The organism is Kordiimonas sp. SCSIO 12603 (assembly GCF_024398035.1).
In the GTDB taxonomy this organism is placed as follows: Bacteria; Pseudomonadota; Alphaproteobacteria; order Sphingomonadales; family Kordiimonadaceae; genus Kordiimonas.
The window spans coordinates 350,515-811,887 of sequence record NZ_CP073748.1; the positions used below are offsets into that span (position 1 = coordinate 350,515).

A 461,373-nucleotide genomic window follows, 5' to 3' on the forward strand; every position below is an offset into this window, starting at 1 on the left:
CAAGCCGAACAACCGCGTGGAAACAACATTGGCAAAACAGCTTTCCCTGTATGTTGTGATCTACAGCCCTATTCAAATGGCAGCTGATCTGCCAGAGAACTACGGCAAACACGCAGATGCTTTCCAGTTCATCAAAGATATACCAACAGACTGGGCAGAGAGCATCCCGCTCGCTGGTGAGATCGGCGATTATGCTGTGATCGCGCGTAAGGAGCGCGGCGGCAGGGATTGGTATCTTGGCGGCCTCACTGGCGATAACGCCCGTGATTACGCGCAGGAACTCACCTTCCTTGAAGAGGGTGTATCCTATGAAGCGCAGGTTTACCGCGACGCTGATGATGCCGACTGGAAAAGCAATCCATATGCAATGGCGATTTACAAAGAAACAGTGAAAAAAGGCGATACGCTCAAACTGCCAATGGCAGCAGGCGGCGGTTTCGCTGTGCGCTTCAAGGCGCTCGACTAACCGAACATTTGGGGCCGGGAGAGCCGTTTGTCTCTCCTACCAACCTTACCGCACCTCTCTCCGGGGTGCGGTTTTTTTAGGCCGGAAGTTCTATCTCTATTTATTTGCCCCCAGCTCCTTCAGAGCCGCTGTGGCAGATGGGCTTTCAGGGGCCAGGGCTAAAGCTTTTTGATAACTTTCAATGGCTTTTTCTTTTTGCCCTGCAGTTCGGTATGCTTCACCAAGGCTATCGAAGGTATTAGATGAATTTGGGTATAATTCAGTATTCCAGCGGAAAACGGCGATAGCGCTTTCAAGATGCTTTCCTCTAAGGAACCTGTACCCAAGCCTGTTCATCTGGCTTTCGCTTACATCATATCTGCTACGGTCATCGCCCAGGTTTTCAAACGCTGCAACCATAGCAGCTGTACCCTGCGTTTCATTGATCGGCATAAGAAAGGCCGCAAGGCTGTGCTTACCGTTTAAGACCCGCATCAAATCCTGCCCCATCTGAATAACCAAACCACCCTGATTTTTATTGTTCAGAACAATCACACAGTCTTGCGCTGCTTCTGAACGCAGATAATAGCTTTGGTATCCCGGGATACTGCCCGTGTGGCTAACAACATCCAGCACTACACCACCACTTAAATCCCAATGCTCAACACCCCAGCCAAAGCCATATGGGAAGGCCGTTTTTGCCGTTAACATATTCGTACGATTTTCTGCGCTAAGGAGCGCATCACCATAAAGGGCACGATCAAACCTGTAGATATCGCGGGCGGAGGAATAAACACCAGCCGCCGCATAAGAAACACTCGCATCAATATGAAGAGGCTTAATATAATCACCCTTTGCATCACGGCTATAGCCCTGAGCAAGCCCCTTTAGTATTGCTTCGTTGGAGTAAACCCCGCTATTTTGCATCCCTGCCGGGCCAAAAATATGGGTTTGAAGGTTTTCCGCATATGATTTACCCGTAACACGTTCAACAATCACTCCCAGCAGATAAAAACCTGAGTTATTATAACGCCATCTCTCGCCAGGCGTTCCATTTAACGTTGGTTTGATCCACTCACGAGCAAAAATCTCTGGTGCAAAGCTTTGGCGAGCAACCGTTTGCCACCAGGGATCATTATAATTCCCTGGCACATCCTGAATGGCAGAGAGGTGGCTGAGGAGCTGTGCCACCGTTACACCTGCCACCGGCGTACCGCCATATATGTCAGGAAGATAATCAGCCAGCGTGCCATCGAGAGATAATATCCCATCTTCTACCAGCGCCATAACAAGGGTTGCGGTAAGCGGCTTTGAAAGAGACCCTATTCTGTAGAGCGCAGAAGGTGTGTTAGGCACCCCCCATTCGATATCCGCTTCACCGTACGAAGCCTCTACAAGTATTTCACCACCACGGGCAATAAGCACCGTACCACTGAAACCCTGTTTTGATGCATAGCCATCAACCAGTTCTTTCAGTTCAGCTTTATTAACATCACCATAAACGCTCAGCGGTGTAAAAAGCATTAGAACCAATGAATATATCAGCGCTAAACCCAGTTTGGCTTTCATAGTATCCCCCTCAATTTTTAACCTACATAAACACAACCTACGGCAAATCGGCGCGGAATAAAGCTTTATTCTTCCCCTATCAGGAAACATCACCGCCACAGAAAAAGCAGCACCAGCGGGGCTGGAACTGCTTTGTTTGTCGTGATCTCGGTTTATAGGCCCGGTTTAAAGGCGGGCGACCCACTGGGTTTGCAGGCCGCCCGGTACCACTTGAGCAGGGTGGTTATCTAGATAAGGATGGTGAGGTTATCGAAATCATCCATATGCACGCCAGCGATACGAATTTCATTACCCGCGCCAAGATCAATCGTCAGGCCGAAAATACTTTCCGTTGTATCGGCTTTCAGCGCTTCAAGACTTTCGATATTGTAAGCTGTTAGATCAAGGCTATCTTCCTCAATACCGTATGAGCCGACGATATCTACCCCTGAACCTTCTTCAAACATAAACACATCAGCACCATCATCCCCAAAGAGGCTATCATTGCCCGCACCGCCATAAATAGTATCATCACCAGCGCCGCCTTCAATACGGTCGCCGCCTTCATCACCATAAATGATATCATTGCCGTCACCGGCCCGAATAATATCGACACCCTCGTTACCACCTATAGAATCGTTGCCTTCGCCGCCATAGATGGTGTCATTATCAGCGCCCGCAAAGATGGTGTCATTTCCGCTGCCACCATAGATAAGATCTTCGCCTTCACTACCACGAACGATATCATTTCCGATTGAAGCGTAGACTGTATCGTTCCCGGTGCCAGCTTGAATCCAATCATCGCCCACAACACCACGACCGCCAAAGATAACATCATCACCTGCACCAGCATCAATGCTATCGTGTCCGTCTCCGCCACCGAGCGAATCCGCACCATCTGCACCAACAAGTGTATCGCTCCCAGTACCCGCCCACATCGTGTCGCCTTCAGTGCCTGATGTATCATCTGTCAGGTGCGCGTATATTGCATCGTTGCCAGCGCCGCCGAACATCAGGTCAGTACCCGCACCACCAACAAGCGTATCATTACCATTACCGCCACCGAGCGTATCGTTGCCGCCTTCACCTTCAAAAAGGTCATGTCCTTCATCGCCTGCACCAGCCCAGATTTCATCATCACCGGCGCCAGCTTTGATAGTGTCATTGCCTGCTGAACCCCTGAGCACATCATCACCATCTGTGCCGGTTTGTTCAGCGGCTGCAAACTCCGAAGAAGCCGCTTTGGCAGATACCGCTGCGTGTACTGGCAACGTAAGATTTTTTAGTAAATTAACATTAGAAAAAGAAAGAAGAGTATCTTCCCAAATAGAACTCTTAACCACTTTAGATTCCCTTAAAAGTTTAATTACATCAACCTATAGAGAAGTTTATATAGTGATGAGAAATATCTAAGTCAAATCTATAGGAGGAATTTTCTTCATCTTTATGGGTATATTTTGAGTAAAATCACCTAAACTTTAGATCAAAATTAGCTGATTAATTTTATTCATATATGAATAAGAGAAATAAAAAAGCAGGGCGAAAACCCTGCTTTATGCCGTGGTTATTCTCCAAGAAGGGCCCTGAGCCCATCAGGCAAGGTATGCCGCCAGCTAACATGGGAGTGGCCGGTTTTATATTCCTTGTAGGTGACGCTGTAACCTTTGAGCTCAAGGATATCTCTAAGCTCTCGGTTCGTCCCTACCATACCCGCACCAAGCTCATAAAGCCCGACACCCAGATAGAAGTTGATCGGCACTTTATCAGAAGCTTTAAACGCCTTAATAAGCTTGCCATCATATGCGGGGTAAACGGGCCAGTTTTTATCCCCCTTCTCCGTAAGCCAATATGAGCCAGACTGTGACAGCACCCCGCCAATAACATCTGAATGCTTAAAGGCGATATTTGCAGCCGCAAATCCGCCTCGGCTGGGGCCTGAGACAATGACATCAGCCGTATCATCACTGATAGTATATTTACTCTTCACCCAGGGCACGAGCTCCCCGGCCACAAAATCAGCGAAAGCATCACTGATAAGATCACGGGAACGATTGCCCTGATTGGGAATTAAAACTGCAATGGTTGGTGCGATCTCACCACCCGCAATCATATTATCCAAAATCGTGGTCATAGGGGTCCAGCCACGATAAAGAGGGCCTGCATTCGCCTCCGCCGCATATTGCCTGCCATCTAACTGGATGATGAGATTATGTGATTTATTTTCATCATACTCGGCAGGCACATAAACATGAAGGCGCCGCCCTTCGTTCATGTAGGTGCTCTTAAATGTAATGGTTTCCAGCTGGCCTTTCGGCACACCTGGCTGTGCTTCAACATGCGGTGAGACAGGAGCATCAGGCGCATAAAGTGCCCCATCATGGATATGATCCATTTCCTCTTTCTGGATCACCCCTCCTTTACCGAAGGAGCGGTTTTTAAATTCATTATAGCCATAGATAAACATGGCATCCTTCGGCACGCGCTGGGTGCAGTAGAATAAATCTGTATTCCCAAGGCGTTTGAAGCGCAACCCATAGAAATCCGGCCCGCCGGACTGAAGGATATAATCCGTATCCTTACTACCCATAGCAAAGTAGGTAACGAGCATATTCTCTGCATCACCTTCGATAGGCGTGAAGGTATGCTTGTCTTTCAGGCTATTATAAAATCGCTTAACTGCTTCCCTATCTGTAAGCGACTGAGCCCAAAGCTCATAAAGAGCTTCTGTAGGCAACACCTCTCTTGCAATTTTATGAATATCATCTCCTGCAGCACTAGCCTGATAGGAAGGTGTTAGCAGTAAAGCTGTCGCAAAGCAGGCGATAAGCCCCTGCTTCAAATATGTTTTTGCTGACATAGAGCCCCCTCTGTCATTCTTTATCTATTTTAGATAAGCACAAACTGGGAAATTATAAGATCAGGGAACTATATAGCCTTAAACGCAAAAAACCCTTCCAAAACTGGAAGGGTTTTTTAAGTGGAGCGGGCGATGAGATTCGAACTCACGACCCTAACCTTGGCAAGGTTATGCTCTACCCCTGAGCTACGCCCGCTCGGCTTAAATGGGGTACGCAAGTGACTGTGTCGCTTGCTGTGCGGCGGATAATAGGCATCCGCGTTTCCTTTGCAACACCTTTTTTCATTTTTTTATCATTTTTCTGATAAACCATTGAAAAATAACATTTTTACGCCAATATAATTACAGAATTCAACCTATTTAGAGGCTAGATTATGGATGAATCAAGGGAATCCGAAACCAAGCTTTTTGACTTTTTGGACAGGATTGAAATCTCCACAAAAACTTACCGCCACGAACCCGTATTCACCGTGGAAGAAGCACAGGCAGCAAGGGACGGTGCTGGAGGCATGCCAGGCGGGCACTGTAAGAGCCTTTTTGTACGGGATAAAAAGAAACGCCGCGCCCTTGTAATGGTAGATGAAAATCGTCGTGTTGACCTTAAATCTCTCTCTGCCCTCATAGGCATGGGACGGCTTTCCTTTGGTAGCGCCGACAGCCTGAAGGAAATGCTGGGTGTTATCCCCGGTTCTGTTACACCGTTTGCACTTGTTAATCTGCAAGTGCTTCAGGACGCGGAAGCCCCTCTTATTGTGGCGCTTGATAAAAGCATGATGGAAGAGGAACTTCTTAATTATCACCCACTTCACAATGCAGCCACCACAGCCATCTCCCCGCAAGACCTGCTTGTGTTCATTCGTGCGTGCGGGTATGAACCCCTTATTGTAGATTTAGATAGCCCCGCCGAATAAACGGCCACAAAAGAGATATATGATGGACCAGATGACAGGTGGCCCAGCAGCCGCACAAGACACACTGATTAAAGATGGTGATATCCAGAGCTTTGCAGTTGATGTAATTGAAGCCTCTAAAACCCGGCCTGTTATCGTAGATTTCTGGGCTGATTGGTGCACACCGTGCAAGCAGCTTATGCCTGCGCTAGAGCAAGCTGTAAATGCTGCGGGCGGGACGGTTGCCCTTGTGAAGGTAAACGCAGACCAGAACCAAACACTGTGCGCACAATTGCAGGTTCAAAGCCTGCCTACCGTACTTGCTTTTTGGCAAGGGCAACCCGTTGATGGTTTCCAGGGTGCAGTGCCACCATCACAAATTACCGCCTTCATTGAACGGCTCACCCAAATCTCTGGTGGAGCGGGTGCAGCAGGCAATCCACTTGATGAAGCGATGGATCAGGCGGAAGCAATGCTGGAAGCAGGGCAGGCAGAGCAAGCCGCCGCTATATACCAGCAAGTGCTAAGCCATGATAACACCAACATTCGTGGGCTCATTGGCTTCGCGGAAGTAAGCTTCTCTATGGGTGAACTTGAGCAGGCCAAACAAATTCTCGATGCGGTAGACAGTAAAGCCGCAGCCGAAGCCAAGCTTACAGAGCGGGTTCAAAAGCTGGAAACATCTATTGAGCTGGCCAGCCAGGCCGAGGATGCCGGAGATGCTGAAGCCCTCGAAAAACAGTTAGAAAGTGATCCAAGTAACCATTCTGTACGTTATGAGTTAGCACTGGCACGTCAGGCGACAGGTGATATGGCGGCCGCTGCAGAAGCACTTCTCGGCATTATTATGCGCGACAGAGAGTGGGAAGACGGCAAAGCCCGCGAACAACTCTTGAAGTTATTCGAGGCAGCAGGACCTACAGACCCTTTCACTCTGAAATACAGAAGAAGGCTTTCCTCAATCCTTTTCAGCTAACAGGAAAAAAATATGACAGAAGACATTCAGAACATTTCAAACTTGCCTTCTGTCATACCCGTATTTCCGCTGAGCGGGGTTATATTGCTGCCCGGCAGTGATTTGCCGCTACATATCTTCGAACCGAGATACCGGCAAATGATTGAAGACGCTTATGAAAGTGATCAAATCATCGGCATGATCCAACCTACGGAAAATGAAGCCGGAACCGTCCCTGAATTATACAATATTGGCGGCGCAGGAAGCATCACTTCCCTGACACCACTTGAAGACGGACGCTATCTTATCAACCTCAAAGGTATCAGCCGATTTAATATCCTACAGGAATTGCCAGCAACAACACCATATCGACAGGTCGCCGCCGAATGGCTTGTTGATCAATATATCATGCCAGACAACTTTGATAGAGACGACTTGATAAAACTGCTGCAAGGATTCCTATCGGGAAAAGAGCTGGCCGCAGATTTCAGCCGGCTGAAGGATATGCCAAACAATGTTTTTATAGATACATTATCAATGGCCATTCCATTCGAGCCTGCAGAAAAACAAGCGTTGCTTGAAGCTGAAAGCCCTTGGGCAAGAACAGAAATATTTACAAGCTTGCTCCAAATGGCCGTTGGTGGCAATTTGACTGAAATACCCAACTAGCGAGATTGCTATGAACCATCAAACCAACCCCAAACTTCTTGAGCTATTGGTATGCCCAGTAACGAGGGACACCCTTGAATATGATAAGGAAAATCAAGAGCTTATTTGTGAAAAGGCAGGGCTGGCCTTCCCTATCAGAGATGGTATTCCAATTTTACTTGTTGATGAAGCACGCGAGTTAAATGATTAGCAAGCTAAATAAAATAGCTACACCAAGATGATGTAGCTATTGATTTTCCTGACATTTTTATGGTTAAAAAATAGTTAATAAACTAACTATCCAAAACTTTTATCCAACATTGGCCCAAGTGGTTTGCCGCCCATAATATGGATATGCAAATGCGGCACTTCCTGATGGCTATTAGGTCCAGCGTTAGCAATTGTGCGGTATCCAGGCTCAATAAGCCCTAATTCATCCGCCACTTTCCCAACAGCACGCATATAACCAACCACCAGTTCCGCAGGTGCATCTGCTGTAAAATCTGCCATTGATACATATTCCCCCTTTGGGATCACCAGTACATGCACAGGTGCCTGAGGGTTGATATCATGAAACGCGAGCGCAAATTCATCCTCATAAACCTTGTTACAAGGAATCTCACCTCTCAGAATTTTCGCGAAAATATTCTCGGGATCGTACGCCATAATATGCTCCAAACTTATAGTTGTCTAAACCAACTTTTAATCTAAATAGCCCGGCAACTTCGGTAAAGCACCTGTATCTTTCTTTTCGTGCTGGATAACAACACGCGCACCAAGTTCCTTCGCTTTCGCTTCAAAAGCATCCATAGACTTGAGCGTATCTTCCGCATTTGTATTAAAGGTTGGCACCGTGCGCAGCTTGCGGGAATCAGTAAGGTGATACAAATCACCCGTTAGAAGAACTGGACCTTCTTTTTCAAGATTAACAAGCAGTGTGGTATGCCCTGGCGTGTGGCCCGGCATAGAGAGAATAGTTACAGAACCATCACCAAACACATCATGATCACCAGTGAAGGTAATTTTCTCAGCATTTTCCATTTTATCATAGGCGCTAAATGTTTGTGCCTGAGCTCGCATGGCATCACTGAACATATGTGCATATTCATTTTCGTGCACAATCCACTTTGCCCCAGCAAAATCATTCAAGTTACCGGCATGATCAAAATGCGAGTGAGAGATAGAAACATAATCAATATCCTTCTCACTCATACCAATTTCTGCCAGCTGATCCTGAATGGTTTTCTTTAAACTGATATGGAAACCCGGCACAGACATACCTTCAGGTAAATCCTTGATCGCCTTTGGAAGACCCGTATCCCAAAGAAGCGTACCTTTAGGGTGCTTGACCACAAAACAAGCGTCACCCGCTTGGTTATCTCGGCCATTAAACTCACCGTCTTTGGCAAAAATTGCCAAGTCTTTCATGTGAATATCACCGCAATCGAGTGTGTAAAGCTTCACATCAGCAGCAGTAGCATCCGCTGAACCCAGAAAAATTGAAGAAATGAGAGCGCTTGCAGCTAGGAAGGATTTTTTCATCCTGTTTCCCCATATCAGAAGTGATTAATCGGTACCGTTAAAGTGGGCCTATGCCTTCAGGCTGTCAACCAAAAGCCCAAAAGAAAAGGGCGCCCACTGAGCGCCCTCCGATAAAACTGGTAAAAGGAATATCCCCTAGAGGATAAACTTGGAAAGATCGCTTTCTTCCGCAACTTCACCCATGTTGGTTTTAACGAAATCAGCGTCCACCTTAATAGTGGTGCCAGATGTATCGCTCGCAGTGAAGGAAATCTCCTCAAGTACTTTTTCAAGCACCGTATGCAGGCGGCGGGCACCAATGTTTTCAACTGTCTCGTTAAAGTGAGCTGAAATGCGAGCGATTTCATCGATACCGCTATCATCAAACTCAAGCGTGACACCTTCAGTACCCATAAGCGCCGTATATTGGCGGATCAGGCTGTAATCAGGCTCCGTGAGAATACGTTTAAAATCAGCCTCTGTAAGATCTTCAAGCTCCACGCGGATCGGCAGACGGCCTTGAAGTTCTGGCAGCAGATCGCTCGGCTTCGCGAGATGGAAAGCGCCTGACGCAATAAAGAGGATATGATCCGTTTTAATAGCACCGTGCTTGGTGGAAACCGTTGTACCTTCGATAAGCGGCAACAAGTCCCGCTGCACGCCTTCTCGGCTCACATCACCACCGCGCGCATCCTGACGCGCACAGATTTTGTCTACCTCATCAAGGAAAACGATACCGTGGTTTTCAACCAGTGAAATAGCTTCACGGGTGCTGCCTTCATCATCAATCAGTTTCTCGGATTCTTCACCCATCAGCACTTCGTAAGCTTCAGAAACTGTCAGGCGTTTCTTCACTTTACGGCCACCCATGGCTTTACCGAACATATCACCAAGATTGAGCATTCCCACGCTTGCGCCCGGCATACCCGGAATTTCCATCTGCGGGAATGGGTTGGCGTTATCGTCTACTTCCAGTTCAATTTCTTTTTCGGAAAGCTCACCTTCCCGCAGCATTTTGCGGAATTTCTGGCGAGTTGCATCTGTTGCTGTGTCACCTACAAGCGCATCAAGAACCCGCTCTTCGGCGTGCAGTTCAGCTTTTGCAGCAACTTCTTTCTTCTTCTTTTCCTTCACCATCAGGATAGCGGATTCGATAAGATCACGGATGATCTGTTCCACGTCACGGCCCACATAACCCACTTCTGTGAATTTGGTCGCTTCAACCTTGATGAAAGGCGCTTCCGCAAGCTTTGCTAGGCGGCGAGAAATTTCCGTTTTACCAACACCTGTCGGGCCTACCATCAGAATATTCTTTGGCAGAACTTCCTCACGCATACCTTCTTCAAGCTGCTGGCGGCGCCAACGGTTACGAAGTGCTACAGCCACAGCTTTCTTGGCATCTTTTTGCCCGATAATGAAACGGTCCAGTTCAGATACGATTTCACGCGGTGAAAAACTTGTCATGACAAAACTCCTAACTATTCAGCGGCTTCGATATCCATTGTTTCCACAACGATGTTTTCGTTTGTGTAAACACAGATATCCGCTGCAATTTTCATGGCTTTACGCGCGATTTCTTCAGATGTCATATCCTGATCATAGAGCGCAAGCGCTGCCGCTTGGGCAAAATTACCACCAGAACCAATGGCTACAACACCGTGTTCTGGCTCAAGCACATCACCATTACCTGTAACAACCAGGCTTGTGCTTTGGTCTACAACAATCATCATTGCCTGAAGCTGGCGCAGGTATTTATCTGTACGCCAATCTTTCGCAAGCTCCACACACGCACGAGCAAGTTGGCCTGGGTGGCGCTCAAGCTTGGCCTCCAGCCTTTCAAAAAGTGTGAAAGCATCAGCGGTTGCGCCTGCGAAACCCGCAATCACCTTACCGCCAGCCAAGTGGCGTACTTTGCGCGCATTGGCTTTCATTACTGTATCGCCAACAGAAACCTGGCCATCACCTGCGATAACAACCTTATCGCCTTTTCTTACGCTACAAATTGTGGTGGCATGCCATGTAGGAAGCTTATCGTTGAACTGTGTCATTAAAAGACGTGTCCTTATTCTTATTTCTTTTCACAGCCTCATATATGCACGCATACGCAGCTGGACAAGCGGGAATTCATAAAAACCAAGTGAGATTGCGAAGGGAATGCCCTTAAAAACACTAACGTCCCCGTATTTTATTCATCAAGGTAATCGCTTCCTGCGGCATCAGGAAGTTATAGAGTTTTTTCACCATATTCAGAGCCGTTTTACCTTGGGGCTTTTCATGCTGCCAAGGGGTTCCTCGCAGATAAAACCAATAATCCTTCTTATAAGGATGTGCGCTTAAATAATGCCACGGTTTAAGAGGGGTATTATAGTGAACAACCACCGCTTCTCTTACAATGCGCTTCCGTTCAGAAGCCTGTATCTGCAATTCATTCTTTCGCCAAATGAACGGAACAATGAGATTCCAGCGGTAATCAAGAACGTGCCGGTCCGCATAATAACAGGCGTTCAGCGCATCCTGATCTGGGAAAGATAATTTATCCGGGTTCGCTGCTATATAGGGCAGCAAGGTATCCAGCGGTTTACTGGACCGCCATTTATCCATATCAAACAAGAGCACACCGGAATTAAAATATTCATATTCTGGTGGAAGGTCTAATGCCGCACACTGAGCAGAGTGAGGAATAGATACAGCCCCGAACATCTTACCTTCAAGATCAGTATTAAAGAGCGGTGCAATATCACCGCGAACGATAATATCAGAATCCAGATACAGAACCCGCTTTACATCGCTTTCAAAAAATTCAACTACCCAGAAGCGGTTAAACATATCAATGGACCAATAGCTTTTAGTCGCTGCTTTAAGGCTATCGTCCGGCTGGAAATCTATGACCCTGATATCTGCATTTTCATATGTGTCTGCAATAGACCTTAGCTTAGCTGGAATACTCGTATCTTCAAAATGCCCTACAACACAAATATCGTGATGCTTCAGGCTACTGTTTTCGAGCAATGATTTAATACATGCCGCTGAATGCTGAGCATACAAACCATTGGTGCAAAAAAGAAAATGACCTCGATCAGGATTAGGTTGCATATATATGCCTTCCTAATTTGGGAAGTTACGATTTAAGCTTCTTCAGTGTCAGATAGAACCACTTGGCCTGCTTTCTAATGCCCACCGCTTCAGTAACATCTGCCATATAACGCACAAACCTGGTCCACCAATATATGTTGAACATATATTTTGCCACGCCAATTGGATTACGCCAGAAATAGTGGCGATACATCTTCTGAAGATCCCGCTTGCTGAACACTTTCGCATTACCGCCATACTTGGCAACGCGTGGTGAAAAATCAGGATATAGTGTCATATTGATAAGCTGGGTTTTCATAAAGTTACCAATCAGCAAATCATCAAAATATCCCCACTCCACTGTCTCAAGAAGCGAATTACGCGGCACAAAGAAACACACGCCTCTTGGTTTCTTACGCTGTTTTTTACGTTCCAACACACGGCGTTTTTCACCGCCCACTTCCACGTCAATGAAATCTACAATGTCGTAGATGGTTTCAAACTGCTGAAAGAAGCCGAAAACCCGCTTCCATTCTTCTTCAGACAGTTTTTCATCCCAGTCATCCTGCCCGGTATTTCCAAGGAACTGGCTTTCATCAGGCTTTTGGGATGGCCAATCTTCATGGATATCACCAGTACCCAGATCACAGGTAACAAAAGGGGGAACCACCTGAACCGAAGGTTGGTTCCAGTGCCTGCACATATCCTTATAGGTAAATTCATAATCATTCACCCACATGCTATCCGAACGCACAAGGAAGTGCTGGGAAGAAGAGATACAGAAATACTTACCGCCTAAGCCGTGAATTTCATTCGCGGCATCCTGAATACAGCCCATCTTATAATTTTCAGGCGCTTCAATGGTTCTATTGCCGTGCTCATCCACGTAATTGAGCATGTCAGCCCCAATCCCAACCAGCTTAAAAACATAAACCTTATCGTTGGGGTGTTCCTTTACCAGATTTCTGATGAAGGAGAATTCGCCACACAGTGGGGAGTCATTCAGGTTGATTAACAGCGCATCCCCAAACCGCATAATCAGAATACCGTCCTGATTAATGTTATCGAGGCAGAGAATTTCGAGTTTTTCGTGAAGACGATACCATTTTTTATATTGCATCACTTCAACTTCGAAGCCGTCATTCTTCAGGCCTTCGGAAATTTCATCATGATAGTGGTTCGGGATAAGAACCTTCTTACCCTTTGGCAACAGCTCCAGAGATTCATGGTGTAAATGATCAGGATGGCCGTGCGATATCCAGAGATATTCGCTATCCTTTACCGACTGGATTTCTTCTTCAGAGAAGGGATGATGCAGCGCCCAGCTATCAAAATAAGCGCGCCCAGTAAGCCAAGGGTCTGTTGTTAGCAATACTTCATCATTCAGGCGCAACTGAATAGTTGCATTCCCCATAGTTTTAAAACGTAAAGTATCTGAACCATTCATTTCCGTAGGCATACAAAATCTCTAGTTAGCGCGGCATTATTAAAATTAGACATATCGTCAAAGATTATCAAAGCAAAGCATTCTTATCACAGATTACATGCGCGATTTAATAGCCGCTTTTCCCCAAGCGGTAATATAAGCGCCCAATCCGGGTTTGTATTTACCAAAAGCTGATATGCGGTCAAACAGCTGCAATTGCTTTGGCCCCTTCACACTGGCCGAAAGACGAACCATTTGCCACCAAATCTCACTTGCTGATCGGTAGATATTTTCAGCGTCTGGCAATGAAACTGTATTTCTTTCAATGTAACGAGCTGTGATAGTCGCAAGCATTTCCCCGGCTTCAATCAATTTGCTCATATCTTCTTGCGGAACGCCAATAACAACCGCATCAAAATATAGCCGTGCTGTCGCCACAGAAATTTCCTGCCCGAGTAGCTTTTCTATCGCGTTTTTTAAAACACTGGCACCACTGGCATGCATTTCTTCGCGAGCCTTAATGCTCCAGTTATCCCCGTGGAGGGTATATTTTACCAAACTTTCCGGAACAACACCCACTTCACCAGCATTCGCAAAATCAAGACACAGTTTCCAATCATCACCGAAAGTGACATCCGAGGAATATTCAATGTCACACGCTTCAACAACCGAACGACGGAACAACAAGCCTGAATGTAACAAGCAATTCCGGTAATATAGATACCAGCCAATATAAGCTGAACTGTGGTAGGAGATTGAAGCTGTACTGTCATATTGCTCATTTTTGTACCGGTCCCAAAAACAACCAACCAGACCACATTCTTCGTGAGCTTGCATATACGCTATCTGAAGCGCCAGTTTCTCCGGCTTCCAGTGATCATCATGATCACATGTGGCGATAAAATCAGCCTCCGCGAGCGCTAACCCTTTATTGCGGGATGCAACTACCCCCATGTTAACTTCATTTTCCACCAGCTGAACGCGTTGGTCTTCATACTCTCTGATGATATCCACTGTGTCATCACCAGACGCATCATCAATGATCAAAAGCCTGAAGTTTTCATACGTTTGCGCTAAAATAGCATCAATAGTAGCACGAATTCTTTCGCCTGTTTGATACGCGCAAATAATAATATCAATATCGGGAGAAGACATAGCTTAACACATCATTCCAAAATAACGTCACTCAGCCCCTATAAACTATAGGGAACACTAATCCACCTACATTGGTTTTACTAATGTTTTATAGGCTTTATGGAACAAACGTCTTTGAGCAAGGTCAAACCAGCAGTTTTTTCAGCTATCACTCTAATCATACCCCTTGATGGTATAATCCCACTGCCATCGCTGCTGAAATAGTAATCGTTGGTATAAAAGATTTATCACTACACAGGAAAGAAGCCAGCACATTCCCTATACTGGCCCCTCGGGCTATATTTTATTTACTGAAATAGATGCTTGAGATTTCCTCTGGATCAATATTATCCAGATCAAGGAGTTGTTTGAGCACAGCCTCTTTATCTTCTGCCTGATTAAAATAATCAGTCCATATCTGGCGCCCAACCCAATAACCAAGCTCTCCAGGCCAACCTTCATCAGGCACTTGGGTGCTATTACGAACCCATCGGTAAAGAGGCGAACCCGCTTTCTGAATTTCTTCGGTCGTCATTCCCCTGGCTTTTTCCAAGTCTTTCAGGAATTCAGCTTTGATATAACCCTCTCGCTCAACGGCCCAAGCATCTCTGGCTCTCTCAGGCGGCTGTCCTGTTACAAGGGAAGCGACAAAATCAGCGCCGCCTTCCGCGAGAGCTGAGAGTATCAGATACTCTTCACCCCGTTCGGGAAGTTTGCTTGGGAAGTTTTGCAGGGTATGCACAGTTTCATGAGCAAAGAAGCGACGGAAAATTCCCCTGATATCTTCTTCATCTTTCCCGATACGGCAAATCACCTCAAGCCCTAGCACTTGCGCACCCGGCCCCGCTGTACCGCCTGAATTACCTGCACCAAAAAGAACAAAAAGTTCAGGGAGTTCTGGACTGTTCAGCAAACCATTCAACCCGAGGTACACGCTCCTAAGCTCTGCTGTCATGTCTTTAGCAATTGGCAGGCACACATCAATAGCTCTGCGGTAACTATCCGGGTTAGCGGCAATCTTCTGAGCCAGATTTTCAGCATTTACAATACGCCCCGGCGTGAATACCTGCACCCCCTTTGACCCCGGCTCCAGATACCCTTTAAGGAGATCTTCAGCTGTTGGCTTACCGTCTGTGCGTTCAAATACAGCTACAAAACGGTCCGCATCTTCTGAATTTACCTTTGCTGAGAGAGCGTCAACACCTTGCGCAAAAACCGCTCCGCTCAAGCAGGTTGCTGCTACACTGGCTGCTACTATTAGTTTCTTCATATTATCCTCGCTGGCCATATTAAGTTATTGTTATTTAGTGTATTTAAGCAATGTGTACAGTCAAACAACCATTTGAATTGATTAATTTCCTCACGGCTTCAATCGCCCTATCTTCAAGATTTGTTTACGATGGCAGCAAAAGAAATTGCTCGTTTACGAAGGCAATTAACAGTATTAGCATTGCATCCGGCTTCTATGGCCGCCCGTATATAGGCAGAATTCTGCACTGAAGGAGTGAAAAAATGCGCACAGCATCTGTGGCAAGAAAAACCAATGAGACAGACATCACCATTGAGCTGAACCTTGACGGCACTGGTGTGTATGATGTCCATACAGGCATTGGTTTCCTTGATCATATGCTCGAGCAGCTCTCAAGGCATTCACTGATGGACCTTAAGGTCCGCACAGAAGGTGATCTGCATATCGACGGCCACCATACAACAGAAGATACCGGTATTGCGATCGGTACGGCGGTGAAGAAAGCCCTTGGCGATATGAAAGGCATTACCCGTTATGCCACTGCTTATATCCCGATGGATGAAACGCTTTCCCGTGCTGCAATGGATATTTCTGGCAGGCCTTTCCTTGTTTGGAATGTGGATTTCCGCCGCGATAAAATTGGTGAGATGGACACAGAGCTTTTTGAAGAATTCTTCCGTGCTTTCGCATTCGCCGCCGGCATGACCCTGCACGTGGAAAATCTATACGGCACGAATAACCACCATATTATTGAAAGCTGCTTCAAAGCTGTTGCCCGCGCTCTGCGTGAAGCAGCAACTATTGATCCGCGTAAAGCCGATGCTGTGCCTTCTACCAAAGGTACGCTAGGCGGTAGCCTCTAACCCCGCAGCCGGAGATTTTTAAAATGAGTGAAACCGCCGCTATCATTGATTACGGCTCTGGTAACCTGCGCTCTGCTGAAAAAGCACTGGCGCGGGCCGCAAAGGAAGCAGGGCTCAACACCAACGTAATCGTAACAGACAGCCCGGAAGCTGTTCTGCAAGCTGACCGTATTATCCTGCCTGGCGTTGGCGCCTTTGCTGATTGCCGCAGAGGCCTTCTGGCGATTGATGGTCTGAAAGATGCTATCCGCGAACAGGTTCGTGAAAATGGGAAACCATTCCTTGGTATCTGCGTAGGCATGCAGTTAATGGCTGAAGAAGGCCATGAGCACGGCATCCATAAAGGGATGGGCTGGGTGAACGGTACAGTAAAACCAATGCAGCCCACTGACAAAAGCCTGAAAATTCCGCACATGGGCTGGAACAAAGTTTCAGTAACAGAAGCTGGTAAAACGCATCCGGTGGCAAGCGTGCTAAACGCGGATGATCATGCCTATTTCGTGCACAGTTTCCATATGGAACTGGCTGACGAAAGTGCTTTGCTTGCTACCACTGAGTATGGTGGGCAGGTAACCGCCATTGTCGGCAAAGATAATATGATCGGAACTCAGTTCCACCCTGAGAAAAGCCAGACAGTTGGCCTCAAATTCCTCAAAGCCTTTTTGGAGTGGCAACCATGATTACCCTTTATCCTGCAATTGATCTTAAGGACGGTAACTGCGTGCGCCTTTATAAAGGGGCCATGGAAGAAGCCACTGTTTTTAATGATGATCCAGCAGCACAGGCAAAACAGTTTGTGGATGCTGGCTGTAAGTGGCTGCACCTTGTAGACCTGAACGGTGCCTTCGCAGGCGAACCTGTGAACGCGGCCGCTGTTGAAGCCATCCTGAAAGCTACCAATGTTCCAACACAGCTTGGCGGCGGTATCCGCGATATCGCAACAATGGAACGCTGGCTGGATGCGGGCCTTTCCCGCCTCATCCTCGGCACACTGGCTGTGAAAGACCCTGCTCTTGTAAAAGAAGCCTGTAAACTATTCCCCGGTAAAATCGCCGTTGGAATTGATGCCAAAGCAGGCATGGTTGCCGTTGAAGGTTGGGCAGAAGTAAGTACGCTCGAAGTAACCACACTTGCAAAAAAATTCGAAGACGCGGGCGTTGCCGCCATCATCCACACGGATATTGACCGAGACGGCACACTAACAGGTGTGAACGCGGAAGCTTCTTCTGAACTTGCAGATGCTGTTTCCATTCCAGTTATCGCATCAGGTGGCGTGAAAGACCTGAATGATATCCGCCGTGTCGCGGATGTTGGCAACCTTGAAGGGGTGATCACTGGCCGCGCGATCTATGATGGCGGTATGGACCTCAAGGAAGCGCTTAAAATTTCTGCGGGAGAGGTGTAATGCTGAAATCCCGTATTATTCCGTGCCTTGATGTGAAGGACGGACGCGTTGTGAAAGGCGTGAATTTCGTTGATCTGATCGACGCTGGCGACCCTGTAGAGCAAGCCCGTGTTTATGACGGAATGGGCGCAGATGAGCTGACCTTCCTTGATATTACTGCTTCAAGTGACCGCAGGGATATCCTACTGGATGTAGTTCAGCGCACAGCGGAAGAATGCTTTATGCCCCTTACAGTAGGTGGCGGTGTCCGCACAGAGGAAGATGTTCGCAAGCTCCTGCTCGCTGGCGCTGATAAGGTTTCCCTGATGACAGCTGCGGTAAACAACCCGGCAGTTATTGGTGAGCTTTCCACAAAATTTGGCGCCCAGTGTATTGTGGTGGCTGTAGACGCAAAAAAGGTTGGGCACGACAAATGGGAAGTGTTCACCCACGGTGGACGCACACCAACAGGCCTTGATGCGGTTGAATATGCTAAGGAGGCCGCACGTCTCGGTGCTGGTGAAATTCTCCTGACCAGTATGGACAGGGACGGTACCCGTGAAGGCTTTGATCTTGATCTTACACGGAAGATATCGGACAGCGTAAACGTGCCCGTTATTGCATCAGGGGGCGTAGGCAATCTTGACCATTTGGTTGACGGTGTTAAAGAAGGACATGCATCGGCAGTTCTTGCAGCTTCCATTTTCCACTTCGGCGAATATACAATCGCGGAAGCCAAAGCACATATGAAAGCTGGCGGCATTGCAGTGCGGGAGACAATCTAATGATGAAGGCAGATTGGCAAACCTTGGAACAGTTGGAACTCTTACTTGAAGAGCGCAAAAACGCTGACCCTGATCACAGCTATGTAGCCAAGCTTTACAAAAAGGGCGACAAGAAAATCGCTCAGAAGGTGGGTGAAGAGGCTGTTGAAACCGCTATGGCTGTAGCGGCAGGGGACGATGCTGAGCTTATCAAAGAATCCGCTGACCTACTCTTTCATCTGATGATCCTTCTCAAAGCACGCGGCAAAGGCCTTGCCCACGTAATGGCAGAACTAGAGCGCCGCGAAGGTCTCTCCGGCCTTGTTGAGAAGGCCTCTAGAGACCAGTGATACCCACATAGAGAAGGCGTAGCGCGAGAAGAGTAAGCACCAGATTGAGGAGTTTTGTGAAAAGCTCCTCACTTGTTTTCAGAAGTAAATGCCTTCCTGCTAACGTGCCCAGCAGCCCCGAGCCAATAATCATGGCAAGAAGCGGGATATAAGGCCCAAAAGCAAAACCAAGCAATCCAAAAATTACCAGCTTCAGGCTATGCTGCACCACCATACCAGCAGACATGGTTGCCACCTGTGTTTCCCGCTTGAACCCTTGAGGCTTGAAAAGTGCCGCTACAAACGGTCCAGTAGCCCCAACAAACATGGTAAGCAGGGTAGAGAGTGTGCCGCCGATACCAACAGCATATTTGGATGATGCTTTCGCTGACGGCTTCGGCCCCCATGTAGCATAGAGAATAAACGCCGCCAGAATAATCTGCAGAATACCTGCTTCGATAGAGACAACCAGTTGCCCGCCAATTGCTGCACCAATCAGGCTGCCAATAAGGAAATATCCTATCACCCGGAAATCAATATGCTTCCGCATTAGTGTAGAACGGCTGATGTTTGAGCCAAGCTGCGCCACACCATGCACAGGCACAATATGAGACGCTGGCAGAATTTGCGCCATCACCGCTAGAAGCGTAACCCCGCCACCAAGGCCTATAGCTGCTGAGAGAAAGGATGTGAAAAAACTGCTTACAATTAAAATACCTGCATCAAATAAACTTAAAAACTCAGGTATCAACTGCATAAAATCGCCTCATTATTCAGGTGCTATTCGCGTGCGAAAACGTATAACGCTTGCTATCACGGTATAGATTGCTAGTTGTATATAGCGCCACTTAATAATGGAATCCATAGATGCGACTAATATTTGCCTTAGCCACTTTTCTTAGTTCGACACCTGTATTTGCACAGGAACAAGCCTCTTTTCCTGAGCTATCATTTCCCCTGAAATGTGAACTGGGAGAAAACTGCTGGATCGCACGCTATGTAGACCGGGCACCGGGTAAAGAACGCGCTGATTACACCTGTGGTGACCGCAGCCAACATAATCATAAAGGCACTGACTTTACATTGGCAAACCTTGGTGAAATGGCCAAAGGTGTAGCCGTGCTTGCAGCAGCAGACGGTGTGGTTGATGTAACACGAGACGGCATCAAAGATGAATTTGCTAACAAAAGTAACTACGCAGAAAAAACCAAGGTAGGGCTTGGCAATGTAGTCGGCATTAAACACGCTGGTGGCATGATCAGCTATTATGGCCATATGAAAGAAGGCAGCATTCTAGTGAAAAAGGGCCAGCAGGTAAAAGCTGGTGAGAAAATTGGCGAGGTTGGGCTTTCTGGCCTGACGGCATACCCGCATATGCATTTTGCCCTGAGGCAAGGTAATATCTGGTATGATCCATTCGATAAAAAACCCATGCAGGCGGCCTGTTCCAATGGTGGCTCTGAAAGTGCATGGTCTACTAATCTGGCATATAGAGGGTTAACACTTCTGCCAGCATCGTTTTCTACAGAACCACTTTCATCTGAAAGCCAGTGGCAAACACCTTTGGCACAAATTTCTAAGGATTCTAAACTACTATTCCTGAATGGACGAACATTCGGCACTCTCAAAGGGGACCGCTGGCTAATGAAAATAACACGGCCTGATGGTTCTATCGCTAAAGAATATTCCACAGCTATCGAAAAAACGCAGCAGCATCATCGCCGCTATACCGGACTCCGTCGTCCTGCTGGTGGTTTTATGCCTGGCATATGGACCGGGGAAATCCTTATCATCCGCCAAGCAAAAGACGGTACAATTGAAAAATTTGAAGATACGGTACAAGTGGAACTGGTTGGATAGAAAAACAATCTACTAATACTTGTTTTTCACACTTATTTTATTAGCCAACACTGGCTAAAAAATCATAGCCTTCTTGATGGTAAACGAGGGGGAAATAAAATGATTAGAATACTTATTATTTGCATATTGGTTTGGTGCTCATTTCCAGCACAAGCCAACGATACAGCCCTTAAACTTATAGAACAGGTTAAATCAAAATCCACCAATCCGGATACTGTAGATTTATCACCTTTGAAATTTGATGTTCAAAACAAAAGCCTGAGAATTGAGCTTTACGATTGGGCTGCGGACGCCACCAATAATCAAACCAGTCTTCTCAAAGGCCTTCAACATGAAAGCCACCCTACATATTGCCAGAAAGCTAGTTACACCAAAAGGCTGATAAACCACCTTCGTTTACTAGGGAACTCTGAAACAGCAGAAGCCTATCAGGCTAATAAAAAAATGGCACAAGAAGCCATTGCTCTAACGCTTGAAGAAATGAAAAAGCACTCAGAAGACGTTGCAGCATCAGCTAATAATAAGATAACAAAAGAAGTAGCTTACCGTTGGTCTATGGGGCAATTAAGCAAAGGCAAGTCGCAGTTTCTGTTTCAACTGGGCCTTGATGAAAAGCTGAATGAAGCCACTTGGTATTACGTGCAGGATCAGATGAAAATGGTAATGTGTGAGCACGATCTGGAAACAGCAAATTGGTTAACCAATTTATTAAACAAAGAAGATTGGTTAAACCGTACTGAGTATAGTGAAGAAACTGATGACCGTTTAGCAGAGCTGGTATCCAGGCACTATGATCATGATTTTGTTGAAGCAATAAGCTGGCGCATGGAAAGGCTTTCTCTTTCCGGTAAAACATCCACGGAAAACCTTGCGCTTGTGAAACAACACCTATCCTTCACTAATGCGCAAACAACTGCAATCCTTGAACAATTCGGGCAGAACGTCGGTGCATTCTTTATGTGTCATTAAACAGCTGCCTTATGCGCAATATGCGGATCCATACGGCGGTAAGAAAGTGCTTCAGCAATATGAGCATTTTGAATAGCTTCACTACCAGCAAGATCAGCGATAGTGCGGGATACCCGAAGCACACGGTGATACCCTCGGGCTGATAACCTTAACTGCCCTACTGCTCTTTCAAGCAGCGCTTTGCCTTCAGCATCAGGTGTCGCAATTTTTTCCAGAAGCTTACCATCCGCATGAGCATTACATGTAGGTGGCCGTTCCCCCTCTATATGGGCAAATCGCTCCAACTGCACCTGACGTGCCGTGGCAACCCGTTCAGCGACATCCACTGAACTCTCAGAAGAAGGTGGTAAAGTAAGATCGCTTGCGGAAACCGCAGGCACATCAATAAACAGGTCCATACGATCATAAAGAGGGCCAGATATTTTTGATTGGTAATCAAGAGCACACCTGGGCGCGCGGGAACACGCCAGCCCGGCATCATCCAGATAACCGCAGCGGCAGGGGTTCATAGCAGCAATCAGCTGGAAACGGGCAGGGTAGGTTACATGAGCCTGTGCACGAGCAATTACGGCTTCACCGCTTTCTATAGGCTGTCTTAGCGCTTCAAGTGTAGAGCGGTTAAATTCAGGCAGTTCATCAAGGAAAAGGACTCCACCATTAGCCAGCGACACTTCCCCCGGCATTGCTTTAGCACCGCTGACAATATCAAAAGAAAATAAGAATATACCTTGAGAAAATTGAGGGAAACCTGATGAAGCACACATCAAAAGCAAACAAGAATAATCAATACAAAACAAGAATATTGAACGATGCGCAAAACTATGGTGGACTTCAATACTTTCCTTGCTCAACAACTCGTGAAAATGCCTATACGATTTCAAGCATGTTTAATGACTTAATTAAAAGTACCCACTCATCAGATGATACACGAACCATCAAGCGAACTACTCGTAGTGTTTCCGGTGTACTAAATTGGAGCCAACAAAAAGGACAACCATTACCCTTTGAATCTTCATTGGAAAGGGACTTTTCAATACTTTGTCTAGCCGCAGGAAATGTCCATAGGATCATATCGCAACCTATCAAAATTCTATATGAAACTTTAGAGGGACATACAGGCGAATATACGCCTGATTTCCAGCTAGAATATTCTAAAAAAGGCAAAAATTATAAGTCATTAGTTGAGATAAAGTATCATGACGATCTAATGCGGAATAAGGAAAAAGGCGACATAAAATACAATGCTGCAAGACAATGGTGTTTTCAGAACAACTTCAACTTTCGTATTGTAACAGAAAAAGACATTCGCTCAGTCAGATTGGAAAACATTAAAACACTAATGCGTTTCAGCAATGCACCATCATCCAATTTTATTGACCTGTTTTTAGAACAAGACATCCGTAAACATCTCCCTTGTTCAATACATGACATTTTAGATAAATTTTCAACGAACCGTGAAGAACGAGCAGAACTTCAATATAGTCTCTGGCAATATATCTTTGAAGGTAACTTTGGAATAGATTTCAACAACCCTATTAAGCCAACCTCAACAATGTACCCTAAATATAGAGCGCCAAAATCTAGCCTTTTCTTTGATGAAGAAACCGTATGATTAAACAACAGGATACTGAAATTGATATTTCACAAATTCAGCAACCCGTTTGGGAGTATTGGAGGAAGGTTGCATCCGAATTAGACGAATTACTCTCTCACAAGAATAGATCAAAAAACGACGTCATACGCTCCGGTAAAAAGGTAGGGTTATCATGCAGTCGCATGTACGCTCTGCTTAAAATATACGCTGAAAGCCCTAAAGTTTCTTCAATTATGCCTCAACCTAAAAATGGAGGAAAAGGTAAGAGCCGTATTGACCGCAGGGTGGAAGAGATAATTCAACACACAATAGAAGAAAGTTACCTTACCCACCAAAAACTAATTCCAGCAGCCATAGTAAGGCGTGTCAAAAGGCAGTGTTTTCGTGAAAACCTGAAGGTAAGTGAAAACACTGTGAGATCGCGTCTATCTAGTACCCCAAAACGTAAATCACTATTATTTCGAGAAGGTCGCAGAGTAGCAGACGATCAGACGAGACCTGCTCCGGACACATATCTTGAGGCGAAATACCCTTTAGATATCGTACAAATTGATCACACGTCAGCTGATATTTTACTAGTCGACGAAGACGATAGGGAAACAATTGGACGCCCAAACCTAACCATAGCTATAGATCTTTACAGCCGTGCAATTACAGGCTTTCACGTTGATCTAGAAAAGCCGTCAGCAACCGTTGTGGGGCTTTGCCTAATAAATTCAATTTTTCCAAAAGCAGAATGGTTAAGAAGGCGCCAAATAGATGTAGACTGGCCTATTTGGGGGTTACCTACTCGGATAGCCGTAGATAATGGGAAAGACTTTAGAAGCAATGCTCTACAGAGAGGTTGTGAAGAACACAACATAAGCATCGAATACCGGCCACTAACAAAGACTGAATATGGTGGTATTGTAGAACGAGTAATAGGTACTTTAATGCGTAGAGTGCACGAGTTACCAGGGACCACATATTCAAACATCCAAATACGAGGTAAAACTAAACCTGAACAATACGCTTGCCTCACATTATTGGAATTAGAAAAATGTTTAACTCTCACCATTTGCGAAGACTACAATAAAAGTATCCATCCGCACACAAACCTTCCCCCACTGCATGCTTTTGAAAAAGGGGTATATGGCGACAAAAACGCGCTTGGAACAGGCTTACCTCCGGTCGCAAGCTTGGGTGACGCACAAAGAATGCTGATTGATTTTTTACCCACAGAACAAAGGCGTATTACAAAAAAAGGATTTAGATGGAACTACGTAACCTATTGGCATGATATATTAAAACCTTACTTAGAATCTGGCGACAAACGGCTCTTTACCATTAGGCGCGATCCCAGAGACATCTCAAAAATTTTCTTCTTTTGCCCAGAAAGATTAGAATACCACGAGATACCTGCCAGAAATCTATCAACCCCCTCATTGTCAGAATGGCAATTTAAGTGGGCTAAGAAAAAGCTTACAGACCTTGGCAACTCCTTAGTTGATGAGGAAGCAATCTTTCGAGCTTGGGATGAGATTCAAATTACTGTCGAACAAGCACAACAGAAAACAAAAGCTGTTCGACGACAAAAAGCTAGGGCTAAAGCAAATATACGGTCGCGCTCGCTCTTATCTCCAAAACTTGAAAACTCAAAATTCTCAGCAGATGAGCAAATCAAAGCTCAAGAGGATAATAAGTCAGAGGAAGAAGTTAGCTTTAATCCAGAGGATATCGAGTTTTGGTAGAATCGGAAAAACATACACATTTACACCCAAAAATCAGACACCTGGCAACTGCTGGATATCTAGATAGAGAAACAGCTATTGAAAATGATCACTGGCTAGGATACCCGATAGCTAAAAAAGCCATCGAAAAAATGCAGGCATTATTACGTCACCCAGACACTCATAGAATGCCTAATTTAATCATTTATGGTCCTAGTAATAACGGCAAGACTAAAATCCTCGAAAAATTTCTTCGAGACCACCCTCCCTCAGATAATGTTGAAGGAGATAGTGCTAGTTATCCGGTAATGTACATACAAATGCCAATAGTCGCTGACCCAAAACGTTTTTACATAGCCATATTAGAAAAGTTATTCGCCCCCTATAGACCAACCGACAATACAATTCGTCTAGAAACTCAAGCAATACGGCTATTGAAAGCGTGTGGCCTTAAGATGCTAATTATCGACGAGTTCCATAACATGTTAGGTAGTCGTCTAGACATTCAGAGACAGTTTTTGAACCTAATTAGATATCTCGGCAATGAACTGAAAGTACCCATTGTGGCAGCAGGGACTAAATCGGCTGTTAGGGCCCTTCAAATCGATGAACAACTCGCAAATAGGTTTGAGCCGCTCTCCCTACCTTATTGGAGTTTTGATAAAAACTACCGAACACTTTTAGCCGGTATCGAAGCTATAATACCTCTAAAATTAAGCTCAAAAATTAGCAGCGAAAGCTTATCAAAAGTTATCTTATCGATGTCAGAAGGAACAATTGGAGAAACCTTCGACTTAGTTCGACTCGCAGCAATCCATGCAATCAATACTAATCGTGAAAAAATCGATGAAACGATATTAAAATCCTGCGGATATATTCCACCTTCAGAACGCCGTAAAGCTGCCGAAAAAATCTAGTAATGATGAGAGGGTTATCTGGAAACCTATGGCCTCATCACCCTTCTCCGTTACCTGATGAAGTCTTCTCTTCCTGGTTAATAAGAACTGCGGAAGTAAACGCCCCTCGCTTACATACTTTTTGTAAATTACATTGGGGTAACACACAGATATGGACACGGGACATTGATGTACATGGAGGCAAAAACCTCTTGCAGATAATGTCTGAGAAAACAGGAACCAATTTAGAACTGGCCCGAAACACACTTATTCAATCTTACGAAGGTACAGTGTTTGAAAAGTTAAATCCTTACGGTACTACAAGATGGGTCTTACCAATTGGAATTCGACATAGAATTCGATATAAATTTGGGCAACAAATGTGCCCTCTTTGTTTAAAAGAAGACCATATTCCATATTACCGAAAACACTGGCGGTTAGCATTCAATAGCTCGTGCTTACGTCATGGAATTATCTTGAACGATCGATGTTGGAAATGTAATTCACCTATTATTCCAAGTCGTAATGGTCTCATCAGCTGCCATGAATGTAAAAGCGCTCATGCAGACGCGCCAGTAATAATGGGAAACCCACTTGCTCTACAGTTTGAATATCAAATACATCGGTATTTGCATGGAGCCCCCACTAAGCTTGGCATGAAATACATACACCCAATCATATACTTCGATATTGTTCGGCAACTTTGTAAAGTAATGTCAACTGGCCCTAGATCCCCCGATCTACGAAATAGTATTAATTCAATATTCCATTGCACCAGTAACTTCAATAGCAGTGAGAAAGTGTTTGAAAAAATGGACGTCCAAAACCGTCATATCATACTTAGCCTAGTTTATACGGTTATAGAGGGTTGGCCATTCAAGCTAATTGCAGCATCAATTGCATCTCGAAATTGGTCTTCATGGCTGTTGAAAGATCACAAACCTGGAAGGTTTGATTTGGTTGACCCATCAAATAGATATCTTTCTCCTCCACCAACACATAACACTAGATAACTCTGACGGTACCCAGCATCAAACTAATATGCTCAGCCATATTTCTTGGTTTAGGTTTGTTTTGGGTAAGGTTTTTTTCAACAGTATAAAAGTCACCATTGAATAGAGTACGATTTGGCCATTTTCCTTTTTTAATTTTCTGATACAGAATCCACGAAACATGTCCCAGCGACAGCCGCTCTAAATCTTTTAAGGAAATTGCAAAATACCTGGGATGAGAGCCACTTTTTTCTTCCAATGCAAAAAAGAAAGCCTTCTGAGCATGACTTAGCTTAAATTCAAAAAAGACGGCACTTCTTGATCGTTTCTTTACTGTAGCATTAACTCCCCATTCTTCCGGCAAATCAAAAACAACACACTCTTCATTCCAGTTTGGACCTATGCTTGGCTGATAGATCCCATATTCTCCTCCCAATCTATTTCTAAAATAAGAGACGCCAGACACCATTGTTCTAAGCCGTTGAGGAAGAGTAATAACATGGGCCGTTCTAATATGTATCAAATGATTGGGTATATCCTCGAAGATCCTAGGAAGCCCATCTCTACTTGAATTCTTATCCTCTTCATTTTCATCAATATCATTCTTTTTTGAGTTTTTACCCCCTCCCTTAATATGTCCATGGCCAGTATCTCCGCGCCCAGAGGTAGATGTAAAATCATTACATTCCTCAATATTATCAACATCGTATCCATGGTGCCCCCCAGAAGAAACTCTAGTAATGGCTTGTTTTTTCTTAATTTTCGCTAATCCAGGACGTCGTAGCGACATATCCCCACGGTTTAAATTGATCTTAGGCGCATTATTGTCAGCCGGAATATCATCTGTTACGGCAGGAAAGTTCGAGGGCTTGACGATATCTGTAGGTATACTTCCCACTGAGACAGTAGGGTTATCAATTTTTCTCACTTTCTTACGGGATCTATTTATATAAAGAGTTTTCGCAGCCGCTTCAGATGAGCAACTTAACAGTTGCGAAACGATATAAGCATCGGTTTCAGTTATCTCATTAGAATTAGCCGCTTGGCCCGACGGGTTCTTTATTCTAATTGCTGCCTTCTTACCTCTGATAAGCCAATTAGATCGACCAGAAAAAGGCAACCTAACTATTGGGCAAATATCGTAAGGTGAACGAACTAAAGCTCGAACGCTCTGTGTTAACTTAATCAATGATTGTAAGCTAGTTTTGGTAGAAAGGATCGCTCCTAATTCAAACGCACTTGCATCATCTAAAATGGTCTTTGGTGAAATCACGAAGCCTGGTTTCGGTGATAAATCTTCAGGGTCATCCGCCTTCCAACCAGTCAATTCAGGAATAAATAAATCTTCATTTATCCCATTATCATCAAACCCAAATAGATTTTGAGCTATCGAAGAAAAACAGCAAAAATAGAATCTAAGTAATTCGCTACATTTGATGATGACTGCCTTATTTTTGCTTCCAAAACCAATACAAAGGTAAGGGTGTGAATAGCTTTCCACTTCATAACCAACAAAAGAAAGCTGTCCATTTCCCTTGTCTTCCAAGCTTAAAATTCTTTGATCCCAAGAATCGATAGAAACTGTTAACTTTTGAATGTATTTACCAACATCTATTCGCTTCCCATTTTTCCATAATGACCCAATAGGTACGTCAAATATCAGCCCGGAACCAATATAAATTATCTTATAATAGTTGTTATCACGGACAACGCGCTTACGACTTCGTTTTGCAACTTTATGGATATGAACTTCCCAAGCGACTTCTTCAGGACGATACACTAATCGCCCTAGCTGAGTTACTTGCCAAATATTATCGTCAACCGGTAACTGCTTTAATCTAAAGTTCTCGGACATAAATCTCTCAATAAATCCATCATAGAGAGAATAAATTAAAACCTATAATCGATTACTAACTATTGTTTAAAATTGAAACCATTGAAAGATGTACCCTGAAGGCGAAAAAGTCGTATAAATCTATTAGATCTATATATGATTAGTTTGGAGAACTAGGTTACTTCGAGTTTTAAAAGAGCTATAGCTTCAATGGTTACAAACCTCATAAACACACCATCGACGCCCTAATCTAAACCGATGGTATTTTTCTCAAAACCTACCCCTCAAAGCCAACTAGAGACTTATGAAGTTCTAGAAAATAACCAAAGGTTAAGAGATCATAACCATTTGAAAAGGAGTACATATAAAATACACAAGACTCACCATTTAAGTCCGTAAGGATAAGCTCAGTTTCACCAATAGGACCCTTTTTATTTCTGCTTGCATACGTAGAAATTACATTAAAGAGGTCTTCACTTGAAACATGAGAAAATCGCTCTCGGAACGCCTTCGAACGTGGGAAATAAGCTACATTTGAATTGCTCTTCCTACTGCCAATATCAGAGTGGTAAGGATGTTTGCCAATCAAACCAAATGCGGGATGATCAGGATCCCGTTCACAAACCATATGCCAGAGCGTTGTGGTATATGTGTTTCCATACCTATGTTTCAAAGCCTTAATGCTATTCCAACTAAATTTGCAATCCAAAGCTTCTCTTTGAAACAAGTCACCATGAAATATTAGTTTTCGAGCAGTATAATTTGCTTCCGCTTCCATCATCTGATGACAACCAGGATTAAGTGTATGCTCGTTATCTCCCATCAGTAGAGATCTATGCCATGGCAACAAGTCATGGGATATTTCATGTGCAATCAAAAACCGGCGTTTAAGTTGGACAACTTCATCATCGATAAATATTTTTTTATCGTTTTCTTTGAGTAAAAGAAGACCCCTGAGGCCCGCCTTTTCCACCACTTCAGTCATTTTGCGAGCAGTACCTAATATGGTAGCCCCAGCTAGTTTTGTTTTATGAGCTATCTCATCAAGTAAATTTAAATCAGTTTTACTATAATATGTTAAATCTAATTTCTGGATTGCTCGAGCTTCCTCCAACTTAATTGGAGGCTCTGGCCAACCTAAATCTCTAAGCAGTCTATTTACATGTTCTCGAATGTCTTTAGATTCAAACTCGCCAATTTCTGGCTCTAGCATAGTCATACATTATCAATCTTCAGTATAATTTGATAACACCTTTACAAAATCATTCAAACTTCGTCTGTCTTCTGTGGAGAGGCTGGATAAATCATCAGAGCTAGCTGCAAACTGTATGGCAGCTTCAGAAATATCATCATGCAAGGTCTTATCATTTAGTGTTAATCTTTGAATTGCTTTCGTAGAAACTTTTAAATAGCTAGCCAACTGATGCATTGTTCTAGGTTTAGGTATAAAATTACTATCTTCTTCTATACTTTGTAATTCTACAACATCAACTCGTATTTTTTCAGCAAACTCTTCTCTTGAACTAAAATCTCTTCTGCGAATTTGAGTTACCAAGACCTTTAAAGCCTTAATTACAGAAGGCTTTTTAACGGATCCTTTTTGATCTTTTTTACAATTACCAATAGAATATAAGAAATCGGCAGAGAAAACAGGTAGGCCAGCGTCGTTTTCAACGTCTGCATCCTCTCTAATTTTCTTCCTTAACCAGTCTTCTGTAAAATGTAACTTCACTTTAGACCTCCTCATTCTGGGTATTGTTAGAATTTAGAAACTCGCTAGCTAACGCCTCAGTAAATTCGAAGTATCTCATTCCGTAATAATTTTTGTCTTCGCCCAAGTCCTCCATTTTTAGAACATCTCTATAAAATGTCTCTGCTCCGGACAAAGAATGTAGCCCAATACGGCCTTGGAGTTCTTCCTCTAAACTTAAACTAACAGCAACACCAATCAACGCCTGACCAGCCCCCTTAAGAATAGGATTATTAGAAATCATTGGTCTATTCCATGGTGCTGTAGCAAGTAGGTCCACATAGACTTGCGGCATACCTTTATGAGCAATGCTACGGCAGAAACAATTTATTCCGCCTTTTTGGACCAGCATTAAAGCTTCGGTCTGTTTCTGGTGCTCTAAAACAAATATATCGTACACTAAGGGATTTTGCTCGGCACGTTCGGCTTTACTAACCCACTCCCAATGAGCATCCTGTGCATTAATTTGTTCTCGCGATAACCCATGCTTTTCAGCAAGGTCCGTCTTTTTCTGAAACTCTGGTTTCCATTTGCTTTCGATATCAGAACGGTTTCCCTCGTCAAACCCGCGGAAAATATCTACATTTACAAACTTATTAGTTATTCGATTTAATAATGGAACGACCCCCAAAGGTTCCTTCATAAAACCATTAACTCCGCTTTTTCTTTTTTATCTGCACTTTCAATGAACACCTTATCTCCTCGGGTAAGGCGGTCATCAACCGATTTATACAGGCGTAGTGATTGGCGAACCAGTGCGGTTTTCGAGAGTCCTTTTGCATCACACAGCGACTCTAAAACCTTCATCTCAACATCTGTGAGATTCAACGTCATCGTACGTTTCATCGGGAATATCTCCTAGCTCACAGCTTACATAATTATCATTTTTTTCAATGTCAATCAAAAAAAAATGTAAAAATAGCTTGTTTATGGCTAATTAATAGCTAATTATTAATTAGAAATTAAAGAAAGGAGAGAGATATGCCATCTCAAAACCAATACCAATACCGACTAAATAACCAACTCGTAAACTGTAGCGACCCGATCTTATCCGGGCGCGAAATTCGTTCTTCAGCGGGACTGAACCCCGCGAGCGACTATGTTTTAATCGAATTGCTTGACCGTCATTCCAGATCAATTGGCCTTGAAGAGAAATTGGATCTATCCGAGACAGACACGCCAGAGTTACTCTGGTTCAAAAGCGACCGTGTTTACTCTTACACAGTGAATGAACGAGGCTTTGAATGGGGAGCAAGTAAGATTTCGGTACAGGACATTCGAAAGTATGCTTCCATACCAGATACGGAAGATCTAATTTTCGATAGTAAAAAAGATAAGGTTCTGGAACTTGATCAGGAGATCAACCTAAATCGTAAAGGTGTGGAACGTTTTTCATCTCGAGAACCTGAACAGATTTGTATCTACATAAATACACGCCCTACACTTATTGAACGCGGAAAAGTCGCATTCAAAGCATTGGTAGGCCTAGCCTTTCCTGACATGCAAGATGGCCCGAACACTTCATATACTGTTAGCTATAGAAAAGGCCACGGAGAGACACCAGAAGGAACAATTATCGAAGGTGAGTTTGTTCGAGTTAAAAAAGGGATGATTTTCAATGTCACTGCAACTGATAAATCATAGCCCTGATTTAAAAAAACTGAAAGAAGAAGGGTACGAGGTAACTATTGAGTATGGGCATCTAGTTATAAGGAACATCCCTTATGTGAATACTCAAAAACAAGTTTGCTTCGGGGCACTTGTCTCCACCCTTAATGTCTCAGGTGATCAAACTAATCAACCTGAGACGCATGTTGCCATGTTCTGCGGCGATTATCCATGTGACCCAAAGGGGGCTCCCCTGGATCGTATACGACATACAAGCGCGAAACAAACTATCGGCGGTGATATAATCGTCGATCATAGTTTCTCTAGTAAACCAAGAGCAGGGTATAGAGATTATTATGAAAAAATGTCGACGTATGCTTCAATTATAAGTAATCCTGCCACGGCATTATCACCCAATGTTACGCCCAAAACGCATCGAGTTATTGAAGCTTGTTCGAGAACACCTTTTCAATATTTCGATAACGCATCAGGACGAGCGGGCATTAGTAATCTATCCCAAAAGCTTGAACTACAATCTGTTGCGATCGTTGGTCTGGGTGGTACGGGGAGTTACGTCTTGGATCTTATCTCTAAAACACCTGTACAAAACATATACCTTTATGACGGGGATATATTTGAACAGCATAACGCCTTTCGAGCACCAGGCGCTGCTCCTAAAGAGCAGTTGCTTGAGCGTCCTTACAAAACAGACTACTTCGCTCAAATATACGGGAACATGCATAAAAACATAAAAACAAAAAATGCCTTCATTACTGATCAAAATGTTGATGAGCTAATCCAACATGATTTCGTCTTTATTTGTATGGATAGCCGCACAGAAAAGCCCAAGATTATTAAGGTCCTTGAAAACAACAACATCCCCTTCATCGATGTTGGCATGGGCCTGGAATTAGTTGAAAACGCGTTAGTTGGCACGTTAAGGACCACGATGAGTACACCTCATAAACGGGAACATGTTCATGCTCGAAACCGCATCCCCTTAAACAAGGCCGATCATAAGGATGTTTACAGTCAAAATATTCAAGTAGCTGACCTAAATGCACTTAACGCTTGTCTAGCGGTAATTCGTTGGAAGAAGCTTTATGGCTTTTATCAAGATACTGAAGGTGAGCACTTCAGTCTCTATCATGTAGACGGAAACCATATACTTAATGAGGATTCAAAATGAAAAAATCTTCATCTATTACACACTGCTTTGTCGAGAACTTCCCGTCCAAACTAGAAAAAAATACTCTCTATATTTCTTTAGAGTTCGCATCTATGTCTCATTTGTGTTGCTGCGGTTGCGGCAACGAAATTGTGACCCCCCTAGATCCCAACGACTGGAGATTAACCTTCGACGGAAAAGCAATTTCAGTGCACCCATCTATTGGTAATTGGTCATTAGCATGCCGATCTCATTATATAATTCGTAACAACCAAATTATATGGGCAGAAAATTGGAGTGACGCACAAGTTAAAGCAGGTAGACAACACGACTTGAAGGTAAAGCGCCAAAAACAGTACGACAACAGTCCCTCATTGAGCAAAGATTCTAACTCGGCAGCTAAAGAATCTGTAAATTCTGAAAATTGGTTAGTTAAAATCAAGAGGTTCTTAGGCATCTAAAAATCGTCTAGCTCGCCCCACAAGAACAAAAAAAGAACATTGACTCACTTATAGCTCCCAAGTAGCCTAACTAAAGGTGGTTTTTTTAGGCATTATAGTAGCATTTATAGAAAGGCTTTATTATGAAACATATAGCATTAACAGGCTTCCTCATAATTTCTGCTACATATCTCTCTGAAACATTACAAGCGGAAGATTGTCCTGCTCTCACGGCCAGCCAAAAAGCTAAGTTAATTGATGAACACCTAAACGGGCTGAAGCCGAGTGATGATGAAATCATTGTACATCGTGGCCATGTTTTTGCATTCGATTATCAGAACAATGTTCCAAGATGGACTGCTTGGCATGTTAAACCTTCTTATACAGACACTCCTAAGCGAGAAAAACACTGGTACAAGATGGCTCAAGACAAATCTTTGCCTAAAGCAAATAGAGTAACGAGCAGCGATTATACCGGCAGCGGATATCACCGAGGGCATCTTGCACCTTACTTCACGTCAGGCGGCGACAGAGACAACGATGGCATGGATGCTGAGTTTGAAAATCTTGATACATTTCCAATCGAAGATATAGATGATGCATGCACTGTCTTCGAAATAAATTATATGTCAAACATGGCTCCTCAACTGCCAGAATTAAACAGTCAAAATGGCTCTTGGTACCAACTAGAAACTCTAAATCGAATTGCTGCACGCGAGCACGGTAAAGAATTTCATATTATCTCCGGCCCTATTTTCACTTCCTCAAAGCCCAAAACTATCTGCAGGAAAAAAAATACAGACGGATCCTGCAAAAGTCGCGAAATCGCTGTTCCAAATGCATTTTTTAAAGTTGTAGACGATGGAGTTACATCCAAAGGGTATGTCTTTTATCAGCATCAAAAAACAAGTGATTATGGATGTTTACCAAAACAGAATCCTGAGGAATGTATCGTACCCATTTCAGTTATTGAAGACTTAACCACTCTTACATTGAAACAGTCCAATAGATAGAGAGTAGTATAATGCCCCAGACCTATTTTGATGCAAAAAACTTGATGACCGCTCCAATCGAAAGAGCTGCCTTTAGCGATCGCATGGCATATTTGTGTGCCGAACTATCCAAACTAGCGTATTTTAAATTTGAGGGCGGTCACCCATTAGCGCAAGCAACCGAGTTAATCGATACCTTTATTACAGACCAAGATAGTGCCGCAAAACTTAAGGAGGGTCTTGCTCTTATCATTACACAAATGCCTGGCACTCAAGAACAGAGCAAAGCAGTGTTAAAAGAGATCTTGCAAGCAGAGGATTTTACACTGGAAGAAACGTTTTCAATAGGTGGTACACAAGCTTTTATATGTACTCGCTTAGTAAATTACCCCAGTGGTAGTACAAAAAAAGTCGCATACCTTGCCTTTAGAGGAACTGAACCGAAAGAGTTTCAAGATATAAAAACCGACATTAACGCCCGACTAAAACCTGTTGAATTAGGGAAAGAGACTGTTGAGTTTCATAAAGGGTTTTATGAAGCATATAAATTGGTTGAAAAAGAAATTATCAACACACTCGACAATCTAAAATATGACCAACTTTTCATCACAGGTCACTCGCTAGGCGGCGCTTTAGCAATGATGGCAACACGTATATTACCATATGAAATAAGGGGAGCTTGTTACACATTTGGTGCTCCTCCTATAGGAACTATTCAAGTCCAAAATGGCCTCAAAACACCTGTGTATGAAATTGTCAATGAAACCGATATTGTACCTTGTCTGCCAAATCCTTGGGCAGCTTGGGGTACGATCATAATTTTACACTTAGTTAAATTGCTATTGCGCCCAATTACAGGATTTAATCAATTTGTGTTCGGAGGTAACTGGGACGAGCGTTTAGTTGAATACATGAAGCAAATGACTAAATACGAACACCCTGGATACTTAAGTTATCTTCAAGGATCTGGAAAAGAAGCTCGGCTGCGGTATCAAATGAGTTTCTTTAGAAGAGCAAAAATTCGCCTAGGTATATTGTGGAAACAAAAGTTCGGTGGTTTCAAAAAGATGGCGCAAGATCATTCAATTGATTTATATGTAGAGAAATTAAGAAATCACGGCGATAGACGTAACTAATCTCGAAATATTCCATCAAATGGAAACCACATAGATGGTTTTCATTTATTAAAAAAACGACCAGAGACTAGAAGCATAACAAGTCAGGAATATCGACTTTTTCTAGTCTCGTCTGTGCATTCCTTCATATCTCTCGAGCAGGTAATAGGCTGATAACTCAACCAGTTTAATCTGAAGTTTGGTTATTTTTTTGTGTTTCGGCCTGTGTTTCTGGTTGCGATGCTTCGATTTTTACCCCAAATAGTTGTGATGTGAATTCAATTTTTGCCACACCACCGAAAAGCAAAAGCAATATGCCGCCACCTAAAAAGAAAATGATGGCTGAAACTTTAGGGTGCCGTATAAGCACCTTAAAAAACTCCTTCGCTAGTTCTTTTTTCATTACCACTCTCCTTCACTCTTGACTCCTGTATTTGTCCTCCGATATACAGCAGTGCCCTTAGTATACAGGTGGTTTGAGGCTCTTAAGCGCCTCATTACTAATTAAATCTCCGCGTCACCTTTTCTCATCACACCTACCTGCTCAGGCAAATTTTTTTTTCTGCCATATGCTAGCCTTTTCTCTCTTTTTCTAAAAAGGTTGCCCAGTATTTTGTTTTTTGGAAAGGTGTATTAAATACAATTTATAGGTCAAATATAGATTCTGCGGGAGAATCAATTTATGTATCTGGTTCAAAACGACATTTTAAACGATGAAAAGATTAAATCGGCTCAAAGGATCGAAGCGCTTACAATAGCGGAAGCTATCTTACAGCAATCATTTGCCATAGTTAGAGCCCTTTGTGAAAAGTGCCCACCAACACTTGACCACACCAATTCCGATTGGAGTGATGACTTTGTATTTTGGAACAATCTTTTCCCTACAGAAGAAGAAACCTTTGACAAGATCTATGGAAAGAAAGTCGAGGCCGGCAGAGCTATAAGCCAGCGTAAAACATCTAAATTTAGCGGTAACTTCCCAAAAAACTTACATACTAAACTTGTCAAGAAATATGGAAGTGATTGGTCTGAATCAATTGAGTCTGCGTTCGCAGATACAATCGATTCTATTGAACAACTCCATAAAATATACCGGAGTCTATCACAGAACAAATTTCTAAAAGATGAGAAAATTCCTGCGCTAGTCGCTAGCTTGCAGGAAATACATAGTGATCTTTGCGAAACCGAGCATAAATATATTTTTCCTAATATAAAAACTACCCTGATGGGTTTTGGGGATCTTATCCACGGCGCATTAAGCGAAATGCAAAATACTAATGGAGGGTTTTCCCGTAATTTTGATGAAAACGATAAAGGGAGCAGCTTCAATACTGGAGAAATAGGTATAGCCCTTTACACGTGGGAACAATTGACTAACCCCACATTATCAAGTCACTGGAATATAGATAAAGCCCAACACTATATCTGGGAAAACCAAGATAAACGATCGTTAATATGGCGTAGCAATCGTTTCAAAAAAGCAACCGCTCATCCATATAGAACCGCGACAGTATTAAGATTTCTACTACTTGTAAATTCCAACTCTACCACCGAGCTTCAAAAGGCTTTGTCATGGAAAGCTTCAGATATAGATGCTTACAGCCATACTGAGGAAATAGTGAACATCTTAAATCTACGTTGTTTAGCTTTGCTATGCGCGGAAGCAAAGAGAGCCGGAATTCATAAGAAAAGTTATACCGATATATTGCATATCGCTTCTGAGATCGTGGAGAGAGTCGAGGAATTTTGTAAAGAGCGACCAGTTGTTGCCCATGAATATGAAAAAAAGCAAAGGGAAAAGCGTCTCGCTGCCGCATATCTATTAGAAGTGGAAGCCGTCGGTATACTCCCAAATTCTATCAGCATCGATAAAGAATATCTACTTAGATTAATTCACGAACCCGCCGGGAAAAAAAATTATGGCATTTTAACTCTATGGGATGACAAGTCTGAATTTAGACTATGGACTTCTGTTTTCACAGTTAAAGCTAGAGGCTATGGCAGTAGAGCACTTAAACTCAAAGCTCTTGAAAGCCTTCTCGAACTTGCCCGAAATTGCGTATCACATAATGGGTTAGTTAAGCCTAACAGAGATCATGGTGCTTGGAACTGGGCAGCAGCCTATCTACTAGAAGCACTCGCAGAGGGCGTATCTTCAATATAATGACCCAAACTTAAGGACATATACATGCCTGATCCCGGAAAGACCTGGAAGCTATTTGAAGGTTCAGAAATTCCCTCAAGCGTCAAAAGCTACCCATTGCTTATCCAAACCTGTATCAACCGTTCTATTATTGATTTTGGATGCGGGTTTGGCAAAACATGCTTTGAGGTTGCCACGGCAGGAGCAAAGTCTGTTTTAGGTGTCGATATCAATCAGAATGGCATTAACTTCGCCAAAAGCCATCAACAACAATACAAAGAAAATCTCCCTATTGAATTTTTATGTAAAGATGCAACTAACACCGAGCTGGCGAACGATCAATTTGACCTAGGAATAATGCAAGCTTTCCTGACAACGTTACCCTCTCACAACATCAGAATCCAAGCCCTTACAGAGGCGAGAAGGCTAATAAAATCAGATGGCGGTCTATATTTGGCAGTTTTCATGCAAACCTGGCACAGTAAAACATATAGAGAAAGATACGAAAAAGGTTTGATAGAAACCGGCGAGGAAGGCTCTTTCTGGGCAACCGATACCAACACAAACAAAAAAGTCTATCAAGCCCATCACTTTAGCGAAAAAGAACTTATCTACTTACTAAATACGACAGGATTTGAAGTAAAAAGTTTTACTTACGAAAAATTCCAAACTCGAACTGGAAACTATGTAAATGGCGCTGTAATTTGGGCAGAATGAACCATGCATTAAAGCTTGCGTGTATCTAGCTGCTTTACCGCACTTTTCCATCTTTCATTTTCGACCAGTGTTGATCTATTTAGCCTGATGTCAGTATCACTAGGTATCAGACTAGCCAATACATCCTTTATACAATCTGACAAGCTTTCTGGCATCCAAGGACTAATATGAATCCTTTTTATAGTCGATAATTCGAAGGGCACGTCATAAACGGGTTTATCACCATTTGAACAACCATAGATTAATCTAAATTCACCTTCGTCTCGATACGGGAAGCGCTTTAAAAAAGGTAAGTCATCTCTATGTCTGGCAGCCTCAGTGATATCTTCTATTTTCTTATAAAGAACAGGCCTCGCTATAACGCCTTGCTTTTCAACAGATTTTATAAGTTTTTGTTTATCAAATTCGATACAAATACCGTCTGTCCCTCGCGCAAAAATACTCCAATGATGATATGTTTCTGCTTCTGTAGTCATACACAAAGCAAACACTTTGTTTAAACGATTTAACTCAGCATATCGTTCCAAGAAATATGTATCATTCCGATCATCCCATGAGCCAGGATCTAATAAAGTGATCTTGCGATGCTTCAGAATATGTATAATTGATGCAAGGTTCGTATAACGCTTTAAAAAACCGCCTGTCATATTATTCCTTTTGCAAACTTATTGCTGCTCTGTTTCGCTTTTACCAGCTTCAGAGCGTAGTAAAATATAGCTCCAACGAGGCCCCCATGGTGGACGAAAATAAATCGATTATAAAAATTGCATCCGACTACAATGAAAAAGATCTTATCAATAACATTGATAGATATACGGATGATTGTGACAAATGGTACATTCTAGGAGCGATTTGCCAAGTACTATGCTTCTGTGCGTTCGATGAAGAAAACCCTCCCTACAAATTACACGCCGAGACAGCCAAGGCCTTCAATTTAGGTCTTAAATCGCATCATGGAATAAAAATTATTTCAGCTTTGATAAAAACCAAAAGAACTAGTCAATTATCTCAATTTATAGAATTGCTGCCAATAGCGTTGCAAAATAACGCTTCTCAAGAACTTACAAAGATTATTGACCAAAAATCCTGTGCCGCTAGCGCAGATAAATTTCTGTATGGAGAGGATGGTTTACCGAAATAGCTGACCTCTCCATACTCAGGTAGTGCAAGTTGTTTCACTGTCCAGGCAAATCAAATGCGTTATTCACATATAACAACAGGTATACTGTTTTCAAGATCAGTTAACTGAATCCCAGAAAATAAAATTTCCTTTGGGAATTTCAAAAGTTTTATCTGGGTATTCTTGAAATCTAACAGCTATTGTATCACCAATTCCCATCCTAATAATCGTAACATTTTGATATATTTTTTGTTCACTAGTAAACGTTTCAGCAGCCTCTATTTTTTTTCCTTTCAGAAGACTTGTGTATGGATCTGTGACAATTATAGAAACCCCCTCATGTCTAATTTTCATACCTAACATCGTTAGGTTCAAAACACCTTTGGTTGGAGCGTTCGAAATGATCAAAGAAAATATTACACCCAAAAGCACTACAGCAATTTGGTTCTTTTCCAGCTCCTTCAAATCCAATAAATCTTTGTCACTTTTTTCTTTTTTATTCTGAATATGAGTGATTGCTTTAACAAACCTCATCGACGAGGAAATAATTACAAATCCAATAAAACACACAAGCAACAGCGGCATCATTTCTAGAATAGCATCTAAAAGACCAAGCTCCGATCCGAGAAATATTTTAAAGGCAAATACAACCATCAAAAACAATCCAACTGCCGCGCCCACTAGTAACCAGTATGAATTTTCTTTCAGAAGCTTTTTTGAGGTACTAACCAGGATTGCAAACCTCAAATACTTGCTAGAAGCGTAAATGGAATAAGTTTTTGCCTGTAAGAATATATAAAATGGCCTCCAGAATAGAGAAACAAAATAGCCTAATGAAAAAAGAGATCCAAAAATTAATAGATAAACAAAACTAAATAATATCCCAATTAAAAGGAATAAAAAACCATCACCTAGACTTAAACCTATAGGGAAAGCTGAGTTATACATTAAATAAACAACAAACACTAAAAAACCTGTGAAAGAAGTAAACTTAAAAAAGAATACAAACAACTTCTCCATATTCTCTAATGCTTGAAGTCTATAAGTAGTTTCTTTGGTCATATTGCCTCCATTTATGGCATCATTAAATTCTCAAATAAAATTCGTGAAAAAGAAAAGCTCAGACATTAGAATGATTCCTGTCTACTTTTGATCATTCTTTTTTACTTTTGGAATTCACAACCGCCGCCAATAAGCGCTGGTTGGCTGGCACTATGATGAGGGGCACGAAATGGGCGAGCGCGGTTAATCCGGCCTTCTGTGAGCATCCCAGAGACAGACATCACCATACTGGTCTCCAATGCTTCCTCTGGTGTCATTGGCGGAAGAATAGAAGGCAAGCGTGAGGCCAACATGGATTTACCAGAACCCGGTGGCCCAACCATAAGAAGAGTATGCCCACCAGCTGCAGCAATTTCCAGTGCTCGTTTAGCCGCCTCCTGACCCTTGATATCTGAAAGATCAGGTTGCTCGAGTGTTTCCTCAACCATCTGCGGTTCAGGAGTCTGCAGTATCTGTGTACCCCGCAAGTGGTTAATAAGGGCTAGCAAGTGTGGTGCTGCGATAATATCATTACCGCCTGCCCATGCGGCTTCAGCACCACTCGCCTTTGAGCAAATAAATGGTGCCTCAAGACTGTTGGCAAAAATAGCCGCAGGCAACACACCCGCCACGGCCCTTATGCTGGCATCAAGCCCAAGCTCCCCCATCACTACAGCATCTGCAACACTATCAGTATCAACCACCTTCATAGCCATAAGAAGCGCCAAAATGATAGGTAAATCAAAGTGGCTGCCAACTTTGGGCATATCAGCAGGGGACAGGTTCACAGTGATCCGTTCCGCAGGTAACGCCATACCAATAGCAGCAAGTGCTGCCCGCACCCGCTCCCTAGCCTCGTTCACGGCTTTATCAGGCAAACCAACAATCGTGAAAGTGGGTAAGCCGCTTGAAATCTGAACCTGCACTTCTACAGGCTTTGCTGCTATGCCTTCAAAGGCAACTGTCTGAACAATGGCAACCATAAACCCCTCACCGAATCACTCTTAATAAGAGTATTTAACAGCCATAGCATAAACCACACCTTATGTGAACAAATCATGAACGAAAGAATAAGTTAAAACCATAAAAAGGAATGCTGTTTTGCAGGAAACTGGTCACTCAGGCATTGTTTCCCTAAAGGAGACACATATGAACGCCCATATCAGAGATATTGAGCCACAAGACTTTCAGTTGGTTATTGATTATTTCCTGAAAGCGACGGATGCTCATTTGCTGAAAATGGGTGTTGATAAATCAAAGCTGCCTAAGCAAGAAGAGTGGCTTGATTTACTTATGGCTGACTATCACCGGCCTTCCTCAGAAAAGCAGGCTCATTACCTTATGTGGGAGCTGGATGGCACCCCTATCGGCCATTCAAGCATTAACAAGCTTACATATGGAGAAGAGGGGTATATCCACCTTCATGTGTGGAACCCTTTAAGCCGAAAATCTGGGCTAGGCAGCTATTTTATCAGCGAAAGTATCAGCCGCTATTTCGCGCAGTTCAACCTGAAACAGATACGCTGCGAACCTAACGCACAAAATGAAAGCCCCAACAAAACACTGGCCAAAACTGGTTTTGAATTTAAAGGCAGCCGAGAGACCATTCCCGGATGGATTAATTTCCACCAGAAAGTAAATAGCTGGCTGCTTAGCAAGGAAAAATGGAAGCCCGAAACCAGTTAACTTTGGCGGCCTGCACTTGGGAAGCAAGCCGCCACCAGTTACCTAGTAAATCCCCATTTCAAGACGGCTTTCACCAAGCAAACGGTAACTGTTTTTTTCCATATCACTCACCGCTTTCACAGTGACATAATAGTTGTGACCGTTACCCCCGGAACATGGCGGCATATAAGCTCCCTCTTTATCCCAACCTTTACCTCGATGTTTTTCAACAAGGAAAAAACCTTCCGGTAAATCAAACGTATGTCCCTCAATAGAGGGTACAGTGATGCTGTATGTATTTGCTTCGGTAAGTGTATAACCAATCTTGCCGTGCCCTCCATGATCATTAGGGCGGTAATTATGATCACTATACTCAAAAATCAGTACATCTGTTCCTTTCGGAATATCCCGCACCTCGATCCGAGGCGTTCGTCCACTACCGCCAAACTTCAAACACTGCTGGCCTTCGGGCACTTTCTTTCCGTCCCAACCCGGATCAGAAAGAGTTAGGGTAAGAGCAGCAATTTTAGGGACTTCACTCCCAGTATAGGCCAGAGCACTACCAGAGATACAAAGCGTCAAAATTGCCGTCGTTGTCGCAGTAAACTTGTTCATGGATTTTCTTCCGTGTTTATTCAAATGACATACGGAAACATCTGTATTTTCCAAGCAGTGACAACCAGCCTATCGCTGAAGTGGGGCATGATGCGGTGAAATGGATATTCCTACGACAAGGCGGACAGTTTCGTTACTGGCCGCGGCTTGGACGTTCACCAAGAAGAGCAAGTAATTGATCAAGCGCACGACTATCAAGACGGCCAATGCGCTGGGAAAGTAGATTAACGGCACGTGTTGCTCTGGGATCAAGGCCCGCCGTATCGATTGTTACTTTTGGTTTTGAGAGATGTGCCAAATCAGTTAGTTCCTCAGCATCATCCCAGATAAGCTCGAAATACTGGATGATCTTCTGAATAAAAGCCCAGGAAGGCGCGCCACGTTTACCGTGTTCAAGCGCTGAAAGATAAGCAGGTGTTACCCCAAGATCAGCAGCCATCTCTGCCTGCTTCACGCCTTTTTGCGCTCTCAACTCTCGCATTTTCACACCAAACGGAGTCATGTCTTCTTCCGCACAAACCGTTTGCGAAGCAACACATAAAGTGCACCATCGCCACCATGATGCTTTGCAGCAGGCCCAAAACTTTCAACAAATGGCCGCATTTCATGACCTCGAAGCCATTCCGGCACCGCTTGCTTTAAGATACCACCATGCTGGTCGAAATCGTCTCGGGTTCGGTATGCTGTGGGTGTATCTGGCGCAAGCTGCGCAAACCGTTTGCCGCCCTTACCCGTTACGACAAGAAGCACCTTATCACCACGCCTGATGCCGCCCTCAATCGCAGAACGGAGCACACCATAAGCCTGTTCTTTATTCATGCCGTGCAGATCAATAGAACGGTCAACATCTTTGTTGCCTGTCGCAATCTTTCGCTGCGTACGTTTTTCAACAAAGTTGTTTGGTACCGGGGCATTATGGCGCCGCCATTCATCAGGAATAGGGGCTGCATCTTCCTTGCGCCGCACCATGGTTCTTGGTTTCATTTCAGGCGCATTTGGACGTTCCTTAAGGGGCGTTATGGTTTTAGCAACCTGGTCCCACAAGGCTTTGTCCTGCTCAGAAAGCAGATTCTTCTTTTTCTTGTCGCCCATTGGCGGCATCAATCCTGCTCCAGCAGTTTATCTGCAAGCCTGTTGGGAAGCAGTAACCAGTAGCGCCCACGATTTGCCATACGACCTGCGATTTCTTCTGCATCATCACCAAATCCCCAGAAAACATCACCGCGGATTTCACCACTGATAGCACCGCCTGTATCCTGCGCCACCATAAGTCGGTTGAGCGGCACCTCTGCAACAGTGGGATCAGTTGGATCAGGGTGTGACGCAGATAGCCACACAGGTGCGTGAAGCGGCAGATGTTTGCGGTCTACAGCCAGCGACCGGCCCGGCGTTAACACAACATTAGCTGAACCATAAGGTCCATCACCATTCTTTAGTGGACGGAAAAACACAAAAGATGGATCGGTTTTCAAAACATCCATCATCTGATCCGGATTATCCGCGAGCCACTGTCTGATTGCCTGACCAGACATGTCCTTACGCGCAATTGCACCCATTTCTATAAGACGGCGACCAATAAGCCGGTTTGCGTGGCCATTTTGCGCAGCATATCCGATACCGTAAAAGCTACCGTCCGGCATTAACACACGGCCAGAACCCTGCACATGAAGGAAATAAGCATCCACCGCACTATCCACCCACAGGATTTCAAGCCCACGGTTACCAAGCGCGCCCTCTTCAATATTTTTCCGGCTGGAATAAGGTTCAAGCCTGCCATTCTTAACAGACCCAGCAATACGCTGGCCTTTAAGGCTGGGGCGGAATTTGCCAAGGTCCACCATCACCAACTCTGGCGGACGGCTATATAATGGCACATTGAAGCGCTCTGTTTCCTGAAGGCTGCCTTTCAAAAGGGCTTCATAGTAGCCCGTGAACACCCCATCAGGGTTGCTGCCTGCAGAAACTGAAAGCGGCGTAAAATGTGTGGTTAGTACCTGTTCAAGCGAAGCTCTGTCGGTAACTTTTTCAACTGCACCACACGCCTCTCGCCAATCACCATAAGTGCCAGCGATAGACGCGCCCGGCATACGGCGACCTGCTGGAATAATCTTGATTTTCTCACAGCTTTTCAGTAGCGCGGGTAATGCCTCCATAAGCGCATCATCCTGCCATCCGGGGAGATCAACAAAGGCCGCGCGGTTGAAATTGAGGCCTTCTGGCTTTCTTTCAAGCATAAAAAGCGCCGCCAACAGGGGCAGCGCTAGAATGACAAGGATCAAAATAAATAGGTTTAGCGTCCGCATGATCTACCCTGCGCGTGTAGCGACCAGCGTCCAGCGAGGATCTCGCGATTTCACATTGCGAGAAAAGGTCCAGCTATCGTTCATTTCAACAACGTCGCTTACATCGCCTTCAATAACATTGCCGTCTTTATCACGGGTAACAGCGACAATTTCAGATTTAAACTGAACGGTGAGCTCTGCCACTTTATTGGCAAGCTCGGCAGCCACGACCTTGGCACTATCAATATCAACAATGCGGTTCTCAAGGGTTAGTTCACCCTCTTCACGAGAGGTGATAGCTGCTTCAAACTGCCCATAAACGGAATCATCAAGGAAATTCCTTAGTGTTTCACGGTCTCCAGCCCAGAAAGCTTCAAGGATCATGCCGTAAGCTTGTTGCGCACCATCAAGGAATTGGTTCACATCAAAACTACTATCCTGACGGCGAATATCCGTGAACGTATGACGCAGTGCCGGATCACCTTCAAGATCAATCACGGTGTTTTCATTTTGCACGGGCTCAGCATCATAGGTGCTATTTCGCTGCCCCATCGAACCGCCGTTCGCAGCCGGAGGCGGAAAACGATCCTGTTCAGAATGTTCACCCAGCTTGGAACGCAATCTCAACAATATGAAGGCCGCAACCATTGCAAGCAGAATTATATCCATCATAGCTTTACACGCACTCTTTCATTCGCTTTTTGTATATTTACATACGCTGCCTATTGAACCTGGACCAGATTCATCCTTTATAAATAAGAGGAATCGAACGAAAGAACAAGAAATGGCGTTAATCATATTACTTTTTGTTATCAGTATCCCGGTAATAGAGCTGAGTGTACTCATTGATGTGGGCGGCGAAATCGGCGCTTTCTCTACCGTTCTTCTCTGTCTTTTAACTGCGGCAGTGGGCCTTTCCATTGTTCGGTTCCAGGGGATGCAGGTGTTTGCCAACATGCAATCAGCCTCAAGGGAAGGTAAACCCGTTGGTGAAAACCTGATCCACGGTTTCTTCCTGCTCATTGCAGGCTTGTTTCTGCTCATCCCGGGTTTTGTAACAGATACACTAGGTGCCTTACTTCTTATCCCGCCACTGCGCCTACTACTTGGGAAAGCGGGGCTCGCGCACGTGGTAGTTCGCTCAAGCACACATACATCACACACCCGCAGAGACAACACAGTTGTTGATGGTGAATACTGGGAAGAACAGAGCGAGAAAGAAGATAGCCACGTTCAGATCATCACTCAGCATGATTTTGATAAAAATCCAGATAAAAAATAGAGAATCCTAGGCCTTTGGCGCATTTCCATGTTGTTCGAGGCCTAAAACCATGCTAGCCGTTTTCCCCAGATACGCCTGTCCGTTTTGTCTCGGGGGGCGGGAGACAAAAAACATTAAGAGTTATTACAATGGCTGAAGAACATAAAAATGAACAAACACCAGTAGGTGGCGCGGCTGATACAGCACCACAAGCAGGTGTTCTGGCACAATATATTCGCGATCTTTCTTTTGAAAATCCAAATGCTCCAGCAAGCCTTCAAGCTGCTGCGACTACAAAGCCAGCAATTGATGTAAATGTTAACGTTGGTGTTCGCCAAGTTAACGAAGAAGTTTTTGAAGTAGATCTAAAGATCACTGCTAAAGCTACACACAAAACAGAAACAGGCGAAGAGCATGTAGCATTCGTTGTAGAGCTTTCTTACGGTTCTATGTTCGGTATGCGCAACATCCCTGAAGAGCACGCTAAGCCATTCCTGCTTATCCAGGCTCCTACACTGATGTTCCCATTTGCTCGTCGCATTATTGCAGATGCTACTCGTGACGGTGGTTTCCCACCACTGCTTCTCGAGCCAATCAACTTCGAAGCTCTTTACCGTGCACAACTTGCACAGGAAGCGCAAAACGCTGACGCGGCCCCAGCTGCGGAAGGCGGCGAAGAACCTGCGCCAATCAATCTTAACTAAGATTGTAGCGCACAAACTTTCCGAAATGTACCAGCCTCAGAGACGCAAGTCTTTGAGGCTGGTTCTTTTTTAATTAAGCACTGGCTTTGTTATTTACGAGCCTGCAGATAAGATTACTGTTCAGGTCAATAGCGATATGCAAGATAATCGCAGGTAAAAGTGAGCCCGACAGAATTGTTATAAGGGTTAAGGCTGCCCCTGTTAGCACAACACCCATCAATGCCTTGGATATCCCCTGATAAGCATGCGCTGCCACAAAAGACACCAGCGATAGTACCGCAGCAGCCCAAATAGGCATCACAAGGCTTAACGCCCAGAGAATATACCCCCTGAAGATAATCTCTTCCGTAATCCCTGCCGTGATAGAAACCAGATTAAAACGGCTATATTCAGTTTCATTCCTCGGCATAAACCTGCGAATACCCTCGCTGCCAGTGAAAGTGGCCTCGACATCAGCCATTGCCTCCGGTGATTTCAGGAGATGTAGATGCTGCATAACCATCACCACAAGCAGTATAACCGTGACGCCAAGTCCTATCAGTACAGATTGACTAAAGGAAAAGTGCAAACCTATAGCAGCGAACGGGATATTAGAAACAAACAGGCCAGCAAGAACGACCGCGGTCATACTCCAAAGAAAAATCATTACATCCTTATAGGACATTAAGCGCGCATCAGCGTTACCCGCCTCCAGATTTCGTTCAAACCGCCTATCAAGCCACAAACTGATAAGAGGGATACCCACTGCGGTAACCAATAATACGAGAAGAATGAGTGCTGTCATAACCCGGGCCTTTCTTTTTGATGCCTGTTACCCATAATAAAGTGTTGTTTTTATTAATATTTCACTTTATAATGTAAATGTAATTTACTTTTACATATATGGATTTCTATCGATGAGTCAAGGTGTTCGCAAAACCCATCAAACCCGTTCTCGGCTAACCCGCGATAAGCTTTTGAATGCGCTTGAAAAATTACTTAAGGAAAAAGATTTTGCTGACATCACAACAGCTGAGATCGCAAAAGAAGCTGGGGTTTCCGCTGCCTCAATCTATCGCCGATTCGATAAAAAACAGGGTTTTATTCAGGTACTGTTTGATCTTTATATCGCGCGCATTGAAGAATGGTCAGCGTCCCCTGAAGCACGCCCGAACCTTGATGGTGTAACGCTAAAAGGCGCACTGGAACAAATTGCTCTCGTTGCATGGGACCAACTAACAGACCAGCGCCATATTATGCGCGCTGTAGCCCTTCACGGCAGACAACACCTATCGCTTGTAAGCGAAAGCGCAGCACGTTTTGAAGCAATGACCCTCGCCAGTATGGAAACTGTGCTGAACCTTTACAGGGAAGAAGTAAAGCGACCTGATTTGAAACGAACAGCAAAAATGCTCGCCTATTTCCTCAATAACATCTTTATTGAACGCTGCATGTTCGAAGGCCAGCTTGCGGCTTTCAGTAATGATTTATCAAAAGAGGAGTTTTGTCGGGAAGTCGCTCTGTTTGGCTATGGCTACCTGATCCTTGAAGACTAAACCTTCAGGAAATCCTGCCACACCGAATGCTCAGTGATGCGCTTTGCCGCTTCTGCATACCCACCCGCACCCGGATGAGCACCATCACCAGCTAGTGCTTCACTATGCCAAGCCTTAGCACCTTTCACCGCATCAAAGATGTTTACATAAGGCACTTTATTCATCTTCGCTACCACGCTTAGCTGCCGTGCGGTATCTGCAATACATTTGGTTGCAATCTCATTTTCCACAATAGGAAACGGGCTGATAAAAAGCGTAGGCGCCATACGGGAAGCTGCCATCATAATAGCTTTAGCGTTCTTTAGCCGCTCAACTTTGCCCACCCGCACACGGCGGTGTTCATTAAGAAGGCAGTCGTTGGCACCAAAACAAAACACCAGCTTATCAGCACCTGCTGCAGCACCTTTCCAGCGCTCAGAGATATCATCGCTGGTATCACCCTGCACACCCGCGTTCTTATAAGAAACACCAGCTTCCTCACACACGCGGCCAACCCAGCCTTTATCTTCGTTGTCGCCAACACCCAGAGTGAAGCTATCGCCAATGAATGTGATGGTCATGAAATATCCTTACTTAACGTGCGGCTTTAGCAATACTAAGAAGCGCTCGGGCACAAATCACATCTGCTGGGTTACCTGTTGTCTTGCAGTCAAGCTCTGCTTCCATCAGGATTTCAAGCGCGCGCTCAAGCTTCTTCGTAGGCCAGCGGGAAAGCTCCTGCTGAAACCTTGGTTTTTCAGAGAAAAACACAGGAGGGCGCAACTTACCAACAGCCTCACCAACTGACATGCCCTGGTCCATAAAACCTCGGGCTAAATGCAGGCGCATCACCCGGTTTTGCAGTGTACGTAGAATGGCAATGGCATTTTCACCTGATGTACGGGCACGTTCCATAAGCTTCTCAAGCCGCACCAGATCACCACCAGTTACGGCCTCAGCAATCTGGTTAATACCAAGGGCAGCCGTATCCCCTACACAGGCTTCCGCGTCTGCAAGTGTTACCTGCCCTGTGCCTGTGCCTTTGTAGATAATCAGTTTTTCAATTTCTCCACGGGAAACCATACGGTCACTACCCAGATTTTCCACGAGATAAGAAACTGCATCCTGCGTAGCACCAAGCCCCACTTCTGACAGCATGGTATGGATAAGCCCCATCAAATCCTGAGTGCTATCTTCATAGCAAGGGATCGCAAGGCCGTTTTTTGCCCCTTCCAGCAATTTCCTGAGGCTTGATGTACCTTTCAGGTCACCGCCAGTCATAACGAGAAGACCATCACCCATCTCGCTTTCAAGCACCAGTTTCGCAGCAGGCGTAGTTTCATTGCCTGCACCATCCACACGCACAAGCCTACGGCCGCCCATCATGGAAATGGCCGATACTTCATCCAGGAGAAGTGAGGGGGTGTCCTTGATTTCAGCCGTGCTTGGTTTCGCAACCTGAAATGGGTCAGAAAGATCAGGGGCAACCTGCTTACTAATGATATCAGCCCGTTCCCGCGCCAAACCTTCATCACGTCCAAAGACAAGCACCGCCCGTATGTTTGGTGACAGCGACTTCAGGATAGAAGGTATTTCAGCTGGTTTAACCTTCACCGGCGTTCGCCCCTAGTTTACCTGAGAAAAATAAAGAGCCAGACGGCGCTGGATACGCTCTGCCATCTCAAGCGCCAAGCGTTCAGCGCTATCTTCCCGCTGCGCCACCGCCGCAAAATCAGACTGAACAACATCAAAAGAAGTGCGAGCACGCATACGCTCTTCAATCACTACCTTAGGCTCAGCCCCCTCGAAGGAAATGAGCTTCACGTTCGCAAACATAGTAAGCTGTTCCTGCGTTTTCGCGGTATCCGGCCGTGTTCCATACTGTTCAGAAGACTGTTCAAGCACCACTTCCAAACGGTATTTGTTACCCGATGAATTAAGCCTATCCAACAAACGGTTACGCATAACTTGACCAAGACGATCAGGGATAGGCGCAACCTCTACCTGAGAAAACTGCGCCTGAAGCGCTGCACTCGAACCGCCTACCTCATAAAGCGGCTTGAACCCACAAGCCGTGAGCAGGAAGAGCGAAAATACAGCAATCAAACGCGTCATGTTTTTTCCTTAGTTAGCAACGATGTTAACGATACGGCCCGGTACCACAATCACTTTACGGATTGTTTTATCATCGATGAAGTTTTTCACCTTCTCGCTTGTAAGCGCAACAGCTTCAACTTCATCCTTTGGCATATCTTTCACTACTTCGATAGTATCGCGCACCTTACCGTTCACCTGAACCGCCATTTTCACTGTGTTATCCACGGTGAATTCTTCAATGGCTTTTGGCCAATCTGCTTCAGATACCAGGCTATCGTGGCCTAATTCTTTCCACATTTCTTCCGCTAAATGCGGCATCATAGGGCTGATAAGGAGGATAAGCGTTTCAAGTGCTTCACGTTTCACCTCAGCGCTACCAGCACCACCTGATTTCGCGCTAACAGCATTTGCATATTCATAAATACGCGCCACTGCTTTGTTGAAATGCAGGTTCTCGATATCAGAGGTAATACCTTTGATCGTTTTATGCACTGCCTTACGCATTTGAAGCGCACTATCAGATAGATCAGCAGGTACAGCTGTGCCTGCAGCAGGCAAATCTTTCGCTGTTTCAAGCACCATACGGTGAACGCGCTGGGTAAAGCGCCACGCGCCTTCAATACCAGATTCTGTCCAAAGAAGATCACGCTCTGGAGGACTATCCGAAAGCACAAACCAACGGGCTGTGTCTGCGCCGTACTGATCGATGATATCGTCCGGATCCACCACGTTTTTCTTGGACTTGGACATTTTCTCAATGCGGCCTTCAGTTACCTCAAGACCATTGTCAGAGCGGAAGAGAGTGCCGTCTTCACGGTTACGAACAAGTTCAGGGAAAACCCAATCACCGTTTGTATCTTTATATGTAGCGTGGTTCACCATGCCCTGTGTGAATAAGCCTTCAAACGGTTCTTTAATATCTGTGCGGCCTACATGGTTAAGCGCACGAGTAAAGAAACGAGCATAAAGAAGGTGGAGAATAGCGTGCTCAACACCACCAATATACTGGTTTACAGGCAACCATTCGTTCACTGCACCTGACTCAAATGGTGCTTCAGCGTCTGGTGTTACGAAGCGAAGGAAATACCACGAACTGTCCATAAAGGTATCCATAGTATCGGTTTCGCGCACTGCATCCTTGCCGCATGACGGACATTTAGTGTGCTTCCATGTTGGATGGTGTTCAAGCGGGTTACCAGGCTTTTCAAAAGAAACATCTTCTGGCAGTTTAACTGGCAGGTCTTCCGAATTTACTGGCACCACACCACAATCATCACAGTGTACGAACGGGATTGGTGTCCCCCAATAGCGCTGACGGGAAACACCCCAGTCACGCAAGCGGAAGTTCACTGTACGCTCACCCCAGCCTTCGCTTTCGGCGCGATCAATCATCGCTGCTTTTGCGTCAGTATGCGCCATACCGTCCATAAAGCGGCTGTTAATCATCTTGCCTGGACCGGTATAGGCCTCATCACCGATAGTGAAGCCTGCTTCTTCTTCTCCTTCAGGAAGTACAACAGGAATTACTGGCAAATCATACTTGCGTGCAAAATCAAGGTCACGTTGATCGCCAGCAGGGCAAGCGAAAATCGCGCCTGTGCCGTAATCCATCAGAACAAAGTTTGCGATATAGATCGGCAGCTTCCATTCAGGGTCAAACGGATGCTGCACATGAAGGCCTGTGTTAAAGCCTTTCTTCTCCGCTTTCTCGATCGCTTCCTCTGTAGTTCCGCCCGCGCGGCACTCTTCCATGAAAGCAGCCATTTCTACATTATCTTCCGCAAGCTTAAGCGCAAGCGGGTGATCGGCAGAAATCGCACAGAAACTAGCGCCAAAGATCGTATCGGGACGTGTTGTATAAACTGGAAGCTTCTCGCCTGTTTCATCAACAGTGAAATCAAACTTCAACCCCTCAGAGCGGCCAATCCAGTTTTCCTGCATCAAGCGTACTTTATCAGGCCAGCGGTCCAGCGTCTTAAGGCCACCCAACAGATCATCAGCAAAGTCTGTAATTTTCAGGAACCACTGGGAAAGCTTGCGGCGTTCAACATCCGCACCAGAACGCCAGCCTTTGCCGTCAATCACCTGCTCGTTCGCAAGTACTGTGTTATCAACCGGGTCCCAGTTCACCCAGCTTTCCTTGCGGTAAACAAGATCGTTCTTAAAGAAATCAATAAATAGCTGCTGTTCTTTACCATAATATTCAGCATCACAGGTTGCGAACTCACGGTCCCAATCAATCGCAAAGCCTACCTGCTTCAACTGATCACGCATGTTGGCGATATTATCATATGTCCAGTCCGCTGGGTGTACCTTGCGCTCCATCGCAGCATTTTCAGCTGGCATACCAAACGCATCCCAACCCATTGGGTGTAACACTTCAAAACCATTAGCACGGCGGTAACGCGCCACAACATCACCAAGTGTATAGTTCCGCACGTGGCCCATATGGATACGACCAGACGGGTATGGGAACATCTCAAGCACATAATATTTTTGCTTGTCAGAATTTGTATCTGTTTTGAAAGTTTTGGCGTCTGCCCAAACCTTTTGCCACTTGGCTTCAGTTGCCTTTGCGTTATAGCGCGACATGGTATTTTCTCTTAACCTTGTAACGGCTCCGGAAAACGGGGGCCTTAATCGGAAACGGCCGCGCTAACAGCCCGGCCAAACACATATTCATTTTTTAAAGCACTGAACCTAGTTTTCAGTGTTTTCAATTCTCATTTGGCGAGCAGCAGTAAGGATTGCTTCTTCAACTCTCAACGCAGTTCCCGCCTGTACTGGTACATTGATCCATTCGCCGTTCTGCTTTTCCTGACGAATTACAGAAACCTTAAGACCATCAGAACGCAAATCCAGGCTAAGGAAACGAATTGTCAATTTAACACGCTCATTTGGCGCTTCCGGTGTTGAATGCCATCCAGTTAGAATAACGCCAGCAGAAGGCTGGAGCTGATCAAACGGCATAAAGGAAAGCGTATCGAGTGTTGCCTGCCATAGATAACCGTTCACACCAATCGCCGTGACCTTTGGCCCCGCATCTGATCCGCTTTTATTGCCGCCGAATATGCTGCAGGCACCAAGCGCTACAGTCATTGAAACTATCATCAGCGAACGGGCAAATTTATACATACTTAAACCCCGTAGATTCGTTTTTTATGTGCTTTTCCGGCTGTTTATACCGCAAACTTACTGATTCCAGAAAGAGCCTTATGCGGTTTATAACGACCCATTGCCTCAGTTACTAGCCAGAAATGCGTTCAAATAGTGGCAAGGGAGCAACAACTCACCGCATTTTTGCCTCAACCTATTGCAAAATAGGGGTATAAGCCCATACCATGTAAGGAATTTGTAATCTTTTTTTGGAATCTTCCAAAGTATGAAACGCGTAGTAAAATATAGCTTCGTTGCTCTTGCAGCAATGACATCAACGGCAACAGCTTTTGCCGCCGATGCTGATATTTCTGCGCAATCTGGGGATTTCGAGCCTAATCTTGCGTCCTATGTTGTGCAGCAAGCACTTAACACTCACAGTGTAAAATCACCATCTGCACCCAGAACTCTTAAAGAACTTCAGTTAAGTTTAAGGGGTAAAAGCGGGCAAGAAAGCTCACCATTTAAACTGAGTGATTCGCGCTCTAGCCATAAATGGAAGAAGCAGGATTATGAATTACGTCCATCTTTTTCTTCACTTTTATCTCCAACAGGCTCGCTAAATAACGAATTTGGCGAAGAACTGGTAGATAGTAGTAGCCGTATCGGCTTAACGCTCGGCGCGAAAGATGGTGAAGCAAAAAGCGGCCTAAATATTGAAGTTCAAAGCAGTTTTAAACTTTCCTTGGATGGTGTTCAGTCCCTTACCGCCTTTGCTGACAGTAGCATTGCCAATCGTGAAGAAAACTTCGGTGTTGCTCTCGGATATTCCGGTTTTGGTGTTGATGCTTCTATCACACGCCATACAAACCTGTTTACAAGTGATGCAATCGGTTTTGACGTAGGACTTTCCTATCAGGATGATGCTTTCGGCGCGCGCCTTTCTCTCAGCGAATATACAGAAGGTGCTGACCTAAACGGCCTTGAGAACGAGGCTCGTAACGTGATCTCAGTTGAACTTGGCGCAAGTTACCGTCTTACAAATACGCTGGGCCTTACAGGTGGTGTACGTTACTATGATTATGGTGAACACTGGTTGGTAAATCCTGGGCAAGCTGATAATGCCCAAGCGATCTTCCTTGGCGGCCGTCTGAAATTCTAATATCTATTCTCTTGAAAAAGCATCAATAGCCGCAATACCGATAAGTGGTAACCCCTTAAGTGCGCCTACAGTATTTCTATTCACACCGCCAAGGGCAACAACGGGCACCTTTACACCTTCAATTATACGTTTGAGTCTGTGAACACCGATATGCTGGATGCCCGGATGGCTGGCTGTTGGAAACACCGGCGACATCAAGGCAAAATCCACCGCAAGCCTTTCGGCTTTTTTCAAACTCTGCCTTGTATGACATGCTGCGCTTACTAGACCAAGATCAGCCAGGTTTGGTGGTTTTTTCAACTGGTACTCAGGCATATGATAACCATCTGCCCCCACATAATGCGCCAGTTCTATATCACCCGCCACCATTAGAAACTGATTGTTTTCACGGGTAATAGCTCTGAGTTCCGCCGCAAAACCACGACGATCAACATGGTGATAATCCCTGCATATAATAATGCTGCCAGCTGGAAGTCTTGAACAGGCACTAACAATATCCGGCACGCGTTCGCTATCGGTCATAAAGATAAGATTGGGCACACCAGCCTTCCTGCCTAAAGCAAGTGCGCTGCTGATTGATCTTTTATGAAGGAGTGACTTGACCATACTCTTTCCCTAGCACATACCATGAGCCACGAAAAAGCGCTTTCACGGGTAAGGACAATAAAATGAGCACTAAACTCAAAGAGCAAATTGCCGCAAACATTGAAACCATCAAGGATGAAGTTGAAGCAATGTGCAGACATGCTGATATGCCAAACCCGAACCCGCGCCTTATTGCGGTTTCAAAAGTTCAGCCACAAGAACGTATTATAGCGGCTCTTGAAGCTGGCCAACGTATCTTCGGAGAGAACCGTGTACAGGAAGCTGAAGAACGCTGGGGCGAGTTAAAGCCAAAGTACGACGGTGTTGAGCTTCATCTGATCGGTAGCCTACAGACAAACAAAGCTGCAAATGCTGTAGCACTGTTTGATGAAATCCAAACCGTTGACCGCATCAAACTTGCCCGTGCTTTAGCGAGCGAAATGGAAAAACAAAACCGCCAGCTACCAATTTATGTTCAAGTAAACACAGGCAAAGAAGAGCAAAAAGGCGGCTGTATGGTGGAAGATCTAGAAGCCTTACTTGCTGAATGCAAAACCCTTGGTCTTGAGATTAAAGGCCTGATGTGTATTCCGCCCGTTGGCGATGACCCATCCCTTCATTTCGCCCTTCTTAGAAAGCTTGGCCGCCAGCACGGCATTACAAAGCTATCAATGGGCATGAGCAAGGATTACGCACTAGCCGCCAGCATGGGTGCGACAGATATTCGTGTAGGTACCAGTATTTTCGGAGAACGGGATTATTCTTCCCGGGCTTAATCAGCCAATTTTGATCAGGTCCTCAGGCTTTACCAGCCTGAGAAACGCAAGCATATCTTCAAGTTTCAGCGCTACACAGCCTTCTGTCGGTGTATAACCCTCACGAGCAATATGCATAAAAATAGCACTGCCCTTCCCAGCTACAGGCGGTGCATCATTGTGGCCCAATTCAACAATCACATCGTAAACATCATCGTCCCGCCACAGCTTTTCATGGCTGGGGCCATAAGGCAGACGTACCAGTTTGTTATAAGCTTTATCTTCCGGGTCATCACACCAACCAAGATCAGCAGAAAGCGGCTGCACATTAAGAAGTGTGATAGGTTCTTCGATTTTATCAGGGCGGAAAAAAACACGGCGGAACGGATATGTGCCAGCAGGCGACATACCATCCCCTTCTTCTTTGCTATCTTCAGGGATAATCCCTGATCTCCCTAACGCACATTTGGCAGAAACCAGAGGGCCTTCCAACATGCCCTGCCTGCTATCCTGCGCTAATGCTGTAACCTGCCAAATCATTAAAGAAGATGCCCTGTGCGGTCCTTCTTAACGGCAAGATATCTTACGTTATGTGGGTTTGGTGGGAACTTATGCTCCACACGCTCAGCTACCTTTACGCCGTAACTTTCCAGCCCTTCAACCTTATTGGGGTTGTTAGTCATCAGCCTTACGCTTTCAAAGCCAAGCGCCTTCAGCATTTCAGCGGCAGGTGCGAAAATCCGCTCATCCACATCAAAGCCTAGGCGGGTGTTGGCATCCACCGTATCATATCCCTGATCCTGAAGGGCATATGCCTTCAACTTGGAGATCAAGCCAATACCCCGGCCTTCCTGCGCCAGATACAGCACAATGCCACCACCTGCTTCTGCAATAGCCTTAATAGCGCCTTTAAGCTGCTCACCACAGTCGCATTTAAGGGACGCAAGCAAATCACCAGTGAAACATTCACTGTGGATACGCATCAATACGGGTTCTGATGGGGATGGGTCACCCACCAAAATAGCAATATGCTCAATGCCTCCTGCAATAGGACGGAAGGAAACAAGCCTTGTGTTCTCTGACCCTTCAAGCGGCACACGCGCGGAGGCAACTTGGGTAAGGGCGCTTGCCTGTGTGTAATCCACCTTCAATACATCATCCGCTTCCACAACATAAAAACCATGCTGTTCAGCAAATGTAGCCGCACCCTCAATTTCAGCAGCAATAACGGCTGGTAGCAAGTGAGCCCACTTCACCATTTTAATAGCGGCTTTATCAATCGCTTCGTCAGGATGCTCGAGGCGTTTGTACGGGCCTTTCAGCGGCGTGGATAGATCAAGTGTAGGGTCCGCAAGGGCTGTCATATCTTCGGCTGTCATCCAAGCAGGACGCGCAACCCGTACCACAGCCCAACCTTTACCCGCCACTTTCAAGGAAAGCGCCCGATTGTTTGTTAGCATAACAAAACTACCGGATACCAAATCATCGAAATTCTTAAGAGCTGGCATGTTCGCCATTTCCGCAGGAAAAACCAACAGCGCGCGAGCACCATCTTTTACGACAACAGGGATACCGCGCCGCAAATCATCAGCTGCACGTTCTAATCTCAACAAGGTATGGTCTAAGGTCTTCATGTGCCCACATATAGGCTATTTTTTTCAATTGTCAGTAGGGCATTTACATTTTTATGTTACGTCGTAACTATATAGTAATAACTTGCCGTTCAAACAAATGTGAGCGGAGTTGATATCACTTTCTAGATTCAACGCCTATATAGGCCAGAGTATTTAAAACTAATAGAGCTTCATGCTATTATAATGAAGAATAATAGAATTTAACTGAAGGATAGACGAATGGCGGTAAGAAAACTTCTCCTTGTTGATGATGACGTAGATTTACGTGAGGGTTTGGCTGATCAGCTTGCTCTTTATGAGGAGTTTGCTGTTGAGCAACATGGTTGTGCCGCTGATGCACTTGAGTTCCTTAAAGACAATCAAGTGGACATGATGCTTCTTGATGTTGGCCTGCCTGATATGGATGGCCGTGAACTTTGTAAGCGTATTCGCAAAAATGGTGTTTCTGTACCGATCCTGATGCTTACAGGTAACGTATCTGATGCAGATACAGTGCTTGGTCTTGATGCTGGTGCAAACGACTATATCACCAAGCCGTTCAACATCACTGTATTGATGGCGCGTATCCGTGCTCACTTCCGCCAGTATGAGCAAAGCGAAGACGCAACCTTCGATATTGGCCCTTACCAGTTCCGTCCTTCTGGTAAAATGCTTGAAGAAAAAGCATCTGGCAAAAAAGTACGCCTGACCGAAAAAGAAACATCTATCCTGAAGTATCTATACCGCGCTGGCGGCAATGCTGTTGCCCGCGAAGAGCTTCTTGCTGAGGTATGGGGTTATAATTCCGGTGTGACAACACACACACTTGAAACGCACGTTTACCGCCTACGCCAGAAGATTGAAAGCGAGCCAGGCATGGCACGCCTTCTGGTAACAGAACCAGGTGGCTATAGCCTGCAAGGCCTCGCACACTAAGCAGATTTGAGAGTTTTAAAGAAGAGGGCGCTTTCAGCGCCCTTTTTTGTATTCTCAAATTGTTAAATCAGGCCTGAGATATCCAGTACATTGAAATAGATATAACCACCCATAAAGAACGAAACTACAAGCAGGATCGCGCCAAAGGAAAACGTGCCTGTAAAGGCCTTTACCCAACCTTTCCTTAAAAACCGGTGCATAAGTATATCTATCAGCATATAAGGCAGAGAACTCACCAAACTAACAGGTAATCCAATCCTGTGGGTAACATTCCAGACTTGTTCAAAAGTTGGGTCATCCAGCACCAGCAGCGAAATATAAGAAACAATAATAGCCAAATAAGCGGCAAAAACCGCCAGTGTTTTAGCTAATATTTTCCTTATCTTCATACGCCTCTAAAATTCAAAATCCACAAGCACTGGTGCATGATCTGATGGTTTTTCCCAGCCACGTGCATTCCTGAGTACTTCCATCTTCACGGCTTTGCCCTTAAGGCTTGGGCTGGTCCAGACATGATCAAGCCTGCGGCCTTTATCTGCTTTTGACCAATCCCTCGCGCGGTATGACCACCAGCTATAGAGTTTCTCGTTTTCTGGTACGAACTCACGCATTACATCATGCCAACTATGGGCTTCCATCAGCTTCAGCATAGCTTCCACCTCAACAGGTGTGTGCGACACCACCTTAAGAAGCTTTTTATGGTCCCATACATCTTCTTCAAGAGGCGCAATATTAAGATCACCCACCAGAATGCTTGGCTCGTCGAGCTGTGCTGACCACTCTGTCATTTCCTCAAGGAACTCAAGCTTGTGGGCGAATTTATCATTCACTTCCGGGTTTGGCTCATCACCACCAGCGGGCACATAGAAGTTATGTACGGTCGGGCCTTCATTCAGTTTGATTGCCACATGGCGGGCATCACCTTTTTCGCACCAATCAATCTTGAAACTATCGGCGAACTCGCCTTTGGCTGCAATCGCAACACCGTGGTGGCTTTTCTGGCCGTGGATTGCCAGATGCGGCATACCATTTTCAGCGAAGAATTTTTCAGGGAACATATGGTCCTGCACCTTGGTTTCCTGCAGGCAGAGAACATCTGGCTGATATTCTTCAATAAGCTGCTTCACGATATCAAGGCGTGCGCGAACCGAGTTAATGTTCCATGTAATGAGCCGCATAAAAAATCTCTTCGCTTAAAAATTAGAAAATCAGGAAACTGCTTCCAATGATAGTAATAGGCCAGTGCCCCTGCTCAAACAACTGGAAGCGCTTCACAAACGGATGATCATCCTCCGGGTTTGCCATACTTACAAGCGCTGCCTGATAACAGGCCTGTGCCGCAGCGCCAGAGATTGCCTGCACAAACTCTTCATCATCAATGCGCAGATATTCTGCCGCTTCCCGTGCGCTTTCCTCAATCACTGTTGAGATAGATTTCGCAACATGAGCCATCACCATCTCAAGTACGTTTTCATCAATCACATCAAGCACATCAGTAGTTAGAGAAGCACGGAGCTGTTCTTCTGCTTCCCATGCCATACTGTTAAGTTCTGGGTTTTCAGCGGCAGCAGCTGCATCTTCCCATTCAGGCAGAAACACAGGATCAGCTTCCGGAAAACCGAGTAAATCTGCATAATCACGGGAAATCTGGCGGGAATAATCGCTTGGCGGATCACCAACGCTTCTGAACCAGCGCACATTCTGGGCTACTTCAATGAAAGGGGCGACAGATTTCAGACTTGGGAAATCTTCAAATAACTCGTCAATGTCGCTATCAATATCTTGCAATGAACAATCCTATATATCGGTCAGACTATATCTGTTGTTTGTAACCTAATTTGTATTTTATTGTAGAATAATTTCTATAAATCATTCTTGTTGCTCATATGATTTTCCCAACAGGAAATTCAATTCCATTTCTATAACGACTGGATAAATTATGTTTCTTAAAAAGGTTACAGCATTCCTTAGTATTCTAGTGGTTGCCGCTACTGCTCATGCCTATGCTTCCGGCGAAGTAATGCCGGACATAATATCCAAGCGCTTGAATTTAATGAAAGCCGTCGCGCAGTATAAATATGTTAATAAACTGCCTGTTGAAGATAAGAAACGGGAAGCCATTATTTTCAAACGCATTATGGAAAAAGCAAAGACTGTGGGTATCCCTCAGGAGCGAGCAAGCCGAGCTTTGAAAGCTCAAATTACAGCCGCTAAACAACTGCAAACATCCTATATAAAAGGATGGGCTGAGAACAACATCAAGTTTGAAACCGCCCCTGATCTCGGCAAAGATATCCGTCCACAAATTGATGTTATCACTCAGGAATTTCTAATTGCTCTAAAAGACGGCGACATTAGCTGTAAACAACTTCAAAATGCCGCGGAAAAACTGCGCGTAAGCACCGAGATAAAATTGGCTTGGGTTATTGCAGCCCAAGGCGTTTTACCCAAAAGCTCTGAACACTGTTCTCTCTAGAACACACCCTATCTACGATTTCTACGGCGTTTGTTTACGCCCCGTGGATCATCAAAACTCCAGCGCTTATCAGCGATCGGTAGATTGGCTTCCTGTTTTGATAGCTCAACAGTGGTAAGTTGGCCTTGAGCATCCACCACACCCCAACTAAGAAGCTTCAAACCTCCCGGCACATCCGCTTCTTCAAAATATACGGTGATACGCCCTATCTCCGGCTTATCAGGATCTTGGGCAGTAAGTGCCACAAGGCCTTCAATACCAGATGGTTCATATTCAATATGGGCGTTGATAGAGGCAAGATCAGTGGAGTCCCCAAGAAGGGCTCTAAGCGGTGTATCTTTCACGGGCCATTTGGTTACCTGCCCAATCTCATAATCAATGAAATTTACGGTTTTACCATCAGCCACTACAAGAAACGGGATATCACCATCATAATCGAAACGTACTTTACCGGGCCGCGCCATATAAAGTGTACCTTCTGAACGGTTACCACCCGGTGCCATTTGTACAAAATGCGCTTTCAGGCTCTTCACCTCATCCATAAAGGTTTGCACAAGCTTAAGCGCCTTAAGGGTCGGGGCTTCCACCACCGTTTCTTCCTTAAGTGGCGGCAAGCTGTTGTGCTGCGCCGCGGCGGGCACAGCAGACAGTGCAATAACTCCAAACATCAATGCTTTCAGCATTAGCTTATCCTTCGTGTCGTTCTTCTTTTTAGCCGCCAAATTCTTCTTCACGCTCAGGCACAAGAATTTCCCGCTGCCCCTTATGGTTTGGTGCACTGATAACACCTTGTTCTTCCATTTCTTCAATAAGCGTTGCGGCTTTATTATAGCCAATTTTCAGGCGGCGCTGAATATAACTTGTGGAAGCCCTGCGGTCCCTAAGTACAATATTCACGGCCTGATCATAAAGGCTGTTGGCTTTATCTTCGTCTGACTGAGCTGGACCTGGGATGAACGGGCTGTCAAAACCTTCTTCAGGTTCTTCTGTCACGCTATCCAGATATTCAGGCGCGCCCTGCTTCTTCAGGTGATTTACAATATCTTCTACTTCACTGTCAGAAACAAAGGCACCATGCACACGCTGGATACGGCCACCGCCCGCCATAAAGAGCATATCACCCATACCGAGAAGCTGTTCAGCCCCCTGTTCACCAAGGATAGTTCGGCTATCGATCTTCGAAGTAACCTGGAAACTGATCCGGGTTGGGAAATTGGCCTTAATGGTACCGGTGATTACGTCCACGCTAGGGCGCTGGGTTGCCATCACAACATGAATACCAGCAGCACGAGCCATCTGGGCAAGGCGCTGCACGGTAGCTTCCACATCCTTACCCGCCACAAGCATCAGATCAGCCATCTCATCAATCACGATTACGATAAATGGTAGTGGCTCGAAATCAAACTCCTGGCTTTCCATAATTGGTTGGCCGGTTTCTTTATCAAAACCTGTTTGTACTTCACGCGCCAGTACTTCACCGTTTTCTTTGGCTTCCTGAATACGTTTGTTAAACGCTGCCAAGTTCCGCACACCAAGCTTGGACATATTGCGGTAGCGTTCTTCCATTTCCCGCACCGCCCATTTAAGCGCAACAACCGCTTTCTTCGGTTCTGTTACAACAGGTGTCAATAGATGCGGGATACCGTCATAGACGGAAAGTTCCAGCATTTTCGGGTCAACCATGATGAAACGGAGCGTTTCAGGGCTGTGACGGTAAAGAAGCGACAGGATCATGGTGTTGATACCAACCGATTTACCGGAACCTGTTGTACCCGCAACAAGCAAGTGAGGCATGGAAACAAGATCTGCCACCACAGGCGCACCGCCAATATCTTTACCTAGCACCACAGGAAGACGGGCTTTAGTGGCTTCATAATCTTTGGAGGCTAGAAGCTCTCTGAGGAATACTGTTTGCCTGTCCACATTCGGGAGTTCGATACCAATGGCATTACGGCCCGGCACCACCGCCACACGAGCGGAAATAGCGCTCATAGAGCGGGCAATATCGTCCGCAAGACCAATCACGCGGGCAGATTTCACACCGCGTGCTGGTTCAAGCTCATAAAGCGTTACCACAGGGCCTGGGCGCACATCCTGAATTTCACCCTGAACACCAAAGTCTTCCAACACACCTTCAAGCATACGGGCATTTTGCTCAAGCGCATCCGCGCTCATACGGTTCAATTTCTCAGGCGGCGGTGAAGGCGCAAGAAGATCAAGAGCAGGGAGCATAAAGTCACCTGTATCGCCGAAATCAAGGGTTACCTGTGCTTCACGGGCTTCTCGCCTGCCTCGCTTCGGCTCAGCTGGTGCTTTTACCCGCTTCTCGGCTTTTGGTGTTGCCACCTCTTTTTCACGTTTCTTACGTTCTGTGCGCGTGGCTGCAGGCTCTATCCGTTCATATTCTTCGTATGTATCTTCGGCAGTATCACTCTTACGGAACATCACACGTGCCGTAAGTGCCAGTCCGCGGCCAATAGCACGTAAACCTGCCCAGATATTGGAACCAATCCAAACGCTGGTGTTTTTAATAGTCCGCCCAACGGCAACCCATTCGCCTTTGTTAAGGCCTAGCGAGAAGGCATAAACTGGCAGGCCAATAATAGTGAAAACAACACCATATACCCACACCGGGATCACTATGACGCCATCAAACATTTCATTCAGAAGCTGATAGAACTGCTGCCCAAGTGAACCGCCATACCCTGTTTGAATAGTAAATGAGGGATCAGGCGCCACAGGGCTCGCTGCAATTGCGAATAGAACAAGCGCAATCGGCACCATCGCAATGTTCAGGGCGAACATAGGCAGCCAACGAAGGCGCATCACTTTGATGCCCCATACAAGGAAAGGAAGGACAAGCATATAGCTGATAAGTGCCAGCGTTTGCATTAACACATCAGCGATATTGGCCCCAACACTTCCAAGGAGGTTGGTAATTTCTGCTGATGTCTGATTATTAATGCTTGGATCACTTGGATTATAGGTCGCTAGCGACAAAACAATTGCCACTCCAATGAGGAACAGCGCCGCACCAAACAGCCGCCAACTGCTACTTTTTAGAAACAGCATAAAGGCTGGGGGCAATAAAGGCGCTTTGTCCTTTTTGGCCACTACCGCTTTTTTCGGTGCCTTTTTCGCTTTTGCCGCAGCGCCTGCCGCTGGCTTTTTCCGTGCTGCCACCAGTGATGCTCCCTTCCCCGAGTGAAGAATGTTTTGTTTATCCAATCAGTACTTTAGTGCGTAAACATGCTAGGGGACAAGAGCGGCGATAAAGTGGCGGGCTTTTTCTGCTATAATCGCTCTCTGCGGCAACCTGCCTCTGGACAGCTAGAGGGAATAGGCTTAGACCAAACAGACAGTATTTTTCAGGTGGCAATAGAATGGCTGAAACAACAGAACTTACAAGTGATATCACCATCATTGGCGGCGGTTTAGCTGGCCTTACGGCAGCGATCGGCTTGGCTGATCACGGCTTTGATGTAACCGTTGTTGATAGAGCAGCCCAAGAAGCCCTTACGGATGTTTCTTATGATGGCCGTTCAAGCGCGCTTGCTTTTGCTTCCTGCCAGCTTTTTGAAGCTATTGGCGTTTGGCAGTATATGGAGCCGTATGCACAGCCGATCCTTGAGATCAGAGTATCTGACGGACCGTCCCTTCTACATCTGCATTTTGATAATGAAACACTGGGCGACGGCCCTCTTGGTCATCTGGTTGAAAACCGCCATACCCAAATCGCCCTTTTCGAGCGTATGAAAGAGCTTGATAACCTTACCTTTCTGGCGCCAACAAAAGTAGCTGATATAAAACGAGATAAAGCATCTGCCACAGTCAATCTGGAAGATGGCCGTGTAATCACTTCAAAACTGCTGCTCGGGATTGATGGTCGCGGCAGTATGGTACGCGCGCATGCTGGCATTCCAACATCCAAGATCGATTACAAACAGCACGGTATTGTATGTTCTATAGAACATGAATTCGGCCACTGCGGTATTGCCCACGAACGCTTCTTACCTTCTGGTCCATTTGCGATCCTGCCGCTTACCGGCAACCGTTCTTCTCTTGTATGGACTGAAAAGAGCCACCTGACAGAAACAATCATGAGCCTTTCAGACCGCGCCTTCCAATCGGAAGTACAGCGCCGGGTTGGTGATTTCCTTGGTGACGTAAAAATTATTGGTGGCCGCTGGGCTTACCCTATTTCTCTTCAGTATGCACATGATTATGTGGCTGAACGGCTCGCGCTTCTTGGTGATGCTGCCCACGGTATCCACCCAATATCTGGCCAAGGGCTTAACCTGGGCCTTAAGGATGTGGCAGCTCTTATTGAAGTGCTCGTTGACGCCAGAAAAGTTGGCCTTGATATTGGCTCGACACAAGTGCTCAACCGCTACGCACAGTGGCGCACCACAGATAACGCCTCTATCTATGCCATCACGGATATTTTCAACCGCCTGTTCTCTAACGATATCGAACCACTAATGCTCGCGAGAGATCTCGGTATGGCAGCCGTTGATAAAATAGTGCCGCTGAAGAATTTCTTCATGTCCCATGCCCGTGGTACAGTGGGTGATCTACCAAAACTGCTACGAGGCGAAAAAGCGCTTTAATCCAAACGCTACCCCGTGCTCGTATAACGCGCTATCAAGGGAAGCAGTTGTGAGCGCATTAGGTACAGATACCCAGCTTGATCTGGTGCTTTATCCGCACCGTTCTTTAAAGCCTGAGCATTTTTCCATATTGCTCAGGATATTGATGGTTTTGTGTATTCTCGGCAGTATCCGGTTCTATATCGTTGGCGCCTGGCCTGTTGTGATTTTTCTGGTGCTTGACCTTCTGGCCTTGTGGTTTGCTTTCTACCTGAATTACCGCCGTGCCCGCGTAAGAGAAGTAATCAAACTGACAGAAGCTTCGCTGATTGTTGAGCGCTATGCCGCAAACGGGAAGATGGAAAGCTGGCAGTTTGAACCCTACTGGACCAAAGTGAATATCAGGAAAATTGACCGCTACAGGAATGAGCTTAGCCTCAGCTTACATCAGCAAACTGTGGTGATCGGCAGTTTCCTGTTACCGGGTGAAAAGCGAAAGCTGAAGGAAAAGCTGGAGACAGAGCTATACATCTGGAAAAATCGCAGCCCTAACCAGCCCGGCAGTACACCTGAGAAATAAGCCTTCCTGCCCGAAGCCTCCGGCCAATAAGATCATAGTTTGAATATGATATACCTTCTTCAAACTTGGCAATTCTGCCTCTGTGGCTTTCATCAAGCAGGTCTGTTTCTTCAAAAACATGAGGGTTGGTCGTATAAACACGGCCCCTACGCGGAGAGCCTGCCACAACAGTACCGATCACTACACCATCTTCATTGAAAACCGGGCCGCCAGAAATACCACCGAGCGATCCACTAAAGCCCGGGCGCCTGTCGCGTTCAACCCATGCTACAACAGGCTCTCGCATACGGTAACGCCCTGATGAGCGCATTACAGTAGTGCCGATAACCGCTGCGCGTACATCTGCGGGTTTCCCTTGCGGATAGCCCATCATAAAGCCTTCCTGCCCGCGTTTTGGTACACTGTCTGTGAGATCAAAATGAACTGCTGGGCCCTTCACAGCTTTAATAATCGCGAAATCTCTGGTTTTCAGGCTAAATGCTGATTTTACGGGATAAAGCCTGTTTTTTTCATCAATGAAAAACACCCCTGCACAGCCGTCCACCACATGTCGGGCTGTTACATAGGTACCGTTTCCGTCTACTGCAAACGCGGTACCAACGCCGTTTGTTGTTTTTTCCTCAAGCTCAACCTGAACTGCGCTCGCCACATCTGTTGGAAGCGGAAGGTTTACCGCTGGCTTGGAACCATAATCAGGCCGGGGCTCTATAACTGGCTTAGGGTCAAACTCAGGGCGACGTTCAATACCCCCCTCACTTCCCGCATAACGGAAAATAAAGAAGACAATAACAACGAAATAGATCGCTAATTCAAACTTACGCCGCATGAGAGCCTGTCTCTACCCGCTGATTGCTGCCGAATTAATAAAGGCCGTAGAAAGCTTCACGCTGATAAGGCAGATCGACGCACCCAGTTCACCAGCTTCAATTCGTTTTGAAAGGTCTTTCACAAACATATCTACGATACGAAACGCAACAAGTTGGAGGATAAGCGCAATAATCCCCCAGAAGACAATATCCCAAAGGGAAACAGAAGCTGCGAGTGAGAAAGCCAGCGGCAGTGCAAGGCCGATTGTAGCCCCAGAAAAAGAAAGGGCTGCTGCAATATTCCCTTCTTTGATCAAGGAAATCTCATCATGATTGGTAATGCGAGTATAGATAAACATACCCATGATCAGCATCAAAAGCGTTGTACCGGAATGGATCAAAAAAAACGGCAGGCCGTCCAGTAATGAATTAAGTGCGAGTTCCATTTTCTTCCCCCTAAAGCCCCAGAACATCCATCATGGAATATCTGCCATAGTTTTGGCCTTTTGTCCAAAGGGCTGCACGCACAGCACCGTCAGCAAAGAGAGTTCTGTTTTCTGCTTTGTGAGAGAGCGTGATACGTTCGCTACCACTTGCGAAAATAACATCATGCTCACCAATTACAGAACCACCACGAAGAGTCGCGAACCCGATTGAGCCTTCTTCACGCTCTCCTGTCATGCCGTCACGTACATCAGCGCGCAGATCAGAAAGTGGCTTACCGCGCCCCTCTGCTGCCGCTTCCCCAAGCATAAGCGCTGTGCCTGAAGGTGCATCTACTTTGTGCTTATGGTGCATTTCCACCACTTCGATATCCCAATCAGTGCCCAGTTTTGCTGCAGCCTGACGGGTTAGCCCCATAAGCAGGTTCACCCCTAAAGAATAGTTTCCAGCCTGAATAATCACCGCTTTTTCGCCTGCCGCATCAAGAGCGGCATGGTCTTCTTCTGTAAGGCCTGTTGTTCCAACCACAAAAGCAACACCGGTGTCTGCCGCCATTTTAGCGTGCTTTGCTGTGTTACCGGGCGGCGTGAAATCAATCACAACATCAGAGGATGCAAATACACTGGCCGTATTATCTGATAGGGTAACACCGTATACTTCAGTGCCAATTTTGCTATGGCTCGCCATTTCAGAAACTGCGGTTATTTCTGCCTCTTTGTTTCCAATAAGCACAGCGGCAATTGCCTGTCCCATTCGGCCCAAACCGCCAATGATTCCAACTTTCAGCATGATGCATCCCTTTAATCTGTCTGCCTTCTGCCTACCATGACATTTGCCCAAAAGAAAAGGCTGGCGAAGAACCAGCCTCATCAATTTTTCTAATGGAGTGCTTTAGCCTAGAAATTGAAAATCAGATCAAAGCCCCATGTGGTTGGTTCTGTAAGCCTTGATACAGGCGTACCAAAGGTATCACGGGTTAGGCCTCCAGCACCGCCCGCATAGCGATTATTAAAGATATTACGCGCAAAGAAAGAGAAGCTGATATCTTCATCCGCATTGGTCCATCCCACACGAACATTGGTGAAATGCTGGGCAAGCCCTGTTTCCCAGATCACATTTCCAACGGAAACGATACCACATGTGTTTACGGCCCGGCATTCGCCATTTTCGCGGCGAGCGCTTGTGTAGCTATGATCAGCATGGAAATTAAGTGAACCACTGTCCCCAAGTGGATAAATATAATCACCACCAAAACTTATCCGGTATTTAGGTTCTCCCGTTGGATCTCCCACCGCGGAACGGCCACAGTTTTCCGAACAGGTAATATCCTGATAGCCGCCGTTAGCAAAGAAACGCAGGTTCCCGGTTGGTGCCCATAGAAGCTCTAGATCAATGCCTTTACCGGAAATGTCTTCTGTTTGGGTGAGATACTGCGGAACGCTGCTGCTATCTACCTCAAGAAGCCTGATCGACTGACGATCGTTATATTTATATTTCCAGAAGGACATATTGAACCGGAGGCTGTCTTCAAACCACTGGGATTTAAAGCCGGTTTCAATGTTCCACACAGTTTCATTATCGAAGAAGCTGTTGATCTGCACAGTATTGAAACCACCAGCCTTATACCCCCGCGCCCAGGATGCATAAATAAGCGCATCATCAGTGATTTTATAATCTACCGCGATCCTTGGACTAAAATTATTCCAACTGTCTTTGCGCTCAAACGCTATGCCTTCAAGGCCCCCAACATCAAAGACAAAATCACCACTGCCGCCTGTAACATTCGCAAGGATACCCTGCATAATATCTGCAAGGTTACCAATACCCGGGATTTCAAGCCTTTCTCTGCCCTCAATCGTGCGCGTATCATTGAACCATTCCCATGATTTCTTATCGTGGGTGTAGCGAAGGCCTGCATTAATATTCAAGTGGTCTGTCACCGCATAGGTTACATCTGCAAACGCGGCAAAGGCATTGAATGTACCTTCACCAAACATGGTTTCTTCCCAAAGCCGCCCGCTGAGTGATGTAAGCGCTAAATTGGAAATCGCCTCAAGTGATAAGGCTGGCAGACTGGGGTCCACACAGTTAAGCGGCAGGTTGTTAAAGCTGATAAAACCACTGAAACTATCAAGGAAGATACTTTCGCAGGCGTTGATACCGTCTGCTGGATTAAAGGACTGCGCCAGAATACCCGGTGTAGCCCCCACATTATAGAGAAGCGTATCGATTGAATCGAGCGTAGCATGGGTTTCAGAGCGCTGTTTGGCATTCTCCCAATAATAGCTGGCACCCGCGGTCCATGTAAGCCTGTCTGTTACTCCGTTCAGACGCAGTTCTTGATAGAAATGCTTGTTGCTTTCAACATTATCTGTATCAAAATAAAAATTTACATCCGCAGTACCATCTTCATCCTGCAAATTATTGGTATTAAAGGCTTTATAAGCAGAAATTGACGTGAATGTCGCCCAATCAAGCTCATGCGTAACTGTAAGGGTAATACCGTCCAAGTTCCGGCGTTCTTCCCCATTTGCAATATCGGATGATAACGGCCCAAACGGATCAGCACCGCCCACACTGTTGCCAGACCGGAAAAAAGTCCAATCCGGGTTTCCTGATGGCGGCACGTAACCGGCCGCAGCAAAATTTGCATAAAAAGCTGCAAGCGGAATATCTGTAACCGTATTGATCGGCAGTGCCCCAAACTGCTCACGCGTTAGGCCCTGGGGCGCACCAAGCACGGCATGGAGGAAATCTACATGCCCCGGAAGATCATTCAACTCAGAAGCATCTGGCGCTGTTCTATACTGGCCGTTTGCCACACCAACAATTGGTCGTTCTTCATCCTGATCAGTATGATCAAATTCATAAGCAAGATTGAAGGCCGTTCTCTCGCTTGGCTCCCAGCGAAGCTGTACGCGGCCTGTCACATTATCCTGCCTGCCGTAATCTTCCCCTGTAAGGGCATCATCCTCATACCCATTCTGCTTGTTCACAAGCAGGTTTGCCCTGAGAGCAACAGTTTCTGAGAACGGGATATTAATCATTCCGTCTATCAGCTTTTTATCATATTTGCCGTATCTGGCTCTTACACGGGCACTAAATTCTTCAAGGTCTGGCTTCTGGGTGATGATGGAAACTGCCCCTGCTGCTGTGTTCCGGCCAAAAAGCGTACCTTGCGGCCCTTTAAGAACCTCGATCCGTTCAATATCACTAAAGAAAATAACCCCAGCACCGGAACGCGACGCATAAACACCATCAATGAAAATACCTACCGCAGGGTCAGTCCCCACACCAAAATCACTGGTTTCAACACCGCGAATTCTGAAATTTGGCTGGGTAACCCCTGAGATTTCAAGACCCGGTGTGTAAGTACTGATATCTGTCAGGTTTTCCGCGGCAATTGTCTGCAGAAAGTTTGCAGAAAACGCATTAATAGAAATAGGGACATCCTGCTGGTTCTGCGCCCTTTTTTGCGCAGTTACCGTAATTTCTTCAAGTTGCAGGGCCCCACCATCACTTGTATCCTGTGCCTGAGCCCCTACAGCTCCAGCTAAAGCGGATACGCTCACTCCGGCTAATAATACAGCACGGTTTAAACTCATAACCCCCTCCTATGATATTTCTTCCCGGTAGTAATGGTTGCTACGAATTTGCTTTCTTCCCCAAAAACAATCATAGCCCGCCCCATTTTTGAGGCGAGCTTGCAGCAACCTTTTAAACTTTTACAGCATCCTTTTATTCAAGCTTCTTGATCCATTCTTTAAGTAAGTCCACCCCCTCAGTGTGGATTGTCGTTCTGCCAACCTCTGGCATCATTACGCCAGGATCCACAGAATTTACCCGGTACAGTAAAATCGATTTTTCTGGCTGCCCAGGTTCGATATCAACAGAAAATCCGCCTGATCCTCTGCCTGCAGCAACGGGCGTTTTTTTATACCCCCATGTAACTTTATTTGTTTCTCCGTACGTTAAAAACAAACCTGATGTAGAAGCTGGCCCTTCACTTCGGTGACAATGGGCACAGTTGATATCCAGATAAGCTCTGGCACGGCGATCCAGGCTTGCCGTTAAATCATCAAACTCTGGAACCGTAGGCGCTTTATCAGGTGTTGGTGCACCGCTAAGTTTACCAGTTTCAACCCATTTTGTGATCTGGTTTTTCTTTTCGTCGTCATATTCATAACTAAAGTTCAGATATCTGGCTTTGGGGCCAATAGGGGTGAATTCTCGCCCAAGGGTATGACAGCCTTTACACTGGTTTTTGTTTGGCACAACATAATCAATAGAGCGGCTTTCACCTGTTTCATCAATCCAGCTTACCGGCAGTGTTTTACCCGCTACTTTGAGAACGGCGTCGCTTTGATCCTCATTCCAGACATAAGCCCACGCATTCCACCCTGCTTCCTGACGGATCAAAAGCCGGGTTTCAATACGCCGAATATTTTCACCTGGTTTTCTGAAATCAGCTGGATACGCAAAGGTTTTAATAAGCGTGGTTCCAACAGGGAATTCCATCACTTCATGTTCTGAATATGTGGCTGACATACCTTCAGGTATATAAACGAAACGGTATTTATGGGCGTAATCTGTAAACAGCGGCATTTTCATACTGTAAGGCAACACACCATCAGCAGGCGTATGAGCCGAGACATCAGAAAACAACCCATAATCAGAAAGCAATTTTGCCGGGCGCTTTTTCATCAGCGCTGCATCATTAACCTCTGCCCCTGCTTGCTCTGCAAAGAAGGCAGCAATCATACTCAGGAAAACAAAAAAGCGCACAGCAACCACCATGTTTACTTCCCAGCCTTATCTTGCGGCAACACAATAGGATCTCGCGGTGGGATTGAACCATTATAATCTTCAATATCCCGGTCAATACCAGCATTCCACGGCACAATCATATCGTAGACAAAATCAAGGTTAGCGAAGGTGGTCCCATCTTTTTCCTTGATATGGATAGCATCTTCATCATCCGGTCCAAAGAAGGCTGCCCAAACACCACCAACAGCACCGTCCCAAACAATGTCTGGGATTGGAAGGCCCGTTTTCGGCTCAATCATTTCCTTCGCTACACCATCTGGTGCCCAACCACCACGACCGTATGTGTTGTCATGCACGTAAATATTACGCGGCAACGGATTAAATTCAGGATCATTATATTCACGCGGGTAAGCGGCAATCAGCATATTCACCGATGCATTTTCAGCCATTTCATTACCAAACACTTCAACATCCCGGTTCGACATCACCATAATGCCTGTACCCATTGGAACTGTACCAACAATGTTACCGGGAGGTGCGAAATTTGCTGTATCATTATTCACTGCTTTATTATTGTAAACGCGAATAGAATGGCCGCCTTTTTGAGGCAGGTTAGGCATATCGAAAATCAGGATGCCGCCAGTATTATGGGTGGCTACATTATCGTACACATCAGCGAAATAGCAGTTTTCGATTTCAATACCCGCCACATTATATTCCGCACGGCTGTTGCGCACGATGATATTCTGGCTTTGCCCTACATAGATGCCTGCGTCAGACGCGCCGATCACTACATTGCCATCGATAAGCACATTTTTTGATTCAACTGGATAAAGGCCATAAGACCCGTTTTCAGCTTTTGGGCCCCCTGTCCACTCAACCCGCACATTGATAAAGGAAATTGTGTCCACGCCTTTGGCTTTAATGCCGTCACCCGGGGTATCTTCAATCGCCAGCCCTTCAATCCAGACATTATCTGAGGTGATCAACAAACCCTCAGAACCTGTTTTTTGCTCCGCAAAGGAAAGGATAGTTTTATCCATACCCGCACCGCGCAGCGTAATGTTAGGTACATCAAGTGATAAAGCACCAGTGAAGCTGAATTTACCCGCGGGCAGTTCTATTGTTGAACCAGGCTCCGCGAGAATAAGCGCTTCCTGCAAGCTTTCCTGAATATTTTCACCCGCTTCAATTTGAATTATCTCTTGAGCATAGGCATAAGGGCTTGTTGCCATAAGAAGCATACTGGCAGCCGCTACCTTAAATAGTTTGTTCATTATTCTTCCCCTTGTCTGGAAGCCCCAACTTCCAGCACGTTCCATTCCGCCTATATTAGGGTGCATAAAAACACCTGTAGTGTCAACAAAATATGAAACAATTTCACTTTTCTTTATTTGCAATCAGACGGCCCTTATGGCACTTCATGGTTTGCAGTAAGGGGGGAGACAGCGTACAGCTGGTGTAAATATGAAAAAATTACCAAAGCAGGCGCGTGCAAAAGCACGGGTACAAACTATTTTGCAGGTAACACAGGACCTGCTTCTTCTTCACGGTGTTGAAGGCGTTACCACTACGGCTATTTCAAAAAAAGCAGGTATTCCTGTTGGTTCCGTTTACCAATATTTCGAAGACAAGGAAGAAATTCTCAGCACCCTCTACACACAAGCCTTCAATGATGTTCGTCTTGTTATTGAAGATACAGTAAAAGACTTATCTTCTGATGCTGATCTTGCAGAAATCGTAAATTCACTGCTGCAAACTTTCTGGAAACAAGCCTGGAATCACCCATCCTACCGAGCGCTTACCCGGTGGGCGAACGCTAAACTTGGTTTTTATGATGTAACGCCAAGCGAAGAAAGCGATGTAACGGAATTAATGCAACTCGCCTTTAGCGCGACAGGTATTAATTTCCCTGCAGACAGGTATAATACCATCCTCAAACTTTGTACCACGGTGATATCCATGATTATTGATATTGCTATTGAACAGGAAACTGAAGAAGACGCTCAGAAACTGGTTGATGAGCTTGAGATCATGGTACTTCGCTATATCAGCAGTTAAAGGAAGGCGCCCTGAGGCGCCTTTTCTTTTATTTTCAAAAGAATAGAAAAGCTGCATAGCCTGCTATTATCGCCATTGAAAAGATCACTGTTACAAAAGCTATCAGCAGCTTGGAGGTGAAAAGCGACCTGAGAAGAATGAGTTCAGTCAAACTTGCACCAGCACTCCCGATAATAAGTGACAGAATGGTGCCAGCACCTACCCCTTTTGAAAGTAGCGCACCAGCAAGAGGAATTACCGCTTCAGCCCGAATATAAAGCGGTACACCGATAACAGCGGCAACCGGAATAGCGAGCGGGTTATCAGCGCTGGCATACTTGCTTACAAGCTCTGTTGGCATATACCCGTAAATCACACTACCTATCGCAATACCTGTTAGAAGATACGGCAAAACCCCAACAAAATCCTTCCAGGCATCTTTCCAAACACCCGCATACTTGCCTTTGGTCTTTACGGCATCACCACAATTTGTTGCTCCACATGCCATTTTCTCCTCTGCTTCTACCGGGCGAATAAACCGGCTGAAATTCAAGGCTTCCAGAAGCCAACCAGCAAATAGAGACACAAGAAGCGCCGCAAGCACATAGGTGAGCGTGAGAGATGCGCCAAAAGTTGCTGCAAGCAGTACAACAATAACCGGATTAAGAAGCGGAGAAGCAAAAAGGAATACCATCATAGGCCCAAAACCAGCCTTGGCACGGATCAAACCTTTGAGCATGGGGATAGTCGAGCAACTACAGAAGGGTGTGATAGCACCGAGACCTGCCGCAATGAAATAACCATACCTGCTATGGCCGCTTAAAAGGCTTTCAATGCGTTCAGATGGAATATGTCGCTGCAAAACACCCACGAGCATACTGATACCAAGAAACAAAACTGATAGTTCCACGGCCAGAAACAAAAACATGTCCAATACGTCATACATTTGCTGGGACATTTTAAACTCCTATATTTCTAGAAATATCGAAATAATGATTAGCTATATTGATTTCAAGAGCTATGTCAATTATATTTCCATAAACTTCGAAATATTATCGAGTAGATCACAATGATGGATGACAGTAATGTAGCGGCGAGCCTCGCTGAACTTGGCAATATACACCGACTTTCAATCTTCCGCTTTCTCGTGAAAGCTGGCCATGAGGGTGCACCTGTAGGCGATATTCAAAAGGCGCTGGAAATCCCAAACTCTACCCTTTCCCATCATCTGAGCCGTATGGCAAAGGTAGGATTAATCACTCAAAACAAGAAAAGCCGCACAATCTTCTGCCTACCAAACTTTGAGCATTTAGAAGGGCTTATCAGTTTTTTGCAGGAAGAATGCTGTATGGGACATGAAAAAAGCGCCAGCTGATAAGCTGACGCTTTTATTATCTCTGTAAATGTACCGAAATCTATTCGGTCAGGTCTTCCCAGAAATCCTTAACTTTTGAGAAGAAACCTTCAGAACGTGGTGAAACATTATCTCCACCTTCTGCGGCAAACTCTTCCAACAACTCACGCTGACGTTTGGTAAGGTTCACTGGTGTTTCCACACTGGTTTCGATGATCATATCACCAACATAGCCGCCATTTAGCTCAGGCATACCCTTGCCGCGCAAGCGGAACTGACGGCCCGATTGTGTGCCTTCAGGAATTTTGATCCGAGCACGTTTACCTTCAATCGTTGGTACTTCAATCTGCCCACCAAGTGTAGCGGTAGACATCGGAATTGGTACCTGACAGAAGAGCAAATCACCATCACGCTTGAAAATTGGATGCGGTTTGATGGAAAGGAAGATATAGAGATCACCCGCCGGCGCACCGCGCTGGCCTGCTTCACCCTCGCCTGCAAGGCGAATACGTGTGCCCTCTTCAACGCCTTTAGGGATTTTCACCTGAAGGGTTTTTTCCTTATTTACCCGGCCCGCACCGCGACATGATTTACATGGGTTCTTGATAACACGGCCAGTACCCTGACAGGTATGACAAGCACGTTCCACCATAAAGAAACCCTGGTTCGCACGCACTTTACCGTGCCCACCACAAGTACCACATACCTCTGGGCTTGACCCCGGTTCGGCACCAGAACCACCACACGGATCACAGGCAACAGATGTTGGTACGGTGATTTTATCTGTTTTACCGCCAAATGCATCCTCAAGGCTGATTTCCATGTTGAAGCGCATATCATTGCCGCGCGCCGGGCCACCACGACCACCACGCTGCCTGCGGCCACCACCGCCCATGAAATCACCAAAAAACTCTTCAAATACATCAGAGAAATCAAAACCAGCACCGCCGTGGCCACCCTGGCCACCACCGCCCATACCATTTTCAAAAGCAGCATGCCCGTAACGATCGTACGCAGCCCGTTTTTCAGGGTCTTTGAGTACGTCGTAGGCTTCGCCCATCTCTTTGAATTTTTTCTCTGCTTCCGCATCACCCGGGTTTTTATCCGGATGGTATTTCATCGCTGCTTTACGGAACGCTTTTTTAAGCGTGTTCTCGTCAGCGTCTTTTGAAACACCTAAAAGCTCGTAATAATCTTGTTTTGACATCAAGCTACCCTTTAGCTTTCACATCCAGTCAAAATAAAGAGCTGCCCCCTGTGTTGGAGGCAGCTCCCTATATGTTTGACGTTAGGCAGCTGCCTTATTTCTTGTCGTTTTCGTCAACTTCTTCGAAGTCAACGTCTACAACATCATCACCTTCGTCTGCTTCCGCAGCTTTGGCAGCAGCATCTGCTTGTTGTGCGTCTGTCGCACCTTCAGCATCTGCCTGGCTAGCTTTATAGATTTCTTCACCAAGCTTCATTGAAGCCTGTGTAAGTGCTTCAGTTTTAGCTTTGATGTCTTCAAGGTCATCACCTTCAAGTGCTGTTCTTAGTTCAGCAATTGCAGCTTCGATGCCTTTTTTATCTTCTTCGCCAATTTTATCGCCATGTTCAGCAAGGTTTTTCTCAACCGAGTGAATCATTGCTTCACCCTGGTTTTTCGCTTCTACAGCTTCCTTGCGGGCTTTATCCGCATCAGCATTTGCTTCAGCATCTTTCACCATCGCATCGATATCAGCATCAGATAGACCACCAGATGCCTGAATACGGATCTGCTGTTCTTTACCTGTACCTTTATCTTTCGCGGATACATTCACGATACCGTTGGCATCAATATCAAAACCAACTTCAATCTGTGGCACACCGCGCGGTGCTGGTGGAATACCAACAAGATCGAACTGACCAAGCATTTTGTTATCTGCAGCCATCTCGCGCTCACCCTGGAATACGCGGATAGTTACAGCACCCTGGTTATCTTCAGCTGTTGAGAATACCTGAGATTTCTTGGTTGGAATTGTTGTGTTACGGTCGATCAAACGAGTGAACACACCACCAAGTGTTTCAATACCAAGTGAAAGCGGTGTTACATCAAGAAGAAGAACGTCTTTCACATCGCCCTGAAGTACACCAGCCTGAATAGCAGCACCCATTGCCACAACTTCATCAGGGTTCACACCTTTGTGTGGCTCACGGCCAAAGAACTCTTTAACCACTTCCTGAATTTTAGGCATACGTGTCTGACCACCAACGAGAACAACATCGTTAATCTCGCCTGCTGAAATACCAGCATCCTTAAGCGCTTTCTTACAAGGCTCAAGTGTACGCTGAACAAGATCAGCAACAAGGCTTTCAAGCTTCGCACGTGTCAGCTTAAGCTGAAGGTGCTTCGGACCAGAAGCATCAGCTGTGATAAACGGCAGGTTCACTTCTGTCTGAGAAGAAGAAGAAAGCTCAATCTTCGCTTTCTCTGCAGCTTCTTTCAGGCGCTGAAGTGCCATTTTGTCGTTGCGAAGATCAACAGTGTTTTCCTTCTGGAATTCATCTGCCAGATATTCAACAAGACGCATGTCGAAATCTTCACCACCAAGGAACGTATCACCATTTGTGGATTTTACTTCGAATACACCATCACCAATTTCAAGGATGGATACATCGAATGTACCACCACCAAGGTCAAATACAGCGATTGTGTGACCGTCTTCTTTCTCAAGGCCATAAGCAAGCGCAGCTGCTGTTGGCTCGTTGATAATGCGGAGAACTTCAAGACCAGCGATTTTACCGGCATCTTTTGTTGCCTGACGCTGAGCATCGTTGAAGTAAGCAGGAACTGTAATAACAGCCTGATCTACATCTTCACCAAGGTAGCTCTCTGCTGTTTCCTTCATCTTCTGAAGGATCATTGCAGAAACCTGACTTGGAGAGAATTTATCGCCTTTTGCTTCTACCCACGCGTCACCGTTATCAGCTTTAACGATCTCATAAGGAACCATGTCCTTATCTTTTTGCGTTGTTGGATCATCAAAAGTGCGACCAATAAGACGCTTAATAGCGAAGAGTGTATCACCCGGATTTGTCACTGCCTGGCGTTTAGCTGCCTGACCAACGAGGCGCTCGCCTTCATCTGTAAAACCAACGATAGAAGGTGTAGTACGTGCACCTTCAGAGTTTTCAACTACTTTTGGCTTAGACCCGTCCATAATGGATACACAGGAGTTTGTTGTACCCAGATCGATACCAATTACTTTACCCATTTTATACCTCATCCCGTTATAGCCGACTGCTGAATGGCCTCATGGAGCACCAGAATGCAGCCTCTAGGGCTTAGTTAGATTATTGTTAACAATAGAGGTGCGCACAAAGGAACAACCTCTTTCGAAGCCTATATAGGGTTGGCCTGAGCGCCCCGCAAGCCTCAAGGCCAATAAAAAATGTAAGTTTTTTGAATTATTCGAGACTAAAAAACCACGGAAAGCTTGAATTTCATGAAATTGAAACTTAGTGATCCTCATAAAGAACGATATATAGCTGGCTTTACCAGCTTCAGCAGTTGAGGAAAAAATGACAGAAACCGTATCTCAAGCGGCAGAAAAAAATGCCCCTGAAAAGAAGAATGAAGCCGGATCTCTTTTTAAAGATATCGTTTCAATCGTTGCTTTCTATTTCATTTTTACCACTTTCGCATGGGGCGCTTTCCATATCCCGTCAGGCAGTATGGAACCAACTCTTGAAGTTGGTGACCGTATCTTTGTTTCAAAGTTTGCTTACGGATATAACCGTTACAGTTTCCCAATGGACCCGGATTTCATTTCTGAGAACCGCCTGTTTGCCAGCAACCCTGATCGTGGTGATATTGTCGTATTCGTTCAACCGCACCGTAGTGATGATCATATCATCAAACGGGTAATTGGCATGCCAGGTGACCGCATCCAAATGCGAGAAGGCCGCCTTTACATCAACGGTGAGATGGTAGACCGCACATTTATCCGCGATGTAAACTACACCAATTATCAAGGGAATGACCGGCGGGTAAAAGAATATGAAGAAACACTGCCAGGCGGCGTAAAACACCGAATTTACGAAGCTACTGATCGCGGCCACTATGACAACACACCTGTGTTTGTCGTACCTCAGGACCATTATTTTATGATGGGTGATAACCGGGATGGCAGCTCGGACAGCCGCAATATTTCAGGCATGGGGCCTGTGCATTCGAAATTTATCGTAGGCGAGGCAGATATCACCACTTTCAGCCTTTATGATTGTGATCAAGGTAAAGATGTGGGTTGTCTTGGCTTTATTCCTTATGGACGTTTTTTCAATATTATCCGCTGATAGTCTGAGCCCAACTCTTACAGTTCATCATCATTAGCTGCAGCACACTCACAGGGAGTTTTCTGTTTTTAATGAATGCGTGATTGCAAATACTACCGCCCACAGTACACTCGCCAACAAAGATGCACTAAGTAATAAGGTGCGGGATGAAAATAAAGGACGGCAGATGACCGATAAACCGGTTGAAATAAAAGAAGAAAAAGAAGCAGTAGAAGATAAACCCAAAAAGAATGAGCTAGTCGCTCTTCTTAAAGATATCGTTTCCATTATTGCTTTTTACCTTATTTTCACCACCTTCGCATGGGGTGCCTTCCATATCCCGTCCGGTAGTATGGAACCAACCCTTGAGGTAGGTGATCGGATTTTCGTCTCTAAATTTACTTACGGTTATAACCGCTACAGCTATTATTTTGACCCTGATTTTATCTCAGAAGATAAGGTATTTTCAGGAAATCCAGAACGTGGTGATGTTGTTGTTTTCACACTTCCTCACCGTGGCGGGGATGATTTCATCAAACGTGTCATCGGCCTCCCGGGTGACCGTATCCAAATGCGGGAAGGCCGCCTTTATATTAATGGAAAGATGGTACAACGTACCTTTATCCGTGATGTGAACTATACCAACTATCAGGGTAGCGACAAAAGGGTAAAAGAGTATGAAGAAATTCTGCCTGGCGGTGTAAAGCACCGTATTTATGAAGCAACTGACAGGGGCCCTTATGATAACACCCCAGTTTTTGTTGTGCCTCAAGACCATTATTTCATGATGGGTGATAACCGGGATGGCAGCTCGGACAGCCGCAATATTTCAAATATGGGGCCGATCCACCAGAAATTCATTGTTGGCGAAGCTGATATAACCACTTTCAGCCTTTATGACTGTGATCAGGGTAAAGATGTGGGTTGCCTAGGTTTCATCCCATACGGTCGCTTCTTCAATATTATCCATTAGATATCTTTGGTAGCGGTGATAAACCGCTACCTATCCATAAAAATCACCCACTTTTTATGATCATAGAGAAGGTATCGTTTCCCTAAGCTCAAACTTTTTCACTTTACCCGTTGTGGTACGAGGTAGCTCTTCCATAAAAGTAAGGTGATTGGGGAACTTAAATTTACCCAACTTACCTTCACAGTAAGCATGAACTTCATCAATATCTAAGCTCATACCGTCTTTGAGTACAACAACCGCACAACCAGTTTCACCCCAGCGGTCCGACGGCACACCGATAACCGCTACATCTGCGATAGCCTCGAGGCCAAAGAGCACACTTTCTACTTCTGCGGGATATACATTTTCCCCGCCAGAGATATACATATCTTTAGAACGATCTTCGATGATATACCGTCCACCTTCATCTTGGCGTGCAATATCACCTGATTTGAACCAACCATCCACAAACGAGCTTTTATTGGCTTCTTCATTGTTCCAGTAACCAGGGGTGATAGTAGGGCCACGCATCCAGATTTCGCCTACTTCACCTTGCTTCACATCCTTACCATCCGGGTCCTTCAGGCACATTTCCGTAAGAAACAATCCCTTGCCTGACGTTCCAATAAATTCAGGGACATCTGATGGTTCAGCAACACAGTTTGAAGCGGCAGATTCTGTCATGCCGTAGCCATCACAGATAACAAAGCCCTTACTATACCACCATTTTACAAGCTCTCCTGGCACGCTGGCACCGCCTGCGATTGATACCACCATACGCGAAAAATCAGTGGTTTCTGCCTTTGGGTTAAACCGCATGTCATTAAGCATGGCTGGCACGAGAATAGTGTGGGTTATACCAAGGTCCGCACTATCAATGGCATCAAGCACGGCATCAGATGTAAACATTCGCATTACCAGTGTTGTTCCACCAATCCAAAGGGCAGGGAGCGAGGAAATATTTAGCCCTCCAATATGGAAGAGCGGCATAACAGTAAGCCAGACAGATTCCGCCGTATTCTGTGCCCGCTGCAGCAGGTTAATAGCAGAATAGAAGATCATACCGTGGGTGATAATCACGCCTTTGGGTTTGCCGGTAGTGCCGGAAGAATACATAAGCATGCATTCTTCACCCAAGGTTTGATATTCTCGTGTAAGAAGAGGTTCAGAAGATGCAATCGCTTTTTCTAAATCAGTCTCAACACCACCAAGGCCGTCCATCCCCACATAGTGGTTAATATTCACAAGCGGCTTCAGTTCTTCCACCACATCAGCAAACATATGATCATAGAAAAGAAGATCAGGCCCCGCATCGTTCACGATATATTCAAGCTCACTGGCTGTAAGCCGGAAATTCAGGGCCAAAGCGCTGGCACCAATACGCCACGCGGCAAATAGGATATCTAGAATATCGGTAGAGTTCAGGGCCAAAAAGGCAACACGGTCACCTTTAGAAATCCCTCTGGATTTCAGATAGGTCGCGAGCTGACCAACCCTGACATTCATTTCAGAATAGGTGAACTGGCGCCCGCTCGCCATATCCATGGTTGCCAATTTGTTTGGTTTGGTATCAGCGTGATAGGCGATATAATCCTGCGCTATTACATCATGCTTAATCATGATTTTCTCCCCATTACTGGCGCCATTAAGAACGCCCAAATTCCCCACCACATGAACTGCAGTGATTATAGGCAGCAAGGAAAAGGGGGAGATACCTGCTGCGTTTCTAACTATTCCAGATTGGATCTTTTAAAGATTTAATAAACTCAGCATGCGCTGTCAAATCCTCTTCACTCACAGGGAAAGTACGCTTTTCACGCTTTTTTTTCTGGATTACAGCGCGGGATGATTTAGCAACAGATAAGTCCATCCCGCTTTGGCGGCCACCTTCCAGCTCAATATAAACTTCTGCAAGGATTTCAGCATCAAGAAGCGCACCGTGAAGGGTACGGTGAGTATTGTTGATAGCAAAACGCTTACAAAGCGCATCAAGGCTGTTTGGTGAACCCGGAAATTTGGTCCGGGCAATGGCGAGTGTATCAATAAAGCGCTTTTTGTGAATGATAGGGCGGCTAGCGTTCTCAAGTTCCCAGTTGATAAATTTCATATCAAACTCGGCGTTGTGCGCCACGAGCACACTATCATCACCGACATATTCAAGAAATTCATCCATCACTTCAGTAAATACGGGTTTATCACTGAGAAATTCGGTTGTCAGACCGTGAATTTTCACGGCACTTTCTGGTACTTCACGCTCAGGATTTACATATTGGTGCAGATTATTACCGGTGAGCTTTTTATCAACCATCTCAACAAGACCAATTTCAATAAGCCTGTCCCCTGAAAGTGGGTCAAAGCCTGTGGTCTCTGTATCAAAAATAAGCTCACGCATAGTTTTATCTGTTCCTTATAGTAGTGAGTATTTCTCTCACACGGGCTTTTGCATGCTCAAGCCCTTTATCTGTATCAACGATATAGTCTGCCTTCGCGCGTTTGTCAGCATCTGGCATCTGGCGTTTAAGAATATCTTCGAATTTTTCCGCAGTCATACCAGAACGGGCAAGCACCCGTTCCCGCTGAACCTCAGCAGGCGCAGATACTACCACACTATAGTGACAACCTTTGTCACCACCCGTTTCAAAGAGAAGGGGTACATCAAGGACCACAATATCAGCGTTTGCTTTTTCTGCGGCTTCAAAAAAGGCAATGCGTTCATCGCCCACCATTGGGTGCATGATATTCTCAAGGACCTTTTTCTTCGCTGGATCAGCAAACACCTGTGCTCCAAGGCTGGCGCGGTCAAGCTCACCACCCACAACAGAACCAGGGAAAGCTTTTTCGATATAGGGTAAAGCCTTGCCGCCTTTCTTTTGAAGCTTATGAACTGCCGCATCAGCATCAAATACGGGCACCCCTTCAGCTACAAACATTTTGGCAGTTTCTGATTTTCCCATACCAATGGAGCCAGTTAAACCCACAATAATCATGTGATTTTTGCCTCCAAGATTTTGCGGAGATCAGCATCAAATCCTACCTCTACGCCGAACCAGATTTTAAAGGCTGCAGCTCCTTGGTGCACAAGCATTCCTAGCCCATCAACGGTTTTCAAGCCACGTTGCCCTGCATCTTTCAGTAATTCAGTTTCAAGTGGCTTATAAACAATATCATACACCGCCGTATCACTGGCTGCATGATCAAGGCTTAACTCAAGAGCAGGCTGGCCTGCCATACCGAGTACAGTTGTATTCACAATAAGACCCGCTGCAGCCACCGCCTGCGCGCGCGTTTCCCAATCCACCACCGTCATACGGCCACGACCAACATCACCCGCGATTGCTTCGGCTTTTGCTCGTGTCCGGTTAGTGATCATCACCATAGGCAGATTTTCATTCACGAGCCCAAGTGCCGCTGCGCGAGCTGCACCACCTGCACCAATAATCAGGGCAGGTTTATCTTTTGGATATTCAGGCACAATATCTTTCAGATGTTTTACAAGACCAATACCATCCGTATTAAACCCGCTTAATGTACCATCTTCCGATATTTTCACCGTATTCACAGCACCCATCTGACGAGCAAGTGGAGCTACTTTATCCAGATATTTAATGATATCTGTTTTATGAGGCACCGTTACATTAAAGCCCGAATATCCTTCTGTTTTAAGGCGTTCTACAGCCATACCCAATTCTTCTGGAGCCACTTCAATCGCTTCATAATTACCTTCAATTCCGTTTTGTTCAAACCAGTGGTTATGAATAACGGGTGATAGAGACTGAGCAATTGGATATCCGATAACAGCGGCTTTTTTCATGGGAAATACTCTTTAGAACGGCAACAAATTATAGCGGCGCAGAAAATCAAGAACAGGTAGGAGAGGCATACCAAGCACGGTGAAATAATCACCATCCACCCGGTTAAAGAGCTGTGCGCCTATACCTTCAATCTGATAACAACCGACAGACCAATAAGCATCGTCACCTAATATATTGAGATACTGTTTTATGAAGGTATCAGATAATGGCCTCACATCCATTTTCACTTGATCAACCGAACGCCAGATCGCTTGCCCGTTCTGGCAAATAACCGCTGCTGAGATAAGCCTGTGTTCACCGCCTGATAGTTCTTTTAATGTGGCTTCTGCTTCTTGCTGGTTTGAGGCTTTAGAAAATATTTTACCGTCTTTGACCAAAATCTGATCAGCCCCTAAAACCAGCGCTTCCGGATACATGAAAGAAACTGCCCGTGCTTTCATTTCTGCAAGAGCATCTGCAATATGACGAGGAGCGGCGCCGTCGGCAACCAGCGCTTCTTTCAGAGAAGCTTCATCAACAGGCGCCGTTTGAACGGTAAAATCCACACCAGCGCTTTTAAGCATTTTTGCTCTGGTTTTACTGCCTGAGGCTAAAATAAATTCAATCATCACTCTTACCTAAGATCAGACGGTAATTCGTGTGCGTGTGTTTTTCCGTTTTTCTCTAACCACTGATAATAACGGTTCAGGATTGCAGCTGCTGTTTCCTCAATAGACCGCCGGGTTACATCAATGGTTTGCCAGCCACGTTTTGTGCAGTAACGGCGGCATTCTTTGATTTCATCCTGAATTTGATCCCGGTCTGTATAATCCGCTTCCTCATCTTCATTGATAGAGCGCAAACGATTAGTCCTAATTTGAACAAGGCGTTCTGGGCTTGTCGTTAATCCAAGCACGAATTTATCTTTGAGGTTATCGAGTTCCATCGGCATCGGGCAATTGGGCACAAACGGAACATTCAATGTTTTATAACCCTTATTAGCAAGATAAATACTGGTTGGTGTTTTCGATGAACGGGATACACCTACCAATATAATATCTGCTTCATTTACATCTTCAACAAGCTGACCATCGTCATGAGCCATTGTAAAATGAAGAGCATCAATTCGCTGAAAATAGTGAGCATCCATCGTATGTTGACGCCCCGGTTTATGAGAAGCTTGTTGCCCGAAATATGAACCGAGTAGATTAATCACCGGATCAAGGATTGAGAGTACTGGTATGTTTTTTTCCATGCAGGACTGTTCCAGAACCTGCCTGATTTCAGTGTTCACCAACGTATACATAACAAGGCCTGGCTGCTCACATATATCTTCCATCAAACGAGACATTTGCATTGCTGAACGAACAAGCGGCCAATAATGTTTGTGAACATTCACTCCTTCGAACTGAACAAGAGCTGCTGATACGATTGCCTCAAGAGTTTCACCTGTAGAGTCAGAGACCAGATGCAAATGAAATTGAACTTCATTGCTTGACTCAGATTCCTGAAAACCGGGCAGTGGAGGACTCATGGGAATAACCTGTGGATAACTTGTTGGTGTAAATGTTGAAAAGCACATTAGGCCACTTACCCCCAATTTGTATAGAGAGAGTTCACACAGGAGTGAATCTTATCCCAAGCCTGTGCAAAGTTTAATAACCTGAGTCGCCAAAACTGAGTCTTTTTCGGTTATCCCCAGTTTCCACAGACAGAGTCAAAGTCTCGAATCGCGAGGTTTTCTGCACAGTCCAGAGTCTTACTCACAGAATCACTGTTAAAATGCCGCAGAACCCTTGTTTGTGCACAAGCTTGTGGATAAATAGTTTTCCCCATGATTCACAGGGATTCACTACTACTACAAGATTCTATTATATTTATATTTAAGTATTAGTATGGTCGCCCTATAGATCGTCCCGTGTATAAAACTGTCAGGTAAAAGCATTATGGCTAAAATTCTTCTAGAGACTCTCAAGGGTAACCCCGGTGAAAAAGTTCCATTCTGGTTCATGCGTCAGGCAGGAAGATATTTGCCTGAATACAGAGAGGTGCGTTCTACTTGTCCGTCTTTCATGGATTTTTGCTATAGCCCCGATAAAGCGACAGAAGTAACCTTGCAGCCTATCAGGCGTTACGGCATGGACGGTGCAATTCTTTTTGCAGATATACTTGTGGTACCAGACGGATTAGGTCAGCAGGTTTGGTTTGAGACTGGGTTTGGGCCAAAGCTTGATCCGGTAGCAACAGAAGAAACTTTCTCAAAACTATCGATGGCGAACTTCCACGATAAAGTAGGGAACGTTTATAAAACAGTTTCAAACCTTTCTTCAGCGCTTCCTGAAAATGTAACGCTTCTTGGTTTTGCGGGGGCACCCTGGACAGTGGCAACATACATGATTGCGGGACAAGGCAGTAAAGACCATGCAGCTGCTCGTCAGCTTGGATACGGCAATCCAGATCTATTTGGCCGTATCTTAAATATGCTGGTGGACGCAACAGCTGAATATCTTTGCCGTCAGATTGAAGCCGGCGCGGATGCTGTACAGATTTTTGATAGTTGGGCAGCCGCGATCCCTGAAACAATGTTTGATGAATGGATTATAAAGCCCACCAAGGCCATTGTTGAGAAGGTTAGGGCGAAGCATAGCGAAACACCTATCATCGGCTTCCCACGGCTTGCAGGCGCTGCTCTAGCACGTTTTGTAGAGGAGACAGGGGTAGATGCTGTATCCCTTGATACAGGTGTGCCGCTTGAGTGGGCTGCAAGTGAGGTTCAAAGTAAGGTTTGTGTACAAGGGAATATGGATCCGCACCTAGTGGTTTCAGGCGGTGATTTAATGGTGAGCGAAGCGAACCGGATTATGGAAAGCCTGAAGGGCGGCGCGCACATCTTTAACCTTGGTCACGGTTTTGTACCTGAAACACCGCCAGAGAATGTAGCCTTGCTTTCTGAAACTATTAAGAACTTCAGGCGATGAGTAAACAGCTAAAAAATATGTTGTTCTGGGGAAGTCTTGCCATTGGGTTGATTTTTTCCCTTCTTCAAGTTTATTCGCCATATGGTGGCGTCGGATATAGAAGGTCTTTGGCTATATTAACAACCTGTTTGCTCCTAGTAGTAGCGTATAAAAAAATTAGAAAAGTACAGAAAGATAAATGATGGTTGAGCCAGGTTTTTTGGGTGACGCTTACTTTTACGTAAAAGCGGGCCACATAATTTTCGTGATCTTTTGGATGGCCGGTATGTTCATGTTACCTCGGTATTTTGCTTATCATATGCAGTGTGAAGTTGGCAGTGAAGAAGATGGTAAATGGATTGAGCGTGAAAAAAGCCTGATGCGGATTATCATTAATCCTGCCATGACTATTGCCTGGATTCTAGGGCTAACACTTGCCTTCAATATTGGTTTTGATGCAGGTGGTTGGCTTCATGCAAAACTGCTTCTTGTGTTTATCCTTTCAGGTTTTCACGGTGTTCTTTCCAAATGGCGCAAGAAAATTGCAGCTGGCGAACGAGATAAAAGCGAAAGCTTCTACCGCAAGATAAATGAAGTACCAGCTATCTTCATTATTGTGGTTGTTATCCTCGCTGTCGCAAAACCATTCTAAATCTAAATAGCTTGACACTCAGTGAGTGCATGGTAATTTTATTGCGTCTCCAGTGATCTGCTGGGGGCGTTTTTTGAATCCCACCTAGGCCAACACCTGTATTTAGTAAGTTGGCATTAGCTTCCAATAAAATGGCGCAAGCCAATAATAATCCGGACAATAGAAATAATAATATGGACGATCCCATGCACTTACAGGATCTCAAGAATAAGACCCCAGCTGATCTTCTAGCGCTTGCAGAAGAAGTAGGCGTTGAAAATGCGAGCAGCATGCGCAAGCAGGATATGATGTTTGCTATCCTCAAGCACCTTGCTGAAGATGATGTAGAAATCATGGGTGGTGGTGTTATTGAAACACTGTCTGATGGTTTTGGTTTCCTTAGAAGCCCTGAGGCAAACTATCTTCCAGGCCCGGATGATATTTATGTTAGCCCAAGCCAGATTCGCCGTTTTGGCCTCCGGACAGGGGATACCGTTGAAGGCCAGATCCGTGCACCGAAAGATGGTGAGCGTTACTTTGCGCTTCTTAAAGTTTCACAGATTAACTTTGAAGAGCCAGAGAAGACCCGCCACAAGGTTCACTTCGATAACCTGACACCGCTTTACCCAGATGAAAAACTGAAGTTGGATCCAGATAACCCAACTGTGAAAGATAAATCACCACGCGTGATTGATCTGGTTGCTCCTATTGGTAAGGGCCAGCGTGCTTTGATTGTTGCGCCGCCGCGCACTGGTAAAACTGTTCTTCTGCAAAATATTGCGAAGAGCATTACAACAAATCACCCTGAATGTTATGTGATTGTACTTCTGATTGACGAACGTCCTGAAGAAGTAACAGACATGCAGCGTTCTGTGGCTGGTGAAGTAGTTTCTTCCACGTTTGATGAGCCTGCATCTCGCCACGTTCAGGTTGCTGAAATGGTGATTGAAAAAGCAAAACGCCTTGTTGAACACGGTAAGGATGTTGTGATCCTCTTGGATAGTATCACCCGTCTGGCCCGTGCTTATAACACTGTGGTGCCGTCATCTGGTAAGGTACTAACAGGTGGTGTGGATGCAAACGCGCTCCAGCGCCCGAAACGTTTCTTTGGTGCTGCCCGTAATATTGAGGAAGGTGGTTCCCTTTCCATTATCGCAACAGCCCTTATTGAAACTGGTAGCCGTATGGATGAGGTTATCTTTGAGGAATTCAAAGGCACGGGTAACTCTGAAATCGTGCTTGACCGTAAGGTTGCTGATAAGCGCGTGTTCCCTGCAATTGATATTCTCAAATCCGGTACACGGAAAGAAGAGCTGCTTGTTGATCCAGCAACACTTTCAAAAATGTGGGTACTACGCCGTATTCTTACCCCAATGGGTACAGTGGATGCGATGGAATTCCTACTTGGAAAGTTGAAAGATTCAAAGAACAACGAGGACTTCTTCTCGCAGATGAACAACTAAGTTTTTGTTCGCTAGAAATTTCAGAAAGGCCCTCCATATATGGTGGGCCTTTTTTATTGTAGGGAACTTAAATGATAATTTTTGAGCCAGCTCGTATTGCAGATTATGAACAAATACAATTACTTATATTAGAAATTCAAACCAGCGAATTTAATATTGATATTACACTGGATGATCAGCCTGACCTGAAAGATATTGAAAGTTTTTACCGGAAAGGAATTGGCGAATTCTGGGTGGCGAGGCACGGTGAAGTTATTGTTGGAACCATTGCTTTAATTGATATTGGAGCAGGTCAGGTAGCTATCCGAAAAATGTTTGTTAAGGATACTTATCGAGGAAAGGAACATGGTATTGCTAAAAAACTTTTGGACGTTTTAGAAGAGTATTCGGCAGAAAGAGTAGTTCAAACTATTCTTCTTGGAACTACGGATAAATTTCTTGCGGCTCATAGGTTCTATGAGAAAAATGGATATAACCTTATACCAGAAGAAATGCTTCCTTTGACCTTTCCTAAAATGGAAGTTGATACAGTTTTCTTCGCAAAAGAAATGGTGTGATTTCCTATGGAAATAGCTCTTCTCATTATTGATGTTCAGAAAGCTATGGATCACCCTAAATGGGGGGAAAGAAATAATCCTGGTGCTGAAGAGGTAATGAAAAGAATGCTGGATCGGGCGCGATCGGAAAATTGGCCTGTTTTTCATATTCAGGACTGTTCATCTGATCCATCTTCTCCATACCGGGCAGGGCAACCGCTGCATGATTTCAAGGATGAAGTGAAACCTACCGGTGGGGAAACCATAATTCAGAAAACAACAGGTAATGCTTTCTATGAAACTGAACTGGATACGGTTTTAAAGGCTAAGCAGATATCAAAGCTGGTAGTGATGGGTGTTCATACCCAGCACTGTGTTCGTGCAACTGTAGAGGCCGCTATAGAGAATGGGTATGAAACATCTGTTTTGGCTGATGCGGTGGTTGCAACAGCAATGAATGGTATGTCCGCTGATAATGTTCAGGAACAAATACTCACTAAATTTGAAGAAATGAATGTAAAAATAAACTATCTATCTGATTTTATTATATAATTTATAATTTCAGCTAGTTTTTCTGGCATTTCCAGTGGAATCATATGCCCTGAGCCTTCCATTTGGTGGAGATGGATGTGTTCATAAGCTTCCGCAAGCTTTTCAATAGCACTAATTGGTACTAGTTCATCTTCTTCCGCCATAATGAAATGAACTGGTTTTCCAATAGTTATCAAACCCTCCTTCAGGTTTCTGCGATCAATTGGGGCGATCAGCTGGTTGATCAACTCATTCTGACCAAGGTCTTTTTCCATTTGCAGAATAGTATCTGTAACTGAACTATCAGCCATATTATTTTGAGAAACAAACTGGCTCAGACGTTTTCTGGACATACCTCTGTAGGTCATCCGTGAAAGCATTTCTGCGTTTACTCTGCGTAGCTGTTTTTCATCATCAGATAAGCCGTAAGGTGAGCTCGCAATAATGATAATGCTCTCAAAATTATCAGGATTTTTAAGGGCTGCTTCCATAGCTAGATAGCCACCAAGAGAGAAGCCTATAAGATGGCTTTTCTCAGGTTTGTTTTCTACCACAGCAGCCAACATATCATCCATGCTGGTTTGGCCTGCATAGACTGCATGATGAATTTCATATGTGTTCAGATAAGGTGTGAGCTTATGCCATAGCCTTTCATCACACATTGTGCCGGGGATGAGGTAAAGAGGGTACTTCATAACCTAACCATCAAGCGCGCCAGAGGCTTCAAGTGCTTTGCCTTCTTCAACAGTTAAGGCGCCTTCAAGTACCAGGAGAGCTCTTTTGGTATATAGACCACCGTCACCCGAGTATCCGCCCATACGGCCTGCGGATGCCATAATACGGTGGCAAGGGATCAATATCGGAATAGGGTTACGACCACAGGCGCTGCCAACTGCTTGGGCTGCTGATCCAATCTCTTTTGCTACATCACCGTACGTGCGGGTATCACCGTATGGGATATCACACATAGCCTTCCAAACTTTTTCCTGATGCTTGGTACCCATTGGGTTGAGTGGCAGGTTAAACTCCGTGAGGTCACCGTCAAAATACAGGTCTAGTTGTCGTTTAGCTTCCAGAAGAAGCGAGGAGGGATTTTCTTCCTGAAATGGGCTCCATCCCCAATCAAGCGCAACAATGCTGCCTTCAAGCTCAGTGATAGTAATATCAATGATAGGGGTGTGCATGGAAATTTGTGACATAAGATGGTCCTGAAAAATTTGCATTAAGAATGCGCTTAACTTCACTATAGCGGCTATAGCTTTCTTTTGCTAATGAACGCAAAGATTTGCTGCAATAAAAAACTGAGTGAAGAGCATTTAGCCTTATGATGATGGATACGATTTTCGCCTTGTCTTCTGGTGCTGGTACAGCTGGTGTTGCTGTTATCAGATTATCTGGTCCAAAGGCGTTAGAAGCCCTTATGATACTTTCAGGCAAAGATCTTCCAAAGCCCCGTATGGCTGCTCTCCGTGAGCTTAAAGATCACCGGACTGGTGTAAGGCTTGATAAATCTCTTGTGCTCACTTTCCCTGCGCCCGCCAGTTTTACAGGCGAGGATGTAGTGGAGCTTCACCTTCATGGTGGGCGTTCAGTGATCACAGGTGTTCTTGAAGCTCTCACTGAAATTGATAGTCTCCGCATGGCGGAACCTGGTGAGTTCTCTAAACGTGCTTTCGAAAATGAGAAACTTGATCTTACGGAAGCTGAAGGCCTCAATGATCTAATTCATGCGCAAACAGCAGCGCAGCGAGAACAAGCACTAAGACAGTTGGATGGTGCTTTAAAGGATCTTTATGAAGATTGGCGGGGTAGGTTGATTGGCCATTTGGCACATCTGGAAGCAGATATTGATTTCCCTGATGAAGATTTGCCTGAAGGTGTGGCCGGTGCTGTGCTCCCCAATATTACATCGCTTAGAGATGATATTGAAGGATACCTGAAAGATAATAAAAGGGCAGAAGCAATCCGTGACGGCTTCCGTATTGTTATCCTCGGGGAGCCAAATGCTGGTAAATCTACACTGATGAACGCGCTTTCTAAATCTGATGTTGCCATCGTTTCTGATGAGAAGGGCACCACACGAGATGTGATTGAAGTGAACCTTGACCTGGGCGGCTATCCTGTAAGGCTGATTGATACAGCTGGCCTCAGGGAGGGCGAAGGAGATGTTGAGCGTGAAGGTATCAGGCGCGCTGAAAAGAAAGCTGAGGAAGCTGATCTTCGCCTTGTTCTTGTTCGTGCTGATGAGTGGCCAACTATCCCTGAGGCAGCTTCCAAGTGGCTTGATGAGGATGCAATTCTTGTAATCACACAAACAGATCGTGTTTCTATGTTTCACGTGAAACATGATGATGTACCAAACGGTATGAAAGTTATCACCGCGTCTGTGAGAGATAACCATGGCTTGGATGAGCTTCTGTCCACTGTAGAAGATTTTGTAAGTGAAGCGATGGCTCCCCGTGAGTTACCATCCCTTACGCGAGTGCGACATAGAAAAGCGCTTGAGGACACAGTAGATCATCTTTACCGATTCGAGGATAATGCTGGTTTGGACGCAGTTTTAGCTGCTGAAGATGTTCGTATGGCTGCTCGTTCACTTGGTAAAATCACCGGCCGCGTTGGTGTGGAAGATATGCTGGATGTTGTGTTTTCTGATTTTTGTATTGGAAAATGATGTTTCACGTGAAACATGCGCAGCGCACATAGCAGCTTAGCTTTGACTTAACCCTTATTTCTTATTATACCCAGCGCCTGTTTTGGTGTGCCGTATGCACGTCTTGATGTTTTGCCATTGGTGAATTGAATGACTGATTTTGATGTAATTGTTGTGGGTGGTGGGCATGCTGGCTGTGAAGCAGCAGCTGCCTCTGCGCGTGTTGGTGCTAAAACTGCGCTGGTTACCCATAAGCTTGAAACCATTGGTGAGATGTCTTGTAACCCCGCGATTGGTGGTTTGGGTAAGGGCCATCTGGTGCGTGAGATTGATGCACTTGATGGTTTGATGGGGCTTGTTGCCGATAGTGCTGGTATTCAGTACCGGCTTCTAAACCGTAAAAAAGGGCCTGCTGTGCAAGGTCCTCGTGCACAGTCTGACCGCAAGCTTTACCGCAATGCCATGCAGGCAATTCTGAATGACTATGAAAATCTTTCATTGGTTGCTGGCGGCGTTGAAGACCTGATCGTAAACCGTGATGGCGATAAACCTGTTGTCGAAGGTGTGGTGTTGATGGATGGCACTAAGCTATCCGCAAAAGCCGTTGTAATTACTACAGGAACTTTCCTGCGTGGTCTTATTCATATTGGTGAAAAAACAACACCAGCGGGCAGGGTGGGTGAAGCTCCCGCTCTTGGCCTTTCTGATACCCTTATGGATATAGGGTTTGATCTTGGGCGTCTTAAAACCGGAACACCTGCGCGTCTTGATGGTCGTACTATTGATTGGGACCAGTGTATTGAGCAGCCAAGTGATGAAGATCCTGTGCCGTTTTCTTTCCTTACTGAGAAGGTTACCGTGCCGCAGATCAGCTGTTACCTAACACGTACCACGGCTAGTACTCACAAAATTATCCGTGATAACCTGCACCGGGCACCTATGTATAGCGGGAAAATTGATAGTAAGGGACCGCGCTATTGCCCTTCTATTGAAGATAAAATCGTCCGCTTTGCAGATAAAGATAGCCACCAGATATTCCTTGAACCTGAAGGACTAGATGACCATACGGTGTATCCTAATGGTATTTCCACCAGCTTGCCTGAAGAGGTACAAAAGGATTTAATAGCTTCTATTCCTGGCCTAGAGAATGCAGAGATTATTCAGCCTGGTTACGCTATTGAATATGATTTTATTGATCCGCGCGAACTTAAAGTAACACTTGAAACACACCGCGCAAGTCAGCTGTATCTAGCTGGTCAAATCAATGGCACCACTGGTTATGAAGAGGCAGGTGCACAAGGATTGATGGCCGGCACAAATGCTGCTCTTAAAGCTTTAGGTGAAGAAACTCCTTTTGTATTAGACCGGGCGGATGCCTATATAGGTGTAATGCTTGACGATTTGGTAACTCAGGGAACGCGTGAACCTTACCGTATGTTTACATCACGGGCTGAATACCGCCTTCTTCTTCGTGCTGATAATGCTGATCAACGCCTGACAGATAAAGGGATAGAGGTTGGCCTTGTAAAAGAAGAGCGTAAGCAATCCTTTAACAAAAAGAAGCAAGCTCTTGCTGAAGCTAAAGAAATTTTGAAATCTTTGAGCCTTACGCCGAATGAAGCAGAAAAGGCCGGTTTGAAGATTAAGCAAGATGGTGTTCGTCGTGACGGAATGGTGTTGCTTGGTTTTAGCACAATTAATTTTGCACGCCTGAAAGATATCTGGCCTGATGAGCTTTCTGTTGTTGATACTAAAATTTCAGAACAACTCGAAATAGATGCGATGTATCAGGGTTACCTCGAGCGCCAGGAACAGGATATTGCTGCTTTCAGGAAAGATGAAGAAAAGGTCATTCCTGAAGACCTAGATTTCGCCGATATTCCCGGACTTTCCAATGAGATGCAGGAGAAGTTTAAAGAAGCACGACCGGCAACGCTTGGAGCAGCTGCTCGTATAGCAGGGGTTACACCAGCAGCGCTTACTCTTCTTCTTGGTCATATCAAAAAACGTTCTGCTGCGTAATATCGAGAAATTTATGTCTTACAGCTTTTCTGATCTTGAGCGTGATTTAGATGTTTCACGTGAAACACTGGATAAAATTAAAGTCTACGGTGACCTATTAGTTAAATGGCAGAAAGCTAAAAATCTGGTCTCTAACAGTACTCTCGACGATATCTGGAGACGTCATTTTCTCGATTCGGCACAAATGGCACCACTTCTTAAGGAGCGATTCGGTGAAAAGCAGATCAAAATGCTTGATATTGGTTCAGGAGCCGGCTTCCCGGCACTTGTTCTTGCAAGCATGGGAATTGGTGAAGCTCATATGGTGGAATCTGTCGGCCGTAAGTGTATTTTTATGCGTCAGGTTTCACGTGAAACATCCGCAAACGCGCAGATTCACAACGTTCGTATCGAAGAACTAGAGCCGTTTGAGGTTGATATTGTTACCTCCAGAGCGTGCGCTCGTGTGCTTCAGCTGATGAATTGGGCAAAACCTTTCCTCAAAGAAAATGTAGAAATGTGGCTTCTGAAGGGAGAAACTGCAGAAGAGGAATTGACCGAAGCTCAAGCTTATTGGAAGATGGATATCAACCGCTTTGATAGCCTATCAGACCCGAGCGGGGTCATCTTAAGGCTAAGCAACATAAAACAGCTGTAACAGTATGTAAAAATTGCCTTTATTGGCAAAACGGGGGAGTTTTCTGGAATGTCTAACGGGCAAGCTCATATTATTGCTGTTGCTAACCAAAAGGGTGGGGTTGGCAAAACAACAACAACGATTAATTTAGCCACTGCTATGGCTGCAGTGAAAAAGCGTGTGCTTATTCTGGATTTAGATCCTCAAGGGAACGCCAGCACAGGCTTTGGCATTGATCGCGGAGCCCGTGAAATTACTTCGTATGACGTCGTACTTGGAGCAGCACCGCTTGGTGATGCTGTTCTTGAAACAGAAGTGCCAGGACTTTCTATTATTCCTTCTACCGTTGATCTTTCTGGTGCTGACCTTGAACTAGCAGAGCTTCCTCAGCGTAATTTCCGCCTAAAACAAGCATTTGAGAAGGCATCTGCTTATGATGAATATGATTATATTCTCATAGATTGCCCGCCATCTCTCTCGCTTCTCACCATTAATGCCTTGGTTTCAGCAGATAGTGTGCTTGTCCCGCTTCAGTGTGAGTTTTTTGCACTTGAAGGCCTTAGTCTTCTTCTAAAAACTATTGAGCAAGTTAAAGCCAGCTTGAACCCAGAGCTGGAAATTAATGGTGTGGTACTCACGATGTTTGACAAACGGAATAATTTGTCAGAACAAGTGGCAGAAGATGTTCGTGCATATCTAGGGGATAAGGTTTATCAAACTGTGATCCCGCGGAATGTAAGAATTTCAGAGGCTCCGAGCTTCGGTAAACCAGCAATTCTTTATGATCATCGCTGTACGGGCAGCCGAGCTTATATTGAATTGGCACGAGAAGTACTTGGGCGCGGCAGCAAGATAGCTGCTTAAAATAATTAAATAAAAACAATTAGTTAGGGTTTATATAATGGCAAAAAATGCTCGTAAAGGGCTGGGAAGAGGGCTTTCAGCACTTCTGGCAGATGATAGACCAGCATTAAATACAGTTTCAGAAAAAACTGCTGTTCAGGATGGTACAGGTTCTGATGGCGCGCCTAGTGGCCGTCGCCGTTTGCCTATCGAGTTCCTTGAAAGAAATGCTGCCCAGCCGCGTGTGCATTTTGATGAAGAGGCACTTAATGAGCTTTCAGCTTCTATTAAAGAAAAGGGGCTGTTACAGCCAATTCTTGTTCGTGAACTAGGTCCTGAGAAATTCCAAATCGTTGCGGGTGAGCGCCGCTGGCGTGCATCACAGCGTGCGGGTATTCATGAAGTACCAGTAGTGGTGAAAGAACTTAGCGATACTGAAGTTCTTGAAATTGCTATAATAGAGAATATTCAGCGCCAGGATCTGACTGCTATTGAAGAAGCCATCGGCTATAAGCGCCTGATGGAGGAGTTCAAGCATACGCAGGAAGCGGTTGCAGAGGTGGTTGGTAAAAGCCGTAGCCATGTAACTAACCTTCTTCGCCTCTTAACACTGCCTGAAGAAGTACAGCAGATGGTAGCTCGCGGGGACCTCTCTATGGGGCATGCCCGTACGCTGATTGGTAGTAGCGATCCGCTTGAACTGGCAAAACGGGTGGTGAAAGAAGGGCTTAGCGTACGCCAGACAGAAGCTTTAGCTAACGAAAGCAAAGGTAAACAGAAGCGTCAACCACGCCCTGGTGGTACTGGTTCAGCCAAGAAGAAAGATGCGGATACTATCGCGCTTGAGAAAGATCTTACAGCAGCGGTTGGCATGAAAGTATCCATCGAGCATGAAGGCGAGGCCGGTAAGGTAGTTATCGCTTATGAAGACCTTGAAAAGCTTGATGAACTTTGCAGTAAACTAGGTGTTTGTGGATTTTAAGTATCTGAATATATTAAAGAAAAAGGCTGTGATATAATTCACAGCCTTTTTTATTGGATATTGTATGAAGTAGTTAATTCAGCTTTTCTTCCAGAACATCCCAGATTACTGCTTCAAGGCTTACACCATCAAATTGGTTTACTGACTGAAGGCCTGTAGGGGAGGTTACATTAATCTCGGTGAGCCAATCACCGATTACATCAATGCCTACAAAGGTAAGGCCGCGGCTTTTAAGCTCAGGCTTTAATCGTTCGCAAATCTCCACTTCGCGCTCTGTAAGTCCTGATTTCTCAGCGGAACCACCTGCTACAAGGTTTGAACGAATCTCGCCCTTTGCTGGCACACGGTTAATAGCGCCAACGGCTTCGCCATCCACGAGGATAATGCGTTTATCGCCCTTAACCACATCAGGCAGGAACTGCTGCACCATCACAGGTTCACGGCTTGAAGCCAGGAACATTTCCATAAGGCTGCCAAGGTTGCTGTCACCTTCCTTCAGGTGGAATACCCCAGCACCGCCATTGCCGTACAGTGGCTTTACGATGATCTCACCAAAATCAGCACGGAATTTCTTCACTTCGTCTTCACGGCGGGTGATAAGGGTAGGCGGCATTAAGTCTATAAATTTAGTAACAAAAAGCTTCTCTGGCGCGTTTCTTACTTCAGCGGGGTTATTTACCACCAGCGTTTCATCAGCAACAAGCTCCAGAAGGTGAGTGGCAGTAATATAGGCCATATCAAATGGTGGGTCCTGACGCATCCAAACCACGTCCATATCCGCAATCTTAATGCAAGCTGGTTCGCCAAACGTAAAATGATTGCCTTCTTCACGGCGCACTGTAACAGGGCGTGCTTCCGCATATACCACACCTTCGCGGTAACTCAGGTCTTCAGCCAGATAGTGCCAAAGCTCATAGCCGCGGGCCTGTGCTTCCAGCATCAGAACAAAGGTGCTGTCGCCACTTATATTCACAGTTTCCATAGGGTCCATCTGGAATGCGACCTTGCGCTGTGTTGCCATAATTTAATCCTTACTTGCTGGAAACATATTTAATTATTGAGACTTAGCCAGATAATACTAAAAGCCCGGCCGCCACGCATCCTTGATATGGGCCGGAAGGCGCTTTGGTGCAATGGCTATTACATCAAACCTAAGTGAATATTTTTCAAAAGATTGGGTTTTGAGCCAGTCTTCAGTGGCATGAACTATTCGCTGTTGCTGGCGAGGTGTTACTGCATAGAGGCTATTTTCCCGGGTTTTGTGGGCTTTTACTTCAACAATCAGGATTTCAGAACCGCGCTTGCAGATGATATCTATCTCTCCGCGCTTTGAGCGAAACCGTTCTTCAAGGATAGTATATCCTTTAAGGCGCAACCAGTTGGCTGCAATTTTTTCGGCCTTTCGGCCTCTGGCTTCGCTTTTTTGGCGTTCTGTCGTCAAACTAGTTTTTCCCTGAAAGCTCCAAGGCTCTATTATACAGTTCTTTCTTCTTTATGCCTGTTAAATCAGAAACGAAGCTGGCAGCATCTTTCACCCGCATATAGGTAAGGGCTTTTTCAAGCAGTTTATCAGTATCTGCTTCCACGTTGCCAGTTTGCTTGATTGTTCCTTTATCTGGTGCACTTAGAATAACCACTACTTCACCCTTTGGTGGGCCACTTTCAGCGTAGTGAGTAGCTATATCATTTAAGTTGCCTCTAACAACTTCTTCGAATTTCTTGGTGAGTTCGCGACAAACAGCCACTTTCCGGCCTTCAAGAACTGAAGCGGCATCTTCAAGGCACGCAGGTAGGCGTTTTGCACTCTCATAAAAAATAAGGCTGGCTTTTGTATTTTTTTCAGCCTCGAACCATTCAGTTCTGGCTTTGGTTTTATTGGGAGGAAACCCCATAAACATAAAACGGTCTGTTGGTAGCCCTGCGAGTGAAAGAGCAGTAACGAGTGCACAAGGGCCCGGGATTGCAGTTACCCGGTGACCCGCTTCGCGGGCTTCATCTACAAGTTTATAGCCTGGATCTGAAATCAATGGTGTACCCGCATCAGAAACCAAAGCTACTGATGCCCCTTCAGCGATTTTACCAAGAATTTTTGGTCGCTGAATCTCGCCGTTATGTTCATGATATTGAATAAGAGGTTTCTTAAGAAGAAGAGCTGACAGGAGCTTGGCTGTAACCCTGGTATCTTCGCAGGCAATATAATCCACCCCTGATAAAATCTCATTAGCTCGTTTGCTTACATCACCTAAATTGCCAATAGGCGTAGCAACAATATAAAGCCCAGCAGATATTTTTTGCCCTGACCTGATTTCAGCCATCTTCTTGATCCAAATTAATACTTTAAAAAACTGTAGCAGTATTTTACAGCAACACAAATTTTGAGTAGGTTCCACATACGCGGTACCGATTGTTTAAGAAGGGCAGTTATGCTGGAAGGCATTCAAAAATCAAAGCTGAAAGTGATGATTGCTATCACACTAAGTTTGTTTTTGGCCTCATGTGGAGGTGAAACGCCTGCACCTGTAACGCGGACAACTGCCCCTGATATAGAACAGCCTTCTGATGCAGCACAGGAAAACATACTTCCTGATGAAACGACTGTGGGTACACTTCAAGTTGAAGCTGAAGAAGATATTATCATTGGTATAATGCTACCTCTTTCTGGTTCCGAAGGAGAAACAGGAAAAGCTCTTCTACGCGCCGCCACAATGGCGCTGTTTGATGCATATAACCCAAGTGTAAAGCTTCTGCCGTTTGATACGCAGGCGGATTACGCACAAACAAAAATAGTTGCAGAACAGGCTGTGGAAGCTGGTGTTTCTGTGGTTATTGGACCTCTTCTTGCCAGTAATGTTGAAGCAGCAGGGGATGTGCTTGCACCTCACGGTATCACTCTCATTGGTTTTTCAAATGATAGTGGTGTGGCGAAAGAGGGCCGTTTCATCATGGGTTTTATGCCTGAAACCGAAGTAAAACGGGTGCTAAATTATGCGTACCAAAGCGGGATGCGGAAATATGCAGCGCTTGTGCCGCAAGGCAGGTATGGGAACCGGGTGCAGGCTATCTTCGGGGAAACAGTAAGTTCAGCCGGTGCTGATATCCTCGCCATTGAAAGCTATCCTCCTGATATGGAAGCTTTGGAAGACCCAGTGAAGCGTATTGCAAGCTACGATGAGCGCCGGAAAAACCGCCGCGATGAAATCCGTTTTCTACGCTCCCTTAGTGATGATCTTACAGATGAAATAGCTGACGATATTGAGAAAAGTGAAGTTCTCGAAGATGTAGAATATGAAGCTATCTTGCTGCCGGAAGGTGGAGATCTTCTTAAAAACCTCGCACCACTCCTGCCTTTTTATGAGGTAGACCCAAACAAAATTAAGCTTCTTGGTACAGGCCTTTGGAGCGATGAAAGCCTCCTTAGGGAACCTCCTCTTCAAGGTGCTTGGTTTGCTGGTCCTCAACCGGAAGCACCATTATCTTTTATGGCGCGTTTTGAAGAAGCTTACGGTGAAGCACCACCACGTATCGCTACGCTCGCGTATGATGCTATGTCGCTTGTTTCTTTCCTGATCAGGGAAGATATGGATGTAAACTCAGTAAAAGATCGTTTTTCCGCTGATATATTAACCAGTGAAACGGGTTTTATGGGAGTTGATGGTTTGTTCCGCTTTTTGCCTGACGGTACGATTGAACGCACACTTGCGGTTCTTGAAGTAAACCGGCGCGGGTTTAAAGTGATTGATCCTGCCCCTGAAGCTTTCCCGAGTTTTGGCTTCGCGCTCAGCCGCTAATCAGATTACAAGCTTTTGCAGTATGTAATTTAACAGGGGTCGCCCTTTAACTGATAACTGCAGTTTATCGGTTCTATCAGTGATAAAACCATCAGTTTTCATGTTTGATAGTTCTGTATTATTGATGATCTGGTTTGTAGAATACCCAAACCTTTGTTCCCAAGTTGCTATATCAACACCGTCCCTTAGGCGTAGCCCCATCATCAGTGCTTCCACAGCCCTGTCTTCAGCATCCACATATTCCAGGGTTTCGAGGCCTGTGCCGTTTGCTTCAACAGCTCTCATCCAGTCCTCAGGGCGTTTGATTTGCGCGTGCGCATATGCGGAACCGTGGTCCTGCGCAGGAAGTCTGCCGTGAGCACCTGGACCAATACCTACATAATAATCCCCTTGCCAGTAACAAAGATTATGCTGGGATTCCTCGCCTGCAGCTGCGTGGTTGGATGTTTCGTAGGCGGGTAGGCCTTTGGCTTCGGTTAGTTGTTGCGTGAGATCATACAGTTCTGCCGCTTCGTCTTCATCAGGCAGGGTAAACTTACCCCTGTGGAACTGGTGGTAGAAGGCTGTGCCTTCTTCAATCGTTAGCTGGTAGAGCGATAGATGGGTAGGATCAAAGGCCAAGGCTTCTTTAAGTTCGGTTTCCCAGTCTGTAGGGCTTTGCTGAGGTCTGGCATAGATTAAATCAAAACTAACTCTATTAAAGTTGTTTCGAGCAACTTCTAGAGCTTTTAGGGCTTCGCCAGCATTATGTAATCTGCCAAGAAACTTTAAAGCATCATCTCTAAGTGATTGAATGCCAACAGAAAGCCTGTTTACACCAGCTTGTTTGTAAGCTTGAAATCTTGAAGCCTCTACGCTTGAAGGGTTTGCTTCCAACGTTATTTCAATTTCTCGGTTTGGCGCCCAGTGTTTTTGAATGGTTTCAATAACAGCATATACTGTTTCTGGCTCCATCAGGCTTGGTGTGCCGCCACCAAAGAAAATTGATTTGGCAGAAAGGTTTGGAAACTTTGTTGCCATGGTTTCAATTTCCTGCACGAGGGCATTTCGCCATGTTTCATGTGAAACATGATCACGTACGTGGCTATTGAAATCACAGTAAGGGCATTTTTTCAGGCAAAAAGGCCAGTGCACATAAACGGCAGCTGGCCCTTTGTAATCACTACCCTTATGGGCGGGCAGGTTATTTGGTGTCAAAGCAGGCATTGATTAACTGTTTGAACGCATCTGCACGGTGGCTCATAGCGTGTTTTTCTGCAGGCTCAATTTCCGCAAATGTTTCTGTGCGGCCATTTGGAACAAATATTGGATCATAACCAAATCCTTTATCGCCGCGCATTGGCCAGGTTAGTTCACCAAATACTTTGCCTTCAAAGCTTTCCATGTGACCATCAGGCCATGCAAGCGTTAGGGCACATGTGAAGTTTGCTGTACGGTCTTTCGCATCACCCATTTTTTCATTTACCGCAGCCATTGCTACGTTGAAATCTTTTGATGGCCCAGCCCAGCGAGCACTGTAAATACCTGGTTCACCGCCAAGAGCTGCTACTTCAAGGCCACTATCGTCAGCAAGAGCAGGGATGCCCGCAGCTGTTGCTGCGGCCAGTGCCTTAATTTCAGCGTTTGCAATAAAAGTAAGACCATCTTCTACTGGTTCTGGTAAATCTAGTTCGCCCGCAGAAATAGTTTCCACGCCGAAGGGAGCAAGAAGCTCCCCAATTTCGCGTACTTTGCCTTGGTTATGGCTGGCGATGATCAGTTTGTTACCATCAAACTTGCGGGCCATTAGGTGTATTCCTTAATCGCTTCTTGCTGAGCTTTACCAATGGTGTCACAGCCCATACGCGCAAGCCTTAGGAGACGGAGGAATTCTTCTTCACTGAATGGCTCTTCTTCCGCAGTACCCTGAATTTCCACGATACCACCTTTACCCGTCAGAACGAAGTTTGCGTCTGTTTCAGCAGCACTATCTTCATCATAATCCAGATCAAGTACTGGCGTACCTTGATAAATTCCGCAGCTGATAGCAGCAATGCTGTCAATCAGGGGCATCTTTGCCATATGGCCTTCGTTATACATCCATGTAAGACACTGGTGGAGAGCAACATACGCGCCTGAGATAGAGGCTGTGCGTGTGCCGCCGTCGGCCTGAATTACATCACAGTCAATGCGAACCTGTTTTTCACCGAGATCTTCAAGGTTAACAACCGCACGCATTGCACGCCCAATAAGGCGCTGGATTTCCTGTGTCCGGCCTGTTTGCTTGCCTTTGGCTGCTTCACGATTCATACGGCTGTGCGTGGAGCGTGGTAGCATACCATATTCCGCTGTGATCCAGCCTTTACCAGTGTTTCTAAGCCATGGCGGTGTGTTTTCTTCAAAGGTTGCTGTTACCAACACATGCGTATCACCAAATTTTACGAGGCAGCTGCCTTCCGCATGTTTTGAAAATCCAGGGATCATTTCAATTTGGCGCATTTCATCAACGGCACGTCCGCTTGGTCGCATGTCTTGTCCTTCAAGTAAGAGATAATTTTTATTGATGCTTCTTCTACAGTGAGAAGGGCTTCCCGTCAAAGGATAGAAGGGCTGGAACTCTTAATTGACGCGCTTATATATGCTTTTTAGGATAGGCATCTGATGCTTGCAGAGATTGGTTTGGTTTTCTATGTCGCTTTCCAGTTTTAATGAACGGTCAATTACCATTTTCCGGCAGATAGTTGAAACCTATCTGGATACCGGTGATCCGGTTGGTTCGCGCACTCTTAGCCGCACGGAAGGTATTTCTGTCTCGCCAGCAACGATTAGAAACACTATGGCCGATCTTGAGGAAGCCGGGCTTCTTATTTCCCCACATACCTCAGCGGGCCGTATCCCCACAGACCTTGGTCTCCGTTTGTTTGTAGATGGTTTGATGGAAGTGGGTAACCTCACGAAAGACGAACGAGAATCTATTAAAGGTAAGTGTGCACAGGAAGGCCGCTCTGTTGAAGATGTACTTGGTGAGGCTTCAAAGGCTTTATCTGGCCTTTCCCAGTGTGCATCCCTTGTGATGGTGCCAAAGCAAGAGCTCGCAGTGAAGCATATTGAGTTTGTCTCTATTGCGCCAAACCGAGCGCTTGTTGTGCTTGTTTCAGAAGACGGCGCGGTTGAAAACAGGATTATTGATCTCCCTATCGGCTTGCCGCCATCTGCGCTTGTGCAGGCAGGTAATTATTTGAATAGCCGCCTCGTGGGGAAAAGCCTTGAAGAAATGAAAGCTGCTATCCAGCTGGAGCTATCCAGCAGACAGGCTGAACTCGATGGGCTTACGTCCAGAATTGTGGAAAGCGGACTTGCTGTTTGGGCGGGTGGCGAAGAGCATCCGGCATCACTTATTGTATCCGGGCAATCCAATTTACTGCAGAATGTAGGGGCCGCGGATGACCTGGAGCGGGTAAAACACCTTTTTGAAGAGCTTGAACGTAAAAAAGACTTGATCAAATTGATGGAACTCGCCAAAGACGGGGGCGGAGTGCGCCTGTTTATTGGGGCAGAGAATAATTTATTTTCCCTTTCGGGTTCATCTGTCGTTGTTTCTCCCTATATGAACGGTGCAAATAAAATTGTTGGTGTGATTGGGGTCATTGGTCCGACACGGCTGAATTATGCACGCATTGTCCCGATGGTTGATTACACCGCCCAAGTGGTAAGCCGCCTTTTGTAAGGCTAAACTGAGTATTAGAGATGACTGACGAACAAAAACAAGAAGCTGCAGACGAAGGCTTGACCCAAGAAGAAATCGATGCTGCTGAGCAGATCGTTGAAGATGATGAAAAGATTGATTTTGCTGATGGTGCTGACGCGGAAGAAATCGCCAAGCTTCAGGCCGAAGTAGCTGATCTTAAAGATCGCCTGCTGCGCTCAGCTGCGGAAACAGAAAATGTACGCCGCCGCGCTGATAAAGATAAGCAGGATGCCAGCGCTTACGCTGTAACCAACTTCGCTCGTGATATGCTGAATGTTGGCGATAACCTGCGCCGTGCGCTTGATAGCCAACCGGAAGAAGTTTCTGATGATATGAAAGCCTTCGTTGAAGGCGTGGCGATGACAGAGCGTGAGCTTCTGAACACCATGGAAAAATACGGCATCAAGAAAATTGAGCCGGAAGTTGGTGAGAAGTTCGATCATAAATTCCACCAGGCTATGTTCGAAGTGCCAACAGAAGATCATCCAAATGGTTCTGTAATGCAGGTTGTTGCAGCAGGTTATGTGATTAAAGATCGCCTCCTACGTCCTGCAATGGTGGGTGTTGCTAAAGGTGGTGCTCCTAAGGTGGATACCGAAGCCTAAGGCACTTCAGCCAATAACATAGCTTAGAAAGCCTCGTATTTCTGCGGGGCTTTTTTATTTGTTTTCTTGACAAAAAGCGGGGGCTTTCCTAGCTAAAGAACTGGTTATAGAACACCTGCCGTCCGCATATTTCGGTGAAGTTCTATCTTTGATTTATTTTGTTTTCTTCTTTGCATCGCGCAAAGGATGGCAACGCGGGCCCTATCCTGATGAGGCGTTTGATGCGTGTGGAGAACAGAATATGTCTTCAACGTTGAATGTTGATTTCACCAGAGGGCCAATGGGCGCTCTTTATGCCAAAACGGCAATTCCCATTATATTCGTGATGGTACTCAACGGCTTGGTAGCCGTTGCAGATGCTATGTTTCTTGGATGGTATGTTGGTGCAGATGCACTTGCAGCGGTGACGGCCGTTTTTCCAGCCTATATGATGATCATTGCTCTTTCTGTGCTTATTTCTTCAGGTATGGCCAGTTTACTGGCAAGAAGCCTAGGCGGTGGTAAGAAAGCTGAGACTGAACAGGTTTTTACATCCGCTCACGGACTGGCAATTTTTATCAGTTTGGCACTGATAGCTAGTTTTTACATGTTTGGTGACTTTGCTGTAGCTTTTGTTGTTGCGGGGAATGGCCATATTGCAGAACAAGCACACCTTTATCTAGGGATCAATGTCTATTTCACGCCGATATTGTTTTTTCTATCGGTGAATTCTGATGCTCTCAGAAATGAAGGACGTTTAGGGTTAATGGCTGGTGGAAGCTTGGCCGTATCGCTTTTGAATATAGGGTTTAACTATATCTTTATTGTTGAGATGGACTGGGGCGTTGCTGGATCGGCTTATGGAACGGTTACCGCTCAAATATTAGCTCTGTGTCTTATTCTCTACTTTCGAATGAAAGATGAACAGCTAATTAGTCCTGTGGTTTTATTCGGAAATAAGCTTGCTGTTGGCTGGAAGGCAATAATAGGGCTAGGCCTTCCGCAAAGCCTGAATTTTATGGGAATGGCTTTGGTTTCTGCAGTGATCTTGTTTGCTCTTCAGGGAATTCATTCAGATAGCTATACCGCCACTGTTTCTGCTTACGGTATTATCACCCGGGTTATGACATTTGTTTTCTTTCCGCTGCTTGGTTTGGCACAGGCGATGCAAACTATTGTAGGGACCAATTATGGTGCCCGGAATTGGGAAAGAAGTGACCGAGGTTTAAAAGCAGCATTGATAATAGCAGGCCTGTATGGGGTATCTATTCAGATACTGTTCACCTTTTTCCCAGCAGAGATTGGTGAAATATTTGTTAGTGAAGCATCAGTGATAGCTGAAGTTTCTCGGGTTTTACCTATTATGGTCAGTGCCTTTTTTATCTCTGGCCCCCTTATGATGATAGCCATGTACTTTCAGGCAATAGGGAAGGCAGGAAAAGCTGCCATACTCGGCATTTCCAAACCTTATCTGTTTACTGTTCCTCTTTTATTCATAGCGGTGAATGTATGGGGAGCGAAAGGACTTTGGTATGCCTTACCTATGGGGGAAGTAGCCCTTTTGGTACTTACTATGGGGGTGCTTTTTCTTTCCAACAGAAAACATCATATGAAATTCGGTGTGTTTCAACATTTCTAGTGATCAATACAAACCCCACTCAATGGTGGGGTTTATCATATTTTAGCGTGATATTTTACATAATGACAAATATACTTGACATAATGTCGTGTGTGCTTATATGTAAAGCAAGCTAGACATTATGACAGGTAGTCACGACAGGAGGATCATATAATGAAATGCTTGATGATAAGAATAGTGGTTGTTGCATTCCTTGCCTTCGGCATGATTTCAGATATGGCGAAGGCAGATATAGAACAGTTTGGAAACAAAGGTGGTGAAACTCTGGTTTTCATTCCTGGGCTTGCTTCAAGCGGCGAGCTTTGGCAGCCGTGGGTGAAGCAGTTTGAAGCAACGCATAATATTTTTGTGGTAACTGCACCTGGGTTTGCAGGCGTTGCCCCAAGAGCAGAACTTGATGGTTTCCTTGAGAAAACAGTGGAAGAAGTTCGCTCAGAACTTAAGAAAAACAATGCTGAAAATGTAAAGGTAGTTGGCCATTCCATTGGTGGATTGATGTCTCTTATGCTTGCGAATGCTGCGCCTGAGATGATTGAAAAGGTAGTGGTGGTGGATAGCGCACCCTTTATGGCTGGTCTGTTCGTGGCTGGTATTTCACCAGATGCCGCTAAAACACAGGCTGGATATATGAAAACAGCGATGACGAATATGCCGCGTGATGCATATGACCAACAGCAGAAAATGGGTTTGCGTATTCTCTCAAACACGCCTGAGTTTATTCCAACACTTGTGGAATGGTCTGAAACGTCTGATCAGGCAACAGTCGCTACCGCTTTCTCTGAAGCGTTTGGAACAGATTACCGCGATAGTTTGCCAACAATAAAAGCAGAAGTCCTTATGCTTGCGGCAACGGCGGAGCAGATGCCTCTTAAAAAAGATGCACTTACGGCTTTTTATGCTGACCAATATAGCGGCGTTAAAAATTTCACACTGCAAATGGTGGATGATAGCTTTCATTTCATTATGATTGATCAGCCAGAAGTGTTTACAGCAGCTTTAGAAACGTTTCTAAAATAGGGGGAAACCATGACAACACCTGCAAAGAAATATATGAAATCAATGGTTTTAGCTTTCTCGGCGTATGCTTTTATCCTGATAGGAGTAAATATCGCCCTGAAGCAAATCGAATTCCCACAGTGGCAGCAGATTATCTTGGCCCTTCTACCGATGTTCCCTGTGTTTCTGGTTCTTCGAGCTGCTTTAGAGTTCTCTAGAAGCTGGGATGAGCTTCAGCGTAAGAAGGCTATGGAAGCGACACTGATCAGCTTTTTACTTGTGGGTTTCAGTACTTTTGCCTATGGCTTTCTCGAAGGAATTGGGTTCCCTAAACTGCCTATCATTTGGGTGATGCCAATGATGATGGGGGTTCAGGGACTGGCGCAGGCTTATGTTGCGAGAAAATACGAATGAAAAACCGCTTAAAAGTTTTACGCGCTGAAAGAGACTGGAGCCAACAGGTGTTGGCAGAAAAAATTGGCGTATCGCGGCAAACGATTAATTCAATCGAACGCGGAAAATATGACCCCAGCTTGCCACTTGCCTTCAGTTTTGCCCGAATTTTTGAATGCGCAATTGAAGATATCTTTCAGCCTGAATAGGGCTTATAGTTCCACAAAATAATTACAATCAGCCTGCATATTCTGCGGGTTGATTTTTGTGTGGAGGATATCATGAAACAGGCATTAACTGGTTTGGCCGTGTCAGCACTGGGGGTAACATCCGTGTTGGCGGATGATCAGAAGGGATTTGAATTCCTTGCGTTTGGCGACATGCCTTATGGTGGTAGCCAGATTAATTATCTGGAACAGGCTGCTAAAAAGCTAAAAACCTCTGATATTCCTTTTGCACTTTTCTTTGGTGATATGAAAAGCGGTGGTAAACGCTGTAGTGAAAAGCGTTACGAAGAAAACCTTAGCGCAATCTTTGGTGTTACTGAAAAGCCTGTTTTTCTGACCCTCGGTGATAATGACTGGACCGACTGTGACCGAAAAGGCGATAATGAGCTGGTAAAGCTCTATGAAATCCGTGAACGAGCTTACCGCAGTGATTATTTACCTGAAAACCGCACGACTATGAATATTAACCGGGATATCAGCTATCCGGAACTTGTTCGTTTTCAGTATGAAAACCTTTATGTCACCACACAGCATATTGTTGGTACAGGGAACGGGCGTGAAGAAGTTGTGGCAGACAACAAAAATGAGATCCTGACAGCTGTTGATCTAAGAGACGCCAAAAACAAAGCCTGGCTTGAAGAAAGTTTCCATGATGCTGCTGATGCAGACGGTATGGTGGTGTTTATTCATGCTGATGTTACAGAGGATTCCTCTTTTCTTGGTAAAGAGACTTGTGGGAGTGGTCTTCAGGAAAACTGCGATCCTTATGCGAGCTTTATACAAAACCTGAAAGAAAAAGCTGCGGCTTATGAAAAGCCTGTGCTTTTTATCCACGGTTCCACCAAGGTCCACTGCGTTCAACAGGGTTTTCTGGGTGAAGATAACCTTACACGCTTTAACGGTGCAGGGGATGGTGTTCTCGATCTTTCCTTCGTGAAATGGAACGGGAAAACCGGGTTTGAGTTTAAAAGCTTTAATACCGGGAAAAATGTTAAAACCTGCGACTAAATATAAAAAAAGCCCGGTAACACTACCGGGCTTTTCAATATTCATTTATGTGCCAAGCGTTATGCTGCCAGCTCTCCAGCAAGGCCTGCTTTCACGAGCTTGATGCTATCTTCAAGACCGTACAGCGCAAAGAAGCCGCCCATGCGTGGGCCCTGGCTTTGGCCAAGAAGGACTTCATAACAGGCTTTAAACCATTCACGGAGGTTTTCAAATTCAGCGTCTTTACCCGCTGAGTAAACCTCTGTCATGATCACTTCTGCATCTGTCTCGTTCGGGTCCAGAGCACCAAGTCGGCTGATGAGGCTTTCAAATGCTTTGCTTTCCTGCTCGTTTGGCAAACGGAAGCTCTTTGTTGGTTTTACAAAGTCTTCATAATATTTGAGCGCATAGTCCATCAGGCGGTCAAGTGCAGGGAATTTTTCTGCGGTCGCGCCTTCAGCATATTTGCTCACAAAGCCCCAAAGCGCTTCTTTCTCTTCCGTGTTTGCCACAGAAACAAGGTTCAGAAGCAGCGCGAAGCTTACAGGCAGGCTTTCTGATGGAACATTGCCGCCATGGATGTGCCATACAGGGTTTTTATAGCGGTCTGCCAGTTCCTGTGTTTGGTACTTCTCAAGGAAGGTATAATATTCATCTACGGCCTTCGGGATCACATCAAAATACAGGCGTTTCGCTTTCCGTGGGCTTTGGAACATATAAAGCGAAAGGCTCTCAGGGCTCGCATATGCAAGCCATTCTTCAATAGAGATACCGTTCCCTTTGGATTTCGAGATCTTCTTGCCCTCCTGATCAAGGAACAGCTCATAACTCAGCGCCTCTGGTGGTTGGCCACCAAGGATGCGGCGGATGATAGAAGAAAGCTTCACACTTTCATCCAGATCTTTACCCGCCATCTCGTAGTCCACGTCAAGGGCATCCCAGCGCATTGCCCAGTCAACTTTCCACTGGCATTTCACATTGCCGCCGGTTACTGGCACTTCAATGCGCTCGCCCGCTTCTGTTTCAAAGCTGATGATGCCCTTTTCAGGATCTTCCACACGAACAGGAACCTGCAGCACGCGGCCTGTGTCAGGATCAATCGGCAGGAATGGGCTGTATGTTTGCTGGCGCTCTTCACCAAGCGTTGGCAAGATCACTTTGATTACTTTGTCATAGTTGCGGCAAAGCTTTAGTAGCGTCTCGTCAAAGCGACCTGATTTGTAGCATTCAGTTGCGGAATAAAACTCGTAATCAAATCCGTACTGGTCAAGGAAAGCCTGCAAGCGCGCATTATTATGCTCACCAAAGCTGTTGTGTGTACCGAACGGGTCTGGCACCTCAGTGAGAGGCTTGCCTAGCGCACCTTCAAGAAGTTCCTGGTTTGGCACGTTTGTTGGCACTTTCCGAAGGCCATCCATATCATCCGAGAAACAGATAAGTTTGGTTGGGATATCAGAAATTTCCTGGAACGCGCGCATCACCATTGTTGTGCGGGCTACTTCGCCGAATGTACCAAGGTGCGGCAGGCCTGATGGGCCATACCCTGTTTCAAACAGAATATATCCCTTTTCCGGCGCGCCAGATTTATAGCGTTTGACCAGCTTTTCTGCTTCCTTGAAAGGCCAAGCGTTGCTGGATAGAGCTAAATCTACGTCTTTTGTCATAAGCGTCACCGTTATTTATAGGTTTCTGTTTGGTTTAAAACTCGCGGAAGCTAGGGTTTCTAAGGGCTTTCGTCAAGAAAAACACCAATATGTTATGGCATAAATTCTATAAAATCACATTAGCGGGTGTTTTTTACGAATGCATAACATTATGCTCCGCCCATGTCTGACTTATTTGGCCCGGATTTAGTAGTTGAAGCTGACCGTGCGGGAGCCTCGCTTGAGGCAATTCCTGTGGCGGTGGTTGGCGTGCGCTTTGTTACCATTCTTACGGAACATGGTGAGTTTGAAGAATTTGATCATGAAACGGCGGCTAAGCGCCTAAGCACGAAGGCGCATATGCTGGTGAACAGGGTTATGGCGGCGCGCAGGCTTGGTATGCCGTACCTACGAGCATATGATTTGCTGGAATTATACGCATTCGTTCGGCCTGCTCGCTATTGTTTGCCGACAGTACAGGGTCTTCTTGAAGCTTTGGTGCTAGATAAAAGCGCCGATACTCACGAAGACATCTGCCTCGCCCTTCATACGATTGCGGAGCGACTCTTGTCTGATATGGCGGCAGAAACCTACCGCTACAGGGCCGGGGGCGACCGTGTTTTGATGATGATGGCCAAAGCGGGCTGGACATGGGGGCCACTTGCGCTTGGGTATATGGAAGAATTCGCTGATCATAGCCGAGAGGATGGTTTGCTGGTCTGGACATCTCTTCCTGAATGGGAAGATGGGGCACCGCCGCCGCCGCCAGGTGATGAAGCAATTGAACCGGAGGAAAGCCTTTCAAGGCTTACGGAACTTTTGGGGAATGGATCAGAACAGCGCGAAGGGCAAAAACGTTATGCTGCTGCCGCAACCCATGTGTTCAGGCCGCGTGAAATGCTTGAAGGGCCGAATATCCAACTTCTTGAAGCAGGAACCGGCACAGGGAAAACCCTCGGGTATATCGCACCCGCAAGCCGCTGGGCTGAACGGAACGATGGTGCCGTTTGGTTATCCACGTACACAAAAAACCTACAGAGGCAGCTGGATCAGGAACTTTCCAAGCTTTATCCAGACCCTCGGGTTAAGGATAAACGGGCAGTTATCAGGAAAGGGCGTGAAAACTATGCCTGCCTTCTGAATATTGAGGAAACCACCCGTGCAGTAATGATGCGTACTAACCCAAATCAGGGTGAAGACCGGGATAAAATCCTGATCGGGCTTGTAGCTCGCTGGGCACGGTATACCCGTGACGGTGATATGATTGGGGGTGATTTCCCAAGCTGGCTTGGTGCTCATTTTGGGGTAGGACGTATTGCAGGGCTCACGGACCGTAGGGGGGAATGCCTCTATTCTGCCTGCGCGCACTTCAGGCGTTGTTATATTGAAAAGTCTGCCCGTAAAGCCAAACATGCTGATCTTGTGGTAGCGAACCATGCGCTGGTGATCGCACAAGCCGTTTCAAGGATTGGAGATCCTGATCTTCCAAAACGTTTGGTCTTTGATGAAGGTCACCATGTTTTTGATGCGGCGGATAGTGCATTTTCCCTGAATTTATCCGGGCTTGAAGGCGCCGAACTCCGGCGCTGGATCAGAGGCAAAGAAAGTGGTGGTAGCACACGGGCAAGGGGGCTTAAAAGTCGGCTGGAAGAGCTAGTTGCTGATGATATGGACGCACAGAAGCTTCTTGAAGAAACGCTTGAAGCAGCACGATTGTTACCGTCAGATAACTGGATGGGTCGCGTTGCGGGCTCTGCTCCGGTAACGCGGTTTGAAACTTTCCTTATGCATATCAGGGCACAAGTGCTTACCCGCGCAGATGGGCGAGGGCCGCATACTATTGAATGTTCAATCGCTGATCCAATCGAAGGATTGGTGGAAGCGGGGCAAGCGCTGTTTGAAGGGCTCGCTGCACTCGCACAGCCTATGTCAGGGCTTTCAAACCTTTTGATAAAACGGCTTGATGAAGATTCTGATGTGCTTGATAGCATGTCCCGTGGGCGGTTAGAGAGTTCAGCGAGGTCACTGAAACAGCGCGCAGAGATTGTTACCAACTGGGCTGCTATGGCTGAAGGCCTTGGAAAGCTATCGCCTGAGGGCTTTATTGACTGGTTTGAGATAGAGCGTATTGATGGCCGCGAACGAGATATCGGGTATCACCGCCATTTCATAGACCCAACTAAACCATTTTCAGAGTGTGTGCTTGCAGAAACCCACGGAACACTGATTACATCCGCAACGTTGAGAGACAAAGCGACTGAAGTGGAAGATTGGCAATCTGCTGATATGCGAACAGGGGCTCAGCATCTGATGGTGCCGCCAAAGCGGCTTTCTGTTTTATCCCCTTTTGATTATCCAAAATCTACCAAGGTGTTGATAGTTGGTGATGTGAATAAAATGGATGCCGTTCAAGTGGCGGCGGCATACCGGGCACTCTTTATGGCATCTGGCGGTGGAGCACTTGGGCTATTCACTGCCATTAGTCGTCTCAGAACAACTTATGAATATATCGCTGGGAACATGGAAGAAAACGGCATGCCGCTTTATGCGCAGCACGTAGATCCCGTGGATACCGCAACGCTTGTTGATATTTTCAGAGATGATCCTAATAGCTGCCTATTGGGAACAGATGCTGTGCGGGACGGGGTGGATGTACCTGGTGATAGCCTGCGTCTTATTGTATTTGATCGTGTTCCCTGGCCGCGACCAACCATTTTGCACAGAGCGCGCCGGAATGCTTTTGGCGGCCGGCACTATGATGAAATGCTCACACGTCTTAAACTCGCACAGGCTTTTGGTCGGCTTGTACGGCGTGCGAATGATCGCGGCGTGTTTGTGATGCTGGACGGTCAAACCCCAACGCGGTTGATGGAAGCAATGCCTGAAGGGGTGGAAATTGAACGGGTTGGCCTTGCGGAAGCGGTGAAAACTATCCGGGAATTCTTTTAAAGCTTAGAGATTATATTGATGCAGCAGCTGCCACGAGCAACAGAAAAGCTAGATTTCGTAACAGTTACATTTGCTGGTGATTTGAAGCTGCTTGAATTGCAGGCCAAATCGATGGCTATGTTCCTGCCTGCTAGTTTGGTGGGAAACATCGTTGTTATCTTTAATGACGCAGATCCAAAAGAGAACCGAGATTTTTTCGAAGAAAATATTCGCCCCTTGTATGGTTCCTTGGCGCCAAAGCTTAAACTGTTTAACCGAGCTGACCTAACGGGTGATTATGTGTTTATCCACCGTGATTGGTTCAGCCAACAGATTATGAAGTTGAGAATTGCTGAGCATATTGAGAACTCTGCCTATATTATACTGGATTCAAAGAACCATTTTACGCGGCACGTAAAGCGCGAGGATTTTGTAGCTCCAGATGGTCGGCTCAAGTTGGCCTTTATGAAGTTCCAAACTGATAGTTCATTTTTCAGGCGGTTATGGTCCGGCGGTAAGGTAGGGTATGATATACCGAGAAGATTGGTTGGTTCTTTTGAATATTTTGGCCTTAAGCCAGAAAAGTACCTACAGCAGATAGTTCCAACAACAACACCTTTCCCATTATACCGAGATATCTCCCTTAATTTGATTAACGAGATTGAAACCCGAGAAAATAAACGTTTTGAAGACTGGTTCGAGACTTACTTCACAGCAACAGAGTTTTATCTTTCGCAAGCATTTCCACTTTATAAAGGTATAGAAAACGAGATGCTTTACCTGCCATCCAAACGGTTGGGAAACATTATCTTCCCCGGGAATGTATCTATCGCTGATATAGACCAGCGCCTTAATAAGCACCGAAAACAGGGCTATTTTTCCTTCGGCGTGCACAGAAAGGCTTTTAATGGATTAAATGATGAAACCGTGGCCCTTATAGGGAAATTTTGGGTAGAAATAGGCCTTATAGAAACTGAGGAAGAAGCTCGCTTGTTTCTAAAATAATATGATTGTTCTATCGGTTTTAAAGAGAATAAACCATTTACATTATGCGCCTTATTGGCGATAAATCGCCTTAAGAAAAGGAGAGCTATGTATGTCTACAATTAGCCCTGAAACCGCTTTGGTTTATACGATGGTGACAGTTGCCGCATCTGATGGACAACTATCTGATACAGAACTTACCCGCATGACAGGTCTTGTTGGCTATCTGCCGGCCTTTCGCGATTATAATATTGAGCGCTTGCGCCAGGATACAGATACATGTGTGGATCTGATGCAAAGTGAAGAAGGCTTGGACGCTGTACTTGGTCTTGTGGCTGAAGCTGTGCCTGAAACACATATTGATCTTGTTTATGCACTTGCATGTGAAGTTGCCGCATCTGATAGCTCCTTGAGCCAGGAAGAACTTCGTCTTCTTGAGATTATCCGACACTTCTTTGATATTGACCGCCTGACGGCAGCGGCGATTGAACGTGGTATTGCAAGCCGCCAGAAGAGCTTTGCTTAAGAAATTTCTCACCCGTGTGTTTTAATTCGCGCGGGTGAATTCTGCTTCCAAGATCAGGTTTACTTCATCACCCACCAGCGGCAGCCACTGCTTCAGATTAAAATCAGACCTTTTGAAGCGACCTTTTCCTGAAAAACCAATGGTTTTCTTGCCTGTCGCGGGGTTTGTGCCGCTGCCGATAAATTCAGCTGATAAAGTTATCTCTTTCCGAATGCCTCTGATGGTCAGGTTTCCAACAATCTCCGCGGTTTTTTCACCTGTAAGCTGAATGCGTGTGCTTTCAAAGCTGGCGTAAGGATAGTTTTCACTGTCAAACATTCTATCTGCTCTCAGCATGTTATCGAGTGCTTCACTGTTGGTATCCACAGATGCCGTATCAATACGCGTATAAAGCTGAGCTTCTTGAGGTTTTTCTGGGTTAATTACCAGAGAGCCTTCAATCTGGTTAAAGCGACCATGATGGAGTGAAAAACCCAAGTGATTAACCGAAAAGATGATGTTGGCATGAGTTGGATCCAGTTCATAACGACCGGGCACAGCTTTGAGTGGGTCATCATTTAAAGGATACACAATTCGAGCCACAGAAGCACAGCCCGCAAGTGTCAGGAAAAGCACAGCTATGAAAGGGTACCTCATTCCTTCAAGCCCTCTGCATATTCAATAAGCCATGGATCGAGCTTGTAAGTTGGCTCTGATTTTTCGTCTTCAATAGCCACGAAGAGAGAGGCAGTTTTTAGTCTTTTTTTAAGGAGCTTTTTATCCTCAGCTTTAAGGGCTTCAAGTAATCCTTCACCGATCGTGATAAAATACTGATCGAGCGGAGAATTCCGTTCTGCTTTGATAAGTTTTTCGGCTTCTATAACAGCCTTTGCTCGTTCAGCTTTTTTGCCGCGGGCAAGAAACTTCACATATTCAAGTTGAAGGCCTGTATCAAATTCACCGCGTAGTTTGCCTTCTTCAAACATTTCCTGCGCAATGCTTTTCTTGGCACCTAATGCCACACGTGCGAAAAAGCCTGCGGCATAGACTTCGGAATGCCACGTTGCGTAAGCACCGAAGCTTTCGGCTTTTTCACGGTGTTTGAAAATAAGATTAAATAAGAGCGCGCGTGCGATGTTAGCGTGGTCTGTTGCTCTTTTTCGTTTGCCTTCAAAACTAAGTGCCGTTGATAGTGCAGCTGTAATTTTAAAGTTGTCCGGGTCAATTTTAAAAGCTTCTGTGCAGCTTTCAATTGTCAAATGCAAAGTTTTAACAGCGAGCTGGCCTTTATCTATGGTCCCACCTTGTGCAACGCCAGCCAGACAGCCAAGGGCATATCTTTCCTTTTCTGTGCTCAAGGTTGCAGCATGAAGAGCTTCTTCGTAGTTACCCTTTTCGTATGCCTTCCAACCAGTAGCAATATCGGCGGAAGCGGGGGAAGATATGAATATAAGCGTCGAAAGTAATATGTGTTTCATATTCAGTATCCTAGCGCGAGAAACCTGAATAAACACATAACGGCTGTGTTATCCGCGCCAAAAAGTGGGTGAAAATAATACCAGTACCGAGAACAGTTCAAGCCGCCCTATGAGCATGCCAAAAGACATCATCCATTTTGCACTGTCATTAAGACCAGAAAAGTTTCCGGCCGGGCCTACTTGTTCACCAAGCCCTGGGCCAACATTTGCAAGTGCAGTACCAGCGCTTGAGAAAGCTGTTATCCAGTCTACTCCCGTGCTGGCTACACCAAGCGCAAGCACAATGAAGGTAGCAAAAAACAGGCTCATGAAAGCCATAACAGAGCTTCGTACATCATGGGTTATCGGGCGTTTGTTATAGGTTGGTACAAACATGCCGTTCGGGCGAACAATATGGTTCACCCAGCTTTGCATGCTTTTAAACAGCACCTGAAAGCGGAATATCTTGATCCCGCAGCTGGTTGACCCCGCGCACCCGCCAATGAACATCACAAAGAAGAATAAAGTTGCCGAAAACCCACCCCATTGGCTGTAGTCAGTTGAGGCGAAACCTGTTCCCGTGAGGATAGAGATAATATTAAAAGCACCATACCGAAAGGCTTCTTCTGGTGAAAAATCTTTCCAGATCACCAGCCAAAGGGTAACGCTGAAACATAGGAAAAGCGTGAGTTTACTAAAGGCGCGTACTTGTTCATCTCGCCAGATTGCAAGTGGCTTGCCCCGGAGTATTTGCAGAAACAATACAAAAGGTATTGAACCTACGATCATGAAAAGGATGGTCACCATATCAATGGCGAAGCTGTCAAAATGCCCGATAGAGCCGTCTGAAGTGGAAAATCCGCCAGTGGCGATTGTGGTCATAGAATGCGCGAGAGCATCAAACATGCCCATGCCTGCAATCATATAAAACAACATACACAGGGCGGTAAACGCTACATAAAGCCCTGAAATACTGAGAGAAATTTGCCCTGCGCGGGGTAGAATTTTTTCAACAGTATCAAAGCTTTCAGCCTTGAATACCTGCATACCACCAACCTGAAGCATCGGCAGAACAGCTACAGCCATTACAATAATACCAATACCGCCAAACCACTGTAGAAGTGCGCGCCAGAGCAGTAGGCCGGGAGGCGCATTATCCAGCCCTGAAATAACGGTGGAGCCAGTGGTAGTCAGCCCGCTCATAGCCTCGAAGTAAGCATCTGTATAGGATAGATTAAGCTCAGAAAAAGCTAGAGGAAGCGCAGCAAATGCAGGAAGCACGGCCCACGTAAGGCTGGTGAGGAGAAAGGCTTGCCGAAGGTTGAGGTTATCCCCTGTTCCTTGATTTGCCAGCATCAACATGCCGCCAATGGTAAGCGTGAGGAACATCGCCAGCATAAAGATTTCCCAATCTTTATTACCTGCGATTACATCTACCAGTAACGGTAGGATCATACCCGCTGCAAGCATGCAGATAAGCGCACCAAGCGTATAGAGAATAGGTCTAGGGTCCAGCACCTTAGGCTCTCGTTAGTTAATCTCTGTTGAGCAATAAGGACTGTCTAGGGAAAATGCGGGAATGGCAACCCTAAATCTTTCACCGTCAGGGTCTTCCATCTCGTAGCTGCCGCGCATAAAGCCTGTCGGCGTGTCTAGAGGGCTACCACTTGTGTATACAAAATGCTGACCGGGAAGGATGAGTGGCTGTTCGCCAATCACACCTTCACCCTTCACCTCATTATTCTGGCCCGAACCATTGGTAATGATCCAGTGACGGCTGAGAAGGCGCACAGGCGTGTCACTCAGGTTTTCAATCATTACCCGGTATGCCCATACATATTGGTTAGCTTCCGGATCTGATTGTCCATCGAGGAAATAGGATTGCACTGAAACCTTAATTTCCAGTGTTGTTTCCTCAAAGGTTAAAACGCCTTCTATCAGCTCTTCAGACATAAACTTCCTTATAGTCCCGCAACTCCAAGTGCGCGGTTTATGTCTGTCATTAAATCATTTGGGTCCTCAAGGCCAACAGAAAGACGAATAAGCCCTGGTGTGATGCCAAGCTCTAACCGTGTTTCTTCTGCAAGTGCCTTGTGCGTAGTGCTCCACGAATGGGTTGCAATTGAGCGGCTATCACCAAGGTTATTCGAGATATCAATAATCTCAAGCGCATTCAGAAACTTAAAGGCTTGATCACGACCACCTGGTAGCTCGAAGACTACCATGGTACCGCCACGTTCCATCTGGCTGAAAGCAAGTTCACGCTGAGGGAAGTTTTCCAGCACCGGGTGACGTGTTGTATCAAGTTTTTCTGCAATACCGCGTGCAACGAACTCAGCGTTATCACACATCTGATGTACACGCATACCCAGTGTTTCCAAGCCTTTCAGCATTACCCACGCATTAAATGGTGTCATAGCGCAGCCAGTGTGACGGTAGTAGGGATAAAGGAACTCTTCATCCCATTCTTTATCACATAGGATAATACCTCCAAGGCAGCGGCCTTGCCCGTCTATGTGTTTGGTGGTGGAATAGGTTACGATATCAGCGCCTAATTCCATCGGGCGCTGCAACACTGGTGTGGCAAATACATTATCTACCACCAGTTTGGCGCCGTTTTCATGAGCAATATCAGCGATTGCACGCAGATCAACAATTTCAAGTGTTGGATTTGTCGGTGTTTCAGTGAAGAAGGTTTTGGTGTTCGGTTTCACACCATTTTTCCATTCTTCAATGTTTGTGCCGTCAATCACTGTTGTTTCAATGCCGTAGCGCGGTAGAAGTTCATCCATCAGCCAGCGGCAAGAGCCAAAAAGCGCCCGTGCAGCAAGGACATGATCCCCAGTCTTAAGGCTGGCGAGCAGGGAAGCCGTCATAGCAGCCATACCAGTACCAGTAGCCCGGCCAATTTCAGCCCCTTCAAGAACAGCCATCCGTTCTTCGAACATGGAAACTGTAGGGTTTGTCTGGCGACTGTATGTGAAACCTTCGGCCCGACCATCAAAGCGCGCTTCCGCTTCTTCTGCACTATCATAAGCAAAGCCGGAGGTCATAAAGAGTGCTTCTGCCATCTCACCAAATTCGGATCGCATGCTGCCAGCACGCACCATTTGGGTCTGACGTGCCCAAGTTGATGTAATGCTGCGGTCTGTTCCTGTTTTTGGTTTCATGGCATTTCTCCAAAACTCACCTGTTAAGCCACGTTGGCGTTAACTGCCTTTTAGGTCAAGGCATCAGATGGCGCAATCCGCGCTATCGCTTGAATTTCTTTGGTGTTTGAACATTTTATCTTGTCCCAATCCGGTAACTTTCTGCTGATTGCTACGAAATCATCTTAAAGCCTAGTAAGTTCCAGAAATGTAATTGAAGAAGGAAAAGTAGTTGGACAGTTATGCAGCTTATCCAGAAAACCTTCTGGTGAATAGTTAGTACTGAGATCTTGATAGTGGTGTTGAGCCTCCAAAGAGATATTATGGAAACTGCCATAGCTAGTATGGGTAAGCTAAGTATTATCCATATCGCTGGTATATTTCCTGTCCGTAGGTTTAATAAATCAAGCGATGCAAAAAAAGCGATGAACGATAAGATAAAAACAAGATTTATAGCATTTGGAGCAGTAACAAAAAAAGGAACTGATTGTTGCTTCTTTTTGTTAATGAATAGTCTGTATATAAAGCTTGTTGAAAACCACAATATAAACCCGAGAAAAATGATGTGGTGGGTTGAGGCTGTTTGAAAGAGGCTCTGTCGTTCAAACACTGCTGGGGAATCGTTAACATCATAGGCGATTGAGATTACATCGCCATTGTTATCTCGATTTACCTTTAATCGCCTGCTGGCAAGGTCTGTTCTTGCAAAAATATCTGGTTTAATCTCCGCGTAATTACGACCAAACACATTGATTGTATTATCTGCGTTGGAGGTTATCTTCAGTGGAGTGATGAATAGGTTGTTAATTTTGGCTAAGTTTTCTAGGGCACGACGACTGTTGATATATGTGCCCTTCAGAAGATTATGGTCAGTGTATGTTTGGTATGGTTTTTGAGGCTTTTTAACTGAATTGGGTTTAAAAAATTTATTTAATAAATCAAACCGCAAATCTCCGAGCAAGTTTCCATCATGGTGGTTCGATGCAGCAAAAAAGCCCATATTTAACTCTGGGAACAGCATAATATAGGCATTAAAACCAAAGTGAGTTCCATCATGCCAAATGATTTGATGTCCCCAACGATCAGAAAGCTGGAAACCGGCAGAATACCCCGATGTTTGTGAGGTGGTTTCATATAGAGGTGTTTGTATAAGTTTGGTGGCTATGTTTCCATAAACCTTACGATCTTCATAGGTACCAGAGTTCAACACGGCGATCATTAAATTTGCCATGTCCTCTGCAGAGGTCATCATGCTTGTTGAGGGGTATCTATGTACATATGTATAGGGCCGTTCTTGAAGACTTAGTTTATCGCCATCATATCCTGTTGCTAACTTTTCTTTTATGTAGTTTTCCAAAGTATAGCTGGAATTATGCATGTTCAGTGGTGTTAAGATGTGGTCTTTTACGTATTTGCTGAAAGGCATTCCGGTTGTCTTTTCCACAACGTACGCTGCTAATGCATATCCGTAATTTGAATAGGCGTAGAGTTGACCTGGTTCACGTACGAGTGGCGGCAAAAATGTTTTAAGGTGCTCCTCCAATTCCTGATACTGGTTGGGGTCAAGGGTGGAGTCTCCATAAAATTGTTCATCAAGGCCAGAGGTATGGCCTAATAAGTGCCGCATCGTAATGTGGCTAAATTCCTCTTTTCCGATGAGAGTGTCCCCGATATATTTTCTAATATCTTCGTCTAAGTCGATAATACCTTGTTCAATTAATTGCGCGGCAGCTATTCCAACAAATATCTTTGAAACGGAAGCTACTCTGAAGATGGTATTTGATTGGACGCCTTCTCTCCGTTTGATATCAAGGGTTCCATAGCCTTTACTTAAATAGACTTCTCCATTTTTGACAAAGGAAACACTCGTACCTAGGGTGGCATATTTGGGAAGGTTTTCCTCGAACCATGTATCTAGAAAGTACCTTAGTTCCTCTGATGTTTTTGGCCCAAAACCTCCTTCCGATTGAGCAGCGTTAGAGGAGAGAAAAAGTAAGGAAATGAATATTGCTATTTTAGAAAAGTATTTCATTTCACCTATTCCTTTATTGGTATTATCATACCAAAATCGTATTGACTCTACGCTAGAGGTCTATTCACTTTTTTGTAATTAATGGGCCTTTACTTGCTCATATTTGAGCTCAGAGTTTATAAGTATTTATAATATCGAGGAAATTATGAAATCTAGCAGTTGATACTAATATACCTCTTTATTTTGAATGGAATAGAATACATATCTAAAAAGAAATGCGGGTGTAGCTCAGTGGTAGAGCACAAGCTTCCCAAGCTTGGTGTCGAGGGTTCGATTCCCTTCACCCGCTCCACATAATGTCAGGGGAGATCATCATGAGCCTTGTTATTTGGCACAATCCACGTTGCAGTAAATCACGTCAGACATTGGCGATCCTTGAAGAAAAAGGCTTAAGCCCCGAAGTGCGCTTGTATCTTGAAGATGCACCATCAGTTGATGAGATTAAAACGGCTTTAACGCAACTTGGTAAAGCACCACGAGAAATCATGCGTACAGGTGAAGCAGACTATAAAGAACAGGGCCTGAAAGACGTAGAGGATGATGCTGCGCTTGTTGAAGCCATGCACAACACGCCAAAGCTTATTGAGCGTCCGATTGTTTTCAAGGATGATCAGGCACGTGTTGGCCGCCCACCTGAAAGTGTGCTTGAAATTCTTTAAGAATTTTTATTAGCTCGCTAACTATTTTAAAGTTTTTTCCAGCTTGGGGTAATAAATCGCTTGTGCAATACCCCGGGCTGTCATGAATATCAATACGGCTGTCCAAAGCCCCTGAAGGCCAAATGTAGTGCCAAAATATTCCAGTGCTAAAAGGTAAGCTAAAAAGGCGAAAATCATAGTGATAAACATGCCTTTCCCAGACGTAGCACCAATGTAAATGCCATCGAACTGGTAGCTCCATACTGCCATAACAGGCGTCAAGCCCATGATGAAAATTGCCGAAAATGCTTCCAGCCGCACATCTTGAATATTTGTTAGTGTGCTAATTATAGTTTCGCCAAAAATCAGGAAAAAGAGGCTGTAAACAACCGCTGCTGCAAAAGCCCAAAGGCTTGTTCTTATTACCCAAAAGCGGAATTCTCTTTTATTTTCCTTACCGTAAGCGGCCCCTACCAGTGCTTCAGCTGCATAAGCAAAGCCGTCTAATCCTAGGGCAATAAGAAGAAGAAAAACATTCAGTACCTGGCTGGCAGCAAGAGCTGTATCCCCCAGTTTCGCTGCATTTTTGGTGATAAGTGCAAGGGCTGTCATCAGTAGTAGCGTGCGCAGGAAAATAAAGCCGTTTGTTGCCGCTAGTTTTTTTACCTTTCCCCAAACCCATGTCTGGCCAGATGCAATTGCTATCTTGAGGGGAGCGAACCCAAGGCGCCTCGATACAAAATAAAGCCCGACAAACACTGCAGACCATTCAGCAATAACTGACCCCAGCGCGATACCTGCTACTCCCATACCTAGCCCAAGTACGAAAATAAGATTAAGTACAGCATTGAGAATATTGAGAACAAGTTGCAGATAAAGCGCAGCTTTTGCCTGTGCCGTGCCTATCAAATACCCATTGAGAGTATAGACGAATAGTACCGCTGGTGTAGACCAGATACGGATATTGAAATACTGCGCGAAATAAGGCTGTGTATTTTCAGGTGGCACTAACGCAGTGATACTAAGCGAAAAGATAAAAGCTTGAAAAACGAGTAATATTAGCGCGATTACTACACCAAGCATGCTGGAACGAATGAAAATTCGAGCGATTTGATCAGTATCTTTTTGGCCGTGAGCTTGGGCAATAAGCCCGGTAGTGCTCATCCGCAGGAAACCAAAAGCCCAGAATAAAAGACTGAAAACAGAAGCACCTACACCAACTGCCGCCAGGTGAACAGCATCGGGCATATGTCCGATCACCCATGTATCAATAAGACCAACAAGAGGGGCGCTGGAGTTTGCTAGAATAGCTGGGCCAGCGATGGCCCAGATACGTTTGTCTGCATTTGCCTTATATGGCGAAGTTTCTGTGATCAACGTCCAATGCCAGTATAATCAAAGCCGTTTGATGTCATATCTGCTTTACCGTAGATGTTGCGGAGATCAACAAGCACAGGAGATTTCATCAGATCTTTCATGCGGCCAAAATCAAGGGCACGGAACTGGTTCCATTCAGTGATAATTACCGTCGCATCCGCATCTTCCATTGTGCTGTATGGCTCATCATGGAAAGAAACGTCTTCAAGCATATGTTTGGCTTCTTCCATTCCTTTTGGATCAAAAGCATGGATTTCCGCACCGGCTTTCTGAAGAGCTGGGATAATATCCAAGCTTGGGCTCTCGCGCATATCATCTGTGTTTGGTTTGAAAGTTAGGCCAAGAACAGCAATGCGTTTGCCTTCAACGCTGCCACCACAGGCTTTAATCACCTTATCTGCCATCGCAAGCTTGCGCTCTTCATTCACTTCAATAACGGAGCGGATGATTTTCATCGGTACTTCATAATCATCGGCGGAGTGAACAATCGCTCTTGTGTCTTTCGGGAAACAGCTTCCACCAAAGCCAGGGCCTGCGTGAAGAAATTTGCCGCCAATACGGTTATCAAGGCCAATACCTTTTGAAACTTGCTGTATGTCAGCACCAACCTTTTCGCACATATCAGCCATTTCGTTAATGAAGCTGATCTTTGTTGCGAGGAATGCATTAGCTGCATATTTAATAAGCTCTGATGTTTCACGGTTTGTGAATACAACAGGTGTTTCATTCAGGAAAAGTGGTCGATAAAGTTCGCTCATAACCGCTTTTGCTCGGTCACTGTCAATGCCGACCACAACGCGGTCAGGGCGCATGAAATCTTCGATTGCAGCACCTTCTCTCAGGAATTCAGGGTTAGACGCGACGCTATAAAGGTTTTCATCTAGCTTACCTTCCAGGCGTTTGATGATTTCAGCGCCTGTCCCCACAGGTACTGTGGATTTGGTTACAATCACGGTATAATCGGAGATATACTCAGCGAGTTCTTCAACGGCTGCAAACACATACTGAAGATCAGCGTGACCATCACCACGGCGGCTTGGTGTGCCAACTGCAATAAATACTGCTTCAGCGCCTTCCATGGCTTCTTTCAGATCTGTTGTGAAGAAAAGTCTGCCTGCTTCCGTGTTGCGTTCCACCATCACATCAAGGCCTGGTTCATAAATGGGCATAATTCCCTGATGCAGGCGTTCAATTTTACCAGCATCTTTATCAACGCATGTTACAGTATGGCCAAATTCAGAAAAACAGGTGCCAGAAACCAATCCTACATAGCCTGTGCCAATCACTGCGATTTTCATGGTGAGTTCTCCAGAGTAGAGCTAAAAAATTATCATTCCGAAAAGATGGTTAGATTAAACTGTCCGCTAACTGTTGTTTGTTACCATCATGTGATCAAGATACAAACAACTTACTTTTCGTAGTAAATATCTAAATTATAACGAAGGATTTTAAATATTCCTTCGTATAATTGGGTAAATGCAAATCAATTGTGGTGAAATTGCGTGCGTTTGCAAGTTGAAGATGCAACAGACGAAAACTTGATGGTTCAGGTGGCGGAAGGCAATAAGGCTGCTTTTCGGCAGTTAACCCTTCGTCACGGCATGCGCTACCGGGCACTAGCATACCGGTTTCTGGGTGATATGGCTCGCGCTGAAGATTTGGTTCAGGATGCTTTTGTAAAGTTATGGACTAACGCAGATAGTTTTAATGCAGGTAAAGCCAAATTTACCACATGGTTTCACCGTGTTGTTGTAAACAGGTGTTTGGATGAAAAGCGTAAGAAAACAATTGAGCAGTTGCCCGAGAACTTTGATCAGGTAGATCAAACTGCAAGCGTGGAAGTACTGCTTGAAAAAGATGCGGTTGGAAAAAGGTTATCTCGTGCGCTTGATGCGCTTTCAGAACGACAACAAACCGCCGTGAAACTTAGTTACTTTGATGAGCTGTCTAATCAGGAGGCAGCCGATGTTATGGGATTGAAATTGAAAGCGTTTGAATCGCTTCTGGTTCGGTCCCGCACTAAAATGAGGCAGGTGCTTGCGGCAGAAAAAACAGATCTGCTGTCGGCACTTGGATAAGGTGATCATATGGTGGCACGTATGAAACAGGATACATTTGAAGAACTGCTTTGCATGTATGGTACGGATATTTCCGTTTGGCCAACAGAGGTCCGGGAAGCAGCGCAGATATATGCAGAAACAGAGGTTGGTATTGCTCTTTTGGAAGCAGAGCACGAAATTGATCAAATGTTTGAAGCTGGTATTGCTATGGGGCCTGAAACAGCAAGTGACGGTAATAGTGATGCTTTCCTGAGCCGATTGGCATGTATTCCTGAACAACATGCGCAAGCTGTGTATGCAGTTTCATCAGGAAACGTGGGGCTATTTACACATATTAAAACACTGTTTGCTGAAACGTTCCGTTTTTCTGCTGCATCATATGCCGCCCAAGGTTTTGCTTTTGTTGCAGTTTTAACCGCTGGTATTATGGTTGGTGCACAAACAACGGTGGCGACCGCTGATGATGATCTTGATCTTAGTGAAGATTGGTTTGCATCAGCAAGCGACGTAGAGGAATTGGAATAAATGTTGGGTAAGACAAAATTTCTCCTCATCCTTCTGGGGTTATCCTTGGCGTTAAATGTTTTTTTCGTTGGTCATTATATCGGCGGCAAAACAGGAATGAAAAAGGTTAGGTTTGACGGCAAACCTTCTTTTGCCTTCAATATGCGCCGGATCGGAAGTTATCTTACAGATGAGCAAAAGGTTGCAGTAAGGGAGCTGTTGCATAGCAAGCGTCCCATCTTGAATTCGGGTTTTCGTGACATGAAAAAAACGGAAGCTCAGATTAAAGCCTTAGTGGCGGCTGAAACCGTAGATAAAGAAGCACTTGAAGCTTTGCTTGATGAGCGTCTGAAGAAGATGGCGGTGGTTCATGAACCACTAAAAATGATGATGCTTGAATTTATTCCTTCACTTGATTGGGAAACGCGGAAAAAGATTTCTGAGGAAATGTTTAAGTTTGAACGCAGGAAGAAATACCGCAGGCATGGTCCTACGCCACACGAAAGAAAGCATCCTCCTCAGCATGGAGGAGGAGATGATGAGCGAGATGCTCCACCTCCACCTGAGGACCTGTTTTAAAAACCTGCGGACTCCTGTGGTTAAGCATGCTATAATGCACGTATGACAAGCGCATCTACACTTCCAGCAACTGGGGTGGCCCCTATTGGTGTTCGGCGTCCGCCGGTCCCAACCAATATTGGTGCGCAGCGCGCCGAGGCGGATCCATCAAGTGTGGTAAATGTCGCACGCACTCTAGTAGAAGCATCAAGTGAAACGACTGGCGTGTCGGGTGTTTCTTCCCAACAAACTAATTTAGGTGGTGCAAGTTCTATTGCCCTGCAAGTTGTGGAAGCTTCTGAAAGAACAGAGAGTAGCCGTTCATCTACGGCTGAAGCTGATTTATCAGAAGAAGAACAAAGGCAGGTGGAAGAATTAAAAGCGCGTGACAGGGAAGTGCGAACGCATGAGCAAGCACATGCAGCGGTAGGCGCACCTTATACAAGCGCCCCTTCTTATGAATTTGTTAGGGGGCCTGATGGTGTTCAATATGCCGTCGCAGGGCAGGTACAGATCGATTCCGCACCAGTCCCTGATGATCCAGAAGCTACAATCCAAAAACTTGAAGTGGTACAGCGTGCGGCCCTTGCGCCTGCTGAACCTTCTTCGCAAGATAGAGCGGTGGCCGCGCAAGCTGCGCAAGGCCTTGCTGAAGCAAGAGCAGAGTTGCAGTCGCGCCGTGCAGCTGAGCGTTCTGGTGAACTTGAAGAAGGTGAGGAAAGTTCAGGCGCTTCCTTGAATATTAACGCTACTGAAGAAAGCGAAGAAGAGGAAAACGGTTTTAACCCAACACCGATTAACTCAACCAGCTTTGGACCAACACCTTCTGTTGGTGCCTCTGGGGTTTCTGGATCAGCGGCTCAGATCATTAATCTCTTTGCCTAGTGGTGATCAGCACCGATAGCTTCACTGATGGATTTAAAGCCATCTTTTTCCAGTAAAACTGCCATTTCATCTTTGATCCGGGTTACAAGCCCCGGGCCTTCATACACCAGGGCGGAATATAGCTGAACAAGCGATGCTCCTGCGCGGATTTTACGGTAAGCATCGTGCCCGCTTGCGACACCGCCAACACCGATAAGAGGTACAGTGCCGTTTGTAGCCTTATACATGGCTGCAAGAACACTGGTAGCTTTATCCATGAGCGGTGCACCAGAAAGGCCTCCCGCTTCACTCTTGTGATTGCTCTTTAGGGTTTCAGGGCGTTCGATGGTGGTATTGCTTACGATAAGACCGTCAATATCGGTGTTGAGTGCGATATGGGCAATGTCAGCAATATCTTCCTCAAGCAGATCTGGCGCAATTTTCACCACGATAGGGATGCGTTGCATGCCATTTTTCATTTTTTCCTCTCGCGCTTCCAGAACGCGTTCTACGAGTTCGGTGAGAGCTTCCCTTGATTGAAGTGCCCTGAGCCCAGGAGTGTTGGGGCTTGAGATATTCACTGTGAAATAAGAAGAAAGGCCGTATAGCTCTTCAATACCCTTCACATAATCTGCAGTTTTATCTTCAGAAGTTTTGTTGGCACCAACATTTGCCCCGAACGGAGCTTCAGTTTTTACCTGCTTAAGCTTGTTCTTAAAGTAATCGAGGCCCTCATTGTTAAACCCAAACCGATTGATAACAGCGCGGTCTTCAGGAAGTCGGAAAAGCCTTGGCTTTGGATTGCCATCCTGCGGCATGGGGGTAACGGTACCGGCTTCTGCGAAACCAAACCCCATATTGATTACCGATACAATAACATCAGCATTTTTATCAAAACCTGCGGCAATGCCTATTGGATTTGGGAAATGAAGACCCATTACATCTGAAGCCAGAGCTGGATAATGATTGTGCGAACTAAAAAACCTCCCAAACCCTGCTTTTAAGGCCGAAATCGTAACATTATGAGCTTTTTCAGCTTCTAGTGCGTGGATGAACGGGCGAATGAGCGGGAATATGTTGGGCATTTTAGTCGCCTATAATATCTGAAAAATCAAAATCTTTGTCTGTGGGCCGCACGAGCTTCTTTTCTATGTGCGCAAGTGCCACATCAAGTGGGCCATGAAGGTGTGGGAACAATTGATCACCGCGGGATTTCTCCCATTTCATTTCTTCAGTGGGGAATACAGATGGTTTGAATGCCAGAACATATATTTCATCTGTGTCTGTGAAATATTTGCTGGCGGTACCCGGCATCTGCTTCGCTGTGGAGAAATGAATGAAACCATCACGAATATCGTCTGCGGAGCCTAAATAAGCACTGTTTGCTCTGGCTTCTTCCCATTCTGATGGGCGCAGTATTTTATAAACGGTGGTCGCGCTCTGTTCCATGCCTGTTTACTATGCAGGAAACAGCTAAGACGCAAGCCAATAATAGCTCAAGGTATGGTGCTTGTTTCTTCGGGCTGTTTTTTTTCTATCTTTTCAAGGCTTTCAATACGGCAAGGTAAACCACTACGGGTTTTGATTTCGTCTACACCTTCACAGAGCAAGCCATTTACCGGGGTGTAGGAAATATATTTATGGAAATAAAGCTGGGAGCAGTGCCGCTTGACGCGCATGAGAATATCAAAATCTGATCGCATCACGAAACGTATCAGTTGGTCTGATTCCACTTTGTACTGAGTAATATTATCGGTTTCTAAGCAAAACTTCCCTTCAGTAGGGCCTGTATCCTGGGTTTGCTCAGTACTTTCCTGTGGCTGGAGGTCTTGTGCAAATAGTTCACCATGCGCCCAGCCGGTTGCGGCAATAATTGCGATGGTAATTAAAATGCGCACATAGTCCTCCTTCTAAACGCTGGTTATAGCCTATAAACCAAGGCTGAATGTAAGCTGAACAGGTATTATACAGCAAAAAAGTGCTGACTCCCTTGTTTTTGCCACACTATATTACGACATAATAACTTGGCGATGCGAGGAGAAAACCAAGTGGGTAAAGAAATTTTACTGTGGCTGAAAGAGAAAATGCAGCAAGCATTCACAGCCCTTAAGAATGCCTTTATATGGCTGTGGCGCTGGCTTACAGGCTGGTTAAAAACAGTATCTGGTAGCACATGGCGCAAGATAGCGGTTTCTGTGCCGCTCGCTTTTATCATTTATATTCTTGTGGGTATGCCAATTGTAAACCGGATAGATGATAAGCTTGCGCTTAATGCAAAAGCCCCTGCTGGTGGTTCTCAATCGGTTGCTGTTCTATCAAATTTGGTTAATAGAGAGGTTAATGTCCATAATTGGACGCCAAATGATCCGTTTTTCCTGCCAGGTTATTATCTGGACAATACGCCGAATTATCAACGCGGCATGTTAGGTGCTTTGTCTCGCTTCGCTTTTGAACTCCGTGATCAGCTGGGGCGTAGCCGTGGTTCCAGTGCTGTAGACCCAGATCTGGAAGGGGCTGCAGGTAATCTTGCTAAAGAACCAAACCTTTGGGTGATGGATTTTTCTACGTCGCTATTACCAACAACACCAAGTGATGCTTATTATAAAGCAGCAGTAAAACAGCTTGAGGCATATAATCAGAAATTAGCGTCTGGGGATGCGGTGTTTGAGCGCCGTTCGGATAATTTGCTCGCGACCCTTGATCGAATCTCACTTGATCTTGGTGCATCTTCTGCAGCCCTTGAGACATATATTGGCGATAATGCCGGTGGTTTTCTGCCTGATACCGGTGCTGATGATCTTTTCTATCAGGTTAAAGGGCAGGTATATGCCTATACGGTACTTCTTGAAGCTTTACGCGAAGATTTTGCACCCGTGATCCAGAACCGTGAACTTGCTTCTATCTATGATGAACTACTGCGTTCTATGCGGTCTGCCGCAACACTTGATCCAACTGTGGTGGTAAACGGTGCTACAGACGGAACACTTGCTAATCATCTGTCTATCCAAGGCTTTTATCTGCTACGGGCTCGTACCCAATTGAAAGAAGTGGCGAACATTCTCCTGAAATAAAGGGGCTTGCATCAAGGCGCTTGGGCTGTCAATCTAACTTCAATTCAAGGGGAATGCTTGTGATTGAGGAAGAGATTCACGGCCCAATCAGGCCTATCAAGAAACGTCAGCGTAAGCTGATTGTTGTTGTTGACGATTCGCCAGAATCTAAAGTGGCTATCCGTTTTGCCGCTGCGCGTGCTGCTCATATCACTGGTGGTGGCCTTATTCTCTTCCACTGTATTCGCCCTTCCGAGTTTCAGCACTGGGTAGCGGTTGCAGACCGTATGCGTGAAGAAGCTATTGAAGAAGCAGAAGAACTTTTAAACGGTGTATCCACAAAACTGCATGAGTATTGCGGTATCAGCCCTAGTATTCATATCGCAGAAGGTGAACCTAAAGACGAACTGCGGAAATATATCAAGGAACACGGTGATGTATTTGGTCTTGTGCTTGGTGCAGGACCTGAAGGAGAACCGGGCCCACTTGTAGATTATTTCACATCAGAGGTCGGTGATATGCCGTGTATCGTAATGCTTGTGCCCGGAAGTATGACTTTCGAGCAAGTTGATGCAATGGCCTGATCAACCATCTGTTTTTAAAAGTTCTCTCAAGCCAACTTTATAGTTTGGATAGTGAAACGCTTTACCAATAAGCGCTTTTACTTTGTCATTTCTTACACGCTTTGATTCCATATAGAAACTACGCGCCATCTCGCTCATTTCAGCGGTTTCAAAATTCTCCAGAGGTGGCGGCGTGACACCAAGTAATTCAGCAGCTTCTTCGATTACCAAATGCGGTGCACATGGTTCATCATCGGCTAGATTGAAAACGCCGTTTGCGTTGCTATCATTCATAAAAGCCCAAACTGCTTCACAGATATCTGTCACGTGGGTACGGCTGAAAATTTGACCGTCTTTGATAATGCGGCGCGCCTTACCTTTTTGCAGGCTAACAAGCGCATTACGGCCAGGCCCATATATGCCGGCCAATCTGAAAAGTCCTGTCCTTGCACCAATTTTATTGGCTAGATCTGACCAGTTTCTTTCAGCCTCGAGGCGTAATTTCCCTCTTTTAAGGGAGGGCGTTGTTGGAGTTTCTTCGTCAACCCAATCACCACCATGATCACCATAAACATTGGTGCTGGAAAGATAGTTTATGGAGGAGATGTTATTTTGTTGTTCAGACCAACTTTCCCATTGTTTAAAAATTGGGCAGCCATCCTTAGGCGTTGGAGTAATAAGAATATGCGTTTCAGGTGGGCAATCGTAAGCATCGGCATCAAAAGGGATGGCGGTAATGCCTTTCTGCTCCAAGTTGGACTTTTTTTCCTCGTCGCGATAGGTGGCTGTTACACTCCATCCTTCGCTGATAGCGCGTTCCATGATGGGTGTTGCTGTATATCCGGGTCCAAAAACCAACAAATGCGCCATTGAAACTATTCCCTAAAATTCTGCCTTGAAATTGCCATGTGGTTTTTGCACTGTGCCTCGCATGAAGCAATCTGTCATTACATCATTTATCTGTGCGGCAATTTTGTCCGTCACATCTTCTGCTGTTTACGCTCAGGAAGCCGAAGAAAAACGGTATGACCGCTGCCTTGAAATGGCTGACCGCACGCCTGATAAAGCGATTAATATGGCGCTTGTCTGGCAGGGCGAAGGCGGGGGCGTTCCTGCACGTCACTGTGAAGCGGTGGGATTGTTTGGGCTTGGTGAATTTGCGGAAGCTGGTATCAGGCTGGAACGTATTGCCGAGGATATGCGTATTGGTAAGGATATGCCTATCCGGCGCGGTCAACGTATCACAGCAACGGCTGAAATGCTGGCTGATATGTATGGGCAGGCGGCAAATGCCTGGCTTTTTGCTGATGAAACCGTGAATGCGGAAGCTGCAATTAATACGGCACTTTCGCTGGCTACTGAAAACTCCCTGCAATATGCGAATCTGCTTCTTGATAAGGCGCAAATTTTTGCGGCTGACGGTTCCTTCTCTGAAGCGCTTGGTTTGATAGAACAGGTTATTGTTATTGATGGCGAGCGTAAGGATATTCTTATTTTTGCCGCTTCTTCTGCCCGTGCATCAGATAATTATATCAAAGCGCAGCAATATCTTGATGAATATCAGAAACTGTTCCCAGAGGCCTCCATTGGTTATCTGGAACGTGGGAACCTCGAAGATGCTATGGGCCAGTTTGAACTAGCCCGTAAAAGCTGGTTGAAAGTTATTGAGCTTGACCCCGAAGGTATCGATGCAGAAGCCGCAAGAGCTAACCTCGAGCGGCTTGATCTGCAGATAAAAGATTAAGGTTTTCCTTAAAAGCTTACCTCGGCTTCATAAAGGTCAGGCAGGTTGTTTTCAAAGAGAACGGCGTCACCTTCTTTCCAGTTTGCCTTAGCCCATTTTTCAGCATCATCCTGTTTGGCAAAGGTCATCACGGTCACGCTGCCATCGTTTGCCTGTTCTAATCCCTTAACAAAGGTTGGGATTCGGTCAGGTGTAACAATGAGCACAATGTCACAGTGTTTTGCAGCTAAGGCGCCCAGGCGTTCATGCTCTTTATCATGCATCGAGCCAAGCTCAACCATCCCTGGGGTCACAAGAATGCGGCGTCTGCCTTCTTTTCTAAGCACATCAAGTGTTTCAAGTGCGGCGGCAAACCCAACCGGGTTACTATTATAGGCATCATTAATAAGGGTTGGCCCGGATGTTGATTTGCTCACTTCAAGGCGGTATCTGATTTGTGGTACAGAAGCGAGGGCGCCTTTAATCGCGCTCCAAGGTAATCCAACGGCGCGCGCGGTCGCAGCCGCTGTTGCTACATTACCCGCTTGATGCTCGCCAAACAGTGGGCATTTCAGGATATGTTCTTCATCTTCAGCTTCTACAGTTACTTCAATACCTTCGGGTGTGGAGGTGTATCCTTTGAAAATAACATCACCTTCCGTGCCCACTAACTTATAGTCGCCCGCCACAGCACGCAGGCGCTCATTTAGAAGGCTTGCCTCGATACCGTCTTTATTCACAACCATCTGGCCACCGTTGGCGAAAGTTGCTTCTGCGATTTCAAACTTGGCGCGTGCAACGGTTTCAAGCGTTTTGAAGCGTTCATAGTGCGCAGCGCCAACCGCAGTGATTAAGCCAACATTTGGTGGAGTGAGTTTACATAGCCGCGCAATTGAACCCGGGCCGTATGCGCCCATTTCCACGATGAAAAACTGGTGTTCAGCTGTAAGGCTTTCCCGGATTACCCGTGTGATACCCATATCTGTGTTCACGCTGCCGGGTGTTGCAAGTGTTGGTGCGGCCGCGCCTAGGATGTGGGAAAGGATATGTTTAGTAGAGGTTTTGCCGAACGAGCCAGTGATCGCGATTACCTTTGGCTGAAGCTCAGCAAATTTATCAATTGCTTCCTGTCGAAATTTCGCCTTCACGCGTTCTTCAAATGGTTCCAGAAGCTTGTTGGCAAGCACCAGAAGGAATGGCAGAGCTTGAACAAATACAATCAACAGCGCCGCTACAGCAACAATTTGCCAATCGTAACTTACCTTTACAAAACCAATCATATCCAGCCAGCTTTCGCTGTCTGTTTCAACACTGATGCTGAACTGTGAGCCCTTAGGCGATAGTTTGGAAGCCAAGATCAGAAATGTATAAGCTGCTACTGAAAGCAGCATATAAACTTGTAAAATACGCTTGGCGCGCTGGGTTAATACGAGAGGCTTTTTAGAGTTTTTTCGGTTTTTTCGTGAAAGCCAGATGCCTTGAAATATTGCTACAGCCATTGTTGGCCATACAAGGAAACTCGCAACACCAATTATGAAAGCAGCTTGGGTGTTTGCCAGTAATGTGTGAGAAATAATTCCGATAAGCACAGCCACAAGAAGCCATATGCTAGTGGTTTTATCATAACCTTGTTTTTGTTTGATCCAGGATACAAACCTTGGCCCATCATATTCTTCCTGCTGGAAGAACATCAAAAGGGCTAGCCCTCGCTCATAGGCAAACCACAGGATAAATAATCCGCCAAGAACAGACATAATCAGGTTTGTGGAAAGATCAGGCATTTTCAATATCTTTCAAAAAAGCTTTGATAAGTGCTTCGCACTGATACGCACCTCGGCTCAGTATATCGTGGTGATCATAACCGCTTAGTTCTTCATAGCGCGCCAGAGGAATGAGCCGTTCGTATTTCCTGCCAATCTCTGGTGGCGTATCCGCGTCTTCACTACCGTACACCAGAAGGGTAGGGCAGCGGACTTCCCTTGCTTGTGGGCTCAGGTCTTCTGTTACTGCTTTCACCAGTGTTTGTCGTAAAACACCAGCATTTTTATAATCTGTGCTACCGAATTTGTTGGTATAAGCTTCCCGGAAACTGGTTTTGAAAAGACTATCTGAGAAACGTGCCAGTTTACCAAGAGTACGCAGTAGGAATGCTCGGGTTTTAAACTTCAGGGAACGTTTGCGCTGCAAACCAGCGCCTGCCACAAGAATGATAGCTTTAATACGGTCAGGGTATTTAGCTGCCAGCTGTATAGCGACACGGCCACCATAGCTGTGGCCAATAATTATGTGGCTTTGGCTCGGGTCTAGTTGTTTGATAAAGGCTTCAGAATATTCGAAGGTTCCAGCATCTTCACTAAGGGCAGGTGTATTTCCAAAACCGGGTAGATCATAAAGTCGGTTTGAGGCATCCTTTTTGAAAAGCTCAGCCATGCGACTGAAGCTAGTGTGGCTTGTACCCCAGCCGTGAAGCCAGTGAATTGTGTTCTCGCTTGCGCCTAATTCTTTATAAAACCAGCTTGTATCAGTCACGATGTCTTAGCCTTAGGCAAAAATTTTGGAATCGCCGGCCTGCGCATCCGTCGCGCCAAGTCTTGAGGAAGAGAGGGCGAAGCCTTCTTCAATCATATGGCTTGTAAGTGATAGGAAGCTTACAGGGGTTTCAGCGGCTTCCCACAGGAAATAAGCGAACGACCCTGGAATAGTGTTTACTTCATTAAGCCAGATTTCGCCTGTTTCACCATCACACAAAAAATCAATCCGTACGGAGCCTGCAAGCTTGAGGGCTTTAAAGATGCCGCTCGCTGTATCTCTGATAAAACTCTCCTGCTCAGCTGTAAGTTCATCAGGGTTGAGTGTGCGGTTTAGGGACACCATGCCTTCGCTTGGTCCGCTATCAAGCTTGGGGCCACCTGGTGTACCGCCAGCCAAGTATTTGTTTTTAAAATCAAGAACATCTGCTTCCATTGCCGGGCGTTCAATTGCTGATGTTTCAATAGAACCGTCAGGGCCGTTCATGCAGGCGATGTTATATTCCACCAAGTTTGGCACAAATGGTTCCACGATCGCTTCACTATCCAGGCGAAAAGCGGTCATAAGAGCCGCGATCAGGCCATCTATATCATCAGCCTTGCCTACCCCCACGCTTGAGCCGAGGTTACAAGGTTTAACAATCAGTGGGTAAGTTTCTGAACCAAGAGCTGCCACTAGCTCTTGCTTAATTTTCTCGGGGTCCAGGAAAGTGCCTTTTTCCGGGCGGTTTACTACCAGTTCTGGCAAAACCTTTAGCTCTTCGGCACGGGCTACTTTTTTCGCAAATACTTTATCCATTGTGCCTGCTGCCCCAAGCGTACGACAACCTGCATATGGAATGCCTGCAAAATCAAGAAGGCCCTGCAAGGTACCATCTTCACCGTTAGAGCCGTGAATAGCGGGAACAATCAGGTCAAACGGTATCTGAATACGTTTTTCACCCATTAAGCTTTTTTGGAATGCTGTAAACTGAGGTCTGCCCGCCGCTGCAGTTGCTAAATCCAGATGGATCTGCTGCAAATCCTTATGTGCATCGCCCTTCAGCGGATAGTGAGAGCGCTTGGTAAGCGCGGTGCCTGTCCACCACTGGCCAAGGGGGTCAACATAAACAGGAATACCATCGTATTTACCGGGGTCGAGTGCTTCAAGAAACTGCAAGCCAGTTAGAATACTTACGTCGTGCTCAACACTACGGCCGCCGAAGACAACAGCGATGGTTTTTTTTTCCGCCATGGTTCCCCCTAAGGATTTAAATCAAACTCTTCTTTCATGTAGCCAATAATCGGCTGCTGAGCAAAGGCAAATAACGAAAAAGAATGGCAGATTGACGGCAAAACAGCACTTATCAACTTTCAGTGTGGTGATTGACCCTTATCTGGCGATGGCTAGTATCCGTGCAGGGCTAAATTTGAAGTAGGAGCATAGGGTGAGGATCAAGAATTTTGTGAAAGGGTTGTTGCTTGCGGGAACTATTGCAGGCACGGCTTCTGCCCAGAATTGGGATCAGGTTGAAATTAAAACCGAACATTTGCGCGGTAATTTGCATGTACTTTATGGTGCCGGCGGCAATATTGGTATTTCTGCGGGGCCAGACGGTATTTTCATTATCGATGATCAGTTCGCACCGCTTACTGACCGTATCAAGGCGGCAATTGCCAAAATTTCTGATGCTGAAATCCGCTTTGCTATCAATACGCATTTCCATGGTGACCATACAGGCGGCAACGAAAATGTTGGTAAAACCGGTACGGTGATTGTAGCGCATGATAATGTACGGGTTCGTCTTTCAAAAGGAGCCTTCATCAAGGCGTTCAATAACAAAATGGAAGCACAGCCAGGTCCTGCGCTTCCTGTTGTTACTTTTAATGATGAGATGTCTTTGCACCTGAACGGTGATGATGCGCGCCTTATCCATGTGAAAAATGCACATACAGACGGTGATAGTTTCGTTTATTTCAAGGAAACTAACCTTATCCATATGGGTGATTTGTTCTTCGCAGGCAGTTTCCCGTTCATTGATGTAGATAATGGCGGTGATATTGATGGCGTGATTGCAGCGTCTAAAAAAGCACTATCTATGTCGAATGAGGAAACCATTATTATCCCGGGGCATGGGCAAGTAACGGATAAAGCTGGCTTGATGAAATATCTTGGAGTGCTTCAGGAATCTCGTACAATTGTTGCCAAACTAAAAGGCGAAGGCAAAAGCCTTGAAGATATCCAGAAGATGAAAGCACTTGCCGAAGTGGAAAAGCAGGTTGGTTCCCTCCGTGATGGTTGGACAGACCGTTTCATCGAGTTTGTATATAAAAGCGTTTAGTATTTGCTGATATAATCGATTTGAAAGGCTCGCTGTTTTGCGGGTCTTTTTCATGTATCGAAGCAATTTTACATTCAGCAATACATGCAAACTCTTGCTGATGCATTCTCCAGCTCTAAAGTAACCGGGACAGGAGGGTGTTAATGAACAAACCATTTGCCAGCTATGAGAAAAGGCTTAATCGGGTTCTCTCGTATATTTATGAGAATCTGGATGAAGAATTAAGCCTTGATACGCTCGCAGATATTGCCTGCATGTCCCGCTATCATTGGCACCGTGTTTTCAAAGCGATGACAGGGGAAACACTTGCGGGTGTTGTGCGAAACTTACGCCTTAGCAAGGCTGCAAACCTTCTTGTACATGAAGACGCTTCTGTAAGGGATGTTGCGAAGCAAGTTGGTTTCCAAAACCTGGCCAGTTTCTCTCGTGCCTTTAAAAAGGCTCACGGCGTTTCGCCGAATGATTTCCGGGAGCAAGGTGCTCAAATCACTAACTTACTATCCTTAAGTGAAGGGAATGAGAGCATGTATCCAATATCAATAGTGGAAATGAACGGATTTCGAGCTGCAGGCGTTTGCCATGTTGGACCATATCAGCACATTGGAAAGGCGTTTAAAGGTCTCGGCTCTGTCTTGATGGCAAATTCTTTAATGGATCAGGTGAATAGTTTGTTTGCCATCTATCATGATGCGCCAGATTCTAAACCAAGCGCGGAATTTCGGTCTCATGTTGCCGTTTCTTTGAAAGAGGGGTTCCCCGAAGGGCTTGATAGTCTTGATTATTTCGATGTTGAGGGCGGCAAGTATGCGGTGCTGGAACATAAAGGGCCATATTCAAACCTGAAGGCTGCTTATGAGTGGTTTTACGGTAAATGGTTGCCGCAGTCTGGGGAGGAACCTCGGGATATGCCGCCTCTTGAGGTATATATTAATGATCCGAAAGTTACACCGACCTCAGAGCTCCGTACGGATATTCGTATCCCGCTTCGATAGTAAGCTTGTACGCAAAAAAAGAAAGGCCCGCATTATGCGAGCCTTTTGATATTCATTGCAGAGAAGGTATTTACTGCTTTTTCTCTTTTTCAATCACTACTCTGCGAGTTTCACCGCTATTCCCTGGGAACTGTTCGAACAGTGCTTTTGCGAGATACGGCATAACCTTAGGAAGATCTTTGCGGCGTGTCTCTGTTTCGGCACGACCTTCATAAACAAGGGTACCGTCAGGTTTGCGGAGTTCCACACGTAGTGTCGCGAGATAAACTGTACGGGCAACAACTTCATTGTTGAAGCCGTTACCAAAACCATAACCAAAGCCGCCGTATGGGCCAAAGAAAGGTGAACGCCAGAAACGTCCATATCCCCAGTAACCGGTTGTCCAATATGGGTAAGGAGTGATACCTGGGCGGTTAATAAGCTTTTCACGGCCATCATCAATGGTTACATCAAAGCCAGCAATTAATTCTGGTTCGCTTTCACCCGTTTCTTTATAGCCGTATCCCTGTAATTGAACCGCGATTGCATCTGCATACTGGCGGAATTCAATACTGTCTTGCTTTTCAGGGTTCATTGGGGTTAACAACACACGTTCACCGCCGGGGGCCGTGATTTCGTGGAATGTTGTTACATTACTCCGGAAATTACTAGCACAGGCACTTAGTGCCATAACACCCAGTACCAGAAGCACTCGGCTAAAAATTTTGGTCATTACAAGTCTCCGCTCATCCCTTTGAATAACACTATAAACAGCCCAAAGGTCACATCAACAGCTTTCCCGCTAATGTGACATAATGGTAGGGTTCAGTGTATGAACGATAGCTGAACGAAAGTGTGGCTTTCATGAATGTTAGCTCAAGAAACCTACAGCTTTCTTCACTTCTTTAAGAATAGGTTGTGCAATAGCATCAGCTTTTTCTGCGCCAGATCTTAAAATGCCATCAATATAAGCATGATCTTGCTCAATGCGTGCCATTTCTTCAGTGATTGGTGCAAGCTTGGCAACCGCCAGCTCTGTCAGTGCTTTCTTAAAGTCACCAAAGCCTTTTCCTTCGAATTCAGCACAGACTGTATCCCGGCTTACCTCTGAAAGGGCAGCATAGATACCAATAAGGTTTTGTGCTTCTGCGCGGCCTTCGAGTAAATCAGCCTTACCCGGGATCAGTTCTGCATCCGTCTTCGCTTTGCGGATTTTTTGAGCAATAGTATCTGAATCGTCGTTCAAATTTATACGACTATATTCAGATGGATCAGATTTGGACATTTTCTTGGTGCCGTCACGCAGGCTCATCACTCGTGCTCCTTCACCAAGGATTAGCGGTTCAGTGATCGGGAACAGGTCTACACCAAAATCATGATTGAATTTCTGTGCGATATCGCGGGTCAGTTCAAGATGCTGTTTCTGATCTTCCCCAACAGGAACGTGTGTTGCCTGATAGAGTAGGATATCCGCCGCCATCAGGTTTGGATACACATAAAGGCCTGTCGAAGCATTCTCGCGGTTCTTGCCAGCTTTATCCTTGAACTGTGTCATACGGTTAAGCCAGCCAAGGCGTGCTACACAGTTGAAAATCCAAGCAAGTTCAGCATGGCCCGAAACCTGGCTCTGGTTAAAGAGAATTGATTTCTCAGGATCAACGCCAGAGGCAATATAGGCTGCCGCCGCCTGGCGGGTCTGGGCTGCAAGCTCTTGCGGGTCTTGCCAGACAGTGATCGCGTGCATGTCTACTACACAGTAGATGCATTCATAATTTTCCTGCAGCTTTACCCAGTTACGGAGCGCGCCAAGGTAGTTACCAAGTGTCAGCTTACCTGATGGCTGAGCGCCAGAAAAAACGCGATTTTTCACTGTATATCTCCAATTATTCAGCGTGTAGCTGCCTTATTACAGGCTGGTTTCATCCGGTCAAGCAGCGATCAGGCATTTGGGCGGATAAATCGCTTCAATTCTGTGATAGTCAGCGCCTTCATACTGAAAACTGGGATAAAATAGAGTATCACACCGAAAATGATGACGCCGACAAGCGCGGATATGCGGGTGATACCATCAGTCACAAAATAGTCTGCCAAGTATGGGAGACTGTAGAAAAGCGTTCCAGCCATAATGAAGGAAGAAACGGTAAACTTTATCAATCGACTGATTGTATCTTTTTCAAGTGTGAGTTGGCCGCGTTTTTTTAAGCCGTAGTAATACATAAAAACACTGGCCCATGCTGCAATAGCCGTGGCTGCAGCGAGACCTACATGCCCCATAAACTGAATGAAGATGATATTAAGTACTGTATTGATGACAAGTGAAATTGCAGCAAGTTTTACAGGTGTTTTAGTGTCTTTCCGAGCGAAATACCCCGGGGTGAGGGCTTTAGCGATCACGTAGGCTGGCAGGCCTGCCGCATATACCGTAAGTGCAAGAGCTGTAGCTGCGGTATCTGTACTAACGAAAGCGTCTCTTTCAAAAAGGGTAGCTATGATGGGGCCAGCGGCTACCATAAGTGCTGCAGCAGACGGTAAGGTAAGGAAAAGTGAAAACTCAAGTGCTCGGTTTTGTTGCCTGTTAGCACCAGCTTCATCGCCACCGGCAAGCAGGCGGGAAATACTTGGTAAAAGTACCGTACCAACCGCAATGCCAATTACGCCGAGAGGCAGCTGGTTAAGTCTATCTGCATAAAAGAGCCAGGAAACAGAACCTTCAGGTAGAAATCGGGCGGCAAGGATAACATCGATAAGAAGATTGATCTGAATAACGCCAGCACCGATTGCTGCTGGGCCAATCAAACTTAAAAGCTCTCTTACATTTTCTGATAGTCTCGGTCTTGGTAAATAGATACGAACTCCAGCTTTAAGAGCTGCACCATATACCCAAAGAAGTTGAGCAAGGCCTGCAAGAGAGACAGTGATTGCTAGTTTTCTAGCCGCTTCCAGTTCGCTTTCTCCATATAGATAAAGCGCTATAATCATAAAGATATTTAGGATTACCGGAGCAAAAGCCGCAGCGGAGTATCGCCCATAGGCATTCAGCACTCCTGAAAAGAAAGATACCAATGATATGAAAAGAAGATATGGGAATATGTAGCGGCCCAACTCTACCACAAAATTAAACTTCTGGGTATCGCCCTCAAAGCCACCAGTGAGCCCGAACATAATAGGCACCATGCCTATTTCCATAACAATAAGGAAGAAAAGAAGGATGGGAAACAGCCAACTAAGCACGTGGCTGGCAAATTCTTCTGCGGCCTTTCGGCTTTCAGGTGTTATGTCTTTCCCTAGCCGTCTTGAGAACAGTGGTACAAAACCAACGGAAAAAGCACCTTCTGCAAAAAGTCGTCTAAAGAAGTTGGGTAATTTAAATGCTATGAAAAAAGCATCGGCGGCTAAACCTGCTCCTAGATATTTAGCCATAAACATATCTCGGACAAAGCCGAAAATCCGGCTTAAGAGAGTGAAGCCACTTACAGTTGAAATACCCTTAATAAGGCTCACTCAGTTTTCTCCAGCGTCTTTTTCTTTTCTGTTTTGGTTGGCTTTGGGCCAAAAATAGGCTTGCCACTCGCGGCCTTCAGGAGTTTTTCTTCAATATTTCTCAGGCGTACTTTGTTTGATAGTTTTTGGCCTGTCAGATCACGCACATAAAATACATCAACAGCTCGTTCACCAATGGTGGAAATATGCGCTGAGAAAATGGAAAGTTTAAGGCCGTAAAGCGCATAGGCTAAATCATAAAGTAGTCCAGGACGATCTTTAGCGTTAACCTCAATTACTGTTGACCAGTTTGAAGCTTTATTATCAATCAGTACCACGGGTTCTACTTCAAAGGCGTCTGATTTATTGCCAAATACTTTTTTGTTTTTCAGGCGCTCCTTGGGGCGTACCTTGCCTTTAAGGGTGGCCAGAATGGTTTCTTCAAGCTTATCAAGTGACCGGCGGCTATCAAAAGCATGGCCTTCCAGATCCTGTACGGTGAAATTATCGACAGCCATGCCGTCTTTAGAGGTATGAATTTTCGCACCAGTAATTGTGGCACCAGCAACACCAAGCGCGCCAACCACACGAGCAAACATGCCTGGGTGATCTTCCCCGTAAATGGCGACATTGGTCATATCCTGAAAGGTTTCAATCCGAGCTGTCACGCCCAGAATATCGCCGTTCTCGTCTATACGGCGCATCAATCGAGCATTCTGAATGAGCGTATCGTTTTCTTCCGCAATCCAGTAGGCATCGTTCATACGGTTCTGGTGTTTGTCGATGTCGTTTTCATTCCAGTCACTGAGTGATGCTGTAAGCTTTTCTTTCTTCGCCTTTACACGTTCCTGACGGCCACGAGTTGCGTGTCCCACAAGTAGTACTTCTTCAGCAGCAGCATATAATTCCCTGAGGAGTTGGCCTTTCCAGCCGTTCCAAACGCCGGGACCAACCGCGCGAATATCAACCACGGTAAGTACGAGTAAAAGCCTCAAGCGTTCTGGGCTTTTCACCAGTTCGCAAAAATCCAGAATGGTTTTATGGTCTGAAAGGTCTCGTTTGAAGGCAGTGTTGCTCATAAGTAAGTGCCAGCGTACGAGCCACGCTACAGTTTCAGTTTCTGCAGGCTTAAGGCCCAGGCGCGGACATAATTTTTCAGCTACTTCAGCGCCTAAAACGCTGTGGTCACCGCCGCGGCCTTTTGCAACATCATGTAAAAGTACAGCCACATATAGCACTTTGCGGGAGATAACCTTTTGAATAACGTCTGTTGAAAGTGGGTGATCTTGCGCAAGCTCTCCTGCCTCTATTTTTGCTAAAAGGCCGATGGCGCGAATGGTGTGTTCATCCACGGTATAGTGGTGATACATATCATATTGCATCTGGGCCACCACGCGGCCAAAATCAGGAATGAAGCGTCCGAAAACGCCTGCCTCATTCATGCGGCGAAGATTGATCTCGCCTTCCTTCTGGCTGGTGAGAACGGAGAGAAAATCATCGTTCACATCAGGATGCCTGCGTACGCGGGAGGAAATTTTCCCTAAATTCTGTTTCATCAGCCGTAGCGCAGATGGATGAATATCAAGGCCGTGCTCGTCAGCTATCCGGAATATTTTCACCATCAGACCAGGATTGGTTTTGAAATCATCCTCGTTGATCACAGTTAAGCGGCCGCTTTCAACAGCGAACTGCTTCAGCTTTTTGGTGCGACGGAAGCGTGCAAAGAAGCTCTTTTGTTCCCGTTCTTCAAGTACGGCGCAGAAAATTCGAGTAAGGTCACCTACTTGTTTTGCAACAAGAAAATAGTGTTTCATAAAGCGTTCAACGCCGCTCGCACCAGGGTGGTCTTTATAGTGAAGCGTTTCCGCGAGTTGCCTTTGCATATCAAAGCTCAAGCGTTCCTCGGCGCGGTTTGCTAGGAAATGAAGGGCAACACGAACTGTCCAGAGGAAAGATTCCGCTTTTTGGAACTGACGGTTTTCATCTTTAGTGAGAATATCGGGCTTCACAGCGTTCGAGCGGTTTACGCCGTATAGATTCCGGGCAATCCACCACATGGTTTGAAGGTCTCTAAGCCCGCCTTTACCTTCCTTGATGTTGGGCTCCACCACATAGCGGCTATCACCCAGTTTTTTATGACGCTTATCGCGTTCTTCAAGCTTGCCTTCGATAAACTCCGGGCCGGAATTATTTACTACCCGACGCCAGAACTGTTTGGCTGCGGTTTTAAAGAGTTTTTCATCCCCCCAAAGGAAACGTGCTTCGAGAAGCGATGTACGAATACTCAGATCTTCTTTTGCGAGGCGTACACATTCATCTGGTGTCCGTGTGGCGTGCCCAACCTTCAGCCCTAAATCCCACAGTACATAGAGCATATATTCCACGACGCTCTCGGCCCATGGTGTGGATTTGTAAGGGATCAGAAACAGCAGATCTACATCTGAATATGGTGCCAGTTCACCGCGCCCATATCCACCGGTTGCCACAAGCCCCAAACGCTCTGAAGAAGTTGGATTGTTAAGTGGATAGACATGCTTTGTGACAAAATCAAACAGCGTGCGAAGTAGTTGGTCCATCACATACGATAGTGACTCTGCTGAAACATGACCTTTTTCAGCATCTTCAAAAAAACGACGTTTTACCTCTTCCCAACCTGAGCGGTGGGCAGCTTTCAGGACTTTTACCAGCTCCAGCTGCCATTTTTCCTTGGGTGTATTTTCCACAAGTGCATCTAACGCAATAACCAATTCTTTGCGGTTAATAAGGGCGCGCCTATTGCGGATTTTGCTCATTACAAGGTCTTCTTCTTAAGGGTTCGGTAAAAGGTCCTTCAGATTATAAACTATTTCAAGCGCTTCTTTTGGCGAGAGCTCATCAGGATTAATTTCTGAGAGTTTTTCCTCTACCTCAGAAGGCGTAGCTTCGTAGCTGGTAGTAGGTTCGTTGAGAGTTGCATTATGGAATAGCGGAAGATCTTGAATAAGGCCTTGGGCTTTATCGCCTTTATCGCTGTTTTCAAGATGATCAAGTACCTGACGGGCACGGTTAATAACCGCTGTTGGCAAACCTGCAAGTTTGGCAACTTGAATACCATATGATCGGTCAGCTGCGCCTGCGGCTACTTCGTGAAGGAAGACAACATCACCCTTCCATTCCCGTACCTTCATGGACCGGAGAGATACGCTTTCCAGCGTTTCTTTAAGCGCTGTCAGTTCATGGTAGTGGGTCGCGAATAATGCGCGGCTTTGGTTGATGTTATGAAGGTTTTCAACAGCGGCCCAGGCGATGGAAAGCCCATCATAAGTAGCTGTGCCGCGGCCGATTTCATCCAGAATAACCAGTGAACGTGGGCCCGCCTGATTAAGGATAGCGGCAGTTTCCACCATTTCTACCATAAAGGTTGATCTGCCGTGTGCCAGGTCGTCAGAAGCACCAACGCGGCTGAAAAGCCTGTCCACGGAACCAATATGGGCGCTGGTGGCAGGTACGAAACTTCCCATTTGTGCGAGTACAGCAATAAGCGCGTTTTGTCTAAGGAACGTAGATTTACCAGCCATATTCGGGCCAGTAATCAGCCATAGGCGTTGTTCGGGTGATAAGTCACAGTCATTTGCAACAAATGGCTTACTGTCTGCGGCCATTAGAGCTTTTTCTACAACCGGGTGCCTAGCTCCGATCACATCAAAAGCAAGGCTGTCATCTACCTCAGGGCGGATATAACGATCTTCTTCCGCAAGGGTTGCAAGGCTTGTGGAGACATCCAACATTGCGAGAGCATCAGCTGCCATAGAAATTGGGCCAGCCAACTCCATAATCATAGCGACTAAACCCGTGAACATATCAGCTTCAAGCGCAAGTGCGCGATCACCAGCTTCAGAAATTTTGCCTGCTAGCTTTGAAAGTTCAGCTGTAGAAAAACGTACCGCATTTGCAAGGGTCTGGCGGTGAATAAAGGTTTCATTTAGTGGTTCTTGTAACAGTTTATCTGCATTTTTTGCAGTTACATCTACATGGAAGCCGAGCACATTATTATGTTTGATTTTTAGGCTGTTGATACCTGTAAGTCGCTGATATTCGGCCTCAAGCTGGGCGATCAATCGGCGGCTATGGTCCTTGAGTGTTCTGTATTCATCAAGCGCTTCACTGTAGTTTTCGCGGATATAACCGCCATCGCGGGTAATAAGCGGTGGTTCATCGACAATGGCGCGTGCAAGCTCATCAATAAGGTCATTGTGGCTACCCAAATCTTCGTGGGCATCCTGAATAAGATCAGGAACTTCATCCAGTGCACCACTTGGGCCACTCAGGTAAGTCTGAATAAGCTTCGCTGCCTTAAGGCCTTCGCGGATCATGGCTAAATCACGGGGGCCGCCGCGGCCTAGAGAAAGCCTTGCCAGTGCCCGTTCAATATCAGGTGTGTTCTTTAGTGTATCCCGCACATCAAGGCGCAGTGTGCTACGCTTATGCATATAATCCACACAGTCCAGCCGTTCGTTAATGCGAACAGGGTCTGTAAGCGGCGCGGAAAGGCGTTTGGCAAGCAAGCGCGCACCTGCGCCAGTAACTGTGCGGTCAATAGTGGAAAGAAGGCTTCCGGATGTCTCACCCGTTTGTGTGCGTACTAGTTCAAGGCTACGGCGTGTGGCAGCATCAATCATCATTGTGCCATCAGCAGACAGGCGCTTAGGTGGGTAAAGCCTTGGCATTTTACCCTTCTGGGTATCATCGAGATAATCAACCAGTGCGCCAGCGGCAGCTAGATCTGCGCGTGTGAAATTCGCGAAACCATCCAGCGTTGAAACGTCAAACAGCTCTTGCAAACGGCGACTGCCAAAACCGCTATCAAATCGGCTTTTATCCATTGGGCTGATGATACTGCGCCAATCAAACAAGCCAGCAGAAAGTGTATCGTCTGCCATCATGTCGTTGGGTACGAGTAGTTCGCCGGGTTGTAGGCGCGCGAGGTCTGCGTCAAGTCTGCCAGCCTTGGTAGGCAAAACGAAAAACTCGCCTGTGGACATTTCAGCAACCGCGAGCGCCATATCTTTCTGTGCGCGGCCAAGAGCCACCAGATAGTTGTTTGACCGTGGGTTGAGAAGATTTTCTTCCGTAATGGTACCCGGAGTTACAAGACGTACCACCTCGCGGCGTACTACAGCTTTTGACCCGCGCTTTTTGGCTTCAGCAGGGTCTTCGGTTTGTTCGCAAACAGCTACTTTGAAAGATTTTTTAATAAGGCGAGAGAGATACATTTCTGAGGCATGCACAGGTACGCCTGCCATTGGGATATCATTACCGTCAATCTTACCGCGTTTTGTGAGCGTGATATCAAGCGCCGCTGAAGCGCGTTCTGCATCTTCGAAAAACAGCTCGTAAAAATCACCCATTCTGTAAAAAAGAAGGCAATCAGGGTAAGCTGCTTTAATCTCAAGAAACTGCGCCATCATTGGAGTAACGCCCGGAGCTTTGGCCATTTTTGTCCATATATTATCAGTATTTGCAGATGTTTCTTCTTGAATATCTGCTACTGCTCCGGATACTGAACTCGACGCCATTATATAAAAAACCTCTGGTAAACTTGTTAAATTTCAATTGTCATAGGCTTTATGCCATAGTATGCGGCATATAAGTAGCTTGCTTTTATAGCAATATGGCCCCAACGGCTACAAGAGAACAAAGGATCCCCAATGCCTACAAAATCATCCAAGTTTACGGATGCTGAAGCGCTTCGCTTTCACTCGGCTGGTCGCCCCGGTAAATTAGAGATTACACCGTCAAAACCAATGGCAACGCAGAGAGACCTCTCGCTTGCTTATAGCCCAGGTGTGGCAGTCCCTGTAGAGGCAATCGCAGAAGACCCTGATACAGCCTATGACTATACCACCAAGGGTAACCTTGTTGCGGTGATTTCAAACGGTACAGCGATTCTTGGTCTTGGCAATCTTGGTGCGCAGGCATCCAAGCCGGTGATGGAAGGAAAGTCTGTACTTTTCAAGCGTTTCGCTGATGTGGATTCGATTGACCTTGAGGTCGACAGTGAAGACATTGATGAATTTGTAAACTGTGTGAAACTGCTTGGCCCTAGCTTCGGCGGTATTAACCTTGAAGATATTGGTGCGCCTGCGTGTTTCATTATTGAGCAGCGTCTTCGCGAAGCAATGGATATCCCTGTATTCCATGATGATCAGCATGGTACTGCGATTATCACTGCGGCGGGTTTCCTGAATGCGCTTGATATCACTGGTCGCGACATCAAAGATACTAAGGTTGTGGCGATTGGTGCTGGTGCAGCTTGTATTGCCTGTATTGAGCTGATCAAGGCAATGGGCCTTCCGCATGAAAATGTAACCATGGTTGACCGTACTGGCGTGATTTATTCAGGCCGTGAAGAAGGTATGAACCAGTGGAAATCAGCCCACGCTATTGAAACAGATGACCGTACGCTTGAGGAGGCGATCGCGGGCGCTGATGCTGTTCTTGGCCTGGCTGGCCCGGGTGCGATTACGCAGGATATGGTGAAATCCATGGCGGATAAGCCAATTATTTTCGCGATGGCAAACCCTGACCCTGAGATTACACCGGAAGCAGTAGCTGAAGTGCGCAAAGATGCCATTATGGCAACAGGCCGTTCTGATTATCCAAATCAGGTAAATAACGTTCTTGGTTTTCCGTATATCTTCCGTGGTGCTCTTGATGTACGTGCACGCACCATCAATGAAGAAATGAAAATTGCTTGTGCAAAAGCGCTCGCTGAATTAGCTCGCGAAGATGTGCCTGATGAAGTAGCAGCAGCTTATGGTGGCGAGCAGCCTCATTACGGCCCAGACTATATTATCCCGGCACCGTTTGATCCGCGCCTTATCTGTCGTCTGCCGATGGCGGTGGCACAAGCTGCAATGGATACAGGCGTTGCTCGTAAGCCGATTGAAGACATGGCTGCGTATGAAGTTGAACTGTCTGCACGCCTTGATCCGACAGCTGGTACACTTTCCGGTATGTTTGAAGATCTCAAGCGCCGCGAACCACGCCGTGTGGTGTTTGCGGAAGCAGAAGAAGAAAAAGTTCTGCGCGCAGCCGTTGGTTTTAAAGCTGCAGGATACGGTATTCCTGTTCTTGTGGGTTATGAAGCACCAATCCGTGAAAAACTCCGTGAGATGGGTGTGGATGATAAAGCCTTTGAAATTAAGAACGCAAGCAATACAGACCGCACGCAGGCCTACGTTGATTATATGTATGAGCGTTTGAACCGCCGTGGTTACCTGCTTCGTGATATCCAGCGTATGATCAAGCGGGACCGGAACGTATTCTCTGCCTGTATGGTGGCAACAGGGGATGCAGATGCGGTCCTTACGGGTGTAACCCGCCATTATTGGCGTGCGCTTAAAAACATTAAACGTGTTGTTGATCCACTTCCAGGCCAGCGTCCATTTGGTCTTTCCATTGTTGTAGCCAAAGGCCGCACTGTATTTATGGCCGATACAACAGTGAATGAAAATCCGAGTGCGGAAGATCTTGCGGATATTGCTGAAAGCGCTGCCGGGTTTGCACGCCGTATGGGACATGACCCACGAGTTGCGTTCCTGTCTTTCTCTAACTTTGGTAATCCGCCATCTGATAAAACAAGCCACCTTCAGGAAGCTGTACGTATTCTTGATGATCGCGACGTTGATTTCGAATATGACGGTGAGATGCAGGCAGATGTGGCGCTGAATAAAGATCTGAAAGAGCTTTATCCATTTATGCGTATGTCCGGCCCTGCGAATATCCTGATTATGCCAGCGCTTCACTCTGCGAATATTGCCTACAAGCTTCTTTCTGAACTTGGTGATGCTAAGGTTATTGGCCCACTATTACTTGGCATGAACCATTCAATTCAGGTGGCCCGTATGACATCTTCATCATCTGATTTGGTGAACATGGCTGGCTTAGCGGCAAGTAACGCGCATGCCCTTGAGGTAATGAAGAAAAGCAAAAAATAGTTACTAAGCTAATTATAGATTCAAAAAAGGCCTTGCTTTTGTAAGGCCTTTTTTAGTTAAGAGGCATCAGTTTTCAGATGTATCCCACTCTTTCAATTTGCGGTAGAGGGTGGACGGATTTACTTCTAGTTTATGGGCTGCCTGTCTTACTTTGCCGCTGCAAAGTTTAATGGCGTGCTCAATAATCTTCCGCTCAGTAACAGCTAACGGTTCAATAGTACCATTAATCCAGTTTTGTGATGATGTTGTGGAAGCTACCTCTTGCTCGGGCTGTGTTTCTACAATCTGTCTTCTGCCGCCAGGGAGAATGGTTTCTCCTGCTGGGGAGGCTTTTTGTTGGCGTGCTGGACCCATTAGCTTGCTAAGCATATCGCCTGTAAGGGCTTTTCCGTCATTTAAAACCACGGCACTTTGGATAACATTGCCCAGTTCGCGTACGTTACCTGGCCATGCATGAGAGAGAATTATGTCTTTGGCAGTGGTATCAATGCCTTCAAACTGTTTTTGTTCTTCCGCTGCGAATGTTTTCAACAGATGTTCGGCAATAGCGATGCTGTCTTCGCCTCGGTCTTTCAGTGGAGGAACATGAATAGGAACTACGTGAAGCCTGTAAAACAGGTCTTCCCTGAAGCGTCCAGCTTCCACTTCATCCCAGGGGTTTCTATTTGTTGCACATACGAAACGAACGTTGACAGTTATGGGTGTGTTGCTCCCTACAGGGACAACTTGCCCTGTTTGGATGAAGCGAAGCAACTTAGACTGTAGATCAAGTGGCATTTCACAGATTTCATCAAGAAACAGTGTACCCCCATCAGCCCGTACGGCCGCGCCTTCCCTGTCAGCCGTAGCGCCCGTGAAGGCACCGCGAAGGTGGCCGAAAATCTCGCTTTCAATTAGATTTTCAGGGATAGCAGCACAGTTTAACGCCACGAAATGTTTGCTGTGCCTTGGGCTTAACTGGTGGATCGCTTCAGCACACAATTCTTTACCGGTTCCTGAAGGGCCGTTGATGAAGACACTGGCTTTTGAAGGGGCGCTATCTTCAATCATACGGTAAACAGCCTGCATGGCTGGGCTTTCACCGATAAACTTATCAAACTTTTTGGCTTTCCGGCCTTCAAACTGTTCCACAAGGCCTGATAATCGGTGCATTTCAAGCGCATTTTTGACGGTTGTTGTGATCCGCTCCGCCGTGAAAGGTTTTAAGAGGAAATCATCTGCGCCTTCCTGCATGGCTTCAACAGCTGTTGTGACAGAGCCATGGGCTGTGATCACGATAATTCTGGCAGCCAGTCCCCGTGCTTTTACTTCCTTCAGAATATCAATTCCGTCCATATCTGGAAGTTTAAGGTCAAGAAGTATTATATTTGGATTTGTTTCTTCAATAAGCGCGAGGGCTTCCTTCCCGGTTTCCGCGAGATGGATGCCTGTTCCCAGTGGCCGCATATATTCCCGGTAGGTGAGGGCCAGTGTTGGACTGTCTTCTACAATAAGAATATTCGCTGTCTCAGGTGCCATAAGGTCGCCTATTTTGCTGTTTCCGTAATTTTATGCAATTGGCGGCTGTTTAACAAGCACCTTGCGAGAGCAAATGATAAATACAATTTGAATTGTCTGGTGAGAATTATTTTAGATTCGTGTAGTATAACACGAGTGAAGAGAATGAATTGGCAGCCAGGTATGAATAAGACTGATATTGAGGACGTTACCTCAGAGGGTAATGGCGAAGACAACCGCAACTATCAACGCCGGTCGGTGCTGTGGCCCGCTAAGGTACGACTGAATAGCCATGAAATTACCTGTCAGGTGTGGAACCTGTCTCTAGGCGGCGCACGTGTGCGGATTGACCTTCCAATTCAAACAGGCACTGATCTTACTCTTTATATCTCTGGTCGCGGTGAATTCCCTGCCACTGTCAGCTGGAACAGGGATAACGCCATGGGGCTTTCCTTCCGGTGCTCTTCTGCAAAAATTCAGGAGGCTTTTGCTGATCGTGCCCATGTTCTGGGGCTTGACGAAGAAGCGCCTTAACGGCCATACCTCTTTTTATGGATAACCGGATTAAAACCAGCCTTTGGGTGGACGCCCAAGTACGTACCTGTTTTGCAACTGATATGCCTGCCTTTGTTCTTCATAAAGGTGATGCAGAGCGTGGAGGTGTGATTTTGAAGTTGAACCGTTTTGCGGCGGGTGTGCAGCTTTTTGAACAATCCATGGATTTTGATGGCAACAAAATTTGGCGGCAAATTGGTGCTTTCTCGGAAGAATTTGAGCGTGAAAATGATATGCTCGCCGCTGAAGTGATTGCTAAAAAACGGAATTTTGATCCTGATATCTGGGTGCTTGAGATTGAAGATATGAAATCTCTCTATGAACTTGATGCCCCAATTTCGGAGTTTTAGCGCCAAAATCCTTGACGTTCAGGCCTGCGGTCCATAGGTAATCGTCAAGTTTATATATGCTGAAACGGATGTAACATGGCGAAGCTTGATATTGTTAACGTACCAGACCCACTTCTAAAGAAGATGTCAGACCCGATGGAACGGGTTGATGATGAAGTGCGCCGTTTGATGGATGATATGCTGGAAACCATGTATGCGGCACCGGGTATTGGCCTTGCTGCTATTCAGGTGGCTGTGCCAAAGCGCGTAATCGTGCTTGATACCGAAGGGGATGCAGATAACCCGCAGCCAACTTTCCTTGTAAACCCGGAAGTTACTTGGGAATCGCCAGAATTTAATCTCTATAATGAAGGCTGTCTTTCTGTTCCTGAGCATTATGCAGAAGTTGAACGCCCTGCAGAGGTTAAGGTGAAATACCTTGATTATGATGGCAACGAGCAGGAAGAGCTTATGACAGGCCTGATGGCTACCTGTGTACAGCATGAAATTGACCATCTGAACGGCGTGGTTTTCATTGATTATCTTTCAAAACTGAAGCGCAACATGATTATTAAAAAAGTACGTAAAGCGACTAAAGACGCAACTATTCTCTAATTCTTTCAGATAAGGCACAGCTATGCGGATTGTATTTATGGGCACACCGGATTTTGCGGTGCCAACACTGAAAGCACTTCACGGTGCTGGCCACGAAATCGCAGCGGTTTATTCTCAGCCGCCGAGACCAGCTGGTCGAGGTAAGAAAGAGCGTAAAAGCCCTGTACATACTGTTGCAGAAGAACTGGGCGTTGAAGTGCGTACGCCGCTTTCTATGAAAAAGGAAGAGGCAATTGCTGAATTTGCTGCGCTTAAGGCGGATGTAGCTGTTGTTGTGGCCTATGGCCAAATATTGCCTCAAGCGGTTCTGGATGCGCCAAAGCATGGCTGTGTAAACGTTCATGCATCTTTGTTGCCGCGGTGGCGTGGAGCTGCGCCTATCCACCGGGCGATTATGGCGGGCGATGACAAGACAGGTGTGTGCATCATGCAGATGGAAGCGGGGCTTGATACAGGACCGGTTATCCTTCGTGATGAGGTAGCTATTGAAGCTGGCGATACCACGGCAAGCCTTCATGACGTATTGGCTGATATGGGAGCAGACCTTATTAATGAGGCAGTTATTTCACTCGCGGACGGTACAGCGACCATTGAGACGCAGCCAGAAGAGGGCGTAACCTACGCCCATAAAATTGATAAAGCGGAAGCGCGAATTGATTGGACCGCCTCTGCCACTGAGATCGACCGTAAGGTACGTGGCTTGTTTCCATTCCCTGGTGCATTCTTTGAGCTGAATGGTATGCGGGTGAAAGTGTTGGCTGGTGAGGTGGCGGATATTTCAGGTGATGCTGGTACAACGCTGGATGACACACTTCTTATTGGCTGTGGTGAGGGGGCTTACCGCCTCACAAAGGTACAGAAAGCGGGCAAGGGGGCTGCTGACGCAGAAGCATTCCTTCGCGGCAACCCGGTTGCGGCTGGTGTTTGTTTAGGAGCCACCTAATGCAGCGCTTCAAGCTTACAATCGAATATGATGGCAGGCCTTTTGCGGGATGGCAGCGGCAGGCGGATGTTATGTCTGTGCAGCAAGCGCTAGAGGATGCAGCTTTCAAATTCTTGCCGGGTGACGAACGTATTCTTGTGTCAGGCTCTGGCCGAACAGACGCGGGTGTACACGGGCTTGGACAAGTAGCACACGTTGATATCACACGTGATATGACGGCTGATCAGGTGCAGGGTGCGTTTAACTATCACCTGAAACCACATCCGGTTTCTGTGCTTGAAGTGGACGCTGTGGATGATGAGTTCGACGCACGCTTTTCTGCGCTTAAGCGGCACTATATCTATAAAATTAAAAATCGCAGAGCACCCCTTACCCACCAGAAGGGGTTAATGTGGCACGTGAAAACACCACTTGATGCGGAAGCCATGCATGATGCTGCTCAGGAACTTGTTGGCCTGCACGACTTCACAACGTTCCGCCATGTCCACTGTCAGGCAAAAAGCCCTGTAAAAACAGTTGATTACATTGGTGTAGAGCGTGTCGGTGATGAAGTGCATCTAACTGCAGGTGCACGTTCTTTCCTTCATCACCAGATACGGTCAATCACGGGTACACTTGCGCTTGTTGGGCGCGGTAAATGGACCGGCGCTGATGTAAAAGCGGCGCTTGATGCCAAGGACCGAAATGCTATTGGTCATAACGCGCCGCCAGATGGTCTCTATTTCCGGAAGGTAGAATATTAAGCCACAGAAACCTGTGGGCCGGCTAGCATGGCAAGAAGAGCGCTTGGGTCGTCTGTTGCACGCAGCTTTTCACAGGTTTTTTCATCCCTAAGTGTGCGAGAAACCTTAGCGAGTGCCTTAAGGTGATCTGCACCGGCTTCTTCTGGAGCGAGCAACATAAACATCAGGTCAACGGGTCGGTCATCGACACTGTCAAATTCAATGGGAGCGCTAAGACGTGCGAAAAAGCCTTTGATGCCGTCCACGCCGTCTACACGTGCGTGCGGAATAGCAACGCCACGGCCAACACCTGTGCTGCCAAGTTTTTCTCGCTCAAGTGTGCGTTCGAACACCTCGCGAGGGTCCACGCCTGCTTGTTCTGCGATCATACGAGATAAAGACTGAATAGCCTGTTTCTTACTTGAGGCCTTAAAGTCAGCAAGAATGCTGTCTGCCTGAAGCAGATCACTGAGTTCCATGCCTTTTAATGCCGAGCCCTGATTTATCACAAGGCTCGGACGCTCCTATCTGACTGTTTAACGGTTCTTATGAACCGCTTGGGCTAATCCACCCAATATTTCCATCACCACGGCGATAAACGACCTCAAGTGTGTCGCTTTTGGTGTTTCTGAACATAAATGCGTTTGCGTCTGCCAGATCCATTAACATTGCCGCGTCTCCTACGCTCACGTTCGGAATTTCTCTCCGATTTTCAGCAATGATGATCGGCTGATCAGTTTCAGCGCTTGCTTGTGCGCTATCACCTTCGTCCGTTTCAGGCGCGATTACCAAATCATGTGCCAGTTCCATGGCGGCATCGTGCCTAGCTTGTTTGTGGTGGTTCTTAAGGCGTCGTTTGTATCTGCGCAACTGTTTTTCTACTTTTTCTGCTGCTTCTTCGAAAGCAACATATGGATCTTCCGCCTCCCCGCGGCTTTGAAAATTGATCCCTTGGTTGGCATGAAACGATATGTCTGCGCGACAGAGGTGTCCTTCTTTTATAAAAGTGATTGTTGCGTCTATGGTTCTGCTGAAATATTTGTCAGCAATACTTTCCAGGCGGGATTCAACGTGTTCTGTTAGAGATTCACCAACATTCATTTTCCGTCCGGTTACATTAATTTCCATAAGAGCAATACTTCCTTTCTTAGCGTTTTTGGGCAATTCGGGATTGCCATCTAGCTAGCAGGGCCATTGCGACCCTGTTATACAGCGCCTATGGATACGCCGTGTCCCAGAAGGGGCGTTAGGCGCTGAGGCTGTAGCCATTGCGGCTACAAAAACAGCCTACCACAGAATATGGTTATAGTATGGTTAACAAACGTTGATTTATGTCAAAATTTTGTAATTAAACGTTTTTTTATGTGAAGAAAAATTGTGGAAAATTACAAAAATTGAAACGACTCAGGAAAGCCTAAGATGCCATGTTCTTCAGGCGGCGGCGCTGAACAGAAGATGGTATCTTCATTGCTTCACGGTATTTGGCAACCGTGCGGCGGGCGATATCCACGCCTTCGGCTTTCATAAGTGCCACTAGCTTATCATCAGACAGAATTTTCTTCGGGTCTTCCGAGTCAATGATTTCCTTCAGGCGGAACTTCACTGATTCTGCTGAATGGGCATCACCGCCATCTGCAGAGGAAATAGAAGAGGTGAAGAAATACTTCAGTTCAAACATACCGCGCGGGCAGGACATGAACTTGTTATTGGTAACACGAGATACGGTTGATTCGTGCATATCAATTTCTTCTGCGATATCTTTAAGGGTAAGTGGTTTCAGGAACCGCACACCTAATTCAAAGAACATTTCCTGTTTTTTAACGAGCGCAGTTGCCACCTTAAGAATCGTACGAGCACGTTGATCTAGCGCTTTTACAAGCCAGTTAGCATCCGCCAGGCAATCTGAAACAAAAGCCTTCGCTTCTTTATTGCCGCCCACTTCTTTAAGCTCACTAACATACTGTGAATTCACAAGAACTTTGGGGAGTGTGTCACTGTTCAGTTCCACCACCCATGTGCCAGCACGGCTTTTACGGATGAAAATATCCGGTACAACGGGTTGTACGTTAACACCGCCATAAGCGAGGCCGGGCTTGGGGTTTAGTGCACGAATTTCCCGGATCATATCTGCGATATCGTCTTGATCAACACCGCACAGGCGTTTAATCGCCGCCATATCCCTTTTGGCAAGCAGATCAAGGTTTTCAACGAGCGCCTGCATGGCAGGGTCGTATCGGTCTAATTCTTTAAGTTGGATGGCAAGGCATTCTGCAAGACCGCGTGCAAACACTCCAGATGGTTCTAGAGTTTGCAGGCCGCCAAGTACTTTAAGGACGTCGTCATCTTCAACACCCAGGCGTTGACCAACGTCAAGAACAGCTTCCTGATCCACATAACCAGCTTCGTCCACAAGGTCTACCAGATGGGTGGCAATTAAGCGGTCTGCAGGCTCTGAGTATAGAACAGCCATTTGGCGCATCAGAAAATCATGGAGGTTTTCTTCACCTTCCAGGGTTTGATCGAGGCTGCGTTCGTCCATCATGCCGCCGCCGCCTTTAACAGCACCACCGCCATCATAGCTTAAGCTGCCTGCGCCGCCCTCAGGTGTGCTGGAAACCCGGTCGGAAACCGCATCATTATTATAGATGTTGGTTTCCATATTGGTGTCGAGTGCGCTGTCGGACGTGCTGCTGGTGTCGAGCGCTGTGTTCATACTGGTATCAGCAGCGATTAAGCCTTCATCAACAGGTGTATCGCTTCCGCCACTCTCTCTCAGGTCGTCGCCCGTGGCGGTACCGCCTTGTTCGCCGCCTGACTGATTATCAGCGCCCTCTGGTGTAGCTTCCCCCATTTCAAGAAGGGGATTACGTTCCACCTCTGTGGCAACATAATCTGTTAACTCCAAGTTAGACAGTTGCAACAGTTTGATCGCCTGCTGCAATTGCGGCGTCATCACCAGTTGCTGGCTTTGTCTTAAATCTAATCTTGGGGTTAAGGCCATGCGCGCAGATACTCCTTATAAACTGAAGCTGTCGCCGAGGTATACGCGGCGTACATCTTCATTCACCAGCACCTCGTCCGGTGTGCCTTCAAAGAGCACATGGCCATCATAAATAATGCTAGCGCGGTCAATAATATCAAGGGTCTCGCGTACGTTATGGTCTGTAATCAAGACACCGATATCACGGTCTTTCAGGTGTTTGGTAAGATCACGAATATCTGCGATAGCGATTGGATCAATCCCTGCAAATGGTTCATCAAGCAAGATGAAGTTCGGGCGTGCTGCAAGGGCACGCGCGATTTCGCAGCGGCGGCGCTCACCACCTGAAAGGGCCAGTGCGGGTGTATTCCTTAAGTGTGTGATAGAAAATTCTTCCAGAAGCTCGTTGAGCATGGCGTCGCGCTTCGCGCGGTCTGTTTCCACTACTTCAAGTACAGCTTCAATATTTTCAGAAACTGTCATGCCGCGGAAAATAGATGTTTCCTGCGGCAAGTACCCAATACCAAGGCGGGCGCGGCGATACATGGGCAAGTGTGTGATATCATCGCCATCCAGCTCAATACGGCCCTGATCAGGGGCGATTAGGCCAGTGATTGAGTAAAAGCATGTTGTTTTACCAGCACCGTTTGGCCCCAAGAGGCCAACCACCTCTCCCTGATTTACGGAGAGGGAGACATCGCGCAAGATAGGGCGGCCGTTATAAGATTTGGCAATCCCGCGTACCTGCAAGCCTGTGCGGCCATCATTCGCGCTGTTACTATTTACATTCATTATAAACCCCAACTCCTTTAGGACCGTCTCTGCTGTACCACGGCAAAGATCGGTTGGCTCATTTTATGCATGAGCTTTATCAATAAATCATGAACAAGCTCAATGTTCCATTAAAAAAGAGGATATTTTTTGTGAGGCGATAGTATGAAGATGGTGTGGAGTAAAAGGGGCACAAGGTTTCAGGTGAAGGTTATGCCCCTTTATATATCAGCTATTTAGCTTATTTATTTATCTTTGTCTGGAATACTGAAGCGGCCTCTTACACGGCCATCAGTTTTTCCGTGTACCTGCCCATCAAGTTTTGCAAGCCCTGATACCAGATCAAACTCAAGCCGTTCGCCGCGGAGTACATTATCATTCTGTGTAAGAACTACATCACCACCCAAAGTGATCAGATGTTCATCCACATCATAAACGGCCCAATCACCAGTAAGCGATTCTGTTGCAGATACCAGTGTCACCTTACCTTGAGCATCAAGGCGGGAGATTTTCGGGTCTTTGCTATCTTGCTCGTTGGCATAAAACACAGTGAGTGTTTCTGAATTCAGTGTCATACGGCCCTGAATAACTTTAACCGCGCCAATAAAAAGAGCACGGCTTGGGTTTTGCCGGATTTCAAAGCGTTCAGCAGAAATATCTAGTGGCTGATAGGTATCATGGCCTTGAAGAACTGATTGAGCTTGTGCGCTGTGGGTGAATACCAGTGCTGCCCAGAGTATCAGTGAAATCGATATTAGTTTTTGCATCAATAGAATCCTTGCTATCAATCTTCTTGGGCTATTTTTCTGATGTGGTTTTATTACCGACAGGCCGCTTTGGTACAATATGCATTTTTACGCCGCCATCAAAAATACCTTCGCGTTCATCGGCGAAAATTTCCATTCGGGCCGCCTCAAGGGTGCCAAGATCTGATTGTCCGGTAATAGACCCTTGGCCTACGGCGATATGGGTTTTGAGATCAATTTCAGCGCCAGCCATATTAAGGGTAAAACCGTTGCCAGTTATCAGGTTAACGCCGCCCACTAGAGAAAGGGTACTTTCTTTGGTGCGGTAGATACCTGTTCGAGCTGTAACCGTGGCAGGGCCTGTTTCCTCCAGGGTCATCTTAGCCTTGATATCAGAAAGGCTGATCCGAGGAGCGGTTGGGCTATCTTGCTGGCCTGAAGCTGCTTCAACTTCAAACAGTTGGTTCACGGCATCTGTGCCCACATACCGCATTTTCATCATACGGATAGTGCTATCACCTTTGGCAACATCTTCTGTGGAAAGGGTAAAGCTCACCTCATTATCATTTAGATAAGGCCAAAGTATTGTAACGGTACCTAGGACGGCAGCAGTTACAGGCAGTACTAACTGCATAGTGCGGATAAATTTATCCCACAGAGGACTGGTAGCCTGACGCGCCATAGGGCGCAGGGCATCGCGCGCAACAGCGCGGGCTTCTTCGGTGCTATGATAATGATCTGCGGTTGGCTTTACCATTGCATCATCCTAGTGGGAGAATATATCCATATATTCATAACCGCGCAGGTCCATATCAGCGCGGACAGGCAAGAACTGAAAGGCGGCTTCCGCAAGGTGTGTACGTTCTTCACGTGCCAGCATCATATCCAGTTTCTCTTTAATCTTGTGTAAGTATAGCACATCAGAAGCGGCATATTCCTGCTGCGCTTTCGTAATCTCATCTGCACCCCAATCACTTGATTGCTGCTGCTTATCAAGGGTGATGCCACCCAGTTCACGGCACAGGTCTTTAAGACCGTGGCGGTCCGTATATGTGCGGACAAGTTTGGAAGCGATTTTCGTGCAGTAAAGCGGTGCAGTATCAGCGTCCAGATACGCTTTCATCACCGCAACATCAAAGCGGGCGAAATGGAAAATCTTCAGAACATCAGGGTTTTCAAGCAGAGCTTTCAGGTTTGGTGCATTATATTCACCGCGCTTAAAGCGCACCAGGTGAGCATTGCCGTCACCACTTGAAAGCTGCACAACACAAAGGCGGTCACGGTGCGGATTAAGGCCCATGGTTTCGCTGTCAATCGCGACAGAGCCGCCAAAATCAAGCCCATCAGGCAGATCGCCTTCATACATGTAAATTGCCATAATGCCTCCGAAAACCAGTTATTCTGATACTATACAAGGCCTTGTGGCAGAAAAAAGGTCTTATGGCGAGATGTTTTGAATTTCTTTTCTGGGGGCGTTGACATGAAGTTTTCAAATTCTAGTTTCATTATTAAACAACTATTGTGGTGCTGACAATAATTGACTAGAAGAGCTTTTATATTTGGCCCATAAACGATGGGTTTGTACCGATTAAATGAGGGAATATGCATGTCTGAGCGGATGCTGACGGAAATTTTGAAAGACATTGAAACAAACGAAGATATGTCAACGTACCTGTCTCCGAGCTGGCAGCAGGGGCGGGCTGCCTTTGGTGGTCTTGTGGCCTCGATGGCGGTTACAGGCATGAAAAAGCAACTGTCAGACCCCAAATCCTTGCGTTCGCTTTTGGTGAATTTTGTTGGGCCTACACCTATCACTCCCACAAATGTGGTGCCGCGTGTGCTGAGAGAGGGTAAATCTGTTACCCAGATGACAGCTGATGTGACGGATGGTTCCGGTGTACACCTTCATGCAAGTGCAGCTTTTGGCCTGCCGCGGGAAGCCAAATTTGTGCCGCAGGCATCTGAGTTTAAACCAGAGCCTCGTGAAAGCGTGCCGCTGATGCCGAAAAATATGGGCAGTATCCCGAATTTTCTGAAGCATTTTGATATTCACTGGACAGGCGGTGGCATCCCGCTTTCTGGTATGGAAGATCGTCGCTGCGGCATGTGGGTAAAGCATACCGAAGATATGAGTGCATACCCTGAGGAGCGGATCGTAGCGCTTGCAGATATGCCGCCACCTATCATGCTGTCTCATTTCAAGAAACTTGTGAGGGTAAGCTCTCTTTCATGGTCGCTTGAATTTGTGCGACCGCCGGAAGAGGTAACATCAGATTGGATGTATCTGGATTACACCTTAGAGGCGGCGGCAAATGGTTATAGTCAGCAAGATGGCCGTATTTTTGATGAAGACGGCAACCTCTGTGCTATCTCACGGCAATGTATGGTGTATTTTGAGTAAGTACATAGAAGCCCACTAAATTCAGTGGGCTTCAAACATTACAGGGAACAACCTTCGTCTGTGCATGTTCCGGCCTGTGGTGGGCTGCTCTTTGTTTCCGGTTCAGGGGCAGAGTTTTCACCGATCAGCGACATAATTTCAGCGCCAATTTGCATATCGCTTGTCATACCGAATTTCTGTTTTCTTAAGCGGCCTTCCTTATCAACAAGAATTAAGGTCGGCGTGCCTTGCATTTGGTATATTTCCATGGTTGCTGGCAGGTGTTTATCCGTTTGTCTGTCAATTGCGACAGGGAACGGGATTTTATACTCGTGAATGAAGGCGTCCAGCGCTTCACGGCTACCTTGTGCAGCGTGATGTTCAAACACAGTGTGCAGGCCGATAACCTGAACATCTTTTTGCGGGAAAAGCTGTGTAATTTTTATAGCCTGAGGCAAGCTATGGGAAACACATCCTGGACAAAGCATCTGAAAGGCTTCAATCACCACCACCTTGCCTCTTAGTTTCTGAAGGCTTAGTGGCTCTGAGGTGTTGAGCCATTCGATTACATCGAGTTCTGGTGCTTTTTTCATATTAATATTTCCAGTGACAGTTTGCCTGAGCAATGGTTTGAAAATGGATAGCAACCACATGGCTTGCGGCAATTAAGCTATCTGCATTTTCTGCATACTCAGGCCTTAATGCCATAAGTTTATTCTTGTCAGGTTGGGTGGCACGCACAGCAAGACGGGCAAGTTTGATAGCCAGATTAAACCCTTCTTCAGGTGTTGTGGTTACAAGTGTTTGCGGGAAACTGTTTTGTGTATTGCTCATTGAGGTTCTCCAACAAGGGAACCCCCTCTCCACTGGTGGTGACGTCTTCTGAATAGCATCTGATATCAGCTAAGTGGGCTCTGTTATCAAATGCCTTCAATTCGGAGGTTTATTCAGAAGAGCTGTCTATACACTATCAGAAATGTCACCTTGCCAGCAGAGAGGAGGAAGAGTGGACCTATGTTATTCCTTTTCAGCCATTACGATGCCGGGCATTGATAAGTCGCCAGACGCTACATCATGAACACCGGTTACGCATAAGAGCGGCGTATCAGCGCTTGTATTCACTTGCAGTTCAGCTGTTACCGCATCAAAAGAAATCCCTTCGCTACCTTTCACAGGCACTGTGATTTTTGCAGTTCTTCCCGTAAGAATTGGGCTCATGCCCGGGCTATCAAGCGCGATTGGAAGCATGGGGGCGGTAGCCGGAAGCATATCAACACCGGGGGATACATCACGCACCTTTAGGCCAGCGCCGCATTTGCTATCCTTGGTGAGGACTACCCAGTGGGAATGCCAGTCTTTACCGTCATTTGCAGGGTCACCATCCTGATTTTCATCATAAAGGGGGGTGTCATCGAAATCAGGGTGGGCGGTGATGGCGAGTGCTAAGATGCCGCTTTTGGGATCAAACCCAACGGTTGCCGGGTCAAGGCTTGTTGGCCAAACATAGCTTTCTACCTTTGCACCATTTAGCTGGCCAGTTGCTTTTGGTTTTTCACTACCGGCGGTGCCAGCAACTTCCATCATAAAGGTGGCGAGCCTGCCATCAGTGGTGGCAGAGGCTTTGGTGATGTCGAACGCGGCTTTTTTGCTTTTGTCTTTCTTGCTCACGATGTCATGAGCAAAGGAAGGCTCGGCAGCAAGCGATAGAAACAGGGCTGTAAGAGCAAGATATTTCATTGGGTTTCTCCATTGGTATCGACTCGAAACAAATGTGATATACACAGGAAATCTTCCGCTTGCAAGAAAAGTTTTTAGTCGATACTATGGTGGCATGATTGAAATGAATAATATTGCTATACTTCTGGAACGTATTGGACGAGTGCTCCAGAATGATGCTCATACCCACGGTTTGAAACCTACCCAGTGGGAAGCCTTGCGTTATCTTGGGCGTGCGAACCGGTTTTCACGCTCCCCTTCTGCAGTTACCGCCTATTTGGGCATGACGAAAGGGACTGTTTCCCAAACGCTTGCAGCGCTTGAACGGAAAGGTTTGATTGAAAAATCATCAGACCCAACGGACAAGAGAAATATTCATATTAACCTCACGGGGGCAGGGGGCGAATTGCTTCAAGAAGATCCTGTACGGCAGTTTGTACAGCCACAAGATAAGACTTCTGCTGAATTAGAAGCAGGGCTTGAAAAACTGCTTTTGGATACTCTCAAGAAACGTGGCGGCAAGGCCTTTGGCGCTTGCAAAACTTGTAAATATTTTCAGGTAGAACACACTGACTTTCCAGAGCATGGTTGCGGACTTTTAAAAGTGGCGCTTTCCGGTGATGATGCTGACCGTATATGTGCTGAACATATTCATTAGTACAGATAACGAGAACTATACCTAGGTTTAGCTTGTAGCTGGATTTTTCCTCTCCATATGTTTTAAAGGCGCGCTTGCCATAAGAGGGGAAATAGATGGCTCATTCCGCATCTTTCTGGAATAGAATAGCAACGAAATATTCCAAATCACCTATTGCTGATGAAGCGGCATACGAAAAAAAGCTGGAAATCAGCCGGGAATATTTCACACCTGAATCTGAACTTCTGGAAATCGGTTGTGGTACTGGGTCTACAGCAGTTTTACATGCACCTTATGTAAAGCATATTGATGCGGTGGATATCTCTGAAAACATGATCAGCATCGCGCGCTCGAAGGCGGAAAGCGAAGGTGTAGATAATATTGATTTTCGTGTTCTGGATTCTGATGATCTGCAAGTGGCGTCTGAAAGTAAGGATGCTGTTTTAGCGCTTAGTCTTTTGCATCTGGTGGAAGATAAAGAGGCGCTGATGGCAAAAGCTCATGCTGCCCTAAAGCCCGGCGGTGTGTTTATAACCAGCACAGCATGTATTGCCGATTTCATGGCGTGGATGAAATATATCCTGCCTGTTGGTCGTGCGCTGCGGTTGTTGCCGTTTGTGAAAGTCTTTTCGGCAGATGAGCTCAGAGCCAGCATGAAGGCTGCGGGCTTTGAGATTCTCTATGATTGGCAGCCCGCTAAAAATAAAGGGCTGTTTATTGTGGCGAAAAAATCAGATTCGTAGCGTGGAATAAAGCTTCACCGGGATGCCGCCATGTGAAAAAGCTGTTTTCTTTTTCCTAAATGGCAAACCGCATGCTTTGGCGAGGTCATCATTGTTGGTAACAAGGCCGATACGCCAGCCTCTGAAACCGGCTTTCAAGGTTTTCCCAAGCGTTTCATAAAGCGGCTGCAGTTTTTTAACATCACCGATACGCGCCCCGTAAGGTGGGTTTATAATCACCAGCCCTTTGGGGCCATCTGTCGGGGTAAGCTCGCTAATGGCTTGTTTGGTGAAAACGGTTAAGCCCTCTACGCCCGCACGTTTGGCGTTTGCGGCGCTCATTTTTACGGCACCAGAGTCCCGGTCGAAGCCGTAAAAACGTACGCTAGTTTCTTCAGCTGTGTTTTGCGCCTTCAGCGCTTCCCACGCTTCCTGGTTGAAGCTTGCCAGCTTTTCAAAGGCAAAACTTCTTGTTCTTCCGGGCGCAAGGCCTGATGCAATTTCAGCAGCTTCAATCACGAATGTGCCCGACCCGCACATTGGGTCAACAACAGGTTCTGTTCCTTCATAGCCGCATTCTCTTAAAAGAAGAGCAGCCAGATTTTCGCGCATAGGTGCTTTGTTCACGGCTTCCTTGTGGCCGCGTTTGTGGAGGCCTTCACCAGATGTATCAAGGCTGATAGTGCAGATATCGTTTACGATTCGTATTTTGATACACAGATCGGCATCTGGTGAAATTTCAGCGCCAAGTTCTTCGCGGATGGCCGTTTCAAACCGCTCTGCAGCAGCTTTAGAGTGGTAGATACGGGATTTCTTCGTGCTTACTTCAACACGTACAGGCACATCGGGGCGTAATGTATCCCCCCACGGGAATTTGCGTGCCTGCTTATCAAGCTTTGCCAGATGCTGAACTTTGAAAGATCCAAGCCGCACAAGAACCTTGCTGGCGCCGCGCATCATCAGGTTCGCGCGCCATACTTCAGGCCAATCGCCGCTTACGGTAATACCGCCCTTGGTCTTTTCAGCACCTGTGAAGTTTTTTTCCAGGGCTTCAGCGAGGAGCGCATTCTCTAAGCCCGGTACGGTCGAGAGGAATATTTCTAAATCAGCAGTCATGGCGCCTAGGTACAGGCTTTTTGGGGAAGCGTCTAGCTGAAAGCATGTTCTATATAATAGTGAACTGCATCCTGCACATGGCGGAAACGGTCCCCACCCAGATGCTTACCGCCATACCAGCGGGTTACCACAATGATATGATCTTTCAGTTCTTCCCGCTCCAGCATACGTACAATAATCATGCCCGCGCCGCTTTCGCCGTCATCATTTTTGATAGCCCCTTCACCGGAGGACAAGAGGCCCCAAGTGTTATGGGTTGCTTTGGCAAACTTCTTTTTACGGCAAAGCTGTTTGATAAAAGCTTTTGCTTCATCAGCGTTTTTGCACGGTGCGCCTGATACCGCATATTTAGAGCCGCGGTCTGATATGATGCCTTCGAAAATCTGCATGGCGCATCTATAGGCCTGGGGCGGGAAGAGTGTCAAATTCCGTTTGCTTGATGGTTGTAATGATATTTTTATGATAGTATTTTGAAATTATGTTGCTGAATACTTGCTATTTTGCGCAACATAATTTATACGAGCGGCATATAAAAAAACACAAATACGCCCCACCATAAAGTTCATCATTTATTAGCAGCAATTGAGTTGAGGAATTGACCATGGCTGAACAGGCAACTTTGCTTAAAGGCGAAACAAGAAGACAACATTTATCAGCAGCGTATGGCTTAGCTTCAGGCCTGATTGGTGGGGAAAAAACGCTCGCAGATTTATCTGCAGATTTGAAAGATCGGGGCCGTCGCTGCCTCGATGATCGGCTAAAGCGTATGTCCAGCCAATGGACAGAACTGGTGGCGGATAAAAATATTACCCGCCTTGAAGCGCTGGTCGATGGCCTTGGTGTGGATGACAAGGGCGCTAAACTGCCTTTTGAAGCTTTTAAAGCCAAAATCGAAGATGATGTGGCTGGGCTTGTAGTAACCGCGCATCCAACTTTTTCGCTTTCAACAGATGCCTGGGCTTATGCTGAGAAATATCTCTGTGCGCTGGCAAAAGGTGGGGATACGGCAAAAGCCACTGAAAATATGCCGCTTGATAGTGTGCAGCCGCAAACCTCCCCAACCCTTTATGAAGAGCTTGAGTATGCGCGGGTTGCTGTTTCAAATATTCGCCGTTCTATCCGTCGTTTCTATGAAGTGGTTTTTAACCGCGCCGCTGAACTTTACCCGGATGATTATAAAAGCCTGCGTCCACGGGTGGCGACGGTTGCCAGTTGGGTTGGGTTTGATCTAGATGGCCGTACTGATATTGATTGGTCTTTGGGGCTTATCTTCCGTTACCGCTCCGCACTTGCGGGGTTAGATGAATGCCTCAGCTTGTGTCGTTCGCTTCCTTACGGTGGCGATGGTGCTGATGCTGCCGCTCGCGTAACCGCAGGTTTTCAGGAACTCCGTAAATGTTTTGAAGCGGGCGAACAAGCACTGCAAGCCCATAAGGAAAGCCCCACAGGGCTTGGGAAGCTGAACCAGCTTGCGGTGGAAAACATGTCTCGCAAGGAAAAGGCCAAGGATGCAATTAACAGCGCGTTTGAAGACCTTCTCAAAACAGATTTACCGCATGATATGTGGCGCGCTGCTGCCACGCTTTATACAGAATGGCGTACGGTGGGCATGGGGCTTTCCCATATCCATTTCCGCCTGAATGCGCAGCAGCTTCATAATGCTATTGGCCATGAACTACAGATGACCAACGCGCCTGATCAAAGTGCTGTACGCCGCCATTTCCTTGCAGCTGTTACAGAGAAGCTGGATAGCGTTGAAGAACAGTCTATCCACTACGGCACGTTAGCTGCTGAGCAAACAACCGCGCGCCGGGTGTTTATGCTGGCGGCACAGTTTATGAAGCATTTTGATGCGGCAACCCGTATTCGTATGCTGGTGGCCGAATCCGACACACCTTTCACACTTCTGACGGCGCTTTATTATGCCAAGCTGTTCGGCGTGGACGATCACGTAGAAATCTCCCCGCTTTTTGAAACAGCCATTGGGCTTGAACGTGGTGACCGGGTGATTGCTGAAGTGCTGGATAACCCGCATTTCCTTGCTTACATCAAGCAGCAGGGCCGTTTCTGTATCCAGCTTGGTTTTTCTGATTCCGGGCGTTATATCGGCCAACCGGCGGCATCACTTGCCATTGAGCGCTTCAAACTACGGGTGGTACGGCTCTGGAAACAGCGCGGGCTTGGTGATGTGCAGCTATTGTTCTTTGATACTCACGGCGAATCTATTGGCCGTGGTGCGTTCCCTGAAAGCCTGAAGAAGCGGTTCCTATATACGCACCCACCACGGGTGCGGCAGTGGTTGTCTGAATTAAAGCAGGCAGAAAAGCATGAAGTAAGCTTCCAAGGTGGTGAAGGTTTTCTCTGGTTCCTTGCAGAAGAAACCGCGCTCGCAACCCTTACAGATTTTCTTGAAGTGCGGTTTGACAGTTATTCGGCTGACGACGACAAGCTTTATGAAGAGCGGGGCTGGGCACTGGATTTCTTCCTCACACTCGTGGAATATCAAAACACGCTGACGGATAATAAAGGCTATGTACGCCTGATTGACAGCATTGGTCGCAGCCTTTTGTTCCCAACCGGTTCGCGGTCTCTTCGCCGCCAAAGCGGTGGCGCGGTGCATCAGCGGCTTGAGCGTATCTCGCAGATTAGGGCGATCCCGCATAATGCGGTGTTGCAGCAGCTTGGTTATCTGGCAAACAGCTGCGCAGGGCTCGGCACGGCCATCGGTCTCTCGCCTGATAAATTCAACCGTATTCGCGGTGAAAGTAATCGTCTGCAGATGATCACCAATATGGCGCTCAATGCGCTCGCGCGCTCGGATGTGGGGGTGATTGAAGCTTATGCCAAACTCCTCAGCCCCGGTTACTGGCTTGACCGCTGCGATGAAACAGACTCTGGGAAACAGCGGGAACAGCTCCGCCGCTTGTCTGGCATTATGGAAGGGCTTTTTGAAAGCGATACGGTGGATGCCTGTATCCGTGATCTCCGCCGGGATGCGGGCATGCTTACGGATTGCCTCACTGATGATGCGGCCCTCACTATTCTTGATGAAGGTGTTGATAGCGAACTGTTTGAATTTCACCAGATCAGGATTGGTCTTATCCAGTATATCTTCATGAAGGCGATGGAAATTCCGCGCTTTAGTACGCGTTTTGATTTCTCGCTTGAGGAACTGCTTGTTGAGATGCTGCACCTTGAGGTGCCGGATACACTTGAGCAGCTCAGGAAGATTTTCCCCGAAGCGCCACCACAAAGTGATGACGATGTATTTGGTGAAGAATCCACCTATAAATCAGGTGCATCATCGGGGTACGGCAAAGTGCATAGCCAGATTTTCGATGAAATCGAAAAGGCCTATGATCTGGTCCTTACGCTCAGTGGCTTAATAGCGCTGAAAGCAGGTGCGTTTGGTTAAAACGCTCTGGCGTTTCACATGAAACATCAACTATTTAGGCGGTATCATAGGGGTGCCGCCTGAACTGTCCGGTTTCCAGCATTGGGCATTTACATTAACGGGTTAAACCCATACGGTTTTCCCCATGATGAAATAATGCAGGTGATGGGTGGTTATGCTACGCGCGGAAAATTTACCATATAGCGTTCACGGTAAATCACGCCTGAAGCATTATATGCAGTATGTGTTGATGCCGAGTGCTGAAAAAACCAAGTGGCTGCTTGGCCTTGTGCGGAAAGATGCTTTTTTCAGCTGTATTGTGGATGAACTTGAAGCTGGCGGTTATGATATCAAACACCGTTTTTACGGCCGTAGCGGCGCCTATATTCCTCATACCATCAAACTCAAAAAAGAAGGTGATCCAACAGAAGCCTTAAAGGCGCTCAAGGCGGCAGGGAAACTGAAGGCACGGTTTGCTTTCAGCGCCCGTTATGGCGGTGTCCAACAGGCTCACTACTTCCTCCATGAATTGATGCATTTCTGGCAGGATCAGCGCGGTCTTTATCTCAGGCCTGTGCAGGTGGAGGGTAAAATCCCTATCATGCTGGATGCTGAAAGCAGAGTGCGCGTTACCTGTTTCCTTGAAGCTATGGCAGAAGTGGAAGCAATCCGTGCTTCATGGCGCTTAAAGGAAGCGGGGTATAATGCGGCATGGCAAGGAGCGCTATCTTCCCTTGATTGGTGCAAGCTTGCACGCGGATATGCAGCAGATATAGTCACTATGTCTGAGCCTGAAGCTGCCCGCCGTGCGTTTGACCGATGGTACCAAAGCTCTCACCGGGCTTACTATGAAAAACGCGGCCTGCTGGCTTATGAGCGAATGCTAAAAAGTCTACCAACGCAAGATGCTATGGAGATTAAACCTTATCTACGGCATGTGAATTTGGATGACCTTCTCGCTACGCTGCCAGAAGAAGATCGCCCCGAGTATTTGGTGTTAGGTAATGCTATACCTTTATCGGGTAAGCCATATAGTGTTTTTGATCATAGCGACATTGCTTTAAAAATCATAAAGCACGGTATTTCAGAGAATATGTGGATCTACAACAATTAGGCTAGATAGGGATTTTGTTCTAGAATAGTATCGATAGGTTCGACGCTACCCTTTAGCTTGAGAAGTTTTTTCTTCTATGTACTCTTCCCACCACTTTTTTAATTCAGTTATGAATAAAAGTGCTCGCTTTCTTTCATAGTTTAGGCCCATATGATCTTTAACGACATATTCCACATATGCCTCTAAGCCAGCATAGTTTTGATTAACCAAAAAAGAATAAGTTTGGCCTAAATACCCATCGTATTCATCTTGTGGCCAATCACTATCTGGATCAGTGAAAACTCCAATAGGGTCATAGTAAACCCAGTGGGTGCGTATGATTGGTATTGTGAGGCGAATGAAGTGTTTATCGGTTTTTAGCTTGTTCATGTTGTTTGTTCTTGGGCATTTTCATTTTTCATCAACCAATATAACCCGCGCCAATAAGCCCGAACAGGATAATACCGAGGAGAACACGGTAGACCACAAAGATGGTCATGTTGGCGCGCTCTAACCATTTCATCAGGAAATGGATAGCGGCGAGGGCCGTGAGGCACGCGAGGCCTGCGGCAATCCCTGCATCAATCCATTGCTGGCTGCTTGTTTCTTCAAACGCATCAAGGGCTGTTGCGGCACCTGATGCGATAATCGCAGGAATGGAAAGCAGCATGGAAAAGCGAGCTGCTTCCTGCCGAGTGAAGCCCAGATAGCGGGCCATCGTCATGGTAACACCAGCGCGGCTGGTGCCGGGGATAAGCGCAAAAACCTGTGCAACACCAATCATCAGTGCAGGTTTAATTGCCATGCGCTCCATGGTTTTCTCAGTCGCTCCCTTTTTGTCTGCGATATAAAGAAGGATACCAAAGAAGATAGAAGTGAAGGCGATCACCTCTGCAGTGCGCAGCATATCATTCACGCCTGTGGCTACCATCAGGCCGCCGACAATCACCATTGGGATGGTGCCGATAATCAGCCCCCAGAACAGCTTCATATAAAGTGTGCCTTCAACAGCACGGCGGGCGGGGGCGATCCCGATACTGCCAAGCCCGGCGAGCGTAAGGCCCTTTGTATCCTGCCTGAAATAGAGAAGCACAGCGGTGAGCGTGCCTACATGCACAGCCACATCCATCATTGCACCCTGATCAGCCCAGCCTGTGAGGGCGGGGATTAAAATCAAATGCCCGGAGGAGCTGATCGGCAGGAATTCTGTAATGCCTTGAACGAGGGCAAGAATAAAGAGCTGAAGGGCGGTCACGCTAGGCTCCTGAGTAAGGATTAAAAGAATAAAACCACATATATCAGGCCTTGATTTCTCGTGCGAGGGACAATTTAGTATCAATTCGGTACTAAAAATGCCTAATTTTTCCTTAACAAGCTATTGGAAACCAATGATGTAGGTTTTAATTGGTCAGCTATATTGACCTATATGCTATTTTTTTAGTGATATTTCCAAGAATTGAACATATAGTGCGTACAAATAGATTCGTAAGCACGATTATTTCACGAAACTGTGGCGCCATTTCAGCCGACCTTGAAAGATGTTCCATCTTATGGCCGAGCGCCCTTTCGTGACTGTCAGGAAAAGGGATGATCATGGCCGACGACCTTTTAAAATTTGTTTCGATTGACCAACAGATGCCAACCAAGCGCACGGCAGGTGATCGTAAAGCTGATTTTGATGAAATTTATGATGAGTTTGATACGGAAGGCGCGAAAGAACAGGCGAGCCGTTGTTCCCAGTGTGGCGTGCCTTTCTGTCATATCCATTGTCCGCTCGGGAATAACATTCCTGATTGGTTGCGTCTCACCGCGGAAGGCCGCCTTGAGGATGCATACGAAATGGCATCCAGCACAAACAATATGCCTGAAATCTGCGGCCGTATTTGCCCACAAGACCGCCTCTGTGAAGGTAACTGCGTTATTGAGAAGGATTTTGACAGTGTTACCATCGGCAGTGTCGAGAAATATATTGCAGATACCGCTTGGGAAAACGGTTGGATCAAGCCAATCGCACCAGCGGCTGAACGCAAAGAAAGCATCGGCATTATTGGCGCTGGCCCTGCTGGTCTCGCTGCCGCTGAAGAGCTCAGAAAAGATGGTTTTCAGGTGCACATCTATGACAGACATGACCGTGCCGGTGGTTTGCTGGTATACGGCATCCCGGGTTTCAAGCTTGAAAAAGATGTGGTTGGTCGCAGAACAGGGCGGTTAGAGCAATCAGGCATTACCTTCCATCTCGATTATGAAATTGGCCGGGAAGCAACGCTTTCTGAACTTCGCGAGAAACATGATGCGCTTTTGATCGCTACCGGTGTTTACCGCGCGCGCGGCTTGAAGGCTCCGGGTGTTGGCCTTGGTAATATTCGGGAAGCGCTTGATTATCTCACTGCCTCCAACAAAGTTGGTTTTGGCGACAGTGTGCCGGAATATGAAAGCGGTGCTTTAAACGCAGAAGGCAAAAACGTTGTGGTAATTGGTGGTGGTGATACGGCGATGGACTGTGTGCGTACTGCCGTGCGCCAGGGGGCGAAATCAGTAAAATGCCTATACCGCCGTGACCGTGCAAATATGCCGGGCAGTGTGCGCGAAGTGCAAAACGCCGAGGAAGAAGGTGTGGAATTTGAGTGGCTTTGCGGCCCTGAAGCTTTCCTTGGCGGTGAAAATGTTGAAGCCGTTAGGGCATACCGTATGCGTCTCGGCGCGCCGGATGCCACAGGCAGACAAGCACCTGAGCCTGTGCCAGATAGTACTTTCAATATTGATTGTGATCTTGCGATCCTGGCTCTTGGGTTTGAGCCTGAAGATCTGCCAGCGCTCTTTGGATCGCCGGAGTTGCGGGTAACCCGCTGGGGCACGGTAACCGTTGATCATGCATCCATGATGACCAACCTGCCGGGTGTGTTTGCGGCCGGTGATATTGTGCGCGGTGCATCTCTTGTGGTGTGGGCGATCCGTGATGGCCGTGATGCCGCTGAAAATATCAAATCCTATCTCACTGCAAAACAGCAAGACGCAGCATAATCGAGGGCCAGACAATGAATAGTTATAATGAACATGTTCCGGGCCCAATCGGGCTTTATAACCCAGAAGATGAGCACAGCAGCTGTGGTGTTGGTCTTGTTGCCGCGATGGATGGAAAAGCTTCTCGCGACGTTGTTTTACGCGGTATTGAAGCGCTTCGTGCTATCTGGCACCGGGGTGCGGTTGATGCTGACGGTAAAACCGGTGACGGCGCAGGCATTATGCTTGAAATCCCGCAGGAATTTTTCAAGGAGCATGTGCGTGCCACAGGCCATGAGCCATCTGCTGGTCGCCTAGCTGTTGGTATGGCTTTCCTGCCGAGGGTTGATCTTTCTGCGCAGGAAACGTGCCGCACAATCGTAGAAACAGAAATCCTGAAGTTCGGATATACAATTTACGGCTGGCGTCAGGTGCCGGTGGATATTTCTGTGATCGGTGAGAAAGCAGAAGCAACCCGACCTGAAATCGAACAAATCATGATCGCTAATTCTAAAGGCGTGGATGATGAAACTTTTGAGCGTGAGCTTTATATCATCCGCCGCCGGATTGAACGTGCGGTGGTGGCAGCACAGGTAGGTGATTTCTACATGTGTTCGCTTTCCTGCCGGAATGTGATTTATAAAGGCCTGTTCCTCGCCGAGCAGTTATCTGTTTTCTATCCTGATCTGCAGGATGAGAAATATACGTCCAGCTACGCGATTTATCACCAGCGCTATTCAACGAATACCTTCCCGCAGTGGTGGCTTGCGCAGCCGTTCCGCATGCTTGCTCATAACGGTGAGATCAATACCATTCGCGGTAATGTGAACTGGATGAAAAGCCACCAGATCAGGATGGCGTCTATCGCTTTTGGCGATAGTTCTGAAGATATCAAGCCAGTGGTACCAAAGGGTGCTTCAGATAGTGCGGCTCTTGACGCGGTGTTTGAAGTGATGGTGCGCGCGGGCCGGAATGCGCCGATGGCAAAAACCATGCTTGTACCGGAGGCATGGTCTAACAAGGAAAGCATGCCGAAAGCCCACCGGGATATGTATGCCTACACCAACAGTGTGATGGAGCCGTGGGATGGCCCGGCCGCCCTTGCAGCTACAGACGGCCGCTGGATTATGGCGGCGGTGGACCGGAATGGCCTACGCCCAATGCGCTTTACGGTAACTAAAGATGGCTTCCTTATCGTTGGTTCGGAAACCGGTATGGTTGTTGTGGATGAAGATGATGTGCTAGAGAAAGGCCGCCTTGGCCCAGGGCAGATGGTGGCGCTTGATCTTCAGGAAGGTAAGTTCTATCATGACGGTGAGGTTAAGGATGAGCTTGCCGCATCACAGCCGTTTGAGGATTGGGTAAATGACCTTCTGGGAATTGATGATCTGCCGGGCTACCGCGGTGAAGAATTCCCGTCTTATGAGGGGGAAGACTTGCGCCGCAGGCAAATTGCCGCTGGTTTTACCCATGAAGATCTTGAGCTGATTCTCCAGCCGCAGGTGATGACAGCCAAGGAAGCTATTGGTTCAATGGGGGATGATACCCCGCTTGCGGTTCTTTCAAGCCAGTACCGGAACCTTTCACATTATTTCCGCCAGAATTTTTCACAGGTAACCAATCCGCCGATTGATAGTTTGCGCGAAAGCCGGGTGATGAGCCTTAAAACTCGCTTTGGTAACTTTGCCAACGTGCTTGATGAAGGCCATACGCAAGCGGGTGCAATTGTACTTGATAGCCCTGTGGTTTCGAACCGTGAATGGAAAACGCTGATTTCTCATTTTGGTGATGAAGCTGAGGTAATTGACTGTACATTTGATGTAAACGGCGGGCAGGGCGCACTTCGTGAAGCGCTGAACCGTATTCGCCGTGAAGCAGAAGATGCAGTGCGCGAAGGCCGGGGGCATTTGTTCCTGACAGATGAAAACATCAGTGCTGGACGCGCGCCTGTGCCGATGATTCTCGCGACAGGTGGCCTTCATACCTATCTGGTTGGTGAAGGGCTTAGAACTTTCACAAGTTTAAATGTTCGTTCCTCCGAATGCCTTGATCCACATTATTTTGCTGTGCTTATTGGTGCAGGCGCGACCACTGTGAACGCTTACCTTGCGCAGGATATGATTGCTGAGCGCCAAGCGAAAGGGCTGTTTGGTGATTATGATCTCACTGAATGTGTGGTGCGCGCTACAGAAGCTATTGATCAAGGTCTTCTAAAGATCATGTCTAAGATGGGGATTTCCATTATCTCCAGCTATCGCGGCGGTAATAATTTTGAGGCGCTAGGGCTGTCTCGCTCACTGGTGGCTGAATTCTTCCCGGGGATGCCTACAAAAATCTCCGGTATTGGCCTGGCTGGTGTGCAGCAGAAAGTACTTGAGCAGCATGCGAAAGCCTTTGAAAGCAGCAAACAGGTTCTGCCAATTGGTGGCCTTTACCGCTTCCGCCGTGGTGAAGAAGTGCACAGCCATGATGGCCAGCTTATTCACCTGCTTCAGAGCGCGGTGGGGTCAGATAATTATTCCAAGTATCTGACCTATTCAAAAGGCCTTGCCGCAATGCCGCCCGTGAACCTGCGTGATCTGCTTGATTTCCGTAGGCCAGAGGAAGGCGCAGCGCTTGATGCCGTGGAATCTATCACCCAGATCAGGAAACGTTTTATCACGCCGGGTATGTCGCTTGGGGCGCTTTCAGTAGAAGCGCATGAAACGCTGGCTATTGCTATGAACCGTATCGGGGCCAAGTCTGTTTCCGGTGAAGGCGGAGAGGATAGCAAACGTTATACGCCTTATGAAAATGGTGATAACGCCAACAGCCCTATTAAGCAGATTGCTTCCGGTCGTTTTGGTGTAACAGCCGAGTATCTGAATGCCTGTGAAGAGCTTGAAATTAAAGTAGCGCAAGGTGCAAAACCCGGTGAGGGCGGTCAGTTGCCTGGCTTTAAAGTAACCGAGATGATTGCGAAACTACGGCATTCAACACCGGGCGTAACGCTTATTTCACCGCCGCCGCACCACGATATTTATTCCATCGAAGATCTGGCGCAGCTGATTTATGATTTGAAGCAGATTAACCCGCGCGCTCAGGTGTGTGTGAAGCTGGTGTCTTCCGCGGGGATTGGTACGATCGCAGCGGGTGTTGCGAAAGCGCATGCGGATGTCATTCTGATTTCCGGCCATAATGGCGGTACAGGTGCAAGCCCGCAAACCAGTATTAAATATGCTGGTACGCCGTGGGAAATTGGCCTTGCAGAGGTTAACCAGGTTCTGACACTGAACGGGTTGCGTCACCGTGTGAAATTGCGCACAGATGGCGGAATTAAAACAGGCCGTGATGTGGTGATAGCCGCGATGTTGGGCGCTGAAGAATACGGTGTGGGTACAGCTTCGCTCGTTGCAATGGGCTGTATTATGGTGCGCCAGTGCCATTCAAACACCTGCCCGGTTGGCGTGTGTACGCAAGATGAAAAATTGCGTGCAAAGTTTGATGGTACGCCAGAGAAAGTAGTGAATCTCTTTAGCTTTATCGCTGAGGAAACTCGGGAAATTCTGGCTGAGCTTGGCGTCGAGAAGCTGGATGATATCATCGGCCGTACGGACCTCCTTCATCAGGTAAGCCGCGGTGCGGATCACCTTGATGATCTGGATTTGAACCCGCTTCTGGTGCAGGTAGGTGGCAGGAACCACCAAAGTATTTGCACTCTTGAAGGCCGCAATGAAGTGCCGGATACGCTTGATGCCCAGATGCTTGAGGATGCGAAAGCTGTATTCAGCAAAGGTGAGAAGATGCAGCTTACCTACAGTGTGCAAAACACGCTCAGAGCTATTGGAACCCGCTTCTCGAGCGAGATCACTCAGCATTTTGGCATGACAGGCTTGAAGCCTGATCATGTAACCGTGCGTCTGCGAGGTTCCGCGGGGCAGTCCCTTGGGGCGTTTGCTGTGCAGGGCCTTAAGATTGAAGTGGCGGGTGATGCCAACGATTATGTAGGTAAAGGTCTTTCTGGCGGTACTATTGTTGTACGGCCGTCAAACCGGGCGTCGTTTAATTCGCAGTCTAATACCATCATCGGTAACACGGTTCTTTATGGTGCTACGTCAGGAAAGCTGTTTGCAGCAGGCCAGGCGGGTGAGCGTTTCGCTGTGCGCAACTCTGGCGCAACTGTAGTAGTTGAAGGCTGCGGGGCGAACGGCTGTGAATATATGACAGGCGGTAAAGCCATCATTCTTGGTGCCGTTGGAGATAATTTCGGTGCCGGAATGACAGGTGGTATGGCTTTTGTTTATGATGAAGATGGAAAGTTTGAAGAACACATTAATACCGAAAGTCTTCTTTATAACCGCGTGTCTTCAGCTCACTGGGAAGCTGATCTTAAGGCTGCCATTGAAGAGCATACCCGTGAGACCCATTCCCGCTGGGGGGCAACTATCCTTTCGAACTGGGAAACAAAGCTTCAGAACTTCTGGCAGGTGGTACCAAAAGAAATGATTGATAAACTTGACCATCCGGTAACGGATGATAGCGCCGCTGAGGCAAATATCGCATAAATGTGTGAAGCCCGGTTTTTCCGGGCTTTTCCATATTTTCTGGGCTTTCTTTTCGGTATTTATAGGGCTAAGAACAAAAGCAGGCGACTAGATATTTCCTTTTGGAATTTTTAGTTCTAAACTGCTTTTAGTTTCTATTAATCCATACTGATTACAAATACCGATTATGCCCGTACTTTATCATCACTGGCTCAGTCCTGCCGCCCGTTTTGTTCGTGTGCTTCTTAGTGAAAAGCGCATTGATTTCACGTTGCGTATTGAAAAAGAGTGGGAGCGCAGGCCACAGTTTTTGGCACTTAACCCGGCTGGTGAAGTTCCAGTTCTGGTGATGGATGACGGCAAAGCTTATTCGGGCGTAATGGCAATCGCTGAATTCCTTGAAGAAATCGTACCTGAACCACCAATGCTGTTTGGGGATGCTGATGAACGCTATGAAACCCGGCGGCTTGTGGGTTGGTTTCATACCAAGCTTGGTTCTGAAGTAACGCGCCATTTGGTGCAGGAAAAGCTCTATAAGCGTTTCTTTGGTATGGGCGAGCCAGATTCGCAGGCAATTCGCTGTGCGGCCCATAACCTCAAAACCCACCTGAAATATGTTTCGTTCCTTGTGGAGCGCAGGCATTATCTAGCCGGTAGCCAGTTCACCATGGCGGATGCGGCAGCAGCGGCGCATATCTCTGTGGCTGATTATTTTGGTAATATCTATTGGCAGGAATGGCCGCAGGTAAAAGAATGGTATATGCGCGTGAAGTGTCGCCGGTCTGTTCGCTCACTTTTATCTGATAAAATCAATGGCTTAGCGCCTGCTGAGCATTATTCCGAACTGGATTTCTGATATGCCGGCGGATGCAGATATCCGCGAGCGGCTTGAAGCAAAAGCATTTGAGCTGGGCTTTGATCAATTCGGGATCACGGAGGCAGCCACTTCTGAGCAAATCGTTGCGGGTTTTAGAAAGTTCGTTGAACTGAAACGCTATGCTTCTATGGAGTGGATGGCGGAACGTATACATCAGCGTGAGCATCCGCAAAATCTGTGGCCAGAAGCTAAATCGGTTATCATGTTGGCGGTCAATTATGGACCAAAAGATGATCCGCGTTTACTTTTGGACAAGAAAGATCGTGCAAACATCTCTGTTTATGCGCGCGGCAAGGACTATCATGATCTGGTAAAGAAGCGGTTGAAGGCTTTTGCACGCTGGATTGTGCCAGAATTTAACTGTGATTTAAAAGTGTTTGTAGATACGGCCCCGGTGCCGGAAAAGCCTCTGGCTGCGGCTGCGGGCCTTGGCTGGCAAGGTAAGCACACTAATATGGTATCGCCAGAGTTTGGTAGCTGGGTGTTTCTTGGGGCTATCTACACCGATATGGAATTGCCAGCAGATAATCCTCACAGAGATCAGTGTGGTAGTTGTTCTGCCTGCATTGCTGCATGCCCGACAGATGCTTTCCCGCAACCTTACGAACTGGATGCCGCCCGCTGTATCAGTTACCTGACGATTGAGCATAAAGGGCCCATTCCCGAAGAATTCCGCAAACCGATGGGCAACCGCATTTATGGCTGTGATGATTGTTTGGCTGCATGCCCCTGGAATAAGTTTGCACAAGCTTCTTCTGAAGCAGCTTTCCATGCTCGTGTGGAACTTAATGCCCCCGAATTAGGTGATTTAGTTGGCTTAGACGACAAGTCATTCAGGGAAGTGTTTTCCGGTAGCCCAATTAAGCGTATTGGGCGGGACAGGTTTGTACGCAACGTGCTTTACGCCATTGGAAATAGCGCAAATAAAGCATATTTGCCTCAAGTTAGAACGCTCTTGGCGGATGATGCGGAAGAAGTGGTGGATGCAGCTCAGTGGGCCTTGGAAGAACTTAGCTAAGCAGCTTTTCGTTGTTCTTCAATATACCCTCTAATGATCTTAATCTCTATTTCTGAAAGCTCCTTCAAACCTTTAAAGTGGCCTTGAGGAATTAAATCTTCAGCTTTTTGCAAGCTTAATAGAGCATCTTCATAATTAGCATCTGCAACGTAGTGAATAGCTTGATAGATTTCTTTGGTATGCTTTGATGTGAAGAGCGTTTTCTCTCTCAGATTCAGTTTCGCCTTTGCCGCTTCAAAATCGAATGTACTGATGGCAAGAAAAAGCCCCTCTTCTTGTTGGTAAGAAACCTGTTCGTAGGCTGGCCTGTCCTCTATTTTTTCCAAAAGTTTGTCCAGGTATGTGCGGGCCTCTTCCCAATTTTGGTTAAGTACCGATAAAGTATAACCATAATATTGCCCGGCCAACCATTCAGGGCTGTGCTCTTCCGCGTTTTGTAATGTTTTAATGAGCGTTTCAGGCCAATCCTTTGGTGATCCCGGCGTAAACAGATAGCTGGACATCTGGACTTGAGCGTTCATTTCCGCAGCTTTCTTCCCGCCTTTGAGGTTGATTAAAAGCCTGCCTCCATCTGTATGAAGGTTGCCGATGGTTTGCGGGTAAAGATTCACAGTTCCGAGGAAGAACGAAATACCAGCGGTCATACCAAGGAATATCGTTGTGACCGGATCTGTATAAGGAAGAGCCAATATGCAAATCCCGGTTAACAGGAAAGAGGCAACAGGTCCGCCAATGATCAACAGTGTAAATTCTCGGGCAGGTGCATCAGGGCTGGAGGGTTTGCAGAGCGCCATGCCGCCATTGAAGCTTGCTGTTAACTCAAATGATGGCAGGCGCCTGTTGTCTTCGAAGGTCCACTGAAAGGGGCCTACGATAAATGCATGAGCTTTCATTCCAGCCAGCACTCCAAAAAGCATATGGCCGAGTTCGTGAAACAAAATAGAGATGAATAAACCGATTGGTATCGCCAGAATTAACGAAATAACTGTAACCGTTTTACTTAATCCCAGATCAGGCATTTGGAAATCCGTAAAAGCGGCGGCACTTGCTCCGATAACAGCACCTACTACCGCAAAGGCGCTTAGTTTAAGTATTGATTTCACGATTTTATTCAATGACTCGTCCTCCCATTTCAGTTAACCCAGAAGCTTAAAGGAAAGCAAATATTGTATTACACAAACTTTTGAGAGTGAGTGGAGGGAGAGGGGCTAGTGCTGAGGATTATCGGTTTTGCTGTGTTTCTGGGGGTTCTCGCCTATTTTTATTTCTATAACCTGCCGCCTAAACTTGTTGTAACCGTTAAAGCTGAGGTAATAGCTCTTGAAGATGTAGAAGACAGTAATGGGCTTCGGTGTATTCAGGTTAAAATGCCCACAGGGGAAAGCATGTGGGTTGAAACATACTCTCCCTTCTTTTTTCGTATAGGTTACCCTATCAATATCGCTGAATATTCACATATATTGCGCGGCACAACTTTTGATGTTGTTGCAAATTAATATTTAATCTTGGCGATGTTCGTTGGTTCTTGTTGCATACCTTCTTTGATATTGTGTCCGTTCGGGTATTTGGCCCATTGGCTGTTGCCGACGAAATAGAAGCTATCTTTGTAGAATGTACCTAATGTGGGCTCCGTCATGATCTCTGATCCTTGCACCATAACTTCATAGCTTTTGATATGGCTAAGGTCATTTGCAAGAGTGAGTGATAAAATGCGGTTTGGGTTGGTACCGTTCTGGATCGCAATCAGTTCACCGTTCTTAAGATACAGACCATCAAGGCCAATCAGCATCAAATTATCGGGTGTGCCGAGTAATTGCTTTTTACCATTTTTCAGAAGCCAGATACCCCGTCCATAATCTGCAACAAGAATGTCACCATTACCCAGTTTCACAATACCTTGTGGGCTCATACTAGTTGGGAGGGCTTCTATCTCGTCAAGCTTGTTGTCTTTCAGCTTATAAACGGCTTTACCTTGGGCATCGCTTAAAAGAACCTCATCATCAGGCCCTATGAAGATATCTGCAATTTGGTGTGGCTGTTTCTTATTTGAATTTATAAAGGCATTTCTGCGTAGCTTGCCAGTGGTAGCATCAAGCTCAATTACCCCAGTGGGGCAATTTGTTCCGCATTCGTAATTATCAAGAGTAGCGTATGTTGCAAACAGGCTATCGGTGTTTTTACTGTACGCAATACCAAAGAAATTTCTGGCTCCTAATTCCGTCGCTTTAAAGAAAGGAATGAGCGTATCATTTTCCTTTTTAAAGATGGTGCCAGTTGCCACAGTAGACAGGAAAGCAGTCGAGGCATCTTTGATCGCCACACCTTCAACCAAACCAGCTTCGGTACCAACGGTAAAAGCAATTTCTGGCTTGCCTTTTGAGGCCCCGGACTGCTCTAGTTTATCATACAGGGCTTTGTTATCTGGTGTTCGTTCTGCCATAGCGCCAAGAATGTTTGCTGGAGGTTGTAGCCCAACTTTTAAAAAGCCTTCTGCCGCTTGTTTTGTTAAGGCCTCATCGCTTTGCTGTGCACCAATATATGCAAGGTAGTTAAGAAGAACCGGGTGATTTGGTCGCTCTTTAAGCGCCGCTTGAAGTTTTTCTAGCGCAAGTTCCACGTTACCGGTGCGAAATGCCGCAACGCCTTCGCCCCTAAGAGCCTGGCTGCGGTCAAAAGCCTTCTCTGTTTCATAGATAATGGAATCGGAAGCCAGCGCGGCGCCAGCCACGATGGAAGAAGATATAAAAATGCCTAGCAGATGTTTCATGAACATCATACTAGGCATGTTATTCGTTTAGGCAATAAACCTTAGATAAACTTAGGATTATTATCCACGACGGCGCAGCGGTTGATTACCGCCGGCGTTTCTTGCAGCACCGCGGCGTGGTGTGCTGCTTTTCATCGCTGCAGCCTTCTTTGCGGCTTTACGTGCGGCAACTGCAGGGCGTTTACCACCTTTAACCTTTGCTTTCGCTTTGCTGTTTGGCTTGCCGAAATTCTTGTCTTTCTTAATTTCAGGCGTCTCGCTGCGATTTGGGCGCTCAGAACGCTCTGTTCTTTCACCGCGTGGTTTACGTTCGTCACGGTCATCTCGTGCTTTACGGAAGGTAGGCTTTTCATCCCAACCACCGCGCTGTGGGCGATCATTGCGATCACGACGAGGTTTATCACCCCAATTGCCGCGTGAAGGACGATCATCTCTGCTGCTGCGAGCGCCGCGGTCATCACGATCGCCGCGAGGCTTGTCATTATTCCAGTTGCCGCGTGCTGGACGGTCATCGCGGTCTCTGCGCTGAGGGCGGTCATCTCTGTCACGGCGTGGACGGTCTTCACGGTTTGAACGACCTGACCACTCGCTGCGCTCGCCACGTGGCTGGAATTCATCATGATCGCGGCGTTGTGGGCGGCGGTCATCTCTATCGCGACGTGGGCGGTCATCGCGGTTTGGACGGCTATTACGTTCACCGCGACCTGAGAACTCATCTCTATCTCGGCGTTGAGGACGATTATCCCGATCACGACGTGGGCGATCGTTTCTGCCGCCACGGTCGCCACGGTTATCACTGCGGCCTCTGCGATCACCCGGTTTGCCTTTACCGCGTGACTTGAGGAAATCACCGCGTTTGGTTTTAGATTTGTTGAAAGTCAGTGGGTATGGGTGATCTGCATCAACCCAGATTTCCATTTTAATAAGAGCTTCAACGGCACGCAGTTTACCCATGTCATTCTTGCCACAGAATGTATAAGCTTCGCCGTGGGCACCGCCACGGGCCGTACGGCCAATACGGTGTACATAACTTTCAGGATCAACCGGTACATCAATGTTGAAAACGTGCGTGATATCTTTCACATCAAGCCCGCGTGCTGCAACATCTGTTGCCACAAGGAAATCAAACTTATCTGCTTTAAAATCACGGATGGTGCGCTGGCGGATTTTCTGAACCTTGTCACCATGCAGCGTATCAGCTGTGAACCCTTCTTCTTTGAGGAATTCACAATATTCTTCTGCATCTTTTTTGGTGCGAACGAATACGAGAGATTTATGAGGCTGTTTGGTTTCCAGCATGTGAAGAAGAAGGTCTTTCTTCTGGTGGCCAGGCACATACATAACCGAGTGTGAAAGATTGTCAGCAATGGTTGCCTGCATGGCAACTTCAACATTCACTGGTTCGTTAAGGAGTGTTTCTGCAAGGTCGCGGATGCGCGGGTTCATGGTTGCAGAGAACATGATAGACTGGTGATAGCCACGGATTTGCTTAGCAATATCACGCACATCATCAATGAAACCCATATCCAGCATGCGGTCAGCTTCATCAAGAACGAAATATTCAACTTCATCAAGGAAGATGTTCTCGCGCTTCATATGGTCCTTGAGGCGGCCAGGAGTTGCCACAAGGATATCAACACCGCGGCGCAGGATGTGCGTTTGCGTGCGGTATGGGGCACCGCCATAAATGGTGCAGCAGCTGGCACGCATGCAGGAAGACAGTTCCTTTACCGTTTCAGTAATCTGGATAGCGAGCTCGCGGGTTGGTGCAAGGATAAGCGCACGCGGCATACCTGGTTTCGCACGTTCTTCTTTCTGCAGGATACGCTCAAGCGCGGGGATTACAAACGCAGCTGTTTTACCGCTACCTGTTTGTGCAATACCTGTTAGATCATGCCCGTCATGAAGGTGTGGGATTGATGCAGCCTGAATTTCAGTAGCATTTTCGAACTCAAGGCGAGTCAGCGCATCAAGAATCGGCGCGCTCAGGCCAAGCTCAGCAAATTTGGTCATTCTATTTCCAATCAATAGGTCAAGGCCCACAGGCTCCCGCTGCAGGTCAAAACTTTTAACAATGTGGCGGGAACGCTTTTTCCTTAACCTGATGAGGGGAACGGCTGACCGTTCAAATCAAATGGGTAGCGTGACATCACGCGGAAACTTCGTTCTTTCTGGCCTGAATAATCCTTCGGAAAGCGTTCAAACAGAAGGCAGGCCGGCTCTTTCGCCGCGCGCTGTTTATCTGGCGCGCGGTAAGGAGTCAAGAAGATTCCGTTTTTAGAGGATAAGCTGTATCGCTATCAGCTTACGAAATTGGCATATGGTTCGCGCCAATGATAGCGCCGTGACCATATTCTTCCTGTAGAAGAATTGCGACATTATCTGCACCGGCATCAATACCTGTGCCCAGATCAATGGTATAGGTGCGCTGCTGGCCTTTCCATTCATCAAGAAGGTCTGTCGCACGTACTACATTAGTATAATGGAGCGTGCGGCCTTCATTTTCGCCTTCGCCAATAGCTACTTCAGCATCAGATAGATACCATACAACACGAACAGCAATCATTTTTGCGTCAGTGCTTTCAGGTAATGTTACAGTAAGTTGATTGCCTGAAATAGACATCTCTGGTGTGATATCAATACGTGTGCGGGCCCTTGCTTTCGCAACATTCTTGCGTACTTTTTCCATTTTGGAACCAATACACTGAACAGAACCATCAAGGATCAACTGCGGAGTGAAAACACCACCACGACCAAAGCGCTTGTTATAAGCTGTTTGGCGCATGGTATTATAAGGTGCTGCAAAGGTATCTTCCCAACCAAGGCGATCCCAATAATCAACCGGCCACGAAAGAGTTAAAATACCAGGGCGATCACGCATGGTTTTGAGGATCGCGTCAGCAGGTGGGCAACTTGAACAGCCCTGACTGGTAAATAGCTCAAGCACAGTTAAGCGTGGCGCATCAGCCTTTGCCGGGCTGAAAGCAAACAAAACAAACAACAATGGTAACAACAGTTTTTTCATAACCACTATTATGTATGATGTTGCTTCGTAACTAACCAATCACCTGTGTGTGAATAGTTGCTGAACCAACACCCTTGAACACGCCTTAATAGTAAAATTTTTCTCTTCTATGCGGTTTCTGTATGGAAAAGCAAGGGTGTATGAGCGATTTAAGAGTGGTTTTCTTCGAAAAACCTAAAGTTTAAAGGGTTTGTTTTTTTGTGAAAATATCTCATTTTTTATGAAAAAGTATGGTTTTATAAGGCGATGGATAACCATTTAAGCTACCCATCGTGACCGAATCTTCGATTTGATTCTGTTAATTTGATGCCAGTCGGCGCAGTACATAATGTAAAATACCGCCATTTTTGAAGTAATCGACTTCATTCTCCGTATCTATCCGGCAAAGTGCTGTGATGGCTTTCGAAGAACCATTCTCATAATGAATGGTAACGCCCACGTCCTGCCGGGGTTCTATTGTCCCTTCTATGCCTGTGATATCGAAAGTTTCCGTTCCCGTAAGATTCAGGGTTTCTCTGTTATCACCGTCTTTAAACTGGAGCGGGAGGACACCCATGCCCACAAGGTTTGAGCGGTGAATACGTTCAAAGCTCTCCACCAGAACGGCTTTCACCCCTAGTAAATTTGTACCTTTAGCTGCCCAGTCGCGAGAAGAACCTGTCCCATATTCTTTGCCGCCAACTACCACAAGTGGGATACCAGCTTCCTGATATTGCATGGAAGCATCAAAAATACTCATCACATCACCAGATGGTTGGTGTGTAGTCCAGCCTCCTTCAGTGCCTGGTGCCATCAGGTTTCTGAGGCGAATGTTGGCAAACGTACCGCGCATCATAACTTCATGATTGCCGCGGCGAGAGCCGTAGCTATTAAAATCCCGTTTTTCCACACCTTTGGACTGAAGATATTCTCCTGCAGGACTATCTGCCTTAATGGCACCAGCAGGTGAGATATGGTCTGTTGTGATGCTATCGCCCAGAAGTGCAAGTGGACGTGCGCCAATAATGTTTTCTGTTGGCTTAACATCATGTCCCATACCTTGGAAGAAAGGTGGGTGCTGGATATAAGTACTTTTTTCATTCCAGTTATAGGTTTTTCCTTCTGAAACCGGTACTTCCTGCCACTCTGGTGTGCCCTCAAACACATTAGCGTAGCGCTCAATAAACATATCGCGGGTAAGAGCGGCGTTGATGGCTGCCTGAACTTCTGCGTTCGTGGGCCATAGATCCTTCAGGAAAATATCGTTGCCGTCTTTATCCTGCGCAATAGCATCCGTAGCGACATTAATTTTCATAGAACCGGCGATAGCATAAGCCACCACAAGCGGAGGGCTTGCCAGATAGTTGGCTTTGATATCCTGGCTAATGCGGCCTTCAAAGTTTCGGTTACCTGAAGACACGCTGGTGCAAACTAGATCGCACTGATTGATGGTTTTGGAAATTGGTGGTGCCAGTGGGCCTGAATTACCGATACAGGTGGTGCAGCCGTATCCTACGAGGTTAAAACCAAGAGCATCCAGATGCTCTGTAAGGCCGGCTTTGTCCAGATAGTCCGTGACTACCTGTGAGCCGGGGGCAAGAGAAGTTTTAACCCATGGTTTTCTTGTTAAACCCAGTTCATTTGCTTTTTTGGCAACGAGGCCTGCTGCCACAAGAACACCGGGGTTTGATGTGTTGGTGCAGCTGGTGATTGCCGCAATACAGACATCACCGTGGTTCAGGCTGAAATCTTCACCTTCCACACTATAGTCTGCGTTATCTCCAGCTTTCCCAAAGCTTTCAAGTACGTCTTCAAAGGCTGTATCTGCAATGGCAAGCTCAACTCGATCTTGCGGGCGTTTTGGGCCTGCGAGCGACGGTTTAACGGTGGCTATATCCAGCTCAAGAGTATCGGTGAAAATTGGTTCTTCAGAGCCGGGGCCACGCCACATACCTTGTTCTTTGGCATAGGCTTCAACAAGTGCTACCGTTTCTTCATCTCGGCCTGTGAAGGTAAGATAGTCCAGTGTTTGCTGGGAAATGGGGAAGAAGCCGCAAGTGGCACCGTATTCAGGGCCCATGTTGGCGATGGTTGCCTGATCTGCCAGTGTAAGCTCATCAAGCCCGTCACCGTAAAACTCAACAAACTTACCTACCACGCCTTTCTCGCGTAGCATCTGAACAACTGTAAGCACCAGATCTGTGGCTGTAATACCTTCAAGAAGTTTACCTGTGAGCTTGAAACCAACCACTTCTGGTATCAACATGGAAACGGGCTGCCCAAGCATGGCCGCTTCCGCCTCAATACCCCCTACGCCCCAGCCCAGTACTGCAAGGCCGTTTATCATGGTGGTATGGCTGTCTGTTCCCACACAGGTATCAGGATAAGCAATCGTGTTGCCGCTATCGTCCTCGGTGGTCCAGACAGTGTCGGCGATATATTCAAGGTTTACCTGATGGCAGATGCCAGTGCCGGGCGGCACAGCATTAAAATTATCCAGCGAGTTCTGGCCCCATTTAAGGAACTCATACCGCTCGGCATTCCGTTTCATCTCCAGATCAACGTTTTCCTTGAAGGCAAATTTGGTTGCGAACTTATCTACCATCACAGAGTGGTCGATCACGAGGTCAACCTGCGCCAGTGGGTTAATGAGTTCAGGGTCACCACCCATTTCTACCATCGCCGCACGCATTGCAGCTAAATCCACAACAGCAGGTACACCTGTAAAATCCTGCATCAATACCCGCGCCGGGCGATAAGCGATTTCGTGGGAAATCTTCCGTTCTTTTTGCCAATCTGCCAGTGCCTGAATGTCTTCTGTTTTAACGGATGTACCGTCTTCATGGCGCAAGAGGTTTTCAAGGAGCACTTTCAGCGTATACGGCAGACGAGAGATATCACCCACATGTGCTTCCGCGGCTTTTAAGCTGAAATAATCATAATCTTTACCACCAACGGAAAGTGTACGGCGGGTATTTAGTGTGTCCTGTCCAACTGATGCCATGCGACGAAGACCTCCATATCAAGGGGTTGGGGCGCATCACAGGGAAGAGCAAGAATAGGGTGTGTTGCACCACATAAAGCTGTTTGTTCTGACAAAGCGTTTATGACGCAAAGTGGCCCAATTTGCAACGAAGACTCCCCATTTTCTCCATGTTTGCGCCTTATTTGAATATAATTTTATGTAGGTCAAAGAAGGAAAAATACAATGACTGAATTTACGACAGCAGAATTTCTAGTAGCCCTGAGTTTAATGGCCATCACCATCGCAGGCTTGCGCCACAGCTCTATGCAATTAAAGCGAAGTCAGGTTGGAAGGTAATTAAGGTTAACTACTGATCAGCTTCGCCTTTGAGGCGTTTTTCTGTGGCTTCTGTCCATGTGTTCAGGCCCGCCTTTCTGCCTAGCTCCATCGCTTCTGCAAATGGCACCTTCTGCATTTTAAAGGCACGGAGCGCGAGCATGGCGCCAACCCTGTTACCCGTACGGCAATGAACAAAGGCTTTGCCGCCTGCGGCTTCAAGTGCTTGATTTAGAAGCGCTAAATTTCGGTCATTAAGGTCGATTTCTGTTTGAATGGGAATGCGCACGAAGGTCATACCCAAATCTTCAACCACCATTTTCTCATCGTAGGTTAGGGCGGTGGTTTCTTCCGTATAGGGGCGCAGCGTTATAATGGTATCAAAGCCAAGTGCTTTGATTTTAGCGATGTCCATTTTTTCAGGCTGACCGCCAACGAGCAGGCCCTTGATAGGTGTTTGAAGATTTGGAACCTGAAGAGCATCCTCTTTTGGGATTGTTTGCGCTTGCTGCTCTTGAAGGCCAACAGCGGGGCTATTCCAAATGAGCGCTAAGAGCATTGATAAAGGTACTAAAAACTTCATGCTTTTGCTTCCTTCACTCTCAACCCCGCACGCATTATAGCTCAAATATACTAATAATTAATGTAAAAAGATTGTTCAGGCTCTGTTTTATGGAGCGCTGGCTTTAATGGAAAGCGCGTGAACAGGGCCTTTTAGTTCTTCCTTAAGAGCATCCATCACCATGCGCTGCATGGCTACGCGGTTTTTGCCTGTGAAGGCTTCTGCTTTTATCACAACAGTGAAATGGCTCTCGCCGCCTTCCCTATAACCACCGTGCCCTCGGTGCATTTCGCTGTCGTCTATAATCTCCAGATGCAGCGGAGAAAGTGCGTCATTTAGCCTTTTTTCAATTCGTTTAGTGACTTCACCCATTTTTGCCTTACTCTCACATAAAATAATATTACCTATAATCGGGGTGGCAGGAATTTGCGTATCTGCTAAAACTTGCCCCTCACCTCTTAGGATGGTGATCAATTTCTATTTGGCAAGTGCCAGATTGTAAGTCACGGGAAAAGGATGTGATATGACCGCAGCTGCGGCCGATAAGTTGCCAAGTTTGGATATGCCTGAAACCAAAGTTTCGGTTCGTGAAACTTTCGGTATTGATATTGATATGGAAGTGCCAGCGTTTGCTGAGCATACAGAACATGTGCCGGATGTGGACAGCAGCTATGTGTTTGATCCAGACACCACACTTGCGGTTCTTGCTGGCTTCAGTCACAACCGCCGTGTGATGATCCAGGGATATCACGGCACAGGTAAATCAACGCATATCGAGCAGGTTGCTGCGCGTCTTAACTGGCCCACTATCCGCGTGAACCTTGATAGCCATATCAGCCGTATTGATCTGGTTGGTAAAGATGCCATTGTCCTCAAGGATGGTAAGCAGGTTACTCAGTTCCAGGAAGGTATTCTGCCTTGGGCGCTTCAGAACCCAACGGCGATTGTGTTTGATGAATATGATGCAGGTCGCCCGGATGTGATGTTTGTAATCCAGCGTGTTCTTGAAGTTGAAGGCAAGCTTACTCTGCTAGATCAGAACCGTGTCATTCGTCCACACCCGGCGTTCCGTATCTTCGCAACAGCAAACACGGTTGGTCTCGGTGATACCACAGGCCTTTACCACGGTACGCAGCAAATTAACCAGGGCCAGATGGACCGCTGGAATATTGTATCTACGCTTAATTATCTGCCGCACAGTACAGAAACCGATATTATGGTGGCGAAGTTGCCTGAGTATGGTAGCGAAGAAGGCCGCAAGATCATTGAAAATATGGTTCGGGTGGCTGATCTTTCTCGCACAGGCTTCATGGCTGGAGATATCTCTACGGTGATGAGCCCACGTACGGTTCTCACATGGGCCCAAAATGCGCAGATCTTTGGTGATGTTGGTTTTGCTTTCCGTGTAAGTTTCCTCAACAAATGTGATGAAGCTGAGCGCGCAATTGTAGCTGAATATTATCAGCGGGCTTTTGGTGATGAACTGAAAGAATCTGCAACAAATTTGCTTGTTGGTTAAGCCCGGAGAGGACGCTTCATGGCTGATGGAAGCCAGAAAAACCGCGAAGTCTTTGAGCAGGCTGTAATCTCTACCACCAAGGCCGCTGCCGGTGATCGTGATCTTGAGGTTAAGTTCACGGCAGATATCCCGGGTCTGGTTGGGAAAGAAGCCCGAGTGCCGACGCTACCGCACAAAATTCAGATGAAAGATATTTCTGAAGTACGCGGGCATGCAGATAGCATGGCTATGAAACACCGCCATCATGATGCTGCGCTTCACCAAAAGCTGGCACCGGGCGGTGCTGTATCTCGAGCGATATTTGATGCGGTGGAGCAAGCGCGTTTTGAAGCAATTGGCGCACGGCAAATGCCGGGTATGAAAGCTAATATGGCTGTGCTTGAAAGCAAGCGTGCGCTTGAAAGCGGCCTTATGCGCCCATCAGATGATGAGCAGGCAAAGCTTGCAAATGTTGTAGGGCTTCTGGCCCGTGAACGTTTAACGGGTATGGCACCTCCAGAAGAGGCAACTCTTGCGGTGGAAGGCCAGCGTAAATGGCTTGAAGAAAGCATTGGTCATCTTCTTGATACGCTTGAGGATAAGGTGGATGATCAGCGCGGCCTGTCTGTGATCAGCCGTACTATCATTTCCGCACTTGTTGGCGAAGGTGAGGGCGAGCAGGTAGACAAGGAAGAAACTTCCGAAAGCCCAGAAGAAACTGCCCCGGATGCTCCTGAAGAACAGGAAGCAGAATCCAGCCAGGATGAAGCGGGTGATGCCGACGGCGCTGAAGGTACGGAAGATAGTGAAGGCGAAGCGGATGATGATGAAGCATCATCTGAAGCGGGTGTTGAAGATACAGACGACACAGAAGCTGAGGCCGGGGAAGGTAAGCATGAAGGCGCAATGCCTTGGCGGCCAAACCGCCCGCTTGATCAGCTTCCTGAAGGACACTTTTATAAGGTCTTCACTGAAGAATTTGATGAAATTATCAAAGCGGAAGAGCTGTGTGACACTGAAGAGCTTGAACGTTTGAGGAAATATCTCGATCAGCAGATGGCGCATTTGTCGGGTGCTGTGTCCAAGCTCGCGAACCGTTTGCAGCGCCGCTTACTCGCGCAGCAGCGTCGTCACTGGAACTTTGATCTTGAAGAAGGTCTTCTCGATTCGGGGCGTCTTTCTCGGGTGGTAACAGATCCTTTAAGGCCGCTTTCTTATAAGCTCGAATCAGAAACCGAATTTAAGGATACGGTGGTAACGCTCTTACTGGATAATTCAGGTTCTATGCGCGGTAGGCCAATTTCTATTGCAGCGATTTCAGCTGACATTCTTGCTCGTACTCTGGAACGTTGCGGCGTGAAAGTAGAGATTCTCGGCTTTACAACAAAGGCATGGAAAGGCGGACAATCCCGCGAGAAATGGCTGCAGGCATCACGTCCTGAAAAACCAGGTCGCCTCAACGATCTAAGGCATATTGTTTATAAAACCGCAGACAGCCCTTGGCGCCGTGCGCGCCGTAATTTGGGGCTTATGATGCGGGAAGGGCTCCTGAAGGAAAACATTGATGGTGAAGCGCTCTTGTGGGCTCATCACCGGCTTATTTCCCGCCCTGAAGAACGCCGTATTCTTATGGTTATCTCTGACGGCGCACCAGTGGATGACAGCACGCTTTCCGTGAACACAGGTACGTACCTTGAAAATCATCTGCGGCAGGTGATCAAATGGATTGAAAAAGCATCTCCTGTGGAATTGATCGCTATTGGTATCGGCCATGATGTAACACGCTATTATCAGCGGGCGGTTACCATACTTGATGCAGAGCAATTGGGCGGCGCGATGACAGAACAGCTTGCAGCCTTGTTCGCAGATATAGTACCAACACCACGAAAAATTCGGTAGTTGCAGTTAAATAGGTTTACGGCACATGCGTAACAAACTTTTGGTTATTGGGATCATTGTATTTTCCTTGCTCGCTGGTGTTTCCAGTTATTTCGGGCGCCAGCATCTGGCCGCTGAGCTGGAAGGCAAAGGCGTGCCGTTTAATGTACGCGTGGAAAAATTACCGTTGAATGAAGAAGACCCGGGCTTGTTTAAGGTAGGTGAGCTTACCTACATGCGGGGTTGGGCGCTTACAGCTGATAACGATGATTTCGGTGGCTTCTCTGGAATGGTTGTTGAGGATGATGGTAAGAAGCTGATTGCCGTGAACGATAAAGGTGATTGGTTCGCAGCCCACATTGACGCGGGTAAAGATACGCTGTTCACTAGCCCCGGCAGTATCAATAGTTTCGCCGGAGTAGGCCTTCTGGCTAAGGCTTCCTTTGATGCTGAAAGTATTATTAGGGCACAAGATGGAAAGTATCTGATCAGCTTTGAACAGGACCACCGTTTGATGACAACAGATACAATCGCTGGTGAACCAGTTGAGTATCCTGTTGCTGCGGATTATTCGGAGATGGCGCGGAATGGCGGTTTGGAGGCAATTACCCAGCTTCCAAATGGTGATTTACTTCTGTTTGCTGAGCACGGTCAGGATGCTAAAGGATCGTTACCTGTTTGGATTACAAATAAGGAAACTTCCCGCCGCATCGGTTTTATACCGCCAGCCAATTACTCTCCTACAGATGCTGCAACGCTTCCGAATGGGGATGTACTCCTTCTGATGCGCCATTATTCACCGCTCGATGGGGTTTCGGCGAAAGTTATACTCTTGGCGGCGGAAGGTATTGCGGCAGGTCACACACTTGCAGGCTATGAACTTGCACATCTGGAACCGCCTTATAGTGTTGATAACATGGAAGCGATGGATATCGTCCCGCTGCAGGATGGCCGTATCCGTATTTATATGATGTCGGATGATAATTTCAGTCTGCGCCAGCGCACACTTCTTTTGGTCTTTGATTGGAAACCAGAACATAAGTTGGTGATGAAAGTTTACGATGAGGTTAAGCCCGATTAGGCTTTATAACTGACTTTGAGGTCTTCAATGATTTTGAAGGCCAGCGCCGCTCGGTCTGTTCTTAGGTCAGTTGAAAACTCTTGCGGTACTTCTGTCTGGTTATCCCACTTTTCAGACCAATCAATAATTTCCAGCATTGCAGGAACGAGCGACAGACCCTTATCTGTCAGTTGATAGATTTTACGCACACCGTGCTCCGGATCAGGCAGTTTTTTTACCACCCCTTCTTCTTCAAGCTTTTTAAGCCTGTTGGTGAGAATGTTCGTGGCAATACCTTCGCCTGCGTTCAGGAAATCCTGAAAATGACGAGCGCCTTTAAACATCAGATCACGCAAAACCAGCATGCTCCAGTTGTCTCCGAAGATCGAGGCCCCATACCGGATTGGGCAGCCGTGCCATTCTGTTGAATTCCTCTGTGTCATAAACAGATTTTACCTTGAATATAGAATGCTTGCAAATAACAAGTTATTCTCGTAGGGTAAATTTAACTTGCAAAAAGCAAGTAATAAGTCGAAGGAATAGGAGGGGTTTCCGGTGAAACATATTATTTCTATTGTTGCTTTTATGGTGGTTACGTTTGCCGTACAGGGCACGTCACACTTTGTTTTGAATGCTGATCATTACGCAGGGATTGCGCATTTGCGGCCAGAACCAATTATGCCTTTGGGGTTTGCTGCTATGATTATACAGGGAGCGATTTTGTCGTTGCTTCTTGAACGAAGTACAAACAATCAAGCTACTATCAAAGATGGCTTCTTTCTGAGCATGATGTTTGGCATTTTTCTGGGGTCATATATGTGGCTCGCAGAGCCTGCGAAATATGCGGTGCCGTCAGTTACTGCGTGGGTTTTGGTTGAGTTACCAATGAACCTTATCCAGTTTGCGGTTTACGGTGTGATGATTGGGTTTATCCACCAGCGTTTTACCAAACAGGTTGCAGCTGAACCGGCGTAATGTGCGTAAAAATAAACGCCGCAGGATTGCTCCCGCGGCGTTTGGTAAATCTAGATAGAGCGTGATGCTTATGCAGCAGCTTGCTTCTTCTTGATTTCTTTCTTCAGCTTCAGCGCTGTAGCTGAAAGATCAGCGTCGCGAGCTTTAAGAAGGAAGTTATCCAGGCCAGCGTTGTGCTCAACAGAACGTAGCGCGTGTGTAGAAATGCGCAGACGCACGGAGCGGCCTAGAGTGTCAGAAAGAAGAGTTACATTTGTTAGGTTCGGTAGAAAGCGACGACGAGTTTTGTTGTGTGCGTGAGACACGTTGTTACCAGTCATTACTTTTTTACCAGTTAGTTCACATACGCGAGCCATGATCTTTATCCTTCTTTTTCTCAGCGCTTATGCGCTGGAATCTTTATGATCGTTTACATCTCACATGCTAAAATCAGCACGGATAGCGCGCTACTTATGTGATTCGCCAAGCAGGGTCAAGGTTTATTGCGCCTTTTGGAGTGCTAAGCCTAGATTAGCTTCAACGGAATAGAGTTATTGTCTTCGACCATCGCAATGACATTCTCTTCGATCCATCGGTCAAGCGAGCAGATTTTCTCCTGCAAGCCTTCTCCAAGCGGCGTCAGGCTATATACCACATGAGGCGGTATAGTTTGGTGATCTTCTCTGTGTACAAGCTTCATTTCCGCAAGTTCTTTGATGGTCTGGGTCAGCATCTTCTGAGAAATGCCGTCAATAAACCTCATAAGTTCACCGTTACGCATAGGCCCATCTTTCAGCGCATCAATAATGAGCAGGCTCCACTTGCTGGAGAGCTTGGTAATAAGATATCGGGCGGGGCATTTTGCACAAAAGACATCGCCAGCAACATCAGATTTTGATTTTGGCATCTCATACATAATCTTTTACCTTTTTCATAGTTACCAAAAGGTGCGTACTTGCATAAAAGTAATCTCATGATCAGGTTTAAAAGACAAGAGTTTCTCTATTAATTCCGAGAAGGATAAATGTATGTCTGATTATGAAGTTAAACCTTTTGCCCGTTTTGATGAAACAACAGCGCCTGAGGCATCAAAAGAACATCTGTTAGCTGCTAAAGCCGCCTTTGGCCTGATTCCGAATGTTGAAAAAGTAATGGCGCAGTCACCAGGGTTGCTTGCAACTTATATGGCTGGCTGGGATGCTTTTGGCGAAAGTAGTTTCACCGCCGCCGAGCAACAAATTGTCTACCAAGCTGCAAACTTTGAAAACAACTGTGAATATTGCATGCCGTGGCATACGATTCTGGCTGAAAACTCAGGCTTACTAGAGGTTGATGTAGAAGCGCTTAGAAATGGTGCGGCTCTTTCAAACGCCAAGCATGATGCGCTGAGAATTTTTGCCCGGGATATGGTGCGTACCAAAGGAAGTCTCGCACCAGCTGAAGTGAGAGCTTTTTTTGATGCAGGTTACAGTGAAAAACACGCCCTTGAAGTGGTGCTGGGTCTGGCTGTTAAGATGATGAGCAATTACACAAATGCGATTGCACAGACACCGCTTGATCAAGCTGCACAAGCCAAGGCGTGGAAAAAACCTACGTTAAGAGGATAATCAAAAAGGGCAGCCGATTAAGGCTGCCCTTTTTGTATTAAAGCGAAGGCCGGTTTTTATCGAAACGGAATTTTTCTTCGAGCAGGCGGCCAAGCGCGATGATTTGATCTTCACGGAACATATTCCCCCACATTGTAATGGTGTGGGGTAGATCAATCGGATCACGATCCTCTGCTAGTTCAGGGCCGTGGATACGCTGCGTAACCTGGCGTTTTTCCATGGCGATTGGCAGTGTAAGTGACGGTGTGCCTGTATAATTAGTGATCAATAGCAAGCCAGCCGCGAAGTTTGGTGAGATGATCACATCTACTTTTTCATAGATACCGTCCATCATCTCCATTACCTGCCTGCGGAAACGGTCTACTTGCAATGCTTCTACAGCTGACAGTAAATGTGCACCGCGGAAGGTATTTGGCCAAGCCTGTGGTGCTTGCCATTTCAGAAGATTATCTCGGTCTGTAAGCGTCAGTTCTTCAAAGGCTGCAGCACCTTCCACTTCGAGGGTGGTGATCAGGCTGCCATACGGCATATCCGGCAAGCTTACTTCAACCATTTCAAAACCCATATCTTTTATGGCTTTGAGTACGGCTTTATCGGTATCTGTAGCATTTTCAAACCAGGCAGGATTATAGCCAATTCTTAGGCCTTTAGCGGCAGTCTCGGCATTATAGTTAAAGCCGTGATCAAGGGAACTTGGATCCCCGGCATCCTTACCGTTAAGGGCAGCTAGTACCAGCGCTGTATCTTCTGTACTTCGGCAGATAGGCCCAAACTTATCCAAAGACCAGCAAAGCGCCATTGCGCCAGAACGCGGGATGCGGCCGAAGGTTGGTCTTAGGCCGGTTACACCACAGCGTGTGGACGGAGAGACAATCGAGCCCAGCGTTTCTGTACCAATAGAGAAACCGCATAGACCAGCCCCTGTGGCAGATGCCGAGCCAGCACTGGAGCCAGAAGACCCTTCTTCCAGGTTCCATGGGTTGCGGGTGAGGCCACCAAACCAGCGGTCGCCATAGGCAAGGGCGCCAAGCGTTGTTTTCCCGAGGAGCACTGCACCAGCGTTTCTCAGGCGTATTACCAACTCAGCATCTTCATCAGGTACGCGGTTTTTATATGGTTCTGCGCCCCATGTTGTCTTCACACCTTTGGTATCTGCGAGATCTTTAAGCGCATAAGGAATACCATGAAGCGGCCCGCGGTATTGATCTGCTGACATTTCTCTGTCAGCCATCTGGGCTTCTTTACGAGCTGTATCTGCCATTACGGTTACAAAGCATTCGAGCTTAGGTGCTAGCTCATTGATACGCTTTAAGTAAATCTCTGTTAGGCGTACGGAAGAAATTTTACCAGTACGTATCCATTCTGATTGCTTCCAGAGTGGAGCGAAGGCGATATCTTCATCTTTTTTTGGCAGGTTACCTGCGCTTCTATTAGCGAGCGCTATCTTATTTTCTTGTGCTGGGTAGGTTTTCCCTGGCAGGCGTGGGTCAAATGTCAGCGCCGGGGCATCTTCATTTTGCAGTGGTGCATTGGCCCGGCGTAGGCGTACACGGTCTACTACGCCTTCCAGACCATCATAAATCGTGGCGCGTTCGTCGTCAGTATATGTGAGGCCGAGTATTTTCTCTGCGTAATTGAGGTCTGCGGGCTTTTCAAGCGGTGCATTCCCTTCTTGGGCAAGCACAGCCCCAGTAGCGGCAACAGCGCCCGTTGCGGCTGCAGAACGCAGAAAAGCACGGCGATCAAGCGTTTTAGGTGTGTGTTTCTTAACTGACATATTTCCCTCCCCTGAAATAACTGACGCTATCATACATAAATAAACCGTTATGAGAATCACGCTTTGGTGATTCTTGGCTTGGCAATCTATCCGTGGAACGATATCAACGACGCTTCAGTTTTCAGCCAACGAGAGTATTATGGCAGGCATTATCAAAGCGGTTCTTGGGCCTACAAATACAGGGAAAACCCACTATGCGGTGGAGCGTATGCTTGCTTACTCCAGCGGTGTCATGGGATTCCCGCTGCGGCTGCTCGCGCGTGAAGTTTATGACCGTGTGGTGGCTGTTAAAGGCAAGAATCAGGTTGCGCTTCTAACCGGAGAAGAGCGAATTGTACCGGAAGGCGCTCGTTACTTTATGTGTACGGCGGAGGCAATGCCGCGTTACAGCACTGCTGATTTTGTTGCTATCGATGAGATACAAATGGCCGCTGATCCGCAGCGTGGTTATATTTTTACCGAACATCTTCTTCATTCTCGCGGCAAACATGAAACGCTGTTTTTGGGTGCTGAGACAATGCGCCATCTTATTCAGCGGCTGATCCCGGAAGCAGAAATTCTTACACGCCCGCGCTTTTCTAACTTGTCTCATATCCGACCAACAAAAATCACTCGGATGCCACGCCGCAGTGCGATTGTTGGTTTTTCCTCAAGTGACGTGTACGGCATGGCAGAGCTTATTAAGCGTCAAAAAGGGGGTGCTGCAATTGTGATGGGTGCGCTTAGCCCGCGTACCCGAAATGCGCAGGTGGAAATGTACCAATCAGGAGAAGTGGATCATTTGGTGGCAACTGACGCCATTGGTATGGGGCTGAACCTTGATGTAGGTCATGTGGCCTTCGCTGGATTACAAAAATTTGATGGCCGTACGTTTCGGGACCTGACAGCGGCAGAGGCTGGTCAGATAGCAGGTCGCGCAGGCCGTTATAAGAAGGACGGCACGTTCTCTACTCTTGGCGGTGGTGAGGGCGACGCCATGGATCCAATGATGGTTGCCCAGATCGAAGAGCATCAGTTTGAACCTGTTAAGCGAATTTTCTGGCGGAATCACAGGCTTAGCTACGCGTCGATTCCCCGGCTTTTACGCTCTCTTGATGAACCTGCGACGACAGATGGCCTTCATAGAACCCGTGAAGCTACAGATTATCGGGCACTGAAGGTTCTTGGTGAAGATGAAGAGATTGCACAGCTCGCCAATAATCCGGAATCTGTGGAAAGGCTTTGGAATGTTTGCCAAATTCCTGATTTCAGAAAACTGTCACAAGAAGATCATATAAGCCTGCTCAGACGAATTTATGTGGATTTAATGGGCCCGGCGGGCAGAATTCCGCATGATTGGGTCGCTAAGCAGGTTAAGCGGCTTGACAACTGCCACGGTGATATAGATACCTTGGCCGGTCGAATCGCTAGTATCCGCATCTGGACATATGTTTCTCAGCGGAAAAACTGGCTACAGGATAGTGCCCATTGGGCACATGTAACGCGTAGTGTGGAAGATAAATTATCTGATGCGCTGCATGAAAAATTAACCCAGCGTTTTGTGGATCGCCGTACGGCTGTCCTCATGCGCTCGCTCAGGCAAAGGGGCGAACTCAGCGTGAGCATCGATAACGATACAAATAAGGTTTCTGTCGAAGGACACGAAATCGGTGAACTAAATGGTTTCTCTTTCCGTGTTGAACCGGGCGCAGCTCGTGACGACCAGAAGACCCTCAAAGCAGCTGCCGAGCAGGCGCTGCAGGTTGAACTGACACGCCGTGCAAAACTGTTTGCAAACATCGGTGTGAAAACACTTGAGTTCAATTTTGAGGAAGGCCTCGCATTCCCGAAGCTAATGTGGGAAGGCGCACCTGTTGCAACTGTTCATGATAGCGGCGCTCTTTTCGGCCCGCGTGTGAAGCTTGTGGCAAACACGTTGCTAACTGGTGAAAACGCTGAACTTGTTCTCTCCAAAACGCAGGAATGGCTGGATACGCGGATCGCTGAAAAGCTTGAGCCGCTTGTGAAGCTTGCACAGGAACTGAACGGTGAAGTGGAAGCGCCTGAAGATGCAGCGCCGCTTACTGGCCTTGCGCGTGGTGTGGCTTTCCGCCTTCTAGAGAATTACGGTGTAATGTCTCGTAAGAATGTGGATGGTGATCTGCGTCAGCTTGATCAGGAAGCTCGTAAAGGTCTTCGCCGTTTTGGTATTCGTATTGGTGCCTCCAGCCTTTATATGCCGCTTGTGATGAAGCCACATGCAACAGAGCTACGTCTGCTGATGTGGGCAATGGCTGGTAAAATTTCTGCACTGCCTACAATCCCGACACCGGGTATGGTTTGGGTGGAAACAGAAACAACAGCACCGGATGAGTTCTATGAACTTGCTGGTTTCGTGCCGGTTGGCAAAAAAGCTGTTCGCATGGATATGCTTGAGCGTCTGGCTGATGCTGTACGCCCGCTTGGCCAGAATGTTGAGTGGTTTGAAGTAACACCTGAGATCATGGGTCTTGTTGGCCTGTCTGGTGAAGATTTCGCAGATGTGATGAAGGCGGCTGGCTATAAGCATGAAGTTCGCAAAATTGCACCTGAGCCGAAAGCTGAAGAACCAAAGGCGGAATCGGATGCAGAAACGCCTGTAGAAGGCGAAGAAAAGCCTGCTGAGGAAACTGCTCCTGAGGCGGTAGAGGCTCCGGCTGGAGAAGCAAAAGCTGAAACTGCTGAGGAAAACACTGAGGAAGCATCCGCTGAAGAAGAACTGGTTGAACGCTTTTTCTTCCAGTGGGCACCGAAGCGCAAGCCGCGTGCTGGTGGTCGTCCTCAAGGCAACCGCGAAGGTGGTAAGCCTCAAGGTAAAGGCCGCGGCCCTAAGGGTAAAGGCAAGGGCGGTAAACCGTCTGGCCCACGCACTCATTCAGCACGTCCGCCAAAGCGTGAAAAGCAGGCAGACCCTGATTCGCCGTTTGCGGCACTTGCAGGCCTTAAAGACGCTCTGACTAAAAAGTAAGTCTGGCGCATAATGAATTTTGAAGAAACGGGCGAAAAGATACGGCTTGATAAATGGCTGTGGCACGCCCGTTTTTTTAAAACCCGCACTTTGGCCGGCAAGGTTTGTAAAACCGGTAAAGTGCGCCTGAACGGTTCCCATATCTCGAAAGCCAGCGTTACCATCAAAACTGGCGATGTGCTGACATTCCCAAAAGAGAATGAGATTAAGGTCATTAAAATGATCGCACCTGGTGTACGTCGCGGCCCTGCACCAGAAGCACAAGCGCTTTACGAAGATCTCACTCCGCCACCCATACCAAAAGAACAGCAAGCTTTTGAGCCGCAAGGCGCAACGCGGGAAGCGGGCGCTGGCCGTCCGACTAAAGCCGAACGGCGTGCTATTGATAAACTGATGGACCGTTAGGCCATAAAAGCTCTCGCAGCTTTTTTAATACCAGCCATAGCTTCCAGATAAGGTGCGAATCCAAAACTGATACGCTTCACTCCCAATTCTGCTAGCTCAGCTTTTGTTGGGGCACCCTCCATCATCATGATGTTTATAGGGATAGGGCTTTTTTCGCATAGCTCTTTAATCAGTGCAGGGTCATTCAGGCAGGGTGCGAAGAAACATTCAGCGCCAGCCTCCTTGTAAGCATGAGCGCGTTCAATTGCTTCCTCTAACAGGTTTTGGTGATTGTTTGGATTACTCTCCCTGAGAAATAAGTCCGTTCGGGCGTTGATGAAAAGGGGTAGGTCAAGCGTGTCAGATGTTTGTTTGATGGCACGGATTCTGGCGGTTTGTTCTTCAGCGAGCCTTAACTTACTTTCAGATTTATCCCAGTCCTCAAAATTGATACCGATGACACCGGCTTCAAGAAGAGCTCTAGTATTTGCTGCGAGTTCTTTGTCAGATTGTGTGTAACCAGCTTCAAAATCAACGGAACATGGCAGATCACTACATGTGGCAATTTGTTGTGCTGTTCTAAGAAGGTCCGCAAAGGGCATATATTCGCCGTCTTCATATCCTTGCGCCATGGCAACTGCGGCGCTGCTTGTGGCAATAGCCTGCGTACCTGTGGCTTCAAGTGCTTTAGCACTTCCTGCATCCCATATATTATAGAGCTGAAGTGGTTGCTCTTGTTGGTGTAAGGTTTTGAAGTGATGATATTTTAAGGCATGTGTCATACTTGAATTCCAGTTTGGTGGTTTAGTTGCTTTCCTTTCGTAAGTGAGTCTATCTCTGGGCGCTGGCCACTATCGGACCTCAATCTGAAGTTTCGAATATATCTGGGTTTTATGGTGTGACAGTTAAGAAAAAATGAGCCGCAAGATGCTTGCTTTTTCCCTGTTAAGTCAGCAAAAGAGCCTTAAATAAAAGGCATATGTCATATAGTTGATTGGAATATTTGACTAAAGGCATTGCTGTTTTAGCCAGTTTTAGGCATATACTGCCCTGAAACCAACCCTTGATGGTTTTAGGAATAATGAAGGAGAAACCCCGTGACCTATATTGTCACTGAGGCCTGCATCAACTGTAAATATACTGACTGTGTAGAAGTGTGTCCTGTAGACTGTTTCTATGAGGGTGAGAACACATTGGTGATTAATCCGAACGAATGTATCGATTGTGGGGTGTGTGAGCCAGAATGCCCTGCGGAAGCTATTTTGCCTGATACAGAAGATGGTTTGGAATATTGGCTGGAAGTTAATACTAAATTCTCTGAAGAATGGCCAAATATCACCGTTAAGAAAGATCCGATGCCAGATGCTGACGATTGGGCCAAAAAAGACGGTAAAACTGAATTACTTTCAGAAAACCCTGGGGAAGGCGATTAAATCACAAAGGTTTGAGCGCGTCTGTTAACAGGCTAATATTATTACAAAAAAAGCCGGAGAGTATTTCTTCGGCTTTTGTGTTTTTATGAGTAAATGCTCAAAAAACGCAGAAAAGCTGGCCTTAGGGCTACTTTTTTTATGAAATTTATGTTATAGTCATTCTCAATGACGTGAATGGTCTCTAGGCAAACCGTAACTGGCTGAGCCTTTTCACGGGTGGCTGGCACCACCACAATTTAATGAAGCTGCAAACGCATTTCTCGATAGCTCGCGATTTGAGTTTGAAGCATTTTTATGGGGAAAATCAAGTGATATTTCCTCAGGGGTTTCCGCGACCTAAAGCCAAACTGGTTGCGTGTGAAACCATTTTTCTGTTCAGACGGGTTTATAACCGATGGGGGTTATGGGGTTTGAACAGTTTGAGTATATAGAGAAGGACAATAGACCAGAATGGCTAAAGCAAATAAAAATCCTTTTTCCGTTGGTGATTACATCGTTTATCCAAAACATGGCGTTGGTAAAATTACTGAGCTTGAGGCTCAGGAAATCGCTGGTATGAAGCTAGAGCTTTATGTAGTTCGCTTTGAAAAAGAACGGATGACACTTCGCGTGCCTACAAACAAGGCAGAGCAAAGCGGTATGCGCCGTTTATCTTCTGATGCTACACTGAAAGAAGCTTTCACAACCCTTAAAGGTAAGGCGCGCATCAAGCGTACAATGTGGAGCCGCCGTGCACAGGAATATGAAGCAAAGATCAACAGTGGTGATCTGGTTTCAATTGCCGAAGTTGTGCGTGATCTGCACCGCGGTGCTGATCAGCCTGAGCAATCTTATAGTGAGCGCCAGATTTACGAATCAGCGCTTGGCCGTTTGGCTCGTGAACTTGCTGCAGTTGAGGATATCGACGAAGAAGCAGCAATGGTGAAGCTGGAGAAAGAGCTAGCTGCTTAATCCTTGCGACTCCAATGATTTCTGCGAAAAACCCGCCTGATTTTTCAGGTGGGTTTTTTTATGCTCACAAACTTTTTTAACCTTTCCTTAAAAAAATTGCTGCAATTGCGAAAAAATCCTTCATAATGCATTCCATTAATCGAATGCATTAAAACCAATGATGCATTGACCATAGTACTGGCACTGTCAACTGGGAGGGTGATTTGGCGCGAGGAAATTGGGCGACGACAGAAGACCGTAGGCTTATTCGTTTTGCAATGAAGGCCCCGATGCTTGAACGCGAAGAGGAGGGTGATCTTGCTCTTGCGTGGCAGCAGGAACGCGATGAATATGCGCTCAAGAAACTGACCGAAGCACACCTTAGGCTCGCGATAGCGGCTGCCAGTAAATACCGCCACTATGGTTTGCCAGTTTCAGATCTTATCCAAGAAGGCACGGTTGGCCTGATGGAAGCAGCTTACCGGTTCGAGACATCCCGTGATGTTCGTTTCTCCACATATGCCAGCTGGTGGGTACGTGCTGCTGTGCAGGATTATGTGCTCCGCAACTGGTCGATTGTACGTACGGGCACGACATCAGCGCATAAAGCGCTCTTCTTTAACCTGAAGCGCCTTAAAGCCCGTATGGGGGTTGACCCTGACCGTCCGCTTTCTTTCATTGCCAGGACCCAAATTGCTGAAGAAATGGGTGTGCGCCTTGTGGATGTAGAAGCGATGGAAGGCCGTATGACGGCTAATGACCGTTCGCTTAATGCACCTGTTGCTGACGAATCTGCACAGGAATGGCAGGATTTGCTCGTTTCAGAATCGCCTGCGCCAGAGCAGGAAATCATGGAAACCCATGATAGCTCGAAGAAAGCAGCACTTATTGAAAAGGCAATGGAAAACCTAACCGAGCGTGAAACCTTCATTATCCGTGAGCGTCAGCTTAAGGAAGAGGGTGTAACTCTTGCGGTTCTTGGTGGCCAGCTTGGTATTTCGAAAGAACGGGTACGTCAGCTTGAAGCTCAAGCGCTAGGTAAGCTGAAGCAAGCGCTTATCAATCAGGTAGGTGATCCTGTAATGGCAGGTCTCGCAGAAGGCTAATTCGGTAGCAGCCTTAACCGATTTGGGGATGTGAGGATGATTTTAGGGCCTCCGCCCCATTCAATAATACCTCTCACTTCAACAGATTTATGTTCCATATCAAGTGGGTTTAGACCCGCTTTTTTCATGGCTCGCGCTGTTTTCGCTGGGATTTCTATCGTGAAATCTTCCCGCCAGTTCTCCTCGAAATTCAGATAAATAGTTTGGCGCACCTTTTTTGCGGAAATCACAGTGCCGCGGACAATATGAAACCAGCCAGATTTGAGGTCGGTATCAAGTGCTGCCTTAGGGCCGTAGACACCTTTTTCCCAAATACCTTTGCCGCTTTCGCGTGCTATTTTCTCCTGAGTATAGAGAGATTTAACGGCTGGCTTTGATAGAGCGCCAGGATAGAAAAATACTGTACCTTCGGAGAGAAGTTTCTGCTGGAGCCATGTGTTATTTTCTATGAATATATGGGCAACCTTTGTGCCCTGAAAATTCATATGCTTATTACCGCAATAAAAATTTGCTGCCTTTCCGCTTACCATCTCATGCAGAATATCTTTGGAAATAGCAGCATACGGCCAGCTTTTATATTGGGAAGGCGCCTGCCAATATTCTGGAGCTTTGATATCAGCTAGCTGAATATCTTCACCAGAGGACAGCCTTACTTTATCACCAGAAGTGGCTTCTGCGATAACGGCATTGCCGCACTTAGATAACCCTAAAGCTGTTGCATCGAAATCAATTTCCGGCGGTGTAGAAAGCCAGAAATAAGCTAGCATAAAAAATGTATGTATAGAGCCCCCAGTCATAGAGCTAGTAAGCCAGAGAATAAGGAAACTGCAAAGATAAAATTAAAGCCGTTTCCCTTTATTTTTCATGGGAAAACAAAGAGAAACCGTAGTGCCTTTATTTCGGGCGGAGGTTATATCCATCTCGCCATCAAGCAGCTGCATAAACCGTTTCACGAGAGGAAGACCAAGTCCTGTACCTTTTATATCTTGTTGCTGTGCGCCAGATGCCTGCCCAAAAAGAACAAGGGCTTTTTCCAGATCTTCAGGTGACATACCAATCCCGGTATCTACAACACGAATTCGGAATCTATCGTCAACAGGTTTGGCGCTTATATGAATGCTACCCTCTTTCCCTGTAAATTTAATCGCGTTCGAAAGAATATTAATGAGTATCTGCCGGAAGATACGCGCATCTGTGATGATTTTTGTGGGTGCGCAGCTGCTTGTAATGGTAATGGCTTTATCAAGGGCGGCAGGCTCCAGAAGTTTCAAGCAACTACGTATCTGTGCATCTGTTTCAATAGGTTCAGAGAGAACATCATATTTCCCCGCTTCAAGTTTGGAGATATCAAGGATATCATTGATGATAGCCAGCAGATGCTCGCCGCTTCCCTTGATAAGGCTGAGATACTCTTTGTTTTTCTCGCCTTCTACCTTCCCAAATAATTCAAGAGATAAAAGCTCGGTAAACCCGATAATGCTATTAAGCGGTGTCCTTACTTCATGGCTCATGGAAGCAAGAAAGGCTGATTTTGATTTGTTGGCCCGTTCCAGTTCCCTGATGAGTGTAAAAGCATTTCTTGTGAAAAATATCAGTGAGATAAAAATCACCAACCCCAGGAAAAAGATAGGTATGCCAACGGCTGCTACTATATCACTGCCCGGCTTAAATGGCTCCCAAACCAGATATGCAATTGGGCCGTTTGTGCCGACAATAGAAACACTAGGTAGAACCGTTGGTAAATCATTTTGAATACGAGGATTCTTAATGGCATTGCCAAGTTTGAGGTTTGTAATGGATTGTGCGTTCAGTTCCCTGAAAAATACCAGAATAGGCCGTGGTCCTAAAGAAGGGACGCCCTCAATGTCCATAGGGGTGTCAGAGGATATTTCATGAAACGCATACCCGAATATCCGGTTTTCCGTGATAAACATGCCAGTTCCCTGAACAGCAGCAGTGAGCGGCTGTGCCGGGCGCGGACTATTGATGGTGGCTATCAAGTTTTCCGATAAAAGTTGATCTGGGGCTGGGTAATTATTTTCGAATTCTGCATACAAAATAGTACCATCGGGCTTGATAACGGCGATACCTTCTGTCTCGTTTTTCCCGTGAATGGTGGATGCAACGGTGTGTCTTAGCCAAACTAGGTTTTCGCTAAGATAGAGGTTCTCGACAGCTTTATCCCATTTGGCGTTATCTTCTGCGAGTGCGGCTAACTGGTTATTAAATGTTTCCAATTCATGAGTAAGGATAGCGCGTTCTTCTTTGAGCGCCGTTGTGTCTTCTTTCTTTACCATGAAGGAAACAAGGCCAGTAATCGCTGTAATACTGATGATTACAACGGCAAAAACCGGAATAAGAAGTTTCGTCAGCTTCAAGAAGAAATACTCCTGCTTTCAGCCCCCCGAAATTCGCTACTATAATTACAACGGAAAATGGTTAAATTTTGGTATGTTAGGGGATACGCCCTTATGATGAGAGAAGGCCCTTGGCGTAGAAAGGACACTTATTTTGCACTTTATTCCGTATCAAGCTAAGTATTTCGAAGCCTGTATGGCGCTGTTCGATGAGAACTGCCCTGCCTATTTTGCGGAAAATGAAAAAGAAGATTACGCAACATATCTGAAGGCTAATCAGGATACGTACATGGTGCTTCAAAACACAGAAGGTGCTGTGGTTGCAGCTTATGGATTAGCCTATATTGAGGAAATGAACAGGGCGCGCGTTACCTGGATTATGGTAAGCCCAACCGGGCAGAGGGCAGGTCTTGGTCGCCAGATGATGGCAGCGGTTATCGGGGGTGCGCGAGAATTGAAAGTAGATGCAATTGATATCGCCACTAGCCAGCACGCTGATCAGTTTTTTGCCAAGTTTGGTGCCATAGAAATTCGTAATATCAAAGATGGTTGGGGCAAGGGCATGCACCGTATTGATATGGAATTGAAGCTTTAGAAACACCATGTTAAGAGATCATATGTGATGGCCCCATAGCTCAGCAGGATAGAGCGACAGATTCCTAATCTGTAGGCCACTGGTTCGAATCCAGTTGGGGTCACCACCACTTTATTCTCTTTCGGTAGTTTCCTTTAATATCCCCAGTATTTGCTGGATAACTGTCTCCTGCTTTGAAGATTTTTTATAGGAAGCATGCCATTTTATAGGGGTTCCTTTAGGGCCAATTGGTTTTAGGGTCAGCCCCAGTCTTTTTGCGTGAACCTGCGCGGGCCAGCGCGGCAAAATTGTAATGGCCCGGCCCGCCAGAATAAGTTCAAAAATAGCCTGGGTTTGGCCTGCAGAAATTACTTCCTTGGGGTAAATGCCTGCGGGTTTAAAAAGGGTTTCATATTCCCGCCCTGTCTCTGGCAGGGTATGATGGGTTGCATATACTTCTTCACGGAACATATCAGGTTGCAGAAAAGCTTCTCCGCAGCGTGGGTGATTTGGCGGAAGAACAGCAACAAGTTCATCGGTAAATAGCGGAGTGTTTTTCAGGTCTGGCTGCTCAAGCGTTCCGGCCATCAATACAAAATCTGCTACTTGATCATTCAAAAGGTTTGCTGGGTTTTCATCAATGGTGGGTGCGATTTCCACCATGCAGTCTGGCAGTTTCTTTTCGAGTGCATGAAGGAAAGAAGGGTACCAATCAAAACCCATATAGCAAGTAGCCCCCATCCTTAATACCATCCGGTGGCCCGTGGAAAGATGATCCAGATCACGTTCCGCCGCAGTAGCTTCTTCAAGAATAATCTCGGCAGACCTAAGGAGCCGTTTACCCGCTTGTGTAAGCACAATAGAGTGGCTGTCCCGGTGGAAAATCTGTGTATTCACCCGGCGTTCTGCTTCTTTCATCCGGTGGCTGATGGCTGACTGTGTAAGCCCTAACTCCCTTGCGGTGGCAGAAACATTCCCCGTGGCATTCAGGCTTTTGATCATTGCCAGATGATGCAATCCCAGCCGGATCATGCTTTTCTCCATTAGGTATTAAATAAATTCATTATATCATGCATATTTATGAAATGCCTTCAAATGGTGCTTTTGCTATTTTTAGAGAAACTGCAGGAGTTAAGCGTATGACAGAGACGGGTAAATCAGATCTTCGGGCTGTGGAAAGTGAAAATATTCACTGGGATCAGGATATCAGTTATGGCGGCTATTTGAATCTGGATAAGCTGCTTGATTGCCAGAACCCTCGTACTGATAGCCATGATGAAATGTTGTTTCTGGTGATCCATCAGGCGTCTGAGCTATGGATGAAGCTCTGTATCCATGAGCTTGCGGCAGCCATGGAGCATATCAAAAATGATAATTTGGGGGCATCGTTTAAGATGCTGGCGCGTATCTCCCGTATTCAGGGGCAACTGCGGCAAAGCTGGGATGTGCTTTCCACCATGACGCCGTCTGATTATTCCAGTTTCAGGGATAAACTGGGCCAAAGTTCGGGCTTCCAATCTTTCCAGTACCGGGCCATCGAATTTGCGCTCGGCAATAAAAATGCCAAGCTTCTTGAAGTGCACCGCAGTAAGCCTGAGCGTTATGAGCCGTTAAAAGCAACGCTTGAAGCACCAAGCATTTATGATCTCTGTATTGAGCTGCTTTCAAAGCGCGGTTTTGATATCCCTGAAGAATGCCTGAACAGGGATTGGTCCCTGCCTTATGAGCCTTCGGATGCGGTGGAAGCCGCATGGGCAACGGTCTACCGTGAAACAGGTAAATATTGGGAATTATATGAGCTTGCGGAGAAGCTTGTGGATCTTGAGCACCAATTCCAGATGTGGCGTTTCAGCCATATGAAAACTGTGGAGCGGATCATCGGATACCGCAAAGGCACGGGCGGCACAGGCGGTGTTTCTTTCCTTGTGAAAGCGCTTGATCTCCGCTTCTTCCCTGAGCTCTGGAATGTGCGTACAGGCCTTTAGGAAGTGGTATGACTAAAACATATGATATCAGTCAAACCCTGAGTGCAGAAACGCCTATGTGGCCGGGGGACACACCCTTCGGTATTGAAGCGACATGGGAAATTGAAGATGGCTGTCCTGTGCTTGTGTCAAAGCTCACGCTTTCCACCCATTCAGGGGCTCATGCAGATGCGCCTTCCCACTATGATAAAGTTGGGAAAGATATCGCGGATGTACCGCTCGAAACTTATATGGGTGACTGTGTGCTTGTGTATGCTTTGGACGGCACGGGGGATATCACGCTTGAAGAACTCAAGCAGCAACTGGATAAGGCTGGAACGCTTGAGCGTGTATTGATCCGAACTTTTGAAACATTCCCACACCACCGCTGGCCTGAAGGGTTCCGTGCAGTGGGTGCCGAGCTTATCCAGTATTTGGCCGAACAGGGGTGCCGTCTTATCGGTGTGGATACCCCGTCCCTTGATCCTGAAACATCAAAAGATCTGCACGCCCATATGGCGGTGAAGGAAAACGGGATGGCCATCCTTGAAGGCCTTGTTTTAGACGATGTGCCTGAGGGTGAATATGAACTTATCGCGCTGCCGCTTAAGATAAAAGGGGCGGACGCCAGCCCTGTTCGCGCTGTTTTGAGGAGCAAATAAATGGCTGAAAAACTCACACTTGATGCCCTGAAGGCCATGGATGCGGCGGATCCTCTCAAAGAATATGCAGACAGGTTCCTTATTCCTGAGGGCGTTATTTATATGAACGGTAATTCGCTTGGCCCGCTCACGAAAGATGCGAAAAAGCGGATGGCAAGTGCTGTAGAAAATGAATGGGGCAATGAGCTGATCCGCGGCTGGAACACAGCCGGATGGTACGACATGTCCCACCGTGTGGGGAATAAAATCGCCAAGTTGATCGGCGCGAGTGAAGGCGAGGTTGTTCTCGCTGACAGCACGTCTGTAAATCTTTTTAAAACCCTTGTTTCCGCATTGCACCTGAACCCCGGCCGCAGAAAAATCATCAGCGAGAAGGGTAATTTCCCGACGGACCTATACATTATTGATGGTGTGCGTCAGTTAACCGGCGAGCACTATACCGTTGAGACCCATGAGCGTGCAGACGTTATGGATGCGATTGGTGATGATACTGCTGTGGTGCTGCTCACCCATGTGCATTATGTCTCTGGTGAGATATTTCCAATGGCTGAAATCACGGAAAAAGCCCATGCATGCGGTGCTTTGACGGTATGGGACTTGAGCCATTCGGTAGGTGCTGTGGAAACTGAACTGAATGCAACAAAAGCTGATTTTGCGGTGGGCTGCGGCTACAAGCACTTAAATGGTGGCCCCGGTGCGCCAGCCTTTTTGTTTGCAGCCAAACGCCATCATGGGGCGATGAAAAATCCCATCAGCGGGTGGTTCAGTCACAAGGCTCCGTTTCAGTTTGTGGATGAGTTTGAGCCAACAGAAGGCATCGGCCGTATGCTTACAGGCACTACCGCCGTGCTGGGTGGTTCCGCGCTTGAGGCAGGGCTTGATCTCATGTTGGAAACTGAAAATAGCGTGCGGTTCCAGAAGCAGCAGAAGCTTAACGCTACCTTCCAAGCGCTTGTATTGCAGGAATGCGGTGGGTTGGGCCTTGAAGTGGTATCACCCCAAGATGCGTCTGACCGTGGCGCGCATATCTCTTTCAGGCACAATGATGGTTACGCCATCATGCAGAACCTGATTGATATGGGTGTGATTGGTGATTTCCGTGCGCCAGATAGGATGCGGTTTGGTTTCTCCCCGCTCTTTATGTCGTTTGAAAGCCTTTATCATGCGGTGGAAATTTTGCGGGATATTCTTAAAAGCAAATCCTATCAGCAGGAAAAATACCAGACAGTGAATAAGGTGACTTAAGCTCCGCCTTATCACGTGAAAAAGGGCGCCGAACGCGCCCTTTTTTTATGCCTGATCTTCAATGTTTTTTGCAAAGCTGTGATGCCGTTTTGGCCTTGCTTTGTGCTGCCATTCAAGTTGCTGTATGCGCGCTTTAGGCTGTACGGAATAAGCTTGCGCCTGCCCGGCTTGATACTGTTTTTCCCAGTCATCATTCTCTAGCTTTACGCCGTACCAGGCCGCCGATTGCCGTACTATGAAGGGATTCCACATAAAGGGCCTGCCCATAGCAACCAGATCGGCCCTGCGGGTGTGAAGAAGGGTGTTGATCTGCCCAGCATCCGTGATAGCGCCAACCGCCATGGTTGCCACTTTTGGTACATTGCGGATTGCCTCAGAAAAACCGGCTTGAAACATGCGGCCATAAACAGGCTTCTGGTCTGGCACTGTTTGCCCGGCTGATACATCGATCAAATCGCAACCCGCTTCAGAAAATGCTTCTGCGATAGCGAAGGTATCGGCCTCTGAGATGCCGCCTTCTTTCCAGTCACTGGCTGATATACGTACAGACATTGGTTTTTCCTCGGGCCATACCGTGCGCATTGCTTTGAATAGTTGAAGGGGGAACCGCATCCGGTTTTCTATGTTGCCGCCATAATTGTCCGTACGGGTGTTGGTAAGCGGTGACAGGAAACTGGCGAGCAGATACCCGTGGGCACAGTGAAGCTCAAGCATATCAAACCCAGCACGGTTCGCCCGCTCTGCTGCCTGCACGAAATCAGCTGTGATGGCCGCCATGCCGGCTTCACCAAGTTCCTTGGGTGTCTGGCTGATGCCATCAAAATACGGAATAGGAGACGCGGAAACTAGCGGCCAGTTTTTGCTCTCATCTTCAATGGGGTAATCCATTTTCTCCCACCCTAACTGGGTGGAGCCTTTCCTGCCTGAATGCCCCAGCTGCATACAGATTTTGGTGCCTGTGTTTTCGTGCACAAAATCCACAATCCGCTTCCACCCGGCTTCTTGCTCGTCTGACCACATGCCGGGGCAACCAAGGGTGATGCGGGCATCAGGCGATGGACAGGTCATTTCTGTGAACATCATACCCATGCCGCCACGCGCCGCGCCGCTGTAATGCACAAAATGCCAGTCGGTCAGATTGCCGTTTTCATCAGCGCTATATTGCGCCATGGGGGACATAACCGTGCGGTTTCTCAGTTCCATATCCCGTAATTTGAATTTGGTGAACATGGGCGTAGGGCGACTTTCGCGGTAATCATAACCGCTTTCACGGAAATACCGCTCATACCATTCGGTGTCTGCGGCTTCGATAAAGGCCGGGTCCCGCACGATCAAATTATCATATGTTACTGATTTTGCCCGGCACATTACCACCATGGCGAACTGGTAGGGGTCCATATCCCACGAGCGGTCCATATGCTCGAACCATGCAAGTGATACATCCGCATTATGCTGTACGATCTGGGCTGGCACTCTGCGGCTTTTATCATAAGCGGCAAAGGCTGCTTCATGCCCATCTGTCTCAAGGTGTTTGATCACTGCTTCATAAAGGCCGATGGCACAGTCCATTGCCAGCTTGGAACCGGAACCGATTGAGAAATGAGCTGATGCTTTTGCGTCTCCCAAAATCACCATTTTGCCCACAGACCAGTTGTTACAGAAAATGCGAGGGAACTGTCGCCAATGGGACCGGTTCAGTATCAGAGGGTGGCCTTGAAGTTCGTCTGCAAAAAGAGCTTCCAGTTTTTTAGCGCTGCCTTCTTCATCAAATTCCTCAAACCCGTGCGCCTGCCAGCAGGCATCAGACATTTCAAAAATCCAGGTAGAGTGCTTGTCTTCATACTGGTAGGTGTGTGCGCAAATGGCGCCGTGTTCGGTCTCTTTGAAGAAATACGTAAAATCAGAAAGCGGGCGGGTGGAGCCCATCCAGCAGAAGCGGTTGCTTTTCATGGAAACGCTGACATCAAAGCCTTCTGGTCCTTTGTGTGCTTCGCGTACGGCAGAGCCAATGCCGTCGGATACAAGAATCATATCAGAATCAGCAAACCGAGTCTCAATTGTGGCTGGATCAATGGTTTCCTCGAAATACATTTTCACACCCAGCTCGCGGCAGCGCTCTTGAAATACACTCAGGAGATGCACGCGGGATGTGCCGCAAAAGCCATTACCTTCACAGGTCATCATCTCGCCCTTGAAGGCGATATTGATATCATCCCAATAAGCAAACTCTTCCCGCATGCGGGTGTAGGTCTCTTTGTCCCGGCTTTCATATTCATCAAGGGAAGCATCAGAGAATACAACGCCAAAACCAAAGGTATCGTCGGCGCTGTTTCGCTCATAAAGCTCAATATCCCAGTTGGGGCGTGCTTTTTTAGTGAGTAACGCGAAATAGAGCCCACCCGGCCCGCCACCGATAATGGAGATTTTCACCGTTTATTCTCCCTGCGTCATTAAAGTGAGTACGCTTTTCCTACGTACAAGACGTACCGTAGATTACAGGAAAAAACAATGTTTAAGCTTAAACTAAAAATAAAACGTAGTGCGATTAGTGAATAAATTTATTGAATTATAAGGGTAAATTGACAGCTATTATTATTTTATATATAAAATATATGAAAATGGAGGGGTTCGTGGCGCTAGATGAAAAACATGTACTGGTAACAGGTGGTGGTACAGGTATTGGTGCTGCTATTGCGCAGTCTCTCGCACATGCAGGTGCCAGCGTTACTATTGCCAGCCGTAACCTGGACCGCCTTCAAGAACTTGCCTCCACCAGCGATAATATCTCAGCCATTTCCCTTGACGTGACAAATGCCGGTCATGTCGCTGAAGTATTCGCGGGTCTTGGTGATGTAGATATCCTGATCAATAATGCGGGTGCTGCATTAACGGCGCCTTTCCATAAAATGTCCGAAGAAATCTGGTCGCAGATGCTCGGTGTGAATCTCACTGGCACTTTCCTCTGTACACAGGCAGCACTTGCACCCATGAAAATGAAAAACTGGGGCCGAATTATAAATATTGCCAGCACGGCGGCGCACAAAGGCTATGCTTATACTTCGGCTTACTGTGCGGCCAAGCACGGTGTGGTGGGGATGACCAAGGCTTTAGCGCTTGAGCTTGCGGGCACAGGTATCACTGCCAACTGTGTGTGCCCTGGTTTTACAGATACTCAAATTGTGGCGGATGCTATTGAGAATATCACTGCAAAAACCGGGCGCAGTGAAGAAGAAGCCCTCGGTGAACTGGTGAAAGGTAACCCGCAAAAGCGCCTTATTGAACCGGAAGAAGTCGCAAATGCGGTACTGTGGCTTTGCCGTGATGAAAGCAGGTCTATCACCGGGCAAAGCATTAATGTTGCAGGTGGGGAAGTGATGTGATGGAACAGCCGCGCACCCGCCGCCGGGAAAAACAGAATCTGCGTATCTGGCTGAAGATGCTATCATCCACCGGTAAGGTGGAAAAACATGTGCGTTCGCGCCTCAGGGAAGATTTTGAAACCACGCTCCCTCGGTTTGATGTGCTGGCGGAACTTTACCGTCGCCCAAACGGTGTAACTATGGGGGAACTATCCAGCATGTTGATGGTTTCCAACGGCAACCTCACGGGGCTCGCGAACCGGTTGCAGCAAGATGGTTTGATCCTGAAGGCACCAATGCCGACAGACAAGCGTACGCACCTTCTTTACATCACCCGTGAAGGTAAAAGCCGGTTTGAAGAAATGGCCAAGGAACATGAAACATGGGTGGGTGAGTTTTTCAAAAACTTCAAAGATGAAGAACTGGCACAGTTGCTGACCTTATTATCCAAAATTGAGTATGCCGCCGACATGGGGGGCATCGAGGAGACAGACGATGAGCTTTGATCCGCAAACTTATAAGCCGGAACATTTTCTGTGGGAATTTGAAGATGGTATTGCGACAGTAAGGCTTGATCGCCCCGAGCGGAAAAACCCCCTAACATTCCAGTCTTATGCGGAACTAAGGGACACATTCCGCGCCCTTACCTACGTTAAGGAAGTGAAGGTTGTGGTGTTTGCGCCGAACGGCGGTAACTTCAGTTCTGGCGGTGATGTGCATGATATTATCGGCCCGCTTGTGGGCATGGATATGACCGAACTGATGGATTTCACCCGCATGACAGGTGATTTGGTGAAAGCGATCCGTAGTTGCCCGCAGCCGGTTATTGCGGCAGTAGACGGTATCTCAGCGGGTGCAGGTGCTATCATTCCAATGTGTGCTGACCTCCGCGTTTCCTCAGAGGCTTCGAAAACATATTTCCTCTTTAACCGGGTTGGTCTTGCAGGCTGTGATATGGGTGCATGTGCGATCTTGCCGCGTATCATCGGGCAGGGCCGAGCGTCACAGCTTCTCTATACCGGGAAAGGCATGTCCCCTGATGAAGGCTTGGTGTGGGGGTATTTCAATGACGTGGTGGAAGCAGGCGAATTGATGGAAGCAGCTTATAAGCTGGCGCGTTCAATCGCCAGTGGCCCAACCTTTGCCAATAGTATGACCAAGAACCAGTTGAATATGGAATGGGATATGAGCCTTGATACAGCTATTGAGGCAGAAGCACAGGCGCAGGCCATTTGCATGCAAACCAAGGATTTTGAGCGCGCCTACCACGCCTTTGTTGCCAAAGAAAAACCGGTGTTTGAAGGGAACTGATCATGGCGGATATGAGCTTTCTCAACTGGCCGTTTCTTGAAGACCACCACCGTGATTTAGCGCGTCGTTTGGATACATGGTGCCAGGAAGTATTGGTGCCATTTGTAGAAAGCCGAGATGTACATCACGACCTGGACGGCAGCTGCAAGGCGATCCTTACCCTTCTGGCGGAAGGTGGTTTCACCCGCTATGCAGTGCCGAAAGCTTATGGCGGTGTTCATGATAGCCTTGATGTACGCTCCTTATGCCTTATCCGGATGACACTTGCTTATTATTCCGGGCTTGCAGATTTTGTTTTTGCCATGCAGGGGCTGGGTTCTGGCACAATCTCTCTATACGGTTCTGAGGAAACCAAAGCACATTATCTCACTGGTGTCGGTGAAGGCAGGCTGTGCGCAGCTTTTGCGCTTACGGAGCCGGAATCTGGTTCAGATGTGGCGGCAACTCGTACGGCCGCGGAACTAGACGGTGATCACTATATCATTAACGGAGCAAAAACTTTTATCTCGAACGGTGGTATTGCAGACCAATATGTAGTGTTCGCGCGCACTGGCCCCGGTGAGGGGGCACGCGGTCTGACAGCTTTTGTGCTCGATGCTGATACCGAAGGGCTTGATACCAGTGAGCGTATTGATGTGATAGCACCGCATCCGCTTGCCACCCTTAAATTCAACAATTGCCGCGTGCCAGCAAGGAACCAACTGGGCGAGTTGGGCGGTGGTTTTAAGGCAGCGATGGCGACCCTTGATATTTTCCGTTCTACTGTGGGTGCTGCGGCCCTTGGGTTTGCGCGCCGCGCGCTTGATGAAGCTGTGACGCGGGCAGATGGCCGCGAACTGTTTGGCGCGCCGCTCCATAATCTTCAGCTGGTGCAGGCCATGATCGGTGAAAGCGCCCTTGATATTGATGCGTCAGCACTGCTGATTTTCCGCGCTGCATGGGCGAAAGACAGCGGCCAGCCAAGGGTAACTCGTGAGGCAGCTATGGCGAAATTGCACGCCACTGATCAGGCCCAGCAGGTGATTGACCGGGCGGTACAGATCTTTGGCGGCATGGGTGTGGTCTCCGGCGTGAAGGTGGAGGAACTATACCGGGAAATCCGAGCGCTCCGCATTTATGAAGGGGCATCAGAAGTGCAGAAAGTGGTGATTGCCCGCGCTCATATTGCTGAAGCGGCAGGATAGAATTATGGCTGGTCGGATATTCACACGCAAACAATTGATCCGCCACGGGCATACAGACCCTGCGGGTATTGTCTATTACCCGCGCTATTTTGAAATGATCAATGATACCGTTGAGGATTTCTTCCGCGAAGCTATGGAGCGCCCTTTCGGGCAGATGCATACGGTTGAGAAGATCGGCGTGCCCACGGTGCAAATTGCGGTGGAGTTCCAGAAACCCAGTTACTGCGATGATATGCTTGATATGGGATTGGTGATCGAGCGGCTTGGTAAATCATCTGCGACCATCTGTGTGAAAGCGCTGTGTGGCGGTGAAGTGCGCCTGTCCGCTATCCTTACAATTGTGCAGACCAATCTTGAGACCATGAAATCCATACCGTTCAGCGGCCCCATGCGGGTGATGCTTTCTGAGTATGTGGTGGATACCGGCCAGTCGGAGACGATATGATGAAAACGCTTTTGCCAGAAGGTTGGGTGCGCCCCAAAGGTTATTCAAATGGTATCAAAGCCTCAGGTGATATGGTGTTTGTTGCAGGCGTTGTGGGCTGGGATGAGCATGAAGAATTCCAGTCTGATGATCTTGTTGAGCAGTTTCGGCAGGTGCTTCTGAACACCAAAGCCATCATGGCTGAAGGTGGCGCCGGGCCTGAACACATGGCGCGCATGACTTGGTATATAACCGACAAACAGGAATATCTCACGCGGCTCCGTGAAGTGGGGCAGACATACCGGGATGTGATGGGGAAAAACTATCCCGTTATGGCGTGCGTTGAGGTCTCCGGCCTTATGGAAGACCGAGCAAAGATTGAAATCGAAACCACTTGTGTAATCAGCGCCGATTAATCGGTTTGCTGGGTAAGTAACTGTACCGAGTAGCTTCTGAGAATTACACCGCATGATGCGGTAGGGGAGTTAGCCAATGTCATATACGGGACATACCGATACTTTCACGCAGGATAATCTGCCGCCTAAGGACCAGTGGCCAGATTTGGTGCTGGATGAGGCTAAATTCCAGTATCCGGAAAAACTGAATGCGGCTTATGAGCTAACGGACCGTATGGTGGAAAAAGGTTTCGGAGACCGCATCGCCCTTATCGGGCACGGGCGCATGCGCACCTATAAAGAACTGGCGGACTGGTCGAACCGTATCGCTAATACGCTGGTGGATGATTTTGGCGTGAAACCCGGAAACCGTGTGCTTATTCGTTCGCAGAATAATCCGGCTATGGTGGCGGTGTGGCTTGCGGTTACCAAAGTGGGCGCAGTGGCAGTGAACACCATGCCGATGCTGAGGGCTGGTGAGCTTACGAAGATTGTTGAGAAAGCAGAGATTAAACTGGCGCTCTGCGAAATGCGTATCATTGAAGAAATGAACCTCTGCCACGCAGCATCAGAAATGCTTGAAAGCGTGATCAGCTTTGACGGTATGACAGGGCACGAGGGCCAGTTGGACCGATTAGCGCTCTGCAAGCCTGTAACATTTAATGCTGTAGAAACTGCAAGTGATGATGTAGCGCTTCTGGGCTTTACCTCAGGCACAACAGGCGCACCGAAAGCGACCATGCATTTCCACCGGGACCTGCTGATCATCGCGGACGGGTATGCGGATGAAGTGCTTCAAGTGAAGGAAAGTGATGTATTTATCGGCTCCCCGCCGCTTGCCTTCACCTTTGGGCTTGGCGGTTTGGCGGTTTTCCCGCTCCGGTTTGGGGCATCTGCGGTGCTGCTTGAAGATGCATCTCCACTCAATCTCATCAAATATATCGAGCAGTATCAGGCTACCATCTGCTTTACGGCACCAACAGCATACCGGGTGATGCTTTCTGAGAAAGACAGTGCTTACCAGATGCGCTCATTAAGGGTTGCAGTATCAGCGGGGGAAACCCTGTCTGCGGATGTTTATAACCTGTGGCACAGCCAAATGAAGGTGCCGATCGTAGACGGTATTGGCGCCACAGAACTGCTGCATATCTTTATCTCCAACCGTATGGAGGATGCCAAGCCCGGCTGCACGGGCATGTGCGTCTCTGGTTACAGTGCAAAAATCATGGATGAAAACTTCCTTGAAGTGCCAAATGGCACTGTAGGCAGGCTTGTAGTAAAGGGGCCAACCGGCTGCCGCTATATGGCGGATGATCGCCAGCAGAAATATGTGAAAGACGGCTGGAATATCACAGGGGATGCTTTTACCCGCAGTGATGATGGTTGTTTCACCTATGTGGCGCGGATGGATGATATGATCCAGTCAGGGGGGTATAATATCTCTGGCCCTGAGGTGGAAGAAGCGATCTTAAAGCATGAAGCGGTGGCAGAATGTGCGGTCGTGGGTGCACCGGATGAAGAACGCGGTCAGCTTGTAGAAGCACACATCGTTTTAAAGGGTGGTGTTGAGGCAAAGGATGCTCTTGTCTGCGATATCCAGACCTTCGTGAAAAACACCATCGCACCCTATAAATACCCGCGCTCGGTAAAATTCCGAGACAGTTTGCCGAAAACCCAGTCTGGCAAACTGCAGCGCTTTAAGCTGCGGGAAGAATAAAAAGTCCAGCGCAAAAGCGCTGGCTTATACAACTGTTATTGGGTTAGCCGTTTGATGGCTTCGGTTTTCACAAAATCAACGGCAGGTGCCAGTTTATCTAGGGCTGCGCCTTCAGTGCCGTTGGCGATTTCATCGAAGGTTACTTTAGTCCCGTCTTCTGTTGAGGTGAGGGTGATGGTCCACACCACATTCACAGCCATTTCCTGCAAGGGGCCAAAAGGCGCATTCATGCGGAGCGTGCTGCCGGGTTTTACATAAATCACCGTACCGTGGGAAACTGAGCCGCCATCCCAGTCTTCGCGCCAAAGGCCACCGGCTTGAAGATCCAGCGACAGGTTTTCTGAACGGCCAGAGTAGGTATGATCCGGGTGCCACCAGGTTTCTGGCTTAATAAGCCGTGCCCACAGGTCTTCCGCTGACATGCTGGAGGTTGCTTCTTGTTTCAGTACATAGCGATCTGATTTTGCTTCCACAATTTCAGCTGCCGCCGCCGTACTTAGGCTTGATGCCATAAGCGTGGATAGGATTAATGTTTTTTTCATCGCTGCCTCCCGTTTTATGAGGAGCTTAGCTCAAGTGATGGTGATGATCTATATTTTCCCCTTGTTTTTCTTCCTCTCTTGGCGCGCTATATCATTTGCGGGAGCATTAAAAACGGGGGCAGGTATGCTGAAGAAAATCCTTGGAGCGGTTTTGATCCTATTCGTTGTGGTGTATGCGGGCTTTGCTCTTACCATGCGCAGTTCTGTTGACCCGGCTTCTTTCTCTGACCTTCACGAGAAATACGATGTCCGTATTATTCGGGATGCTTACGGCGTGCCGCATATTTATGGTGACCGGGATATAGATGTGGCCTTTGGTCTTGCGTTCGCCCATGCGGAAGATGATTTTGCCACCATGCAGGATGTGCTTCTTGCTACTCGCGGCAAGCTAGCGACCCTTAAAGGGGTGGAAGCTTCAAAAACCGATTATCTGATCCAGATGATGCGGGTTTGGGACGTTGTAAACGCAGGTTATGATACCCGCTTGAGCGCTGAGGCACGTGCGCACGCGGAAGCTTATGCGGACGGCCTTAATTATTTTGCTTCTGAAAACCGTGGGCTTATATCGCCTTATCTTCTTCCTGTTACAGGTAAGGATGTTGTGGCAGGCTTCACCTTTAAAACCCCACTGTTTTACGGCTTTGATCAGGCAGTGGCTGCGGCGGCAGATGGCAGCTACGGCACTGGGCTTGATAAATCCTCAGCGCTTGAACCAACGGATAAGCCTCAGCCTGATATTGGCAGCCAAGGCATAGCGGTGGCGCCTTCTCGCTCAGCGGACGGGCACACGCGCTTGCTGGTGAATTCCCACCAGCCGCTCACGGGCCCTGTGGCCTGGTATGAAGCACGGGTGAAATCGAACGAAGGCTGGGATATGGCTGGCAGTACCTTCCCCGGTTCGCCTGTTATCCTTCATGGGTACGGCCCTACGCTCGGGTGGTCAAACACGGTGAATAAGCCGGATTTGGTTGATGTTTATAAGCTGGTGATAAACCCTGATAACCCTAATCAATACAAGCTTGATGGTGAGTGGCGTGATTTTGAAATCCGCACTGCTGAGATTGAAATTTTTTTCCTTGGCCCTATCCGCTGGACGTTTGAAGAGCCTATTTATTATTCAGAACATGGCCCCGTATTCAGGAACAAAAAAGGGGCGTTTGCGCTCCGCTGGGCGGGGATGGATGAAGTGCGTACGCTTGATATGAATATCCAGCTTAATAAAGCCCGTACGCAGGCAGATTTTGAAGCCGCCCTCGGTATGGGGGCAATGCCCAGCATCAATTATATTTATGCGGATAAGGACGGCAATATCGCCCATTATTATAACGCTATGATGCCGAAGCGTATTGAAGGTGTGGACTGGCGCGGTTTGCTGCCGGGGGACCGCTCTGATCTTATCTGGCGGGAATATCACCCGTTCAGCAAAACACCGCGCACGGTGAACCCGCCTTCAGGCTTTGTTTTCAACGCGAATAACACACCGTTTGTTGCAAGTGTGGGCGAAGGGCAGGCGCAGCCCGGTGATTTCACGCCGAGCATGGGCATTGAAACTGGTATGACGAACCGAGCGCTGATGATCAGGGACCTGTTTGGTGCGGATGAGAGCATCACGGCTGAGGAATTCAAAACATACAAATATAACAACAGTTACCACAGGGATTCAGTGGCGGCAAAAGTGTTGGCTGAGGTGTTGGCGCTTCAACTCCTCGAAGGCAGTGAAGTAGCTGAGGCTCAGAAAATACTCGCCAAATGGGATCTTTCCACCGGGAAAGAAAACCGCCAGGCAGCTCTTGGTGTGTTAACCGCCACACCGTTTATTCTTGCGGAAATGCGCGGTGAACCAAAACCTGATGTGCGTGAAACCTTTGAAGGTGTGGTGGCTTTCATCAGTAAATTTTACGGTGTTTTGAACCCAGAGTGGGGGGAAGTGAGCAAACTGGTGCGCGGTGATTTCACATGGCCTATATCTGGCGCCCCTGATGTGCTGAGGGCCGTTTATAGTGATATCAACGCAGACACAGGAAAATTGAAAGCTACAGCGGGTGATAGTTATATCATGTTTGTTGATTGGGCGCCGGACGGCACTGTGAATTCAACCAGTATTCATAATTTTGGTAGTGCGACCCTTGATGGCAGCTCTCCTCATTATGCGGATCAGGCACCGCTGTTTACGGCAGAGAAAGAGCGTAAGCTCCCCATGACGCTTGAAGCACTTGAGGCAGAGAAAACATCCGACCGAAGGCTTTAAGAAGCTTGTGGAATAAGGGGCAGCAGCTTATACCCGCTCACAAATAGTAAAAGGATTACCTGATGAGCGATCTACCGCCGTGCCCGAAATGCGCAAGCCCATATGCCTATGAAGATGGTGCCCTTCTGGTGTGCCCTGAATGCGCCCACGAATGGAACCCGAATGCGGCTGAAGCAGCAGATGAGGATGTGGTGCGTGATGCGGTTGGCAACATCCTTCAGGATGGTGACGCGGTAACAGTGATCAAGGACTTGAAAGTCAAAGGCTCGTCCTCCGTTGTGAAAGTGGGCACCAAGGTGAAAAGCATCCGCCTTGTGGATGGTGATCATGATATTGACTGCAAGATAGACGGCATTGGCTCCATGGGTCTCAAATCCCAGTTTGTAAAGAAGATTTAAGCTGCACAGTTTTGTGATTACCCTCCCGAAACGACACGCATTAGGGTGCCAAGTGGGGAGGACATCACATTATGATTTCACGGGTATTTAAAGCTAAAATAGCAGACGGTAGATATAGCGATTTTCAGATTAATTTCCGGAAAATCGCGCTGCCGCTGATCAAATCACACGACGGGTTATTATCACTTTCAGCAGGGCGCCTGCCTGATGATGCTGACCATGATTTTATGCTGGTTACCAATTGGGAAAGCCTTGAACATGTAAAAGCGTTTGCGGGCGATGACTGGCAGGAACCACTTATCCCATCAGGTATGGATACTTTTATGGAAGAAGTATGGCTCGATCATTATGATCTGTTTGAGCACGCTTAATTTCCGCAGGTTTTCTGTTTGGCCGCAACGATCTGAGGCACGTGGATAACCACCTGCGTGCCTTTGCCCACATCGCTTTCAATCTCTAGCCCGCCGCCATTTTTCTCCATAAGTGCTTTCGCGAGCGGTAACCCAAGCCCAACACCGCCGGCTGATGAAATATAGCCATCATTAAACTGCTTGAAGGGTACGAAAATCTCTTCCAGATGTTTTTCCGAAATCCCGGGCCCGTGATCAGTGATCAATAATTTTACAGCATCATCTGTCTCTGCCGCTGAAATAGTAATGGTATCACCTTCAGAGGTGTATTTAGCGGCGTTTGTAAGGATGTTTAGTGTTACCTGTTTCAGGTGGCGCGGATCAGCATAAATGGTTGGCGTTGTCTCTGGAATTTCAGAACTGTAGGTGAGGGATTTTTCTGCCGTGATCGGCCGCAGGATATGTACGCATTCCTCAATAATTTCCTTAATTTCCACTGGTTGCGGTGTGCGGGACATATCATCAGCTTCAATCTTTGAAATCTTGAGGATATCATTCACCATATCCAGAAGGAACTGGCCGGATGCTTTGATATCATGGATATATTCTTCGTATTTCGCGTTATTGAGCGGGCCCATAATACCTTCTTCCATAATGGAAGAAAACCCGATGATGGCATTTAGCGGCGTTCTAAGTTCATGGCTCATATTGTTGAGGAAATCGAGTTTGGCCTGGTTGGCAACTTCGGCCACTTTTTTAGCTTCCTCAAGCTCATACAGCATACGGTGATGTTCTATGGCGATCCTCAGGTTAAAGGTGGTTGCCTGAATATTTTCAATCTGCTGCTCGGAAGGTGTTTTAGGTTCAGGGAAATAAGCCGCGAAAACCCCCATCACTTCACCTTTGGAAGACAGAATAGGGAAAGACCAGCAAGCGTGAAGCCCGGCCTCTTGCGTAAGCTCTCTGAAGGGTTCCCAGTTAGGGTGGGTGTTGAGGTTTTCTATAATCACCATCTCACCGCTATAGGCCGCCGCACCGCAAGACCCCACATCGGGGCCAATTTCCACCCCGTCGATTGCATCCATATAAAACTGCGGCAGGCTGGGTCCTGCGCCGGTGCGCAGATACCGCCCATCTTCAAGCAGCAGCACAGAACAGCGCATGCCTTTATCAATGGCAGTTGCTTCCTGTGCGCGGGTCAGGAGTGTGAGGATTTCTTCAAGGGTCGCATCCCCCGCCACTTTCACAGCAAGCGAAAGAATGCGTTCGAAATTCTCGATAAGCTGCAGGTCTTTTGAAATCAGGTCGCGGAATTGCTCCATCAGATCAACGAGCGTGCTGTCATACTCGGTGCCTTTGGTATCAATCACGCAGATGGTGCCGAAAAGCGTGTTATCAGGCCAGTAAATCGGAAGCCCGAGATAGGAAACCACAGGCCCATCTGCCACTGGTGGGATATGTTTCCATTCTTCAATGCAGGGAGCATTTTCCACATAAAGCCCTTCACCGGTTTCCATAATGCGCCGGCAAAAGCTTTCAATTTCAAGGGACCAACTATCCCCTACTTTCAGGAAATTATCCTCGTTATCGCTTACGACAACGGTTTTAAATTCCCCTTCATGAAGCTGAACAATCGTACCGCAGGAAGCCCCATACAGGCGCGAAAGAATATTGGCAGTTTGTTTCCATTTCCCGATATCAATCACCGGGTGGGGATCAGCGCCCAGATGTTTGCTATAAATGCCGTCCTGCATCGTGTGGCTCCCTCGTAGAATACACCCCACTCCCCCAATACAGATAGAAAAATTCTCCCTGAACAAGATCACACTATAGCTGATTCGTTATCCAATTCCTAAAATTGTATCTAATTTCTTGAAAATCGCATGTTTTTTACTTGTCCTATTAAGGCAGGCAGTTAACGTACTGAGGCGATTTAAGGTGATGAGGGATAGTATGTTCAATAAAATTCTTGTTCTACTTACGGCTGTTCTATGTGTGGTAACGGCTGCAAAAGCAGATGATAAAACCGAAGCTGCCATTTTGAAGGCGGTGGAAACAGGCATGCCGCAGGCCCTCAGTACCCTAGAAAAAGCGGTGAACATCAACAGTGGCACCATGAATTTCGCTGGCGTGCGTGCGGTGGGTGATGTCTTCATAAAAGAGCTTGATGAACTGGGCTTCAAAACTGAATGGGCACCGGGTGAAAGCTTCAACCGTGCGGGCCATCTTGTGGCTTCACGCGGCACGAAGGGGCCAAAAATTCTTATGATCGGGCATCTGGATACTGTGTTCGCGAAAGGCGATGCTTTTCAGAAATTTGAACCGCTCTTAGGCGGCAAAATAAAAGGCCCCGGCATCACGGATATGAAAGGCGGGGATGTTATCATCATCGCTGCCATGCGTGCGCTTAAGGCCGCAGGTGTGCTGGATGATGTCAGCATCCGCATTGTGATGACAGGGGATGAAGAAGCAAGTGGCCGCCCGCTTACCGCATCTAAGAAAGCGTTGGTGGATGCTGCCATTTGGGCAGATATCGCGCTCGGTTTCGAAGATGGGGACGGCAATGTTAAAACCGCTGTTGTGGCGCGCCGGGGCAGTGTGAACTGGTCCTTAGACGTTACAGGCCGTGCGGCCCACAGCTCTCAGATTTTCACTGATGAAGTAGGCTACGGCGCTGTGTTTGAAGCTGCCCGTATCCTGAACGGTTTCCGGGAAAAGCTTTCAACTGTTGAAAACCTCACCTTCAATCCGGGCCGTATTGTGGGCGGCACACGCACTACAGAAGATGCAGCTACGGCTACAGGCACGGCCTTTGGTAAAAACAATGTGGTGGCAAAAACGCTCAGGGTTACAGGCGGCATTCGTGCCCTATCGCCAGAGCAGCTGGAAGCCGCGAAAGCTGAAATGCATAAAATCGCCAGTGAAAATCTGGCGCATACCAGTGCCAAGCTGGTGTTCGGGGATGGCTATCCGCCAATGGCCCCAACGGAGGGCAACTATAAGCTCCTGTCGCTCTATAGCAAAGTAAGTGAGGATTTAGGCTACGGTGAAGTCATCGCCGTAAACCCGCGCCGGGCGGGTGCTGCTGATATCTCCTTCGCGGCTGATCATGTGGAAATGGCGCTTGATGGCCTCGGCCTTATGGGCATGGGCGGCCACACCAAAGATGAAACCGCGGATATGGAAAGCTTCAAGCGCAACACAGAAAAAGCCGCGCTGCTGATTTATAGATTGTCGCAGTAGATTGAGTTTGATGGGGGACGTTATGCCGATTTATGATATTTCGAATGGCGCGTTAGCAAGAATACAAGCTACGGAATTTATTACTGAGGGTCTAAAAGAGCGTCAGGATATCCAGCGTCTGGTAAAACAGGATATCAGCGTATTATGTGAGGACACTTTATTAATTGCAGAGGAATTTGGCGATTTTGAGGAATCTCGAAGACGTATAGACCTTCTAGCAATTGATAAAGATGGGAACCTAGTGGTCATTGAGCTTAAGCGAACAGATGATGGCGGTCATATGGAATTGCAGGCTATCAGGTATGCCTCAATGGTTGCTAATATGACTTGGTCACAAGCTGTTAAAGCTTACGAGAAATTCCTGACCCAAAATGAACAGGATGTTGAGGTTTCTTCCGCTGAGAAAATGATGTTGGATTTTTTGGGCTGGGAAGAGGGGGATGTTGATGATTTTGGCCAAAAGGTGAAAATTGTTTTGGCGTCTGCCAATTTTTCTAAAGAACTTACGACTAGCGTACTGTGGTTGAACGATTTTGATGTTGATATCACTTGTTTACGAATGACACCTTATAAATTGGAGAATAAAATTCTCTTAAATATTGAGCAGGTTATTCCAGTTGTAGAGGCTCAGGATTACCAAACAGGTGTGAGAGAGAAAAAGCGTGAACAACGTCAAGCTAGATCTGAAGGGAAAGATCGCTCCCTGATTGAGATGTCTTGGGATGGTGAAGTGTATGAAACACCATTTAAGAAGGCTGAGATTGGATATCTAACTATTCAACTGTTACATTCTAAACAACAAATAACAGCAGAAAACTTTCAGCGACTTAGAACTAATAAATCATGTAGTTTTGAATTATTGAAGCAGGTGAATGATGTAACCAATACTGAGCGAAAGTATAGGAAATACCGCATTGATCGTGCCCCAGAGCTTGTGTTCCAAGATCAGGAATATTATGTCGCGAGGAATTGGGGGATTGCTAATATAGATAAATTTATAGCAGAAATGAAAAGCATGTTCCCCTCCATTGATTATAGGATAGTTGGTTAGTTAAATACAGCGCATGGTGTTTTTTGCAGTTTCCTATTTAGAAGTGAGAAATTTCAGCTTTCAGCCTTCTGAGCAACAACATGGCCTGCGAAGCCTGCGCCGGCTTCTGTGTAGATATTAAATACCGTATCTGCGCCTGCTTGTTTGAGGGCTGTTGCCTCATCGGAAAATTTGGCGGTGGCTGCTACGCGGCCTTCAAAAGACACTTGCTTAAGCTGCTCCAGCACAGCCAGATTGGTGGTGAACTTGGGCATGGCGAGCATCACCAGTTCAAGGGAATGGTCTGCCTGAATACGGTCCCAGAAATCAGCATCACTTGAATCGCCGTGCAGCACGTTGCGCCCGGCCTTTCTGTGATTTTTGGCCGTTACCGGATCAATATCAATACCGATAACCGTATCACCATACTTGTCCCGCATGGTGTTATAAGCCCCGGTGCCAACCCCGCCCATGCCGATTACGGCAATGGTGGCGCCCTTGGTATCCAGCGGCTGATCATCCGCAATAAGTTCATCCTTCTGAAGTGATTTCCAGAAGCTCTGTTTTTGCCTGTATATTCTGCGGGAGATGGTGGTGAGCGCCGCAGCGATAGCGAACGAAAGCGAAAGCGCTGTAGCAATGGCAATAAGCCACTGGCTATCAAGCCAGCCGTTCCCAACACCGATGGCCGCCACGATAAGGCCAAATTCACTGAAGTTAGTGAGATTTACAGATGCCAGCAGCGACGTGCGCGCCCGCAAGCGGAAGCGGGTTAAAAGCGCGAAGAACAGTGCAGATTTGAAGAAAACAAGCGGTGCCAGCAGCACACCAGCAGTTACCGCAACCAACGTTGGTTGCCCCGAAAGGCCCACGGCGAGGAAAAAACCAAGCAGGAACAGGTCCTTAAAACCAAGCATGGTTTTAGCCATTTCATCTGCTTTAGGGTGGGAGGCAATAAGAAGCCCGAGCGCCAGCGCCCCTAGGTCACCCTTCATGCCGACCAGCTCAAACAGTTCCGCACCGCCCATGGCGAGCATAAAACCGTAGAGCACCAACAGCTCACCGTGCCCTACATACTGCAATAGGCGGTGCAGCACAAAGCGCAGCGGGATAAGAAGAACAATGAGCGCCGCCCAAACGGAAGGCCATTTGCCGGTGGAAATAGCGAGAAACGCAACGGCGGCGATATCCTGCATAATCAGGATACCAACGGCGATCTGGCCGTGAAGGGAGGCAACCTCACCTCTTTCCTCAAGAACTTTCACCACAAACACAGTGCTGGAGAAACTGAGCGCAAAAGCGATCAGCAGCGCGTGTGAGAGGCTGAGATCAGACAGGAACGGCACGCCTGCGAGCGCTAAGGCGTATATGCTGAAGCCGAAGACAACAACAACGATGGCGGTATGAAGGCTTGTTACCGCCCACACCTGCGGCCTTGCAAGAACCCGTAAATTTAGTTTGAGCCCCACAGTGAACAGTAAGAGTGTAATGCCCAGATCAGCCAGCTTTTCAAGCATTTCACCGCTGGCGATACCGTATATATTCAGAAGGAAGCCTGTTGCCAGATAGCCAACCAGTGGCGGCAGGCCCACTGAGCGGGACAATAAGCCAAGGATGAAAGCAAGGGAAATCCAGGCAACATCACCCAGCGCAATTGCGACCCACTGGAAATCCATCCTATCCTCCGGCTGTTTGGTGTGGTTTCACCATGTTGATAAGCCGTTATTATTAAATAAAAAAGTATGTTTTCACAAGTGTTTAGGCAGCTTCATATACAGGTGCTAAGGGCGTGTTCGCCATTCTGTGAATAGACAGAAAGCCTCCGCCTCCGCTATAAAGGGGCCATGAACCGGATATTTCATATAACGCTTCTGTTTGCGGTGATGCTCTTTACCTGCCCGTGCGATATGCTTATGGGCGGTGCGAATGCGTCTATGCCTGCGGCGCAGAGCGAGATGGCGGATTGCCATGATGAAATGGTTCAAAAAAGTGTGGATGAATGCTGTGAACTTGAAGCCAAACTTGATGGTTCCAAGGTTAAAGCCGCAGATAAATTCACCCAGCAAACGGCGGAAATTATCATTCCGCGCCCGCTGCGTACGCGTCCGCAACAGCCGCGCGCACCAGATGCAGATGGTTTGCCGCCCACCCTTAACCCCTATGATCTGGGGGATCGCCTGCTGACCTAGGACCAACAACTTTCATACCAGTTGTTTGTTTAATGGTTACAGGACTAATCAAGTGATAAAAATGATGAAATCTGCCAGTGTGGCAGTGGCCCTTTTGGGGCTTGGCGCCTGCGCAACATATACGCAGGACAGTGGCCTCGGCGGGGTGAATGATGATCTCCGTGCCCGCACAGGAGAAGTAATTGCGCGCTCGGAACTCGCACAGCCCGCGCTTCCGTTTGAAGGGGAAATTACCGCCACAGATGTGGTGAAATCCGCACTTCAGTATAATGCAGAATTGCAGGCAAGCCTTGAAGAACTGAACATGGCATCCGCCGCAGAGGTGCAGGCCGGACTGCTGATCAACCCCACCTTCGAGGGGGAGTTTGTTTTTGGGGATGAAACGGCGCTTGATTTCGATCTCGCTTTTAACATTACCCAGCTTTTAACCCGTGGTCGCCGTATTAAGGTGGCGAAAGCGGAACTTGAAGAAGCAAAGCTTAAAACCACAGAAGCGATAGTACGCACGGTAGCGGAGGCAAAACGCGCTGCGCTTATGCTCTGGCAGGCAGAGCGTGCGCTTGAACTGATGCAGGAAATGCATACGGTGCGGAAAGCGGGTGCAGAAATTGGCACTGAGCTCAAGCGCGTGAAAAACATCACTGATGGCCAGTATGCGAAACTGAAACGTCAGGCCGTTGAGGCATCGCTGGCTGCCGCGTCTGCTGAGCTCATGGTCTACGGCGCGCGGGAGCGGCTTTCCACCATCGCTGGTCGTCCGTTAAGCCCGGTAGCATCTGTAGGCACAGACGGTTTGCCGCCAGCCAGTGAGGGCATGGAAATGGGCACATTTTTGGGCGCAGTGATTGAGAAAAACCTCATTTTAGAAGCAAAAAGGGCACAACTTCGGGCACAGGCTGCACGCCTTGGCCTCGCAAAAGTGGATGTGTGGTTCGAGCATCTTGAAGCGGCTGCCGTGCTGGAGCGGGAAGAAGGCGAGGTGAAAGAAGGCTTCGCAATTGGCCTGCCTGTACCGATTTTTGACTGGGGGCAGGTGCGTACGGGTAAAGCAAAAGCCGCGCTTAAAGCCATGGAATATCAGTATAAAGCGATGCTGCTTGAGCTTTCTAACAAGGCGGATGCCCAGCACCGTTACACCCGAATGCTCAAGATGGCAGACGCGGAATTTGGCAGCGGTATGCGGCAGGAAGCGGAAGAAGAATTTTCTTTCCGAGAGCAGCAGATGGCGGCGATGCAGATTGGCCCCCTAATGCTTCTGGACGCAAAAATACAGCAACTGATGACAGAATATAACGCTTTGAACTTAAAGGGAAAATATCTGGATGCTGAAATTATCTCTGGCGCGCTCCTTAGCGGTGTAAGCCTTGAGATGGGTGCAGTGAATATGCCAGGCATGGCAGCCGCGGAAGAGGGAGGCCACTAATGACATTTTCAAGAAGAGATACGCTTAAATTAGGCGGTGCGCTTTCGCTCGCGGGCCTCGCAGCTGGTGCTTCTCGTGCTTCGCAAACCGTTGACCCGAAGGCTTCTCAGGCGCCTGGTAAACCCAATGTGGACTACCGCCCGGTGATTACTCCAAATGGTTCCACGCTCCCTTATAAACTGCGGGACGGGGTGAAGGTTTTCCATATGATCGCGGAAGAGGTAGCCCATGAGTTCACACCCGGCCTGGAGGCAAACTGCTGGGGTTATAACGGGCAAGTCCACGGCCCAACCATTGAAGCGGTGGAAGGGGATACGGTTCGTATTTACGTAACCAACAAACTGCCGGCGGCCACTACTGTGCATTGGCACGGCTTGATTATCCCAAGCGGGATGGACGGCGTGGGCGGCCTTAACCAGCACCCGATTGAGCCCGGTGAGACATATGTTTATGAATTCAAGCTCATCCAGCACGGCACTTTTATGTATCATAGCCACCATGATGAAATGACCCAGATGGCTATGGGCATGATGGGTATGATTGTCATCCATCCGCGCAAACCTACGGGTCCGCTGCCGGACCGGGATTTTGTGATGATGCTTTCCGAGTGGTCTATTGAACCGGGCACAAATCGGCCAGACCCAAACGCTATGGCGGATTTCAATGTGCTTACCTTCAATGCCCGCTGTTTTCCCGGTACGGATGCGCTTGTTGCCAAGCAGGGTGAACGGGTGAGGATCAGGTATGGTAACCTTTCTGCGATGGATCATCACCCGGTCCACCTGCATGGTTATGCTTTCAAGGTAACGGAAACAGATGGCGGACCGATCCCGAAGGAAGCCCAGTGGCCGGAAACCACTGTTCTTGTGCCAACAGGAGCTACGCGCACCGTTGAATTTATCGCAGATAACCCTGGGGACTGGGCGATGCACTGCCATATGACTCACCATGTAATGAACCAGATGGGTCATGATCTAGATCTGGTGATTGGTGCTGATGGGGATAAGCTTGAGGAAGCACTGAATTCTGCCTTGCCGGGCACTATGATGATGGGATCAGACGGGATGGGAGACCACGGCAAGCATGTGGAAATGGGCCATATGAATATTCCTGAAAATAGTATCCCTATGGTCGGGGCAAATGGCCCAATGGGTTACATTACCATGGGCGGTATGTTCACCATTTTGAAGGTGCGGCCGGATATTACATCCTATGATGATCCGGGATGGTATGAAGAAAAACCTGAGCAGCAAGCGCGGTTAGCAACCGATGAGGAACTAACCGCTGACGGCATTGCGCTTTAGGCTTATTTGAAATCAGGTTCGGCGTCCCAGTCAAACCCGGCTGGGGCGCCGTTTGATATCTGGTCCGCGAAATCAGGTCCGCGTTTTTCAAGGAAGGATTGAACACCTTCTTTGCCGTCATGTTTGCTGGTGTGATACATGGTCCGGCTTTCTGCGGCATGGGCCACCATCGGGTGATCTGCACCCATCATACGCCATAAAAGCTGGCGGTTCAGCGCTACAGACATTGGGCTGGTATTCTTGGTAAAACTGCGAGCAATTTCAATAGCACGGGCAAGTAGTTGGTCCGGTTCCACAATCTCACTGATCAGTCCGCCTTCAAGGGCTTCTTCCGCCCCGAAAACTTTACCCGTATAAGACCATTCAATGGCTTTCTGCATACCCACAAGGCGCGGCAGGAACCAGCTGGCACAGCTTTCAAGGGTGATACCGCGCTGGGAGAAAACAAACCCAAACTTAGCGTAGGTGGATGCAATCCTCACATCCATTGGCAGCTGCAGTGTTGTGCCGACACCAACGGACGCACCGTTGATGGCGGCGATCAACGGCTTTTTCATTCGGTACATACGCAGTACCATCACACCGCCGCTATCACGGTTTTTAATCATATCAGGGGAACTTGCGTCCACGCTTTCATCAAGGCCGAAAACATTACCGTCGGTGGATAGATCCATCCCGGCGCAGAAGGCTCTGCCATTCCCGGTGAAAATAACAGCGCGGATATTATCATCAGCATCAGCTGCATCGAGGGCATTGATGACTTCCTCGCCCATTTCAACAGTGAAAGCGTTCATGTTATCGGGCCGGTTCAGCCGGATGATCATGATGTTTTCGTCTGTTGTTATATCAAGCGTATTATAAGCCACTGTTCCCTCCATCTGCTTTTATGCCTTTAAGCCCTAAGATAGAGCGGTCGCTAAATATGGAAAATATTTGATTTATCAAACCAGCCAGTCCACAATTAGGTTTCTTGAGGGAGAGATAAATGCGTAACTGGTTTTATGAGCAGATGGCTATGTATTCTGCTTATCACAGGGATTACAGAAACCAACTGACCCACCATCTTGGTGTGCCGATGATTGTGTTTTCCATTATGGTGCTGTTGTCACCGATTGAGCTGATGCAGTTTGAATCCGGTCCGCTTAATCTGGCGACGGTTTTGATGGCTGGGCTTTTGCTGTTTTATATTTTATCAGCGCCACTTGTGGGGACGATCGCAACCTTTATTTATGGCGGGTTACTGTATTTTGCGAACATCGTTGGCCAGACCAATATGGAAATTGTGCTGAAAATCTTTGGCGTATTTTTTGTGGGCGGTTGGGCTATCCAGTTTACCGGGCATATTTATGAAGGCCGGAAACCAGCACTTTTCGATAATATTCTCCAGATATTTATGGCCCCATCTTTCCTGATTGCAGAAGTGCTATTCCTTCTGAAGCTGGAAAAAGGTTTGAAGGCGGAAATTGAAGAGCGGATGCCTGCTTATCTTCCTGAAGCCAAAGAGGAATAGCTTATAGATAAGGGCTTGCGAGCCAGAGAATTCGGCCCAGGATACGCTTGTATCTTGGGCGTTTGTTTAAGGCTTCCAAGTTCATCAGTTTCGCTGACGTGAAGCGTTCTGAAACCCAGCTGCGAAGCTGTGAATTAAAGGCTTCATCATAAATTTCCACGTTGAATTCAAAATTCAGTTTCAGAGACCGCGCATCCCAGTTTGAAGACCCGAACAGCGACCAGCGCTTATCCACAACCATTAACTTCGAATGATCAAATGGTGGTTTGGACATATAAAGGTTACATCCAGCCTGCACCAGTTGTCGTACGCCAGACATAGCTGCCATACCGAACATGGGAAGATTACTTTTCTCTGGCACGAGAATGTCAACCTGAACTCCGCGCAGTGATGCTTGTTTCAGAGCTTCAATGAGTGCCTGTTCCGGCAGAAAATAGGGCGTGATAATTTGCACATGTTTACGCGCCGAAGCCAGTGCGCTTTCAATTATCATCGCTGTTTTTTGGCGGCGTTCATCCGGGCCATCAGCGATGGCTCGTGCCGGATTTCCGCCTTCAATTGGTGTGATTGGAGGCAGCCATTTTTCCTCTGGTAATTCTTCGCCGCTTGAGAAAGCCCAGTCATCTGCGAAGGCATCCATCATCTGGGTGACAATGGGGCCTTCAAGCGCGAAATGTGTATCGCGCACGCGCGGTGTACCGTCACTACGTTCAAGGTGATGCTTCCTGATATTCATACCACCCGCAAAACCTAGTTTTCCGTCAATGATCAGCAGTTTCCGGTGAGTGCGCAGGTTAAAGAAAGCAAGCCGCCAGGAAAAACGTGCCGGATTAAAGGAAGTAACCGGAACATTGAGCCGCCTGAGCAGGTTTGAAACCGGTTTGAAGCCGTAAAGATTGCCAACAGCATCCACTAGCACTCGTACTTCCACGCCTCTATCTTTTGCGCGGGCAAGAGCCGCTACAAAACGCCTACCTGCCTGATCTGCCTGAAAAATATAGGTGGTGAGCGCAACTGTATGTTCAGCACCATCAATCGCTTTTATCATCGCGTCATAAGCTTGGCGGCCACCTTCAAGCGGGGTGATTTTGTTGCCGAGCGCCAGTTGCTGCGCGCTCACACGACCAGAAAGCCTGTCATGCGCGCGCCAGCGGTTCGGTGCATCTGGCATACCGTCGATAATCTGAGGGCCACCCGGATCAACAAGTTCACCTGAACGGGGGCGCAGGCCGCGTTTTTCCCGAGATAACCTAGCTCTACGCTGGATGCGGTTGATGCCGAAAAGAAGATACATCAAAAGCCCGAAGATAGGAGCAAGCCAAACAAGGCCTAGCCACGATACCGCTGACCTTACTTCCTCTTTGGTGCGCATAATCTGGATGCTGGCAAGAATTTGCGCAATAAGCACAACTGCCGCTATCAGCACCCCGTCAGGCCATATCCATGCCTCTAAATTCATAAAGCTCCCGTCACCAGATAAGCTTATTATATAGTGGGTTTACCCGCGGCCGAAAAGAGGCTGTATGATCTTCATTTAACCCGCGACAATAATGCGCTTGTTCCCTAGCCCGCTATTCTGTAGCGTGCAGCCATGAGCAGAGTGCAGAATAATAGTGATGAAACACATGTTTACCGTGGGGATAACTTATCCTGCTGGCGGGGTGGACGTATGGTGTTTGAAGGCCTTTCTTTTGAAGTAAAGGCTGGTGAATATTTGCATCTGAAAGGCGCGAACGGTAGCGGAAAATCCACGCTCATTCGGTTGCTTGCTGGCTTGCTTGAAACTCGTACAGGTTCGGCCAGTTTTGCCGGTGATCCTATGCTGGGTTCTGATGTGGCGGCTTCTGCGCATGTAATTTATTCTGGCCACCAGCATGCTCTTAAACCGGTTCTTACGCTGAGAGAAAATTCCGAAAATTACGTGAAGTTGATGACAGGCGGTTCGCTTGCTTACGAAACACTGGAAGCTGCTGTAGATAGGTTTGATCTTTATGATCTGATTGATACGCCTGTCCGGTATTTTTCCAGCGGTCAAACGCATCGATGTTCGCTTCTGCGGTTTTGTTTGCTTGACCGCCCTATCTGGTTGATGGACGAACCAACCGTGGGGTTGGATGCAGAAAACAGAGGAAGGCTTGAAGCTGTTATGCAGGACCATTTGAACAGTGGTGGTATTATTCTCGCAGCTTCTCATGATCCTCTGAATTTGGACGGTAAAACCCTGATGATGGCGGATTTTGAAGCTAAGGCATCCGGGCAGGAATATTGGTTATGACGGCAGCAGTTAAAAGCACAGGTGTTTTCTGGGCTGTTGTACGCCGGGATATTAAGCTTGCATGGTCGCAAGGCGGTACTGGCACCATGGCGCTTTCCTTTTTCCTGATTGCTGTGAGCTTGTTCCCGTTTGGTGTGGGGCCGGAACCACAAATGCTGGCACGGATAGCGGCCGGAGTGATTTGGGTGGTGGCACTGCTTGCCTGTCTGCTTAGCCTCGATCGACTGTTTCAGGCAGATTTTGAAGATGGCAGCCTTGATGATCTCGCTTTATCCCCGATTGGTATGATGGGTATTGCCGCCGCTAAAACACTGGCGCACTGGATATCAACTGTGCTGCCGCTTGTAGTGATGGCACCGCTTCTGGCTATGTTGATGCAGTTACCGAATGAAGGCTATTTGCTTTTGGTTATTTCGCTCCTTATCGGCACGCCAGCACTTAGTTTGTTCGGGGCTATTGGTGCGGCACTTACGGTTTCCGTCAGGCGTGGTGGGGTTTTGATGTCACTTCTTGTTTTGCCACTTTATATTCCGACGTTGATTTTTGGGGTAGGTGCCGTTGATGCGGTAATATTAAGTGCAGATCCAACACCGCATCTGGCACTCCTCGGAGCAGTAACACTTGTGGGAATTGTTGTATCCCCATTTGCAACAGCAGCAGCACTTAGGTTATCACTGGAGTAAGGAAATACAGAACGCTGAGACACCAAGTCGCACTTGCTGAAACCAGCGTTTCTCTTTAGGTAAGGGCCATGCATAGATTCGCAAATCCAGCACAGTTTAACCGCCTGGCAGATAAGATTTTGCCGTGGGCGATTGCTATCACCGTTATCACGCTGGTGGTTGGGCTTTATTATGCGCTGTTCGCAAGCCCGGAAGATTACCAGCAGGGCTCCAGTGTGCGTATGATGTATGTACATGTGCCAGCGGCCTGGATGGCTATGTTCGTATACGGTGTTCTAGCGGTTTCCGGTTTTGTAGCCCTTGTTTGGAAACACCCGCTCGCATTGATTTCTGGCAAAGCTGCTGCGCCAATAGGGGCGGTGTTTACGCTTCTCGCGCTTATCACAGGCTCTCTTTGGGGTAAGCCTATGTGGGGCACATATTGGGAATGGGATGGCCGCATGACAAGTGTGCTTGTGCTATTCTTTTTCTATCTCGGTTATATGGCGCTTTGGCAGGGTATTGAAGATGAAGACAAGGCCGGGAAGGCTACGTCAATTCTCGCGCTTGTAGGTGTTGTGAACTTGCCGATTATCAAGTTTTCTGTGGAGTGGTGGAACACCCTTCACCAGCCAGCAAGTGTGATGCGCCTTGATGGGCCAACCATCCACACAGATATGCTTATTCCGCTTCTAACCCTTGCGGTAGCTTACAAAGCTTATTTTGTAGTGGTATTCCTGTGGCGCATGAAACTGGAAATTAACGAGCGGAAAATCTCCGCACTAGCGCAAGCTGCAAACGTGAAAGTACATCATTATGGCGGGTGATTACTCATTTTATATTGCGGTAACATACGGTATTTCAGCTGTTGCTCTCTTGCTTTTGGCAGGGTTGAGTTACCGCCGTATGAAAGCATCCAACGCGAAAGTGGCTGAGCTTAGAAGCCGCAGAAGGAAACGGTAACGTGTCAAAGGGCCTTAAATCTCGTAAAAAACAGCGGCTGATTGTGCTTTCAACCGCTGTTGCGGCGCTTGTGGGTGCTGTGCTTCTGGTGCTTTTTGCCCTTGGCGGCGATAGCCTTAGCCTGTTTTTGCAGCCTTCCAGTGTTCTAGAGAAGAAAATTCAGGCAGGACAGCGTTTCCGTCTTGGTGGTTTGGTACAGGATGGAAGCTTCAAAAAGCTTGAAGATGGCCTGACTTATAAATTCGTAGTGACAGACTGTGCGGCGGATATCCCTGTTCAGTTTAAGGGTCTGTTGCCTGATCTATTCCGTGAAGGACAAGGTGTTGTAACCGAAGGTGCCTTGGATGCGACCGGGATCTTCATGGCAGATACCGTGCTAGCAAAGCATGACGAAAATTACACACCCAAAGGTACGATGCCAAAGAATGTAGAAGCGTGTGAGCACCCTGAAAAAGCTGCGGGGTATTAAACTGTGATCCCTGAAATTGGACATTTTGCACTTGCTGTTGCCTTGATGCTTGCCCTTGTAGGGGCGATAGTACCGCATGTAGGTATCGCGCGCGGCGATGCTCGCCTTATGGGGTTGGCGGACCGGGTGATTTATGGCCAGTTTCTAATGGCGCTCATCGCTTTTGGTGCGCTTACATATGCTTATGTGATCTCTGACTTCTCTGTTTTGAATGTGGCAGCGAACTCACATACGGCTAAACCCATGCTTTATAAAATTTCCGGCGTCTGGGGTAACCACGAAGGTAGCCTTATGCTGTGGGTATTAACGCTCACACTGTTTGCCTCCGCAGTTGCATGGCGGGGTAAAGAGCTGCCACTAAGGTTTCGTTCACGTGTGCTCGCGGTACAGAGTGCGCTTATCGTTGGGTTCCTTATCTTCATTCTCTTTACAAGCAACCCGTTCTTGCGGCTTGATCCAGTACCTGTTGAAGGTAACGGTCTTAACCCGCTACTCCAAGATCCGGGCCTCGCATTTCATCCGCCTATGCTTTATCTGGGCTATGTGGGCTTGAGCATTGCTTTTTCCTTTGCGGTGGCTGCACTGATTGAAGGGGAAGTAACACCCCTTTGGGCACGTTGGGTAAGGCCCTGGACACTATCTGCATGGATGCTGCTGACGGGCGGTCTCGTCCTTGGTAGTTGGTGGGCTTACTATGAACTTGGCTGGGGCGGTTGGTGGTTCTGGGACCCGGTTGAAAATGCTGCTTTCATGCCGTGGCTTATTGCATCAGCGCTTCTGCATTCATCAATTGTGGTGGAAAAACGGGATGCGCTGAAAAGCTGGACAATCCTTCTCGCGATCATCGCGTTTTCTTTCAGCCTTTTTGGTACCTTTATGGTGCGCTCTGGTGTGATCACCAGTGTTCATTCATTCGCCAATGATCCAGAACGTGGGCTTTATATACTCGGGTTTTTAGCAGTTGTTGTGGGTGGTTCCCTTAGCCTTTATGCATGGCGTGCGCCGAAGCTGTCTCCAAGCGGTTTGTTTGGGATGGTAAGCCGTGAAAGCGCGCTTGTGCTGAATAATATTCTCCTCAGCACCTTCGCAGCTGTTGTGCTTGTGGGTACGCTTTATCCCATGATGCTCGAGGCCACTGGTGGTGCACAGATCACAGTAGGGCCGCCTTTCTTTGAATTTGCCGCTATCGTTCTTATGTCACCGCTGATCGTGGCACTAGGGTTTGGGCCGCTTCTCGCATGGAAGCGCGGACGGATTGGCCGCGCAGGGCAGATGTTGATTCCAGCCCTTATAGTGGCACTTGTAGCCTTTTTGGCTGTTGCTTGGGACAGCGCAGGCGGATTGCTGATGACAGGCTTTGGCCTTGGTCTGGCTCTTTGGTTGATTGTGTCCGTATTTCTTGAGCTCTTTGAACGCCTGCAGCTGTTTAAAAAGCCTGAGAAAGTTTTATCCCGCATGAAGGCGTTGCCGCGTGCCACATGGGGCATGAGCTTTGCCCACCTTGGTATTGGCGTGATCCTGCTTGGTATTACTGTTAGTGAAGCGTGGACCACAGAAAAACTTTTGATCATGGCACCGGGTGAGCAGGCTGAAGTCGCCGGGTTTAGTTTCCGCCTTCATGGTGTAGAACCTGTTGCTGGTCCTAATTATACCGCTATCCGTGGGCATTTCACTGTCGCTGAAGATGGACAGGTATTTAACCAGCTTTTCCCTGAAGACCGTGTTTACACTGACCAGGTGATGAATACGACAGAGGCTGCAATCGCCCCTATCTGGACTGGTGATTTATATGCCGTAATTGGTGAAAGTGCGGGTGAAGGTAAATGGTCTGTACGGCTGTATTTCAAACCGTTTATCTCTTTCCTTTGGCTTGGTGCCACTTTCATGATTGTGGGTGGTGTTTTCTCGTTGACGGACAGGCGTAAGCGCATTGGTGCACCCAAAGGTAAGCGTAGTAAATCTGCAGCAGGAGCAGCATAATGAACGGCTTTGGTAGATTTATCCCGCTTCTTATTGTTGTGGTGCTTGTTGGTGTTTTTCTCTCAGCGATGATGAGTGACAGAAACCCCAAAGAAATTAAAAGTGTGATGATCGGCAAACCTGTACCGACATTTGAAATCCCAAATCTGTTTGATGACCAGCCTGCACTTACTGATGCGCGTCTTCGTTCAGGTAAGCCTGTGATTGTGAATTTCTTTGCAAGTTGGTGCCTGCCGTGCCGTGCGGAACATGAAAATCTGGTAACGCTTGCAAGCGGATACACCGTTGATGTGATCGGCATTGCTTATAAAGATGATCCAGAAGCTTCCCGTGATTTCCTAGATGAACTTGGCAACCCTTATGCGGCTGCTGGTGTAGACCGTGATGGTCGTTTAGCCATCGATTGGGGTGTTTCTGGCGTACCTGAAACCTTCTTTATTGATGGCGAAGGTGTGATCCGTTACCGCCACTGGGGGCCAATCGTGGGTGATAGTTTACGTGTTCAACTGCTGCCTCAATTAGAGGAGCTTCAGTGATGCTGCGTTGGTTTGGTTCCATATTGGTTGCTGTAACTCTATCGATCACTGCGTTTGCGGTGGCTGTGGATGATAAGCCACTTAAAGACCCTGTGAAGGAAGCAATGGCTCGGGCGCTGATGAAAGAAATCCGCTGCCTGGTGTGCCAGAACCAGTCTATTGAAGATTCAAACGCTGACCTTGCCCGTGATCTGAGACAGATTGTGCGTGAACGTATATCGCTTGGCGATAGCCCCGATAATGTGCGGGCTTACCTAGTTGACCGTTATGGTGATTGGGTCCTTTTAGAGCCGCCCGTGAATACATCCACATATCTATTGTGGGGGTCGCCGTTTTTGCTTCTTCTGCTCGTGGCATATGGTGTTATGCGGTCAAGGCGTGAGCAAGCCGGGCCAGCTCCGCTCTCATCGGAAGAACAGGAAAAGCTGAATGCTATTCTCCGTGAAGGAGATGGTAAATGATTTGGTTGTTCTGCGCTGCCATCGCGCTGGTTGCTGTTTTGCTTATCACGGTAAAATCTGGTGCAGCAGATAGGGATGCTGATCCGCTTTCTCACTATAAAGAGCAGCTTGAAGAAATTACGGCTGATGTAGAACGTGGTATTCTTGATGAAGAATCTGCGGCTTCTGCAAAGCTTGAAATTGAACGCCGTATTTTGAAAACGGTTCGGAAAGCTGAAAGCAAAACGCTCCTCTCAGGGTCTGTATCAACAGTTCTGCCAATTGCCGGTGCTGTTGTTATTGGTGCGTGGCTTGTTTACAGCCAACTGGGCAGTCCGAACGCACAATCAAAGCCTGGTGTTTTTGTTACGATGCAAAATGCTGAAGTAACAGAAGGTGGTCCAACCTTCCGGGAAGCGCTTGATAAAATACAGCTGCATCTTGATGCGAACCCCGATGATATTGAAGGCTGGTCTGTGATGGCGAAAACAGCCCGGTCCGTTGGGGATTATAGCCGCACGATCAATGCCTATAAAAATATTGTACGCCTTCAGCCAGAAGATAGTCGTTATCAGGTGGAGATGCTCGAAAGCTATATCGCGATGGCGCAGGGCAAAATAACACCGGCCGCTAAAATGGTGTTACAGGGCCTATTGCGTGCAGAACCTAATCACCCGGCTGCTCATTATTATTTAGGGCTTACCCGTTTGCAGGCAGGGGACGAAGAAGGCGCGAAAGCTGTTTGGCTTGCTCTTGCAGAATCGTCAGCCGCTGACGCACCTTGGATGCCCACAGTAAACAAGCATTTGCAAGATATGGGAGTACGTCCTCCAAAATTATCACAGGACCAGATTGATAATGTGAATGCGATGACTGCTGAGGATCGGCAGGAATTTATCCGCTCCATGATGGCGCGTCTTGAGGCAAAACTGGAAGAAAATCCTACTGATTCGCAAGGTTGGATGATGCTTGCGCGATCTCAAGTATCACAAGGTGATAAAAAATCCGCGATTTCTACGTTAAATCGGGCCTTAGAGGCGGTTAATGATGCAGATAAGCCTAAAATTCAGGCGTTTCTTGACAATTTGCTCAACAGCAACGATTTTTAAACTATAGCCGCATAGAGATAGAACTGTGAGGTTGCTCAGGTAGAATTTTCTGAGCTTTCGGGGCCCGAAGAAGTCGTTAGCCCGCGGTATAGCTATGAAATAGCTCCATAAATTATGACTAGGCCGTTTTACCATGGTCGATATTAATTCAACGAATGCCGGCTTGCAGGGGCAGTTGCAGGCACAGCTTCAATCAAATCGCGTTAACGCCAGGCCGAATCCGGCCAATGTCAACCAAGGAACACCGCAGCAGGAAATTGCGAGTGAACCAAATGCCCGTGTTAACGAAAATATTCCCGCATCACGCCGCCTTCCAGTAAGGCAAAGTGAGCGTGCAGGTCAGCTTTCAACACCTCAAGAACTTGAGGCAGCACAACAACGTGTTGCGGAGGAAACTGGCGTACCTCTTCGGGAAGCGCCTGTTGGCAGATTATCTGTTCAACAGGAACAAGAGCGCAATCAGCCGCTCGGGCAAATTATTGATATTCGCGTTTAGACGCAAAATTATATACCCATGACATTTGTCATGCATGAGATGTGACATGCATGACTGTTTTCTGCTGTGCGGCTTCCTTACCTTTAAAGGGTAATCAATGGAGGCCGTGGTCATGACAGCGACTTTAGAGCAAACGATATCCTATAAAAACCTCACTAAAACATATGGTGATAAGAGAGCCGTTGATGGGCTTGATGTTTCCTTTCAGAAAGGCGAACTAACGGCCCTTCTTGGTGAAAATGGTGCCGGGAAAACTACCTCAATTTCATTAGCGCTTGGGCTTGTAGAACCCACAGAAGGTAATGTTACTATCCTTGGTCACAAAGCTGGGTCTATTGAAGCGCGCCGTGCAGTGGGGGCGATGCTTCAGTCAGCGGAACTACCGAACCTTTTAACAGCTGAAGAACACATCAAACTTTTCAGCAGTTATTACCCAAACCCTGTGCCAATCGAAGAATTGGTGGAAATGCTTCAGTTAACACCGTTTCTCAAACAGCGGTATGGGGGCTTATCTGGAGGACAAAAGCGTAGGGTACAGCTTGCACTAGCTCTGTGCGGGAATGCTGATTTTGTCATTCTTGATGAACCAACTGTTGGCCTTGATATTGAGACTCGACATACACTTTGGCAGGCGGTACGTGCTTGTGTTGCACGCGGACAGGGTGTCATCCTCACAACACACTATCTAGAGGAAGCAGATGCTCTTGCGGATAGAATTGTGGTGATGGCTGACGGGCAACTGGTGGCTGACGGTACACCGGCAGAAATTAAAGCATTATCGGCTGAAAAAGTAATCGAACTTCAAACCAACGCCAGTGCTGATCTGATCAAAACTTTGCCAGGGGTGCATTCGGTGGTGGAAACCGGGCAAACAATCAAAATCTCTGTCCGTGAGGCAGAGCCGTGTCTGGCGTATCTCTTTAAAGAAGGTTTTGAGGTGAAGGACCTGAAGGTTTCGCAGGTAGGCCTTGAGAGCGCATTCCTTGATATCACAAATAAAAATAAACAATCTGGCAGTATAGGAGAAGCAGCATGAGCACAGCGGCGATGAAAGTTTCGAACCTGACTATTCTTGCAGGTGAATATAAAACAGAGTTTCTAAAAGCATTTAGAATGCCTCAGTTCTCATTGCCCACGCTGATGTTCCCCATGCTGTTTTATTTTGTGTTTGGATCACTGATTGGTACGCCGTCACCTGAGCGCGCGGCATACCTTTTGGCGACCTACGGTGTTTTTGGTTCAATGACAGCGAGCCTGTTTGCCTTTGGTGCAGCGATTGCCAATGAGCGAGATGAAGGCTGGCTTGAGATCAAACGTGCGGCGCCGCTGCCGACGAGGGTGTTTTTCACTGCAAAGCTTTTGATGACCATAAGCTTCAGTATGATGGTGACTGGTGGCTTGTTTATCATTGCCATAACGGTTGGGGGTGTAAGTCTTGAACCTGTTCAGTGGTTAAGCCTGATTGGTCTTAATATCCTGACAACAATCCCATTTGCTTTTATGGGGCTTGCTATTGGCTTGCGAGGTAAGACCCAGGCGGCGGCTGGTATTACCAACCTGGTGTTCTTTCTGATGTCTATCTTCGGTGGTTTGTGGGTGCCGCTACCAGTGTTCCCAGCAATTTTCTCTAAGATTGCGATTGCGCTGCCCAGCTATCATTTAGGCGCTTTGGCACTGGAAATTGTTGGTGTGGAAAGCCAGCTGAATGTGATTGCTCATGTTGGTATTATCCTATCTTTTGGTATTCTCTTTGGTGCATTTGCCTTTAGCGCGTGGCGGTATATGGATAGCGACCGCAAAGGATAAGTATTTTGGCAGTGACACAGCAGAGTGTTGCTGCCAAACTATTGGGAACATTAGGGATATATTATTGTGGCAAATTGCGCTGATACAGAAAAGAAGAGCTGGTTTGATAGCCCATATCCGTGGCTGGGGTATCTCTTCATCTATTTCTTTCCATGGGTATTCAGGGCGCCGACCTCAACCGAGCTTATATATACGGCGTTTCTTATCCCCGCGTTTCTGGTGATTTATCTTGTAGGTACAAGAAAAAAAGGTGCGGATGTTCTGCCCTTTATTGCGTCTCTTATTATCCTTACGGTTATTGGTTCTCCCGTTATGTTGACTTCTAATGTGTTTGCTGTCTATGCCGCTGCGATGGCGGGTTATATTGAAGATAGGCGGCTCGCTATCTGGACATTAGTAGTTATTGTGGTGATCACCGCGGGATACGGTATGTTTATGGGATATGGTATCCCTTTTATTGGCCCTGCGGTTTTCTTTATGTCGATGACAGGTGGAGCCTGTATTGCAGGCACACAGTTCCGCGCGAAAAATGAGGCTTTAAAAGCTAGCCAGGAGGAAGTACGGGCCATGGCCGTGCAGGTGGAACGAGAACGCATAGCCCGCGATATGCATGATGTGCTTGGGCACACACTCTCGCTTATTTCTGTTAAGTCTGAGCTCGCGGGCAAGCTTGTTGACCATGATCCTGTTCGCGCAAAATCAGAAATTGAAGATATCCATAGCACAGCAAGGAAAGCTCTCGCAGATGTTAGGGCGACCATTACCGGGATGAAAAGCCATACGCTTGTGTCAGAAATTGCGGCCGCCCGGCAGGCTTTGAGTGCTGCTGATATCAGCCTGAATTTTGTGAATGAACAGATTGAACTACCAAGTTCGCTGGAGAATGCAGTTGCTATGGTTATCCGCGAAGCGGTGACTAATATCGTGCGTCATGCTGGTGCTGAAAGATGTACGGTTAAGATTACCGGGCAGGGTGATGACCTTCTTTTGAGCATAGAAGATGATGGTTGCGGCCAGATTAAGAAAGAAGGAAATGGGCTTAAAGGTATGCGTGAGCGGATTGAGGCACTTGGCGGTTATTTGAATATTATGTCGGAAGAAGGAACCCGGATTGAAGCGGCTATACCGCTTGCTGAGGTAAACGCGTCATGATCCGTATCGTTATTGCAGAAGATCAGGATTTGATCCTTGGTGCACTCGCAGCACTTTTGTCTCTTGAGCATGATTTTGAAATTGTCGGGCAAGCAAAAGACGGCAATGAAGCTATTGAAATGCTCCTTGAGCATAAGCCGGATATTCTGATTTCTGATATTGAAATGCCTGGGAAAACCGGCCTTGATCTCGCGGCAGAAATTAAAGAGCGGGGTATGAATATTGGTGTGCTTATTGTAACCACCTTTGGGCGTGCGGGGTATATGCGCCGCGCTATGGATTTGGGTGTGAAAGGGTATCTTCTTAAAGATGCACCATCCGCTAAGCTTGCGGACGCTGTTCGTAAAATCAACATGGGCGGCAAGGTTATTTCACCTGAATTGATGGATACTATTTGGGGGACACCGAATCCGCTTACGACCCGGGAAAGCCATGCGTTAAAGCTTGCGGAAGATGGAAAGTCCAGCAAGGAAATCGCTCGCATACTGGATATCGCACCGGGTACCGTGCGGAATTATCTCTCTACAGCGACACAGAAACTGGAAGCATCAAACCGGATTGAAGCAGCGCGGATAGCACGTGCTAATGGCTGGCTTTAAGTTTCTGCTGGACGAAGGGCAATACTAGCCCCAAGTTATAGGCATGACAGACCCACACAATAAAATGGATACCTTTCACAGAACCATCCCTGATGGGGATGATCATGAGCGCATGGTTTGCAAGGATTGTGGTTTTATCGCTTATGAAAACCCGAAGATTATTGCGGGGGCCGTGGTAACGTTTGAGGATAAATTCCTTTTGTGTAAACGGGCTATCTACCCGCAAAAAGGTAAGTGGACCATCCCCGCCGGGTTCCTTGAAATGGGTGAGCGGCCAATAGACGGCGCTGCTCGTGAAGCTTGGGAAGAAGCACGGGCCAAGATAGTGCCGCAAGATTTGCTGGCCGTTTATACCGTTACCCGTATCAGCCAGGTACATATGATGTACCGGGCAGCCCTACCTTCGCCAGAGTTTGAGCCGGGAATCGAAAGCGAAGAGGTAGGGCTGTTCACATGGGATGAAATCCCGTGGGAGGAACTGGCATTCCCGAGTGTACACTGGGTTTTGAAACATTTCCGTGAAGTGCAGGGGCAAGAAAACTTTGCACCATTTACTAACCCTGAAGGTTGGGAAAAAGCTTAAGTACTTCGGAACTTCTGTCTGATAACATTCCAGAATGACTGTTTTGGCTGAGGGCGTGCGGTGACAGTATGGGGAGTTAGAAAGTATAACGCCTCTTGCTCATTTTCTACCAAATTGAAGTTTTTCCAGTGAGAGATAATACGCTGCTTAAGTGCATCATTGGCTATGGCAACAACCTCTTTATGAACACCTAAGGCATAGACCGAGCTGTACTTAATATAAGTGTCGCTATTCTCTATATTTTCTGGATTTTTAAGATAGTCAGCAAAATAGGTCCGAACAATGGGACCAGAATTTGCGTAGAATTGCTTAATGCCACCGTAGCAAGCTAGTAAATAGCCAAAGTACAGGAAAAATTCGGTGAATTTTTTCTCCATGAATACAGTGTGAAAACTTCTATTTTCTTGTGTTTCTATATGAGTGATCAAATCTTTGACTATTTGGGTTTTTGCGAGAAATGGCGTGATAGTTGGTAGGCTTTTTTCAACAGATAAAGGGCCCTTCCCACCAAAGTAGGTATAGGCAGCCTTTAAGTTTTCATCGAAATCGGCGTGATAATAATTGAGCGGCAAGAGCATACGGCCATCATTGGTGTACAGCCGTTGGAAACCTGATGGTCTGATAAAATGGTTTTTGCAGTCCAGTATCAGATAATGTTTTGTTTCTATTAGGTTTGAGGCCAGCAGTTTTACCGATTGCTGGCTCCACCAATCAGGAGATTTGATAGAATGACCAAGCAGGGTTGTATATGTTGTTAGACGAACTTTGGACTTAAACGGGCCGTATTCCGGCAGGATGTATTTGTTGAAATAGGCTGTAAATGCATGTTCGTTGTTATCGTGCAGGATAACATGAATAGTACCAATAATGCTTGGGTCTAGGTATTTTGCAAAGGACCTGGCCTGTAATTGAAGCAGGCGTAATTCTCCGCAGAAAGCAACGACAACTATATCAGTTTTTTGATCCATCCATGCCCCGTTCAGTGGATATGGTTCAACACTTAGTCTTAGATAAAGTTCTCTTCATAGAAGAACTTTATTTGATAATACGGGTAAATGGGGCATTGGTAAGGTATAGAGTGTTTTAAATATACCTGCTGCTTATTGTTTGGGATAATTAGGAGAGTAAGAAAGTAAAATGAAGCTGCCCCCAAGCAATAATTGCTCAGAGGCAGCTCGGGGGGATTTCTTAGCTATAGCTTCAAGGTCGATTATTTCTTTAAAACTGGGTAAGCGTCTGTATAGATAAAATCAGTTTTCCGTGCAGGTTCGTGGCAAGCCATACAGTCTTCCTGGTAATTTGTGGATTGGGTTTTTTCTGTGTTATCAGCGCCAAAGAACGCCCAGCCCCAGCCTTCACCCCATAATGGGTTTTCAGTGAAGCGGCCTTTTCCGTCTTTAATCATCACAAAATAACCGGCTAATTTATCAGCGCGTGTTGCTTCACCTGTTGTCAGGAATTCTGTGTGTCCACTGAACAATTCTTTTACAATGACGGTACCATCCGGGAACTCACCAGTTTTCCTGTATGCATCAACAGCTTCACGAGTTGAGTAAACGATATGTAGCCCAACTTCACCGCCTGTATCAGCGTCTCCCGCTACCGACCAGCTGCCGAGCATCACATAATCCGTACGGAAGTTCTTAGGAACCCGGATATCACCCTTGGCAGAGATAAGCTTTTCGTATGTTGCTTCGCCTATATAAGCTTCAGAATTATCTCCATGTCCCACATAGGCGGCAGCACCTGCTGTGACCGCGCATAAGCTTAGTCCTGTAAGAACGAAAGCTTTCATATTGAACCATGTTTTTACAGGTTTTTTCTCAAGGTTTGTCATTCTAGGTACCTTTCGGTGCTGCAAGGGCTTTTGTGCAGCAGACTTTAAGTTTTACATCGGTTTAATAGCGGAAAGATGGCTACGCGTGCGAACCTTTCCAACTGTGGTTATTTCCTGCTTCAAGAGGCACTATATATATTTTGGTACGAACGTTCAAGAATTATCAAGGTTGCACTTCGGAAGGTAAAATCTGATAGTAGCGGCTTCTTCATCAATAAACTGAATGTGCGGTAAGAATGGGCAGACCACTGGCGTTTAATAAAGAAGATATTCTTTCAAAAGCTATGTATGTGTTTTGGGAGAATGGTTATGACGGCACGTCTACAGATGACTTGGAGAACGCGACGGGTATTAAACGTGGTAGTCTCTATAACACGTTTGAGAATAAACACCGCCTATATATGGCTGTTCTACAGCACTATTCAGAAGTACATATGGGTGAAGCTATAGCGGCTGTTACAAAGCACACCTCTTTCTCTGAAAGTCTTGGTGCACTTCTTGATTATGTGACCGCAGAAAAAAATTTCACGGCTGCGTACCGCGGGTGTTTGTTATGTGATGCCGCTATCGAGCATGCTTCAAGGGATGAGGAAGTTGCTGAGTTTGTGAGAAATTCTTTCGGGAATCTTGGTAACGCTGTTGCCGATGTTTTACGGGCTTCCGTAAGCGACATATCTGCCGAACACGCCAGAGAGGAAGCAGATAGAATAGTGGCTATCTATATGGGGCTGAGAACCTACATTAAAATTGGTCATTCAAGAGAAACGGTTCTGAGCATTGCGAAACGTGAGCTCAAGCACATAGCTAAAAACTAGATAGGCTGGATTTAGGCCTATTCTTCATCCTGCGGCAGATATTTCACAAGGAACAGGCTCTGGCCAATAATAAAGATGAAGAGCGCGCCGGTAAGGCCAAATGTTTTGAAATTCACCCAGGTATCATTGTCGAAATTTCGCCAGATCAATTCGTTAGCCACAATTAAACTGATGAAAAACAGAATATAGGCCTTTGTAAGTTTGCGCCATACATGATCTTCCAGCTCAAAGGCCATCTGCATCACAGCTTTCAGGTAAAGCTTATCTCGCCATAGGCCAAACAGTAAGATTATGGAGAATACGCCATAAATCAGGCTGGGTTTCATTTTTACGAAGATTTCATTCTGTAGATAGAGGGTCAGCCCACCCATCACCATAACAATCACGAAGGTGAACTTTTGCATGGCGCTGATATGGCCCATTTTAAAGTAGCCAAACAGCATGGCCGCCGTCATGGAGAGCATGAAAACGGCTGTAGCAACGAACAGTGAATTCGTGTCGCTCGGTTCAATATCAAAACTAAAACCCGCGAGCAGATCTATGATATTTTTACCATATTTGTAGCTGATGAAGAACACCATCAAGGGCCCGAACTCCACCAGAAGCTTGACCCAGGAGCTTTGTTTTGCTTCTGATGTTTCTGTTGTTGCTGTGTTATCGGACATATGAGTCATCAACCTCGTAAAAATACTATATGAGCAAGCTCTAGCACGGCACTTATTGGGATTACAGGCATAAATTTATGAAACAGCTCTTTAAAGACCGCAATTTCATGACCTTCTGGTTCGGGGAATTTATCTCCGTGGTGGGGGATCATATCAGCGTGCTTGCTTTCCCGATGTTGGTGCTTGCTATGACAGATAGCCCAGCGCTTGTAGGCGCTGTACTTGCCGTACAGGGGCTTCCGCGTGCGATTCTGTTATTGTTTGGTGGCGCGGTGGTGGACCGCTACAGCCCACGTGCTGTGATGCTGGTAACCAATGTTTTGCGCTTTATCTTCATCATGTTCCTGGCATGGCTGATTTATGCTGATCTGGCATCTATTGAGCTGGTATTTGCTGTAGCACTTGCCTTTGGTATTGCTGATGCCTTCTTTTATCCAGCGACCACGTCTATCCTGCCGAGCCTTGTTAAGCCTGATGAACTTCAGGGGGGTAATGCACTGGTGCAGATGGGTATGTATCTGGCCGTGGTGTTCGGGCCTGTGATCGGCGGTATCATTATCGCTGGTGAAATTAATACCATGAGCCATTCCGGCGACGGTTTTGTTGCAGGATATGATGATAACCGGATGGGTTTTGCTCGTGCCTTCTTTATAGATGGTCTTACATTTGCTGTTTCTTTCTGCACGCTTCTTTTTGTGAAAACACGCAAGAAGGATGAAGCGGATGGTGAAGAAAAAACATCCATGCTGCAGGAAGTGAAAGAAGCGCTCGTTTGGGTATGGAACCAACCAGCTGTGCGGCTTGGTTTTATCGGCATTGCTGTGTTGCAGTTCTTCTTTCAGGCACCGATATTTGTTGGACTTCCGGCGCTTGCCAAGGAACGTTTTGTGGAATGGAGCTATGTTTATGGGCTTCAGATCGCGGCCTACGGCGGCGGGGCTTTCATTGGGTCTATGGTTGGCGGAATGATGAGGGGTCCAAAGCCTGAGAATTTGCTGCGTGCTATGTTCCTTATCTTCATTATGTCAGGCTCAACGCTTGCGCTTGTGGTGCTTTATGAACCTTATCAGTGGGCCATGTTTGTATTTTTCCTTGCGGGCGCTGGCGACAGTTGGGTGTGGGTGCATTTCACCACATGGCTCCAGAAACGTACACCAGAGAAACTGCTGGGCCGGGTGATGAGTATCTTTATGTTTATGGCGGTGGGGCTGTTGCCGATTGCAAATATGGTGATGGGCCTAGCTTTTGAGTGGAATCTTGAAGCATCCCTGATTATAGCTTCTGCCATCATTGTTTTAACGTGCCTTGTTGCTGCGCTTCACCCGGATGCGCGCAAAGGAGCGCTTACAGGGAAAGAAGCATAATATGCGTGGTTATTTTGGGATCGGGATCGATAATGCATCAAAGCGCGGCAATATGGGGAACCTTATCCGCACGGCGCATGCTTTTGGCGCGTCTTTCGCGTTTGCTGTGAACCCAAAAATCGTGGCTCATACTGGTGAGTATGTAACCAAGGATTATGTAGATACCAGTAAAACTGCGAACAATATTCCATTCTTCAATTACGAATCTGTGGCTGAGGTAGAAATCCCGCAAGGCTGCCAGCTTGTAGGTGTTGAAATTGATGACGATGCCGTTGATTTGCCGAGCTTTAAGCACCCTACTCAGGCGGTTTATGTGCTTGGTGGTGAACGCTCTTCCCTTAGTGAAGAAATGAAGGCGCGCTGCAACAGCTTGATCAAAATCCCGACAAAATTCTCACTTAATGTTGCTACTGCTGGTGCAATCGTTATGTATGATAGGCATAGAGTTCTTGGCGGCTACCCTGATAGACCACTTATGACAGGGCGAAAGCCGGAACCAAAGCCAGAGCATGTGCATGGCGGCGTACGGTCCAGACGGGCAGAGCGCAAGTTAAAGCAAGACGTATAGTTGTTAAAAATATATAGGTTGGATTGATGAAATTTGGGGCTTTAATCAGCAGCGCACTTATCGCTGCCTTTGCATTTTCAACACCATCATTTTCGCAAGATAGCCGCAGGCACCTTGGTTCTTTCAGGGATTGGGAAGCCTTTGTATACGGCACTGGCGCCAAGCGCACTTGCCATATGATAAGCACACCTAAATCGTCTCGTGCCAGTAAAAAGAATGTTCGCCGCGGCGATGTTTATGTAATGGTTTCGCACCGCCCGGAATACGGTGTGAAGGATGAAGTAAACTTGGTGTTTGGTTATCCTGTACGTCAGGGTAGCGATGCTTCATTCAGTGTTGATGGTCGTCGCGGACTTAGCTTCTTTACCGAAGGTAACAGTGCATGGGCCTATGATCCGAAGGACGACAGAGGTGCTGTGGCTTCCATGAAACGCGGGAACCGCTTAGTGGTGAAAGCAACCAGCCAACGCGGCACAAACACCACGGATAATTATAGCCTTTCCGGGTTTACCGCCGCTTATAATGCAATCACACAGGCTTGCCGCTAAGCAGTTGCGGATAAAGCAGATTTATAGCGGCGACTGGCGCGTAGCTGGTGGCCGCTTTTTAGTTTGAGTGCTATATCACCACCGGCAATAGGGCTGGTTTCTGATATAGCCTGTCTGTTCACAATGTATGATCTGTGAATACGAACTGCATCACAGCCAGCCTTTTGTAGCTCTTCTTCCAGTTCCTTGAGTGTTGCCCTGACCAGTTGTTGGCTATGGGATGTTTCCAGTTCAGCATAATTCCCTGCACTTTTAGCGAACAGAAATTCTTGCGGCTTTAGGTGTACCGTTGTACTGCCGCATTTAAGAGTGATGCTGGGCGCTTCTTTTTTCTCTGCTGACTGTCTGAAAAAACTATAGACCAGATAGAACATGGAGAAAGTGACAGCGTCTTTGCGGAACTCGTAGAAGCTATCTCTCATCACATCACCGAAAAATTGATAGTTCGACTCGAAAAGAATCAACCAGAAAATCTTCCGCAGCCCAACCATCATACTTACATGCAAAAAAGAAAAGGTGATTGCCATGCCCAGATAGATGGACGCGGACCTTAGAAATTGATCACGATTGAAAGGGTAAAGCTGAAAAGCTCTAACAGCAAAAACAGATAGAATAATCGAAACCATCCCGCTTGATGCTTCGCCGATAAGATGCTTACCCCAATGGGTTCCTGTGCCACTGCGTTCAGTTTCTGTGATTAAAGATCCCGTATTCATCCAGATGAAAACCGAGATAATAGCTGCGATTACGGCGAGCGCTTGCCAGTCACGCTGCAATTGCTCTTTAAAACTCGGATTGTTTTCTCTCTGTTCCATGGGGGCATGTTATGTGAATCGGATGCAGCCTGCAACTCTATGTAAAACAATGCCTTTACCGCTTATCCCAAGGGTAAAACCTTTTATCCCAACCGATTTTATCTGTTTTACCGTTTATCCCACGGGCCATGTTCCTGATGTCACCGAAGCTGAAGTATTTAGGGGGGCGGTTCATACATTCCTCATGTTTTTGTTCACTGCATATGAGGATAGATACGAAAAATGAACACGAGACGATATGATCTTGATTGGGTGCGGGTAATCGCATTCGGCCTCCTGATATTTTATCATATAGGCATGTATTATGTAACGTGGGGCTGGCACGTAAAAAGCCCTTACGCTGGTGAGTTTTCTGAGCCAGCCATGCGGCTTTTGAACCCATGGCGGCTTTCTTTGTTGTTCTTTATTTCAGGAATCGCGATTCGCTATTACTACGACAAACAAGCAACCCTTTGGAAGGCGGGCTTCGTCCGGTTTGCTAAGCTCTTTATCCCGCTTTTCTTCGGTATGCATGTGATCGTGGCACCGCAATCTTACTATGAGCTTCTGGCGTCAGGGGAAATACAGCCCGGGTTTTGGGATTTCTATATCACCTACCTGATTGGTACTGATGATTTCAGCGTGCATATTCCCACATGGAACCATCTTTGGTATGTGGCTTACTTACTGATTTATTGCGCACTGGCAGGGGTGTTATTCCGGCCTATAACGTGGCTTTCAAGACAGTTGGAAAAGCCGTGGTTTGCAAGCTGGTTTGGCGGTGGTCGTATATTCATTCTCCCGGCTCTTATTTTTGTGTTCTACCGTTTCACGGTGGATATGTATTTCCCGGAAAAACATAATCTGTTTGGGGATTGGGGCGCACATGCGCGGTACGGCACTTATTTCCTGATTGGTATTCTCTTCGCGAAAAATGAGCAATTCTGGGCACTCTTGAAAACCGGATGGAGAAAGGCAGCGATCGCCGTTGTTGTTTTAGGAGCTGTACTTACTCTGACATGGAATAACTGGAGCTTTATTGAAACACAGGAAATCCCGCTTCAGTTCGCACGAATCGGCCGTGTGGTATATGCTTGGGCGGTGATTATGGTGATCTTTGGTGCTGCCCAGGATTATCTCAATAAACCAAGCAGCGCGCTTTCTTATTTCACCAAAGCGGTGTTCCCCTATTATATCCTCCACCAAACGATCATTGTAGTGGCAGGTGTGTGGCTTTCCGGCTTTGCCCTTGGTGCAACAATGGAATTTCTGTCACTTCTTGTGATTACAAGTGGCGGATGCGTGCTTCTGTATGAATTAATCATCAGACCGCTTGGGTGGCTGCATCCTCTCTTTGGAGTGTTTGGGAAAGCACCTACATTCAAAGGTGATAAGGCTAAATAGGCTTTTTCCTTTACTTTTAGAGCGCCAAAGCATAGGAAGGCGCCGAAATTAACCGCTTGTGGGTGAAACGCCCGCAAGCCCGAAGCGACCTGGAGCAGCTATCCCTTGAACAGGGCTGCAAAAGGCAGGGAAAACAAAATGCAAGTTACACCAAACGGCCATGAGCCGATTGTTCAGCCGCGCATTGGCGCAGATTTCACAGACGGAAAAATCAACCTCTTGGGTCTGAGCCGTGATGAGCTTAAGGATGCTCTTCGTGATTTTGGCGTGCCGGAAAAGCAGCTCCGTATGCGTACCACCCAGCTTTGGCACTGGGTTTATCACCGCGGCGCAACTGATTTTGATGTGATGACCACTATCTCAAAAGATATGCGTGCTCTTCTGAAAACTGGGTTTGTGATTGAGCGTCCTGAAATTGTAGAAGCGCAATATTCGAATGACGGTACACGCAAGTATCTTATCCGTTTTGCAGACGGCAATGAGGCCGAAGCGGTTTACATTCCAGAAGAAGGCCGCGGTACACTTTGTGTTTCTTCACAGGTTGGTTGTACGCTGAACTGTAAATTCTGTCATACAGGCACTATGCGCCTTGTGCGGAACCTGACAGCAGGCGAAATCGTGGCGCAGATGATGATTGCCCGTGATGATCTCGGTGAATGGGAAAACCCAACTGAAGGCCGCATGGTTACAAATATTGTAATGATGGGTATGGGTGAGCCGCTTTATAACTTCGACAATGTGAAGAAGTCGCTTGAAATCATTATGGATGAAGAGGGTATCCAGCTTTCTCGTCGTCGTATTACGCTTTCTACATCAGGTGTTGTGCCGCATATGGAACGCTGCGGTGAAGAAATTGGTGTAAACTTGGCTGTGTCTCTGCATGCTGTTCGTGATGACGTGCGCACAGATATTATGCCGATTAACAAAAAGTATAATCTGGATGCTGTGCTTTCAGCATGTGCCAACTATCCGGGTGCCCATAACGCGCGCCGTATCACGTTTGAATATGCAATGCTTAAAGGCGTGAACGACAGCGATGAAGATGCACGTGAACTTGTGCGACTGATGCGGAAATATAAGCTACCAGCAAAAGTAAATCTCATCCCGTTCAACCCATGGCCGGGTACAGAGTATGAATGTAGTGACTGGAAACAGATTGAGCGTTTTTCAAACATCGTGTTTGAAAGCGGTATTTCTGCGCCAATCCGCACACCACGCGGCCGGGATATTATGGCAGCTTGTGGTCAGCTTAAATCAGCATCTGAAAAGAAATCAAAAGCTGAAATGCTCCGCGAACAGGCTGCCGCCAATGAGGCAACGAAGCCACAGAGCGCAGCTCATTCATCTACAGGGTTAACTTAACCCTCCTTTGTTGAGTGACAAAACTTTAAGAACTGAATAGCCTGATCACAGAATTATCTGCGGTCAGGCTTTCTGTTTTGAGTGCCATGCCGTCCGCACCTATGGGGAGGTGTTTGTGTTTTCTGTTTTGTTGAGACATGTATCTGTTGCTGCCTTGTTGCTTGCAAGTACTGCGGTGCTTGCTGAGGACAAAGAAAAAGACCTTGTTGATTTGCCCGAAAGTTTGGCAGTCAAAGTCGCGCATTTGCCTGTAGAACATGTAGAATTTCTCCGCAGCACTAAAGCACTTGGGTTTGCGGGCCGGCACGATATCCTTTTTACCCGTCTTGAAAAGAAGGATGCTGAAGCTATCGCGGCTTATGTAGCTGCGATGGTAAAAGTGCATGAACTCTCAAAGTTTAATCCAGAAACAGATAGCGCGACAGTACCGCTTGATCCAACATATAGTGGTTTCAACAGCTGGAAAGTACGCAAACCTGCTGCGTTAAGAGGAGCCCGAGAGCCCGGACCAATTGATCTCAGCCGCTATATGTATTCTGGTCCTAAATCAGGTATTCCAACTTTCTTTAACCTGCCAGTTGCTATCACACCGCAAGATTTGGTGGCAGGCGATGTAGAGGTCGCTATTATGGGGGCTCCGCTTGATATGGGATCTGGTATCAGGGGCGCTGCGTATGGCCCAAGGGCCGTGCGAACTGGCGCTATTTACAAGGGTAATGGCCCGGATGTGCCTGAACATATGCACACGATGGTTTCTCCTTTTAACGAACTTACTGTTGTAGATTACGGCGATATCGCCGTTGATGGTTTGAGCACAGAACGCAGCGTTGGCCATATTCGCGAAATGGTGCGGGAGGTGGCGGCCGCTGGCACAATTCCAATCATCGTAGGTGGCGACCATTCTTTAATGTACCCAGATGTAGCTGGTGTGGTGGATGTATACGGTGCTGGTAAAGTAGGTGTGGTGCATTTTGATGCACACTTTGATGCCCAGCCAACAGGTTCACACCTTCTTAGCCACGGCCAACCGGTACACCGTCTTTTCAGTGAAGAAATTGTGCCTGGTGAAAATTTCATTCAGGTGGGTTTACGTGGTTATTGGCCCGGCAAAGAAGGGTTTGAATGGATGCGTGAACACGGCCTTCGGTATCACACCATGGCAGAAGTAGAAGAAAAAGGCTGGAAAGCCGTGATGGATAGAGTGCTTGAAGAAGCGCTTGAAGGCCCTGAGTATATCTTTATTTCTTTTGATGTAGATGTTCTTGATCCAGCCTATATGCCGGGTACTGGTACGCCAGAACCGGGCGGTCTTACCACCCGGGAAGCTTTTCCGATTGTTCGTAGGTTATGCGCCGAAAAACAGGTTGTTGGTTTCGAGCTTGTAGAGGTAAACCCAGTTGCAGACCCGGGCTATACCACGGCGCAAAATTCTGACCGTATTCTGCGAGAATGTCTTACAGGTATTGCGATGCGGAAGCGGGGGTTGACAGACAAGCATTATCTTAGCCCGCTTACCGTTGACCACGGACAAAAACCGAAATCGGCTGCTCAGGATTGAGCAGCCTTTTCAGCCGCTTTTACAAACGCCCATACTTCGTTTGAAAATGGTTTTTCAGGGCCATCCTTGGGCCAATCGTCCATATTGTCATACATCTGGGCTGCTTTTCCCATCAGGCTTGGGTCCACGTCATAAATCGCCTGTGTCATGGCATTCCATTCTTTGACAATGGCCTGTGCTTCTAGGCTTGCAGGGTCGGTGCCTACAAGTTTTTCTGTACGAGCCAAAAGATCCGGCCAAGCCCGTTCGTTAGCTGTTATGACATCATCAGGGATAGCGGCTTTTGCTTTTGCCCATTTTACATTGTCTTCCGGGGAATAGAATTTATCCCACACTTTTTGCCATTTCTCTTCGCTCATCGCGTTCTCTCCAAGTTTGATCATGTTACAAAGCGTGGAAAGATCGGATGTTTCTCTGGCTTCAAGTTGTGTAAGCGTATCTTCAACCGCCTGAAGAGATAGGGTTATTTCTTTTTGTTTTTCTTCCAGAACAGTTTTTTGCATACGGAGCAAATCAGTGGCTGGAATTTCTTTCGAACGCAGCAGATCAGCGATTTGTTCAAGCGAAAAACCAGTTTGCTTTAACAGCTGAATTTGTTGCAGTCTCAAAATATCTCTGTAACGGTACACTCGCTGTCCAGACTCGGATCGTTGAGGTGCTAAAAGCCCTTTATCTTCATAATGTCTGAGTGCCCTGACTGTTACGCCAGATTGTTTTGCCACATCTCCAATGGAAACCATAGATCATCCTTTCTTTCCACTGTTCTGGTGGTTAATTGCTGACGCTGCGTGAGGGGCAAGAGGTTTTTTATGCCCAACCAATTTTTTTATATTGGTTACATAAAGTGTGATCTTTGCGGAAACTGTTTGGCCTTCTGGTTCTAAAAGTTTTCCAGCCAGAATTAAATTCGGGAAAATGTCTGTATTCGACAAGGTTACTTAGATTGACATCATTCTTCATGCCGGGAATTCTGTGTATATGCCATAGATGAGCATCCTTACACATGGAAGGTTTTAGCGCCCACTTTTTTGTCGGGAGTTTATGAATTTGTGAATAAAAATAATTGGAGTAATGTCGATTTTCTTCGGGGATTGAGAAATCTGTACCGCCTTCTTTTATTGTCCATACACCTGTAAACTCTAGATACTTCTGAGAAGTTTGATCGAGTAAATCCGGTATAGCTATATTGTCTTCACATACTATCAATTCATCAACATCTGCGTTGATAACAGTGTTCGCTTTTTCCAAATAACGCCAGCGTGCGTGTTGTAATGCATTGATTTGACAAAAGGCTAATCGGCCAGTCCAATTATCTGCCAACCTCGGTCCGTAGGGAAAAAACCAATCAATAACTCTTACTGTCTGCAGGCCTTTAATATCAGACAAAATGCTTAGTATATCTTCGCCGGAATAATTGGGGGCGTTATTGTTGTATAATATCAGGGCATTAACCTTGTGCGATTTTACATAAAACTCTACCCAGTTCTTGATCCATTGTAGGTTATCAAATTTTATCATGGTTAGGAGTACGTTTTTGTTTTTAAACGCATCATGTTCATTGGCATTCGGTTTAATCAGAAATTTGGAACCAGACTTTAACTGGAAGATATAGGCATCTTGTTTGTTGATTGGTTTGAAAGAAATCAGGCTGCATTTTTTTTGGTGAGTCTGTTTTTCGAATTGAATTATTTGTCTTGTTGATGGGCAAATTAGTGAGGTTTCCGTAATTTCATTTTCCAGATTCATGAAATTGGGACCATGGAGAAGAATTTGGTCTTGTCTTGTATAATACCCATCATAAAACAGGGTATGAGAATCAAAGTTCTTTTTGAAGTTCCCATCTACGTAGGATTCGGGAATGGGTGCATGCCGCAGTGGTTCGGATATGCCGTCAAGCATACATGATTGCAACGATGAAGCACCTATGTGCTGAAAATCTCGGCGCCTACGAATAAAGTTGAGCATTTTCTTATACAAAATAATTGCTTAGATGATGAAAAGTTAGGGTGAGTGGAATTTTTTCGCAATTAGTATTTCATGTAACATAAAGCGGAAGATGCTCATTTTGAACAGAAGTGATAAAAAACTAAAGCTAATTGAAACTTTATAAAAGCTCTTGTTTGACGCGAGCGATCCTGTGCCTATACTCCGCGCATTCATTGACATTATGTCATCATTTCTTGGAGTTAATTAAATGTCGGAGCAAATCAAAAAAGTTGTGCTCGCCTACTCAGGCGGTTTGGACACAAGCATCATCCTTAAATGGCTACAGGTAACATACGGCTGTGAAGTTGTTACGTTTACCGCTGATTTAGGCCAGGGTGAAGAGCTTGAGCCTGCACGACGAAAAGCGGAAATGCTCGGCATCAAAGATATCTTCATTGAAGACCTGCGCGAAGAATTTGTGCGCGATTATGTATTCCCGATGTTTCGTGCGAACACGGTTTATGAAGGTCAGTATCTTCTTGGTACATCAATTGCTCGCCCGCTTATTTCAAAGCGGCAGATTGAAATTGCCAAAGAAGTTGGTGCGGATGCAGTTTGCCACGGCGCTACAGGCAAAGGAAACGATCAGGTTCGGTTCGAGCTTGGCTATTACGCGCTTAATCCAAACATCAAGGTGATTGCGCCTTGGCGTGAGTGGGAGCTAAACAGCCGTACAGCACTTATTGATTTTGCTGAAAAGCACCAAATCCCAGTGCCAAAAGATAAGCGCGGAGAAAGTCCGTTCAGTGTGGATGCAAACCTTCTGCATACGTCATCTGAAGGTAAGGCGCTTGAAGACCCATGGACGGCTGCAGAAGAGTATGTCTACGCCCGTACAGATAATCCGGTAACAGCGCCGGATGAACCAGAGTATATCGAAGTGGAGTTTGAAAAAGGTGATCCGGTTGCCATTAATGGTGTGGCGCTTTCACCGGCTGAACTTCTAACCAAGTTAAATGAGCTTGGCAAAAAACACGGTATTGGTCGTCTTGATCTGCTTGAGAACCGTTTTGTGGGTATGAAATCTCGCGGTATCTACGAAACACCGGGTGGTACAATTCTGCTTGCTGCGCACCGCGGTATTGAACAGATAACGCTTGATAGCGGCGCGATGCATCTGAAGGATGAGATCATGCCTAAATATGCAAAGCTTCTCTATAACGGCTTCTGGTTCTCACCAGAGCGGGAGATGATGCAGGCGCTTATTGATAAATCTCAGGAATTTGTCGCGGGTACTGTGCGCCTTATGCTCTTCAAGGGCGGAGTGCATGTGGTTGGCCGTAAGAGCCCATACAGCCTTTATTCAATGGAACACGTAACCTTTGAGGAAGACAGCGTGTACGATCAGCGCGATGCGGAAGGCTTTATCAAGTTGAACGCCCTTCGTCTCCAGCTTCTCAAGCAGCGTGGTAACATTCAGGAACCACCAAGCTACGATTGAAAGTCCCAACGCTAGGACTAGCTAACAAGCTGAAAGGGGAAAGCGCACGTGCTTGAAATCATCACCATTGTCGCACCAGTATTTTTACTTATGGTGCTTGGCTATGGTTTTGGGCGCACCAAGCTTTTCCCTGAAGGATCTTCCACAGTATTAATCGCTTACGTGTGGAACATTGCGATTCCGGCGCTTCTGTTCAGTGCTATTGCGCCGCGCGAGTTGCCGGGGCTTGAACAGATTACCTATATCGGCAGCTATTATCTTTCGGTTTATGCCATCTATATAGCTGCCGTATATCTCTCGCGCTGGATGTTTAAACTAACACTCGCCGAGCAAGGTGTTTTTGCCTTCGCAACGGTGTTTGGGAATGTGGGCTTTATTGGAATTCCGATTGTGGAAGGCGCCTACGGTGAAGAAGGCTTACGCTTTCTCCTGATGCTGATGAGCTTCCACAGCTTCACCCTTATTCCAGTGACAACCATCCTTGTGGAACGTGCGAAGAATGTGGCTGGGGGCGCTGGTATGATGCAGCGTACGTTTGCTAGTATCCGCCAAAACCCCATTATTTTATCGCTCTTTTTCAGTCTGCTATGGTCAGCTTTTGGGTTGCCGTTTCCTTATTGGCTTGAGCGTTTGTTTGAGCTTCCCGCCCAGTCAGCGGCGCCTGTTGGGTTGTTTGCGGGTGGGCTTGCGCTTTCCCGGGTGAAGATTGCGGGGGACATGCTCCATTCGGTAGCAGCTGTGGTGTTCAAACTGGTTATGCTGCCGCTCGCGGTGTTCTCCATCACCAATTTTATCCTTGAGATGCCTAACATCATGGTGGCGGTGGCGACTATTATGGCGGCGATGCCTACGGGTATGATTGTCTATAGTTTTGGTGCGCAGCAGCAGGTGGGAGCCCGGCGCGCCGCGACAGCTGTTCTGATCTCAACCGCTTGTTCTTTCCTTACCATTTTCCTTATCCTTGCTTTCCTGAGGGAACAGGGAATGGTGCCAGTTTGATGAAAATGGATGGGTATAATAAGCTGATTAAAGCGCTGGGCAAGCATGCCGCTGTGGGCATTAGCGGGTTGGATGGTGCTGGAAAAACCACTTTTGCAAAAGAGTTGCTCGAAAGCCTCAAAGCAGAGGGGCTTAATCCCGTACTTCTTCATATCGATGACTTTAATAATCACGTAGTTCAGAAACGAATTTATGATGCTTACATGAGAGGTGTTTTACAGAGAAGCACTTCGAAATTTACTACCGAGAAAGCATTAAATATGAGATAGCCGCTAAAGCGATAGCAGAAGCGAAAAGCAAGGGGCTTGTAATTGTAGAAGGTATTTTTCTCTTTAAACCTCAGCTAAACCATTTGTTTGACCTGCGGTTTGAGATTGATACTTCACCCACCACCGCGCGAACGCGTTTTGTAAAGCGCAAAGAGGAAGTAGGCGATCCGCGCCCTGTGGAAGTGTTTGATGATATCTGGTTGCCAGCTTTCCAGCGCTACCGCGAGGAACACAGTAGCGGCGTTGAGGTCGACATCACCATCAAGAATGGCTGAAGTTGTTATTCAGTAGTAGCGGTTACCTGAACTTCCATGCCTTTACGGTCTGTCTGTAGCCAGTATTCCACAATTTTCCCGCCTTCAATTCGGTATACGGTGCTTGTTACTTCAGTAAGAGGCTTGCCGGTCACGGCTTCACCTGCATGGGCTTCTTTGTGAAAGCCGTCCTGCCGCCAGCGAACATAAACCCGGTCTTCATCTGCAATAATATCTTCGATAGTGACGGTGAAGTCTCCAAACGCCTGCTGAAACTCTTCAATATGTTCCCAGTACTGTGCCGGTGTGCGTTCCACTGTTGCGCCGCCTTCAGCCCAAACCTGATGGGCGAGTACCTTTGGAGCCATATAGTGGTGGACAGTTTCCAGCTTTTTACCTGACCTGATATTGAGAACAAAATCCCGAACAATTTCTTTTGGAGACGGCATCATACAAATTCCTGTATCTGACGAAAAGGCAGGTGTTGAATAGGGTAAAATTACCAAAGGGATAAATAGGTATAAACGCAAAAAGGTGTGTTTCATCATAAGTCTTTACCACTCGTATGATTAACACGCCGACAGCATTTATTTGGGAAGTGTGGTTTGATCTTCAACCACCAAGTAGGAAAAAAGGCGAGAGCTTGAGCTCCCGCCTTGAGATTCTTTATTTGCCTTTACGCTGAGCATCTCGTTTGGCTTTAAACTCACTGCCTTCAGACCATTTCGGCCAATCACGTGAATTCAGGATCAGGCGACCTGTTAGCTCATAAAGCTTCAGGTCTTCCACGGCGCCAGACAGGTCCCAGTCATCGCTATATTCATCGCCCGGTTTATGGTAGCCAACACGGAGATATTCCTTGCGGATTTCAGCCACATACTCTTTGCCTTTTTCTTTATGGTCATTGCCCGAGTTCGGGTAGAGCATCGGCACGCCTTCTTTAGAAAGCTCAAAATGGTCAGAGCGGTAGAAGCCACCTTTTTCAGGGTACGCATCAGGTGCTAAAACGCGGCCCTGTGTTTCAGCAATTTGGCGCAGATAGTTATCAAGCTCACTATTACCGTACCCCGTTACTGTTACGTCATTGGTTGGTCCAAAATTATTAAGGCCATCCATGTTGATACCACCAACGGTGTCTGCGAGCGGCACGAGCGGATTGGCAGCATAATAAGCGGAACCAAGAAGACCTTGTTCCTCCGCGGTTACAGCAATGAACATTACTGAGCGCTCAGGTTGTTCGCCGCTAGCGAAAGCGCGCGCGAGTTCAATGAGACCACCTGTGCCTGTGGCGTTATCAAGAGCGCCATTATAAATGCCGTCGCCCTCAATGGATGGATCAGTACCAATATGATCCCAGTGAGCCATATAGATGAAATATTCATCTGGATATTTAGAACCTTTAACAACACCGGCGATGTTCTGGGAATTTACATTCCCCACCTTGCTTTCGAAGCTTGTAGCGGCTTTCAAATTCATTGGGACAGCTTTGAAGCCCGGTGTTTCAGCAGCCTTCTGAAGGGCAGCACGATCAAGCCCTGCAAGTTTGAACAGGCGGTCGGCAGCACCCGTCGTGATCCAGCTTTCTGCCTGGCTAAGGCTCGCGCCACCATCAGGGCGGATGGTATCAAACTGAGGGCCTGTCCAGCTGGCATCAACAGTGTTCCACGGGTAAGCCGCAGGCTTGGTTTCGTGGATCATGATAGCGCCTGCCGCACCTTGGCGGGCGGCTTCATCAAACTTATAGTCCCAGCGGCCATAATAGGTCATGGCGTTACCATTAAAGAGCGCATCATTCTGAGTTGCAAAGCCCGGGTCGTTGATCATCATCACAACGGTTTTGTCCGTTACATCAATACCTTCATAATCATTCCAACCGCGCTCGGGTGCATTGATGCCGTAGCCTACAAATACCAATTCACTGTCTGCAAGTGAGGTTTCTGTTTGTGCGCGGCGGGTCCACACAACCATATCATTCCGGTAGGCGAAGGCTTCTGTGCCGTTTTCACCGCTGATGGTAAGGATTGGCGCACCTAGCGTTTCAACGGAAATAAGGGGTACATCTTGTGTGTATTTGCCGCCGTTCGCGGGCGAAAGGCCCGCTTCTTTGAATTCTTTGGTGAGGTAAGCAACCGTTAGCTCTTCGCCCTTGGTTGCTGGAGCACGGCCGCCAAATTCATCGGATGCCAGCGTCTTGATGTGGCTCGCTAGGGCAGTTTCGTTGATTTCATATGGTGCTGGTGTTTCAGCGGTGTCGCCGCAAGCTGCGAGTACAGCAAAGGCTGCAACTGATACAAATAATTTTTTCATCCCTGTTCCTCCCTGAAAGGATTTGGAGCAGGGTGGTTGATAGCGGCGCTGGTGTCAACGCCGCTGCCATGATTGTTACTTAACCACCCAGGAAGGTGGCTTTAAGCCCATCCAGAATATACTGGAATGCTAGCGCCGCCAGAATAACGCCTAATAGACGGGTCAGAACGGCATTCACGGTTGGGCCAAGGAAATCCATAACCTTACCTGCCACAAGGAAGGTTAAAAGTGTAATCAGCATCACAAGGCCAAGAGCCGCAAGAACACCCGCTTGCCCCACATAATCACCATTATGATTAGCAATAAGGAGCATAATAGTGGCAATAGAGCCCGGTCCAGCTAACAGCGGTAGGCCGATAGGGAATACGGAAATATCTTCAAAGTGTTCGTCAATCCGTTCAGCGGCATCCTGTTTACGTTCGGTACGTTTTTCAAAAACCATCTCAATCGCGATGATGAAGAGCATTACACCACCCGCAACGCGGAGTGCATCCATTGAAATGCCAAGCGCGCCAAGAAAAGCTTCGCCTACAAGGGCAAAGAAAACCAGGATCAAGGTGCCAACGATTGAGCCCTTTATGGCCATGCTACGTTTATGTGATTTTGGCGTACCTTGGGTAAGCCCCGCAAAAACCGGGGCAATACCGATAGGGTCAATAATCACAAACAGGGCGATGAAGGCTGCTATAAACGCTTCATACATATCATGTTTCCTTTAGGGTTAACTTTCGTTTGGCACCATACCGTTACGGTTGGCTAAATTTCAATGCCGTTTTGATAGCAAGTAGCGGTTACCGTATTCTTAAGAAGGCAGGCGATTGTCATCGGCCCAACACCACCCGGTACAGGGGTGATAGCATGCGCGCGTTCTGCCGCGGATGCGAACTCAACATCTCCTACAACACGGGTTTTGCCTTCACCGCGCTCTGGCGCAGGGATACGGTTGATACCTACATCAATGACTGTGGCGCCTTCTTTGATCCAGTCGCCTTTTACCATTTCCGCTCGGCCAACAGCAGCTACCACAATATCCGCAGCCCGAACTTCATCTTCGAGATTTTTCGTACGGCTATGTGCGATAGTAACAGTGCAGCTTTCATTTAAAAGTAACTGTGCCATTGGCTTTCCAACAATGTTTGAGCGGCCAACAACGATGGCCTTTTTGCCGGAAAGATCACCAAGTGTGTCTTTCAGCATCAGGATGCAGCCAAGCGGTGTGCAAGGCACCATGCCTTTGCCGCCAGTTGCCAGAAGGCCTGAGTTTACAACATGGAAACCATCCACATCTTTTTCAGGTGAGATGGTTTCAATGATGGCAGCTTCATCCATGTGCTTTGGAAGGGGCAGCTGCACAAGAATACCGTTTACAGCAGGATCGGCGTTTAGTTCTTTTACTTTTGCCACCAGTTCTTCCTGACTGGTTTCTTCTGGCATTTCAAAGTGAAAGCTGTTCATCCCAACTGCAGCTGTTTGTTTCACTTTGTTTTTTACATAAATCTCGCTTGCAGGGTCATTCCCAACAATGACAACGGCTAGGCCAGGTTTAATGTTATGATTATCTTTGAGTTTGCTGACATCTTCAGCAACATTTGATCGCACTTTTGCGGAAAAGGCTTTTCCGTCTATCAGGTGGGCGGTCATGGGCGTTCAGCTCCGGGCATAAGAGTAGTGGTGTTTAAATTTTCAGGCCCAGCACCATAAGTTTTTCGGTGATTATATTTTTAAGGGCGTCACCGTCGCCTGTAATCAAAACCGTCTTTTGCCGGGCTTGGTCCCCCGCTATAAGGGTTATAGAGGTTTTGGGCAACCCGAGTTTTTTCGATAGCAGCTTCACGAGCGACGCATTGGCTTTCCCTTTTTCAGGGACAGCGGTTACAGATGCTTTGATATAGCACTTGCCGTCTGCATCATTTTCAAGGCGGATTAAGGCATCTTTTGATGCCTTAGGTGTAAGTTTGATATGAAGAACAACGCCTTCAGCTTTGAGCTGTAACGGCACAGGTTAATAGAACATTGGTGCGATTGAGGTGTTGATCAAAATCTGAACGAAACGGATACCTAAAAACAGTACAATAACTGATAGGTCCAGCCCGTTGAATGGCGGAACGTATCTTCGAATATGTCGAACAGCAGGCTCAATTAGTCGACCCAAGAAGCCATTAATTGTCTGTACCAGAGGTTGGTAGCTGTTAATAATGTTGAAGGCGACGAGCCAGCTTATGATCACATAGACCAGCAAGCATAATGCATATAGATCAAGCACTGTGTTAATCAGCCAGAAGATTGCTGTCATGATTTTTTATCCTTTACTGTCAATTGGCCTTAATTAGCACGGACCTTGCAACTGATGTAGTGAATTTAATGCTCAAATGCAATCGAGCGGCAATTTTTGCCTTTAAAAGCGAGTCGTTTTCAATGGTTTGCAAATGAAGGGCGGTAAAGTTTGCCGACTAGGAATTTATTTCCGAGTTTTGAGCAGGTGTGTTGACTGAAAGAAACTAGTAGATGGCACTGTTTGGAAATGCGAGTTTTGGCTCATTGTTCGGCGCTGGCGGCGCTCAGAGCACATTTTCCACGCCTGTAATTGGTGTTAGCCAGTCTCTTCTTCAGGCATCCTTTAATGCTGACCTTACTCGCCTTGGTCTCCAGAATTTATCTCCAGCTGATCGTGCTGCTTTTAACCGAGGCACATCAGAGGACGCTTTTATCTTGCCACCGGGATTCAGTGGCGCGGAAGAAGCTGAAGATACGACCTTGAATGAAAGGGTTCGTGAGGTACGGGCCAAGACTACTTTCATTGATACTGACTCCCGATTTATTGAATCGGTAGAGAATGATATCGACCGACAGGCAACGTTTGTTTTGTTTCAGGCGCTTACAGATCTTAGAACGCTTGCTGAATTTGCTGCAGATGATCGTACGACAGAAGCTTCTCTCGAGCGTGCTGATGAACAGTTCCAGAGAGGTTTTGCGGAAGTTCAAAATTACCTTCTGGAGACACAGACCGATAGATTGGATTTATTCCTCGGTGAAAAAACCGACGATGTGGAAACGGCTATCCGTACAGGTAGAAATGGTACTGTAACCGAAGGCTCTGGTGTTGTTGCAAACCGTACGGATGTTGTATCCGGATTGACGGGTACCGAGGTCTTTACAGTTTCCATCAGTAAGGCTGGTGAAACAGATAATATTACGGTTGATTTGTCTGGTATCTCTGGTGACCTGACACTTGAGAATATCGCGGCTCATATTAATACGCAAATTGAAGCTCTTACGGATACGAACGATCAGGGCGAAGAGTTTATCAAGCATCAAACCCGTTTCAGTGTAAGTGAGGATTCAACCGGTCGTTTTGGGCTTCAGGTAGATGGTACGATTACGGAAGCGGTAACATTATCTGCGGCAAGTGCGGAACCAACGCTATATGTGGCTTCTTCCGTTTCCCAAATTGATGAGAGTTTCGCGACAACAGCACGTGTCACGCAGGTGAATGGTCTGTCGGGTACTCTTGTTAGAGACGATTCTTTCACATTTGCAGGTATTGATTTGGCTGCGACTGAGCTTAACGAGCTTACGGCTGATGCAGAAGAAGATGATCTGGATGAAGATATCGCTGCACTGCGTGATCAATTCAGAGCTGATGCGCTTGCTGATGTTACCACTAATAGTACGTCAAATGATGATGACAACACTTCAGATAACTCCGCATCTATCACGAATGTAGACAGTGAGTTTGTTGAAAATGCTAACACGTTTGGTAATCGAGTTGCGACAACCAGTGACGGGGGTATTTTCGTTGTAGGCACCACGCAAGGTTCGTTTGGGCACCAGATTAATACATCTGGCACTCAGGATGTTTATCTTACCCGCTTTGATAGCGAGGGGAACGAGCTATTCTCCCGCCTTCTTGGCGCTGCAGATAGTGCTGACGTTTTTGATATTACTGTTGATGCGAACGATAATGTTATTATCACGGGTCAGACTAATGGTGAACTTGCGCAAGGTGATGTAATTGATAGCGAAGAAGGTGATGCCTTTGTTGCCAAGTTCAATGAAAATGGTGATGAAGTTTTCCGGTATCAGCTTGATACATTTGCTGAAACAAGTGGCCAAACCGTTGCTGTCGATTCTAATGGTGATATATTTGTTGGCGGGTTTACGCGCTCGGCAATCGGTATTGGTTCAACGTTCTCCGGTGGTGAAGATGCATTGGTGTTGAAACTAAACGGCACCACGGGCGCGCTTCAGGATAGCCATGTATTTGGTACATCAGGTAATGATGTTGTGAAGGGTATTGCGGTTGACGCAAACGACAACGTAGTGCTGGCGGTTGAAGAGGGTGCTAATGCTGTTGTTTACCGAGCTGACGGCAGTAACTTATCCAATCAGACAGATAGTGTAACCTTTGGCAATCTTGGTTTGGGCGGCTCTATCGAGAGTTTGACGATCGATAATACCAATGGTGAAGTTTATCTGGCCGGTACTACAAATGGTGGCAGTTTGAATGCATCTGGTGCTGCGACGGTTAATGGTGCTCAATCTACAGGCTTTGATGGTTTTGTAAGCGGCGCTACACTAAGTGGTAGTACGAATTTGTCTGCTAACTTCACTACTTACCTCTCGACGACGGGTACAGATACCATCGCTGATGTGGTGGTAAATAACGGCAATGTTTATGTGGCTGGCTCTACAAATGCCGAATTTGCCGGTGAGGATGACCGTGGGGCAACGGATGCTTTTGTAGCAAGGTTGGATGGTGCTTCAGGAACCGTAAGTGATATTGAGCAGTTTGGTGAGGGTTTGGCGCGTACCAATGTAGGTGGTTTAGCGTTTACCACGCAGGGCGATAGTGTGCTTGAAACACTGGGTTTGCCTGTGGGCGACATCAGCATTGATGAAACACTTGATATTGAAACTCAGACATCAGCCACGGAAGGTGATCACTTCTTTATTTCTTTTGATGGTGGTCGGCGTCGTGAGATCGATCTGGATGAGGGTGATACACTAGATGATATTGCCCGCAAAATCCGGATCGCTGGTTTTGGTCAGGTTGAAGTGAATGTAAGCTCCAGCCTTGAAGGTGACCGCTTGCAGATTGAAGCTTTGAGTGACGGTGTATCTGTTGATTTGATCGCTGGCGCTGATGGCGAAGACTTGCTTGGCCATCTAGGATTGGAACCAGGACGCTTGCTGCCGCGGGATGAAATTTTCGATCTGAATGACGATGATGATCGCCCGTTTGATCCTGAGACAGATCTGGGTGGTGTTTTTGGTTTGGGCCTTGAGGGTGCACTGCATATCCGAGACAGAGCGACAGCGAATTATGTTTTGAATTTGCTTGATAGTGCAATCGGCACAACCCAGCGGGCTTTCAGGTCCCTTGAGTTTAACCAGTTCCGTGATCTTCTTAACAGGCCGGGGGCAAGCGGTGGCACTGTTTCTCAGGCAACTCAGAATCAGTTGGCTAATTTACAGTCTGGTCTTGCTCGTTTGCAGGCAGGTTCCCCTGCAGGATCTTCTCTAAGTTTGTTCGCTTAGTAACACTTTGTAAAGAAATCAGCCTTATAAAATTTGCGTCTGAATAGGTGCAAATTGGGTGAGGCACGGCTTATTGCTAAATAGGTTGATGGCCTCATAAATGAAAAAGCCCGCTCTTTGAGCGGGCTTTTTTCTACTTGAGCGGGGTACGCGGGAATAGGTGCACGATTGGGGGTCGAGTAAATAAATTACCCATTCCCGCACCCCTGCTCGAGAGGTACGTTTATATATTCAAGGGGTGTGCCAGAATTTTAAATTAAATAAATCTTTTAAAATCAATATATTAGATAATTTCGAATATCTGCATTACTAAAATTGTATCATTTTGTTGAAAAATGCATCGATAATTTGTCTTTAAATGCAACAATTGTTGTAAAATGCGATAACTTATCACTTTTCATTCGACTGCAGTTGGGTCATGCTATTGATCTGACAGATAATTTTGAAAGAAACCTATGCTGAGATTTGCTTCAATAGTGCTGTTCCTTTTGCTGGCGGCCGAGTTTTCGCCTGCCCTTTCGGTCGTGACCATGCAGGATGCGCCGGAAGAAGGTAAGCACAAGGTTGAGCTAATGCCCTTTACCTTCACTATGCAAAAAAGAGGCAGGCTTATCGGTAAGGTGACTGTGCAGGTTGTTCTTGAAGTGCAGGATGCTTCAAAAATCGAATATGTTAAGCAGCGTGTACCACAAATTCGAGCCGATTTTAATTTGGTGCTGTCTGAACTTTCTCGCGTTCGATTTGATATCAATCGTCCGATTGATCCTGACCTAGTTCAACAATATCTGACACCATATGCAGATTACCGTATGGGGAAAGATGTTGTGAAGGTCTATCTTAAACAGGCTCTTATTGAGCCCAATAAGTAAATAAATACAGCTACAAACAAATAACAAACTGCCCTGACTATAAAAAATAGTGGTTCAAGCCCTTGACCAAAGGGGTGATCGAACTAACCATTAATAGTTGGGAAGGAATAAAAGATATTAGTCTAATCAGGAGGGGATATATGCTTCTTACTCGCTTTAGGAATGCTACCGCCTTGGCGGCAGGCTGTCTGAGCATGCTTGCAACTAGCCAAGTAGTGGCTCAAGACGATGAGTCCTATGAAATCGAAGAAGTTGTTGTTACCGGTACTTATTTAAAAGGTAAATCACAGTTTAACAGCCCATCACCAATCGCGGTGATCGGCGCAGATAATTTGAATAACATCGGCGCTAGTACAGTAGCGGATCTTGTTCAGACGCTAACAATCAACGCTGGTTCTCAGAACAATCCAGACGCGTTTACGCAGAATAACACCACGGGAACGTCAAACTTTAACCTGCGCGGTCTTGGTGTGGCGTCCACGCTTGTTCTTTTGAATGGTCGCCGTCAGGTTAACACAGGCGCGCTTACGAATGACGGTGTAACATTTGTGGATACAAGTTCACTTGTGCCGCAGATCGCTGTGCAGCGTATTGAGATCGTGAAAGATGGTGCCGCAGCGATTTATGGTACGGATGCTGTTGCTGGCGTTGTTAACTTTATCACGGATGATAATTTTGAAGGTCTTTCACTAAGTGCACGCGGTGCAACACTGACAGGTGAAGGAAGTCAGAGCGATCTTCAGGTTGAAGGTAAATTTGGTTGGAGTTCAGGTAACACGAACTTCATGATTGCCGCTAGCTATCTTGACCGTACAGAACTAACGACTGCAGAGCGCCGTCTAAGCCGCCCTGAGGATGATAGCTCTGCGCTTGGCAACCCAGGTTCGTTCTTTGTGCCGTCAGTTGCTGCCGGCCTGGCACAGCAATCAGCTGCAGCTGCAGCTGCCGGCAACGCAACGTTGGCTGCTCAGTTGGCTGCTCTTGCTAGGGCACCAATTATTGACCCAACAGGTTGTGGCGAAGTAGGTGGTATTCCTGCGGCAGCTACAACTCTGCCTAATGGTCTTCAGCCGGGTACATGTCGTTTTGATTTCGGTGATTTCTTCACGCTCGTGCCTGAAGAAGAGCGTATTCAACTGTACGGTGTGGTGAAACACGAATTTGAAGGTGGGCATACATTCCGTGCTGAAGTTGCTTATGCAGATAATGAAGCAAGCCGCGGTAACTCGCCATCGTTCCCATTCCTTCAGTTAGGTGCTGCTCAGGTACCTGCGGATCACCCAAACAACGTATTTGGTGAACAGGTTACATTCTTTGGCCGTGTGAGCGGTGTAGGTGGTGATGTATCGCCAAGCAGCTTTACATCTGAAACATACCGTGTGAGCGGTGCAATTGATGGCCCAATTAATGATAACTGGAGCTATAACCTTGCAGCAACCTATGCCCAGAACGATCACACGAACAATACAGAAGATACTGTAACAGATCGTGTTCGTCTTGCTCTGCAAGGCCTTGGCGGCCCAAACTGTGATGCTGCAACTGGTACGCCTGGCGAAGGTAGCTGTCAGTATTTCAACCCGTTTGCGACATCATTTACTACTTCGCCAAATGATCCGGCACTGCTTGATCATCTGATTGCTACTCAAACTATTGAGAGTAATTCAGAGCTATGGACAATTGATGCTGTTCTTTCAGGTACAGTGGGTTCGCTTCCTGCGGGTGATATTGGCCTTGCGGTTGGTTTCCAGTACCGGGATGAAACTTTTGGTCGTGATCTAGATCCGCTTGCAAATGCTGATGCGTTTGCGTTTGTGATCGGCGCACCAGATTTTGAAGACAGCCGTAGCATTTATGCATTCTTTGCAGAGGCTTTAGCGCCAATCACTGATAAGATTGATCTATCTGTTGCAGCTCGTTTTGAGGATTATGGTGGGAATATTGGATCAACATTTGATCCAAAAGTATCTCTACTTGCACGTCCAACAGATAGTCTGACCCTTCGTGGTAGTTATTCCACAAGTTTCCGTGCGCCTAGCCAATTCCAGATTCAAGGCCAGGCTACGAGCCTTAACCAGATCAGTGATCCACTTACAGGTGGTACATTCTTCGCGGCGGTTCGTGGTACAGACCCTCAAGGTGGTCGGGCTCTTGATCCGGAGCAAAGTAAAGCATGGAACTTTGGTCTTTCCTGGCAGCCAATTGATGGTTTGAGTGTTGATATTGACTATTTCAACTACGATTTCTCTGATGTGATCATTCAGGAAAACTTCCAGTCTGTAGTGAATGCTGATCCAACAGGTGACCGTGTGGTTCGTGCCTTTGATGGCGGTCCGATCCTGATGGTATTTGTAGATTATGTGAATGCATCAAGCGTTAAAACAGATGGCCTCGATGTATCTGTGAAGTATGATATCGAAGTTGGTGACGGCGTTATTCAGCCGTTCTTCGACGGTACATACTTGTTCAGCTATGATATCACTGATCCACAAGCTGGTAACATTGATGGCGTAGGTAACCGGAACTTCTCTAACTTCGGTAGTCCAACACCAAAAACACGCTTTAACACAGGTATCGCGTTTACCAACGATACCCATGATGCGCGTTTCTATGTTCGTCATATCTCTGGTCTGGATGATGATCAGGTTATTGGTGGGGTAGAGAATGGCGATATCCCAAGCTACACAACTGTAGATGTTCAATATAGCTTGAACCTTGGCGGTATTTTCGAAAACCTTGATGGAACATCGCTCCAGATTGGTGCTCGGAACGTGTTTGATAAAGATGTACCACGCGTGGCAACAAATGGTGGCTTCGAAAGCCGTACACATGATCCACGTCAACGTTCGGTTTATGCGAAAATTAGCACAACATTCTAATGTTGCTACTTTACGTTACGGAATCAAAAGGGCGACCTCGGTCGCCCTTTGTCTTTTTGAGCACTAATTTCTATTTTTCTTTGAAAAAACAGCAGTTTGGCTAAAGAATCCCCTTGACCTGAGCCATTTGCCATATGATCATTTTACTTAGGTCTTTGAAAGTTTTGAACCTTGATACGTGTTGCCAGAGCATATGAGGATGTCGGGTTTTCAAGACTAGGGATATATATGGGAGGACTTCATGAAACTATCACGCGGGCAAGGGACGCGTTCCCGCCTTTTGGCATCTGTCGCGTTGTGCGCGAGTATGGCCACCACCACAGCAGTCGTTGCACAAGATGACGATTTCGAGCTCGAAGAAATTCTTGTAACATCATCCAAGCGTACTCAAACGCTACAGGAAACACCGATTGCAGTTTCTGTAACAACAGCAGAAACCTTTGAAAAAGCACGTCTTTTAGATATCAATGATCTACAAACCGTTGTACCTTCATTGCGTGTTACAACACTTCAAAACTCCGCATCGACAAACTTCGTAATTCGTGGTTTTGGTAATGGTGCGAACAACGCTGGTATCGAACCATCAGTAGGTGTGTTCATTGACGGTGTTTACCGTTCTCGTTCAGCGGCACAAATTGGTGACCTTCCACGTCTTGAGCGTGTTGAGGTACTAAGCGGCCCACAAAGTACACTCTTTGGTAAAAACGCTTCTGCGGGTGTAATCAGCGTAGTTTCTGCGGCTCCATCATACGAAACAGAAGGTCGTGTAGAGCTTCAGTATGGTAATTATGATCAGGTTGTTGCACGCGGTTATGTTACGGGCGGATTGTCTGATACTGTTGCTGTTAGCCTATCGGGCGGTATTAACAAGCGCGATGGATATACAGAAAGCCTCGTAGATGGAATTGATGATCTAAACGACCGTGATCGCTGGAATATTCGTGGTCAGGTACTCTTTGAGCCAAGTGAAAATGTAAGCTTCCGTTTGATTGCTGATTACAGCAAGATTGATGAGAGCTGCTGTACAGTTACCACTATTCAAAATGGCCCGACAGCTGCAGCTGTTCAAGCGCTTGGCGGTGCTTTGAATGATGATACAGATCCATTCTCATATACAGCGCCGTTCAACCAGCCTTCTATTAACGAAGTGAAAGATGGCGGTATCTCCCTTCAGGGTGATGTTGACTTTGATACCTTCACTCTAACATCCATCACAGCTTACCGCTCGAACAAGAGCTTTAACGATGCTGAGGCGGATTATACGGGTGCGAATATTATTGATAGCGCGAACAATGACGCTGATATCGATACATTCACTCAAGAAATTCGCCTGACATCTACAGGTGATAATGTACTCGACTGGATGGTTGGTGGTTTCTTCTTCCAGGAAGATATCACACAGATTCAAGGGCTTGAGTATGGTACAGACACACGTGCTTACGTAGACCTTCTAACAGGTGCGCCGGGTACACTTGCAACACTAGAAGCACTTTCTGGTTCAACACCAGGTTCGTTCTTTAATGCAGATACTACAACGCGTGAAACTTTCACGCAGGACAACACTGCATATTCTATCTTTGCAACAGTTGATTATCATATTACTGACCGGGTAACACTGACAGGTGGTGTGAACTACACCAAAGATAAAAAGACTGTAACAGGCAGCACTGTGAACGGGGATGCATTCTCTGCAATTGATCTGTTCACTGTGAACAATGGCCTTATCCCTCAAGCCTTCTTCGGACAGGCATTCCAGGGAGCGACAGGCCTTGCACCAACACCAGAGAATATTGCCGCCATTGAAGCTGCAGCTCCTGGCACAAGTGCTGCTATTCAGGCTGGTGTAAACGAGTCGATCACTGGTTTGCAGGCGCTGCAGTTCCAGCCGCAATTTGTTGCCTTCCCGAACTCTGTGGAAGACGGCAGAACAAGCGATGATAAATTTACATGGACAGCACGTGTGGCTTATCAAGTAAGTGATGCTGTGAATGTGTATGCAAGTGTTGCAACAGGCTTTAAGGCTTCGTCTTGGAACTTGTCACGCGATAGTCGTCCATTCCCTGGGGATCAGGCAGCACTTGAAGCCGCTGGTCTCACTCAGGTTAACCAGAACTTTGGTACACGCTTTGCTGGCCCAGAGGAATCAACGGTTTACGAACTTGGTCTGAAAGCACGTTTTGCTCGCGGCCATTTGAACCTTGCTCTGTTCGACCAAACTATCAAAGGCTTCCAGTCGAACGCCTTCACAGGTACAGGCTTTAACCTTGTAAACGCTGGTAAGCAATCGACCAAAGGTGTTGAACTTGAGTTCTCTTACTACCTAACAGACGATTTTGTTGTTGGCTTCTCAGGTATTTACCTAGATCCGCTATATGATGATTTCGTAGGTGGCCTTGGCCCGAATGGTCCAACAGACCTATCAGGCACACGTCCGCTGGGTATTCACGAATTCAGCGCAAGCACATCTGCTACATATAACTTTGAATTCGATAACGGAATATACGGTTATGTACGTGCAGATTGGCTTTATGAAAGTGATGAGCCTGTTGGTGATCGTTTCCCAACAATCACTCGTGAAGTTAATACCTTCAATGCAAGTGCGGGAATCACTCTTGAAAATGGTGTAAGCCTTCAGATTTGGGGCCGTAACCTATTCAATGATGAGTATTTCTTCACGGCGTTCCCAGGTGTTATTCAGCCGGGTACGATCAATGGTTATCCAAGTGCGCCAAGAACTTATGGTCTAACACTGGCTTACGAGTTCTAAAAAACACTAAGAAATCTGCGGAAGGGCGGCCTGTTTGGTCGCCCTTTTTTTTATGCGAAATTCGCTTGCACTTGGGGTAAAATCAGCTATCAGTTCTGTGTAATAAAAATTTCATAATAAAGATTCCCAATAGGGAAAAGCATGGGCTATAGCCTGTTACAGTTTTGTTTTTGAGTACCAAAGCTTGGTTTATCTAAGGGTTTATTGATGAATAATCACAAGGTTGATTCTGACCTTAAAAAGGTACAGGGCTTCCAAACTGGGGTAAGTGAACACGGGCGACCAATCGCTAACCTTGGTTTTGCAATGTTATTTTTGCTGGGTGTATTCCTCTATGCATCTTTAGTACATGGCCTTGAAGGCACAAGTGTATTTGTAATCGTGGCTGCTGTTATTGGTGGCTATATGGCGATGAATATTGGCGCTAACGATGTTGCCAATAACATTGGCCCGGCTGTTGGCTCTAAAGCGCTTACAATGGTGGGTGCGCTTATCATCGCAGCTGTTTTTGAAGCCTCTGGTGCTCTTCTTGCGGGTGGTGATGTAGTTTCCACAATCCGCAAAGGTATCATTGATCCCTCAGGTATCAGCGATCAGATGGTTTTTATCTGGGCTATGATGTCAGCGCTGTTAGCGGCTGCATTGTGGCTTAATCTCGCGACATATGTTGGCGCGCCTGTGTCTACCACTCACTCAATTGTAGGCGGTGTAGTAGGGGCTGGTATCGCGGCTGCCGGTGCTTCAAGCGTGGCATGGGGCAAGTTGGCTGCTATTGCAGCCAGTTGGGTTATTTCACCACTCTTGGGCGGTGTTATCGCTGCTGGCTTTCTCTATTTTATTAAGCGGAATATCCTTTGGCAGGATGATATGCTCGCGGCTTCTCGTCGGTGGGTGCCTGTGCTTGTTGCTATCATGTCAGCAGCTTTCACGCTTTATCTTGCTACAAAAGGTTTGGCTAAGGTCTGGAAACCTGATGTTGTTTCTATGTGGGCAATTACAGCGCTTGTGGCTTTTGCAACATGGCTTGTAACCAAACCACTGGTTGCTCGCCGTTCTTTGGTGCTTGAAAATCGCCGTAAATCAGTAGCAAGCCTGTTTACAATCCCGCTTATTTTCTCTGCAGCACTTCTTTCATTTGCGCACGGTGCGAATGATGTGGCCAACGCGGTTGGTCCGCTGGCAGCTATCGTAAGCGTTGCAACAGACAGTTCAGGGACGGATCAAGTTTCTATTCCTCTGTGGGTGATGATTATCGGTGCTATTGGTATTTCTATTGGCCTGATGCTTTTTGGCCCGAAGCTGATCCGCACGGTTGGTGAGAAGATTACTAAACTTAATCAGATGCGTGCCTTCTGTGTGGCGCTGGCAGCCGCTATTACTGTGATTGCTGCAAGCTGGCTTGGGCTTCCGGTATCATCTACACACATCGCTGTTGGTGGTGTGTTTGGTGTTGGTTTCCTTCGCGAGTATCTCGCGAATAATGGCGATGCAAAAGGACGTCCAACCAAGAAAGAGCGCCGGGCCCGCGAAAAACGCAAGTTGGTTCGCCGCCGTGAGATGCTGACAATCGCAGCTGCTTGGGTGATCACAGTACCTGTTGCAGGTATACTCTCAGCTGGCCTCTTCTTTGTGCTCTATAATGTTTTTGAAGGCTAAGGGTTTTCCAATTCTTTGAGTTCTTGAAAAGCCGCTTCCTGTGAAGCGGTTTTTTTGTCGCAGCACCTCTATGTCACATATGCATAGCTTAAAGGTCTTGAGATAGTCCTCTAAGCAAACAAGAGGGGGATACTGTGTTTAAGATATTGGCATCAGTTTTGGCACTTGGTTTTACTGAAGCAACAGTAGCGGACGAACAAGAGGTTCAAAAATTTGAAAATGCCCTCGCGCCAACCTTTCAACTGAAGGGTAGATTACAAACATTTAATATGCTTGAGCGAATGCAGTTGTACGATGTACCCGCTGTTTCTGTTGCCATCATTGATGATGGGAAAATCGCTTGGTCTCACGCTTGGGGCGTGAGTGATACAACATCAGGGAAACAGGCCACGGAGCACACCCTCTTTCAAGCAGCTTCGATCTCAAAACCTGTTTCCGCTTTTGCCGTGATGCAGATGGTGGATAAAGGTGAACTTCGCTTGGATACACCTATCAATGATTATCTCAAAAGCTGGCAGTTGCCGGAAAATGAGTTATCGGAGAAAACACCAGTTACATTAAAGCATCTTCTAAGCCATACGGCAGGTACGACAGTGCATGGTTTCCCGGGGTATCAGCTTGGGGCTGAATATCCATCTACCAAGGATGTTGTAGCAGGAGCCGGAACAGCAAATACAGGCGCTGTAATAGTGGATTTCGAACCAGGTACCAATTGGCGCTATTCTGGTGGTGGTTACACCGTAATGCAGCTCGCGCTTGAGGACAGGGCAGGTGTTTGGTTCCCTGAGATTGTCAATAAACTCACTGTAAAACCTGCGGGCATGAATGAGAGCTTCTTTGATTTTATTGTCCCTGAAAATAAGAAAGCATTGCTGGCATCCGGGCATTTGCCAAATGGTGAGATTGTTAAAGATGGGTATGTGGTACACCCAGAAAGCGCGGCTGCCAGCCTCTGGACAACACCCAATGATATCGCCACTTTTTCGCTGGAAATGATGAAAGCATGGAATGGTGTGGAAGGGGCTTTGATAACTCAGAAGTCTGCCAAAGAAATGCTGACACATATCAAGGGCGGATACGGCTTGGGCTTCAGTTTGGAGATGGAAGGTGATGAGATCATCGGCTTCAAACACGGTGGATCAAATGTTGGTTTCCGGGCTTATATGATTACCCTTCTCGAAGGTAAAGGTGCTGTTGTGATGACCAACAGTGATAACGGCATGAAGATTATCGAGGAAATCCTGAGTGCAGCAGCAAACACATATCATTGGCCTATCTACCAATCTGCAGTGAAAGACTGGCGGCCAGCTACCGCAGAAGAAAGAAACAGATTTACTGGCTCGTATGCCTTTGAATTCCAAGGACGTGAGATACGTTTTAATGTTACCGCAGAAGGTGAAGGCTTTCTTGTCGAGAGCCAAGGGAATTTGTCTCCAACTCAGTTCTTTATTGAAGGGCATGAAAAAGGGGAAACCTATCTGTTTGCACAAATGGGTATGGAGTTTTCTTTCAGCAAAAATGAAGCTGGAGAGCTGGTAATGAAGGTGTGGGGCAACCAAGCGAAGAGATTGCCCGCACAGTGATAAAGGTTGGGGCTAGTGCGCTTCTTCCCAGTTATGGCCTGTACCGCAATCCACAATTAGGGGTACGCTCAGGTCAAGTACTGGTTTGCAGGCATTTTCCATCACATCACGGATAACAGGGATAGCCGCTTCTACTTTGCCTTCAGGTGCTTCAAATACCAGTTCATCATGCACCTGAAGGAGCATGCGAACATCCGTTAGGCCAGCGTCCTTAAGCGCATCCGGCATACGGATCATTGCCCGGCGGATCACATCAGCGGCCGTACCCTGAATTGGGGCGTTGATGGCTGCACGTTCACCAAAGCCGCGCTTCATTGGGTTTTTGTCCTGTAGGGATGGTGTGTGGCATTTGCGACCAAACAGCGTTTCCACATAGCCGTGCTCTTTACCGAATTCGACCGTATCATCCATATATTTGCGGATGCCCGGGAATTTTTCGAAATAAGCATCAATATATTTCGCGGCATCTGAGCGGCTAATATCTAATTGGCGAGCAAGGCCGAAAGCTGAAATACCGTATATGATACCGAAGTTGATAGCCTTTGCCTGACGGCGGACAATCGGGTCCATGCCTTCAACAGGCACACCAAATACTTCGCTTGCTGTCATAGCGTGAATATCAGTGCCTTCAGCGAATGCTTTTTGCAGTGCTTCAATTTCAGCGATATGAGCAAGGATACGTAGTTCAATCTGGCTATAGTCAGCCGCGATCAGAATGTTACCTTCTTCTGGCACAAAGGCACGGCGGATTTTGCGGCCTTCTTCTGTCCGGATCGGAATATTCTGAAGGTTCGGGTCATTTGATGACAAGCGACCCGTTGTGGTAGACGCCATATGGTAGCTGGTGTGAACGCGGCCTGTATGTGGGTTTACCTGCTGCTGGAGTGCATCAGTATAGGTACTCTTCAATTTGGAGAACTGGCGGAATTCCATGACCTTCTTTGGAAGTTCATGGCCTTCGGCTGCCAGTTTTTCAAGCACATCTACATTGGTTTGCCATGCGCCTGTTTTCGCGGATTTTTTACCGCCTTTCAGGCCAAGGTCATCAAAGAGAATTTCACCTAGCTGCTTCGGTGATGCAACGTTAAACGGGCGACCTGCCATGTCCTGAATTTCTTTATCCAGACGCTCGATGCCCATAGCAAAATCATTGGAAAGTTTTTTCAGCGTACCTACGTCTACCTTGATGCCTTCAAGCTCCATACCTGACAGTACTTTAGCCAGTGGGCGTTCAAGGGTTTCGTAAACCGTTGTCACCTTCTCTGGCGATAGGCGTGGTTTCAGAATTTTATACAGGCGAAGTGTGATATCAGCGTCTTCAGCTGCATAATCTGTTGCGCGGTCCAGCGGTACTTTATCAAAAGTAATCTGGTTTTTGCCTGTGCCCGCAATTTCCTTGAACGGAATTGGGGTAATATCCAGATGAATGCCTGAAAGTTCGTCCATACCGTGGTTATGCTTGCCAGCATCCAGCGCGTAGCTGATCAGCATGGTGTCATCCATCGGGTGGAGATCAATTCCCACACGGGAGAGGATCGACATATCATACTTGAGGTTTTGCCCAACCTTCAGAACAGATGCGTCTTCCAGCATCGGCTTAAGTGCTTTAATTACGTCTGCTTTTGGCAGTTGATGTGGTGGTTCTGCCAATAGATCATCGCTGTCACCCACGTGGCCCACAGGGATATAACAGGCTTTGCCTGGCGCGGTAGATAGGCAAATACCCACAAGACCAGCTTCAGCAGCATCAAGGCCTGTAGTTTCAGTATCTACGGCTACAACGCCAGTCGCGTAAGCGCGCTCGATCCATTTCTCAAGCTCCGCCATATCGGTAACGCAGCTATAATCCTTCTCAACCGTTTCTACTTCTTCGTCGATCGGGTCGATATCCGCGCCGTCACCCCAAGCGGCAATTGCTTTCACGCGGAGCGAGCGGAAATCCTGTGCGTCCACAAACTTCAGGAACGGGTCCAGCTCAGGCTGTGAGAGGCCAAAATCATCAACGCTGTTTTCCACAGGTACATCTGATTTAAGGGTAACCAGCTGGCGGCTGATGCGCGCCATATCTGCGAACTCAATCAGGTTTTCACGGCGTTTCTTCTGTTTGATCTCTTCGGCACGTTCAAGAAGCGTATCCAGATCGCCGTATTCATTGATGAGAAGCGCGGCCGTTTTAATACCAATACCAGGCACACCAGGCACGTTATCCACGCTATCGCCGGCGAGCGACTGCACATCCACAACGCGTTCCGGGCCAACACCGAATTTCTCAACCACACCGTCCGCTGCAGTGCGCTTGCTTTTCATGGTGTCAAACATATCGGTACGGTCATCAAGAAGCTGCATCAAATCTTTGTCTGAGCTTACGATGGTTACCTGCCAGCCTTTTGCGCGCGCTTCAGCGGCATAGGTTGCGATCAGATCATCGGCCTCATAGCCTTCCATTTCAATAGCTGGTAGGCCAAAGGCTTCAGTTGCTTCGCGGATCAGCGGGAACTGGGGCACAAGGTCTTCAGGTGCTGGTGGGCGGTGTGCTTTATATTCTGGGTAAATTTCAGAACGGAATGTTTTGCGGGCCGCATCAAAAATCACAGCAAGGTGCGTTGGTTTTTCGTTATCTTCCAGATCCTGAAGCAGCTTCATGATCATATTGGAAAAACCGTATACCGCACCCACAGGGGTACCGTCGCTGCGAGTTAGTGGCTTTCGAGCATAAGCCATGGCGTGATAGGCGCGAAAAATATAGCCGGAGCCATCGATCAAATATAAATGCTCTTTGCCGCTCTCTGCAGTCATCAGCTTCCCCTGAAATAATTATGTGTGGATAGTTCTGCTAAGTGGCTTACTTATCAGAAGGGCCGCCTTGCAAAATATAGCGGCGATCACAATATGGGCATTCTACCTGGCCGTTTTCGTCCATGGTTAGATAAACGCGTGGATGACCAAGGGCGCCGCCGTCGCCATCGCAGGCTACCTTTTTTGTGTCAACAATTTTAGTTTCTGGTGCTTCAAGCGTCATGGGTTTAATCTCTCTAGGATTTTTACTCGGTTAGACGGGAACTATTCTATATATCAAAGCTACTGCGGCGTACAAGCGGTGTGGTGCATATGGCAGTGAATTTTATACCATGCTGCCCGGTTAAGTTTGTAAAGGATTTTGGTGTGAGCGGAAATGCAATTGAAATCAAAGGCTTGAAGAAAGTTTATAAAGGCCGTGGCGGTGCTGAAGATAAAGTTGCGCTCAAAGGGATTGATCTTGAAATTCCGCAAGGGTCCATGTTTGGGCTGTTGGGGCCGAACGGTGCTGGTAAATCAACCACGATTAACATCCTTGCAGGCCTTGTGAATAAAACAGCGGGAGATGCTAAAATCTGGGGTTTTGATATTGATGAAAACCCACGAAATGCGCGTGCGAACATTGGTATCGTGCCGCAGGAATTGATGTTTGATGCGTTTTTTACCCCGCGCGAGATGCTTGAGGTACAGGCCGGTATGTATGGTGTACCAAAAGAAGACCGCCGTACAGAGGAACTGCTGAAGGCTGTGCATCTATATGATAAAGCGGATGCTTATTCTCGCTCCCTTTCTGGTGGTATGAAACGTCGTCTTTTGGTTGCTAAGGCGCTTGTACATAACCCGCCTGTTCTAGTGCTTGATGAACCAACAGCGGGTGTTGATATTGAGCTTAGGCAGCAGCTCTGGGATTATGTGCGCGAACTGCACTCCCGCGGCACCACTATTGTGCTGACCACTCACTATCTTGAAGAAGCGGAAGAGCTTTGTGATACCATCGCCATCATCAACCACGGTGAAGTGGTATGTTCTGAATCAACCGAACAGCTTCTGAAGCGGATTGATGAGAAAGAAGTGGTGATCAAGGTTGGTGAAACTTTGGGCGCGATCCCGACCGAGCTTGCTGATTTCAATAGCCATCTGCGCGGTGAACATGAACTTGCGGTTCAGATTAACCAAAGCGACGCGAACGTTGGCGCTGTGCTGGCTGCAGTTCAAAAAGCGGGGCTGACGATCAATGATATCTCAACCAACGAGACCGACCTTGAGGATATCTTCCTTCAGCTTACGAGTAAGAAAGAAGGCAAAGCGGCATGAAGCACATCTATGATGTTGTGATTGCGGGCACTGGTGCGGCGGGTTTGACCGCAGCCCTTAAGCTTGCACCGCATATGAAAGTGGCTGTGCTATCCAAAGGCCCGATGTCGGGCGGTTCAACCCGCTGGGCGCAGGGCGGTATTGCGGCGGTTCTTGAAGCCACGGACAGTATCCAAAGCCATATTGATGACACGCTGGTTGCGGGCGCCGGGCTCTGTAATGAAGAGGCGGTGCGTTTTGTGGTGGAACGTGGCCGGGAGGCCATCGAAGGCCTTATCGATCTGGGTGTGGAGTTTGACCGTGCCAATCAAGCCCATGAAGACGGCTATGATTACCACCTTACTCGAGAAGGTGGCCATAGCCACCGGCGGATTATCCATGCAGCAGACGCTACAGGAAAAGCCGTTCAGAAAACCCTGAATGAGCAGGTTCTGGCGCACCCAAATATTGATATCTATGAATATCATGTAGCGGTAGATGTGATCACCAATCGCCATTTGGAAAAGCAGGGTGGTTACACGGACCAGGCCCACGGGCTTTATGTGCTTAATTTGAAAACGGGTGGCGTGGAAACCTTTTCTGCTCGGTCCACTATTCTTGCCACAGGTGGTGCGTCAAGGGTGTATCTCTACAGCAGTAATCCTGATGCCAGCACAGGGGACGGTATTGCCATGGCGTGGCGAGCAGGTTGCCGCGTAACCAACATGGAGTTTAACCAGTTCCACCCGACATGCCTTTATCATCCAGACGCAAAAACCTTCTTGATTACCGAGGCTATGCGTGGTGAGGGAGCTGTGCTTCGTGGCAAGGACGGTGAACGTTTTATGCCCAAGTATGATGAGAGGGCTGAACTAGCACCAAGAGACATTGTAGCTCGCGCTATCGATAGCGAAATGAAACGCACAGGTGTCGATAATGTATGGCTTGATATCACCCACAAGGATGCAGATTTCGTGATCTCGCATTTCCCGAACATTTACCGCTACTGCCAATCACTGGGGATTGATATCACGTCTGACCTGATCCCGGTGGTGCCTGCCGCGCATTATACCTGCGGCGGTATTCATATTGATATGAAGTCCCGCACAGACCTAAGCCAGCTTTATGCCATTGGTGAATGTGCGCACACTGGTCTTCACGGGGCCAACCGAATGGCGTCAAACAGCCTTCTTGAGTGCCTTGTGATGGGAAATGCTGCGGCGGATGATATTCTTGAAAATGCGGCAGATCTTCAGGCACCAGCAATTGTGCGGCCGTGGGATGAAAGCCAGGTAACAGATTCTGATGAAGAAGTAGTGGTAAGTCATAACTGGAAAGAGCTGCGCCGCTTTATGTGGGATTATGTGGGTATTGTACGTACAGACAAACGCCTTGCCCGCGCTAAGCGCCGGGTTGATCTTCTGGCTGCCGAAATTCAGGAATATTACGGCAATTTTCGGGTAACCGCTGATCTGCTTGAATTGAGGAATTTGGTGACAGTGGCTGATCTTATTGTGCGTTCAGCACAGATGCGCAAGGAAAGCCGTGGCCTTCACTATACGCCGGATTATCCTGAACTAGCTGAAGGCAGCTATGAGACCACGCTTATCCCTTTCAGCCGAACAGTATCTGACCGGGTAGCCTAACTAGCATTCGGTTTTAGAAAAAGAAAAGCCCGGCAGGGAGGAAGCCGGGCTTTTTGCACATTCTCTGGGGGAAAATGCGGGTATTAGTCTAGACGCCAGTCTAGTGGAAGAACGAAAGAAAGTTCTTCCTGGCCTGCAGGTAGTGATGGCAGTGGGTTCAGGCGCTTAACCAGTTTCGGGATTTCGCGGTCAAGAACAGCAGCACCAGTTTCTTCGATTACTTCGTGCGCTTTAATTGCGCCGTCAGCAGCAACTGTCAGGCGAATTTTTGCTTTACCTTCAATTTCGCGAGCAAGAGCAGAACGTGGGTAGCGCTGATTTTTGGCTACTTTTTTTGCAACAGCTTTTTTCCATGCTGTCATATCTTCAACAGCGAATACAGCTGTCGTACTTGCTAGTGCGCAGAATGTTGCCAGAACTAGTACTTTAATAAGGTTTGTCATCACGTTTCCTATAAATTTCAATCAAAACCTGGGGGATTTGCGGGCGGTTCTACGGGGAATTCGTAACCAAAAGGTTACCAAAATCAGGAAAGCAATTTTTTGCTGATAAAAGGTATCACAGGCGATTCATTTGATGGGTATTGTTCAGTTTTGCGCAATAATATTATAAGCCTTAACGGCCTTTTAACCACAAGGGTGATTCGTGTAAACTGCTGTGGTGGTAAAATTCTCGCGTTTGGTGGGGTGATTCACGCTTCCTTGAGCTTACCGTGAAGAAGAAACAGTTCGCGGGCGATGTTCCCTTTGAGCATTAAAAGGTATGGATTGCATATGATGCGAAAAGAAACTTGAAGGTGGCTTCATTGCCGTGTAGTGTCCGCGCCACCAACTGATGCGCACCCATAGCTCAGCTGGATAGAGCGCTGCCCTCCGAAGGCAGAGGCCAGAGGTTCGAATCCTCTTGGGTGCGCCATCTCAAAATTTTCCCCACAAATCTCCCTCAAAGCCTTGAATGGCAAGGCGTACGCTGGTGTTCGAAAACCTTCACCGCGCTTGAACGCTAATTTGTCTGCAAACGTCAGTCTTAGGACCGTTCTTTTGTCCACCAATTTGGGGGAATTCCATATTTTCTGCGGGTTTGAGAGGTAGGTCATCGCGTGTTCGAACATTTGCTCGAAGGTATGCTTGGGTTTGTGCATATCTGCAAGCTGTTCACGCAACTCAAACTTGGTATTTTCAAGTCTTTGGATTTTACGTTCATATGCTTTGACGACAGTTTTACTATCCGAATCTGCGAGGAGGTCCATCAACTCATCGATTTGTTTGTCGATAGAATTCAAGTCTCTTTTCACGCAAGCCTTGAGTTGCGTGGCTTTTGACACTGACATGTCCCATAAATCACGAAACATATCTGCTGCAAGCGTCGCTAACGATTCTGATGGCTGCAACTTGCCTAAAAGCGTTTCGAACTCTTTCTCAATTAGCTCTTTACGGATAGACTTTCGGTAGCTTTCACAGCCTTTAATAAAGCAAAGATAATAAGGATAGCTCTTATTTCTACCTTTAGACCAACAAGCGGTTAAAGGATGACCGCAATCACCACAGGTAATGAAACCGCGTAAAGGGAAGTCTTCTCTGATATCCGCGACTGCAGGTGCTTTGGCACCTTTCTTCAGGCGTTCCTGTATCTTTTGATATGTCTGGAATTTAATCAGAGGCTCATGATGACCTTTTCTCAAAGAGACATCCCAATCAGGGATTTCAATATAGCCTGCATAGATAGGACGATTAAGAAGCTCGTATATCCGTTGATGACGTGCGATCCCTTTACTGAAATAAGGTTGCTTTTCCAGGAAACGCTTCGCTTCGGCTTTTGTTTCAAAGCGTCCTGATGCAAATCCATTCAAAGCTTCAGCTAGAATAGTTGCGTAAGGTTCGTCTCTTACAAGCAACTTGCCATGACCCGCTACTTTCTCATAGCGATAGCCTATCGGGGGCATAAACACCCAATAACCATTCATCGCACGCGCACGCATACGGTTCTTGGTTTGCTCGCCGTTCTTCTGTCGCTGGTGTTGCGATACAGAGGCAAGAAGGTTCTCTACAAGAATAGAGTCTGAGTCTTCACCAAACTCAATAGAAGGGCTTTCGAGCACACCGCCAGCAGTCGCAATATCAGCTCGAAGCTGCAAGTGAGCATCCAGCCCACGAGCAAGACGAGAGATATCGTCAATGATAACGATGTGACCGCTACCTTTTCTATTAGCACTTAGATAATTAAGCATGGCTTGCATACCTGTTCGTGCAGTCAGAGAGCCTGACGTGTCGTCGTTAAATACCTTAACGACTTTATGGCCTTTATACTTCGCATATTCACGACAACGCGTTTCCTGAGAAGAGAGACCATTGCCGCGTGTGGTCTGTTTTACATTCGACACACGGCAGTAGATTACAGCTGGTTGTTGGGGCATTATTTGTCCTCGCTTTCTGTTGTTAATTTATCCTTCAAGTATAAGTCATACTCGTCATCTAATGGGGCTGCTTCAAAGTCTTCTCCACAGATAGCTTTAAGGGCGAGAGTGGTTGCATCTCTGCCAAAACCCAGGTCAACAAATTGGGTCATGATCTGCCAGAGTGTGATGAGCAATTCCTGCTTTTGCTCTTCGGTCAGATCAAACTCGTCCAGGTGATGGCGATACTTTTCGAGTTCAGGAGAGTCAGCGGGTAGTGGGTCTGGGATTGGGGCATGTTCATTCATGTCTTCTACTTTCTTTTTATAGTTTGCGAGGGCATGTATTCGCCCACACTTGAAAAAAATTACATCTCAATAGAGATATTTTTTGCTTGCGATTGTATTTTCGCTGATTGAAAACTTGCCATGTGAACTATGGATAAGTCTAAGGACTGCCTGTTAAGTCCTGTAAAGTTTACGGAAGTTTACAAACTGAGTGATTTTGTTGGGGGTACATAAGTATGGCATTTGATGTGGCAGCGCATGGGCTTGATAGCCACTACTCCCCAGCACAGCAGGAACGTATCAGACAGTTAATGCTTGAGGACTGGAAAGCTGCTGGCGTTAAGCTCCCTACCTATATGAAACTTGTTGCACGCTATATTGAGAAAACAGGTGTGTCAGAAGACTGGCTATCAAAGCTGCGTCACCAGACAATGGATAATATGCTCAAAAAGCTTTACAACCCACGCTACGAGTTCTGGGCGTGCCTCCATTTATATCTGAATAAGAAATACGGTCATCAAGACATCACCGGTCAGTATGCCGAGGATGATATATTTGGTGCTGCCTTCGTTCGCTATGGGGGCGCTCAGTCAGCCCCAAATTCAGGTCAGCATAAAATCGGTGACATGGTGATTGATATAACCACCGAGGAAGGGAAGGAGTTTGCATATGCTTCAATCCCTCAGGAAGATAGCCATAAACCTCTAAATGACTTTACCCTTGATATTGAATACCCGGTAAGGGGCGTTGCTATTAAGCAGGATCAAAAGACCTTAATCATTTTAAGGGATGTAATGACCCAAGCGATCACCATGCAGGAGCTTGAGCAATGAGTGATCAAGCACAAGAACGCTTCGAAGCATTAAAGGCGTATTTCGATAAATTACCCACCAAAGAGAAAGAGCGAGAGGCCGCAAAGGGGCAAGCTCATGATGGCGCTGTATTTGATCTGATCAAGAATGGTGACGGCGTTGGTCTCTATGCCTCTGTGCAGAAAGATCCAAGCTTACTTGAAAAGCAGGATGAAAAGGGGATGACACCGTTACATTGGTCTGCGGTGGATAAATCTGGCCTTACGTATGAGATCACTACGTCACAACCAAGCAATGCACCCTGGATGCGGGATAACTTTGATCGCCTGCCTATGGAGGTAGCTAAAGAAGCTGGACGTGAACAAGATCAATTAAAACTCGAACGCGTTACATATCCGCAGCTATTCCAGCAGGAGAAAAATGGCCCCGAGCAATCAGCTAAAGTTTCTAAATATTATAAGAAGCATAAGGAAACTGGTAAGACAGATACAAGGGATAGGGAGAGCCGTGCTTTGGAGAGGCTTAAGGCCAAGCTTAACAAACTGTCCCAAACAAAAGAACTTGGAAGCCCGAAAGAAAAAACGAAATCAAAGAGCAGGGGACGATGAAAAAAGGGCGGCTATAAAGCCGCCTGAATTTGTGGGTGTAGTTATAGGCCGTATTCTTGTTTTTTCTCGGCGACTACTTCTTCAATGGTTTCACCTGAAAACCCGAACTTCTTTCCAGCCTTCGCATATGCCGCATCTGCCTTCTTACGGAAGGCTAGTTCTTCCGGTGTATCAAGGATCAGGGCATTCTTATAACCATCCCACGAAGTACGTGTGCCGTTATGGTCATAGTAATGTTTCAGGGCGTCACTGATCTTCGCTCTATGGGTGCCATAGTACCAAGAGCCATTTTTGTCTTTCTTAACCATCATGACAGCTTCTTTCTCACCCTTTGTCCCTTTGGGATAAAGAACCGCAATAACATTCTGCTTGGGTAGGTTTGCTGGATTACTGTCACTAATTTCATAGATAGTTTTGGCGACGCCTTCGATGGTAGAGACGTGAAGCTTCAATCGCACTTTATATTCTGGTTCTGCATCTGAGCCTTCATTATCAAATGCCAAAACCTCAACGTCATCCAATTGAATGACAGGCGTATCTGAATCAAATTCCTTCTCTTCAATTGCTGCTTTTAATGTGTCCGGGGTGATTGGTTCGGGATAGCTATCACAGGCGGCTAACCCTAATAATAAGAACATCATAAATAGATATTTCATGATGAATAATTCCTTCGAGTTAAAACCCTCCATTTCTCCCGTTTTTCATAACTATAAATTGACAGATTCAGCTTTTGAACGTAGGTAGGAAATCCAACGACTTGCTAAACATACAGTCGTATGTATCGAGTCGATGCGTGCAAATTCAGCCCCCGTGCATAATGGAGCCTTTTTGCACGACTTACACGTATCAAGAGTCTCTTTTCCCTTTTAAATCAATCCGCTAAAGCCCTATCCTTCATATATGAAGATAGGATATGCCCGCGTTTCTACCGAGGATCAAAGCCTTGATCTCCAACTAGACGCACTCACTGCCGCTGGCTGTGAAGCAATCTATAAAGATCATGGTGTGAGTGGCGTTAAATCTAATCGCCACGGCCTTGATGCTGCGATCAAAGCAACAGGGAAAAATGACGTGTTTATGGTCTGGAAACTCGACAGGCTAGGCCGCTCATTGGGCTTCCTTATTCAGCTGGTAGACACCTTGCGCGAACGAGGCGCTGGATTTTGCTCTCTGACGGACGGGATTGATACCACGACACCATCAGGGAAACTTGTGTTCCATATTATGGGCGCACTTGCTGAATTCGAGCGTGAACTAATCAGAGAGCGTACCAAAGCAGGCATGCTTGCAGCCAAAGAACGCGGAACCATATTGGGTAGACCAAGGAAGCTAACAATCAACCAGATTAAGCAGGCATATGCCCTGCATAAAAACGGTATGACATTAACCGATCTTGCACCACGTTTTGGCGTTGATAGATCAACACTTTCCAGAGCAATCGCAGCAATCAATGATACCTGTCACTAGGTTTAATCAAGGTTTCTGCGAACCGGATAACCAGCTTTCTATCTTCCGATGAAGGCAGGTTTAAATAGGCAGATAACAAACGTCCGCAATCGTCCGCTTCCATCTTGCTTATCTTCCTGAGTAGTTCGTTGAAATTGTCTTTGGCCATACAGTAGTCCTTTCTTTTTCTGGTAGGCCGGACGTTAACAACTGCGCAAACGCGTGCAGCACGATGTATTAGACCAGATTGCTCTAGTCCTATTTCACCGTCATCCGACCCTCAAGAAAGGCCGTTTTTGCGTTTGCTGGGTTGTTAAGCCCAGATTGACTTTCAGTAAAACAGATAGGATTTCCGCAGGCCATATCCCCCACATGGATATGCACAGCTTTCAAAGTGAATGACCTCAAATATCATTTGGAACAAAATAAGAACATATGCTAGTTTGATTCTAATAAAATAGAAGTGTTCACATGAGTATCAGGAAGATCATACATATTGATATGGATGCGTTTTATGCTTCCGTTGCACAGCGCGATAATCCTGAGTTGCGCGGAAAACCCATTGCAGTTGGTGGCGGTGGTGAGCGAGGCGTAGTAATGACCGCCAGTTACGAAGCTCGGGCCTATGGCGTTCGATCAGCCATGCCGGGTCGCAAAGCTCAAGAGCTATGTCCTGACATTATATTTGTTCCATCCAATTTTGATGCTTACCGCGAAGCTTCTCGGAAAATACGAGCTATCTTTAATGATTATACGGATCTGGTTGAGCCTCTGTCGTTGGATGAGGCTTATCTGGATGTAACAGAAAATAAGCATGACATTCCGTATGCGACACAAGTTGCCAAGGAAATCAGAGAACGGATTTTCGAGGATACAGGTCTGACCTCATCTGCCGGTATTTCTTTCAATAAGTTTTTGGCAAAGACTGCGTCAGACATAAATAAGCCAAACGGTATGAAAGTGATTTTACCAGAAGATGCACCTGCGTTTCTTGAAGCCATGAAAATTGAAAAGTTTCACGGTATTGGCAAAGCCACCGCGGCCAAAATGCACAAGCTGGATATCTATACAGGGGCAGATTTAAAGCAGCTTAGTGAGCATGAACTTCATCAGCGTTTTGGCAAAGCTGGTATCCGCTATTATCATATCGTCAGAGGTAACGATAACCGGGCTGTAAATCCGGACCTTGAGCGTAAATCGATCAGCGTTGAAAACACCTTTCGCCAAGACACCATGGATAAGAATACCCTCGCTGACGAATTAAGAGATATGTCAGAGTCCCTTGATACCCGTATTGAGAAAGCCAAGGCATCAGGTAAAACCATCACCCTTAAAATCAAATACTCTGATTTTAAATCGATCACCCGTTCAATAACCATTGATCATCCGACCGCAGATATTGATGAAATCCTGCGCCTAGGTATTCACTTGCTGGATAAGGTTGAACTTGTAAAAACTGTGCGCCTGATAGGAATTGGTATTTCTAACCTCAGCGATGATAATGGGGATGAAGAAATACCCCAATTAAGCCTCGGAATATAAAACCTAAACTCACCTCAGTTCACTACACCTATATCTCAGGACACGCCATACCCTTCACACGGGTATGCACGGCTTTAAAGATGAATAAATTCAAATATTAGTTGTTTTTTACATCCATTTTGCTCGATAAATTCCTATATAAATGAATTAAGAATCAGAAAGAGTAGACATGGGTAAAATACTTCAAAATTTTTTTCGGGCACTTAATGAACAAGAGAAGTTATTTCAGGCTGAACTAGCCACAGACAATCTAGGTATTGCTTTGCGAGCTGCCGTTAATGAGTTGGATTGGTATGATTACAATCTTAGGAAAGTTGCTGAACTCAATGCGGAACAACATGAACAATTCTCTATTCTAACTTTGGGAGTAACTAGGTTAATTAAACTCGCTTTGGACGCTCGTCCTTCTTATGACGTGCCAGTTGTCTGTTTTCCACGAACTAAAGAGATAACCATTAAGGCTTTAAATTGCGTGAGTGGGATTGGTATAATCCAGCATGGTAGAAGAGTTGCTCAAACTGTTTCTTCAGGTCGGGCAAAAATTGAACTCACCAATGAAAAAGAATTTGATATCACTCTGCCAGATAGAATTCACGATGAAAATTTATTAGAAAAAGCAGTATTTGAACATTATACAGCTCAGTCGTACCGCCAGTTCGAAGAGATAATGTCAAGCGAGCTTTTTCAAGAATTGCATGAAAAGGTCTCAGACCTTTTACAAGAACTGGTTTACCCCTTTGCAGAGCATTACATCGGTTACGAAGCAGACCCAACACTTGATGCATATTTTTTGGGAATAGCTCTCCATCGTCTTAAAGGTGAGAGAGGTTATGATAGCTTCAAATATGATCTTAAATTTGGAGGTATTGAATTCCAGAAATATTTAAATGCTCTAACTTTTTTAATAGGGTCAGCAATCCGGCATGAGCGTTTTGCAGAAGCTCTAGCCGAAAAAGAGGAAAAGTCTTATTTAGAAAACCTGCTTACGATATCGGTTGACAATGAGCCATTTATTGAGAGCTTACGCGACGCAATAAATTTTTTAGGTGAGGATTTAGTCGGTTATACAGAAACAACAACGGAAGAAGCGGCTACCATCTTCAAGGTATTATCAGTTGGGCGCGATAGTACAGAGATGTTGGATCGACCAGGGTGTGCGTTGCCATTGCTTATTCGAGTTTCTGATACCGCTGCAATTAGATGCCAGACTGCGGCATTTCACTTCCCAATGCAGTTTTTACTTGATTCGTTAAGGTGGCACTTCCCAGAAGATTATTCAAAAAATCAGGCGACGAGAGAACAATCTATGCAGGCGGCAGTTGAGCGTGTGATGTCTGAAGCATTTCCAAATTTGATTTTTCGCCAAAATGTTAAACTTCGGTTAGACGGTCAAACTTTAACAGATGTGGACTTGGTTGTCGCCGAACCTTCAACTGGTTTGATACTATTTGTTCAATTAAAACATCAAGATTTGTACGGGGAAGATTTACATGCTGAAACGCAAAGAAAAGAACGCCTCAGCTCCCAAGTGGAAAGGTGGATTAATTCGGTTGATGAATGGCTTAGTATGAATGGACCAGATAACCTATCAAGCACACTAAGACTTCCGAAAAAATTCCCTGAACCGATGATACGGACTTTTATTTTAACAAGACATTTTGCAGGTAATCTTCAAAAAGAATGTGATGGGAAAACGCTTTTGTCGGCGAACTGGGAGGTGTTTTATAATTCAGTACATTTGGTAAAACAAAACAGTACCATAGCTGTGGTGAATGATTTGCTTGATTATGTCGAAAAAGGTATGGAAGAGGGGGCGAGTAATACTTACTTACCGGAGCCAGAAAGTGAGTGGATTGTTCGAGATTTAAAATTCAAGGTCCAGCAAATAGGTAATGTTGAGGCTGCAGAGTAGAAGCAGGTATGACTATTTAACTTAGCCCTGTTGTGTATATAAAGTTTCTATGAACCATTCGCCGTTTATATTAGTAAGCATTTTTGTAAGATGACAGTGTGTCATAGTACTTGTACGACACTGGTTTTTCAGGGCCTGTTTAACAATCAGCGTCCTTTAAATCGTACGCAAGATGTGTACTGGTAGTACCATCTTGGCAAGGGGGTCGCTGCGCACCCCCGTTGCATCCCCCGTGCGTAATTGTGAAATAATACTTATGCCTTAAAAAGCTCTGTGCGGTGGAAATCCATATACTCTGCGCATTTTGCGGTCATATATATTTTCATGTTGTTGGATACATTGAATGTGGACGGGGATACTAATTGAGGTGAAACCATAATGTTACCTTTATGGTTAAAGCTGATAAGGCGTCTGTCAAATAGCTTGTCTAAGTTTGGTAGTAATAATAAGCCGTTTTCTGGATCAAGGCGTTCTGTGGAGTTAGAAAGGCGCCATGGCTTAATATGAGACGCTATAAGTAAAGAGCAGTCTTTGTATCCTGTAACTGAACATCCTCGCCATTTCTTAACCAATGCTTGTCGAAATTTATCTTGTCCAATTCGAGCTTTTACATTTGTGAGTTTATCCGTTTCGTCAATTTGAGAGATAAGAGCTGTAGTAGATTGTGGAAGGTAAGGTTCTTTTTGAGCAATATCTTTTTCGATTAACTCGAATGCTTTTTCTTTGATTTTTGGCTCTAGTTTCTTGGAGTTGAGTGCTATGAGTAAAGCGTCATTTGCGCGATCAGCTTTTTTAATTGTTCGGATATTATGAACCCGAGTCTCGTAACTTTTAGAGGTGTATCCATACTCTTTAATAGATCGAATTTTTGCGATTGTCTGACTAATGGTTAATTCTTCATCGCAGAATTCTAACCAATCAACAAAACGAGCTTTTCCTGTCTTTTGTAGCAGAGTATTTAATAATTCATCATCCATGACATTTTAAGTAGGTTTAAAAATTTAATTTAGTCTTGAGTAGTTGTAATTTGGGTAGAATGTTTGTTTTGAAATTAAATGTGGGTGCCACTGTGTGCGACTAAAATTCTTTTGCAGTCTTGATCTTCGACAAAGCCAAAATAAACACGTTCTTTATATTCAACACCGTCGTTTGTATTGTTAGAACTGAATTTGATATGAAATTCGCAGTTTACTGTTTTCTGTGTGCCATCTGAGAGTGTATGGAGAAATTTTAGCCTCTCTTTGTTGCTACCTTGTGGAGTACAGTCAAAACCAGATGCTGCCCTTACCTCCAATAAGATTTCCTCAGTAGTTTTGCCTTCTAGCTGAATGGTGTTCAAAGCTGCTAAAGCAATGGTTACATTCTCTGAGAATCCTTGAATTCCTGGCACAGGGGCTTTGGCGTAGGATCTAATTTTTTTCCCTTTAGCGTCTTTTGCAGGAGATGCTGAACCGTGGCTTTTTAACGTTTCTGGAAAATCGTGATGAAAAATTAAATTTGGGAATATTTTTTGGCATCTATCAGTATAATTATCTTCGTTTATTGGGGCTTTCGCTAAGTATACATGCGCCCATTTATTTAATTGATTTTCATCTGATACATGTATTTCCTCTGAAATACTGGGCCAAAAATTTTCTAATTTGAAGGCACCATAATACTGTAATTTCTTTTCATCTGGATTATTATCAGTTAGGTATAAAACTGCATCCGAGTAGTTTGTTTTGGTATCTATACATTCTGAGAACGTTTGATCATATAACTCGGTAAATATATGCCCCATTAGCTGACTATTTCCATCAACAACAATTTCAATTCCATCCCAGAAATTATAATCAGGGTTAGGTTCTTCGGCCCAATCTTCTGGTACCTTAACCTTTGCATACCCGCTTTTATTGATAACACGGATTAAAGATTTTAGATTGTTTAATGCATTATCTACGTGCTGAATATCAGTCCATGCCGTTATATCAATACTATGCGGGCCAAAAAAAACTATTCCGTCCAAAGCTATTTCCCCGATATCAATGTTCTCATGTCAATGGCTTGCTGATCGAAGAAACCTTCGGGCCAACTTGAAAGTTGGCCTACATCATTTACGTCTAATTTTTGGCATGATGATTTTTTTTCAGAATCGTTTCGTTGAAAGTAGAGGATATTTAAATCGGGAGCCGATAGAATCTTCTTGCGCACTAAAATACGTGCTCCATTAATTACATGTTCACTGTGAGTTTCTATTATAACCTGTACCCCAGCTTCAGCTGTTAAGCCAATTAATTGACCTAATTTACTTTGTCCTCTTGGGTGTAGGTGCGCTTCCGGGTTTTCGATGATAACGATATTCCCAGGTTCAGCTATAAGAAGGGCCGTTACAACACTTAAGGCGTAAGATAGGCCGAACCCTACATTAGATGCTTTATGTTGTTTTTGGCTGTCACCAAAGCTAAATGTACTGTATGCGGTTGCTGCTTTTTTTATGACTTGAGCATTTACACGTACATTCGGTGAAATTTCTCCCATCCAACTGTAAATATTTTCAGTGATTAGGTCGTTTGTTCCATTTTCATGGTGGCGAGGATCATTGCTATCTAAGAGATTTTTACCTGGTAGCTCGCCTGTATCTAGTGCACCTAATAGAGGAATTGTATATTCACCGTGCTTTCCTAACCAAGTCTTATTCTTATTTTCAATATTGAAAGGAACATTGTTTCTAGGCCCCCAACGTTCAGCTGAAATATATAGAAGATTGTCAAAAACTGAAGTGTGTTCTATTTCACCATCAAGTATCGGCAGTTCTATAGGGGCTTCAGTTGAAGGTATAACGTTGTCTTTATTATAACCCCAAGTAACGTTTTTTCCATCTACAGCAAAAGAAATATGAGAGTAGTCGTCTTCAGCTTTTTCATGCAATAAGTCACCATAATCACCAATCTCAACTAAAGATCCGTTTAATTGTATTGAAGCTTTCGTTGCAGATTGGGATACCATCAAGATGCTTTGAATCAGAGAGCTTTTGCCGGCACCATTGATACCGGTTAGCACATTCACCTTTGAAAGGGTTATATCTAATTCACTAAAGCATTTAATGTTTTTTAGGTTTAAGTTGGTCAGCATATTCGTTTTTAATTATCCATTTTTCTGTATCTGAGGATTTGTTTTCTAGAATTATATTTTTGTCAGCAAACTTTTCATAAACTGGATTAATATGCACAGAAGAACCTATGATCTCTTCTACCAGTGCAATGAAGTTATGAAAACGATAGAGTATAGTTACTTTTTTACCTGTTGATTGGCTTATTGAGTATTCGAAACCACGACCTTTGTTTAAGTAATTTTTCGATTGCCATTCATGTTTAGGTTTTCTTTGCCCATTTAGTAATTTTGTAAATTCAGTTCTGAAAATGTCTTTATTATGAATTAAGGTGTTTGACTGGTTCTGATTCAAATTAGCAAACACGGTAACCACTAATTCAAATAAAGGTTTACTGATAACAATTTTGTCTGCGGGAGATTTTTGATATCGGTTTTCTCCGAAAATTTGTTCGGCTAAGATAAAAGCCTGCTCTATTTTTTCTTTCAATTCGGTATAGATTGTAGCTGTTTCTTCTGTATTCCATATAGGTGAAATCAAGTCTGCTGTGTTTGTATCTTGAGATGTTAGGAAGTCTCCAGAAATTTTAAGTTTAAATCTATTTAGTTCTTCCATAGTTTTGCCAAGAAATTTGTCAAAACTGTTATAATCATAGCCTTTAAAACCAAACAATATAAATGCGGTTGCACCTAAGACATGTTCCATGTCTCGCATTCTCTTGTAACTGATTTTCTCAAAAGTGGTTTTCTTAAAGGGTTCATCTTCTGCAAGGTATCGGATAAAAGAAACGGAAGTTCCTTCGTATAGAGCACATCGTATTTCTTGATAACTTAATCGAATACCGTATGTATTAATACGTTGGAAAAGAGCTTTTACCAAGTCATCATCATTACTTTTTATCGAAATCACATGGCAATGAAGTGTATATTCTCGGAACTTACGTTGATAATCCCTGCTTAATTGATTGTATGGGATGCCCTCAAGTTCTTTTAATATACTTAGCTCTGAAAGATTGAACTTACCTTCCATATAGTCTTTTAATGTTGTTAGGCGCTGTAGACCATCGATTACAACCCATTTACCATTTTGGCGTTCTGCAAGATATAAATTTGGAATTGGAAGGCCGATTAAAATAGATTCAATTAAAGCGCTTTTTTCCTTTGGCTTCCATAATCGATCTCTTCTCTGGAAGTTTGGTTGTAGTTCAATTTCTTCGTAACGCATTCTTTCAAAAAGCAAAGAAAACATTGGTGTGATATATCTTATCCGGGCTTGTGAAAGCTCTTTTGTTTCACCTATGTCAAGTGGTTCGCCTAATTCTTCGTCATCGTCACTTGGTAGATCAATGTCTTCGTCAATATCTTCTGACGTACCATCTTCATCATTATTGAACTTTTGCTTTGAGGTTACTTTCGTGGAGTTTGAAACGAAACTTTCTGAATAATCTTCATTCTTAATAACTGTTCCTGAAATAGTTTCTTGTAGCAAATTGAATGCATTCAAATCCTTTTGAAGATCGGAAGATTGGAAATCTGCAGGATATTTAACCATGACTTCATTTAGAGAATTATTTAATGAAGTGAGAGCATTTTGAAATTGGGAAGAAAATTCTGATCGATTAAATTTTTGTTGATTATCTAGTACCCGCTTTGCTTCTCTTAATTGTGGGTTAGGTAATTCGTTGATAGTACCAAATTCATGGGTGGGGCTATCTTGTAGATATAGATGTTTTTTTCTTTTGTATTTGAAATAATCTACATACGCTAAATTTGCTAATACTGTTTCTGGATGATGTCGACTTGATCCAGCTCCCTCTAATACAGCTTCAACATTTATTGCTTTGTATACAATGAGTTGTTCCCAAATTTTTTCTAATTCTGCAAAATATCTTGTGATAGCTTTCCCGTGCTGAGGCTTCACAGAGTACCTTCTTAATTCATAATTAATGTTGGTAATTGTGATAGTACCAGTCTGTTCATTTATCGACTTTAATTCTTGGCCTTCAAGTTTAGATAAATCATATAATACAGTATCAAAATTCATTAATTACCTACCGAAATCATTTCGTTCTCTAATGTCTCCATAACTTTAGCTCCAACTAACTGAGCTAGTTGTACGGGGACACCATTTCCAATAGTTTTATATTTGTCGGATAAAGTCATGTCCTGAGGAAGTATATACGTGTCTGGAATCGTTTGAATTTTCATTGCTTCTCTGACAGAGAGTCTACGTGCTTTGTATGGGTGTAAGTGAACTTCATTGTTACCATACGCTGCCGTGGGGCTGTAACGCCATCTATGAAGCCTCTTAAAAGATTTCCGAGATACATCGCCTTCTTCAACCGAATGGAATTTGTCACTTATAGGTTTGAAAAATTCGTCTTGATTTTGCAGATTAGATAAATTCTCTAAATAATGTCCAACACATAGCTCGAGGGGGACGTCATTTGGTTTACTAATTTCTGTACCAAAACGATTAGTAGTTGGCCAAGCATATTTGAATTTAGCGTTGTCAAACTTATTTTCAAAAGGCCAATCAAACCATGATGTCATTGTGAAGCAATTACGATCTAGATCATTTTGAAGCAAGAATGCGTTTTTTCTAACTATTTCCCGGAACTCCATCGTATCAGTGATATCTGAGAGATAGGCTTTGTGAAAGCCAATAACAACTACTCGTTCTCTGTCTTGAGGGACGCCTAAGTCTAAGCTATTCAAGATTTTAATATCAAATACATAGTCGTTTTTTAGTTTGTCTAGTTGGCTGACAAGGTATTTGCGATGCCTCACGGTTGATAAAATACCTTTTACGTTTTCAAAGATAAAGAAAGTTGGTTGTAAGCCTTTGATTTGCTCAAAGTACACGCCGGTTAAACGCCCATTGTCTCCATCAGCCCCTTTGTTTTTTCCTCCTACAGAGAAGTCCGGACATGGTGGGCCGCCAATTACGCCAAACGCTTCGGGCCATTGTCTTCCGGTAAAAGCTTCTTGTCGAATTGAGTAAGGAGTAAGATCAGTTATCGATAAGCCATTTACGGGTAAATCATCCGTATGGATGCCTAAGTGCGATGAAAATCCACTTTGGAAGCCTTTAATAAAGGCTGGATGATATTCGTTCCTCCAAACAACATTAAAGCCAGCATTGTGCATGCCTAGGTCTAGTAAGCCAGCTCCAGTAAAAAATGAAAGTACGGGGATAGTCATCTAATGTTTTCTTACCTGATTTGTTTTATTATTTTATACTGAAGCTGGCCAAATTACTCAACCCTGGAAGATTGATTTAAACACATCTTCAATGTGTAAATAGTATATCAGTAACAATTAGATATGCTTAGAAATAAGATTGTTTTATCGCCAGCTTTTAGTGTTTTTCTCAAACCACCAATGTTTCTCTGCAATAATTGGGTAACGGTTCTCTACAAACAAAACCTGTTTATTCCTATGCAGTGTCATCATTTCATCAGCGTAAGCGAGCGGACGTGAAACATCATCAATAGTGATACTTTCGTTTGAGCCAGTTGTGGAGCTTGATGATGAACCAGACGATCCACCTTGTGCACCACTTGATGAATTTATCCCCGATGTGTGGCTATGGTTGTTACCAAAGCTAAATGAACGTTTTTTCATGGTGGTCATGCCACATAGATGCTCTGCATATTTGGCAGTTTCATAATCTCTTGAACCGAAATACTGGAATACACCAGCATTGGACACAAAGGTCTGCCAAGCCTTGTCACCGTATAGTTTCATCAATTGTCCAAGGTCTTGTGTAAATACCCATAGCTGCACACCAAGTCCTGCCATCGTGCCATAAGCTTTTTCAATGAGTGGTATTTTGTCCAGAGCAGCAAACTCGTCCAAGATCACACGTACCGGCGGCTTTGTATTGTCTACAGGTACACGAGTGAGATCAATCATGGCTGACGTTACAAGCAGACGCAGCCAGCGGTGAAAGGTTGGTAGCCGATCTAGCGGCAATACAAGATAAACCGTGATGCGTTCATCTGCTGTCTTAAGATCAGCGAAACTGAATGAATTGCTGTTATTCCCCTCAAGGCTTTTTCTAATAACCGGGCTATCTAGAAAGTGCGTATTGGATTGTGCAGAAGATAATACGCCCGAGAATTCTTTAGCTTCTTTTTGCTCAATCCGGTCGGCAGCCGTTTGCACCATCGGGTGATCACTGGCACGCATGTTTATGATGATCTCGTTGATGGTATTAGTAAGGTCTATGTCGTTTTCCTTGGCAGGACGCATGGAGATGATATCTCTTACTCTTGCAAGGGTACGGTTGCCTTCTTCTGCTTCATCCGTCACCACATAAAGGATAACACCGTAGATGAGGGCTTTGGCTTCATCTGTCCAGAATGGGTCTTTCGGGCTATCAATCACCAATGCATCAGCCAGCATCATCACATCCGTTACAAGGTCGGGATCATTTGGGTTAAGAGAGGCTAGGGGGTTATAGCCGCTTAGATATTCTTCTGAAATCCCTTCACCATATTTATCTGCTTGTGTGGAGATAGCCCAAGGGTCAATCACATATACTTTGCTATCTCTACCGTCACAGGCTTTAGACCTCGCTTCTACAGTACGCCGTGCATTCTCACCTTTGGGGTCAATGACCAATATGGATGAGTTGGAACGCAAGAGATTTGGGATAATTGCAGTAGCACCTTTACCTGTTCTTGTAGGGGCTACTGTGAGGGCATGCATATCGCCATCATAGACGATGCTGTCCTCTTCGGTCTTGCCTAGAAATAAGCCGTTGGATTTTTCCTGTTCGCCGAGTAAATCCCATTCCACCAAGTCATCTTTTGTTGCCCAGCGGGAAGAGCCAAATACGTTTGGCAGTTTGGTTTTAGGGATGAATTTGAAGTGGGCCTTCAAATAGAAATACATAATAACCGAGACACCCCAGATAAACCCGATGATACCAGCGATAGGGCTGGTCACAGCCGCAGCAGCGGAATTGTATCCAGCAGAGTCACCAATCAGTATCAGGCCAGCAAGAAAGATCAGAAACACCCATTTGCCATAGCGTTTAATTAGGAAGCGGGTGAGGGTGTAGAGGCCTGCTAATAAAAGGCCAAATGCAAAGCCTGTGATCAAGGATGATAGCGTTGGGATGTAAGTGGCAGGTGATCGGCCATAGTCGCCTTCAATACCGTGTAGAAATAACAAAGAGACAAGAAGAGTTACAACAAAGCCAATTTGTACACGGCGATCATCCAGATACTTCATACAAGCACATCCTTACAACAAGTGACAATGACCAGGATAGTTATAAAGATATCGCAATAAGGGAATTCACAAAGGTGTTAGTTGTTATTTCATATGCTTGGCTTGGATATGAAATGCAGGCTCAAGAGAGAATAGGGTTCACTCTAATTTTTCACCAAGAGTAAGGTTTTACGTGTGAATACAATGTTATAGTTGTTGTTTTGTTGAAAATTATTCAATAAGTTGTCTTTTTGTGTTTAAAGAGGGGGCAGCATGAGTGGTTCAATTCCTTACATCGATATGCTTGAAGTTATCAACGCAGTGTCAAATTTGATGATAGCATATGGGGTGTTTTTCTTTTTATATTTTTCACGAAGACAAGAGAAGAGAGAAAAAGTAGAGTTTGCCTCTAGGTATATCCAACAATGGAATACGCCAGATTTTTTTCATATAACATCGCGATTATTCAGTTTTGAAAATATAGAATTTCTTCGTGCCTTAAATCCTGAAAGCTATGAAGATTTTCGTTCCAACAATAAAGTTGGGTTTGATGATATAGTTACAACGTTAAATTTTATCGAAGAGATGGCACAAGCTATTGAGTCAAATCTTGCAGATGAACATACTTTACGTAAGTATTTCCAACGATCTCTGATTGAAACTTATTTGATTCTTGAAAATTTCATAGAGATAACAAGAATGTTCAGAAATCACCCAACAGCTTATAGATCAACGGAACGACTGATGGGGCAGTGGGCTTTCTCTAAAAGTGTTGCTGGGGGGAAGTAGATGAGTAGTCTATCGAATATACCCAACCCAATAGACAATAACCCGATTGAGGTAGTCGAAAGGAAGGTACGAGAAGTGCCCTGTCCGAACCCTCAATGTAATCATCAATTGGATATAACCAGCATTAATGCGGGTACTAAAATCAAATGTCAAAATTGCTCCAATGTCACTTGGACCCCTTTGTATCATCAGAAATGGTGGCAAAAAACTAAAGGGTTTATTCTGAGCTTGATTTTATCTCTGGCTATTGGCGTTACAGGCTCAGTTTTAGGATCGATGGTATTGACGTCTCTTTCAGTAGAGACAGAACAAGTGAGTGAGGGTGCAGAGTAATTCCCTTCCTTTCGATAGGAGATATGAGTGGCTTCACGGTAGAAAAATTTGTATGCAAAATGATAAATAATCAAAGGAAGATAGATTTTAAATTTCTTGCAGATACCCTATCTTATGATTGGGAAAATCGACCTGCCGTAAATTATGATTATGATGCACATATTAAGTTAATAAAGAGAGCGATCATTGATAATGATCTTGTTGATTATATTGAAATAAGTGGTCCAAATGTTGAAAAAGAATTTATCCAAGAATCATTGGATGAGTATTTCACAAAATGTACCATAGTGGTTAGAAACCTTGATATTAGAGTTGATAGCTTTAGATGTGATCAATTAATTCTGGATCGATTAGAAATTGATGAAAAGTATCCTGAAAAATCGATAAGAGAAGCCGACAAGTATAACGGCGGAATCCACATAAAATTCTTAAATAATAATTTTACAGCCAACGATTCCGATAGAAACCCATATGCTAAAATTACTTTGGGAGAAAATGCATATGTAAGTTTTGAAAGTAATACCTTTAAAGGAACTGATCTCTATTTTGGACTAAGTCCTCTACGTAGTATCTTAGTCTTACGCAATAACGCTTTTTTAAACCGTCATGTGACTATAGGTGGTTGGGAACGTACACCCACGGCAAGCCATGTTGCTTGGGGGTGGGTTTTGCAGGGAAGTGACATCGAACGTTACGCTGCAGTAAAAAGATTTGAAGAAAAACTAGAGGAACGAAATGACGCTTCATTCAGTGCGCTGCGCCAAACCTTGACTGCAAAATTAAAAGAAGGCGAAGACGGTAACATAAATGATGTGCTAGATTTTTTATTGCGTTACGAAGAGAAGCCCAAAGTTGATGCAAAAGATCTGGTTAGAAAATCAAATACTCTTAAAGCAATTGTTAGACTAACGGATAATCAATTTACCCAATTAAAGCCTTTGAGTGGAATACATTACTTTTTCCGGGGTGTTAACAAGATTGAACAGCTTGTTGCAGATGCACCACCAGAGTATTTTTATTGGGGGCAATACCAACAACTTGATGCAAAAGGGCGCTTTGCCCATGCGCACAAGCAATTCTTTATGCAGCTTAAAGCTAATGCAATTGAACGATACGATGGTTTTCAAGAGTTGATTCTAAAGCGTGAAATTGCAAAATGTGAGAGCCATCTACTGAAAGAGGAAAAAAGTTACTTAAAATCGTTTCAAGATAGAGCTGTTTTATTTATCGGGTGGTTTTTTTCAGATTATGGGGCTTCGTGGATACGACCTTTAACGATATTGTTCGCAGTGAATATTATAATAGTATTATTAGTTCATAGTGGTTATTTTTTCTCGAAACCTCACCCTCATTGTTGGTTTGTTTTTTGGGAACTGTTTAATCCAATAAGTAGCTTAGCTGAGACGATAGGTGATGCGGCAAAGAAATCATCGTTGATAACCGTTGTAAACACATTTCAAAAAATAATATTCGCAGGTGCAGCTTATGAGATAATTAAAGCTTTTAGGAGGTTCTCGGGTAAATAAAGCCCGAATAGCTATCTTCCTAAAAATACTTTAGATGTTTTATGGTTACAGTGTTTGTGGAGTATATTTTTATCCATGGTAAGCGCTCGGTTAATCAAGTTATTTACTCGATAGAGTTCTTCTTTTTGCCGAACTTTCATACGCTTATTTTCTCGTTGAAGCTGTTGACGCTCATTAAGTTGTTTAAGGATAATGGTATCCTTCTGTTGTTGGTGTTCTTTCGCTTGCTGCCATTCTCTGAACTGAGCTTCTTTCTTGCGTTGTGTTGTTTTGCCAGACAGGAAATCCCATACGCCAGCTAGGCCTTTTCTTGTTTGAGCAGCGTTGTGATGCTTGATCAGTTCCCGCTCTTTTTGTTGGCGTTTAGCTAATGACTGCCTTGTCAGTTTTTGTTGCTTGGCAAGAATGAATACTTTTTCCTGAAGGATGCTTTTCTGTGTATGGTGGTTTTGCTTTTGTTGTTTGATCAGCTTGTTCAGATTTGGTGTTATGCGTTTCTTGAATGTGGCTTTGACTTCATCCACTGATGGCAATTTTTCAGGATCACCTAGGCGTTGTTTTACTTCTTTGGTTTTCACACCTGCGTATCTTGCTATTGAATATACTTCACCACGGTAATCAACAGCGACAAAGCCACGTTTGTCGCCCTTAGCTAACATGAAGCCGTGTTCTGATAGAGCAGCATTGAGTGCTTTAGCGCTATCTGAATGTTGCCATGCAGATTGGAATATCTGTTTTATCTCTCGTGGGTCACGGCCTACCCGTAGTGCTTGTTGCCACTCAGCAAGGCCAAAGTTGGTTGGATCACGTAAGCTTGGGTCTCTGTGGCCATCAGGAAGCTTCCAGCCATGTTCCAGATACAGTTCTTTTGATAGTTCTGTCAGGCGGCGTTTATAGAAGGGGAGATTAACAGCCTTAAGCTTGTCATCCTCAATGCCAATGCGTGACCAGACCACATGAGCGTGTCGTCGGCCTTCTTTTTCATGAAATACAATAGCGCGTGGCTGGCCTTCCAAACCGAGACGTTTTTCTACTTCATCAGCCACACGGATAAAAGCAGGGGTTGCCACCTGTTCATGTGCGGGTGGGTTCAGAGATAGTGAAAACAGATATTGTTTACATTTGGTGGCTTTGGATATGGCATGTGCTTCATCAAATGCCCCTTGCAGGTCATTGGCAATAAAGCCTCGCATTTCATGAAGTTCAATATGTTCGTTTTCTTCTTTCATCAAATGGGCGGCAAGCTCACGCCCGCCACCCCTTTGACTAGCTTTTAAGATCATAAGCGTTTACCCAAGCCCTGTAATAGCATGAGGCGCATATCTGCAACATCAGTACAAGCTTGTCTTAAAGCTTGCTCGGTATCAGATGTTACGGGGAGAACCCCAAGCTGTGCAGCTTCAGATAAGTCATTCAGTGAACTTGCAAGGCCACAGGAAGCAAGTTTTGCTAATAGGAGAGCAACTTGCTCCTGTGACATGCGTCCAGAGAATGACCGCTTACTAAACACACAGCGCTTCACATAGCTTGATAACGCTTCACCATTTGCACGGCGTAACAGGTCATCACGCTCAGCATCATTCAAACGGATAGATAGTGGTGCGGGACGTTTTATTGTAGAGGCCGACTTCATGGTCGTGGCCCCTTCGGTTTTTGGGGAGAGGGATCTTCTAAAGCATCCCAATCAATGTATTTGAGAATGTCTTCCCAATCCGATAGGGCATTGAATAAATCGCGCAGTTCTTCAGGTGAATACTGTTTCGAAATATGAAAAGGCTCGCGCGCCATTCTTACTGTATTTCTTTCACCACGTTTTTGATCACATCAGCGATGCGCGTGTATGCATCGGCTTTGCCTACATCTTTACGGGAAACAAGCCCAATGGTGCGGTAGATATGCTTGTTCTTTAATGGTCTTACCATCACTTCGCTGTTCGCTGAGATTTCTGATTTGGCGTAAAGCTCGGGTAAGAAAGTTACTCCCATCCCCATCCCTACCATTTGTCTCAGTGCGTCAAGGCTGGTGCCAAGATAATCACCAGAAACAACTGCTTCAAAATCATCACAGAGATAGCGGATTTGCTCATGCATATGATAGCGTTGATCAAGGGACAACACGAGTTCGTTCTTCAGGTCCGCAGGGCTCACTTCTTTCTGGCTGGCGAACCTGTGATCCCGCGCATGCGCAAGAAGAAGACGTTCACGGTATAGCTCTGTGGTGGCCAGTTGTTCATGCTGAATGGGTAGTTGAGCGAGAATGATATCATGCTCCCCTTCCGCCAGTTCGCGTTCCATCTCTCTGGGATCAACTTCACGAATATAAAGCTTGAGATCAGGGTAATCTTTGTGAAGCCGCTGCACGACCTTTGGCAGGATATAGGGGCCTAGTGTTGATTTTGTGCCAAGCCTGATGGTGCCAGCCAGCGCATGTTTGCCAGCCTCTGCCACATCCCGTAATCCTTGTACGCGGAGAAGGATATCTTTTGCCCGCTCCAGCACTTCCCGTCCCACAGGGGTGAAAAACACGCCACTACGGCTCCGTTCCACCAATCTCACATCAAGAGTAGTTTCCAGATTCTGGAGTTGAACACTAAGCGAAGGCTGGCTGATACCGCAAACGGCCGCTGCTTTTCTGTAATTACGGGTTTCATCCAGTGCCGCAAGATACTGCATCTGTTTCAGGGTAACGGCGTTCATCAAGGCTACTTCTTTTGATAGTTTTTTTATATCAAAAAACATATTTTATTTATGTTGAACAATCAATCTGGTTTCCCATTTCAATCGTATCGGCAGAGAAAGAAAGAGAAACACAATGAAAAGCGAAGCGACAAAAGATCAAAATAAACTTGTTTTATTGTCTATGAAGGCGCTGCTTTCTGTTGTGAGCTCTAAGCTTGCTTACGCTGACGTAGGCGGCATTTCGGGCATTGAGAACAAATCAGCGCTTGAAGCAACCCGCCGGAGATTACAGGCTCGAATTAAAGCCCTTGAAGCCTCACATTCTCTTGCTCCTTGTTCTTAGTTCCCCCAGCCCTGCGCGTGCTACTTCATACCATACCCCCTACCTCAGTACGCGCAGGGCATTTTTTAGGTAATTTCCATGCAAAACCCATCATCCGCAGCTTCTCCGCAGAAGTCGGTTTCTGATTTATGGCATTTTATCCGCAGTTTGCTGCGGGATGAAAAGCAGTTCTATTGGCTTGCCATCATCTACGGTATCGGTATCAGCTTGCTTACGTTGGCGGTGCCGATTTCAGTACAGATGTTGATCAACACCGTTGCGAACACGGGCCTTAAAACCCCGCTTATCGGGCTTTCAGTCACGCTGTTTGTGCTCTTGATGGTATCGGGGTTGTTGAATGCGCTCAGGATTCATTTGATGGAGCTGTTTGGCAGACGGTTTTATGCGCGCCTTGTGGCAGAAATTACCCTTAAAACCTTATATGCCCAGAACCCGTTTTTTACAGATGCAGGCAAAAACACGCTTTTTAATCGGTATTTCGATATCGTAACGGTGCAGAAGGCAGTGCCTTATCTATTGATTGGTGGTTTCACCATTATTCTACAAGCTCTAGTAGGGTTTACGATTGTATCCCTGTATCACCCGTTGTTTCTGGGATTTAATATCGGGCTTGTGCTACTTATCTGGGCGGTATGGGGTGTTTGGGGTAATCGTGCGATGCTGAGTGCAGTGGCGCTTTCTCACACCAAGCATAATGTGGCGGGCTGGATTGAAAGTCTTGGTGCATCTAACGGCTATTATAAATCCCGTAAGCATATTGAACGTGCGCTTGAGCAGAGCGATAAGAAAACGGCTGATTATATCAATAGTACCAAGCATCATTTTAAATATACCTTTTCACAGGCACTGGCGTTTCTGGTGATTTATGCACTGGCCAGCGCTCTGCTTCTTGGTATCGGCGGCTGGCTGGTGATTAATGGTGAGCTTTCCCTCGGCCAGCTTGTGGCAGCTGAGCTTATTCTTTCAGCAGTATTTTACGGTATTTCCCAACTGGGTGATTATCTTGCGAGTTTTTATGATCTTACAGCCGCAACGGAAGAACTGGCACATTTTTTTGATGTGCCACAGGAAGTTCCAGCGGGCACGCTTACTCCGCGCAAAGGCGCAAAAGACCTGATCTTCGCACAAGCCAGCGGTTTTGCCCGGCATGAGCATGTAACCTTTAATCTGGAGATCAAAGCCGGTGCTTCAATTTTCTGTGCTGCTCCCAATGCTGCCGTTCAGCGTCTTTTTACAGATTTTCTGAAGCACCATGAACGCCCCCACCACGGGATTGTAAGCTTCACTGGCACGGATGTGCTGGATATTGAAGTGCATAAGCTTCGTCAGCTTATCACCATCCTTGATCGGCCAACTCTCATCCCTGGTACCATCAGAAACTTCCTGAAAGCTGCTGAGTATGAAGGGCAAACTATACAGCCACTTGAGGCCATTAAAATAGTAGGGCTTGAAAGCACCATCCAATCCCTTTCTGATGGCATGGATACGCAGCTTTCACTTACAGGAGCGCCGCTTTCGCTTGTAGAAGTGTTGAAGCTTAAATTGGCAGCCGTCCTTATTGCTGAACCGCAAGTGCTTGTCTTGACGCAGCTGTTTGATGCGCTACCTGCGCCAGTGCTTGAACGCACGCTTACAGCTATAAAAGCGAACACAGGAGCTTCCATTCTCTACTTCAGTAACCGTATCTCAGCCTGTGGCTTTGATCAGTTCATGTTAATGGCGTCAGACACGCAGCAGATCATCGAAAAACCGGAGGATTTTTTCATGCTTCGGGACCGCCCTTTCAGCTCTCAACCTCGGAACCAAACACAAGAGTTGGCATCATGACTACAGAGCGTACGCAGGCCTATTTCAAAACGCTTGAAAGTATTCAGCCACCAAAGGTGATGAGAGCAGTAGCAATTATGATAGCCACTGGTCTCATAGCAGTTATTCTATTTTTGGTTTTCATGCCGTGGGTACAAACCACTTATGGCCGCGGCAGCATTATCGCCCTTAGCCCAAATGACCGGGTACAGGAAATCAATGCACTTGTTTCCGGCCGCATTCAGAAATGGTTTGTAGAGGATGGCAGCTATGTGAAAGCCAATGACCCTATCCTGCAGATTGTGGATAATGATCCTAATTTCCTTGAACGTCTGCAAACAGAGCGGCAACAGGTTGCCTTTAAACTGGAAGCTAACCAGAACGCCATGAAAACCGCAGAACTGGATCTGGCTCGTACCGAAAAGCTTTTTAATGAAGGCTTGGCCTCTCGCCGTGATTTTGAAGCTGTGCGTATTCGAGTAGAGGATATGAAAAGCAAGGTTGCTGAGGCTTCTGCCCAACTAACAAGGCTTGATGTATCCCTGTCTCGCAGTTCTGTGCAATTTGTTCGTGCACCAAGAGACGGTGTGATCTTGAGAGTAAATGCTGGTGATAGCTCCACCTTCTTAAAGGCTGGTGATGTGGTGGCTACTTTTATCCCAGCGAATGCAGAACGGGCTGTAGCCCTTTACATCGATGGTAGAGATATCGCACTTGCGCGCATCGGAGATAAAGTGCGCCTGCAGTTTGAAGGGTGGCCGAGTATTCAGTTCAGCGGTTGGCCATCAGCGGCTGTGGGGATTTTTGGTGGAGAAATTGTAGCGATTGACCCAACGGCGGACCCAAACGGCCTCTTCAGGGTATTGGTGCAGGAAGATAAATCTGACCCACATCCCTGGCCCGATAGCTCATATGTCAGATTTGGATCGAAAGCCCGCGGTTGGGTAACCTTTGAAACTGTATCAGTTGGCTATGAAGTATGGCGGCAGCTCAATAACTTTCCACCTGAATTCCGCAAAACATTCACCCCTTGAGGCACGCCGATATGTTTTATGTTCTTAAAAAGCTGAGCATTGTAACGGGTATGCTAGCGGTGCTGCATATGTCTTTCGGGGCGTTGGCTCAGGATAAACCATTAACGCTTGAAGATGTTTTGGCTTCTTCGGTACGGAATGTACCTGAAATCTTGCTGGAAATTGCAGAAAAGAATGAAGCCGCAGGCTACGCGCAGGCAGCCCAAGGCGCATTCGATGTAAATTTAGGCGCTAGTGGTTTCAGTCGGGCAACAGGTTTCTGGAGTGGCTCTGTCGTTGAACTTGAAGCTAAACAAAACATTGGTGTTTACGGGGCACAAGTTTACGGCAAGTACCGTATCTCTGATGGTCGGTTCCCAATTTATGAAGATGAATATTTCACCAATACACTTGGTGAATTTAAAGTGGGCACGCTCTTTTCGCTTCTACGGAACAGGGATATTGATGAAAACCGTTTTAATATCCGGGATACGGCTCTAGCCCAAAAGCAGGCTGAAACCGATATCCTGTTCCAGAAAATTATTATTCAGCAGCAGGCTACCCAAGCCTATTGGAACTGGGTTGTGACGGGGCATCAGTATGGTGTTTATCGGCAGCTTTTGCAGATAGCAAATGAGCGGCAAAAAGCCCTTGAGATTCAGGTAAAAGAAGGCGCGGTGGCTGATATCTTTATTCTGGAAAACAGACAGAATATTACGCGCCGTGAGAAATTGGTAACCGAAGCAAAACAGCGCTTCCAGGCCTCGGCTATCAGGCTTAGCTATTATCTTCGAAATAAGGAAGGTACTACACGATTGCCTGAAGCGTATGAGCTCCCGGATGTTACTGTTTTTGATCAGCAAGAAAGCGTTGTTTTTCCGTTGATTTTACGGCCTGGTCAGTTGCTTCAGAACAGGCCGGAGCTACAACAGTTAAAACTTGCTATTGAACGGCTTAATCAAACTGTGAATTTACGGGAAAATGATCTTGCACCGCAACTGGATCTGTCGCTCGAACTATCAAGGGATTTTGGCTCTATTGCAGAAGGTGGTTCATCACGTGCATCTACAGATACTGTTGTTGGCCTCCAGTTTTCTATCCCGCTTGGCCAGAGAAAGGCTAAGGGCAAACTAACTGCTGCAAAAGCAAAACGGAAGGCACTAAGGCAGAAAACCAGAATGGTGCAGGATAAAATTCAACTTGAGCTTAAACGAGTAACGCTTGATCTTAAAGTGTCTGTGGAAATGCTTGAACTTGCGAAACAGGAAACCAGACAATCCAGACTTCTTGCAGATGCAGAACAGGTGCGTTTTCAAAATGGTGCCAGTGACTTCTTTATACTGAATATTCGGGAAGAAAGAGCCACAACCGCGCAAATTGAAGAGCTTAAAGCTCACCTTGTGCAGCGTACCTCACTTGCTAATTTTTATGCCGCTTCCATGAATTTGCAGAAGTTAGGTTTGTTTTAGCAAAGCCTTAAATAAAGGAGCTGCAAAGGCAGCTCCTTATGTCTAACTATAGAAATGTTTCAAAAGCCGCTTTAAATCTTCAATGTAATCATTCAGGTGTGGTGCAATATCTGGATCATTTTTACGGTCAGGATTACTGAAATATCTCAGTAGACCTTCAATATCCCCTTTTGATGGCGTGACTTTAATTCCAAGCTCTTTTGATAGTTGTGCATAATGAGCGACAATGCCGTTATAGCCTTGTTTCCTGAATTGTGGCATGGAGAGATTATAGCCCTCATAAATAAAACTCAGCGCATCAATGAGACCCGGAAGAATAAGAGACCGGTGTGAGGCATTTCTAATATCGCCTATATCCCAGCGCAGCCCTTCAGGTGTGGTTTCGTTAAAAATCTGCTGCATTCTCAAGTATTCATTTTCTATCCGGTAATACTCATCGCTGCCCAGGCTTGCGTAAAATACTTTATCGTTTGTGTCATGAGTTTTGAGAAACGTGCGCATATCTTCAAGCACAGGTTTTCCGTGATGATAAGAGGGGCTGAGAGCAATGAAGCTGTTGAAGAGATCAGGTTCATGAATGAAAAGATCTGTAACAAAAAGCCCGGCTAAGGAGTGCCCGACAATTGCTTTGGACGGTGTGGTTCTATAGGTGCTGTTGATATAAGGGAAGATGTCTTCCTTTAGAAAGCGGTGAAAGCTATCCATTTCCTCTCTGCGAGTATCGCCATCATAGGGACTATATTCAAAACGGGAATTACCACTATGTGGAATGCCTACAACAATGGTTTCCGGGATATTTTCTTTGCTCGAGAGAAAGTCCACGATCTGGCTGGAAATCAGAAAGTTTTCTGGACGGTTTAATACATATAAAACCGGGTAAGTACGCTTCTTCTCTTCTGAGTAAGAAGATGGCAGATGGATATAGATTTGCTTTTCTTTTTCTAGATGTTCAGAGGTGATTTTTGCTGTTTCATATTTAAACGATATGTGTTCGTCAGCATGCACAGGCGGGTTTAAAAGCAGCAGCACAAAGAATGTAAATAATAAGGGTTTCAGTGAATTCGGCATAAGTGTCTCCTTTCTTCAAAGAGGAAATCTTTGAAGGTGTTGGGTGATGAGGTTTTGGTTGGGAAAAGTCGGTGTGTTATTCGAGCTGGATCAAATACCGCTCTATGTCATTCCGCTTTTGGCGTTTTGCTTCTTTAAGGGCGGTGGTATGGCGTTCTTGATGATTACGTTCTTCTAGGCGGCCAACGGCTTTCGTATCAGCCCCCGCGCGTACCAGCATTTCAACGATTTCCAGTTTACCAGATGATACGGCTGCTATCAGGGCAGAGCCTTCATCATCAACAGGCATATTCGGATCAGCCTTATGGGCGAGAAGAAGTGAAACCATATCCGGATTAGCTATCTTCGCGGCTGTTGCAAGCGGGCTGGCATCCATTTCAGGCACAAGTGCGTTAATTGTTGCTCCGTTCTTTAGAAGCTGGGCAACTAGCGCAATATCTTCCCTTTCAACGGCTGATAAAAGCGGAAAACCCTTGCCTCTGGCAGAGAGATTAGTTTTAGCCCCGTGTGCCATCAGAGTTTCTGCCATTTTTGTATCACCACGGGATGCAGCAATAATAAGCGGTGTGCCGTAAGGTGAGATACTGATATTTGGATTTACACCGCTTTTAAGAAGTTTTGCGGCTTCTATAGTATCACCTTTTTGAGCTGCTGAAATCAGCGCCAGTTGGTCTGCGGAGGCGAAGGTGGCAATGGAAGGCGTTATTTGTCTTAACTGCTTGTTCCAGTCTGGCAGGACAGCGGCAAGAGTAATGATGGAAATTGTGCCCAATGCTAGAAGGTTGTTCACTTTTTTAGGGCCATTTAGGACTTCCAGCTGAATAGCCTGAATACGTTCTACAAATGGGTGTTTTTCCCGGCCCGTCCAAAAACAGTTGAGGGCGTTTGGAACAAGTTCGCGGTGGGCGTTCAAAAGGGTGTTTGCATACCGTTTGCGTGCCTTAGGGAATTGCCGGAGCACAGCTGCATCACACGCCAGTTCCTGATCCATAAAGAGTTTCCCAGCTGCATAATGAACCAGTGGATTGAACCAATTGATGAGCTGGAGCAGGGCGGTAATACCATTAACAAGTGGGTCTCTATGTTTTTGGTGCACCCGCTCATGGGTAAGGATCAACCGCTGTTCTTCGGAACTATATTTGGTGTCAAAATGTGGTGGGACGACGATTTTAGGTTTGATCAGGCCTATGAGTGCAGGACCAACGGCTTCTGTATTTGATTGATAATACCCTTTGCCTGAGTTCTTGATTGGTGAAAGTAATGTTTTCAGGCGTCTTTGTCTGATAGCAAAAATAGCGGCTGATAACACGAAACCTAAGACCCATAGTGTTATTGCTGGCGTAGCAATGCCGCTGGGGAAAAAGCTGGAAATTGTTTGCTGGATGCTTGATGTCGCAACAGGGGTTGGAACAACTTCTTCAAGAAGAAATTGAGCATAGATCGGTTGTGAGGCTGCCTGTTGCTCCATGAACAGTGCGGCAAAAGGCAGGAAGTATATCAATAGGGAAAACGGCACAGCGAGCCACACCATATAACAAGCTGATGCCCCCAAATGCCGACGCACCTGTTTTCTGATCATCAGCACCAGAAGGATTGCTACTGATAAAACCACGCTGAAGGAAATAAGTGTTTCCAAGGTACTATTCAGCATCTTCAATATCCTTGAGCAGTTGCTTCAGATCAGCAATATCTTGTTGTTTCAGACCATTTTCCCCAACGAACTGGGATACAAAGGGTGCCAATTTGCCATCAAAAAATCGGCCAAGGAATTTCTGACTTTCGGTTTTCACAAATGCATTACATTCAAGAAGTGGTCGGTACAGATATTGTCGATTTACACGCTCAGCAGAAATAGCTTCTTTTTTCAGGAGGCGATTGAGCAGCGTGCGAACGGTGGCGTCACTCCAGCCGTTAGGTTCGGCTGTTTCAGCCACCACCTCATGGGCCGTGAGAGGGCTTTTGTTCCAAAGCGCTTCCATGATGATTTGTTCTGCATCGCTGATTTTAGTCATAAGTTACTACTTCTCTTATCTATTACGCCTGTAATATTACGTGTGTAAAAGATGGAGTCAAGAATAATATTACGTTTGTAATAGTTGAGGGCGAGGCAGGCATAGAGGCTCTAAATACCTACTGTGATTTTATTTCGGAGGTTAGGGTCTCCTCGCTCCGTTATTCACTCTGAAACGCAAGTTTGTATGAGTTGAGGTAGCGGCTAATGACATTATTGAGCAACAGAATGGCTGAGCTGATTTGTGTTCAGCACAAATTGGTGTTGCTGCTAGCTGTTGTTCTGCTGTGGGTCTCATTTACGCAGATTGGCAATCTCAAGGTTTCCACTAAACTTGAAGCCTTGATGCCGGAAGGTGCAGCGAGTGTGAAAACGCTCCAGTCTGCTATGGAAAAGGCTGGTAGTTTTGCTTCTATCCAAGTGTTAGTGCGCGGTGAAGATCAAGCAAAAGTACAAGAAGTATTGTTCATTCTTGAAGCGGTTACTCGGCCGTTATTATGGAGTGAAAGCGTACAGTATTTTGAAGATATTTCGGTACTTGAACGGCATAAGCTGTTGCAGCTCAGTGTACCTGAATTAGAGAAACTGGAAACCACACTTGAGGAAGAAATACTTTCTTCAACGGCACGAGCTTTTAAGGAAAAAACTGGCATTCCTATCAGTATAACGCTTGTTGGGAGCGGAGTTGAGGCTTCGAGCGAAATAACCGAAGAAACACCGTTTGAAGAAGAGCAAACTATTGAAACCGAGCAGCGGTTTATCTCTGATGATGGACTGACGCAGGCGCTGGTTATCTGGCCGAAGCCGGGTTTTGAAGGGCTTGGTGCAGCCAAGAAAATGATTAGCGATGTGGCGTCTATCATTGGTGCGCTTGATTTGAATGCTGAGGATAGCGGTATCCATGTGGGTATCGCTGGGCGTATCAGAAACAAAGTTGCTCAGTATGATGCAGTGATAGGGGATGTGGGCACCGGGCTTGGCAGTTCTATATCCTTAATCGTGTTGTTGTTGCTCGTTTATTACCGCAGATTATCTGCAGTTTTCCTTATTATCCTGCCGCTTGTGGTTGGCATTATTTGGACCATCGGCCTGACAGCTGTTGTGGTAGGGGGCTTGAACCTCATCACTATCTTCCTTGCACTTATCCTTTTTGGGTTGGGGATCGATTTCGGCATCCATAATTTCAGCCGTTATGAAGAATTAAGGGCAAAGGGTGAAACCCATATATCTGCCCTCGGCGAGGTGATTGGGCATACTGGAAAAGCATCCCTGATCGCGGCTGTCACTACAGCTAGTGGGTTCTTGTCGCTTATGCTCACAGAGTTTCGGGCGTTCCGGGAATTTGGTTTTATCGCTGGCAGCGGTATCCTGCTGATTTATATTGCTATGTACACAGTGTTCCCTGCACTGCTTACATTCTCTGAGCGTTATATCAACTGGCAACCGCGTAAGAAGAAACAGAATTTCACTAATGCTTTTTGGGGATTAGGCGGAAAGCACAGCCGAAAGGTATTTCTCTGTTTGTTACCGATGGTTGTTATCGCGGGATATCTGGCACCACAAATAAGCTTTGAACGTAATTTCAAAAACCTTGAGGCAGCGAAAAAAGCTGATCATCAGTGGGCTGTAACTCAATCAAAAAATATCTTCAAAGGCGGGCACGACAGGGCTGTTCTGGTTGTGGAAAACCTTGATGAAGTGAAAGCTATTGAGGCCTATTTTGAAGAATATGCCAAAGCGGATACGGAAACACCTACAATTGCGAAGCTCACAAGCGTACGTAATTTTGTGCCTGACCGTACAGAGCAAGCGGAACGCCTTGAGGTAATTAAACGTATGTGGAGCAGGCTGGAAGAAAGCGGGCCTGTACCAGAAAGCGTGGAGGACAAAGCTAAATACTTACAGATTGATACATTTGGTGTCGATGATCTGCCGCCCGCTATGCGCCGAGTGTTCCTGGGGGATGAAAGTAAGCCCGGATATCTGATGTATATCTATAATTCTGTGACCATGGATGACGCACGATTGGCGGCACAGTTTTATGATGACGTAGCTTCCTTCACAGTGAATGGAAAAACCTATCATCCAGCATCAGAGAGTTTTATTTTTGTCGAGATGCTTCAGCTCATGAAAGCCGATGCAGTGAAGGCCGTGCTTCTTGTGGGCAGTATTACCCTCCTCGTTGTTTTCATGTTTGTACGTTCTGTGAGTGGCACGCTGGTTATTCTGTTGCCGACACTTGTTGGGTTGCTTTTCACAGTGGCTGTAATGGCATTCTCCGGTATCCAACTGTCCATTATCAACATGGTGATTATCCCGTCACTCATCGGTATTTCGGTTGATAATGGTATTCACATTTACGAGCGGTTTCGTGAGGGTGGCTCAAGTCTCACAGAAGTGATGGCCACGACGGGCAAAGCGTCCAGTATTACGACGCTTACGACACTTCTTGGATTCGGTGGTTTGATCACGGCATCAATGGGCGGGCTCCGCTCTATGGGGCTGTTGGCGATAATTGGTTTCACTATGTGCCTGCTCCTTACATGGGCGCTTCTGCCGGCGCTGCTGAAACTGAAGAAACCAGCGAACCCCGCACCTTCTACTCCCTACCAGTTAAGGACACTATAATGACAAAAGACCTGCTAATTGTTGCTGCAGGAATGGGCACACGGCTCAGGGCCAAAGGCAATCTAAAGCCGCTTGTTGAGCTTTGTGGCATTCCGCTTATTGAACGGGCACTTGAAAGTGCGTTCGCTGCGGGCTTGAGCCGTGCGGTTGTTGTAACAGGCTATCATGCAGAAATTCTTGAAACCTTTCTTGAAAGCCTTTCAAAGGACACTGGCTGGCATATTGAAACCATCCATAACCCTGATTTTATGTATCCAAATGGTCTGTCTGTCCTGAAAGCGGCGGAGAAGCTTTCAGAAAGTTTTGTGCTTTCTATGTGTGATCACTTCCTTGAACCTGCTCTTATTGAACAGCTGCTTTCTGCTGGTAAGAAGCAGGATGAAATAGCATTGGCGGTAGACGGTAAATTAAACAACCCGTATGTGGATTTGGAAGATGTAACCAAGGTGTGCACCAAGGGCCGTTATATTGCGAATATCGGGAAGGAAATCCCTCTCTATAATGCTTTTGATACAGGTGTCTTTCACGCGGGGCCTGCCTTGTTTGAAGCGATTGAGAAAAGCGGCAGAGACCAGAATGATTATTCCATCTCAGGCGGAATGCTGGAGCTGGCTAAGGAAAAAAGAGCGGTTACAGTGGACGTTTCAGGCCATTTCTGGATAGATGTTGATAGCCCTGAAATGCACGAAATGGCCACGAAATGGCTTAATTCTAACCAGCCCTTAATCGCTTCCAGATAGTTTTATCTTCTGCCGTTAGGGATGTGAGGCGAATTACCCCCAGATAGAGAGCAATGGCTGCGAAAATATATATGCCGAAGTAATCAGGATTATAAATCGCAGTCTCTTGTTTCATAAAGCCAAAGATAGCAGCAATGAAGAACGCCCCAGTGAGTGGTTTTAAGAAATTGCTGCTTAAAATGGTGATATTCAGTTTTGATTTCAGCTTCCATAGGCGCATCCCTGCCAGGCTGACCATAGCAAGCATAAACCCAAATGCCGCGCCTTCGGCCCCCAAAAAATACGAGAATGAGATGATGGCAATAGTTTCTATCATTAGTGCCACCATAATCAGCTTTGGCGGTGTGCGTGGTGCTGCATAAACGAGAGCTGTTTCTCCAAGGGCGAAGCTGCCATCAAACAGTTCAGCAATGAGCAGCAGGCTCAGCACCAAACCGCCAACATAAAATTGTTCTCCAAAGACAGCCATCAACTCGTTTGAGAACAGAATGAACGGCACAGTAAGGGCAAGTTGAAGTGTAAAGACCCAGCGGCAAAACCCGGATAGTTTTCTGCCAGTGGCTTTTCGTTTGGCGCCATGGTGCAGTTTCGCCAGCACAGGAGCCATCATCGGTTCAAACAGTTGGTGGATTTTATGGGGTACAGTTACAATTTGCTGCGCCATATAATAGATGCCTGTTACGCCGTGGCCCGCAACGAGCGACAGCAACAGAATATCAATGCGGCGAAACATCATGATGCCAATATCTGTAATACCTACTGGAAGGCTTTTCAGGGGTATCTGATAAAGTGCTTTAATCTCGATTTGGGTATGGAATATAGCGCTGAAACTATAAGCTTTATTAAGGCCAATACCGATACCAAAAGCAGCCGCCAGCGCCGATATAGCGTACGCTGAAAGAAGACCTGCTTCTGAAGGTGAAAGCCAGTAAAAGAGGGTGGCTGATATTAAGAAAGCCCAGGGTTCAAAAATGCAGCGCGCGATTACTTCCCAGCGGATAATGCGTTGAAAGCGGATAGCTGTGCCAGCCACTTCCGCAAATACAATTGCCGGGATTGCTACAAGAAGCAGGATTGGCAGTTCAATATCGGTGAATAGATATTCCCAAAGCACTCCAAAAACTATGGACATAAAACTGGCAAGCAGCAGGGAGGAAATAAGAGCTTCTTTGACGATTTTTGAGGCTTTGCCTTCGTTGTATGGATGGCTCAGAATATCTAGAAGACTACGTTTCAATCCGATTACTGCGGCTGCAGCCAGAATTTCCGTGAGCGCTGCAACTTGCCCTAAAACACCGAGCGCTTCAGCGCCGTATAATTGACCTGCAAGCAGCATCAAGATAAGCCGCGCAATAACGCGGCCACCAAACCCACCAAGAGACGCCAGAGCGCCTCTGAGGATATCCTGAATATCTGAGAGGGTACTCATGCGGGTGGGGCGGTGAAGGTGTTAGCGTATTCAATCAGGGTTTTTTCTTGCTGCCATTCAGCGATGATTAACCCCAACATTATGATGTTGAATAAGATCAGTTCCACTGCAAAATAAAGTGCGGGTTGACCCATAAAGGCGAAGATAAAAATAAGCAGCGTACGATTATTTGCATTAAGTAAAGCCCAGGCTTTCACCATGGGGATAGTGCGCATGATGACAGCACCTGCCACACCTTTACCCCACTGAGTTTCGCTGAGTTCCATTAGTTTGCAGTCAAGCCCGTGGTCAGCCCCAGCAACAAGTTTTTGGGCTTTGTCGTAGAGCGAAGCGAGGAATGATTTTTTCCCATTTATATGAAGGAGTTTATCTTGCACTGATGTGCGGTGAAGGCCTTCTATTCGCCTTTGGTATTTTTGGCGACGTTCTTCATAGCCTGCGGCCTGTACCGCATGGGAAATCCCGGCCCCAATTACCAGCCACCAGACATTGGGGGAGTATCCCGTTTCTACGAGATGGAGAGCGAGGGAGATATATACCACACTAAATACAACATGATCACAGATACCGTCGATGATACGGCCAAAAGCACTAGTCTTCCCTGTGGCGCGTGCTAGTTTGCCGTCTGCACCATCAAAAACATGCCAGCCGATCATGGCGAGGAAACCGCCAATCACATAAGGCGTTTGCGGTAGATAGTAGTATAGATAGGCTGCAAGAAAACCGCATCCCATACCCATAAATGAAATGATGTTTGGGCTAAGTTTGAGAGCAATTCCTATCTCTACTACTAACTCTGAAAGCGGATGGATAAAATACTTATTAGAGGCATCTTCAATGGAATTGGGACGACCATATTCTGGCGGCTTTACGAAGGTGACTTTTGTTTCGCTCATTTGAAGCCTCAATAAAAAAGGGATCTGCGGGAACCGAAATGCAGAAAGGGATGGCTCCCGCAGAAAGTGCCGTTCCTGGGCGTTAGCTAGCGAGGGCCGCTAACGCTTCCGGAACGGGTACAGTGGTTACATTAGAGCCTTCGATGAAGGCTTCTGTCATCAGGCGGGCAATATCATCTGTATGCTGGATTGGAGGGTGTTTACAGAAGTAAGCTGATGGCCCTTCAACAACACCTGCGATGCCGCGGTCCAGGGCAACTTTAGCACAGCGAATTGTATCAATCGCAACACCGGCTGAGTTTGGCGAATCTTCCACTGAAAGACGAAGTTCCAGGTTCATCGGCACATCACCAAAGAGGCGGCCCTCCATGCGGAGGAAGCATACCTTGTTATCATTTTGCCATGCTACATAGTCGCTAGGCCCTACGTGAATGTTTTCATCATCAAGGCGACTTGCAGCAACTGATTGAACGGCTTCTGTTTTAGATTCTTTCTTTGATTCCAGTCGGTTCTGGTTTTTCATGTTGAGGAAGTCAGTATTACCACCTGTGTTCAGCTGGTAAGTGCGGTCCATCGCCACGCCACGTTTAGCGAACAGATCAGTGAGGATACGGTGGACAATTGTTGCGCCAAGCTGGGCTTTGATATCGTCACCAATGATTGGAATACCTGCATTTTCAAAGCGTGCTGCCCATTCTGGGTTGCTGGCAATGAAAACAGGGATATTGTTTACGAACGCTACGCCAGCTTCAAGAGCACATTCCGCGTAAAACTCTGTCGCTTTCTGGCTGCCTACTGGTAGATAGTTCATCATCACATCTACTTCAGCGTCTTTAAGCGCTTTTACAACAGCTTCTTTGCTTGGCTGTGTATCAGCAGCGGGCATGAAACGGCGCTCATCTGGATAGTTTTCCATATGATCTGAATAGCCATCAAGCATATGGCCCATTTGAACAGCTACCCCCTGATGTGGGATGTCTTTCTGGAAAACAGCTGTGCAGTTTGGTTCAGCGAAAATCGCTTCTGATACATCTTTGCCCACTTTACGGCTGTCGATATCAAAAGCGGCGGTGATCTGAATAGCAGATGGCTTATAGCCACCCAGTTCACTGTGCATCAGCCCTGATGCATCTGTCTCACGGTCTTCGCCGTAATAATAGATGCCCTGGATAAGCGAGCTCGCGCAGTTACCCATGCCAATAATTGCCACATTTATTTTTTTGTTTGTTGGTGCAGTCATAAAATTCACTCCAAGGCTAATTCCTGCTTTGGGTGAAAAACGGAGCAAGTGAAAACCCACCTCCAAAGTTTTTTAGAAAAATGTCATAAGCAATTCATGGCTTCCTAAAAAATTATGGATACGCTAGAGTTTAGCCATGTTTGATTGGATTAAAAACAAAACCCTACGTAAGGGCGGTGACGAGGTTTGCAGCAACAAATCCTTTGAAGATTTGTTCCGTCTGCAACGTGGGCCATTACTCCGTTTTGTGAATGCTAAAATCAAAAATGAAGCTGAAGCAGAAGAAATTGTGCAGGAATGCTTTATTCGCTTCCAAAACAAATATGATGCAGAAACGACAGGCTCGCCAGAGGCACTTTTAGCGCGTATTGCCCATAATTTGTTGATTGATCGGGTGCGGGAGAAGAAGGCCAGAGCTGCACGAGAAGATGCGTGGGGTAAACTCCATACAGACGGTGCAGTGGATGCGATTGGTGGCTCTGAAAGTATTGATCCTGCCCGCGCGTTATCCGCAAAGCAGCAGGTGGAGGAGGCCTTAGGGGTTATTGAAAAGCTACCAGATAAAACCCGGCAGATATTTCTGCTGCACAGGTTTGAAGGGCTAACCCATTCTGAAATATCAGAAAAAACAGGTATTCCGAAAAGTACCATTGAGAAACATATGATTAAGGCTATCAAGGCCTTGTCTGATTTGAAAAAAAGAGCAGCACCGTAAGAGTTTTTTTGGAGGCAGGCTGATATCTACTTCGTTAGATATATGGGCATAGAGTGAAAAACATGGCGAACGATCTGAAACGTATTGATCAGAAACTCATTGATGAGGCAGCCGAATGGCAGGCGAAGCTTGCTGGCGGCGCTTTGTCTGATGCGGAACGCGTGCGCCATATGGAATGGCTCCTTGAAGATCCAGCCCACACTGATGCCTTTGAATATGTGCAAGAAGCTTACGTGGGTGTTGGTCAGCATGAACAGCAGATCAGAGCAGCCTTTGCAAGTGATCTTAAGATACCTTCAAATCAAGGGGCAGTAGCTCCCAAGCCTATGAATGCTAGTTGGGTGTGGCCAAAGTTTGCCACGGGGCTTGCTGCTGTAGCTGCCCTGCTTTTTGTCGTGTTTTTCCCGCAAACGCCTTTTTATGATGCACCGTCTGATCCTCATATCTATTCAGCTAGCACGGATGGTTTAAAAAATGTAAAATTGATGGATGGTTCACGGGTAACCCTTTTTGCCGGTAGCCGTATTTCTGTGGAAATGGATGATGGTGCACGCAATGTAGCGCTTGAAAGTGGTCGTGCTTTCTTTGATGTGGTTTCCGATAAAGACCGGCCTTTCTATGTGAATACAGGTGAACGGCAAGTGCGTGTTGTAGGCACGCGCTTTGAAGTCTTGAAAGCAGATGGGTTTGACCGGGTTTCGGTGAATGAAGGTTTGGTTTCGGTGGCGTCGCAGGCAGGTGAGGAGAAAACTCCAGCAATCCTTATAGAGCCGGGCACTGTTGCGACTTATGCATCTACAAGTGATGAACCAATTCTCAAGGAAGTAGACCCAACCACAATAGGGAATTGGACTGAAGGGGTGTTGCGGTTCAAAGAACAGCCAATCAGTGAAGTACTTGCACAAATTCAGCTGATTTATCCGACCATTCATGCGGTAGTTACAGCTGAAGGAGATACAGTGTTTTCCGGTACACTGGTGGTTACAGAACCAGAGACAATGCTTCGAGAGTTAGCGGAATTCACAGGCATGGAGTTGAGAGCTGATAGTAATACCTACAGTCTTAACCCTAAGCAGCAATAGAGAGTTTTGAGTGACTAGAACTGGAAGCATGTTGGCTGCCTTTGGAGCTCTCTTTTTTGTTGAAATGCTGGTTGTTGAGCAACCTGCTTACGCGCAAAACGGTCTATATGATATTAAAGCCGGTACGCTCGAAGAAGCACTTATCGCATTTTCTGAAAAAGCCCGACTTTCTATCAATTACTCTGGGGTTGATATCTCAACCCTTAAAACAGAAGGTACGGGTGGCAGCCTTTCAAAACGCGCCGCGCTTAGAGCTATTCTCGATGGAACTGGGCTGGAATTTAGATTTCTCACGCAAAATTCCGTACAGATATTGCTCTCTAAAACCACTTCTGAAAATAAGCCTGTAGTGAGAGCAAAGCGCACTGCTGATGAGCCCCGAGCGAGCTATATAGAAGATGTTGTAGTAACAGCGACCAAGAGGACTGAGACAAATTTTGAAGTGCCCGTCAGTATTGCTGGTTTATCGTCTTTGCAGTTTGATGATCTACAGGCATATGACCTTCAGTCACTAGCGCCACATCTCGCAGGGGTATTTTCAACAAACCTTGGGCCAGGCAGAAACAAGATTTTTGTAAGAGGTCTTTCTGATGGTGCCTTTTCTGACCGAACTCAGGGTGTGGTCGGCGTTTATATTGATGAAACACCTGTGAACTTCAGTGATACTAACCCGGATATACGCTTGTTTGATGTGGAACGTATTGAACTGGTGCGCGGCCCGCAAGGAACTCTTTATGGGGCGGGTTCTTTGGGAGGCTTGTACCGGATTGTTTCTAACAAACCGGATTTAACAGAAACAGGTTTCAGAACCCGTGTAGCAGTAGAAGCAACGAAGGGTGCAGGCCCTGGATTAACGCTTGATGCAGTCTACAATCAGCCCCTTGTTGAAGATAAACTGGCACTTCGGGTATCTGGATATTTTGAAGGGCATGATGGGTATATTGATAATCCGCGTCTTGGTGAAACAGATACTAACGATTTGCGGATATGGGGGCTAAGGCCATCGCTCTTATGGCAAATTAACCCAAACTGGTCTCTGGAAGCATCGGTAAATCTGCAGGGTATTAACTATGATGATGCTCAGTATTACTTTGCAGACCAAGCACGAAACCAGAAAGATACATTTACCCCTGAGCCCTATGAAGATTCCTTTTTCCATGGCAGCTTAACGCTGAAAGGTAAGATAGGTTCAACCCTGTTGACCAGTGCAACAGCTTTTGTAAGCCGGGGGGTAACGGAAACGGCTGATGCAACTATTGGGCTGCCTTTTATCGATACAATTAGATCTGCGGCAGGCACTTTACCTGTTCTCGAAGGCTTTGGTCAGTTTCAGGAAGTAAATGCTTTCTCCGACTTTTTCACCCAGAACGCTGTGGGTTATTTTAGCCGTGATGAATATAGAACCATTAGCCATGAAACCAGACTGCAGTCTGAAGGTAATGGCGATTTCGATTGGCTTCTTGGGTTTTATTTTCTAGGCCGAAACAATGATCTTGATAGCTTGTTGTTGCAAGGCAATGCAGGCCAATCCCCGGAAGTAGCGCAAACTGAAGAACGTGATGAAACCGTTTTTGAATTCGCATTTTTTGGGGAAGCCAGTTACCAAGTTACAGATAAATTTAGTGTAACTGGTGGGCTTCGCTATTCGAAGCATAAAACCGAGGTAGAATATGCTTCGTTGTTTACGCCAGATAACACCAACTTTGCCTTAGATGAAGATGCAGATACTGAAGAGTTAACGCCAAAACTGGCGCTTCGGTATCAGTGGACAGATGCTATTCAAACCTATGCTCAGGTTTCTATGGGATACCGGGTTGGGGGCATTAATATCAATACACCGATTGAAGCCTTGCAAGCCGTGCAAGGACCTGAGGATGAACAGGGGAATGTTGAAAGCGAAGTGTTTGAATCTGATGAACTGGTGAACTATGAATTGGGTATCAAATCATTCTGGTTTGATAGAGCATTATCCCTCAATGCGTCGGTTTATTATGTGGATTGGTTTGATATTCAGTCAGACCAAATATCAGAAGCAGGGTTTCCCTTTATCACCAACGTGGGTGATGCGCGTAGCCTTGGCTATGAAATAGAGTTTTCCGCTCGTTTGTTCCCTGGTTTTGAATTAACAGGTTCCTTGTTTGGTAACGAAACGGAACTTCGTGAAGATAATGCTTTTCTTGGTGCTCAAAGAGGGGACCGTTTGCCCACGATTCCGGGAAATACATATAGTTTGGCAGCGCTTTATCAGTTCTCTATCAATAATGATTGGTCTGCGACGATTGCTGCTGATTATGCCTATACTGGGGAATCGGCAATCGGATTTAATGAGGGCACTTCTCCATCAATGGGAGGATACGGTATTGCAAATGCACGCTTTCAGTTATTCCGCGACCGCTGGAAGTTAGGGCTTTATGTCCGTAATCTTACCGATACGACGGCGAATACTTTCGCTTTTGGTAATAGTTTTTCTTTCAGGAATAGAGCGCAGGTAACACCTCCACGCCCAAGAACGTTTGGTATCTTTGTGGAAACCAGTTTCTAGAAGCCTATCTCCGACGCCGTGGGCGCTTTTTTTGCTCTTTCCCGAAGATGATATTTTCCATAAGAGCTTTGCCCGTGAAGGCTTTTACGCTTTCATCTGTGGTCAATGTGAATTGGTATGTGGTCAGATATTTGTGACGTTCCACATCTGCCATAGACCCAGCGGCCAGTTTTTCTATGGCATTTAGCTGGTCTTTGAGATTGAAAACCTCGAGGGGTTCAGAGATGGCAATCTCTCCTTTCATAGTACTATCGCCAGATATACCCGTAATCTGCCAGCTCATTGGTGTGATTGGTTTGAAAGTGATATTTTCAAATGTGGTAGGTTTCCCTGTTTTTTGGATAAGTGTGAGTGAGCGAATTTGTTTGCCTGAGGGAGTTTCAAAAATATGGAGAATTGGGGCGGCTTCTTTGTTTTCAGTCAGGCCTGAAAAACGTATCCACTTCTTTAATTGTTTGTTTGGGGTTTCTGTGTGCACTACATGAAGGCCGTAACCGAAACCCCACCCTAAATCTAGCCAGTTACCGTTTTCACCAGCACCACCAATTTCTGGTCCGGCCCTCCAGCGGCCATAAGCTTGGGCAGCGGGTGCATATAAAGTGACCTGTGGAAGATTTTCCGCTTCATTTTTCGGGATCAGATTTATGGCCTGATAGTCTTTCGTGAAAAGCACATCTACTTCAGCAGCGGTGTTATGGAGCTGCATCAAATAACCTTTTTCATCAGTCATGAGTTTGTGTTGAAAAATACTCATGGTTTCTGCAGGTTCTGAACTGTAAAACCAGCCACTTTTTTTCCGGCCGTTTTTAATAATGACGTTGTCTTTGGAAGGTTCCTTTAAAGTGCCCACCATAATACCGTGGTGTTTGCTAAAGGGCAGGTTGGTGATGAGGAATTGAGAAGTAACCAGCGTTTTATTTTCAAAAAGAAACTGCTGTTCCCAGTATTCGCTGTAGGAACTATCATTCAATAACTTGGGTTCTTTTAAATCGCCAGCTAGGGCAGCGTGACTGGAAAACAGAAGGCATATAAACAGGCTTTTGAAACAGTGAGGCACCGATACTCTCCGAAAATAATATATTTCTTCTCTAACGAGATGAAGGAAAGGATGCCTCCAAAGCATTTTTATTGGAGGTGGTCTCACCACTGATCCGTTGACCCTGTGAATATGCGAATGCTTATCCAAAAGGGTTCTCGGAAAATGCTGATGATGAACACAAATGCTCTGTCTTATACAGACCATGTGATGCAGAAAATCCTGCCTTGCATGGCTAAGTGTTATATCGCCAAAACGAACCCCAGCCTGTGGCAAAAACTCTGGGGCCGCAATCAGGATAAAAAACTTGAGCGCTGGTTAGGACTTTTATTAATGGCTATGCGCATGGATGGCAGATTGCATAACGGCGCTAAAACGGAAGAGGTGAAAGAAGCATTTTACGCAGCTTTCATCCAGTATCAGGATTCAGATTGGCCTGAAGCTATTCTTTATGCCCATGATCTATTTGGCCCATCGAAAAGCCATACATCTGATTTGATCGTAAAATTTATGTTAGCAAATTAACCTTGCTCTTCTTCCCATGGAGCGGTGGGCCTGAATTTCCTTAGGAGGAAATCGATAAAGACTCGCACCTTGGGGGCGATGATACGATTGCTAGGATAAATGGCCCAGATGGCTGATTCTGTGAGAAGAGGATAATCAGGCATCACTTCAACAAGCGTGCCTTTACTGAGTTCCTTATAACCGTTCCACAGCGATTTCATACCTATTCCAAGGCCTTGCTTCAACATCATGCGCATGGCTTCGCCGTCATTCACTACATGATTACGCTGTACCTGAATGGTTTGGCCATTTTCAAATTTCCAGTTGGCTCTATCACCAAGAATAACACAGCGGTGGTTCATTAAATCTTCCGGTGATGTAGGTGCACCGTATTTCCCTATGTAATCTGGTGAAGCAAGTAGTAGGCGTTTATCTGGAGCAAGCTTACGGGCAATCATGCTGCTGTCTGCAAGGGGAGCATTCCTGATGCTGAGGTCATAGGCACCTTCCACCAGATCGAGCACTTCATCTGATAGCCTGAGGTCAAGCTGGATGTCAGGGAACTTCTCATGGAACTCAGCCAGATACGGGATGATGTGCATTCGCGCAAAAGATCCGGGCATCGTGACGCGAAGCTGACCTTGAGTAGCCTGATTATTTCCGCATACCATATTCAAACCGTTTTCTAACGTTTCAATCATTTGCTCGGCATACGGATGGAAAGCAGCGCCGTCAGTAGTAAGTGATACAGCTCGTGTTGTTCGGTTGAAGAGGATGAAGCCCACTGTTTCTTCAAGTTTTGAAAGCCGGGCACTCGCGCTTGCTGGCGATAAAGATAAATCTCGCGCAGCTGCGGAGACCGCACCGAGTGCAGCCACTCTGAGAAATAATTTTAGTGAAAGAATATCCATTTATCAAAAATATCCGAATAATGATTTCGTATCAATCAAGATTATCATGCGTGCCTGAATAGTTACATTGGGGATAGATAAGTTATTCAGCAGAAAGATAATGATATGAAAGCGATTGGTTATAGCGAAACAGGCCCAATTACAGCGGTGAATTCGCTCGTTGAATTTGAAACAGATATACCCGTTCCTGGTCCTAAAGATATCTTGGTAGAGGTTCAGGGCGTTTCCATGAATCCTGTGGATGTCAAGGTACGTGCTTTGATGCAGCCAGACGGTGGTAGCCCTCGCGTTCTGGGTTTTGATGCTGCAGGCACAGTAAAAGCCGTTGGAGCTGATGTAACTCTATTTCAGCCGGGTGATGAAGTGTTTTATGCTGGTGATATAACCCGTCCTGGTTCAAATGCGGAATATCAACTGGTTGATGAACGAATTGCCGGGAAAAAGCCGTCGTCACTTGAGTTTGCAGAGGCTGCTGGCTTGCCGCTTACCAGCATTACTGCATGGGAAATTCTTTTTGATAGTTTTGGCTTGAAAGAAGGAGACGGAGAAGGAGAAGCCCTTCTTATTGTCGGCGCAGCTGGTGGCGTTGGATCTATTCTTATTCAACTCGCAAAACAGCTTACGAGTTTAACGGTTATTGCGACAGCTTCCAGAGCAGATACAGAAGCTTGGGTAAAAGAAATGGGGGCTGATCATGTTATCAATCACCGGAACCCGCTTGATGAGGAAATCAAATCACTTGGTATTCAACCAAAATATGTTGCGTCGCTCACTCACACAGATAAGCACTTTAGTGCCATTGTAGAGCTTATCAAACCTCGGGGACATATTGCCCTGATTGATGATCCACAATCCCTTGATATGGCATCAATAAAGCCAAAAGCCCTTTCTTTCAGTTGGGAATTTATGTTTACGCGTTCCATGTTCCAGACAGAGGATATGGATGCACAGCACCAACTTTTGACCCGGGTTTCTGACATGCTGGATAAGGGCATAGTAAAGTCTACGGTTACAAGGAATATAGGCGCGATGACTGTAGAGAATTTAAAGGCCGCCCATGTAGCACAGGAAAGTGGTGCTTCAATCGGCAAAACTGTTCTTGACGGTATGAAAGCGGAGTAAAGCAGAATGGCAAAACTTACGATTGTTGCTCATATTAAAGCTCATGCAGATAAGATGGAACTTGTGAAGGCGGAACTGAAAAAACTGGTGGCACCAACCCTCGCCGAAGAAGGGTGCCTTCAGTATGACCTTCATCAGGATAATGATGATCCTTCACTTTTCATGTTTTATGAAAACTGGGAATCGCGTGCGTTATGGCAGAAGCATATGGCGGCACCGCATTTAGCGGCTTATTCGAAAGCGGTTGAAGGTGCAGTGAAGGAGTTCATTGTGCATGAGATGACCCATATTACCTGATGTGGCGAAATCGCGCTGCCCCAAAAATTTGAAGTAGTGTTTCCTCATTTCTCTCTTGTTCAAAAACACTACTTCTTTGGCTGAGATATAAGGACCAATCATGCACATGATATTTTATTGCAAAAATAACGAGTGGCATGTTTGAATAGAGCCTTGATGGGGGATGAAGATAATTGGAGTAACTTTCAGGGCTGACTAAATGAACAAAGAGATGCCTCATGGCATGGGCAAAGCCAAAAGGCGTGTGCCGCTAACAAAACGTGGCGAAAATACTGTTAGCAAAATCCTTGATGCAACGAGTGAGCTATTATTTGAATATGGTTATAGCAAGCTCACGACGAACCATATTGCCAAAAAAGCTGGTATGAGTATTGGGACGCTCTACCAATATTTTGAAGATAAAGAGACAATTCTCTATGCTTTAACGTTGCGGTGGTACGATCATATAAATGCGGATTTTGAAGAGATTTATAATACGGTTGATGATCAGGTATCAGATATCTATGAGATGTTTCATCGGCTTTATAAGCGCATTTATGAAAATCAATATCTGGATAACGAGGTGTATATCGAGATCATGAAAGTGATTGGTCGTGTGCCGGAAATCGCTGAACTTCGTGAAACCCACATCCATAATTTCACTACCCGTATCATCGCATTGTTTGAGCGTTTTGGATATAGAGCTGATCGGGATGATCTTTATCAGGTAGCGCTCTTCATTCATCAGGTTTCAGGTTTCACAATGAATCTTACGGTGTTAGGCGAGGGGAAAGCACGAGATATCAGGCTGAAGCTTGGTATGGGTATTCTAGATAATCTGATTGATGCAGCTATTGAGCTATGTAAGCTCCATAAAGCCTCTACAAAATAAAAATGTGCCAGTCAGTAACCGTAAAACTGACTGGCACGAAAGATTTAGTACAGTAAAGCGGGGCGCTTTAAATTCTTCATGATACCGTGGGACCAGCAGGGTATGATGGGGATGGGCACCATGAGGGAGAGAGCTGCACTAAATCTTGAGTAACTCTTCCAGACATTCCGTATTACGGAACAGCCGCAGTGTTATTTCCTTTCAATAGCTTATCTACTTCGTAGAGTATGCTTGGTGTTCCAAGGAGCATACTTCCCGCGAGTGTAAGCGTGAACTCCCCCATTCCCCAGTTACCACTCATGCTGGAAACCAGCACAGGCAGGCTCAGAAATATTACACCGTAAAATAGCGCTTCACTTATGAACTGATATAATTCAGAAACGGAAAGTGGTGCGCGAACTGAGTCTTTTATTACATAGTGATATCCCCCTGATACCACTGCGCAAACCCAGCTAGTAATGATCGCAACCGAGTATTTAAGCCCAACGAAAAACAACGTAGCGGTAGCGGATAAGGTTATGAAATCTATTATTTTTAACAGTTCCATTGGATGCTAACCAATCTTGATGTTTTGCCGTTATTGGCTTGTAATTACCTCGTGAGATCAATTCTTATCAAACTATTGTGGGCTCTACGCGTGATCTTCATCACGCTGCATTGAATTTCCGCTTGCCTCACGGGTTTTAGCGTGCCGATATAGTTGTATATGAAAGCTGCACTGTGAAGGAGAGAGCATAGTGAGCAACTATAAGTATAAAGCGTTTATCAGCTATAGCCACAAAGACGCTGCTCTTGGGGAAGAGATCCACAAAGAGTTGGAAAAATATAAAGTACCCAAAAGATTGGTGGGTAAAGCCACAGCTGTTGGTGTTGTACCGTTGAAATTGGGGCAGTTTTTTCGAGACCGTGAAGAATTACCTGTTGCCGAAGATCTTACGACTGAGGTTGCGAAGGCTTTAGGCCAATCTGAATTCATGATTGTTTTGTGTTCACCTTCTGCGGCAGCTTCTCGCTGGGTTAACAAAGAAATTATCGAATTTAAAAAGTTACGCGGTGAGAAATATGTTCTGCCTTTGATTCTTTCAGGTGAGCCGTGGGCATCTGATACTGATGATAAAGAGGCGGAATGTTTTCCACCAGCCCTTCGGTACCGTATCTCTCCAGCTGGTACGCTTTCGCATATTCGTACAGAACCAATAGCCGCTGATATTCGCGAGCAATCAGATGGCCGAAAGAGAGGTATTCAGAAGCTGATCGCAGGCCTACTTGGGGTTGGGCTTGATCAGTTGGTGGAGCGAGAACTGCAAAGAAAGCAGCGCCGCGTGATGGCTATCACGAGTGCCAGCGTTCTGGGCATGATAGTGATGGGCGCATTAACTTATCAAGCAACTACAGCACGAAATGCTGCCGAGCGGCACCGTGCGGAAGCGGAAGATTTAATCGAATTTATGCTCACCGACCTGCGCAAAAAACTGGAACCCGTTGGCAGGCTTGATGTGCTTGATGCCGTGGGCACTAAAGCGGTTGATTATTATAATGCGCAGGATCTGGATGATGTATCAGACGATGCAATGGGCCGACGTTCGCGCGCTTTTCACATGCTGGGTGAAATACAGAATTCCAGAGGTAATTTGCAACAAGCGGATGTGATGTTCAAACGGGCCAATGCCGCGACAGAGGGGCTTTTTGAGCGTGATCCATCTGATCCACAGCGTATTTACGAACATTCGCAAAGTATATATTGGGTGGGGCATCAAGCCTGGCAATTGGGCGATTATACTGCTGCTGAGATAGCGTGGCGTAAGTATAAAGAGTTATCCCAGCAACTGGTATCTATTGATCCGAGCAATATCGATTGGCAGTTTGAACTGGCCTATGCCCACAGTAATGTCGGGACCTTGCAGTTAATAAATTTGCATCAACCTAAAAAAGCGCATGAGAGCTTTACGAGATCCTTGAAAGTGTTTGAAGGCCTTAGGCACGCGCTGAATGATGACATAGATCTGGAATATGAAATTGCTGATACGCATGGCTGGATTGCGGATTCATTATTGCAGTTTGGTCATGCGAAAGATGTCCGTACCGCACGAGAGTTACAAAAAGGTTTGCTAGAAAAACTTGAGCAAAAAGACCCTCTTAATAAAACAGTACAAACGATGAAGGTTATACCTTTTCGTGCTTTGGGGAACTTGTCATATTCAGAAGGAAATTATCAAGAAGCTATCAGGCATTTTACGCAAGCAGTTGAATTAGCAACACAGCTAAGTATTAGCGATTTAGAAAATCGTAGATGGAGATCGTCCTTAGGTATTGCTTATATCGAGTTATCTTCTGTGTTGCTGACTACGGGTGATCTTTTGGGGGCTCAAGAAGTTTTCTCCGAAGCAGAAGAAATCGCTGCAGCGCTGCTTGGCCAAGATAAGGCTAACTTAGAGGAAACCATATACTTGGAATTCAAATTAGCCTTTTTGGAGTATGAGCTACGAAAAGTGCAAAAAGAGTTGTCATTTGATGCCGTACAAGAAGCTCAGGCAATATTAGATAAGGTACTTCTTCAAGCTGAAAAATTAAAGAGTTCAACAGCTGGGCGCAGTGTTTTAACAACTGGGTACGTGAACGTTATTCTTGCCTTACATGACGCAGATCAATTGGATGACGCCCAGATTAAGATGAAACATATTTGGGGTGGACAATCAGTTTTGGGGGAACTGACAGATTATGCAGGTGCAAAGCCTTCATACCTGAAACAGTTACTCACATTGGCAAAGTTAAATGGGAATTTGGATCTTCAAAACGATGTGGAGCAGTCCCTTTTAAACAGAGGTTACGCCATAGAATAATTCTATGAAGAAACTTTAATCGCACTATGGAGAGGAACATTATGTACGAAAAATTACCAGAGCTTGATGCTCAATTAGAAAGCCGGAAGAAGTATACGACTATTTTGAAGATTGGTATGACACCAGAAGGTCAATACTGTGTGGGACGTAGTAAACCGTTTGATGGCTTTTTGAATAAAAAAGAAATTTTGGAAGCAATTCCTGGCGTCGAGTTTGATCCAGTTACTTGTGAAGATCCATTTTATCTGGAAGTCAATGGTCGCCAGAGGCTTGTTTTCTCGTTGGCTCCTGAAAGCTGGTTTTTCCAACCAACGATTGCGCCTTTTACTTTGAAAACCCCGGACCCGCTTAATAACTTTGTTAACCAGCAAAAATTGCAAGATGATCCATATGGCTATGGTCGTTCGAAGACAATTTTTGTGGATGACGAGAACAAGATGGCTCAGGAAAAACCATACAGTTACAATCTCTTCATCGATGTATGGCAAGACGCAAAAGATATTACGTCTGCGACAACACCGGTCATTATTGACCCTCGTGTTCGCAATAATAATGGCGGTTAGACGTTAAAAGATATGTCCCCGACGGAGCAATATAACTCAATCTTAACGCTGCTTAGAGCTGGTGCTCTTGAGCAGGCGGAGAAAGAGTATTTCCGTCTGGGGCTGGATACAGTTTCAGATAATGAAGATATTCTGGCGCTGGGTGGGCGGCTTTTAAAAAGCCGGATGGTGGAAAGCCATCAATCTCACAAACGGGAACTGGCGCGGCAGGCTGCTGAAAAATATTATCACGCCTATGAAGCAACGGGTGGTACATACACTGGTATCAACACCGCCGCAATGCAGATGCTTGCGGGAGATATTGATAATGCCCGTGCGACCGCGGATGAAGTTCTTCATAAAACCAGAGGGTATTCACCTAAACCGGGGCAGGATGCTTATTATCACATGGCAACCGTGGCTGAGGCCTATTTCATTTTAGGTGATCATGCACGCGCTGAAACTAACTTAACGGATGCTATATCTCTTGATCCAGAGAATTATGATGCTCATGCTTCTACTCTGAAACAGTTTGAACTGCTTGCTACGGTAAATAGCGCAGATATTAGTTGGCTTGATAAATTCAGGCCCCCGAAAACTCTTCATTTTGCAGGGCATATTTTCGGCCTTGATGGCGACGGGAATATTCTTGATGAAGCATCCGTCTATGGGCTCGGTAAATCTATTCTGGATAAAATTCTCTCTGAAAATATTGGTTATGTTTATGGTGCACTCGCCGCTGGTTCTGATATCCTGATTGCAGAGAAAGCACTTGAGGCAAATGCCGAGTTTCATTTGATTTTGCCGTGCCCTGATGAGCTGTTCATTCAAACGTCTGTGATGCCATTTGGCGAGCATTGGGTGTCTCGCTTTTGGGCTTGTAAAGCAGCAGCTAAAACAGTGCGGTATCTCTCGGGCGATAATCTCAAAACAGATGATATGTTCACAGCGTTTGCCAGCGAAACCGCGATGGGGTTGGCAGTTCTTAAGGCAGAGCGTTTAGCCACAAAACCGCTGCAATTATTGATTTGGGATCAGAAAAATCCAACAGCAAAAGCGGGTACCGCGAGAGATGCAAAAGTGTGGGAGCAAGCGGGGCGTGACCAGATTATCATCCCCTATCCAAGAGATACAAGGAAGGCAACAGGAGCCGGAGACAATACCGAAGAGCTAACAGCCAGCCGCGACTTGAAGGCGATGGTTTTTGCCGATGTGAGGGGGTTTGGTGCGCTTACAGATAGTCAGGTTCCTGTGTTTATTGATAAAATCCTGCGGCCCTTAGCCATCTGTGTAAACACCCAAGGCCGGCAACTTGAACACCTGAATACTTGGGGGGATGGTTTGTTTCTTGTGCTGGATAGTGTGGAAGCTGCGGCCAAGGTCGCAAGTGACTTGCAGGAAACATTCAGGGCTATTGATCTTGCTGAAATTGGATTGCCGGAATTTCTCGCGCTTCGTATCGGAGGTCATTATGGCCCAGTACACGAAATGCGGGATCCTTTTACGAACCGGATTGGGGTATTCGGAACAGAGGTAGCTTTTGCGGCTCGTATTGAGCCCGTAACTGTGCCTGGTTCAATATATGTGAGTGAGCCATTTGCCTGTGCTCTGGCACTAAGCGCAGAAGAAAAATACCGCTGTGAAACCGTTGGTAAGGTTGAAGCCCGGAAAGGCCAGCAAGCGCTGAAACTTTTTAGTTTGCGTGTGCGCTAATTTACCCAAGATGTTTTTCTTTTAAGTGCTGATCTATCAAGAATTATAAGATCGCTCCCCTTCTTTTCCACAGCACCTTTGCGTACAAGTTCATTCACAGTACGGGAAACTGTTTCCCGAGTACTGTTAATACGTTTAGCAAGTACCGTGTAGGCTGGGATATTTTCAACAAGAAGCTGGTTATTTTGCCTTCTTGCAAGGCGTAATAGCTCGGCATGGACCCTGCCTTTGGCTGAAACGGCGGTAAGTTCGTACATGCGCTGAGTGGTTTTATGTACTCGGTCAGCCAGCATTTTAGAGACAGCAAGGCCGACACTGCCGTGGTTCTCCATTAAATCCAAAAAGCATGCGGCAGAGAAAGCAGCGAGTTCTACACGAGTTGAGGCTACGATATCAGCAGTTCGACTTTGGGCACTAAGTACAGCCATTTCCCCAAATAATGTACCGCTACCAAACTCATCCAGCCATACTTCTTCACCGGCGTTTGAATAAAGTACAGCTTTTACCTTGCCAGTTAAGACAAAGAAAACTGTATTGCCTTCTTCTTCCTGTGAGAAAATGGTTTCGCCTGGATTGAAAACCATGCGAGTGGATTTTTGCTCAATATCATTAAGCATGGCGGATGAAGTGCCAAAAAAATTTGCGAGGATATCCCGCATCTCGTGCCCCCTATGATCGATGCATTTTAGATTGATCAATCCACCATTAAAAGCAAGTAAATAGCGAAATTTGTGCTTAATAGTGTGGTGGTGGTGGCTCGATTTCTGGTTTCCCGCTTGACGATTCCAGATCCAGCAATTGTTCGTGAAGGCGGTGAATAGCGTTCTTCAGGCTATCGATTTCCTTCCACTGTTTGGTTAGCTCAGTATTCAGCGTATCAATAGTTTCTTGCTGGAAAGCGAATTTGCATTCCAAATCAGTTAGTTTTTCTTCTAGATCAGCCATAAGACTATGCACCTGTTATTGTTTTAACGCCATGATTTAGAAAGTTCGTTTCACATAAGCAACGATTATACGAGTAAAATAGACATTCCTGTATTTTCGTCTGTCAAAATGTTTAACAAAGTGTTAATTGTTGTAGAGCGTGAACGAGAGTTCATGAACCGTACAAGTATTTGTATCGATTTGGGGTTAGCAAGGGAACACTAGATTGATGATCGCGGAGAGATTATGAGCTTTGGCGATGGGATGAACAAAGCAGGGGATATTGCTAAACAGGCAATTGAACTGATGGACAGCCATAAGGTGCCTCCAGCACCACCTAATTTCGCAATTTGGTATAGCTATGTTAGCCAGCGTTATCCGGATTTGAAGATAGCACTTGATCAGATGATCAGGGACGATGCCGACTTTGACGGCATGGTCAACCAGTCACTGTATGATACATATCTGGGCTATGAGAAAGAAGGTGCGCTTCTGCAGGAAACCGGCGCTCATATGAAAGAGCAGGCGGATAAAATGCTTGAAGTTATTGGTGGTGCTTCTTCAGAAATTGAAGGCGTGCGCGCTTCCATCAAGGATAATCTTAAATCTTTCAGCGAAGATGCGTCCATTACTGGTATCGAAGCATTTGTACAGAATATGATGCAGGAAACTCGTCGTATTCAGGAAACCAATGCGCAGCTTCAAGCGCGCCTTGAAAAATCCTCGGCTGAAATTGAAACGCTGCAATCAAATCTGAAACAGGCGGAAAAAGAAAGCTACACAGACGCTCTCACTGGTATCGCAAACCGGAAGAAGTTTGACGCGTTTCTTAAGGCCGCTTCCGAAATGGCAGAGAAAGACGGCAGCAAGCTCTGTCTCGCCGTTGGGGATATCGATTTCTTCAAGAAGTTTAATGATACCTTTGGTCACCAGGTGGGTGATCAGGTTTTGAAACTTGTTGCTGGTGCGCTTCATGCCAATGTGAAGGGGAGCGATTTAGCAGCTCGTTATGGTGGTGAAGAGTTTGCGCTTGTCCTGCCAGATACACAGATTGAAGATGGCTTTAAGCTTGTGGATAACATTCGCGATAAAATCGGTTCTCAGCGTGTTCGCAATAGGCAAGCGGAAAAAGATTTTGGTAATGTAACGCTGTCGCTCGGAATTGCAGAATTTAAGCCGGGTGAGGCGCTTTCGGATTTCGTGGAACGTGCTGACGCTGCACTCTACAAATCAAAAGAAGGCGGCCGTAACCGCACAACTATTGCTGAATAAGCTTTGAAAATATTGCCTGTTAGTGGAAGTTTTCTGCTGACAGGTCTTTGCCCTGATTATCAAAATCAACTACCAGCTTCCACTCATCAGCCTGTTTTTCAAAGATCAATAAAACCCTGCCGTAAAAGCTCTGTGCTTTACCGTCTCCTTGCGGGATATTCACACGATATTTTCCTGCGATATGCGCAAGCTTTTCCCCTACAGTTACCAATTCCTCTGAAAATTCAACGGTTGCACCGCCTCCAGCCTTGAACTGTGCGCCATAGTTAGCTCGGATTTGCTCTATAGATGTTACCAGATCACTGCCGTTATTAGCATAATAGATACGGTCACCATATAAAGCCATAAGAGCACCAATATCTTTGGTGTTATAGGCATCGAGCCAGGCTTGCATCTTTCCGCGGATAATATCTTTATCATCCGCCTGCACTGTAGGTGTCAGCATAAGGAATAATCCCAGAAGGCCAGCGGTTAGGAATTTGCTCATTAATCTTATTCTTTATCTAAAGTTCCAAACAAACGGAGACGGCTGATACCGCCATCTGGATAGATATTAATTCGAACATGGCTGATAGAGCCAAGCTTATTCAGCTCGCTCTCGAAAGTGTGTTCAGCATCAGCGGTAAGTTTCTGGCGCGGCATCAGTTCTTCCCAGAACTGGCTTTGAACCGGTAGGCTATCATCTGTGCCGCCCGCTACGCGTGCTGCCTGCAGACTGATGCTTTCAGGGAAGTTCCCTTTGAAATAGGCTGTATCTACAAGAATGCGGTTAATTTCTCCTGCATGACCAAGGGCAACAATCGCCCAATCATTCCCTGGCTCCCGGCGGCGTCGTGTTTCCCAACCATCGCCCATATTAATGCCTTTACCAGGCTGCATGATGTTTGAAAGCACGCCAAAATGCTCGTTATTGGCAATGATTGGGCGGCCACCATTTTCCATGGCGAGCAGGTCCATTTCCTTGCCGTAATCGCTTTCCTGCCAAACCTTGTAGAATTCGCCATACACACGCAGACGAGCAACGCCGCCATCAGGGTAGATATTCAGGCGTAAGTGCGTGAAGGGTGTATCATTCTCTACAGCAACCAGATGGTGGCTGTCGCCGTTTAGATTCATTGACGGTACAATCTCAATCCATTCAGCTTCTTCTCCGGGTGTATCTGCATTGCTGAAACAGGCTTCAACTGAAGCAGCCGGGGGGAAGTTGCCAGTGAAATGGCTGGTATCAATATCCAGGCCTTTGATAATGCCGGCTTGTCCCAGTTTCAGGATGCAGTGATCAAAACCTTGTCCGCGTTTGCGGCGGCTTTCCCATCCGTCCATCCATTTGCCGTTATCATCATATTTGCCGGGGATGAAAACCGCTTCTTCGTCTTTGATCAGGCGGCTTTTATCAGCAAAAAAATCATCAGTGGCGAATATTACTTCTGCACCCAAGCGCGGGGACGCCATATTGATAAAGCGCGTAAAGCTGTGGTCTGTCATGTTGGTGTCCTTTATTCCGCTAGGTCTGAAAGCCTGAAGAAGGCAATGCGGTCAATTTGTTCAAGTGCTGTGGCGAACTCTGTTTCCCTATCGTTATTGATACGGGCTCTGAAGTGGGCCAGAATTTCTGTACGGTCCATGCCTTTCACGGCCACAATAAACGGGAATCCGAATTTGGTTTTATAAACAGCATTCAAGGATTGGAATTCTTCAAATTCTTCTGGTGTACAGCGATCAAGCCCTGCGCCAGCCTGCTCAGATTTCGATTCTTCGGTCAATTCGCCGCTAATTGCCAGCTTGCCTGCCAGATCCGGGTGGGCACAGATAAGCCGCATTTTGGCTTCATCACTACCATCTGCGACAGCCTTCTTCATGGCGTTATGAAGGCCTTGAAGTGTGTCGAGGTTTCCAGAGTCTTTCGCTTCCCACGCACCTTTGGCAATCCATGGTGAATGTTCGTAAATCACACCATATGTCACCATAAATTCGGTTTCAGAAATCTCGCTTGGCCTTTGTTTCATGAAGGGCATTATTTCTCTCCCTTATAAGGGTGTTCAGCATGCCAGTGTTTGGCAATGTCAATGCGGCGGCAGAACCATGCGTCTTTATGGGAGCGCGCATATTCAAAGAAACGTTCGAGCGCTTTGATGCGCCCCGGTCTGCCAATAAGGCGGCAGTGAAGCCCAACCGACATCATCTTGGGACTGGTTTCGCCTTCTTCATACAGTGTATCGAAGGCATCTTTCAGATAGTTAAAGAACTGGTCACCAGCGTTAAAACCCTGAACCGCTGCGAAACGCATGTCATTTACATCAAGCGTATAGGGCACAACCAGTTGCGGCCTACCATCCACCGTTTTCCAGAAGGGAAGGTCATCACTATAATCATCCGCGTCATAAAGGAAACTACCTTCCTCTGCTACCAGTTTGCCCGTGTTGGGGCTTGTACGGCCCGTATACCAGCCAAGTGGCCGCTCGCCAGTGATATCCTGAATGATCTTGATGGCGTCCTGCATATGCTGGCGTTCGGTTTCAATATCTACATTCTGGTAGTTGATCCAGCGTAGGCCGTGGCTACAAATTTCATGTCCTGCATCCATGCATGCCTTGGCTACTTCTGGGTGTCGCTGAAGTGCCATAGCAACTGCGAAAACCGTTACCGGAATATCGTATTTTTCAAAGAGCCTCAGCAGCCGCCAAACACCCGCGCGGCTACCGTATTCATAGATAGATTCCATACTCATGTGGCGATCTTCCACATGAGGCGCACTTACAATCTCTGACAGAAAAGTTTCGGCGGCTGGGTCACCGTGCAACACACAGTTTTCACCGCCTTCCTCATAATTCATCACCACCTGGACAGCTATTTTGGCGCCGCCCGGCCAGTTGGCGTGAGGGGGCTTGGGGCCATAGCCGATCATATCCCGTGGGTATGCTTGCTCTGTCATTATTAATCCTTAACTGGCGGCAGCAAAGATCGCGTGCAGGTCTTGTCCGGATTCTTCGGTTTCGAAAGAAAGCTGGCTTTCAATGCCGCGCAAATGTTCTGCCATAATGGTTTGTGCTGTTTCTGCGTCTTGGTGTTCAAGCGCATCAACAAGGCGTTCATGTTCTCCACCCTTACAGCTTGATGGCGCGCCCGCTGTGCCGTACTGCGATATAATCAAAGAGCTTTGAAACACCAGCTGCTGAAGGAAAGTGCACATAGGTTCATTGCGCGCAATATGCGCAAGTTTGATATGAAACTCTCCTGAAAGCCTGATCCATGCGGCGAGATCTGCTTCGTTGAGTGCGGTTTGTTCTTCCTCAAGGTGCGCACGTAGACGTGCGATATCCTGAGGTTGCACGCGCTCGGTGGCACGGCGCAAAAGCGCTTTTTCCGTTGCGCGCCTTGCTTCGAAAACCTGATGCGCTTCTTCAACTGTTGGCGCGGCAATTGTCGCACCTTTGTTGCGTTCAAGCCTGATGATGTTGTCTTTACTAAGCAGGAGGAAAACCCTTCTGATTGTCGTACGGCTTACCCCAAATATGCCGCACAGTGATTCTTCAGTGAGTTTTGTGCCAGGCGCAATACGCTGCTCAAGGATACTATCCCTGATACGCTGGCACACGTCTTCTTCCGTTAGTGCTGTGGTGTTTGCCATGACCTATCCCCTGTCGTTTGGCATGTAGCACATTGAATACAGCCTAGATTTTTTGCCGCTGTCACCAAATTGTCAACAATTTAATGGCATTAATGTTGATAATATACTTTACAATTCGTCAATCATCAGTACGGTATCAGAATTGAGGAAGACCATACCCCGTAAAGAGAGGATAAGATGGGACGTTTAACCACCCATGTACTGGACACTGCAAATGGCTGTCCGGGAGAAGGCATTAAAATCAAGCTATATGCTTTGAAGGGTGAAGAACGCCGTCTGTTGAAATCCGCTGCCACAAATGATGATGGCCGTGTTGATAGCCCGCTTCTTGATGGGGATGATTTCAAAACTGGTGAATATCTGCTAGAGTTTGAGGCAGGTAGTTATTTTCGGGCTCGTGGTACAGAGCTGGCGGAGCCAGCCTTTCTAGACGTGGTGCCTATCCGTTTTGGTATAGCGGATGTGGATGCACATTATCACGTGCCCTTGTTGATTTCCCCATACGGCTACAGCACCTACAGAGGCAGCTAGCCGGAGCAACCGCTTTCAGGGAATTAGGAGTATTTTATATGTCAGGTACTGTTCGGTTTCTGCTGGACGGACGGGTTCATGAAATCCATAGCCCAGACCCAACGGCCACATTATTGAATTATCTGCGTTACGATATGGCGCGCACCGGTACCAAAGAAGGATGTGCCGAAGGTGATTGCGGCGCTTGTACGGTGGTTGTTGGTGAACTCAGGGGTGGCCGTGTGGAATATAAAGCGGTGAATGCCTGCATTATCTTCCTGCCCACACTCGACGGTAAAGAACTGCTGACCGTGGAAAGCCTGAAATCAAAATCGGGTGGCTTGCATCCTGTTCAGGAAGCACTTGTTGAAACTCATGGTTCGCAGTGCGGTTTCTGTACACCGGGTTTTGTGATGTCGCTTTACGCGCTGTACCTCGAAGGCCCTAACCCAACGAAAGACCGTATCGAAGATGCACTTGCGGGTAACCTTTGCCGCTGCACGGGCTATGGCCCTATCATTGATGCGGCGAACCGCATGTTTGAACTGGGCGCTGATGAACTGCCTGATATGCAGGAGCAAGTAGCGGCCCTTGAAGGTATTAAGCGGGATGATACGCTTTATATCTCAGCGAAAAGCAAGCTGACAGGGAATGAAAAACGCTATTTCGCACCCGTGAATGTAGATACGCTTGCAGCTGTTGCAGAACAGAACCCGGATGCTACCTTCCTTGCGGGCGGTACAGACGTTGGCCTTTGGGTTACCAAAATGCATAAAGAGCTGGCGACAGTGATTTATCTGGGTGATGTGGCTGAACTGAAAGAAATTACCGAAACTGCGGATAGTGTTGAGATTGGCGCGGGTGTTACCTACACGGATGCCATGGAACTGCTTGCAGGCCTCTATCCTGATTTTGGCGAATTGATCCGCCGTATCGGTTCCACGCAAATCCGCAATAGCGGCACCATTGGTGGTAATATCGCGAACGGTTCCCCGATTGGTGATACACCGCCAGCGCTTATTGCGCTTGGTGCTAAGCTTGTGCTCCGTAAAGGGCACGAAGAACGCACTATCGATCTTGAAGATTTCTTCATTGATTACGGTAAGCAAGACCGTGCAGCAGGTGAATTTGTTGCCAAAGTAATTGTGCCGAAACCGGCGGCAGATACGGCATTCCGTTCTTACAAATTATCCAAGCGTTTTGACCAGGATATCTCTGCCGTGTGCGCAGCATTCTCTATCGCTCTTGAGGGTGAAACTGTGAAAGAAGCGCGCTTCGCATATGGCGGTATGGCAGCAACACCAAAACGCGCTGCAAATGCAGAAAGCGCATTGGTTGGCAAAGCCTTCACAGAAGAAAATGTGGAAGCAGCTATGGAAGCGATGGCAAATGATTTCAGCCCGCTTACAGATATGCGTGCCTCGAAGGATTACCGCATGTTATCGGCGCAAAACCTGTTGATGAAAGTATTTGTTGAGCTTACCAGCGATGCGGATACCCGCCTTGCTCTAAGGCAGGAGATGGCCAATGTCTAATCCGTCTCTTTCTGAAATTAAAGGTGCTGTACACAAAGATTTGCGTCACGATAGTGCGCATAAGCATGTAGCTGGTACTGCCGTGTATATCGACGATGTAGCAGAGCCAAAAAACATGCTGCATATGTATGTTGCCATGTCTGAAAAGGCACATGCGGAAATTACTGAGATGGACCTTTCCGCCGTTCGTGCGGCGCAAGGTGTAGCTGTTGTTCTTACGGCCGATGATATTCCTGGCCATAATGATGTAAGCCCGTTTGCGGGGGATGATCCGCTCTTTTCCACAGGGCTTGTAGAATATATTGGCCAGCCGATTTTTGCGGTGGCTGCAAATAGCCTTGAGGAAGCAATCGCGGCTGCAAAGCTGGCGAAAGTTTCGTATGACGAGAAACCGCATTATCTGAACATTGATGAAGCCGAAGCAGCAGATCTGAAGATTGAGGACAGCCAGTTGATGGCGCAAGGCGAAGCTGAAAAAGCCCTCGCCGCATCAAAGAACCGTCTTCAGGGCAGTTTCTATATTGGCGGGCAGGATCACTTCTATCTTGAAGGCCAAATCGCGTTCGCGACACCACAGGAAGATGGCGACGTGCACGTGCTTTCAAGCACACAGCATCCAAGCGAAGTACAGCATCTTGTGGCTCATGTACTCGGACGCCCAACCAATGCGGTAACCATTGAGGTACGCCGTATGGGCGGCGGCTTTGGCGGTAAGGAAACGCATCCTGCGATGTTTGCGGCTATGTCTTCACTTGCTGCGGTGAAAACACAGCGCCCGGTGAAACTGCGCCTGGACCGCGATGATGATATGGTGATGACAGGCAAGCGCCATGACTTCAAATATAGCTATGATGTTGGCTATGATGATGATGGCCGGATTACGGGTATTGAAATCGAGATGGCATCCCGTTGTGGCCGTTCGACTGACCTGTCGCCTGCGATTAATGATCGTGCCATGTTCCATGCGGATAACTGTTATTTCCTATCTGATGTAGCGATCCGGTCACACCGCTATAAAACTCATACGGTTTCCAATACTGCTTTCCGCGGCTTTGGTGGCCCGCAGGGCATGATCGGTATTGAACGCGTGATTGAAGATGTAGCCCGCGAGATCGGGAAAGACCCACTAGATGTGCGGATGCTGAACCTCTACGGCGAAGGTGAGCGTGATACCACACCATACGGCATGAAGGTGGAAGATAACGTCGCTGCTGAGGTCATGGAAACGCTCGCAGAGACATCAGAATACCGCAAACGCCGTGATAAAATTCGTGCGTTTAATGCCAGCAGCAAATATCTGAAAAAGGGTATTTCCATCACGCCGGTGAAGTTTGGTATCAGTTTCACGACGACACACCTCAATCAGGCTGGTGCACTTGTGCATATTTATGCGGATGGTAGTGTGCATCTGAACCACGGCGGCACAGAGATGGGCCAAGGCTTGTTTACCAAGGTAGCGCAGGTCGTGGCGGAAGAATTCCAGATTGATGTGGACCATGTGAAAATCACTGCCACTACGACTGCGAAAGTGCCAAACACATCAGCAACTGCGGCTTCCTCAGGTTCTGATCTGAACGGTATGGCTGCTCTTGATGCTGCGCGCAAAATTAAGGCACGCCTCATTGATTTTGCGGCGGAAAAATATGGTTGTCCGAAAGACCGTATCACTTTCCGCAACAATAAGGTTTATATTGAAAATAAGGAAATGGCCTTTAATGAGCTTACGCAGGAAGCGTATCTTGGCCGTGTTTCCATGTCTTCAACAGGTTTTTATAAAACACCAAAGATCAAATATGATCGTGCCTCTCACAAAGGCCGTCCGTTTTATTATTTCTGTTATGGTGCCGCTGTTTCAGAAGTGATGATTGACACCCTTACCGGTGAGAACAAGGTCCTCCGTACGGATATTCTTCACGAGACAGGCCGTTCACTGAACCCGGTTATCGATATTGGGCAGATTGAAGGTGGTTTCATTCAAGGCATGGGTTGGCTGACAACAGAAGAACTTGTGTTTGATGATGCGGGCCGCCTGCGTACACACGCGCCGTCCACCTACAAGGTTCCAGCTTGTTCTGATCGCCCAGATGAACTGAATATCGAGCTTTGGAACAAAGGCCGTAACGTTGAAGCCACCATTCACCGTTCTAAAGCTGTGGGTGAACCACCCTTTATGCTGGCGAACGCTGTGTTTATGGCGCTTGTTGATGCTGTTGCCAGCGTAGGTGACTATAGGGTACCTGTTAAGATGGATGCACCTGCAACGCCTGAAGAAGTTCTGATGGCTGTGGCTGATGTAAAGAAACGCGCTTAACGAATACGGATACCCTGATGCAAAACTGGCTTACGAGTGCACAAGAGCTTTATGCGCGCGAGCGGCGCTTTGTGCTCGTAAGTGTGGCCGCTGATCGTGGTTCCGCGCCGCGCGGTGCTGGTACCAAGATGCTGGTTTCTGAAAACGAACTTATCGGCACTATTGGTGGTGGTAACCTTGAATTTCAGGTGATTGAGCAGGCTCGTAAGCTGCTGGCAGCTGAAGGTGGACCTGACTATATTTTCCAGAATTATGCGCTTGGGCCGCTTCTTGAGCAGTGCTGCGGTGGCAGTGTGGATATTCTTCTTGAGCGTATAGAAGGTTTAAGCGCCAAGTTCCTTCGGGGTGTACAAACCAACACGTTGAAAACCACATTTGAAGGTGGAAAGCTTTCCAAAGTGTGGTTGGAAGAGAAAGCGGATACTGAATTTACCTTTTATGGTGAAACTGGGGAGCCGCTGGATGGTGCCGTTAAAGCGGCATCTTATCTTCTTGAAATAAGTGCCAGCAAAAGTTTTCCTCTTATCCTGTTCGGTGCCGGGCATGTGGGCCGGGCGACTGTGAAAATTCTTGCTGATCTGCCGTTTCATATTACCTGGGTGGATAGCCGTACGGCCGAGTTTCCGGACGATGTTCCTGCGAATGTAACACCGTGTCTTACAGATGAGCCTTTATCTGTTATTGCGAGCGCACCTGAGAATACCTTGTTTGTCATTTTCACCCATAACCACCAACTGGATTATGAACTAACAAAGGCTATTCTTGAGCGGCAGGATGCAAAATTTTGCGGGCTTATTGGCTCTGCAACAAAGCGTGCACGCTTTGAAAACCGTTTGCTTCGGGAGCGGGTAATAACAGAAGAAGAGCTTCATAGACTTACCTGTCCGATCGGGATTGCAGGCATTACTGGAAAAGAGCCTGAGATTATTGCCGCATCGCTTGCCGCACAGCTTTTGCAAGTGATTAACTAAGCAATGGCACTTTCAGGAAGCTTTTCCTGAAACAGTGGTTCTGCTTTTACCCTGTCTACCAGATAATCGAGAAATACCCTCAAGCGCGGTGGTACAAATGTATCGTATGGGTAAAGCGCAGCAATATAGCTGTCATCGGTCATATGCTCGGTAAGCACCGCTTTCAGCCTGCCTGCTTTTACATGTTCTGCCACTTCCCAATATGGTTTCAGAACGAGGCCAGCGCCAGCCAGTGCCCAGTCCGTCAGTACCGCGCCGCTATTGCTATCAAGTGTACCCGCAAACTGCATTTCGTATGATCCGCGCTTGTCCATAAACCGCCAGCGATATTGCCGTGAACCGGGGAAGCGCAGCATCAGGCAGTTATGGTCTACCAGATTATGCGGTTTCTTGGGGATGCCGTGTTTCGCAAGATATTCGGGCGAGGCAAAAATATAACGGGGGCTGGGGCAAAGCACGCGGGCTTTAAGGCTGCTGTCTACCAGAGGGCCAACCCTGAGGGCTATATCCATGCCGTCAGTGAGCACGTCCACAAGCGCATCTGTCATTCGGTATTGAAGCCGGATATCAGGATAACGAGCAGAGAAATCAGGGATCATGTTGGTGACGAACTGGTCCCCAAGTGCCGAGGCGGCTGTTAATCGAAGCACCCCTTTAGGCGCACTGTCATCTTCTACGATCCGGCTTTCGGCTTCTTCCACCCGCCGAATGATATCAAGGCAGTCTTCATAATAGCGACGGCCAGCATCGGTTGCTGTAACTTTGCGGGTAGTACGCACAAAAAGGCGCGTGCCTAAATGGTTCTCAAGCCTAGCAATGCGGCTGCTTACAAGGGCAGGGGACATACGCAAACTGCGCCCGGCCTGGGAAAAACTCCCTTTCTCAAAAACGGCTATAAACACCGGCATATCATCGAAAACACTCATGTTTTTCTATTATCAAATATTTTTTGAAAAACATACAGAAATAATGGGATTATCATAAATGAGGGAAAGATATACATAGAGGCTTCCAACTGATGGAACCCCCTAGGTGAGAAGAGGTAGGGTACGTCTGCGGAAACAAACATAGTGCTGCATGCAGCAAAATGATCAACCTATCCCAAGCATTGATCATTTTTGTTCCGAGTAGTTTCGAGTAACGCTAAGCTCCGTATGTTAGGCGATGCTGTTAAGCGCATAATGATTGTTTCCATTTGAGTGTGTAGGAGGCCCCCAATTCTCCTCAAATACTCGGTTCGTAGTGGTGTATGGACAATGCGCTCTGCCTCTTCCACCTCCCTTTTCCATTTTTGGCCTTTTCTGGTCTTGGCCTTTTCTGGCTCTTACAGTTGATGAATATTCCAGTATCGCGTTTGTTTTGGCGCACATTTCCCCACGAAAGACCAAAGCGGAAAAGCGTTGGCAAAATTAAACAGGCTTTAATCTGCCTGTGTTTAGAGTAAAGCGCTTGAGGAGCCTGTAGCCAACAACAGGTAGCGCGGGAGACGGCATTATGCCGATGGGAGAGTATAATGGAGCTTGATATAGCCCCTTGGTTAAACATGGCCATTCGCTGGTTGCATGTTATCACCGGTATCGCTTGGATCGGTTCATCCTTTTATTTTGTATGGCTGGATAACAACCTTGAAGACCCCAAGGAACCCAAGAAGGGTATGTCCGGGGAACTGTGGTCCGTGCATGGTGGTGGGTTTTACCACAAACAGAAGTATGCTGTAGCGCCTGAACAGATGCCTGATAACCTCCACTGGTTCAAGTGGGAAGCCTATTTCACCTGGATGAGCGGTTTTGCTCTGCTCGCTGTGATTTACTATTATGGTGCTGAACTTTTCCTTATTGATAACAGCAAAATGGTGCTTACCCAGTGGCAGGCAATCGGTATCAGCCTCGCTTCTATCGTAGGTGGCTGGGTGGTCTATGACGGTCTTTGTCGCAGCCCTGTTGGACAGAACAATAAGTTGCTTGGTATCATTTGGTTCAGCCTTCTAACAGCGGCAGCGTATGGCCTCACACAAGTTTTCTCTGACCGTGCAGCATACCTTCATGTTGGGGTGATTGTTGGCTCCGCCATGGCCTTTAACGTGTTTATGGTGATTATCCCCAATCAGAAGAAGGTGGTTGCTTCCCTGATTGCAGGTGAAAGCCCAGACCCGCGCCTTGGCCAGATCGGCAAGCAGCGTTCTCTCCATAACAACTATATGACATTGCCTGTACTTCTGATGATGGTGAGCAACCATTATCCCATGACATTTTCAAACCCCTATAACTGGGTGATCCTTGCGGGGCTCGCGATTGTCGGTGTGCTTATTCGCCATTTCTTTAACCTGAAGCACAGAGGTCAGACCAATTATGCACTTCCATTTGCGGCTGGTGGCGTGTTTATTCTCCTTATGATGTTTGCAAGCGATATGGAAGCCCGCGAACGAAAGGCCCTTTCTAAGGGTGTTGAGGCTTCATTCAACCAAGTGCAGATGCTGGTGACAAAACACTGTGCAAGTTGCCACGCTGCAAATCCAAGCCACGAATCTTTCGAGGAAGCACCAGGTGGGGTGATGCTTGATAAACCACAATTTATTATCCAGCACGGCCCGCGCATTATGGAGCAGGCGGTGAAATCAGATATTATGCCGCTTGGTAACGAAACCGGTATGACCGATGAAGAGCGTGCTATTCTAGGTAAGTGGATTGAAAATGGCATGAAGGTGGATGATTGATGCGTACCATCAAAGCAGAACCGCTTACCGCAGAAGCATTTGCGCCGTTTGGTGATGTGATTGAGGCATCAGCGGGAGCAGAGCAGTTTTCCATCAATTACGGGAATACCACCCGTTTTCATAATTTGGCGGATGTGGATGTCTCCGAGGAAGAAGGCAGTGTGTGCGTGAATATTTTCCGCACCAAACCTCTGCCGCAGCCCATTATTGTAAAGTTGATGGAATATCATCCACTGTCCTCACAAGCTTTTATTCCTATAGGCGATCAGCCTTATTTAGTGGTGGTTGCCGAAAAGGGTGAATTTAAAGCAGAGAATCTGCGTGTGTTTCTTGCAAGCGCTGATCAGGGCGTGAATTACCATGCGGGCACATGGCATCATTTCTCACTGGCGCTGAATAGCCAGAGCGATTTTCTGGTGATCGACCGGAAAGGGAAAGGTGATAACTGCGTGGAGCACGAACTGACCCACGATGAACAGGTGACTATAAGCCTATAATCTCTTTTAGTTCAGCGCGTTGATCATATAACTGTTTGGCTTCAGGTTCGATAATGATCTGAAGCTTTTTATCCAGTTTTTCCAGTGCTTCAATATTCCAATGTTTTCGTTCTGGGCCGGTTGGGTAGGCTTCCAGTGTATTGGCTAAGCCTTCTATCCTCCGCATTAATCCAGAAGGTTTGCGGTGTTCGGCAATATACAGGGAATAGATGTTTTTGATCTGCTCGGAAAAACATATCCAATCCTGCTCTTCATAGGCGGCTACAAAAGCTTGGTATATTGTTTGCTCCTTGGATTTCAAAATATTACCCCACAATGTTGGCCAAGTGTTTATACACAAAGAATTTAGTCTTAGCCTTCGTGATCCGTGCTACATCACACCTTATGCGTATCATTCTTTTAACAGCTTTAGCCATGATATTTTTCGCCGCCAATTCGGTGCTAAACCGGTTGGCTCTTGCAGAAGAACTCATCAACCCGGAAGCTTTCCTGCTGATTAGGATTGGATCTGGCGCGTTGTTTCTGTTGTTGCTTTTGAAGATGAAAGGGCTTTTTAAAGGCCTTTCAACGCTCAAGTTTAATGCCATGTCCGTGGGTGGGTTGGCGCTATACGGTGTCGGTTTCACCTTTGCTTACATGGTTTTGGAAGCTGGCTTTGGTGCGCTCCTTTTGTTTGGTACTGTGCAGATCACTATGTTTGTTGGCGCTATTTTAAAAGGCAGTAGGCCGCGTGTGTTGCAGTGGCTCGGTGCATTTATTGGTATGGTCGGGCTGGTTTATGTGATTAACCCTGATACCGGAGGTTTGGACCTGTTTGGTGCCGGGTTGATGGTGCTTGCAGGTATTGGCTGGGGGTTTTATTCGCTCGCAGGGCAAAAAGCCGAGAATGCTCTTATTGCCACCACAGCTAGCTTTGTGTGGACAACCCCGGTTGCTCTTCTTGTGTGGCTATCTTCAAATGCGGGCGCTATTGCAATGGAAGGGGCCGTGCTTGCCGCTATATCTGGCATTATCACATCAGGGCTTGGTTATGTGGTGTGGTACCGGGTGCTGCCGGAACTTGATACCAGCGTAGCGGCGATTGTGCAGCTTACCGTGCCGCTTATCGCCATGCTTGGCGGTATCGCCTTTATTGGCGAGATATGGACGCTGGATTTCACTATTGCGTCCATCCTTGTGCTTGGCGGTATTGCGCTTTCGCTTCTTGGCGGAAAGCGGCAGCAAAGTTAAACCCTGCCGTTTAGCTTGCTCTATTTGGTGTGCTGTAGTTCACCTGCCACATAGGTGTGGCCGATGGTGCGGTCATCCCCAAGCATGGAAAGTACAAACAGCGTTTCGTGAAGATCACGACAGTTTTTAAGGCGGCGCTCCAGAAGCGGGGTGCCTGCAAAATCAAGCACTAGGAAATCAGCTTCTTTGCCCGCTTCAAAGCTACCCACTTTATCGGCCATATTCAGTGCTTCGGCACCGCCAAGAGTTGCCAGATAGAAGGACTTGAATGGTGTAAGCTTTTCCCCCTTCAGGTGGCACACCTTGTAGGCTTCGTTCATAGTCTGCAGGAGAGAGAAACTGGTACCAGCACCAACATCTGTGCCCATACCGACGGTTACACCGTATTTCTCTGCCTGTTTCAGATCAAACAGGCCACTGCCGAGGAACAGGTTAGAAGTGGCGCAGAAGCTGATGGAGGCATCGGCCTCCGCCATGCGCTGGCATTCCTCTGCTTCCAGATGAATACAGTGGGCGAACACAGATTGGTTTGTTAGCAGGCCAAACTTTGCGTAGGCATCTAGGTATCCATCACAGTCAGGATACAGTTCTTTTACCCATTCAATTTCAGAAACATTTTCTGAAAGGTGCGTGTGCATCAATACATCTGGATATTCAGCAAGCAGTTTGCCGGCGCGTTCCATCTGGTCATCAGAGCAAGCTGGCGCGAAGCGCGGTGTTACTGCGTAGCCGAGGCGACCTTTGCCGTGCCACTTTTTGATAAGCTCGCGGCTGTCTCTGTCACCAGATTCAGCGGTATCACGCACGCTTTCAGGTACATTACGGTCCATTAGTGCCTTGCCAGCCACAATGCGCATATTGCGCTTATAAGCTTCTGCAAACAGCGCGTCCGCAGATTCCTTATGCACGGTGCCGTAAACAAGCGCTGTTGTGGTGCCATTCTTCAACAGCTCGTTTACGAAGAAATCCGCACACTCTTCTGCGTGTTCAATATCGGCAAACTTTGCTTCTTCCGGGAATGTGTATTTCTCAAGCCAATCAAGAAGTTGTTCACCAAAAGAGGCGATCATATCAAGCTGGGGGAAATGGATGTGGGTATCAATAAAGCCGGGCACAATCATATTGCCGGAATGGTCAATAATCTCTGTACCTTCAGGAAGTGTTTTCTCAATATCCGCTCGGTTGCCAGCACGCACGGTGATGCCGTCATTCACAAGGAGCATACCATCTTCGAAATATTCGTGTGCGTTATCGATACCGACCACGCTTGGGTCAGCGGTCATGTGAAAAACAGAAGCTTTATACGCTTTAAGAGCCACGGGGTTTCCTTCCTGCTCTAAAATACACATTGTGCCTGTGAAACTTGGGCCAGACACGACAAAGCAGCGCGAAACCTGAGCACAGATTTGGCGCTGCTTTTGATTAAATTACTGCATTCCTGACTGTTTGGTCAATCAAATATTTACGCATTTATGCAGGCCTGATGAACGTATTCATAAATCCATTTGAAAATCATAAACTTGATAGCAGAATCAAACATTCATTGATTTCACATCCACACAAACAAGTATTTTGATGACATCCATATTTTCATCAAACAGAGGTGAATATATCGCGTGAGCTTCCATAAACAGACGGTCCTCACAAAAACCTGGCGTAACACCAAGAATGGGCTGTTTTTCTTCAATCACTAAGCCTGAAGTGCGGTAAATACGCTTTACGGCGTTTTTATTGGACATGCTTTCAATGAACTTGCCGCCAATCTCCCCATAGTAGGAAGCAACGTGCCCGCCGATCAGTTTCACCAGCAGCTGGAAGCCATCTGGCTCTTGAGGAACTACATCCATCAATACAACGCGGTCCAGAAATCGGGTCATGTTTCTGGGTTTGATATCTTCTCTTGAAGGTCTTAGACCCTGATTTCTGAGAGCATGCCAGTGGTTGTAAAAGAAATCAGCAGCACGATTTTTACCGAGAATTTCTTCACCGCGATATAGGGTTTGCGCCCCAAATCGAGTGTTTGAGGCGACCTGTTGATTTGAGATATTCAGCAAAAATCAGGTCCCTTAAAATAATTTAACCATATTTAAGGTAGCTGAAATTTCTTAAAGAAGTGTTCAGGGTTGTTTACTGGGGCTCAGCAAAGTCCAGACACCAACAGCTACCAAGCTTTTTAAAACCTGCCCGTTCATAGATACCTGCACCGTCTGCTGTCGCCTGCAAGGTGAAGTTTTTGGCTCCAGCCTCTGTTGCTGCATCAAACACGGCTTCAAACATGGCCGAACCAATACCTTTACCCTGAAGGGAAGGACGCACCGCTACATCAAAGATAGAGGCGGTATCGCCTGTGAGCAGGAAGCTGCCAGTGGCGATAGGGCCGCCATCTTCATAGGCAACCAGATACTGAAGCGGTAGGTTTTTAACGGCTGCTTCTTCCTGTGCCATATAGATGGACTGAACCATAAAACCTTCTTCGTTTTCACCGAAGATTTCTGCGAGAACAGTGCCTGCTGCGGCGAGATGAGCACTGGATGTAGCATGAGCTACAGTGAGTGCTATTTTTGGTTTTTGTGGTACTCGGCTTTCAAGGGTTGCAGACATCACCAGATTTTCTTCTGCGGCCCCCAATAGCGGTGTCAGATCATCCAGCTGGCCTTCTTCCCAGCTCCAGATAGCAAAGCGGTTGTCTGCACCAAATACCGAGCGGCGGGCATGATCAACAGTTTCAACGGTTGAACGCTTGGCGTTCGGCTCCAAGGCGAGCACATTGAAGGTATCTGTTGAGCTACCGCTGAACACGGCGGTGGCGCCCATAATATCTTTCACGGTGAAGAGCGGGTCTGCTTTCTGCCACGCTGCGGCTTTTGCAATGAAAAGCTCACGGTTTGTTTTTATATCAATCATTTTTCTTCCTCAGTCGCGCAGAAGCTTCAGCATATGAGGTTCCAGATACGCTTATGCGCTCTGGGTTTCAAGGGGAATTGCGCGTTTCTGAGTGAAGCTGGTGATAATGAAGAATACAAGATTAAGGATTTGGTTCAAAGCACCTGCAGCGAGGAACATGCCTGCAACAGCTGCTGCAGGACCATCCACATAATGCATTAGAGTGATACCAAGCCCCGCGAACAACAAATCAGTGTTGGGAAGGAACGGTACACGGGTTAACACCATCTGTGCGGTCAACAGTAATATCCACGTATCAAAAGGGACATCTGGGAATACCACGGCCCACTGGCCTGCCTGCAGTAAGAGAATGGCAACCAACCGGCAGAGATGAATGAAAAATACCCGCTTTGCTTTCTCAGGCGGCAGGCCGAGGATACGGGCGTGATAACGCAGTACGATAGGTACAAGGAATAAACCAACAGCTACCGATAAGCCGATATAATATCCGTAATCCGGGTCTGCATCCGTTAGTACTTCAAGCTGCCCGGTCAGGAAAAAAGCTGCGAGCAACATCACTGTAAAACTGTTGGATGCGAGGGCTGAAAGGATATTGCTGTCCTTGACGGCAGACACCGCTGCCCGGCCTTTTTTTGCAAGGTTTTGGTGTGCCCAAAGCGCGATGAAGGCTTCGCCAGCATAGCTTACAATAGCCAGATTATAGATACGTGCTCGCAAGAAGACATCAAATCGGCCTTTTACGGCTTTGCCCCATATTTCCTGATAAACAAGCCATTCGCCAAGTGGCAGAGCAAAATACATAGCGAGGAACATGATATAAAACCACGGTGTGGTTGGGAGAGATTGCCAAACATCATCCCAGCCAATTTTCCCTAGCTTATCGAGCATATAATATAGCACCGCAAGCACGGCTAAAAGTTGAATGGCGCGCAGGAATAACTTCACCAGTGGGTTTTGCATCAAATCTTTTAATTTCGATACATCGAAGAATTTAGCCATATAGGATGTGTGCCTGCTTAATTGTACTTACCCCAAGACATAAGGCCTTGTTTCATAAGCTCATGTCAACTTGATGGATAATTACACAGAAACCTTAAAGGTTTTCATCACATGCTGATAATGCCCGATCACTTCACTGAGAATAATATCCCATGTGAAGGAACGGCTTTTCTCAATACCATTTTCCCGCATGCGAGCGTGAAGATTTCTATCCTCAATCAGAATAGCGATTTTATCCGCATATCCCTGAATGTCGCCGTACTCCACCAGAAAGCCGTTTTCGCCGTCTTTTACCAGGTGTGCGTTCCCGATGGAATTCGCACACACACATGGCAGGCCACTGGTCATGGCTTCAAGGGTAACATTACCGAAGGTTTCAGTGATGCTTGAGTTAAAGAAAATATCCGCACATGCATAAGCGGTTGAGAGGTCTTCACCGCTCAGGTGGCCAGTAAACACAGCATTCGGCAGCATTTTCTCGAAAGTTTCACGTTCAGGCCCTGCGCCAACAATAAGTGCTTGGTGTGGCACGCCGCGTTTCTCAAGTTCCTTAAGTGTATCTGCGAAATTCCCAATGCCTTTTTCCAGTACAAGACGACCGACAAAAGCGACGGTTACTTTATCATCGAAGAGGCCCATTTTCTGGCGCCAATCATCGCTGCGTTTTGAATAATGAAACAGATTTCGGTCAATTCCCCGGCTCCAGATACGAATATCTTTCGCCATATTCTGTGATTTCAGCAATTCCACCATGCCGTCTGTAGGCACATAAATCTGTTCGCACTTATGGTAAAAACGGCGCATATAGGATGTTACATATTTTTCAAGCCAGCCGAGGTGATAATAACGGAAATATGTGTCAAACCGGGTATGGAAGGATGCTACGGCGGGCACCTTGTTTTTCCGGGCCCAGCGCAGGGCCGATTGCCCAAGCAAATCTGGTGCAGAAAGATGTACGATGTCTGGATTGAATTTTTCCAGAATTTCTTGCTGCTTTTTCGGTAGGTACGGGCTGATACGGTATTCGCTTCTTCTGCCCGGGATTGCAAACGACGGTACCGAAACCAATGTGCCTTTATGCTTAAATGCTGGTTTATCTGCGGTTGGTGCGAAGATAAGAACCTCGATGCCCTGTTCTTCAAGATATCCTACCAGTTTATTGAGCGCACGCGCAGCACCGTCCATCACATAATTATAATTGCCGGAAAATAGCGCTATTCTGCGTGGTATCTGTGTTCCTGCGTCGTATGGCATTTATAGTCTCTCATGGCCGATAGGCTTCTTTTTTATAACCTTACACTCTCATATAGCTATAGAATGTGTTCAGTTTGTGAAAGTGCCTTCGGGTCGTTTCACAGCTGATTAAGCTGGTTTAGCTACTCTTACCTAATCGCTCCTCTAGCGGTTTAAGATTGCAGTTCCGTGAAACTCACTCGACACTGAAATCCTACCATAGTTAGCTCCCTTATGCACGAACGGTAGGAAAGCGCCTGTTTAGATGCGTGAAATGCTCAAATATTACATTGAATAGCAAAAAACTTTTGGTGTGGATTCAATAAGTTGATGGATTTTGAGCGGAAGAACCGCAGAAAACAGCGGTTTTTCCTTGAAATTTGGTTGACGGCGTCATATCTGTTTGATAATGATGCTGCGAACGGTTCGCATTATTGATTGGAGTTCAGCGCACCATGTATGTTTGTTTGTGCAATGGTTATACAGATAAAGAAATCCGCACAGCTGTTCGTGAGAACGGTGTAAGTACTGCGGAAGAAGCGTATCTGTCACTGGGCAATGGTTTTTGCTGTGGTGCTTGCACTGACTGCGCTAATGATCTCGTAAAAGAAGAGCTGCCAAACCAGCGCGTGCTCGCAGCGGAATAACAGCTCTCTTAATTCTTTCAGCTATATAGCCTTATATCTTAGTCCTCTGCAGGGGATGTTTGCAGTTGGATATAATTCTGAATGCCCATGTTCTCGAGCGACTGTAGTTGTGTCTCAAGATAATCAATGTGCTCTTCTTCAGATTCCATGATGCTCTTTAGAAGATCGCGGGAAACGAAGTCACGCACTTCTTCACAGTGTACGATAGCATCAGTCAGGTCTTTATGAGCGATATGCTCAATGTTCAGGTCGCATTCGAGAATCTCTTTTACATTCTCACCGATCTGTAATTTGCCAAGATCCTGCAGGTTTGGAAGACCTTCAAGGAATAGAATACGCTCAATCAGTTCATCAGCGTGCTTCATTTCATCGATGGATTCTTCATATTCTTTTTTACCGAGCTTATCCATACCCCAGTCATTAAGCATACGTGCATGCAGGAAATACTGGTTAATCGCTGTTAGCTCATTTTTTAGAATCACGTTCAAGTGACGGATTACTTCCTTGTCACCTTTCATATCTGCCTCCATAGGTCAAAGTTGCATTTATGATAGCAAGAGAAAGGGGCTTTGCCAACAAGTTTTCCTAGTTGCTAATTGGTCTTAATTACATGATTTTAAAGGGTTTTTTGTAATAATGAGAGTGCCTATTAACTGCGTTTTCCAGGCTCTTTTTATAGCTTTTTTTGCTGTGATTTTACACGTGAAAATATAGGCGGTATAAGGTGTGAAATTGAGATTTCAGGAAGCAGGATAGAGCGTGGATACACCAGTTTTATATAGTTTCAGGCGCTGCCCTTATGCCATGCGGGCACGCATGGCAATTTATGTGAGTAATCAGCAGGTTACCCTGAGAGAGATTGTCTTAAGGGATAAGCCCGATCATATGCTTGAGATATCCCCGAAGGGCACTGTGCCTGTGCTGCAACTACAGGACGGTAAAGTAGTGGATGAAAGCCTTGATGTAATGCTGTGGGCGCTTTCTAAAAACGACCCTGAAGGCTGGCTTGAGACTGAAAATGGCTCGAAAGAAGATATGCTCGCGCTCATTAAAGCCACAGAAACTGACTTCAAGCCGCATCTGGACCGTTTTAAATATTCTACCCGGTATGAAGATGTGGATCCTGCTGAGCATCAGAAACTGGCCCGGGATTTTCTGGGCCACCTGAATGGCAGGCTGGCGAATGGTCGTAGTTTGTTTGGTGAAAAACGTGCGCTTGCAGATTATGCCATCATGCCGTTTGTGCGCCAGTATGCAAACGCTGACCGCGCCTGGCGTGAAGAAAAAATCCACCCGCACACTCTCCGCTGGCTTGATGAGATGCTGGAAGAAGAACCTTTCACGCGCATTATGCAAAAGTTTCAGCAGTGGAAGCCTGAAGATACTGTGACACTTTTCCCTGATAATTCACTGTAAGCGATAGACTTGCGGTGATAAACAATATCCAATTCATTCATTAAGAGAGTTAAGAGGGCGATATGACAAGACAAGCAAAAGTTAGATGGGCTGGCGATATGACATTTATCGGTGAGTCCCCGAGCGGTCATTCTGTATTGATGGACAGTGGCTCTGAGAGCGGTGGACTTGATCATGCTATTCGCCCGATGGAAATGCTGCTTCTCGGTGCTGGCGGCTGTGCGAGCATTGATGTGGTGATGATCCTTAAGAAGGCACGTCAGGACATTAAAGACGTATGGGTTGAGCTTGATGGTGAGCGTGCAGAAGAAATGCCAAAATATTTCACCAAAATTCATATGCATTTTGTGGTTGAGGGTAAAAATATCTCTGAAAAGCATGTGGAGCGCGCGATCCAGCTTTCTATGGATAAATATTGCTCTGCTTCTGCTCAACTTGCGGCTCTGGCCAATATCACAACAGACTTTGAAATTCGTGAAGTAGACTAGCAATCTGTTGCAGTTTCAATGAATTATCAGTACTCTTCCCACTCACGTACTGGCGGGGAGAGTATTTTGGAATCGCGTCTCGATAACAAATTGCAGAATAAGCAGCTTGCTCCTCTCGGCCTTCGTGCCTTCTTTAAATTAGCGGAAAAATGGGGCCTTTCTGTTGAAGAACAGATGGTGCTTCTTGGCCAGCCCTCCCGCAGCACATTTTATAACTGGCGCAGTGAGAAAATCTCCGGTGTGCCACATGATACGCTTTCAAGACTTTCCCATATTATGGCAATCCAGCATGCGCTTCATACGCTTTTCAGCGATGATCAACAGGCGCTTGGTTGGGTGAAGAAACCAAATGATCAACTTGCAGGACAAAGTGCTCTGGAAAGGTTATTGGCTGGCGAAATCACCGATCTTTATGTGGTTCGTATGTATCTTTCAGGGCTTGCGCAATCCTGATGGTTAAGCTTGATATCAGATCAATTCCAGATAGCTTCTTGAAATGGCCTGCGGCATATCGTTTGAAACCTGCACGTGTTCCAGCGGATCATGCACTGAAGGGTTATGGTGAAGATGAGGCTGCTCTTGATGAACTTATTGGCCTTACAGCCCCCACGGGTCGTTGGCGAGATGGTAAAATCGCGTTGGAGCAGGGAACAGAGATAGGTACCGCCCCCGAAATTCTAGAGGGTTTTGCAAATCCTTACCCCGAATGGCGCTTCAATCCCCGTAGTCTGCCGCATATGGTGGTTGGTGATACGATTGAAGCAGCAGTAGCGTTTATATCTGAAATTTATGAGGCATTCCTGCGGGATACAAATCAGCCACCTTGTAGAATGAATTTTCTTCTAGAGCGTTATACACTTGAAGGCAGCTTCAAGGATGTGACGGACAAAGAAGTCTTTCCAGCATGTTATTCTACGGCTGATCACAGCGTATCTCAACAGGTGGCGGTGGATGTTGCTGCTTCTGGAAATGCTGGGCTGCTGTATGAAGAAGAGGGCGGCACAGTTGCCGTGGTTACGCAGGCAAAGGCACTTAAATGGCACGGACAGGAACGCGCGGTGGCGCTGGATTGGGATGGCACACATTTTACCCGTATGTTTGATTATCGCGGTCTTTACTGGCGGGATATTGTTACAAAAAAATAGCCACTCCAGTGGAAGTGGCTATCTTTGGAAGTTCTTGTTAGCGTTACTTAGCGCTCAATCGGTGCGCAAGCTTTTTCAAGCCAAACTCTGGTTTCTGCATCTACAAGGCTGTTCAGTTTTTCCCAAACATCCGCGTGATACGCATTCAGCCAGTTAAGTTCAATATCATCAAGAAGGTTTGCATCCACAAGGCGGCGTTCAATTGGTGCCCATGTAAGGTTTTCAAAACCAAACATACGGCGCTGTGGGTCCCCGCCAAGGTCCATTTCCTTTACAAGAACAAGGTTTTCAATACGAATACCGTATTCACCTTCTTTATAGTACCCCGGTTCGTTTGAAAGGATCATGCCTGCCTGAAGTGGAACTGGTGAACCAAATTTGGCAATACGCTGTGGGCCTTCATGTACCGCCAGGAATGATCCAACACCGTGACCTGTGCCGTGGTCATAATCAAGGCCAGCTTCCCAAAGCGGGCGGCGTGCGATGCTGTCCAGCATCATGCCTGCTGTGCCTTCAGGGAAACGGGTTAGTGTTAGCCCGATGTGGCCTTTGAGAACGCGGGTGAAACGGTCTTTCATTTCGTCTGTTGGTGTACCAACGATAACGGTACGGGTAATGTCTGTTGTGCCGTCCAGATATTGTCCTCCGCTATCCACAAGATAAATGCTGTTCATCTCAAGTTTGCGATTGGTTTCTTCTGATACTCTATAGTGGCAAAGAGCGCCGTTCGGGCCTGCACCCGAGATGGTATCAAAACTGCTGTCTTTCAGCATGTCGCGGCGTTGGCGGAATTCCCAAAGTTTGTCTACTGCGCTGAGCTCGTCGACAGTACCTTTTGGTGCTTCACCTTCAAGCCAGCAAAGGAATTCAGCGATAGCAGCGCCATCGCGAATGTGCGCATCGCGGGAGCCTTGTGCTTCTGTTGCGTTCTTAACCGCTTTTGGCAGGATACATGGATCTTGTCCCTCAACCAGCTTTGCACCGCTCGCTTTTAGAGTTGAGAAAACTTTGGCATTGTTACTTGCGCGGTCAACCAACACTGTTTTGCCTTCTGAACCCAGCTTTTCAAGCTCGCCATAAAAGGCAGTGCGCGGTTCAATGCGTACATTGTTGCCAAGGAACTGCTTCAAGTTGCTGTCGACTTTGCGTTCATCCACAAACAGAGTAGCCAGCTCATTCTTTTCCATGATCGCGAAAGCATGTGGTACTGGTGTGTTCAACACGTCTTTACTGCGAATGTTAAAGGCCCATGCAACGCTATCCAGCATGGTGATAACCGCGGCGTCAGTACCTTTTTTTGCAAGTTCAGCAGCTACATCAACACGTTTTTCTGATGCAGTTTTACCCGTGTATTCTGTATCGTGGCCGTAAACCAGTTCAAGGGATGGGTCTGGTTGATCTTCCCAAACACTGTCGATTGGGTTTGTATCAACCGCTACAAGCTCAACACCTGTGCCGTCTAGCGCCGCGCGAGCATCTTCTTCCCAGGCTACGGTTGCCAACTCAGGGTCATATCCAATGCGGTCACCAGCTTTGGAGTTATCCTTCACCCAGCTAAGCAGAGGGTACTGTTCGAAGTGGTGATGTTCCATGTGCGCAGTATCAACCTCTGCAGCAACCTGAATGGTGTAGCGACCATCAATGAAAACAGCTGCTTTTTCAGCCAGAACAACGCCGTTACCAGCAGAGCCCGTGAAGCCTGAAACCCATGCAAGGCGCTGGGCATAATTTCCTACGTATTCGCTCATATGCTCATCAGTGAGCGGTACGATAAAACCGGCAAGGTCGCGATTCTTGAGTTCGGCGCGTAGTGCAGCCAGATGTTGCGGATTTGTGGTCATAATATATGCCCCCTCACTTATTATTTTACGTTGGCCAGCCCTGACCCTTTTAGCCTACTTGGCAGCGAATGCAGATATTTGCAAGCGCTATCCCTTAGGCGGTGTGTAAGATTCTTCAAGTCTTTACACATTTGCATATGAGGCTTACCAGTAAGACAGTTTTTTACTCGGGAAAAGAAACATATGCTTAAAGCACCAGAAAGCCTAGCTGCACCAGCTGCTGCAACAAAACCTTATTCAGCTACTCATCACGGCAAAAGTTTTGATGATCCATACTTCTGGCTCAAGGACCCAGGATACCCTGAGGTGAAAGACGAAGAGATTTTAGGCTATCTGAAAGAAGAAAACGCATATTTTGAACAGGTAATGGAGCCTGAAAAAGCGCTTACAGATAAACTGTTTGAAGAAATTAAAGGTCGCATCAAAGAAGACGATGTTGGCGTGCCGTGGCAGGAAGGTAAGTATGATTACCGCTGGGCGTTTGCTGAAGGCACCCAGTACCGTATCTGGTACTACCGCCCACGAACGGAGAACCCTTTTGAAGGTGAAGGCTGGCAGGTGCTGCTGGATGAAAATGCCGAAGCGGAAGGTAAGGAGTTTTATAAACTTGGATCGCTGGCTGTTAGCCCGGACGGCAAATATCTAGCCTATAGTGCAGATGATAATGGGTCAGAGCGTTTTACAGCTAAGGTGCGTAATCTGGAGACTGGTGAAGATCTAGGTGATTCTATTGAAGAGACATCCGGTGAGATCGTTTGGGATAGCGCATCTACAAGTTTTGCCTATGTGAAAGTCTCTGCTGAATGGCGGCCATATCTAGTGAACCGGCACACGCTTGGTGCTGCGGAAGATCAAAAGATTTTTGAAGAAGAAAACACCAGTTTCTTCGTGCATATCCGCGCTACATCATCTGATCAGTATCTGATTATTCGGTCCGCTGATCATGTAACTGCTGAAAATCATATGGTGCCACTTGATGATCTTTCGAAAGTGCCAGAATGCTTTGCTGCGCGCCGCGATGGGCATGATTATTATGTGGATCATGGCGGGCAGGCGCTTTATGTGCGCTCGAACAAAGGCCATAGAAATTTCTGTGTGTATGAAGTGCAGGCTGGTGGTATCTCTGAAGATCACTGGATACCAGTGATTGAAGGCAGTGATACTCGTTACCTTCACGGTATGCAGGTGTTTGATGGCTTCCTCGCGCTCCAGGATAGGCTGGATGGCCTTGATCAGATATATATCTGGCGCGGTGGTAAAGGTTCTTACGTGGAATTTCCTGAGCCAGTATATGAGGTAGGTCTTGGTGGCAATGCGGAAGCTGCCCAAAAGTTTGTACGCCTTGCTTATAGCAGCATGACCACACCTCCAACGGTGTATGATTGGGATATAGAAACCGGTGCCCTTACCGTTCGGAAAGAACAGGAAATCCCAAGCGGTTACACCAAGGAAAACTATGCCTCTGAACGCAAGATGATCACCGCGCGGGATGGTACTCAAATCCCGGTAAGTATTGTGTATCATAAAGATTGGAAAAAGGGGTCAGGCGCTCCGCTTCACCTATATGGGTACGGGGCTTACGGCCTTGGTATGAGCCCATCTTTCTCAAGTGCGCGTCTCTCGCTTTTGGACCGTGGTTTTGCCTATGCTATTGCCCATATTCGTGGTGGGGATGAGCTTGGCTATGGTTGGTATGAAGCGGGCAAACTGGAACGCCGCACTAACACATTTAATGATTTTGTCGATGTAGCACGTGCTTTGACAGATGAAGGTTATTGCGCAGAAGGTGGTATCAGCATTTCCGGCGGTAGTGCAGGTGGTGAGCTTATGGGAGCTGTTGTTAACCAAGCGCCTGAGCTATTTGCAGGCTGTGTGATGCATGTACCATTTGTTGATGTGCTTAACACCATGCTTGATGCGGACCTGCCGCTTACACCTATCGAGTGGCCAGAATGGGGGAACCCAATCGAAAGCGCTGAGGCATATGATACAATCGCGGACTACTGCCCTTATTCAAATGTTGAAGCAAAAGATTACCCGCCAATGATGGTGACAGGTGGTTTGAATGACCCGCGTGTCACATATTGGGAACCGGCGAAATGGACTGCTAAAATGCGCGCCACTAAAACGGATGACAATCTTTTGGTGATGAAAATCAACATGGGTGCCGGGCATGGCGGTAAGTCAGGCCGGTTTGAGCGTCTTTGGGAAGTGGCCGAGGAATATACCTTCGTTTTGAAGGCTTTCGGGCTTAATAAAGAAAAATAACCGAACGATCGTTAAATATTGGGGCGCTACTGTGACGCCCCATATTCTTTAAGCTGAGGTGTTCAGTTCACGGATATGATCAAGTGATGCTTCCATCCCGCTTAAGTCATAGCCTGCTGTAGAACCATTAGCGATAATCTCTTCGTTAGCTAATTCGTTTGTAAGTGCAGAAGCCAGCGCCCAGATATTGCAGGAGCGTGTTCCTGTGCGGCAGAAAGCTAATATTTTCTCGTTTCTTTTTAGCTCATAGTTCATCTGCATAACTTTGTTGAGGGTAAGGTCTGTGCCCGCAAAAGGAATATGTAACCACTTTATACCAGCTTCGTTTGCGTAAGCTTCTAGGTCAGCATTTGTAGGCTGGCCAAGTTCTTCGCCATCCGGGCGGTTATTGATAAGCAGAGTGAAGCCTTGTTCTTTTGCTGCATCAATATCAGCCGTTGTGATTTGCGGTGATACCGAAACGGTATTTGTTACTTGCCTGAAATCTGTCACTCTCAACTCTCCATCTTAAAATGGCGCATTAGAATAATAATGCCATGATAATAGCGCCATCACACTGCGGTATGGTTTCCAGCGTTCGCCGAGCTTTTCAGCTTCTTTTTCCGTAGGGCGCTCTTCCAAGCCAACAATACGGCCAATACCCACCCGAACTGCAAGGTCACCAACAGGCCATATATCTGTACGGCCCAACGAGAACATAAGATACATATGTGCAGACCAAACGCCTAAACCTTTTACTGATGTAATGGCCTTGATTGCTTCTTCGTCGTCCATGTGTGGCAAAGCTGCTATATCAAGCACGCCGGATTCAATAGTTTCGCAAAGTGAACGTAGATATTTAATCTTCTGCCTCGATACGCCTGCTTCCCGCAAGGCTTCATCGGACTGTGCGGCATAAGCGCTGGCGTCAGCATCTTCACCGACGAGCGCCTGGACGCGCGCCCAAATAGAAGCAGCTGCTTTCACGGAAAGCTGTTGGCCCATGATAACTCTTACAAAAGTATTCAAACCTTGAGGATTTACCCGTTCTCCCGGATAATCTACCAGTTCAATCGCTGCTTTCACGTTACTATCTGTTTCCGCAAGCTTATCTAGCTGAGCTTTAATATCCTCAGGGCCTAGGCCAAAATTCTGCATTATGTCACCATATGTTCCAGAAAAACATTTTTCACAAGAGGCTGTGATTTCAATTGTTTCTGGATAGCACGAGCATTTCTTTCCGCCAAGCTTGGTACAATAACGGTTACAATCATACTGTCATGTTCCTGCCGTGTTGCAGAAACCTTGGCAGGTGTAATATCGCTCTGAGTGAAAGGGCTTAATGCCTGTTCAAGTGATGTTGGGCTGCTTGTAAGCAGGATATCAAAACGGTTTGTAAATTCAAACGGCGCGGTCATGGCGCGCTACTCCTATAAACGATGTATGTAAGGGTCGAACGATAGTGCCCCGGCTTCCAGTGGAAACCGGGCGGATCATTCGCTTACACATGCGTTTATATGCGCCAGTTCTTGTCATGGGCGGGACCATAATATGGCGACACTACGGAATCAAGCCTAATAGGCGGAAAATTCTCCGGCCAGTCCCCATGCCACCATAATCAGGAACATGGCGAAAGCTGCAACGCTCAGTAACGCGAGGTGTAGAGGTACAAAAAGGATAGCTTTCCCTGCTGGTACCTTGTTTTGGCGGGTGAAGGATATAGCAAAGAGCGGTAAGGATAGAATAAGAGCCAAGCCCACATTCATGAAAAATCGCCATAGGTTGATAAGCCACGGCATCTGCCAGTCAAAAAGAACAGTTGGCCATACTGTATATTCAAGCACGATAGAAGCCGTGACCAGAAGTGTACCGACACTGCCAAATTGCCCCATCCTGCGCCATGGCTTTTCAAAGCTTGGCTTCACATAGAACAAACTGGAGAAGAGAACGATGAGTACGAAAGGTACAGCGGTTATCACCATTGTTTTGTTACCAAGCGGTCCTACGTAGCGGTAAAACTTATCACCCATAAGCATGTAACCACCTTGTTTAAATGGGCTAAAAAGTACTCCTTCTCCCGAGGGCGAAGCGTAGGTGAAAGCTGCTGTGCGGTGATAAGTCATTTGCCTGATACCATCATCAATGATGACAGTGCCGTCACCTCTGTCACTGAGGTCGAGTGTATCATCACGAATAAAGTTTATACGGTCCTTGAACCAGGCGGACGGCTTATCTGCTCTTACATATAGCCCGCTAAACCGTGCAGTTGAATAGAGCGCTTCCAACTCTTTTTGGCGACTGTCTGTCTCTACTGGCAGGAAGCTATTCTCAACTGTAGTGCTAATCGCGTTGAGATAAGCGTCTGTAGGGCATCCAATTTTAATGAAAGCAACATCCCCCGCTGGATAGGCCTGAAAGAAGATACCTTTCTCACAATCGGTTCCCGCAGGCTCAAGCCATAAGCGATTATTTGCCCGTTTTTGAACGCCTGCCAATGTGCGGGCATCTGACATAGGATGCATGCGCCAGCTATGGTGTTTGATCAAGAAATCATGAGTATAACGCTGTAAAAAAGGCGCCCCTTCTTTTGTACGGTTTCGGATAAGAACACGCACAATTTCGGCTATGGCTTGGCCGTTTGCCTTCATGTCTAAAAGGTTTTGAAACGGCGATGGGGTAACTACTTCCGGCAATTTAATGCTTTCTATCGGCAGCCCGAGTGGGTTCAGGAGATGTGTATAAATTACCGTGTCGATTGAGGTGCCAGTAGAGCGTTCCAGTAGTTTAATTAACACCAGCCAACCGACAATATCATCATGAGCCATTTGGCCTGCGGTACGAAGTTCTTTGGCATAATAACGGAGAGGGCTGCTGCTGTTTTGGATAGGTACCGTAGCAAATCCTGCGGTTTCCGTTAAAAGGTGCTGAAGGGTTACCTGTACTTTGAAAGGGTTGTCTTCAAGTATTTCAGGTAGATGACGCGCGACAGGATCGTTGATATCGAGAAGGCCGGCCTCTGCAGCTCTAAGTGCTGTGAGGGCAAGAATGGTTTTCGCTGTTTTTCCTAAAGAGTAGTAGCGGTTTGCCGTTTCCTGGGTGAGGCCATATGTAAGCGGCCCATTGACAAAAAAACTGCTCTCTGAAACTAATTGGTCGCGAAGGGATGCTTCAAGGTTTTGTGGAGGAATGGCGATAGATTGTGTTTGGGCGGCAGATGTGAACATCTGCATACACAATAATATTACCAGCAATATCCAACAGCGCATGTTAGCAAGCCCATGAGTTTGAAAGTGATTTGTGGAATATAAACATATTCTGCACAGTAATGGCGAGGGGCCATTTCGGGGAAGTGATATGAAAGCAGAAAAATTTGTACCTCTTGAAGGCTTTGACGTGAAGGATGGGGAAACCATGACTGCGCGTTCCAAAGAGTTTTTCGAGATGATGAAAAACCGCCGCACGGTTCGGGAATACTCTGACAAGCCAGTCCCAAGGGAAGTAATTGAAAATGCGATCCTGACTGCGGGTCGGGCACCAAGCGGCGCTAACAAGCAACCGTGGCATTTTGCTGCTATTTCAAGTGCTGAAGTGAAAACTGCTCTTCGCGAGGCTGCAGAAGAAGAAGAACGTGAATTTTATGGTGGCCGTGCATCTGATGAATGGCTCAAGGATCTGGAGCCGTTTGGAACGGATGCTAACAAGCCTTTCATTGAAACAGCGCCGTGGTTGATTGCTGTATTCCGTGAAACCTATGGCTTGGATGAAGAAACAGGCGAGCGTTCAACCAATTATTATGTACATGAAAGTGTTGGTATCGCGTGTGGTTTCTTGCTTGCTGCCCTCCATAATGCGGGTCTTGCAACACTGACACACACACCGTCCCCAATGGGTTTCCTGAGCAAGATTTGCGGCAGACCAAACAATGAAAAACCTATTATGCTAATTGTGGCTGGTTACCCTGAAGAAGGCGTTCAGGTGCCGAACATTGATAAGAAGAGCCTCGAAGAAATCTCTACCTGGATTTAGAAGCTGAATACTAGGCCTGTACCAACGATAAACTGGTTGCTGGAACCTGCATCAGCAACCAGCGGGCTATCTGAGGCACTCCCTACAATCTTGCCGTATGATACAAGGCCAACAAGGCGGGTGCTTTTGTTGACAGTATAAGAACCAATTAAGTTGGTAGTGACATCATAAATACCAGATGAAGCCTGATACGTATCAAAGCCTTTTACGGAATTCTGAGCTTGCTGTTCTGTAATGCCAAATTGTGTCATGGCAGTTTGGTCATCTTGCCAGCGAACGCGCGCACTTAAAAGCGCAACGAAATTTTCTGATTTATAGATACCATGTCCGGCGGTTACCTGGATGTTACTTTTGATGCCAGACCCCAAACCGTGGCGGTATTCGGCTGTCAGGAAGCCAGATTTATATTTCGCCCTTACATAACCACCTACTTCAAATGTAGTGTTAATATCGCCAAGGCCTTCAAGGAATGCGTTGGATTCTTCCGCACGGCCAAACCTTAGGTTCAAAAGGGGGCCAGCTTCAAAATGCTTGGTACGGATCGGGCTGAAAGTTAGTTTGCTACCAGATAGGCGCCAGCTATCTTTATAGCGAATATCAAGAAGTGGTACGGCTCTTAGTGCATAGTTGTCTGAACCAATATAATCAGGGGTGAAGCCCACACCGAAACCGATTTTCGCATTGACATTATCCAGACCAAGTTCATCTGGCCACAGCAGGTCAACACCCTGCTGCAGCAGGTCAACAGCACCGCCCAAAACCTCGCTAACATTAAAATCATCAGCAGTGGATGGGGTACTTGCCAGTGTAATAAAGCTTAAAGCAGTGAGAGTTTTTTTCATTGCTGTTGTCCTGTATCTAGCGGGCAAAATGCTATCAATCCGATTAATAAGCCTGAATATTAAACTGCCTTAGAAAGGTAAATTTAAGGCAAATAGCGATAAAAATATGGCACTTTTTATTTGGCGCACAGATAATAACTGTACGCAGAATGTCAAGAGTTGCCGCGGCATATAGGCCGTTTTATTCAGATTCCGAATATAGCCTGTTTTATTCGGTTTGCATCGTGGCTGGTTGTCGCACCAGATACACAAAACGTGCGATTTGAAGTATCCAGGAAACTACGACGCCTACAAAGGTTCCGACCATCAGGCCCTTGAAACCCATTTCAAGCGGGAAGGTAAAAATATAGCAGGCAGGCAGCATTACTGCGATGAAAGAAAAGCTCTGCAGGTAGGTTGGCCACCATGTTTCCTTAAAGCCTCGGAGCATCATGGCAGCCACCATTTGAGCAGCATCAAAAATCATCCCGAACGTTGCTACAAAAATCACAGGTATGAGAAGTTCAATAATGCGTATATCATTGGTGAATATCCCGAGAAGAGGTGCCGGGAACGCGTAAATTGCTGCAGAGAAGGCACCGCAGACGATAAAATTCAGGATTATCCCGGAAATAGAGGCAAGAACTGTGTCTGCCTTGTCTTTACGGGAAAATGCAATGCCAACACGAACTGTGGTTGCCACACCAATGCCAATGGCAATCATGAGCGGAATACCAATCACCTGATAAATCACCCCGTGAGCTGCCAGAGGTACTGTACCAAGCCAACCTGCGAATACTGCAAGGGCGCTGAAGGCAAGTACTTCAGCGGCGAGGGATACAGCAGATGCATACCCCATCTGGCGTTGATCAGACCATTCAGCCCATTTCTGTGTTACCTTTTCACGGATTTGGTATTTATCCTTGATACTTGGCATAAACCAGATGTAGCCAAATACTGAAGCCGCCATAAACCAGCGTACAATTGTTGACGCCCAGGCTGAGCCCTCTGCACCTAATTCTGGAAAGCCAAAATGGCCAAAGATTAAGGCATAGTTGAAGACCACATTCACGATGTTTGCAGCAATCATCATGTAAAAACCGACCTCCGCACGTTTGATACCCTCTAAGAAGGATGTGCAGCAGAAGAAAAGCAGGTGTCCCGGCAGGCCGATAGCCAGAATACGTACGAGAAAACCACTGGTTTCTGAATCGGTTTGACTTTGCCCTAAAAGTTCAAGCCATAGAGGAGCAGGCAGACAGGCAGCAACAAGGAACAGGCTGATCAAAAATGTGAAACTTAGGTTTCGTTTCCACACTTTACCGGCACCGTGGTAATCATCCATACCAATAGCATTAGCCGTGTATACAGTAACACCAGCCAATAGTCCCATACCTACAACAAGTGTGAACATAATCACTGATTGGTTTGCTAGGTTAAGCCATGCCAGATGCTGCGTTGCATAGTGGCCCACCATGGCAATATCCACCATCGCAAGGCCGAACAGACCGATACGTGTCATAATTGCAGGCACCGCCAAACGTAGCAATTCGCTGAAGTGGCGCTTCAGGCGCTCACGTAACCACGCAAGGTTAATCTTGTTTTCTGCAGAAGACATGGAGCTTATCCTCAAAACCAACCTGATAGTGTAATTTTTGTTCTCAGGCTCGCAACTTTCTTATCATTATGTTACTGCTAGGCCTGTTTGGCGCAACATGCAAGGGCTGTTGTTCTTAGGGAGAGCAATTATATGCTGCGCCGTTTGTTGAATAACTTTCCGGGGGAGGGACAGCATGTCTGATCAGACTGCTTCTCAGGCTGGGCCAATTACAAAAGGCGCCTATCCTGAACTTACACCGCATGCAGTTATTGTGGGCTATTTCCTTGGCGCTATTATCGCGCTTTCAATTGGTTATGCTTCACTAAAACTGGGTTTCTCAATTGAAGGCTCTGAGCTTGCAGCTATTCTGGGCTTTGGTATTTTGCGGGGCATATTGCGCCGCCGCTCAATTGTGGAAAATAACGTAACGCAAACTGTGGCTTCTGCTGTGAATGGTGCATCATCGGGGATGATGTTCTCTGTGCCTGCGATCTTCATTTTGGGTTACGGCTATGATTTTAACCCATATGTGTTGACGTTCGGGGCAATTGCAGGTGCTTTCCTCGGTATTGCATTCATCATTCCGCTCCGGAAGCAGATGATTGATTTTGAACGTTTCACATACCCGGGTGGTGTGGCGGTTGCTTCCATCCTGAAATCACCGGGTGCAGGTGTGGAAAAGGCAAAATTGTTGGTTGCGGGAGCGTTGGTTTCTGCGGTGGTTTATTTCTTCTCCGATGGCGCTGACCTTGAGCTTTTCAATATCATTAACGATGTAGTGGGATCTGAAATCCTACCACCATACTTGAATGGTGCTTGGTATATTTCACTGCTTACAATCGGTGTTGGTTTTATTGCTGGTCGCGGTGGTGTGGCTTTCATTATTGGTGGTTATGTATGTTACTGGCTGTTGGCGCCGATGCTTGATCTCACAGGTATGCTGCCAGTGGTGGACGGTGTGAAGGTAACTGACCCGGGTACGCTCCGTGTAACTTTGTTCCGCCCAACAGGTATTGGTATGCTTATCGGTGGTGCTGTGATCGGCGTGATGTTCGCACTGCCGCTCATTAAATCTGCCATTAAGTCTATGCAGTCTTCAGCGAAATCTGAAAGCGCTATGAGCGCTGATGAGATGCCGATTAAGCTTCTTTATATTGCGGTGGCGGGTGCTGCTATCCTTCTTGGCGTTATGGCGATTACAGCAAACGAGCAGGTTGGTTTCGCACGCGGTATTATGATGGCTGTTCTTGGTACGCTTTGGATATGGATGGCAGGTATCATTCTTTCGGAAGCCATTGGCCGTACGAACTGGTCACCACTCTCTGGGATGACGCTGATTGCGGTAACGCTTTTGATTATTATCACACAGAGTTTTGGCGGCATGGATACTGGCCCGGCGATTGTAGCGGCTATCACTGTGGGTGCCGCCACTTGTGTGGCTATGAGCCAAGCGACAGATCTGATGCTTGATCTTAAAACCGGTTATCTGGTTGGTGCCACACCGCGTATGCAGCAGATGGGGCAGTTCTTTGGTGCGTGGCTTGGCCCGATCCTGATCATCGTACTGATTTTTGTACTAAATGATGCTTATGGCCTTGGTTCAGATGAATTGCCTGCGCCGCAAGGCGAAGCACTTGCCTCTATGGTGAAGGGTATTACGGGCGGTGACGTACCAACTGAAAAATATGTAGCTGGCGCAGCGCTCGGCGGTCTTTTAACGGCTCTTCAAGGTGGGCTCGGTATCACTGTTGGCCTTGGTTTCTATCTGCCGTTTAATATCGTGTTGACCTACAGCCTTGGTACACTTCTTCGCGAAATTTCTGATCGCAAAAAAGGTAAGGTTTGGTCTGATAATTACGGTATTCCAATTGCAGCGGGTATGATTGTCGGTGAGGCGCTCGTGGGTGTGGTTAAAGCCGTTTTGATTATCTTGGCCGCGAACTAGGGAGAAATACAATGCAAATGTTAGCGAAATTACTTGTTGTTATTGCTTTCCTTGCTGGTGCTTATCTCACATCACTGCATCCAACAGAAGTTGACTGGACCGCCTTTGGCCCGATCATTATCGCGGGCGCACTGGGTGTGATTATGTCAAAGCGTCTGGAAGCTGCTGCCGCTAAAGATGACAGTGTGTTGGCTTCTAACCGGCAGGATCTTGAAGATAGCCTTAAAAATATCGTGCAAAACCTTTCTGATCTTGATGGTCGGAAAGACAAAGTGCCAACATATGATATGCGCTTTGAAATTGATAAATTATTCCGTGAAGATTTAATGCGGTTTGCTGATGCTCGTGAAACCATGAAGCATCTGTATGGTGTTCAGGCCTATGCGGATATCATGTCAAGTTTTGCGGCGGGTGAACGCTATATCAATCGGGTTTGGTCTGCCTCTACGGATGGTTATGTGGATGAAGTGCTTACTTATGTGAGCAAATCCCTCAGTCAATTCAAGCATGCACAAGAAGAGTTCAATAAAGCTGTTTCAAGCGCACGCTGATCAACCACTAAATTAGGAAAAGCCCGGCTTCATATGATGCTGGGCTTTTTTTATGCTCACGAAAATCTAAATAGACACAATAAGGCAGAGCCCTTAGGCTGCTGCAAACTTTACGCTCAAGGGCAGGGGGACATCATGAAAAATATACTGAAATCAACGTTGGCGGCGGCTGCAGTTTTTGCGGTGGCAGGTACAGCAATTGCCGATGAAACGGTTATCTACGCGGGCGCGGTTCTGGATGTTGCAAACGGCGATATGAAAAAAGACCAAACAATTGTGGTGCGTGATAACCGGATTGTTTCTATTTTCAAAACCGATGGCAGATCAGCGCCGAAAGATGCGAAGGTGATTGATCTTTCAGGTAAAACGGTTCTTCCGGGTTTGATGGATATGCATGTGCACCTCTCTGGTGATGCTGAAACACCGTTCCACTTGAGTATGACATACTCTATCCCGCGCCAAACTGTTGTTGCAGTGAAGAATGCAAAGAAAACCCTGATGGCTGGGTTCACGACCGTAAGAAATGTTGGCGCAGCGGGTTACAGCGTAATCGGCGTACGGGACGGCATTAACGCAGGTGAAATTGAAGGGCCGCGTATCTGGGCTGCAGGGCATTCCCTTGGTATTACGGGGGGGCACTGTGATAACAACTTCTTGCCACCAGAAATGAAGGTAACATCCGGCGGTGTGGCAGACGGTACGGATGCTGTGCGCCAGAAAGTGCGCGAAAATATTAAATATGGTGCGAATGCAATTAAGCTTTGTGCAACAGGTGGTGTATTTTCAAAAGGTACGAAGGTTGGTATTCAGCAGTACTCTGTAGACGAAATGAAAGCTGCTGTTGAAGAAGCCCACCGCCGCGGGGTAACCGTTGCTGCCCATGCTCATGGTACGGACGGCATTAAAGCCGCGATTGTTGCAGGTGTAGACAGTGTAGAACATGTAAGCTTCCTTGATGATGAAGGCGTTGAGCTGGCAAAACGTTTTGGTACGTATTTCTCCATGGATATTTATAACACTGAATATACGCTTACGTTTGGCGAGCAGAATGGTGTACCTGAAGAAAATCTGAATAAAGAACGTCAGGTGTCCAAGCGTCAGCGTGAGAGCTTTACCAAAGCGGTTAAAGGTGGTGTGAACATGGTGTTTGGCTCTGATGCTGCTATTTACCCACATGGTGATAATCCAAAACAGCTATCTCGTATGGTGAAATTTGGTATGACCCCACTTCAGGTACTGCAGGCTGCTACGGTAAATTCTGCGGCACTTCTCAAGCAGGAAAATGATTTGGGGCAGATCAAAGAAGGCTTCCTTGCAGATATCATCGCGGTGGATGGTGATCCTCTAAAAGATATCACTGTTCTGGAGAATGTATCTTTCGTGATGAAAGATGGCGATGTGTATAAAAAATAGGCCTATTGGGGGATCAAGGTTATGGATAAAAGAGATTTCTTGAAGCTCGCTGGCGCTGGTTTGGGTGCTGCGGCTCTTGTCGGTACATCACCTGCTTCTGGTGCGAATAAAACGGTTTCTGGCGAATTGGAAAATATCACCGGAGATGCAAAGCCAATCTCTACAGAAGAGCGAAAAGCCCGGGTTGCCAAGGCGCAAAAATTGATGCGGGAAAAGGGCATCGATGCCATCCTCTTGGAACCTGGTTCAGCAATGCTTTACTTCACAGGTATTCGTTGGTGGCGAAGCGAGCGCCTTACCTGTGTGGTCATTCCACGCGAAGGTGAAATTGGTGTAGTAACCCCATATTTCGAGGAGCCTAGTGTACGGGAAAGCATGACATTCGGTAGTGATGTCCGCGCATGGCATGAGCATGAAAATCCGTTTGAGCGTGTTGCCGGCATTCTCAAAGACCGTGGTATTACATCTGGTAAGATTGGTTTTGAAAGCACAGTACGTTTTTTCATCATGGATGGGTTCAGAAAAGCTGCTTCCCAGTATGAGGTTGTGTCGGCTGACCCTATCACTCTTGGATGCCGGATGCATAAATCTAAAGCTGAACTCAAGCTGATGCATAAAGCCAATGAAATTACACTCAGAGCTTACGGTGAAGTTTGGGACAAGCTTGAAAAAGGCATGACCCCGGATGATATCAAAGCTCTGATGCGTAAAGCACAGGCAGACCTTGGTGGTTCTGGTATCTGGGGATTGGCGCTTCTTGGGGAGGCTTCCGCCTATCCACACGGTACAGACCAACCGCAAGAGCTTACTGAAGGTAAGATTGTATTGATGGATTGCGGCTGTAGTGTGCACGGATACCAATCAGATATTTCCCGGACCTTTGTGTTTGGTGAAGCTTCAAAGCGTCAGCGTGAAGTGTGGGATACTGTTCGCAAGGGGCAGGATATTGCGTTTGAAACCGCAAAACTTGGTACGCCTGCTGGTCATGTAGATGATGCAGTTCGTCGGTATTATGAAAGTAAAGGTTATGGGCCAGGTTATAAAACGCCTGGCTTAAGTCACCGAACTGGTCATGGTATTGGTATGGACGGGCATGAGAGTGTGAATTTTGTCCACGGTGAAACCACAAAACTGGCGCCTGGTATGTGTTTCTCAAATGAACCGGGTATCTATATTTTTGGTGAATTTGGGGTGCGTCTGGAAGATTGTATCTACATGACAGAGAACGGACCGCAGTGGTTTACTAAACCCCCGCAATCTATAGAACAACCTGTGGGAAAGTTGGGGCCAAAAATTCCTTAAAAACCTAAATTTTTTATAGGTAGAAATCCCCTATGATTGAAGGCATCTTCAATGGGGTCAGAACGATACTGACATATTTGGGGCGTGCCTTCTGGATGGGGGAGACACGCCCGTTTTTTTGCTTAAGCCGTGTTATGCTTCCTGCATTTTTGCTACGCGGTAGGTCCATTTACCGTAGGCATACATGCCAAGGGCTGAAACCAATCCTACGATACCCATAACATACCAAACAGTACCAACAGCGTTTGCGGCATACATTTGTTCTGTCAGTGTGCCTGCGCTTTGTCCGGTAAGCATCAACAGTTTATCAAATGCTTCACCGATCGGAACCGCAGCTACATCTGCTTCAGTCATGCCGTTTTCCAACAGCATTTTACGTGAAATCTGTTCTTTAGATGAAAACTCACCATAGAGATATGGCCCAAGATAGCTCTCAATCGTCCAGCCAAGGCCGATAGGGAGCTGTGTGAAGCCAAGGTACATGGCCTTTTTCTCGCGTGGTGCGATGTTTGCCAGATATTCACTACTCTTCGGGCTTGAAAGCATTTCACCGAAGGAGAAAATAACCACGCCGATAAAAATGATCCACGCAAAGTTAAAACCGCCGAAAATGATCAATGCACTTGATGCAAGGAAGGTACCGATAGCCATAGAGTTTGTGGCTCTGATCTTGCCGCTCAGGCCAGCTACGATAAAGCAGGTGAACATAATAAGGATAGCATTAATATTCACGAGGCCCTCGGGCATAACCGCTGTGCCTTCCTGATTCATGCCCCAGAAGAATTTCCAGAAACCGTTGTCCGTTCCGCCTTCACCAAAGATCTGAGAAACCATGGTTGTGGTATCCACCCAATCACGGAAATACAGTGGTGCTACATCCCAGAAGGTCCAAAGCATAAACCAGAAGCCAGAGAAGAGAACTACGTACCAGATAAGAACAGGGTTGGAGAGTTCCTTGATACTGTCGCGCCACAGGCTTTCTTCTTTTACTTCACCGGCTTTGACTTTAGCACGGTGTGCAAGGCGTTCTTCTTTATCCGGCTCTTTATACATGAGAAGTAGAATGAAATTGAGTGAGATAATCGCGGCGCACGCGAAGAACAGATAGTCCCATGAAAGCTGGCGTAGGGCTACGGCGACCATTGGGCCAAGTGCACCGCCGATGTTAACTGTTTGGTAGAAAATTCCCCAAGCCATGGAGCTGTTATGCCGCCCTGTAGATTTGGAAATAGTGCCCTGTAAACCCGGTTTGAAAATCCCGGTACCAAACGCCAGAACAACAGCACCTGATGCAAAGCCCCAGAATGAAGGGAAAAAGCCCATCAACAGATATCCAAGAATTTTGAAGATTGTTGAGGCGAAGATCGTTTCTTTATAGCCGATCCGGTCGGAAATACCGCCGGTTAGAACAGGCACGAATGTTTGTACAATTGCCCAGATCAGGAAAATAAGACCAAGATCACTTTCTACTAGTCCGAGGCCACCGTTGGCCACAGAGTCTGTTACATAAAGTCCAGTGCTTTGGCGAACTCCATAGAATGCGAGGCGTTCTACCATTTCCATACCGCCGCAAATCCAGAAAACATAGGATAAGCTTGCGATGGCTGCAAAGATACCCAGCTGTTCAACATCCTTTACGGTTGTTGTTTGCTGGTTTTCATTTTCTTGAGACATAACCACCCTTTTATTGATTTATGTTTCGCCTCATGGGCGGGCGAAATTTATTGAGGCTAAATAGAAAGGGTATTAGAGCGCCCGTCAATGCCAATAAGCTAAAAGGTGCTTTCACTAAGGTGGATGGGGGTTACTAAATTTAGAGAAGTTGTGGCGAAACCCACTTGGACAACAGGCACAAAAAAAGGAGCGATGTAACGCTCCTTTCGAATCTTTATGAACTTAAAGCTTATGCAAGCTCTAGGTTGCCAGCAGACATACGGCCGCGGCGATCTTCTACGAGCTCATAAGTGATTTTCTGATCGTCTTCTAGAGACTTAAGGCCAGCAGCTTCTACAGCTGAGATGTGAACGAACACATCGTTGCCGCCATCTTCAGGTTTAATAAAGCCAAAGCCTTTTTGTGTATTAAACCATTTTACAGTACCGTTTGCCATTGTGTGGCTCCTTTAAAGTAGCGAGTATGAATGGAAACAGTCTGTAACCAAGTCAATAGTGTCGCAGTCAAAATAGTATCAACCCCCAATAAAAAGGCTGATGCGCTTAAGATAAGAGTTCTTGAGTGAGAGTCCAGCGCCAAAACATTAAATTTCTATGAGAGTTTTCTTGCAAGCTTTTAAAAGTGTTGCAGAAAAATACCACTTTCCACCCTTGGGTAGTGTCAGGACAGAAGTGTCCAAAATATCGCAAGTGAAGAACCAAGGATGGAAACTATAGTGCCAAGTGCGCCAAAGGCTCTAAAAAAGGCTGGGGTTTCTGAAGCTGAAAATGCAATCACATGGGATATTCGAGCTGTTACAAATAGAATAGCAAAAATCACTACGAGTATTTTAGATGCATTCGATATTTCAAGAAGAGTTAATAAAATCAAAAAGATAGGCGAATTTTCTGTCAGGTTACCGTGTCGCCTTATCTTGCGGAGTAACTCGGTATTACCGTTATCGCCGATTGGGACGCCGATTTGGCCACGGGCGCGGCCCACCGGTATCATGACAGAGATTTGAAGCATGCCGAGAAGAGCGGCAGCGAACGGTGTGATGAAAAGAGTATCCATTTTGGAACATCCCCTAAAATTTCTGATTTCTTTCATATACAGGCGCAAATTTAATCCGGAAGTCATTGAATATGGATGTGTGTGGTCCATATATGGACCACTGGAGGTGGCCGACAATGAATTGGGATGATGTAAAATATTTTCTGGCAGTGGCTGAGGCGCCTTCTATGCGGGTGGCTGCAAGCTCTTTGAACGTGAGTCACAGCACTGTTGCACGGCGTATTGACGCGCTTGAGGGTGAGTTAGGTGTTCGTCTTTTCGACCGTATGCCAAGCGGTTATCAGTTAACTGCTGCAGGGGAAGAATTGATGCCTGTTGCTTTGGGCGTGGACGAATCGCTCCATTCTTTCGGGCGTCATATCGCAGGGCGTGATAACGAATTGGCTGGACAGGTTTGTGTAACAGTGCCTGATATCTTTGCGCTTGAACTGATGATGCCTTACTTTGAAGAATTCATGCTCGAGTATCCTGATATTCAATTGAAGATCAGCGATTCCTTTGAAGTATTTGATTTGTCTCGCCGGGAAGCAGACATTGCCTTACGTTTCACCAAGAATCCTCCGGATCATTTAATTGGCTGTAAAATTGGGCGCGTGAAACAGGCTGTTTATAGCCGGGCAGATTACATTAAAAAGTATGACCTTATGGACCCGTCTTCTGGTGCTGGCTGGATTGGTTGGGGGACACCGGAAGAGAAACCACACTGGGTGAAGAAAACGCCTTATCCGCACCTTCCGCTAAATTGCCATTTTAATAACGTGCTCTTGCAACAGCAGGCTGTGAAACGTGGTTTAGGGCTGGGTTATTTTCCGTGTTTTTTAGGGGACACAGAAGAAAATCTTGTTAGATTAAGTGAACCTGAAGGGTATTATGATATGTGGTTGCTATCCCATAAGGATTTACGTGGTGCTGCCAGAATGCGGGCTTTCCGGCAGTTCGTGATCTCTAAAATACCCCCAATAAAGGCCGCCCTTGAGGGTGCTTTGACGACATAGAAAGTTAAATGTGACTAAAAAAATTGCTCTCATTTACGCACATCCAGCGCCGAATAAATCCAAGGTGAATAAATATCTGCTGCAGGCGGTTCAGTATGCCGAGCATGTGGTGGTGCGTGATCTTTATGAGCTTTATCCTAACATGTTCATTAATGTAGATGCCGAACAGCAGCTACTTGTTGAGAGCGATGTCATTATTTTCCAGTTTCCAATTTATTGGTTCAGTAGTCCGGCTATTTTGAAAGAATGGATGGACCGAGTTCTCTCAGGCGGCTTTGCCTACGGAGCCACGAACCAGCTTGCAGGGAAAGAACTAATGCTCTGCGTAACAACTGGGGGAACTGAGGATAGTTACCAAGAGGGCGGCAGGCATGGTGCACCGCTTGATATCTATCTTCAGCCGTTTAAACAAACCGGGCTTTTCTGTAAAATGAAACTGCTTCCAGATTTTATTGTGCAAGGCGTGGGAGATATGTCCGCCGGTGAGGTGGCTATCGCGGGCCAGCAGTATCAGAAAATTATTCATGAACTTGGCAAGGGAAGAGGGCAGAACTGATGGAACTACAGTCTGACTTCCTGCATACGGCAGTGATCTATCTTGGGGTGGCGGTTATTGCTGTGCCGCTTTTCAAGCGGCTCGGGCTAGGGGCGGTTCTTGGGTATATGGTTGCCGGTATTATTATCGGTCCACAAGGTTTTGATATTGTTCACGAAGTAGACCCAACACTGAATTTCAGTGAACTTGGGGTGGTGCTTCTGATGTTCCTGATCGGGCTTGAGTTAAACCCCGCGAAATTATGGCAGCTCAGGAAGCCAATCTTTGGTCTTGGTACGGCGCAGGTGGCCCTCAGTATTGCTGTCTTGATGGCGGCAGGCATGATGATGGGGCACGGTTTCGCGGTGGCGTGTGCGGCTGCAGTGGCACTGGCGCTTTCTTCTACATCAACCGCTATGCAGGCCCTTGAAGAACGGGGGCTATCCAACACTACCGTGAGCCAGTCTTCCTTCTCAGTGCTGCTCTTTCAGGATTTGGCGGTGATTCCCATCCTCGCTTTTGTGCCGCTTCTTGGAATGGGCGCGTCTGCTGAACCAACATCATATGAAGATGTGCTCAAAACATTTGGCGTGTTTGTAGGCTTTATCATCGGCGGTCGTTATTTGTTGCGGCCTGTATTCCGTCTGATTGCAGAAACCAAAATTCGCGAGTTATTCACCGCGTTTTCTCTTCTGCTGGTTATCGGTTCCGGCCTCTTAATGGAAGCGGTAGATATTTCTATGGCGCTGGGGACGTTTCTTGCGGGTGTGCTGCTTGCAGAATCAGAATACAGGCACGAGTTGGAATTGAATATCGAACCGTTTAAAGGCTTGCTTCTTGGCTTGTTCTTTATGGCGGTTGGTATGTCGGTGGATCTATCGATCTTGTTTGACAGACCACTGGTGATTCTCGCGGTTGTTGCTGGTTTCATGCTGCTCAAAGGGATTGTGATTTACCATCTGGGTACAATGGCAGGGCTTACGCGGTCTGACCGTGTGTTATTCGCGCTTCTGCTGGCACAAGGTGGAGAGTTTGCTTTTGTGGTGGTGGCGCTTATCCAGTCACTGGGAATTGTAGATGTAACATTTGCGAGTGAACTGGTGCTTATTGCATCACTATCAATGTTCATTACACCGTTCCTGCTGCTTCTTAATGAGAAAATCATCATGCCGCGCTTTAATATCAGTACGGTGCAGGAAAGTGATATCGAGCGGAATGAAGGCCATGTGATTATCGCAGGCTATGGCAGGTTCGGGCAAATTGCCGGACGGGTGATGCTCTCCCGTAAAATCCCCGTAACAGTTATCGACCATGATCCAAACCATATTGAGTTCCTGCGCAAGTATGATTTCAAAGTGTTTTACGGTGATGCCACCCGTATTGATCTTCTTGAATCTGCGGGGGCTGATAAAGCCAAGCTTCTTATTCTTGCGATGGATGATCAGACCGCTGTGCAAGAAACTGCTGCTATGGTGAAACGTTATTTCCCAGAACTACCTATTCTTGCGCGGGCCAGAAACCGGATGGATTTGAACCGCCTGAAGATGGCGGGGGTGAAAGCAAGCAGACGGGAGACCTTCTCTTCCGCACTTGAGATTGCGGAGCTTGCGCTTGTGGAATTAGGTTACGGGGCGAGGGAAGCGCATCAAACGGTTCTTCGCTTCCGCCACTATGACGAAAAAAATATCGCGGGTGCTGCCGAGTTTATGGAAGATGAAAAATCCATGATCAATTATGCAAAACGCACGCGCGCCCAGCTTGAAGAAGTTATGAGCAGTGATCAGGAAGAGCTTTCCAACTCTGATAAAGCTTGGTAAAGCCCTCGCGAAACTTATTGAAAAGGATTCCTCATGCGTAAGCTTGATGTAACAGTCTTGAAGAACGGTGAAACATTCCTGCACGGCACGTTTGATGTTGAGGATGGCGATTATGAAATCGTGAAGGGCTTGATGGACCAGGTTGATATGGATCACGGTCAGGCGGCTTCACTTCTCGCGGGCTTCATGCATGCAAAAGATGTTGGCAGTGTAACCGACGATATGGGCAAAATCGCTATGATCGCGACTGTCTACATGCTTGAGGCTGGTGAAACAGCTATCGAAATCCCGCTTGAAAGCGTTGAAGGCTTGCCTTCTTAGGCGAGATTAAAAAGGCTCTGGTGCTTCAAAAGTAACTTCTTCACCCGTACGCGGGTGAAAGAGCGTATATGTTTTAGCATGCAGCTGCAGGCGATCTGCCCCATCATGGGCTTCACCTTCCGCATACAGATTATCACCAAGAATAGCATGCCCCAGAACCAGCGAGTGAACGCGCAGTTGGTGCGAACGGCCTGTAATAGGTGTGAACTGAACACGGGTGGCTTTTTCTTCCCGTTCCAGCACTTTCCAGTGAGTTACTGCTTTTTTCCCACGCTCATAACATACCATCTGTTTCGGGCGATTTGGCCAATCGCAAATAAGCGGTTCATCTACCGTACCTTCTTCACCGTCAAGATGGCCAAAAAGGCGGGCAATATATGTTTTACCTGTTTTCCTGCGCTCAAATTGTTTGCTGATATGTACATGGGCTTCTTTATTAAGCGCCATGATAATCACACCAGATGTTTCCATATCAAGGCGGTGAACAATAGTAGCCGTTGGGTATTTTTCCGCGGCGCGTGATGCCAGACAATCAGAAAGATATTCATACCGCCCCGGTACCGTCAGGATGCCGCTCGGTTTATTAAGCACAAGGATATCCTCATCGGCGTAGATAACGTCGAGATATGGTTCCATCGGCGGATGATATTCACTGAGTGTATGCAAATTCATGGGGCGGGGTTTAACGGGGTTTTATGCTGAGCACAACAAAAAAGGCCGGGATACCCCGGCCTTCCTGTGTTTTCTATAAAAAGCTTTGGTTATTCAGAAGTTGGGTTCAGAAGAACCGGATCACCAAAACCAAGCTCCTTAAGGCGTTCCATCTGAGTAGATGCATCACCCACAATCACATAGTGCATTGCTTGCGGGCGGATATAATCTGTAGCCAGCTTCTGGATATCATCCACTGTTACACCTTCCAGATAATTAGCACGCTGCTGTGCATAATCCGATGGCAGGCCAAATACGCTGATGCTGCGGAGCATGCCCAGTTTTGCACCTTGGGTTTCAAAAGCACGTGTCTGGCTTTTTGAAAGGAAGCTTTTGGTTACACCCAGATCTTTATCTGTGAAGGTCGAACCATAATTAGTGAGAATATCTTTCACCAAATCTGTTGCTTCAAGTGTCACATTTGAACGTACACCGGAACCGATCTGGAAGAAGCCGTTGGTTTTACTGCCTTGGAACCCTGAGCGGATACCGTAAGTATAGCCTTTGCCTTCACGAAGTTCTTGTGTGAGGCGAGAGGCGAAACCGCCGCCGCCAAGGATATAGTTCATTACCGTTGCTGGGTACAGTTCAGTGTCACCCGCTTTAGGGCCGGAGTAACCAAAGCGCAGAACTGATTGTTTCGCACCAGGAACGTTATAGAAGTATACTTTGGATTCTGATGGATCAGCTGCCATTGCGTAGCTTGGAATGCTTACTTCTTTTGCCGCCCAATCAGTGCCGAGACGTGCTGCTGCCGCTTTCACTTCAGCGTCTGTTACAGCACCAACCACATGTAGTTTTGCAACAGATGGTGAAATGTTTGCTGCGTAGAAAGCTTTAAGATCATCAAGTGTGATGTTTGTAAGCGTATCAGCGGAGCCCATGATGTTGCGGGACAGGATGTTATTTTCCCCATAAACAATCTTACCAAATTCCTCAGCAGCGATTGCATTCGGGTTTGATTTCGCCTGTGTCAGCTGGCTGTCGATCCGCAATTTCGCCAGATCAAACTCCTCAGCATCCCAGCGAGGCTCTAACATCATCTCAGCGACAATTGCCATCACTGCATCAAAGTTGCGGGAAAGAGTTTCACCGCGCAGACGAATGCTTTCACTACCTGCAGAAATATTCACGGAGGCACCAAGGGATTGCAGTGCTTTTTCAAGCTCTGCTGTTGTGCGGTTAGCTGTACCTTTATTCATCATTTCTGCAACAAGGTTGGCAGTGCCTGCTTTCTCAAACGTATCAAGTAGCTGGCCACCTTCAATTGTCAGGTCAAATTGAACAACCGGAATTTCACGGTCCTCAATGCCGTAAACCGTCAGACCGTTATCCATGCCTGCTTCCCAAAGTGTTGGTGCTTTAACAACAGGTGTTTCACCATATGGCGGTTCAACGGAACGGTCGAAGGAGGAAGGTGTTTTTTCGTAAGTGGCAACCACGTTCGGATCAACAGCTTGTTCTGCGCCCTGAACGATTTTTTCTTCCACCACATTCGCCAGTTCAGCACCTGCAAGCGCAAGTTCTTTCTGGCCTTTAGGTACAAAGCTTGTGGCTACAAACGGCTGACCTTTGATGTATTTATTATACACCCGCATTACGTCTTCTTTGGTTACGCCTTTAATACGTGCAAGGTCTGTATCAATATAGCCTGGGTCACCAAGGTACACATCATACTGTGCAAGCTGGAAACCTTTACCGAGCACACTTTGGATACCACTGTAGAAATCTACCTCGGCCTGCGTTTTGATACGGTTCAGATCAGCGTCTTTGATGCCGTCTGCTTCAAATTTAGCAAAGGCCTCATCAATAGCTGTTTTCACATCATCCAGTTTCGTGCCCGGGTTCGCGCGTACGCCCAAAGTCATCTGTCCAGCTACTTCAGATTCGTATGGGAACATAAAGAGTGTGCTTGTTAGTTTCTTATCATCAATCAGCACTTTGTTAAGAGGAGCATCCTTGCCCTCCGTCAGCAAGCTATTAAGAACCGCAAGCGGGTAGCTATCAGCATCATAAACGGGCACTGTTGGCCAAGTCATTGTTAGTTGCGGCAGGCGCGCAAAGTTATCTTCCCAATAATAGCTCTTGGTTTCAGGAAGCACACCAGGTTGCCTTGGCTGTTTTTCAACATCCTCACCGCGTGGGATTTCACCAAAATATTTCTCAACCCATTCTTTGGCCTGTTCAACATCGAAATCACCAGAGATGGTAAGTGTTACGTTGTTTGGCACATACCAGCGGCGGAAGAATTCTTTCACATCTTCCAGTGTTGCCGCGTCTAGGTCTTCAAGGGAACCGATTACTTGCCAGTTATAGGGGTGGCCTTCCGGATAAAGTGCTTTGTCTGTCACATACTGTGAATGGCCGTATGGGCGGTTATCAACGCTCTGACGTTTTTCGTTTTTAACAACCTGCTTTTCTTTGGCGAGCACAGGGTCAGTCACAGTATTAATGAACCAGCCCAGTTTATCCGCTTCTGCCCAGATCATTTTTTCAAGCGCGTCTTTAGGTACTGTCTGGAAATAATTGGTGCGGTCTCGGCTTGTGGAACCGTTGGCACCAGACCCGCCGATACGAGCGCTCATCTGATCAAGACCACCTTTGCCGAGGTTTTCAGATTCAAGGAACAGCAGATGCTCAAAAAGATGCGCAAAACCAGTGCGGCCTTCTTTCTCACGCGCTGAACCAACATGGGCGGTGAGTGCAACCGCAACAACCGGGTCTGAACGGTCAATATGGAGAATGGTTTTAAGACCGTTATCCAGCGTGAAGGTTTCGTAAGCTACAAGTGTATCAGATTTAACATCCGCCGCTGTTTCTGCCCCTGCTGGTGTTTTGTTTTGTGAGCTTGTTTGTGCATCCCCACATGCTGCAAGAGTGAAAATACCTGCTGCGATCGTGGCTGATTTTAGCATAGTGCTGGCATTCAGCACGTTCATAAGCTGTTTCACGTTGTCCTCCCAATGAAACTATTTGGCATAATTTCTAAGAGATGCATCAAGGTGGCGCCAGCAGAAAAACAAAATTGTTACTATGGTTTAGGGCATGATTAGGTCCGAATTCTCAATTCTGTTACCTCAAAAGACAAATTTAGCTCTGTTTGTCTTCCTTATTTGATGCAAATCAATTTCTAGTTGGGTGTTTCTTGGTTTTAACAAACCGCAGCTACAGGGAAGCAGTGGTTTTGCAAAGTTTATCAGCCGCTACTGTAGGCATTGGGGGCAAAGATATGAACGAGGTGTTGTATGGAGGGATCAATTCTTCAAGGCGGTGCTGATTTGCATAGCATTGAAAGCACAATCGATAAATTGATAGCTGGTAATTTTTCAGAAGTGCCAGAAGGTACATGTGCAATTACACGAAAGCTGAAGCAGTTGGCAGACACCAACGTGGCACGGGTTGCGCGCAACCTTGAACGTACGGTTGATATGTCAATCACCGCAAACAAAGGTGTTTCTGGTGTTGCGGAAATGATGAGGGAAATCCGTGAGGTGGATTATCAGTCGCAGAGCATTGCGGCAGCGGTGGAAGAATTAGCAGTATCTGTCCATAATATTTCAGATTCGTCCGCCCAGGCTGCAGAAGAAGTAAGCTACGTTGCGGAAAGTGCGGCAACTGGTATGGATGCCGCAACGAATGCTAAGCAGACGATGGAAGAAATAAGTTCCGCCGTAAAAGAAGCAGCTGGCAAGGTACAGCAACTATCAGCCGCATCTGAACAGATCGGTACGATTGTTAAGGAAATCGAGGATATAGCCAAGCAAACTAACCTTTTGGCCCTGAATGCAACGATTGAAGCTGCGCGTGCAGGAGAAGCGGGTAAAGGGTTTGCGGTTGTTGCTTCAGAAGTGAAAAATCTTGCGAACCAGACAGCTACGTCTACCGTGAATATCCGTGACCGAATTGAAAACCTGAGAGCTGAAATGACGGGTATTGTTTCAAGCATGCAGGAAGGTGAAAATAAAGCGTCACAGGGCCAGCAGGTTATTGCCAAATCTGCTGATGAAATGGTGCGAATTTCCCAGCAGGTTGATGTGGTAAATGGCCGTATTCAGGAAATTACCGATATTCTTGGCCAACAATCTGAAGCTTCGCAGGAGGTATCAAGCGGGGTTACCACAATAGCTCGGATGAGTACCCAGAATGTAAACACTGTGGAACAGGTGATTGGTGTACTTGAAGAAACTGAAGCCCCAATTATGGAAGCCATCAATGATCTGGTTGCCCGCGGCGGGAAAACAGCAACAGTTTATGCAGCAAAATCTGATCATATGATCTGGATGCGAAAACTGGCTCAGATGCTTGCAGGCCGAGCTATTCTTGAGCCAACAGAACTTGCAGACCACCGTAGTTGCCGTATGGGGAAATGGTATGAAAACCAGACTGACCCGAGGTTTACAAACTTACCTGAATGGCGGGAAATTCTTGAACCACATCGGCTTGTTCATGCGCGAGGTATTCAGGCAGCAAAACTTTATAAGCAAGGAGATTTAGAAGGCGCTATTCAGGCGGTGCGAGAGGCCAATGATGCTTCTTCTGAGGTTATGCGGCTTCTTTCTGTAATCGGGCGAAAGTCTAAATAAACCATATAATACAACAGTGTACATAAAGCAGTGGCATTTTTGCCGCTGTTTTATGTTTGGTTAACAAGCGTGACGGGCGTCACGATACAATCTTAGAACCTATGGTATCCACAATTCGTTGTTTTGTGCCTGTATGCGCAAGAGGGGAACTTTATGTGTGATATATTAGAAGCCATTATTATCGCATCCGATAAGGTGGAATCTGCGCATATTCGTCAGGCTATAAAAGAACGCCTTATCCTTCACAAGCAAAGTTATCGCCAAATAGAACATGGTTATAATACGCTCACGGTTTCCAAACAGGATTTGGATGTCCTTAAAGTGTTCCTCCATGGCTGGAGTGTGCTTTATAATAGTGACCTTGCATTAGCTGGCATTACCAACCGCCTTACTATGGTGCTTCATGAACAGCCTACCGGTAAAGCAGAAAGCCATATACTGGATGCCATTATCCAGCTGAATTCTTCCATGGATGATGCGCGAAATGGTTCCATGACCAACCACCGCCTTTTTAGAACTATGGCAAACACTGTTTGTGCGGGGGAAAGCTGGGCCCAGCCAGATGCTTTGTGTGCTGCTGTGCATGAATTTAAAGCGTGGCGTGATGCTATTTGTGTTGTGGCAAAAGATATTGAGCTCGGGTTAATGGCTGAGCTTGTTCATATGGTGCATATGCAAGGGCTTTTTCAGGCAATTATTGATAAATTGGGGGATTGGTTGCAGGCCCATTACGGGTGGGAAGAAGAGCAAGTTCACGAAAGTCTAGCATGGATTAACCACCAACTTACCACCATTATCCCATTGCATTTAGTGAACCTTCAAACAGCCATTAATAGTTATGGAGCGGCATCTGGCAAAACCTGGAATGTGGATATGTTCCATGAAGTGTTTGATGCATATTCCGGGCATCAGGCTGCCATTGTGAATGCACTGACACAGCGAATGGCAATCAGTGAAGCTGCTTAAGGTGTAAGGGAAGCTATCAAGCAAGCGAGACAGCTTCCCAACCCTTTTTCATCAGGGTACTGCGAGGAATATGAAAAAGGGTGATAATTCTAGTGTTTGAAAAGATCTTCCGCGCAGCTACTGTTCAGCAAGCGGCTTTCATATTTTTCAATCTCTCTGGCAAGCTGTACCACTTTTCCTTCTTCAAACTTGATATCGAGCTGCGATACGAGGCTATCATTCTGTTCCAGCATGGCTTCCAGCTTAATAAGCATGCTTTTGGCTTCAAGGATATCAGCAGCAAGCGTTGGTTTTGAAAGCTCAAATAGTTCAACCAGCTTTTGGTGTTCAGTAACACTGGTTGAAAGATATAGCTCATTAAGCTTTCTGAAGACTTCGCCAATTTTAGCTACTCGTAATTCAAATTTTGCTTCAAGTGTGCCGACGCTTTCTTCACGGGCGATGGTATCACGTGCTGTCGATTGTGTGCTTTCAAACGAATAGTGCATGATCACTTTCCTTATATGATTGAATAAGCAGCTATGACCTTACAGGTGGTTTAAGTTTTGAAAAGCGAATAATATCAAACAATAACATTTGAAAATTCGATATAAAAACATTTACCACTCAAGAAAGCTGAAAAACCCCCGACCGAGCGCTCCTCAGTCAGGCACCCTAAGGTAATAGTCGTGATCTTAATCACGACTATAGGTGTAATTTTATGATATTTATGGGTGCATTAAAGAGGTGCAGTAATTTATCAAATTGGGGGGTAAAGATGCATACGTTGATGTCATTTATTGAACCTGTATTGGGGCAGGTTGAAAACAGTTATATTCAGCAAGAGCTGATAAAATCATTTAAAACACAAGAACCATATTTCCAAACTATTGAGCAGTCTTTCCATAGTTTTACCGGGCATGTGCAATCTCCAGATTCTTTCAGGAAATTCTTTCATAGTTGGAGCCAGACAAATAATAGTGCAGTCACTGTTTCTGGCCTGAGTAACCGTTTAAGTTTGTTGGTGCATGAAGATAAACCTGTTGCAGATAAAGGCAGGTTGCTGGATGCCATTGCCAGCTTGAACCGCATTACTGATGAAGATCTGGCTGTGAAGGGGCATATCCTGCATTCTGATCTCTTCTACCGGATGGCAACAGAAATTTCAGGTGATGACGCTTGGATGCTGAAAGCATATTTATTGCCTGAGGCCAGAAGCTTTAAAAGCTGGAAAGATAAAAACAGCCTCCGTAAATTCGACCTGATGATAGGGCTGCTTACCACGCTTGCTCATGAAATCTATACTCACGGTGAGGTGGAGTTCATCCTGCCGTTATTCAGAAAATGGCTGAAGCATGATTATGGCTGGGAAGATAAGCGCATTGAGAAAAGCCTAGCCTGGATTCAAGTGCATTGTGGGCCAACGGAAAAGGATCATTTTTTCCATGCGATTAATGCCGTTGAGCATTTTGCAGATGCTATGGATATTGATTTGGCGGCCTATGATCTCAGTGAAATTGTCAGTGATTATGTGGCGAAAAAAGCGGCTGTTATGGCCGCACTTACAGCAAATATCGCGGTGCAGGCAGCATAGCGATGGCAACGGTTTCAGTTATTATTCCCCTGTATAATAAGGTGGATTATATTGATGAAACGCTTGCGTCTCTTGTGGCGCAAGAACGCCATCCTGATGAGGTTATTATCGTTGATGACTGCAGTACAGATGGCAGCCTGGAGACAGCGAAATTATTCATTCTTAAATATTTTAAAACAATGCCTGAAACCCGTGTGCATTTTATCGAGCTTGATGAAAATAAAGGCCCGGGTTTTGCGCGTAATGAAGGCCTAAAGTTTGCGTCCGGCGATTATGTTATTTTCCTTGATGCAGATGATGTTTATGAACCGCCACTGCTTGAGAAAGCAGTGAGGGTAGTGGAAATGTACCGCTGGGATATTCTCGCAATTGGTATTGAATTGGTCCCTTCTGGTAAAACATATCCCGAGTTTGAAAGGGTTTCGCCTTATTTTGTCCCTTGCACAGAGGATGTGTTTTTAGGGCTTGATCCGCTTCTTATTGCTACAACAGAAGGGTTCAATATGGGGCGCGGTAGTAACGTTCTTGTTGCTCGGAAATATGCAGTTAAGGAGAGCTTTTCAGAAACCGCACGTCTTAATGAAGGAATTGATTATTGGTATCGTGTTTTAAAGCATATTGTGGCGCGCAACGGGAAAATGGGGTTGCTTCTTGGAGGGCATTTGAAATTCCGAGAGGTCGCTGGCAGTCTTTCTCGTTCTTATTATAAAAACCTAACGGACGTAAGCTATCCACCTTCCTTTGAGCGCTATTATGATAGCGAAGATATGTATGATCAATTTCTGTTTGATATGGTTTCAAGAAGATGGACAGCACATACCGTGCGTCATTTGAAATCGCCGCTACATAAGGCTTATTTTATGCTGCGCCATTTACCCCTTTTCCGCAGGCAGTACCAAACTGGAAAACTGCGAAAGCGTAGCCACAAACAATATATCATTTGAAAATATGATGTGATTTATCCATTTTATCGACATCTTCGATTTAAGGAGGCTGATATATGGATATTTCTCAGGCAAAAACGTTCCTCACAGTGGTTGAACTCAGGAACTTTAAAAAGGCTGCTGAAAAATTGTTTGTCACACAGTCTACGGTAAGCGCGAGAATAAAGAGCCTGGAGGAGCAACTGGGGTGTACGCTTTTTATCCGGAATAAAGCCGGCGTAACCTTAACTGCGGCAGCCGAGAAGTTTGAACGGCACGCGCAATCAATTGTACAGCTTTGGGATCACGCAAAAAAAGAAGTTGTTCAAACTGAAGAACTCACGCCTTCACTCACTATTGGTGCGCGGTTTGGTTTGTGGGAACCACTTTTGATGGATTGGTTGATGGATATCCGGTCCCAGCTTCCAAATACAGTGATTAACGCTCGTATCGGTACTGCTAGTTCACTTATTCAGAAACTTCATAATGGTACTATGGATATTTGCCTCGTTTACACGCCCTATACTAATAAGGGGCTGAGATTAAAAAAACTGTTTGAAGAGAAGTTTGTACTGGTTTCCGGGAATCCTGAGCCACGCTCCATTGATGAAGAGAGCTATATGTATGTGCATTGGGGGAGTGAATTTGCGCGTAAGCATAAACTTCATTTTCCTGATTTTACATATTCCAAAATGTCAGCCAATTTGGGTGTGCTGGCGCAAAACCTTCTCTTGCGAACCGGGTTAATGGGGTATCTGCCATACCGTACCATTCAAAATGAAATAGCCATAGGAACGTTGCATATTATGGAAGATGCACCCGTGCTCACGCTGCCGGTTTATATGGTTTATTCAGAAACGATTGAGGAGACGGTGTTTGAGCGTGTTTCTGATAGTCTCGAAGTTCACACCAAAGACCTGAACATGCCGTTTGGCTGATGCAAAACAGAAGGCCAACTATTCAGCTGGCTCTTTATCTTTTAGTAAAGCTGATGCTCTTTCCACGCTATCTGAATAGGTGCCGGATAATGGATCGCCATTCATTTTACTGAGACTTAATGATGTTTCAAAATTATTGAGAGCCTTTTTGATTTCGCCAACTTTTTCATATGTCAGGCCCAGGCTATGATAGCCAGTTGCTGATCCGGGATATGTTTTAATAACCCACTCAAACATCTCAGTAGCTTCATCGAGCCTATTTAGATAATAGAGCCATGTGCCGTAACCGATTGCTCGGTCCTCTGGCAAAATGATGGAAGTTTCAAGCTGCTTGGACATGGCTTCGTAACGGGTGAGTAAATCCTCCAGCGTTTGAGGTGCATCAGGAATTTCCCAAATATTAAAGATATCGGAAAAACCTTTATACTGGCTGATAAGAACTCCACTGTTATGGTTTTCATTCGGAAATCGTCGGTTAAACGATTTAAGCTTTTCAAACTTGCTCTCGGCGAGGAACTTAACCAGCTCCCCATAGGGGGTTGTCATCATATCAGGCTCATTTGAAAGTGAGATATAGATCTGTCTGGGAGCCAAATTCGCGAACTGCATCGGAATGGTTTTAATAGTCTTAGCTGCGTGCTTAAGAGTAGCTTTGTTATCCCACCATAAAGATGGGCTTACGGCAATATAAGCATTGAAGAGTTCTGGTTTGGTGGCAAAGCTGTGAATAGTAAAAAGGCCGCCAAATGATGTCCCGGAAAGCACCTTATAGGGCAGAGTGCGGTATCGCTTGCTAATTTCCACCATCAGTTCCTTTTCCAGAAAGGTAAGGAATAGATCAGCACCCGTTGGTGTTTGGCCGATTTGTTCATTTATCGGAGTTGGCCTTAGGTCTCTGTTGCGGTCGGTATTCACAATCCCAACAATAATGGACTTTGGCATTTTATGTTGGTTGTAAAGGAAATCAGCTGAAGCGCTTGTATGGTCCATATGCACTTCGGCATCAGTAAGATAGATAACAGGATAAGATCTTGCTGAGGCGTTATATCCTTTTGGAAGATGCACGAGAATTTCTCTATGTTCGCCTAAAAGCTCGCTTTGAATGATGAAGCGTTCCCTTGTTTTCTCGGTGGTTTGGCTTGTTGCCAATGAGGGAGTAATGCCACTGAAAAGCAGCAGTAAAATCAACACAAATTTCATAAGTCCACGCCCATCAATATATTAAAGTTATGTTATTATGTATCGTTTCGTGGATATGTAAAGTGATAAATAATAACTAATCGGCGTGGGAACGGTGCCTCTGGAAGCTTATTGTTTCAGGGGTTGGAATTTTTTCCTTATCGGGATTCAATATAGCCTGTTACCGGGGCAATATCGGCGAAATGTACACTAAATACATTGGTTTATAATCATTGGTTTTTGTTACCTGTTTGACTGGTTTTTCTTGCTTGTGAAACCTCCATCCTTCTCACAGAGTAAGCTCGTGTCTATTGGCCTACGGAGCGGCCACTGAGATACGGGGGAGGAAAAATGAAAACACCACTAATAGCCGCGCTGCTGGCAAGCGCGTTCTTGTCTGCATGTCTGGATGAGCAGAAAACCAACACGCCTTTGGAAGTGCCGACAGCGCTAACATCCGCCGATTATGATCGGGCATCTGCACTGTTACCACAGAATTCTCGCAAGCTTGCATACCGCTTAAGCATTCGGCCGAACTGGATCGGGGAAAGTGACCGTTTCTGGTATATCCGCGAACAAGCCGAGGGGTATGACTATATGTTTGTGGACCCCGCAGAAGGGGTTCGTCGCTCGTTATTTGATCATGAACGTTTAAAGCAAGCTTTTGAAGATCAGCATGATATTGAGGTTGATGCGTCTGAGTTTGGGCTGAGCACTCTTGACGTGCAAGATGATGCACTTGAGTTCAATATGCAGGGCAGCCACTGGCGGCTTACACTTGCCGATTATTCACTTGTTAAATCCGATATCCCTTCTACTGAGCGCGGTACATCGCCTGATGGTAAATGGCTGGCGTTCAGGAAAGAAGAAAACCTGTTTTTGCGGAACCTTGAAACAGGGGATGAAAAGCAAATTACCACAGATGGCATAGAAGGCTTTGGATATGCAGCGCCACTGATTAACCCAAGAAGCCTCATTAATGGCCGCATCAGCAACCCAGATGAATTTACAACGGTTTATTGGTCGCCAGACTCGAAGAAAGTTGCTTTCTACCGCATTGATAAACGTGAAGCAGGGAAGCTTACGCTTGTGGAATCAAGTCCGAAGAGCGGAGGAACACGGCCAAACCAGTATGATTATGTATATGCTTTGTCTGGCGAAGAAAAAGTTCCGTTTGCAGATGCGTACATCGCTAATATTGAAACAGATACACTGGTGAAAATGGCGCTTGATCCCATTCCAGTACTTTATTACGGCGGTCCTTATTTTAACTGGAATGCTGATAGCGAAACAGCAGTTATTCGCCAGCCGGAACGTGGTTATAAAGCTATCCGGTTGATCGCAATTGATGCGGATGATGGCAGCAGCAAAGTGTTGATTGACGATAATCAGGATGACTTTGTTGATTACTATGCCCACCAGTGGAACCCGGTTGAGGAAACAGGGGAGCATTACTGGTCATCTTTTATTGATGGATGGCAGCATCTGGTACGTTATGATCCTAAAACTGATGAAGTAACACCTATCACAAGTGGTAACTGGCGTTACCGTTACATCGCACGCTTAGGTGAAGAAGATGGTTCCATCTATTTTGTGGCGGGCGGCAAGGAAGCAGGCCGAGATCCCTATTACAGGCATCTGTACCGCACCGACCGTGACGGCAGTGAGCCTGTACTCCTGACCCCAGAAGCACTTGATCACGGGGTGGATGTATCCCCGACAGGCACCTATTTTGTGGATAACATGTCAGAGATGAATGTACCCACACGTACGGTGCTAAGAAGCGGTGTTGATGGTGCCATTTTAATGGAACTGGAAACCGCACAGGCAGATGCTTTGTTTGCAACAGGCTTTCAGATGGCCGAGCCGTTTGAAGCTGTGGCGGCAGACGGTAAGACACCTATTTATGGGGCTATTTACCGCCCAAGTAACTTTGACCCGAACAAAAGCTACCCGGTGATTGATAACATCTACACAGGGCCTCATTATGTGATGACCCGCAAATCCTTCAGCCGCAGTGTGCGCACCGAAGCAATGGCGATTGCGGAGCTTGGTTTTATTGTGGTGCATATTGATGGCAGGGGCACGAACCAGCGTTCAAAGGCTTTCCTCGTAGAAGCTTATAAAAACCTTGGGCAAACAGGTTATAAAGACCATGAAGTGGCTATCCGCCAGCTTGCAGAAAAATACCCTTATATGGATGCTGACCGAGTAGGTGTTTATGGTTTCTCGGCTGGTGGCTATGATACAGCGCGGGTGATGTTCACAATGCCTGATTTTTATAAAGTGGGTGTGGCAGCATCCGGTAACCATGATCACCGCTCGGATAAAGCGGTGTGGAATGAGCAGTGGATGGGGTTCCCGGCGGGTAGCCATTACGACCGGGATAGCAACCTAACAGTTGCAGGAAACCTGAAGGGTAAACTATTTCTTGCTCATGGCGAGCTGGATGAAAATGTTAACCCAATGGCAACGCTTCAGCTTGTTGATAAACTGATCGCAGCGAACAAGGATTTTGAATTCCTGATCGTGCCGGGGTACGGACACTTTCTGGATGATTCACCTTATTTCCAGCGTCGAAGGTTTGATTTCTTTGTAAAACACCTGATGGGGGGCACCCCGCCCCAAAGGTATGAGATCAAGTTCGAAGACTGATAAACGATACGGAGAAGCCAGCTATTAAGCTGGCTTTTTCTATAATCTAGCCGTTTAAGCGGGCACTGGTATCTTCCGCCTTGTTTCCTTCAGCGAACTTGGCAAATGCTGTACGCCAACCTTCTGCGAGCTCTGGCATTTTTGCGAGATAAAGCGCATCTTCTTTTGATACCTGTTTGGTAAGCCGCGCACGGGTAACGCGTTCCACTGTCCAACCATCTTGTGGCCGATCAGTAAGATGCATCATATCCCCTTTTTCGGCCATGCCTGGTGTGAGAACCCTGTAGTACCAGCCTGTGAAACCTGTTTTTAGAAATAGAGATGTCATCTGTTTGTTGTTGGTGTAGGCATTTAGCTTCCAGCAGGGCTGACGGCCTTGGCTTATTTGCACGACAGCGCTTCCTATTTCAAAAATATCGCCAATACATACGTCTTGTTCAGTGAGGCCGAGCGTAGAGATATTTTCACCGAATGCAGCAGGTGTTGCTGCTGCTGGCAGGTGGCCATTATCGCACCAGAAAGGATAATGGTCTGCGGCATAATGATGAATAGCTTTGTCTGCTCCGCCATGTACTGTTAGGTCGGCCTGTTCATCGGCGATGAAGCCATTGGTTTCGATGGTCTGAGCGCCATAAGCGACTGTTTTGTGAATGGCTGAAGGTGCTTTACCGGGCCAAAGCTCCTGTTTGGCGCCAACGAAGATGTTTTCAATAGTTGTTTTGAGGTTTGGTAAAGCCATGCACAATCTCCATAATTGCACACAAAGTATCGAGTCGAAACATTTTGTGCAATGATTTAATATGGGTACTTTGGTACTACGCAGAGAAATGTTTAATTAGGTCACGTACACGTTGCGGCAAAAGCCGTTTTTCCGGGTAGACGATATGCATGGTGCGAAGGGCTGGTTTACAGTTTGAAACGTCGAGAGCTACAAGATTATCTGTAATCATATCAGCAGGCAAAAGTGCGATCCCCATATGTTCACGGGCCGTCATTTCTATAAGCTGTAAATCATCAAACATATGTTTGATTTTCTTTGGCTTTAAAAGGGAGCCGCCTTCTAGTAGCCATCCATATGCCGAAGCAATGGCGGGCTGGTCTAGCATAGTTTGTTTTGTGATTTTTGTTGGTAAGCTGCGACTGTTTAAAAAATCCCTGCTAGCGCAGAAACTGTAGGGTACATCCCACAGATATCTTGCGATCAGATCACTGTCCGGCAGCGGGCCAAGCCTAAAAGCTACATCGATGTTATCTCTTATGAAGTCTAGCCGTTGGTTGGCTGTGATCAACTCGACCTTCACCTGAGGGTATGCTTTCATATAGGTAAGCAGTTTTGGTGCTATTGTTCTGCGGGCTGCGAGTGAAGCTGCGGTAATACGAATAGTTTGTGCTTTCAGTGTTTCGCCAAAACCACTGATACCTTCAAGAGTTTCCATAGGTGCCTGGCAGCGATCAAGCAAGGCTCGCCCCTCTTCTGTAAGGCGTACTTGTCGTGTGGTGCGTTCGAATAACTTGATGCCAAGGTGTGTTTCAAGATCAGCAATCCGCCTGCTCATTCGGCTGGGAGGAATATTCAGTTCTGTCGCTGCTTTGGCAAAATTTTCGGTGCGGGCAACACTGATGAAGAGGGCAAGATCGTTATAAATCATAATTCTATTTTTGGAATAATTAAGTGCTAAATAGTCTATTATCATACTGTTGTGCAAATGTCATGTTTACGCCAGACAAGCCGAATGGAGATACGACATGGCATATTCAATAACTATTCCACAAACAGGTGGCCCCGACGTTTTAGTTTGTGAAGATAAAACGGTGCCAGCGCTTGGAACTGGAGAAGTGTTGGTGCGTAATCACACAGCAGCCGTAAATTTTATCGATACAATCATTCGCCGCGGTGAAATGCCTGAAGGTATGATGCCCGACTTACCGCATGTGCCAGGTGTTGAAGGTGCAGGTGTTGTCGAGGCGATTGGTGCAGGTGTTGATGGCTTCACGATTGGTGACCGAGTTGCGTGGATGGGCCCAATTGGTGCTGCTGGTTATGGTTCATATTCGGTTATCGGTAGCCATTATATCACTAAACTGGATAAGGATATTTCCTTTGAGCGTGCGGCATCAATTCCAGTAAACGCTATGACCGCGTGGCATATGCTTGTGAATTTAGGTCAAGCAAAGCGTGGGCAAAGTGTTTTGGTACATGCCGCGGCGGGCGGTGTTGGAACTATGGTTACTCATATCGCCAAGCATCTTGATTTGAAAGTGATAGCTTCCGTAAGTAGTGATAAAATTGAGTACGCGAAGGCGCAGGGCGCCGATTTCGTTATAGATTACCGCACAGAGAACCTGATTGATCGTGTAAGGGATATTACGGACGAAAGAGGTGTTGATCTTACTCTTAATCCGATCTCCGGGGAAAGCCTGAAGGCGGATATGGAAATGCTTGCCCCTCTTGGTACAGCAGTGCTCTTTGGTTTTCTGGCTGGTCCACCAAAGGGTACATTTGAAGAAGATTTAACCAGACATTTTGGTAAGTCTATCGCGGTTCGTGTTTCCGATATCTACACTTATTTCTTCAATCGTCCGGAAGCCTTCAGCGCTGACCTTAAAAGTGTTTTTGAGCTTTTAAACACCGGGGTCCTGAAGCCACAAATCCAAGTTCTACCACTGAGGGAGGTAGCGGAAGCTCACCGCATGCTTGAAGCGGGAGAAGTGAAGGGTAAACTTGTGCTGGCGATAGATTAATCTTATGGCCGTTCGTTGGAATGGCAGGCGTAAGGGCGGCAACATATCTATAAGGGCGTTTATTCCCAGGTACTGTTGATATCTGTTTTCTTCTGGAAGTAGGCGGCGGTGGATTTAAACCGTGCTTTTAGAAGTAGCTGCCGTCCTTTTGGGGTGCGTGTATAAACCAGTGCAGACTTCCCCACATACCTGTTCCAGCACTTCTGGTAAAAGGCCGCTGTTTTCTTGTGTTTGGCGAATGCATGGGGCACCGGGTGGTAATCAACACGGAGCATGCTGCCTAAGAATGAGTTCCGGACAAGGATATAGCGGTCGTTATCAACAGGGCCAAGCGCTTGCGCCATTGCGGTGTTGAACTGGTGGCGTTCAGGGTTGCTGGCCCCGAGAATATGGCAGCGCACTGTGCCGTCTGATTGTTTGGTGGTGCGTAGTTCAATGTTCTTTGGCGCGGTACGGATGATGTCTGCTTGATATAGCGTATCAAGTACTGCGTGGCCAACCTGCTTCATGCTTCCTTCCAGGCTGCCGTTCCGTAGGAAAACATATAGTGCAGTGATCAGCTTCGGTGCAGCGACGAGCATGCCCACACCAATAGCCCCCATAAGTGAGTATTTGAGGTTCTGCGTAATATCCTGCAACACGGATGCGCCCCAGAAAACACCGCCCATAGCACCTTGGAAAGCAAGTGCTTTAAGAGTGTCCATAAAGGCTAGACTTTTAGGAGCATAGTTAGCGGATGTAGCCTCCCGCATTTCTGGCCGGGGGTTTTTGCCTTGGAGGGATTGATCCCATTTTATCTTTAAGGCACCTCTGTCAGCAGCTTCCTCAAGCATACGTTCATTCAGTTGCTGCAGCCCGTTTGTAGTCCACTTAGCATCCTTCAGGTTCAGGCGCCGAATACCATTTTGGATAAGAGGTATATCGCCAAGAGAAATGCCTTCAAACGCTCTGAAACGGCGTTTCAAAATTTGCATGTCTGGCCCAAGTTTTACATTCAGGTCTTCGAACGGTGAAACAGTTTTGATCGGTGGTCTGTACCCCTTCAGGGCGTTGACGAATTCCTTCTTAAGAAGTTCCTTCAGTGTTTCTCGTTCAATTGCGGCGAGGTGCCATATATTTGATGCTTTTTCCGGGGAAGAACGATCTATCCTGATTGCTCTGCCACGCATCTGGTTAGAGAGCATGAAGGACCCGATATTGGATGCAAGTATCAGCGTGTTCACGCTGGGGGCGTCCCAGCCTTCTCCAAGCAGTGCCTGTGTTCCGACAAGGCAAGTCACGCCGCCCAAGCGGAATAGTGCGGTGACAAAAGCAACTTGCTGTGTGCTAAACCGGCCCTCTAGTGAAACCTCCAGATAATCTGGTGTGTGATGCAGAGGCTTTACCTTTAGCGCTGCTTCAGGGATTTCCAATTGCTGAAGAATTTGGGGCATGAGTGAGGAAGCGCTTTTTGGTGCAACTATCAGTGAACCCGTAAGAATGCCTAGTTTAACACCGGAGGTAAGATGTTGCCGCAAGTGTTCAAAAATTGGCACCACGCCCAATTTGCTCATGGGACGTTTATCATCTGGGCCTGAGGGTAATTCTTTCAAACGAATGTAATTCGTCAGAACGACCATCCGAAGATCATCGCCCATATTTTTAGCTTCGGCCTCTGCAATGGCGACAATACTGGCGAGTTTGCTAACGCTGTTGGCCAACAGTTTGCTGGTTTCTTTGGTATCTGTAATGGTTACGCGGCAGCGTTCAATACAGCCTATTTTTTGAAAGCGTTTTTGCCACCGGGTGAGCGTTTCCTCATGTTCAGAAAGAAAATCCCGCTGGGTAAAGAAAACACCTGTAAGGAAAATTTCCAACCATTCTGGCGTTAAGGTTGGTATCTTTTCTTTTTCTGCGCCCAGTAATTTTAAAGCATTTCTTGATGGTGGGTAGCCAATTGTATTGAAATAAATGATCAGTGCGGAAAACATCTTAGGATCAGCGAGGATGGCTTCGAAATCTTCTTCCGCAACTTTCAGCCAGGGATGGCTGGAGATGGCTTTCTCAAAACTCGCACATGTGAGTAGTTCTTTGGTAGCTAGCGCAACCTCGGTCTTGAAATTTTCAAGTTGATCTGCTTCCAAGCCTCTGGGTTCAGAAAAATAAACATAATCCTGATGGGGACAAAGATCGCCGCGCTTTACGAGTTCAGGCACGGAAATTTCTGTGTCGACCGGACCACATAGCTCCTCGTATCGCTGCCATTCGCTATATTCTACATCATAGGGAGGTGTAGCAGTGAGCGAGAGCATTGTAGGTTTGCCCAACCCTTTTTTTACCTTGGTTAAAACGGCCCACCATTCTTTGCGAAGATGGTGTGCTTCATCCAGCACAATGGTGTGCGTGCCAACCTTTTTCAGGGTTTTGATAACGTCAATTTTTTCCGGTTTCGATTGGCCGTTTGTTTCTTCTTCCTCTGCATAGTCTTCTTCATCCTGAGCTACCTTTCCCGTCATTGCAGCATGGAGAGCTTGGTAGGTGATAAAGATAAGCGGTTTGGATTGCCTGAGATCGCGGCTGATTATCTGATCAACATCATAGGTCTCTGGTGCGAAAGCTTCTTTCAGGCGGCTTACCCATTGGTCTCGTATGGTAAGGGACGGCGCTAAAATAAGGCTTGGTTTCTGAAGCCTGATAAGAACCTCTAACCCCAGCGTGGTTTTGCCTGAACCAGGTGCCGCTACAACATGGAGATGTTGATCATCCAGATGGCTATCAAGTTCATCTAGTACACGTGCTTGATATGCACGCCATTTGCCGCGAAACCCTAATTCTTCAAACAATGAAATCCCCCTCAAGTATCAACGCTTAGTGAATACCAGAGGCGATTATCAGGTCAAGGCGAAAGACCACCTTCCCAGACAGGAAAGGTGGTTCTTGATGTTCTGCGGGTTCTAGGAGGCTGAAAGCCGTTCAATGCCTTCTTTGGCAGAGGTGAAGCTTTCATCCAGTTCGAGCGTTTTCCTGTAGTTGGCAATAGCTGCGTCTTTGTTGCCGAGGCGCTCGTAGATCAGTCCCAGGCTATCAAAGGCATTGGCCACAGTAGGGAACAGTTCCACGTTTTTCTTAAGAACCGCCAATGACATGTCCTGTTCACCTTCGTCCCAAAGTATAAAGCCCAAATGGTTCAACCAGCGATCTGAATAATCCTTATAGCCCGCTTCTTTGATGGCGGTTTCAAACTTCTCGCTGAAGGCTTCAATACCGTTTTTCTCTATGTAAAGATACGCAAAGAAACCAAGTGGTAATAGAGCTGGTTCTGGTGTTTTACCTTGGTGAAGGTCGGCAATGCGCTGTGAAATCCGTTCTGCAACTAGTTGATCTGTGTTTGCTAAAACAATGATGAACAGCTTGTCTTTGAATAGCACTTCAACGGCAGCACTAACGCCCGGGCCTCCGCCATAGGAACTCCAGATATTGTCTGGGTTTGCTTTGATTTCTTCCCATTTTCGATCGCGTTTCTGGTAGTGGTTACCGAGCACTGCCTTCATTTCATCATTCAGGATCGTGTTCTCATAGAACAGGTGAGAATAGAAGCGCGCGAGATCAGAAGGCGTGGAATACATGCCGCCGTCCGGTGTTACATTTTCCAGCATTGCTGTGCGGTCAACTTTCTTGCCAGTCATAGTAGTGCTGTAGCTGAGCGCTTTGCCAGTTACATCTTCTGTGAGCGCATATTCGGTATCGTTTGCACCAATTTTGGAAAGGATTTCTTGCTTGAGAACGCTTGCGAAATCCTGACCGGATATTTTCTCAATAATCGCGCCCAAAACGATATAATTATAGTTGGAATACTCTCGCTTTGTACCCGGCTCTGAAAGCAGTGGCTTATCCATTAAAAGCGGTAATTTATCCTGAATGTTTTTGAGGGATTTATAGGTGCGGTAATATTCATCATTGAAGATATCCGCGAAGCCAGAGCGGTGAGAGAGAAGCTGTCTTACCGTGATTTTGTTCGCAACCTCAGCAGGAAACCCGAGATCAAATTTTGCCAGTGTATCTTCCAGGGTTAACTTGCCGTCTTGCACCATGCGAAGAAGGATAGCGGCAGTAATATGCTTGTTGATTGAGCCAATACGGATTTTTGTATTGCTTTGGTTCGCTATGTTATTTTCAATATCAGCGAGGCCGTAGCTCTTATCAAAGATAATCTGATCATCTTTATAAATGGCAACAGTGCCTGTAAACCAGCCACTTTCCGTGTAGCCCTGAATGATAGCTTCTGCGCCTTCGATGAAAGCAGTGTTTTTGTCTGTAGTATCTTGAGAATGAGCCTGAGCACTGAAACCAGCAATAAGCATCAGGCTGCAAGCAATGTGCTTGAAGCGTTTCATAGTTCAATTTTCCTCGCATCGCATATGTTTATTAGTAAGCAGTTGTTCTGCTTTGTGCTGAACGTAGGTGCTTGAGTTTGTTTTTACAAATCGTTTCGAGCAAGGAGCATGCGCTTTCACAAGTTGTGTGATGTTTTTGCGCCGCTTATTTTACTATGGTTTAGATCTCATAAAAAAACCGCTTCCCCCAAATTAGGGAAAGCGGCAGTTTTGGGTATTGCAGGGCTTATTAACCGAACTGGTTCATGGTGTTGTCTTCACCAGCTGCCTTCAGAGCAGCTTCACCAGCGAAATATTCTTTATGGTCATCACCAATATCTGAACCAGCCATGTTCTGGTGTTTTACACAAGCGATGCCTTGGCGAATTTCTTCGCGCTGAACTTGTTTCACGTACCCAAGCATTGCTTCATCGCCGAAGTAGCGCTTCGCAAGATTATCTGTAGACAGCGCAGCTGTGTGGTATGTTGGCAGCGTGATCAGGTGGTGGAAGATACCAGCCCGCTTTGAACCGTCTCGCTGGAAGGTGCGGATCTTCTCGTCAGCCGCTGCAGCCAGTTCTGTATCATCATAATCCACACTCATCAGGTTCGCACGGTCATAGGCAGACATATCCTTGCCTTCTTCTGTCCATGCATCAAACACCTGCTGGCGGAAATTCAGGGTCCAGTTAAAGGATGGTGAATTGTTATAAACCAGCTTTGCATTTGGAATTACATCACGGATACGGTCAACCATGCCTGCGATTTGCTCAACATGTGGTTTCTCGGTTTCAATCCACAGAAGGTCAGCACCATTTTGAAGCGATGTGATACAGTCAAGAACACATCGGTCTTCGCCAGTGCCCGGCTTGAACTGGAACAGGTTAGACGGCAGGCGTTTAGGGCGCATCAATTTACCATCGCGGTTAATTACAACATCATTTGAATTCAGATCGGTTGCCGCCACTTCTTCGCAGTCAAGGAAGCTGTTGTACTGGTCACCCAGATCGCCCGGCTCTTTGGAAACCGCAATCTGTTTTGTAAGGCCAGCACCGAGGCTGTCAGTGCGGGTAACAACGATGCCGTCATCCACGCCCATTTCAAGGAAGGCATAGCGGCATGCCCGCACTTTAGCGAGAAAATCTTCGTGAGGAACAGTTACTTTACCGTCCTGGTGACCACACTGCTTTTCGTCAGACACCTGGTTTTCGATTTGAAGCGCACAAGCACCTGCCTCGATCATTTTCTTTGCAAGAAGGTATGTTGCTTCTGCGTTACCAAAGCCCGCGTCAATATCAGCGATAATTGGCACAACATGGGTTTGGAAATTATCAATCTTGCCTTGAATTTCCTGCTCAAGCGCCGCATTGCCAGCGCCGCGTGCTGCGTCCAGATCACGGAAAAGGCCGCCAAGCTCGCGGGCATCAGCTTGTTTCAGGAATGTGTACAGTTCTTCAATCAGTGCAGGCACAGATGTTTTTTCGTGCATACTTTGGTCGGGCAGTGGGCCAAACTCGGAACGCAGAGCAGCAACCATCCAGCCAGATAAATATAGATAGCGGCCCTTTGTACTGCCGAAATGCTTTTTAATTGAGATCATCTTCTGCTGACCGATAAAGCCGTGCCAGCAACCAAGGGACTGTGTGTAGTTCGCTGGATCTGCATCATAAGCAGCCATATCGCGGCGCATGATGCTTGCGGTGTAACGGGCAATGTCAAGGCCTGTATGGAAACGATTCTGGGCGCGCATGCGGACTACGGCCTCGGCATCAATACCATCCCAAGTACCTTCATAACTTTTGATAAGGTCCTGAACGTTTTTGATGTCGCTTTGGTAATTCATAGTATTGTTACCGCCTGAAATTCCAGAATTATTGTCGTAAGGCATTGTTTCTCTCCGTTACACAAATCTACACAAATCCAAATTGCCGCTGAAAATGGGCGGCTGATCTGCCTTTAAAGAAACGGTATGTGTTTTTTTGCCTTTTGACCCGCAGTAAAAAGTGAACTTGTAAAATCTTACAAAATATTTTGTAATGTTGTAAGATTTGTAAGAATACATATGTAATGATGGAGCTGGCGATGAGCACAGAACGCAGCACATTTATGGGGCCAAGGATTCGCCGCCTTAGACGGGACCTTGGTTTAACGCAGGTTGTGATGGCGGAAGATCTGGATGTTTCTCCATCCTATATCGCGCTTATCGAAAACAACCAGCGGCCTGTAACAGCTTCCATGCTTCTAAAGCTTGCGGATATTTACAGAATAGATATCGCTTCGCTGGCACGCGGTGCTGGGGATGATTTCCATGCCCAGCTTTCTTCAGCTTTTAAGGCCCCTCTCTTTGCGGACCTTGATCTTTCGCCACTTGAGATTCAGGATTTTGGCAGCACTTTCCCTGCAACAGCTGAGGCAGTGATGCGGCTCTATACCGCTTATCAGGAAGGTCAGCTTGCGCTGGCGGACCAAACTGGTGGTGATTCCTCGGGGCCTGATCCTGTGAGCGAAGCACGGCGTTTCTTAGCTGCGCGAAAAAACTATTTCGCTGAAATTGATGGCCCGGCCGAGGAACTGGCCCAGCATGTGAGCCGGGCAGGGGGCTTTGAGAAATATTTCAACGACCAACGCTTGCGGGTCAGGCGATTGCCATCTGATGTGATGATGGGTTTTACGCGCCGGTTTGATATGCACCGGCGGGAAATTGTGCTTGAAGAATCGCTTGATGGCGCCAGTGCTACTTTCCAGCTTGCACTACAGGTCGTGTATCTTGAGATGAACGATGTGATTGGTGAAATCCTTGCGGGCACCAGCTTTGAAACTGAAACGGGGGAGAAGCTCACTCGCCGGGCGCTGGCTAATTACGCTGCAGGCGCGATTATGATGCCTTACAGCAAGTTCGTGCGTGCTGCCAAAGACCGGCATTATGATATCGAAGCGCTTGGCCGCCAGTTTGGCGCTAGTTTTGAGCAAGTGGCGCATCGGCTTACCACACTACAGAAACCAGGACAGGAAGGGGTGCCTTTCTTTTTCATTCGGGTTGATGCTGCAGGTAATGTTTCGAAGCGGCTGGACGGGGCCGGTTTCCCGTTTGCGCGGCATGGTGGCTCGTGCCCGCTGTGGAGCCTCCACGGTGCTTTCTCAAGCCCCCGTAAGCTCCTTACCCAGTGGGTGGAGCTGCCTGACGGGGAGAAGTTCTTCTCGATCGTACGCACAGTTACGGCGGGTGGCGGTGGTTACGGCAAACCACAGGTGGAACGGGCCGTGGCTCTTTGCTGTGCATCCCAGCATGCCTCTCACTTGGTCTATACAAAAAGTGTGGATATAGCTGCCGTGAAGCCAACACCTATCGGGATCAATTGCCGCCTTTGTCACCGAGCGGGCTGCCTTGCCCGCGCGGAACCACCTATTGGCCGTTCACTACTCTCAGACGATATCCGCAGGCCGGTAACACCGTTCGGCCTCGCTGATCCCTGATGATTTTGATTTGACGAAATATTTTAGGAGATAGGGCGAAAGAGAATACCTGAGTATATTTACCTTCGAATTGGATGAATCATGAAACTTAAGAACATTAAATCATTTTCCCATAATTTTACCCATTCTTTTGTAAGTTATAATAATTACATAGACGATGGCTTTGTGATGAGAGATTTGGCTAAGCTTGCACGAGCCAATCAAGGCGAGGCGATTTGTATTGATTGGTTGTCGGAGGAACCACCATTTTGTGGTAGAATTGCTAAAAGTATTAAGCTCTGGAAAAAACGGATGCCGGAGCTTTTGAAAAGCCATAATATAACTTTAGATTGCATTTTTGCCTTGCGTACGGAGGTAAGAGTGATGCCTAATTATGAGGTTAGCGTGTTGGCTTTTGCTAAAGACATAAATGGGAAAGAATATCAATCGCTGATTTCTGAGTTTGTAGACTGTCCCTCAACAGTATTTGTTCATTTCACTGTCTGAAGGGTGTTCTTTAATTACTGTTCTAGGTTGGACACTGATACGAAAGAAGGTTTCTTCATTATTAGTGTATCGCTATGGCGAAACATCAGTTACACAAATCCTGATGCCGTTTTGCTATAGGCTGAAGCCTTTTATTTTCTTCTTGAAGAAATTCGGTAAGTTGTTGAACGCCAGCGTTTACTTTTGCCGATATGTTTGCAGGGCAGTTGGTCTGCACCTTATCTTTAACCTGATTTAGTTTTTTGAGCCCATCTAGTGCACGAGATGAAATTTCCATTGCGGTAGGCAGGTTTTTGGTTGCCTTACAGTAAAAAGCTACTGAGCTTCTTTTTTCCAGATGTATGTTTTCGACAATGGATGCGACTTGGTCACTATCCGCAAGAATTGCTTTGGAGGTCTGTGTGTATTCCACAAGGTTAGCCTTACATTCATTCGCTTTCCCGGTTTCTGAAATACCAAGGCCAGCAATGAAAATGAATACAGCTGTTTTTAGATGCATTTGATAAAGTCCCCCATAAAATGAAAGGCAGTGCATACCAGCTTATGGGAATGAAGAATAGCCAATAAAAAAGCCAGTCTGTCGGCCGGCTTTTTTGGGGCGCAAGAGATTATTTTCTTCAGTGAGTATTTGCAGTGATAGTTGTGCGCATAATATCACTGGTTTTTTGCACAAACCGAGATGTGGCGATATTCCCGTTGGAGATGGAATAATACCGCATAGGCCCAACATGGGTGTTCAGCAGTGTTGATGTTTGCATATCGCTGAGAAGGCGCAGTTGGGTTTGGTTGTTTTTATCAAGGCAGTATAAATTCTGCCCCGAGAGGCGGTATGTCAGGATACTATTATGCAGGGGCGAGCTGCATTCTGCCGTGTTAATTGCTGTTGTTGCATTCAGGAATGCCTGCATATTCTGGTCAATATATAAGGTATGATCCTGTTCTGAAAATGCAAAGGCCCACTGTGCACTCAGGCTGTCTCTCTGCCCCGTAAATATATTCTGGCGGTATAAGTGCCAGCGGTTTTCCGAGTATTGGCTATGGAAAATAGAAGATGCATCTGCCCATGTCGCTGCACGGGCGGGCTTTGCCGTCTCCAGCGTTTTAATGGTTTTGCCAGCTGCTAAATCAACGATAATGATTCCTCTGCTGCTATTGATAAGGATGTGGGCATCATCATTTGCCCAATCGATACTTATGAAAGAATGGCTTACGTGTGGCAGTTCTACAGAAGACAGATTCTCTGAGTTCAGGTCTTTGATCCATAACATGTCATCCCCGGTGCGCCTTGAAATAAACGCCAGTTGCTCACCGCTCCGGGAGTAGGTTGGAAGATAATCCATGTCGGAAGAATTGAGGCTGAGAAAGTCTTTACCATTCACCGTGATATTATGATTGCTAAGATAAGATCCGAAAAGATAATCCCGCCCATTACTGAGGCGTTTCATGCCGCCAATACGGCGTGAGCCAGGCACGAGAATACGCGAGCTGCCGCCGAATAATGTTTCTATCAGGTGATGAGAGGGATGCGGGCCAGAGTGTATAATGCCTGTGCCGTCATGGTTCCAGATGGCTGCGAGTAATTCATAATCCATATCCAGTAGTTTGGAATATGTACTGTCCGCCAGATTGACCTCAAAAATACTGGAATGTTCGCTCGTTTGGTTGGCAACTAGCAGAAGGTGTCCGGTGTGCGGGTTGGTATCAATATGATAGTTGCCAATGCCTGATGGTAAAGGCTGAGGTAGGCGGCGCTTGCTGTCATTGTCCAAATCAAGTTCATAGAGAATAAATGGCGCATAGCGGTGGGCGCGTTCTGTGAAAAATAGTTTTGTACCATCGCGGTTGAAGGCTAGCGCTTTCAGGTTTGGTCCTGAGGTGCATTCATAGATGGGCTTTGGTGCTTGAGGAATGGCAACCTGAAACTCCACCATATGCAATTGGCAGGTTCCGGGTGCTGTATATTTATAAACCAACCGATTATCATCCGGTGCCCAGTGAGATAGTGATGCGTCACCACCCTGTTGGCTGATGATCTCAGGGGCCGCTTCGCCTTTTTTGAGTAAATGAATTTCTGCGGGCTGGTTATCTACTCTGCGAGAATAGGCCAGCATTTCACCGTTATTAGACTGTTCAACATCGAATTGAATACCGTCTAACCTGACAAGCGGGGATACCTGAATACTCTCTGATTGCGGCGTGGGTTGGCTTATCTGGTAAACAACAAACCCGATGATCAGCACCAGCACAGCGGCGATGCTGAGATGGAAAACAGAGAATCTATTGGCGGCACGCGAAGGTGCTACAACCACTGTTGCTTGAACTTCCTGGGCCTTGCATACAAAGCGGTATCCCACCTTCGGAATAGTGATGATGAAACGTTTGGCTTTCTCTGTATCGCCAAGAGCTTTACGCAAATTCAAAACGGCGCGGTTAATGGCGTGATCAGAGACGATCTGACCGTGCCACACGGATGCTATCAGATCATCCCTGCTGATGTCTTTGCCGTTGTGCGCGATGAAGAAGCTAAGGAGAGCGGCTGTTTTAGGCTCCAGGCGCTCTTGGCCGTTCGGCCCTGTGAGCAGATTTTTTTGTTGATCGAACTCAAAGTTTTCCAGTTGCCAGCGCATTATCCTGAAATTCCTTGCCCGCCAATGTGGTTATTTTTAACGGTCATCATAAATACTCATAAAAACTCATGCTCGGGACACGACTATTTTCCATTCCGTCGCCAGTATCTGTGGGCACTCAGTCCAGAAGTGGGTGCTTCTTTGTTGAGTAATGGATACTGGAACACTGAATGATCGATCCTTTCGGAAATGTACCAGCCGCAGATAGCGCATATAATACGAAGCCATCCCGAATAGCGGGAACTACACACTTTTATCATGCCTGTTGTCAATGTGGGAGGTGCACCCTGCGGTACAGGCAAGGTTTCGCGCGCTGTTTCGTTCAGGTTTCTCTTAAGTCCATTTCAAAGGCAGCTTTCTGCCTGAAGTTTCAAATAGTTTAATGTTAGAAGAAAGAGAAACATCATGTTTTGTTCCTTCAAATCAGCCTTGTGTTTAGTGTTGCTGTTCATCGCTAGTAGCGCTTACGGGGCTTCGCCTGAAATGAAAACCTTATCAGATATCGACTATGGCCAGCATACTGCACAAACCATGGACGTTTATATACCTGAGGGTGCCAATGGGGCCCCTATGATATTTATGGTGCATGGCGGCGGCTGGAGAGGCGGGGATAAGGCCAATTCAGGCGAGGTGGATAACAAGATCGCCCATTGGGTGGAAAAGGGGTTTGTCTTTGCCTCTACCAATTACCGTACCCTGCCGGAGGCTGATCCGGTGACACAGGCGAGTGATGTTGCGGCGGCCTTGCTGTTTGCTCAAAAACAAGCGCATGTGTGGGGTAGTGATCCCGCAAAAGTCATCTTGATGGGGCATTCCGCTGGGGCGCATCTGGTCTCACTTGTATCTGCGCAATATAGCACTGGTGCAGCGAAACTGTTGAAGCCGCTTCTTGGAACGGTATCGTTGGATATCACCGGCTATGATATTGTTGAGAAATTCACACCTCCCAATCATTCTGAATTTTATGAGAGAAACTTTGGCACTGACCCGGAGTATTTAAAAAAGGCGTCTCCGTTCTATGCCCTTAAAGCTCAAATTCCGCCGTTCTTGGCAGTGTGTTCTATTCATACAGTAACGGCTTGTGCACAAAGCGAGAAATTCGTCAAAAAGGTACTAAGCTATGGTGGTTATGCGGGGCTTATATCTGTGAGCTTAAAGCATATGCCATTAAATGCGGAACTGGGGAAAGTGGGCTGTTTTACAGCGGAGGTTGATGGTTTCCTGAGAAAGCTGGATCCAGTTGTTGCTGGTTTGTTGCCGCTCCAAAAGGTTGAGACGCAGGGAGAGTGTGTGCTGGTAAAAGGGCTTGAAGGATAAGCCTTCTGAAAGAGAATTGTAGCCAACAAAAAAGCCAGTCCGAAGACTGGCTTTTTTAAATGGTGCCCGGGGGCGGATTTGAACCACCGACACGCGGATTTTCAATCCGCTGCTCTACCCCTGAGCTACCCGGGCACATAATATTCTCGGGTGGGTGCCCCGAGGTGCGAGGGGGTGTTTAGCTAATATTTTGACCCCTGTCCAGCACCTATTACATTTTTTTTGCGATTATTTTTCTGAGGCGCTGCTTTAAAAGCCTGAGACGCTATTCTTCAACCAACTCATCGGGGATTTCCGTATCGCCCGGAAGCACATACCCTTCAGAGAACCACTTGCCTAAATCCACGTCTGCGCAGCGTTTTGAGCAAAAAGGGCGGAATTTATGATCTGTTGGTTTGTTGCATTGAGGGCATTTTGCGCCCTGTTTTTTGGCTTCAGTCATGACGGATATAAACCTCTGTTTTTTCACCGGGGCTGATATCAAGCTGGCGCTGAGTGCTTGCTTCAAGAGCATCCAGAAGAGAATCGTTTGTAATTAACCAGCTCATGGCATTTTGTGGCAGTTTAATCACCAGTTTTCCGGGTTCAGCAGAAAGACCAGCCGCTTGCGCTTTCTGGAGTGTATCCAGGGCTGTTGCCATATCTCGTGCTACAGGTGTGCGCTGCCGCTGCATCCGGTCACGGAGAGACAAGCCACTGCGCTTGCGGGTAAACTCAACAAGCCCGAAGGTGGATATACCTGTGTGCTGAACAGGTACCCGGTCTTCCCGCATGGTGCGTTCTATAAGCTGCATCAGCTCCCGCGCATGCCCTTTGCCAGACATATCAATATAATCCACCACAATAAGGCCGCCAATGTCCTGAAATTGCAGGTGGTGAGCGATGGCCATTGTAGCTTCCATATTCACTATAAGCTTAGCTTCTCCCGCATTCATATGCTTGAGTGCACTACCCATATTCACATCAACCACTGTCATGGCAGGTGTTGGTGTGATGGAAATCCAACCGCCAGACGGCAGGTCAATACGGTCAGCCAGCGATTCTTCGATCGATTCGTTCACGCCTAATTCTTCGAAGGCATTTTTGCCGTCATAACCTTTGATGCGCGGTAGCAGGTCAGGCCACTGGGATTTTGCGAGCTTTTTCACATCAGCCGCAAAACTACCGCCTTCAATCATAATAGGCAGATCGCTGTCTGGAGCACTAAGAAGGGCGCGTTCCGCTTCAGAGTAGCTGAACACAAGGCCAGGTTCACCAACAAGGCTGCTTAAAGCCTCTGTTAGACGTTTGGCCTCAGCTATTACCGCTTTGGGATCAATATCCACAGCACGGGAGCGCACGATGATAGCTGCATTCGCAGCAAACGGGCTTAGGCCTTCCCTCAGTGCCTTTAGCGTACGCGGTGGCAGGTCCTTTGAGAAATTGAGGCGCGCACCACCTGTTTCCACCACCAGATAGCGGCCTGTGATCCGTGGACGTACGCTCACACTCAGCGCTTTGCCGTCTTCAATGGAAGAAGGTTCAGCTATCACCTGCACCCTTAGGGCTTGGCCTTCCTGAACGCAGTCACCAATGCCGCCTACTTGCCCTTTCACGAGAAGCCTTGCCCGGCGAAAATTAAGGGCACCCATCAGGCCGTTTCCTAAATCAAGGAATGCCATGTCCAGAGCATGATCTACATTGGTTACACGAGCGTCGAACACAGCCTCCAAGGGGCTGATAGCAACGCTTTCATGAAAGCGCAGTGCAACTGGCAGTTCGTCAGCATCAATATCAGCACTGCGCCACTGGCCAATACCGGGTTCAATAATGGTAAAACCGTTGTTCATTATGGGTGTGTTTCCATATGTGCGTTCAGCCAACCGCCTACTTCAAAGAGCGGCAAGCCTACCACATTGCTGTATGAGCCTGAAATAAAGCGCACAAATGTAGCGCCCAGACCCTGAATGGCATATCCGCCTGCTTTGCCGTCCCATTCGCCGCTTGTGATATAGCGCTCTGTATCCTCGTGAGAGAGGCGCTTGAAAGCAACAACAGTGGAAACGGATTTAGTGAGCTGTTTCCCGCAAGGCAAAATAAGTGAAATACCAGAGATTACCTTGTGCCGTCTGCCTGAAAGCAAGGCAAGGCACTCTCGCGCAGTTCTTTCATCTTCTGCTTTGGGCAGGATGCGTTTCCCTACTGCAACAACTGTGTCAGCCGCCAAAATCAGGTTACCGCTTTTGCTTTCAGCAACCTTGGCGGCTTTCTCATGCGCAAGCCGTTCTGCGTGGGCTTTCGGCAGCTCACGGTCAAACGGGGTTTCATTAATATCAGCGGGGATAATGGCGGAAGGTGTCACGCCAATTTGGCCGAGCAGGTCTAATCGCCGCGGAGATGCGGACGCTAGTATCAAACCTACTGGAGAAGCTCCCGGTTCAACAAGCTTGGTGGTCACGTCAGCCACCGAAGTGCTTATTTGAAGCGGTATGTGATACGGCCTTTAGTCAGGTCGTAAGGTGTCATTTCAACGAGAACGTCATCGCCCGCTAGAACACGAATGCGGTTTTTGCGCATCTTGCCAGCTGTGTGGCCGAGGATCTCGTGGTCATTCTCAAGCTTTACACGGAACATTGCGTTAGGCAGCAGTTCTGTAACTGTGCCGCGCATCTCGAGTACTTCTTCTTTTGCCATTATGGCTCCTTGTTGTGGCTTTGGCCCTTTCAAATTCGGCCATATTCATGGCCTCGTTAAAGCTTAATTGCAACAGCTTTGCTGCAATTTCCTATGAAAAATATAGAATAAATTGGTTAAATATCTGCGAACAGCGGTTTTTTTGCATCATTGGAGTGATGAGAAATAGCGCAAAAGTTGCTTATGCGCCTTCGAATTGAAGGCGATCAGCGATTCGCGTTTCAAGGTGATCCCGCACCAGACGGTAACTATCCATCACTTGATCACGGTTGCCTTCTGCGTCTGATGGGTCAGGTGTTGCCCAAAATTCCAGGGCCACGTCCGGGTATTTGTTGGTGATCATATCCCGGCTTTCTTCTGTAAGTGTAATCACCAGATCAAAAAGGGTGATATCCACATCAGCAAGTGTTTTTGGGTTATGGTCCGCGATATCAATGCCGATTTCGGCCATTGCAGAAACAGAGAAGGGATCAAGGGCGCCAGCGATTAAGCCACTTGATTCTACAAACACACGGCGTTTGCTGTGCTTGGAAGCAAGGGCGCTGGCCATTGGGCTTCTTACCGCATTCTGATTACAGACAAAGAGGATGCTTTTAAGCTTGGTCATTAGCGTGGTCCTCGTCCGTCTTTTAAGTGGAGTACACATACAAGGGTAAACAGCCGCCTTGCGGTTTGGTGATCAATCTCGATCTTGCCGTCGAGCCGTTCTTTCAGTAGTTCGCTACCTTCGTTATGGAGACCGCGACGGCCCATATCAATGGCTTCAATCTGTGATGGGCTTGCAGATTTAATCGCTTCATAATAGCTGTCACAGATTGCGAAATATTCGCGGATAATCCGGCGGAATGGTGTAACTGCCAAGCGGAACGACATCAATGGGCTTTGATCTTCTGCCTGCACATCAAAAGCGAGCCTGCCTTCGATAATACCCAAATGCAGTTTATAGGGGCCTGCGTAGCTTTGATCCGATGTTTGAACCAGATCAAAGCTGTTTTCTTCAAGAAGATCATAGATGGCGATGCGGCGCTCGTGCTCAATATCGGCACTCCAGCGCACAATGGTGCTTTCATCCAGCGTTACATCTACGAGTTTCTTGCTCATAGGCCTCGTTACTTTGTTTCCTCAAGCCTGATGGCCACAGAGAGCGCATGCGCTCCCAAGCCTTCTTCTTCCGCTAACCTAACAGCAGAAGGACCGATTGCGCGAAGGCTTTCTTCAGTGCAACCAACAAAAGTAGTGCGTTTCATGAAATCGTAAACGCTCAGACCGCCAGAAAATCTTGCTGTGCGCGCGGTTGGCAGCACGTGGTTTGGCCCTGCCACATAATCACCAATAGCCTCCGGTGTGTGTCTCCCAAGGAAGATCGCACCAGCGTTGCGGATTTTTTCCTGCATTTCAGAAGGGTTGTCCACAGCCAGTTCAAGGTGTTCCGCTGCCAAGCGGTCAATCAGTGGGATGCTGGTTTCAAGATCATCAACCACAATAACTGCGCCGTAATTGGTCCAGCTTTCAAGCGCGATATCTCGGCGGTCAAGCGACGCCAGGTGATCTTCAACAGCGCCAATTACCATTTCAGCATATTTTTCACTGTCTGTGATCAGGATGCTCTGGGCCGCGGTATCATGCTCTGCTTGTGACAGAAGATCAGCTGCAATCCAGCGTGGGTCGTTTTTATCATCAGCCACCACAAGAATTTCACTTGGGCCTGCGATGCTGTCGATCCCCACTTTACCGAATACTTGGCGCTTGGCTTCTGCAACAAAAGCGTTACCCGGGCCAACAATTTTATCCACCGGTTTGATGGTGTCGGTACCGTATGCCAGTGCCGCGACCGCTTGTGCGCCGCCGATACGGTAAATCTCAGTCACACCTGCCAGCTTGGCTGCTGCCAGCACAAGGGGGCTTAATTCATCATCAGGGGTTGGTACCACCATCACAAGGCGGTCAACGCCCGCAACCTTCGCAGGGATTGCGTTCATCAACACAGAAGACGGATAACTAGCAAGCCCGCCTGGCACATAAAGGCCTGCTGCTTCCACAGCTTTCCAGTGTTGGCCCAGCCTTACACCTACCTCGTCGATATAATCGAGATTTTCCGGTAACTGTTTCACGTGAAAAGATTTTATCCGGTCAGCCGCTACTTCGAGAGCACGCATTGTCTCTGCGTCTACCTGTGTGCAGGCTGCTTCAATTTCTGCTTCTGTGATACGCAGACCTTTAGAGGCTGCATCAAACCGGTCAAACTTTGTTGTTAGCTCTATGAGTGCTTCATCACCGCGTTCCTGCACATCTTTGATAATACCGCGTACGGTATCACTTACATCAGAAGAGCTTTCGCGCTTCATGCCCAGAAGGGCTTCGAACGCGCTTTCGAAATCAGAATTTTTTGTATTAAGCCGCAGAACCATTGTCGAGAGCCTCTCTAAATCTATCAATCCAGTAATTTACCTCCTTTGGGCGCGTTTTAAACGCCGGCCGGTTCACCACCAGCCGCGAGGTAATATGGGTCAAGACTTCAACTTCCTTCAGTTGGTTCGCGCGCAGCGTACCACCTGTGGAAACAAGGTCTACGATACGGCGGGAAAGCCCAAGCTTTGGGGCAAGTTCCATCGCGCCGTTGAGCTTAATGCATTCTGCCTGCACGCCGCGGTTCGCATAATATTCCCGGGTGAGGTTCGGATATTTGGTTGCCACACGAATGTGGGACCACTCACGCGGGTCTTCCTCGCAATCATCTTCCGGCATGGCAAGCGACAGGCGGCAGTGGCCGATATCCAGATCAAGCGGGGAATAAAGATCACTATATCCGAATTCCTGAAGAACATCATTTCCAACCACGCCAAAATGGGCCGCGCCAAAGGCAACAAATGTTGCCGCATCAAATGCTCTAACACGGATGATGTTTAGATGTTTGAGGTTGGTTTCAAATTCCAGTTTGCGAGATTTCGGGTTTGTGAAATCATCTTCAGGGATAATGCCTGCTGCGTGCACTAGCGGCATTACTTCTTCCAGAATTCGGCCCTTCGGCAGGGCAAGAACCAATTTTTGGCTTAGTTCCATTGGGGGATCCAGTTCTGTTTGGATATAACTTTAAACGATCGTAGCTATGTGTTGTTACAGTGAATGTGTTGGGCGAGCGATTGCTTCCCAGCCTTCTGATAAATCAGATGCCACTGCATCAATCGCTTCGACAGCAAGTTTAATTGCCGGACCACCCGCAAAATTCAAAATCACAAAAAAGCCAGCGTCGCTTTCTACTGCTTCAACGCTTAGAAGCTCAAGAAAGCTTTCCTTTTCAGATAGATCAATCCCGCTCAGTTGAGCATCGTTTACACCAGAGAAGTGGAAGCCGGTTCTGATACGCTCACCTTTTGGTTTGCGGAACAGGCGCTTCTTTTCCCAGCGGTAGCGGTTGCCAACGGCTGCGAAGCGCTTTTCTTCAGGCAACCAGGCAATATCGCCAACCCTGATTACCATATCCTGCAAAAGCGCAGAAATGACAGTTAGGTCGTCAGGGGTTTGTGCAACAAGTTTCAAAATGTCGCTTTGTGGTTTTGACATACAAATGGTCCAATCAATTCAGCCAACAGGTGCAATGTAGTGATGAAGGCGCGAAGGTTCAAAAAGAATTGTCGGATTCCACTAAATTTTCTGTGTTTTGAGCGCGTTTAGGTTGGAACGCGCTCAATATCCGCGCCTACCTGGCGGAGTTTTTCCTCAAGGCGTTCATAGCCCCGGTCCAGATGGTATAGGCGATTCACATGAGTCTCGCCTTCAGCTACCAATCCAGCAAGCGCAAGGCTCATGCTGGCTCTGAGGTCTGTTGCCATAACGGGTGCACCCACCAGCTTATCAACACCGCGCACGGTGGCGCTTGAGCCAGACACAGTGATATCTGCGCCTAAGCGGCTTAGTTCAGGCACGTGCATATAGCGGTTTTCAAAAATGGCTTCATTAATCACGCTTGCGCCGTCAGATACGGCAGCTAGTGCCATAAACTGGGCTTGCATATCGGTTGGGAAACCAGGGAAGGGTTGGGTTACAATATTGAAACCACCCAAATGACCATTTGATTTAACCCGAACACCGTTTTCTTCTTCCGTGACAATGGCACCAGCTTCTGTGAGCACATCAAGGGCCGCTTGCATATGCTCAGCCTTCGCGCCTTCAAGAAGAATATTACCGCGGGTCATAAGGGCAGCGACCGCATAAGACCCAGCTTCCACCCGGTCAGGGATTACATCGTGGGTACAGCCGTGGAGTTTTTCCACACCTTCCACGGTAATGGTTTCGTGGCCTGCGCCTGTGATTTTCGCGCCCATTGCATTCAGGCATTTGGCGAGATCAGCGATTTCAGGTTCGCGAGCAGCATTTTCAATGATGGTTGTGCCTTTGGCGAGAGCTGCTGCCATAAGGATGTTTTCTGTGGCTCCTACAGAAACAAAGGGGAAGCGTACTGTACCGCCTTTTAGGCCTTCTGGTGCACTTGCACGAACATATCCGTTCTCAAGTTCAATCTTCGCACCAATGGCTTCAAGAGCTTTGAGGTGCAGATCAATAGGGCGGTTACCAATAGCACAGCCACCGGGCAGCGAAACAATTGCTTCACCTGCGCGGGCTACCAGAGGGCCAAGCACAAGAATAGAGGCGCGCATCTTCCGCACCATATCATAGGGGGCAACCGTATCCGCGATATTGCCTGCGGAAAAAGTGAGGCTACGACCGCGGATTTTACCGCCCTTGCCGCCTTCAATAGTGATGGTGACACCCAGATGGTTCAACAAGTCAGATAGCGTACTGATATCGGCAAGACGCGGAAGGTTGGTAAGCGTAACTGGTTCATCGGTTAAAAGCGGGGTACACATAAGCGGCAGTGCTGCATTTTTCGCGCCGCTGATAGGAATAGTGCCTTCAAGCTTTTTTCCGCCTCTGATAACCAGTTTTTCCATAAATCTTACCCTTAATCTGCGATTTTTATTGCAGCTACATTCCCCCGCAATAGCGGCAGCAAGTGGGCAATGTAAAGTCGTTTGTGAGAATTTATTGACGAAAGTTTGCCGGAGGATGTGAAACCATTCCAAAGAACAGATTGTTGCCTTAATCAGCAATTAGCTGCTAACCATCACTATCAGATACAAAATCCTGAAAACAGTGGCCCTATGACAGACATAAATTTTGTACCATATCTTTCTGCTGCCCTTGGATTTCACAGCCTCTTTATGGTGCTGTATCTTTTTTCTGAGCGGTCAGAAACACGCATACATTATCAGATGCTGGGCTGTGTCTTTATCCTTTTAGGCGCATGGTTCTTTACAGAATTTTTGGAACGGTCAGGGGTTTTTGCACGTTACCCCATGATTATTGGTTGGCCGACTGTTTGGTCGCCGCTTCTTATACCCAGCCTATATTTTTATGTGGTGGCAATTAGTGCCCGCAGGCGTTGGAGCTTGAAGGAAGTGTCTCGTTGGCACTGGATTTTCGCGGGTGGTATATTGCTTCTTGAATTGCCGATACAGTTCTCTTCGCCTGAGATGAAGCTTTTGCAGGTAAGCACATATGCGAGCCTGCCAGAGATGGGTGACCCACTTGTTCTGAAGCTCAGTAAAATTCACCACCTTCTTATGATGCTACAGGGCGCGGTTTATATTGGGCTTTCTGTACGCAGAATCCTAAGGCACGACAAGCGCGTGAAATCCTATTTCTCAAACCTTGAGAACCGCAGGCTTATTTGGCTTAGGAACTATATCCTGTTACTCATCCTCATGTGGTTGTTAGGTGTTTCTGATTTCTTGCATCTGCAAGATGCCATGATGGGGGCTCTGCATTTCGTCACGGCGGCTTGGCTGATGGCTTTCAGTATATACGGTATTCGGCAGGACCGTGTTTTTGCGGGTATGAAGCTTGGCGAAGAAAAACAGGAACAGACAGAAGAAGCGAAGCCTTCAAAAAAACAGGTATCAGATGACAGGCGCGAACGTATTGCCAGGAAAATCCGCCATGCGGTGGATGAGGACCATCTTTACCGAGATGCTGATCTGACACTCAGGAAATTAAGCGATGCCATCGGGGTTTCCACCCACCATATCTCTGAAACCTTGAGGGATGAAATCGGCCTGAATTTTTATGATTATATCAATGGCTGCCGTATTAGCGAAGCATGTGAGATATTAACGTCTACAGATCAGGCGACTATCGATATTGCTTATGCAGTGGGCTTTAACAGCCGTTCCACTTTCAGTGCTGCTTTTAAAAAGCATACGGAAACATCCCCCGCTCAGTACCGAAAAGACCGTAAAACCATGTCCTGATCGTACGGATCGGTGTCCTGTTCGTTCGGTCAGGTCGCCTGATACCTAAATCTCCAGTAGCTCAAGTTCCAAGGTTTTTGAGTTTCAGGAGAATAAAAATGCGAGTTACGACACGAGGACTTGGAGCATTGATGCTTGTGGCTATACTGCCTGCTGCTGTGAACGCGCAGGAAAGTGAGCAGGAACAGCCATCATCCAGCACACTCACCGTGGGAGTGTTCACAGGTGGTGGGCAATCTGCTCTTATCGGTAAGCCACAAATTCTGCCGATGCCGTTTATCTTTTACCAGAATGATTATCTGACATTTGAAACGACAAACCTTTACCTGCACCCGTTTGATACAGGGCCTTTCAGTTTATCAGCTGTTGGTTCGCTTCGTATTTCAGAGATTGATTTCGCAAACGATGACCGCCTGAATGATTTTGACCGTGACTTCGCCTTTGAAGTGGGTGCTCATGCTTCTTACACCCATGGTGGATTCTCCTTATACGGACAGTTTCTCAAGGATGTAACAAACGCCCATGAAGGGGAAGAGTTTACTTTTGGCGGCACGTGGCAGGGGGCGGTTGGGCCGCTATTCCTGAACATGGACGCAGGCGCGAGCCACAGGTCATCAGAACTTGGTACATTCCTCTACGGTGTGAAAGCGGTGGATAGCGCTGCGGGTTTTGCACTCTATGAAGTGGAAAGCGGTTGGTATCCGTTCCTTGATGCCTCTGCCACATATCCCATCAGTGGTGGATGGTCTGTGCTTCTGAATGCAACAGCAGAGCGTTTGCCCGCGCAGGCAGCTGATAGCCCGATTGTAAGTAAACGACATAACCTGATGGCAGGTATCGGATTGGCGTACAGCTTCTAATGCAGGAACCCCTATAACCTGCATACGCTCTATGCCAACCTCGCGGCTGGCCCGGCACGGTTCCCCCCGCATGTCGGGCCAGTTTTTTTATTCTCGGAAGAAAGGGCAGCCTATAGTTTCGGCAGTGTTACGCCCCGTTGGCCCTGATATTTGCCTGAGCGGTCGCTGTAAGCCACTTCACACGGCTCATTACCTTGAAGGAACAGGAACTGACACGCACCTTCGTTGGCATAAATTTTTGCGGGCAGTGGTGTGGTATTTGAAAACTCAAGCGTTACATGACCTTCCCAGCCCGGCTCAAGCGGCGTTACATTCACGATAATACCGCAGCGCGCGTATGTGGATTTCCCAAGGCAGATAACCAGCACATCTTTCGGGATGCGGAAATATTCCACGGTGCGCGCAAGCGCAAAGCTGTTTGGCGGAATCACACATACATCTGTGTCGCGGTCCACAAAGCTTTTGTCAGAGAAATTCTTTGGGTCCACCACAGCGCTATCCACATTGGTGAAAATCTTAAATTCAGGCGCTACCCGTGCATCATATCCGTATGATGACAACCCGTATGAGATATTATCATCCCGCACCTGGCCATCCACAAACGGTTCAATCATGCCGTGGTTTTGCGACATTTCCCTGATCCATTTATCAGACATAATAGCCATGGTTGCTCTCCCGAATTTTTATAAATTTACCAAATATGGCTTCAAGTAGTAGGCCAGAAATCAGGCATGCACAAGGAAGAATTCACACGCCTGTGAAATGCTTGAAACTTAGGTATATCAACGGCTGTGGCTGACCAAAAGGTCAACAATCCTTAGTCGTCTTTACGTTCACGGGATTGGCTTTTGCGGCGCCTTAGGTTGGCACGCAGGGCTTCGGCAAGCCGGGCCTGCTTATCATTTGATTTCAGCTTTTCCGAAGGACGGTCCTTGGCTTTCATCGCTGCCTTTTCCGCCTTTTTATCTGTCTCATCCGCCATGGAGGTATTGTCCCTATGTTTTCCTCTCTTGCTCATAGGAAAAATTGCCATAGACGGGCAAGGAGAATTTGCAAACCTGCGTATGTTTTTGCTTGCACGCACGCTATACATATGGCAATAGACCGCCCTGCACAACACGTGCAACCTGCCTTATAAAGTGCTGCCGTAGCTCAGGGGTAGAGCACTCCCTTGGTAAGGGAGAGGCCGGAAGTTCAAATCTTCTCGGCAGCACCATTTATCTTTTAAAACTTACACCTTCCATATAGTAGCTGATTTTTATGCCTTAGCCTTTGGTTTTTAGCGTGAAAAACTATATCAGCCGTTGTGTAAATTTCCCAATTAGGTACAGTTAATTATTGTATTATACAATTATTGGGGAATTTTTTATGTCTTTAAATGATGGAACTATTGGTGAAGTAAGATTATGGGCGGGTAATTTCGCCCCGAAAAATTGGGCCTTCTGTGATGGGCAGGTTTTGAGAGCTGAGGACAATCAAATGCTCTTTTCCGTAATCGGCGCAACATATGGCGGTGATGGCTTCAGAACATTTGCTCTCCCTGATATGAGGGGGCGTGTAGCCATTGGAACAGGTACTGGGCCGGGACTAAGCCAGAGCCAGTTAGGGGGGCAACGCGGTGTTGAAGCTGTCACCTTGTCAGTTGAAGAACTGCCAGCCCATGCACACCAGCTGAATTTTTCTACAACATCAGGGGTGGCGGGCACGGATGGGCCTCCTGCAACTTTCCTGAATACAGCCAGCACGATGCAATCTGATGTAACTGGCGGTGGCAGAGCGCACGAAAATATGCAGCCCTCACTGGGGTTGAATTATATTATTTGTACAGAAGGCCACTACCCTGAGCGCAGTTAAGCTTTTAGCTTAACGTGAGGGCGCAGCAAAGGGGCTGTGCCCTTATTTTTGAGGGGCATGTCTTCAGCTTTATGCGCGGATTTTGGTGCGCTCAAGCCATGCCTCGCGGGTCAGGCGGAATTTAAGGAAGGTTTCGCCGCCTATTGTGCTCTCACCATCAGCTATGAAACCAACACGCCTCAAAGCACCGCTGTTGGTGCGGTTTGGCGGAAACAGGATGGTGATGGAAGGTATCTTCCATTCACTGAAGGCATGATCTGCCACGCGCATAAAAATCCGCCGCCCCCAGCCCCAGAATTTGGGCGAGAGCACAAGGGCGAAATCTGCGTCCCCATCTTCATCCTGCAAACCACCCCATCCCGCGAAGGCACCACCGATGATAAAAGCAAAAGGGCCATAGCCGTTCTCTGCCCACAGGGTTTGTTTAGCGGCGACAAACGCACGGCACTGTTCAGCGGTGAAAGGCACGGGAAGTAGCGGCATAAAGGCTCGCACCTGCGGCTCATTCATCAGCGTTAAAAGTGCTTCCTCTGCCACGCTTTCAAGCGGCACCATGTCTATGTGGGGCATATGGATTCCTGATTATGGTCTGACGAAACAGATAGTTGATAAAGCCAGAAATTCAAATCTTTTCGATAGCCCATTTACTTCAATGGTTTATTTGTTTTCTGCGTTTGGTTGTTACGCGGAAATTAGGCGTATGGCGATAAAGGTGTGTGCAAAAATGTTCAGGTTTCCCGTGTTAAAAATATTATCGTCGTAAACATGATTCTTATCTGGACTCTCTTCTATATATCCATTAATCTCGATATATCGATAAATTAAGGATACAGCTATGAAATATCTTCTCTCACGGGGTATCATTACGGCGTTTGCTGTGGCAGCTGCCCTTTCTGCACCTGTTCAGGCGGCGGAACCTCTTAAATCTGTTACGCTTAAATTCTCTGGCGAGAAAAAATGGGCGGCGACATGCTCGCTCGCGAAATCAAACGGTAAGGTAAAAGCCTTTAAAAAACGCGGTCGGGGCCACCGATCTAACCAAGTGATTGCGAGCCGCCAGATCGCAGGCGGTGAATGCGCCATTACTGTGCCAGAAGGTACCACGCTTGTGGTCTCGTTCAACAGCCGCCCGCCGGGTAGTTGCCCGTTTGGGGAAGGCGTGAAAACATGCGCAAAACGGTTCTCCGCCGGGGAACAAAGCTTCCGCTTTGGTGCTTAGGCACCAAAGTTACCACATGTGTATTTGGTGATTATTTAGAGACATAGACCTTATGAAAATTCTTTATATCTGTACCCATAACCGCTGCCGCAGTGTGCTTTCAGAAGCGCTGACGAACCATATGGGCGGCGGCAAGATTGAAGCCCGTAGTGCAGGCAGCCAGCCGGTGGGTGAAGTGCACCCGCTTACCAAACATTATCTGGCAGAGCATGGTGTGCCCACACACGGGCTTTTAAGCAAAAGCTGGGATGATATGGAAGATTTCACCCCTGATGTGGTGGTAACCGTGTGTGATAGCGCGGCGGGCGAAAGTTGCCCTGTATGGATGGGGAAAACGCTGAAGCTCCACTGGGGGCTTGAAGACCCATCGAAAATTGAAGGAACTGACGCTGAGAAAGCGGAGGCTTTCCGCGCGACCATCCGCGAGATTGAACGCCGGGTGGAGCGCATGCTTGCGTTTGATTTCAGCAGTATGGACCAAGCGGCTCTGAAGGCGGCGATGGCCGAGATGGGCGCGCACTAATATTATCTCCCCCGTATCTCTCTTGCGCTTGATGGTTATAGCTTCGGCTTGACCTTCGGCTCCTGTTTGTTAGAAGCAAATGGGGGCCGGAAGGAAGTGGGACATTGACAACGAAAACAGTGCCAGTGGGAGTGCAGCGGGAAACCGCACCAAGGAAACGTGCAAGCGCAACACGCACCGCACTTATCGAAGCGGCGGAACGGTTGCTTGCGGAAGGTGGTGTGCGCACGCTTTCGCTCAGGCAAGTAAACAAAGAAGCCGGGCAGAAAAACTCAGGCGCTATTCATTATCATTTTGGTTCCAAGGAAGCGATCCTTTCCGCAATTCTTGAAAAACGTATGGCTGTGCTGGATGCGGAGCGGCAAGAAAAGCTGCGCGCAGTGGATGCAGAAGCGCTTTCAAATGTGGAACTGCTTATCATGCTGGGGCGGCCGCTTTCAGAACGCATCGAACAAGATGAAGGCTGGCGGCATTATGCGCTGTTCGCTAAAGACCTGAGTGAATACCAAAACCGGGAATACAGGCCACTGTATGAAGGGCGCTTCAGCGCCGGGGCAGAACAGATTTTCGGTATTTTAAAAAGCCGGGCAGGGGATGTGGATGCCGCGCGGTGGCACGAGAAAGTTCACACTTCTGTTCACATAGGTTTCACTTTTGTTGCTGATAGGGTGCAGAAAATGATGGGGGGTGCCCAAAAATGTGCCCTTGAAGATGTGGAAGATTTCCTGCGTAGAAAAGCAGAAATTCAAGCGCTTATTTTGTTTGGCGATTGAGAATACATTCGGTGCAAATAAATACCCTTAGCTGATGCCGAGGGTATTTATTTTTCAAGCCTTATCTAACCTAGAATAATATGACATTACTCTCGGTTAGGTCACTGAGTGAGACATTTTCAAGCAGGATGCTCTGGTCATCGGCAAGCGCGATACGCACTGAGGTACCGTCTTGTGTTGCGGCACCGATAAAGGCTGCAAAATCTGCAAAATCATGTGCGGGATCAAAGAGTTCGATAGTATCTTCAGTGGTATCAAAATCAGTGATGACGTCATCGCCAATTTCTGCGCCAAACACAAAGGCGTCCGCACCTGCACCGCCTGAAAGGGTGTCATCCCCGGCGCTACCCCAAAGCATGTCATTGCCTGCACCGCCTTCAACGAGATCATTACCCTGGCCGTTATGGATTATATCATTTCCGGTGCCGCCAAAGAGGGTATCGTTGCCCTGACGACCCCAGATAAGATCATTATCGTTACCACCCATAATGATATCATTTCCGGCACCACCACCAAGTGTATCATCCCCGGCTGAACCACTAACGCTATCATCACCCATATCGCCAATACCTGCGAACACCAGGTCATTACCGCCAGCAGTGTTCACCACATCTGCATCACCGCCGCCAAAGATTGTATCATTGCCGTTACCAGAGGTAATCATGTCATCGCCAAGGCCGCCATCAATAAACAGTGGATCATCGTCTTCGGTGCTCGCTGTAACGGTGTCATCCCCGGCGCCTGCATCAACGGTATCCTCACCGCCTAGGAGCGTAATCTCGTTGTCAGCATCAGACAGGCGGATATTATCGTCTTCTGGTGTTGAAACGTTTCCAGAATTTGTGCCGACGCCAATGATTGTTACGGTTACTACATGTGTTGAACCATCAGAGGCTGTGAAGCTAATATTATCTGTAGCCGTTTCCCCATCGCTCAGGTCAAGCCCTTCTGGTGTGGGTGTGTATGTCCATGTGCCTGATGTAAGTGTAAAGACGCCAAAACCGTTGGCACCGAGTGTTGGTGCTACATCAGGGAATGTTGGGTCCGTATCGTCTACATCTGTCAGGGAAATAGTGCCACTGATTGGAGTGCCGTCTTCGATAACTTCGCCGAATATATCACCAGATAAAACAGGGGCATCATCTGAGCCAGTGATCGTGATAACGATAGCCTGTGGTGTACCATCTTCAGAACGAACCTGAAGAGTATCAGTGAGTGTATCACCGACATTAAGTTGATTTACCGCGTCTACTGTTGAATTAACTTCATAACCCCAGCTGCCGTCTGCGCTAATAATAAGCTGCCCGTATGTGCCATTTACGATATCAGCACGGAAGCTGTCATTTCGGTTGTCCAAATCAATCGAAGTGAGGTTACCTGTTAACGTGCCGGGCTCATTTTCTGCTATTGTTCCAGTAACGTCACCGCGGATAACAGCTATATCATTTATAGAGGTGATATCAGCATTAATGGTGCCCAGTTCAACATCGCCTGAACCGTTCGTATCATTTGCGGTAATGGTAAAGGTGCTAGCATTGTCGCCATTATCATTCGGTGCAGGTGTCCAGTTAATTACCGTTGTTGTATCCAGATATGTGCTGATATCTGCTGGTGAGCCAGTAAGTGTGATGGTGGTGTTATTCACCAGTGTAGCAGTAACTCCAGCACCCACGCTGGTACCGCTTGAAGGAGCACTGAAGGTACCTTCATTTGCTGTAAGTGTTACTGTAATGCTGTTGCTATCGACATCTGTAAAGCTAAGAGAAGATAAATCGAGAGCGTTGGCGGTGTCTTCAGTGAACTCTATATCTGCCGGCAAACCAGTGACTGCTGGGTTGTCGTTGGTAGCCGTAATATCGATGCCTGATGTGCTAACGTTTACAAACCCGATAGTATCATTTTCATCCACAGCGATAGTGAGGATGGCGGCATCATCACCGTTGCTATCAAGTGTGCTTGTGTAGGTTACATTACTGGCTGTATCCAGATATGCTTCAATGTTTGTCAGGGTACCTTGAAGGGAAATAACTGATGTTCCAGAACCAGATATGGTTACCCCCCCACTTGATGTGGCCGCAAGGGTGCCATCGCTGGCTGTCAATCTTATTGTCACATTACTCGGATTATCTACGGCACTAAAATCTACCCCAGAAAGGTCAACATTGGATGCTGTATCTTCTGTCACGATTATATCAGATGGAACGCCTGTTGCTGTTGGGGTATCATCTACAGCTGTTATATCAGCATTTACTGTACCAAGCGTTACATTATCGGAACCATCCCCATCATTAGCTGTAATAGTGAAAGTACTTGTATCATTGCCAGTGTCATTGGCGGTTGGTGTCCAAGTGATGGCACTTGCAGTATCCAGATATGTGCTGATATCTGCTGGCGAACCTACTAATGTGATAGTTGTTGGGTTTACCAGTGTTTCTACAACGCTGGAGCCACCGTCAGCAGGTGTTCCAAATGTACCTTCGCTTGCTGTAATGGTCACGGTAATGGAAGTGCTGTCCAGATCACCAATAGTAGATGAGCTAAGATCTACATTACCTGAAGTATCTTCCGTGAAAGTAAGGTCAGTAGGTAGCGCAGTATCAAGAACCGGAATAGTATTTACAGGATTGACATTCACCGTCACTTCGGCAGCGTTTGATGTAGCGCCTGTTCCGTCAGAAAGCGTGATTGAAACAGTTCTGTTGCTATCCGTTGGGGTGTTAGCTTCAACGTTATTATATTGAATAGTTCTGAGTAATTCCTGCACCAGTGCTGGTGTTGCGTTTGAATTCAGGCTGACAATCAAGTCTTCATTGGAGCCGCCAGTCGCGCCAGAGTCAATTGTACCGATAGCTGTTCCGCCCACGGATACCGTTGAACCCGCTGTTTGTCCTGCAGACAGGCTAATATTGCCGCTGGTATCAATAACCAAGCGATCTTCGGCTTCTTGATTTGCAGTAACTGAAATAGTGAGATCACCGCCATTAAAATTGGCGGAATCTGCATCAGTAACAGTTAGATTACTGCTTATATCAAGGTTTGATGCGCTATCGCCTTCTGTAAAGGTGAAGCTGTCACCATTCAGATTAGTAATTACTGGTGGATTGGGGCTTACAACGATGGTGAAGTTGGCGGTGGAATCCTCATCGCCACCGTTTGCTGTACCTCCATTATCATTGAATGTAAGCGTAAAAGTACGGCTATCGACACCCGATGGACCTTCGTATAAGAGGTTCTGAAGCAAGGTGGAGTAAGTAATTGGATCTCCGGCAGTATTAACGAAATTAAGGACTAGAGTATTACCGCCCTGACCATCATCTGTAGCATCAACTGTAGCAATAGTGACGCCATCTACCTGAATGTCTTCACCTGCTGAGATTATTGCATCCCCGCCGGATGTCACTGTTGTACCATCAACAGACCAATTGCCATTTGTGGTGCCAGTATTTTGAGAAATAGTAAGGGAACCGCCGCCAAAATCTGTTGAATCGTGATCTGTTACAGAAGCATCATCCAAGAGAGTGATGTTAGTTGCTCCGTTCCCAGACACAATAGTAGAGCTTTCGCCATCTACACCGGAGATGATTGGTGCGTCATTCACCGCTGTTAGTGATACAGTGGAGATTAGATTAGGTGTTGAATTATTATCACCACCATTTGCTGTACCGCCATTATCTGAAATATCTGTAATTGTAACTACGCGATTGCCGGTTGGATCTGGGTTGTCGCTGGTGTTGCTGTAAGTGAGCCCATCCACCAATGTCTGGAACTGTGCGGATGTAAGGGTTTCACCAGAGAAGCTCACTGTTGCCGTTGAACCTGTGACCGATACAGAAACATCAAGACCATTCGTGGCTGTAGTCACCATCGTACCGTTGGTGAGAGTCACATCTGAGCCGTCAATGCGCAATATCTCATTCGCGCCATTAGAAACATTGGTGACCGTTAGGGTCATGGATGAGAAGCTATCAGCACTTTCAATGGTAGATGCAGATACAGTGTTAAACAGATCTTGCGCCGCACCACCTTCAACGAAGGTTGGGTTACCGCCCGTCGCCGTTAGTGTTGGTGCATCATTCACATTGGTAACCGAAACAGTTGTTGAACCAGTGACCGTGCCAGGGTTGTCGCCTGTGCCCTGAGCGTCGCCGCTGTTGCCGTCACTGAAGGTCCAGTTAAGCTGAATGCTGGCGGATGGGGTATCGCTGCTGTTTGAATAACGAACAGCTTGAAGAACTTCATTCACCAGTGCTGTTGTTGGTGTGGTACCGTTATCTGCGAATGTAACGGTAAGCTGACCATTGACAGACCCTGTATCAAATGTAGCGATAACATTACCGCCTGCGGAGATATTGTTGCCAGAGACAGTCAGGTTACCGCCTGTAGTGAAAGCATAAGCGTCACTCGCATTCGCACCACCATTGCGCACGATAGTGAGAGTAGCGCCCGAATAATCACCATTACCGCTGTTTAAACTGCCAAGTTCAATATCGGCTATTGATACATTGTTATCCAGTATAACGGCGCTACCACCTTCTGTGTAGGTGGGCGTATTATCTAGGTTGGAGAATACGGGCGCATCATTAACTGCAGCAACCGCTATAGATGCTGTGTCTGCTGCGGCTGAGAAGGCTGTTGCTCCTCCGTTTGTTGTCGTATCTGCTGTGCTGCCATTGCTACCGCTTGATTGGTCCCATGCGCGGAATGTAATGGTCGCAGAACCACTGTAATTTTCACCTGGCACAAAGCGCACTAATGCTGTTGAAGAGAGAAGCCTTGATGCGGATGAAAGATCAACTGTGCCGGAAGTAGCAGAAAAGGCATTCCAATTGCTACCGCCATCTACAGAAAATTCCCAAACACCATTGGTGTTATCCACGGCGGTTACAGCGATCGCTTCAACAGCACTACCATCAACATCCGTGATTGAACCGTCAGCGACGATAGAAGCAACGGTTGAACCGCCATTGTTCGTATTATTGGAGGCGTCGTCATCACCGTCTACACCTGAATTATCATCATCTCCAGCATCTTCAGATATCCCCATTAATGTTGGGGACAGAGCGGCATTTAGGCCGGGTGCATCATTCACAGCTGTAATGTCGAAATTAGAAGTTCCAACCGTTACAAAGTTTGGGTCTTCAGCTTCGTCATCATCAACGGCAATAGTTAATGTTGCCGCATCATCGCCGCTGTCATTTGATGCACCTGTGTATGTTACATTACTCACCGTATCCAGATAGGTTTCAATGTTATCCAGTGTGCCGTTCAGCGTGAGGACAGAGGTACCATCGCCGGAAACAGAAACACTACCGCCAGATGAAGCAGAAAGTGTTCCTTCACTTGCTGTAAGTCTTACAAAAACAGTGCCTGTGCTATCCACATCGGTGAAATCAACGCCAGATAGATCAACATTTGATGCTGTATCTTCCATAACTGATATATCATTAGGTACACCTGTTGCTGTAGGTGCATCATTTGCTGCAGCTACGTCAGCGTTAATGGTGCCAAGCACTATATCGCTGGTATCCTCATCTCTTGCTGTAATCGTGAATGTGGATGTATTATCACCATTATCGTTGAGGGCAGGTGTCCAGCGGAGATTGCTGAACGTATCCAGATAGGTATTGATGTCTGCAGGAGCACCCGCAAGTGTGATTGTTGTAGCATTCACCAGTGTTTCTGTAACACCACCGCCAACGCCGGCGCCGTCTGCTGGTGCGCTGAATGTACCTTCACTGGCTGTGATGGTTACAGTGATGTTATCACCATCTACATCCTCAAAAAGAGTAGAAGGTATAGCTAAATTGCTTGTTGTGTCTTCAAGGAAATCAACATCATCCGGTATACCTGTTGCTGTCGGAGCATCATTTACAGCGGTGATATTTACATTAACAGTGCCTATGGCCACATTGCCGGAACCATTGCCATCGTTTGCGGTTACGGTGATAGTGGCTGCAGCGTTGCCGCTTACATTAGAAGCCCCAGTGTATTGAATGTTGGATGCCGTATCCAGATATGTGTTGATATCAGCTGGTGCACCCGCAAGCGTGATAGTAGTTGGGTTTACAAGTGTTTCTGTAACACCTGAACCATCAGCTGGTTGAGCAAAGGTTCCAGCAGATGCTGTGAGGGTGACTGTAATGCTGGCGCTGTCAACATCGCTGAACACAGTAGTGCCAAGATCGATGTTGCTCAATGTGTCTTCAGTTACTGTAACTGAGGGGGGGAGGGTAGCTGCTGCTGGATCATCATTCGCAGCGGTAATATTTACGTTAACGGTGCCTATGGCCACATTGCCGGAACCATTGCCATCGTTGGCGGTTACGGTGATGGTGGCTGCAGCGTTGCCGCTTACATTAGAGGCCCCGGTGTATTGAATGTTGGATGCCGTATCCAGATATGTGTTGATATCAGCTGGTGCACCCGCAAGCGTGATAGTAGTTGGGTTTACAAGTGTTTCTGTAACACCTGGACCATCAGCCGGTTGAGCAAAAGTTCCAGCAGATGCTGTGAGGGTGACTGTAATGCTGGCGCTATCTATGTCGCTAAACGCTGTAGTGCCAAGATCGATGTTGCTCAATGTGTCTTCAGTTACTGTAACTGAGGGTGGAAGGGTGGCTGCTGCTGGATCATCATTCACAGCGCTGATAGAGATGTTCACTGTATCAGTAGTGCCATTCACGGTACCGTCATTTGGGGTAACTGTCAGAACTGCTGTTGTTGTGTCATTGGACGCAGTTGTGAATGTGATATGTGATGTATCGTTCAGATAAGTATTAAGCGCTGCAGCAGTACCCTGCAGAGTCATTGAAGCTGTGCCAGAACCAGCAATCGTCACACCACCGAATGTACCATTTGTATCTATAGAGGCAATGGTGCCGCGGTCGACAGCTAGTGTAAGAGTGATGGTGTCACCTGCATCAGCATCAGAAATATTATAGGCAGACAGATCAATGGCTGTCGCGACATCTTCCGTTGCGGTGTCATCTGCAGGTGTGCCGCCCAATTCGGGCGCACTGTTAGACGGACCAGAAGCAGTAAACGCAATTTCGTCAACACCAAGTTGCCATGTTTCCGTTCCTGAATAAGATACAGTTATTTGAGTTACATTCGTCCAGTCTGCAGGACTATAGACCTGAACAGAATCACTTAATTCTGGAGCATTAGAAGCAACGGTTATGGTTGTTCCATTACCATTTGTAACATCTATGGTATAATTTCCGCCGTCGTTCGCATTCGCGAACTCCAAAATTTGGAAACTTGAAATATCCACAGCACTATCGAAAGAAATTGTATAGCTGTCGCCTTGCGACAACGCTGACGGGCTAACCCCGTTTCCAACAATGGCGGGCGACACGGAAAAAATAGTTGAAGCTCTAGTAATAGTAACGGTAACGCCGTCAACTGTTTCCGTTATTGTGTCCGTTCCGCTCCCGGATGCCGTATTGAAGCTAAATGTGCCCAATGTGCCCATGAAACTCGTTTTTTTACCGTCAAATGGTAAAGGGTGGTTTAGTAAGTTTGGGTTATATTCAAGTTCCCAGTTCCCATTATATTTAGGAAACCCAGTTAAAGTTTCTGAAGCTACGACAGCAATTCCAATTTTATTTTCAAGAGCATCAATAAATGAACGTCCCTCTTGGTTTTTGGCAATTTCACAACCATAAAGATGGAGGGTGGCATCATCTTCTGTAACGGAGATAAGAGTATTCAGTAGCTCCGCATAGTCATCTAGAGTTTCGGTTGTTAGGTGTTCACCGGCTAAATTAAGCTGACCAACATTACCGTGAGATAAAATGGAGATAGAGGAAACATTGCTCACTCCCTTTAGGGCATCTACTAATCCAGCAATGCCTTCATCGGGATCAAGCATAATCACATGCGCATCAGGTGAAATTCCCTCAAGAAGATTTTCATACCCTTCAACAGATTTATCAATAACCACAATATCAAGCACCGCATTCTTTGCCGGTGTATCCGTTAGGGCGGATTTACTGTGTGGAATTGGTGAAAATGTGCCAGTGCGATTAAATGTCATGATTTAAACTTTGCTGTATTAAAACAGCACAGGACAAAAGCATGCGTAAAACATAAATACAGCACCCCCCCATCACAGTATGCTGTTAACCCCAATAAACCTTTATTAAAACAGGTATAGGTGGTTATTTGAAATAAAATCTAGAATGTGAAAATATGTCATATTTTCATAAAAAGTCTATATAAATTCTTATATTTTGGCAATTAAATTAACAATGATAATAACGTCCTAATAGGAATAGTATTACTATTAATAGATAATTTTTACACTTCAATGACACCATTAAGTTGCTGTTATCCTAATATAAGTTGACAATACTAGTTTTAATGTTTTGTATTAACAAATTATAGTTGCGTTTCTTAGTATTTTTCACATCTATTTTAAACCTTGCATGCGATCCATGAAAGGCATGCATTTAGGAGGGGGTATCATGGAAGCATTTATGGGAACAATTTTGGCCTTTGGTTTTAACTATGCGCCAAGAGATTGGGCAATGTGCCAAGGACAGCTTGCTGCAATAGCAAACCAAACGGCTCTTTATTCGCTTTTAGGCACTATATATGGTGGCGATGGACGTACTACTTTTGCGTATCCTGAACTTCGTGGTCGTTCTGGAGTTAGCTTTGGGCAACAGCCCGGCTTCAACCTCTACGTACAAGGTCAATTGCAGGGGGCTACTAATATACATCTCAGCCAGGCACAAATGCCCCAACACACTCACACACATTCATATAATGGCTCTGCTGGTGGTGATGTAACTTTGGAAGGCTCCCTAAGTGTAGCTGAAACCCATGGCACCAAACAAATCCCAGATGCTGGCGATTACATAGCTGCACCAAGCAATAGCTTTGGTTCCGCGCTTGAAGGGAAATTATATGTTACTCCTGCAGAAGCAGCCTCGGTTGGAACAGTACCGGTAGGCGGGTTAGCATTATCAGCAAGCGGTGGCGGCAGCTTTGATAATGCCTCTTTTACGATTAACCAAACCGGCTCCAGTAGCGACATAAACATTCAAAACCCAGTTACTGTCCTTAATTACTGCATAGCAATAGAAGGGATTTATCCACCTCGCAGTTAGAACAGTATTTTAGGTAGACTGAAAAGGTCTTGAATATTTATGTCCGATATCAAATTATCTGTGGCACTGGACGAAGTTTCCGCGGCCGACTTTGCAAAATACGCTGACAAAACTCTTACGGTTTGCAGTGGCAATTATAAATTAAAAGTCGCTTTAGTGGAATGCGTGGAGCGTCCTAAATCAACAGGGTATGATGCTAAACGAACGGCTTTTCGTTTGATCTTTAGGTCGGAAGAAGCTGAACCTCATCCGCTGCTCGATAACCCTAGTTACAACTGCATGATAACAGAATTGGATATAGAGGATATTGGGCCGGTTTTGATAAACCGTATCATGCGCCCAATTGAATTCGGGCCGGGTATATATTTGCAAGTTAGTTTTAACTGACCTGCATTCACCCGTATAATGAAAGAATGTTATGATCGACGGAACTGTTGCATTACCGCATGGTATCACGGCCCGCCCCGCAAGGCGCGGTGATAAAGACTTTTTGGCTAAACTCTACCGAGCCAACCGCGATGATATTCGCTTGGCTGAAGGTGAAACTGACTATCTAGAAAATATCATCGAAATGCAGTTGGAAGCTCAAATAAATGGATATGGTGATCAGTTTCCTAATGCTCTTTATTTGGTGTTGGAAAAAAATGGTTCACGCATTGGTCGCGTTACGTTTGATATAGGCTCAGTAGAATTGCGTTTAATTGATCTGGATTTTATCAAAAAAGCAAAAAATAAAGGCTATGGGTCAGGTATTATTATTTGGATGATGCAAACAGCTGCAAAAATTAAAAAGCCAGCTCTAGTCCCAGCCCGCAGGGATAATCAGCTTCTTCTAAGGTTCTTGCATAAGTATGGATATACAGAAGAAAGCACTATGTCTGACGATGTTTTTGCTCGAATGATTTGGTTTCCAACAACCGAAGAAATGGCTGGTTTGACGGATATTCGACCAAGGCCTGCGGTTATGGGTGCGGTTTAGAAAGCTTTCTAATCTTTTAAATTTGGCTACGCCGGATAATCACAAGTTACCATAGTAGCATAAGACCAGCCTTTGCAGGCTCTTTCTTCGCTGATTGCATGGGCGATGCTTAATTGTTCTTCATTGTTGCGATAATAAACTACAGTTCTGGGGCCACATAGGTGAGCGGCAGCGCGGTGGACGACATATTGTTGACCAGACAGATGTTTGAGTTGATTTCCCGAACGCCTTTGGCCTTTGAAAGGCTCTCCCAAAAGAACTCCTTATAATCAGCCACTGAGGGCACCACGATTTTGAGGAGAAAATCATAATCCCCCATCATGGTATGGCATTCAAGAACCTGGGGATATTGGTAAGCGTAATCCGCAAAGCTTTCCAGTGAGCTGCTGTCATGCTTGTTCATTTTTACATGAGCGAACACGGTAATTCCGAGGCCGATTTTTTCCTGATTAACGATTGCAACTCTATCGCGGATATACCCCTTATCCACCATATGTTGGATACGCCTGCCACATACGGATTTGGATGATCCTATTTTCTCTGCAAGCGCACTGAGCGAAATCATGCAGTCTTGCTGTAGTTCTTCTAGGATTTTGAAATCTATCGCATTAAGCATAATTGTCCCTAGTTTTTATTAATAATGGGAAAGTGTCCTGAAATTATAAAAAATAACGCGACATTAGGGAAGAAAAATATGTGTGCAGGCGTTATAAAATGGCTATCCAATCCAATTTGAACGCTGAGTTAAGGACACGCACAATGGTTATGGTTAGCAAAGATCGGTTTCGTTATACATTTGTCACTGAAAAGTGTGCGGAAGATCTGAATCTGTTGCTTGATAGCATGCGGACCTCGAACCTGTGGCCCTCTAGTTTGGAGACGAACCAAGATTTCAGTGGTCGAACCAAGGTGGAAATTGAATTAAGTGGTGGGCGCAATTGGCATACCATGTTCATGAAATCCATGTTCAAGCGTCGCACCAGCATTCTTTACTTTGAATGTGATGAAGAGGCGGCGTCAATTGTAAGCCTTGCCGCCTGAAGTCTTAGGTTTCTTTCTTAGCGGACAGCACCAGTGACGTTGTGGTTTTATTCACCCCATTAATGGCGCAGATGAAATCAAGAGTTTGGTCAATTTCTTCCAGTGATGGTGCTTTGATAATAGCGATCAGATCATAACTGCCGCTTACCACATAAAGCTTTTTAATTGCCTGATGGGTTTTCATCAGGCCGATGGCTTGCTGCGCATATTTTTGATCTATCGATAAAAGCACATGGGCGGAAATAAGCTTCTGCGCATAATCAGGGTGGTGCCGTACTGTGAAGCCGGAAATGATTTTCCGGTCCATCAAACGGTTGATCCGGTCTTGTACAGTGGAGCGCGAAAGCCCCAACTTTCTGGCAAGAGATGAGGTGGATTCCCGGCCATCAATTGTCAGTAGTTCCAGCAATTTTTCATCTGTAGTGTCCATGTCGTTAAAATGCCGGGTGTGCCGTTAATATGTCAATCAATAGTTTGTAATTTGCACAATATTCTTATTTCTTCTTATGAAACTGCTCCCTAAATTCCTCGCAAACCCATTAGGGGTGTTTCTATTGTTTAGTTCGAGGTCCCGTCATGAAACAACAAGCCTTTGTTCCTGCTCATGAAATTAGAGCATCTTTCACAGCTGCAATGTCTGAAATGTACCGCACTGAAGTGCCAGCATACGGCACTCTTGTTGATCTTGTGGAAGAGATTAATGGGGAAACCCTGAAGGGAAACACTGGGCTAAAACAGTCTCTCACGCTATCTGGTGGTCTTGAACGCCTTCAGGATGAACGCCATGGGGCTATTCGTCTTGGCAAGCCGGAAGAGCTGTCTATGATGCGCCGTGTGTTTGCGATTATGGGGATGTTGCCGGTAAGCTATTATGATCTGAGTATCGCGGGTATCCCTGTACACTCCACAGCATTTCGCCCAGTTGATAAAGTTGAGCTCGAAAAGAACCCTTTCCGTATTTTTACATCACTTTTACGCCTTGATATGATCAAGGATGAAAGCCTGCGCGCTGCTGCTGCTGCTGTTCTTGAAAAACGAGATATTTTTACAAACGGCGCATATGTACTCGTAGAAAAAGCAGAAAACGAAGGGGGACTATATGCAGAAGATGTGAAAGCTTTTGTTGCAGAAGTTCTTGAAACTTTCCGGTGGCACAGTGAAGCAGCTGTAAGCGAAGAACTTTATGAACGCCTACATAGTGCACACCGATTAGTTGCTGATGTGGTTTCTTTCAAAGGTCCACATATTAATCACCTAACTCCCTGCACGCTTGATATCGATAAAGTGCAGGCGGATATGCCGAAAAAAAACATCTCCCCTAAAGCAGTTGTTGAAGGGCCGCCATCGCGCAAATGCCCGATCCTACTGCGCCAAACATCGTTTAAAGCACTGAATGAACAAGTGAATTATCAGGAAGAGGATGGCAGTTTTAAAACAGGTTCCCATACCGCACGGTTCGGTGAAATTGAACAGCGTGGCTGTGCGTTAACACCAGCAGGCCGGGCTTTATATGATGAGCTTCTTCTTAAGGCGCGGGCAGAAATTACACCGGATGCAAGTGGTGAAAATGCTGGCGTATATATTGAAAATCTTGAAAAGACCTTTGCTGACTTCCCTGATACATGGGATGGACTCCGCCGTGAAAAACTCGCTTATTTTGTGTACAGTCTTACTGCAAATGCAGAGGGAATACGGCTAGACACAGCTGTGCCTCTGGAAGATCTCGTTGCTGATGGTCTCGTTGAGTTTGCGCCAGTGATTTATGAAGATTTCCTACCTGTAAGTGCAGCGGGTATTTTCCAATCTAATCTCGGTGATGAAGCGGCCCAGGACTTTATTGAGCTGCCTAACAAAGCGTTGTTTGAAAATGCGTTAGGCGCGAAGGTTTTGGATGAGTTTGAGCTTTATGCGTCAATGGAAGAAGCTTCGATTGCAGCTTGTTTTGCTGGACTTGGCTTGAAAGGACGAGCAGCATAATGATGCTGAAAGCAGAACAAAAAGAAGTGCTGATTGGTATTCTGGGCGATACTGGTTTTGTTGAAAATAGAGCGGATAAGGCCGCCTACGAAAGCGGTGCTCGTTATGATAATGGTGCAGCACTTTTTGTTGCTCGCCCTCAAAATACAGAACAGGTCTCAAAGCTGCTTGCTTACTGTGTGGCGGAAGAAATTTGCCTTGTGCCTCAGTCTGGTAATACCGGACTGGTTTCTGCCTCAACGCCAGACGGCACAGGCGCACAGGCAGTTTTAAGCCTGGACCGCATGAACCAGATTGCTGATCTGGATGTTTACAATCGCAGTATCCACGTGGGTGCTGGGGTCAAACTTTCAGCCCTTAATGATGTGCTTGAGAAAGATGGAATGTTCTTTCCCATTGATTTGGGCGCTGACCCCTGTATCGGTGGAATGGTCGCGACTAACACCGGCGGTACACGTTTCGTGCGGTATGGTGATGTTCGACAGAATTTGCTAGGGCTCAAAATAGTACTCGCAGATGCTGAAGGAACGGTGCTCGATTTCACAAACCCTATTCGCAAGAATAATACTGGACCAGATTGGAAGCAGATGTTCGTGGGCACAAGTGGTGTGTTTGGTGTGATAACTGAGTGTGTTTTGAATGTTGTTCCTAACCCGAAACAATCCTCATCTGTATTGCTTGTACCGACAGGATTTGAGACTGTGAATAGCTTGCTTGTGAACATGGAGCGTTTGTTTGGTTCGTCTTTCACTGCCTTTGAAGGTATGTCTAAAAATGCGGTTGAAGCAGCCTTTGATCATGTGCCATCACTTTCAAATCCGTTTCCGGGTGGAGAAATCCCTGATTATGTTATTTTGGCTGAAATTTCGCGAGATTGGCTTCCAACAGAAAGCGAAATGTCACTAGAGGACATGCTGGAAAATGCCTTAGCCAGTATTTGGGAGCAGGACGAGACGCCTCTCGCAGATGCCTTTATGGGACGCAGTGAAAACATGTGGGCTATCCGCCATGCGCTTTCAGAAGGTGTGAAAAATCTAGGGCAACTGATTGCTTTTGATGTTTCTTTCAGGCGCGGTGATGTAATGGCGTTTACGGCTTATATGGCAAAGGCGCTTCCAGAAAAGTTCCCGGATGTGAAAATCTGCGATTTTGGCCACATAGGGGATGGGGGCTTGCACTTCAATTTGGTTGTCCCGAACGACGATACTTACCTTACGTCTGTGGAGTTTGAACGTGAACTTCGGGACTGGGTGTATAGCATTACGGTTGAGAAGTTTGGCGGTAGTTTCAGCGCGGAGCACGCAGTTGGCCCGAAAAACCAGCGATATTATGATCTTTATACACCGAATTCCGTTAAAAAGCTCGCAGCAGCATTCATGGCAAACGCATCTGTGTTGCAACTAGGGAATACCCATTTTTCGTAAGCTAACCATATATTATAAAATGATTTTAAGGCTGCATATTGTGCGGCCTTTTTCATTGCTACCGTAAGGGAAAAGCTATTTAGACGGAATCAAATTGCCGGAAGAAACTTTAGATAAAAACCGATTTAACGGAAATATCCTTCAATATGCCTATTTAGAGCCGACAATATGCTTCGTACACTTGATTAAAGTATAAAAATGATCGAAGTGGGTGGATTATGTCAGAGTTTGAGCTGTGGTTAAGGGAAGAGTTTCGCTCCACTGAGCGCCGGACACCGCTTTTGCCTGAGGGAGCAAAAGAACTAGTTGATGCCGGGGTGAAAGTTGTTGTTGAAGAATCTGAAAAACGGATTTTCTCGAATGAAGCCTATGCTGAAACAGGCTGCGAGCTTGTTAAAGCTGGCAGCTGGCAGCGCGCCCCTCGGTCCGCTACTATTTTGGGTTTGAAGGAACTTCCAAGTCAACCTTGTGCGCTTAGAAACACTCATGTGTATTTCGCTCACGCCTTTAAAGAACAGGCTGGCTGGCAGGATTTGTTAACACGTTTTGAAGTGGGCGGTGGAAACCTTCTTGATATCGAATATATGGTAGATGCAAATGCCTGCCGTGTTGTGGCATTTGGTTACTGGGCTGGTTATATGGGCGCAGCTCTTGCCCTGATGCAGTGGTATGACCGAAAAGCTGGACGTTCTTCTACGATTGCTAAAGAGCTTCAGCCGTTTAATTGTGCTGATACGCTCGATGAAATCATCCGTAATCTGAAAACAGAAGGTGATGCACCAAAAGCGCTCGTTATTGGCGCAGGTGGCCGTAGTGGTAAAGGTGCTGCTGAAATCCTAGAGCGTCACGGTATTGCAGTTACAAAATGGGGCCGCAAGGAAACAGCTGATCTGGATCGCTCAGTCATTCTTGAGCATGATATATTGGTGAATTGCTCCTTTGTGGCGGATATGATCCCACCATTCCTGCGCAAGGAAGATCTTGTTGAGGATATGAAGCTTCAGGTTATTTCGGATGTATCATGTGATCCGTTTAGTGAATTTAACCCATTACCGCTTTATGAAGCACCAACCCCTTGGGATGCACCATTCGTAACTGTGGAAAACGGTTCTGCGTCTCTTGACCTGATTGCTATTGATAATTTGCCGTCGCTCCTCCCGAAAGAAGCAAGTGATGAGTTTGCAGGCCTTCTCCTTCCTTATTTGAAGACACTTGGCAAGCCAGAAGCTGACCCTGTTTGGGCTGCTTCGAAAGCTTCATTTGATGCAGCGTGTGAACAGATGCATGCTGCAATCAAGATTGCGTCTTAAATCGGGCTAAGGAGTTTTGAGTATGACAAAAGCTGTACACTGGATTGGCGCTGGTCTTGCGTCTGCACCTGGTATTGTGTCTTTGGCTGGAAAGCTCGAGAAACTTACCGTTTGGGATATGGATACCACGCGGGCTGAACACCTGAAGGCTAGTATTACTGTGGGTGAATTATCCGTTGCCAAACTTGATCTTAATGATGATGCATCAGTTCTGAATTTCACCAATCACCTCCATAAAGGCGATGTGGTTGTTTCCATGCTGCCAGCATTTCTTCATGTAAGAGTGGCAGAGATCGCGCTGGCAAAAGAAGCGAACCTTGTTACATCCAGCTATCTTTCAAGTGAGATGGTACTTCTGGAAGAAAAGGCGAAAAAAGCTGGCGTTGCACTTGTGAACGAAGCTGGGCTTGATCCTGGAATTGATCATCTTTTTGCACATGTTCTTGTGGATGCAGCGAAGGAAGCGGATGTACTTGGCCGTGGCCGTCATGTGGAATTTGTTTCTCATTGTGGCGGTATTCCGGCGGAAGCGACAGAATTTACTTATAAGTTTTCATGGACGCCACTTGGTGTTCTGACTGCACTTAAGAATTCCGCCCGCTATATCTATGAAGGAAAAACCAAAGATATTTCTCGTGCCTGGGAAGCGGTGAGTGAGCTTGATATCTTGGGTGAAGTATTTGAGGTTTATCCAAACCGCAACAGTATGCCTTACATCAAGGAATATGGTCTTGATAAAGAACCGGGACTTCATACCTTTGTGCGAGGCACTCTGCGTATGGGTGGTTGGAAAAAGGCTTGGGCTGATATTTTCACGCAGGTGGAACATGCTTCTCAGGAAGACCTAAAGACACTTTCAGAAAAACTATGGAATGAGCACACATATTCTGATGGTGAAGAAGATCGGGTCGTGCTTTATGTTGGCCTGAAAGTGAAAGATGAAACAGGCAGTGAGTGGCAAGCTTCGCTCGCACTTGATGAAGTGGGTAGTGGTTTAAATACCGCGATGGCACGTACAGTTTCGCTCACTGTGGCTGAGGCGGTGAAAGCCGTATTAAGAGATGAATTTGAACCAGGTGTACATGCCGCGACAGAGAATGTAGCACATGCAAAACTTTGGTTAGAGGGACTGGCTGAGAGCGGTATTAAAACCATCGCTCAGGGCATTGAAATTTAAGAAGAATAAACACTTAATTTAAGGGAAAGATGATGAACATCGAACAGATTTATGCTGATCTGGGCCTTACAGACGCAGACCTGAAAACAGGTAGTTTGAAAGTTGAAAGCCCAATCGATGGTGCTGAAATCGCAAGTGTGAAAACACACACAGAAGCTGAGGCAGATGCGATTATCGCGAAATCCAAAGCTGCGTTCAAAGAATGGCGCAATGTACCGGGCCCACGCCGCGGTGAACTTGTTCGCCTGCTTGGCGAAATTCTTCGCGAGAAGAAAGAAGCACTTGGTGCGCTCGTAAGCCTTGAGTGTGGTAAAATTTACCAAGAAGGTCTTGGTGAAGTTCAGGAAATGATCGATATCTGTGACTTTGCAGTTGGCCTTAGCCGCCAGCTTTATGGTCTTACAATCGCATCTGAACGCCCAGGCCACAAGATGCGTGAATATTGGCAGCCAATCGGCCCTGTTGGTATCATCAGTGCATTCAACTTCCCTGTAGCCGTTTGGGCATGGAATGCGGCGCTTGCACTTGTGTGTGGTGATAGCACAATCTGGAAACCGTCTGAGAAAACACCGGTAACAGCTATTGCTTGTCAGAAACTGTTTGATGAAGCTGTGAAGCGTTTTGGTGATGATGCGCCGGAAGGTCTTTCTCAGGTTCTTGTTGGTGAGCGAGAAATCGGTGAAGTGCTTGTAAACGATAAGCGCGTACCAGTTATCTCAGCAACAGGTAGCTGTGCGATGGGCCGTATTGTCGGACCTAAAGTGGCTGCACGTTTTGGTCGTAGCATTCTTGAGCTTGGTGGTAACAATGCAATTATCGTGGCACCGTCAGCTGATCTGAACCTTGCTTATCAAGGTATTCTGTTTGGTGCTGTGGGTACGTGCGGCCAGCGCTGTACATCAACACGCCGTATCTTTGTACACGAAGAAGTATATGACGAGTTGGTGCCGCGCCTGAAGAAAGGTTATAAAGGCCTGTCTATTGGTAGCCCGCTTGATGATAAAACACTGGTTGGGCCGCTGATTGATGAACAGTCATTTAACGCTTTTGAAGCAGCGCTTGAGCTTGCTCAGAAAAATGGTGGTGAAATCACTGGCGGTGGCCGTGCGCTCGCAAGTGAATACCCGAATGCATACTATGTAAATCCAGCCATCGTTGAGATGACAGGTGATGTAGATAACGTGCAGGAAGAAACATTTGCACCAATCCTTTATGTGTTCAAATACACTGATCTGGAAGAAGCAATTGTGCGCCAAAATGATGTACCGCAGGGCCTTTCTTCTGCGATCTTCACACGTGATGTACTTGAAGCTGAAATCTTCACATCTGAAAGCGGTAGTGATTGCGGTATCGCTAACGTAAACATCGGTACATCCGGTGCGGAAATCGGCGGTGCATTCGGCGGTGAAAAAGAAACTGGCGGCGGCCGTGAAAGTGGTTCCGATGCTTGGAAAGCATACATGCGCCGCATGACAAGCACACTCAATTATTCAAAAGAATTGCCTCTTGCACAGGGCATCACATTCGGTGGTGATGACGAATAGTCGCCACCTGAACTAAAAATTCTGCCACTTAAGGCCACTTCCCGATCCACTCTCCGGGAAGTGGCCTTTTTTTGGTTGATACTCTCAATTAGTAGGTTTATCGCTTAAAGGTTGAAAATGCACACATGGAGAAAATTATGACTCAGGTTATCACTGAACTGACAACAGAAGAACTTAATTTAGTGGGAGGTGGGGGTGAAGATCTTGACCCGATCGAGGTTTTTACAACTTTTTTTAACGCTTTTAATCCTTTTTCCGGATTGGGTGGCGTCGGATCTGGAGGTAATTCAGAAAGAGACTACTTTATAAGAATAGATATTGATGTAGCTGGAATTGAGATTGATGTGGCGCTCTAGTGTTTTGAGAAGAGTGTATCGTTATACTAGATAATTATCTCTAAGGGGCCTGAAGTAACATAGTCATCAGATTTAGTTGTTTGGTGGCTTTTTTTTGTGAATTGACAAATTATTATTGTTTTACGATAAGGTATTTTAATTGCAACTTTGGTTGTAAGGTTTTTGAAAAACAATAGACTGCTATAGCAGTAGGATGGCCAAGAATAAGTAAAGAGTATGCTGGAAAACCAGCCGCGGCCCGGGCACAGTACAGAGAGGATACAAAATGTTGTCGATTAAAAATTTGAGCCACACCTATCCAAATGGTGTGAAGGCTCTTAATAACCTGAATCTGGAAGTTCCTAAGGGAATGTTTGGTCTGTTGGGGCCAAACGGCGCTGGTAAATCAAGCCTAATGCGCACAATTTCCACCCTTCAGCAGCCAACAGAAGGCAGCATTACATTTGGTGGTGTGGATGTGCTCAAAGAACCTGATGCACTTCGCCGTGTTCTTGGTTATCTGCCGCAAGATTTTGGTGTGTATCCACGTACATCTGCTTATGACATGCTTGATCATATGGCTGTCCTAAAAGGTATCACGAATAAAAAAGAGCGTAAGGAAGTGGTGGAAGGCCTATTGAACCAGACCAACCTTTTTGCGGCTCGTAAGAAAAACCTCAGCACTTACTCAGGTGGTATGCGCCAACGCTTTGGTATTGCACAGGCACTGATCGGTGATCCTCAATTGATTATTGTGGATGAGCCAACAGCAGGCCTTGATCCTGAAGAACGCAACCGTTTCCACAATCTTCTTGCAGAAATTGGTGAAAATGTTGTGGTTATTCTTTCCACACATATTGTGGAAGATGTTGCTGATCTTTGCCCGAATATGGTGATTATCAACAGCGGTACGATTGTAGCGGGCGGTAAGCCAGGTGACTTGATTGCAAGCCTTAATGGCAAAATCTGGAAGAAAGCAATCAAGCGCACTGAAGTGGATGCCTTTAAAGAAAGCCATGCAGTTATTTCAAGCCGGCTTGTGGCTGGTGATACGGTTATCCGCGTACTTTCTGAAGGTGAACCAACTGGTGGGTTTGAGCAGGTTGAGGCCGACCTTGAGGATGTTTACTTCTCCAAGCTTTATGAAAGCCGTATCGGTAATGCTGGTGCCACACCAGCGTCTGCCGCAGCATAAATTGAGCATTTAGGGAGAGTTTCCATGTTGTTGCGAATAGCAGCGAATGAATTTCGCTATATGTTCAAATCACCTCAGACGATTGTGACCTTCGCAATCTTCTTCCTGTTGCCTTTCATGGCGATGGTATTCAGCGATAATGTTCAGATTGGTGCCGGTGGCAATGTAAAGGTGAATTCACCTTTCGCTATCGCACAGATCAACTTGATCCTGAACCTGTTTTCAGTGTTTGTAGCACCAGCCTTTATGGCAAATGCTGTATTGAAAGACAGTGAAAACAAGATGGACGGCATTTTGTTTTCCACGCCGATTACGAAAGAGGCCTATCTTTTTGGTCGTTTTATCGGTGCGTTTCTTGCGATGTTTGTGGCTATGTCTGGTACTCCTATCGGTATGGCGATTGGTAGTGCGTGGCCAACACTTGATCCAGAAACAGTATTACCGTTCAGCTTCGGGAATTATGCCTATACGTTTTTTGCGTTAACGGGCCCAACTCTTCTTGTGATGGGATCACTATTTTTCGCTATTGCGGTAATGACGCGTAGTTTGATGGGAACGTACCTGATCGCGATGGGGGTGTTGATCCTCTATTTCATTAGCGCAAGATTTTTCCGCGAGCCTGAGATGCGGGAAATTATGGCGATTGTTGACCCGTTCTTGATCCGCGGTATGCAAGAGGTAACGCGTTACTGGACAGCGGTTGAGCGTAATACCTTGCTGTTAACATATGAAGGTTTGATCCTTACGAACCGTTTAGTTTGGTTTGCCGTAAGTGGTGGTCTTGTTGCACTTGCTTATGGCACGTTCAGCTTCCGCAAGCCTGCAAAACTGCCTAAAGAAAAGAAGGCTAAAAAGCAGGATCAGCCGAAGGTTGCTACAGCGCCGAGGCTGACACCCACATGGACAAGATCTACCTATTTCTCGCAGTTTATGATGCGGACCAAGTTTGAAGTTGGGTCAGTGGTAAAAAGCTTACCGTTTATGATCATCATTGGCTTTAGCTTATTTATGATGATATCAGCACTCCTTAACAGAAATCTTGCGTATGGTCTTGATGCGCTGCCTGTAACACGTTTGATGATTAATGCGGTGCAAGGTGGTTTGGGTGTTGGTTTGATCATTGTATTGATCTTCTACAGCGCAGATATCATCTGGCGTGAACGTCATTCTGGTGTGCATGAAATCGTTGATGCATCACCAATTCCGAGCAATATTTTTGTTGCTAGTAAGCTTGTGTCCCTCGCTGTGGTGTTGGCGATTATCCTATCAGTTGGGGTTATTCTTGCGATTGGAGTACAGATTCTTTCTGGTTACGGTGAGATTGACCTGGGCCTTTATATGCAGCGTGGTATTTACCGAGCTCTTCTTGGGTTTGTTTTGATTGCTGTTCTATCATCATTCTTGCAGGTAATCGCGAAAAACCGTTTTGTTGGTATGATGCTGATGATGCTCTATTTCATCAGTACACTTATCCTGTCCAGCATGGGTTTCGAACATCCACTTTACCTGTTCGGTTCAGGTATAACTGCGCCGATGTCGGATATGAATGGTAATGGTCGCTTCCTGAGCGGTGATAATTGGATCAATCTGTATTGGTCGTTCTTCTCGGTTATTCTGATCATGCTTAGCTATATGCTTTGGAACCGGGGTACATTGCAGCCGATCAAACTACGTCTTCGTGCACTTCGTGGTTTCAAGAAACCTGTGCCAGCGGTTGTGGCAATCTTGGCTCTTATAGGTTTTGCGGCATCTGGTCGTTACATCTACTATAATACCAATATTCTGAATGATTATCTGACTGGTGATGATATTGAAGAACTGCGCGCAGAGTATGAAGAGAAGTATCGTCAGTATGAAGATCTTCCAATGCCGCGTATCGTCGATGTGAAAATTGATGTGGATCTTTACCCATACAAGCGCCGTGTGGAAACACGTGGTAAGCAGGTTCTGAAGAATAAAACGGGTGAAGTTATCAACACAGTTCACATGGTGTTCCCAGGTGGTATAGATGAAATCCCGATGGTAGAGCTTGAAGGCGGTTCCATTGAAAGCATCGACGAAGATTATAGCTATTATATCTTCAAGATGGATGAACCTATCCAGCCGGGTGAAGAGCGTAAGCTTGCTTTCGAAACCATCATCCAGCAGCGTGGATTCCGTCATTCAGGTGCGGATGTAACGCTGGTTCGTAATGGTACTTTCATCAACAATGGTAATATCACACCAACAATTGGCTTCAGCCGTGGTTTGATGATTCAAGACCGTAACACCCGCCGCAAGCGGGGGCTTGAACCATTACCGCGTACACCTAAGCTTGAGGATGAAAGCCAGTATAGCACTAACTATATCTCCAGCGATTCTGATTTTGTGACGTTTGAAACAACTGTTTCAACGGTTGCTGACCAGATCGCTGTGGCACCTGGTTACCTTCAAAAGGAGTGGGCAGAAGGTGATCGCCGTTATTTCCACTATACGATGGATGCGCCGATTCTGAATTTCTACAGCTATCTCTCAGCTGATTATACAGTTGTAAGGGATGAAGTAGACGGTGTTGATATCGAAGTGTATCACCATGCACCTCACACCTATAATGTGAACCGCATGATTGAAAGTGTGAAAGATAGCATTCGCTATTTCAGTAAAGCTTTCAGCCCGTATCAGCATAAGCAGCTTCGTATTCTGGAATTCCCGGCATACCGTTCATTTGCTCAGGCATTCCCGAATACAGTACCGTATTCAGAAGGTATCGGCTTTATTGCTGACCTGTCTGATCCGAATGCGATTGATCTTGCGTATTATGTGACAGCACACGAAGTGGCACACCAGTGGTGGGCGCATCAGGTGATGTCTGCCAATACACAGGGTGGTACGGTGCTTGTGGAAACACTGGCGCAGTACGGTGCAATGCTGGTGATGGAACAGAAATATGGTCCGCACCAGATGCGTAAATTCCTGAAGTATGAGCTTGATCGTTATCTTCGTGGTCGTTCCAGCGATCCTGAAGGTGAATTGCCGCTATACCGTGTTGAGAACCAGCAATATATCCATTACCGCAAAGGTTCAGTGGTTATGTATGCGCTTAAGGATTATCTCGGTGAAGAGGTGGTTAACCGTGCATTATCACGTTTGATCGAAGAACGTGGTTTCAGCGGTGAGCCTTATGCAACAACGCTTGATCTGCTTCGCATTCTCAAGGAAGAAGCAGGGCCAGAACATGAGCAGCTGATTGAAGATCTGTTTGAGAGAATTACTCTCTTTGATTTGAAGGCTGATGGTGTGACGGTTACGCCAATGGAGGACGGTAAGTATAAGGTTGTTATGACCATTGATGCAGCGAAATTTGAAGCTGATAATGTAGGTAATGAAACAGACCTTACACTGAACGATCTTGTGGATATTGGTGTCTTCACTGCACGCCCTGATGATGCAGGTTTTGGTGCTGAAAATGTGCTTTATCTTCAGAAGCAGCGTATTACCGCAGACACCAAGACCATTGAAATTATCGTGGACGGTAAACCAGCATTTGTGGGGATTGACCCATATAATAAACTGGTGGACCGTAACTCCAACGATAACATCAAAGAAGTTGTGGAAGAGCAGTTGGTGGATGCAGGTTAGTATCCTTTCTACATGCTAGAAAAAGAACCCTCGGCCAAAAATGGCCGGGGGTTTTGTATTTTATGGCCATGCTACAGTCATTTTGAACTTGCATAAATTAACATATCCAATATTCTGGATATATGGATAAAAATGATTCTTTAAAAGCGTTAAATGCTCTGTCTAACGAGACACGGCTTGATGTATTCCGCCTTCTGGTAAAGGCGGGTGAAGCTGGTATGCCAGCTGGTGCAATTTCGGAAGAGCTAGGTATTGTGCAAAACACAATGTCTTCCGGTCTTTCTATTCTCGCCGCAGCAGGGCTTATCCGTGGTGATCGGGAAGGGCGGTCTATCCGTTATTACGCGGAGATGGATGGCATGCGCGGCTTACTGGCGTTTTTGATGGAAGACTGTTGTGGCGGCAATCCAGAAACCTGTGCGCCGCTTCTTAGTGAATTAACCCCCAAGTGTTGATCGGATTTACTCATGGCAACTGATACTGTTATGCCAACTGAAGCGCCTGCTGGCGGCATTGGTTTCTTTGAAAAGTGGCTTTCTCTGTGGGTGGCGATTTGTATTGCTGCGGGCATTGGGTTGGGTAGCTTTTTCCCAAGCGTTTTTGAAACGCTTGCAAGCCTTGAATATGCGTCCGTGAACCTGGTGGTGGCCGTACTTATTTGGGCAATGGTTTATCCGATGATGGTGAATGTGGATTTCGCCAGTCTTCGGTATATTGGGGATCGTCCTAAAGGCCTTGTGGTTACTATTCTTGTAAACTGGCTAGTGAAGCCCTTCAGCATGGCAGCCCTTGGTGTGTTGTTCTTTGAAGGCGTGTTCGCGGATATGATCAGCCCTTCAGATGCGCAGGAATATATCGCTGGTTTGATCCTTTTGGGTGCTGCGCCTTGTACGGCAATGGTGTTTGTCTGGAGCCAGATGACAAAAGGGGATGCGACATACACCTTGGTGCAGGTTTCCGTAAATGATGTGATTATGATCTTCGCCTTCGCCCCGATCGTGGCATTCTTGCTTGGCGTGACAGATATCACTGTGCCGTGGGATACGCTTCTGATCTCTGTGGGGCTTTATGTGATTATTCCGCTTGCCGCGGGTGCTCTCACCCGGAAGGTGTTGATTAAAAACGATGGTAATACCTCAGCCGTTGATAAGTTCACGGGTTCTGTGAAGCCTTTCTCAATCATTGGCTTATTAGGTACCGTCGTATTGCTCTTTGGTTTTCAGGGGCAGATTATTTTAGAAAGGCCCGTTCTGATAGCCATTATTGCGGTTCCGCTTCTCATACAGTCCTACGGCATTTTTATTATTGCATACGGTGCAGCGTGGTTGTGGCGCATTCCGTTTAATGTGGCGGCACCTTGTGCACTTATCGGTACATCCAACTTTTTTGAACTTGCTGTTGCTGTGGCGATCAGTCTCTTTGGACTTCATTCTGGTGCGGCGTTGGCAACAGTGGTTGGTGTGCTTGTAGAAGTACCGGTAATGCTGTCGCTTGTAGCACTTGCAAACGCAACACGTGGTTATTTTGCAGCTGAGTAATAAGGGTTTTGGTTAGGAGTTTGATCATGTCTGAATTTGATATGCAGAATATTCACGAAGATAGTTGGAAGACCATTGATGAAACGGCATTGTTTGCTCCTGATCAGGTAGGGCATAAGCCTAGAATTCTGCTGCTTTATGGATCGCTTAGAAAGCGTTCGTTTAGCCGGTTGGTTACAGAGGAAGCAGCTCGCATTCTAGAGCGCTTCGGGGCTGAGGTAAAAACCTTCAATCCAAGCGGGCTTCCACTTCCTGATGATGATGTAGATGAAAGCCACGAAAAGGTTCAAGAACTGCGTGATATGGTGCAGTGGAGTGAAGGCATGGTGTGGTGTTCACCAGAGCGCCACGGCAGCATGACAGGGATTATGAAGTCTCAAATTGATTGGATACCGCTTTCTCTTGGTGCTGTAAGACCAACACAGGGTAAAACATTAGCTGTTATGCAGGTGTGCGGTGGTTCACAGTCCTTCAATGCTGTGAACCAGCTCCGCATCCTTGGGCGCTGGATGCGCATGATTACTATTCCGAACCAATCTTCTGTAGCGAAAGCTTTTCTTGAGTTTGATGATAACGATCGCATGAAGCCTTCTGGTTATTACGACCGTATTGTGGATGTGATGGAAGAACTGGTTAAATTCACGCTGTTGACACGTGGTCGTTCTGATTATCTGGTGGATAGATACAGTGAGCGTAAAGAAAGCGCTGAAGAGCTAATGGCTAGAGTGAATCAGCGTAAATTGTAGGCATTTTGCAATCTAAACCATGTAAACGATCCTTGCATTTCAAGTGTGATTTAGACAGTATCACGCGGTTGTTCAGTGGTCAGGGATCGTTTCATGTTGAAGGCTTTTCAGCTTTTCTTTTCTATGATGTCTTTGCTTGTGCTGGAGTACACAGCACATGCAGATGATAAAATTACTATCGCTATTGATGGCGGTATCCCTCCTTATGTTTACCCTGATAGTAAAGAGGGTATCGACGTTGATATCATAAGGAAAGCTGCGGAACTTGGCGGGCTTTCAATTGATTTTCTCGTTTCTCCTTATAACCGAGTTGAGCGCCTTTTAATTGATAAGAAGGTTCAGGCTGCAGTTAGTTATACTCCGAATTCAGCCTACGGTGCGGTTTCCATGCCTATTCGGTATTGGCATGATGGGCTTATCATTCGGCGCGGTGTGGATTTCTCCAGAGAGAACTGGGGAAACCTGAAATGGGGAACTTTCCCCGCCGTAGAAGCTTCTTTGGGTGAAGAAATCAGAGAGTTGTTGCCTTACCTAAAAGCAGCAGAAATCATTGATAATACTCCTCAAGCCACCCGAATGATGCATGCAGGCCGGATGGATGCATATGTGGGAGATTTGGTTGCGTTCAAACATTATTTTGAAGGCCTGCGATCTGAAGAGGGTGGCGAGGATTTTGAAGTTATCCAGATTTACAAGCCTGTTCCTTATTATTTGATGTTTGTGAAACCTGCTAACAGAGACGCCTTTAACCGTGGTTTAAAAACTCTAAAAGAGAGCGGCCAGTATGATTGGATATGGGCGAAGCATATCTTGTTTGGCATTCAATCGGCGCAATTTTAAGCTCTTTTTTCTCGTAAAAATAGCATTATCTATTGGTTTAAATCCTATAGGTTATAGCCTTAGTGTGATCATATAACCTTGGATTGTGTACTTTGTTGCGCAATTGTCACAAAATGTGAAACATATGTAAAAAACAAAGACATATATTCTCATATTATGTCGTAATTTATTGGCGCTACTGTCTTTTCCCTCGCATAGTTTTTTCCGTGATGCACCGCTTGGTGGGGAGTGGCCGAATGGCGTGTATCTGTGTGCATAAAAATGAAAAACTAAAAACAAACTAAGAAGGTAGGATCCTATGAAAAAGCATACAGCTGTCTGCATGAAAAGTGTTTCAGCGATTGCGTTGATGGCAACTGGTTTAATAGCCCCCTCTGTTGCCGCTCAGGATGAATATTCGCTCGAAGAAATCGTTGTAACTGCAACAAAACGCGCGTCCAGTATTCAAGACGTTCCATTCTCTATTAATGCCCAGTCACAGGCCGATATTCAGCGTTCCGGTGCGAAAAATATTGAGGACCTTTCAAGGAATATTGCTGGTCTTACGATCCAGAATTTAGGCCCAGGCCAAAGTCAGGTTTCCATCCGCGGTGTATCTGCGGGCCAGATTGTGCGTGACCAGCCGGGTGTTAAAGAGCAGGTTGGTGTGTACTTGGACGAATCTGTGATCTCGCTCTCACTCTTTACGCCAGATCTGGATTTTTATGATCTGAACCGTGTTGAAACACTTCGTGGCCCTCAAGGGACTTTATTCGGTTCTGGCTCTATTGGTGGTACGATCCGTTACATCACAAACCAGCCAAATGTTGAAGAATTTGAAGGTAGCGCTGAAATTGACCTGAACCAGATTGATGGTGGTGGTTTTGGTGGTTCCGCTAAAGGTATGATTAACGTGCCATTCGGTGATGGTTTAGGTGCGTTCCGCGCGGTTGCTTACCATACCGAATATGGTGGTTATATCGATGCAATCCGTGAAGGTGGTACGATTGATGAAAATGTAAACAGCGGTAACCGCACGGGTGGTCGTCTGGCATTTACATTCAAACCTTCAGATACGGTGACTATTACCCCTCGCATTATTTACCAAGAGATTGATACAGATGGCTTTAACCGTCAGGAAGTATTTAATCTCTATGCAAATCCATTCACAGATGCATCTGCTGAAGGTGGCCGCGCACCGGTAACTTTTGAAGAACGCCAGCAGTTCCTTCTGCTTGATGAAGGCTTTAAAGATGAAACATTGATTGCAGACCTGAATATTGAAGTTGGATTTGATGGCTTTGATGTAACAGCAATTTCTAGCTATACAGACCGTGATATTCTTGTAAGCCGTGATGCAAGCGCGCTTACGGGTAGTGTATCTGTAGATCTTGGTTTCCCTGATGAAGCTGTTCTGCTCCCATCCAATCTTCGGGATTCTACAAAAGTAGAGCAGTTCACGCAGGAACTTCGTTTCTCGTCAAATGGTGATGGCCCATTCCAGTGGATTATTGGTGGTTTCTATTCAAACACTGATCGTTTCTATCAGCAGTTCCTTCCAACACCAGGCTATGATGCATTCACAGATCAAGTATTAGGTGCTGGTACAGCTGAGGCAACACGTGCTGGCGTTGGGCCTGCGGATTCTCCGTTCTTCTCTGAGCTACCGTACACGCTTGAACAAATCGCTGTATTTGGTGAGGTAAGTTACGATGTAACCGACCGCTTAAACATTACTGTGGGTGGTCGTTACTATGATTATGATGAAGAACGTGAAATTGATCAGGTTGGCCTATTCGGTTCTGGTACAGTTGATCAGGTAGATTCTACGTCCTCAAACGGTTTCACACCTCGTTTCCTTTTGAGCTATGACCTGACTGAAGAAGTAACTTTGAATGCACAGGCATCTAAAGGCTTCCGTCTTGGTGGTGTAAATGATCCACTGAACACCCCGCTATGTAACCCGGAAGATTTGGATACATTCGGTAGTTTCCAGAACTATGATGATGAAACGCTTTGGAACTATGAAGTAGGTGTGAAAGTTAACACTGGTAATATCTCCTTCAATGCTGCTGCATTCTATAACGATATCTCCAATCTTCAGGTAACACTTGATGCGGGCTCATGTTCTTCTCGTATTACCTTTAACGTTGAAGAGGCTCACACACTTGGTGTGGAGGCTGAATTCAAGGCACGTCTGTTTGATGGTTTTGATGTATCTTTCGCGGGTAGTGTTCTAGAGGCAGAGTTTGACTCTACTGTAACAAGTGCTGGCGCTGTTCTTGGTGGCGTGCGTGAAGGTAACCGCCTGGCGTCAACACCAGAATATAACTTCGGTACAACAGCAAGCTATACATTCCCGTTCGAGATTGCGGGTGACGGTGTTGAAGCATATGTAGCGGGTACATTCTCTGTACGCGGTAGTATCTTTACACAGCCATCTGATCAGGAAGCGTCTGGTGATTTCGTGTCGAACCTAGCGTTTGGTGGCGCTTCTGGCACGGATGTGACATCCGTAGACCTTGAGCTGGATTCATATAAAACTGCGAACCTGAGCTTCGGTATCTTCAAAGATGAATGGGAATTTGTTCTCTATGTGAATAACATCTTTGATGAAAACGCGAATCTCTCGTTTGATCGTGAGCGTGGTGGCCGTGCCCGTCTTGGCTTCCGTACGAACCAACCACGTACATTTGGTGCAGTTTACCGCATCAACTTCTAAATAGGTCGAATAGAAAAATAAGAGGGCGGTGCCAATTGGTGCCGCCTTTTTCTTTTGCCTGTTTCACGCGCGTGTAATAGTTGCTTGTATCAATTCAGGAAATATAGATGCGGGAAATACTATGCCAAAAAATCCATATATTGCCGTTATCAGTAATCCTGCCGCTGGACAGCGGAGTGGGCCTTTTCTGTGGGGGGTTATTAATCGCCTTAAGAAGAAAGGCGCTAAAGTTGATCTTATTGTAACTGAGGCACCAGGCCATGCCGTGAAACTGGCAGCTGATTTGAGTACCGAGGGCAGCGTAGATTTAATAGTGGCTGCAGGTGGCGATGGTACGCTTAGAGAAGTGGCTGAAGGGTTAAACGGTAGCGATGTACCGCTTGGTATTATTCCGGCTGGTACAGCTAATGTGATGGCGCGGGAACTCGGCTATATGAAAAAAGGCGTAAAATCCGTTAAGCGCGTTTCTAAAATCCTTCTGAAAAATCGAAAACGTCCTGTTTATCCATTTCAACTTGCTCATGAAGGTAAAAGCACCATCGGCCTTTGTTGGCTGGGAGCCGGGTTTGATGCTGCAGTTCTGCAGTATGTAAACCCGTGGATGAAATCGAAGATTGGCAGGGCTGCGTTTGCACCTGCTATGATCAAAACTATGATTAAAGAGCCTCGCAAGCCTTCGGTACCGTGGCAATCGGGTGATACAACAGGGGTGGCAGGTTGGATCATCCTTGCAAATATTGCGAAATATGCTGGGCCTTTTGTGCTTACTGAGAAAACGGCCGTAGATCAGCGGGGATTAGCTTGGTTGCGGTTTAAAAAGGTCGGGGCGATCGCGCGTCTTGTTGATCAAATACTATTACCTTTCAAGCCTCTTGATGTTCGAGGTGAAACACAAGAACTGTTGTCAGGGGAGGTAATAATTGGTGATGGTAATACACCTATTCAATTGGATGGTGATTTGATCGGGTTTGGCCCGGTATCGGTTCAGTCGCAGGAAAAGCCGATTATGTTCAAGGCAGGAGAAGTTAATTCACGCTCTTGAACAGTCGCCGATCAAAATATTTGAGCATTGTCTTTAAATCTCTACCACGTTTTAAAATCTGGTTGTTCATCCCTAGGATACGCCACATACCTTGTTTTCCGGCAAGTGCTGGTTCTTTGATAATACGATAAAGCGGCATTTCACTGGCTCTGCGGTGGATTGAGAAAATTGCCATGTCGTCTAGGTGATCAATTGCATAATCATGCCATTCACAGGCAGCAACCATTTTGCCATATACATTCAGGATTTGATTAAGTTCTTGCCGCATAAAATACACGGTTTTTGAAGGCTTTTTTATCGAGCTATGAGATTGCTCAAAGGCAGGGTGAAATGATGCGCTAGTTTCGTCCATGGATGCTCCTTTGTATTAAATTTGCTCTAAAATGCGATAATACGCAAGAAAACTGCGATAAGTGGGGTTTAAATCAGGTTGACCCATCCCTATCTCAATGGGATAAATAAGAAGGCCGATAAAAAAAGTAACAGTACGGCTTAAACACATATTGCGAGGATTTGACCCATGAAGAATAGCGTATTCTTACGTCGTAGCTTGTTTGGTATGGCTGCCGCTGGTGTGGTAGCTGCGTCATTCATTTCAACAGGCGGCAATGCGACATATGCCGACATGGTTTCTGAAACCAGAGATCTTGAAGCATTCACAAAAATCACCATCCTTGGTGCTGCCGAACTAGACGTTACTGCAGGCAAAAGCCAGGAAGTAACTGTGCGCACAGAGGATGATTTCCTTGAGGAAGTTGAGACATATGTAAAGAACGGTACGCTTTACATTGATATGCGTGAGAAAGACCGCCGTCGCCGCTTCTGGGATAATGTTGACGTAGAAGTTAAAATCAATGTTGAAAACCTTGAGGCTATTGAAGTGCTTGGCGCGATTGATGGTGACTTCAATGATATTGATGCTGAAAACTTTGATATTGAAATCAAAGGTGCAGCTGATCTGGATATTGAAGGCACATGCGGCACGCTTAACCTTGATGTAAAAGGTGCTGGTGACATTGATGCAAAGAACTTTGAGTGTTCAAGTGTTGAAGTGCAGGTAAAAGGCGCTGGTTCTGCAAGCGTTTTTGCAAAAGAAGATATTGATGCCGACGTAAGTGGTGTTGGTTCGATTTCTATTTATGGCGAGCCGGCAAAGGTGCGTA

General features: G+C 46.6%; 439 protein-coding genes, 6 tRNA genes and 4 pseudogenes (2 of these 449 cut by a window edge). 235 read left to right on the top strand and 214 right to left on the bottom strand.

Annotated features, from left to right (window positions below; all coding sequences use genetic code 11):
- On the top strand, positions 1-466 hold the 3' end of the coding sequence (locus tag KFE96_RS01500) for a glycoside hydrolase family 97 protein (protein ID WP_255834255.1). 1,607 nt of this gene lie to the left of the window's left edge; only the last 466 of its 2,073 coding nucleotides appear in the window; its start codon lies beyond the left edge, outside the window; the stop codon is at positions 464-466.
- A 96-nt stretch (positions 467-562) separates the two neighbouring features.
- On the opposite strand, the gene KFE96_RS01505 is transcribed toward KFE96_RS01500, so the two are convergent.
- From KFE96_RS01505 to KFE96_RS01520, 4 genes are all read right to left on the bottom strand, one after another.
- Complete coding sequence (locus tag KFE96_RS01505; RefSeq protein WP_255834256.1) at positions 563-2,014, bottom strand: serine hydrolase; 1,452 nt, start codon at positions 2,012-2,014, stop codon at positions 563-565.
- Positions 2,015-2,241: 227 nt separating this feature from the next.
- A complete protein-coding gene (locus tag KFE96_RS01510) occupies positions 2,242-3,336 on the bottom strand; it encodes a calcium-binding protein (RefSeq protein WP_255834257.1) in 1,095 nt (364 codons plus the stop codon).
- A gap of 221 nt (positions 3,337-3,557) precedes the next feature.
- Positions 3,558-4,850: an esterase family protein gene (locus KFE96_RS01515; protein ID WP_255834258.1), complete on the bottom strand. Its 1,293-nt coding sequence runs from the start codon at positions 4,848-4,850 to the stop codon at positions 3,558-3,560.
- Between the two features lie 121 nt (positions 4,851-4,971).
- Positions 4,972-5,046: transfer RNA gene (locus tag KFE96_RS01520), tRNA-Gly, on the bottom strand.
- 178 nt (positions 5,047-5,224) lie between these two features.
- On the opposite strand from KFE96_RS01520, the gene KFE96_RS01525 reads away from it, so the two are divergent.
- Genes KFE96_RS01525 through KFE96_RS01540 form a run of 4 tightly spaced genes read left to right on the top strand, consistent with a single transcriptional unit; the run spans position 5,225 to position 7,554 of the window.
- Positions 5,225-5,761, top strand: coding sequence for a prolyl-tRNA synthetase associated domain-containing protein (locus tag KFE96_RS01525; protein WP_255834259.1), 537 nt, complete (start codon positions 5,225-5,227; stop codon positions 5,759-5,761).
- A 19-nt stretch (positions 5,762-5,780) separates the two neighbouring features.
- Positions 5,781-6,716 (top strand): tetratricopeptide repeat protein, encoded by a 936-nt coding sequence (locus tag KFE96_RS01530; RefSeq protein ID WP_255834260.1) that lies wholly within the window; start codon positions 5,781-5,783, stop codon positions 6,714-6,716.
- A 12-nt stretch (positions 6,717-6,728) separates the two neighbouring features.
- A complete protein-coding gene (locus KFE96_RS01535) occupies positions 6,729-7,364 on the top strand; it encodes an LON peptidase substrate-binding domain-containing protein (RefSeq protein ID WP_255834261.1) in 636 nt (211 codons plus the stop codon).
- 10 nt (positions 7,365-7,374) lie between these two features.
- Positions 7,375-7,554: a Trm112 family protein gene (locus KFE96_RS01540; RefSeq protein ID WP_255834262.1), complete on the top strand. Its 180-nt coding sequence runs from the start codon at positions 7,375-7,377 to the stop codon at positions 7,552-7,554.
- A gap of 86 nt (positions 7,555-7,640) precedes the next feature.
- On the opposite strand, the gene KFE96_RS01545 is transcribed toward KFE96_RS01540, so the two are convergent.
- The 8 genes from KFE96_RS01545 to KFE96_RS01580 all read right to left on the bottom strand — a co-directional run bounded on the left by KFE96_RS01545 (position 7,641) and on the right by KFE96_RS01580 (position 15,766).
- The gene (locus KFE96_RS01545; RefSeq protein ID WP_255834263.1) at positions 7,641-8,009 is read right to left on the bottom strand and encodes a histidine triad nucleotide-binding protein; all 369 of its coding nucleotides are present in this window, start codon (positions 8,007-8,009) and stop codon (positions 7,641-7,643) included.
- Between the two features lie 36 nt (positions 8,010-8,045).
- Entirely contained in the window at positions 8,046-8,885 is an 840-nt protein-coding gene (locus KFE96_RS01550; RefSeq protein ID WP_255834264.1) for an N-acyl homoserine lactonase family protein, read from the bottom strand.
- A gap of 135 nt (positions 8,886-9,020) precedes the next feature.
- Positions 9,021-10,328, bottom strand: a complete 1,308-nt coding sequence (gene hslU, locus KFE96_RS01555; RefSeq protein WP_255834265.1) for an ATP-dependent protease ATPase subunit HslU — start codon at positions 10,326-10,328, stop codon at positions 9,021-9,023.
- 14 nt (positions 10,329-10,342) lie between these two features.
- Entirely contained in the window at positions 10,343-10,912 is a 570-nt protein-coding gene (hslV, locus tag KFE96_RS01560) for an ATP-dependent protease subunit HslV (RefSeq protein ID WP_247019784.1), read from the bottom strand.
- A gap of 121 nt (positions 10,913-11,033) precedes the next feature.
- Positions 11,034-11,957 (bottom strand): glycosyltransferase family 8 protein, encoded by a 924-nt coding sequence (locus KFE96_RS01565; protein ID WP_255834266.1) that lies wholly within the window; start codon positions 11,955-11,957, stop codon positions 11,034-11,036.
- A gap of 25 nt (positions 11,958-11,982) precedes the next feature.
- Positions 11,983-13,395: a hypothetical protein gene (locus KFE96_RS01570; protein ID WP_255834267.1), complete on the bottom strand. Its 1,413-nt coding sequence runs from the start codon at positions 13,393-13,395 to the stop codon at positions 11,983-11,985.
- A gap of 81 nt (positions 13,396-13,476) precedes the next feature.
- Entirely contained in the window at positions 13,477-14,517 is a 1,041-nt protein-coding gene (locus KFE96_RS01575; protein ID WP_255834268.1) for a glycosyltransferase, read from the bottom strand.
- 283 nt (positions 14,518-14,800) lie between these two features.
- Positions 14,801-15,766: a hypothetical protein gene (locus tag KFE96_RS01580; RefSeq protein ID WP_255834270.1), complete on the bottom strand. Its 966-nt coding sequence runs from the start codon at positions 15,764-15,766 to the stop codon at positions 14,801-14,803.
- A gap of 242 nt (positions 15,767-16,008) precedes the next feature.
- On the opposite strand from KFE96_RS01580, the gene hisB reads away from it, so the two are divergent.
- Genes hisB through KFE96_RS01605 form a run of 5 tightly spaced genes read left to right on the top strand, consistent with a single transcriptional unit; the run spans position 16,009 to position 19,106 of the window.
- Entirely contained in the window at positions 16,009-16,608 is a 600-nt protein-coding gene (hisB, locus tag KFE96_RS01585; RefSeq protein ID WP_255834271.1) for an imidazoleglycerol-phosphate dehydratase HisB, read from the top strand.
- A gap of 23 nt (positions 16,609-16,631) precedes the next feature.
- On the top strand, positions 16,632-17,288 hold the full coding sequence (gene hisH, locus KFE96_RS01590; protein WP_255834272.1) for an imidazole glycerol phosphate synthase subunit HisH: 657 nt from the start codon (positions 16,632-16,634) through the stop codon (positions 17,286-17,288).
- On the top strand, positions 17,288-18,013 hold the full coding sequence (gene hisA, locus KFE96_RS01595; protein WP_370650549.1) for a 1-(5-phosphoribosyl)-5-[(5-phosphoribosylamino)methylideneamino]imidazole-4-carboxamide isomerase: 726 nt from the start codon (positions 17,288-17,290) through the stop codon (positions 18,011-18,013). Before hisH ends, hisA begins: the two co-directional genes overlap by 1 nt.
- Positions 18,013-18,777, top strand: coding sequence for an imidazole glycerol phosphate synthase subunit HisF (gene hisF, locus KFE96_RS01600; RefSeq protein ID WP_255834275.1), 765 nt, complete (start codon positions 18,013-18,015; stop codon positions 18,775-18,777). Before hisA ends, hisF begins: the two co-directional genes overlap by 1 nt.
- 2 nt (positions 18,778-18,779) lie before the next feature.
- Positions 18,780-19,106, top strand: a complete 327-nt coding sequence (locus tag KFE96_RS01605) for a phosphoribosyl-ATP diphosphatase (RefSeq protein ID WP_370650550.1) — start codon at positions 18,780-18,782, stop codon at positions 19,104-19,106.
- On the opposite strand, the gene KFE96_RS01610 is transcribed toward KFE96_RS01605, so the two are convergent.
- Positions 19,093-19,842 (bottom strand): sulfite exporter TauE/SafE family protein, encoded by a 750-nt coding sequence (locus tag KFE96_RS01610; RefSeq protein ID WP_255834277.1) that lies wholly within the window; start codon positions 19,840-19,842, stop codon positions 19,093-19,095. The two genes, KFE96_RS01605 and KFE96_RS01610, sit on opposite strands and share 14 nt — an antisense overlap.
- Before the next feature lie 110 nt (positions 19,843-19,952).
- Here KFE96_RS01610 and KFE96_RS01615 point away from each other — a divergent pair, with 110 nt between their 5' ends.
- Both KFE96_RS01615 and KFE96_RS01620 read left to right on the top strand, forming a co-directional pair.
- Positions 19,953-20,945: a M23 family metallopeptidase gene (locus KFE96_RS01615; RefSeq protein ID WP_255834279.1), complete on the top strand. Its 993-nt coding sequence runs from the start codon at positions 19,953-19,955 to the stop codon at positions 20,943-20,945.
- Positions 20,946-21,044: 99 nt separating this feature from the next.
- The gene (locus KFE96_RS01620) at positions 21,045-21,914 is read left to right on the top strand and encodes a hypothetical protein (protein ID WP_255834280.1); all 870 of its coding nucleotides are present in this window, start codon (positions 21,045-21,047) and stop codon (positions 21,912-21,914) included.
- Here the strand turns inward: KFE96_RS01620 and KFE96_RS01625 are convergent.
- Positions 21,911-22,609, bottom strand: a pseudogene (locus KFE96_RS01625) (ATP-binding protein); the annotation flags it as partial. The gene KFE96_RS01620 and the pseudogene KFE96_RS01625 overlap by 4 nt on opposite strands.
- A 56-nt stretch (positions 22,610-22,665) precedes the next feature.
- Between KFE96_RS01625 and KFE96_RS01630 the strand changes: the two are divergent.
- Genes KFE96_RS01630 through KFE96_RS18235 form a run of 4 tightly spaced genes read left to right on the top strand, consistent with a single transcriptional unit; the run spans position 22,666 to position 27,126 of the window.
- Positions 22,666-23,526 carry a TnsA endonuclease N-terminal domain-containing protein gene (locus tag KFE96_RS01630; protein WP_255834282.1) on the top strand — a complete coding sequence of 287 codons (861 nt, stop codon included), beginning with the start codon at positions 22,666-22,668 and terminating at the stop codon, positions 23,524-23,526.
- Positions 23,523-25,238 carry a Mu transposase C-terminal domain-containing protein gene (locus KFE96_RS01635; protein WP_255834283.1) on the top strand — a complete coding sequence of 572 codons (1,716 nt, stop codon included), beginning with the start codon at positions 23,523-23,525 and terminating at the stop codon, positions 25,236-25,238. The genes KFE96_RS01630 and KFE96_RS01635 overlap by 4 nt, the downstream gene beginning before the upstream one ends.
- Positions 25,232-26,134, top strand: a complete 903-nt coding sequence (locus tag KFE96_RS01640) for a TniB family NTP-binding protein (RefSeq protein ID WP_255834284.1) — start codon at positions 25,232-25,234, stop codon at positions 26,132-26,134. The genes KFE96_RS01635 and KFE96_RS01640 overlap by 7 nt, the downstream gene beginning before the upstream one ends.
- 5 nt (positions 26,135-26,139) lie before the next feature.
- Positions 26,140-27,126: a TniQ family protein gene (locus KFE96_RS18235; protein ID WP_370650551.1), complete on the top strand. Its 987-nt coding sequence runs from the start codon at positions 26,140-26,142 to the stop codon at positions 27,124-27,126.
- On the opposite strand, the gene KFE96_RS01645 is transcribed toward KFE96_RS18235, so the two are convergent.
- The 5 genes from KFE96_RS01645 to KFE96_RS01665 form a co-directional block, all read right to left on the bottom strand.
- Entirely contained in the window at positions 27,119-28,960 is a 1,842-nt protein-coding gene (locus tag KFE96_RS01645) for a hypothetical protein (RefSeq protein WP_255834285.1), read from the bottom strand. The genes KFE96_RS18235 and KFE96_RS01645 overlap by 8 nt on opposite strands.
- 256 nt (positions 28,961-29,216) lie before the next feature.
- Positions 29,217-30,158, bottom strand: a complete 942-nt coding sequence (locus KFE96_RS01650) for an ImmA/IrrE family metallo-endopeptidase (protein WP_255834286.1) — start codon at positions 30,156-30,158, stop codon at positions 29,217-29,219.
- A gap of 6 nt (positions 30,159-30,164) precedes the next feature.
- Positions 30,165-30,671, bottom strand: a complete 507-nt coding sequence (locus KFE96_RS01655) for a hypothetical protein (RefSeq protein WP_255834287.1) — start codon at positions 30,669-30,671, stop codon at positions 30,165-30,167.
- 1 nt (position 30,672) lies between these two features.
- The gene (locus KFE96_RS01660; protein ID WP_255834288.1) at positions 30,673-31,332 is read right to left on the bottom strand and encodes a hypothetical protein; all 660 of its coding nucleotides are present in this window, start codon (positions 31,330-31,332) and stop codon (positions 30,673-30,675) included.
- Entirely contained in the window at positions 31,329-31,535 is a 207-nt protein-coding gene (locus tag KFE96_RS01665) for a hypothetical protein (RefSeq protein ID WP_255834289.1), read from the bottom strand. The genes KFE96_RS01660 and KFE96_RS01665 overlap by 4 nt, the downstream gene beginning before the upstream one ends.
- Before the next feature lie 135 nt (positions 31,536-31,670).
- Between KFE96_RS01665 and KFE96_RS01670 the strand changes: the two genes are divergently transcribed.
- From KFE96_RS01670 to KFE96_RS01690, 5 genes are all read left to right on the top strand, one after another.
- Entirely contained in the window at positions 31,671-32,333 is a 663-nt protein-coding gene (locus tag KFE96_RS01670; RefSeq protein WP_255834290.1) for a multiubiquitin domain-containing protein, read from the top strand.
- Positions 32,308-33,486, top strand: a complete 1,179-nt coding sequence (locus tag KFE96_RS01675; protein ID WP_255834291.1) for a ThiF family adenylyltransferase — start codon at positions 32,308-32,310, stop codon at positions 33,484-33,486. The genes KFE96_RS01670 and KFE96_RS01675 overlap by 26 nt, the downstream gene beginning before the upstream one ends.
- On the top strand, positions 33,483-33,926 hold the full coding sequence (locus KFE96_RS01680; protein ID WP_255834292.1) for a DUF6527 family protein: 444 nt from the start codon (positions 33,483-33,485) through the stop codon (positions 33,924-33,926). The genes KFE96_RS01675 and KFE96_RS01680 overlap by 4 nt, the downstream gene beginning before the upstream one ends.
- A gap of 122 nt (positions 33,927-34,048) precedes the next feature.
- On the top strand, positions 34,049-34,918 hold the full coding sequence (locus tag KFE96_RS01685) for a DNA/RNA non-specific endonuclease (RefSeq protein WP_255834293.1): 870 nt from the start codon (positions 34,049-34,051) through the stop codon (positions 34,916-34,918).
- Between the two features lie 11 nt (positions 34,919-34,929).
- Positions 34,930-36,033 (top strand): lipase family protein, encoded by a 1,104-nt coding sequence (locus KFE96_RS01690; RefSeq protein WP_255834294.1) that lies wholly within the window; start codon positions 34,930-34,932, stop codon positions 36,031-36,033.
- Positions 36,034-36,199: 166 nt separating this feature from the next.
- Here the strand turns inward: KFE96_RS01690 and KFE96_RS01695 are convergent, their stop codons facing one another.
- Positions 36,200-36,415 (bottom strand): hypothetical protein, encoded by a 216-nt coding sequence (locus KFE96_RS01695; RefSeq protein ID WP_255834295.1) that lies wholly within the window; start codon positions 36,413-36,415, stop codon positions 36,200-36,202.
- Between the two features lie 279 nt (positions 36,416-36,694).
- Between KFE96_RS01695 and KFE96_RS01700 the strand changes: the two genes are divergently transcribed.
- Positions 36,695-38,176, top strand: a complete 1,482-nt coding sequence (locus KFE96_RS01700) for a hypothetical protein (RefSeq protein ID WP_255834296.1) — start codon at positions 36,695-36,697, stop codon at positions 38,174-38,176.
- Between the two features lie 24 nt (positions 38,177-38,200).
- Complete coding sequence (locus KFE96_RS01705; protein ID WP_255834298.1) at positions 38,201-38,872, top strand: class I SAM-dependent methyltransferase; 672 nt, start codon at positions 38,201-38,203, stop codon at positions 38,870-38,872.
- Between the two features lie 8 nt (positions 38,873-38,880).
- Here the strand turns inward: KFE96_RS01705 and KFE96_RS01710 are convergent, their stop codons facing one another.
- The gene (locus KFE96_RS01710; RefSeq protein ID WP_255834299.1) at positions 38,881-39,519 is read right to left on the bottom strand and encodes a DUF2971 domain-containing protein; all 639 of its coding nucleotides are present in this window, start codon (positions 39,517-39,519) and stop codon (positions 38,881-38,883) included.
- An 86-nt stretch (positions 39,520-39,605) separates the two neighbouring features.
- Here KFE96_RS01710 and KFE96_RS01715 point away from each other — a divergent pair, with 86 nt between their 5' ends.
- Complete coding sequence (locus KFE96_RS01715) at positions 39,606-40,013, top strand: hypothetical protein (RefSeq protein ID WP_255834300.1); 408 nt, start codon at positions 39,606-39,608, stop codon at positions 40,011-40,013.
- A gap of 96 nt (positions 40,014-40,109) precedes the next feature.
- Here KFE96_RS01715 and KFE96_RS01720 read toward each other — a convergent pair whose 3' ends face one another.
- Both KFE96_RS01720 and KFE96_RS01725 read right to left on the bottom strand, forming a co-directional pair.
- Complete coding sequence (locus KFE96_RS01720) at positions 40,110-41,054, bottom strand: hypothetical protein (protein WP_255834301.1); 945 nt, start codon at positions 41,052-41,054, stop codon at positions 40,110-40,112.
- A 119-nt stretch (positions 41,055-41,173) separates the two neighbouring features.
- Positions 41,174-42,016 (bottom strand): annotated as a pseudogene (locus KFE96_RS01725) (YifB family Mg chelatase-like AAA ATPase); the annotation flags it as partial.
- Positions 42,017-42,182: 166 nt separating this feature from the next.
- Here KFE96_RS01725 and KFE96_RS01730 point away from each other — a divergent pair.
- Entirely contained in the window at positions 42,183-42,719 is a 537-nt protein-coding gene (locus KFE96_RS01730; RefSeq protein WP_255834303.1) for a GNAT family N-acetyltransferase, read from the top strand.
- Between the two features lie 42 nt (positions 42,720-42,761).
- Here KFE96_RS01730 and KFE96_RS01735 read toward each other — a convergent pair whose 3' ends face one another.
- From KFE96_RS01735 to KFE96_RS01755, 5 genes are all read right to left on the bottom strand, one after another.
- Positions 42,762-43,313 carry a hypothetical protein gene (locus KFE96_RS01735; RefSeq protein ID WP_255834304.1) on the bottom strand — a complete coding sequence of 184 codons (552 nt, stop codon included), beginning with the start codon at positions 43,311-43,313 and terminating at the stop codon, positions 42,762-42,764.
- A gap of 133 nt (positions 43,314-43,446) precedes the next feature.
- Positions 43,447-43,815: a helix-turn-helix domain-containing protein gene (locus tag KFE96_RS01740; RefSeq protein ID WP_255834305.1), complete on the bottom strand. Its 369-nt coding sequence runs from the start codon at positions 43,813-43,815 to the stop codon at positions 43,447-43,449.
- Entirely contained in the window at positions 43,812-44,414 is a 603-nt protein-coding gene (locus KFE96_RS01745) for a Smr/MutS family protein (RefSeq protein WP_255834306.1), read from the bottom strand. The genes KFE96_RS01740 and KFE96_RS01745 overlap by 4 nt, the downstream gene beginning before the upstream one ends.
- The gene (locus KFE96_RS01750) at positions 44,414-45,616 is read right to left on the bottom strand and encodes a murein transglycosylase A (protein ID WP_255834307.1); all 1,203 of its coding nucleotides are present in this window, start codon (positions 45,614-45,616) and stop codon (positions 44,414-44,416) included. The genes KFE96_RS01745 and KFE96_RS01750 overlap by 1 nt, the downstream gene beginning before the upstream one ends.
- A gap of 3 nt (positions 45,617-45,619) precedes the next feature.
- A complete protein-coding gene (locus KFE96_RS01755) occupies positions 45,620-46,267 on the bottom strand; it encodes a Tim44/TimA family putative adaptor protein (protein WP_255834308.1) in 648 nt (215 codons plus the stop codon).
- A gap of 112 nt (positions 46,268-46,379) precedes the next feature.
- Between KFE96_RS01755 and KFE96_RS01760 the strand changes: the two genes are divergently transcribed.
- Both KFE96_RS01760 and secB read left to right on the top strand, forming a co-directional pair.
- Positions 46,380-46,877 carry an FxsA family protein gene (locus tag KFE96_RS01760; RefSeq protein WP_247019747.1) on the top strand — a complete coding sequence of 166 codons (498 nt, stop codon included), beginning with the start codon at positions 46,380-46,382 and terminating at the stop codon, positions 46,875-46,877.
- 128 nt (positions 46,878-47,005) lie between these two features.
- Positions 47,006-47,560 (top strand): protein-export chaperone SecB, encoded by a 555-nt coding sequence (gene secB / locus KFE96_RS01765; RefSeq protein WP_247019745.1) that lies wholly within the window; start codon positions 47,006-47,008, stop codon positions 47,558-47,560.
- A gap of 73 nt (positions 47,561-47,633) precedes the next feature.
- On the opposite strand, the gene KFE96_RS01770 is transcribed toward secB, so the two are convergent.
- On the bottom strand, positions 47,634-48,344 hold the full coding sequence (locus tag KFE96_RS01770) for a CPBP family intramembrane glutamic endopeptidase (protein ID WP_255834309.1): 711 nt from the start codon (positions 48,342-48,344) through the stop codon (positions 47,634-47,636).
- A 112-nt stretch (positions 48,345-48,456) separates the two neighbouring features.
- On the opposite strand from KFE96_RS01770, the gene KFE96_RS01775 reads away from it, so the two are divergent.
- Positions 48,457-49,095, top strand: coding sequence for a TetR/AcrR family transcriptional regulator (locus KFE96_RS01775; protein ID WP_247019741.1), 639 nt, complete (start codon positions 48,457-48,459; stop codon positions 49,093-49,095).
- Here KFE96_RS01775 and KFE96_RS01780 read toward each other — a convergent pair.
- The 5 genes from KFE96_RS01780 to KFE96_RS01800 all read right to left on the bottom strand — a co-directional run bounded on the left by KFE96_RS01780 (position 49,092) and on the right by KFE96_RS01800 (position 54,306).
- Positions 49,092-49,655 carry a GDSL-type esterase/lipase family protein gene (locus KFE96_RS01780; protein ID WP_255834310.1) on the bottom strand — a complete coding sequence of 188 codons (564 nt, stop codon included), beginning with the start codon at positions 49,653-49,655 and terminating at the stop codon, positions 49,092-49,094. The two genes, KFE96_RS01775 and KFE96_RS01780, sit on opposite strands and share 4 nt — an antisense overlap.
- A gap of 13 nt (positions 49,656-49,668) precedes the next feature.
- Positions 49,669-50,688, bottom strand: coding sequence for a DNA polymerase III subunit delta (gene holA, locus KFE96_RS01785; RefSeq protein WP_255834311.1), 1,020 nt, complete (start codon positions 50,686-50,688; stop codon positions 49,669-49,671).
- A gap of 12 nt (positions 50,689-50,700) precedes the next feature.
- Complete coding sequence (lptE, locus tag KFE96_RS01790) at positions 50,701-51,189, bottom strand: LPS assembly lipoprotein LptE (RefSeq protein ID WP_255834312.1); 489 nt, start codon at positions 51,187-51,189, stop codon at positions 50,701-50,703.
- Between the two features lie 9 nt (positions 51,190-51,198).
- Positions 51,199-53,763: a leucine--tRNA ligase gene (leuS, locus tag KFE96_RS01795; RefSeq protein WP_255834313.1), complete on the bottom strand. Its 2,565-nt coding sequence runs from the start codon at positions 53,761-53,763 to the stop codon at positions 51,199-51,201.
- Between the two features lie 108 nt (positions 53,764-53,871).
- Positions 53,872-54,306, bottom strand: a complete 435-nt coding sequence (locus KFE96_RS01800; RefSeq protein ID WP_247019731.1) for a DUF3576 domain-containing protein — start codon at positions 54,304-54,306, stop codon at positions 53,872-53,874.
- A 247-nt stretch (positions 54,307-54,553) separates the two neighbouring features.
- On the opposite strand from KFE96_RS01800, the gene KFE96_RS01805 reads away from it, so the two are divergent.
- Complete coding sequence (locus KFE96_RS01805; RefSeq protein WP_255834314.1) at positions 54,554-55,429, top strand: outer membrane protein; 876 nt, start codon at positions 54,554-54,556, stop codon at positions 55,427-55,429.
- A 3-nt stretch (positions 55,430-55,432) separates the two neighbouring features.
- Here KFE96_RS01805 and KFE96_RS01810 read toward each other — a convergent pair whose 3' ends face one another.
- Entirely contained in the window at positions 55,433-56,035 is a 603-nt protein-coding gene (locus KFE96_RS01810) for a thiamine phosphate synthase (protein WP_255834315.1), read from the bottom strand.
- 62 nt (positions 56,036-56,097) lie between these two features.
- Between KFE96_RS01810 and KFE96_RS01815 the strand changes: the two genes are divergently transcribed.
- On the top strand, positions 56,098-56,790 hold the full coding sequence (locus KFE96_RS01815) for a YggS family pyridoxal phosphate-dependent enzyme (protein ID WP_255834316.1): 693 nt from the start codon (positions 56,098-56,100) through the stop codon (positions 56,788-56,790).
- On the opposite strand, the gene KFE96_RS01820 is transcribed toward KFE96_RS01815, so the two are convergent.
- Both KFE96_RS01820 and ribA read right to left on the bottom strand, forming a co-directional pair.
- Positions 56,791-57,309 (bottom strand): L,D-transpeptidase, encoded by a 519-nt coding sequence (locus KFE96_RS01820; RefSeq protein WP_255834317.1) that lies wholly within the window; start codon positions 57,307-57,309, stop codon positions 56,791-56,793.
- The gene (ribA, locus tag KFE96_RS01825; RefSeq protein WP_255834318.1) at positions 57,309-58,403 is read right to left on the bottom strand and encodes a GTP cyclohydrolase II; all 1,095 of its coding nucleotides are present in this window, start codon (positions 58,401-58,403) and stop codon (positions 57,309-57,311) included. Before ribA ends, KFE96_RS01820 begins: the two co-directional genes overlap by 1 nt.
- A gap of 219 nt (positions 58,404-58,622) precedes the next feature.
- Between ribA and KFE96_RS01830 the strand changes: the two genes are divergently transcribed.
- On the top strand, positions 58,623-59,318 hold the full coding sequence (locus KFE96_RS01830) for a response regulator transcription factor (protein ID WP_247019720.1): 696 nt from the start codon (positions 58,623-58,625) through the stop codon (positions 59,316-59,318).
- 62 nt (positions 59,319-59,380) lie between these two features.
- Here KFE96_RS01830 and KFE96_RS01835 read toward each other — a convergent pair whose 3' ends face one another.
- Genes KFE96_RS01835 through KFE96_RS01845 form a run of 3 tightly spaced genes read right to left on the bottom strand, consistent with a single transcriptional unit; the run spans position 59,381 to position 61,106 of the window.
- Entirely contained in the window at positions 59,381-59,707 is a 327-nt protein-coding gene (locus KFE96_RS01835) for a hypothetical protein (RefSeq protein WP_255834321.1), read from the bottom strand.
- A 6-nt stretch (positions 59,708-59,713) separates the two neighbouring features.
- Entirely contained in the window at positions 59,714-60,496 is a 783-nt protein-coding gene (gene xth / locus KFE96_RS01840) for an exodeoxyribonuclease III (protein WP_255834323.1), read from the bottom strand.
- 22 nt (positions 60,497-60,518) lie between these two features.
- Positions 60,519-61,106, bottom strand: a complete 588-nt coding sequence (locus KFE96_RS01845; RefSeq protein ID WP_255834324.1) for a hypothetical protein — start codon at positions 61,104-61,106, stop codon at positions 60,519-60,521.
- Positions 61,107-61,257: 151 nt separating this feature from the next.
- On the opposite strand from KFE96_RS01845, the gene aroQ reads away from it, so the two are divergent.
- A complete protein-coding gene (aroQ, locus tag KFE96_RS01850) occupies positions 61,258-61,794 on the top strand; it encodes a gamma subclass chorismate mutase AroQ (protein ID WP_255834325.1) in 537 nt (178 codons plus the stop codon).
- Positions 61,795-61,802: 8 nt separating this feature from the next.
- On the opposite strand, the gene KFE96_RS01855 is transcribed toward aroQ, so the two are convergent.
- Together KFE96_RS01855 and KFE96_RS01860 are read right to left on the bottom strand one after the other, a co-directional pair.
- Positions 61,803-62,477, bottom strand: coding sequence for an outer membrane lipoprotein carrier protein LolA (locus KFE96_RS01855; protein ID WP_255834326.1), 675 nt, complete (start codon positions 62,475-62,477; stop codon positions 61,803-61,805).
- A 28-nt stretch (positions 62,478-62,505) separates the two neighbouring features.
- Positions 62,506-64,866 (bottom strand): DNA translocase FtsK 4TM domain-containing protein, encoded by a 2,361-nt coding sequence (locus KFE96_RS01860; RefSeq protein WP_370650552.1) that lies wholly within the window; start codon positions 64,864-64,866, stop codon positions 62,506-62,508.
- A gap of 311 nt (positions 64,867-65,177) precedes the next feature.
- On the opposite strand from KFE96_RS01860, the gene KFE96_RS01865 reads away from it, so the two are divergent.
- Positions 65,178-66,404 carry a UbiH/UbiF/VisC/COQ6 family ubiquinone biosynthesis hydroxylase gene (locus tag KFE96_RS01865; protein WP_255834328.1) on the top strand — a complete coding sequence of 409 codons (1,227 nt, stop codon included), beginning with the start codon at positions 65,178-65,180 and terminating at the stop codon, positions 66,402-66,404.
- Positions 66,405-66,453: 49 nt separating this feature from the next.
- Positions 66,454-66,963, top strand: a complete 510-nt coding sequence (locus tag KFE96_RS01870; RefSeq protein ID WP_255834329.1) for a DUF2244 domain-containing protein — start codon at positions 66,454-66,456, stop codon at positions 66,961-66,963.
- Here the strand turns inward: KFE96_RS01870 and KFE96_RS01875 are convergent.
- The 6 genes from KFE96_RS01875 to KFE96_RS01900 all read right to left on the bottom strand — a co-directional run bounded on the left by KFE96_RS01875 (position 66,932) and on the right by KFE96_RS01900 (position 74,257).
- Positions 66,932-67,789: a serine protease gene (locus KFE96_RS01875; RefSeq protein ID WP_255834330.1), complete on the bottom strand. Its 858-nt coding sequence runs from the start codon at positions 67,787-67,789 to the stop codon at positions 66,932-66,934. The two genes, KFE96_RS01870 and KFE96_RS01875, sit on opposite strands and share 32 nt — an antisense overlap.
- Positions 67,790-67,801: 12 nt before the next feature.
- A complete protein-coding gene (locus KFE96_RS01880; RefSeq protein ID WP_255834331.1) occupies positions 67,802-68,215 on the bottom strand; it encodes a DUF350 domain-containing protein in 414 nt (137 codons plus the stop codon).
- A gap of 10 nt (positions 68,216-68,225) precedes the next feature.
- Positions 68,226-69,002 (bottom strand): 4-hydroxy-tetrahydrodipicolinate reductase, encoded by a 777-nt coding sequence (dapB, locus tag KFE96_RS01885; protein ID WP_255834332.1) that lies wholly within the window; start codon positions 69,000-69,002, stop codon positions 68,226-68,228.
- Between the two features lie 107 nt (positions 69,003-69,109).
- Positions 69,110-71,818, bottom strand: coding sequence for a TonB-dependent receptor (locus tag KFE96_RS01890; protein ID WP_255834333.1), 2,709 nt, complete (start codon positions 71,816-71,818; stop codon positions 69,110-69,112).
- 133 nt (positions 71,819-71,951) lie between these two features.
- The gene (locus KFE96_RS01895; protein WP_255834334.1) at positions 71,952-73,010 is read right to left on the bottom strand and encodes an SO2930 family diheme c-type cytochrome; all 1,059 of its coding nucleotides are present in this window, start codon (positions 73,008-73,010) and stop codon (positions 71,952-71,954) included.
- A 2-nt stretch (positions 73,011-73,012) separates the two neighbouring features.
- On the bottom strand, positions 73,013-74,257 hold the full coding sequence (locus KFE96_RS01900; RefSeq protein ID WP_255834335.1) for a parallel beta-helix domain-containing protein: 1,245 nt from the start codon (positions 74,255-74,257) through the stop codon (positions 73,013-73,015).
- Between the two features lie 190 nt (positions 74,258-74,447).
- Here KFE96_RS01900 and KFE96_RS01905 point away from each other — a divergent pair, with 190 nt between their 5' ends.
- Entirely contained in the window at positions 74,448-75,041 is a 594-nt protein-coding gene (locus tag KFE96_RS01905; RefSeq protein ID WP_255834336.1) for a TetR/AcrR family transcriptional regulator, read from the top strand.
- 34 nt (positions 75,042-75,075) lie between these two features.
- Here the strand turns inward: KFE96_RS01905 and KFE96_RS01910 are convergent, their stop codons facing one another.
- Positions 75,076-75,978 carry a permease gene (locus KFE96_RS01910; protein WP_255834337.1) on the bottom strand — a complete coding sequence of 301 codons (903 nt, stop codon included), beginning with the start codon at positions 75,976-75,978 and terminating at the stop codon, positions 75,076-75,078.
- Positions 75,979-76,092: 114 nt separating this feature from the next.
- On the opposite strand from KFE96_RS01910, the gene KFE96_RS01915 reads away from it, so the two are divergent.
- Positions 76,093-76,395, top strand: a complete 303-nt coding sequence (locus KFE96_RS01915) for an ArsR/SmtB family transcription factor (protein WP_370650553.1) — start codon at positions 76,093-76,095, stop codon at positions 76,393-76,395.
- Positions 76,396-76,435: 40 nt separating this feature from the next.
- On the opposite strand, the gene dnaJ is transcribed toward KFE96_RS01915, so the two are convergent.
- On the bottom strand, positions 76,436-77,581 hold the full coding sequence (dnaJ, locus tag KFE96_RS01920) for a molecular chaperone DnaJ (RefSeq protein ID WP_255834339.1): 1,146 nt from the start codon (positions 77,579-77,581) through the stop codon (positions 76,436-76,438).
- Between the two features lie 94 nt (positions 77,582-77,675).
- On the bottom strand, positions 77,676-79,607 hold the full coding sequence (dnaK, locus tag KFE96_RS01925; protein WP_255834340.1) for a molecular chaperone DnaK: 1,932 nt from the start codon (positions 79,605-79,607) through the stop codon (positions 77,676-77,678).
- A gap of 307 nt (positions 79,608-79,914) precedes the next feature.
- Between dnaK and lepB (KFE96_RS01930) the strand changes: the two genes are divergently transcribed.
- Positions 79,915-80,688, top strand: a complete 774-nt coding sequence (gene lepB, locus KFE96_RS01930) for a signal peptidase I (RefSeq protein ID WP_255834341.1) — start codon at positions 79,915-79,917, stop codon at positions 80,686-80,688.
- A 166-nt stretch (positions 80,689-80,854) separates the two neighbouring features.
- Entirely contained in the window at positions 80,855-81,640 is a 786-nt protein-coding gene (gene lepB / locus KFE96_RS01935) for a signal peptidase I (RefSeq protein ID WP_255834342.1), read from the top strand.
- 60 nt (positions 81,641-81,700) lie between these two features.
- On the opposite strand, the gene KFE96_RS01940 is transcribed toward lepB (KFE96_RS01935), so the two are convergent.
- The 6 genes from KFE96_RS01940 to KFE96_RS01965 form a co-directional block, all read right to left on the bottom strand.
- Positions 81,701-83,239, bottom strand: a complete 1,539-nt coding sequence (locus KFE96_RS01940; protein ID WP_255834343.1) for an AMP-binding protein — start codon at positions 83,237-83,239, stop codon at positions 81,701-81,703.
- A 106-nt stretch (positions 83,240-83,345) separates the two neighbouring features.
- Positions 83,346-84,011 carry a DNA polymerase III subunit epsilon gene (gene dnaQ, locus KFE96_RS01945; protein WP_247019641.1) on the bottom strand — a complete coding sequence of 222 codons (666 nt, stop codon included), beginning with the start codon at positions 84,009-84,011 and terminating at the stop codon, positions 83,346-83,348.
- 4 nt (positions 84,012-84,015) lie between these two features.
- Entirely contained in the window at positions 84,016-84,606 is a 591-nt protein-coding gene (coaE, locus tag KFE96_RS01950; protein WP_255834344.1) for a dephospho-CoA kinase, read from the bottom strand.
- Entirely contained in the window at positions 84,603-85,430 is an 828-nt protein-coding gene (locus KFE96_RS01955; RefSeq protein ID WP_255834345.1) for a shikimate dehydrogenase, read from the bottom strand. The genes coaE and KFE96_RS01955 overlap by 4 nt, the downstream gene beginning before the upstream one ends.
- A gap of 12 nt (positions 85,431-85,442) precedes the next feature.
- Entirely contained in the window at positions 85,443-86,039 is a 597-nt protein-coding gene (locus KFE96_RS01960) for a nucleoside triphosphate pyrophosphatase (RefSeq protein WP_255834346.1), read from the bottom strand.
- Between the two features lie 5 nt (positions 86,040-86,044).
- Positions 86,045-86,944, bottom strand: a complete 900-nt coding sequence (locus KFE96_RS01965) for a pyruvate, water dikinase regulatory protein (protein ID WP_247019627.1) — start codon at positions 86,942-86,944, stop codon at positions 86,045-86,047.
- A 412-nt stretch (positions 86,945-87,356) separates the two neighbouring features.
- On the opposite strand from KFE96_RS01965, the gene hemE reads away from it, so the two are divergent.
- From hemE to KFE96_RS01990, 5 genes are all read left to right on the top strand, one after another.
- Positions 87,357-88,388, top strand: a complete 1,032-nt coding sequence (hemE, locus tag KFE96_RS01970; RefSeq protein WP_255834347.1) for a uroporphyrinogen decarboxylase — start codon at positions 87,357-87,359, stop codon at positions 88,386-88,388.
- Between the two features lie 178 nt (positions 88,389-88,566).
- Positions 88,567-89,019 (top strand): CopD family protein, encoded by a 453-nt coding sequence (locus KFE96_RS01975; protein WP_255834348.1) that lies wholly within the window; start codon positions 88,567-88,569, stop codon positions 89,017-89,019.
- A gap of 185 nt (positions 89,020-89,204) precedes the next feature.
- Positions 89,205-90,461 (top strand): transcription termination factor Rho, encoded by a 1,257-nt coding sequence (rho, locus tag KFE96_RS01980; protein WP_255834349.1) that lies wholly within the window; start codon positions 89,205-89,207, stop codon positions 90,459-90,461.
- Positions 90,462-90,532: 71 nt separating this feature from the next.
- The gene (locus KFE96_RS01985; RefSeq protein ID WP_255834350.1) at positions 90,533-91,018 is read left to right on the top strand and encodes a GNAT family N-acetyltransferase; all 486 of its coding nucleotides are present in this window, start codon (positions 90,533-90,535) and stop codon (positions 91,016-91,018) included.
- A gap of 6 nt (positions 91,019-91,024) precedes the next feature.
- Positions 91,025-91,549, top strand: a complete 525-nt coding sequence (locus KFE96_RS01990) for a cysteine hydrolase family protein (protein WP_255834351.1) — start codon at positions 91,025-91,027, stop codon at positions 91,547-91,549.
- Here the strand turns inward: KFE96_RS01990 and KFE96_RS01995 are convergent.
- Complete coding sequence (locus KFE96_RS01995) at positions 91,525-92,223, bottom strand: alpha/beta fold hydrolase (protein ID WP_255834352.1); 699 nt, start codon at positions 92,221-92,223, stop codon at positions 91,525-91,527. The genes KFE96_RS01990 and KFE96_RS01995 overlap by 25 nt on opposite strands.
- Positions 92,224-92,226: 3 nt before the next feature.
- Positions 92,227-92,727: a methylated-DNA--[protein]-cysteine S-methyltransferase gene (locus tag KFE96_RS02000; protein ID WP_255834353.1), complete on the bottom strand. Its 501-nt coding sequence runs from the start codon at positions 92,725-92,727 to the stop codon at positions 92,227-92,229.
- A gap of 125 nt (positions 92,728-92,852) precedes the next feature.
- On the opposite strand from KFE96_RS02000, the gene mnmE reads away from it, so the two are divergent.
- The 5 genes from mnmE (at position 92,853) to KFE96_RS02025 (ending at position 98,644) form a co-directional block, all read left to right on the top strand.
- Complete coding sequence (gene mnmE, locus KFE96_RS02005; protein WP_255834354.1) at positions 92,853-94,202, top strand: tRNA uridine-5-carboxymethylaminomethyl(34) synthesis GTPase MnmE; 1,350 nt, start codon at positions 92,853-92,855, stop codon at positions 94,200-94,202.
- A 129-nt stretch (positions 94,203-94,331) separates the two neighbouring features.
- Positions 94,332-96,203, top strand: coding sequence for a tRNA uridine-5-carboxymethylaminomethyl(34) synthesis enzyme MnmG (gene mnmG / locus KFE96_RS02010; RefSeq protein WP_255834355.1), 1,872 nt, complete (start codon positions 94,332-94,334; stop codon positions 96,201-96,203).
- A 13-nt stretch (positions 96,204-96,216) separates the two neighbouring features.
- Positions 96,217-96,840 carry a 16S rRNA (guanine(527)-N(7))-methyltransferase RsmG gene (gene rsmG / locus KFE96_RS02015; RefSeq protein ID WP_255834356.1) on the top strand — a complete coding sequence of 208 codons (624 nt, stop codon included), beginning with the start codon at positions 96,217-96,219 and terminating at the stop codon, positions 96,838-96,840.
- 48 nt (positions 96,841-96,888) lie between these two features.
- Positions 96,889-97,683 (top strand): ParA family protein, encoded by a 795-nt coding sequence (locus KFE96_RS02020; RefSeq protein ID WP_247019593.1) that lies wholly within the window; start codon positions 96,889-96,891, stop codon positions 97,681-97,683.
- Between the two features lie 37 nt (positions 97,684-97,720).
- Positions 97,721-98,644, top strand: coding sequence for a ParB/RepB/Spo0J family partition protein (locus KFE96_RS02025; protein WP_255834357.1), 924 nt, complete (start codon positions 97,721-97,723; stop codon positions 98,642-98,644).
- A 73-nt stretch (positions 98,645-98,717) separates the two neighbouring features.
- Here the strand turns inward: KFE96_RS02025 and gshB are convergent, their stop codons facing one another.
- From gshB to rsmI, 3 genes are read right to left on the bottom strand one after another with little or no spacing between them, the layout of a single operon-like run.
- Complete coding sequence (gshB, locus tag KFE96_RS02030) at positions 98,718-99,665, bottom strand: glutathione synthase (RefSeq protein WP_255834358.1); 948 nt, start codon at positions 99,663-99,665, stop codon at positions 98,718-98,720.
- 57 nt (positions 99,666-99,722) lie between these two features.
- Entirely contained in the window at positions 99,723-100,085 is a 363-nt protein-coding gene (locus KFE96_RS02035; protein ID WP_255834359.1) for a YraN family protein, read from the bottom strand.
- Between the two features lies 1 nt (position 100,086).
- The gene (rsmI, locus tag KFE96_RS02040) at positions 100,087-100,959 is read right to left on the bottom strand and encodes a 16S rRNA (cytidine(1402)-2'-O)-methyltransferase (RefSeq protein ID WP_255834360.1); all 873 of its coding nucleotides are present in this window, start codon (positions 100,957-100,959) and stop codon (positions 100,087-100,089) included.
- Between the two features lie 108 nt (positions 100,960-101,067).
- Here rsmI and KFE96_RS02045 point away from each other — a divergent pair, with 108 nt between their 5' ends.
- Complete coding sequence (locus KFE96_RS02045) at positions 101,068-102,432, top strand: penicillin-binding protein activator (protein ID WP_255834361.1); 1,365 nt, start codon at positions 101,068-101,070, stop codon at positions 102,430-102,432.
- Here the strand turns inward: KFE96_RS02045 and hemW are convergent, their stop codons facing one another.
- The 3 genes and pseudogenes from hemW to rph all read right to left on the bottom strand — a co-directional run bounded on the left by hemW (position 102,433) and on the right by rph (position 104,940).
- Entirely contained in the window at positions 102,433-103,638 is a 1,206-nt protein-coding gene (hemW, locus tag KFE96_RS02050) for a radical SAM family heme chaperone HemW (RefSeq protein WP_255834362.1), read from the bottom strand. It lies immediately after the preceding gene.
- Positions 103,616-104,143 (bottom strand): annotated as a pseudogene (locus KFE96_RS02055) (non-canonical purine NTP pyrophosphatase); the annotation flags it as partial. The pseudogene KFE96_RS02055 and the gene hemW, both read right to left, overlap by 23 nt.
- Positions 104,144-104,217: 74 nt before the next feature.
- Positions 104,218-104,940, bottom strand: coding sequence for a ribonuclease PH (rph, locus tag KFE96_RS02060; protein WP_247019579.1), 723 nt, complete (start codon positions 104,938-104,940; stop codon positions 104,218-104,220).
- 160 nt (positions 104,941-105,100) lie between these two features.
- On the opposite strand from rph, the gene hrcA reads away from it, so the two are divergent.
- The 7 genes from hrcA to KFE96_RS02095 all read left to right on the top strand — a co-directional run bounded on the left by hrcA (position 105,101) and on the right by KFE96_RS02095 (position 111,006).
- Entirely contained in the window at positions 105,101-106,138 is a 1,038-nt protein-coding gene (hrcA, locus tag KFE96_RS02065; protein WP_247019571.1) for a heat-inducible transcriptional repressor HrcA, read from the top strand.
- A 20-nt stretch (positions 106,139-106,158) separates the two neighbouring features.
- Positions 106,159-106,764, top strand: coding sequence for a nucleotide exchange factor GrpE (grpE, locus tag KFE96_RS02070; RefSeq protein WP_255834363.1), 606 nt, complete (start codon positions 106,159-106,161; stop codon positions 106,762-106,764).
- A 241-nt stretch (positions 106,765-107,005) separates the two neighbouring features.
- Positions 107,006-108,382: an MATE family efflux transporter gene (locus KFE96_RS02075; protein WP_255834364.1), complete on the top strand. Its 1,377-nt coding sequence runs from the start codon at positions 107,006-107,008 to the stop codon at positions 108,380-108,382.
- Between the two features lie 165 nt (positions 108,383-108,547).
- Positions 108,548-109,399, top strand: a complete 852-nt coding sequence (locus KFE96_RS02080) for an alpha/beta fold hydrolase (RefSeq protein ID WP_255834365.1) — start codon at positions 108,548-108,550, stop codon at positions 109,397-109,399.
- Between the two features lie 9 nt (positions 109,400-109,408).
- Positions 109,409-109,792, top strand: a complete 384-nt coding sequence (locus tag KFE96_RS02085; protein WP_247019557.1) for a hypothetical protein — start codon at positions 109,409-109,411, stop codon at positions 109,790-109,792.
- Positions 109,789-109,980: a helix-turn-helix transcriptional regulator gene (locus KFE96_RS02090; RefSeq protein WP_247019548.1), complete on the top strand. Its 192-nt coding sequence runs from the start codon at positions 109,789-109,791 to the stop codon at positions 109,978-109,980. Before KFE96_RS02085 ends, KFE96_RS02090 begins: the two co-directional genes overlap by 4 nt.
- A gap of 72 nt (positions 109,981-110,052) precedes the next feature.
- The gene (locus KFE96_RS02095; protein WP_255834366.1) at positions 110,053-111,006 is read left to right on the top strand and encodes a hypothetical protein; all 954 of its coding nucleotides are present in this window, start codon (positions 110,053-110,055) and stop codon (positions 111,004-111,006) included.
- 59 nt (positions 111,007-111,065) lie between these two features.
- On the opposite strand, the gene KFE96_RS02100 is transcribed toward KFE96_RS02095, so the two are convergent.
- The gene (locus KFE96_RS02100) at positions 111,066-112,649 is read right to left on the bottom strand and encodes a lysine--tRNA ligase (RefSeq protein WP_255834367.1); all 1,584 of its coding nucleotides are present in this window, start codon (positions 112,647-112,649) and stop codon (positions 111,066-111,068) included.
- A 162-nt stretch (positions 112,650-112,811) separates the two neighbouring features.
- Between KFE96_RS02100 and KFE96_RS02105 the strand changes: the two genes are divergently transcribed.
- The 3 genes from KFE96_RS02105 to KFE96_RS02115 all read left to right on the top strand — a co-directional run bounded on the left by KFE96_RS02105 (position 112,812) and on the right by KFE96_RS02115 (position 117,066).
- Positions 112,812-115,577: an ATP-dependent DNA helicase gene (locus KFE96_RS02105; RefSeq protein WP_255834368.1), complete on the top strand. Its 2,766-nt coding sequence runs from the start codon at positions 112,812-112,814 to the stop codon at positions 115,575-115,577.
- 18 nt (positions 115,578-115,595) lie between these two features.
- A complete protein-coding gene (locus tag KFE96_RS02110; protein WP_255834369.1) occupies positions 115,596-116,561 on the top strand; it encodes a DUF6492 family protein in 966 nt (321 codons plus the stop codon).
- A gap of 91 nt (positions 116,562-116,652) precedes the next feature.
- The gene (locus KFE96_RS02115; protein WP_247019530.1) at positions 116,653-117,066 is read left to right on the top strand and encodes a tellurite resistance TerB family protein; all 414 of its coding nucleotides are present in this window, start codon (positions 116,653-116,655) and stop codon (positions 117,064-117,066) included.
- A gap of 21 nt (positions 117,067-117,087) precedes the next feature.
- On the opposite strand, the gene KFE96_RS02120 is transcribed toward KFE96_RS02115, so the two are convergent.
- From KFE96_RS02120 to KFE96_RS02145, 6 genes are all read right to left on the bottom strand, one after another.
- Positions 117,088-117,702, bottom strand: coding sequence for a YceI family protein (locus KFE96_RS02120; RefSeq protein WP_255834370.1), 615 nt, complete (start codon positions 117,700-117,702; stop codon positions 117,088-117,090).
- Positions 117,699-118,523, bottom strand: a complete 825-nt coding sequence (locus KFE96_RS02125) for a hypothetical protein (protein WP_255834371.1) — start codon at positions 118,521-118,523, stop codon at positions 117,699-117,701. Before KFE96_RS02125 ends, KFE96_RS02120 begins: the two co-directional genes overlap by 4 nt.
- A gap of 48 nt (positions 118,524-118,571) precedes the next feature.
- A complete protein-coding gene (locus KFE96_RS02130) occupies positions 118,572-120,020 on the bottom strand; it encodes a TrkH family potassium uptake protein (RefSeq protein ID WP_255834372.1) in 1,449 nt (482 codons plus the stop codon).
- A gap of 12 nt (positions 120,021-120,032) precedes the next feature.
- Positions 120,033-120,455, bottom strand: a complete 423-nt coding sequence (gene apaG, locus KFE96_RS02135; protein ID WP_247019522.1) for a Co2+/Mg2+ efflux protein ApaG — start codon at positions 120,453-120,455, stop codon at positions 120,033-120,035.
- 8 nt (positions 120,456-120,463) lie between these two features.
- Positions 120,464-121,672, bottom strand: coding sequence for an O-succinylhomoserine sulfhydrylase (gene metZ, locus KFE96_RS02140; protein WP_255834373.1), 1,209 nt, complete (start codon positions 121,670-121,672; stop codon positions 120,464-120,466).
- Positions 121,673-121,823: 151 nt separating this feature from the next.
- On the bottom strand, positions 121,824-123,683 hold the full coding sequence (locus KFE96_RS02145; RefSeq protein WP_255834374.1) for a serine hydrolase: 1,860 nt from the start codon (positions 123,681-123,683) through the stop codon (positions 121,824-121,826).
- A gap of 217 nt (positions 123,684-123,900) precedes the next feature.
- Between KFE96_RS02145 and KFE96_RS02150 the strand changes: the two genes are divergently transcribed.
- Both KFE96_RS02150 and arsC read left to right on the top strand, forming a co-directional pair.
- A tRNA-Gly gene (locus KFE96_RS02150) sits at positions 123,901-123,975 on the top strand.
- 19 nt (positions 123,976-123,994) lie between these two features.
- A complete protein-coding gene (gene arsC, locus KFE96_RS02155; protein WP_370650554.1) occupies positions 123,995-124,342 on the top strand; it encodes an arsenate reductase (glutaredoxin) in 348 nt (115 codons plus the stop codon).
- A 21-nt stretch (positions 124,343-124,363) separates the two neighbouring features.
- Here the strand turns inward: arsC and KFE96_RS02160 are convergent, their stop codons facing one another.
- Complete coding sequence (locus KFE96_RS02160) at positions 124,364-125,698, bottom strand: MATE family efflux transporter (protein WP_255834376.1); 1,335 nt, start codon at positions 125,696-125,698, stop codon at positions 124,364-124,366.
- Positions 125,695-126,996: a UDP-glucose/GDP-mannose dehydrogenase family protein gene (locus KFE96_RS02165; RefSeq protein ID WP_255834382.1), complete on the bottom strand. Its 1,302-nt coding sequence runs from the start codon at positions 126,994-126,996 to the stop codon at positions 125,695-125,697. The genes KFE96_RS02160 and KFE96_RS02165 overlap by 4 nt, the downstream gene beginning before the upstream one ends.
- A gap of 204 nt (positions 126,997-127,200) precedes the next feature.
- Here KFE96_RS02165 and KFE96_RS02170 point away from each other — a divergent pair, with 204 nt between their 5' ends.
- From KFE96_RS02170 to KFE96_RS02185, 4 genes are read left to right on the top strand one after another with little or no spacing between them, the layout of a single operon-like run.
- Positions 127,201-127,776 (top strand): sigma-70 family RNA polymerase sigma factor, encoded by a 576-nt coding sequence (locus KFE96_RS02170; RefSeq protein WP_255834383.1) that lies wholly within the window; start codon positions 127,201-127,203, stop codon positions 127,774-127,776.
- Between the two features lie 21 nt (positions 127,777-127,797).
- Positions 127,798-128,283: a hypothetical protein gene (locus KFE96_RS02175; RefSeq protein WP_255834384.1), complete on the top strand. Its 486-nt coding sequence runs from the start codon at positions 127,798-127,800 to the stop codon at positions 128,281-128,283.
- A gap of 45 nt (positions 128,284-128,328) precedes the next feature.
- Entirely contained in the window at positions 128,329-128,841 is a 513-nt protein-coding gene (locus KFE96_RS02180) for a periplasmic heavy metal sensor (protein ID WP_255834385.1), read from the top strand.
- 42 nt (positions 128,842-128,883) lie between these two features.
- Positions 128,884-129,705: a putative metalloprotease CJM1_0395 family protein gene (locus tag KFE96_RS02185; RefSeq protein WP_255834386.1), complete on the top strand. Its 822-nt coding sequence runs from the start codon at positions 128,884-128,886 to the stop codon at positions 129,703-129,705.
- Here KFE96_RS02185 and KFE96_RS02190 read toward each other — a convergent pair.
- Genes KFE96_RS02190 through KFE96_RS02200 form a run of 3 tightly spaced genes read right to left on the bottom strand, consistent with a single transcriptional unit; the run spans position 129,702 to position 131,582 of the window.
- Positions 129,702-130,769, bottom strand: a complete 1,068-nt coding sequence (locus KFE96_RS02190; protein ID WP_255834387.1) for a quinone-dependent dihydroorotate dehydrogenase — start codon at positions 130,767-130,769, stop codon at positions 129,702-129,704. The two genes, KFE96_RS02185 and KFE96_RS02190, sit on opposite strands and share 4 nt — an antisense overlap.
- Position 130,770: 1 nt before the next feature.
- Positions 130,771-131,133, bottom strand: coding sequence for a DUF952 domain-containing protein (locus KFE96_RS02195; protein ID WP_255834388.1), 363 nt, complete (start codon positions 131,131-131,133; stop codon positions 130,771-130,773).
- 47 nt (positions 131,134-131,180) lie between these two features.
- Positions 131,181-131,582, bottom strand: a complete 402-nt coding sequence (locus tag KFE96_RS02200) for a DUF6491 family protein (RefSeq protein WP_255834389.1) — start codon at positions 131,580-131,582, stop codon at positions 131,181-131,183.
- A 150-nt stretch (positions 131,583-131,732) separates the two neighbouring features.
- Here KFE96_RS02200 and KFE96_RS02205 point away from each other — a divergent pair, with 150 nt between their 5' ends.
- Both KFE96_RS02205 and KFE96_RS02210 read left to right on the top strand, forming a co-directional pair.
- Positions 131,733-132,755, top strand: a complete 1,023-nt coding sequence (locus tag KFE96_RS02205; RefSeq protein WP_255834390.1) for a DUF2333 family protein — start codon at positions 131,733-131,735, stop codon at positions 132,753-132,755.
- A gap of 59 nt (positions 132,756-132,814) precedes the next feature.
- Positions 132,815-133,318 carry a universal stress protein gene (locus tag KFE96_RS02210; RefSeq protein WP_247019494.1) on the top strand — a complete coding sequence of 168 codons (504 nt, stop codon included), beginning with the start codon at positions 132,815-132,817 and terminating at the stop codon, positions 133,316-133,318.
- On the opposite strand, the gene KFE96_RS02215 is transcribed toward KFE96_RS02210, so the two are convergent.
- Positions 133,319-134,167, bottom strand: a complete 849-nt coding sequence (locus tag KFE96_RS02215) for an SDR family oxidoreductase (RefSeq protein WP_255834391.1) — start codon at positions 134,165-134,167, stop codon at positions 133,319-133,321.
- Between the two features lie 61 nt (positions 134,168-134,228).
- On the opposite strand from KFE96_RS02215, the gene KFE96_RS02220 reads away from it, so the two are divergent.
- Complete coding sequence (locus tag KFE96_RS02220) at positions 134,229-135,041, top strand: M48 family metallopeptidase (protein ID WP_255834392.1); 813 nt, start codon at positions 134,229-134,231, stop codon at positions 135,039-135,041.
- Between the two features lie 8 nt (positions 135,042-135,049).
- Here the strand turns inward: KFE96_RS02220 and KFE96_RS02225 are convergent, their stop codons facing one another.
- From KFE96_RS02225 to KFE96_RS02235, 3 genes are read right to left on the bottom strand one after another with little or no spacing between them, the layout of a single operon-like run.
- The gene (locus KFE96_RS02225; RefSeq protein WP_255834393.1) at positions 135,050-136,801 is read right to left on the bottom strand and encodes a UDP-N-acetylmuramoyl-tripeptide--D-alanyl-D-alanine ligase; all 1,752 of its coding nucleotides are present in this window, start codon (positions 136,799-136,801) and stop codon (positions 135,050-135,052) included.
- Positions 136,794-137,549 (bottom strand): alpha/beta fold hydrolase, encoded by a 756-nt coding sequence (locus tag KFE96_RS02230; protein ID WP_255834394.1) that lies wholly within the window; start codon positions 137,547-137,549, stop codon positions 136,794-136,796. The genes KFE96_RS02225 and KFE96_RS02230 overlap by 8 nt, the downstream gene beginning before the upstream one ends.
- A 12-nt stretch (positions 137,550-137,561) precedes the next feature.
- Positions 137,562-138,782, bottom strand: a complete 1,221-nt coding sequence (locus tag KFE96_RS02235) for a hypothetical protein (RefSeq protein ID WP_255834395.1) — start codon at positions 138,780-138,782, stop codon at positions 137,562-137,564.
- A gap of 193 nt (positions 138,783-138,975) precedes the next feature.
- Here KFE96_RS02235 and KFE96_RS02240 point away from each other — a divergent pair, with 193 nt between their 5' ends.
- Complete coding sequence (locus KFE96_RS02240; protein WP_255834396.1) at positions 138,976-139,869, top strand: MBL fold metallo-hydrolase; 894 nt, start codon at positions 138,976-138,978, stop codon at positions 139,867-139,869.
- A gap of 143 nt (positions 139,870-140,012) precedes the next feature.
- Entirely contained in the window at positions 140,013-140,861 is an 849-nt protein-coding gene (locus KFE96_RS02245) for a GyrI-like domain-containing protein (RefSeq protein ID WP_255834397.1), read from the top strand.
- A 70-nt stretch (positions 140,862-140,931) separates the two neighbouring features.
- On the opposite strand, the gene KFE96_RS02250 is transcribed toward KFE96_RS02245, so the two are convergent.
- From KFE96_RS02250 to mutS, 5 genes are all read right to left on the bottom strand, one after another.
- Positions 140,932-141,573 carry a DUF4136 domain-containing protein gene (locus tag KFE96_RS02250; RefSeq protein WP_255834398.1) on the bottom strand — a complete coding sequence of 214 codons (642 nt, stop codon included), beginning with the start codon at positions 141,571-141,573 and terminating at the stop codon, positions 140,932-140,934.
- Positions 141,574-141,711: 138 nt separating this feature from the next.
- Positions 141,712-142,710 (bottom strand): tryptophan--tRNA ligase, encoded by a 999-nt coding sequence (gene trpS / locus KFE96_RS02255; protein ID WP_255834399.1) that lies wholly within the window; start codon positions 142,708-142,710, stop codon positions 141,712-141,714.
- Between the two features lie 68 nt (positions 142,711-142,778).
- Positions 142,779-144,341, bottom strand: coding sequence for a murein biosynthesis integral membrane protein MurJ (gene murJ / locus KFE96_RS02260; protein WP_255834400.1), 1,563 nt, complete (start codon positions 144,339-144,341; stop codon positions 142,779-142,781).
- Complete coding sequence (locus KFE96_RS02265; protein WP_255834401.1) at positions 144,338-147,112, bottom strand: [protein-PII] uridylyltransferase; 2,775 nt, start codon at positions 147,110-147,112, stop codon at positions 144,338-144,340. The genes murJ and KFE96_RS02265 overlap by 4 nt, the downstream gene beginning before the upstream one ends.
- 15 nt (positions 147,113-147,127) lie before the next feature.
- Positions 147,128-149,875 (bottom strand): DNA mismatch repair protein MutS, encoded by a 2,748-nt coding sequence (mutS, locus tag KFE96_RS02270; RefSeq protein WP_255834402.1) that lies wholly within the window; start codon positions 149,873-149,875, stop codon positions 147,128-147,130.
- Between the two features lie 132 nt (positions 149,876-150,007).
- Here mutS and KFE96_RS02275 point away from each other — a divergent pair, with 132 nt between their 5' ends.
- A complete protein-coding gene (locus KFE96_RS02275) occupies positions 150,008-152,299 on the top strand; it encodes an NADP-dependent malic enzyme (protein ID WP_247019448.1) in 2,292 nt (763 codons plus the stop codon).
- A gap of 66 nt (positions 152,300-152,365) precedes the next feature.
- Here KFE96_RS02275 and KFE96_RS02280 read toward each other — a convergent pair whose 3' ends face one another.
- Positions 152,366-153,817, bottom strand: coding sequence for a sigma-54 dependent transcriptional regulator (locus KFE96_RS02280; RefSeq protein ID WP_255834403.1), 1,452 nt, complete (start codon positions 153,815-153,817; stop codon positions 152,366-152,368).
- 162 nt (positions 153,818-153,979) lie between these two features.
- Here KFE96_RS02280 and KFE96_RS02285 point away from each other — a divergent pair, with 162 nt between their 5' ends.
- The 5 genes from KFE96_RS02285 (at position 153,980) to truA (ending at position 156,981) form a co-directional block, all read left to right on the top strand.
- Complete coding sequence (locus KFE96_RS02285; protein ID WP_255834404.1) at positions 153,980-154,330, top strand: PilZ domain-containing protein; 351 nt, start codon at positions 153,980-153,982, stop codon at positions 154,328-154,330.
- A gap of 17 nt (positions 154,331-154,347) precedes the next feature.
- Positions 154,348-154,701, top strand: a complete 354-nt coding sequence (locus KFE96_RS02290; protein ID WP_255834405.1) for a DUF1491 family protein — start codon at positions 154,348-154,350, stop codon at positions 154,699-154,701.
- A 75-nt stretch (positions 154,702-154,776) separates the two neighbouring features.
- Positions 154,777-155,295, top strand: a complete 519-nt coding sequence (gene def / locus KFE96_RS02295; protein WP_247019440.1) for a peptide deformylase — start codon at positions 154,777-154,779, stop codon at positions 155,293-155,295.
- A gap of 22 nt (positions 155,296-155,317) precedes the next feature.
- On the top strand, positions 155,318-156,238 hold the full coding sequence (fmt, locus tag KFE96_RS02300; RefSeq protein WP_255834406.1) for a methionyl-tRNA formyltransferase: 921 nt from the start codon (positions 155,318-155,320) through the stop codon (positions 156,236-156,238).
- Complete coding sequence (truA, locus tag KFE96_RS02305; RefSeq protein WP_255834407.1) at positions 156,238-156,981, top strand: tRNA pseudouridine(38-40) synthase TruA; 744 nt, start codon at positions 156,238-156,240, stop codon at positions 156,979-156,981. Before fmt ends, truA begins: the two co-directional genes overlap by 1 nt.
- Here truA and ptsN read toward each other — a convergent pair.
- The 7 genes from ptsN to KFE96_RS02340 all read right to left on the bottom strand — a co-directional run bounded on the left by ptsN (position 156,978) and on the right by KFE96_RS02340 (position 162,835).
- Positions 156,978-157,469, bottom strand: coding sequence for a PTS IIA-like nitrogen regulatory protein PtsN (gene ptsN / locus KFE96_RS02310; protein ID WP_247019414.1), 492 nt, complete (start codon positions 157,467-157,469; stop codon positions 156,978-156,980). The genes truA and ptsN overlap by 4 nt on opposite strands.
- Before the next feature lie 37 nt (positions 157,470-157,506).
- Positions 157,507-158,088, bottom strand: a complete 582-nt coding sequence (hpf, locus tag KFE96_RS02315) for a ribosome hibernation-promoting factor, HPF/YfiA family (protein WP_247019413.1) — start codon at positions 158,086-158,088, stop codon at positions 157,507-157,509.
- Positions 158,089-158,374: 286 nt separating this feature from the next.
- Positions 158,375-159,961 carry an RNA polymerase factor sigma-54 gene (gene rpoN / locus KFE96_RS02320; protein ID WP_255834408.1) on the bottom strand — a complete coding sequence of 529 codons (1,587 nt, stop codon included), beginning with the start codon at positions 159,959-159,961 and terminating at the stop codon, positions 158,375-158,377.
- A gap of 15 nt (positions 159,962-159,976) precedes the next feature.
- A complete protein-coding gene (lptB, locus tag KFE96_RS02325) occupies positions 159,977-160,732 on the bottom strand; it encodes an LPS export ABC transporter ATP-binding protein (protein ID WP_255834409.1) in 756 nt (251 codons plus the stop codon).
- Positions 160,733-160,956: 224 nt separating this feature from the next.
- Positions 160,957-161,478 carry an LptA/OstA family protein gene (locus KFE96_RS02330; protein WP_255834410.1) on the bottom strand — a complete coding sequence of 174 codons (522 nt, stop codon included), beginning with the start codon at positions 161,476-161,478 and terminating at the stop codon, positions 160,957-160,959.
- Between the two features lie 31 nt (positions 161,479-161,509).
- On the bottom strand, positions 161,510-162,214 hold the full coding sequence (gene lptC / locus KFE96_RS02335) for an LPS export ABC transporter periplasmic protein LptC (protein WP_255834411.1): 705 nt from the start codon (positions 162,212-162,214) through the stop codon (positions 161,510-161,512).
- Between the two features lie 9 nt (positions 162,215-162,223).
- Positions 162,224-162,835, bottom strand: coding sequence for a ribonuclease D (locus tag KFE96_RS02340; RefSeq protein WP_255834412.1), 612 nt, complete (start codon positions 162,833-162,835; stop codon positions 162,224-162,226).
- 228 nt (positions 162,836-163,063) lie between these two features.
- On the opposite strand from KFE96_RS02340, the gene KFE96_RS02345 reads away from it, so the two are divergent.
- On the top strand, positions 163,064-163,858 hold the full coding sequence (locus KFE96_RS02345; RefSeq protein WP_255834413.1) for a thioesterase family protein: 795 nt from the start codon (positions 163,064-163,066) through the stop codon (positions 163,856-163,858).
- A gap of 38 nt (positions 163,859-163,896) precedes the next feature.
- On the opposite strand, the gene KFE96_RS02350 is transcribed toward KFE96_RS02345, so the two are convergent.
- The 3 genes from KFE96_RS02350 to KFE96_RS02360 all read right to left on the bottom strand — a co-directional run bounded on the left by KFE96_RS02350 (position 163,897) and on the right by KFE96_RS02360 (position 165,574).
- On the bottom strand, positions 163,897-164,430 hold the full coding sequence (locus KFE96_RS02350; RefSeq protein ID WP_255834414.1) for a redoxin family protein: 534 nt from the start codon (positions 164,428-164,430) through the stop codon (positions 163,897-163,899).
- A gap of 1 nt (position 164,431) precedes the next feature.
- The gene (locus KFE96_RS02355) at positions 164,432-164,671 is read right to left on the bottom strand and encodes a hexameric tyrosine-coordinated heme protein (protein ID WP_247019381.1); all 240 of its coding nucleotides are present in this window, start codon (positions 164,669-164,671) and stop codon (positions 164,432-164,434) included.
- Between the two features lie 183 nt (positions 164,672-164,854).
- On the bottom strand, positions 164,855-165,574 hold the full coding sequence (locus KFE96_RS02360) for a hypothetical protein (RefSeq protein ID WP_255834415.1): 720 nt from the start codon (positions 165,572-165,574) through the stop codon (positions 164,855-164,857).
- A 103-nt stretch (positions 165,575-165,677) separates the two neighbouring features.
- On the opposite strand from KFE96_RS02360, the gene KFE96_RS02365 reads away from it, so the two are divergent.
- Positions 165,678-166,211 (top strand): MarR family winged helix-turn-helix transcriptional regulator, encoded by a 534-nt coding sequence (locus tag KFE96_RS02365; RefSeq protein WP_255834416.1) that lies wholly within the window; start codon positions 165,678-165,680, stop codon positions 166,209-166,211.
- 95 nt (positions 166,212-166,306) lie between these two features.
- Positions 166,307-166,933 (top strand): class I SAM-dependent methyltransferase, encoded by a 627-nt coding sequence (locus KFE96_RS02370; RefSeq protein ID WP_255834417.1) that lies wholly within the window; start codon positions 166,307-166,309, stop codon positions 166,931-166,933.
- Here the strand turns inward: KFE96_RS02370 and KFE96_RS02375 are convergent.
- Together KFE96_RS02375 and KFE96_RS02380 are read right to left on the bottom strand one after the other, a co-directional pair.
- Positions 166,922-168,028, bottom strand: coding sequence for a class I SAM-dependent RNA methyltransferase (locus tag KFE96_RS02375; protein WP_255834418.1), 1,107 nt, complete (start codon positions 168,026-168,028; stop codon positions 166,922-166,924). The two genes, KFE96_RS02370 and KFE96_RS02375, sit on opposite strands and share 12 nt — an antisense overlap.
- A gap of 32 nt (positions 168,029-168,060) precedes the next feature.
- Complete coding sequence (locus KFE96_RS02380; protein ID WP_255834419.1) at positions 168,061-168,417, bottom strand: YigZ family protein; 357 nt, start codon at positions 168,415-168,417, stop codon at positions 168,061-168,063.
- A gap of 212 nt (positions 168,418-168,629) precedes the next feature.
- On the opposite strand from KFE96_RS02380, the gene KFE96_RS02385 reads away from it, so the two are divergent.
- Entirely contained in the window at positions 168,630-171,443 is a 2,814-nt protein-coding gene (locus tag KFE96_RS02385; protein WP_255834420.1) for a phosphoenolpyruvate carboxylase, read from the top strand.
- A gap of 154 nt (positions 171,444-171,597) precedes the next feature.
- Entirely contained in the window at positions 171,598-172,536 is a 939-nt protein-coding gene (locus KFE96_RS02390; protein ID WP_255834421.1) for a DUF6782 family putative metallopeptidase, read from the top strand.
- 45 nt (positions 172,537-172,581) lie between these two features.
- Here the strand turns inward: KFE96_RS02390 and KFE96_RS02395 are convergent, their stop codons facing one another.
- The gene (locus KFE96_RS02395) at positions 172,582-172,905 is read right to left on the bottom strand and encodes a hypothetical protein (RefSeq protein WP_255834422.1); all 324 of its coding nucleotides are present in this window, start codon (positions 172,903-172,905) and stop codon (positions 172,582-172,584) included.
- Positions 172,906-172,936: 31 nt separating this feature from the next.
- The gene (locus KFE96_RS02400) at positions 172,937-173,770 is read right to left on the bottom strand and encodes an undecaprenyl-diphosphate phosphatase (protein WP_255834423.1); all 834 of its coding nucleotides are present in this window, start codon (positions 173,768-173,770) and stop codon (positions 172,937-172,939) included.
- 338 nt (positions 173,771-174,108) lie between these two features.
- Between KFE96_RS02400 and KFE96_RS02405 the strand changes: the two genes are divergently transcribed.
- The 4 genes from KFE96_RS02405 (at position 174,109) to queG (ending at position 181,933) form a co-directional block, all read left to right on the top strand.
- Entirely contained in the window at positions 174,109-175,536 is a 1,428-nt protein-coding gene (locus tag KFE96_RS02405; protein ID WP_255834424.1) for an NAD(P)-dependent oxidoreductase, read from the top strand.
- 14 nt (positions 175,537-175,550) lie between these two features.
- The gene (gene gltB, locus KFE96_RS02410; RefSeq protein ID WP_255834425.1) at positions 175,551-180,059 is read left to right on the top strand and encodes a glutamate synthase large subunit; all 4,509 of its coding nucleotides are present in this window, start codon (positions 175,551-175,553) and stop codon (positions 180,057-180,059) included.
- Between the two features lie 166 nt (positions 180,060-180,225).
- Positions 180,226-180,894 (top strand): glutathione S-transferase family protein, encoded by a 669-nt coding sequence (locus KFE96_RS02415; protein WP_247019355.1) that lies wholly within the window; start codon positions 180,226-180,228, stop codon positions 180,892-180,894.
- Position 180,895: 1 nt separating this feature from the next.
- Complete coding sequence (queG, locus tag KFE96_RS02420) at positions 180,896-181,933, top strand: tRNA epoxyqueuosine(34) reductase QueG (protein WP_255834426.1); 1,038 nt, start codon at positions 180,896-180,898, stop codon at positions 181,931-181,933.
- Here queG and KFE96_RS02425 read toward each other — a convergent pair.
- Positions 181,930-183,036 (bottom strand): M50 family metallopeptidase, encoded by a 1,107-nt coding sequence (locus tag KFE96_RS02425; RefSeq protein WP_255834427.1) that lies wholly within the window; start codon positions 183,034-183,036, stop codon positions 181,930-181,932. The genes queG and KFE96_RS02425 overlap by 4 nt on opposite strands.
- Before the next feature lie 108 nt (positions 183,037-183,144).
- Here KFE96_RS02425 and KFE96_RS02430 point away from each other — a divergent pair, with 108 nt between their 5' ends.
- On the top strand, positions 183,145-183,429 hold the full coding sequence (locus KFE96_RS02430) for a hypothetical protein (RefSeq protein ID WP_255834428.1): 285 nt from the start codon (positions 183,145-183,147) through the stop codon (positions 183,427-183,429).
- Here the strand turns inward: KFE96_RS02430 and KFE96_RS02435 are convergent.
- From KFE96_RS02435 to KFE96_RS02465, 7 genes are all read right to left on the bottom strand, one after another.
- Entirely contained in the window at positions 183,426-184,700 is a 1,275-nt protein-coding gene (locus tag KFE96_RS02435; protein ID WP_255834429.1) for a tetratricopeptide repeat protein, read from the bottom strand. The two genes, KFE96_RS02430 and KFE96_RS02435, sit on opposite strands and share 4 nt — an antisense overlap.
- 60 nt (positions 184,701-184,760) lie before the next feature.
- Positions 184,761-186,713 carry a DEAD/DEAH box helicase gene (locus KFE96_RS02440; protein WP_255834430.1) on the bottom strand — a complete coding sequence of 651 codons (1,953 nt, stop codon included), beginning with the start codon at positions 186,711-186,713 and terminating at the stop codon, positions 184,761-184,763.
- A gap of 83 nt (positions 186,714-186,796) precedes the next feature.
- Positions 186,797-186,964 carry a hypothetical protein gene (locus KFE96_RS02445; RefSeq protein WP_247019343.1) on the bottom strand — a complete coding sequence of 56 codons (168 nt, stop codon included), beginning with the start codon at positions 186,962-186,964 and terminating at the stop codon, positions 186,797-186,799.
- 41 nt (positions 186,965-187,005) lie between these two features.
- Positions 187,006-187,725, bottom strand: coding sequence for a thioredoxin family protein (locus tag KFE96_RS02450; protein WP_255834431.1), 720 nt, complete (start codon positions 187,723-187,725; stop codon positions 187,006-187,008).
- A gap of 298 nt (positions 187,726-188,023) precedes the next feature.
- Complete coding sequence (acnA, locus tag KFE96_RS02455; RefSeq protein WP_255834432.1) at positions 188,024-190,708, bottom strand: aconitate hydratase AcnA; 2,685 nt, start codon at positions 190,706-190,708, stop codon at positions 188,024-188,026.
- 328 nt (positions 190,709-191,036) lie between these two features.
- A complete protein-coding gene (locus KFE96_RS02460) occupies positions 191,037-191,588 on the bottom strand; it encodes a beta-lactamase hydrolase domain-containing protein (RefSeq protein WP_255834433.1) in 552 nt (183 codons plus the stop codon).
- Positions 191,589-191,675: 87 nt separating this feature from the next.
- Positions 191,676-191,939 carry a BolA family transcriptional regulator gene (locus KFE96_RS02465; protein WP_247019328.1) on the bottom strand — a complete coding sequence of 88 codons (264 nt, stop codon included), beginning with the start codon at positions 191,937-191,939 and terminating at the stop codon, positions 191,676-191,678.
- Positions 191,940-192,090: 151 nt separating this feature from the next.
- On the opposite strand from KFE96_RS02465, the gene cobS reads away from it, so the two are divergent.
- From cobS to KFE96_RS02480, 3 genes are read left to right on the top strand one after another with little or no spacing between them, the layout of a single operon-like run.
- Entirely contained in the window at positions 192,091-193,086 is a 996-nt protein-coding gene (gene cobS / locus KFE96_RS02470; RefSeq protein WP_255834434.1) for a cobaltochelatase subunit CobS, read from the top strand.
- 18 nt (positions 193,087-193,104) lie between these two features.
- Positions 193,105-194,964, top strand: a complete 1,860-nt coding sequence (gene cobT, locus KFE96_RS02475; RefSeq protein ID WP_255834435.1) for a cobaltochelatase subunit CobT — start codon at positions 193,105-193,107, stop codon at positions 194,962-194,964.
- A gap of 25 nt (positions 194,965-194,989) precedes the next feature.
- Positions 194,990-196,024 carry an esterase-like activity of phytase family protein gene (locus tag KFE96_RS02480; RefSeq protein WP_255834436.1) on the top strand — a complete coding sequence of 345 codons (1,035 nt, stop codon included), beginning with the start codon at positions 194,990-194,992 and terminating at the stop codon, positions 196,022-196,024.
- Here KFE96_RS02480 and KFE96_RS02485 read toward each other — a convergent pair.
- Positions 196,021-196,446: a helix-turn-helix domain-containing protein gene (locus KFE96_RS02485; protein WP_255834437.1), complete on the bottom strand. Its 426-nt coding sequence runs from the start codon at positions 196,444-196,446 to the stop codon at positions 196,021-196,023. The genes KFE96_RS02480 and KFE96_RS02485 overlap by 4 nt on opposite strands.
- 112 nt (positions 196,447-196,558) lie before the next feature.
- Between KFE96_RS02485 and KFE96_RS02490 the strand changes: the two genes are divergently transcribed.
- The gene (locus tag KFE96_RS02490) at positions 196,559-196,978 is read left to right on the top strand and encodes a hypothetical protein (protein ID WP_255834438.1); all 420 of its coding nucleotides are present in this window, start codon (positions 196,559-196,561) and stop codon (positions 196,976-196,978) included.
- A gap of 68 nt (positions 196,979-197,046) precedes the next feature.
- On the opposite strand, the gene rpmB is transcribed toward KFE96_RS02490, so the two are convergent.
- Positions 197,047-197,334, bottom strand: coding sequence for a 50S ribosomal protein L28 (gene rpmB / locus KFE96_RS02495; RefSeq protein ID WP_247019320.1), 288 nt, complete (start codon positions 197,332-197,334; stop codon positions 197,047-197,049).
- Between the two features lie 149 nt (positions 197,335-197,483).
- Positions 197,484-197,873: a helix-turn-helix domain-containing protein gene (locus KFE96_RS02500; protein ID WP_247019318.1), complete on the bottom strand. Its 390-nt coding sequence runs from the start codon at positions 197,871-197,873 to the stop codon at positions 197,484-197,486.
- Positions 197,874-197,985: 112 nt separating this feature from the next.
- On the opposite strand from KFE96_RS02500, the gene KFE96_RS02505 reads away from it, so the two are divergent.
- Complete coding sequence (locus KFE96_RS02505; protein WP_255834439.1) at positions 197,986-198,564, top strand: carboxymuconolactone decarboxylase family protein; 579 nt, start codon at positions 197,986-197,988, stop codon at positions 198,562-198,564.
- A 37-nt stretch (positions 198,565-198,601) separates the two neighbouring features.
- Here KFE96_RS02505 and KFE96_RS02510 read toward each other — a convergent pair whose 3' ends face one another.
- Entirely contained in the window at positions 198,602-200,341 is a 1,740-nt protein-coding gene (locus KFE96_RS02510) for an amidase (protein WP_255834440.1), read from the bottom strand.
- A gap of 139 nt (positions 200,342-200,480) precedes the next feature.
- On the opposite strand from KFE96_RS02510, the gene KFE96_RS02515 reads away from it, so the two are divergent.
- Together KFE96_RS02515 and KFE96_RS02520 are read left to right on the top strand one after the other, a co-directional pair.
- Positions 200,481-203,327, top strand: coding sequence for a helicase-related protein (locus tag KFE96_RS02515; RefSeq protein WP_255834441.1), 2,847 nt, complete (start codon positions 200,481-200,483; stop codon positions 203,325-203,327).
- A 12-nt stretch (positions 203,328-203,339) separates the two neighbouring features.
- Entirely contained in the window at positions 203,340-203,732 is a 393-nt protein-coding gene (locus tag KFE96_RS02520; protein WP_247019297.1) for an RNA-binding S4 domain-containing protein, read from the top strand.
- On the opposite strand, the gene KFE96_RS02525 is transcribed toward KFE96_RS02520, so the two are convergent.
- The gene (locus KFE96_RS02525) at positions 203,729-204,493 is read right to left on the bottom strand and encodes an isocitrate lyase/phosphoenolpyruvate mutase family protein (RefSeq protein ID WP_255834442.1); all 765 of its coding nucleotides are present in this window, start codon (positions 204,491-204,493) and stop codon (positions 203,729-203,731) included. The two genes, KFE96_RS02520 and KFE96_RS02525, sit on opposite strands and share 4 nt — an antisense overlap.
- Before the next feature lie 315 nt (positions 204,494-204,808).
- Between KFE96_RS02525 and fdxA the strand changes: the two genes are divergently transcribed.
- From fdxA to KFE96_RS02540, 3 genes are all read left to right on the top strand, one after another.
- Positions 204,809-205,144, top strand: coding sequence for a ferredoxin FdxA (gene fdxA / locus KFE96_RS02530; protein ID WP_247019293.1), 336 nt, complete (start codon positions 204,809-204,811; stop codon positions 205,142-205,144).
- 450 nt (positions 205,145-205,594) lie between these two features.
- Complete coding sequence (locus tag KFE96_RS02535) at positions 205,595-206,095, top strand: CarD family transcriptional regulator (protein WP_247019291.1); 501 nt, start codon at positions 205,595-205,597, stop codon at positions 206,093-206,095.
- 203 nt (positions 206,096-206,298) lie between these two features.
- Positions 206,299-207,180: an RNA polymerase factor sigma-32 gene (locus tag KFE96_RS02540; RefSeq protein WP_247019288.1), complete on the top strand. Its 882-nt coding sequence runs from the start codon at positions 206,299-206,301 to the stop codon at positions 207,178-207,180.
- Here the strand turns inward: KFE96_RS02540 and KFE96_RS02545 are convergent.
- Positions 207,177-207,947, bottom strand: coding sequence for a thermonuclease family protein (locus KFE96_RS02545; protein ID WP_255834443.1), 771 nt, complete (start codon positions 207,945-207,947; stop codon positions 207,177-207,179). The two genes, KFE96_RS02540 and KFE96_RS02545, sit on opposite strands and share 4 nt — an antisense overlap.
- A gap of 72 nt (positions 207,948-208,019) precedes the next feature.
- Positions 208,020-209,558, bottom strand: coding sequence for an ATP-binding protein (locus KFE96_RS02550; protein WP_255834444.1), 1,539 nt, complete (start codon positions 209,556-209,558; stop codon positions 208,020-208,022).
- Positions 209,559-209,733: 175 nt separating this feature from the next.
- Between KFE96_RS02550 and KFE96_RS02555 the strand changes: the two genes are divergently transcribed.
- Positions 209,734-210,132: a GNAT family N-acetyltransferase gene (locus KFE96_RS02555; protein WP_255834445.1), complete on the top strand. Its 399-nt coding sequence runs from the start codon at positions 209,734-209,736 to the stop codon at positions 210,130-210,132.
- Positions 210,133-210,161: 29 nt separating this feature from the next.
- Positions 210,162-210,238: transfer RNA gene (locus KFE96_RS02560), tRNA-Arg, on the top strand.
- 5 nt (positions 210,239-210,243) lie between these two features.
- Here the strand turns inward: KFE96_RS02560 and KFE96_RS02565 are convergent.
- Positions 210,244-211,143, bottom strand: a complete 900-nt coding sequence (locus tag KFE96_RS02565) for a LysR family transcriptional regulator (protein ID WP_255834446.1) — start codon at positions 211,141-211,143, stop codon at positions 210,244-210,246.
- 107 nt (positions 211,144-211,250) lie between these two features.
- On the opposite strand from KFE96_RS02565, the gene kynA reads away from it, so the two are divergent.
- From kynA to kynU, 3 genes are read left to right on the top strand one after another with little or no spacing between them, the layout of a single operon-like run.
- Entirely contained in the window at positions 211,251-212,096 is an 846-nt protein-coding gene (gene kynA / locus KFE96_RS02570) for a tryptophan 2,3-dioxygenase (RefSeq protein ID WP_255834447.1), read from the top strand.
- Positions 212,097-212,104: 8 nt separating this feature from the next.
- The gene (gene kynB / locus KFE96_RS02575) at positions 212,105-212,737 is read left to right on the top strand and encodes an arylformamidase (RefSeq protein WP_255834448.1); all 633 of its coding nucleotides are present in this window, start codon (positions 212,105-212,107) and stop codon (positions 212,735-212,737) included.
- The gene (gene kynU, locus KFE96_RS02580) at positions 212,738-213,982 is read left to right on the top strand and encodes a kynureninase (RefSeq protein ID WP_255834449.1); all 1,245 of its coding nucleotides are present in this window, start codon (positions 212,738-212,740) and stop codon (positions 213,980-213,982) included.
- Between the two features lie 45 nt (positions 213,983-214,027).
- Here kynU and KFE96_RS02585 read toward each other — a convergent pair whose 3' ends face one another.
- Positions 214,028-216,412 (bottom strand): FAD-dependent monooxygenase, encoded by a 2,385-nt coding sequence (locus KFE96_RS02585; protein ID WP_255834450.1) that lies wholly within the window; start codon positions 216,410-216,412, stop codon positions 214,028-214,030.
- A gap of 188 nt (positions 216,413-216,600) precedes the next feature.
- On the opposite strand from KFE96_RS02585, the gene KFE96_RS02590 reads away from it, so the two are divergent.
- From KFE96_RS02590 to KFE96_RS02620, 7 genes are all read left to right on the top strand, one after another.
- Positions 216,601-217,362, top strand: coding sequence for an SDR family NAD(P)-dependent oxidoreductase (locus tag KFE96_RS02590; protein ID WP_370650530.1), 762 nt, complete (start codon positions 216,601-216,603; stop codon positions 217,360-217,362).
- Positions 217,362-217,847, top strand: a complete 486-nt coding sequence (locus KFE96_RS02595; protein ID WP_255835587.1) for a MarR family winged helix-turn-helix transcriptional regulator — start codon at positions 217,362-217,364, stop codon at positions 217,845-217,847. The genes KFE96_RS02590 and KFE96_RS02595 overlap by 1 nt, the downstream gene beginning before the upstream one ends.
- On the top strand, positions 217,837-218,652 hold the full coding sequence (locus KFE96_RS02600; protein ID WP_255834452.1) for an enoyl-CoA hydratase family protein: 816 nt from the start codon (positions 217,837-217,839) through the stop codon (positions 218,650-218,652). The genes KFE96_RS02595 and KFE96_RS02600 overlap by 11 nt, the downstream gene beginning before the upstream one ends.
- A gap of 2 nt (positions 218,653-218,654) precedes the next feature.
- Positions 218,655-219,836 (top strand): acyl-CoA dehydrogenase family protein, encoded by a 1,182-nt coding sequence (locus tag KFE96_RS02605; RefSeq protein ID WP_255834453.1) that lies wholly within the window; start codon positions 218,655-218,657, stop codon positions 219,834-219,836.
- Positions 219,837-219,840: 4 nt separating this feature from the next.
- Positions 219,841-220,281, top strand: a complete 441-nt coding sequence (locus KFE96_RS02610) for a thioesterase family protein (RefSeq protein WP_255834454.1) — start codon at positions 219,841-219,843, stop codon at positions 220,279-220,281.
- Positions 220,281-220,676: a RidA family protein gene (locus KFE96_RS02615; protein ID WP_370650555.1), complete on the top strand. Its 396-nt coding sequence runs from the start codon at positions 220,281-220,283 to the stop codon at positions 220,674-220,676. Before KFE96_RS02610 ends, KFE96_RS02615 begins: the two co-directional genes overlap by 1 nt.
- A 76-nt stretch (positions 220,677-220,752) precedes the next feature.
- Complete coding sequence (locus KFE96_RS02620; protein WP_255834456.1) at positions 220,753-222,372, top strand: AMP-binding protein; 1,620 nt, start codon at positions 220,753-220,755, stop codon at positions 222,370-222,372.
- 35 nt (positions 222,373-222,407) lie between these two features.
- Here KFE96_RS02620 and KFE96_RS02625 read toward each other — a convergent pair whose 3' ends face one another.
- On the bottom strand, positions 222,408-222,914 hold the full coding sequence (locus tag KFE96_RS02625; protein ID WP_255834457.1) for an SRPBCC domain-containing protein: 507 nt from the start codon (positions 222,912-222,914) through the stop codon (positions 222,408-222,410).
- Between the two features lie 124 nt (positions 222,915-223,038).
- On the opposite strand from KFE96_RS02625, the gene KFE96_RS02630 reads away from it, so the two are divergent.
- From KFE96_RS02630 to KFE96_RS02640, 3 genes are all read left to right on the top strand, one after another.
- Positions 223,039-225,162 carry a penicillin acylase family protein gene (locus KFE96_RS02630; protein ID WP_255834458.1) on the top strand — a complete coding sequence of 708 codons (2,124 nt, stop codon included), beginning with the start codon at positions 223,039-223,041 and terminating at the stop codon, positions 225,160-225,162.
- Positions 225,163-225,224: 62 nt separating this feature from the next.
- The gene (locus KFE96_RS02635; protein ID WP_255834459.1) at positions 225,225-225,560 is read left to right on the top strand and encodes a zinc ribbon domain-containing protein YjdM; all 336 of its coding nucleotides are present in this window, start codon (positions 225,225-225,227) and stop codon (positions 225,558-225,560) included.
- Positions 225,561-225,631: 71 nt separating this feature from the next.
- Complete coding sequence (locus tag KFE96_RS02640) at positions 225,632-225,931, top strand: antibiotic biosynthesis monooxygenase (RefSeq protein ID WP_255834460.1); 300 nt, start codon at positions 225,632-225,634, stop codon at positions 225,929-225,931.
- Here KFE96_RS02640 and KFE96_RS02645 read toward each other — a convergent pair.
- Positions 225,928-227,664, bottom strand: a complete 1,737-nt coding sequence (locus KFE96_RS02645) for a GAF domain-containing protein (RefSeq protein WP_255834461.1) — start codon at positions 227,662-227,664, stop codon at positions 225,928-225,930. The two genes, KFE96_RS02640 and KFE96_RS02645, sit on opposite strands and share 4 nt — an antisense overlap.
- A 199-nt stretch (positions 227,665-227,863) precedes the next feature.
- On the opposite strand from KFE96_RS02645, the gene KFE96_RS02650 reads away from it, so the two are divergent.
- Both KFE96_RS02650 and KFE96_RS02655 read left to right on the top strand, forming a co-directional pair.
- A complete protein-coding gene (locus tag KFE96_RS02650; RefSeq protein WP_255834462.1) occupies positions 227,864-229,153 on the top strand; it encodes a M20/M25/M40 family metallo-hydrolase in 1,290 nt (429 codons plus the stop codon).
- Positions 229,154-229,175: 22 nt separating this feature from the next.
- Entirely contained in the window at positions 229,176-230,204 is a 1,029-nt protein-coding gene (locus KFE96_RS02655; RefSeq protein ID WP_255834463.1) for a hypothetical protein, read from the top strand.
- Positions 230,205-230,257: 53 nt separating this feature from the next.
- Here KFE96_RS02655 and KFE96_RS02660 read toward each other — a convergent pair whose 3' ends face one another.
- Positions 230,258-231,859, bottom strand: coding sequence for a cation:proton antiporter family protein (locus tag KFE96_RS02660; protein ID WP_255834464.1), 1,602 nt, complete (start codon positions 231,857-231,859; stop codon positions 230,258-230,260).
- A 168-nt stretch (positions 231,860-232,027) separates the two neighbouring features.
- Between KFE96_RS02660 and KFE96_RS02665 the strand changes: the two genes are divergently transcribed.
- The 3 genes from KFE96_RS02665 to KFE96_RS02675 all read left to right on the top strand — a co-directional run bounded on the left by KFE96_RS02665 (position 232,028) and on the right by KFE96_RS02675 (position 235,099).
- On the top strand, positions 232,028-232,372 hold the full coding sequence (locus KFE96_RS02665) for a hypothetical protein (protein WP_255834465.1): 345 nt from the start codon (positions 232,028-232,030) through the stop codon (positions 232,370-232,372).
- Positions 232,373-232,433: 61 nt separating this feature from the next.
- Entirely contained in the window at positions 232,434-233,795 is a 1,362-nt protein-coding gene (locus tag KFE96_RS02670) for a TolC family protein (protein ID WP_255834466.1), read from the top strand.
- Positions 233,795-235,099 carry a multicopper oxidase family protein gene (locus tag KFE96_RS02675; RefSeq protein WP_255834467.1) on the top strand — a complete coding sequence of 435 codons (1,305 nt, stop codon included), beginning with the start codon at positions 233,795-233,797 and terminating at the stop codon, positions 235,097-235,099. The genes KFE96_RS02670 and KFE96_RS02675 overlap by 1 nt, the downstream gene beginning before the upstream one ends.
- Before the next feature lie 2 nt (positions 235,100-235,101).
- On the opposite strand, the gene KFE96_RS02680 is transcribed toward KFE96_RS02675, so the two are convergent.
- Positions 235,102-235,965, bottom strand: coding sequence for a crotonase/enoyl-CoA hydratase family protein (locus KFE96_RS02680; protein ID WP_255834468.1), 864 nt, complete (start codon positions 235,963-235,965; stop codon positions 235,102-235,104).
- 119 nt (positions 235,966-236,084) lie between these two features.
- Here KFE96_RS02680 and KFE96_RS02685 point away from each other — a divergent pair, with 119 nt between their 5' ends.
- Entirely contained in the window at positions 236,085-236,609 is a 525-nt protein-coding gene (locus KFE96_RS02685) for a DUF962 domain-containing protein (RefSeq protein ID WP_255834469.1), read from the top strand.
- 1 nt (position 236,610) lies between these two features.
- On the opposite strand, the gene cls is transcribed toward KFE96_RS02685, so the two are convergent.
- Positions 236,611-238,068, bottom strand: coding sequence for a cardiolipin synthase (gene cls / locus KFE96_RS02690; RefSeq protein WP_255834470.1), 1,458 nt, complete (start codon positions 238,066-238,068; stop codon positions 236,611-236,613).
- 132 nt (positions 238,069-238,200) lie between these two features.
- Between cls and ccmA the strand changes: the two genes are divergently transcribed.
- The 15 genes from ccmA (at position 238,201) to KFE96_RS02765 (ending at position 249,679) form a co-directional block, all read left to right on the top strand.
- Positions 238,201-238,884, top strand: coding sequence for a heme ABC exporter ATP-binding protein CcmA (gene ccmA / locus KFE96_RS02695; protein WP_255834471.1), 684 nt, complete (start codon positions 238,201-238,203; stop codon positions 238,882-238,884).
- Positions 238,881-239,567, top strand: a complete 687-nt coding sequence (gene ccmB, locus KFE96_RS02700) for a heme exporter protein CcmB (protein WP_255834472.1) — start codon at positions 238,881-238,883, stop codon at positions 239,565-239,567. The genes ccmA and ccmB overlap by 4 nt, the downstream gene beginning before the upstream one ends.
- Before the next feature lie 68 nt (positions 239,568-239,635).
- On the top strand, positions 239,636-240,373 hold the full coding sequence (locus KFE96_RS02705) for a heme ABC transporter permease (RefSeq protein ID WP_247019214.1): 738 nt from the start codon (positions 239,636-239,638) through the stop codon (positions 240,371-240,373).
- On the top strand, positions 240,363-240,509 hold the full coding sequence (ccmD, locus tag KFE96_RS02710; RefSeq protein ID WP_255834473.1) for a heme exporter protein CcmD: 147 nt from the start codon (positions 240,363-240,365) through the stop codon (positions 240,507-240,509). The genes KFE96_RS02705 and ccmD overlap by 11 nt, the downstream gene beginning before the upstream one ends.
- 1 nt (position 240,510) lies before the next feature.
- Complete coding sequence (gene ccmE, locus KFE96_RS02715) at positions 240,511-240,978, top strand: cytochrome c maturation protein CcmE (protein ID WP_255834474.1); 468 nt, start codon at positions 240,511-240,513, stop codon at positions 240,976-240,978.
- Positions 240,979-240,981: 3 nt separating this feature from the next.
- Positions 240,982-242,958 carry a heme lyase CcmF/NrfE family subunit gene (locus KFE96_RS02720; protein ID WP_255834475.1) on the top strand — a complete coding sequence of 659 codons (1,977 nt, stop codon included), beginning with the start codon at positions 240,982-240,984 and terminating at the stop codon, positions 242,956-242,958.
- A complete protein-coding gene (locus tag KFE96_RS02725; protein ID WP_255834477.1) occupies positions 242,958-243,494 on the top strand; it encodes a DsbE family thiol:disulfide interchange protein in 537 nt (178 codons plus the stop codon). Before KFE96_RS02720 ends, KFE96_RS02725 begins: the two co-directional genes overlap by 1 nt.
- Complete coding sequence (locus tag KFE96_RS02730) at positions 243,494-243,955, top strand: cytochrome c-type biogenesis protein (RefSeq protein WP_255834478.1); 462 nt, start codon at positions 243,494-243,496, stop codon at positions 243,953-243,955. The genes KFE96_RS02725 and KFE96_RS02730 overlap by 1 nt, the downstream gene beginning before the upstream one ends.
- Positions 243,952-245,043 carry a c-type cytochrome biogenesis protein CcmI gene (gene ccmI / locus KFE96_RS02735; RefSeq protein WP_255834479.1) on the top strand — a complete coding sequence of 364 codons (1,092 nt, stop codon included), beginning with the start codon at positions 243,952-243,954 and terminating at the stop codon, positions 245,041-245,043. The genes KFE96_RS02730 and ccmI overlap by 4 nt, the downstream gene beginning before the upstream one ends.
- A 133-nt stretch (positions 245,044-245,176) precedes the next feature.
- Positions 245,177-245,539 (top strand): hypothetical protein, encoded by a 363-nt coding sequence (locus KFE96_RS02740; RefSeq protein WP_255834480.1) that lies wholly within the window; start codon positions 245,177-245,179, stop codon positions 245,537-245,539.
- A gap of 112 nt (positions 245,540-245,651) precedes the next feature.
- Positions 245,652-246,575 (top strand): ABC transporter ATP-binding protein, encoded by a 924-nt coding sequence (locus KFE96_RS02745; RefSeq protein ID WP_255834481.1) that lies wholly within the window; start codon positions 245,652-245,654, stop codon positions 246,573-246,575.
- Positions 246,572-247,345, top strand: a complete 774-nt coding sequence (locus tag KFE96_RS02750; RefSeq protein WP_255834482.1) for an ABC transporter permease — start codon at positions 246,572-246,574, stop codon at positions 247,343-247,345. Before KFE96_RS02745 ends, KFE96_RS02750 begins: the two co-directional genes overlap by 4 nt.
- A 66-nt stretch (positions 247,346-247,411) precedes the next feature.
- Positions 247,412-248,497, top strand: coding sequence for a sensor histidine kinase (locus KFE96_RS02755; RefSeq protein WP_255834483.1), 1,086 nt, complete (start codon positions 247,412-247,414; stop codon positions 248,495-248,497).
- Positions 248,494-249,096, top strand: coding sequence for a DNA-binding response regulator (locus KFE96_RS02760; RefSeq protein WP_247019192.1), 603 nt, complete (start codon positions 248,494-248,496; stop codon positions 249,094-249,096). Before KFE96_RS02755 ends, KFE96_RS02760 begins: the two co-directional genes overlap by 4 nt.
- A 43-nt stretch (positions 249,097-249,139) precedes the next feature.
- Positions 249,140-249,679: an NUDIX domain-containing protein gene (locus tag KFE96_RS02765; RefSeq protein ID WP_255834484.1), complete on the top strand. Its 540-nt coding sequence runs from the start codon at positions 249,140-249,142 to the stop codon at positions 249,677-249,679.
- Here the strand turns inward: KFE96_RS02765 and KFE96_RS02770 are convergent.
- Together KFE96_RS02770 and KFE96_RS02775 are read right to left on the bottom strand one after the other, a co-directional pair.
- Positions 249,676-250,647 (bottom strand): DUF6492 family protein, encoded by a 972-nt coding sequence (locus KFE96_RS02770; RefSeq protein ID WP_255834485.1) that lies wholly within the window; start codon positions 250,645-250,647, stop codon positions 249,676-249,678. The two genes, KFE96_RS02765 and KFE96_RS02770, sit on opposite strands and share 4 nt — an antisense overlap.
- 242 nt (positions 250,648-250,889) lie before the next feature.
- Positions 250,890-251,516, bottom strand: a complete 627-nt coding sequence (locus tag KFE96_RS02775; protein WP_255834486.1) for a cytochrome P460 family protein — start codon at positions 251,514-251,516, stop codon at positions 250,890-250,892.
- Between the two features lie 236 nt (positions 251,517-251,752).
- On the opposite strand from KFE96_RS02775, the gene KFE96_RS02780 reads away from it, so the two are divergent.
- Positions 251,753-252,331 carry a TetR/AcrR family transcriptional regulator gene (locus tag KFE96_RS02780; protein ID WP_255834487.1) on the top strand — a complete coding sequence of 193 codons (579 nt, stop codon included), beginning with the start codon at positions 251,753-251,755 and terminating at the stop codon, positions 252,329-252,331.
- 17 nt (positions 252,332-252,348) lie between these two features.
- On the opposite strand, the gene KFE96_RS02785 is transcribed toward KFE96_RS02780, so the two are convergent.
- Positions 252,349-252,996: an inner membrane-spanning protein YciB gene (locus KFE96_RS02785; RefSeq protein ID WP_255834488.1), complete on the bottom strand. Its 648-nt coding sequence runs from the start codon at positions 252,994-252,996 to the stop codon at positions 252,349-252,351.
- A gap of 77 nt (positions 252,997-253,073) precedes the next feature.
- On the opposite strand from KFE96_RS02785, the gene KFE96_RS02790 reads away from it, so the two are divergent.
- From KFE96_RS02790 to KFE96_RS02800, 3 genes are read left to right on the top strand one after another with little or no spacing between them, the layout of a single operon-like run.
- Positions 253,074-254,360: an MFS transporter gene (locus tag KFE96_RS02790; RefSeq protein ID WP_255834489.1), complete on the top strand. Its 1,287-nt coding sequence runs from the start codon at positions 253,074-253,076 to the stop codon at positions 254,358-254,360.
- A gap of 1 nt (position 254,361) precedes the next feature.
- Positions 254,362-254,928: an RNA methyltransferase gene (locus tag KFE96_RS02795; protein WP_247019178.1), complete on the top strand. Its 567-nt coding sequence runs from the start codon at positions 254,362-254,364 to the stop codon at positions 254,926-254,928.
- A gap of 26 nt (positions 254,929-254,954) precedes the next feature.
- Positions 254,955-255,476: an invasion associated locus B family protein gene (locus tag KFE96_RS02800; RefSeq protein ID WP_255834490.1), complete on the top strand. Its 522-nt coding sequence runs from the start codon at positions 254,955-254,957 to the stop codon at positions 255,474-255,476.
- Here KFE96_RS02800 and KFE96_RS02805 read toward each other — a convergent pair.
- Positions 255,473-256,291 carry a LytTR family DNA-binding domain-containing protein gene (locus KFE96_RS02805; RefSeq protein ID WP_255834491.1) on the bottom strand — a complete coding sequence of 273 codons (819 nt, stop codon included), beginning with the start codon at positions 256,289-256,291 and terminating at the stop codon, positions 255,473-255,475. The two genes, KFE96_RS02800 and KFE96_RS02805, sit on opposite strands and share 4 nt — an antisense overlap.
- A 222-nt stretch (positions 256,292-256,513) precedes the next feature.
- Between KFE96_RS02805 and KFE96_RS02810 the strand changes: the two genes are divergently transcribed.
- The 3 genes from KFE96_RS02810 (at position 256,514) to KFE96_RS02820 (ending at position 260,594) form a co-directional block, all read left to right on the top strand.
- Complete coding sequence (locus tag KFE96_RS02810) at positions 256,514-257,674, top strand: acyltransferase family protein (protein WP_255834492.1); 1,161 nt, start codon at positions 256,514-256,516, stop codon at positions 257,672-257,674.
- A gap of 138 nt (positions 257,675-257,812) precedes the next feature.
- Complete coding sequence (gene rlmN, locus KFE96_RS02815) at positions 257,813-259,036, top strand: 23S rRNA (adenine(2503)-C(2))-methyltransferase RlmN (protein ID WP_255834493.1); 1,224 nt, start codon at positions 257,813-257,815, stop codon at positions 259,034-259,036.
- Positions 259,037-259,151: 115 nt separating this feature from the next.
- Positions 259,152-260,594, top strand: coding sequence for an agmatinase family protein (locus KFE96_RS02820; RefSeq protein WP_255834494.1), 1,443 nt, complete (start codon positions 259,152-259,154; stop codon positions 260,592-260,594).
- Here KFE96_RS02820 and KFE96_RS02825 read toward each other — a convergent pair.
- Together KFE96_RS02825 and KFE96_RS02830 are read right to left on the bottom strand one after the other, a co-directional pair.
- Positions 260,585-261,334: a MerR family transcriptional regulator gene (locus tag KFE96_RS02825; RefSeq protein WP_255834495.1), complete on the bottom strand. Its 750-nt coding sequence runs from the start codon at positions 261,332-261,334 to the stop codon at positions 260,585-260,587. The genes KFE96_RS02820 and KFE96_RS02825 overlap by 10 nt on opposite strands.
- Positions 261,335-261,401: 67 nt before the next feature.
- Positions 261,402-262,493: a glycosyltransferase family 92 protein gene (locus KFE96_RS02830; RefSeq protein WP_255834496.1), complete on the bottom strand. Its 1,092-nt coding sequence runs from the start codon at positions 262,491-262,493 to the stop codon at positions 261,402-261,404.
- 295 nt (positions 262,494-262,788) lie between these two features.
- Between KFE96_RS02830 and KFE96_RS02835 the strand changes: the two genes are divergently transcribed.
- The 4 genes from KFE96_RS02835 to KFE96_RS02850 all read left to right on the top strand — a co-directional run bounded on the left by KFE96_RS02835 (position 262,789) and on the right by KFE96_RS02850 (position 265,564).
- A complete protein-coding gene (locus tag KFE96_RS02835; protein WP_255834497.1) occupies positions 262,789-264,021 on the top strand; it encodes an argininosuccinate synthase in 1,233 nt (410 codons plus the stop codon).
- A gap of 48 nt (positions 264,022-264,069) precedes the next feature.
- A complete protein-coding gene (locus KFE96_RS02840; RefSeq protein ID WP_255834498.1) occupies positions 264,070-265,020 on the top strand; it encodes an AEC family transporter in 951 nt (316 codons plus the stop codon).
- Positions 265,020-265,289 (top strand): hypothetical protein, encoded by a 270-nt coding sequence (locus KFE96_RS02845; RefSeq protein ID WP_255834499.1) that lies wholly within the window; start codon positions 265,020-265,022, stop codon positions 265,287-265,289. The genes KFE96_RS02840 and KFE96_RS02845 overlap by 1 nt, the downstream gene beginning before the upstream one ends.
- An 83-nt stretch (positions 265,290-265,372) precedes the next feature.
- The gene (locus KFE96_RS02850; protein WP_255834500.1) at positions 265,373-265,564 is read left to right on the top strand and encodes a hypothetical protein; all 192 of its coding nucleotides are present in this window, start codon (positions 265,373-265,375) and stop codon (positions 265,562-265,564) included.
- A 5-nt stretch (positions 265,565-265,569) separates the two neighbouring features.
- Here KFE96_RS02850 and KFE96_RS02855 read toward each other — a convergent pair whose 3' ends face one another.
- The 6 genes from KFE96_RS02855 to KFE96_RS02880 form a co-directional block, all read right to left on the bottom strand.
- Complete coding sequence (locus KFE96_RS02855; protein ID WP_255834501.1) at positions 265,570-265,995, bottom strand: ester cyclase; 426 nt, start codon at positions 265,993-265,995, stop codon at positions 265,570-265,572.
- Positions 265,996-266,209: 214 nt separating this feature from the next.
- The gene (locus tag KFE96_RS02860) at positions 266,210-267,850 is read right to left on the bottom strand and encodes a M28 family metallopeptidase (RefSeq protein WP_255834502.1); all 1,641 of its coding nucleotides are present in this window, start codon (positions 267,848-267,850) and stop codon (positions 266,210-266,212) included.
- 79 nt (positions 267,851-267,929) lie between these two features.
- A complete protein-coding gene (locus KFE96_RS02865) occupies positions 267,930-268,553 on the bottom strand; it encodes a MarC family protein (protein WP_247019144.1) in 624 nt (207 codons plus the stop codon).
- Positions 268,554-268,606: 53 nt separating this feature from the next.
- The gene (gene folD, locus KFE96_RS02870) at positions 268,607-269,491 is read right to left on the bottom strand and encodes a bifunctional methylenetetrahydrofolate dehydrogenase/methenyltetrahydrofolate cyclohydrolase FolD (RefSeq protein WP_255834503.1); all 885 of its coding nucleotides are present in this window, start codon (positions 269,489-269,491) and stop codon (positions 268,607-268,609) included.
- 34 nt (positions 269,492-269,525) lie between these two features.
- Positions 269,526-269,849 (bottom strand): DUF167 family protein, encoded by a 324-nt coding sequence (locus KFE96_RS02875; RefSeq protein ID WP_255834504.1) that lies wholly within the window; start codon positions 269,847-269,849, stop codon positions 269,526-269,528.
- A gap of 3 nt (positions 269,850-269,852) precedes the next feature.
- Positions 269,853-270,143 (bottom strand): YggT family protein, encoded by a 291-nt coding sequence (locus KFE96_RS02880; RefSeq protein ID WP_255834505.1) that lies wholly within the window; start codon positions 270,141-270,143, stop codon positions 269,853-269,855.
- A gap of 212 nt (positions 270,144-270,355) precedes the next feature.
- Here KFE96_RS02880 and KFE96_RS02885 point away from each other — a divergent pair, with 212 nt between their 5' ends.
- The 6 genes from KFE96_RS02885 (at position 270,356) to KFE96_RS02910 (ending at position 283,139) form a co-directional block, all read left to right on the top strand.
- On the top strand, positions 270,356-273,388 hold the full coding sequence (locus KFE96_RS02885) for a hypothetical protein (protein ID WP_255834506.1): 3,033 nt from the start codon (positions 270,356-270,358) through the stop codon (positions 273,386-273,388).
- 455 nt (positions 273,389-273,843) lie between these two features.
- On the top strand, positions 273,844-274,257 hold the full coding sequence (locus KFE96_RS02890; RefSeq protein ID WP_255834507.1) for a hypothetical protein: 414 nt from the start codon (positions 273,844-273,846) through the stop codon (positions 274,255-274,257).
- 140 nt (positions 274,258-274,397) lie between these two features.
- A complete protein-coding gene (locus KFE96_RS02895) occupies positions 274,398-277,133 on the top strand; it encodes a TonB-dependent receptor domain-containing protein (RefSeq protein WP_255834508.1) in 2,736 nt (911 codons plus the stop codon).
- Positions 277,134-277,374: 241 nt separating this feature from the next.
- A complete protein-coding gene (locus KFE96_RS02900) occupies positions 277,375-279,900 on the top strand; it encodes a TonB-dependent receptor (protein ID WP_255834509.1) in 2,526 nt (841 codons plus the stop codon).
- A gap of 207 nt (positions 279,901-280,107) precedes the next feature.
- Positions 280,108-281,556 (top strand): inorganic phosphate transporter, encoded by a 1,449-nt coding sequence (locus tag KFE96_RS02905; protein WP_255834510.1) that lies wholly within the window; start codon positions 280,108-280,110, stop codon positions 281,554-281,556.
- A 134-nt stretch (positions 281,557-281,690) separates the two neighbouring features.
- The gene (locus KFE96_RS02910) at positions 281,691-283,139 is read left to right on the top strand and encodes a serine hydrolase (RefSeq protein ID WP_255834511.1); all 1,449 of its coding nucleotides are present in this window, start codon (positions 281,691-281,693) and stop codon (positions 283,137-283,139) included.
- Between the two features lie 12 nt (positions 283,140-283,151).
- On the opposite strand, the gene polA is transcribed toward KFE96_RS02910, so the two are convergent.
- Both polA and KFE96_RS02920 read right to left on the bottom strand, forming a co-directional pair.
- A complete protein-coding gene (gene polA / locus KFE96_RS02915; RefSeq protein ID WP_255834512.1) occupies positions 283,152-285,935 on the bottom strand; it encodes a DNA polymerase I in 2,784 nt (927 codons plus the stop codon).
- Positions 285,936-285,981: 46 nt separating this feature from the next.
- Positions 285,982-286,158 (bottom strand): zinc-finger domain-containing protein, encoded by a 177-nt coding sequence (locus KFE96_RS02920; protein ID WP_247019121.1) that lies wholly within the window; start codon positions 286,156-286,158, stop codon positions 285,982-285,984.
- 143 nt (positions 286,159-286,301) lie between these two features.
- Here KFE96_RS02920 and KFE96_RS02925 point away from each other — a divergent pair, with 143 nt between their 5' ends.
- Together KFE96_RS02925 and nadB are read left to right on the top strand one after the other, a co-directional pair.
- Positions 286,302-287,249 (top strand): ABC transporter ATP-binding protein, encoded by a 948-nt coding sequence (locus KFE96_RS02925; RefSeq protein WP_255834513.1) that lies wholly within the window; start codon positions 286,302-286,304, stop codon positions 287,247-287,249.
- Positions 287,246-288,874, top strand: coding sequence for an L-aspartate oxidase (gene nadB, locus KFE96_RS02930; RefSeq protein ID WP_255834514.1), 1,629 nt, complete (start codon positions 287,246-287,248; stop codon positions 288,872-288,874). Before KFE96_RS02925 ends, nadB begins: the two co-directional genes overlap by 4 nt.
- A gap of 83 nt (positions 288,875-288,957) precedes the next feature.
- On the opposite strand, the gene KFE96_RS02935 is transcribed toward nadB, so the two are convergent.
- Positions 288,958-289,317, bottom strand: a complete 360-nt coding sequence (locus KFE96_RS02935) for an energy transducer TonB (RefSeq protein ID WP_247019114.1) — start codon at positions 289,315-289,317, stop codon at positions 288,958-288,960.
- 395 nt (positions 289,318-289,712) lie between these two features.
- Between KFE96_RS02935 and KFE96_RS02940 the strand changes: the two genes are divergently transcribed.
- Positions 289,713-289,789: transfer RNA gene (locus tag KFE96_RS02940), tRNA-Arg, on the top strand.
- Between the two features lie 499 nt (positions 289,790-290,288).
- Here the strand turns inward: KFE96_RS02940 and KFE96_RS18240 are convergent.
- A pseudogene (locus KFE96_RS18240) lies at positions 290,289-291,287 on the bottom strand (recombinase family protein); the annotation flags it as partial.
- Entirely contained in the window at positions 291,287-291,574 is a 288-nt protein-coding gene (locus KFE96_RS02945; protein WP_255834515.1) for a hypothetical protein, read from the bottom strand. The gene KFE96_RS02945 and the pseudogene KFE96_RS18240, both read right to left, overlap by 1 nt.
- Before the next feature lie 215 nt (positions 291,575-291,789).
- On the opposite strand from KFE96_RS02945, the gene KFE96_RS02950 reads away from it, so the two are divergent.
- Complete coding sequence (locus KFE96_RS02950; protein WP_255834516.1) at positions 291,790-292,386, top strand: hypothetical protein; 597 nt, start codon at positions 291,790-291,792, stop codon at positions 292,384-292,386.
- The gene (locus KFE96_RS02955; RefSeq protein WP_255834517.1) at positions 292,383-292,973 is read left to right on the top strand and encodes a hypothetical protein; all 591 of its coding nucleotides are present in this window, start codon (positions 292,383-292,385) and stop codon (positions 292,971-292,973) included. The genes KFE96_RS02950 and KFE96_RS02955 overlap by 4 nt, the downstream gene beginning before the upstream one ends.
- 41 nt (positions 292,974-293,014) lie before the next feature.
- Here KFE96_RS02955 and KFE96_RS02960 read toward each other — a convergent pair whose 3' ends face one another.
- On the bottom strand, positions 293,015-293,629 hold the full coding sequence (locus KFE96_RS02960; RefSeq protein ID WP_255834518.1) for a hypothetical protein: 615 nt from the start codon (positions 293,627-293,629) through the stop codon (positions 293,015-293,017).
- Between the two features lie 244 nt (positions 293,630-293,873).
- On the opposite strand from KFE96_RS02960, the gene KFE96_RS02965 reads away from it, so the two are divergent.
- Complete coding sequence (locus KFE96_RS02965) at positions 293,874-294,440, top strand: recombinase family protein (protein ID WP_255834519.1); 567 nt, start codon at positions 293,874-293,876, stop codon at positions 294,438-294,440.
- Here the strand turns inward: KFE96_RS02965 and KFE96_RS02970 are convergent.
- Positions 294,421-294,588, bottom strand: coding sequence for a hypothetical protein (locus KFE96_RS02970; protein ID WP_255834520.1), 168 nt, complete (start codon positions 294,586-294,588; stop codon positions 294,421-294,423). The genes KFE96_RS02965 and KFE96_RS02970 overlap by 20 nt on opposite strands.
- A 302-nt stretch (positions 294,589-294,890) precedes the next feature.
- On the opposite strand from KFE96_RS02970, the gene dinB reads away from it, so the two are divergent.
- Both dinB and KFE96_RS02980 read left to right on the top strand, forming a co-directional pair.
- A complete protein-coding gene (gene dinB / locus KFE96_RS02975; protein ID WP_255834521.1) occupies positions 294,891-295,961 on the top strand; it encodes a DNA polymerase IV in 1,071 nt (356 codons plus the stop codon).
- Positions 295,962-296,130: 169 nt separating this feature from the next.
- Positions 296,131-297,873 carry a hypothetical protein gene (locus tag KFE96_RS02980; RefSeq protein WP_255834522.1) on the top strand — a complete coding sequence of 581 codons (1,743 nt, stop codon included), beginning with the start codon at positions 296,131-296,133 and terminating at the stop codon, positions 297,871-297,873.
- Positions 297,874-298,127: 254 nt separating this feature from the next.
- Here KFE96_RS02980 and KFE96_RS02985 read toward each other — a convergent pair whose 3' ends face one another.
- The 6 genes from KFE96_RS02985 to KFE96_RS03010 form a co-directional block, all read right to left on the bottom strand.
- Positions 298,128-298,850 carry an HNH endonuclease gene (locus KFE96_RS02985; RefSeq protein WP_255834523.1) on the bottom strand — a complete coding sequence of 241 codons (723 nt, stop codon included), beginning with the start codon at positions 298,848-298,850 and terminating at the stop codon, positions 298,128-298,130.
- Positions 298,851-298,924: 74 nt separating this feature from the next.
- The gene (locus tag KFE96_RS02990; RefSeq protein WP_255834524.1) at positions 298,925-299,878 is read right to left on the bottom strand and encodes a hypothetical protein; all 954 of its coding nucleotides are present in this window, start codon (positions 299,876-299,878) and stop codon (positions 298,925-298,927) included.
- A gap of 2 nt (positions 299,879-299,880) precedes the next feature.
- A complete protein-coding gene (locus KFE96_RS02995) occupies positions 299,881-300,984 on the bottom strand; it encodes a DUF3696 domain-containing protein (protein WP_255834525.1) in 1,104 nt (367 codons plus the stop codon).
- On the bottom strand, positions 300,953-303,004 hold the full coding sequence (locus tag KFE96_RS03000; protein ID WP_255834526.1) for a DUF262 domain-containing protein: 2,052 nt from the start codon (positions 303,002-303,004) through the stop codon (positions 300,953-300,955). The genes KFE96_RS02995 and KFE96_RS03000 overlap by 32 nt, the downstream gene beginning before the upstream one ends.
- Entirely contained in the window at positions 303,004-304,164 is a 1,161-nt protein-coding gene (locus KFE96_RS03005; protein WP_255834527.1) for a DNA cytosine methyltransferase, read from the bottom strand. Before KFE96_RS03005 ends, KFE96_RS03000 begins: the two co-directional genes overlap by 1 nt.
- A gap of 144 nt (positions 304,165-304,308) precedes the next feature.
- The gene (locus KFE96_RS03010) at positions 304,309-306,204 is read right to left on the bottom strand and encodes a type IV secretory system conjugative DNA transfer family protein (RefSeq protein ID WP_255834528.1); all 1,896 of its coding nucleotides are present in this window, start codon (positions 306,202-306,204) and stop codon (positions 304,309-304,311) included.
- A gap of 252 nt (positions 306,205-306,456) precedes the next feature.
- Between KFE96_RS03010 and KFE96_RS03015 the strand changes: the two genes are divergently transcribed.
- The 3 genes from KFE96_RS03015 to KFE96_RS03025 are packed head-to-tail and all read left to right on the top strand — an operon-like array spanning position 306,457 to position 308,831.
- Positions 306,457-306,972, top strand: a complete 516-nt coding sequence (locus tag KFE96_RS03015) for a DUF4760 domain-containing protein (protein WP_255834529.1) — start codon at positions 306,457-306,459, stop codon at positions 306,970-306,972.
- On the top strand, positions 306,973-307,305 hold the full coding sequence (locus KFE96_RS03020; RefSeq protein WP_255834530.1) for a hypothetical protein: 333 nt from the start codon (positions 306,973-306,975) through the stop codon (positions 307,303-307,305).
- Between the two features lie 23 nt (positions 307,306-307,328).
- Entirely contained in the window at positions 307,329-308,831 is a 1,503-nt protein-coding gene (locus KFE96_RS03025; protein ID WP_255834531.1) for a hypothetical protein, read from the top strand.
- 11 nt (positions 308,832-308,842) lie between these two features.
- On the opposite strand, the gene KFE96_RS03030 is transcribed toward KFE96_RS03025, so the two are convergent.
- From KFE96_RS03030 to KFE96_RS03040, 3 genes are all read right to left on the bottom strand, one after another.
- A complete protein-coding gene (locus KFE96_RS03030; RefSeq protein WP_255834532.1) occupies positions 308,843-310,114 on the bottom strand; it encodes a relaxase/mobilization nuclease domain-containing protein in 1,272 nt (423 codons plus the stop codon).
- On the bottom strand, positions 310,111-310,464 hold the full coding sequence (locus tag KFE96_RS03035; RefSeq protein ID WP_255834533.1) for a hypothetical protein: 354 nt from the start codon (positions 310,462-310,464) through the stop codon (positions 310,111-310,113). The genes KFE96_RS03030 and KFE96_RS03035 overlap by 4 nt, the downstream gene beginning before the upstream one ends.
- Positions 310,465-310,621: 157 nt before the next feature.
- Positions 310,622-311,527, bottom strand: a complete 906-nt coding sequence (locus KFE96_RS03040) for a hydrogen peroxide-inducible genes activator (protein WP_255834534.1) — start codon at positions 311,525-311,527, stop codon at positions 310,622-310,624.
- Between the two features lie 115 nt (positions 311,528-311,642).
- Here KFE96_RS03040 and KFE96_RS03045 point away from each other — a divergent pair, with 115 nt between their 5' ends.
- The 4 genes from KFE96_RS03045 (at position 311,643) to KFE96_RS03060 (ending at position 316,140) form a co-directional block, all read left to right on the top strand.
- The gene (locus KFE96_RS03045; protein WP_255834535.1) at positions 311,643-311,852 is read left to right on the top strand and encodes a hypothetical protein; all 210 of its coding nucleotides are present in this window, start codon (positions 311,643-311,645) and stop codon (positions 311,850-311,852) included.
- Positions 311,853-311,930: 78 nt separating this feature from the next.
- Positions 311,931-313,679: a hypothetical protein gene (locus KFE96_RS03050; protein WP_255834536.1), complete on the top strand. Its 1,749-nt coding sequence runs from the start codon at positions 311,931-311,933 to the stop codon at positions 313,677-313,679.
- Positions 313,676-314,692, top strand: a complete 1,017-nt coding sequence (locus tag KFE96_RS03055; protein WP_255834537.1) for an HlyD family secretion protein — start codon at positions 313,676-313,678, stop codon at positions 314,690-314,692. Before KFE96_RS03050 ends, KFE96_RS03055 begins: the two co-directional genes overlap by 4 nt.
- Before the next feature lie 11 nt (positions 314,693-314,703).
- Positions 314,704-316,140 (top strand): TolC family protein, encoded by a 1,437-nt coding sequence (locus tag KFE96_RS03060; protein WP_255834538.1) that lies wholly within the window; start codon positions 314,704-314,706, stop codon positions 316,138-316,140.
- A 42-nt stretch (positions 316,141-316,182) separates the two neighbouring features.
- On the opposite strand, the gene KFE96_RS03065 is transcribed toward KFE96_RS03060, so the two are convergent.
- The 3 genes from KFE96_RS03065 to KFE96_RS03075 all read right to left on the bottom strand — a co-directional run bounded on the left by KFE96_RS03065 (position 316,183) and on the right by KFE96_RS03075 (position 319,220).
- Positions 316,183-317,208, bottom strand: coding sequence for an alpha/beta hydrolase (locus KFE96_RS03065; RefSeq protein WP_255834539.1), 1,026 nt, complete (start codon positions 317,206-317,208; stop codon positions 316,183-316,185).
- Positions 317,209-317,284: 76 nt separating this feature from the next.
- A complete protein-coding gene (locus KFE96_RS03070) occupies positions 317,285-318,859 on the bottom strand; it encodes a M56 family metallopeptidase (protein ID WP_255834540.1) in 1,575 nt (524 codons plus the stop codon).
- Complete coding sequence (locus KFE96_RS03075) at positions 318,849-319,220, bottom strand: BlaI/MecI/CopY family transcriptional regulator (protein ID WP_255834541.1); 372 nt, start codon at positions 319,218-319,220, stop codon at positions 318,849-318,851. Before KFE96_RS03075 ends, KFE96_RS03070 begins: the two co-directional genes overlap by 11 nt.
- 227 nt (positions 319,221-319,447) lie before the next feature.
- Here KFE96_RS03075 and KFE96_RS03080 point away from each other — a divergent pair, with 227 nt between their 5' ends.
- Together KFE96_RS03080 and KFE96_RS03085 are read left to right on the top strand one after the other, a co-directional pair.
- On the top strand, positions 319,448-321,847 hold the full coding sequence (locus KFE96_RS03080; RefSeq protein ID WP_255834542.1) for an RND family transporter: 2,400 nt from the start codon (positions 319,448-319,450) through the stop codon (positions 321,845-321,847).
- Positions 321,847-322,587 carry an NTP transferase domain-containing protein gene (locus tag KFE96_RS03085; RefSeq protein WP_255834543.1) on the top strand — a complete coding sequence of 247 codons (741 nt, stop codon included), beginning with the start codon at positions 321,847-321,849 and terminating at the stop codon, positions 322,585-322,587. The genes KFE96_RS03080 and KFE96_RS03085 overlap by 1 nt, the downstream gene beginning before the upstream one ends.
- Here KFE96_RS03085 and KFE96_RS03090 read toward each other — a convergent pair.
- The 3 genes from KFE96_RS03090 to KFE96_RS03100 form a co-directional block, all read right to left on the bottom strand.
- Positions 322,559-324,016 (bottom strand): lipopolysaccharide biosynthesis protein, encoded by a 1,458-nt coding sequence (locus KFE96_RS03090; protein WP_255834544.1) that lies wholly within the window; start codon positions 324,014-324,016, stop codon positions 322,559-322,561. The genes KFE96_RS03085 and KFE96_RS03090 overlap by 29 nt on opposite strands.
- The gene (locus KFE96_RS03095) at positions 324,013-324,912 is read right to left on the bottom strand and encodes a CDP-alcohol phosphatidyltransferase family protein (protein ID WP_255834545.1); all 900 of its coding nucleotides are present in this window, start codon (positions 324,910-324,912) and stop codon (positions 324,013-324,015) included. Before KFE96_RS03095 ends, KFE96_RS03090 begins: the two co-directional genes overlap by 4 nt.
- A gap of 82 nt (positions 324,913-324,994) precedes the next feature.
- Positions 324,995-326,152 carry an inositol-3-phosphate synthase gene (locus KFE96_RS03100; protein ID WP_255834546.1) on the bottom strand — a complete coding sequence of 386 codons (1,158 nt, stop codon included), beginning with the start codon at positions 326,150-326,152 and terminating at the stop codon, positions 324,995-324,997.
- A 136-nt stretch (positions 326,153-326,288) separates the two neighbouring features.
- Here KFE96_RS03100 and KFE96_RS03105 point away from each other — a divergent pair, with 136 nt between their 5' ends.
- The 3 genes from KFE96_RS03105 to KFE96_RS03115 all read left to right on the top strand — a co-directional run bounded on the left by KFE96_RS03105 (position 326,289) and on the right by KFE96_RS03115 (position 330,491).
- Positions 326,289-326,867, top strand: a complete 579-nt coding sequence (locus KFE96_RS03105; protein ID WP_255834547.1) for an RNA polymerase sigma factor — start codon at positions 326,289-326,291, stop codon at positions 326,865-326,867.
- A 62-nt stretch (positions 326,868-326,929) separates the two neighbouring features.
- On the top strand, positions 326,930-327,949 hold the full coding sequence (locus KFE96_RS03110) for a FecR domain-containing protein (RefSeq protein ID WP_255834548.1): 1,020 nt from the start codon (positions 326,930-326,932) through the stop codon (positions 327,947-327,949).
- 10 nt (positions 327,950-327,959) lie between these two features.
- Positions 327,960-330,491 carry a TonB-dependent receptor gene (locus KFE96_RS03115; protein ID WP_255834549.1) on the top strand — a complete coding sequence of 844 codons (2,532 nt, stop codon included), beginning with the start codon at positions 327,960-327,962 and terminating at the stop codon, positions 330,489-330,491.
- Between the two features lie 4 nt (positions 330,492-330,495).
- On the opposite strand, the gene KFE96_RS03120 is transcribed toward KFE96_RS03115, so the two are convergent.
- Positions 330,496-331,548, bottom strand: coding sequence for a hypothetical protein (locus KFE96_RS03120; protein ID WP_255834550.1), 1,053 nt, complete (start codon positions 331,546-331,548; stop codon positions 330,496-330,498).
- Between the two features lie 150 nt (positions 331,549-331,698).
- Between KFE96_RS03120 and KFE96_RS03125 the strand changes: the two genes are divergently transcribed.
- Positions 331,699-332,052, top strand: coding sequence for a hypothetical protein (locus tag KFE96_RS03125; RefSeq protein WP_255834551.1), 354 nt, complete (start codon positions 331,699-331,701; stop codon positions 332,050-332,052).
- Here KFE96_RS03125 and KFE96_RS03130 read toward each other — a convergent pair.
- Positions 332,049-332,942, bottom strand: coding sequence for a LysR family transcriptional regulator (locus tag KFE96_RS03130; RefSeq protein ID WP_255834553.1), 894 nt, complete (start codon positions 332,940-332,942; stop codon positions 332,049-332,051). The genes KFE96_RS03125 and KFE96_RS03130 overlap by 4 nt on opposite strands.
- Positions 332,943-333,047: 105 nt before the next feature.
- Here KFE96_RS03130 and KFE96_RS03135 point away from each other — a divergent pair, with 105 nt between their 5' ends.
- From KFE96_RS03135 to KFE96_RS03145, 3 genes are all read left to right on the top strand, one after another.
- Positions 333,048-334,064: a zinc-binding alcohol dehydrogenase family protein gene (locus KFE96_RS03135; RefSeq protein WP_255834555.1), complete on the top strand. Its 1,017-nt coding sequence runs from the start codon at positions 333,048-333,050 to the stop codon at positions 334,062-334,064.
- Positions 334,065-334,070: 6 nt separating this feature from the next.
- Positions 334,071-334,361, top strand: a complete 291-nt coding sequence (locus KFE96_RS03140) for a putative quinol monooxygenase (RefSeq protein WP_255834556.1) — start codon at positions 334,071-334,073, stop codon at positions 334,359-334,361.
- 199 nt (positions 334,362-334,560) lie between these two features.
- Positions 334,561-335,232 carry a TetR/AcrR family transcriptional regulator gene (locus tag KFE96_RS03145; RefSeq protein ID WP_255834557.1) on the top strand — a complete coding sequence of 224 codons (672 nt, stop codon included), beginning with the start codon at positions 334,561-334,563 and terminating at the stop codon, positions 335,230-335,232.
- A gap of 172 nt (positions 335,233-335,404) precedes the next feature.
- Here KFE96_RS03145 and KFE96_RS03150 read toward each other — a convergent pair whose 3' ends face one another.
- Positions 335,405-335,779, bottom strand: a complete 375-nt coding sequence (locus tag KFE96_RS03150; RefSeq protein ID WP_255834558.1) for a hypothetical protein — start codon at positions 335,777-335,779, stop codon at positions 335,405-335,407.
- A gap of 190 nt (positions 335,780-335,969) precedes the next feature.
- On the opposite strand from KFE96_RS03150, the gene KFE96_RS03155 reads away from it, so the two are divergent.
- From KFE96_RS03155 to KFE96_RS03165, 3 genes are read left to right on the top strand one after another with little or no spacing between them, the layout of a single operon-like run.
- Positions 335,970-338,072, top strand: a complete 2,103-nt coding sequence (locus KFE96_RS03155) for a toll/interleukin-1 receptor domain-containing protein (protein ID WP_255834559.1) — start codon at positions 335,970-335,972, stop codon at positions 338,070-338,072.
- Between the two features lie 41 nt (positions 338,073-338,113).
- Entirely contained in the window at positions 338,114-338,635 is a 522-nt protein-coding gene (locus KFE96_RS03160; RefSeq protein ID WP_255834560.1) for a nucleotide synthetase, read from the top strand.
- 12 nt (positions 338,636-338,647) lie between these two features.
- Complete coding sequence (locus tag KFE96_RS03165; RefSeq protein WP_255834561.1) at positions 338,648-340,327, top strand: adenylate/guanylate cyclase domain-containing protein; 1,680 nt, start codon at positions 338,648-338,650, stop codon at positions 340,325-340,327.
- Here KFE96_RS03165 and KFE96_RS03170 read toward each other — a convergent pair.
- Entirely contained in the window at positions 340,324-340,986 is a 663-nt protein-coding gene (locus KFE96_RS03170; protein WP_255834562.1) for a Crp/Fnr family transcriptional regulator, read from the bottom strand. The genes KFE96_RS03165 and KFE96_RS03170 overlap by 4 nt on opposite strands.
- Positions 340,987-341,062: 76 nt before the next feature.
- On the bottom strand, positions 341,063-341,272 hold the full coding sequence (locus KFE96_RS03175; protein WP_255834563.1) for a SlyX family protein: 210 nt from the start codon (positions 341,270-341,272) through the stop codon (positions 341,063-341,065).
- Positions 341,273-341,497: 225 nt separating this feature from the next.
- Here KFE96_RS03175 and KFE96_RS03180 point away from each other — a divergent pair, with 225 nt between their 5' ends.
- Positions 341,498-342,523: a GGDEF domain-containing protein gene (locus KFE96_RS03180; protein ID WP_247021028.1), complete on the top strand. Its 1,026-nt coding sequence runs from the start codon at positions 341,498-341,500 to the stop codon at positions 342,521-342,523.
- A 19-nt stretch (positions 342,524-342,542) separates the two neighbouring features.
- On the opposite strand, the gene KFE96_RS03185 is transcribed toward KFE96_RS03180, so the two are convergent.
- From KFE96_RS03185 to KFE96_RS03205, 5 genes are read right to left on the bottom strand one after another with little or no spacing between them, the layout of a single operon-like run.
- Entirely contained in the window at positions 342,543-343,010 is a 468-nt protein-coding gene (locus KFE96_RS03185; RefSeq protein ID WP_255834564.1) for a nuclear transport factor 2 family protein, read from the bottom strand.
- Positions 343,011-343,015: 5 nt separating this feature from the next.
- Positions 343,016-344,008: an allantoicase gene (gene alc / locus KFE96_RS03190; protein ID WP_255834565.1), complete on the bottom strand. Its 993-nt coding sequence runs from the start codon at positions 344,006-344,008 to the stop codon at positions 343,016-343,018.
- Between the two features lie 11 nt (positions 344,009-344,019).
- On the bottom strand, positions 344,020-344,538 hold the full coding sequence (uraD, locus tag KFE96_RS03195; RefSeq protein ID WP_255834566.1) for a 2-oxo-4-hydroxy-4-carboxy-5-ureidoimidazoline decarboxylase: 519 nt from the start codon (positions 344,536-344,538) through the stop codon (positions 344,020-344,022).
- Positions 344,538-345,455, bottom strand: a complete 918-nt coding sequence (puuE, locus tag KFE96_RS03200) for an allantoinase PuuE (protein ID WP_255834567.1) — start codon at positions 345,453-345,455, stop codon at positions 344,538-344,540. Before puuE ends, uraD begins: the two co-directional genes overlap by 1 nt.
- A gap of 9 nt (positions 345,456-345,464) precedes the next feature.
- Positions 345,465-346,151 (bottom strand): GntR family transcriptional regulator, encoded by a 687-nt coding sequence (locus tag KFE96_RS03205; protein ID WP_255834568.1) that lies wholly within the window; start codon positions 346,149-346,151, stop codon positions 345,465-345,467.
- A gap of 177 nt (positions 346,152-346,328) precedes the next feature.
- Here KFE96_RS03205 and uraH point away from each other — a divergent pair, with 177 nt between their 5' ends.
- Genes uraH through xdhC form a run of 4 tightly spaced genes read left to right on the top strand, consistent with a single transcriptional unit; the run spans position 346,329 to position 351,478 of the window.
- Complete coding sequence (gene uraH, locus KFE96_RS03210) at positions 346,329-346,682, top strand: hydroxyisourate hydrolase (RefSeq protein WP_247021016.1); 354 nt, start codon at positions 346,329-346,331, stop codon at positions 346,680-346,682.
- A 38-nt stretch (positions 346,683-346,720) separates the two neighbouring features.
- Positions 346,721-348,196: a xanthine dehydrogenase small subunit gene (xdhA, locus tag KFE96_RS03215; protein ID WP_255834569.1), complete on the top strand. Its 1,476-nt coding sequence runs from the start codon at positions 346,721-346,723 to the stop codon at positions 348,194-348,196.
- The gene (xdhB, locus tag KFE96_RS03220) at positions 348,189-350,507 is read left to right on the top strand and encodes a xanthine dehydrogenase molybdopterin binding subunit (protein WP_255834570.1); all 2,319 of its coding nucleotides are present in this window, start codon (positions 348,189-348,191) and stop codon (positions 350,505-350,507) included. Before xdhA ends, xdhB begins: the two co-directional genes overlap by 8 nt.
- A gap of 17 nt (positions 350,508-350,524) precedes the next feature.
- Positions 350,525-351,478, top strand: coding sequence for a xanthine dehydrogenase accessory protein XdhC (gene xdhC, locus KFE96_RS03225; RefSeq protein WP_255834571.1), 954 nt, complete (start codon positions 350,525-350,527; stop codon positions 351,476-351,478).
- On the opposite strand, the gene KFE96_RS03230 is transcribed toward xdhC, so the two are convergent.
- Positions 351,475-352,404 (bottom strand): LysR family transcriptional regulator, encoded by a 930-nt coding sequence (locus KFE96_RS03230; RefSeq protein WP_255834572.1) that lies wholly within the window; start codon positions 352,402-352,404, stop codon positions 351,475-351,477. The two genes, xdhC and KFE96_RS03230, sit on opposite strands and share 4 nt — an antisense overlap.
- 587 nt (positions 352,405-352,991) lie before the next feature.
- On the opposite strand from KFE96_RS03230, the gene KFE96_RS03235 reads away from it, so the two are divergent.
- Complete coding sequence (locus KFE96_RS03235) at positions 352,992-354,191, top strand: urate hydroxylase PuuD (RefSeq protein ID WP_255834573.1); 1,200 nt, start codon at positions 352,992-352,994, stop codon at positions 354,189-354,191.
- Complete coding sequence (locus KFE96_RS03240) at positions 354,191-354,688, top strand: ureidoglycolate lyase (protein WP_255834574.1); 498 nt, start codon at positions 354,191-354,193, stop codon at positions 354,686-354,688. The genes KFE96_RS03235 and KFE96_RS03240 overlap by 1 nt, the downstream gene beginning before the upstream one ends.
- On the opposite strand, the gene KFE96_RS03245 is transcribed toward KFE96_RS03240, so the two are convergent.
- A complete protein-coding gene (locus KFE96_RS03245) occupies positions 354,675-354,989 on the bottom strand; it encodes a hypothetical protein (RefSeq protein WP_255834575.1) in 315 nt (104 codons plus the stop codon). The genes KFE96_RS03240 and KFE96_RS03245 overlap by 14 nt on opposite strands.
- A gap of 83 nt (positions 354,990-355,072) precedes the next feature.
- Between KFE96_RS03245 and KFE96_RS03250 the strand changes: the two genes are divergently transcribed.
- Positions 355,073-355,918, top strand: coding sequence for a DMT family transporter (locus tag KFE96_RS03250; RefSeq protein WP_255834576.1), 846 nt, complete (start codon positions 355,073-355,075; stop codon positions 355,916-355,918).
- A gap of 20 nt (positions 355,919-355,938) precedes the next feature.
- Here KFE96_RS03250 and guaD read toward each other — a convergent pair whose 3' ends face one another.
- The 5 genes from guaD to KFE96_RS03275 all read right to left on the bottom strand — a co-directional run bounded on the left by guaD (position 355,939) and on the right by KFE96_RS03275 (position 361,075).
- Complete coding sequence (guaD, locus tag KFE96_RS03255; RefSeq protein ID WP_255834577.1) at positions 355,939-357,237, bottom strand: guanine deaminase; 1,299 nt, start codon at positions 357,235-357,237, stop codon at positions 355,939-355,941.
- A gap of 213 nt (positions 357,238-357,450) precedes the next feature.
- The gene (locus KFE96_RS03260; RefSeq protein WP_255834578.1) at positions 357,451-357,972 is read right to left on the bottom strand and encodes a PAS domain-containing protein; all 522 of its coding nucleotides are present in this window, start codon (positions 357,970-357,972) and stop codon (positions 357,451-357,453) included.
- Between the two features lie 73 nt (positions 357,973-358,045).
- Complete coding sequence (locus KFE96_RS03265; protein WP_255834579.1) at positions 358,046-358,822, bottom strand: GNAT family N-acetyltransferase; 777 nt, start codon at positions 358,820-358,822, stop codon at positions 358,046-358,048.
- Positions 358,823-358,873: 51 nt separating this feature from the next.
- Entirely contained in the window at positions 358,874-359,821 is a 948-nt protein-coding gene (locus KFE96_RS03270; protein WP_255834580.1) for a hypothetical protein, read from the bottom strand.
- Between the two features lie 81 nt (positions 359,822-359,902).
- The gene (locus KFE96_RS03275; RefSeq protein WP_255834581.1) at positions 359,903-361,075 is read right to left on the bottom strand and encodes a glycosyltransferase family 1 protein; all 1,173 of its coding nucleotides are present in this window, start codon (positions 361,073-361,075) and stop codon (positions 359,903-359,905) included.
- Between the two features lie 434 nt (positions 361,076-361,509).
- Between KFE96_RS03275 and KFE96_RS03280 the strand changes: the two genes are divergently transcribed.
- Positions 361,510-361,701 (top strand): (2Fe-2S)-binding protein, encoded by a 192-nt coding sequence (locus KFE96_RS03280; RefSeq protein ID WP_247020989.1) that lies wholly within the window; start codon positions 361,510-361,512, stop codon positions 361,699-361,701.
- A 38-nt stretch (positions 361,702-361,739) separates the two neighbouring features.
- On the opposite strand, the gene bfr is transcribed toward KFE96_RS03280, so the two are convergent.
- On the bottom strand, positions 361,740-362,219 hold the full coding sequence (bfr, locus tag KFE96_RS03285) for a bacterioferritin (RefSeq protein WP_255834582.1): 480 nt from the start codon (positions 362,217-362,219) through the stop codon (positions 361,740-361,742).
- A gap of 241 nt (positions 362,220-362,460) precedes the next feature.
- Here bfr and KFE96_RS03290 point away from each other — a divergent pair, with 241 nt between their 5' ends.
- The 4 genes from KFE96_RS03290 (at position 362,461) to KFE96_RS03305 (ending at position 364,750) form a co-directional block, all read left to right on the top strand.
- Positions 362,461-363,117, top strand: a complete 657-nt coding sequence (locus tag KFE96_RS03290) for a glutathione S-transferase (protein WP_255834583.1) — start codon at positions 362,461-362,463, stop codon at positions 363,115-363,117.
- Between the two features lie 62 nt (positions 363,118-363,179).
- Positions 363,180-363,605, top strand: coding sequence for an OsmC family protein (locus KFE96_RS03295; protein WP_255834584.1), 426 nt, complete (start codon positions 363,180-363,182; stop codon positions 363,603-363,605).
- A 66-nt stretch (positions 363,606-363,671) separates the two neighbouring features.
- Positions 363,672-364,058 carry an MbcA/ParS/Xre antitoxin family protein gene (locus KFE96_RS03300; RefSeq protein WP_255834585.1) on the top strand — a complete coding sequence of 129 codons (387 nt, stop codon included), beginning with the start codon at positions 363,672-363,674 and terminating at the stop codon, positions 364,056-364,058.
- Positions 364,058-364,750, top strand: coding sequence for a hypothetical protein (locus KFE96_RS03305; RefSeq protein ID WP_255834586.1), 693 nt, complete (start codon positions 364,058-364,060; stop codon positions 364,748-364,750). Before KFE96_RS03300 ends, KFE96_RS03305 begins: the two co-directional genes overlap by 1 nt.
- A gap of 47 nt (positions 364,751-364,797) precedes the next feature.
- Here the strand turns inward: KFE96_RS03305 and KFE96_RS03310 are convergent, their stop codons facing one another.
- A complete protein-coding gene (locus KFE96_RS03310) occupies positions 364,798-366,591 on the bottom strand; it encodes an aminopeptidase P family protein (RefSeq protein WP_255834587.1) in 1,794 nt (597 codons plus the stop codon).
- A 183-nt stretch (positions 366,592-366,774) separates the two neighbouring features.
- Between KFE96_RS03310 and KFE96_RS03315 the strand changes: the two genes are divergently transcribed.
- A complete protein-coding gene (locus KFE96_RS03315) occupies positions 366,775-368,859 on the top strand; it encodes a S9 family peptidase (RefSeq protein WP_255834588.1) in 2,085 nt (694 codons plus the stop codon).
- 48 nt (positions 368,860-368,907) lie between these two features.
- Here the strand turns inward: KFE96_RS03315 and KFE96_RS03320 are convergent, their stop codons facing one another.
- From KFE96_RS03320 to KFE96_RS03335, 4 genes are all read right to left on the bottom strand, one after another.
- Positions 368,908-369,351 (bottom strand): TIGR01244 family sulfur transferase, encoded by a 444-nt coding sequence (locus KFE96_RS03320; protein ID WP_255834589.1) that lies wholly within the window; start codon positions 369,349-369,351, stop codon positions 368,908-368,910.
- A gap of 15 nt (positions 369,352-369,366) precedes the next feature.
- A complete protein-coding gene (locus KFE96_RS03325) occupies positions 369,367-369,996 on the bottom strand; it encodes a DNA-3-methyladenine glycosylase (protein WP_255834590.1) in 630 nt (209 codons plus the stop codon).
- A complete protein-coding gene (locus tag KFE96_RS03330) occupies positions 369,996-370,256 on the bottom strand; it encodes a hypothetical protein (RefSeq protein WP_247020968.1) in 261 nt (86 codons plus the stop codon). Before KFE96_RS03330 ends, KFE96_RS03325 begins: the two co-directional genes overlap by 1 nt.
- A gap of 156 nt (positions 370,257-370,412) precedes the next feature.
- Positions 370,413-372,068: a serine hydrolase domain-containing protein gene (locus KFE96_RS03335; RefSeq protein ID WP_255834592.1), complete on the bottom strand. Its 1,656-nt coding sequence runs from the start codon at positions 372,066-372,068 to the stop codon at positions 370,413-370,415.
- Between the two features lie 124 nt (positions 372,069-372,192).
- Between KFE96_RS03335 and KFE96_RS03340 the strand changes: the two genes are divergently transcribed.
- On the top strand, positions 372,193-372,864 hold the full coding sequence (locus tag KFE96_RS03340; protein ID WP_255834593.1) for a nitroreductase family protein: 672 nt from the start codon (positions 372,193-372,195) through the stop codon (positions 372,862-372,864).
- Here the strand turns inward: KFE96_RS03340 and KFE96_RS03345 are convergent.
- A complete protein-coding gene (locus tag KFE96_RS03345; RefSeq protein ID WP_255834594.1) occupies positions 372,861-373,706 on the bottom strand; it encodes a MipA/OmpV family protein in 846 nt (281 codons plus the stop codon). The two genes, KFE96_RS03340 and KFE96_RS03345, sit on opposite strands and share 4 nt — an antisense overlap.
- A gap of 208 nt (positions 373,707-373,914) precedes the next feature.
- Positions 373,915-375,303: an MATE family efflux transporter gene (locus tag KFE96_RS03350; RefSeq protein ID WP_255834595.1), complete on the bottom strand. Its 1,389-nt coding sequence runs from the start codon at positions 375,301-375,303 to the stop codon at positions 373,915-373,917.
- A 175-nt stretch (positions 375,304-375,478) separates the two neighbouring features.
- On the opposite strand from KFE96_RS03350, the gene KFE96_RS03355 reads away from it, so the two are divergent.
- The 4 genes from KFE96_RS03355 (at position 375,479) to KFE96_RS03370 (ending at position 380,496) form a co-directional block, all read left to right on the top strand.
- The gene (locus KFE96_RS03355) at positions 375,479-377,230 is read left to right on the top strand and encodes an OPT family oligopeptide transporter (protein ID WP_255834596.1); all 1,752 of its coding nucleotides are present in this window, start codon (positions 375,479-375,481) and stop codon (positions 377,228-377,230) included.
- A gap of 11 nt (positions 377,231-377,241) precedes the next feature.
- Positions 377,242-377,781, top strand: a complete 540-nt coding sequence (locus KFE96_RS03360; protein ID WP_255834597.1) for a hypothetical protein — start codon at positions 377,242-377,244, stop codon at positions 377,779-377,781.
- A gap of 135 nt (positions 377,782-377,916) precedes the next feature.
- Complete coding sequence (locus KFE96_RS03365) at positions 377,917-379,194, top strand: amidohydrolase family protein (protein WP_255834598.1); 1,278 nt, start codon at positions 377,917-377,919, stop codon at positions 379,192-379,194.
- Between the two features lie 21 nt (positions 379,195-379,215).
- Positions 379,216-380,496, top strand: coding sequence for a Xaa-Pro peptidase family protein (locus KFE96_RS03370; RefSeq protein WP_255834599.1), 1,281 nt, complete (start codon positions 379,216-379,218; stop codon positions 380,494-380,496).
- Between the two features lie 132 nt (positions 380,497-380,628).
- Here KFE96_RS03370 and KFE96_RS03375 read toward each other — a convergent pair whose 3' ends face one another.
- The 3 genes from KFE96_RS03375 to KFE96_RS03385 form a co-directional block, all read right to left on the bottom strand.
- Positions 380,629-382,170, bottom strand: coding sequence for an MFS transporter (locus tag KFE96_RS03375; protein WP_255834600.1), 1,542 nt, complete (start codon positions 382,168-382,170; stop codon positions 380,629-380,631).
- Between the two features lie 229 nt (positions 382,171-382,399).
- Entirely contained in the window at positions 382,400-382,606 is a 207-nt protein-coding gene (locus tag KFE96_RS03380) for a cold-shock protein (RefSeq protein ID WP_247020947.1), read from the bottom strand.
- 224 nt (positions 382,607-382,830) lie between these two features.
- Positions 382,831-383,223, bottom strand: coding sequence for an MAPEG family protein (locus KFE96_RS03385; protein ID WP_255834601.1), 393 nt, complete (start codon positions 383,221-383,223; stop codon positions 382,831-382,833).
- A gap of 116 nt (positions 383,224-383,339) precedes the next feature.
- Here KFE96_RS03385 and KFE96_RS03390 point away from each other — a divergent pair, with 116 nt between their 5' ends.
- From KFE96_RS03390 to KFE96_RS03405, 4 genes are read left to right on the top strand one after another with little or no spacing between them, the layout of a single operon-like run.
- A complete protein-coding gene (locus tag KFE96_RS03390) occupies positions 383,340-384,218 on the top strand; it encodes a LysR family transcriptional regulator (protein WP_255834602.1) in 879 nt (292 codons plus the stop codon).
- A gap of 10 nt (positions 384,219-384,228) precedes the next feature.
- Positions 384,229-384,774 (top strand): NAD(P)H-dependent oxidoreductase, encoded by a 546-nt coding sequence (locus tag KFE96_RS03395; protein WP_255834603.1) that lies wholly within the window; start codon positions 384,229-384,231, stop codon positions 384,772-384,774.
- Positions 384,774-386,570 carry a monovalent cation:proton antiporter-2 (CPA2) family protein gene (locus KFE96_RS03400; RefSeq protein WP_255834604.1) on the top strand — a complete coding sequence of 599 codons (1,797 nt, stop codon included), beginning with the start codon at positions 384,774-384,776 and terminating at the stop codon, positions 386,568-386,570. Before KFE96_RS03395 ends, KFE96_RS03400 begins: the two co-directional genes overlap by 1 nt.
- Positions 386,571-386,603: 33 nt before the next feature.
- Positions 386,604-386,891, top strand: a complete 288-nt coding sequence (locus tag KFE96_RS03405; RefSeq protein ID WP_255834605.1) for a hypothetical protein — start codon at positions 386,604-386,606, stop codon at positions 386,889-386,891.
- Between the two features lie 6 nt (positions 386,892-386,897).
- On the opposite strand, the gene KFE96_RS03410 is transcribed toward KFE96_RS03405, so the two are convergent.
- Positions 386,898-387,563 carry an RluA family pseudouridine synthase gene (locus KFE96_RS03410; protein ID WP_255834606.1) on the bottom strand — a complete coding sequence of 222 codons (666 nt, stop codon included), beginning with the start codon at positions 387,561-387,563 and terminating at the stop codon, positions 386,898-386,900.
- 89 nt (positions 387,564-387,652) lie between these two features.
- Positions 387,653-390,517, bottom strand: a complete 2,865-nt coding sequence (locus KFE96_RS03415) for a M16 family metallopeptidase (protein WP_370650556.1) — start codon at positions 390,515-390,517, stop codon at positions 387,653-387,655.
- Positions 390,518-390,847: 330 nt separating this feature from the next.
- On the opposite strand from KFE96_RS03415, the gene KFE96_RS03420 reads away from it, so the two are divergent.
- A complete protein-coding gene (locus tag KFE96_RS03420; protein ID WP_255834608.1) occupies positions 390,848-392,185 on the top strand; it encodes a methyl-accepting chemotaxis protein in 1,338 nt (445 codons plus the stop codon).
- Between the two features lie 153 nt (positions 392,186-392,338).
- Positions 392,339-393,151, top strand: coding sequence for a hypothetical protein (locus tag KFE96_RS03425; protein ID WP_255834609.1), 813 nt, complete (start codon positions 392,339-392,341; stop codon positions 393,149-393,151).
- An 89-nt stretch (positions 393,152-393,240) separates the two neighbouring features.
- Here KFE96_RS03425 and KFE96_RS03430 read toward each other — a convergent pair whose 3' ends face one another.
- The gene (locus KFE96_RS03430) at positions 393,241-393,639 is read right to left on the bottom strand and encodes a hypothetical protein (protein WP_255834610.1); all 399 of its coding nucleotides are present in this window, start codon (positions 393,637-393,639) and stop codon (positions 393,241-393,243) included.
- 269 nt (positions 393,640-393,908) lie between these two features.
- Between KFE96_RS03430 and KFE96_RS03435 the strand changes: the two genes are divergently transcribed.
- From KFE96_RS03435 to KFE96_RS03445, 3 genes are read left to right on the top strand one after another with little or no spacing between them, the layout of a single operon-like run.
- A complete protein-coding gene (locus KFE96_RS03435; protein ID WP_255834611.1) occupies positions 393,909-394,724 on the top strand; it encodes a hypothetical protein in 816 nt (271 codons plus the stop codon).
- Positions 394,725-394,726: 2 nt separating this feature from the next.
- Entirely contained in the window at positions 394,727-395,668 is a 942-nt protein-coding gene (locus KFE96_RS03440) for a glycosyltransferase family 2 protein (protein ID WP_255834612.1), read from the top strand.
- Between the two features lie 56 nt (positions 395,669-395,724).
- Complete coding sequence (locus KFE96_RS03445; RefSeq protein ID WP_255834613.1) at positions 395,725-396,585, top strand: LysR family transcriptional regulator; 861 nt, start codon at positions 395,725-395,727, stop codon at positions 396,583-396,585.
- A gap of 18 nt (positions 396,586-396,603) precedes the next feature.
- Here the strand turns inward: KFE96_RS03445 and KFE96_RS03450 are convergent, their stop codons facing one another.
- On the bottom strand, positions 396,604-397,785 hold the full coding sequence (locus tag KFE96_RS03450; RefSeq protein WP_255834614.1) for an alpha/beta hydrolase-fold protein: 1,182 nt from the start codon (positions 397,783-397,785) through the stop codon (positions 396,604-396,606).
- A 330-nt stretch (positions 397,786-398,115) separates the two neighbouring features.
- Here KFE96_RS03450 and KFE96_RS03455 point away from each other — a divergent pair, with 330 nt between their 5' ends.
- Complete coding sequence (locus tag KFE96_RS03455) at positions 398,116-400,419, top strand: DPP IV N-terminal domain-containing protein (protein ID WP_255834615.1); 2,304 nt, start codon at positions 398,116-398,118, stop codon at positions 400,417-400,419.
- A 46-nt stretch (positions 400,420-400,465) separates the two neighbouring features.
- Here the strand turns inward: KFE96_RS03455 and KFE96_RS03460 are convergent, their stop codons facing one another.
- Both KFE96_RS03460 and KFE96_RS03465 read right to left on the bottom strand, forming a co-directional pair.
- The gene (locus KFE96_RS03460) at positions 400,466-401,158 is read right to left on the bottom strand and encodes an MOSC domain-containing protein (protein WP_255834616.1); all 693 of its coding nucleotides are present in this window, start codon (positions 401,156-401,158) and stop codon (positions 400,466-400,468) included.
- Positions 401,159-401,234: 76 nt separating this feature from the next.
- Positions 401,235-402,068 carry a LysR family transcriptional regulator gene (locus KFE96_RS03465; protein ID WP_255834617.1) on the bottom strand — a complete coding sequence of 278 codons (834 nt, stop codon included), beginning with the start codon at positions 402,066-402,068 and terminating at the stop codon, positions 401,235-401,237.
- A gap of 97 nt (positions 402,069-402,165) precedes the next feature.
- On the opposite strand from KFE96_RS03465, the gene KFE96_RS03470 reads away from it, so the two are divergent.
- A complete protein-coding gene (locus tag KFE96_RS03470) occupies positions 402,166-403,161 on the top strand; it encodes a zinc-binding dehydrogenase (protein ID WP_255834618.1) in 996 nt (331 codons plus the stop codon).
- Between the two features lie 59 nt (positions 403,162-403,220).
- Here KFE96_RS03470 and KFE96_RS03475 read toward each other — a convergent pair whose 3' ends face one another.
- The 3 genes from KFE96_RS03475 to KFE96_RS03485 form a co-directional block, all read right to left on the bottom strand.
- On the bottom strand, positions 403,221-405,983 hold the full coding sequence (locus KFE96_RS03475) for a DEAD/DEAH box helicase family protein (protein WP_255834619.1): 2,763 nt from the start codon (positions 405,981-405,983) through the stop codon (positions 403,221-403,223).
- 111 nt (positions 405,984-406,094) lie between these two features.
- Positions 406,095-407,534 (bottom strand): beta-lactamase family protein, encoded by a 1,440-nt coding sequence (locus KFE96_RS03480; protein WP_255834620.1) that lies wholly within the window; start codon positions 407,532-407,534, stop codon positions 406,095-406,097.
- 229 nt (positions 407,535-407,763) lie between these two features.
- Positions 407,764-409,356 carry an isocitrate lyase gene (locus KFE96_RS03485; protein ID WP_370650557.1) on the bottom strand — a complete coding sequence of 531 codons (1,593 nt, stop codon included), beginning with the start codon at positions 409,354-409,356 and terminating at the stop codon, positions 407,764-407,766.
- A 239-nt stretch (positions 409,357-409,595) separates the two neighbouring features.
- Between KFE96_RS03485 and KFE96_RS03490 the strand changes: the two genes are divergently transcribed.
- Positions 409,596-410,987 (top strand): short-chain fatty acyl-CoA regulator family protein, encoded by a 1,392-nt coding sequence (locus KFE96_RS03490; protein WP_255834622.1) that lies wholly within the window; start codon positions 409,596-409,598, stop codon positions 410,985-410,987.
- 81 nt (positions 410,988-411,068) lie between these two features.
- Positions 411,069-411,473 carry a hypothetical protein gene (locus KFE96_RS03495; protein WP_255834623.1) on the top strand — a complete coding sequence of 135 codons (405 nt, stop codon included), beginning with the start codon at positions 411,069-411,071 and terminating at the stop codon, positions 411,471-411,473.
- 85 nt (positions 411,474-411,558) lie between these two features.
- On the opposite strand, the gene KFE96_RS03500 is transcribed toward KFE96_RS03495, so the two are convergent.
- Positions 411,559-411,972, bottom strand: coding sequence for a hypothetical protein (locus KFE96_RS03500; RefSeq protein ID WP_255834625.1), 414 nt, complete (start codon positions 411,970-411,972; stop codon positions 411,559-411,561).
- A 118-nt stretch (positions 411,973-412,090) separates the two neighbouring features.
- A complete protein-coding gene (locus tag KFE96_RS03505) occupies positions 412,091-414,100 on the bottom strand; it encodes a winged helix-turn-helix domain-containing protein (RefSeq protein WP_255834626.1) in 2,010 nt (669 codons plus the stop codon).
- Positions 414,101-414,583: 483 nt separating this feature from the next.
- On the opposite strand from KFE96_RS03505, the gene KFE96_RS03510 reads away from it, so the two are divergent.
- Positions 414,584-415,417, top strand: coding sequence for an alpha/beta hydrolase (locus tag KFE96_RS03510; RefSeq protein ID WP_255834627.1), 834 nt, complete (start codon positions 414,584-414,586; stop codon positions 415,415-415,417).
- 60 nt (positions 415,418-415,477) lie between these two features.
- On the opposite strand, the gene KFE96_RS03515 is transcribed toward KFE96_RS03510, so the two are convergent.
- The 11 genes from KFE96_RS03515 to murA form a co-directional block, all read right to left on the bottom strand.
- Positions 415,478-415,552: transfer RNA gene (locus KFE96_RS03515), tRNA-Phe, on the bottom strand.
- A 130-nt stretch (positions 415,553-415,682) separates the two neighbouring features.
- Complete coding sequence (locus tag KFE96_RS03520) at positions 415,683-415,859, bottom strand: DNA gyrase inhibitor YacG (RefSeq protein ID WP_255834628.1); 177 nt, start codon at positions 415,857-415,859, stop codon at positions 415,683-415,685.
- Positions 415,852-417,246 carry a ribonuclease E/G gene (locus KFE96_RS03525; RefSeq protein ID WP_255834629.1) on the bottom strand — a complete coding sequence of 465 codons (1,395 nt, stop codon included), beginning with the start codon at positions 417,244-417,246 and terminating at the stop codon, positions 415,852-415,854. Before KFE96_RS03525 ends, KFE96_RS03520 begins: the two co-directional genes overlap by 8 nt.
- Complete coding sequence (locus KFE96_RS03530) at positions 417,246-417,854, bottom strand: nucleoside triphosphate pyrophosphatase (protein WP_255834630.1); 609 nt, start codon at positions 417,852-417,854, stop codon at positions 417,246-417,248. Before KFE96_RS03530 ends, KFE96_RS03525 begins: the two co-directional genes overlap by 1 nt.
- Positions 417,855-417,871: 17 nt before the next feature.
- Positions 417,872-418,090 carry a translation initiation factor IF-1 gene (infA, locus tag KFE96_RS03535; RefSeq protein ID WP_247020891.1) on the bottom strand — a complete coding sequence of 73 codons (219 nt, stop codon included), beginning with the start codon at positions 418,088-418,090 and terminating at the stop codon, positions 417,872-417,874.
- 181 nt (positions 418,091-418,271) lie between these two features.
- Complete coding sequence (locus KFE96_RS03540) at positions 418,272-418,697, bottom strand: arsenate reductase ArsC (protein WP_255834631.1); 426 nt, start codon at positions 418,695-418,697, stop codon at positions 418,272-418,274.
- Positions 418,697-419,191 (bottom strand): UPF0262 family protein, encoded by a 495-nt coding sequence (locus tag KFE96_RS03545; RefSeq protein WP_255834632.1) that lies wholly within the window; start codon positions 419,189-419,191, stop codon positions 418,697-418,699. Before KFE96_RS03545 ends, KFE96_RS03540 begins: the two co-directional genes overlap by 1 nt.
- A gap of 8 nt (positions 419,192-419,199) precedes the next feature.
- Positions 419,200-420,498: a histidinol dehydrogenase gene (gene hisD / locus KFE96_RS03550; protein WP_255834633.1), complete on the bottom strand. Its 1,299-nt coding sequence runs from the start codon at positions 420,496-420,498 to the stop codon at positions 419,200-419,202.
- The gene (gene hisG, locus KFE96_RS03555; protein WP_255834634.1) at positions 420,482-421,150 is read right to left on the bottom strand and encodes an ATP phosphoribosyltransferase; all 669 of its coding nucleotides are present in this window, start codon (positions 421,148-421,150) and stop codon (positions 420,482-420,484) included. The genes hisD and hisG overlap by 17 nt, the downstream gene beginning before the upstream one ends.
- Positions 421,151-421,204: 54 nt before the next feature.
- Complete coding sequence (locus KFE96_RS03560; protein ID WP_255834635.1) at positions 421,205-421,651, bottom strand: DUF2948 family protein; 447 nt, start codon at positions 421,649-421,651, stop codon at positions 421,205-421,207.
- Between the two features lie 107 nt (positions 421,652-421,758).
- Entirely contained in the window at positions 421,759-423,039 is a 1,281-nt protein-coding gene (gene murA / locus KFE96_RS03565; protein WP_255834636.1) for a UDP-N-acetylglucosamine 1-carboxyvinyltransferase, read from the bottom strand.
- A 210-nt stretch (positions 423,040-423,249) separates the two neighbouring features.
- On the opposite strand from murA, the gene KFE96_RS03570 reads away from it, so the two are divergent.
- Together KFE96_RS03570 and KFE96_RS03575 are read left to right on the top strand one after the other, a co-directional pair.
- Positions 423,250-424,398 (top strand): helix-turn-helix transcriptional regulator, encoded by a 1,149-nt coding sequence (locus KFE96_RS03570; RefSeq protein ID WP_255834637.1) that lies wholly within the window; start codon positions 423,250-423,252, stop codon positions 424,396-424,398.
- 98 nt (positions 424,399-424,496) lie between these two features.
- The gene (locus tag KFE96_RS03575; RefSeq protein ID WP_255834638.1) at positions 424,497-425,258 is read left to right on the top strand and encodes a MipA/OmpV family protein; all 762 of its coding nucleotides are present in this window, start codon (positions 424,497-424,499) and stop codon (positions 425,256-425,258) included.
- 110 nt (positions 425,259-425,368) lie between these two features.
- Here the strand turns inward: KFE96_RS03575 and dcd are convergent, their stop codons facing one another.
- Together dcd and KFE96_RS03585 are read right to left on the bottom strand one after the other, a co-directional pair.
- A complete protein-coding gene (gene dcd, locus KFE96_RS03580; protein WP_255834639.1) occupies positions 425,369-425,923 on the bottom strand; it encodes a dCTP deaminase in 555 nt (184 codons plus the stop codon).
- Positions 425,924-426,075: 152 nt separating this feature from the next.
- Entirely contained in the window at positions 426,076-426,240 is a 165-nt protein-coding gene (locus KFE96_RS03585; protein ID WP_255834640.1) for a hypothetical protein, read from the bottom strand.
- A gap of 159 nt (positions 426,241-426,399) precedes the next feature.
- Here KFE96_RS03585 and KFE96_RS03590 point away from each other — a divergent pair.
- Both KFE96_RS03590 and KFE96_RS03595 read left to right on the top strand, forming a co-directional pair.
- Positions 426,400-426,474: transfer RNA gene (locus tag KFE96_RS03590), tRNA-Thr, on the top strand.
- Positions 426,475-426,626: 152 nt separating this feature from the next.
- Positions 426,627-427,112, top strand: a complete 486-nt coding sequence (locus KFE96_RS03595; RefSeq protein WP_255834641.1) for a phage tail protein — start codon at positions 426,627-426,629, stop codon at positions 427,110-427,112.
- 69 nt (positions 427,113-427,181) lie between these two features.
- On the opposite strand, the gene KFE96_RS03600 is transcribed toward KFE96_RS03595, so the two are convergent.
- Positions 427,182-427,682, bottom strand: coding sequence for a GNAT family N-acetyltransferase (locus KFE96_RS03600; RefSeq protein WP_255834642.1), 501 nt, complete (start codon positions 427,680-427,682; stop codon positions 427,182-427,184).
- Between the two features lie 265 nt (positions 427,683-427,947).
- Between KFE96_RS03600 and KFE96_RS03605 the strand changes: the two genes are divergently transcribed.
- The 3 genes from KFE96_RS03605 (at position 427,948) to KFE96_RS03615 (ending at position 429,627) form a co-directional block, all read left to right on the top strand.
- Complete coding sequence (locus KFE96_RS03605) at positions 427,948-428,331, top strand: hypothetical protein (RefSeq protein ID WP_255834643.1); 384 nt, start codon at positions 427,948-427,950, stop codon at positions 428,329-428,331.
- Between the two features lie 52 nt (positions 428,332-428,383).
- A complete protein-coding gene (locus KFE96_RS03610) occupies positions 428,384-428,854 on the top strand; it encodes an arsenate reductase ArsC (protein ID WP_255834644.1) in 471 nt (156 codons plus the stop codon).
- 104 nt (positions 428,855-428,958) lie between these two features.
- Positions 428,959-429,627 carry a TetR/AcrR family transcriptional regulator gene (locus KFE96_RS03615; protein WP_255834645.1) on the top strand — a complete coding sequence of 223 codons (669 nt, stop codon included), beginning with the start codon at positions 428,959-428,961 and terminating at the stop codon, positions 429,625-429,627.
- 70 nt (positions 429,628-429,697) lie between these two features.
- Here KFE96_RS03615 and KFE96_RS03620 read toward each other — a convergent pair whose 3' ends face one another.
- Positions 429,698-437,665, bottom strand: a complete 7,968-nt coding sequence (locus KFE96_RS03620) for a DUF4347 domain-containing protein (protein WP_255834646.1) — start codon at positions 437,663-437,665, stop codon at positions 429,698-429,700.
- Between the two features lie 430 nt (positions 437,666-438,095).
- Between KFE96_RS03620 and KFE96_RS03625 the strand changes: the two genes are divergently transcribed.
- From KFE96_RS03625 to KFE96_RS03635, 3 genes are read left to right on the top strand one after another with little or no spacing between them, the layout of a single operon-like run.
- Complete coding sequence (locus KFE96_RS03625) at positions 438,096-438,743, top strand: phage tail protein (RefSeq protein ID WP_255834647.1); 648 nt, start codon at positions 438,096-438,098, stop codon at positions 438,741-438,743.
- A gap of 39 nt (positions 438,744-438,782) precedes the next feature.
- Positions 438,783-439,130 carry a hypothetical protein gene (locus KFE96_RS03630; protein ID WP_255834648.1) on the top strand — a complete coding sequence of 116 codons (348 nt, stop codon included), beginning with the start codon at positions 438,783-438,785 and terminating at the stop codon, positions 439,128-439,130.
- Positions 439,131-439,161: 31 nt separating this feature from the next.
- A complete protein-coding gene (locus KFE96_RS03635; protein WP_255834649.1) occupies positions 439,162-439,722 on the top strand; it encodes a hypothetical protein in 561 nt (186 codons plus the stop codon).
- 139 nt (positions 439,723-439,861) lie between these two features.
- On the opposite strand, the gene KFE96_RS03640 is transcribed toward KFE96_RS03635, so the two are convergent.
- Positions 439,862-440,338, bottom strand: coding sequence for an Lrp/AsnC family transcriptional regulator (locus tag KFE96_RS03640; RefSeq protein WP_255834650.1), 477 nt, complete (start codon positions 440,336-440,338; stop codon positions 439,862-439,864).
- 98 nt (positions 440,339-440,436) lie between these two features.
- Between KFE96_RS03640 and KFE96_RS03645 the strand changes: the two genes are divergently transcribed.
- Complete coding sequence (locus KFE96_RS03645) at positions 440,437-440,763, top strand: hypothetical protein (protein WP_255834651.1); 327 nt, start codon at positions 440,437-440,439, stop codon at positions 440,761-440,763.
- Between the two features lie 4 nt (positions 440,764-440,767).
- On the opposite strand, the gene KFE96_RS03650 is transcribed toward KFE96_RS03645, so the two are convergent.
- A complete protein-coding gene (locus tag KFE96_RS03650) occupies positions 440,768-441,193 on the bottom strand; it encodes an Lrp/AsnC family transcriptional regulator (RefSeq protein WP_247021709.1) in 426 nt (141 codons plus the stop codon).
- A gap of 146 nt (positions 441,194-441,339) precedes the next feature.
- On the opposite strand from KFE96_RS03650, the gene KFE96_RS03655 reads away from it, so the two are divergent.
- From KFE96_RS03655 to KFE96_RS03720, 14 genes are all read left to right on the top strand, one after another.
- Entirely contained in the window at positions 441,340-442,740 is a 1,401-nt protein-coding gene (locus KFE96_RS03655) for a VOC family protein (protein WP_255834652.1), read from the top strand.
- A gap of 2 nt (positions 442,741-442,742) precedes the next feature.
- Positions 442,743-444,164, top strand: coding sequence for an FAD-binding oxidoreductase (locus KFE96_RS03660; RefSeq protein WP_370650558.1), 1,422 nt, complete (start codon positions 442,743-442,745; stop codon positions 444,162-444,164).
- Positions 444,165-444,382: 218 nt separating this feature from the next.
- A complete protein-coding gene (locus KFE96_RS03665; RefSeq protein ID WP_255834654.1) occupies positions 444,383-445,474 on the top strand; it encodes a saccharopine dehydrogenase in 1,092 nt (363 codons plus the stop codon).
- Positions 445,475-445,496: 22 nt separating this feature from the next.
- On the top strand, positions 445,497-446,651 hold the full coding sequence (locus KFE96_RS03670; protein WP_255834655.1) for a saccharopine dehydrogenase family protein: 1,155 nt from the start codon (positions 445,497-445,499) through the stop codon (positions 446,649-446,651).
- Positions 446,652-446,683: 32 nt separating this feature from the next.
- Positions 446,684-448,195 (top strand): aldehyde dehydrogenase family protein, encoded by a 1,512-nt coding sequence (locus KFE96_RS03675; RefSeq protein WP_370650559.1) that lies wholly within the window; start codon positions 446,684-446,686, stop codon positions 448,193-448,195.
- A gap of 137 nt (positions 448,196-448,332) precedes the next feature.
- Positions 448,333-448,551 carry a hypothetical protein gene (locus KFE96_RS03680; protein WP_255834657.1) on the top strand — a complete coding sequence of 73 codons (219 nt, stop codon included), beginning with the start codon at positions 448,333-448,335 and terminating at the stop codon, positions 448,549-448,551.
- Between the two features lie 265 nt (positions 448,552-448,816).
- Positions 448,817-449,725, top strand: coding sequence for an ABC transporter ATP-binding protein (locus KFE96_RS03685; protein WP_255834658.1), 909 nt, complete (start codon positions 448,817-448,819; stop codon positions 449,723-449,725).
- 24 nt (positions 449,726-449,749) lie between these two features.
- On the top strand, positions 449,750-453,343 hold the full coding sequence (locus KFE96_RS03690) for an ABC transporter permease subunit (protein WP_255834659.1): 3,594 nt from the start codon (positions 449,750-449,752) through the stop codon (positions 453,341-453,343).
- Between the two features lie 122 nt (positions 453,344-453,465).
- The gene (locus KFE96_RS03695) at positions 453,466-453,798 is read left to right on the top strand and encodes a helix-turn-helix transcriptional regulator (protein WP_255834660.1); all 333 of its coding nucleotides are present in this window, start codon (positions 453,466-453,468) and stop codon (positions 453,796-453,798) included.
- Positions 453,799-453,810: 12 nt separating this feature from the next.
- A complete protein-coding gene (gene arsB, locus KFE96_RS03700) occupies positions 453,811-454,881 on the top strand; it encodes an ACR3 family arsenite efflux transporter (protein WP_304665237.1) in 1,071 nt (356 codons plus the stop codon).
- A gap of 26 nt (positions 454,882-454,907) precedes the next feature.
- A complete protein-coding gene (gene arsH, locus KFE96_RS03705; RefSeq protein WP_370650531.1) occupies positions 454,908-455,627 on the top strand; it encodes an arsenical resistance protein ArsH in 720 nt (239 codons plus the stop codon).
- A 93-nt stretch (positions 455,628-455,720) separates the two neighbouring features.
- Positions 455,721-456,467, top strand: a complete 747-nt coding sequence (locus KFE96_RS03710; RefSeq protein WP_255834661.1) for an ABC transporter substrate-binding protein — start codon at positions 455,721-455,723, stop codon at positions 456,465-456,467.
- A gap of 298 nt (positions 456,468-456,765) precedes the next feature.
- Positions 456,766-459,168, top strand: a complete 2,403-nt coding sequence (locus KFE96_RS03715; protein WP_255834662.1) for a TonB-dependent receptor — start codon at positions 456,766-456,768, stop codon at positions 459,166-459,168.
- Positions 459,169-459,289: 121 nt separating this feature from the next.
- Positions 459,290-460,210 carry a diacylglycerol kinase family protein gene (locus KFE96_RS03720; RefSeq protein WP_255834663.1) on the top strand — a complete coding sequence of 307 codons (921 nt, stop codon included), beginning with the start codon at positions 459,290-459,292 and terminating at the stop codon, positions 460,208-460,210.
- On the opposite strand, the gene KFE96_RS03725 is transcribed toward KFE96_RS03720, so the two are convergent.
- Positions 460,194-460,562: a DUF2794 domain-containing protein gene (locus KFE96_RS03725; protein ID WP_255834664.1), complete on the bottom strand. Its 369-nt coding sequence runs from the start codon at positions 460,560-460,562 to the stop codon at positions 460,194-460,196. The genes KFE96_RS03720 and KFE96_RS03725 overlap by 17 nt on opposite strands.
- Positions 460,563-460,730: 168 nt before the next feature.
- Between KFE96_RS03725 and KFE96_RS03730 the strand changes: the two genes are divergently transcribed.
- On the top strand, positions 460,731-461,373 hold the 5' portion of the coding sequence (locus KFE96_RS03730; RefSeq protein WP_255834665.1) for a head GIN domain-containing protein. The gene runs 38 nt beyond the window's last position; the window shows 643 of its 681 coding nt (coding positions 1-643); it begins with the start codon at positions 460,731-460,733; its stop codon lies off the right edge, out of view.

Coding starts and splice junctions, on each gene's coding strand:
- KFE96_RS01505 (WP_255834256.1), bottom strand. CDS start 2,014: ATGAAAGCCAAACTGGGTTTAGCGCTGATATATTCATTGGTTCTAATG.
- KFE96_RS01515 (WP_255834258.1), bottom strand. CDS start 4,850: ATGTCAGCAAAAACATATTTGAAGCAGGGGCTTATCGCCTGCTTTGCG.
- KFE96_RS01525 (WP_255834259.1), top strand. CDS start 5,225: ATGGATGAATCAAGGGAATCCGAAACCAAGCTTTTTGACTTTTTGGAC.
- KFE96_RS01530 (WP_255834260.1), top strand. CDS start 5,781: ATGATGGACCAGATGACAGGTGGCCCAGCAGCCGCACAAGACACACTG.
- KFE96_RS01535 (WP_255834261.1), top strand. CDS start 6,729: ATGACAGAAGACATTCAGAACATTTCAAACTTGCCTTCTGTCATACCC.
- KFE96_RS01540 (WP_255834262.1), top strand. CDS start 7,375: ATGAACCATCAAACCAACCCCAAACTTCTTGAGCTATTGGTATGCCCA.
- KFE96_RS01545 (WP_255834263.1), bottom strand. CDS start 8,009: ATGGCGTACGATCCCGAGAATATTTTCGCGAAAATTCTGAGAGGTGAG.
- KFE96_RS01550 (WP_255834264.1), bottom strand. CDS start 8,885: ATGAAAAAATCCTTCCTAGCTGCAAGCGCTCTCATTTCTTCAATTTTT.
- hslU (WP_255834265.1), bottom strand. CDS start 10,328: ATGACAAGTTTTTCACCGCGTGAAATCGTATCTGAACTGGACCGTTTC.
- hslV (WP_247019784.1), bottom strand. CDS start 10,912: ATGACACAGTTCAACGATAAGCTTCCTACATGGCATGCCACCACAATT.
- KFE96_RS01565 (WP_255834266.1), bottom strand. CDS start 11,957: ATGCAACCTAATCCTGATCGAGGTCATTTTCTTTTTTGCACCAATGGT.
- KFE96_RS01570 (WP_255834267.1), bottom strand. CDS start 13,395: ATGCCTACGGAAATGAATGGTTCAGATACTTTACGTTTTAAAACTATG.
- KFE96_RS01575 (WP_255834268.1), bottom strand. CDS start 14,517: ATGTCTTCTCCCGATATTGATATTATTATTTGCGCGTATCAAACAGGC.
- KFE96_RS01580 (WP_255834270.1), bottom strand. CDS start 15,766: ATGAAGAAACTAATAGTAGCAGCCAGTGTAGCAGCAACCTGCTTGAGC.
- hisB (WP_255834271.1), top strand. CDS start 16,009: ATGCGCACAGCATCTGTGGCAAGAAAAACCAATGAGACAGACATCACC.
- hisH (WP_255834272.1), top strand. CDS start 16,632: ATGAGTGAAACCGCCGCTATCATTGATTACGGCTCTGGTAACCTGCGC.
- hisF (WP_255834275.1), top strand. CDS start 18,013: ATGCTGAAATCCCGTATTATTCCGTGCCTTGATGTGAAGGACGGACGC.
- KFE96_RS01605 (WP_370650550.1), top strand. CDS start 18,780: ATGAAGGCAGATTGGCAAACCTTGGAACAGTTGGAACTCTTACTTGAA.
- KFE96_RS01610 (WP_255834277.1), bottom strand. CDS start 19,842: ATGCAGTTGATACCTGAGTTTTTAAGTTTATTTGATGCAGGTATTTTA.
- KFE96_RS01615 (WP_255834279.1), top strand. CDS start 19,953: ATGCGACTAATATTTGCCTTAGCCACTTTTCTTAGTTCGACACCTGTA.
- KFE96_RS01620 (WP_255834280.1), top strand. CDS start 21,045: ATGATTAGAATACTTATTATTTGCATATTGGTTTGGTGCTCATTTCCA.
- KFE96_RS01630 (WP_255834282.1), top strand. CDS start 22,666: ATGAAGCACACATCAAAAGCAAACAAGAATAATCAATACAAAACAAGA.
- KFE96_RS01635 (WP_255834283.1), top strand. CDS start 23,523: ATGATTAAACAACAGGATACTGAAATTGATATTTCACAAATTCAGCAA.
- KFE96_RS18235 (WP_370650551.1), top strand. CDS start 26,140: ATGAGAGGGTTATCTGGAAACCTATGGCCTCATCACCCTTCTCCGTTA.
- KFE96_RS01645 (WP_255834285.1), bottom strand. CDS start 28,960: ATGTCCGAGAACTTTAGATTAAAGCAGTTACCGGTTGACGATAATATT.
- KFE96_RS01650 (WP_255834286.1), bottom strand. CDS start 30,158: ATGACTATGCTAGAGCCAGAAATTGGCGAGTTTGAATCTAAAGACATT.
- KFE96_RS01660 (WP_255834288.1), bottom strand. CDS start 31,332: ATGAAGGAACCTTTGGGGGTCGTTCCATTATTAAATCGAATAACTAAT.
- KFE96_RS01665 (WP_255834289.1), bottom strand. CDS start 31,535: ATGAAACGTACGATGACGTTGAATCTCACAGATGTTGAGATGAAGGTT.
- KFE96_RS01670 (WP_255834290.1), top strand. CDS start 31,671: ATGCCATCTCAAAACCAATACCAATACCGACTAAATAACCAACTCGTA.
- KFE96_RS01675 (WP_255834291.1), top strand. CDS start 32,308: ATGTCACTGCAACTGATAAATCATAGCCCTGATTTAAAAAAACTGAAA.
- KFE96_RS01680 (WP_255834292.1), top strand. CDS start 33,483: ATGAAAAAATCTTCATCTATTACACACTGCTTTGTCGAGAACTTCCCG.
- KFE96_RS01685 (WP_255834293.1), top strand. CDS start 34,049: ATGAAACATATAGCATTAACAGGCTTCCTCATAATTTCTGCTACATAT.
- KFE96_RS01690 (WP_255834294.1), top strand. CDS start 34,930: ATGCCCCAGACCTATTTTGATGCAAAAAACTTGATGACCGCTCCAATC.
- KFE96_RS01695 (WP_255834295.1), bottom strand. CDS start 36,415: ATGAAAAAAGAACTAGCGAAGGAGTTTTTTAAGGTGCTTATACGGCAC.
- KFE96_RS01700 (WP_255834296.1), top strand. CDS start 36,695: ATGTATCTGGTTCAAAACGACATTTTAAACGATGAAAAGATTAAATCG.
- KFE96_RS01705 (WP_255834298.1), top strand. CDS start 38,201: ATGCCTGATCCCGGAAAGACCTGGAAGCTATTTGAAGGTTCAGAAATT.
- KFE96_RS01710 (WP_255834299.1), bottom strand. CDS start 39,519: ATGACAGGCGGTTTTTTAAAGCGTTATACGAACCTTGCATCAATTATA.
- KFE96_RS01715 (WP_255834300.1), top strand. CDS start 39,606: ATGGTGGACGAAAATAAATCGATTATAAAAATTGCATCCGACTACAAT.
- KFE96_RS01720 (WP_255834301.1), bottom strand. CDS start 41,054: ATGACCAAAGAAACTACTTATAGACTTCAAGCATTAGAGAATATGGAG.
- KFE96_RS01730 (WP_255834303.1), top strand. CDS start 42,183: ATGAACGCCCATATCAGAGATATTGAGCCACAAGACTTTCAGTTGGTT.
- KFE96_RS01735 (WP_255834304.1), bottom strand. CDS start 43,313: ATGAACAAGTTTACTGCGACAACGACGGCAATTTTGACGCTTTGTATC.
- KFE96_RS01740 (WP_255834305.1), bottom strand. CDS start 43,815: ATGACTCCGTTTGGTGTGAAAATGCGAGAGTTGAGAGCGCAAAAAGGC.
- KFE96_RS01745 (WP_255834306.1), bottom strand. CDS start 44,414: ATGCCGCCAATGGGCGACAAGAAAAAGAAGAATCTGCTTTCTGAGCAG.
- KFE96_RS01750 (WP_255834307.1), bottom strand. CDS start 45,616: ATGCGGACGCTAAACCTATTTATTTTGATCCTTGTCATTCTAGCGCTG.
- KFE96_RS01755 (WP_255834308.1), bottom strand. CDS start 46,267: ATGATGGATATAATTCTGCTTGCAATGGTTGCGGCCTTCATATTGTTG.
- KFE96_RS01760 (WP_247019747.1), top strand. CDS start 46,380: ATGGCGTTAATCATATTACTTTTTGTTATCAGTATCCCGGTAATAGAG.
- secB (WP_247019745.1), top strand. CDS start 47,006: ATGGCTGAAGAACATAAAAATGAACAAACACCAGTAGGTGGCGCGGCT.
- KFE96_RS01770 (WP_255834309.1), bottom strand. CDS start 48,344: ATGACAGCACTCATTCTTCTCGTATTATTGGTTACCGCAGTGGGTATC.
- KFE96_RS01775 (WP_247019741.1), top strand. CDS start 48,457: ATGAGTCAAGGTGTTCGCAAAACCCATCAAACCCGTTCTCGGCTAACC.
- KFE96_RS01780 (WP_255834310.1), bottom strand. CDS start 49,655: ATGACCATCACATTCATTGGCGATAGCTTCACTCTGGGTGTTGGCGAC.
- lptE (WP_255834312.1), bottom strand. CDS start 51,189: ATGACGCGTTTGATTGCTGTATTTTCGCTCTTCCTGCTCACGGCTTGT.
- leuS (WP_255834313.1), bottom strand. CDS start 53,763: ATGTCGCGCTATAACGCAAAGGCAACTGAAGCCAAGTGGCAAAAGGTT.
- KFE96_RS01800 (WP_247019731.1), bottom strand. CDS start 54,306: ATGTATAAATTTGCCCGTTCGCTGATGATAGTTTCAATGACTGTAGCG.
- KFE96_RS01805 (WP_255834314.1), top strand. CDS start 54,554: ATGAAACGCGTAGTAAAATATAGCTTCGTTGCTCTTGCAGCAATGACA.
- KFE96_RS01810 (WP_255834315.1), bottom strand. CDS start 56,035: ATGGTCAAGTCACTCCTTCATAAAAGATCAATCAGCAGCGCACTTGCT.
- KFE96_RS01815 (WP_255834316.1), top strand. CDS start 56,098: ATGAGCACTAAACTCAAAGAGCAAATTGCCGCAAACATTGAAACCATC.
- KFE96_RS01820 (WP_255834317.1), bottom strand. CDS start 57,309: ATGATTTGGCAGGTTACAGCATTAGCGCAGGATAGCAGGCAGGGCATG.
- ribA (WP_255834318.1), bottom strand. CDS start 58,403: ATGAAGACCTTAGACCATACCTTGTTGAGATTAGAACGTGCAGCTGAT.
- KFE96_RS01830 (WP_247019720.1), top strand. CDS start 58,623: ATGGCGGTAAGAAAACTTCTCCTTGTTGATGATGACGTAGATTTACGT.
- KFE96_RS01835 (WP_255834321.1), bottom strand. CDS start 59,707: ATGAAGATAAGGAAAATATTAGCTAAAACACTGGCGGTTTTTGCCGCT.
- xth (WP_255834323.1), bottom strand. CDS start 60,496: ATGCGGCTCATTACATGGAACATTAACTCGGTTCGCGCACGCCTTGAT.
- aroQ (WP_255834325.1), top strand. CDS start 61,258: ATGTTTCTTAAAAAGGTTACAGCATTCCTTAGTATTCTAGTGGTTGCC.
- KFE96_RS01855 (WP_255834326.1), bottom strand. CDS start 62,477: ATGCTGAAAGCATTGATGTTTGGAGTTATTGCACTGTCTGCTGTGCCC.
- KFE96_RS01860 (WP_370650552.1), bottom strand. CDS start 64,866: ATGCTGTTTCTAAAAAGTAGCAGTTGGCGGCTGTTTGGTGCGGCGCTG.
- KFE96_RS01865 (WP_255834328.1), top strand. CDS start 65,178: ATGGCTGAAACAACAGAACTTACAAGTGATATCACCATCATTGGCGGC.
- KFE96_RS01875 (WP_255834330.1), bottom strand. CDS start 67,789: ATGCGGCGTAAGTTTGAATTAGCGATCTATTTCGTTGTTATTGTCTTC.
- KFE96_RS01880 (WP_255834331.1), bottom strand. CDS start 68,215: ATGGAACTCGCACTTAATTCATTACTGGACGGCCTGCCGTTTTTTTTG.
- dapB (WP_255834332.1), bottom strand. CDS start 69,002: ATGCTGAAAGTTGGAATCATTGGCGGTTTGGGCCGAATGGGACAGGCA.
- KFE96_RS01890 (WP_255834333.1), bottom strand. CDS start 71,818: ATGAGTTTAAACCGTGCTGTATTATTAGCCGGAGTGAGCGTATCCGCT.
- KFE96_RS01895 (WP_255834334.1), bottom strand. CDS start 73,010: ATGGTGGTTGCTGTGCGCTTTTTTGTTTTCCTGAGTATGATTGCTGCC.
- KFE96_RS01900 (WP_255834335.1), bottom strand. CDS start 74,257: ATGAACAAACTATTTAAGGTAGCGGCTGCCAGTATGCTTCTTATGGCA.
- KFE96_RS01905 (WP_255834336.1), top strand. CDS start 74,448: ATGAAAAAATTACCAAAGCAGGCGCGTGCAAAAGCACGGGTACAAACT.
- KFE96_RS01910 (WP_255834337.1), bottom strand. CDS start 75,978: ATGTCCCAGCAAATGTATGACGTATTGGACATGTTTTTGTTTCTGGCC.
- KFE96_RS01915 (WP_370650553.1), top strand. CDS start 76,093: ATGGATGACAGTAATGTAGCGGCGAGCCTCGCTGAACTTGGCAATATA.
- dnaJ (WP_255834339.1), bottom strand. CDS start 77,581: ATGTCAAAACAAGATTATTACGAGCTTTTAGGTGTTTCAAAAGACGCT.
- dnaK (WP_255834340.1), bottom strand. CDS start 79,607: ATGGGTAAAGTAATTGGTATCGATCTGGGTACAACAAACTCCTGTGTA.
- lepB (WP_255834341.1), top strand. CDS start 79,915: ATGACAGAAACCGTATCTCAAGCGGCAGAAAAAAATGCCCCTGAAAAG.
- lepB (WP_255834342.1), top strand. CDS start 80,855: ATGACCGATAAACCGGTTGAAATAAAAGAAGAAAAAGAAGCAGTAGAA.
- KFE96_RS01940 (WP_255834343.1), bottom strand. CDS start 83,239: ATGATTAAGCATGATGTAATAGCGCAGGATTATATCGCCTATCACGCT.
- dnaQ (WP_247019641.1), bottom strand. CDS start 84,011: ATGCGTGAGCTTATTTTTGATACAGAGACCACAGGCTTTGACCCACTT.
- coaE (WP_255834344.1), bottom strand. CDS start 84,606: ATGATTATTGTGGGTTTAACTGGCTCCATTGGTATGGGAAAATCAGAA.
- KFE96_RS01955 (WP_255834345.1), bottom strand. CDS start 85,430: ATGAAAAAAGCCGCTGTTATCGGATATCCAATTGCTCAGTCTCTATCA.
- KFE96_RS01960 (WP_255834346.1), bottom strand. CDS start 86,039: ATGATTGAATTTATTTTAGCCTCAGGCAGTAAAACCAGAGCAAAAATG.
- KFE96_RS01965 (WP_247019627.1), bottom strand. CDS start 86,944: ATGAGTCCTCCACTGCCCGGTTTTCAGGAATCTGAGTCAAGCAATGAA.
- hemE (WP_255834347.1), top strand. CDS start 87,357: ATGGCTAAAATTCTTCTAGAGACTCTCAAGGGTAACCCCGGTGAAAAA.
- KFE96_RS01975 (WP_255834348.1), top strand. CDS start 88,567: ATGATGGTTGAGCCAGGTTTTTTGGGTGACGCTTACTTTTACGTAAAA.
- rho (WP_255834349.1), top strand. CDS start 89,205: ATGCACTTACAGGATCTCAAGAATAAGACCCCAGCTGATCTTCTAGCG.
- KFE96_RS01985 (WP_255834350.1), top strand. CDS start 90,533: ATGATAATTTTTGAGCCAGCTCGTATTGCAGATTATGAACAAATACAA.
- KFE96_RS01990 (WP_255834351.1), top strand. CDS start 91,025: ATGGAAATAGCTCTTCTCATTATTGATGTTCAGAAAGCTATGGATCAC.
- KFE96_RS01995 (WP_255834352.1), bottom strand. CDS start 92,223: ATGAAGTACCCTCTTTACCTCATCCCCGGCACAATGTGTGATGAAAGG.
- KFE96_RS02000 (WP_255834353.1), bottom strand. CDS start 92,727: ATGTCACAAATTTCCATGCACACCCCTATCATTGATATTACTATCACT.
- mnmE (WP_255834354.1), top strand. CDS start 92,853: ATGATGATGGATACGATTTTCGCCTTGTCTTCTGGTGCTGGTACAGCT.
- mnmG (WP_255834355.1), top strand. CDS start 94,332: ATGACTGATTTTGATGTAATTGTTGTGGGTGGTGGGCATGCTGGCTGT.
- rsmG (WP_255834356.1), top strand. CDS start 96,217: ATGTCTTACAGCTTTTCTGATCTTGAGCGTGATTTAGATGTTTCACGT.
- KFE96_RS02020 (WP_247019593.1), top strand. CDS start 96,889: ATGTCTAACGGGCAAGCTCATATTATTGCTGTTGCTAACCAAAAGGGT.
- KFE96_RS02025 (WP_255834357.1), top strand. CDS start 97,721: ATGGCAAAAAATGCTCGTAAAGGGCTGGGAAGAGGGCTTTCAGCACTT.
- gshB (WP_255834358.1), bottom strand. CDS start 99,665: ATGGCAACACAGCGCAAGGTCGCATTCCAGATGGACCCTATGGAAACT.
- rsmI (WP_255834360.1), bottom strand. CDS start 100,959: ATGGCTGAAATCAGGTCAGGGCAAAAAATATCTGCTGGGCTTTATATT.
- KFE96_RS02045 (WP_255834361.1), top strand. CDS start 101,068: ATGCTGGAAGGCATTCAAAAATCAAAGCTGAAAGTGATGATTGCTATC.
- hemW (WP_255834362.1), bottom strand. CDS start 103,638: ATGCCTGCTTTGACACCAAATAACCTGCCCGCCCATAAGGGTAGTGAT.
- rph (WP_247019579.1), bottom strand. CDS start 104,940: ATGCGACCAAGCGGACGTGCCGTTGATGAAATGCGCCAAATTGAAATG.
- hrcA (WP_247019571.1), top strand. CDS start 105,101: ATGTCGCTTTCCAGTTTTAATGAACGGTCAATTACCATTTTCCGGCAG.
- grpE (WP_255834363.1), top strand. CDS start 106,159: ATGACTGACGAACAAAAACAAGAAGCTGCAGACGAAGGCTTGACCCAA.
- KFE96_RS02075 (WP_255834364.1), top strand. CDS start 107,006: ATGTCTTCAACGTTGAATGTTGATTTCACCAGAGGGCCAATGGGCGCT.
- KFE96_RS02080 (WP_255834365.1), top strand. CDS start 108,548: ATGATAAGAATAGTGGTTGTTGCATTCCTTGCCTTCGGCATGATTTCA.
- KFE96_RS02085 (WP_247019557.1), top strand. CDS start 109,409: ATGACAACACCTGCAAAGAAATATATGAAATCAATGGTTTTAGCTTTC.
- KFE96_RS02090 (WP_247019548.1), top strand. CDS start 109,789: ATGAAAAACCGCTTAAAAGTTTTACGCGCTGAAAGAGACTGGAGCCAA.
- KFE96_RS02095 (WP_255834366.1), top strand. CDS start 110,053: ATGAAACAGGCATTAACTGGTTTGGCCGTGTCAGCACTGGGGGTAACA.
- KFE96_RS02100 (WP_255834367.1), bottom strand. CDS start 112,649: ATGACAAAAGACGTAGATTTAGCTCTATCCAGCAACGCTTGGCCTTTC.
- KFE96_RS02105 (WP_255834368.1), top strand. CDS start 112,812: ATGTCTGACTTATTTGGCCCGGATTTAGTAGTTGAAGCTGACCGTGCG.
- KFE96_RS02110 (WP_255834369.1), top strand. CDS start 115,596: ATGCAGCAGCTGCCACGAGCAACAGAAAAGCTAGATTTCGTAACAGTT.
- KFE96_RS02115 (WP_247019530.1), top strand. CDS start 116,653: ATGTCTACAATTAGCCCTGAAACCGCTTTGGTTTATACGATGGTGACA.
- KFE96_RS02120 (WP_255834370.1), bottom strand. CDS start 117,702: ATGAGGTACCCTTTCATAGCTGTGCTTTTCCTGACACTTGCGGGCTGT.
- KFE96_RS02125 (WP_255834371.1), bottom strand. CDS start 118,523: ATGAAACACATATTACTTTCGACGCTTATATTCATATCTTCCCCCGCT.
- apaG (WP_247019522.1), bottom strand. CDS start 120,455: ATGTCTGAAGAGCTGATAGAAGGCGTTTTAACCTTTGAGGAAACAACA.
- metZ (WP_255834373.1), bottom strand. CDS start 121,672: ATGAAACCAAAAACAGGAACAGACCGCAGCATTACATCAACTTGGGCA.
- KFE96_RS02145 (WP_255834374.1), bottom strand. CDS start 123,683: ATGAAATACTTTTCTAAAATAGCAATATTCATTTCCTTACTTTTTCTC.
- KFE96_RS02165 (WP_255834382.1), bottom strand. CDS start 126,996: ATGAAAATCGCAGTGATTGGCACAGGCTATGTAGGATTGGTTTCTGGC.
- KFE96_RS02175 (WP_255834384.1), top strand. CDS start 127,798: ATGAAACAGGATACATTTGAAGAACTGCTTTGCATGTATGGTACGGAT.
- KFE96_RS02185 (WP_255834386.1), top strand. CDS start 128,884: ATGACAAGCGCATCTACACTTCCAGCAACTGGGGTGGCCCCTATTGGT.
- KFE96_RS02190 (WP_255834387.1), bottom strand. CDS start 130,769: ATGCCCAACATATTCCCGCTCATTCGCCCGTTCATCCACGCACTAGAA.
- KFE96_RS02195 (WP_255834388.1), bottom strand. CDS start 131,133: ATGGAACAGAGCGCGACCACCGTTTATAAAATACTGCGCCCATCAGAA.
- KFE96_RS02215 (WP_255834391.1), bottom strand. CDS start 134,167: ATGGCGCATTTGTTGGTTTTTGGACCCGGATATACAGCAACACCCATC.
- KFE96_RS02220 (WP_255834392.1), top strand. CDS start 134,229: ATGAAGCAATCTGTCATTACATCATTTATCTGTGCGGCAATTTTGTCC.
- KFE96_RS02225 (WP_255834393.1), bottom strand. CDS start 136,801: ATGCCTGATCTTTCCACAAACCTGATTATGTCTGTTCTTGGCGGATTA.
- KFE96_RS02235 (WP_255834395.1), bottom strand. CDS start 138,782: ATGGCGGAAAAAAAAACCATCGCTGTTGTCTTCGGCGGCCGTAGTGTT.
- KFE96_RS02245 (WP_255834397.1), top strand. CDS start 140,013: ATGAACAAACCATTTGCCAGCTATGAGAAAAGGCTTAATCGGGTTCTC.
- KFE96_RS02250 (WP_255834398.1), bottom strand. CDS start 141,573: ATGACCAAAATTTTTAGCCGAGTGCTTCTGGTACTGGGTGTTATGGCA.
- KFE96_RS02265 (WP_255834401.1), bottom strand. CDS start 147,112: ATGAGCAAAATCCGCAATAGGCGCGCCCTTATTAACCGCAAAGAATTG.
- mutS (WP_255834402.1), bottom strand. CDS start 149,875: ATGGCGTCGAGTTCAGTATCCGGAGCAGTAGCAGATATTCAAGAAGAA.
- KFE96_RS02275 (WP_247019448.1), top strand. CDS start 150,008: ATGCCTACAAAATCATCCAAGTTTACGGATGCTGAAGCGCTTCGCTTT.
- KFE96_RS02280 (WP_255834403.1), bottom strand. CDS start 153,817: ATGGCACCTGAGACAGCGAATATTCTTATTGTAGAAGACAGTCCAACA.
- KFE96_RS02285 (WP_255834404.1), top strand. CDS start 153,980: ATGAATAAGACTGATATTGAGGACGTTACCTCAGAGGGTAATGGCGAA.
- KFE96_RS02290 (WP_255834405.1), top strand. CDS start 154,348: ATGGATAACCGGATTAAAACCAGCCTTTGGGTGGACGCCCAAGTACGT.
- def (WP_247019440.1), top strand. CDS start 154,777: ATGGCGAAGCTTGATATTGTTAACGTACCAGACCCACTTCTAAAGAAG.
- fmt (WP_255834406.1), top strand. CDS start 155,318: ATGCGGATTGTATTTATGGGCACACCGGATTTTGCGGTGCCAACACTG.
- truA (WP_255834407.1), top strand. CDS start 156,238: ATGCAGCGCTTCAAGCTTACAATCGAATATGATGGCAGGCCTTTTGCG.
- hpf (WP_247019413.1), bottom strand. CDS start 158,088: ATGGAAATTAATGTAACCGGACGGAAAATGAATGTTGGTGAATCTCTA.
- rpoN (WP_255834408.1), bottom strand. CDS start 159,961: ATGGCCTTAACCCCAAGATTAGATTTAAGACAAAGCCAGCAACTGGTG.
- lptB (WP_255834409.1), bottom strand. CDS start 160,732: ATGAATGTAAATAGTAACAGCGCGAATGATGGCCGCACAGGCTTGCAG.
- KFE96_RS02330 (WP_255834410.1), bottom strand. CDS start 161,478: ATGCAAAAACTAATATCGATTTCACTGATACTCTGGGCAGCACTGGTA.
- lptC (WP_255834411.1), bottom strand. CDS start 162,214: ATGGTAAAGCCAACCGCAGATCATTATCATAGCACCGAAGAAGCCCGC.
- KFE96_RS02340 (WP_255834412.1), bottom strand. CDS start 162,835: ATGGCAATTTACATGTATGAAGGCGATCTGCCTGATGGGCTTGATTTT.
- KFE96_RS02345 (WP_255834413.1), top strand. CDS start 163,064: ATGTCTGAGCGGATGCTGACGGAAATTTTGAAAGACATTGAAACAAAC.
- KFE96_RS02350 (WP_255834414.1), bottom strand. CDS start 164,430: ATGAAAAAAGCACCAGAACTCGATGTAATCGAATGGCTCAACACCTCA.
- KFE96_RS02355 (WP_247019381.1), bottom strand. CDS start 164,671: ATGAGCAATACACAAAACAGTTTCCCGCAAACACTTGTAACCACAACA.
- KFE96_RS02360 (WP_255834415.1), bottom strand. CDS start 165,574: ATGAAATATCTTGCTCTTACAGCCCTGTTTCTATCGCTTGCTGCCGAG.
- KFE96_RS02365 (WP_255834416.1), top strand. CDS start 165,678: ATGAATAATATTGCTATACTTCTGGAACGTATTGGACGAGTGCTCCAG.
- KFE96_RS02370 (WP_255834417.1), top strand. CDS start 166,307: ATGGCTCATTCCGCATCTTTCTGGAATAGAATAGCAACGAAATATTCC.
- KFE96_RS02375 (WP_255834418.1), bottom strand. CDS start 168,028: ATGACTGCTGATTTAGAAATATTCCTCTCGACCGTACCGGGCTTAGAG.
- KFE96_RS02380 (WP_255834419.1), bottom strand. CDS start 168,417: ATGCAGATTTTCGAAGGCATCATATCAGACCGCGGCTCTAAATATGCG.
- KFE96_RS02385 (WP_255834420.1), top strand. CDS start 168,630: ATGGCTGAACAGGCAACTTTGCTTAAAGGCGAAACAAGAAGACAACAT.
- KFE96_RS02390 (WP_255834421.1), top strand. CDS start 171,598: ATGCTACGCGCGGAAAATTTACCATATAGCGTTCACGGTAAATCACGC.
- KFE96_RS02395 (WP_255834422.1), bottom strand. CDS start 172,905: ATGAACAAGCTAAAAACCGATAAACACTTCATTCGCCTCACAATACCA.
- KFE96_RS02405 (WP_255834424.1), top strand. CDS start 174,109: ATGGCCGACGACCTTTTAAAATTTGTTTCGATTGACCAACAGATGCCA.
- gltB (WP_255834425.1), top strand. CDS start 175,551: ATGAATAGTTATAATGAACATGTTCCGGGCCCAATCGGGCTTTATAAC.
- KFE96_RS02415 (WP_247019355.1), top strand. CDS start 180,226: ATGCCCGTACTTTATCATCACTGGCTCAGTCCTGCCGCCCGTTTTGTT.
- queG (WP_255834426.1), top strand. CDS start 180,896: ATGCCGGCGGATGCAGATATCCGCGAGCGGCTTGAAGCAAAAGCATTT.
- KFE96_RS02435 (WP_255834429.1), bottom strand. CDS start 184,700: ATGAAACATCTGCTAGGCATTTTTATATCTTCTTCCATCGTGGCTGGC.
- KFE96_RS02440 (WP_255834430.1), bottom strand. CDS start 186,713: ATGACCAAATTTGCTGAGCTTGGCCTGAGCGCGCCGATTCTTGATGCG.
- KFE96_RS02450 (WP_255834431.1), bottom strand. CDS start 187,725: ATGAAAAAACTGTTGTTACCATTGTTGTTTGTTTTGTTTGCTTTCAGC.
- acnA (WP_255834432.1), bottom strand. CDS start 190,708: ATGGCATCAGTTGGACAGGACACACTAAATACCCGCCGTACACTTTCC.
- KFE96_RS02460 (WP_255834433.1), bottom strand. CDS start 191,588: ATGAAGTTTTTAGTACCTTTATCAATGCTCTTAGCGCTCATTTGGAAT.
- KFE96_RS02465 (WP_247019328.1), bottom strand. CDS start 191,939: ATGGGTGAAGTCACTAAACGAATTGAAAAAAGGCTAAATGACGCACTT.
- cobS (WP_255834434.1), top strand. CDS start 192,091: ATGACCGCAGCTGCGGCCGATAAGTTGCCAAGTTTGGATATGCCTGAA.
- cobT (WP_255834435.1), top strand. CDS start 193,105: ATGGCTGATGGAAGCCAGAAAAACCGCGAAGTCTTTGAGCAGGCTGTA.
- KFE96_RS02480 (WP_255834436.1), top strand. CDS start 194,990: ATGCGTAACAAACTTTTGGTTATTGGGATCATTGTATTTTCCTTGCTC.
- KFE96_RS02485 (WP_255834437.1), bottom strand. CDS start 196,446: ATGACACAGAGGAATTCAACAGAATGGCACGGCTGCCCAATCCGGTAT.
- rpmB (WP_247019320.1), bottom strand. CDS start 197,334: ATGGCTCGCGTATGTGAACTAACTGGTAAAAAAGTAATGACTGGTAAC.
- KFE96_RS02500 (WP_247019318.1), bottom strand. CDS start 197,873: ATGTATGAGATGCCAAAATCAAAATCTGATGTTGCTGGCGATGTCTTT.
- KFE96_RS02505 (WP_255834439.1), top strand. CDS start 197,986: ATGTCTGATTATGAAGTTAAACCTTTTGCCCGTTTTGATGAAACAACA.
- KFE96_RS02510 (WP_255834440.1), bottom strand. CDS start 200,341: ATGTCAGTTAAGAAACACACACCTAAAACGCTTGATCGCCGTGCTTTT.
- KFE96_RS02515 (WP_255834441.1), top strand. CDS start 200,481: ATGGCAGGCATTATCAAAGCGGTTCTTGGGCCTACAAATACAGGGAAA.
- KFE96_RS02520 (WP_247019297.1), top strand. CDS start 203,340: ATGAATTTTGAAGAAACGGGCGAAAAGATACGGCTTGATAAATGGCTG.
- KFE96_RS02525 (WP_255834442.1), bottom strand. CDS start 204,493: ATGACACATGCCTTAAAATATCATCACTTCAAAACCTTACACCAACAA.
- KFE96_RS02535 (WP_247019291.1), top strand. CDS start 205,595: ATGGCTAAAGCAAATAAAAATCCTTTTTCCGTTGGTGATTACATCGTT.
- KFE96_RS02545 (WP_255834443.1), bottom strand. CDS start 207,947: ATGCTAGCTTATTTCTGGCTTTCTACACCGCCGGAAATTGATTTCGAT.
- KFE96_RS02555 (WP_255834445.1), top strand. CDS start 209,734: ATGGCGCTGTTCGATGAGAACTGCCCTGCCTATTTTGCGGAAAATGAA.
- KFE96_RS02565 (WP_255834446.1), bottom strand. CDS start 211,143: ATGATCCGGCTGGGATTGCATCATCTGGCAATGATCAAAAGCCTGAAT.
- kynA (WP_255834447.1), top strand. CDS start 211,251: ATGACAGAGACGGGTAAATCAGATCTTCGGGCTGTGGAAAGTGAAAAT.
- kynB (WP_255834448.1), top strand. CDS start 212,105: ATGACTAAAACATATGATATCAGTCAAACCCTGAGTGCAGAAACGCCT.
- kynU (WP_255834449.1), top strand. CDS start 212,738: ATGGCTGAAAAACTCACACTTGATGCCCTGAAGGCCATGGATGCGGCG.
- KFE96_RS02590 (WP_370650530.1), top strand. CDS start 216,601: ATGGAGGGGTTCGTGGCGCTAGATGAAAAACATGTACTGGTAACAGGT.
- KFE96_RS02595 (WP_255835587.1), top strand. CDS start 217,362: ATGGAACAGCCGCGCACCCGCCGCCGGGAAAAACAGAATCTGCGTATC.
- KFE96_RS02600 (WP_255834452.1), top strand. CDS start 217,837: ATGAGCTTTGATCCGCAAACTTATAAGCCGGAACATTTTCTGTGGGAA.
- KFE96_RS02605 (WP_255834453.1), top strand. CDS start 218,655: ATGGCGGATATGAGCTTTCTCAACTGGCCGTTTCTTGAAGACCACCAC.
- KFE96_RS02610 (WP_255834454.1), top strand. CDS start 219,841: ATGGCTGGTCGGATATTCACACGCAAACAATTGATCCGCCACGGGCAT.
- KFE96_RS02615 (WP_370650555.1), top strand. CDS start 220,281: ATGAAAACGCTTTTGCCAGAAGGTTGGGTGCGCCCCAAAGGTTATTCA.
- KFE96_RS02620 (WP_255834456.1), top strand. CDS start 220,753: ATGTCATATACGGGACATACCGATACTTTCACGCAGGATAATCTGCCG.
- KFE96_RS02625 (WP_255834457.1), bottom strand. CDS start 222,914: ATGAAAAAAACATTAATCCTATCCACGCTTATGGCATCAAGCCTAAGT.
- KFE96_RS02630 (WP_255834458.1), top strand. CDS start 223,039: ATGCTGAAGAAAATCCTTGGAGCGGTTTTGATCCTATTCGTTGTGGTG.
- KFE96_RS02635 (WP_255834459.1), top strand. CDS start 225,225: ATGAGCGATCTACCGCCGTGCCCGAAATGCGCAAGCCCATATGCCTAT.
- KFE96_RS02640 (WP_255834460.1), top strand. CDS start 225,632: ATGATTTCACGGGTATTTAAAGCTAAAATAGCAGACGGTAGATATAGC.
- KFE96_RS02645 (WP_255834461.1), bottom strand. CDS start 227,664: ATGCAGGACGGCATTTATAGCAAACATCTGGGCGCTGATCCCCACCCG.
- KFE96_RS02650 (WP_255834462.1), top strand. CDS start 227,864: ATGTTCAATAAAATTCTTGTTCTACTTACGGCTGTTCTATGTGTGGTA.
- KFE96_RS02655 (WP_255834463.1), top strand. CDS start 229,176: ATGCCGATTTATGATATTTCGAATGGCGCGTTAGCAAGAATACAAGCT.
- KFE96_RS02660 (WP_255834464.1), bottom strand. CDS start 231,859: ATGGATTTCCAGTGGGTCGCAATTGCGCTGGGTGATGTTGCCTGGATT.
- KFE96_RS02665 (WP_255834465.1), top strand. CDS start 232,028: ATGAACCGGATATTTCATATAACGCTTCTGTTTGCGGTGATGCTCTTT.
- KFE96_RS02670 (WP_255834466.1), top strand. CDS start 232,434: ATGATGAAATCTGCCAGTGTGGCAGTGGCCCTTTTGGGGCTTGGCGCC.
- KFE96_RS02675 (WP_255834467.1), top strand. CDS start 233,795: ATGACATTTTCAAGAAGAGATACGCTTAAATTAGGCGGTGCGCTTTCG.
- KFE96_RS02685 (WP_255834469.1), top strand. CDS start 236,085: ATGCGTAACTGGTTTTATGAGCAGATGGCTATGTATTCTGCTTATCAC.
- cls (WP_255834470.1), bottom strand. CDS start 238,068: ATGAATTTAGAGGCATGGATATGGCCTGACGGGGTGCTGATAGCGGCA.
- ccmA (WP_255834471.1), top strand. CDS start 238,201: ATGAGCAGAGTGCAGAATAATAGTGATGAAACACATGTTTACCGTGGG.
- ccmB (WP_255834472.1), top strand. CDS start 238,881: ATGACGGCAGCAGTTAAAAGCACAGGTGTTTTCTGGGCTGTTGTACGC.
- KFE96_RS02705 (WP_247019214.1), top strand. CDS start 239,636: ATGCATAGATTCGCAAATCCAGCACAGTTTAACCGCCTGGCAGATAAG.
- ccmD (WP_255834473.1), top strand. CDS start 240,363: ATGGCGGGTGATTACTCATTTTATATTGCGGTAACATACGGTATTTCA.
- KFE96_RS02725 (WP_255834477.1), top strand. CDS start 242,958: ATGAACGGCTTTGGTAGATTTATCCCGCTTCTTATTGTTGTGGTGCTT.
- KFE96_RS02730 (WP_255834478.1), top strand. CDS start 243,494: ATGCTGCGTTGGTTTGGTTCCATATTGGTTGCTGTAACTCTATCGATC.
- ccmI (WP_255834479.1), top strand. CDS start 243,952: ATGATTTGGTTGTTCTGCGCTGCCATCGCGCTGGTTGCTGTTTTGCTT.
- KFE96_RS02740 (WP_255834480.1), top strand. CDS start 245,177: ATGGTCGATATTAATTCAACGAATGCCGGCTTGCAGGGGCAGTTGCAG.
- KFE96_RS02745 (WP_255834481.1), top strand. CDS start 245,652: ATGACAGCGACTTTAGAGCAAACGATATCCTATAAAAACCTCACTAAA.
- KFE96_RS02750 (WP_255834482.1), top strand. CDS start 246,572: ATGAGCACAGCGGCGATGAAAGTTTCGAACCTGACTATTCTTGCAGGT.
- KFE96_RS02760 (WP_247019192.1), top strand. CDS start 248,494: ATGATCCGTATCGTTATTGCAGAAGATCAGGATTTGATCCTTGGTGCA.
- KFE96_RS02765 (WP_255834484.1), top strand. CDS start 249,140: ATGACAGACCCACACAATAAAATGGATACCTTTCACAGAACCATCCCT.
- KFE96_RS02770 (WP_255834485.1), bottom strand. CDS start 250,647: ATGGATCAAAAAACTGATATAGTTGTCGTTGCTTTCTGCGGAGAATTA.
- KFE96_RS02775 (WP_255834486.1), bottom strand. CDS start 251,516: ATGACAAACCTTGAGAAAAAACCTGTAAAAACATGGTTCAATATGAAA.
- KFE96_RS02780 (WP_255834487.1), top strand. CDS start 251,753: ATGGGCAGACCACTGGCGTTTAATAAAGAAGATATTCTTTCAAAAGCT.
- KFE96_RS02785 (WP_255834488.1), bottom strand. CDS start 252,996: ATGTCCGATAACACAGCAACAACAGAAACATCAGAAGCAAAACAAAGC.
- KFE96_RS02790 (WP_255834489.1), top strand. CDS start 253,074: ATGAAACAGCTCTTTAAAGACCGCAATTTCATGACCTTCTGGTTCGGG.
- KFE96_RS02795 (WP_247019178.1), top strand. CDS start 254,362: ATGCGTGGTTATTTTGGGATCGGGATCGATAATGCATCAAAGCGCGGC.
- KFE96_RS02800 (WP_255834490.1), top strand. CDS start 254,955: ATGAAATTTGGGGCTTTAATCAGCAGCGCACTTATCGCTGCCTTTGCA.
- KFE96_RS02805 (WP_255834491.1), bottom strand. CDS start 256,291: ATGGAACAGAGAGAAAACAATCCGAGTTTTAAAGAGCAATTGCAGCGT.
- KFE96_RS02810 (WP_255834492.1), top strand. CDS start 256,514: ATGAACACGAGACGATATGATCTTGATTGGGTGCGGGTAATCGCATTC.
- rlmN (WP_255834493.1), top strand. CDS start 257,813: ATGCAAGTTACACCAAACGGCCATGAGCCGATTGTTCAGCCGCGCATT.
- KFE96_RS02825 (WP_255834495.1), bottom strand. CDS start 261,334: ATGGTTTCCATTGGAGATGTGGCAAAACAATCTGGCGTAACAGTCAGG.
- KFE96_RS02830 (WP_255834496.1), bottom strand. CDS start 262,493: ATGCTTGACGGCATATCCGAACCACTGCGGCATGCACCCATTCCCGAA.
- KFE96_RS02835 (WP_255834497.1), top strand. CDS start 262,789: ATGTCGGAGCAAATCAAAAAAGTTGTGCTCGCCTACTCAGGCGGTTTG.
- KFE96_RS02845 (WP_255834499.1), top strand. CDS start 265,020: ATGAAAATGGATGGGTATAATAAGCTGATTAAAGCGCTGGGCAAGCAT.
- KFE96_RS02855 (WP_255834501.1), bottom strand. CDS start 265,995: ATGATGCCGTCTCCAAAAGAAATTGTTCGGGATTTTGTTCTCAATATC.
- KFE96_RS02860 (WP_255834502.1), bottom strand. CDS start 267,850: ATGAAAAAATTATTTGTATCAGTTGCAGCCTTTGCTGTACTCGCAGCT.
- KFE96_RS02865 (WP_247019144.1), bottom strand. CDS start 268,553: ATGTATGAAGCGTTTATAGCAGCCTTCATCGCCCTGTTTGTGATTATT.
- folD (WP_255834503.1), bottom strand. CDS start 269,491: ATGACCGCCCACCTGATAGACGGAAAAGCCTTTTCCGCAAAAGTGCGA.
- KFE96_RS02880 (WP_255834505.1), bottom strand. CDS start 270,143: ATGACAGCAATCTTCTGGCTGATTAACACAGTGCTTGATCTATATGCA.
- KFE96_RS02885 (WP_255834506.1), top strand. CDS start 270,356: ATGGCACTGTTTGGAAATGCGAGTTTTGGCTCATTGTTCGGCGCTGGC.
- KFE96_RS02890 (WP_255834507.1), top strand. CDS start 273,844: ATGCTGAGATTTGCTTCAATAGTGCTGTTCCTTTTGCTGGCGGCCGAG.
- KFE96_RS02895 (WP_255834508.1), top strand. CDS start 274,398: ATGCTTCTTACTCGCTTTAGGAATGCTACCGCCTTGGCGGCAGGCTGT.
- KFE96_RS02900 (WP_255834509.1), top strand. CDS start 277,375: ATGAAACTATCACGCGGGCAAGGGACGCGTTCCCGCCTTTTGGCATCT.
- KFE96_RS02905 (WP_255834510.1), top strand. CDS start 280,108: ATGAATAATCACAAGGTTGATTCTGACCTTAAAAAGGTACAGGGCTTC.
- polA (WP_255834512.1), bottom strand. CDS start 285,935: ATGACTGCAGAGAGCGGCAAAGAGCATTTATATTTGATCGATGGCTCC.
- KFE96_RS02920 (WP_247019121.1), bottom strand. CDS start 286,158: ATGACGCTTGAAGCACCAGAAACTAAAATTGTTGACACAAAAAAGGTA.
- nadB (WP_255834514.1), top strand. CDS start 287,246: ATGAAGCACATCTATGATGTTGTGATTGCGGGCACTGGTGCGGCGGGT.
- KFE96_RS02935 (WP_247019114.1), bottom strand. CDS start 289,317: ATGACAAACCTTATTAAAGTACTAGTTCTGGCAACATTCTGCGCACTA.
- KFE96_RS02945 (WP_255834515.1), bottom strand. CDS start 291,574: ATGAATGAACATGCCCCAATCCCAGACCCACTACCCGCTGACTCTCCT.
- KFE96_RS02950 (WP_255834516.1), top strand. CDS start 291,790: ATGGCATTTGATGTGGCAGCGCATGGGCTTGATAGCCACTACTCCCCA.
- KFE96_RS02955 (WP_255834517.1), top strand. CDS start 292,383: ATGAGTGATCAAGCACAAGAACGCTTCGAAGCATTAAAGGCGTATTTC.
- KFE96_RS02960 (WP_255834518.1), bottom strand. CDS start 293,629: ATGAAATATCTATTTATGATGTTCTTATTATTAGGGTTAGCCGCCTGT.
- KFE96_RS02965 (WP_255834519.1), top strand. CDS start 293,874: ATGAAGATAGGATATGCCCGCGTTTCTACCGAGGATCAAAGCCTTGAT.
- KFE96_RS02970 (WP_255834520.1), bottom strand. CDS start 294,588: ATGGCCAAAGACAATTTCAACGAACTACTCAGGAAGATAAGCAAGATG.
- dinB (WP_255834521.1), top strand. CDS start 294,891: ATGAGTATCAGGAAGATCATACATATTGATATGGATGCGTTTTATGCT.
- KFE96_RS02980 (WP_255834522.1), top strand. CDS start 296,131: ATGGGTAAAATACTTCAAAATTTTTTTCGGGCACTTAATGAACAAGAG.
- KFE96_RS02985 (WP_255834523.1), bottom strand. CDS start 298,850: ATGGATGATGAATTATTAAATACTCTGCTACAAAAGACAGGAAAAGCT.
- KFE96_RS02995 (WP_255834525.1), bottom strand. CDS start 300,984: ATGCTGACCAACTTAAACCTAAAAAACATTAAATGCTTTAGTGAATTA.
- KFE96_RS03000 (WP_255834526.1), bottom strand. CDS start 303,004: ATGAATTTTGATACTGTATTATATGATTTATCTAAACTTGAAGGCCAA.
- KFE96_RS03005 (WP_255834527.1), bottom strand. CDS start 304,164: ATGACTATCCCCGTACTTTCATTTTTTACTGGAGCTGGCTTACTAGAC.
- KFE96_RS03010 (WP_255834528.1), bottom strand. CDS start 306,204: ATGAAGTATCTGGATGATCGCCGTGTACAAATTGGCTTTGTTGTAACT.
- KFE96_RS03015 (WP_255834529.1), top strand. CDS start 306,457: ATGAGTGGTTCAATTCCTTACATCGATATGCTTGAAGTTATCAACGCA.
- KFE96_RS03020 (WP_255834530.1), top strand. CDS start 306,973: ATGAGTAGTCTATCGAATATACCCAACCCAATAGACAATAACCCGATT.
- KFE96_RS03025 (WP_255834531.1), top strand. CDS start 307,329: ATGAGTGGCTTCACGGTAGAAAAATTTGTATGCAAAATGATAAATAAT.
- KFE96_RS03030 (WP_255834532.1), bottom strand. CDS start 310,114: ATGATCTTAAAAGCTAGTCAAAGGGGTGGCGGGCGTGAGCTTGCCGCC.
- KFE96_RS03035 (WP_255834533.1), bottom strand. CDS start 310,464: ATGAAGTCGGCCTCTACAATAAAACGTCCCGCACCACTATCTATCCGT.
- KFE96_RS03040 (WP_255834534.1), bottom strand. CDS start 311,527: ATGAACGCCGTTACCCTGAAACAGATGCAGTATCTTGCGGCACTGGAT.
- KFE96_RS03045 (WP_255834535.1), top strand. CDS start 311,643: ATGAAAAGCGAAGCGACAAAAGATCAAAATAAACTTGTTTTATTGTCT.
- KFE96_RS03050 (WP_255834536.1), top strand. CDS start 311,931: ATGCAAAACCCATCATCCGCAGCTTCTCCGCAGAAGTCGGTTTCTGAT.
- KFE96_RS03055 (WP_255834537.1), top strand. CDS start 313,676: ATGACTACAGAGCGTACGCAGGCCTATTTCAAAACGCTTGAAAGTATT.
- KFE96_RS03060 (WP_255834538.1), top strand. CDS start 314,704: ATGTTTTATGTTCTTAAAAAGCTGAGCATTGTAACGGGTATGCTAGCG.
- KFE96_RS03065 (WP_255834539.1), bottom strand. CDS start 317,208: ATGCCGAATTCACTGAAACCCTTATTATTTACATTCTTTGTGCTGCTG.
- KFE96_RS03070 (WP_255834540.1), bottom strand. CDS start 318,859: ATGCTGAATAGTACCTTGGAAACACTTATTTCCTTCAGCGTGGTTTTA.
- KFE96_RS03075 (WP_255834541.1), bottom strand. CDS start 319,220: ATGACTAAAATCAGCGATGCAGAACAAATCATCATGGAAGCGCTTTGG.
- KFE96_RS03080 (WP_255834542.1), top strand. CDS start 319,448: ATGGCTGAGCTGATTTGTGTTCAGCACAAATTGGTGTTGCTGCTAGCT.
- KFE96_RS03085 (WP_255834543.1), top strand. CDS start 321,847: ATGACAAAAGACCTGCTAATTGTTGCTGCAGGAATGGGCACACGGCTC.
- KFE96_RS03090 (WP_255834544.1), bottom strand. CDS start 324,016: ATGAGTACCCTCTCAGATATTCAGGATATCCTCAGAGGCGCTCTGGCG.
- KFE96_RS03095 (WP_255834545.1), bottom strand. CDS start 324,912: ATGAGCGAAACAAAAGTCACCTTCGTAAAGCCGCCAGAATATGGTCGT.
- KFE96_RS03100 (WP_255834546.1), bottom strand. CDS start 326,152: ATGACTGCACCAACAAACAAAAAAATAAATGTGGCAATTATTGGCATG.
- KFE96_RS03105 (WP_255834547.1), top strand. CDS start 326,289: ATGTTTGATTGGATTAAAAACAAAACCCTACGTAAGGGCGGTGACGAG.
- KFE96_RS03110 (WP_255834548.1), top strand. CDS start 326,930: ATGGCGAACGATCTGAAACGTATTGATCAGAAACTCATTGATGAGGCA.
- KFE96_RS03125 (WP_255834551.1), top strand. CDS start 331,699: ATGATGAACACAAATGCTCTGTCTTATACAGACCATGTGATGCAGAAA.
- KFE96_RS03130 (WP_255834553.1), bottom strand. CDS start 332,942: ATGGATATTCTTTCACTAAAATTATTTCTCAGAGTGGCTGCACTCGGT.
- KFE96_RS03135 (WP_255834555.1), top strand. CDS start 333,048: ATGAAAGCGATTGGTTATAGCGAAACAGGCCCAATTACAGCGGTGAAT.
- KFE96_RS03140 (WP_255834556.1), top strand. CDS start 334,071: ATGGCAAAACTTACGATTGTTGCTCATATTAAAGCTCATGCAGATAAG.
- KFE96_RS03145 (WP_255834557.1), top strand. CDS start 334,561: ATGAACAAAGAGATGCCTCATGGCATGGGCAAAGCCAAAAGGCGTGTG.
- KFE96_RS03150 (WP_255834558.1), bottom strand. CDS start 335,779: ATGGAACTGTTAAAAATAATAGATTTCATAACCTTATCCGCTACCGCT.
- KFE96_RS03160 (WP_255834560.1), top strand. CDS start 338,114: ATGTACGAAAAATTACCAGAGCTTGATGCTCAATTAGAAAGCCGGAAG.
- KFE96_RS03165 (WP_255834561.1), top strand. CDS start 338,648: ATGTCCCCGACGGAGCAATATAACTCAATCTTAACGCTGCTTAGAGCT.
- KFE96_RS03170 (WP_255834562.1), bottom strand. CDS start 340,986: ATGCGGGATATCCTCGCAAATTTTTTTGGCACTTCATCCGCCATGCTT.
- KFE96_RS03175 (WP_255834563.1), bottom strand. CDS start 341,272: ATGGCTGATCTAGAAGAAAAACTAACTGATTTGGAATGCAAATTCGCT.
- KFE96_RS03180 (WP_247021028.1), top strand. CDS start 341,498: ATGAGCTTTGGCGATGGGATGAACAAAGCAGGGGATATTGCTAAACAG.
- KFE96_RS03185 (WP_255834564.1), bottom strand. CDS start 343,010: ATGAGCAAATTCCTAACCGCTGGCCTTCTGGGATTATTCCTTATGCTG.
- alc (WP_255834565.1), bottom strand. CDS start 344,008: ATGACAGACCACAGCTTTACGCGCTTTATCAATATGGCGTCCCCGCGC.
- uraD (WP_255834566.1), bottom strand. CDS start 344,538: ATGCCCTTCATGAAACAAAGGCCAAGCGAGATTTCTGAAACCGAATTT.
- puuE (WP_255834567.1), bottom strand. CDS start 345,455: ATGACAGAGCAAGCATACCCACGGGATATGATCGGCTATGGCCCCAAG.
- KFE96_RS03205 (WP_255834568.1), bottom strand. CDS start 346,151: ATGGCAAACACCACAGCACTAACGGAAGAAGACGTGTGCCAGCGTATC.
- uraH (WP_247021016.1), top strand. CDS start 346,329: ATGGGACGTTTAACCACCCATGTACTGGACACTGCAAATGGCTGTCCG.
- xdhA (WP_255834569.1), top strand. CDS start 346,721: ATGTCAGGTACTGTTCGGTTTCTGCTGGACGGACGGGTTCATGAAATC.
- xdhB (WP_255834570.1), top strand. CDS start 348,189: ATGTCTAATCCGTCTCTTTCTGAAATTAAAGGTGCTGTACACAAAGAT.
- xdhC (WP_255834571.1), top strand. CDS start 350,525: ATGCAAAACTGGCTTACGAGTGCACAAGAGCTTTATGCGCGCGAGCGG.
- KFE96_RS03230 (WP_255834572.1), bottom strand. CDS start 352,404: ATGAGTGTTTTCGATGATATGCCGGTGTTTATAGCCGTTTTTGAGAAA.
- KFE96_RS03235 (WP_255834573.1), top strand. CDS start 352,992: ATGGAGCTTGATATAGCCCCTTGGTTAAACATGGCCATTCGCTGGTTG.
- KFE96_RS03240 (WP_255834574.1), top strand. CDS start 354,191: ATGCGTACCATCAAAGCAGAACCGCTTACCGCAGAAGCATTTGCGCCG.
- KFE96_RS03250 (WP_255834576.1), top strand. CDS start 355,073: ATGCGTATCATTCTTTTAACAGCTTTAGCCATGATATTTTTCGCCGCC.
- KFE96_RS03265 (WP_255834579.1), bottom strand. CDS start 358,822: ATGATTGATATAAAAACAAACCGTGAGCTTTTCATTGCAAAAGCCGCA.
- KFE96_RS03270 (WP_255834580.1), bottom strand. CDS start 359,821: ATGGCTAAATTCTTCGATGTATCGAAATTAAAAGATTTGATGCAAAAC.
- KFE96_RS03275 (WP_255834581.1), bottom strand. CDS start 361,075: ATGCCATACGACGCAGGAACACAGATACCACGCAGAATAGCGCTATTT.
- KFE96_RS03280 (WP_247020989.1), top strand. CDS start 361,510: ATGTATGTTTGTTTGTGCAATGGTTATACAGATAAAGAAATCCGCACA.
- bfr (WP_255834582.1), bottom strand. CDS start 362,219: ATGAAAGGTGACAAGGAAGTAATCCGTCACTTGAACGTGATTCTAAAA.
- KFE96_RS03295 (WP_255834584.1), top strand. CDS start 363,180: ATGACAAGACAAGCAAAAGTTAGATGGGCTGGCGATATGACATTTATC.
- KFE96_RS03305 (WP_255834586.1), top strand. CDS start 364,058: ATGGTTAAGCTTGATATCAGATCAATTCCAGATAGCTTCTTGAAATGG.
- KFE96_RS03310 (WP_255834587.1), bottom strand. CDS start 366,591: ATGACCACAAATCCGCAACATCTGGCTGCACTACGCGCCGAACTCAAG.
- KFE96_RS03315 (WP_255834588.1), top strand. CDS start 366,775: ATGCTTAAAGCACCAGAAAGCCTAGCTGCACCAGCTGCTGCAACAAAA.
- KFE96_RS03325 (WP_255834590.1), bottom strand. CDS start 369,996: ATGCAGAATTTTGGCCTAGGCCCTGAGGATATTAAAGCTCAGCTAGAT.
- KFE96_RS03330 (WP_247020968.1), bottom strand. CDS start 370,256: ATGACCGCGCCGTTTGAATTTACAAACCGTTTTGATATCCTGCTTACA.
- KFE96_RS03335 (WP_255834592.1), bottom strand. CDS start 372,068: ATGCAGATGTTCACATCTGCCGCCCAAACACAATCTATCGCCATTCCT.
- KFE96_RS03340 (WP_255834593.1), top strand. CDS start 372,193: ATGAAAGCAGAAAAATTTGTACCTCTTGAAGGCTTTGACGTGAAGGAT.
- KFE96_RS03345 (WP_255834594.1), bottom strand. CDS start 373,706: ATGAAAAAAACTCTCACTGCTTTAAGCTTTATTACACTGGCAAGTACC.
- KFE96_RS03350 (WP_255834595.1), bottom strand. CDS start 375,303: ATGTCTTCTGCAGAAAACAAGATTAACCTTGCGTGGTTACGTGAGCGC.
- KFE96_RS03355 (WP_255834596.1), top strand. CDS start 375,479: ATGTCTGATCAGACTGCTTCTCAGGCTGGGCCAATTACAAAAGGCGCC.
- KFE96_RS03360 (WP_255834597.1), top strand. CDS start 377,242: ATGCAAATGTTAGCGAAATTACTTGTTGTTATTGCTTTCCTTGCTGGT.
- KFE96_RS03365 (WP_255834598.1), top strand. CDS start 377,917: ATGAAAAATATACTGAAATCAACGTTGGCGGCGGCTGCAGTTTTTGCG.
- KFE96_RS03370 (WP_255834599.1), top strand. CDS start 379,216: ATGGATAAAAGAGATTTCTTGAAGCTCGCTGGCGCTGGTTTGGGTGCT.
- KFE96_RS03375 (WP_255834600.1), bottom strand. CDS start 382,170: ATGTCTCAAGAAAATGAAAACCAGCAAACAACAACCGTAAAGGATGTT.
- KFE96_RS03380 (WP_247020947.1), bottom strand. CDS start 382,606: ATGGCAAACGGTACTGTAAAATGGTTTAATACACAAAAAGGCTTTGGC.
- KFE96_RS03385 (WP_255834601.1), bottom strand. CDS start 383,223: ATGGATACTCTTTTCATCACACCGTTCGCTGCCGCTCTTCTCGGCATG.
- KFE96_RS03390 (WP_255834602.1), top strand. CDS start 383,340: ATGAATTGGGATGATGTAAAATATTTTCTGGCAGTGGCTGAGGCGCCT.
- KFE96_RS03400 (WP_255834604.1), top strand. CDS start 384,774: ATGGAACTACAGTCTGACTTCCTGCATACGGCAGTGATCTATCTTGGG.
- KFE96_RS03405 (WP_255834605.1), top strand. CDS start 386,604: ATGCGTAAGCTTGATGTAACAGTCTTGAAGAACGGTGAAACATTCCTG.
- KFE96_RS03410 (WP_255834606.1), bottom strand. CDS start 387,563: ATGAATTTGCATACACTCAGTGAATATCATCCGCCGATGGAACCATAT.
- KFE96_RS03415 (WP_370650556.1), bottom strand. CDS start 390,517: ATGCTAAAATCAGCCACGATCGCAGCAGGTATTTTCACTCTTGCAGCA.
- KFE96_RS03420 (WP_255834608.1), top strand. CDS start 390,848: ATGGAGGGATCAATTCTTCAAGGCGGTGCTGATTTGCATAGCATTGAA.
- KFE96_RS03425 (WP_255834609.1), top strand. CDS start 392,339: ATGTGTGATATATTAGAAGCCATTATTATCGCATCCGATAAGGTGGAA.
- KFE96_RS03430 (WP_255834610.1), bottom strand. CDS start 393,639: ATGCACTATTCGTTTGAAAGCACACAATCGACAGCACGTGATACCATC.
- KFE96_RS03435 (WP_255834611.1), top strand. CDS start 393,909: ATGCATACGTTGATGTCATTTATTGAACCTGTATTGGGGCAGGTTGAA.
- KFE96_RS03440 (WP_255834612.1), top strand. CDS start 394,727: ATGGCAACGGTTTCAGTTATTATTCCCCTGTATAATAAGGTGGATTAT.
- KFE96_RS03445 (WP_255834613.1), top strand. CDS start 395,725: ATGGATATTTCTCAGGCAAAAACGTTCCTCACAGTGGTTGAACTCAGG.
- KFE96_RS03450 (WP_255834614.1), bottom strand. CDS start 397,785: ATGAAATTTGTGTTGATTTTACTGCTGCTTTTCAGTGGCATTACTCCC.
- KFE96_RS03455 (WP_255834615.1), top strand. CDS start 398,116: ATGAAAACACCACTAATAGCCGCGCTGCTGGCAAGCGCGTTCTTGTCT.
- KFE96_RS03460 (WP_255834616.1), bottom strand. CDS start 401,158: ATGGCTTTACCAAACCTCAAAACAACTATTGAAAACATCTTCGTTGGC.
- KFE96_RS03465 (WP_255834617.1), bottom strand. CDS start 402,068: ATGATTTATAACGATCTTGCCCTCTTCATCAGTGTTGCCCGCACCGAA.
- KFE96_RS03470 (WP_255834618.1), top strand. CDS start 402,166: ATGGCATATTCAATAACTATTCCACAAACAGGTGGCCCCGACGTTTTA.
- KFE96_RS03480 (WP_255834620.1), bottom strand. CDS start 407,534: ATGAAACGCTTCAAGCACATTGCTTGCAGCCTGATGCTTATTGCTGGT.
- KFE96_RS03485 (WP_370650557.1), bottom strand. CDS start 409,356: ATGAATTACCAAAGCGACATCAAAAACGTTCAGGACCTTATCAAAAGT.
- KFE96_RS03490 (WP_255834622.1), top strand. CDS start 409,596: ATGAGCACAGAACGCAGCACATTTATGGGGCCAAGGATTCGCCGCCTT.
- KFE96_RS03495 (WP_255834623.1), top strand. CDS start 411,069: ATGAAACTTAAGAACATTAAATCATTTTCCCATAATTTTACCCATTCT.
- KFE96_RS03500 (WP_255834625.1), bottom strand. CDS start 411,972: ATGCATCTAAAAACAGCTGTATTCATTTTCATTGCTGGCCTTGGTATT.
- KFE96_RS03505 (WP_255834626.1), bottom strand. CDS start 414,100: ATGCGCTGGCAACTGGAAAACTTTGAGTTCGATCAACAAAAAAATCTG.
- KFE96_RS03510 (WP_255834627.1), top strand. CDS start 414,584: ATGAAAACCTTATCAGATATCGACTATGGCCAGCATACTGCACAAACC.
- KFE96_RS03520 (WP_255834628.1), bottom strand. CDS start 415,859: ATGACTGAAGCCAAAAAACAGGGCGCAAAATGCCCTCAATGCAACAAA.
- KFE96_RS03525 (WP_255834629.1), bottom strand. CDS start 417,246: ATGAACAACGGTTTTACCATTATTGAACCCGGTATTGGCCAGTGGCGC.
- infA (WP_247020891.1), bottom strand. CDS start 418,090: ATGGCAAAAGAAGAAGTACTCGAGATGCGCGGCACAGTTACAGAACTG.
- KFE96_RS03540 (WP_255834631.1), bottom strand. CDS start 418,697: ATGACCAAGCTTAAAAGCATCCTCTTTGTCTGTAATCAGAATGCGGTA.
- KFE96_RS03545 (WP_255834632.1), bottom strand. CDS start 419,191: ATGAGCAAGAAACTCGTAGATGTAACGCTGGATGAAAGCACCATTGTG.
- hisD (WP_255834633.1), bottom strand. CDS start 420,498: ATGGTTCTGCGGCTTAATACAAAAAATTCTGATTTCGAAAGCGCGTTC.
- hisG (WP_255834634.1), bottom strand. CDS start 421,150: ATGGAACTAAGCCAAAAATTGGTTCTTGCCCTGCCGAAGGGCCGAATT.
- KFE96_RS03560 (WP_255834635.1), bottom strand. CDS start 421,651: ATGTCAAAACCACAAAGCGACATTTTGAAACTTGTTGCACAAACCCCT.
- murA (WP_255834636.1), bottom strand. CDS start 423,039: ATGGAAAAACTGGTTATCAGAGGCGGAAAAAAGCTTGAAGGCACTATT.
- KFE96_RS03570 (WP_255834637.1), top strand. CDS start 423,250: ATGACAGACATAAATTTTGTACCATATCTTTCTGCTGCCCTTGGATTT.
- KFE96_RS03575 (WP_255834638.1), top strand. CDS start 424,497: ATGCGAGTTACGACACGAGGACTTGGAGCATTGATGCTTGTGGCTATA.
- dcd (WP_255834639.1), bottom strand. CDS start 425,923: ATGGCTATTATGTCTGATAAATGGATCAGGGAAATGTCGCAAAACCAC.
- KFE96_RS03585 (WP_255834640.1), bottom strand. CDS start 426,240: ATGGCGGATGAGACAGATAAAAAGGCGGAAAAGGCAGCGATGAAAGCC.
- KFE96_RS03595 (WP_255834641.1), top strand. CDS start 426,627: ATGTCTTTAAATGATGGAACTATTGGTGAAGTAAGATTATGGGCGGGT.
- KFE96_RS03600 (WP_255834642.1), bottom strand. CDS start 427,682: ATGCCCCACATAGACATGGTGCCGCTTGAAAGCGTGGCAGAGGAAGCA.
- KFE96_RS03605 (WP_255834643.1), top strand. CDS start 427,948: ATGAAATATCTTCTCTCACGGGGTATCATTACGGCGTTTGCTGTGGCA.
- KFE96_RS03610 (WP_255834644.1), top strand. CDS start 428,384: ATGAAAATTCTTTATATCTGTACCCATAACCGCTGCCGCAGTGTGCTT.
- KFE96_RS03620 (WP_255834646.1), bottom strand. CDS start 437,665: ATGACATTTAATCGCACTGGCACATTTTCACCAATTCCACACAGTAAA.
- KFE96_RS03625 (WP_255834647.1), top strand. CDS start 438,096: ATGGAAGCATTTATGGGAACAATTTTGGCCTTTGGTTTTAACTATGCG.
- KFE96_RS03630 (WP_255834648.1), top strand. CDS start 438,783: ATGTCCGATATCAAATTATCTGTGGCACTGGACGAAGTTTCCGCGGCC.
- KFE96_RS03635 (WP_255834649.1), top strand. CDS start 439,162: ATGATCGACGGAACTGTTGCATTACCGCATGGTATCACGGCCCGCCCC.
- KFE96_RS03640 (WP_255834650.1), bottom strand. CDS start 440,338: ATGCTTAATGCGATAGATTTCAAAATCCTAGAAGAACTACAGCAAGAC.
- KFE96_RS03645 (WP_255834651.1), top strand. CDS start 440,437: ATGGCTATCCAATCCAATTTGAACGCTGAGTTAAGGACACGCACAATG.
- KFE96_RS03650 (WP_247021709.1), bottom strand. CDS start 441,193: ATGGACACTACAGATGAAAAATTGCTGGAACTACTGACAATTGATGGC.
- KFE96_RS03655 (WP_255834652.1), top strand. CDS start 441,340: ATGAAACAACAAGCCTTTGTTCCTGCTCATGAAATTAGAGCATCTTTC.
- KFE96_RS03660 (WP_370650558.1), top strand. CDS start 442,743: ATGCTGAAAGCAGAACAAAAAGAAGTGCTGATTGGTATTCTGGGCGAT.
- KFE96_RS03665 (WP_255834654.1), top strand. CDS start 444,383: ATGTCAGAGTTTGAGCTGTGGTTAAGGGAAGAGTTTCGCTCCACTGAG.
- KFE96_RS03670 (WP_255834655.1), top strand. CDS start 445,497: ATGACAAAAGCTGTACACTGGATTGGCGCTGGTCTTGCGTCTGCACCT.
- KFE96_RS03675 (WP_370650559.1), top strand. CDS start 446,684: ATGAACATCGAACAGATTTATGCTGATCTGGGCCTTACAGACGCAGAC.
- KFE96_RS03680 (WP_255834657.1), top strand. CDS start 448,333: ATGACTCAGGTTATCACTGAACTGACAACAGAAGAACTTAATTTAGTG.
- KFE96_RS03685 (WP_255834658.1), top strand. CDS start 448,817: ATGTTGTCGATTAAAAATTTGAGCCACACCTATCCAAATGGTGTGAAG.
- KFE96_RS03690 (WP_255834659.1), top strand. CDS start 449,750: ATGTTGTTGCGAATAGCAGCGAATGAATTTCGCTATATGTTCAAATCA.
- KFE96_RS03695 (WP_255834660.1), top strand. CDS start 453,466: ATGGATAAAAATGATTCTTTAAAAGCGTTAAATGCTCTGTCTAACGAG.
- arsB (WP_304665237.1), top strand. CDS start 453,811: ATGGCAACTGATACTGTTATGCCAACTGAAGCGCCTGCTGGCGGCATT.
- arsH (WP_370650531.1), top strand. CDS start 454,908: ATGTCTGAATTTGATATGCAGAATATTCACGAAGATAGTTGGAAGACC.
- KFE96_RS03710 (WP_255834661.1), top strand. CDS start 455,721: ATGTTGAAGGCTTTTCAGCTTTTCTTTTCTATGATGTCTTTGCTTGTG.
- KFE96_RS03715 (WP_255834662.1), top strand. CDS start 456,766: ATGAAAAAGCATACAGCTGTCTGCATGAAAAGTGTTTCAGCGATTGCG.
- KFE96_RS03720 (WP_255834663.1), top strand. CDS start 459,290: ATGCCAAAAAATCCATATATTGCCGTTATCAGTAATCCTGCCGCTGGA.
- KFE96_RS03725 (WP_255834664.1), bottom strand. CDS start 460,562: ATGGACGAAACTAGCGCATCATTTCACCCTGCCTTTGAGCAATCTCAT.